Annotated in this window: 465 protein-coding genes, 10 tRNA genes and 12 pseudogenes (2 of these 487 cut by a window edge); 196 read left to right on the top strand and 291 right to left on the bottom strand. The window is 50.1% G+C overall.

The window, feature by feature from the left end:
- The 4 genes from murJ to rimJ all read right to left on the bottom strand — a co-directional run.
- Positions 1-1,408, bottom strand: the 5' portion of a protein-coding gene (gene murJ / locus QUE74_RS07115) for a murein biosynthesis integral membrane protein MurJ (RefSeq protein WP_001050688.1). Its footprint begins 128 nt before the window's first position; the window shows 1,408 of its 1,536 coding nt (coding positions 1-1,408); the start codon lies at positions 1,406-1,408; its stop codon lies off the left edge, out of view.
- 109 nt (positions 1,409-1,517) lie between these two features.
- Positions 1,518-2,441, bottom strand: a complete 924-nt coding sequence (locus QUE74_RS07110; protein WP_000736147.1) for a Gfo/Idh/MocA family protein — start codon at positions 2,439-2,441, stop codon at positions 1,518-1,520.
- A gap of 1 nt (position 2,442) precedes the next feature.
- The gene (locus tag QUE74_RS07105; RefSeq protein ID WP_000877125.1) at positions 2,443-3,090 is read right to left on the bottom strand and encodes a YceH family protein; all 648 of its coding nucleotides are present in this window, start codon (positions 3,088-3,090) and stop codon (positions 2,443-2,445) included.
- A gap of 10 nt (positions 3,091-3,100) precedes the next feature.
- Entirely contained in the window at positions 3,101-3,685 is a 585-nt protein-coding gene (rimJ, locus tag QUE74_RS07100) for a ribosomal protein S5-alanine N-acetyltransferase (protein ID WP_000468190.1), read from the bottom strand.
- A gap of 235 nt (positions 3,686-3,920) precedes the next feature.
- Between rimJ and mdtH the strand changes: the two genes are divergently transcribed.
- The 10 genes from mdtH to QUE74_RS07050 all read left to right on the top strand — a co-directional run bounded on the left by mdtH (position 3,921) and on the right by QUE74_RS07050 (position 11,348).
- A complete protein-coding gene (gene mdtH, locus QUE74_RS07095) occupies positions 3,921-5,129 on the top strand; it encodes a multidrug efflux MFS transporter MdtH (RefSeq protein WP_000092207.1) in 1,209 nt (402 codons plus the stop codon).
- Positions 5,130-5,192: 63 nt separating this feature from the next.
- Entirely contained in the window at positions 5,193-5,840 is a 648-nt protein-coding gene (grxB, locus tag QUE74_RS07090; protein WP_000780912.1) for a glutaredoxin 2, read from the top strand.
- Positions 5,841-5,973: 133 nt separating this feature from the next.
- Complete coding sequence (locus tag QUE74_RS07085; RefSeq protein WP_001353288.1) at positions 5,974-6,534, top strand: lipoprotein; 561 nt, start codon at positions 5,974-5,976, stop codon at positions 6,532-6,534.
- 105 nt (positions 6,535-6,639) lie between these two features.
- Entirely contained in the window at positions 6,640-7,686 is a 1,047-nt protein-coding gene (pyrC, locus tag QUE74_RS07080; RefSeq protein ID WP_000126548.1) for a dihydroorotase, read from the top strand.
- A 73-nt stretch (positions 7,687-7,759) separates the two neighbouring features.
- The gene (dinI, locus tag QUE74_RS07075) at positions 7,760-8,005 is read left to right on the top strand and encodes a DNA damage-inducible protein I (protein ID WP_001217754.1); all 246 of its coding nucleotides are present in this window, start codon (positions 7,760-7,762) and stop codon (positions 8,003-8,005) included.
- Positions 8,006-8,292: 287 nt separating this feature from the next.
- Positions 8,293-8,547 carry a biofilm formation regulator BssS gene (gene bssS, locus QUE74_RS07070; RefSeq protein WP_000414437.1) on the top strand — a complete coding sequence of 85 codons (255 nt, stop codon included), beginning with the start codon at positions 8,293-8,295 and terminating at the stop codon, positions 8,545-8,547.
- Between the two features lie 114 nt (positions 8,548-8,661).
- Positions 8,662-9,780: an N-methyl-L-tryptophan oxidase gene (gene solA, locus QUE74_RS07065; protein WP_000872830.1), complete on the top strand. Its 1,119-nt coding sequence runs from the start codon at positions 8,662-8,664 to the stop codon at positions 9,778-9,780.
- A gap of 47 nt (positions 9,781-9,827) precedes the next feature.
- Positions 9,828-9,941 carry a YceO family protein gene (locus QUE74_RS07060; RefSeq protein ID WP_001253418.1) on the top strand — a complete coding sequence of 38 codons (114 nt, stop codon included), beginning with the start codon at positions 9,828-9,830 and terminating at the stop codon, positions 9,939-9,941.
- Between the two features lie 261 nt (positions 9,942-10,202).
- Positions 10,203-10,769, top strand: a complete 567-nt coding sequence (locus QUE74_RS07055; RefSeq protein ID WP_000011127.1) for a cytochrome b — start codon at positions 10,203-10,205, stop codon at positions 10,767-10,769.
- A 3-nt stretch (positions 10,770-10,772) separates the two neighbouring features.
- On the top strand, positions 10,773-11,348 hold the full coding sequence (locus QUE74_RS07050; protein WP_000749261.1) for a YceI family protein: 576 nt from the start codon (positions 10,773-10,775) through the stop codon (positions 11,346-11,348).
- A gap of 41 nt (positions 11,349-11,389) precedes the next feature.
- On the opposite strand, the gene trhO is transcribed toward QUE74_RS07050, so the two are convergent.
- A complete protein-coding gene (gene trhO / locus QUE74_RS07045; RefSeq protein ID WP_001354912.1) occupies positions 11,390-12,442 on the bottom strand; it encodes an oxygen-dependent tRNA uridine(34) hydroxylase TrhO in 1,053 nt (350 codons plus the stop codon).
- A 224-nt stretch (positions 12,443-12,666) separates the two neighbouring features.
- Between trhO and lpxL the strand changes: the two genes are divergently transcribed.
- The 3 genes from lpxL to QUE74_RS07030 all read left to right on the top strand — a co-directional run bounded on the left by lpxL (position 12,667) and on the right by QUE74_RS07030 (position 15,442).
- Positions 12,667-13,587 carry a kdo(2)-lipid IV(A) lauroyltransferase gene (lpxL, locus tag QUE74_RS07040; RefSeq protein ID WP_001354911.1) on the top strand — a complete coding sequence of 307 codons (921 nt, stop codon included), beginning with the start codon at positions 12,667-12,669 and terminating at the stop codon, positions 13,585-13,587.
- Between the two features lie 171 nt (positions 13,588-13,758).
- The gene (gene mdtG, locus QUE74_RS07035; protein ID WP_000074172.1) at positions 13,759-14,985 is read left to right on the top strand and encodes a multidrug efflux MFS transporter MdtG; all 1,227 of its coding nucleotides are present in this window, start codon (positions 13,759-13,761) and stop codon (positions 14,983-14,985) included.
- An 82-nt stretch (positions 14,986-15,067) separates the two neighbouring features.
- Positions 15,068-15,442: a MysB family protein gene (locus QUE74_RS07030; protein ID WP_000180056.1), complete on the top strand. Its 375-nt coding sequence runs from the start codon at positions 15,068-15,070 to the stop codon at positions 15,440-15,442.
- Here QUE74_RS07030 and QUE74_RS07025 read toward each other — a convergent pair whose 3' ends face one another.
- The 3 genes from QUE74_RS07025 to mdoG form a co-directional block, all read right to left on the bottom strand.
- Positions 15,443-15,670 (bottom strand): YceK/YidQ family lipoprotein, encoded by a 228-nt coding sequence (locus QUE74_RS07025; RefSeq protein ID WP_001211028.1) that lies wholly within the window; start codon positions 15,668-15,670, stop codon positions 15,443-15,445.
- Positions 15,671-15,840: 170 nt separating this feature from the next.
- Complete coding sequence (mdoH, locus tag QUE74_RS07020; RefSeq protein WP_001354910.1) at positions 15,841-18,384, bottom strand: glucans biosynthesis glucosyltransferase MdoH; 2,544 nt, start codon at positions 18,382-18,384, stop codon at positions 15,841-15,843.
- Positions 18,377-19,912, bottom strand: a complete 1,536-nt coding sequence (gene mdoG, locus QUE74_RS07015) for a glucans biosynthesis protein MdoG (RefSeq protein WP_001300662.1) — start codon at positions 19,910-19,912, stop codon at positions 18,377-18,379. Before mdoG ends, mdoH begins: the two co-directional genes overlap by 8 nt.
- Positions 19,913-20,305: 393 nt before the next feature.
- Between mdoG and mdoC the strand changes: the two genes are divergently transcribed.
- Positions 20,306-21,463, top strand: coding sequence for a glucans biosynthesis protein MdoC (mdoC, locus tag QUE74_RS07010; RefSeq protein WP_001070350.1), 1,158 nt, complete (start codon positions 20,306-20,308; stop codon positions 21,461-21,463).
- Positions 21,464-21,470: 7 nt separating this feature from the next.
- On the opposite strand, the gene clsC is transcribed toward mdoC, so the two are convergent.
- From clsC to csgB, 6 genes are all read right to left on the bottom strand, one after another.
- On the bottom strand, positions 21,471-22,952 hold the full coding sequence (gene clsC / locus QUE74_RS07005; RefSeq protein WP_001354909.1) for a cardiolipin synthase ClsC: 1,482 nt from the start codon (positions 22,950-22,952) through the stop codon (positions 21,471-21,473).
- Entirely contained in the window at positions 22,894-23,427 is a 534-nt protein-coding gene (gene ymdB / locus QUE74_RS07000) for an O-acetyl-ADP-ribose deacetylase (RefSeq protein ID WP_000857405.1), read from the bottom strand. The genes clsC and ymdB overlap by 59 nt, the downstream gene beginning before the upstream one ends.
- Positions 23,428-23,521: 94 nt before the next feature.
- A complete protein-coding gene (locus tag QUE74_RS06995) occupies positions 23,522-23,833 on the bottom strand; it encodes a YmdA family protein (RefSeq protein WP_000489582.1) in 312 nt (103 codons plus the stop codon).
- A 120-nt stretch (positions 23,834-23,953) separates the two neighbouring features.
- Entirely contained in the window at positions 23,954-24,286 is a 333-nt protein-coding gene (csgC, locus tag QUE74_RS06990) for a curli assembly chaperone CsgC (RefSeq protein ID WP_000992818.1), read from the bottom strand.
- Positions 24,287-24,344: 58 nt separating this feature from the next.
- Positions 24,345-24,800 (bottom strand): curli major subunit CsgA, encoded by a 456-nt coding sequence (gene csgA, locus QUE74_RS06985; protein ID WP_000771423.1) that lies wholly within the window; start codon positions 24,798-24,800, stop codon positions 24,345-24,347.
- 40 nt (positions 24,801-24,840) lie between these two features.
- The gene (gene csgB, locus QUE74_RS06980; protein WP_001360656.1) at positions 24,841-25,296 is read right to left on the bottom strand and encodes a curli minor subunit CsgB; all 456 of its coding nucleotides are present in this window, start codon (positions 25,294-25,296) and stop codon (positions 24,841-24,843) included.
- A gap of 754 nt (positions 25,297-26,050) precedes the next feature.
- Between csgB and csgD the strand changes: the two genes are divergently transcribed.
- From csgD to csgG, 4 genes are read left to right on the top strand one after another with little or no spacing between them, the layout of a single operon-like run.
- Entirely contained in the window at positions 26,051-26,701 is a 651-nt protein-coding gene (gene csgD, locus QUE74_RS06975; RefSeq protein WP_000481500.1) for a biofilm master transcriptional regulator CsgD, read from the top strand.
- A 4-nt stretch (positions 26,702-26,705) separates the two neighbouring features.
- Positions 26,706-27,095 carry a curli production assembly/transport protein CsgE gene (gene csgE / locus QUE74_RS06970; protein ID WP_000833288.1) on the top strand — a complete coding sequence of 130 codons (390 nt, stop codon included), beginning with the start codon at positions 26,706-26,708 and terminating at the stop codon, positions 27,093-27,095.
- A 24-nt stretch (positions 27,096-27,119) separates the two neighbouring features.
- Positions 27,120-27,536 (top strand): curli production assembly/transport protein CsgF, encoded by a 417-nt coding sequence (gene csgF, locus QUE74_RS06965; RefSeq protein ID WP_001264088.1) that lies wholly within the window; start codon positions 27,120-27,122, stop codon positions 27,534-27,536.
- A 26-nt stretch (positions 27,537-27,562) separates the two neighbouring features.
- Positions 27,563-28,396 (top strand): curli production assembly/transport protein CsgG, encoded by an 834-nt coding sequence (gene csgG, locus QUE74_RS06960; protein WP_001189321.1) that lies wholly within the window; start codon positions 27,563-27,565, stop codon positions 28,394-28,396.
- Positions 28,397-28,459: 63 nt separating this feature from the next.
- Here csgG and QUE74_RS06955 read toward each other — a convergent pair whose 3' ends face one another.
- From QUE74_RS06955 to ghrA, 4 genes are all read right to left on the bottom strand, one after another.
- Positions 28,460-28,951: a DUF1097 domain-containing protein gene (locus tag QUE74_RS06955; RefSeq protein WP_001309402.1), complete on the bottom strand. Its 492-nt coding sequence runs from the start codon at positions 28,949-28,951 to the stop codon at positions 28,460-28,462.
- A 101-nt stretch (positions 28,952-29,052) separates the two neighbouring features.
- Entirely contained in the window at positions 29,053-29,607 is a 555-nt protein-coding gene (gene ycdY, locus QUE74_RS06950) for a molecular chaperone YcdY (protein ID WP_001001909.1), read from the bottom strand.
- A gap of 23 nt (positions 29,608-29,630) precedes the next feature.
- The gene (gene ycdX, locus QUE74_RS06945; protein WP_000283664.1) at positions 29,631-30,368 is read right to left on the bottom strand and encodes a zinc-binding phosphatase; all 738 of its coding nucleotides are present in this window, start codon (positions 30,366-30,368) and stop codon (positions 29,631-29,633) included.
- A 54-nt stretch (positions 30,369-30,422) separates the two neighbouring features.
- A complete protein-coding gene (ghrA, locus tag QUE74_RS06940; RefSeq protein WP_000351291.1) occupies positions 30,423-31,361 on the bottom strand; it encodes a glyoxylate/hydroxypyruvate reductase GhrA in 939 nt (312 codons plus the stop codon).
- Between the two features lie 232 nt (positions 31,362-31,593).
- On the opposite strand from ghrA, the gene QUE74_RS06935 reads away from it, so the two are divergent.
- Positions 31,594-31,681, top strand: a tRNA-Ser gene (locus QUE74_RS06935).
- An 828-nt stretch (positions 31,682-32,509) separates the two neighbouring features.
- Here the strand turns inward: QUE74_RS06935 and QUE74_RS06930 are convergent.
- The gene (locus QUE74_RS06930) at positions 32,510-33,877 is read right to left on the bottom strand and encodes a GGDEF domain-containing protein (protein WP_000409829.1); all 1,368 of its coding nucleotides are present in this window, start codon (positions 33,875-33,877) and stop codon (positions 32,510-32,512) included.
- A gap of 590 nt (positions 33,878-34,467) precedes the next feature.
- Between QUE74_RS06930 and pgaA the strand changes: the two genes are divergently transcribed.
- From pgaA to pgaD, 4 genes are read left to right on the top strand one after another with little or no spacing between them, the layout of a single operon-like run.
- Positions 34,468-36,891 carry a poly-beta-1,6 N-acetyl-D-glucosamine export porin PgaA gene (pgaA, locus tag QUE74_RS06925; RefSeq protein WP_000287429.1) on the top strand — a complete coding sequence of 808 codons (2,424 nt, stop codon included), beginning with the start codon at positions 34,468-34,470 and terminating at the stop codon, positions 36,889-36,891.
- Between the two features lie 8 nt (positions 36,892-36,899).
- Positions 36,900-38,918 (top strand): poly-beta-1,6-N-acetyl-D-glucosamine N-deacetylase PgaB, encoded by a 2,019-nt coding sequence (gene pgaB / locus QUE74_RS06920; protein ID WP_000945547.1) that lies wholly within the window; start codon positions 36,900-36,902, stop codon positions 38,916-38,918.
- The gene (pgaC, locus tag QUE74_RS06915; protein WP_000610465.1) at positions 38,911-40,236 is read left to right on the top strand and encodes a poly-beta-1,6-N-acetyl-D-glucosamine synthase; all 1,326 of its coding nucleotides are present in this window, start codon (positions 38,911-38,913) and stop codon (positions 40,234-40,236) included. Before pgaB ends, pgaC begins: the two co-directional genes overlap by 8 nt.
- Position 40,237: 1 nt before the next feature.
- Positions 40,238-40,651 (top strand): poly-beta-1,6-N-acetyl-D-glucosamine biosynthesis protein PgaD, encoded by a 414-nt coding sequence (gene pgaD, locus QUE74_RS06910; RefSeq protein ID WP_001061100.1) that lies wholly within the window; start codon positions 40,238-40,240, stop codon positions 40,649-40,651.
- Between the two features lie 49 nt (positions 40,652-40,700).
- On the opposite strand, the gene phoH is transcribed toward pgaD, so the two are convergent.
- From phoH to QUE74_RS06880, 6 genes are all read right to left on the bottom strand, one after another.
- Positions 40,701-41,489 carry a phosphate starvation-inducible protein PhoH gene (gene phoH, locus QUE74_RS06905; protein ID WP_000533534.1) on the bottom strand — a complete coding sequence of 263 codons (789 nt, stop codon included), beginning with the start codon at positions 41,487-41,489 and terminating at the stop codon, positions 40,701-40,703.
- 746 nt (positions 41,490-42,235) lie between these two features.
- Positions 42,236-43,507, bottom strand: coding sequence for an iron uptake transporter deferrochelatase/peroxidase subunit (efeB, locus tag QUE74_RS06900; RefSeq protein WP_001199156.1), 1,272 nt, complete (start codon positions 43,505-43,507; stop codon positions 42,236-42,238).
- 5 nt (positions 43,508-43,512) lie between these two features.
- Positions 43,513-44,640, bottom strand: a complete 1,128-nt coding sequence (efeO, locus tag QUE74_RS06895) for an iron uptake system protein EfeO (RefSeq protein ID WP_000154382.1) — start codon at positions 44,638-44,640, stop codon at positions 43,513-43,515.
- Between the two features lie 57 nt (positions 44,641-44,697).
- Positions 44,698-45,528: an iron uptake transporter permease EfeU gene (gene efeU, locus QUE74_RS06890; protein ID WP_000497942.1), complete on the bottom strand. Its 831-nt coding sequence runs from the start codon at positions 45,526-45,528 to the stop codon at positions 44,698-44,700.
- A 219-nt stretch (positions 45,529-45,747) separates the two neighbouring features.
- The gene (gene putP / locus QUE74_RS06885; RefSeq protein WP_001018507.1) at positions 45,748-47,256 is read right to left on the bottom strand and encodes a sodium/proline symporter PutP; all 1,509 of its coding nucleotides are present in this window, start codon (positions 47,254-47,256) and stop codon (positions 45,748-45,750) included.
- 158 nt (positions 47,257-47,414) lie between these two features.
- Positions 47,415-47,624 carry a hypothetical protein gene (locus QUE74_RS06880; RefSeq protein ID WP_000979515.1) on the bottom strand — a complete coding sequence of 70 codons (210 nt, stop codon included), beginning with the start codon at positions 47,622-47,624 and terminating at the stop codon, positions 47,415-47,417.
- A 54-nt stretch (positions 47,625-47,678) separates the two neighbouring features.
- Between QUE74_RS06880 and putA the strand changes: the two genes are divergently transcribed.
- Positions 47,679-51,641, top strand: a complete 3,963-nt coding sequence (putA, locus tag QUE74_RS06875; protein WP_001354905.1) for a trifunctional transcriptional regulator/proline dehydrogenase/L-glutamate gamma-semialdehyde dehydrogenase — start codon at positions 47,679-47,681, stop codon at positions 51,639-51,641.
- 39 nt (positions 51,642-51,680) lie between these two features.
- Here the strand turns inward: putA and rutR are convergent, their stop codons facing one another.
- Positions 51,681-52,319 (bottom strand): HTH-type transcriptional regulator RutR, encoded by a 639-nt coding sequence (gene rutR / locus QUE74_RS06870; protein WP_001354904.1) that lies wholly within the window; start codon positions 52,317-52,319, stop codon positions 51,681-51,683.
- A gap of 287 nt (positions 52,320-52,606) precedes the next feature.
- Here rutR and rutA point away from each other — a divergent pair, with 287 nt between their 5' ends.
- From rutA to rutG, 7 genes are read left to right on the top strand one after another with little or no spacing between them, the layout of a single operon-like run.
- Positions 52,607-53,698 carry a pyrimidine utilization protein A gene (rutA, locus tag QUE74_RS06865; RefSeq protein ID WP_001354903.1) on the top strand — a complete coding sequence of 364 codons (1,092 nt, stop codon included), beginning with the start codon at positions 52,607-52,609 and terminating at the stop codon, positions 53,696-53,698.
- Positions 53,698-54,390, top strand: coding sequence for a peroxyureidoacrylate/ureidoacrylate amidohydrolase RutB (gene rutB, locus QUE74_RS06860; protein WP_024210573.1), 693 nt, complete (start codon positions 53,698-53,700; stop codon positions 54,388-54,390). The genes rutA and rutB overlap by 1 nt, the downstream gene beginning before the upstream one ends.
- A gap of 11 nt (positions 54,391-54,401) precedes the next feature.
- The gene (gene rutC / locus QUE74_RS06855; protein ID WP_001126793.1) at positions 54,402-54,788 is read left to right on the top strand and encodes a 3-aminoacrylate deaminase; all 387 of its coding nucleotides are present in this window, start codon (positions 54,402-54,404) and stop codon (positions 54,786-54,788) included.
- A 7-nt stretch (positions 54,789-54,795) separates the two neighbouring features.
- The gene (rutD, locus tag QUE74_RS06850) at positions 54,796-55,596 is read left to right on the top strand and encodes a pyrimidine utilization protein D (RefSeq protein WP_001354901.1); all 801 of its coding nucleotides are present in this window, start codon (positions 54,796-54,798) and stop codon (positions 55,594-55,596) included.
- A 9-nt stretch (positions 55,597-55,605) separates the two neighbouring features.
- The gene (locus QUE74_RS06845) at positions 55,606-56,196 is read left to right on the top strand and encodes a malonic semialdehyde reductase (protein WP_001001172.1); all 591 of its coding nucleotides are present in this window, start codon (positions 55,606-55,608) and stop codon (positions 56,194-56,196) included.
- Between the two features lie 10 nt (positions 56,197-56,206).
- Complete coding sequence (gene rutF / locus QUE74_RS06840) at positions 56,207-56,701, top strand: NADH-dependent FMN reductase RutF (protein WP_001028095.1); 495 nt, start codon at positions 56,207-56,209, stop codon at positions 56,699-56,701.
- 20 nt (positions 56,702-56,721) lie between these two features.
- On the top strand, positions 56,722-58,050 hold the full coding sequence (gene rutG / locus QUE74_RS06835) for a pyrimidine utilization transport protein G (protein ID WP_001240613.1): 1,329 nt from the start codon (positions 56,722-56,724) through the stop codon (positions 58,048-58,050).
- A 257-nt stretch (positions 58,051-58,307) separates the two neighbouring features.
- Here rutG and QUE74_RS06825 read toward each other — a convergent pair whose 3' ends face one another.
- Positions 58,308-58,481 carry a con-10 family general stress protein gene (locus QUE74_RS06825; protein WP_001273658.1) on the bottom strand — a complete coding sequence of 58 codons (174 nt, stop codon included), beginning with the start codon at positions 58,479-58,481 and terminating at the stop codon, positions 58,308-58,310.
- A 768-nt stretch (positions 58,482-59,249) separates the two neighbouring features.
- Between QUE74_RS06825 and QUE74_RS29455 the strand changes: the two are divergent.
- Positions 59,250-59,323 (top strand): annotated as a pseudogene (locus tag QUE74_RS29455) (Hok/Gef family protein); the annotation flags it as partial.
- An 89-nt stretch (positions 59,324-59,412) separates the two neighbouring features.
- On the opposite strand, the gene QUE74_RS06820 reads toward QUE74_RS29455, so the two are convergent.
- The 12 genes from QUE74_RS06820 to QUE74_RS06765 form a co-directional block, all read right to left on the bottom strand.
- A complete protein-coding gene (locus QUE74_RS06820; RefSeq protein ID WP_000331685.1) occupies positions 59,413-67,794 on the bottom strand; it encodes an LPD5 domain-containing protein in 8,382 nt (2,793 codons plus the stop codon).
- 69 nt (positions 67,795-67,863) lie between these two features.
- On the bottom strand, positions 67,864-69,129 hold the full coding sequence (locus QUE74_RS06815) for a hypothetical protein (protein WP_000012452.1): 1,266 nt from the start codon (positions 69,127-69,129) through the stop codon (positions 67,864-67,866).
- Positions 69,130-69,139: 10 nt separating this feature from the next.
- Positions 69,140-69,391, bottom strand: a complete 252-nt coding sequence (locus tag QUE74_RS06810) for a bacteriocin (protein ID WP_000540391.1) — start codon at positions 69,389-69,391, stop codon at positions 69,140-69,142.
- A gap of 9 nt (positions 69,392-69,400) precedes the next feature.
- On the bottom strand, positions 69,401-69,847 hold the full coding sequence (locus QUE74_RS06805; protein WP_096853716.1) for a hypothetical protein: 447 nt from the start codon (positions 69,845-69,847) through the stop codon (positions 69,401-69,403).
- A gap of 2 nt (positions 69,848-69,849) precedes the next feature.
- Positions 69,850-70,506, bottom strand: coding sequence for a hypothetical protein (locus QUE74_RS06800; protein WP_105268495.1), 657 nt, complete (start codon positions 70,504-70,506; stop codon positions 69,850-69,852).
- 93 nt (positions 70,507-70,599) lie between these two features.
- On the bottom strand, positions 70,600-71,001 hold the full coding sequence (locus tag QUE74_RS06795) for a hypothetical protein (protein ID WP_000035557.1): 402 nt from the start codon (positions 70,999-71,001) through the stop codon (positions 70,600-70,602).
- Positions 71,002-71,057: 56 nt separating this feature from the next.
- Positions 71,058-71,198: a Hok/Gef family protein gene (locus tag QUE74_RS06790; protein WP_001135717.1), complete on the bottom strand. Its 141-nt coding sequence runs from the start codon at positions 71,196-71,198 to the stop codon at positions 71,058-71,060.
- A 232-nt stretch (positions 71,199-71,430) separates the two neighbouring features.
- Entirely contained in the window at positions 71,431-72,165 is a 735-nt protein-coding gene (locus QUE74_RS06785; RefSeq protein WP_000835363.1) for an Ail/Lom family outer membrane beta-barrel protein, read from the bottom strand.
- 90 nt (positions 72,166-72,255) lie between these two features.
- The gene (locus QUE74_RS06780; RefSeq protein ID WP_001301884.1) at positions 72,256-72,873 is read right to left on the bottom strand and encodes a hypothetical protein; all 618 of its coding nucleotides are present in this window, start codon (positions 72,871-72,873) and stop codon (positions 72,256-72,258) included.
- A gap of 5 nt (positions 72,874-72,878) precedes the next feature.
- On the bottom strand, positions 72,879-73,157 hold the full coding sequence (locus QUE74_RS06775) for a hypothetical protein (RefSeq protein WP_000455635.1): 279 nt from the start codon (positions 73,155-73,157) through the stop codon (positions 72,879-72,881).
- A gap of 14 nt (positions 73,158-73,171) precedes the next feature.
- On the bottom strand, positions 73,172-74,440 hold the full coding sequence (locus QUE74_RS06770) for a phage tail tip fiber protein (protein ID WP_105268496.1): 1,269 nt from the start codon (positions 74,438-74,440) through the stop codon (positions 73,172-73,174).
- The gene (locus tag QUE74_RS06765; protein ID WP_105268497.1) at positions 74,437-76,062 is read right to left on the bottom strand and encodes a hypothetical protein; all 1,626 of its coding nucleotides are present in this window, start codon (positions 76,060-76,062) and stop codon (positions 74,437-74,439) included. The genes QUE74_RS06770 and QUE74_RS06765 overlap by 4 nt, the downstream gene beginning before the upstream one ends.
- 106 nt (positions 76,063-76,168) lie before the next feature.
- On the opposite strand from QUE74_RS06765, the pseudogene QUE74_RS06760 reads away from it, so the two are divergent.
- A pseudogene (locus QUE74_RS06760) lies at positions 76,169-76,306 on the top strand (YkgJ family cysteine cluster protein); the annotation flags it as partial.
- A gap of 142 nt (positions 76,307-76,448) precedes the next feature.
- On the opposite strand, the gene QUE74_RS06755 reads toward QUE74_RS06760, so the two are convergent.
- From QUE74_RS06755 to QUE74_RS06705, 11 genes are all read right to left on the bottom strand, one after another.
- Entirely contained in the window at positions 76,449-77,057 is a 609-nt protein-coding gene (locus QUE74_RS06755) for a DUF4376 domain-containing protein (protein ID WP_194316111.1), read from the bottom strand.
- A gap of 17 nt (positions 77,058-77,074) precedes the next feature.
- Positions 77,075-79,096 carry a tail fiber protein gene (locus QUE74_RS06750; protein ID WP_247186310.1) on the bottom strand — a complete coding sequence of 674 codons (2,022 nt, stop codon included), beginning with the start codon at positions 79,094-79,096 and terminating at the stop codon, positions 77,075-77,077.
- A complete protein-coding gene (locus tag QUE74_RS06745) occupies positions 79,093-79,743 on the bottom strand; it encodes a phage adaptor protein (RefSeq protein ID WP_000207922.1) in 651 nt (216 codons plus the stop codon). The genes QUE74_RS06750 and QUE74_RS06745 overlap by 4 nt, the downstream gene beginning before the upstream one ends.
- Positions 79,743-80,306 (bottom strand): hypothetical protein, encoded by a 564-nt coding sequence (locus QUE74_RS06740; protein WP_000829202.1) that lies wholly within the window; start codon positions 80,304-80,306, stop codon positions 79,743-79,745. Before QUE74_RS06740 ends, QUE74_RS06745 begins: the two co-directional genes overlap by 1 nt.
- Positions 80,290-80,751 (bottom strand): hypothetical protein, encoded by a 462-nt coding sequence (locus QUE74_RS06735; protein ID WP_001371266.1) that lies wholly within the window; start codon positions 80,749-80,751, stop codon positions 80,290-80,292. Before QUE74_RS06735 ends, QUE74_RS06740 begins: the two co-directional genes overlap by 17 nt.
- Before the next feature lie 49 nt (positions 80,752-80,800).
- Complete coding sequence (locus tag QUE74_RS06730; protein ID WP_001140444.1) at positions 80,801-81,190, bottom strand: hypothetical protein; 390 nt, start codon at positions 81,188-81,190, stop codon at positions 80,801-80,803.
- A 55-nt stretch (positions 81,191-81,245) separates the two neighbouring features.
- On the bottom strand, positions 81,246-82,460 hold the full coding sequence (locus QUE74_RS06725; RefSeq protein WP_000214474.1) for a N4-gp56 family major capsid protein: 1,215 nt from the start codon (positions 82,458-82,460) through the stop codon (positions 81,246-81,248).
- Positions 82,461-82,483: 23 nt separating this feature from the next.
- Positions 82,484-83,491 carry a hypothetical protein gene (locus tag QUE74_RS06720; RefSeq protein ID WP_000345011.1) on the bottom strand — a complete coding sequence of 336 codons (1,008 nt, stop codon included), beginning with the start codon at positions 83,489-83,491 and terminating at the stop codon, positions 82,484-82,486.
- 157 nt (positions 83,492-83,648) lie between these two features.
- The gene (locus tag QUE74_RS06715; RefSeq protein WP_000787520.1) at positions 83,649-85,793 is read right to left on the bottom strand and encodes a portal protein; all 2,145 of its coding nucleotides are present in this window, start codon (positions 85,791-85,793) and stop codon (positions 83,649-83,651) included.
- On the bottom strand, positions 85,793-87,499 hold the full coding sequence (locus tag QUE74_RS06710) for a terminase large subunit (protein ID WP_077167952.1): 1,707 nt from the start codon (positions 87,497-87,499) through the stop codon (positions 85,793-85,795). The genes QUE74_RS06715 and QUE74_RS06710 overlap by 1 nt, the downstream gene beginning before the upstream one ends.
- Positions 87,480-88,295, bottom strand: coding sequence for a hypothetical protein (locus QUE74_RS06705; RefSeq protein ID WP_033807821.1), 816 nt, complete (start codon positions 88,293-88,295; stop codon positions 87,480-87,482). Before QUE74_RS06705 ends, QUE74_RS06710 begins: the two co-directional genes overlap by 20 nt.
- A 602-nt stretch (positions 88,296-88,897) precedes the next feature.
- Between QUE74_RS06705 and QUE74_RS06700 the strand changes: the two genes are divergently transcribed.
- On the top strand, positions 88,898-89,479 hold the full coding sequence (locus tag QUE74_RS06700) for a lipopolysaccharide core heptose(II)-phosphate phosphatase (RefSeq protein ID WP_001441777.1): 582 nt from the start codon (positions 88,898-88,900) through the stop codon (positions 89,477-89,479).
- A gap of 80 nt (positions 89,480-89,559) precedes the next feature.
- On the opposite strand, the gene QUE74_RS06695 is transcribed toward QUE74_RS06700, so the two are convergent.
- From QUE74_RS06695 to QUE74_RS06585, 23 genes and pseudogenes are all read right to left on the bottom strand, one after another.
- Positions 89,560-90,018, bottom strand: a complete 459-nt coding sequence (locus QUE74_RS06695) for a lysis protein (protein ID WP_165382204.1) — start codon at positions 90,016-90,018, stop codon at positions 89,560-89,562.
- A gap of 7 nt (positions 90,019-90,025) precedes the next feature.
- Positions 90,026-90,157 carry a hypothetical protein gene (locus QUE74_RS06690; RefSeq protein WP_001441792.1) on the bottom strand — a complete coding sequence of 44 codons (132 nt, stop codon included), beginning with the start codon at positions 90,155-90,157 and terminating at the stop codon, positions 90,026-90,028.
- Between the two features lie 12 nt (positions 90,158-90,169).
- Positions 90,170-90,352 carry a hypothetical protein gene (locus tag QUE74_RS06685; RefSeq protein ID WP_071343009.1) on the bottom strand — a complete coding sequence of 61 codons (183 nt, stop codon included), beginning with the start codon at positions 90,350-90,352 and terminating at the stop codon, positions 90,170-90,172.
- Positions 90,353-90,507: 155 nt separating this feature from the next.
- A complete protein-coding gene (locus tag QUE74_RS06680; RefSeq protein ID WP_001441793.1) occupies positions 90,508-91,041 on the bottom strand; it encodes a lysozyme in 534 nt (177 codons plus the stop codon).
- A gap of 4 nt (positions 91,042-91,045) precedes the next feature.
- On the bottom strand, positions 91,046-91,261 hold the full coding sequence (locus QUE74_RS06675) for a class II holin family protein (RefSeq protein WP_000284506.1): 216 nt from the start codon (positions 91,259-91,261) through the stop codon (positions 91,046-91,048).
- 75 nt (positions 91,262-91,336) lie between these two features.
- The gene (locus QUE74_RS06670; RefSeq protein WP_502877053.1) at positions 91,337-91,705 is read right to left on the bottom strand and encodes a DUF826 domain-containing protein; all 369 of its coding nucleotides are present in this window, start codon (positions 91,703-91,705) and stop codon (positions 91,337-91,339) included.
- On the bottom strand, positions 91,644-91,826 hold the full coding sequence (locus QUE74_RS06665; RefSeq protein ID WP_000143470.1) for a DUF1378 family protein: 183 nt from the start codon (positions 91,824-91,826) through the stop codon (positions 91,644-91,646). Before QUE74_RS06665 ends, QUE74_RS06670 begins: the two co-directional genes overlap by 62 nt.
- A gap of 151 nt (positions 91,827-91,977) precedes the next feature.
- Positions 91,978-93,903 carry an SASA family carbohydrate esterase gene (locus QUE74_RS06660; protein ID WP_286331913.1) on the bottom strand — a complete coding sequence of 642 codons (1,926 nt, stop codon included), beginning with the start codon at positions 93,901-93,903 and terminating at the stop codon, positions 91,978-91,980.
- A 485-nt stretch (positions 93,904-94,388) separates the two neighbouring features.
- The gene (locus QUE74_RS06655; RefSeq protein ID WP_000738068.1) at positions 94,389-94,658 is read right to left on the bottom strand and encodes a Shiga toxin Stx2a subunit B; all 270 of its coding nucleotides are present in this window, start codon (positions 94,656-94,658) and stop codon (positions 94,389-94,391) included.
- An 11-nt stretch (positions 94,659-94,669) separates the two neighbouring features.
- The gene (locus QUE74_RS06650; RefSeq protein ID WP_000649753.1) at positions 94,670-95,629 is read right to left on the bottom strand and encodes a Shiga toxin Stx2 subunit A; all 960 of its coding nucleotides are present in this window, start codon (positions 95,627-95,629) and stop codon (positions 94,670-94,672) included.
- Between the two features lie 90 nt (positions 95,630-95,719).
- Positions 95,720-95,796: transfer RNA gene (locus tag QUE74_RS06645), tRNA-Arg, on the bottom strand.
- Positions 95,797-95,809: 13 nt separating this feature from the next.
- Positions 95,810-95,886, bottom strand: a tRNA-Arg gene (locus QUE74_RS06640).
- A 9-nt stretch (positions 95,887-95,895) separates the two neighbouring features.
- Positions 95,896-95,971 (bottom strand) — tRNA-Ile (locus QUE74_RS06635).
- Positions 95,972-96,011: 40 nt separating this feature from the next.
- Positions 96,012-96,125: pseudogene (locus QUE74_RS06630) on the bottom strand (DNA methylase); the annotation flags it as partial.
- A 287-nt stretch (positions 96,126-96,412) separates the two neighbouring features.
- The gene (locus QUE74_RS06625) at positions 96,413-96,847 is read right to left on the bottom strand and encodes an antiterminator Q family protein (RefSeq protein ID WP_001204859.1); all 435 of its coding nucleotides are present in this window, start codon (positions 96,845-96,847) and stop codon (positions 96,413-96,415) included.
- A complete protein-coding gene (locus QUE74_RS06620) occupies positions 96,840-97,034 on the bottom strand; it encodes a phage NinH family protein (RefSeq protein ID WP_000144767.1) in 195 nt (64 codons plus the stop codon). Before QUE74_RS06620 ends, QUE74_RS06625 begins: the two co-directional genes overlap by 8 nt.
- Positions 97,031-97,594, bottom strand: coding sequence for a recombination protein NinG (locus tag QUE74_RS06615; RefSeq protein WP_000813671.1), 564 nt, complete (start codon positions 97,592-97,594; stop codon positions 97,031-97,033). The genes QUE74_RS06620 and QUE74_RS06615 overlap by 4 nt, the downstream gene beginning before the upstream one ends.
- 7 nt (positions 97,595-97,601) lie before the next feature.
- On the bottom strand, positions 97,602-98,051 hold the full coding sequence (locus QUE74_RS06610) for a DUF1367 family protein (protein ID WP_000402092.1): 450 nt from the start codon (positions 98,049-98,051) through the stop codon (positions 97,602-97,604).
- Entirely contained in the window at positions 98,051-99,022 is a 972-nt protein-coding gene (locus tag QUE74_RS06605) for a DUF7146 domain-containing protein (protein ID WP_001260358.1), read from the bottom strand. The genes QUE74_RS06610 and QUE74_RS06605 overlap by 1 nt, the downstream gene beginning before the upstream one ends.
- Positions 99,012-100,532, bottom strand: coding sequence for a DEAD/DEAH box helicase (locus QUE74_RS06600; protein WP_000913116.1), 1,521 nt, complete (start codon positions 100,530-100,532; stop codon positions 99,012-99,014). The genes QUE74_RS06605 and QUE74_RS06600 overlap by 11 nt, the downstream gene beginning before the upstream one ends.
- Positions 100,526-100,903 (bottom strand): hypothetical protein, encoded by a 378-nt coding sequence (locus QUE74_RS06595; protein WP_001271433.1) that lies wholly within the window; start codon positions 100,901-100,903, stop codon positions 100,526-100,528. The genes QUE74_RS06600 and QUE74_RS06595 overlap by 7 nt, the downstream gene beginning before the upstream one ends.
- 207 nt (positions 100,904-101,110) lie before the next feature.
- Positions 101,111-101,380, bottom strand: a complete 270-nt coding sequence (locus tag QUE74_RS06590) for a hypothetical protein (protein ID WP_001115081.1) — start codon at positions 101,378-101,380, stop codon at positions 101,111-101,113.
- Between the two features lie 54 nt (positions 101,381-101,434).
- The gene (locus QUE74_RS06585) at positions 101,435-101,638 is read right to left on the bottom strand and encodes a Cro/CI family transcriptional regulator (protein ID WP_001240876.1); all 204 of its coding nucleotides are present in this window, start codon (positions 101,636-101,638) and stop codon (positions 101,435-101,437) included.
- A 95-nt stretch (positions 101,639-101,733) separates the two neighbouring features.
- Between QUE74_RS06585 and QUE74_RS06580 the strand changes: the two genes are divergently transcribed.
- From QUE74_RS06580 to QUE74_RS06440, 29 genes and pseudogenes are all read left to right on the top strand, one after another.
- Positions 101,734-102,447 carry a LexA family protein gene (locus QUE74_RS06580; protein WP_001056250.1) on the top strand — a complete coding sequence of 238 codons (714 nt, stop codon included), beginning with the start codon at positions 101,734-101,736 and terminating at the stop codon, positions 102,445-102,447.
- Positions 102,448-102,541: 94 nt separating this feature from the next.
- On the top strand, positions 102,542-104,011 hold the full coding sequence (locus tag QUE74_RS06575; protein WP_000939558.1) for an Eco57I restriction-modification methylase domain-containing protein: 1,470 nt from the start codon (positions 102,542-102,544) through the stop codon (positions 104,009-104,011).
- Positions 104,008-104,961, top strand: coding sequence for a BsuBI/PstI family type II restriction endonuclease (locus tag QUE74_RS06570; protein WP_001064714.1), 954 nt, complete (start codon positions 104,008-104,010; stop codon positions 104,959-104,961). The genes QUE74_RS06575 and QUE74_RS06570 overlap by 4 nt, the downstream gene beginning before the upstream one ends.
- Before the next feature lie 628 nt (positions 104,962-105,589).
- A complete protein-coding gene (locus tag QUE74_RS06565) occupies positions 105,590-106,363 on the top strand; it encodes a Rha family phage regulatory protein (RefSeq protein ID WP_000529253.1) in 774 nt (257 codons plus the stop codon).
- A 255-nt stretch (positions 106,364-106,618) separates the two neighbouring features.
- The gene (locus tag QUE74_RS06560) at positions 106,619-107,293 is read left to right on the top strand and encodes an ORF6N domain-containing protein (protein WP_001369605.1); all 675 of its coding nucleotides are present in this window, start codon (positions 106,619-106,621) and stop codon (positions 107,291-107,293) included.
- A gap of 70 nt (positions 107,294-107,363) precedes the next feature.
- Positions 107,364-107,576, top strand: coding sequence for a cell division inhibitor protein (locus QUE74_RS06555; protein ID WP_000917252.1), 213 nt, complete (start codon positions 107,364-107,366; stop codon positions 107,574-107,576).
- Between the two features lie 11 nt (positions 107,577-107,587).
- On the top strand, positions 107,588-107,869 hold the full coding sequence (locus tag QUE74_RS06550) for a hypothetical protein (protein ID WP_000934197.1): 282 nt from the start codon (positions 107,588-107,590) through the stop codon (positions 107,867-107,869).
- A 20-nt stretch (positions 107,870-107,889) separates the two neighbouring features.
- Positions 107,890-108,171 carry a host nuclease inhibitor GamL gene (gene gamL / locus QUE74_RS06545; RefSeq protein ID WP_000995345.1) on the top strand — a complete coding sequence of 94 codons (282 nt, stop codon included), beginning with the start codon at positions 107,890-107,892 and terminating at the stop codon, positions 108,169-108,171.
- A gap of 16 nt (positions 108,172-108,187) precedes the next feature.
- A complete protein-coding gene (locus QUE74_RS06540) occupies positions 108,188-109,138 on the top strand; it encodes a RecT family recombinase (RefSeq protein WP_000459721.1) in 951 nt (316 codons plus the stop codon).
- Positions 109,135-109,824 (top strand): lambda exonuclease family protein, encoded by a 690-nt coding sequence (locus QUE74_RS06535; RefSeq protein WP_000187063.1) that lies wholly within the window; start codon positions 109,135-109,137, stop codon positions 109,822-109,824. Before QUE74_RS06540 ends, QUE74_RS06535 begins: the two co-directional genes overlap by 4 nt.
- Positions 109,824-110,411, top strand: a complete 588-nt coding sequence (locus tag QUE74_RS06530; protein WP_000344637.1) for a hypothetical protein — start codon at positions 109,824-109,826, stop codon at positions 110,409-110,411. The genes QUE74_RS06535 and QUE74_RS06530 overlap by 1 nt, the downstream gene beginning before the upstream one ends.
- 74 nt (positions 110,412-110,485) lie before the next feature.
- Positions 110,486-110,833 carry a YfdP family phage-associated protein gene (locus QUE74_RS06525; RefSeq protein WP_001071603.1) on the top strand — a complete coding sequence of 116 codons (348 nt, stop codon included), beginning with the start codon at positions 110,486-110,488 and terminating at the stop codon, positions 110,831-110,833.
- A 63-nt stretch (positions 110,834-110,896) separates the two neighbouring features.
- Positions 110,897-111,718 (top strand): YfdQ family protein, encoded by an 822-nt coding sequence (locus tag QUE74_RS06520; protein ID WP_000080417.1) that lies wholly within the window; start codon positions 110,897-110,899, stop codon positions 111,716-111,718.
- A gap of 76 nt (positions 111,719-111,794) precedes the next feature.
- The gene (locus QUE74_RS06515; protein WP_001159715.1) at positions 111,795-112,190 is read left to right on the top strand and encodes a hypothetical protein; all 396 of its coding nucleotides are present in this window, start codon (positions 111,795-111,797) and stop codon (positions 112,188-112,190) included.
- Between the two features lie 150 nt (positions 112,191-112,340).
- Positions 112,341-113,066 (top strand): ead/Ea22-like family protein, encoded by a 726-nt coding sequence (locus QUE74_RS06510; RefSeq protein ID WP_000206047.1) that lies wholly within the window; start codon positions 112,341-112,343, stop codon positions 113,064-113,066.
- Positions 113,063-113,470, top strand: a complete 408-nt coding sequence (locus QUE74_RS06505) for an ead/Ea22-like family protein (protein ID WP_000034212.1) — start codon at positions 113,063-113,065, stop codon at positions 113,468-113,470. Before QUE74_RS06510 ends, QUE74_RS06505 begins: the two co-directional genes overlap by 4 nt.
- A 1-nt stretch (position 113,471) precedes the next feature.
- Positions 113,472-113,663, top strand: coding sequence for a hypothetical protein (locus QUE74_RS06500; RefSeq protein ID WP_001014298.1), 192 nt, complete (start codon positions 113,472-113,474; stop codon positions 113,661-113,663).
- A 2-nt stretch (positions 113,664-113,665) separates the two neighbouring features.
- Positions 113,666-114,100 (top strand): annotated as a pseudogene (locus QUE74_RS06495) (DUF551 domain-containing protein); the annotation flags it as partial.
- 213 nt (positions 114,101-114,313) lie between these two features.
- A pseudogene (locus tag QUE74_RS06490) lies at positions 114,314-114,562 on the top strand (DUF551 domain-containing protein); the annotation flags it as partial.
- Positions 114,563-114,917: 355 nt separating this feature from the next.
- Positions 114,918-115,556 (top strand): antA/AntB antirepressor family protein, encoded by a 639-nt coding sequence (locus QUE74_RS06485; protein ID WP_000203834.1) that lies wholly within the window; start codon positions 114,918-114,920, stop codon positions 115,554-115,556.
- Positions 115,557-115,611: 55 nt separating this feature from the next.
- Positions 115,612-116,043: a hypothetical protein gene (locus QUE74_RS06480; RefSeq protein ID WP_000809302.1), complete on the top strand. Its 432-nt coding sequence runs from the start codon at positions 115,612-115,614 to the stop codon at positions 116,041-116,043.
- Positions 116,040-116,666, top strand: a complete 627-nt coding sequence (locus QUE74_RS06475; protein WP_000163446.1) for an MT-A70 family methyltransferase — start codon at positions 116,040-116,042, stop codon at positions 116,664-116,666. The genes QUE74_RS06480 and QUE74_RS06475 overlap by 4 nt, the downstream gene beginning before the upstream one ends.
- Positions 116,626-116,838: a DUF1382 family protein gene (locus QUE74_RS06470; protein ID WP_001291842.1), complete on the top strand. Its 213-nt coding sequence runs from the start codon at positions 116,626-116,628 to the stop codon at positions 116,836-116,838. The genes QUE74_RS06475 and QUE74_RS06470 overlap by 41 nt, the downstream gene beginning before the upstream one ends.
- A 35-nt stretch (positions 116,839-116,873) precedes the next feature.
- Positions 116,874-117,227: a DUF1627 domain-containing protein gene (locus QUE74_RS06465; protein WP_000994790.1), complete on the top strand. Its 354-nt coding sequence runs from the start codon at positions 116,874-116,876 to the stop codon at positions 117,225-117,227.
- A 364-nt stretch (positions 117,228-117,591) separates the two neighbouring features.
- Positions 117,592-117,843, top strand: coding sequence for a DUF4222 domain-containing protein (locus tag QUE74_RS06460; protein ID WP_000497815.1), 252 nt, complete (start codon positions 117,592-117,594; stop codon positions 117,841-117,843).
- Positions 117,844-117,888: 45 nt separating this feature from the next.
- Positions 117,889-118,173, top strand: coding sequence for an excisionase family protein (locus QUE74_RS06455; protein ID WP_001208773.1), 285 nt, complete (start codon positions 117,889-117,891; stop codon positions 118,171-118,173).
- A 52-nt stretch (positions 118,174-118,225) separates the two neighbouring features.
- Complete coding sequence (locus QUE74_RS06450) at positions 118,226-119,536, top strand: tyrosine-type recombinase/integrase (RefSeq protein ID WP_000013658.1); 1,311 nt, start codon at positions 118,226-118,228, stop codon at positions 119,534-119,536.
- Entirely contained in the window at positions 119,533-120,111 is a 579-nt protein-coding gene (wrbA, locus tag QUE74_RS06445) for an NAD(P)H:quinone oxidoreductase (RefSeq protein WP_000607018.1), read from the top strand. Before QUE74_RS06450 ends, wrbA begins: the two co-directional genes overlap by 4 nt.
- A gap of 20 nt (positions 120,112-120,131) precedes the next feature.
- Positions 120,132-120,359 carry a YccJ family protein gene (locus QUE74_RS06440; protein WP_001143120.1) on the top strand — a complete coding sequence of 76 codons (228 nt, stop codon included), beginning with the start codon at positions 120,132-120,134 and terminating at the stop codon, positions 120,357-120,359.
- A gap of 377 nt (positions 120,360-120,736) precedes the next feature.
- Here the strand turns inward: QUE74_RS06440 and QUE74_RS06435 are convergent, their stop codons facing one another.
- From QUE74_RS06435 to QUE74_RS06420, 4 genes are all read right to left on the bottom strand, one after another.
- Positions 120,737-121,255, bottom strand: coding sequence for a hypothetical protein (locus QUE74_RS06435; RefSeq protein ID WP_000833427.1), 519 nt, complete (start codon positions 121,253-121,255; stop codon positions 120,737-120,739).
- Positions 121,256-121,267: 12 nt separating this feature from the next.
- Positions 121,268-121,594 (bottom strand): hypothetical protein, encoded by a 327-nt coding sequence (locus tag QUE74_RS06430; RefSeq protein WP_000878101.1) that lies wholly within the window; start codon positions 121,592-121,594, stop codon positions 121,268-121,270.
- A gap of 209 nt (positions 121,595-121,803) precedes the next feature.
- Positions 121,804-123,045 (bottom strand): bifunctional glucose-1-phosphatase/inositol phosphatase, encoded by a 1,242-nt coding sequence (gene agp, locus QUE74_RS06425; RefSeq protein WP_001044270.1) that lies wholly within the window; start codon positions 123,043-123,045, stop codon positions 121,804-121,806.
- Between the two features lie 291 nt (positions 123,046-123,336).
- Positions 123,337-124,590 carry a hypothetical protein gene (locus QUE74_RS06420; protein WP_286331912.1) on the bottom strand — a complete coding sequence of 418 codons (1,254 nt, stop codon included), beginning with the start codon at positions 124,588-124,590 and terminating at the stop codon, positions 123,337-123,339.
- Between the two features lie 257 nt (positions 124,591-124,847).
- Here QUE74_RS06420 and cbpA point away from each other — a divergent pair, with 257 nt between their 5' ends.
- Complete coding sequence (gene cbpA / locus QUE74_RS06415) at positions 124,848-125,768, top strand: curved DNA-binding protein (protein WP_000420611.1); 921 nt, start codon at positions 124,848-124,850, stop codon at positions 125,766-125,768.
- The gene (cbpM, locus tag QUE74_RS06410) at positions 125,768-126,073 is read left to right on the top strand and encodes a chaperone modulator CbpM (protein WP_000024566.1); all 306 of its coding nucleotides are present in this window, start codon (positions 125,768-125,770) and stop codon (positions 126,071-126,073) included. Before cbpA ends, cbpM begins: the two co-directional genes overlap by 1 nt.
- Before the next feature lie 151 nt (positions 126,074-126,224).
- Here the strand turns inward: cbpM and torD are convergent, their stop codons facing one another.
- From torD to torC, 3 genes are read right to left on the bottom strand one after another with little or no spacing between them, the layout of a single operon-like run.
- A complete protein-coding gene (gene torD / locus QUE74_RS06405) occupies positions 126,225-126,824 on the bottom strand; it encodes a molecular chaperone TorD (protein WP_000209911.1) in 600 nt (199 codons plus the stop codon).
- Positions 126,821-129,367 carry a trimethylamine-N-oxide reductase TorA gene (gene torA / locus QUE74_RS06400; protein WP_001063159.1) on the bottom strand — a complete coding sequence of 849 codons (2,547 nt, stop codon included), beginning with the start codon at positions 129,365-129,367 and terminating at the stop codon, positions 126,821-126,823. Before torA ends, torD begins: the two co-directional genes overlap by 4 nt.
- Positions 129,367-130,539 carry a pentaheme c-type cytochrome TorC gene (torC, locus tag QUE74_RS06395; protein WP_001230242.1) on the bottom strand — a complete coding sequence of 391 codons (1,173 nt, stop codon included), beginning with the start codon at positions 130,537-130,539 and terminating at the stop codon, positions 129,367-129,369. The genes torA and torC overlap by 1 nt, the downstream gene beginning before the upstream one ends.
- A gap of 129 nt (positions 130,540-130,668) precedes the next feature.
- Here torC and torR point away from each other — a divergent pair, with 129 nt between their 5' ends.
- A complete protein-coding gene (torR, locus tag QUE74_RS06390) occupies positions 130,669-131,361 on the top strand; it encodes a two-component system response regulator TorR (protein WP_001120131.1) in 693 nt (230 codons plus the stop codon).
- On the opposite strand, the gene torT is transcribed toward torR, so the two are convergent.
- The 21 genes from torT to QUE74_RS06285 all read right to left on the bottom strand — a co-directional run bounded on the left by torT (position 131,334) and on the right by QUE74_RS06285 (position 152,011).
- Positions 131,334-132,362 carry a TMAO reductase system periplasmic protein TorT gene (gene torT / locus QUE74_RS06385; RefSeq protein ID WP_001265010.1) on the bottom strand — a complete coding sequence of 343 codons (1,029 nt, stop codon included), beginning with the start codon at positions 132,360-132,362 and terminating at the stop codon, positions 131,334-131,336. The genes torR and torT overlap by 28 nt on opposite strands.
- A gap of 331 nt (positions 132,363-132,693) precedes the next feature.
- Positions 132,694-133,818, bottom strand: coding sequence for an acyltransferase family protein (locus QUE74_RS06380; protein WP_105287369.1), 1,125 nt, complete (start codon positions 133,816-133,818; stop codon positions 132,694-132,696).
- On the bottom strand, positions 133,818-135,737 hold the full coding sequence (locus QUE74_RS06375) for a phage head-binding domain-containing protein (RefSeq protein ID WP_286331911.1): 1,920 nt from the start codon (positions 135,735-135,737) through the stop codon (positions 133,818-133,820). The genes QUE74_RS06380 and QUE74_RS06375 overlap by 1 nt, the downstream gene beginning before the upstream one ends.
- Before the next feature lie 164 nt (positions 135,738-135,901).
- The gene (locus QUE74_RS06370; RefSeq protein WP_001029827.1) at positions 135,902-137,899 is read right to left on the bottom strand and encodes a P22-gp16 family phage DNA ejection protein; all 1,998 of its coding nucleotides are present in this window, start codon (positions 137,897-137,899) and stop codon (positions 135,902-135,904) included.
- Entirely contained in the window at positions 137,899-139,194 is a 1,296-nt protein-coding gene (locus QUE74_RS06365; RefSeq protein ID WP_000246931.1) for a phage DNA ejection protein, read from the bottom strand. Before QUE74_RS06365 ends, QUE74_RS06370 begins: the two co-directional genes overlap by 1 nt.
- Before the next feature lie 9 nt (positions 139,195-139,203).
- Positions 139,204-139,896, bottom strand: a complete 693-nt coding sequence (locus tag QUE74_RS06360) for a P22-gp17 family phage DNA ejection protein (RefSeq protein WP_000964883.1) — start codon at positions 139,894-139,896, stop codon at positions 139,204-139,206.
- Between the two features lie 2 nt (positions 139,897-139,898).
- Positions 139,899-140,354: a DUF2824 family protein gene (locus QUE74_RS06355; protein ID WP_016262199.1), complete on the bottom strand. Its 456-nt coding sequence runs from the start codon at positions 140,352-140,354 to the stop codon at positions 139,899-139,901.
- Positions 140,354-141,055 carry a phage tail protein gene (locus tag QUE74_RS06350; RefSeq protein WP_286331910.1) on the bottom strand — a complete coding sequence of 234 codons (702 nt, stop codon included), beginning with the start codon at positions 141,053-141,055 and terminating at the stop codon, positions 140,354-140,356. Before QUE74_RS06350 ends, QUE74_RS06355 begins: the two co-directional genes overlap by 1 nt.
- On the bottom strand, positions 141,055-142,473 hold the full coding sequence (locus QUE74_RS06345; RefSeq protein WP_086251807.1) for a packaged DNA stabilization protein gp10: 1,419 nt from the start codon (positions 142,471-142,473) through the stop codon (positions 141,055-141,057). The genes QUE74_RS06350 and QUE74_RS06345 overlap by 1 nt, the downstream gene beginning before the upstream one ends.
- A 9-nt stretch (positions 142,474-142,482) precedes the next feature.
- Entirely contained in the window at positions 142,483-142,944 is a 462-nt protein-coding gene (locus tag QUE74_RS06340) for a packaged DNA stabilization gp4 family protein (protein WP_001140510.1), read from the bottom strand.
- The gene (locus QUE74_RS06335) at positions 142,925-143,113 is read right to left on the bottom strand and encodes a hypothetical protein (RefSeq protein ID WP_001389518.1); all 189 of its coding nucleotides are present in this window, start codon (positions 143,111-143,113) and stop codon (positions 142,925-142,927) included. Before QUE74_RS06335 ends, QUE74_RS06340 begins: the two co-directional genes overlap by 20 nt.
- Before the next feature lie 41 nt (positions 143,114-143,154).
- Positions 143,155-144,414: a P22 phage major capsid protein family protein gene (locus QUE74_RS06330; RefSeq protein WP_033558930.1), complete on the bottom strand. Its 1,260-nt coding sequence runs from the start codon at positions 144,412-144,414 to the stop codon at positions 143,155-143,157.
- Between the two features lie 18 nt (positions 144,415-144,432).
- Positions 144,433-145,326, bottom strand: a complete 894-nt coding sequence (locus QUE74_RS06325) for a scaffolding protein (RefSeq protein ID WP_086251806.1) — start codon at positions 145,324-145,326, stop codon at positions 144,433-144,435.
- A 90-nt stretch (positions 145,327-145,416) separates the two neighbouring features.
- Positions 145,417-147,615 carry a portal protein gene (locus QUE74_RS06320; protein ID WP_021514407.1) on the bottom strand — a complete coding sequence of 733 codons (2,199 nt, stop codon included), beginning with the start codon at positions 147,613-147,615 and terminating at the stop codon, positions 145,417-145,419.
- A 1-nt stretch (position 147,616) separates the two neighbouring features.
- Positions 147,617-149,032 carry a PBSX family phage terminase large subunit gene (locus QUE74_RS06315; protein ID WP_000200766.1) on the bottom strand — a complete coding sequence of 472 codons (1,416 nt, stop codon included), beginning with the start codon at positions 149,030-149,032 and terminating at the stop codon, positions 147,617-147,619.
- Positions 149,029-149,469 (bottom strand): hypothetical protein, encoded by a 441-nt coding sequence (locus QUE74_RS06310; protein WP_000113732.1) that lies wholly within the window; start codon positions 149,467-149,469, stop codon positions 149,029-149,031. Before QUE74_RS06310 ends, QUE74_RS06315 begins: the two co-directional genes overlap by 4 nt.
- 2 nt (positions 149,470-149,471) lie before the next feature.
- A complete protein-coding gene (locus QUE74_RS06305) occupies positions 149,472-149,714 on the bottom strand; it encodes a DUF2560 family protein (protein WP_000807785.1) in 243 nt (80 codons plus the stop codon).
- A gap of 103 nt (positions 149,715-149,817) precedes the next feature.
- Complete coding sequence (locus QUE74_RS06300) at positions 149,818-150,198, bottom strand: Gp49 family protein (RefSeq protein ID WP_042970721.1); 381 nt, start codon at positions 150,196-150,198, stop codon at positions 149,818-149,820.
- A gap of 595 nt (positions 150,199-150,793) precedes the next feature.
- Positions 150,794-151,231: a lysis protein gene (locus QUE74_RS06295; RefSeq protein ID WP_096964581.1), complete on the bottom strand. Its 438-nt coding sequence runs from the start codon at positions 151,229-151,231 to the stop codon at positions 150,794-150,796.
- A complete protein-coding gene (locus tag QUE74_RS06290; RefSeq protein ID WP_000229392.1) occupies positions 151,228-151,704 on the bottom strand; it encodes a glycoside hydrolase family 24 protein in 477 nt (158 codons plus the stop codon). Before QUE74_RS06290 ends, QUE74_RS06295 begins: the two co-directional genes overlap by 4 nt.
- Complete coding sequence (locus QUE74_RS06285) at positions 151,688-152,011, bottom strand: phage holin, lambda family (protein ID WP_000783734.1); 324 nt, start codon at positions 152,009-152,011, stop codon at positions 151,688-151,690. Before QUE74_RS06285 ends, QUE74_RS06290 begins: the two co-directional genes overlap by 17 nt.
- Positions 152,012-152,121: 110 nt before the next feature.
- On the opposite strand from QUE74_RS06285, the gene QUE74_RS06280 reads away from it, so the two are divergent.
- Positions 152,122-152,304, top strand: a complete 183-nt coding sequence (locus tag QUE74_RS06280; RefSeq protein ID WP_100733882.1) for a hypothetical protein — start codon at positions 152,122-152,124, stop codon at positions 152,302-152,304.
- Between the two features lie 140 nt (positions 152,305-152,444).
- On the opposite strand, the gene QUE74_RS06275 is transcribed toward QUE74_RS06280, so the two are convergent.
- From QUE74_RS06275 to QUE74_RS06200, 16 genes are all read right to left on the bottom strand, one after another.
- Entirely contained in the window at positions 152,445-153,068 is a 624-nt protein-coding gene (locus tag QUE74_RS06275) for an antitermination protein (RefSeq protein ID WP_001235461.1), read from the bottom strand.
- Positions 153,065-153,253, bottom strand: coding sequence for a protein ninH (locus QUE74_RS06270; protein WP_000994516.1), 189 nt, complete (start codon positions 153,251-153,253; stop codon positions 153,065-153,067). The genes QUE74_RS06275 and QUE74_RS06270 overlap by 4 nt, the downstream gene beginning before the upstream one ends.
- Positions 153,250-153,612 carry a RusA family crossover junction endodeoxyribonuclease gene (locus QUE74_RS06265; protein WP_025748958.1) on the bottom strand — a complete coding sequence of 121 codons (363 nt, stop codon included), beginning with the start codon at positions 153,610-153,612 and terminating at the stop codon, positions 153,250-153,252. The genes QUE74_RS06270 and QUE74_RS06265 overlap by 4 nt, the downstream gene beginning before the upstream one ends.
- Positions 153,609-153,899 (bottom strand): DUF1364 domain-containing protein, encoded by a 291-nt coding sequence (locus QUE74_RS06260; RefSeq protein ID WP_097468586.1) that lies wholly within the window; start codon positions 153,897-153,899, stop codon positions 153,609-153,611. Before QUE74_RS06260 ends, QUE74_RS06265 begins: the two co-directional genes overlap by 4 nt.
- Positions 153,899-154,168, bottom strand: coding sequence for a hypothetical protein (locus QUE74_RS06255; protein WP_001279421.1), 270 nt, complete (start codon positions 154,166-154,168; stop codon positions 153,899-153,901). Before QUE74_RS06255 ends, QUE74_RS06260 begins: the two co-directional genes overlap by 1 nt.
- Positions 154,161-154,337, bottom strand: coding sequence for a protein NinF (locus QUE74_RS06250; protein ID WP_016262210.1), 177 nt, complete (start codon positions 154,335-154,337; stop codon positions 154,161-154,163). Before QUE74_RS06250 ends, QUE74_RS06255 begins: the two co-directional genes overlap by 8 nt.
- Entirely contained in the window at positions 154,330-154,692 is a 363-nt protein-coding gene (locus QUE74_RS06245; protein WP_032177434.1) for a phage protein NinX family protein, read from the bottom strand. Before QUE74_RS06245 ends, QUE74_RS06250 begins: the two co-directional genes overlap by 8 nt.
- Positions 154,693-154,694: 2 nt before the next feature.
- Positions 154,695-154,871, bottom strand: coding sequence for a NinE family protein (locus tag QUE74_RS06240; RefSeq protein ID WP_001254220.1), 177 nt, complete (start codon positions 154,869-154,871; stop codon positions 154,695-154,697).
- On the bottom strand, positions 154,868-155,278 hold the full coding sequence (locus QUE74_RS06235; RefSeq protein ID WP_016063116.1) for a recombination protein NinB: 411 nt from the start codon (positions 155,276-155,278) through the stop codon (positions 154,868-154,870). Before QUE74_RS06235 ends, QUE74_RS06240 begins: the two co-directional genes overlap by 4 nt.
- A 2-nt stretch (positions 155,279-155,280) precedes the next feature.
- Positions 155,281-155,595 (bottom strand): phiTE_015 family protein, encoded by a 315-nt coding sequence (locus QUE74_RS06230; RefSeq protein WP_016063115.1) that lies wholly within the window; start codon positions 155,593-155,595, stop codon positions 155,281-155,283.
- A gap of 17 nt (positions 155,596-155,612) precedes the next feature.
- Positions 155,613-155,819: a hypothetical protein gene (locus QUE74_RS06225; protein WP_097504903.1), complete on the bottom strand. Its 207-nt coding sequence runs from the start codon at positions 155,817-155,819 to the stop codon at positions 155,613-155,615.
- Between the two features lie 72 nt (positions 155,820-155,891).
- Positions 155,892-157,268 carry a replicative DNA helicase gene (locus tag QUE74_RS06220; protein ID WP_089621847.1) on the bottom strand — a complete coding sequence of 459 codons (1,377 nt, stop codon included), beginning with the start codon at positions 157,266-157,268 and terminating at the stop codon, positions 155,892-155,894.
- Complete coding sequence (locus tag QUE74_RS06215) at positions 157,265-158,152, bottom strand: replication protein (protein WP_097504910.1); 888 nt, start codon at positions 158,150-158,152, stop codon at positions 157,265-157,267. Before QUE74_RS06215 ends, QUE74_RS06220 begins: the two co-directional genes overlap by 4 nt.
- A gap of 62 nt (positions 158,153-158,214) precedes the next feature.
- Entirely contained in the window at positions 158,215-158,487 is a 273-nt protein-coding gene (locus QUE74_RS06210; protein WP_001244621.1) for a hypothetical protein, read from the bottom strand.
- 22 nt (positions 158,488-158,509) lie between these two features.
- Positions 158,510-158,806 (bottom strand): CII family transcriptional regulator, encoded by a 297-nt coding sequence (locus QUE74_RS06205; RefSeq protein ID WP_000251074.1) that lies wholly within the window; start codon positions 158,804-158,806, stop codon positions 158,510-158,512.
- A 119-nt stretch (positions 158,807-158,925) separates the two neighbouring features.
- Positions 158,926-159,141, bottom strand: coding sequence for a helix-turn-helix transcriptional regulator (locus QUE74_RS06200; protein WP_000067727.1), 216 nt, complete (start codon positions 159,139-159,141; stop codon positions 158,926-158,928).
- Positions 159,142-159,216: 75 nt separating this feature from the next.
- Between QUE74_RS06200 and QUE74_RS06195 the strand changes: the two genes are divergently transcribed.
- From QUE74_RS06195 to QUE74_RS06125, 14 genes and pseudogenes are all read left to right on the top strand, one after another.
- Positions 159,217-159,912 (top strand): LexA family protein, encoded by a 696-nt coding sequence (locus tag QUE74_RS06195; RefSeq protein WP_001519589.1) that lies wholly within the window; start codon positions 159,217-159,219, stop codon positions 159,910-159,912.
- A 492-nt stretch (positions 159,913-160,404) separates the two neighbouring features.
- Positions 160,405-160,737 (top strand): antitermination protein N, encoded by a 333-nt coding sequence (locus QUE74_RS29555; RefSeq protein ID WP_413814966.1) that lies wholly within the window; start codon positions 160,405-160,407, stop codon positions 160,735-160,737.
- An 8-nt stretch (positions 160,738-160,745) separates the two neighbouring features.
- Positions 160,746-160,997: a hypothetical protein gene (locus QUE74_RS06185; RefSeq protein ID WP_000394299.1), complete on the top strand. Its 252-nt coding sequence runs from the start codon at positions 160,746-160,748 to the stop codon at positions 160,995-160,997.
- Positions 160,998-161,172: 175 nt separating this feature from the next.
- On the top strand, positions 161,173-161,484 hold the full coding sequence (locus QUE74_RS06180; RefSeq protein WP_000776961.1) for a superinfection exclusion protein: 312 nt from the start codon (positions 161,173-161,175) through the stop codon (positions 161,482-161,484).
- 75 nt (positions 161,485-161,559) lie between these two features.
- Positions 161,560-161,730, top strand: a complete 171-nt coding sequence (locus QUE74_RS06175) for a hypothetical protein (RefSeq protein ID WP_001183771.1) — start codon at positions 161,560-161,562, stop codon at positions 161,728-161,730.
- 84 nt (positions 161,731-161,814) lie between these two features.
- Positions 161,815-162,123: a hypothetical protein gene (locus QUE74_RS06170; protein ID WP_000604110.1), complete on the top strand. Its 309-nt coding sequence runs from the start codon at positions 161,815-161,817 to the stop codon at positions 162,121-162,123.
- A complete protein-coding gene (locus QUE74_RS06165) occupies positions 162,120-163,031 on the top strand; it encodes a recombinase RecT (RefSeq protein WP_000065836.1) in 912 nt (303 codons plus the stop codon). The genes QUE74_RS06170 and QUE74_RS06165 overlap by 4 nt, the downstream gene beginning before the upstream one ends.
- The gene (locus QUE74_RS06160) at positions 163,015-163,497 is read left to right on the top strand and encodes a siphovirus Gp157 family protein (RefSeq protein WP_000041317.1); all 483 of its coding nucleotides are present in this window, start codon (positions 163,015-163,017) and stop codon (positions 163,495-163,497) included. Before QUE74_RS06165 ends, QUE74_RS06160 begins: the two co-directional genes overlap by 17 nt.
- 11 nt (positions 163,498-163,508) lie before the next feature.
- Complete coding sequence (locus tag QUE74_RS06155) at positions 163,509-163,823, top strand: hypothetical protein (protein ID WP_000753555.1); 315 nt, start codon at positions 163,509-163,511, stop codon at positions 163,821-163,823.
- A 16-nt stretch (positions 163,824-163,839) separates the two neighbouring features.
- Entirely contained in the window at positions 163,840-164,007 is a 168-nt protein-coding gene (locus QUE74_RS06150; protein WP_001214451.1) for a DUF2737 family protein, read from the top strand.
- Positions 164,004-164,789, top strand: a complete 786-nt coding sequence (locus QUE74_RS06145) for an ead/Ea22-like family protein (RefSeq protein ID WP_286331909.1) — start codon at positions 164,004-164,006, stop codon at positions 164,787-164,789. Before QUE74_RS06150 ends, QUE74_RS06145 begins: the two co-directional genes overlap by 4 nt.
- 1 nt (position 164,790) lies before the next feature.
- Positions 164,791-164,969, top strand: a pseudogene (locus QUE74_RS06140) (hypothetical protein).
- A 333-nt stretch (positions 164,970-165,302) separates the two neighbouring features.
- A complete protein-coding gene (locus tag QUE74_RS29450) occupies positions 165,303-166,046 on the top strand; it encodes a DUF551 domain-containing protein (protein ID WP_353511488.1) in 744 nt (247 codons plus the stop codon).
- On the top strand, positions 166,039-166,335 hold the full coding sequence (locus QUE74_RS06125; protein WP_286331908.1) for an ASCH domain-containing protein: 297 nt from the start codon (positions 166,039-166,041) through the stop codon (positions 166,333-166,335). The genes QUE74_RS29450 and QUE74_RS06125 overlap by 8 nt, the downstream gene beginning before the upstream one ends.
- On the opposite strand, the gene QUE74_RS06120 is transcribed toward QUE74_RS06125, so the two are convergent.
- A protein-coding gene (locus QUE74_RS06120) for an IS3-like element IS2 family transposase (RefSeq protein WP_088895425.1) occupies positions 166,306-167,534 on the bottom strand; the annotation gives its coding sequence in 2 pieces (ribosomal slippage) (positions 166,306-167,219 and positions 167,219-167,534; 1,230 coding nt in all). The two genes, QUE74_RS06125 and QUE74_RS06120, sit on opposite strands and share 30 nt — an antisense overlap.
- A 197-nt stretch (positions 167,535-167,731) precedes the next feature.
- Between QUE74_RS06120 and QUE74_RS06115 the strand changes: the two genes are divergently transcribed.
- The 5 genes from QUE74_RS06115 to QUE74_RS06095 all read left to right on the top strand — a co-directional run bounded on the left by QUE74_RS06115 (position 167,732) and on the right by QUE74_RS06095 (position 173,434).
- Complete coding sequence (locus QUE74_RS06115; RefSeq protein WP_001281197.1) at positions 167,732-168,076, top strand: hypothetical protein; 345 nt, start codon at positions 167,732-167,734, stop codon at positions 168,074-168,076.
- A gap of 104 nt (positions 168,077-168,180) precedes the next feature.
- Positions 168,181-168,399, top strand: a complete 219-nt coding sequence (locus tag QUE74_RS06110; protein ID WP_001303849.1) for an excisionase — start codon at positions 168,181-168,183, stop codon at positions 168,397-168,399.
- Entirely contained in the window at positions 168,377-169,450 is a 1,074-nt protein-coding gene (locus QUE74_RS06105) for a tyrosine-type recombinase/integrase (RefSeq protein WP_286331907.1), read from the top strand. The genes QUE74_RS06110 and QUE74_RS06105 overlap by 23 nt, the downstream gene beginning before the upstream one ends.
- A 94-nt stretch (positions 169,451-169,544) precedes the next feature.
- Complete coding sequence (gene torS / locus QUE74_RS06100; RefSeq protein WP_001054721.1) at positions 169,545-172,289, top strand: TMAO reductase system sensor histidine kinase/response regulator TorS; 2,745 nt, start codon at positions 169,545-169,547, stop codon at positions 172,287-172,289.
- Positions 172,290-172,360: 71 nt separating this feature from the next.
- Positions 172,361-173,434 (top strand): 4Fe-4S binding protein, encoded by a 1,074-nt coding sequence (locus QUE74_RS06095; protein ID WP_000136996.1) that lies wholly within the window; start codon positions 172,361-172,363, stop codon positions 173,432-173,434.
- Between the two features lie 48 nt (positions 173,435-173,482).
- On the opposite strand, the gene QUE74_RS06090 is transcribed toward QUE74_RS06095, so the two are convergent.
- The 4 genes from QUE74_RS06090 to cspG are packed head-to-tail and all read right to left on the bottom strand — an operon-like array spanning position 173,483 to position 174,262.
- Positions 173,483-173,656, bottom strand: coding sequence for a GnsA/GnsB family addiction module toxin (locus tag QUE74_RS06090; protein WP_001019197.1), 174 nt, complete (start codon positions 173,654-173,656; stop codon positions 173,483-173,485).
- On the bottom strand, positions 173,646-173,876 hold the full coding sequence (gene ymcE / locus QUE74_RS06085; RefSeq protein ID WP_032193925.1) for a protein YmcE: 231 nt from the start codon (positions 173,874-173,876) through the stop codon (positions 173,646-173,648). Before ymcE ends, QUE74_RS06090 begins: the two co-directional genes overlap by 11 nt.
- The gene (gene ymcF / locus QUE74_RS06080) at positions 173,851-174,039 is read right to left on the bottom strand and encodes a cold shock small protein YmcF (RefSeq protein WP_071524879.1); all 189 of its coding nucleotides are present in this window, start codon (positions 174,037-174,039) and stop codon (positions 173,851-173,853) included. Before ymcF ends, ymcE begins: the two co-directional genes overlap by 26 nt.
- A gap of 10 nt (positions 174,040-174,049) precedes the next feature.
- Positions 174,050-174,262 (bottom strand): cold shock protein CspG, encoded by a 213-nt coding sequence (cspG, locus tag QUE74_RS06075; protein ID WP_000066490.1) that lies wholly within the window; start codon positions 174,260-174,262, stop codon positions 174,050-174,052.
- Between the two features lie 285 nt (positions 174,263-174,547).
- Here cspG and cspH point away from each other — a divergent pair, with 285 nt between their 5' ends.
- From cspH to etk, 8 genes are all read left to right on the top strand, one after another.
- On the top strand, positions 174,548-174,760 hold the full coding sequence (gene cspH / locus QUE74_RS06070) for a cold shock-like protein CspH (protein ID WP_000087763.1): 213 nt from the start codon (positions 174,548-174,550) through the stop codon (positions 174,758-174,760).
- A gap of 441 nt (positions 174,761-175,201) precedes the next feature.
- The gene (locus QUE74_RS06065; RefSeq protein WP_001299283.1) at positions 175,202-175,507 is read left to right on the top strand and encodes a threonine-rich inner membrane protein GfcA; all 306 of its coding nucleotides are present in this window, start codon (positions 175,202-175,204) and stop codon (positions 175,505-175,507) included.
- A gap of 106 nt (positions 175,508-175,613) precedes the next feature.
- Positions 175,614-176,258 carry a lipoprotein GfcB gene (gene gfcB, locus QUE74_RS06060; RefSeq protein WP_001316256.1) on the top strand — a complete coding sequence of 215 codons (645 nt, stop codon included), beginning with the start codon at positions 175,614-175,616 and terminating at the stop codon, positions 176,256-176,258.
- Positions 176,255-177,001: a capsule biosynthesis GfcC family protein gene (locus QUE74_RS06055; protein ID WP_001038058.1), complete on the top strand. Its 747-nt coding sequence runs from the start codon at positions 176,255-176,257 to the stop codon at positions 176,999-177,001. The genes gfcB and QUE74_RS06055 overlap by 4 nt, the downstream gene beginning before the upstream one ends.
- A complete protein-coding gene (locus QUE74_RS06050) occupies positions 177,001-179,097 on the top strand; it encodes a YjbH domain-containing protein (RefSeq protein ID WP_000742313.1) in 2,097 nt (698 codons plus the stop codon). The genes QUE74_RS06055 and QUE74_RS06050 overlap by 1 nt, the downstream gene beginning before the upstream one ends.
- A gap of 45 nt (positions 179,098-179,142) precedes the next feature.
- The gene (locus QUE74_RS06045) at positions 179,143-180,282 is read left to right on the top strand and encodes a polysaccharide export protein (protein ID WP_001360645.1); all 1,140 of its coding nucleotides are present in this window, start codon (positions 179,143-179,145) and stop codon (positions 180,280-180,282) included.
- On the top strand, positions 180,270-180,716 hold the full coding sequence (etp, locus tag QUE74_RS06040) for a protein-tyrosine-phosphatase Etp (protein ID WP_000057871.1): 447 nt from the start codon (positions 180,270-180,272) through the stop codon (positions 180,714-180,716). Before QUE74_RS06045 ends, etp begins: the two co-directional genes overlap by 13 nt.
- A gap of 19 nt (positions 180,717-180,735) precedes the next feature.
- A complete protein-coding gene (etk, locus tag QUE74_RS06035; RefSeq protein ID WP_000208659.1) occupies positions 180,736-182,916 on the top strand; it encodes a tyrosine-protein kinase in 2,181 nt (726 codons plus the stop codon).
- 120 nt (positions 182,917-183,036) lie between these two features.
- Here etk and appA read toward each other — a convergent pair whose 3' ends face one another.
- The 10 genes from appA to hyaA form a co-directional block, all read right to left on the bottom strand.
- On the bottom strand, positions 183,037-184,335 hold the full coding sequence (gene appA / locus QUE74_RS06030) for a bifunctional acid phosphatase/4-phytase (protein ID WP_001354891.1): 1,299 nt from the start codon (positions 184,333-184,335) through the stop codon (positions 183,037-183,039).
- A 79-nt stretch (positions 184,336-184,414) separates the two neighbouring features.
- Positions 184,415-184,507: a cytochrome bd-II oxidase subunit CbdX gene (gene cbdX / locus QUE74_RS06025; RefSeq protein ID WP_000270305.1), complete on the bottom strand. Its 93-nt coding sequence runs from the start codon at positions 184,505-184,507 to the stop codon at positions 184,415-184,417.
- A 12-nt stretch (positions 184,508-184,519) separates the two neighbouring features.
- Positions 184,520-185,656, bottom strand: coding sequence for a cytochrome d ubiquinol oxidase subunit II (appB, locus tag QUE74_RS06020; RefSeq protein WP_000460814.1), 1,137 nt, complete (start codon positions 185,654-185,656; stop codon positions 184,520-184,522).
- 11 nt (positions 185,657-185,667) lie between these two features.
- Positions 185,668-187,212 carry a cytochrome bd-II oxidase subunit 1 gene (gene appC, locus QUE74_RS06015; RefSeq protein ID WP_000263563.1) on the bottom strand — a complete coding sequence of 515 codons (1,545 nt, stop codon included), beginning with the start codon at positions 187,210-187,212 and terminating at the stop codon, positions 185,668-185,670.
- 133 nt (positions 187,213-187,345) lie between these two features.
- Positions 187,346-188,203: a hydrogenase expression/formation protein gene (locus QUE74_RS06010; RefSeq protein WP_000004891.1), complete on the bottom strand. Its 858-nt coding sequence runs from the start codon at positions 188,201-188,203 to the stop codon at positions 187,346-187,348.
- Positions 188,200-188,598: a hydrogenase-1 operon protein HyaE gene (gene hyaE, locus QUE74_RS06005; protein WP_000063963.1), complete on the bottom strand. Its 399-nt coding sequence runs from the start codon at positions 188,596-188,598 to the stop codon at positions 188,200-188,202. The genes QUE74_RS06010 and hyaE overlap by 4 nt, the downstream gene beginning before the upstream one ends.
- Positions 188,595-189,182, bottom strand: coding sequence for a hydrogenase 1 maturation protease (gene hyaD / locus QUE74_RS06000; RefSeq protein ID WP_000003634.1), 588 nt, complete (start codon positions 189,180-189,182; stop codon positions 188,595-188,597). The genes hyaE and hyaD overlap by 4 nt, the downstream gene beginning before the upstream one ends.
- Positions 189,179-189,886: a Ni/Fe-hydrogenase b-type cytochrome subunit gene (hyaC, locus tag QUE74_RS05995; RefSeq protein ID WP_001186428.1), complete on the bottom strand. Its 708-nt coding sequence runs from the start codon at positions 189,884-189,886 to the stop codon at positions 189,179-189,181. The genes hyaD and hyaC overlap by 4 nt, the downstream gene beginning before the upstream one ends.
- A gap of 18 nt (positions 189,887-189,904) precedes the next feature.
- Positions 189,905-191,698 carry a Ni/Fe-hydrogenase large subunit gene (hyaB, locus tag QUE74_RS05990; protein ID WP_000107369.1) on the bottom strand — a complete coding sequence of 598 codons (1,794 nt, stop codon included), beginning with the start codon at positions 191,696-191,698 and terminating at the stop codon, positions 189,905-189,907.
- Positions 191,695-192,813 carry a hydrogenase 1 small subunit gene (gene hyaA, locus QUE74_RS05985; protein WP_001353311.1) on the bottom strand — a complete coding sequence of 373 codons (1,119 nt, stop codon included), beginning with the start codon at positions 192,811-192,813 and terminating at the stop codon, positions 191,695-191,697. Before hyaA ends, hyaB begins: the two co-directional genes overlap by 4 nt.
- Positions 192,814-193,239: 426 nt before the next feature.
- Here hyaA and QUE74_RS05980 point away from each other — a divergent pair.
- Positions 193,240-193,327: transfer RNA gene (locus QUE74_RS05980), tRNA-Ser, on the top strand.
- A gap of 140 nt (positions 193,328-193,467) precedes the next feature.
- Here the strand turns inward: QUE74_RS05980 and QUE74_RS05975 are convergent.
- The 40 genes and pseudogenes from QUE74_RS05975 to QUE74_RS05780 form a co-directional block, all read right to left on the bottom strand.
- Positions 193,468-194,052 (bottom strand): DUF4376 domain-containing protein, encoded by a 585-nt coding sequence (locus QUE74_RS05975; RefSeq protein WP_000701865.1) that lies wholly within the window; start codon positions 194,050-194,052, stop codon positions 193,468-193,470.
- A gap of 14 nt (positions 194,053-194,066) precedes the next feature.
- Positions 194,067-196,157, bottom strand: a complete 2,091-nt coding sequence (locus QUE74_RS05970; RefSeq protein ID WP_286331884.1) for a prophage tail fiber N-terminal domain-containing protein — start codon at positions 196,155-196,157, stop codon at positions 194,067-194,069.
- Positions 196,158-196,222: 65 nt separating this feature from the next.
- The gene (locus QUE74_RS05965; protein WP_001230293.1) at positions 196,223-196,822 is read right to left on the bottom strand and encodes an Ail/Lom family outer membrane beta-barrel protein; all 600 of its coding nucleotides are present in this window, start codon (positions 196,820-196,822) and stop codon (positions 196,223-196,225) included.
- A gap of 66 nt (positions 196,823-196,888) precedes the next feature.
- A complete protein-coding gene (gpJ, locus tag QUE74_RS05960; RefSeq protein ID WP_286331906.1) occupies positions 196,889-200,590 on the bottom strand; it encodes a phage attachment tail tip protein J in 3,702 nt (1,233 codons plus the stop codon).
- 60 nt (positions 200,591-200,650) lie between these two features.
- Positions 200,651-201,223: a tail assembly protein gene (locus tag QUE74_RS05955; RefSeq protein ID WP_000847707.1), complete on the bottom strand. Its 573-nt coding sequence runs from the start codon at positions 201,221-201,223 to the stop codon at positions 200,651-200,653.
- Positions 201,220-201,963 carry a C40 family peptidase gene (locus QUE74_RS05950; RefSeq protein WP_064236925.1) on the bottom strand — a complete coding sequence of 248 codons (744 nt, stop codon included), beginning with the start codon at positions 201,961-201,963 and terminating at the stop codon, positions 201,220-201,222. The genes QUE74_RS05955 and QUE74_RS05950 overlap by 4 nt, the downstream gene beginning before the upstream one ends.
- Positions 201,964-201,973: 10 nt before the next feature.
- Positions 201,974-202,672 carry a phage minor tail protein L gene (locus QUE74_RS05945; RefSeq protein ID WP_001152536.1) on the bottom strand — a complete coding sequence of 233 codons (699 nt, stop codon included), beginning with the start codon at positions 202,670-202,672 and terminating at the stop codon, positions 201,974-201,976.
- Positions 202,672-203,001: a phage tail protein gene (locus QUE74_RS05940; RefSeq protein WP_000847333.1), complete on the bottom strand. Its 330-nt coding sequence runs from the start codon at positions 202,999-203,001 to the stop codon at positions 202,672-202,674. The genes QUE74_RS05945 and QUE74_RS05940 overlap by 1 nt, the downstream gene beginning before the upstream one ends.
- Positions 202,998-205,610, bottom strand: coding sequence for a phage tail tape measure protein (locus QUE74_RS05935; RefSeq protein ID WP_286331905.1), 2,613 nt, complete (start codon positions 205,608-205,610; stop codon positions 202,998-203,000). Before QUE74_RS05935 ends, QUE74_RS05940 begins: the two co-directional genes overlap by 4 nt.
- Positions 205,600-206,004, bottom strand: coding sequence for a phage tail assembly protein T (locus tag QUE74_RS05930; RefSeq protein ID WP_000533454.1), 405 nt, complete (start codon positions 206,002-206,004; stop codon positions 205,600-205,602). The genes QUE74_RS05935 and QUE74_RS05930 overlap by 11 nt, the downstream gene beginning before the upstream one ends.
- 26 nt (positions 206,005-206,030) lie before the next feature.
- Positions 206,031-206,462 (bottom strand): phage tail assembly chaperone G, encoded by a 432-nt coding sequence (gene gpG, locus QUE74_RS05925; RefSeq protein WP_000479071.1) that lies wholly within the window; start codon positions 206,460-206,462, stop codon positions 206,031-206,033.
- Between the two features lie 20 nt (positions 206,463-206,482).
- Positions 206,483-207,232 carry a phage tail protein gene (locus QUE74_RS05920; protein WP_286331904.1) on the bottom strand — a complete coding sequence of 250 codons (750 nt, stop codon included), beginning with the start codon at positions 207,230-207,232 and terminating at the stop codon, positions 206,483-206,485.
- Positions 207,233-207,239: 7 nt separating this feature from the next.
- Complete coding sequence (gene gpU / locus QUE74_RS05915) at positions 207,240-207,638, bottom strand: phage tail terminator protein (RefSeq protein ID WP_000682716.1); 399 nt, start codon at positions 207,636-207,638, stop codon at positions 207,240-207,242.
- A 12-nt stretch (positions 207,639-207,650) separates the two neighbouring features.
- Positions 207,651-208,274, bottom strand: coding sequence for a phage tail protein (locus QUE74_RS05910; RefSeq protein ID WP_000974973.1), 624 nt, complete (start codon positions 208,272-208,274; stop codon positions 207,651-207,653).
- Between the two features lie 2 nt (positions 208,275-208,276).
- A complete protein-coding gene (locus QUE74_RS05905) occupies positions 208,277-208,558 on the bottom strand; it encodes a DNA breaking-rejoining protein (protein WP_001113015.1) in 282 nt (93 codons plus the stop codon).
- Positions 208,551-208,877: a DUF2190 family protein gene (locus QUE74_RS05900; RefSeq protein WP_001097068.1), complete on the bottom strand. Its 327-nt coding sequence runs from the start codon at positions 208,875-208,877 to the stop codon at positions 208,551-208,553. Before QUE74_RS05900 ends, QUE74_RS05905 begins: the two co-directional genes overlap by 8 nt.
- An 86-nt stretch (positions 208,878-208,963) precedes the next feature.
- Positions 208,964-210,943, bottom strand: coding sequence for a ClpP-like prohead protease/major capsid protein fusion protein (locus tag QUE74_RS05895; RefSeq protein WP_001364412.1), 1,980 nt, complete (start codon positions 210,941-210,943; stop codon positions 208,964-208,966).
- Positions 210,933-212,435 carry a phage portal protein gene (locus QUE74_RS05890; protein ID WP_000974574.1) on the bottom strand — a complete coding sequence of 501 codons (1,503 nt, stop codon included), beginning with the start codon at positions 212,433-212,435 and terminating at the stop codon, positions 210,933-210,935. Before QUE74_RS05890 ends, QUE74_RS05895 begins: the two co-directional genes overlap by 11 nt.
- Positions 212,435-212,647, bottom strand: coding sequence for a DUF6148 family protein (locus QUE74_RS05885; RefSeq protein WP_000102415.1), 213 nt, complete (start codon positions 212,645-212,647; stop codon positions 212,435-212,437). The genes QUE74_RS05890 and QUE74_RS05885 overlap by 1 nt, the downstream gene beginning before the upstream one ends.
- Positions 212,644-214,767, bottom strand: coding sequence for a phage terminase large subunit family protein (locus QUE74_RS05880; protein ID WP_001070322.1), 2,124 nt, complete (start codon positions 214,765-214,767; stop codon positions 212,644-212,646). The genes QUE74_RS05885 and QUE74_RS05880 overlap by 4 nt, the downstream gene beginning before the upstream one ends.
- A complete protein-coding gene (locus tag QUE74_RS05875; protein WP_000348567.1) occupies positions 214,764-215,240 on the bottom strand; it encodes a DUF1441 family protein in 477 nt (158 codons plus the stop codon). Before QUE74_RS05875 ends, QUE74_RS05880 begins: the two co-directional genes overlap by 4 nt.
- A 456-nt stretch (positions 215,241-215,696) precedes the next feature.
- Entirely contained in the window at positions 215,697-216,164 is a 468-nt protein-coding gene (locus QUE74_RS29550; RefSeq protein ID WP_001360569.1) for a lysis protein, read from the bottom strand.
- Positions 216,161-216,658: a lysozyme RrrD gene (gene rrrD, locus QUE74_RS05865; RefSeq protein WP_001135246.1), complete on the bottom strand. Its 498-nt coding sequence runs from the start codon at positions 216,656-216,658 to the stop codon at positions 216,161-216,163. The genes QUE74_RS29550 and rrrD overlap by 4 nt, the downstream gene beginning before the upstream one ends.
- Positions 216,658-216,873, bottom strand: a complete 216-nt coding sequence (locus QUE74_RS05860) for a class II holin family protein (protein ID WP_000839574.1) — start codon at positions 216,871-216,873, stop codon at positions 216,658-216,660. Before QUE74_RS05860 ends, rrrD begins: the two co-directional genes overlap by 1 nt.
- A 111-nt stretch (positions 216,874-216,984) precedes the next feature.
- Positions 216,985-217,137 carry a DUF3927 family protein gene (locus QUE74_RS05855; protein WP_000833650.1) on the bottom strand — a complete coding sequence of 51 codons (153 nt, stop codon included), beginning with the start codon at positions 217,135-217,137 and terminating at the stop codon, positions 216,985-216,987.
- Positions 217,134-217,559, bottom strand: a complete 426-nt coding sequence (locus QUE74_RS05850) for a tellurite resistance TerB family protein (protein WP_000466938.1) — start codon at positions 217,557-217,559, stop codon at positions 217,134-217,136. Before QUE74_RS05850 ends, QUE74_RS05855 begins: the two co-directional genes overlap by 4 nt.
- Positions 217,560-217,769: 210 nt before the next feature.
- The gene (locus tag QUE74_RS05845; protein WP_000288258.1) at positions 217,770-218,312 is read right to left on the bottom strand and encodes a hypothetical protein; all 543 of its coding nucleotides are present in this window, start codon (positions 218,310-218,312) and stop codon (positions 217,770-217,772) included.
- 343 nt (positions 218,313-218,655) lie between these two features.
- Positions 218,656-218,730: transfer RNA gene (locus tag QUE74_RS05840), tRNA-Gly, on the bottom strand.
- A 3-nt stretch (positions 218,731-218,733) separates the two neighbouring features.
- Positions 218,734-218,809 (bottom strand) — tRNA-Thr (locus tag QUE74_RS05835).
- A 114-nt stretch (positions 218,810-218,923) separates the two neighbouring features.
- Positions 218,924-219,046: a hypothetical protein gene (locus QUE74_RS05830; protein WP_236922851.1), complete on the bottom strand. Its 123-nt coding sequence runs from the start codon at positions 219,044-219,046 to the stop codon at positions 218,924-218,926.
- A gap of 28 nt (positions 219,047-219,074) precedes the next feature.
- Positions 219,075-219,473: pseudogene (locus QUE74_RS05825) on the bottom strand (DNA-methyltransferase); the annotation flags it as partial.
- A gap of 150 nt (positions 219,474-219,623) precedes the next feature.
- Positions 219,624-219,821 (bottom strand): hypothetical protein, encoded by a 198-nt coding sequence (locus tag QUE74_RS05820; RefSeq protein WP_000917767.1) that lies wholly within the window; start codon positions 219,819-219,821, stop codon positions 219,624-219,626.
- Between the two features lie 287 nt (positions 219,822-220,108).
- Positions 220,109-220,927, bottom strand: a complete 819-nt coding sequence (locus QUE74_RS05815) for a CPBP family intramembrane glutamic endopeptidase (RefSeq protein ID WP_000265261.1) — start codon at positions 220,925-220,927, stop codon at positions 220,109-220,111.
- A 153-nt stretch (positions 220,928-221,080) separates the two neighbouring features.
- Complete coding sequence (locus QUE74_RS05810; protein ID WP_024166244.1) at positions 221,081-221,449, bottom strand: antiterminator Q family protein; 369 nt, start codon at positions 221,447-221,449, stop codon at positions 221,081-221,083.
- Positions 221,442-221,813, bottom strand: coding sequence for a RusA family crossover junction endodeoxyribonuclease (locus tag QUE74_RS05805; protein ID WP_001217420.1), 372 nt, complete (start codon positions 221,811-221,813; stop codon positions 221,442-221,444). The genes QUE74_RS05810 and QUE74_RS05805 overlap by 8 nt, the downstream gene beginning before the upstream one ends.
- Positions 221,814-221,825: 12 nt before the next feature.
- Positions 221,826-222,875: a DUF968 domain-containing protein gene (locus QUE74_RS05800; RefSeq protein ID WP_001360564.1), complete on the bottom strand. Its 1,050-nt coding sequence runs from the start codon at positions 222,873-222,875 to the stop codon at positions 221,826-221,828.
- Position 222,876: 1 nt separating this feature from the next.
- Positions 222,877-223,155, bottom strand: coding sequence for a hypothetical protein (locus QUE74_RS05795; protein ID WP_001360563.1), 279 nt, complete (start codon positions 223,153-223,155; stop codon positions 222,877-222,879).
- Positions 223,156-223,321: 166 nt separating this feature from the next.
- The gene (gene hokD / locus QUE74_RS05790) at positions 223,322-223,477 is read right to left on the bottom strand and encodes a type I toxin-antitoxin system toxin HokD (RefSeq protein WP_000813254.1); all 156 of its coding nucleotides are present in this window, start codon (positions 223,475-223,477) and stop codon (positions 223,322-223,324) included.
- A gap of 710 nt (positions 223,478-224,187) precedes the next feature.
- Positions 224,188-224,700: a hypothetical protein gene (locus QUE74_RS05785; protein WP_001274664.1), complete on the bottom strand. Its 513-nt coding sequence runs from the start codon at positions 224,698-224,700 to the stop codon at positions 224,188-224,190.
- Between the two features lie 15 nt (positions 224,701-224,715).
- Positions 224,716-225,201 carry a hypothetical protein gene (locus QUE74_RS05780; RefSeq protein ID WP_001142820.1) on the bottom strand — a complete coding sequence of 162 codons (486 nt, stop codon included), beginning with the start codon at positions 225,199-225,201 and terminating at the stop codon, positions 224,716-224,718.
- Positions 225,202-225,388: 187 nt separating this feature from the next.
- Here QUE74_RS05780 and QUE74_RS05775 point away from each other — a divergent pair.
- Positions 225,389-226,617 (top strand): IS3-like element IS2 family transposase gene (locus QUE74_RS05775; protein ID WP_088895425.1). Its coding sequence is split into 2 segments (ribosomal slippage): positions 225,389-225,704 and positions 225,704-226,617, totalling 1,230 coding nucleotides; the frame shifts between segments, so codons are not numbered across the junction.
- Between the two features lie 100 nt (positions 226,618-226,717).
- Here QUE74_RS05775 and QUE74_RS05770 read toward each other — a convergent pair.
- The 10 genes and pseudogenes from QUE74_RS05770 to QUE74_RS05725 all read right to left on the bottom strand — a co-directional run bounded on the left by QUE74_RS05770 (position 226,718) and on the right by QUE74_RS05725 (position 231,135).
- On the bottom strand, positions 226,718-227,407 hold the full coding sequence (locus tag QUE74_RS05770) for a DUF551 domain-containing protein (protein ID WP_286331903.1): 690 nt from the start codon (positions 227,405-227,407) through the stop codon (positions 226,718-226,720).
- Positions 227,408-227,442: 35 nt separating this feature from the next.
- Positions 227,443-227,654 (bottom strand): annotated as a pseudogene (locus QUE74_RS05765) (hypothetical protein).
- Positions 227,655-227,702: 48 nt separating this feature from the next.
- Complete coding sequence (locus QUE74_RS05760) at positions 227,703-228,059, bottom strand: hypothetical protein (protein WP_000403790.1); 357 nt, start codon at positions 228,057-228,059, stop codon at positions 227,703-227,705.
- Positions 228,060-228,198: 139 nt separating this feature from the next.
- A pseudogene (locus QUE74_RS05755) lies at positions 228,199-228,522 on the bottom strand (ead/Ea22-like family protein); the annotation flags it as partial.
- On the bottom strand, positions 228,509-228,742 hold the full coding sequence (locus QUE74_RS05750) for a hypothetical protein (protein ID WP_000699805.1): 234 nt from the start codon (positions 228,740-228,742) through the stop codon (positions 228,509-228,511). The gene QUE74_RS05750 and the pseudogene QUE74_RS05755, both read right to left, overlap by 14 nt.
- Entirely contained in the window at positions 228,739-229,020 is a 282-nt protein-coding gene (locus QUE74_RS05745; protein WP_024166243.1) for a DNA-binding protein, read from the bottom strand. Before QUE74_RS05745 ends, QUE74_RS05750 begins: the two co-directional genes overlap by 4 nt.
- Before the next feature lie 23 nt (positions 229,021-229,043).
- On the bottom strand, positions 229,044-229,445 hold the full coding sequence (locus QUE74_RS05740; protein ID WP_000500986.1) for a DUF977 family protein: 402 nt from the start codon (positions 229,443-229,445) through the stop codon (positions 229,044-229,046).
- Positions 229,446-229,487: 42 nt separating this feature from the next.
- Positions 229,488-230,435 carry a helix-turn-helix domain-containing protein gene (locus QUE74_RS05735; RefSeq protein WP_032287400.1) on the bottom strand — a complete coding sequence of 316 codons (948 nt, stop codon included), beginning with the start codon at positions 230,433-230,435 and terminating at the stop codon, positions 229,488-229,490.
- 23 nt (positions 230,436-230,458) lie between these two features.
- Positions 230,459-230,884, bottom strand: a complete 426-nt coding sequence (locus QUE74_RS05730; RefSeq protein WP_000693934.1) for a toxin YdaT family protein — start codon at positions 230,882-230,884, stop codon at positions 230,459-230,461.
- Positions 230,881-231,135, bottom strand: coding sequence for a helix-turn-helix transcriptional regulator (locus QUE74_RS05725; RefSeq protein WP_001072341.1), 255 nt, complete (start codon positions 231,133-231,135; stop codon positions 230,881-230,883). The genes QUE74_RS05730 and QUE74_RS05725 overlap by 4 nt, the downstream gene beginning before the upstream one ends.
- Positions 231,136-231,214: 79 nt before the next feature.
- Here QUE74_RS05725 and QUE74_RS05720 point away from each other — a divergent pair, with 79 nt between their 5' ends.
- From QUE74_RS05720 to QUE74_RS05705, 4 genes are all read left to right on the top strand, one after another.
- The gene (locus tag QUE74_RS05720) at positions 231,215-231,634 is read left to right on the top strand and encodes a helix-turn-helix domain-containing protein (RefSeq protein ID WP_000233320.1); all 420 of its coding nucleotides are present in this window, start codon (positions 231,215-231,217) and stop codon (positions 231,632-231,634) included.
- Between the two features lie 298 nt (positions 231,635-231,932).
- The gene (locus tag QUE74_RS05715; RefSeq protein WP_050866356.1) at positions 231,933-232,088 is read left to right on the top strand and encodes a DUF1391 family protein; all 156 of its coding nucleotides are present in this window, start codon (positions 231,933-231,935) and stop codon (positions 232,086-232,088) included.
- A 1-nt stretch (position 232,089) separates the two neighbouring features.
- Positions 232,090-232,218 carry a protein YdfB gene (gene ydfB / locus QUE74_RS05710; protein ID WP_000344891.1) on the top strand — a complete coding sequence of 43 codons (129 nt, stop codon included), beginning with the start codon at positions 232,090-232,092 and terminating at the stop codon, positions 232,216-232,218.
- A 29-nt stretch (positions 232,219-232,247) separates the two neighbouring features.
- Positions 232,248-232,463 (top strand): hypothetical protein, encoded by a 216-nt coding sequence (locus tag QUE74_RS05705; protein WP_001171961.1) that lies wholly within the window; start codon positions 232,248-232,250, stop codon positions 232,461-232,463.
- Positions 232,464-232,552: 89 nt separating this feature from the next.
- Here QUE74_RS05705 and QUE74_RS05700 read toward each other — a convergent pair whose 3' ends face one another.
- Complete coding sequence (locus tag QUE74_RS05700) at positions 232,553-232,777, bottom strand: hypothetical protein (protein WP_001231941.1); 225 nt, start codon at positions 232,775-232,777, stop codon at positions 232,553-232,555.
- A gap of 15 nt (positions 232,778-232,792) precedes the next feature.
- The gene (locus tag QUE74_RS05695) at positions 232,793-232,999 is read right to left on the bottom strand and encodes a hypothetical protein (RefSeq protein WP_000373328.1); all 207 of its coding nucleotides are present in this window, start codon (positions 232,997-232,999) and stop codon (positions 232,793-232,795) included.
- Between the two features lie 577 nt (positions 233,000-233,576).
- On the opposite strand from QUE74_RS05695, the gene dicB reads away from it, so the two are divergent.
- The 5 genes from dicB to QUE74_RS05670 all read left to right on the top strand — a co-directional run bounded on the left by dicB (position 233,577) and on the right by QUE74_RS05670 (position 237,836).
- A complete protein-coding gene (gene dicB / locus QUE74_RS05690) occupies positions 233,577-233,765 on the top strand; it encodes a cell division inhibition protein DicB (protein WP_000413703.1) in 189 nt (62 codons plus the stop codon).
- The gene (locus QUE74_RS05685; protein ID WP_001098307.1) at positions 233,762-233,953 is read left to right on the top strand and encodes a DUF1482 family protein; all 192 of its coding nucleotides are present in this window, start codon (positions 233,762-233,764) and stop codon (positions 233,951-233,953) included. The genes dicB and QUE74_RS05685 overlap by 4 nt, the downstream gene beginning before the upstream one ends.
- Positions 233,954-234,046: 93 nt before the next feature.
- Positions 234,047-236,530 carry a 3'-5' exonuclease gene (locus tag QUE74_RS05680; RefSeq protein WP_000048579.1) on the top strand — a complete coding sequence of 828 codons (2,484 nt, stop codon included), beginning with the start codon at positions 234,047-234,049 and terminating at the stop codon, positions 236,528-236,530.
- A 66-nt stretch (positions 236,531-236,596) separates the two neighbouring features.
- The gene (locus QUE74_RS05675) at positions 236,597-236,848 is read left to right on the top strand and encodes a DUF4224 domain-containing protein (protein ID WP_000273162.1); all 252 of its coding nucleotides are present in this window, start codon (positions 236,597-236,599) and stop codon (positions 236,846-236,848) included.
- Entirely contained in the window at positions 236,817-237,836 is a 1,020-nt protein-coding gene (locus QUE74_RS05670; protein ID WP_001364438.1) for a tyrosine-type recombinase/integrase, read from the top strand. The genes QUE74_RS05675 and QUE74_RS05670 overlap by 32 nt, the downstream gene beginning before the upstream one ends.
- A gap of 461 nt (positions 237,837-238,297) precedes the next feature.
- Here QUE74_RS05670 and QUE74_RS05665 read toward each other — a convergent pair.
- Both QUE74_RS05665 and QUE74_RS05660 read right to left on the bottom strand, forming a co-directional pair.
- A pseudogene (locus QUE74_RS05665) lies at positions 238,298-238,498 on the bottom strand (Ail/Lom family outer membrane beta-barrel protein); the annotation flags it as partial.
- A 97-nt stretch (positions 238,499-238,595) separates the two neighbouring features.
- Positions 238,596-238,994 carry a hypothetical protein gene (locus tag QUE74_RS05660; protein WP_157945130.1) on the bottom strand — a complete coding sequence of 133 codons (399 nt, stop codon included), beginning with the start codon at positions 238,992-238,994 and terminating at the stop codon, positions 238,596-238,598.
- Between QUE74_RS05660 and QUE74_RS05655 the strand changes: the two are divergent.
- Positions 238,995-239,116: pseudogene (locus tag QUE74_RS05655) on the top strand (hypothetical protein); the annotation flags it as partial.
- Between the two features lie 327 nt (positions 239,117-239,443).
- Here the strand turns inward: QUE74_RS05655 and QUE74_RS05650 are convergent.
- Both QUE74_RS05650 and QUE74_RS05645 read right to left on the bottom strand, forming a co-directional pair.
- A tRNA-Gly gene (locus QUE74_RS05650) sits at positions 239,444-239,515 on the bottom strand.
- A 1-nt stretch (position 239,516) separates the two neighbouring features.
- Positions 239,517-239,593 (bottom strand) — tRNA-Arg (locus QUE74_RS05645).
- Between the two features lie 404 nt (positions 239,594-239,997).
- Between QUE74_RS05645 and QUE74_RS05640 the strand changes: the two genes are divergently transcribed.
- The 4 genes and pseudogenes from QUE74_RS05640 to tusE all read left to right on the top strand — a co-directional run bounded on the left by QUE74_RS05640 (position 239,998) and on the right by tusE (position 241,973).
- Positions 239,998-240,291 (top strand): hypothetical protein, encoded by a 294-nt coding sequence (locus QUE74_RS05640; protein ID WP_024166241.1) that lies wholly within the window; start codon positions 239,998-240,000, stop codon positions 240,289-240,291.
- A gap of 64 nt (positions 240,292-240,355) precedes the next feature.
- A pseudogene (locus QUE74_RS05635) lies at positions 240,356-240,526 on the top strand (integrase); the annotation flags it as partial.
- Positions 240,527-240,893: 367 nt separating this feature from the next.
- Positions 240,894-241,553, top strand: a complete 660-nt coding sequence (gene yccA, locus QUE74_RS05630) for an FtsH protease modulator YccA (RefSeq protein WP_000375136.1) — start codon at positions 240,894-240,896, stop codon at positions 241,551-241,553.
- Between the two features lie 90 nt (positions 241,554-241,643).
- A complete protein-coding gene (gene tusE / locus QUE74_RS05625) occupies positions 241,644-241,973 on the top strand; it encodes a sulfurtransferase TusE (RefSeq protein WP_000904443.1) in 330 nt (109 codons plus the stop codon).
- On the opposite strand, the gene yccX is transcribed toward tusE, so the two are convergent.
- Positions 241,970-242,248 (bottom strand): acylphosphatase, encoded by a 279-nt coding sequence (yccX, locus tag QUE74_RS05620; protein ID WP_000048227.1) that lies wholly within the window; start codon positions 242,246-242,248, stop codon positions 241,970-241,972. The two genes, tusE and yccX, sit on opposite strands and share 4 nt — an antisense overlap.
- A 94-nt stretch (positions 242,249-242,342) precedes the next feature.
- Between yccX and rlmI the strand changes: the two genes are divergently transcribed.
- Both rlmI and hspQ read left to right on the top strand, forming a co-directional pair.
- Positions 242,343-243,533: a 23S rRNA (cytosine(1962)-C(5))-methyltransferase RlmI gene (gene rlmI, locus QUE74_RS05615; RefSeq protein WP_000116273.1), complete on the top strand. Its 1,191-nt coding sequence runs from the start codon at positions 242,343-242,345 to the stop codon at positions 243,531-243,533.
- Positions 243,534-243,590: 57 nt separating this feature from the next.
- Complete coding sequence (gene hspQ / locus QUE74_RS05610; RefSeq protein ID WP_001295356.1) at positions 243,591-243,908, top strand: heat shock protein HspQ; 318 nt, start codon at positions 243,591-243,593, stop codon at positions 243,906-243,908.
- Positions 243,909-243,952: 44 nt separating this feature from the next.
- On the opposite strand, the gene QUE74_RS05605 is transcribed toward hspQ, so the two are convergent.
- Entirely contained in the window at positions 243,953-244,366 is a 414-nt protein-coding gene (locus tag QUE74_RS05605; RefSeq protein ID WP_000665218.1) for a CoA-binding protein, read from the bottom strand.
- Positions 244,367-244,538: 172 nt separating this feature from the next.
- Here QUE74_RS05605 and QUE74_RS05600 point away from each other — a divergent pair, with 172 nt between their 5' ends.
- Both QUE74_RS05600 and mgsA read left to right on the top strand, forming a co-directional pair.
- Positions 244,539-245,201: a DUF2057 family protein gene (locus QUE74_RS05600; protein WP_000847791.1), complete on the top strand. Its 663-nt coding sequence runs from the start codon at positions 244,539-244,541 to the stop codon at positions 245,199-245,201.
- 95 nt (positions 245,202-245,296) lie between these two features.
- Complete coding sequence (mgsA, locus tag QUE74_RS05595; protein ID WP_000424181.1) at positions 245,297-245,755, top strand: methylglyoxal synthase; 459 nt, start codon at positions 245,297-245,299, stop codon at positions 245,753-245,755.
- A 31-nt stretch (positions 245,756-245,786) separates the two neighbouring features.
- Here mgsA and helD read toward each other — a convergent pair whose 3' ends face one another.
- Positions 245,787-247,841, bottom strand: coding sequence for a DNA helicase IV (gene helD / locus QUE74_RS05590; protein ID WP_001354890.1), 2,055 nt, complete (start codon positions 247,839-247,841; stop codon positions 245,787-245,789).
- A gap of 122 nt (positions 247,842-247,963) precedes the next feature.
- Between helD and QUE74_RS05585 the strand changes: the two genes are divergently transcribed.
- Positions 247,964-248,410: a YccF domain-containing protein gene (locus QUE74_RS05585; RefSeq protein ID WP_001261235.1), complete on the top strand. Its 447-nt coding sequence runs from the start codon at positions 247,964-247,966 to the stop codon at positions 248,408-248,410.
- Between the two features lie 9 nt (positions 248,411-248,419).
- Positions 248,420-250,582 carry a YccS family putative transporter gene (gene yccS, locus QUE74_RS05580; RefSeq protein WP_000875038.1) on the top strand — a complete coding sequence of 721 codons (2,163 nt, stop codon included), beginning with the start codon at positions 248,420-248,422 and terminating at the stop codon, positions 250,580-250,582.
- Here the strand turns inward: yccS and sxy are convergent.
- Positions 250,545-251,174, bottom strand: a complete 630-nt coding sequence (gene sxy, locus QUE74_RS05575) for a CRP-S regulon transcriptional coactivator Sxy (RefSeq protein WP_000839153.1) — start codon at positions 251,172-251,174, stop codon at positions 250,545-250,547. The two genes, yccS and sxy, sit on opposite strands and share 38 nt — an antisense overlap.
- 218 nt (positions 251,175-251,392) lie before the next feature.
- Between sxy and sulA the strand changes: the two genes are divergently transcribed.
- The gene (gene sulA / locus QUE74_RS05570; RefSeq protein ID WP_000288710.1) at positions 251,393-251,902 is read left to right on the top strand and encodes an SOS-induced cell division inhibitor SulA; all 510 of its coding nucleotides are present in this window, start codon (positions 251,393-251,395) and stop codon (positions 251,900-251,902) included.
- A 356-nt stretch (positions 251,903-252,258) separates the two neighbouring features.
- Positions 252,259-253,311, top strand: coding sequence for a porin OmpA (ompA, locus tag QUE74_RS05565; RefSeq protein ID WP_000750415.1), 1,053 nt, complete (start codon positions 252,259-252,261; stop codon positions 253,309-253,311).
- Between the two features lie 76 nt (positions 253,312-253,387).
- Here ompA and matP read toward each other — a convergent pair whose 3' ends face one another.
- The gene (gene matP, locus QUE74_RS05560; RefSeq protein WP_000877161.1) at positions 253,388-253,840 is read right to left on the bottom strand and encodes a macrodomain Ter protein MatP; all 453 of its coding nucleotides are present in this window, start codon (positions 253,838-253,840) and stop codon (positions 253,388-253,390) included.
- Positions 253,841-254,025: 185 nt separating this feature from the next.
- Between matP and QUE74_RS05555 the strand changes: the two genes are divergently transcribed.
- Together QUE74_RS05555 and fabA are read left to right on the top strand one after the other, a co-directional pair.
- Entirely contained in the window at positions 254,026-255,786 is a 1,761-nt protein-coding gene (locus QUE74_RS05555; protein WP_000156536.1) for an AAA family ATPase, read from the top strand.
- A gap of 68 nt (positions 255,787-255,854) precedes the next feature.
- A complete protein-coding gene (gene fabA / locus QUE74_RS05550) occupies positions 255,855-256,373 on the top strand; it encodes a bifunctional 3-hydroxydecanoyl-ACP dehydratase/trans-2-decenoyl-ACP isomerase (protein WP_000227927.1) in 519 nt (172 codons plus the stop codon).
- A gap of 69 nt (positions 256,374-256,442) precedes the next feature.
- Here the strand turns inward: fabA and rmf are convergent, their stop codons facing one another.
- The 6 genes from rmf to rlmKL all read right to left on the bottom strand — a co-directional run bounded on the left by rmf (position 256,443) and on the right by rlmKL (position 264,481).
- Positions 256,443-256,610: a ribosome modulation factor gene (rmf, locus tag QUE74_RS05545; protein WP_000828648.1), complete on the bottom strand. Its 168-nt coding sequence runs from the start codon at positions 256,608-256,610 to the stop codon at positions 256,443-256,445.
- Positions 256,611-256,865: 255 nt separating this feature from the next.
- Positions 256,866-257,429: a membrane integrity-associated transporter subunit PqiC gene (gene pqiC / locus QUE74_RS05540; protein ID WP_000759098.1), complete on the bottom strand. Its 564-nt coding sequence runs from the start codon at positions 257,427-257,429 to the stop codon at positions 256,866-256,868.
- Complete coding sequence (gene pqiB / locus QUE74_RS05535) at positions 257,426-259,066, bottom strand: intermembrane transport protein PqiB (RefSeq protein WP_000445539.1); 1,641 nt, start codon at positions 259,064-259,066, stop codon at positions 257,426-257,428. Before pqiB ends, pqiC begins: the two co-directional genes overlap by 4 nt.
- A 4-nt stretch (positions 259,067-259,070) precedes the next feature.
- Entirely contained in the window at positions 259,071-260,324 is a 1,254-nt protein-coding gene (pqiA, locus tag QUE74_RS05530) for a membrane integrity-associated transporter subunit PqiA (RefSeq protein ID WP_000333157.1), read from the bottom strand.
- Positions 260,325-260,453: 129 nt separating this feature from the next.
- On the bottom strand, positions 260,454-262,361 hold the full coding sequence (locus QUE74_RS05525; protein ID WP_000053104.1) for an ABC transporter ATP-binding protein: 1,908 nt from the start codon (positions 262,359-262,361) through the stop codon (positions 260,454-260,456).
- 11 nt (positions 262,362-262,372) lie between these two features.
- Positions 262,373-264,481, bottom strand: coding sequence for a bifunctional 23S rRNA (guanine(2069)-N(7))-methyltransferase RlmK/23S rRNA (guanine(2445)-N(2))-methyltransferase RlmL (gene rlmKL / locus QUE74_RS05520; RefSeq protein WP_001086504.1), 2,109 nt, complete (start codon positions 264,479-264,481; stop codon positions 262,373-262,375).
- Positions 264,482-264,578: 97 nt separating this feature from the next.
- On the opposite strand from rlmKL, the gene ycbX reads away from it, so the two are divergent.
- Positions 264,579-265,688 carry a 6-N-hydroxylaminopurine resistance protein YcbX gene (gene ycbX / locus QUE74_RS05515; protein ID WP_000224259.1) on the top strand — a complete coding sequence of 370 codons (1,110 nt, stop codon included), beginning with the start codon at positions 264,579-264,581 and terminating at the stop codon, positions 265,686-265,688.
- Here the strand turns inward: ycbX and zapC are convergent.
- The 9 genes from zapC to QUE74_RS05470 all read right to left on the bottom strand — a co-directional run bounded on the left by zapC (position 265,685) and on the right by QUE74_RS05470 (position 274,310).
- Entirely contained in the window at positions 265,685-266,227 is a 543-nt protein-coding gene (gene zapC, locus QUE74_RS05510) for a cell division protein ZapC (protein ID WP_001295353.1), read from the bottom strand. The two genes, ycbX and zapC, sit on opposite strands and share 4 nt — an antisense overlap.
- A gap of 173 nt (positions 266,228-266,400) precedes the next feature.
- Positions 266,401-267,411 (bottom strand): quinone-dependent dihydroorotate dehydrogenase, encoded by a 1,011-nt coding sequence (pyrD, locus tag QUE74_RS05505; RefSeq protein ID WP_001354889.1) that lies wholly within the window; start codon positions 267,409-267,411, stop codon positions 266,401-266,403.
- A gap of 110 nt (positions 267,412-267,521) precedes the next feature.
- Positions 267,522-268,259: a fimbrial chaperone gene (locus QUE74_RS05500; protein WP_001111444.1), complete on the bottom strand. Its 738-nt coding sequence runs from the start codon at positions 268,257-268,259 to the stop codon at positions 267,522-267,524.
- Positions 268,225-268,698, bottom strand: a complete 474-nt coding sequence (locus QUE74_RS05495) for a fimbrial protein (RefSeq protein WP_072156976.1) — start codon at positions 268,696-268,698, stop codon at positions 268,225-268,227. Before QUE74_RS05495 ends, QUE74_RS05500 begins: the two co-directional genes overlap by 35 nt.
- 48 nt (positions 268,699-268,746) lie before the next feature.
- Positions 268,747-269,289, bottom strand: coding sequence for a fimbrial protein (locus QUE74_RS05490; RefSeq protein WP_000730627.1), 543 nt, complete (start codon positions 269,287-269,289; stop codon positions 268,747-268,749).
- Positions 269,290-269,300: 11 nt separating this feature from the next.
- Complete coding sequence (locus QUE74_RS05485; protein ID WP_001165642.1) at positions 269,301-270,371, bottom strand: fimbrial protein; 1,071 nt, start codon at positions 270,369-270,371, stop codon at positions 269,301-269,303.
- A complete protein-coding gene (locus QUE74_RS05480; protein WP_000286342.1) occupies positions 270,362-272,962 on the bottom strand; it encodes a fimbrial biogenesis usher protein in 2,601 nt (866 codons plus the stop codon). The genes QUE74_RS05485 and QUE74_RS05480 overlap by 10 nt, the downstream gene beginning before the upstream one ends.
- 24 nt (positions 272,963-272,986) lie before the next feature.
- Complete coding sequence (locus tag QUE74_RS05475) at positions 272,987-273,688, bottom strand: fimbrial biogenesis chaperone (protein WP_000845153.1); 702 nt, start codon at positions 273,686-273,688, stop codon at positions 272,987-272,989.
- A gap of 82 nt (positions 273,689-273,770) precedes the next feature.
- Positions 273,771-274,310, bottom strand: coding sequence for a fimbrial protein (locus QUE74_RS05470; protein ID WP_000750288.1), 540 nt, complete (start codon positions 274,308-274,310; stop codon positions 273,771-273,773).
- Positions 274,311-274,665: 355 nt separating this feature from the next.
- On the opposite strand from QUE74_RS05470, the gene ssuE reads away from it, so the two are divergent.
- Genes ssuE through ssuB form a run of 5 tightly spaced genes read left to right on the top strand, consistent with a single transcriptional unit; the run spans position 274,666 to position 278,902 of the window.
- Positions 274,666-275,241, top strand: coding sequence for an NADPH-dependent FMN reductase (ssuE, locus tag QUE74_RS05465; RefSeq protein ID WP_001263950.1), 576 nt, complete (start codon positions 274,666-274,668; stop codon positions 275,239-275,241).
- A complete protein-coding gene (gene ssuA / locus QUE74_RS05460) occupies positions 275,234-276,193 on the top strand; it encodes an aliphatic sulfonate ABC transporter substrate-binding protein SsuA (RefSeq protein ID WP_001226256.1) in 960 nt (319 codons plus the stop codon). The genes ssuE and ssuA overlap by 8 nt, the downstream gene beginning before the upstream one ends.
- Positions 276,190-277,335, top strand: coding sequence for an FMNH2-dependent alkanesulfonate monooxygenase (gene ssuD, locus QUE74_RS05455; protein WP_000055955.1), 1,146 nt, complete (start codon positions 276,190-276,192; stop codon positions 277,333-277,335). The genes ssuA and ssuD overlap by 4 nt, the downstream gene beginning before the upstream one ends.
- An 11-nt stretch (positions 277,336-277,346) precedes the next feature.
- Complete coding sequence (gene ssuC / locus QUE74_RS05450; protein WP_000235184.1) at positions 277,347-278,138, top strand: aliphatic sulfonate ABC transporter permease SsuC; 792 nt, start codon at positions 277,347-277,349, stop codon at positions 278,136-278,138.
- Positions 278,135-278,902, top strand: coding sequence for an aliphatic sulfonates ABC transporter ATP-binding protein (gene ssuB / locus QUE74_RS05445; protein ID WP_001090518.1), 768 nt, complete (start codon positions 278,135-278,137; stop codon positions 278,900-278,902). The genes ssuC and ssuB overlap by 4 nt, the downstream gene beginning before the upstream one ends.
- Positions 278,903-279,107: 205 nt before the next feature.
- Here the strand turns inward: ssuB and pepN are convergent, their stop codons facing one another.
- Positions 279,108-281,720, bottom strand: a complete 2,613-nt coding sequence (gene pepN / locus QUE74_RS05440; protein WP_000193808.1) for an aminopeptidase N — start codon at positions 281,718-281,720, stop codon at positions 279,108-279,110.
- Between the two features lie 265 nt (positions 281,721-281,985).
- Between pepN and pncB the strand changes: the two genes are divergently transcribed.
- From pncB to aspC, 4 genes are all read left to right on the top strand, one after another.
- Complete coding sequence (gene pncB, locus QUE74_RS05435; protein WP_001354882.1) at positions 281,986-283,188, top strand: nicotinate phosphoribosyltransferase; 1,203 nt, start codon at positions 281,986-281,988, stop codon at positions 283,186-283,188.
- A gap of 168 nt (positions 283,189-283,356) precedes the next feature.
- On the top strand, positions 283,357-284,757 hold the full coding sequence (gene asnS / locus QUE74_RS05430; protein ID WP_000117881.1) for an asparagine--tRNA ligase: 1,401 nt from the start codon (positions 283,357-283,359) through the stop codon (positions 284,755-284,757).
- A gap of 601 nt (positions 284,758-285,358) precedes the next feature.
- Complete coding sequence (ompF, locus tag QUE74_RS05425) at positions 285,359-286,447, top strand: porin OmpF (protein WP_000977917.1); 1,089 nt, start codon at positions 285,359-285,361, stop codon at positions 286,445-286,447.
- Between the two features lie 184 nt (positions 286,448-286,631).
- Positions 286,632-287,822, top strand: coding sequence for an aspartate transaminase (gene aspC / locus QUE74_RS05420; protein WP_000462687.1), 1,191 nt, complete (start codon positions 286,632-286,634; stop codon positions 287,820-287,822).
- A gap of 49 nt (positions 287,823-287,871) precedes the next feature.
- On the opposite strand, the gene gloC is transcribed toward aspC, so the two are convergent.
- The 7 genes from gloC to cmoM form a co-directional block, all read right to left on the bottom strand.
- The gene (gene gloC, locus QUE74_RS05415) at positions 287,872-288,519 is read right to left on the bottom strand and encodes a hydroxyacylglutathione hydrolase GloC (protein WP_001109455.1); all 648 of its coding nucleotides are present in this window, start codon (positions 288,517-288,519) and stop codon (positions 287,872-287,874) included.
- Between the two features lie 26 nt (positions 288,520-288,545).
- Positions 288,546-289,094, bottom strand: a complete 549-nt coding sequence (mepK, locus tag QUE74_RS05410; RefSeq protein ID WP_001295932.1) for a peptidoglycan L,D-endopeptidase MepK — start codon at positions 289,092-289,094, stop codon at positions 288,546-288,548.
- Between the two features lie 180 nt (positions 289,095-289,274).
- A complete protein-coding gene (gene ldtD, locus QUE74_RS05405; RefSeq protein ID WP_000926037.1) occupies positions 289,275-291,122 on the bottom strand; it encodes a L,D-transpeptidase in 1,848 nt (615 codons plus the stop codon).
- Between the two features lie 260 nt (positions 291,123-291,382).
- Positions 291,383-295,843 carry a chromosome partition protein MukB gene (gene mukB, locus QUE74_RS05400; protein WP_000572680.1) on the bottom strand — a complete coding sequence of 1,487 codons (4,461 nt, stop codon included), beginning with the start codon at positions 295,841-295,843 and terminating at the stop codon, positions 291,383-291,385.
- Positions 295,843-296,547, bottom strand: coding sequence for a chromosome partition protein MukE (mukE, locus tag QUE74_RS05395; RefSeq protein WP_010360875.1), 705 nt, complete (start codon positions 296,545-296,547; stop codon positions 295,843-295,845). The genes mukB and mukE overlap by 1 nt, the downstream gene beginning before the upstream one ends.
- On the bottom strand, positions 296,528-297,850 hold the full coding sequence (gene mukF / locus QUE74_RS05390) for a chromosome partition protein MukF (RefSeq protein WP_001288850.1): 1,323 nt from the start codon (positions 297,848-297,850) through the stop codon (positions 296,528-296,530). The genes mukE and mukF overlap by 20 nt, the downstream gene beginning before the upstream one ends.
- Entirely contained in the window at positions 297,847-298,632 is a 786-nt protein-coding gene (cmoM, locus tag QUE74_RS05385) for a tRNA uridine 5-oxyacetic acid(34) methyltransferase CmoM (protein WP_001360537.1), read from the bottom strand. Before cmoM ends, mukF begins: the two co-directional genes overlap by 4 nt.
- Positions 298,633-298,767: 135 nt before the next feature.
- Between cmoM and elyC the strand changes: the two genes are divergently transcribed.
- On the top strand, positions 298,768-299,547 hold the full coding sequence (gene elyC / locus QUE74_RS05380; RefSeq protein WP_000899583.1) for an envelope biogenesis factor ElyC: 780 nt from the start codon (positions 298,768-298,770) through the stop codon (positions 299,545-299,547).
- Here elyC and QUE74_RS05375 read toward each other — a convergent pair.
- From QUE74_RS05375 to QUE74_RS05310, 14 genes are all read right to left on the bottom strand, one after another.
- Complete coding sequence (locus QUE74_RS05375) at positions 299,524-300,417, bottom strand: YcbJ family phosphotransferase (RefSeq protein ID WP_000436903.1); 894 nt, start codon at positions 300,415-300,417, stop codon at positions 299,524-299,526. The genes elyC and QUE74_RS05375 overlap by 24 nt on opposite strands.
- 153 nt (positions 300,418-300,570) lie before the next feature.
- Positions 300,571-301,317: a 3-deoxy-manno-octulosonate cytidylyltransferase gene (gene kdsB / locus QUE74_RS05370; RefSeq protein ID WP_000011610.1), complete on the bottom strand. Its 747-nt coding sequence runs from the start codon at positions 301,315-301,317 to the stop codon at positions 300,571-300,573.
- Positions 301,314-301,496, bottom strand: a complete 183-nt coding sequence (ycaR, locus tag QUE74_RS05365; protein WP_000350058.1) for a protein YcaR — start codon at positions 301,494-301,496, stop codon at positions 301,314-301,316. Before ycaR ends, kdsB begins: the two co-directional genes overlap by 4 nt.
- Positions 301,497-301,547: 51 nt before the next feature.
- Positions 301,548-302,780: a crosslink repair DNA glycosylase YcaQ gene (gene ycaQ / locus QUE74_RS05360; protein WP_000056521.1), complete on the bottom strand. Its 1,233-nt coding sequence runs from the start codon at positions 302,778-302,780 to the stop codon at positions 301,548-301,550.
- Positions 302,781-302,816: 36 nt separating this feature from the next.
- Complete coding sequence (gene lpxK, locus QUE74_RS05355; RefSeq protein ID WP_000570558.1) at positions 302,817-303,803, bottom strand: tetraacyldisaccharide 4'-kinase; 987 nt, start codon at positions 303,801-303,803, stop codon at positions 302,817-302,819.
- Positions 303,800-305,548, bottom strand: a complete 1,749-nt coding sequence (gene msbA, locus QUE74_RS05350; protein WP_000551270.1) for a lipid A ABC transporter ATP-binding protein/permease MsbA — start codon at positions 305,546-305,548, stop codon at positions 303,800-303,802. The genes lpxK and msbA overlap by 4 nt, the downstream gene beginning before the upstream one ends.
- 36 nt (positions 305,549-305,584) lie before the next feature.
- Entirely contained in the window at positions 305,585-307,849 is a 2,265-nt protein-coding gene (locus QUE74_RS05345) for a ComEC family protein (protein WP_001354880.1), read from the bottom strand.
- Between the two features lie 205 nt (positions 307,850-308,054).
- Positions 308,055-308,339, bottom strand: a complete 285-nt coding sequence (gene ihfB / locus QUE74_RS05340) for an integration host factor subunit beta (protein ID WP_000167336.1) — start codon at positions 308,337-308,339, stop codon at positions 308,055-308,057.
- Positions 308,340-308,498: 159 nt separating this feature from the next.
- Positions 308,499-310,172 (bottom strand): 30S ribosomal protein S1, encoded by a 1,674-nt coding sequence (rpsA, locus tag QUE74_RS05335; RefSeq protein WP_000140327.1) that lies wholly within the window; start codon positions 310,170-310,172, stop codon positions 308,499-308,501.
- Positions 310,173-310,282: 110 nt separating this feature from the next.
- Positions 310,283-310,966, bottom strand: coding sequence for a (d)CMP kinase (cmk, locus tag QUE74_RS05330; protein ID WP_000125021.1), 684 nt, complete (start codon positions 310,964-310,966; stop codon positions 310,283-310,285).
- 172 nt (positions 310,967-311,138) lie between these two features.
- On the bottom strand, positions 311,139-311,903 hold the full coding sequence (gene ycaL, locus QUE74_RS05325; protein WP_001353317.1) for a metallopeptidase YcaL: 765 nt from the start codon (positions 311,901-311,903) through the stop codon (positions 311,139-311,141).
- A 168-nt stretch (positions 311,904-312,071) separates the two neighbouring features.
- Entirely contained in the window at positions 312,072-313,355 is a 1,284-nt protein-coding gene (gene aroA / locus QUE74_RS05320; protein ID WP_000445247.1) for a 3-phosphoshikimate 1-carboxyvinyltransferase, read from the bottom strand.
- 70 nt (positions 313,356-313,425) lie between these two features.
- Positions 313,426-314,514 (bottom strand): 3-phosphoserine/phosphohydroxythreonine transaminase, encoded by a 1,089-nt coding sequence (gene serC / locus QUE74_RS05315; RefSeq protein WP_000057129.1) that lies wholly within the window; start codon positions 314,512-314,514, stop codon positions 313,426-313,428.
- Positions 314,515-314,712: 198 nt separating this feature from the next.
- Positions 314,713-315,405, bottom strand: coding sequence for a DUF421 domain-containing protein (locus tag QUE74_RS05310; protein WP_000642860.1), 693 nt, complete (start codon positions 315,403-315,405; stop codon positions 314,713-314,715).
- A 129-nt stretch (positions 315,406-315,534) separates the two neighbouring features.
- On the opposite strand from QUE74_RS05310, the gene ycaO reads away from it, so the two are divergent.
- The 4 genes from ycaO (at position 315,535) to pflA (ending at position 321,827) form a co-directional block, all read left to right on the top strand.
- Positions 315,535-317,295 carry a 30S ribosomal protein S12 methylthiotransferase accessory factor YcaO gene (ycaO, locus tag QUE74_RS05305; RefSeq protein ID WP_001354879.1) on the top strand — a complete coding sequence of 587 codons (1,761 nt, stop codon included), beginning with the start codon at positions 315,535-315,537 and terminating at the stop codon, positions 317,293-317,295.
- Positions 317,296-317,700: 405 nt separating this feature from the next.
- Positions 317,701-318,558, top strand: a complete 858-nt coding sequence (gene focA, locus QUE74_RS05300) for a formate transporter FocA (RefSeq protein ID WP_000642546.1) — start codon at positions 317,701-317,703, stop codon at positions 318,556-318,558.
- Positions 318,559-318,612: 54 nt separating this feature from the next.
- Positions 318,613-320,895 carry a formate C-acetyltransferase gene (gene pflB, locus QUE74_RS05295; protein WP_001292814.1) on the top strand — a complete coding sequence of 761 codons (2,283 nt, stop codon included), beginning with the start codon at positions 318,613-318,615 and terminating at the stop codon, positions 320,893-320,895.
- A 191-nt stretch (positions 320,896-321,086) separates the two neighbouring features.
- Complete coding sequence (gene pflA / locus QUE74_RS05290) at positions 321,087-321,827, top strand: pyruvate formate lyase 1-activating protein (protein WP_000111043.1); 741 nt, start codon at positions 321,087-321,089, stop codon at positions 321,825-321,827.
- Positions 321,828-321,908: 81 nt separating this feature from the next.
- Here pflA and QUE74_RS05285 read toward each other — a convergent pair whose 3' ends face one another.
- Complete coding sequence (locus tag QUE74_RS05285) at positions 321,909-322,499, bottom strand: NAD(P)H oxidoreductase (protein WP_001190361.1); 591 nt, start codon at positions 322,497-322,499, stop codon at positions 321,909-321,911.
- A 99-nt stretch (positions 322,500-322,598) separates the two neighbouring features.
- Between QUE74_RS05285 and QUE74_RS05280 the strand changes: the two genes are divergently transcribed.
- Positions 322,599-323,507 (top strand): LysR family transcriptional regulator, encoded by a 909-nt coding sequence (locus QUE74_RS05280; protein ID WP_001242668.1) that lies wholly within the window; start codon positions 322,599-322,601, stop codon positions 323,505-323,507.
- On the opposite strand, the gene QUE74_RS05275 is transcribed toward QUE74_RS05280, so the two are convergent.
- Together QUE74_RS05275 and QUE74_RS05270 are read right to left on the bottom strand one after the other, a co-directional pair.
- A complete protein-coding gene (locus QUE74_RS05275; RefSeq protein ID WP_000918528.1) occupies positions 323,508-324,938 on the bottom strand; it encodes an APC family permease in 1,431 nt (476 codons plus the stop codon). It lies immediately after the preceding gene.
- Positions 324,939-325,147: 209 nt separating this feature from the next.
- The gene (locus QUE74_RS05270) at positions 325,148-326,296 is read right to left on the bottom strand and encodes an MFS transporter (protein ID WP_000109295.1); all 1,149 of its coding nucleotides are present in this window, start codon (positions 326,294-326,296) and stop codon (positions 325,148-325,150) included.
- 314 nt (positions 326,297-326,610) lie between these two features.
- On the opposite strand from QUE74_RS05270, the gene ycaC reads away from it, so the two are divergent.
- Entirely contained in the window at positions 326,611-327,237 is a 627-nt protein-coding gene (gene ycaC / locus QUE74_RS05265) for an isochorismate family cysteine hydrolase YcaC (RefSeq protein WP_000165885.1), read from the top strand.
- A 35-nt stretch (positions 327,238-327,272) separates the two neighbouring features.
- Here the strand turns inward: ycaC and dmsC are convergent, their stop codons facing one another.
- From dmsC to lrp, 8 genes are all read right to left on the bottom strand, one after another.
- Positions 327,273-328,136, bottom strand: a complete 864-nt coding sequence (gene dmsC, locus QUE74_RS05260) for a dimethyl sulfoxide reductase anchor subunit DmsC (RefSeq protein WP_000534654.1) — start codon at positions 328,134-328,136, stop codon at positions 327,273-327,275.
- Between the two features lies 1 nt (position 328,137).
- Positions 328,138-328,755: a dimethylsulfoxide reductase iron-sulfur subunit DmsB gene (gene dmsB / locus QUE74_RS05255; RefSeq protein WP_000213098.1), complete on the bottom strand. Its 618-nt coding sequence runs from the start codon at positions 328,753-328,755 to the stop codon at positions 328,138-328,140.
- Positions 328,756-328,765: 10 nt separating this feature from the next.
- The gene (gene dmsA, locus QUE74_RS05250; protein ID WP_000850331.1) at positions 328,766-331,210 is read right to left on the bottom strand and encodes a dimethylsulfoxide reductase subunit A; all 2,445 of its coding nucleotides are present in this window, start codon (positions 331,208-331,210) and stop codon (positions 328,766-328,768) included.
- Positions 331,211-331,448: 238 nt separating this feature from the next.
- The gene (serS, locus tag QUE74_RS05245; protein WP_000886683.1) at positions 331,449-332,741 is read right to left on the bottom strand and encodes a serine--tRNA ligase; all 1,293 of its coding nucleotides are present in this window, start codon (positions 332,739-332,741) and stop codon (positions 331,449-331,451) included.
- A 90-nt stretch (positions 332,742-332,831) separates the two neighbouring features.
- Positions 332,832-334,175 (bottom strand): replication-associated recombination protein RarA, encoded by a 1,344-nt coding sequence (gene rarA, locus QUE74_RS05240; protein WP_000067757.1) that lies wholly within the window; start codon positions 334,173-334,175, stop codon positions 332,832-332,834.
- A 10-nt stretch (positions 334,176-334,185) separates the two neighbouring features.
- The gene (lolA, locus tag QUE74_RS05235) at positions 334,186-334,797 is read right to left on the bottom strand and encodes an outer membrane lipoprotein periplasmic chaperone LolA (protein ID WP_001295343.1); all 612 of its coding nucleotides are present in this window, start codon (positions 334,795-334,797) and stop codon (positions 334,186-334,188) included.
- A 158-nt stretch (positions 334,798-334,955) separates the two neighbouring features.
- Positions 334,956-339,062 carry a DNA translocase FtsK gene (gene ftsK / locus QUE74_RS05230; RefSeq protein WP_000077105.1) on the bottom strand — a complete coding sequence of 1,369 codons (4,107 nt, stop codon included), beginning with the start codon at positions 339,060-339,062 and terminating at the stop codon, positions 334,956-334,958.
- A gap of 134 nt (positions 339,063-339,196) precedes the next feature.
- Positions 339,197-339,691 (bottom strand): leucine-responsive transcriptional regulator Lrp, encoded by a 495-nt coding sequence (gene lrp / locus QUE74_RS05225; RefSeq protein ID WP_000228473.1) that lies wholly within the window; start codon positions 339,689-339,691, stop codon positions 339,197-339,199.
- 543 nt (positions 339,692-340,234) lie between these two features.
- Here lrp and trxB point away from each other — a divergent pair.
- From trxB to QUE74_RS05195, 6 genes are all read left to right on the top strand, one after another.
- On the top strand, positions 340,235-341,200 hold the full coding sequence (gene trxB, locus QUE74_RS05220) for a thioredoxin-disulfide reductase (protein ID WP_000537433.1): 966 nt from the start codon (positions 340,235-340,237) through the stop codon (positions 341,198-341,200).
- Positions 341,201-341,322: 122 nt separating this feature from the next.
- Positions 341,323-343,089: a heme ABC transporter permease/ATP-binding protein CydD gene (gene cydD / locus QUE74_RS05215; protein ID WP_001043630.1), complete on the top strand. Its 1,767-nt coding sequence runs from the start codon at positions 341,323-341,325 to the stop codon at positions 343,087-343,089.
- Positions 343,090-344,811 (top strand): heme ABC transporter ATP-binding protein/permease CydC, encoded by a 1,722-nt coding sequence (cydC, locus tag QUE74_RS05210; RefSeq protein WP_001202206.1) that lies wholly within the window; start codon positions 343,090-343,092, stop codon positions 344,809-344,811.
- Positions 344,812-344,852: 41 nt separating this feature from the next.
- Positions 344,853-345,557, top strand: coding sequence for a leucyl/phenylalanyl-tRNA--protein transferase (gene aat / locus QUE74_RS05205; RefSeq protein ID WP_001241658.1), 705 nt, complete (start codon positions 344,853-344,855; stop codon positions 345,555-345,557).
- Positions 345,558-345,841: 284 nt separating this feature from the next.
- Positions 345,842-346,060 carry a translation initiation factor IF-1 gene (infA, locus tag QUE74_RS05200; RefSeq protein WP_001040187.1) on the top strand — a complete coding sequence of 73 codons (219 nt, stop codon included), beginning with the start codon at positions 345,842-345,844 and terminating at the stop codon, positions 346,058-346,060.
- A 246-nt stretch (positions 346,061-346,306) separates the two neighbouring features.
- A tRNA-Ser gene (locus tag QUE74_RS05195) sits at positions 346,307-346,394 on the top strand.
- Positions 346,395-346,744: 350 nt separating this feature from the next.
- Here QUE74_RS05195 and clpA read toward each other — a convergent pair.
- The 3 genes from clpA to yljB all read right to left on the bottom strand — a co-directional run bounded on the left by clpA (position 346,745) and on the right by yljB (position 349,545).
- On the bottom strand, positions 346,745-349,021 hold the full coding sequence (clpA, locus tag QUE74_RS05190) for an ATP-dependent Clp protease ATP-binding subunit ClpA (RefSeq protein WP_000934050.1): 2,277 nt from the start codon (positions 349,019-349,021) through the stop codon (positions 346,745-346,747).
- Between the two features lie 30 nt (positions 349,022-349,051).
- On the bottom strand, positions 349,052-349,372 hold the full coding sequence (gene clpS / locus QUE74_RS05185) for an ATP-dependent Clp protease adapter ClpS (protein WP_000520781.1): 321 nt from the start codon (positions 349,370-349,372) through the stop codon (positions 349,052-349,054).
- Positions 349,373-349,470: 98 nt separating this feature from the next.
- Positions 349,471-349,545, bottom strand: coding sequence for a protein YljB (gene yljB, locus QUE74_RS05180; protein WP_001406719.1), 75 nt, complete (start codon positions 349,543-349,545; stop codon positions 349,471-349,473).
- 149 nt (positions 349,546-349,694) lie between these two features.
- Between yljB and cspD the strand changes: the two genes are divergently transcribed.
- The gene (cspD, locus tag QUE74_RS05175; RefSeq protein ID WP_000410785.1) at positions 349,695-349,919 is read left to right on the top strand and encodes a cold shock-like protein CspD; all 225 of its coding nucleotides are present in this window, start codon (positions 349,695-349,697) and stop codon (positions 349,917-349,919) included.
- A 72-nt stretch (positions 349,920-349,991) separates the two neighbouring features.
- On the opposite strand, the gene macB is transcribed toward cspD, so the two are convergent.
- Positions 349,992-351,938 (bottom strand): macrolide ABC transporter ATP-binding protein/permease MacB, encoded by a 1,947-nt coding sequence (gene macB, locus QUE74_RS05170; RefSeq protein WP_000188165.1) that lies wholly within the window; start codon positions 351,936-351,938, stop codon positions 349,992-349,994.
- Positions 351,935-353,050, bottom strand: coding sequence for a macrolide transporter subunit MacA (gene macA, locus QUE74_RS05165; RefSeq protein ID WP_000746466.1), 1,116 nt, complete (start codon positions 353,048-353,050; stop codon positions 351,935-351,937). The genes macB and macA overlap by 4 nt, the downstream gene beginning before the upstream one ends.
- Positions 353,051-353,200: 150 nt before the next feature.
- Here macA and QUE74_RS05160 point away from each other — a divergent pair, with 150 nt between their 5' ends.
- Complete coding sequence (locus tag QUE74_RS05160) at positions 353,201-354,157, top strand: VirK/YbjX family protein (protein WP_135276019.1); 957 nt, start codon at positions 353,201-353,203, stop codon at positions 354,155-354,157.
- Here the strand turns inward: QUE74_RS05160 and QUE74_RS05155 are convergent.
- Positions 354,154-355,812 carry an ATP-dependent endonuclease gene (locus tag QUE74_RS05155; protein WP_000599806.1) on the bottom strand — a complete coding sequence of 553 codons (1,659 nt, stop codon included), beginning with the start codon at positions 355,810-355,812 and terminating at the stop codon, positions 354,154-354,156. The genes QUE74_RS05160 and QUE74_RS05155 overlap by 4 nt on opposite strands.
- A gap of 425 nt (positions 355,813-356,237) precedes the next feature.
- On the opposite strand from QUE74_RS05155, the gene aqpZ reads away from it, so the two are divergent.
- The 8 genes from aqpZ to QUE74_RS05115 all read left to right on the top strand — a co-directional run bounded on the left by aqpZ (position 356,238) and on the right by QUE74_RS05115 (position 366,536).
- Positions 356,238-356,933, top strand: a complete 696-nt coding sequence (gene aqpZ, locus QUE74_RS05150; protein WP_001354877.1) for an aquaporin Z — start codon at positions 356,238-356,240, stop codon at positions 356,931-356,933.
- A gap of 484 nt (positions 356,934-357,417) precedes the next feature.
- On the top strand, positions 357,418-358,317 hold the full coding sequence (gene lysO, locus QUE74_RS05145; protein WP_000491128.1) for an L-lysine exporter LysO: 900 nt from the start codon (positions 357,418-357,420) through the stop codon (positions 358,315-358,317).
- Between the two features lie 143 nt (positions 358,318-358,460).
- Entirely contained in the window at positions 358,461-360,113 is a 1,653-nt protein-coding gene (gene hcp, locus QUE74_RS05140) for a hydroxylamine reductase (protein WP_000458799.1), read from the top strand.
- 11 nt (positions 360,114-360,124) lie between these two features.
- Complete coding sequence (gene hcr, locus QUE74_RS05135) at positions 360,125-361,093, top strand: NADH oxidoreductase (RefSeq protein ID WP_000178669.1); 969 nt, start codon at positions 360,125-360,127, stop codon at positions 361,091-361,093.
- 132 nt (positions 361,094-361,225) lie between these two features.
- Positions 361,226-362,944, top strand: coding sequence for a ubiquinone-dependent pyruvate dehydrogenase (gene poxB, locus QUE74_RS05130; RefSeq protein WP_000815334.1), 1,719 nt, complete (start codon positions 361,226-361,228; stop codon positions 362,942-362,944).
- A gap of 37 nt (positions 362,945-362,981) precedes the next feature.
- A complete protein-coding gene (gene ltaE / locus QUE74_RS05125) occupies positions 362,982-363,983 on the top strand; it encodes a low-specificity L-threonine aldolase (protein ID WP_000566412.1) in 1,002 nt (333 codons plus the stop codon).
- A gap of 10 nt (positions 363,984-363,993) precedes the next feature.
- Positions 363,994-365,424: an SDR family oxidoreductase gene (locus tag QUE74_RS05120; RefSeq protein WP_001136502.1), complete on the top strand. Its 1,431-nt coding sequence runs from the start codon at positions 363,994-363,996 to the stop codon at positions 365,422-365,424.
- Between the two features lie 98 nt (positions 365,425-365,522).
- A complete protein-coding gene (locus QUE74_RS05115) occupies positions 365,523-366,536 on the top strand; it encodes a 3-beta-hydroxysteroid dehydrogenase (protein ID WP_001360532.1) in 1,014 nt (337 codons plus the stop codon).
- On the opposite strand, the gene amiD is transcribed toward QUE74_RS05115, so the two are convergent.
- The 3 genes from amiD to QUE74_RS05100 form a co-directional block, all read right to left on the bottom strand.
- A complete protein-coding gene (gene amiD / locus QUE74_RS05110; RefSeq protein ID WP_001255174.1) occupies positions 366,533-367,363 on the bottom strand; it encodes an N-acetylmuramoyl-L-alanine amidase AmiD in 831 nt (276 codons plus the stop codon). The two genes, QUE74_RS05115 and amiD, sit on opposite strands and share 4 nt — an antisense overlap.
- A complete protein-coding gene (locus QUE74_RS05105; protein WP_001160731.1) occupies positions 367,360-367,683 on the bottom strand; it encodes a heavy metal-binding domain-containing protein in 324 nt (107 codons plus the stop codon). The genes amiD and QUE74_RS05105 overlap by 4 nt, the downstream gene beginning before the upstream one ends.
- Before the next feature lie 209 nt (positions 367,684-367,892).
- Entirely contained in the window at positions 367,893-369,662 is a 1,770-nt protein-coding gene (locus QUE74_RS05100) for a pentapeptide repeat-containing protein (RefSeq protein WP_001354874.1), read from the bottom strand.
- A 667-nt stretch (positions 369,663-370,329) separates the two neighbouring features.
- Here QUE74_RS05100 and QUE74_RS05095 point away from each other — a divergent pair.
- From QUE74_RS05095 to artJ, 6 genes are all read left to right on the top strand, one after another.
- Complete coding sequence (locus QUE74_RS05095; RefSeq protein WP_001270657.1) at positions 370,330-370,845, top strand: lipoprotein; 516 nt, start codon at positions 370,330-370,332, stop codon at positions 370,843-370,845.
- 217 nt (positions 370,846-371,062) lie between these two features.
- The gene (artP, locus tag QUE74_RS05090) at positions 371,063-371,791 is read left to right on the top strand and encodes an arginine ABC transporter ATP-binding protein ArtP (RefSeq protein ID WP_000027198.1); all 729 of its coding nucleotides are present in this window, start codon (positions 371,063-371,065) and stop codon (positions 371,789-371,791) included.
- A 17-nt stretch (positions 371,792-371,808) separates the two neighbouring features.
- Positions 371,809-372,540: an arginine ABC transporter substrate-binding protein ArtI gene (gene artI / locus QUE74_RS05085; RefSeq protein ID WP_000756580.1), complete on the top strand. Its 732-nt coding sequence runs from the start codon at positions 371,809-371,811 to the stop codon at positions 372,538-372,540.
- A gap of 6 nt (positions 372,541-372,546) precedes the next feature.
- Entirely contained in the window at positions 372,547-373,263 is a 717-nt protein-coding gene (artQ, locus tag QUE74_RS05080) for an arginine ABC transporter permease ArtQ (protein WP_001001703.1), read from the top strand.
- Positions 373,263-373,931, top strand: coding sequence for an arginine ABC transporter permease ArtM (artM, locus tag QUE74_RS05075; RefSeq protein WP_000464495.1), 669 nt, complete (start codon positions 373,263-373,265; stop codon positions 373,929-373,931). Before artQ ends, artM begins: the two co-directional genes overlap by 1 nt.
- A 290-nt stretch (positions 373,932-374,221) precedes the next feature.
- A complete protein-coding gene (gene artJ / locus QUE74_RS05070; RefSeq protein WP_001354873.1) occupies positions 374,222-374,953 on the top strand; it encodes an arginine ABC transporter substrate-binding protein ArtJ in 732 nt (243 codons plus the stop codon).
- 174 nt (positions 374,954-375,127) lie between these two features.
- Here artJ and rlmC read toward each other — a convergent pair whose 3' ends face one another.
- From rlmC to QUE74_RS05020, 10 genes are all read right to left on the bottom strand, one after another.
- Complete coding sequence (rlmC, locus tag QUE74_RS05065; protein WP_286331902.1) at positions 375,128-376,255, bottom strand: 23S rRNA (uracil(747)-C(5))-methyltransferase RlmC; 1,128 nt, start codon at positions 376,253-376,255, stop codon at positions 375,128-375,130.
- Between the two features lie 40 nt (positions 376,256-376,295).
- Positions 376,296-376,784: a YbjO family protein gene (locus tag QUE74_RS05060; RefSeq protein ID WP_000389258.1), complete on the bottom strand. Its 489-nt coding sequence runs from the start codon at positions 376,782-376,784 to the stop codon at positions 376,296-376,298.
- A gap of 59 nt (positions 376,785-376,843) precedes the next feature.
- Positions 376,844-377,689 carry a putrescine ABC transporter permease PotI gene (potI, locus tag QUE74_RS05055; RefSeq protein WP_286331901.1) on the bottom strand — a complete coding sequence of 282 codons (846 nt, stop codon included), beginning with the start codon at positions 377,687-377,689 and terminating at the stop codon, positions 376,844-376,846.
- Positions 377,686-378,639, bottom strand: coding sequence for a putrescine ABC transporter permease PotH (gene potH / locus QUE74_RS05050; RefSeq protein WP_000105436.1), 954 nt, complete (start codon positions 378,637-378,639; stop codon positions 377,686-377,688). Before potH ends, potI begins: the two co-directional genes overlap by 4 nt.
- 9 nt (positions 378,640-378,648) lie before the next feature.
- Positions 378,649-379,782: a putrescine ABC transporter ATP-binding subunit PotG gene (potG, locus tag QUE74_RS05045; protein WP_000996012.1), complete on the bottom strand. Its 1,134-nt coding sequence runs from the start codon at positions 379,780-379,782 to the stop codon at positions 378,649-378,651.
- 94 nt (positions 379,783-379,876) lie between these two features.
- Positions 379,877-380,989: a spermidine/putrescine ABC transporter substrate-binding protein PotF gene (gene potF / locus QUE74_RS05040; RefSeq protein WP_000126075.1), complete on the bottom strand. Its 1,113-nt coding sequence runs from the start codon at positions 380,987-380,989 to the stop codon at positions 379,877-379,879.
- 350 nt (positions 380,990-381,339) lie between these two features.
- Positions 381,340-381,816 (bottom strand): type III secretion system chaperone family protein, encoded by a 477-nt coding sequence (locus QUE74_RS05035; protein WP_286331900.1) that lies wholly within the window; start codon positions 381,814-381,816, stop codon positions 381,340-381,342.
- 87 nt (positions 381,817-381,903) lie between these two features.
- Positions 381,904-382,806 carry a 30S ribosomal protein S6--L-glutamate ligase gene (gene rimK / locus QUE74_RS05030; RefSeq protein ID WP_000684370.1) on the bottom strand — a complete coding sequence of 301 codons (903 nt, stop codon included), beginning with the start codon at positions 382,804-382,806 and terminating at the stop codon, positions 381,904-381,906.
- Positions 382,807-382,866: 60 nt separating this feature from the next.
- Positions 382,867-383,589, bottom strand: coding sequence for a nitroreductase NfsA (nfsA, locus tag QUE74_RS05025; protein ID WP_000189133.1), 723 nt, complete (start codon positions 383,587-383,589; stop codon positions 382,867-382,869).
- Positions 383,573-383,860 carry a DUF1418 family protein gene (locus QUE74_RS05020; RefSeq protein ID WP_001201580.1) on the bottom strand — a complete coding sequence of 96 codons (288 nt, stop codon included), beginning with the start codon at positions 383,858-383,860 and terminating at the stop codon, positions 383,573-383,575. Before QUE74_RS05020 ends, nfsA begins: the two co-directional genes overlap by 17 nt.
- Before the next feature lie 159 nt (positions 383,861-384,019).
- Between QUE74_RS05020 and grxA the strand changes: the two genes are divergently transcribed.
- Positions 384,020-384,277 carry a glutaredoxin 1 gene (gene grxA / locus QUE74_RS05015; RefSeq protein WP_001195227.1) on the top strand — a complete coding sequence of 86 codons (258 nt, stop codon included), beginning with the start codon at positions 384,020-384,022 and terminating at the stop codon, positions 384,275-384,277.
- A gap of 32 nt (positions 384,278-384,309) precedes the next feature.
- On the opposite strand, the gene QUE74_RS05010 is transcribed toward grxA, so the two are convergent.
- A complete protein-coding gene (locus QUE74_RS05010) occupies positions 384,310-384,684 on the bottom strand; it encodes an inner membrane protein YbjM (protein WP_000681109.1) in 375 nt (124 codons plus the stop codon).
- 269 nt (positions 384,685-384,953) lie between these two features.
- On the opposite strand from QUE74_RS05010, the gene QUE74_RS05005 reads away from it, so the two are divergent.
- A complete protein-coding gene (locus QUE74_RS05005) occupies positions 384,954-386,639 on the top strand; it encodes an aspartate:alanine antiporter (protein WP_001024882.1) in 1,686 nt (561 codons plus the stop codon).
- Positions 386,640-386,813: 174 nt separating this feature from the next.
- Here the strand turns inward: QUE74_RS05005 and rcdA are convergent, their stop codons facing one another.
- A complete protein-coding gene (rcdA, locus tag QUE74_RS05000) occupies positions 386,814-387,350 on the bottom strand; it encodes a DNA-binding transcriptional regulator RcdA (protein ID WP_001295289.1) in 537 nt (178 codons plus the stop codon).
- 83 nt (positions 387,351-387,433) lie between these two features.
- On the opposite strand from rcdA, the gene QUE74_RS04995 reads away from it, so the two are divergent.
- The 3 genes from QUE74_RS04995 (at position 387,434) to ybjH (ending at position 389,827) form a co-directional block, all read left to right on the top strand.
- Positions 387,434-388,642: an MFS transporter gene (locus QUE74_RS04995; protein ID WP_000217874.1), complete on the top strand. Its 1,209-nt coding sequence runs from the start codon at positions 387,434-387,436 to the stop codon at positions 388,640-388,642.
- Positions 388,642-389,457, top strand: a complete 816-nt coding sequence (gene ybjI / locus QUE74_RS04990; protein WP_001353328.1) for a 5-amino-6-(5-phospho-D-ribitylamino)uracil phosphatase — start codon at positions 388,642-388,644, stop codon at positions 389,455-389,457. Before QUE74_RS04995 ends, ybjI begins: the two co-directional genes overlap by 1 nt.
- Before the next feature lie 85 nt (positions 389,458-389,542).
- Positions 389,543-389,827 carry a protein YbjH gene (gene ybjH, locus QUE74_RS04985; RefSeq protein WP_000605918.1) on the top strand — a complete coding sequence of 95 codons (285 nt, stop codon included), beginning with the start codon at positions 389,543-389,545 and terminating at the stop codon, positions 389,825-389,827.
- Positions 389,828-389,867: 40 nt separating this feature from the next.
- Here the strand turns inward: ybjH and mdfA are convergent, their stop codons facing one another.
- Positions 389,868-391,100: a multidrug efflux MFS transporter MdfA gene (gene mdfA / locus QUE74_RS04980; protein WP_001353329.1), complete on the bottom strand. Its 1,233-nt coding sequence runs from the start codon at positions 391,098-391,100 to the stop codon at positions 389,868-389,870.
- A 285-nt stretch (positions 391,101-391,385) separates the two neighbouring features.
- Between mdfA and ybjG the strand changes: the two genes are divergently transcribed.
- Together ybjG and deoR are read left to right on the top strand one after the other, a co-directional pair.
- The gene (gene ybjG, locus QUE74_RS04975) at positions 391,386-391,982 is read left to right on the top strand and encodes an undecaprenyl-diphosphate phosphatase (RefSeq protein ID WP_001354870.1); all 597 of its coding nucleotides are present in this window, start codon (positions 391,386-391,388) and stop codon (positions 391,980-391,982) included.
- A gap of 57 nt (positions 391,983-392,039) precedes the next feature.
- Positions 392,040-392,798 carry a DNA-binding transcriptional repressor DeoR gene (gene deoR / locus QUE74_RS04970; RefSeq protein WP_000450117.1) on the top strand — a complete coding sequence of 253 codons (759 nt, stop codon included), beginning with the start codon at positions 392,040-392,042 and terminating at the stop codon, positions 392,796-392,798.
- 47 nt (positions 392,799-392,845) lie between these two features.
- On the opposite strand, the gene dacC is transcribed toward deoR, so the two are convergent.
- Entirely contained in the window at positions 392,846-394,048 is a 1,203-nt protein-coding gene (dacC, locus tag QUE74_RS04965; protein ID WP_000195961.1) for a serine-type D-Ala-D-Ala carboxypeptidase, read from the bottom strand.
- 246 nt (positions 394,049-394,294) lie between these two features.
- Between dacC and gstB the strand changes: the two genes are divergently transcribed.
- Entirely contained in the window at positions 394,295-394,921 is a 627-nt protein-coding gene (gene gstB / locus QUE74_RS04960) for a glutathione S-transferase GstB (RefSeq protein WP_000631897.1), read from the top strand.
- Here the strand turns inward: gstB and yliI are convergent.
- Together yliI and bssR are read right to left on the bottom strand one after the other, a co-directional pair.
- Positions 394,918-396,033, bottom strand: coding sequence for an aldose sugar dehydrogenase YliI (yliI, locus tag QUE74_RS04955; RefSeq protein ID WP_001189551.1), 1,116 nt, complete (start codon positions 396,031-396,033; stop codon positions 394,918-394,920). The genes gstB and yliI overlap by 4 nt on opposite strands.
- A 110-nt stretch (positions 396,034-396,143) precedes the next feature.
- Positions 396,144-396,527: a biofilm formation regulator BssR gene (gene bssR / locus QUE74_RS04950; RefSeq protein WP_000497137.1), complete on the bottom strand. Its 384-nt coding sequence runs from the start codon at positions 396,525-396,527 to the stop codon at positions 396,144-396,146.
- 212 nt (positions 396,528-396,739) lie between these two features.
- Between bssR and rimO the strand changes: the two genes are divergently transcribed.
- Positions 396,740-398,065: a 30S ribosomal protein S12 methylthiotransferase RimO gene (gene rimO, locus QUE74_RS04945; RefSeq protein WP_000049367.1), complete on the top strand. Its 1,326-nt coding sequence runs from the start codon at positions 396,740-396,742 to the stop codon at positions 398,063-398,065.
- A 46-nt stretch (positions 398,066-398,111) separates the two neighbouring features.
- Here the strand turns inward: rimO and QUE74_RS04940 are convergent, their stop codons facing one another.
- The 7 genes from QUE74_RS04940 to iaaA form a co-directional block, all read right to left on the bottom strand.
- Positions 398,112-399,440 (bottom strand): GGDEF domain-containing protein, encoded by a 1,329-nt coding sequence (locus QUE74_RS04940; protein ID WP_000086878.1) that lies wholly within the window; start codon positions 399,438-399,440, stop codon positions 398,112-398,114.
- Between the two features lie 7 nt (positions 399,441-399,447).
- Positions 399,448-401,796 (bottom strand): sensor domain-containing phosphodiesterase, encoded by a 2,349-nt coding sequence (locus QUE74_RS04935; protein ID WP_000950339.1) that lies wholly within the window; start codon positions 401,794-401,796, stop codon positions 399,448-399,450.
- Between the two features lie 175 nt (positions 401,797-401,971).
- Positions 401,972-402,883, bottom strand: coding sequence for a glutathione ABC transporter permease GsiD (gene gsiD / locus QUE74_RS04930; RefSeq protein WP_001218008.1), 912 nt, complete (start codon positions 402,881-402,883; stop codon positions 401,972-401,974).
- A 2-nt stretch (positions 402,884-402,885) separates the two neighbouring features.
- Positions 402,886-403,806 (bottom strand): glutathione ABC transporter permease GsiC, encoded by a 921-nt coding sequence (gene gsiC, locus QUE74_RS04925; RefSeq protein ID WP_000936027.1) that lies wholly within the window; start codon positions 403,804-403,806, stop codon positions 402,886-402,888.
- Positions 403,807-403,823: 17 nt separating this feature from the next.
- Positions 403,824-405,362, bottom strand: a complete 1,539-nt coding sequence (gene gsiB / locus QUE74_RS04920; RefSeq protein WP_000090170.1) for a glutathione ABC transporter substrate-binding protein GsiB — start codon at positions 405,360-405,362, stop codon at positions 403,824-403,826.
- A 19-nt stretch (positions 405,363-405,381) separates the two neighbouring features.
- The gene (gene gsiA, locus QUE74_RS04915; protein ID WP_001354869.1) at positions 405,382-407,253 is read right to left on the bottom strand and encodes a glutathione ABC transporter ATP-binding protein GsiA; all 1,872 of its coding nucleotides are present in this window, start codon (positions 407,251-407,253) and stop codon (positions 405,382-405,384) included.
- A complete protein-coding gene (gene iaaA, locus QUE74_RS04910; protein ID WP_000513794.1) occupies positions 407,240-408,205 on the bottom strand; it encodes a beta-aspartyl-peptidase in 966 nt (321 codons plus the stop codon). The genes gsiA and iaaA overlap by 14 nt, the downstream gene beginning before the upstream one ends.
- Before the next feature lie 203 nt (positions 408,206-408,408).
- Between iaaA and moeA the strand changes: the two genes are divergently transcribed.
- The gene (moeA, locus tag QUE74_RS04905; RefSeq protein ID WP_000397339.1) at positions 408,409-409,644 is read left to right on the top strand and encodes a molybdopterin molybdotransferase MoeA; all 1,236 of its coding nucleotides are present in this window, start codon (positions 408,409-408,411) and stop codon (positions 409,642-409,644) included.
- Positions 409,644-410,393, top strand: a complete 750-nt coding sequence (gene moeB / locus QUE74_RS04900) for a molybdopterin-synthase adenylyltransferase MoeB (RefSeq protein WP_000829228.1) — start codon at positions 409,644-409,646, stop codon at positions 410,391-410,393. The genes moeA and moeB overlap by 1 nt, the downstream gene beginning before the upstream one ends.
- A 177-nt stretch (positions 410,394-410,570) precedes the next feature.
- Here the strand turns inward: moeB and fsa are convergent, their stop codons facing one another.
- On the bottom strand, positions 410,571-411,233 hold the full coding sequence (gene fsa, locus QUE74_RS04895; RefSeq protein ID WP_001354867.1) for a fructose-6-phosphate aldolase: 663 nt from the start codon (positions 411,231-411,233) through the stop codon (positions 410,571-410,573).
- Positions 411,234-411,363: 130 nt separating this feature from the next.
- On the opposite strand from fsa, the gene QUE74_RS04890 reads away from it, so the two are divergent.
- The 4 genes from QUE74_RS04890 to QUE74_RS04875 all read left to right on the top strand — a co-directional run bounded on the left by QUE74_RS04890 (position 411,364) and on the right by QUE74_RS04875 (position 417,073).
- A complete protein-coding gene (locus QUE74_RS04890) occupies positions 411,364-412,263 on the top strand; it encodes a glycyl-radical enzyme activating protein (protein WP_001353332.1) in 900 nt (299 codons plus the stop codon).
- 5 nt (positions 412,264-412,268) lie between these two features.
- The gene (locus QUE74_RS04885; protein ID WP_000209385.1) at positions 412,269-414,701 is read left to right on the top strand and encodes a glycyl radical protein; all 2,433 of its coding nucleotides are present in this window, start codon (positions 412,269-412,271) and stop codon (positions 414,699-414,701) included.
- Between the two features lie 145 nt (positions 414,702-414,846).
- Positions 414,847-415,662: a sugar-phosphatase YbiV gene (ybiV, locus tag QUE74_RS04880; protein WP_000114262.1), complete on the top strand. Its 816-nt coding sequence runs from the start codon at positions 414,847-414,849 to the stop codon at positions 415,660-415,662.
- A gap of 151 nt (positions 415,663-415,813) precedes the next feature.
- Positions 415,814-417,073: a DUF1479 domain-containing protein gene (locus QUE74_RS04875; RefSeq protein ID WP_000144777.1), complete on the top strand. Its 1,260-nt coding sequence runs from the start codon at positions 415,814-415,816 to the stop codon at positions 417,071-417,073.
- A 249-nt stretch (positions 417,074-417,322) separates the two neighbouring features.
- Here the strand turns inward: QUE74_RS04875 and QUE74_RS04870 are convergent, their stop codons facing one another.
- Positions 417,323-418,915, bottom strand: a complete 1,593-nt coding sequence (locus QUE74_RS04870; RefSeq protein WP_000961449.1) for an ABC-F family ATPase — start codon at positions 418,913-418,915, stop codon at positions 417,323-417,325.
- Between the two features lie 218 nt (positions 418,916-419,133).
- Between QUE74_RS04870 and ldtB the strand changes: the two genes are divergently transcribed.
- On the top strand, positions 419,134-420,054 hold the full coding sequence (ldtB, locus tag QUE74_RS04865; RefSeq protein WP_001056376.1) for a L,D-transpeptidase: 921 nt from the start codon (positions 419,134-419,136) through the stop codon (positions 420,052-420,054).
- A gap of 58 nt (positions 420,055-420,112) precedes the next feature.
- On the opposite strand, the gene QUE74_RS04860 is transcribed toward ldtB, so the two are convergent.
- Positions 420,113-421,231, bottom strand: coding sequence for an anion transporter (locus QUE74_RS04860; RefSeq protein WP_000056408.1), 1,119 nt, complete (start codon positions 421,229-421,231; stop codon positions 420,113-420,115).
- On the bottom strand, positions 421,228-421,695 hold the full coding sequence (gene mntR / locus QUE74_RS04855) for a manganese-binding transcriptional regulator MntR (protein WP_000091016.1): 468 nt from the start codon (positions 421,693-421,695) through the stop codon (positions 421,228-421,230). Before mntR ends, QUE74_RS04860 begins: the two co-directional genes overlap by 4 nt.
- A gap of 185 nt (positions 421,696-421,880) precedes the next feature.
- Between mntR and mntS the strand changes: the two genes are divergently transcribed.
- Both mntS and opgE read left to right on the top strand, forming a co-directional pair.
- The gene (gene mntS / locus QUE74_RS04850) at positions 421,881-422,009 is read left to right on the top strand and encodes a manganase accumulation protein MntS (protein ID WP_001001761.1); all 129 of its coding nucleotides are present in this window, start codon (positions 421,881-421,883) and stop codon (positions 422,007-422,009) included.
- Positions 422,010-422,280: 271 nt separating this feature from the next.
- Positions 422,281-423,864 carry a phosphoethanolamine transferase gene (gene opgE, locus QUE74_RS04845; protein ID WP_001054694.1) on the top strand — a complete coding sequence of 528 codons (1,584 nt, stop codon included), beginning with the start codon at positions 422,281-422,283 and terminating at the stop codon, positions 423,862-423,864.
- 48 nt (positions 423,865-423,912) lie between these two features.
- Here the strand turns inward: opgE and ompX are convergent, their stop codons facing one another.
- Both ompX and QUE74_RS04835 read right to left on the bottom strand, forming a co-directional pair.
- Positions 423,913-424,428 carry an outer membrane protein OmpX gene (gene ompX, locus QUE74_RS04840; RefSeq protein ID WP_001295296.1) on the bottom strand — a complete coding sequence of 172 codons (516 nt, stop codon included), beginning with the start codon at positions 424,426-424,428 and terminating at the stop codon, positions 423,913-423,915.
- A gap of 52 nt (positions 424,429-424,480) precedes the next feature.
- Positions 424,481-424,546 carry a protein YliM gene (locus QUE74_RS04835; RefSeq protein ID WP_120795379.1) on the bottom strand — a complete coding sequence of 22 codons (66 nt, stop codon included), beginning with the start codon at positions 424,544-424,546 and terminating at the stop codon, positions 424,481-424,483.
- A 234-nt stretch (positions 424,547-424,780) separates the two neighbouring features.
- Between QUE74_RS04835 and rhtA the strand changes: the two genes are divergently transcribed.
- From rhtA to ybiO, 6 genes are all read left to right on the top strand, one after another.
- Positions 424,781-425,668 carry a threonine/homoserine exporter RhtA gene (gene rhtA, locus QUE74_RS04830; RefSeq protein WP_001295297.1) on the top strand — a complete coding sequence of 296 codons (888 nt, stop codon included), beginning with the start codon at positions 424,781-424,783 and terminating at the stop codon, positions 425,666-425,668.
- A 298-nt stretch (positions 425,669-425,966) separates the two neighbouring features.
- Positions 425,967-426,470: a DNA starvation/stationary phase protection protein Dps gene (gene dps, locus QUE74_RS04825; RefSeq protein WP_000100800.1), complete on the top strand. Its 504-nt coding sequence runs from the start codon at positions 425,967-425,969 to the stop codon at positions 426,468-426,470.
- A 403-nt stretch (positions 426,471-426,873) separates the two neighbouring features.
- Positions 426,874-427,620: a glutamine ABC transporter substrate-binding protein GlnH gene (gene glnH / locus QUE74_RS04820; RefSeq protein WP_000843866.1), complete on the top strand. Its 747-nt coding sequence runs from the start codon at positions 426,874-426,876 to the stop codon at positions 427,618-427,620.
- 138 nt (positions 427,621-427,758) lie between these two features.
- Positions 427,759-428,418 (top strand): glutamine ABC transporter permease GlnP, encoded by a 660-nt coding sequence (gene glnP, locus QUE74_RS04815; protein WP_001159065.1) that lies wholly within the window; start codon positions 427,759-427,761, stop codon positions 428,416-428,418.
- Complete coding sequence (gene glnQ, locus QUE74_RS04810; protein WP_000569080.1) at positions 428,415-429,137, top strand: glutamine ABC transporter ATP-binding protein GlnQ; 723 nt, start codon at positions 428,415-428,417, stop codon at positions 429,135-429,137. The genes glnP and glnQ overlap by 4 nt, the downstream gene beginning before the upstream one ends.
- Before the next feature lie 116 nt (positions 429,138-429,253).
- A complete protein-coding gene (gene ybiO, locus QUE74_RS04805) occupies positions 429,254-431,479 on the top strand; it encodes a mechanosensitive channel protein (RefSeq protein WP_001267262.1) in 2,226 nt (741 codons plus the stop codon).
- On the opposite strand, the gene rlmF is transcribed toward ybiO, so the two are convergent.
- Positions 431,476-432,402: a 23S rRNA (adenine(1618)-N(6))-methyltransferase RlmF gene (gene rlmF / locus QUE74_RS04800; RefSeq protein WP_001275947.1), complete on the bottom strand. Its 927-nt coding sequence runs from the start codon at positions 432,400-432,402 to the stop codon at positions 431,476-431,478. The genes ybiO and rlmF overlap by 4 nt on opposite strands.
- Positions 432,403-432,677: 275 nt before the next feature.
- Between rlmF and mcbA the strand changes: the two genes are divergently transcribed.
- From mcbA to ybiJ, 5 genes are all read left to right on the top strand, one after another.
- Positions 432,678-432,938: a DUF1471 family periplasmic protein McbA gene (gene mcbA / locus QUE74_RS04795; RefSeq protein WP_001354863.1), complete on the top strand. Its 261-nt coding sequence runs from the start codon at positions 432,678-432,680 to the stop codon at positions 432,936-432,938.
- Positions 432,939-433,202: 264 nt separating this feature from the next.
- Positions 433,203-435,485, top strand: a complete 2,283-nt coding sequence (locus QUE74_RS04790; protein WP_000430061.1) for a catecholate siderophore receptor Fiu — start codon at positions 433,203-433,205, stop codon at positions 435,483-435,485.
- A gap of 41 nt (positions 435,486-435,526) precedes the next feature.
- Positions 435,527-436,204: a PKHD-type hydroxylase YbiX gene (gene ybiX / locus QUE74_RS04785; RefSeq protein ID WP_000990147.1), complete on the top strand. Its 678-nt coding sequence runs from the start codon at positions 435,527-435,529 to the stop codon at positions 436,202-436,204.
- Positions 436,205-436,277: 73 nt separating this feature from the next.
- Positions 436,278-436,544: a C4-type zinc finger protein YbiI gene (gene ybiI / locus QUE74_RS04780; protein WP_000146361.1), complete on the top strand. Its 267-nt coding sequence runs from the start codon at positions 436,278-436,280 to the stop codon at positions 436,542-436,544.
- Between the two features lie 264 nt (positions 436,545-436,808).
- Positions 436,809-437,069 (top strand): DUF1471 family protein YbiJ, encoded by a 261-nt coding sequence (gene ybiJ, locus QUE74_RS04775; RefSeq protein ID WP_000849301.1) that lies wholly within the window; start codon positions 436,809-436,811, stop codon positions 437,067-437,069.
- Between the two features lie 139 nt (positions 437,070-437,208).
- Here the strand turns inward: ybiJ and hcxB are convergent, their stop codons facing one another.
- The 5 genes from hcxB to rhlE all read right to left on the bottom strand — a co-directional run bounded on the left by hcxB (position 437,209) and on the right by rhlE (position 445,844).
- Positions 437,209-438,294: a hydroxycarboxylate dehydrogenase HcXB gene (gene hcxB / locus QUE74_RS04770; RefSeq protein WP_000443507.1), complete on the bottom strand. Its 1,086-nt coding sequence runs from the start codon at positions 438,292-438,294 to the stop codon at positions 437,209-437,211.
- A 140-nt stretch (positions 438,295-438,434) separates the two neighbouring features.
- Positions 438,435-439,397 carry a DNA-binding protein YbiB gene (ybiB, locus tag QUE74_RS04765; RefSeq protein ID WP_000386516.1) on the bottom strand — a complete coding sequence of 321 codons (963 nt, stop codon included), beginning with the start codon at positions 439,395-439,397 and terminating at the stop codon, positions 438,435-438,437.
- Positions 439,398-439,424: 27 nt separating this feature from the next.
- On the bottom strand, positions 439,425-441,575 hold the full coding sequence (gene dinG, locus QUE74_RS04760; protein ID WP_001218643.1) for an ATP-dependent DNA helicase DinG: 2,151 nt from the start codon (positions 441,573-441,575) through the stop codon (positions 439,425-439,427).
- Positions 441,576-441,858: 283 nt separating this feature from the next.
- Positions 441,859-443,871, bottom strand: a complete 2,013-nt coding sequence (locus QUE74_RS04755; RefSeq protein WP_000340614.1) for a type III effector — start codon at positions 443,869-443,871, stop codon at positions 441,859-441,861.
- Between the two features lie 608 nt (positions 443,872-444,479).
- Positions 444,480-445,844: an ATP-dependent RNA helicase RhlE gene (gene rhlE / locus QUE74_RS04750; RefSeq protein WP_000007085.1), complete on the bottom strand. Its 1,365-nt coding sequence runs from the start codon at positions 445,842-445,844 to the stop codon at positions 444,480-444,482.
- Between the two features lie 228 nt (positions 445,845-446,072).
- Between rhlE and cecR the strand changes: the two genes are divergently transcribed.
- Genes cecR through QUE74_RS04725 form a run of 5 tightly spaced genes read left to right on the top strand, consistent with a single transcriptional unit; the run spans position 446,073 to position 451,714 of the window.
- Positions 446,073-446,744 carry a DNA-binding transcriptional regulator CecR gene (cecR, locus tag QUE74_RS04745; protein ID WP_001296991.1) on the top strand — a complete coding sequence of 224 codons (672 nt, stop codon included), beginning with the start codon at positions 446,073-446,075 and terminating at the stop codon, positions 446,742-446,744.
- A 2-nt stretch (positions 446,745-446,746) separates the two neighbouring features.
- The gene (gene hlyD, locus QUE74_RS04740) at positions 446,747-447,742 is read left to right on the top strand and encodes a secretion protein HlyD (protein WP_001296990.1); all 996 of its coding nucleotides are present in this window, start codon (positions 446,747-446,749) and stop codon (positions 447,740-447,742) included.
- On the top strand, positions 447,735-449,471 hold the full coding sequence (locus QUE74_RS04735; protein ID WP_000996108.1) for an ATP-binding cassette domain-containing protein: 1,737 nt from the start codon (positions 447,735-447,737) through the stop codon (positions 449,469-449,471). Before hlyD ends, QUE74_RS04735 begins: the two co-directional genes overlap by 8 nt.
- Positions 449,464-450,597: an ABC transporter permease gene (locus QUE74_RS04730; protein ID WP_000070131.1), complete on the top strand. Its 1,134-nt coding sequence runs from the start codon at positions 449,464-449,466 to the stop codon at positions 450,595-450,597. The genes QUE74_RS04735 and QUE74_RS04730 overlap by 8 nt, the downstream gene beginning before the upstream one ends.
- 10 nt (positions 450,598-450,607) lie before the next feature.
- The gene (locus tag QUE74_RS04725; RefSeq protein WP_000469031.1) at positions 450,608-451,714 is read left to right on the top strand and encodes an ABC transporter permease; all 1,107 of its coding nucleotides are present in this window, start codon (positions 450,608-450,610) and stop codon (positions 451,712-451,714) included.
- Here QUE74_RS04725 and QUE74_RS04720 read toward each other — a convergent pair.
- Positions 451,676-452,086, bottom strand: coding sequence for a YbhQ family protein (locus QUE74_RS04720; RefSeq protein ID WP_000871982.1), 411 nt, complete (start codon positions 452,084-452,086; stop codon positions 451,676-451,678). The genes QUE74_RS04725 and QUE74_RS04720 overlap by 39 nt on opposite strands.
- Positions 452,087-452,218: 132 nt before the next feature.
- Between QUE74_RS04720 and QUE74_RS04715 the strand changes: the two genes are divergently transcribed.
- Genes QUE74_RS04715 through QUE74_RS04705 form a run of 3 tightly spaced genes read left to right on the top strand, consistent with a single transcriptional unit; the run spans position 452,219 to position 455,174 of the window.
- Positions 452,219-452,980: an endonuclease/exonuclease/phosphatase family protein gene (locus tag QUE74_RS04715; protein ID WP_001145120.1), complete on the top strand. Its 762-nt coding sequence runs from the start codon at positions 452,219-452,221 to the stop codon at positions 452,978-452,980.
- On the top strand, positions 452,977-454,218 hold the full coding sequence (gene clsB / locus QUE74_RS04710; RefSeq protein WP_000650358.1) for a cardiolipin synthase ClsB: 1,242 nt from the start codon (positions 452,977-452,979) through the stop codon (positions 454,216-454,218). Before QUE74_RS04715 ends, clsB begins: the two co-directional genes overlap by 4 nt.
- A complete protein-coding gene (locus QUE74_RS04705; RefSeq protein ID WP_000045432.1) occupies positions 454,218-455,174 on the top strand; it encodes a lysylphosphatidylglycerol synthase domain-containing protein in 957 nt (318 codons plus the stop codon). Before clsB ends, QUE74_RS04705 begins: the two co-directional genes overlap by 1 nt.
- 189 nt (positions 455,175-455,363) lie before the next feature.
- Here QUE74_RS04705 and QUE74_RS04700 read toward each other — a convergent pair whose 3' ends face one another.
- The 5 genes from QUE74_RS04700 to moaE all read right to left on the bottom strand — a co-directional run.
- A complete protein-coding gene (locus QUE74_RS04700) occupies positions 455,364-455,849 on the bottom strand; it encodes an SUKH-4 family immunity protein (RefSeq protein WP_001354859.1) in 486 nt (161 codons plus the stop codon).
- Positions 455,850-456,004: 155 nt separating this feature from the next.
- On the bottom strand, positions 456,005-456,469 hold the full coding sequence (locus QUE74_RS04695) for a hypothetical protein (protein ID WP_000244907.1): 465 nt from the start codon (positions 456,467-456,469) through the stop codon (positions 456,005-456,007).
- Positions 456,470-456,567: 98 nt separating this feature from the next.
- The gene (locus QUE74_RS04690; protein WP_000060505.1) at positions 456,568-456,927 is read right to left on the bottom strand and encodes a DUF3969 family protein; all 360 of its coding nucleotides are present in this window, start codon (positions 456,925-456,927) and stop codon (positions 456,568-456,570) included.
- A 733-nt stretch (positions 456,928-457,660) separates the two neighbouring features.
- Positions 457,661-458,365 (bottom strand): Bax inhibitor-1/YccA family protein, encoded by a 705-nt coding sequence (locus QUE74_RS04685; RefSeq protein WP_000373624.1) that lies wholly within the window; start codon positions 458,363-458,365, stop codon positions 457,661-457,663.
- Between the two features lie 136 nt (positions 458,366-458,501).
- On the bottom strand, positions 458,502-458,834 hold the 3' portion of the coding sequence (gene moaE / locus QUE74_RS04680; RefSeq protein WP_000852287.1) for a molybdopterin synthase catalytic subunit MoaE. The gene runs 120 nt beyond the window's last position; the window shows 333 of its 453 coding nt (coding positions 121-453); the start codon falls outside the window, past its right edge; its stop codon occupies positions 458,502-458,504.

Below are 458,834 nucleotides of genomic sequence, written 5' to 3'. Positions count from 1 at the left end.
ACCACTCAGGCATGATATGTAACATACCTAAAAGCACGCCAGACATCACCAGTACCGCCACCACCAGACGCAACAGAAACGGCATCCAGCCGGGTTGCGGGGTAAAGATTTTCTGCTTACGCAACTGCCAGTAAAGCAGAGAAGCATTCAGACACGCCGCCAGACCAATAGAAAGGGACAGCCCGGCATGTTTCAACGGGCCGATAAACGCCAGGTTCATCAATTGCGTCAAAATAAGCGTAACGATGGCAATTTTCACTGGCGTTTTAATGTCCTGGCGGGAATAAAAGCCTGGAGCCAACACTTTCACGACAATCAGACCAATCAAACCCACCGAGTAGGCAATCAACGCCCGCTGGGTCATCAGCGCATCAAAGGCGGTAAATTTACCGTACTGGAACAGCGAAACGGTTAACGGGCCTGAAAGAATGCCCAACGCAACCGCACTCGGCAGTGCCAACAGGAAACAAAGACGCAGCCCCCAGTCCATCAAACGGTTGTATTCATCATGATTGCCGCTGGCAAAACTTTTCGACAGTGACGGCAGCAAAATGGTGCCAAGCGCCACGCCCAGTACACCGGACGGAAACTCCATTAGGCGGTCGGCGTAATACATCCACGACACCGAACCGGAAGCAAGAAACGAGGCAAAAATGGTGTTGATGATTAAAGAGATCTGGCTCACAGAGACGCCAAGGATCGCTGGTCCCATCTGTTTCACCACGCGCATTGCCCCGGCATCGTGGAAGTTAATGCGTGGCAAAACCAGCATGCCGATCTTCTTCAAATGCGGTAGCTGATACACCAGCTGTAGGATGCCGCCGACCGTAACAGCCCATGCCAGCGCCAGCACCGGAGGATTAAAGTACGGTGCGGCAAACAGCGCGAAGCCAATCATGCTGATGTTAAGCAGCGTTGGAGCAAATGCCGGAATCGAGAAGCGATTCCAGGTATTCAGAATCGCACCCACCAGCGACGCCAGGGAAATCAGCAAGATATAAGGAAAGGTAATCTGTAATAACTGGGTAGTCAGGGCAAATTTGTCGGCCGTGTCAGCAAAACCCGGCGCGGTCACCATGATCACCCACGGCGCGGCGAGCATCCCGGCGACCGTCACAACCGCCAGCGCGAGTGTCAGCAGGCCAGAAACATACGAGACAAAGACCCGCGTGGCGTCTTCACCCTGTTTGCTTTTATATTCCGCCAGAATCGGTACAAATGCCTGGGAAAATGCCCCTTCGGCAAAAATACGGCGCAACAAGTTAGGAAGTTTAAAAGCGACGAAAAAGGCGTCGGTTGCCATCCCTGCGCCAAAGATTCTGGCGACAATTGCGTCACGTGCGAAGCCAAGCACACGCGAAAACATGGTCATCGAGCTGACGGCGGCCAGCGATTTTAATAAATTCATCGGTGTTCTAATCCAGACCCACGGGCAAAACGCCTGCAAAGCAGGCGCTGAAAGAGGCGAATAGTCTACCTGGATTATGGTGAATTGCTACCGCCAGATGTTACAGGGTTTATTCACTCATCGCATCGCGCCAGATCTTGTCAACGATGCGTTGCGCCAGTATTGCCTGTTCTCCGGCAGTTTGTGGAACTGTCTGATTTTGCACGCAATCAATGAAGTGACGCGCACAGCCAACAAATCCACGTTGCTCAAGAGTACTCTGCCAACCTGGAATAGGTTTATGCACCACGCCCTGCCCGCGCTCCTCACGCCATTCGCGCATATCCGTAATGTCGATGAGCGCACCGTCAGTCACGGCCTGCACGGTTTCACGCTGACTTCCGGCACGGCGATGCATACAGGTGGTGATCTGCAAAGGACCGGCCGAAAAATGGTGCTCGGCAAACAGCATTTCGCCAGCGTCATTAGTCAGTAGCGTACCGCCATCCAGAGAGACTTTGCCGCCCGACAACCACAGCACGGTATCCACCACATGCAGATAATCATCCAGCAACGTGAAATAAAGGTCGTGTGGCCCGACGCTATTACTACGATGTTTATCCATTCTTAGCGAGGCGGCGGTGGAGAGTTGTGTTTTTAACTCAACGTAGAGTGGTGCGAAGCGACGGTTAAAACCGACCATCAACGTCAGTTTTTTCCGCGCCGCCAGTTCAACCAGCCGTTCAGCATCGCGCAGATTTTCTGCCAGCGGTTTATCGACACAGACATGTACCCCCGCATTGAGTAACGCACTGACCACGTCAAGGTGGCTGGCGGTGCTGGAATGCACAAAAACTGCATCGCAACTGGCGGCAAGGCTGGATAACGAATCGGCATAAGGAATGCGCCAGCTGTCACAAATTGGCAAGGCTTTCGCGCGCGTAGGCGACCACGCACCTTGTAACGTCCAGTCAGACGCTGCCGCCAGCACCGGTAACCACGCCTTTTGCGCGATGCCGCCTAACCCCACTACGCCGATACGTAATTTTTTCACTTTAATCTCCCAGATGGGCCAGCAACGAATCAAGACGCTGTTTCAGTTCTGCCACTTCGATTTCCAGAGCTTCGACGCGGGCCTGTAAATCACCGTCAACCGCGTTCGACGTATCCGTTACCGCCGGCTGATCTTCAACCTCACCACTGAAAAGATGCATGTAGCGGCTTTCGCGTTTACCCGGTACGCGGGCCAGACGCACCACAAAAGGACCATCTTCGCGATTCGCCAGTTGTTCCAGCGTCGACTCCACTTCCGCCATATCGCTGAATTCATACATTCGCGCGGCGCGGCTACGCAGTTCACCCGGCGTCTGGGCACCACGCAATAACAACGTGGTGATTAACGCCACTTCTGCGGCGCTCAGTTTCAGATCGCCAAATTCTGAATTACAAAAACGTTGCTCATATTTGGTGACCCGATTACCAAAACCGCTCACCGTGCGTAGATAATGACGTTTGACCAGATTATCCAGCTGTTCCTGCACTTCAGATTCACTCAGATTCATGACCGGTTCACGGTTCGTTTTCTGATTACAGGCCGTTACTACACCATTTACTGATAGCGGGTATTGCTCCGGCGTAGTCACCTGTTTTTCCAGCAAGCAGCCAATCACGCGGGCTTCCAGAGCAGTAAGTTGATATTTCATCAGATTCTCCTTAGCGGCCAGGCGTCCAGTCTGGGGTGGTTAATGCCGTCAGAACATGATCGCGCCATTGTCCATCAATCAACAGATAGTTTTTCGCATAGCCTTCTTTTTCAAAACCCAATCGCGCCAGTAAATCACCGCTGCGTTTATTGTGCGGCATATAGTTGGCCATAATGCGATGAATATGTTGGGTGCGCTGCATATAACGAATGGCTGCGGTCAGGGCTTCAAACATGAGTCCTTTGCCCTGCCATTTTTGCCCAATCGAATAACCGAGATAGCAGGCATGAAAAGAGCCGCGAACAACATTGGAAAAATTGGCAACGCCAATAATCTCTTTTTCGTCCGGGTCGAATAAGCCAAAGTAGAAAGCTGAACCTTGTTTATGAAATTCGTTAATCATCCCTAGCCTGGCCTGCCAGCCTGATGGATAACAGTGGCTTTCGTCGCGCACTGGCTCCCAGGGCTTGAGGAAATGGCGATTCTCTGCGTAATAATCCGCAAGACGCCAGGCATCACGATCATGCACCAGACGCACGACCAGTCGGTCAGTGGTTAAGCGCACTTTTGGCACGTTACTGCGATAGCCAAACATTCTATACCTACTCCTTCCCGTAACGTCTTTAATACGCTGTAAGTATTACTATACCTGCGCAACCAGACCCTGTGAAAAGTCCAGAATGCCGTTTTCTGCATTATTCACATATTTGATAAAAACTCTCTATCAAAGCGACGTTTTGATAAAAAAATATTGTCCCCGAAGTGATGGGAAAAGTCTTAGCGGCAATGCAGAATAGAAAGTGCTCATCTTTTATTTCCCGGGAGGGGAAATGTCCCGCGTGTCGCAGGCGAGGAACCTGGGTAAATATTTCCTGCTCATCGATAATATGCTGGTCGTGCTGGGGTTCTTTGTTGTCTTCCCGCTGATCTCTATCCGCTTCGTTGATCAAATGGGCTGGGCCGCCGTCATGGTCGGTATTGCCCTTGGTCTACGTCAGTTTATTCAGCAAGGTCTGGGGATTTTCGGCGGCGCAATTGCCGACCGCTTTGGTGCCAAACCGATGATTGTCACCGGTATGCTGATGCGTGCCGCCGGATTCGCCACAATGGGTATCGCCCACGAACCGTGGCTACTGTGGTTTTCATGCCTGCTTTCGGGACTCGGCGGCACGTTGTTTGATCCTCCGCGTTCGGCGCTGGTGGTGAAACTAATCCGTCCACAACAGCGTGGTCGTTTTTTCTCGCTGTTAATGATGCAGGACAGTGCCGGTGCGGTCATTGGCGCATTGTTGGGGAGCTGGCTGTTGCAATACGACTTTCGCCTGGTCTGCGCCACAGGGGCAGTTTTGTTTGTGCTGTGTGCAGCGTTCAATGCGTGGTTGTTACCGGCATGGAAACTCTCCACCGTACGCACGCCCGTTCGCGAAGGCATGACCCGCGTGATGCGCGACAAGCGTTTTGTCACCTATGTCCTGACGCTGGCGGGTTACTACATGCTGGCTGTACAAGTGATGCTGATGCTGCCAATTATGGTCAACGACGTCGCGGGCGCGCCGTCTGCCGTTAAATGGATGTATGCCATTGAGGCGTGTCTGTCGTTAACGTTGCTCTACCCTATCGCCCGCTGGAGTGAAAAACATTTTCGTCTGGAACACCGATTGATGGCTGGGCTATTAATAATGTCATTAAGCATGATGCCAGTGGGTATGGTCAGCGGCCTGCAACAACTTTTCACTCTGATTTGTCTGTTTTATATCGGGTCGATCATTGCTGAGCCTGCGCGTGAAACCTTAAGTGCTTCGCTGGCAGATGCAAGAGCACGCGGCAGCTATATGGGGTTTAGCCGTCTGGGTCTGGCGATTGGCGGCGCGATTGGTTATATCGGTGGTGGCTGGCTATTTGACTTGGGTAAATCAGCGCACCAACCAGAGCTTCCGTGGATGATGCTGGGCATTATTGGCATCTTCACTTTCCTTGCGCTGGGTTGGCAGTTTAGCCAGAAACGCACCGCGCGTCGTTTGCTGGAACGCGACGCCTGATTTGATACTCCCCCCTGACTCCTCCATACTGAAAGTGAACTGACAGCCAAATGGAGGAGTCACGTGAAGCTATACATTTACGATCACTGCCCTTACTGCCTCAAAGCCCGCATGATTTTCGGCCTGAAAAATATCCCCGTCGAATTACATGTTCTGCTCAATGACGACGCAGAAACACCCACCCGGATGGTCGGTCAAAAACAGGTTCCCATTCTGCAAAAAGATGACAGCCGCTATATGCCAGAAAGCATGGACATCGTTCACTATGTCGATAAACTCGACGGCAAACCGTTACTGACCGGCAAACGTTCACCTGCCATTGAAGAATGGCTGCGCAAGGTCAACGGCTACGCCAACAAACTGCTGTTACCGCGTTTTGCCAAATCGGCATTTGATGAGTTTTCTACTCCCGCCGCACGCAAATATTTTGTCGACAAGAAAGAAGCCAGCGCGGGTAATTTTGCCGACCTGCTGGCCCACTCTGACGGTCTGATTAAGAATATCAGCGATGATTTACGTGCGCTGGACAAACTTATCGTCAAACCGAACGCCGTGAATGGCGAACTTTCGGAAGACGATATTCAGCTATTTCCGCTCCTGCGTAATCTGACGCTGGTAGCCGGAATCAACTGGCCAAGCCGCGTTGCTGATTACCGCGATAATATGGCGAAACAGACACAAATCAATTTGTTATCATCAATGGCGATTTAATCCTGACCCGCCGCGGCAGCCTGTATTCGTGGGTTGCCGCCGTTTTCAGTTTTTTCTGCTGGCGAGTTTATCGCTGGTGACACATGCTGCGTTGTGTCAGGATATTGACGCAGATTTCATGTCGAGGACTACCATGAACAAGTTTTTATTTGCCGCTGTATTGTTCGTCAGTGGCCTGCTCGTTGGCTGTAATCAACTCACCCAATACACCATCACCGAACAAGAAATTAACCAGTCGCTTGCGAAACATAATAATTTCTCAAAAGATATCGGTTTACCCGGCGTGGCTGACGCTCATATTGTTCTGACAAACCTGACCAGCCAAATTGGTCGCGAAGAGCCGAATAAGGTTACCCTAACCGGAGACGCCAATCTGGACATGAACTCCCTGTTCGGTAGCCAGAAAGCGACCATGAAACTGAAGCTGAAAGCGCTGCCTGTGTTTGATAAAGAAAAAGGCGCGATCTTCCTGAAAGAGATGGAAGTAGTCGATGCGACGGTACAACCGGAAAAAATGCAAACGGTGATGCAAACGTTGCTTCCCTATTTGAACCAGGCATTACGCAATTACTTTAACCAGCAACCTGCTTATGTCCTGCGCGAAGATGGCAGTAAGGGCGAAGCAATGGCGAAGAAACTGGCGAAAGGTATTGAAGTGAAGCCTGGTGAAATTGTCATTCCGTTTACTGATTAATCACGAGGGCGCATTTGCGCCCTTTATTTTTCGTGCAAAGGAAAACGTTTCCGCTTATCCTTTGTGTCCGGCAAAAACATCCCTTCAGCCGGAGCATAGAGATTAATGACTGCACCATCCCAGGTATTAAAGATCCGCCGCCCAGACGACTGGCACCTTCACCTCCGCGATGGCGACATGTTAAAAACTGTCGTGCCTTATACCAGCGAAATTTATGGACGGGCTATCGTAATGCCCAATCTGGCTCCGCCCGTGACCACCGTTGAGGCTGCCGTGGCATATCGCCAGCGTATTCTCGACGCCGTACCTGCCGGGCACGATTTCACCCCGCTGATGACCTGTTATTTAACAGATTCGCTGGACCCTAATGAGCTGGAACGTGGATTTAACGAAGGCGTGTTCACCGCTGCAAAACTTTACCCCGCAAACGCAACCACTAACTCCAGCCACGGCGTGACGTCGGTTGATGCAATCATGCCGGTACTTGAGCGCATGGAAAAAATCGGTATGCCGCTACTGGTGCATGGTGAAGTGACACATGCAGATATCGACATTTTTGATCGTGAGGCGCGCTTTATAGAAAGCGTAATGGAACCGCTTCGCCAGCGCCTGACCGCGCTGAAAGTCGTTTTTGAGCACATCACCACCAAAGAAGCTGCCGACTATGTCCGTGACGGAAATGAACGTCTGGCGGCCACCATCACTCCTCAGCATCTGATGTTTAACCGTAACCATATGCTGGTTGGTGGCGTGCATCCACACCTGTACTGTCTGCCAATACTCAAACGCAATATTCACCAACAGGCATTACGTGAACTGGTCGCCAGCGGTTTTAATCGTGTATTCCTCGGCACGGATTCTGCGCCGCATGCACGTCATCGCAAAGAAAGCAGTTGCGGCTGTGCGGGCTGCTTCAACGCACCTACTGCGCTGGGCAGTTACGCTACCGTCTTTGAAGAGATGAATGCTCTACAGCACTTTGAAGCATTCTGTTCTGTAAACGGACCGCAGTTCTATGGTTTGCCGGTCAACGACACATTCATCGAACTGGTCCGCGAAGAACAGCAGGTTGCTGAAAGCATCGCATTGACTGATGACACACTGGTGCCATTCCTCGCCGGGGAAACGGTACGCTGGTCCGTTAAACAATAAAAATCGTAGCTTCCTGTTGTCATTAGGTTATTTTAACTGTATAAATAACCAGTATATTCAACAGGGGGCTATTATGCGAATTGAAGTCACCATAGCGAAAACTTCTCCATTGCCAGCGGGGGCTATTGACGCCCTGGCTGGCGAACTTTCCCGCCGTATTCAGTATGCGTTTCCTGATAATGAAGGCCACGTATCGGTACGTTATGCCGCAGCGAATAATTTATCGGTTATTGGCGCGACAAAAGAAGATAAACAGCGCATTAGCGAAATTCTCCAGGAAACGTGGGAAAGCGCCGATGACTGGTTTGTCAGCGAATAATATGCAGTGATTTTTTTTTGCCGGGTCGCCCCGGCTTTTTTATTTTACTTACGAATTTCGAGTACAAAATTTCTACACTTCCTCAAAATAATTGCACAATATGCTAAAAAAATATGAATGACATGCTGTTTTATTGTTCATATAAATCTTAAAAGCAAAAATTTATCTGTTCCCCCCTTTAAAAATTCGGTGAATACCCTTACTTATTGGTATACTGAAGTTGCTTCAGATAAAAACGCATTGAACCTCGAATAACGTTGTCTAGTAACACGAATTAGGGGGCCATGATGGAAAAAAATAATGAAGTCATTCAGACTCATCCGCTCGTAGGGTGGGACATCAGCACCGTTGATAGCTATGATGCGCTGATGTTGCGTTTGCATTACCAGACCCCAAATAAGTCCGAGCAGGAAGGGACTGAAGTTGGTCAGACGCTCTGGTTAACCACTGATGTTGCCAGACAATTTATTTCGATATTAGAAGCAGGAATCGCCAAAATTGAATCCGGTGATTTCCCGGTAAACGAGTATCGGCGTCATTAACATGACATGACCATCCACCCAAAAGGCACCTCACTGGTGCCTTTACCATTTCTGGGTTGTATATCTGCATTCAGTTAATTACTCTGCTTAAACCATGAGAGCAGAGAGAAAAAAATGAAATACGATCTCATCATTATTGGCAGCGGTTCCGTAGGCGCTGCCGCCGGGTATTATGCAACCCGTGCCGGTTTAAACGTGCTAATGACCGACGCCCATATGCCACCGCATCAACACGGCAGCCACCACGGCGATACGCGATTAATTCGCCATGCTTATGGTGAAGGCGAAAAGTATGTCCCGCTGGTCCTCCGCGCGCAAACGCTGTGGGATGAACTCTCCCGCCACAACGAAGAAGATCCCATTTTTGTACGCTCTGGCGTCATTAACCTTGGCCCGGCTGATTCCACATTTCTCGCCAACGTCGCCCACAGCGCCGAACAGTGGCAACTCAACGTTGAAAAGCTCGATGCGCAAGGGATTATGGCCCGCTGGCCGGAAATACGCGTCCCGGACAACTACATCGGCTTATTTGAGACTGATTCCGGCTTTTTACGCAGCGAACTGGCGATTAAAACCTGGATCCAACTGGCGAAGGAAGCGGGTTGTGCGCAGTTGTTCAACTGCCCGGTCACCGCAATTCGTCATGACGATGATGGCGTAACTATTGAAACCGCTGACGGTGAGTATCAGGCGAAAAAAGCGATCGTCTGCGCGGGAACATGGGTAAAAGATCTGCTCCCGGAACTGCCTGTCCAGCCCGTACGCAAAGTATTTGCCTGGTATCAGGCCGATGGTCGCTATAGCGTGAAGAATAAATTCCCGGCGTTTACCGGTGAACTGCTCAATGGCGATCAATATTATGGTTTTCCGGCAGAAAACGACGCGTTGAAGATTGGCAAACATAACGGAGGCCAGGTTATCCATTCAGCGGATGAACGTGTTCCGTTTGCGGAAGTGGCCAGTGATGGGTCAGAAGCCTTCCCGTTCTTGCGCAATGTATTGCCGGGTATCGGTTGCTGCCTGTACGGCGCTGCCTGCACCTATGATAATTCGCCTGACGAAGATTTTATTATCGATACTCTACCCGGCCACGATAATACACTGCTCATTACCGGCCTGAGCGGGCACGGTTTTAAATTTGCGTCAGTTTTAGGGGAAATAGCTGCCGATTTTGCGCAAGACAAAAAAAGCGATTTTGATTTGACGCCATTCAGGCTTTCCCGCTTCCAATAATCATCATTACGGCCTCCAGAATGAGGCCGTTTTTACAGGAGTATTTAATGCGTCGGCTGTTGCACTATCTCATCAATAATATTCGCGAGCATCTGATGCTTTATCTTTTTCTCTGGGGTCTGTTGGCAATTATGGACCTGATCTACGTGTTTTATTTTTAGTTTTTCCGCACTGACATAAACTGACAAATATTTAATCTCCCTTTCATTTAGCGTGAAAAATTGAATGAGATTCTTCCTGCCTCTACAGCACTCACCAGACCTTCCAGATGCTGAACCCACTAAACTTATGAAGATTCTTTCATTATTAATTCAAAATTATTGAAATAAAAATAAATATCATTCAATTTGTTATTTTTGTGTTGCAATTCATTCTCCGACACGCCATTTTCTTTCTCTCGCAAATTCGTTTTGGATGCACTTATGTCATTCACAAATACCCCTGAACGCTATGGTGTTATATCTGCGGCCTTACATTGGCTAAGCGCAATTATTGTCTATGGCATGTTTGCTTTAGGTCTGTGGATGGTCACGCTCAGCTATTACGATGGCTGGTACCACAAAGCACCCGAATTGCATAAAAGCATCGGCATTTTGTTAATGATGGGGCTGGTTATTCGCGTTCTTTGGCGCTTCATATCTCCACCGCCGGGTCCGCTGCAAAGTTATTCGCCCATGACTCGTGTTGGCGCAAAGGCAGGACATCTTGCATTGTACCTATTGCTGTTCGCCATCGGCATCAGCGGCTATCTGATCTCCACTGCCGATGGTAAACCGATCAGCGTTTTTGGCTGGTTTGACGTCCCCGCGACCCTCGCCGACGCTGGCGCACAGGCTGACTTTGCCGGTGCCCTGCATTTTTGGCTCGCGTGGAGCGTCGTAGTACTGTCCGTTATGCACGGATTTATGGCCCTGAAGCATCATTTCATCGATAAAGACGACACTCTGAAGCGCATGCTGGGAAAGTCGTCATCTGACTATGGAGTATAAAAAATGAAAAAAAGCCTGCTTGGTTTAACCTTCGCTTCCTTGATGTTCTCTGCGGGTTCAGCGGTTGCCGCCGATTACAAAATTGACAAAGAAGGTCAGCACGCCTTTGTTAACTTCCGCATCCAGCATCTTGGCTATAGCTGGTTATATGGCACCTTTAAAGATTTCGACGGTACTTTTACCTTTGATGAAAAAAATCCAGCTGCCGATAAAGTGAATGTGACAATTAACACCACCAGCGTCGATACTAATCACGCCGAACGCGATAAACATCTTCGCAGTGCAGATTTCCTCAATACCGCAAAATATCCACAGGCAACATTCACCTCCACTAGCGTAAAGAAAGACGGTGATGAGCTGGATATTACCGGCGATCTGACGCTGAACGGGGTCACCAAACCCGTCACGCTGGAAGCGAAATTAATTGGTCAGGGCGACGACCCGTGGGGCGGTAAACGTGCAGGCTTTGAGGCCGAAGGCAAAATTAAGCTCAAAGACTTCAATATCAAGACAGATTTAGGTCCAGCTTCTCAGGAAGTGGATCTGATTATTTCAGTGGAAGGCGTACAGCAGAAGTAAGCGTGAAATGTTGCCGGATGACACGCATCCGGCAATGATATTTATTCTGTTGGATCAGGAATGCCCAGTGTTGTATTCAGACGTCCACGAGACTTATTAAAGATCTTATTGCCATTTTCACGTCCTGCCCGACGGCGTCGCTGTTCTTCTGGCGGTAACGCGCTTTCTTCGCAGCAAATCTCACTACAACAACCTTTGTATTTTTCTGCACATACTGGACACTGAATAAACAGCAGGTGGCAGCCATCATTTTTACAGTTGGTATGGCTGTCGCACGGCGCACCGCACTGGTGGCAATGCGCGATAATCTCATCAGAGATACGTTCGCCCATCCGCTCGTCAAACACAAAATTTTTGCCAATAAAACGCACTGGTAAGCCCTGCTCGCGCGCCTTACGGGCGTATTCAATAATTCCGCCTTCGATATGCCAGACTTTATTGAATCCGTTATGTTTCATCCAGGCACTGGCCTTTTCACAACGAATGCCGCCGGTGCAGTACATAATGATTTTTTTATCTTTATGTTCCTGCATCATCTCGACTGCTTTTGGCAGCTGCTCACGGAAGGTATCTGCCGGAATTTCCAGCGCGTTTTCAAAGTGCCCCACTTCATACTCATAGTGGTTACGCATGTCGATAAACAGTGCATCGGGATCGTCAAGCATGGCGTTCACTTCTGCCGCTTGCAGATACTCACCAACATTACTGGCATCGAAGTGAGGATCGTCAATACCGTCGGCTACGATGCGATCGCGCACCTTCATGCGCAGTACCCAGAAGGATTTCCCGTCATCATCCAACGCGATATTCAGGCGTAAGCCATCTAAAGCCGGGTCGAAGCCGTATAGCTGTGCGCGAAATGTTTCAACATTGCTCGCAGGTACACTGATTTGCGCGTTAATCCCCTCATGCGCCAGATACACTCGCCCAAAAATATTCAGCGCAGTAAACAGCTGATATAAAGCGTCACGGGTCGCTTTCGGATCGGCGATGTGGAAATACTTATAAAACGAAATGGTGGTGCGCGGTTCGCGCTCAGCCAACATTTTGGCTTTCAGCGCGTCGTTGGAAATGCGGTTGTGTAACACTGGCATGGTGTACGGTTCCTGCGAGATGGGAAAGTAAAAATCCGCGGCATGATATAGCAATTATCGATAATTAACATCCACACATTTTACGCTACATTTGCGCATTAAAAATTATTTATTATTTACAAGCGCGGTAATTTCGCCCAGTCTTCAGCCACAAATTTTGGTTGCGGGCGAAAAAATGCGACAATACATACAATTGCCCGAATAGGTTGAAAAACAGGATTGATATGACGAATCTACCCAAGTTCTCCACCGCACTGCTTCATCCGCGTTATTGGTTAACCTGGCTGGGTATTGGCGTACTTTGGTTAGTCGTGCAATTGCCCTACCCGGTTATCTACCGCCTCGGTTGTGGATTAGGAAAACTGGCGTTACGTTTTATGAAACGACGCGCAAAAATTGTGCATCGCAACCTGGAACTGTGCTTCCCGGAAATGAGCGAACAAGAACGCCGTGAAATGGTGGTGAAGAATTTCGAATCTGTTGGTATGGGGCTGATGGAAACCGGCATGGCGTGGTTCTGGCCGGACCGCCGAATCGCCCGCTGGACGGAAGTGATCGGCATGGAACACATTCGTGACGTGCAGGCGCAAAAACGCGGCATCCTGTTAGTTGGCATCCATTTTCTGACCCTGGAGCTGGGTGCGCGGCAATTTGGTATGCAGGAACCCGGGATTGGCGTTTACCGCCCGAACGATAACCCACTGATTGACTGGCTACAAACCTGGGGCCGTTTGCGCTCAAATAAATCGATGCTCGACCGCAAAGATTTAAAAGGCATGATTAAAGCCCTGAAAAAAGGCGAAGTGGTTTGGTACGCACCGGATCATGATTACGGCCCGCGCTCAAGCGTTTTTGTCCCGTTATTTGCCGTTGAGCAGGCGGCGACCACGACCGGAACCTGGATGCTGGCACGGATGTCCGGCGCATGTCTGGTGCCCTTCGTTCCACGCCGTAAGCCAGATGGCAAAGGGTATCAGTTGATCATGCTGCCGCCCGAGTGTTCTCCGCCGCTGGATGATGCCGAAACCACCGCCGCGTGGATGAACAAAGTGGTCGAAAAATGCATCATGATGGCACCAGAGCAGTATATGTGGTTACACCGTCGCTTTAAAACACGTCCGGAAGGCGTTCCTTCACGCTATTAAATCTCCCATGCCGGATGCTTCAAAATGGCATCCGGCATTACCACAGCAAATCCCCCTGATTTAGCGATAAAAGCTCTCTGGATTGCGCCCCCTGGAAGTCGGGCGCATAATTAGTGTGCTTATCTTTTCTTCTTATGTTCACCGCGCCTGGCGCACCAACAGCGGATTGCTATGTCACCCTGTGAAAATGACACCCCTATAAACTGGAAACGAAACCTGATCGTCGCCTGGCTAGGCTGTTTTCTTACCGGTGCCGCCTTCAGCCTGGTAATGCCCTTCTTACCCCTCTACGTTGAGCAGCTTGGCGTTACCGGCCACTCCGCCTTGAATATGTGGTCCGGTATTGTCTTCAGCATTACATTTTTATTTTCTGCCATCGCCTCACCGTTTTGGGGTGGGCTTGCCGACCGTAAAGGCCGAAAACTCATGCTATTACGCTCTGCCCTCGGCATGGGCATCGTGATGGTGTTGATGGGGCTGGCACAAAATATCTGGCAGTTTTTGATCCTGCGGGCGCTGCTTGGTTTGCTTGGCGGATTTGTTCCCAACGCTAACGCACTGATCGCCACACAAGTACCGCGTAATAAAAGCGGCTGGGCGCTGGGTACGCTCTCCACAGGCGGCGTTAGCGGCGCGTTGCTCGGCCCAATGGCTGGTGGTTTGCTTGCCGATAGCTACGGCTTACGTCCGGTATTCTTTATTACCGCCAGTGTGCTGATACTTTGCTTTTTCGTCACCCTGTTTTGCATCCGAGAAAAATTCCAGCCAGTCAGCAAAAAAGAGATGCTGCATATGCGGGAAGTGGTGACATCACTTAAAAACCCGAAACTGGTACTCAGCCTGTTTGTCACCACGTTAATCATCCAGGTGGCGACGGGTTCAATTGCCCCTATTCTGACGCTGTATGTCCGCGAACTGGCGGGTAACGTCAGTAATGTCGCCTTTATCAGCGGCATGATCGCCTCGGTGCCAGGCGTGGCTGCTCTGCTGAGTGCACCACGACTCGGCAAACTTGGCGATCGAATCGGCCCCGAAAAGATCCTGATTACGGCGCTGATCTTTTCTGTACTGCTGTTGATCCCAATGTCTTATGTTCAGACGCCATTGCAACTTGGGATTTTACGTTTTTTGCTCGGTGCCGCGGATGGTGCACTACTCCCCGCCGTACAGACACTGTTGGTTTACAACTCGAGCAACCAAATCGCCGGGCGTATCTTCAGCTATAACCAATCGTTTCGTGATATTGGCAACGTTACCGGACCATTGATGGGAGCAGCGATTTCAGCGAACTACGGTTTCAGAGCGGTATTCCTCGTCACCGCTGGCGTAGTGTTATTCAACGCCGTCTATTCATGGAACAGTCTGCGCCGTCGTCGGATACCCCAGGTATCGAACTGATTTTTCGCCTTTCATACTTGCAAAAGCGGAGAATCAGCTATCCTTTTCCCTGAAACCTCATCAACTCAAAGGGAGAATCGTGATGACCATGTACGCAACGCTTGAAGAAGCCATTGACGCTGCACGCGAAGAATTTCTTGCAGACAACCCCGGCATCGACGCCGAAGACGCGAATGTGCAACAGTTCAATGCCCAAAAATACGTTTTGCAGGACGGCGACATCATGTGGCAAGTTGAGTTTTTTGCCGACGAAGGGGAAGAAGGTGAATGTTTACCCATGCTTAGCGGTGAAGCCGCGCAAAGTGTCTTTGACGGCGACTATGATGAGATAGAGATCCGCCAGGAGTGGCAGGAAGAGAATACATTACATGAATGGGACGAGGGGGAATTTCAGCTTGAGCCACCGCTGGATACGGAAGAAGGACGGGCAGCTGCTGATGAGTGGGATGAACGCTAATTACTCATACGGGCCATGATGAATGTCGATCGGCAGCAGTAAAGTATCAAAAACCAGGGAGAATGGCAGATCAAGGATCGTGACATAACGCCAGGCGGAGTCACGCACATCCCATTGCACACCAGGATAATATTGGTTGCCATGCCCCTGCCCCGGTATAGTGCGACTAATAATACTGCCGCAGCCACTCAACAAGGTCACCATAATACTGACCATGATGAAACGCATTTGATACCTCTCCCGTAAAAAAATACCGGCATAACGCCGGTATTTTTATTGGCTCGTTGTTTTTGCCGGATGCAGCGTGACCGCCTTGTCCGACCTACAAAATATTGCAAAATCAATACATCGTAGAACGTTGTAGGCCTGATAAGCGTAGCGCATCAGGCCACTACGTTTTATTGCGAAGCCGCATCCGATTTACGCAATGCCAGCGGATTCAGCTTTATCCCTTCATAATAACTCACCCATGAAGAATATCTCTCAGGGGAATTCCAGACGCGGAAATGCAGACGGGCCATCGTCACCGGATCGCTTAGCAGCACCAGGCGACGATCGCGATTCAGCTTCTCTGGCGTCTCGTTCAGCGCCTGTTCAACGTGGCGGTCACGGGCGATTTCCAGCACCTTACTGGCGCGGTGACGCGCCGTCGCCATGGCGGTTGCCAGAGCGTTAAATGACGGGTTAAACACCGCATGCATAAAGCCATCGTCGAGGGAGCGTTGACGATTCATCTCGAGGAAACGATCGGTATCAAGCAGTACCTGCGGCGGTGAATACTCTTCCGGGATCAGGAACAGTTTCCAGCGTTTGGTTCGCAGACCCACGGTAGTACGGCTGGAGATCACCGAAACAAACGGTGACAGGATCAACGAGAAAACAATCGGTGCCAGCCAGAACAGGAAACGCAGATCCAGCCACGCCATACCAACCGCCCACACTAACCCCAGCAGCAGCTGAGAGCCGTGGCGTTTGAATGCTTCGCCCCAGGAAGTGGAGTCATCATCACGCTGCGGTGAATTCCACACCACTTCCCAGCCAAGGAAAGCGCTGACGACGAATACCGTATGGAACAGCATACGTACCGGAGCCAGCAACACGGAAAAAAGCACTTCCAGCAGCAGCGATAATGTAACGCGCCAGAAGCCACCGTATTCTTTCGTTCCTTTGCACCAGATAAGCAAAATGCTCAATAACTTCGGCAGGAACAACAGCACCATAGTCGAAGCAAACAGCGCTATCGCCAGCTCAGGACGCCACTGCGGCCACACCGGGAACAACTGCCGTGGTTGCAGGAAGTATTGCGGTTCGGTCAACGCATGAACTACCTGCAATGCCGTAGAGAGCGCGAGGAACATAAACCACAGCGGCGCGGAGAGATAAGACATCACGCCCGTCAGGAATACCGCACGGTGAACCGGGTGCATACCCTTAACCAGGAACAGACGGAAGTTCATCAGGTTACCGTGGCACCAGCGGCGGTCACGTTTTAGCTCATCAAGCAAGTTAGGCGGCAATTCTTCATAAGAACCCGGGAGATCGTAAGCAATCCACACCCCCCAACCTGCGCGGCGCATCAACGCAGCTTCCACGAAGTCGTGCGAAAGGATTGAACCGGCAAAGGAACCTTCTCCCGGCAACGGCGCCAGCGCGCAGTGCTCGATAAACGGTTTCACGCGGATAATCGCGTTATGCCCCCAGTAGTGCGACTCACCGAGTTGCCAGAAGTGCAAACCGGCTGTAAACAGTGGCCCATACACGCGGGTCGCGAACTGCTGACAGCGCGCATACAGCGTATCCATACCGGACGCTTTCGGCGACGACTGAATGATCCCGGCGTTCGGGTTGGCTTCCATCAGGCGCACCAGGCCGCACAAACAATCACCGGTCATTACCGAGTCAGCATCCAGCACCACCATGTAGCTGTACTGGCTGCCCCAGCGACGGCAGAAGTCATCGATATTACCGCTTTTACGCTTCACGCGACGACGGCGGCGGCGATAGAAAATCTGACCTTCGCCACCGACTTCAGCGATCAGCTCCATCCAGGCTTTTTGCTCTGCGACGCAGATATCCGGGTTATAACTGTCACTCAGAATGTAGACATCAAAGTGTTTGGCATTCCCGGTGGCTTTTACTGATTCCCATGTTGCACGCAGGCCAGCAAAAACACGGTTCACGTCTTCGTTACAGATAGGCATGATCAACGCCGTGCGATGCTCCGGGTTTAATGGTTCATCGCCAACTGTCGACGCAGATATACTGTATTTATCGCGACCAATAAGCAACTGCAGGAAGCCCATCAACGCCGTCCAGAATCCGGCGGACACCCAACAGAACAAAACCGCGAACAGGATCAGGATACCGGTTTGCAGCATATAAGGCAGAAGCTGCATAAAGGAAACCCACAGATCCTGACCAACCATATCCATAGGATTAATCAGCGCCCACCCCTGATATGGAAGAATGGTCTTCATATACCAGGTCGCGACAACAGTTTGCGCGAGCGTCAGGATTAACAGAATGTAACGGCGGATGGTGCCGACGGTACGCCACTTTTGCTCGCTCTCCTGCTCTTCTTTGGTCAAACGAGCCAGATAGCGCGGCGTTACATCGCGTCCACGCAGGCGATCCCAGAAACGGCCTACCGGGTTGGTACGCCACGGGTCGGGAAACATCGAGGAGCGTTTTGCTTCTGGCATCGCCTTAAGCTGATCGCGCCCTTCATCGTCTTTAATTAACTGTCCATCAGCAAGTGAATCTGGCCAGGCTTGTTCCAGACGCGCCTTTACCGAGCCTTGCGGGGAGTCATCCTCCCGCGCCCAGGTGCGGTGTTCGGCATCCAGCGCCTGATGAACGGCGCGGATATCAGTCTTCGGCAATGCCGCTTTCTCGCTTGCGGCGATGGGCATTGCGTCAATGTACTCAGTTGTCTTATTCATTGGCAGGTAACTGGTAGCTCCAGGTTTCACTCAACGTCTGATCGGCATTCACCAGCGCAGCACGCATTTCAGTGGTTTTCTTGGCATCTTTCACTTTCACACGCATCACCAGACGCCAGCCTTTGGTAACCGGGTTATAGCGCACCGTGCTCTCAACTATCTCACCATTATCACCAATGCTGGTTTGCGCTGTGACCGGGGTATCCTCTGGCAGTTTTTTCATCTCTGCGCCGGTAAAATCGACCACAAAGGCGATAGTACCGTCAGGCTGGCGAATCAGGTTCGACTGCTTCACATCCCCCGTTGAACGACGCGTTTGTTGCACCCATGCGTTATCTGGTGCATGCAGTTTGTCTTCATCACGGCTAAAGGTGATGGTGTATTTAAAGTTCATCTCTTTACCCGGCTCCGGCAGCTGATCCGGCGTCCAGTAAGCGACGATGTTATCGTTGGTTTCATCGTTGGTTGGAATTTCCACCAGCTCAACGCTGCCTTTGCCCCACTCCCCTTTCGGAGTCACCCATGCGCTTGGACGGAGGTCGTAACGATCATCGAGATCTTCGAAGCGGGAGAAATCACGACCGCGCTGCAACAGACCGAAGCCTTGCGGATTTTCCATCGAGAAGCTGCTGACCGCTAAATGTTTCGGGTTATTCAACGGACGCCAGATCCACTCACCATTACCGGCATGGATAGAGAGACCGTTAGAGTCGTGCAACTCCGGGCGATAGTTATTTGCAGGCGAAGGTTGGTTCGGCCCAAACAGGAACATACTGGTTAACGGTGCAACCCCCAGTTTGCCGACTTTATCGCGCAGATAGATTTTCGACTGCACATCCACAACCGTGTCACGCCCTGGCATAACCACGAATTTGTAAGCACCTGTCGCACGCGGCGAGTCAAGCAATGCATAAATGGTTAAACGTTTATCAGTCGGTTTTGGACGCTCGATCCAGAACTCTTTGAAACGTGGAAATTCTTCACCCGATGGCAAGGCGGTATCAATTGCCAGGCCGCGGGCAGAAAGGCCATAAACCTGACCTGCGCCAATCACGCGGAAATAGCTGGCCCCGAGCATGCTGACGATTTCATCGTTTTTATCTTTGCTGTTGATCGGGTAAAGCACTTTAAAACCGGCAAAACCAAGGTCTTTTACCGTGTCTTTATCATGCTGAACATCGCCGAAAGTGAAATAATCCGGGCTGTATTTGATTCGTTTGACTGCGGTGGCAGTCACTTCATTTATTTTGACCGGGGTATCGAAGTACATACCCTGATGGTAGAACTCGAGTTTGAATGGGGTCTTCAGATTGTTCCAGTACGCTTTATCATGATTAAACTGGATCTGCTGATAGTCCGCGTATTTCATGTCGCGGAAAACGGAGGGCAAGTTGCTTTTAGGCGCCTCATAGCCTTTCCCGGCTAAGGATTGAGCTTGCTTTGCGACATCATCAATACTGAAAGCCCAGCTTGAAGATGTATACAGGGTTAACATTACTGCAGCACTCAACCAACGCATTTTCATCATTTGTAGTTTATGTTTCATAATTAGTAAGCACTTCCCCCTTTGTGTGCTTATATCGATCCGATCTATTTTAATGGATAACCAGCCATTCCGACAACAGAATCCCGGTATCGTTCAGCACGCTGGCTCATGGATTAAGCACCTGATTGCAACCGTTTTCACTTTCCGTGCTTCTCCTAAAGACAGAAGCATCGACTTCGTGTAGGGTTTGCCAGCAAATTTATTTATCAACCGTCTTACAGACGCTTCCATTCTGGTTAGTGGTAGCGATGATGCTATGCATAAAAACCTTGAAGCCTGCGCCTGGCGCGGTCAGGTCGGTGTCGCTATGGCAACAAGCCTAAAGGCATAACCCGACAGAGATAAGACGAAAAATCCGAGATTAGTTAACCATATATGAACCCAGTACCCGCGCAACGTGAATATTTCCTCGACTCCATCCGCGCCTGGCTGATGTTGTTAGGGATCCCTTTTCATATTTCTTTAATCTATTCGAGCCATACATGGCATGTGAATAGCGCCGAACCGTCATTGTGGCTGACCCTTTTTAATGACTTCATCCACTCGTTCCGCATGCAGGTATTTTTCGTTATATCCGGGTACTTTTCCTACATGCTTTTTTTACGCTATCCCTTGAAAAAATGGTGGAAAGTACGTGTCGAACGTGTAGGGATCCCGATGTTAACAGCCATCCCCCTACTGACATTGCCGCAATTTATTATGCTGCAATACGTCAAAGGGAAAGCGGAAAGTTGGCCTGGACTGTCATTGTATGACAAATATAATACGTTGGCCTGGGAATTAATATCGCATCTGTGGTTTTTATTGGTGCTAGTGGTCATGACGACGCTGTGCGTATGGATATTTAAACGCATCAGAAATAATTTAGAAAATTCTGATAAAACGAATAAAAAATTCTCGATGGTAAAATTATCGGTGATTTTTTTGTGCCTCGGCATCGGTTATGCGGTAATAAGAAGAACGATTTTTATTGTGTATCCACCCATTCTGAGTAACGGCATGTTCAATTTTATTGTCATGCAAACGCTATTTTATTTGCCGTTCTTTATCCTCGGCGCACTGGCTTTCATTTTCCCTCATCTTAAAGCCTTGTTTACCACGCCGTCTCGTGGCTGTACCCTCGCAGCAGCATTGGCATTTGTCGCTTACTTACTCAACCAGCGCTACGGCAGTGGCGATGCCTGGATGTACGAAACCGAGTCGGTGATCACGATGGTCCTCGGTCTATGGATGGTGAATGTGGTCTTCTCCTTTGGCCACCGTTTGCTTAATTTCCAGTCGGCGCGGGTGACTTACTTTGTTAACGCATCGCTGTTTATCTATCTGGTTCATCACCCGTTAACGCTGTTTTTCGGCGCGTACATTACACCGCACATCACCTCCAACTGGCTTGGTTTTCTCTGTGGCCTGATATTCGTAGTAGGGATTGCGATAATTCTGTATGAAATTCATTTACGCATCCCGTTACTGAAGTTTTTGTTCTCTGGTAAACCGGTTGTTAAGCGTGAGAACGATAAAGCACCAGCCCGTTAAGCCGCGTTTACAATAACCATTCCACAGGCAATATCGACGCCAGTCTGACCATAACCCGCTTCCAGAAACTGGTAGCGGGTTCTTTTTTGAGAACAATTTCTTTCTTTGCATGACGATCAACCCAGTTGATCCGCCCCCACCTGTCCAGACGGAGCTGCCAGGCCGCATCATACTGGCTCTGAATAAAGCGTTTATCAATTAACTCTGCCAACGTTTCGCTCTCTATCACGAACCCCATTTCAGTATTGAGCAATGTCGAACGTGGATCGAAATTGAAAGAGCCAATAAACACCGTTTTACCATCGATGCTAAAGGTTTTAGCATGCAGGCTGGCACCGGAATTACCGGTTATGCCGCGATCGTGTAACGTACTACTTTGTTCACGCGTCGGTTTGAGTTCATATAATTCCACGCCGTAGCGGAGCAATTTTTTGCGCCAGCGCGCGTATCCGGCATGGACGACAGCAACATCGTTAGCGGCAAGAGAATTGGTTAGGATCGCAATCTTTACCCCTTTTCTCACCATCCGTAAGAGTTGCGCCACACCTGCGCGTGTCGGTACAAAATAGGAAGAGATAATATCGATGCGTTCACTGGGTGAGCCCATGATATCGAACAGGCGTTGCGGTAACAGTGAATGCCGTTTTGCCTTGCCTTCCCCTTTCGCCGGATCATCACTTAATAAACGTGTTTTCGCCCAGATAAGCGGCAACGTTCCATCAACCAGATGATTTATAAACGGGCTGGATTCCATTTTGCGTAAATAACGATGCGTCATGGCATCGTCATGCCAGGAGGCGGGTAACTCGATGCGATCCGCCATTTCACCTTCCGGGACATCCAGCACCTGCTGTAAGGGTGAAACCGATTTACAATACCAGTAGCGGGCGAAATCATCGGCAACGTCCTCTACAACTGGTCCTATTGCCATGACATCTAAATCCGAAAAAAGTGGCTCTTCCCCTGCACCAAAATAGGCATCACCAATATTTCGCCCCCCTACCAGCGTCACCACGCCATCGACAGTGAAACTTTTATTGTGCATACGGCGATTGAGACGGGAAAAGTCGGTGATATAACCAAGCGGACGTAGCAAGCGAAACGAGAAAGGATTAAAAAGCCGGACTTCAATGCGGGGATGACTGTCAAGCAAGCGTAAAATGTCGTCAAGTCCGGGTGTATTGTTGTCGTCCAGCAACAAACGGACGCGAACGCCACGCTTTGCTGCGGCTAACAGGGCGGAAAACAGTAACCGACCCGACATATCGTCCTGCCAGATGTAATACTGAACATCCAGCGTATGCTCTGCCATTTCGGCCAGACGATACCGGGCGGCAAACGCATCCAGACTTTTCTCCAGAGGGAAAAGGCCACACTGACCGGGATGTTGCGAACACAGTGGCAGCACCGCGCTCGCCAGCCGGGGCAAATCATTCATCTCCTTGTTGGGTAAGGAGTCTTTCGTAGAGGTGGGCGTTTTCTTCATCATAACAGACAAAGTATACCTGTTCGGGTAAAGCGTGACGGGTAATAAATTCTGAAACGGTTTTTACTGCGATTTCAGCCGCTGCCGCACGAGGGTAACCATAAACCCCAGTACTAATTGCAGGAAAAGCCACTGACGTATAGCTGTTTGCCGCCACCAGTCGTAGGCTATTGAGATAGGCATCCTGCAAAAGCTGGTCTTCGTTTTGTTCACCACCACGCCAGACTGGCCCGACGGTGTGCACTACGGCTTTAGCGGGAAGATCGCCTGCAAGCGTAATAACGGCATGCCCCGTAGGGCAATCGCCCTGCTGTTGCCTGACTTTTAAACAGGCATCCAGAAGGGCCGGACCCGCTGCGCGATGAATGGCTCCATCGACGCCGCCGCCTCCCATTAATGACGGATTAGCCGCATTCACAATCACATCAACGGCCAGTTTGGTAATATCACCCTGCACAACATGAATACGCGTTTTCATAACGCCTCCTTACACCTTCTTGTTTCTTAAGTGTACAGCAGGCTTTTTGGTTAAATCGCATTTTTCTGCTCAGCAAGGTGAGTTGTTCAGAAACTTAGTTATATTCGATGTTCATTACAGCCAGCTTTTTCTGTTTATCAAGATACTGCACTTTTACTGAGGCTATTTGCGCGTTTTTGACATTGCCGCTCATTAACGCTTTGCTGGAATAGGTTCTGCCCGGAACAGAGCCATTCTGTGGGCAGTTCATTTCTACGGGTGATGACTGGGTGCTGACGTCACATGCCGGTTCCACAATTTGGCCATAAAAATGGATCACGCCCCCTTGCGCGGTGCTTCCTGCGATGGCAATAAAAGGAAAAAACAAACTGCCGAGCATAAGAGAGTTTAAAAAAGGTCTGAACATTTATTCTATTTCCTCAATGATTAGTCATCCTTGAGGGTTGTGTTATCCATACTTTCAGGTTGGCTGATCCGCAGCAGACCATTCTCTCCAGATTCATCTTATGCTCGATATTTCAACAAATTAAGACTTTTCTGAAGAGGGCGGCCATTGTTGTGATAAATGAAGTGACTGTCCATCAGAAACAGTAACAACTATTTTCACCCGATCGTCCGGGGAAATATTTAAACTCAACTTCGTCAAAGCAATGGGTTGATTAGCAGGCAATGAGAGGGTCTTTTCTTGCTTCGTCTGACTTTGCCCTGAACTGCCTTCGCGCAGGGACAATATTTGTACTCTGCACAGACAAGATTGAGTAAGAGTGACTTCAGGAATAATGGTGTACATATCCCCTTGCTGGGTCGTATTAAAGGTTATCTGACTGGAAAGTGCCGCAAGGAGTAATAACGCATTCATATTCATCTCCCGAAAAAAAACAGGGCTTACGCCCTGTTTCTGTAATACGAAATATAAATTAGTACTGATGAGCGGTCGCGTTGTTGCCAAAACCAACCTGAGTAACGTTTACGCTAGAGTTAGATGCAGTTTGATCAACTGCAGCACCGTTACCACCACCAAACTGTTTAACAGTCATTTCAGAGTTTTTACCGTTCCACTGATCAAGAGTGGCACTGTTACCGAAGCCACGTTGGGTCAGATCGATTGAGCTGTCATCAGAGCCCTGACCAACATCTGCACCGTTACCGCCACCGTGCTGGGTAATCGTCAAGTCAGAGTTACGAGCATCAGTTTGCAGAGCAAGTGCAGAGTTACCACCACCGTACTGGTAAATATTCAGCTCTGAATTTGGGCCGCTATTATTACCGCCACCGCCATGGTGACCACCACCGCCATACTGAGGAATAGAACCTGCCAGAGCGCTACCAGAGAATACGATTGCTGCAATTGCTGCTACTTTTAAAAGTTTCATGTAAAACCCCCATCGGATTGATTTAAAAGTCGAATGGAAATTAACGTTGTGTCACGCGAATAGCCATTTGCGACTGTCTCTGCACTACAATTGCCGTTTTTTGAGTACCATACTGTGTAATATTTGCTTTATTACCAGAACCTTTCTGGATAATCATCGCAGTATTACCATAAGCACCTTGCGAAATACTGGCATCGTTGGCATTGCCCGCCTGATCAATATATGCAAGGTTATAATCTCCTGTCTGGTCAATCTTTGCCCGGTTGCTACTACCTTCTTGCGCAACAACCGCCAAAAGTTTTGAGCCTCCCTGCCGTAACTGCGCACTATTATTAGTCCCAGCTTGACCAATTATGGCTGCCTGATTAAATGAAGACTTACTCAATTCATTTACCGCGAAGTTATATTCTGAATTAGCTAAATCATAACCTGCTGCGGCTGCAATCCCAGGCGCACCCAGTATTGTTAACATCATAAATAACAATTTGTTTTTCATGTTGTCACCCTGGACCTGGTCGTACATTTAAGAAATTAAATCATTTCAACTTGGTTGTTAACGCAACCTGTATTTTGTTAACGCTGCGTTACGATGGAAAGTATGTCTGCGGAAATATTTTTAATAACTCACCCGCGCGTTGTATTTTTCTTTTTTTGTTCATACCAAAGTATTAAAGCCCACGTAAATACGCTGTTATCTACGCAAAAAAATATTTTGTTTTCTTTTAAATTTCGGTTTTCCGCAATCAAAAATCACCAGACAGTCATTCTTCTTGCCCGTCGCTGATTGCTGCGATATGTCTTGCGCACAAGCCGTGACAAACCTCGTCTTTTTGCAGTAAAAAATTGTCCACGGAGGTGTGGAGAAAAAACAAGAACGTTTTACATGACGAAAGGACTACACCGAAATATTTTTTATATGCATTATTAGCAAGTTAGCACCATTTGTATGATTTTTTAAAATTGTGCAAGAAAAACCAAATGTACAACTTTTCTATCATTTCTAAACTTAATAAAACCTTAAGATTAACATTTTAATATAACGAGTTACATTTAGTTACATGTTTAACACTTGATTTAAGATTTGTAATGGCTAGATTGAAATCAGATGTAATCCATTAGTTTTATATTTTACCCATTTAGGGCTGATTTATTACTACACACAGCAGTGCAACATCTGTCAGTACTTCTGGTGCTTCTATTTTAGAGGCAGCTGTCAGGTGTGCGATCAATAAAAAAAGCGGGGTTTCATCATGTTTAATGAAGTCCATAGTATCCATGGTCATACATTATTGTTGATCACTAAACCTTCTTTGCAGGCGACAGCTCTCTTGCAGCACCTTAAACAATCGCTGGCAATTACAGGAAAATTACATAATATTCAACGTTCTCTGGACGATATATCTTCAGGCTCTATTATTCTTCTGGATATGATGGAAGCGGATAAAAAGCTTATCCATTATTGGCAGGATACTTTGAGCAGGAAAAACAACAATATCAAAATATTGTTGCTAAATACGCCTGAAGATTACCCGTACCGCGACATTGAAAACTGGCCTCATATCAACGGCGTTTTTTATGCCATGGAGGATCAAGAACGTGTTGTCAATGGGTTGCAAGGCGTCCTGCGCGGCGAATGCTACTTTACGCAAAAGCTTGCCAGTTACCTGATTACGCATTCAGGTAACTATCGTTATAACAGCACGGAATCAGCCCTCCTTACTCATCGGGAAAAAGAGATCCTGAATAAGCTGCGTATCGGCGCGTCTAATAACGAGATCGCTCGTTCGTTGTTCATCAGCGAAAATACGGTTAAAACGCATCTTTATAATCTTTTCAAGAAGATAGCCGTAAAAAACCGGACACAAGCGGTTTCCTGGGCAAACGATAACCTCAGGCGATAAAGCCATGAAACGTTATTTACGCTGGATTGTGGCGGCAGAATTCCTGTTCGCCGCAGGGAATCTTCACGCCGTTGAGGTAGAAGTCCCGGGCTTGTTAACTGACCATACTGTTTCATCTATTGGCCATGATTTTTACCGAGCCTTTAGTGATAAATGGGAAAGTGACTATACGGGTAACTTAACGATTAATGAAAGGCCCAGTGCACGATGGGGAAGTTGGATCACAATAACGGTCAATCAGGACGTTATTTTCCAGACTTTTTTATTCCCGTTGAAAAGAGACTTCGAAAAAACTGTCGTCTTTGCACTGATTCAAACTGAAGAAGCACTAAATCGTCGCCAGATAAATCAGGCGTTATTGAGTACGGGCGATTTGGCGCATGATGAATTCTAAATAAAAAATTGTTCGGAGGCTGCAATGCGTGTCAAACATGCAGTAGTTCTACTCATGCTTATTTCGCCTTTAAGTTGGGCTGGAACCATGACTTTCCAGTTCCGTAATCCAAACTTTGGTGGTAACCCAAATAACGGTGCTTTTTTATTAAATAGCGCCCAGGCACAGAACTCGTATAAAGATCCGAGCTATAACGATGACTTTGGTATTGAAACGCCATCAGCGTTAGATAACTTTACCCAGGCCATCCAGTCACAAATTTTAGGTGGGCTACTGTCGAATATTAATACCGGTAAACCGGGCCGCATGGTGACCAACGATTATATTGTCGATATCGCTAACCGCGATGGTCAATTGCAGTTGAATGTGACGGATCGCAAAACCGGACAAACCTCGACCATCCAGGTTTCGGGTTTACAAAATAACTCAACCGATTTTTAAGCCCCAGCTTCATAAGGAAAATAATCATGCAGCGCTTATTTCTTTTGGTTGCCGTCATGTTACTGAGCGGATGCTTAACCGCCCCGCCTAAAGAAGCCGCCAGACCGACATTAATGCCTCGTGCTCAGAGCTACAAAGATTTGACCCATCTGCCAGCGCCGACGGGTAAGATCTTTGTTTCGGTATACAACATTCAGGACGAAACCGGGCAATTTAAACCCTACCCGGCAAGTAACTTCTCCACTGCTGTTCCGCAAAGCGCCACGGCAATGCTGGTCACGGCATTAAAAGATTCTCGCTGGTTTATACCGCTGGAGCGCCAGGGCTTACAAAACCTGCTTAACGAGCGCAAGATTATTCGTGCAGCACAAGAAAACGGCACGGTTGCGATTAATAACCGAATCCCGCTGCAATCTTTAACGGCGGCAAATATCATGGTTGAAGGTTCGATTATCGGTTATGAAAGCAACGTTAAATCGGGCGGTGTTGGGGCAAGATATTTTGGGATCGGTGCAGACACGCAATACCAGCTCGATCAGATTGCCGTGAACCTGCGTGTCGTCAATGTGAGTACCGGTGAGATCCTCTCCTCGGTGAACACCAGTAAGACGATACTTTCCTATGAAGTTCAGGCGGGGGTCTTCCGCTTTATTGACTACCAGCGCTTGCTGGAAGGGGAAGTGGGTTACACCTCAAACGAACCCGTTATGCTGTGTCTGATGTCGGCTATCGAAACAGGGGTCATTTTCCTGATTAATGATGGTATCGACCGCGGTCTTTGGGATTTGCAGAACAAAGCAGAACGGCAGAATGACATTCTGGTGAAATACCGCCATATGTCGGTTCCACCGGAATCCTGATAGATAAAAATGCCGGAATTATCATCCGGCATTTTACTGTTCAAGCGAAAGCGTGAGTGCCCCTCACGCTTTATTTTTGATTTGCTGCTCACGGTGAGCGGTCTTCGTACTACGCGCCGCCAGCCACAAGCCGCTGTTTTTCATTGCGTAACCAAATACCAGTCCAAGCGCCAGCGAAGGTAACACCAGTTTCCAGTCACCCTGCCCGGCAAACGTCGCGCATGCGCCTATAAACGTCCCCGGAACAAATGAAAGCAGCAGCTGTTTCGCCTGAATACACATCAGAAACGCGACAATACCGGTTATGACATAACCGAGAATTTCCAGATGTGGTGCCAGTGCACTACCGTAAATAATGACCATCGCCCACACCACGCCACTAAGCAGGGTTGCAGCGGAGATCGCCAGCCCTTTCAGCCCACCTTGCGGGCAGGCAAAGTAGGCCGTACAGCCCAGGAAGCCCGCCCAGCTTAGTAAGCCCAGGGAAACAGCCACCCATCCCCAGATACCGGAGAGAATGCCTGTTGTGATTGCAATAGAGAGAAGTATGTTCATGCCGCGCATGATAGCAGAAAACGCGGCCATGAATGAGATCGAGCACACATTTTATGCAACAACAAATTATCTGTTGCAGTTATGAGTGATGGAGATCACATTTACTCTTCAGAATCTTCTTCCAGCTCGTCCCACATTGCACTAATAGCATCGCGGGTTAGCGGTGCCATGGTGCGCCAGAAAGGCGTAGTTGCATGGGCCTCCACTTTGCCAAGGAACGCACCACACCAGGGTAACAGATACTCACTGAACAGTGTTTCCAGTGCTTCGCTCTCATCTTCCGTTGACTGATCTTCCAGCCAGGAAGCCGCGAGCAGCAATGTACCGATGTGATCGGCTGGCGTATCCGCTAATGGCATCCCTCGTTCGGAAAGAAAAGCGCGCACTTCCGCTTCCGTCGCGCCCTCAACCCATGCGCTACGATATGGCGGCACAGCACATTCATCGCCGATAAACAACGCATTGTAATCGGCAGAGACTTGCGCCATATCACAGCTTTTCTGTAAACGTGTCAGTAACTCATCCTGCTCCAGTGGCCAGTTCGCAGCCAGTTTCCCCTCACGAATCAGGGTAAACAGCGGCACCAGTAAAGGATCTTGCGGTTGGCGGTAATAGAGCGAACCCAGCACACGACAGAGGATAGAAAACTCGTTCATTAATATATTTCCATTACTAGTAATTAAAGGTCTGCAAATTCCGCAATCGGTGCCATACCGCGAGATTCAAGGAAGTTCAGTAAGCGGCGCGGAGAAACATTCAAAATGCGCTCTGGCGGAAAATCTACCGCGTCGAGGATTTTAAGACACTCTTCAAATTCACCCATGGTAAACGCGGTGTGAGAATCCGAGCCTAATGCCACCCAACCTCCAGCGTCACGTACCGCTGCGGCTACCGCACGACAGTTGTCTTCACTGCCCTTACGTGAGTGTAAAAATGAGGAATTATTGATTTCCAGCGCCACCTGATGTTTCGCAGCTGCTTCAGCAACGGCTTTAACATCTATTTCATATTTCGGATTTCCGGGATGGCTTATTATATGCACATTGCCGCTGGCGATAGTGGCGATCATCGCTTGCGTATTGGTCGCTTTGTCATGCGGCGCAAACACCGGCTCATGAAAACCGGCAATAATCAGATCCAGCGAATCAAACATTTTGCCACTGCAGTCAATTTCACCGTCAACATTTTTAATGTTAGCTTCGATGCCGCGCAGGATCCCAACCCCATCAACCACTCGCGGCCAGATACGCATGTTAATGAAGTGCCAGTGATGCGGCGCATCTTCCATATCCGGGCCATGATCGGTGATCGCAAAAAGTTTAATGCCCTTTTGTTTGGCCTGGGCAATGTAATCACTCAATGTGCTATATGCATGCGTGCTGGCAACGGTATGCATATGAAGGTCGACGGGATACATAACTCTCTCCTGTATTCAATTCCCGCCAAGGATAGCAGGAAACCTGATGCTTTATTAGTAGCCGCGTGCGCGGTCGACTTGCCCGCAGACCCTCTCCCCTTTTTCGAGCTGGGCAATGGTGCGCGAAATGTAATCCACAGCTTCAGCGGGACGGGTAATCGCGGCGACATGTGGTGTTATCGCCACGCGTGGATGTTGCCAGAGCGGACTTTCCGGCGGTAAGGGTTCACGATTAAAAACATCCAGCATTGCGCCTTTAACTTTGCCGCTATCCAGCGCCGCGAGCAGGTCATCTTCCACGACATGAACACCACGCGCCAGGTTGAGGAGATACGCGCCATCCGGTAATTTTTCGATTAATTGTTGATTAATAATGCCGACGGTTTCAGGGGTATTCGGTAACAAATTAATCAATACCCGGCATTGGCTCAGAAATGCAGAAAGTTCTTCCCGTCCGGCAAAACTTTGCACGCCAGGCCACGATTTACGGGTTCGACTCCAGCAACGCAGCGGGAAGCGCCAGGTTTGCAGACTCTGTGCAACTTTACTGCCCAGTACGCCTGCACCCAAAATGCCGATGGTAAAATCTTCCCGATGATATTCAGGCAGCGGTTGCCAATGCGAACTATTTTGCTGGATGCGGTAATCGTCAAAACGTCGAAACCAATGCAGCACCTGACTGACAGCATATTCCTGCATTTGCTCGCCCATACCGGTATCTTCCAGGCGAAAAAGTGGAACAGAAGGCTTCAGCATTTCAGGGTGTGCCTGTAGCTTGCTCAAAATAGAATCAACACCGGCCCCGAGTGCGAACACCGCTTTAAGATCGCGCCCTGCCAGCATTTCAACTGGAGGATGCCAGACTAAAGCATAATCAGCAGAGTCATTATCTCCGCTTTTCCATGCTCTGACTCTTGCCTGAGGAATCGCTTTGCGCAGTGCCTCAATCCACCATTGGGTATCGAACGTTGGGTGATAAAAGATGATGTCCATACTGACTCCCGAAGAGTGTTGGCGAAATTTATTCGCACTTATCGTTATGATCTACAAAGGCCACCAGCATAACAAATCCGTGGTCGGTGGCAAAAAAAGCAGATTTCGCTTATTAAAACTGCATATTGATTGAAGTTTGAATAAACGCGCGATTTTTTAAAAAAGTTTGTTGACCTCAGGTCATGATTTCCCTAAATTAGCGCCCGTTCCAGCAAGACAGGAACGACAATTTGGTGAGGTGTCCGAGTGGCTGAAGGAGCACGCCTGGAAAGTGTGTATACGGCAACGTATCGGGGGTTCGAATCCCCCCCTCACCGCCATCTTTAAAGAAGAGCTCGTACGAAAGTACGGGCTTTTTTTTCGTATATTGCACACGCCGGGGGGATGAGAAGCCCCGACAGGGGTTCGACAACTGGCGACAGCCAGTTGGACAGACCGTGAACGCAGTGAGCGGGCTGCCCGCAGGGCGAGCGAAGCGAGTCAATCCCCCCCTCACCGCCATCTTTAAAGAAGAGCTCGTACGAAAGTACGGGCTTTTTTTTCGTATATTGCACACGCCGGGGGGATGAGAAGCCCCGACAGGGGTTCGACAACTGGCGACAGCCAGTTGGACAGACCGTGAACGCAGTGAGCGGGCTGCCCGCAGGGCGAGCGAAGCGAGTCAATCCCCCCCTCACCGCCATCTTTAAAGAAGAGCTCGTACGAAAGTACGGGCTTTTTTTTCGTATATTGCACACGCCGGGGGGATGAGAAGCCCCGACAGGGGTTCGACAACTGGCGACAGCCAGTTGGACAGACCGTGAACGCAGTGAGCGGGCTGCCCGCAGGGCGAGCGAAGCGAGTCAATCCCCCCCTCACCGCCATCTTTAAAGAAGAGCTCGTACGAAAGTACGGGCTTTTTTTTCGTATATTGCACACGCCGGGGGGATGAGAAGCCCCGACAGGGGTTCGACAACTGGCGACAGCCAGTTGGACAGACCGTGAACGCAGTGAGCGGGCTGCCCGCAGGGCGAGCGAAGCGAGTCAATCCCCCCCTCACCGCCATCTTTAAAGAAGAGCTCGTACGAAGGTACGGGTTTTTTTTTTCGTATATTGCACACACCGGGGGATGAAAAGCCCCGACCGGGGTTCGACAACTGGCGACAAACTCAATCATCATCCTTGCAGTTGATAAGAATTTCTGCCTCTTTTACAACTATCTTATTACGTCCGGTTTCTTTCGCTTCATATAGTGCATTATCAGCCATTCGATAGATCTCATTCGGATTTAACGCACTTCCCTGAGTCACCACAGCGCCAATGCTAATCGTCACTTTTTGCGGTATGGCGTATTCAGGATTATCGCCTGTCAAACGCTCTACATTTGCCCTTATCCTTTCGGCTAAAACTTTCGCGCTTTCAGTATCGGTCTCCGTCAGCAAGACGCCAAACTCTTCGCCGCCAACGCGTGCTAAAAGGTCATTTGGTCGTATGCTTTTCCCAATGATGCTCACCACTGTTTTTATCACCTGATCGCCAACCGGATGCCCCCACGTATCGTTAACTTTTTTAAAGTGATCGATATCCATAATCATGACACAATAAGACGTTTTTTGGGCTGATGCTGATTGAGCCTTCAGTTCATTGAAAAAATAATTTCTGTTAAATATATTAGTTAATGGATCGCGATGGGCAATGTTCTTTGTTACTCGTAGCGCACTGAAAATATGGCACATAAATATTACCATAACGGTTAATTTACTGACTACTTCAATAGTGCGGCTAATATACCAAGTGGACACACTATACCTGCTCATAAATAACAGAGAGATATTATACAGCACGGCACAGAAAGCAATCACTGATACTCCATTCCAGATATCACAGCGTAAACCATTAAAGTATAGATTAACCAAAAGCAAGATTAACCACATGAAAATCATTATGGTAACATATGAGGTTTTCCAGACTACCTGACCATTTTCATTTGTTAACTCGGCAATATGTAAACTGTAGTCATCATAATGACTACTTAGCATGTGAGCAACTGCCGCCCCCCCAAAAATAAAAAACAGGCTTATACACAATGTCATTTTTTTGGAAAAAAAACAGCGTTTCTTATTGTTTTCACTAACTTTATTCACCAGCGCTAGCAATATTAACATGCACAAACTCATCTGACGAAACAAATAATAAATTGCAATATCATTTTGTACAACGCTGCTTATCAAATGCCCCTCAATAAATTGCTGAATGATAATGACAGTTTTAACAAAGTAAATCAAACAACTCAGAAACGCTAAACTAAGTATACAGTTTGAAAATTGCACACGATCATAAATGAAATACAATTGCATGAAAATAAATGCAACGGTATCGATAAAAAATAAAGCAATCATAACCATTAGATAGGTTGATCGTGGAACAACCTCCTCAACGGTTGGCTGATTAAACCAACTATTTACCAAAACGAATGCAAGCCCAAACAATAAGCTCACCAATACAGTACTACTAATTCCCAAATAGTCTTTTTCCATAAAGCTACACCAATCTGTAGGTTGTAGATCCCTTTCTGTCACTAATAGATATAAGAACTGTACTGTTGTCAATATAAAAATCCACCACAAACAATACCAATGATGATAGTTGCAGACCGCAATTATTATTACCTTAGTGCTTTATACATTCTTCGCGACAAGACAGGCTTGCAAATACATATAAATGGTTATAAGGAAATCCTTATAAAACATTAATTCATAGATATATTAGGAATAACAATTGAATCCGTGAGTACAGTAACGCTGCATTTCATCAGGACTTTCGAAAAATCCGATATCATGCATCGGAATTTACTGATTTAATTATTTTAATCCTAATTTATTTTGAAAAAGGCATTGGGATTTATGCCGTATTCCTGAAGTTCCTCATCATTGGAATGGATTTTCGGGCGAGAAAAGGATTTTATATGGATACTCTACTCATCATTTCTTCTTCTCATCATCAACAATTCACGTCTCTCTTCCGCGTTTAATAACGGATTATGATGTGCAAAAAAAAATATCTTTCGTTTCAGTTACCTGTAATTAGATACAGAGAGAGATTTTGGCAATACATGGAGTAATACAGGATGTATTCAAGTAGCAGAAAAAGGTGCCCGAAAACCAAATGGGCTTTGAAAATTCTTACTGCCGCATTTTTAGCAGCGAGTCCCGCGGCGAAGAGTGCTGTTAATAATGCCTATGATGCATTGATTATCGAAGCTCGCAAGGGAAATACTCAGCCAGCTTTGTTATGGTTTGCACAAAAATCAGCACTCAGTAATAACCAAATTGCTGACTGGTTACAGATTGCCTTATGGGCCGGGCAAGATAAACAGGTTATTACCGTTTACAACCGCTACCGTCATCAGCAATTACCAGCGCGTGGTTATGCAGCTGTCGCCGTCGCTTATCGTAACCTGCAACAATGGCAAAACTCGCTTACACTGTGGCAAAAGGCACTCTCTCTGGAGTCGCAAAATAAGGATTATCAACGGGGACAAATTTTAACCCTGGCAGATGTGGGTCACTATGATTCTGCGCTGGTTAAACTTAAGCAGCTTAACTCTGGAGCACCGGACAAAGCTAATTTACTCGCAGAAGCCTATATCTATAAACTGGCGGGGCGGCATGAGGATGAATTACGGGCGATGACAGGGTCATTACCTGAAAATGCCTTAACGCAACAATATCCCACAGAATACGTGCAGGCATTACGGAATAATCAACTTGCTGCCGCGATTGACGATGCCAATTTAACGCCAGATATTCGCGCTGATATTCATGCCGAACTGGTCAGACTGTCGTTTATGCCTACGCGCAGTGAAAGTGAACGTTATGCCATTGCCGATCGCGCCCTCGCCCAATACGCTGCATTAGAAATTCTGTGGCATGATAACCCTGACCGCACTGCCCAGTACCAGCGTATTCAGGTTGATCATCTTGGCGCGTTATTAACTCGCGATCGTTATAAAGACGTTATTTCTCACTATCAGCGTTTAAAAAAGACGGGGCAAATTATTCCGCCCTGGGCGCAATATTGGGTTGCGTCGGCTTATCTCAAAGAACATCAGCCCAAAAAAGCACAGTCAATAATGACAGAGCTCTTTTATCACAAGGAGACCATTGCCCCGGATTTATCCGATGAAGAACTTGCGGATCTCTTTTACAGCCACCTGGAGAGTGAAAATTATCCCGGCGCGCTAACTGTCACCCAACATACCATTAATACTTCGCCGCCTTTCCTTCGGTTAATGGGCACGCCTACGAGCATCCCGAATGATACCTGGTTACAGGGGCATTCGTTTCTCTCAACCGTAGCAAAATATAGTAATGATCTTCCTCAGGCTGAAATGACAGCCAGAGAGCTTGCTTATAACGCACCAGGAAATCAGGGACTGCGCATTGATTACGCGAGTGTGTTACAAGCCCGCGGTTGGCCTCGTGCGGCAGAAAATGAATTAAAAAAAGCAGAAGTGATCGAGCCACGTAATATTAATCTGGAGGTTGAACAAGCCTGGACAGCATTAACGTTACAAGAATGGCAGCAGGCAGCGGTCTTAACGCACGATGTTGTCGAACGTGAACCGCAAGATCCCGGCGTTGTACGTTTAAAACGTGCGGTTGATGTACATAATCTTGCAGAGCTTCGTATCGCTGGTTCAACAGGAATTGATGCCGAAGGTCCGGATAGTGGCAAACATGATGTCGACTTAACCACCATCGTTTATTCACCACCGCTGAATGATAACTGGCGCGGTTTTGCTGGATTCGGTTATGCCGATGGACAATTTAGCGAAGGAAAAGGGATTATTCGCGACTGGCTTGCGGGTGTTGAGTGGCGGTCACGTAATATCTGGCTTGAGGCGGAGTACACCGAACGCTTTTTCAATCATGAGCATAAACCCGGCGCGCGCCTGTCTGGCTGGTATGATTTTAATGATAACTGGCGTATTGGTTCGCAACTGGAACGCCTCTCTCACCGCGTTCCATTACGGGCAATGAAAAATGGTGTTACAGGCAACAGTGCACAGGCTTATGTTCGCTGGTATCAAAATGAGCGGCGTAAGTACGGTGTCTCTTGGGCTTTCACTGATTTTTCTGACAGTAATCAGCGTCATGAAGTCTCACTTGAGGGTCAGGAACGCATCTGGTCTTCACCATATTTGATTGTCGATTTCCTCCCCAATCTGTATTACGAACAAAATACAGAACACGACACCCCATACTACAACCCTATAAAAATGTTCGATATTGTTCCGGCATTTGAGGCAAGTCATTTGTTATGGCGAAGCTATGAAAATAGCTGGGAGCAAATCTTCAGCGCAGGTGTTGGTGCCTCCTGGCAAAAACATTATGGCACGGATGTCGTCACCCAACTCGGCTACGGGCAACGCATTAGCTGGAATGACGTGATTGATGCTGGCGCAACGCTACGCTGGGAAAAACGACCTTATGACGGTGACAGAGAACACAACTTATACGTTGAATTCGATATGACATTCAGATTTTAAGGATAAATATGTTACGTAATGGAAATAAATATCTCCTGATGCTGGTGAGTATAATTATGCTCACTGCGTGCATTAGCCAGTCAAGAACATCATTTATACCGCCACAGGATCGCGAATCTTTACTCGCCGAGCAACCGTGGCCGCATAATGGTTTTGTGGCGATTTCATGGCATAACGTTGAAGACGAAGCTGCCGACCAGCGTTTTATGTCAGTGCGGACATCAGCACTGCGTGAACAATTTGCCTGGCTGCGCGAGAACGGTTATCAACCGGTCAGTATTGCTCAAATTCGTGAAGCACATCGAGGAGGAAAACCGCTACCGGAAAAAGCAGTAGTGCTGACTTTTGATGACGGCTACCAGAGTTTTTATACCCGCGTCTTCCCAATTCTTCAGGCCTTCCAGTGGCCTGCTGTATGGGCCCCCGTCGGCAGTTGGGTCGATACGCCAGCGGATGAACAAGTAAAATTTGGCGATGAGATGGTCGATCGAGAATATTTTGCCACGTGGCAACAATTGCGAGAAGTTGCGCGTTCCCGGCTCGTTGAGGTCGCTTCTCATACATGGAATTCTCACTACGGTATTCAGGCTAATGCCACCGGCAGCTTATTGCCTGTATATGTAAATCGTGCATATTTTACTGACCACGCACGGTATGAAACCGCAGCAGAATACCGGGAAAGAATTCGTCTGGATGCTGTAAAAATGACGGAATACCTGCGTACAAAGGCTAAGGTAAATCCACACATTTTTGTTTGGCCTTATGGCGAAGCGAATGGCATAGCGATAGAGGAATTAAAAAAACTCGGTTATGACATGTTCTTCACCCTTGAATCAGGTTTGGCAAATGCGTCACAATTGGATTCCATTCCGCGAGTATTAATCGCCAATAATCCCTCATTAAAAGAGTTTGCCCAGCAAATTATTACCGTACAGGAAAAATCATCACAACGGGTAATGCATATCGATCTTGATTACGTTTATGACGAAAACCGCCAGCAAATGGATCGCAATATTGATGTGCTAATTCAGCGGGTGAAAGATATGCAAATATCAACCGTGTATTTGCAGGCATTTGCTGATCCCGATGGTGATGGGCTGGTCAAAGAGGTCTGGTTTCCAAATCGTTTGCTACCAATGAAAGCAGATATTTTTAGTCGGGTTGCCTGGCAATTACGTACCCGCTCAGGTGTAAACATCTATGCGTGGATGCCGGTATTAAGCTGGGATTTAGATCCCACATTAACGCGAGTAAAATATTTACCAACAGGGGAGAAAAAAGCACAAATTCATCCTGAACAATATCGCCGTCTATCTCCTTTTGATGACAGGGTCAGAGCACAAGTTGGCATGTTATATGAAGATCTTGCCGGACATGCTGCTTTTGATGGCATATTGTTCCACGATGATGCTTTGCTTTCAGATTATGAAGATGCCAGTGCACCGGCTATCACGGCTTATCAGCAAGCAGGCTTTAGCGGGAGTCTGAGCGAAATTCGACAAAACCCGGAGCAATTTAAACAGTGGACCCGCTTTAAAAGTCGTGCGTTAACTGACTTCACTTTAGAACTTAGTGCGCGCGTAAAAGCCATTCGCGGTCCACATGTTAAAACTGCACGAAATATTTTTGCACTTCCGGTAATACAACCTGAAAGTGAAGCCTGGTTTGCACAGAATTATGCTGATTTCCTAAAAAGCTATGACTGGACCGCTATTATGGCTATGCCTTATATGGAAGGTGTCGCAGAAAAATCGGCTGACCAATGGTTAATACAATTGACCAATCAAATTAAAAACATCCCTCAGGCTAAAGACAAATCTATTTTAGAATTACAGGCACAAAACTGGCAGAAAAATGGTCAGCATCAGGCTATTTCTTCGCAACAACTCGCTCACTGGATGAGCCTATTACAACTGAATGGAATGAAAAACTATGGTTATTATCCCGACAATTTTCTGCATAACCAACCTGAAATAGACGTTATTCGTCCTGAGTTTTCAACAGCCTGGTATCCGAAAAATGATTAATCGCATCGTATCGTTTTTTATATTATGTATGGTGTTATGCATACCCCTATGCGTAGCGTACTTTCACTCTGGTGAACTGATGATGAGGTTCGTTTTCTTCTGGCCGTTTTTTATGTCCATTATGTGGATTGTTGGCGGCGTCTATTTCTGGGTCTATCGTGAACGCCACTGGCCGTGGGGAGAAAACGCACCAGCTCCCCAGTTGAAAGATAATCCGTCTATCTCCATTATCATTCCCTGTTTTAATGAGGAGAAAAACGTTGAGGAAACCATACACGCCGCTTTAGCACAGCGTTATGAGAACATTGAAGTTATTGCCGTAAATGACGGTTCAACAGACAAAACCCGTGCCATCCTGGATCGCATGGCTGCACAAATTCCCCACCTGCGGGTCATTCATCTGGCGCAAAACCAGGGGAAAGCCATTGCGCTTAAAACCGGAGCTGCCGCGGCGAAAAGTGAATATCTGGTGTGCATTGATGGCGATGCGTTATTAGACCGCGATGCGGCGGCATATATTGTGGAACCGATGTTGTACAACCCGCGTGTGGGTGCCGTAACCGGTAATCCTCGTATTCGAACACGTTCTACCTTGGTGGGTAAAATTCAGGTTGGCGAGTATTCCTCAATTATTGGTTTGATCAAGCGAACCCAGCGCATCTATGGAAACGTATTTACCGTTTCTGGTGTTATTGCCGCATTTCGTCGCAGCGCCCTGGCAGAAGTGGGTTACTGGAGTGACGATATGATCACCGAAGATATTGATATTAGCTGGAAGCTGCAGTTGAATCAGTGGACGATTTTTTACGAGCCACGGGCGCTGTGCTGGATATTAATGCCTGAAACGTTAAAAGGGCTGTGGAAACAGCGCCTGCGCTGGGCTCAGGGCGGTGCAGAAGTATTCCTCAAAAATATGACAAGGCTATGGCGCAAAGAAAACTTTCGAATGTGGCCACTGTTTTTTGAATACTGTCTGACGACAATATGGGCCTTTACCTGCCTGGTCGGTTTCATTATTTACGCAGTCCAACTTGCAGGTGTACCGTTAAATATTGAATTGACACATATCGCTGCGACACATACTGCCGGAATATTATTGTGTACGTTATGTTTACTGCAATTTATTGTCAGCCTGATGATCGAGAATCGCTATGAGCATAATCTGACTTCATCGCTTTTCTGGATTATTTGGTTCCCGGTTATTTTCTGGATGCTGAGCCTGGCAACGACGTTGGTATCATTTACACGAGTCATGTTGATGCCTAAAAAGCAACGCGCCCGTTGGGTAAGTCCCGATCGAGGGATTCTGAGAGGTTAATATGAACAATTTAATTATTACGACCCGACAATCGCCAGTACGTTTAATGGTTGATTATGTTGCCACAACCATCTTATGGACATTATTTGCTTTGTTCATATTCTTATTCACCATGGATCTGCTGACGGGTTATTACTGGCAAAGCGAGGCCAGAAGCCGACTTCAGTTCTATTTTTTGTTGGCAGTGGCGAATGCCGTCGTGTTAATTGTCTGGGCGCTGTACAATAAGCTGCGTTTTCAAAAACAGCAGCATCATGCAGCCTACCAATATACGCCGCAAGAATATGCAGAGAGCTTAGCAATACCTGATGAGCTCTATCAGCAACTACAAAAAAGCCACAGGATGAGCGTACACTTCACCAGCCAGGGGAAAATAAAAATGGTTGTTTCAGAAAAAGCGCTAGTCCGGGCATAAACACCCAAAACAAAGCCCGGTTTACCCGGGCTCTGCGCTTATAACACACTTAACTGTATGCATGTAGCGTACGTTGGCAAAGTGCCGAACGTACGCAATCCTCTTTACCGAATCGGATGATCCCGACCATTTCATCTTCTTCGAAACGTTCCAGCGCGTCACTTAATCCGGAGCGCACGCCGCGAGGCAAATCGCATTGCGTGATATCACCGTTGACGATAACCGTCACGTTCTCCCCGAGGCGGGTTAAAAACATTTTCATTTGCGCGGCAGTCACATTCTGCGCCTCGTCAAGAATGACGACTGCATTTTCAAAGGTACGTCCACGCATATAGGCGAACGGCGCAATTTCCACCTTCCCTATTTCCGGTCGCAGGCAGTACTGCATAAAGGAAGCCCCTAAGCGACGGACCAGCACGTCGTAGACCGGGCGAAAATAGGGAGCAAACTTTTCTGCGATATCACCAGGTAAGAAACCAAGATCTTCATCGGCTTGCAGAACTGGACGGGTGACGATAATCCTGTCGACATCCTTATGTATCAGGGCCTCTGCCGCTTTTGCGGCACTGATCCAGGTTTTTCCGCACCCGGCTTCGCCGGTGGCGAATATCAGCTGCTTACTCTCAATAGCCTTCAGATAGTGCAATTGCGCTTCATTTCGCGCGAGGATGGGCGAGGTATCGCGACTGTCGCGGGCCATACCAATGGCTTCTACGCCGCTCATCTGCACAAGCGAGGTGACCGATTCTTCTTCACGCTGCTTATGGCTGCGCGAATCCCGTCTCAGCACACGTTTTGCCTCGCGACGAGCTTTGATCACTGCTTTTTGTCTTCCCATGGAGAGCACCTTGAGTTGTTTGTATTCATCACACGCGCCGTTGGCAGCGCGATTATGCGCACGAACATCAGAGGGTTGGCTTCCTTGTAAGCCATAGTTTGCTTTTGGATAAAATGCCGAAAAACGGCTACGCGCACCGTTTACGGCGTCGGTAACACATGAAAAGAAAGGATGAGGTTGAAAATGCAAAGTGACGAGATGACTACCGGAGGAGAAATCTCCGCGAGTGGTGGAGCGTTGCTTAACAAAACATTGTCCAGTACAGGACGTTACCATCCGCGATCTCCATAGTGACTGACTATCACTGCCGGGAACTTCCGCTGCTACTTAATAATTACAACAGATCTCGCATTCATTGCAACAATATATTCACTTATATTTAACTATAAAACACCATTTCAGTGACATTAGTTTCTACTGGAAAGATGACAGAGTGATGACAGTGATGAAAAAAGCTGTGTGCTTTCAGCAGGATTCGCGTCAGGCATCAACGCACGAATGCCGGATGCGGCGTGACCGCCTTATTCAGCCTACCGAACCCGCACCGATTGTAGGCATGATAAGACGCGCAAGCGTCGCATCAGGCATCAACGCACGAACGCCGGATGCGGCGTGAACGCCTTATCCTGCCTACCGAACCCGCACCGATTGTAGGCATGATAAGACGCGCAAACGTCGCATCAGGCATCAGCGCACGAACGCACGAACGCCTGGTGCGGCGTAAATGCCTTATCCGCCTCTAAAAATTAAACTCGCAATAATGCGCTTCCAAGATAATCGCTCGCGTCCTTCACCCCCGGCAGCGCAAAAAAATAACCGCCGCCGATGGGTTTAACGTATTCCTCCAGCGCTTCACCATTGAGCCTTTTTTGTACTGTCAGGAAGCCCTTTTCCAGATCGTGTTGGTAGCAGACAAACAGCAACCCCATATCCAGTTGCCCGGAGTTGGTAACACCCAACGAATAACTGTAGCCACGACGCAGCATCAGACTAGACTCGCTCTCCGTCGTGCGGGGATTCGCCAGCCGGATATGGCTGTCCAGCGCGATCACCTTCCCTTCCGGATCACTGGCGTAATCGGGAACATCATGCTCATGCTGCATTCCCAGCGGCGCACCGGTTTGCTTATCGCGACCAAAAATTGTCTGCTGTTCTTTCAGCGGCGTTCTGTCCCAAAATTCCACTCGAAACTGAATCAAACGCACCGCCTGGTAGCTGCCGCCGATAGCCCACGCAGGCTCCAGCTGATCTGCCGTCACCCACACTACTTTTTGCATCACTTTCGCATTTTGGCTGTCAGGATTAGCAGTGCCGTCTTTGAAGCCCAACAAATTAATCGGCGTCTCTTTGCCTTTACTGCGCGCCGCGTGATCGGAAATAAACCCTTCCCGCTTCCAGCGCACGCTGAGCAAATCCGGCGTGTGTTTGATGATATCGCGCAGCGCATGGATCACCGTGTCCTGGGTGTTGGCGCAAATCTGTAGCAACACATCACCATGACATAACGCCGCATCAAGCGAGTCGTTAGGGAAACGTGTCATCTTCTGCAACTTTTTCGGCATCTGCTGCGCAAGGCCAAAACGCTCATCAAACAATGAGTAGCCCACCGATAACGTGATGGTGAGATTATCGGGCGCAATGTAGCCGCCAAGAATGCCGGAATCGCGTGGCGGCAGGCGTGGATTTGGCGTTTCTGGTGCTGCTCCGCCCTGAGTCAGAAAAGCAAAACGCTGAGTCAACAAGCGAAACAATCGCTCAAGATCAGCTTTATCGCTGGCAAGCACATCAAACGCCACCAGCATCATTGCCGCCTGCTGCGGCGTCAGAATACCCGCCTGATGTTCGCCATAAAACGGCTGCGCTTCACTGCGCGCATCCGGTGAAAGCGTCCCCGGCGCACTTTGCGTTTTTTGAGCATGCGCTACCGGACAACTTCCTGCCAGTGCCAGCGCGCCAATCCCTTTCAGTAAACGTCGGCGTGACGGTTCATTCACGCCGTTTTCATCTTCATACTGCATTACGCTTAATCCAGTCCCAGCACACCACGAAGTTGCGCCAGATCTTCCGCCAGCGCAGTAATCGGCCCTTTCAGCGCATTACGGTCGGCATCGGTCAGCTTGTCGTAGGTTTCAAAACCGTCTTTAGTACGATATTTCGCCAGAATGGTATCGACCTTTTTGAAGTTAGCATCGACTTTTGCCAGCAGTTCCGGGTTGGCTTTTTGTAGTTGTGGACGCAGCAGATCGACAATTTTCTGCGAGCCTTCAACGTTAGCCTGGAAGTCCCACAGATCGGTGTGGCTGTAGCGATCTTCTTCACCGCTGATTTTGCTGGCTGCTACTTCCTCAATCAGTCCGGCTGCGCCGCCGACCACTTTTGAAGGTGGGAAAGCCAGTTCACTGATGCGTTTTTGCAAATCGACCACATCGGTATAAAGCTGGTCAGCGTACTGATCCATCCCTTTGGTGGTGTTATCGCCAAACAATGCTTTTTCCAGACGGTGGAAACCGGTGAATTTCGGATCGGCGGCTTTTTGCTCGTAATCATCTTCACGGGCGTCAATGCTGCCATCCAGATCGGAGAAAAGTTCAGCAATCGGTTCAATGCGCTCATAGTGCTGGCGCGTCGGCGCATACAGTGCTTTCGCTTTTTCGATATCGCCTGCTTTAATAGCGTCGGTAAAGGCTTTGGTGTCGGTCACCAGTTGCGTGGTTTCCGCCATGACATACGCTTTATATGCAGTAATTGCACCACCAAGACTTAACAGCGCATCACTTTGCGCCGCATCCGCCGTTGCCTCACCTTTGACGATCAACTTCCCTTTCGGGTTAGTCAGCAGACCGCAGGTCATATCGTATTCGCCAGGCTGTAAATTCGCCGTCATTTTCTGGCTAAAACCAGGGGCGATATTTTCCCGCTCTTCCACCACCATCACGCCTTTGAGGATCTCCCACTCCAGCGCCTTCTGGCTGTGGTTCTGAATAATGAACTGTGTTTTCCCGGCGTTAACCGTAATGGTCATCGGTTCGCACTGTTTATCTGTCACAGTGACTTTGACCTGCGGAATATCAGCGGCGTTAGCCATAAAAGCAGAAGAGAACAGCGCAGCCACGCTCAACTGCAATGCGTTACGGCGGAAGTTAATGGTCATGACGAGACTATCCCTTTAAAGTATGTTGTAACTAAGCAAGAGTTTGCGTCATTTTCGTTACGCGGAGCGAGACGCTGTCGCCCCTGCGCGCGGCGGCAGAGCAAATGCCACCAGCGCCGGGATGAGATAAATAAACCAGACGGCGACTTCGCTGACGCTCGGCGCTTCCTGATAACCAAAGATACCTTCCATCAGCGTACCGAACAGCGAGTGAGTTGAGAGCACCGCGCTCATATCGAAGGCGATTTCCTGAAAGTGGTTCCACAGCCCGGCTTCATGAAACGCGCGAATAGCACCAGCAGCCAGCCCTGCGGCGACGAAGAGAATAAACAGGCTGGTCCATTTAAAAAACGCGCCAAGATTGAGGCGAATACCGCCCCAGTAGAGCAGGAAGCCGAGCACCACGGCTGTAGCAAGACCGAGCATTGCACCCAGCGGAGGCCAGATACCGACATCTTGTTGAAACGCCGCCAGCAGGAAAAAGACCGACTCCAGTCCTTCCCTTGCAACGGCAAAAAAGACCATCATCACCAGCGCCCAGCCATGATGATTCCCACGCTGCAATGCGCTATCGACTGCCTGTTCCAGTTGCACTTTGACGTTGCGCGACACTTTACGCATCCAGAAAACCATCCAGGTGAGGATCACCACGGCAATCACCGCCACGATACCTTCGAACAATTCCTGCTCTTTTTGCGGAAATTCGCCGGTAGTTTCATTAATGAATATACCCAGCCCCAGGCACAACGCAGCGGCTAGCAACACGCCAATCCACATGACACCAATCCATCGACCTCGCTGGGTACGCTTAAGATAGCTGGCAATCAGGCTGACAATCAGCGCGGCTTCAAGTCCTTCGCGCAACATAATGAGAAACGGAACAAACATGCCACCCACCCTTAAACGTTTTTCTGAGTCAATCTATGCAAAGAAAAGTAAATCGCAGTGATAGCGATTATCATTACGGTGAAGAAAAACACAAGCGGAATGTAGTGATAATGATGAGGAAATGTAAATTTTTTTTGAGAGAAAATGCAGAGGGCAATCACTGATTGCCCTCTGCCTGCTTCTGATTATGACGTGGGATTTTCGGTAAAACGCCTTCCCTTACCCTTCCTGCAACCGTGACGGCGGCGCTGAATGATAGTGCGCATCGGCGTCAGCAAAGCGTTTTTGCATTGCCGCTGACGGTGCTTTACCCAGTAAACTAAACACCACAATCCCAATGCTACCGAAGATAAAGCCCGGAATAATTTCGTACAGACCCAGCCAGCCGAACTGTTTCCAGACAATAACCGTCAGCGCGCCAATGATCATCCCCGCCAGTGCACCGTTACGCGTCATGCGTGACCACATCACTGAGAACAGCACCACCGGACCAAACGCCGCACCGAAGCCTGCCCACGCGTAGCTTACTAAGCCCAGCACACGGTTTTCAGGATTCGCCGCCAGCGCAATTGCCACCAGCGCCACCACCAACACCATCACACGCCCTACCCACACCAGTTCTTTCTGGCTGGCATGTTTACGCAGAAATGCTTTGTACAGATCTTCGGTAATCGCACTGGAGCACACCAGCAGCTGGCAACTTAACGTCGACATCACCGCCGCCAGAATCGCCGACAACAGAATCCCGGCAATCCACGGGTTAAACAATATTTGTGCCAGTTCGATAAACACGCGCTCAGAGTTCTGATTTACCGCACCGGCAACCGCTGGATTATTGTTAAAGTATGCAATGCCGAAGAAACCGACCGCCACCGCGCCTGCCAGACAGAGGATCATCCAGGTCATGCTGATACGACGCGCATGGACAATGCTATAGTGAGAATCCGCCGCCATAAAACGCGCCAGAATATGCGGCTGACCGAAGTAACCCAGCCCCCAGCCCATCAGCGAGATAATGGCGACAAAATTCAACCCTTTGAGCATATCCACGTTTTCAATGCTCTTTTGTTTGATCACTTCCAGCGAGTCGCCAAACCCACCGACGCTAATGATCACGATAACCGGCGTCAGGATCAGGGCAAAAATCATCAGGCTGGCCTGTACAGTGTCAGTCCAGCTCACCGCAAGGAAGCCGCCAATAAAGGTGTAAAGGATCGTCGCCGCAGCTCCCGCCCACAGAGCCGTTTCGTAGCTCATGCCGAAGGTGCTTTCAAACAGACGCGCGCCAGCCACAATGCCCGAAGCACAATAAATGGTGAAGAACAGCAAAATTACCAGCGCGGAGATAATGCGCAAAATACGGCTTTTATCTTCAAAACGCCCGGTAAAATAATCCGGCAATGTTAAGGCGTTATTATTGTATTCGGTATGCACACGCAAGCGCCCGGCCACCAGCTTCCAGTTAATCCACGCGCCTAATGTCAGGCCAATGGCGATCCAGCTTTCGGAAATCCCGGAAAGAAAGACTGCACCCGGTAATCCCATTAACAGCCAGCCGCTCATATCCGACGCACCTGCCGATAATGCCGTCACGAATGGCCCAAGGCTGCGACCGCCAAGAATATAGTCGTCGAAGTTTTTGGTTGATCGCCAGGCGATGAACCCAATCAATATCATGCCAAAAATATAGACACAGAATGTCACCAACATCGGTGTGCTAATAGCCATCTAAAGTCTCCAAAAAATTATTATCGGCAATGTCGAAACTTGCCGTTATATCTGCCACCGGAACGGGGTAACAGAGTTTATGTTTTCCCAGGGCGACCGTATCCTGCCGGAAGCGCTGGTTATTCACAATCGATTTAACACACCATTTACATTAAATTTTAGTGCTCAGCGATACTATTTTTCATCAGGTTGCACTCCCTCACATTTTTTGCGGTTGCACCTTTCAAAAATGTTAACTGCCGCAGAGAAAAAGTCTGAGTTATTTTTTTAATCCCTGTCATATCGATTTCTTTTATTAACATTTCATTCATTTTTAAGCTTGCTACGCAGGTCACATTTAACATGGTTGCACAAAGTTGCAACATCATGGATATTTCACGATAACGTTAAGTTGCACCTTTCAGAACAACAGGAGTAATGGCATGGGAACCACCACCATGGGGGTTAAGCTGGACGACGCGACGCGTGAACGCATTAAGTCTGCCGCGACACGTATCGATCGCACACCGCACTGGTTAATTAAGCAGGCGATTTTTTCTTATCTTGAACAACTGGAAAACAGCGATACTCTGCCAGAGCTACCTGCGCTGCTTTCTGGCGCGGCCAATGAGAGCGATGAAGTACCGAATCCGGCAGAGGAACCACACCAGCCATTCCTCGACTTTGCCGAGCAAATTTTGCCACAGTCGGTTTCCCGTGCGGCTATCACCGCCGCCTATCGCCGCCCGGAAACCGAAGCGGTTTCTATGCTGCTGGAACAAGCTCGCCTGCCGCAGCCGGTTGCTGAACAGGCTCATAAACTGGCGTATCAACTGGCCGATAAACTGCGTAATCAAAAAAATGCCAGTGGTCGCGCAGGCATGGTTCAGGGATTATTGCAGGAGTTTTCGCTGTCATCGCAGGAAGGCGTGGCGCTGATGTGTCTGGCGGAAGCGCTATTGCGTATTCCCGACAAAGCCACCCGTGATGCGTTAATACGCGACAAAATCAGCAACGGTAACTGGCAGTCACATATTGGTCGTAGCCCGTCGCTGTTTGTTAATGCCGCCACCTGGGGGCTTCTCTTTACCGGCAAACTGGTTTCTACCCATAACGAAGCCAGCCTCTCTCGTTCGCTGAATCGCATTATCGGTAAGAGTGGCGAACCGCTGATCCGCAAAGGTGTGGATATGGCGATGCGTCTGATGGGCGAGCAGTTCGTCACTGGTGAAACCATCGCGGAAGCGTTAGCCAATGCCCGCAAGCTGGAAGAGAAAGGTTTCCGTTACTCCTACGATATGCTGGGCGAAGCCGCACTGACCGCAGCGGACGCGCAGGCATATATGGTTTCCTATCAGCAGGCGATTCACGCTATTGGTAAAGCCTCCAATGGTCGTGGCATCTATGAAGGTCCAGGCATTTCAATCAAGCTATCGGCGCTGCATCCGCGCTACAGCCGCGCCCAGTACGATCGGGTAATGGAAGAGCTTTACCCACGTCTGAAATCATTAACCTTGCTGGCGCGTCAGTACGATATTGGTATTAACATTGATGCCGAAGAGGCCGATCGTCTGGAGATCTCCCTCGATCTGTTGGAAAAGCTTTGTTTCGAGCCTGAACTGGCAGGCTGGAACGGCATCGGTTTTGTTATTCAGGCTTATCAAAAACGCTGCCCGCTGGTGATCGATTACCTGATTGATCTCGCCACCCGCAGCCGCCGTCGTCTGATGATTCGCCTGGTGAAAGGCGCGTACTGGGATAGTGAAATCAAACGTGCGCAAATGGACGGCCTTGAAGGTTATCCGGTTTATACCCGCAAGGTGTATACCGATGTTTCTTATCTCGCTTGTGCGAAAAAGCTGCTGGCGGTGCCAAATCTCATTTACCCACAGTTTGCAACGCACAACGCCCACACGCTGGCGGCGATTTATCAACTGGCAGGTCAAAACTACTATCCGGGTCAGTACGAGTTCCAGTGCCTGCATGGTATGGGCGAGCCACTGTATGAGCAGGTCACCGGGAAAGTTGCCGACGGCAAACTTAACCGTCCGTGTCGTATTTATGCTCCGGTCGGTACCCATGAAACACTGCTGGCATATCTGGTGCGTCGCCTGCTGGAAAACGGTGCTAACACCTCGTTTGTTAACCGTATTGCTGATACCTCTTTGCCACTGGATGAACTGGTTGCCGATCCAGTCACTGCAGTAGAAAAACTGGCGCAACAGGAAGGGCAAACTGGATTACCCCATCCGAAAATTCCCCTGCCGCGCGATCTTTACGGTCACGGGCGCGACAACTCGGCAGGGCTGGATCTCGCCAATGAACACCGGCTGGCATCACTCTCCTCTGCCCTGCTCAACAGTGCACTGCAAAAATGGCAGGCCTTGCCAATGCTGGAACAACCGGTCGCGGCTGGTGAAATGTCACCCGTTATCAACCCGGCGGAACCGAAAGATATTGTGGGCTATGTGCGTGAAGCCACGCCGCGTGAAGTAGAACAGGCGCTGGAAAGTGCAGTTAATAACGCGCCAATCTGGTTTGCCACGCCTCCGGCCGAACGCGCGGCGATTTTGCATCGCGCTGCCGTACTGATGGAAAGTCAGATGCAGCAACTGATTGGTATTCTGGTACGTGAGGCCGGAAAAACCTTCAGTAACGCCATTGCCGAAGTGCGTGAAGCCGTCGATTTTCTCCACTACTACGCGGGACAGGTGCGGGATGATTTCGCTAACGAAACCCACCGTCCATTAGGGCCTGTGGTGTGTATCAGCCCGTGGAATTTCCCGCTGGCGATTTTCACCGGGCAAATCGCTGCCGCACTGGCGGCAGGTAACAGCGTACTGGCAAAACCGGCAGAACAAACGCCGCTGATTGCCGCACAAGGGATTGCCATTTTGCTGGAAGCGGGTGTACCGCCAGGCGTGGTGCAGTTGTTGCCCGGTCAGGGTGAAACCGTAGGCGCGCAACTGACGGGTGATGATCGCGTGCGCGGGGTTATGTTTACCGGTTCAACCGAAGTCGCTACGTTACTGCAACGCAATATCGCCAGCCGCCTGGACGCTCAGGGCCGCCCAATTCCACTCATTGCGGAAACCGGCGGCATGAACGCGATGATTGTCGATTCCTCCGCCCTGACCGAACAGGTCGTCGTGGATGTACTGGCCTCGGCCTTCGACAGTGCAGGTCAGCGTTGTTCGGCGCTGCGCGTGCTGTGTCTGCAAGATGAAATTGCCGACCACACGTTAAAAATGCTGCGCGGTGCAATGGCCGAATGCCGGATGGGTAATCCGGGTCGCCTGACCACCGATATCGGTCCGGTGATTGATGGCGAAGCGAAGACCAATATTGAGCGCCATATTCAGACCATGCGTAGCAAAGGCCGTCCGGTGTTCCAGGCGGTGCGGGAAAACAGTGAAGATGCCCGCGAATGGCAAAGTGGCACCTTTGTCGCCCCGACGCTGATCGAACTGGATGATTTTGCCGAATTGCAAAAAGAGGTCTTTGGTCCGGTGCTGCATGTGGTGCGTTACAACCGTAACCAGTTGCCGGAACTGATCGAACAGATTAACGCTTCCGGTTATGGTCTGACGCTTGGCGTCCATACGCGCATTGATGAAACCATTGCCCAGGTCACTGGCTCGGCCCATGTCGGTAATCTGTATGTTAACCGTAATATGGTGGGCGCAGTGGTTGGGGTGCAACCATTCGGCGGCGAAGGGTTGTCCGGCACCGGGCCGAAAGCAGGCGGCCCGCTCTATCTCTACCGTCTGCTGGCGAATCGCCCGGAAAGTGCGCTGGCGGTGACACTGGCGCGTCAGGATGCAGAGTATCCGGTCGATGCACAGTTGAAAGCCTCATTGACTCAGCCGCTAAATGCACTACGGGAATGGGCGGCAAACCGTCCAGAATTGCAGGCGTTATGTACGCAATATGGCGAGCTGGCGCAGGCAGGAACACAACGATTGCTGCCAGGGCCGACGGGTGAACGCAACACCTGGACGCTGCTGCCGCGTGAGCGCGTATTGTGTATCGCGGATGATGAACAGGATGCGCTGACTCAGCTCGCCGCCGTGCTGGCGGTGGGCAGCCAGGTACTGTGGCCGGATGACACGCTGCATCGTCAGTTAGTGAAGGCATTGCCATCGGCAGTCAGCGAACGTATTCAACTGGCGAAAGCGGAAAATATAACCGCTCAACCCTTTGATGCGGTGATCTTCCACGGTGATTCGGATCAGCTTCGCGCATTGTGTGAAGCCGTTGCCGCGCGGGATGGTGCAATTGTTTCAGTGCAGGGTTTTGCCCGTGGCGAAAGCAATATCCTGCTGGAACGGTTGTATATCGAGCGTTCGCTGAGCGTGAATACCGCTGCCGCTGGCGGTAACGCCAGTTTAATGACGATCGGTTAAATAGGTAGCCGGAGGATGTTACAACCTCCTCCGGCATCATTAACGTGGTCGAATCCCCTCAAGAATAATCCGCTGCACGTTTTCAACCGTTTGATTGAAAAACACTTCATCGCGCAACGTGGCACCTGTCACCGCCTCCACCTGAGGGGCGAAATCGGCGTAATGTTGAGTGGAAGCCCAGATCATAAAAATCAAATGCTGCGGATCAATCGGCGCGAGTTTGCCGCTTTTAACCCAACCGGCAATCAGCGCCGATTTCTCATCAATTAACGTTTTCAAATCGCCCGTTAGCTCATCCATTAATAACGGTGCGCCTGCCAGCATCTCCATACAGAACAGGCGCGAAGCCTGCGGATAATCGCGGGAGACTTCCAGCTTCAGACGGATGTACTCTTTAATCGCTGCCAGTGGGGCGAAATCTTCACGAAACGCCTTCAATGGTGCCAACCAGATATCCAGAATTTGTCGCAGCACGGCAATATACAGCGCCTCTTTAGACGGGAAGTAATACAGCAGGTTGGTTTTTGAAACGCCTGCCAACTCTGCGATCTGCTCCAGCCTTGTGCCGTGAAAACCGAATTGTGAAAAAGTGTCCAGTGCTGCGCTAAGAATCGCTTTTTTCTTCGCGCTTACTGCGCGCGAACGCTTACCCGTTGTTTTCACTGCGCCTTGCGTCATGCGCTCTCCCCTCTTGTTGATTGGCAACAGGATAGCAAAACCCCCGCCCGGCCTCGACCTTCTGCACTCTCATCGCGCACGAATGCATGTTTTATGTGCAACTGTTTTGACCGTTTAGTCCACTTTTTTCCAGGCATTTTAGACAACTTAGCATTAACACATTAATAACATTCACTTTTTAAAAACTGGCATCCGCTTTGCAAACAAGCCATTACGCGGCTGAAAAGGATATGCAGGATGCAGCGCCCCGTCTGACTTTCACTTTACGAGACGAAGAGAGGTTGATGATGAAAATTGGCGTATTCGTACCTATTGGCAACAACGGCTGGCTCATTTCGACCCACGCGCCGCAGTACATGCCGACCTTTGAACTGAATAAAGCCATTGTGCAAAAAGCGGAGTACTACCATTTCGATTTCGCCCTGTCGATGATCAAACTGCGTGGCTTTGGCGGCAAAACTGAGTTCTGGGATCACAACCTTGAGTCGTTCACCTTGATGGCGGGGCTGGCAGCCGTGACCTCGCGCATTCAGATATACGCGACAGCTGCCACCTTAACGTTACCTCCGGCAATCGTCGCCCGTATGGCCGCAACCATTGACTCCATCTCTGGCGGGCGTTTTGGCGTCAACCTGGTGACTGGCTGGCAAAAACCCGAGTATGAGCAGATGGGCATCTGGCCTGGCGATGACTATTTTTCCCGTCGTTATGACTATCTCACCGAATATGTCCAGGTGCTGCGCGACCTGTGGGGAACGGGGAAAAGCGATTTTAAAGGCGATTTTTTCACCATGAACGATTGCCGCGTCAGTCCACAACCGAGCGTACCCATGAAAGTGATCTGTGCCGGGCAAAGCGACGCTGGCATGGCGTTCTCCGCCCAGTATGCCGATTTCAACTTCTGTTTCGGCAAAGGCGTAAATACACCCACGGCTTTCGCCCCGACCGCTGCGCGGATGAAACAGGCCGCAGCGCAAACCGGGCGCGACGTTGGCTCTTATGTGTTGTTTATGGTGATTGCCGACGAAACCGACGATGCCGCTCGTGCAAAATGGGAACACTACAAAGCGGGCGCGGATGAAGAGGCGTTAAGCTGGCTAACCGAACAAAGTCAGAAAGATACCCGCTCCGGTACTGACACCAACGTCCGTCAGATGGCCGATCCCACTTCGGCGGTAAACATCAATATGGGGACGTTAGTCGGTTCTTACGCCAGTGTCGCGCGCATGTTAGATGAAGTCGCAAGCGTACCTGGTGCCGAAGGCGTGCTGTTGACCTTCGATGATTTTCTGTCGGGAATCGAAACCTTCGGCGAGCGCATTCAGCCGCTAATGCAGTGCCGCGCCCATCTCCCTGCGCTGACTCAGGAGGTGGCATGATGACGACCTTAACCGCTCGACCGGAAGCCATTACCTTCGATCCGCAGCAAAGTGCGCTGATTGTGGTGGATATGCAAAACGCTTATGCCACGCCAGGTGGCTACTTAGATCTCGCCGGTTTTGATGTCTCAACCACTCGCCCGGTCATTGCCAATATCCAAACTGCCGTGACCGCGGCGCGAGCAGCAGGGATGTTGATCATCTGGTTTCAAAATGGCTGGGATGAACAGTATGTCGAGGCTGGCGGCCCCGGCTCACCTAATTTTCATAAATCGAACGCCCTGAAGACCATGCGTAAGCAGCCGCAGTTGCAGGGAAAATTACTGGCGAAAGGCTCATGGGACTATCAACTGGTGGATGAGCTGGTGCCGCAGCCTGGCGATATTGTGCTGCCGAAGCCGCGCTATAGCGGTTTCTTCAATACGCCGCTGGACAGCATTTTGCGCAGCCGCGGAATTCGCCACCTGATTTTCACCGGTATCGCTACCAACGTCTGCGTCGAATCGACGCTGCGCGACGGCTTTTTTCTGGAGTATTTCGGCGTGGTGCTGGAAGACGCAACCCACCAGGCGGGGCCGGAGTTTGCGCAGAAAGCCGCGTTGTTCAATATCGAAACCTTTTTTGGCTGGGTGAGCGACGTCGAAACGTTCTGCGACGCGCTTTCTCCCACGTCCTTTGCCCGTATCGCTTAAGGAGTTTAATGATGCCGAAATCCGTAATTATTCCTGCTGGCAGCAGCGCACCGCTGGCCCCCTTCGTTCCCGGCACGATGGCTGATGGCGTGGTGTATGTCTCCGGCACGCTGGCTTTTGATCAACATAACAACGTGCTGTTTGCCGATGACCCAAAGGCGCAAACCCGCCACGTGCTGGAGACAATTCGCAAGGTTATCGAAACTGCGGGTGGCACGATGGCGGACGTGACCTTCAACAGCATCTTTATTACCGACTGGAAAAATTACGCCGCGATTAACGAAATCTACGCCGAGTTTTTCCCGGGTGACAAACCGGCGCGATTCTGCATTCAGTGCGGACTGGTAAAGCCTGACGCGCTGGTGGAAATCGCCACGATTGCGCATATCGCTAAGTGAGGTGGCGATGAAACTTTCACTCTCACCTCCCCCTTATGCTGATGCGCCCGTAGTGGTATTGATTTCGGGTCTTGGCGGCAGCGGCAATTACTGGTTGCCGCAACTGGCGGTGCTGGAGCAGGAGTATCAGGTAGTCTGTTACGACCAGCGCGGTACCGGAAATAATCCAGATACGCTGGCGGAAGACTACAGTTTGGCGCAGATGGCAGAGGAACTGCATCAGGCGCTGATGAGTGTGGGGATTGAGCGTTATGCGGTGATCGGCCATGCGCTCGGGGCGCTGGTGGGAATGCAGCTGGCGCTAGATTATCCCGCATCGGTCACTGCACTGGTCAGCGTTAACGGCTGGCTACGAATAAACGCCCATACCCGCCGCTGTTTTCAGGTTCGCGAACGATTACTGCATAGCGGCGGCGCGCAGGCATGGGTGGAAGCGCAGCCGTTGTTCCTCTACCCCGCCGACTGGATGGCGGCCCGCGCCCCTCGCCTTGAAGCGGAGGACGCGCTGGCACTGGCGCATTTTCAGGGCAAAAACAATTTACTGCGTCGACTTAACGCCCTCAAACGTGCTGACTTTAGTCGCCATACGGATCGCATCCGCTGCCCGGTGCAAATCATCTGCGCCAGTGATGATCTGCTCGTGCCATCAGCATGTTCCAGTGAACTTCATGCCGCCCTGCCCGATAGCCAGAAAATGGTGATGCGCTATGGCGGACACGCCTGCAACGTGACTGATCCCGAAACGTTTAATGCTCTGTTACTCAACGGGCTTGCCAGCCTGTTATATCACCGTGAAGCCGCCCTGTAAGGAATTGCTATGAACGAAGCCGTTAGCCCTGGTGCGCTTAGCACCCTGTTCACCGATGCCCGCACTCACAACGGCTGGCGAGAGACACCCGTCAGCGATGAGACATTACGGGAGATTTATGCCCTGATGAAATGGGGGCCGACATCAGCTAACTGTTCTCCGGCACGGATCGTGTTTATCCGCACTGCAGAAGGAAAAGAACGTCTGCGCCCGGCGCTTTCCAGCGGCAATCTGCAAAAAACCCTGACCGCGCCCGTCACCGCGATCGTCGCCTGGGACAGTGAATTTTATGAACGGTTACCACAGCTGTTTCCTCACGGCGATGCCCGCAGTTGGTTTACCTCCAGCCCACAACTTGCCGAAGAAACAGCGTTTCGCAACAGTTCCATGCAGGCGGCCTATCTGATCGTCGCCTGCCGGGCGCTGGGGCTGGATACCGGCCCGATGTCAGGCTTTGACCGTCAACACGTGGACGACGCCTTTTTTACGGGCAGCACGCTGAAGAGCAATCTGCTGATTAATATCGGCTATGGCGATAGCAGCAAGCTTTATGCGCGCCTGCCACGTCTGTCCTTTGAAGAAGCCTGCGGGCTGTTGTAAGGAGCAAACTATGAACATTGTCGATCAACAAACTTTTCGCGATGCGATGTCCTGCATGGGCGCGGCGGTCAATATCATCACCACGGACGGTCCCGCCGGGCGTGCTGGCTTCACCGCCAGCGCCGTCTGTAGCGTAACCGACACACCGCCCACATTACTGGTGTGCCTGAATCGTGGGGCGTCCGTCTGGCCGGTATTCAATGAAAATCGAACGCTGTGTGTAAATACACTTAGCGCCGGGCAGGAGCCGCTTTCAAACCTTTTTGGCGGCAAAACGCCCATGGAACACCGCTTTGCCGCCGCCCGCTGGCAGACTGGTGTGACCGGATGCCCGCAACTGGAAGAAGCACTGGTTTCATTTGACTGCCGCATCAGCCAGGTGGTGAGCGTCGGCACCCACGACATCCTGTTTTGCGCCATCGAAGCGATTCATCGTCACGCCACCCCCTACGGGCTGGTGTGGTTTGATCGCAGTTATCACGCGCTGATGCGCCCTGCTTGTTAACCTCCTTAAGGAGACAGCTGATGGCAATGTTCGGTTTTCCTCACTGGCAGTTAAAATCGACCTCTACAGAGAGCGGCGTGGTCGCGCCGGATGAACGATTGCCGTTTGCTCAGACGGCAATAATGGGCGTTCAACACGCGGTGGCAATGTTTGGCGCGACAGTGTTAATGCCGATTCTGATGGGGCTGGATCCCAATCTTTCCATTTTGATGTCGGGGATCGGCACGTTACTGTTTTTCTTTATTACCGGCGGGCGCGTCCCCAGTTATCTCGGTTCCAGCGCGGCTTTTGTCGGCGTGGTGATCGCCGCGACGGGCTTTAATGGTCAGGGAATTAATCCGAATATCAGCATCGCGCTGGGCGGGATTATCGCCTGTGGGCTGGTTTATACCGTCATTGGCCTGGTGGTGATGAAAATCGGTACGCGCTGGATTGAACGACTAATGCCGCCGGTTGTGACGGGTGCGGTGGTGATGGCGATTGGCCTGAACTTAGCGCCTATCGCGGTGAAAAGTGTATCGGCTTCGGCCTTTGATAGTTGGATGGCGGTAATGACGGTGCTGTGTATTGGGCTGGTGGCGGTGTTTACCCGTGGCATGATCCAGCGATTATTGATTCTCGTAGGATTAATTGTCGCCTGTCTGCTGTATGGCGTGATGACCAACGTTTTAGGGCTGGGAAAAGCCGTCGATTTTACTCTCGTCAGCCATGCTGCCTGGTTCGGTCTGCCACATTTTTCCACTCCTGCTTTTAATGGTCAGGCAATGATGCTGATTGCGCCCGTGGCGGTTATTCTGGTGGCGGAAAACTTAGGTCATCTGAAGGCGGTAGCCGGGATGACCGGACGCAATATGGATCCATATATGGGGCGGGCATTCGTAGGCGATGGGCTGGCAACAATGCTTTCGGGTTCTGTCGGCGGTAGCGGCGTAACCACCTATGCTGAAAATATCGGTGTGATGGCCGTGACCAAAGTCTACTCGACGCTGGTGTTTGTTGCTGCCGCCGTCATCGCCATGCTGTTGGGCTTTTCGCCGAAATTTGGCGCACTAATCCATACCATTCCGGCACCGGTGATTGGTGGTGCGTCAATTGTTGTGTTCGGGTTAATTGCCGTCGCAGGCGCGCGGATCTGGGTACAAAATCGTGTGGATTTAAGTCAGAACGGTAATTTGATTATGGTCGCAGTAACCTTAGTGCTGGGTGCTGGTGATTTTGCTCTCACGCTGGGCGGTTTTACGTTGGGAGGGATCGGTACAGCAACCTTTGGCGCGATTTTACTCAATGCGTTGTTGAGCAGAAGGTTGGTTGACGTTCCTCCGCCAGAAGTTGTTCATCAGGAACCATAAACAGAAAACCGCCGGGATTACCGGCGGTGCAGATTGTTGACAACGTGCGCATTGTTCATGCCGGATGCGGCGTGAACGCCTTATCCGGCCTACAAAACAGTGCAAATTCAATATATTGCAATCTTCTGGTAGGCCTGATAAGCATCGCGCATCAGGCAAGCTTACATTTGTCATCAGTATCAACCGCCGGGGTAACCGGCGGTGATGGCTTTTTGACGAGCGACAGACAAAAATGCATGCGTCATTGATTAGCCCGGCTAGTTGTCGCTTTTACCGTGACTGCTCTTGCCACCTTTTTTACCTGCTTCAGATGCGCGCTGCGGGTCATTTTTGAAATTACCCCCGCTGTGCTGTCCACCTTTTTTACCTGCTTCTGATGCTCTTTCGCGGTCTTCTGCAAAATTGCCGGAACCGCCTCGATGGTTTGCCATTACTGACCTCCGTCTGGGTATAGACATCATATTGCATAGAATTAACGCGGCGTATGGCGGCTGCCATATTTTCGCTACGTGGGACTAAGCTTAGTGAACTGACGCGGGCAGACCCGCGTTTGGTAATATCCTGCAACAGCTTCTTAGCGAGAATAGATATCATCTCCAATAATTATCTATAAGCCGCTCTTATGATTAAAAAAACGCGATGAGATAAAAATGTGTCATTTTGCGACAAAATTGCGTGCTTGTGAAAGTTGTTATAAATCAAATAAGTGGTTGTGAAATTTGCACTCTGAAAAGGACGTCTTATCTTTAAATAAGTGGTAGCGAATCGCTACGGAATAGAGATAACACGAGGAGTGGTTAGAAATGGCTAAAGTTCTGGTGCTTTATTATTCCATGTACGGACATATTGAAACCATGAAGCATTAAAAACACAGAATTACCGAAGATCGTCCAAGAGCATATACTTTTCAATATGTTAGACCTCATTTTGACCATAAAGAAATCGATTTTACACCGTTCTTTATACGTTCTTTTTTGCCCCAAATATGCCCCAAACAACCACACTTTGCCCCAATAGCGCCCCAAAGATTTAAGGGGATTTAAGTATATATTTCAGATAATTAACGCAAGTTTACGATGTGAATTTACGTTAATTTTCTGGGTAGGGTATTTACCGTCATTCGTTCATCAATATTTCTGCATATTGACAAATACGCCTGAGCTATCGCGGGAGAAATGCAATGAAAGCAGCAAAAGGCGATGTTAATCACCCTGCTCATCTCTGTATTACCGTCATTGTGACGGCACTGATAACGAAGAAAGACCTCTGCAAGGGAGGAATCCCTCGCCACCTCTGATGTGTCAGGTATCCTCACCCTCCCCAATCACATTAGCCCCGCACTTCCGTACGGGGCCATTTCTGTTAATCCACTCCCACTTTTTTGTTGTACTCGCGGTTAAACCGATCCACGGCAATTTTCATATCCCGCTCTACCGATTTCACCATCGCCGACTGTTGCGCCAGACTGAGAGTACTGTCGGCGTAAATGGCATCACGCTGTTTACGCAAATCCTTCAGTCTCTTCCGGGTATCCTGCATAAGCCCGTTCATCGACAATTTTCCGTTGTTCTCGTCAATGAACGCCGTTCTTTCTGCGCCGGTCAGACTCTTCAGCTCTGCGTGATACTGCGCAACCTCTGTCATCCGGTCGTACATCTTCTGCTGGTCAACATACGGCATCACCTCACCTGAAATTTTCCCCAGGAAAGGCACCTGCTGTTCCGGTATATCAATACCGTTCAGCGATTTCACCGCCGCATCCGTGGTTTTGGAAATGAAGCGCCCTGTACCACCAGAGATATAGTCCACCCAGTATTTCAGCGATTCCGGTGTGATATCCACCGCGCCTGAACGGTACTGGCTGCCACCTGAGAACGCATTCAGCCAGGATGCAAACGCCTTGTACGCTTCTGGCGTTGAACGTCTTCCCAGCTGGCTGTCAGGTTTTGGTGTACCAAACGGCATGTTCTCCTGGTAAATCTGCGCCCCCATGAAGTTTTCATTCATGGCAAGGTTCGCAAACGGACGCAGAATGGTCGGCGCTGCATTTTTCAGCAATGCCCCGGACAGTGTTTCCGACGTCTCACTGCCAATCGGGCTGAATGCACCAAGCACACCACCAACAACATTACCGGCAGCACGGGACGCCGTCAGGTCACCCGCCGCCACACCTTCAGCGGTATGCCCGAGCAGGAAGAAAACGTTGTACCCGTAAGGCAGAGGAATACTCCAGTACTCTCCGGCCTTGCCCCCGAACACCGATTTCATAATGACGAGGTTACGCTCTTTCACATGAGACGGCACCTTGTCATACCAGTTAACCCCGTCATCATCCTCCCCCGCAACACTGCGGTTAAGCGAGCCAAGCAGATAACCCGCTCCCACAGCTGCAAGCGCGATTTTCTGCGGTACATTGAGATTCTTCCAGCGAAGGCGCTCCAGTAACGGCCCGTCGCCATTAAGATGTCCGAGCGTTCTCACCAGGTTTGCGGTCCCCTGAATGCTGGCGTTGGCGAACATGTACAGCGAGTTCATCAGCGCTCCCTGCTCACCACGACGGTTAAAGTTCACCGTCATGTTTTTGGCAAGAGACGCCGCCTGCTGGCGTGACAAACCGGCATCACGGGCGTGCTTATAGGCAGAAAGACGCAGAGCGTTTTCAACCGCACCGTTGGCATCCTCGACAAGGTTAAGGAACGAATTCCATGCACCGATACTCTGGCCTTTCCATCCCCCCTTCGCCAGTGAGACAAGGCGATCCATTTCCTTCTGCTGGCCTTCAAGGTCACCCATGTTAAACCAGCCGGTTTTCCCTCCGTCCTCAACAAACTCTTTCCACACCTTCTGCCACTGTGCACCTTTTCCCGTGAGGGTTTTACCACGCAGACTGGCGTATACGGCTGACATGGCAGAACGGCTGTCTTTCACCACAGCCAGGGCGGATAAGTTATCCAGCCCTTTCAGTTTACCGTCGCTCCTTCCCTGCTCCGCCTTCAGGTTCATCACCGCCGTCTGCACGTCACGGATGAAGTTACTGACCAGGAATTCCGGGTTATACGACGTGTTCACCGTTGCCAGGAAGCGGTTAACTTTCCCCAGCGTACGAACAAAGGCATTGCTGGTTTCCGGTCCCATACTCTTCATCGCACGCATCAGGCGCGGATCATGGAGTTTGATGTAGTACGTTTTGCCGTTCTTTTTGGTGGTGAAGTACCGGTCTGCCATCATTGCCATCGGTACAGGGCGTTCGACAACTTCGCGAATGGTTTCACCAGTTTCCTGGTCCTTGCGCTCTGCAATCGTCCGCATGGTATCCGGTCTGTCATCGGTGAATACCTGCCAGTAATCCTTGTCGGGATTATCCTGCACCAGTTTCAGGAAGGCGTTACCCACTTCGTTTTTGCGATGGCGGATCAGCGATTCGCTCAGGTCCTGTATCGCCTGAGTGGACGGAGACTGTGCCCGGGATGCACGCCCCATGGCCTGCCTGCTTTCACGTCCGCCGATGGTGAAGCCCTTACCTGTACGGGGCAGTGACACCACACCGTCAACATCCTGACCTTTCAGGGGAACGTAGTAACGGTAGGCGTTCTGCCAGGCATCCACCACACCGTTCTCTTCAAGTCCGGCCTCACGGATAAGCTCACGGCGACGGGCCAGCATATCGTCAATAATCCCTGCCAGACGGTCATACTGTGCCTGTTTGCCACTGTTACGTACACGCTGCATGATTTCCGCCGCTTCCGCGTTGGTCATCCCCGAACCGCCGTCCGGCATTTTCGGGTTGATTTTCGCGATATGCGCGTTACGTTCCGGCGCGTGACGGGCGTAGAGGTACTCATCCAGATCGGCCTGCGCAATTTTGTAGTCCGCCAGTAATTTAGCCAGTGGCTGAACGTAGCGCTCCTTCATCACGTTCAGGTCGTTTTCCGCCTTCCCGTGGAAGAGTTCTTCCGCCATATAAGCGTTGTTACTGTCGTCCACTTTGCCGCCAGTTTTACGGATATTCTCCTGAACAGCTTTCAGCACCTGGAATTTATCCTGCATCTGGCGCACAAAACGCGATGCAATTGTCTCTTCCGGTGTCAGACTGCTGGTACGGGAGTAATACGGCCCCTTGCGAATATCTTCAGGATAGAGTATTTTATCCGCAGAGCCGCGATAAGAATGTTCCCCTTTGGGCAATTGGAGCCCTCTGTGCAGAAGGTTATCGCGGCTTAATTTTTCTCTCCGGTACAACGTTAACCCGGTCATTTCCATACTCTTCAGTTTTTTTCCATTTTCTGTACCGTAAACAGAAGCTACCTTGTTGATTTCCAGACGCGACCGGACAGCCTTCATGTGTACCGCTGACACCACCGGATCACCATTTTTATCCACGGCATCAAGCAGCATCACAACCGCATTTCTTTCTGTCGCTGAGCGGTAAATTGCATCCGGATCGTGCATCAGTTCCGGTAGTCTCTCGATAACATCCATCGGCACCACATGTTTCACACCATTGGTGGCCTTCCGCACAGTATCGCGGGAAATAACCAGCGGCAAATCCGGTGCACCAAGGTGACGCAATACCGGCGGCGTACGCCCGATGTTTACCGTTAAATCTGTGGTGCGCAGAGATTTCATCATTCTGGCAAGGTCATCACGATAACGCTCGCCCTCACCTTCCGGCACTTTGAACGGATCACGTTTACCACTACGGGAGTACTGAGACGATGCGCCCGCGCCATCCTCACGCGGCGTGTAACCTTCCCGCACACGCTGGCCTAACGTACGGATGGTCTCGCGAACAAGTCTGATATCGTTCAGTTCCGTCGGCTTCAGTAACCCCGTACGACGCAGTACCCCTTTGACCAGGGCAACAACACGCTCCCATGCCGCCACGAATTTATTCGGCTGTTTCTCCGCCATATGTGCCAGAAATTCACCCGCCTGTACTTCCGGTGATTCCTTACCATAGGAAGCATCAACCTTACGCCAGGCTTCACGGATGGTGACGTTATCACTGTCGCGGGTTTTCAGCACGGTTTTGATAATCGTCTGATATTCCGCTGGTGTGACAACATGCTCCATGGCATGGTGAATGATCTCGTGACGCAGCTTCTCGCGAACGGTCCGCCCGTCAGGGATGTTATCCGCCACCAGGACAATTTCTCGTTTATCCGGACGATAGAATGCGTGCACCCTGCCGTAACCATCGAACAATTCACCCGCCAGCGCTTCAGCCTCTTTCTGTGACTTCACCACACGGACCTTCAGGTCACTGTCCTTAATGCCGCTCATCACGCCACGGGCAACCGCTTCAACCTGCGGGACCGGGCTGCCTTTGGCTTCCGCACTACGGTTAACATCCGAAATGAGATTACCTTCAGGTGTGCGGGTAACGCCCTTACGGGAATAAAACGCAACGCCCTTGTCCGTCTCACGGGTTTTCAGGGTGCGGAACAGGTGATCGAATGCCTCACGAATACCGCCATCCAGTTCCGCATTCGTCGGATAAGCCCAGGTGTTATCTGTGTTGTGCTCAGGTGCCTTACGGATATTGACCAGATAATCATTCTCCACGCCAGCCATACGCGCCTTATCCTGAACATAACGCTCAAAGGCACGTGCCGCCATTTCAACATCCGTTGACCAGTACGGTTTTGAGCGCACCTCATCGAGAAGCACTGAACGACGCGGCATGTCACTGTTTTTAATGGCCTGAATCACACCTTTAAAAGCATCGTAAACCTCCTGACGTACCGGATATTCAGCATCAACATACCTGCCGTCTTTAAATATGCGCCTGACACGCTGTGCTTCCGTCATAAAGTCGCCACCTGACGTAATTTTCCCGTCATTGGAAACGTCATAACGACCAAAATAATTATCCAGAGAATGGAACCATTCGTGCGCCAGCGCACCCGGTCCGTTACCTTTTGTCAGGTTGATTGCCACCTCACCCGGCTCATAGTGTGCTGCCGCCTTACCCTTACCACGGGCACCAAATGCCAGGCCAAGACGACCGTTCAGGGAAAGCGCTTTTGTCGGTACATTCAATACTTCCGCAAGGTCATGCAGCGAGTCATAAGCCCGGTTCAAATCAGCCTGACGACGCGGACCTTCCACGTAGTTACCAAACTGCACACCACGGAAACCAAACGCATCACTGAACTGCTCCGGTGAAACATCCCCTTTACGGCGTTCTGGTCCGGTACGGTCGCGGTTGGTGGCGTTACGCTGCTCCTCACGCGAAATCTCCCGCATCTCCTTCACATGACGAACAAGCTCATCACGATGTGAATCAATGTACTTACGCGCATCACTGGCTGACTTAAAGCCACCTCTCACCCGCATTTTGTTTTTGCCATAAGCGATAAAAATATCGCCACTGCGGGTATTCCGGTAAACGTCAAAGCGGATTTTGTCATCCGGTGACGGTGCCGTTTTTTCATCTCCTTTCGCCTGTGACTTTTCCTCCAGCTCTGCAAACCAGACTTTCGCCTTTGTCAGTAATTCATCCCTGCTTTCCGAGAAAAAGAGGTTAGTCCCCTTATTGTCCTTATTGCGCAGTGAATAAAGTTTCTGTGGCGGATCGTAACGCTTCCCTCCTGCCGCCTGATACACACCCGATACCACCCGATAAGCAGAAGCCTTGTCCATCTGTGAGGGTGGCAGAGTGCGTAACAGTTGCCAGGTATCCGCGTAACGGGAGGGCATTCTGCCTTCCATCCATTCTGCGAGGCGTTTCGCGCTGACCGTTCCGTTAAGCATTTCCGATACACTGTGTCGTACTTTTTTTACGCTCTCCCCCCAGCCAGCCGTATTGTGTTTCGTCTTCGCCGGAATATCGCTACGATACAGCGCTATCATTGCCAGGGTGTCAGCATCAGCCCCTTCGCTCGCCAGTTTTGCGTAGTCCGGTTTCGGGAACAGTTTGCTCAGCGGCTGCGTGGCATAATCCCTGTCTTCCAGCGTTTTACCCAGTGTTTCAGCAAGCTGTGCATAACGGTGTTTGGCTGCCCCTTTAATTTCCTCGCCAAAGTCTTCAATTTTTTTGCCCCTGACTTCACCTCCGCGCACAGTAGCTTCCCTGTCAGTAGAGACAGTTGTTTCAGATTCAGGTGCGATTGTCTCAGGCTGCGGGATGTCACGATTTCCTCCGGCCTGTCGACGTACTTCTGCCTGCTGTGCGAGCTCAGGCAATGAGTTACGAACAGTTCGGGGAAGCTGATCAGGCTGAGGCATACGGACATTGTGTGTAATGTCCGGAGCCGGTAGCCCTTCACGTACCGGTGCTGTCGCGTTCTGCGCATCCGGTGACGGCAGACCACGACGAACCATTTCACCCTCGAGTGTTTCCCCCTGGCGACCAGCGGCGTTTTCCGGTGCCGGAGCTTGTCCTTTCTGGAAACTCTGGCCCTTAACCTCACCGGTTGTGGTAAAACGACCACCACGTCCGGCCTGATTTTCATCCGGCGTACGCGCCACTTCTCCCGGTAACGGATATCCCTGTCCGGGATGAATATCGCCGGGAGCGGGCAGGCGCGGACGCTCAGTTAACTCCTGTGCTGTCGGACCGGCATCACCTTCAGCCATCTGTGAACGTACAAGCTCCTCCGCCGTCGGCGCGTTGCCACGGGCAAGGCGGGCCTGTACCTCCGTATCATCCCCCGTGAAACCACGGAATCGCGGGTCACGCATGAACGCGGGCTGCTCCATCGGGTCAGCATCAGCAATACGCTCTCTGTCAGCCAGGGTGTTAATGGTTTCCGTTGCCACATCTTCAGAGAACGCAGGATTATCCATTTCAACGGCATACTGATTCTCGCCTTTCTTCACTACGGACGGTTTCAGGCCGGTGGCGGCGGCATTACGGAAAACATCACTCCCCATGGCGCTTTTCTCATCCGTGAAATAACGGTTGTCCGGGCGCACCTTCTCAATGCGTTCCGCTGGTCTGGACGCACCATTCCCGTTAATTTCAATGCGGACTTCATTCGGGTCCCGGAACCGCACCGTCGGGTAAATGCTCCCGTTACCATCCTCCGCATTTTCAGGCTGTGACTGTGCTTCCGGCGTCACTTCCTGTTGTGGGCGAATGACTTCTCGTATTGCCTGAAACTGTTGTTCTTCAGTCTCGGTGCGCCCCTCTTTCTGGCTGAGTCTGCGGTATTCCTCAAGCAGTTCAGAACGCGGCTTCGCCTTCAGCTCATTCATCACAGCCTGTCGCTTCGTCTGTTCGTCCAGTTCATTCAACAACTGGCTGGCAGCTTCCCGGCGATGAGCTGCGGATGCGTCACCCTCTGTTGCCATATCCGCATCAGCATACTGCTCCAGAAGCTGCTCGCGATTCATGCCCTGCATGGATTCACGCTGCTGCGCCACCGGATCAACAGATTCTGGTTGCGGGGCTGCGTCGTCCTGCTGCACGGTTTCAGCATCACGCATGGCGGTTTCTTCTGCGGCCTGACGTCTGCCACGATATCCGGCAACCGCACCGAATGGAGCCCCCATCGCAGCACCAAGGGCAGCACCTTCGATCGTTGCGTCAGCCACGCCCTCCCATGGCGATACATCCATTCCGGCGGTCTCACGCAATGCCGTGTTTTCCTGATAGCGTGAATAGCCGCCCTGCGCCGCATTAATCGCCCCCTGTGCAGTGGCATTTCTGACAATGCCGCTTTTAACGGTCTTCGCTGTGCCTCGTGTCACCAGATTAAACAGTTGTGCGTCACCCAGTTTTGCCGCCATGGCATTCACAGCCAGCAATTCAGGATCGGTTGCCAGCTGCGCGCGCACCTCATCGGCAACACGCTCTTTTGCCAGATCCATTTTCTGGCGATCAGTAAGCTGTGCGTGCTGCGGGTCGGCGTCAATGGACAAAAACGTCTGCTGAAATTTCGGTGACTGCGCCAGCTCAGAGTAATCAGCATTAAGAACAGCATCTGCTGCCGCCATTGCACTCTGCCCCTGTGCACTTACAGTGGAATGGGTGATCAGGCCCGCCTGGAATAAATCCGGCATTTTTTTATCGACAGCTTCTGCTGCCAGTGCCGTGGCTCTTTCCGGCTGCATCCCTGCCGCGATGTATTTTTTCTCCAGCCCGGCGGTCAGCATTTTTCGCAGTGTGACATCACCCACCTTTCTAGCCACACCGCCAGCAACCATATCAGGTACAAGCGCACCAATCAGGTTTACACCCTTCGCCACCCAGACCGCAGAATCATTATAGCCTTCGGTCATCGGCGTATTCAGCGCACGAACTGCACCCGGCGACATCTTACCGGTCAGCCATTCATCAGTGGCTTTGGCACCATCACTGACAGCCTTACCGGTTGCCTTCAGACCTTTACCGACAGTATCAGTAACCGCGTTTTTGCCATCAGGCAGGGTATCGATGACCTCATCAGCCCCCCTGCTGCCACCGGCAAAAATATCCTGCACAGTTGCGACACCCGGCAGCCCCATACGGCTAAACTCATTTAAAATACGCGCCCCTGTTTTTACCGGGCTCTGAATCATCGCATCACCGAGTCCACGGGCCATTTCCCCTGTTCCCCGGACGGACTGGGCGAAACCTTTACCCATTGTTGGCAATACATCGCCCAGGCTGAACGACGTACTGTTATCCTTCCAGCGATTCGGATCAGAGAAAAATGCTTCATAGCTGTCAGTTTCGCCGGGTTGCTGAATGTTCAGGCTGTTACGATTCTGGTTACCGAGTTGCGCCTCAGGACGCTGTTCCTCTGAATAGGCCATACAGACTCCATAAAAAAACCCGGCACAATGGCCGGGCATCAGGAAATGGTATTAATGGAATATCGTGAATTACTGGGCGTAATTCTGTTTCAGTCCACGGATAAACTGAGATGCAGATGAAGCACTTTCATCTCTGGCCTGTTCCCCCCTGGCCTTTTGAATACGGAGAAAATTCGCATACCCGTTCTCCAGCAATTTCTGATTCTGAGGTTCCAGCATTTCAGGCTGACGGGCCGCTACATTTCTGGCAAATGACAGCTTATCAGGATCATCTCCCGCCCAGTTGATAACCTGTTGCTGAAGTTTTTGTTGCTGAATTTTCTGTTGATGCGGTTGTGAACCAGTCGCAGCATAATATTCATCCACCGCAGCCTGAGCATTACCGCCATTCTTGATCGCGTCCGCCGCTACGTTGCTGGCCCCCTTCTGAAGCTCTTTCAGAGAAAGTCCCTGCTGCTTCGGCATAAAATAACCATAATTTTTCGATATCTCTGCAAATTTGCTGCGATCCCTGACCTGAGCGATAGCCTTATCAACGGGTATCGCCAGCACGGTTTGATCATCAGGGTGCGCACTGCCGTATTCTGTTACAGGTTTATGCGCGGTGGAGCCATCGCTGTATGTGAGATCAAGGCCAATAAGTACGTACCCTTCCTGCTGCGCTGGTACGATACTGCCAATCCTGGCCTCTTTTATCGTTTTTTCCCCGGTTGAATCAGGCATGCCAATACGCTGTTGTAGTTCCGGGGCAAACACGCCGGAAAGCACATCGAGATTTTCCGGGGTATTCAGCGAATCGATCGCCATGTCCGGCTTATCACCAAAGATTTTTTGCAGGTTGATCACGGCCTGACCCGCTTTCGCTGCATAGCCTTCGTTTGACATAAGAATTAATGGATGTCCCTTTGGCAGCTGCCCGAACAGACGCGTTGCAGCCTCCTGATCGCCAGCCTCAATTGCTTTTCCAAGCGCTTCCATTAGTGGCTGGCTATGGGCAATCATATCGTTATACTCAAGCCGTCGCTGGTTGTATTTCTGCAACTGGAGTCGCTGCTGCTCCATACCCAGTGACGCATTCCGGTAATTCTGGTTAGCGTTAAACTCCCTTTCCTTCAGTGCATAATTACGGTCGTCAACTTTGGCTCTGTAATCAAAGTTCCGCTGATCAACGTTTTTATTATGTTCAAACTGAGACTGCGCAAACTCAAAATCGCGCTCGTTATTTTTCTGTTGCCGGGCAAGCTGTGCTTCACGCAGACCAAGCTCCTTACGACGGGTCATTGCCTGGTCAACGGTGCTGAATCCGGCAAGTAACCCCTGTGCAAATCCGCTCATTCACCACTCCTTAAAACAAAGAACCAGCAATGCCGCCAATTACTGCTCCAGCAACAGCACCAACAGGACCACCAACGGATGCGCCAATAGCCGCCCCCGTACCAATGCCCGTACCGATATTCTGCTTGTTCTGCGCTTTCTGTTGCGCCGCCATCTGTTTGTTCGCAGCCTCAATTTCTTCACGTCGTCTGTCTGCGTCACTTATTCCCTGTAATGCCTCACGCCGCGACTGATTTGCAATATCCAGTAAACCGTATCCCATATTGCCCCCTTACGCTGCCACCAGTTGGCCGCCAACACTCAGTTTCTGTCTTGCCGGTGCAGAAGCCCCCGTCAGAATATTCATCTGGCGATCCTGTTCGGCTTCACGGATACCATTTTTCGCGCCAGCAATTGCCAGGGCATTACGTAACCCCAGCGTATTACTGTCGGGATTATCCGGGCGGTTTACCCCGTATCTCGCCATCTGGTTATCCTGCGCCATCTGCGCTGTACGGAGACCGGAAGTGGCAAGGCCTCCCACCCGTGCAAGCTGTGCATTCATCAGACTGTTGTTCTCCCCAAGGTCAGCCAGCCTTGCTACACGGGGTAAATATCTGGTGCGCCAGTCGTCGTATTGCTGGCGGGTCAGCGCTGCGGATGTCTGCCAGTCCCCCTGAGGGCGGGCTGCTCCGGTATAACCGTATCTTGCAAGTGTTTCGTATTTACCGTACTCCATAATCACAGTCTCCAGTTCTGAGCCTGATGCTGAATGGCATTAGCGCCAGTGCCAGGTGTTTTAGCACCGCCACTTCCTCCGCTACCGCCAGCCTTATGCATCGCATATGTACCTGCCGCACCCAGACCAGCGCCAACAAGAGAGGCTCGCCCCTGCTGTTTCGTAAACGCCGCCTGTGCATCCGATTTAGCTTTTGCCAGACTGCTGTCTGCCAGCGAGTTAAAACTCTGTAACGCATCCGCCTTCTGACCAGAACCGAGAGCTGCAACATCCTGTAGCCCGGCAACATACTTATCTGCCTGCGATACCTGCCCCCGTGTGGTTGTGTCAATCTGCCCGGTTACCTGATCACTCTGGTTCGCATTCATTACCGCGTTAAAGCGACCACTGGACGGGTCAACACCGGACTGAGCAAGATTACCCGCCAGCTCCTTCCGTGCTTCGCCAAACTGTTTCTGATACCCCAGATTTGTGGTGCCAGCAATATTGTCGTACTGCTGCTCACTGTTCAGGTCATCGACCTTTTCCATGAAGTTATCTTCAGCCGGGCGGAGGATTTTTTGATAATCCTGCCACCCTTTCCAGGCCACTTCTTCCTGTGCTATTTGCGCTGCTGTTGGTTTTACTTTGGTATCACCACCGCCTTTACTTCCACCCATAATGGCCCCCTGGATAACAAAAAACCCTGCCGGAGCAGGGTCAGAATGTGAATTACAATGTTGGTTTAAACACAATGATGAAAACTGTAGCAGTCAGACCGCTATCCTGAACACCATGAAGCCATCCTCATCATCCGGCATTCGCTCAAAGCCCAGACGTTTTCCCAGCCGGATAAATCCCCGCCTTGCCGTATGAAATTCAGCCCAGCGTCCGCCAGCCAGACGGGTTAATGTCTTCACCTCCGGCAGATAACGCTCAACGCTGTTACTCCCCGTACACACGCCCAGCAACACCAGAACATAAGGGATACCATCAGCACTGAGCACAGAACGCAGCACCAGAAAGCCATCAGGTGCCTCAAAACAAAACGCCTGCTTTTTAAGGCAGGCGTCTTTAACTTCATTCATAAATTCAGGGTTGCGGGAATTCCTCACCACACGCTGCATATACCGGAGAATTTTATCGTTCATTCTCTCACCTGAAACGGGTGCCATATCGACTGAACCTCAGCAACCAGTTGACGGGGACTTTCGTCCCCGTCGCGGTTTTCCTACTGCTTACACTGTAAGAACGCCGCAAATTGTGACCACATGATGTTAAGTCTGAACTCACAGTGAGAGTTGTGTATCATCCAGACAATCATCAAAATAGTTATGCATAAAATGCTGACTATGATCGTTTTTTGCGGCATAGCGCTTGACTCCTTTTACAGAGAGGCGCTAACCTTCTACTTGCTTAAGGTACGAAGTGTTAGGGCCTCGGGTTAACGTTAAGTTGACTCGGGGCCTTTCCACATCAGGCCTTCAGGTTCTCCCTCCAGCCATCAGCCGAAAGGCACCCACGCATAATTTACGGTTTTTGCCCTGTACGGGCAATAAAAAACCCGCCATCACAGCGGGTAGTAAACGGTTACCGGATACAGGTCAGAATTTCAGGCCAATGCCAGCAGTAACGCCACTCGTGCGCCAGTCGCCAGAGCCGGAACCTTCGTAAGCCACATCCAGTGTAACACTCTCATTCAGGTTAAACTGTGCACCTGCAGCCCACGCAAGGGAGGTTTTTTTCGTGCTGTTGCTTTCAGAAAATCCGCCACTACTGTTAATATTGTCCTTAATTTTCAGGTCAGCGCTAACTTTAGCAACGCCCATCCCTGCCATCGCATATAAACTCATGTACTGATTAACCCGCCATGAAGGCCCCGCTAACAGACTCCAGTAATTCGCCCTGATATCCGTTCTGGCAGAAGCTGCCGGATTCTTAATCTTCCTGGTATGATCGGCTGACTGCACATCAATAAATGTCTGTGAGTTAGTGAGAGAACGCGTCCATGTAAAAGAGGTGATAACGCCAAAATCATCCGTTATCTCGTAGCGATACCTGATATTAATGCCCTGTGGATTTTTATCCTTGCCTTCATATCCACTGACCCGACCATCTGTATATTCGCCCAATGAAGAAAAGTAGTTTCTGTTGACGAAATGACTGAAAGTCTCCCTGTTATGAGCAGTCGCATCCTTTACAAAATCCTTCAGTCCCGGAAACTGAAAGTGCGCATACCCCAGAGAAATTGTATGGTTTCCTTCTGCTGCATGTGCAGATAAATTTACACAGGCAATCCCGGAGATTGCACACACAACCAGTGTTGCTATACTCTTCATTTAAGATATCCTGTATTCAGATAACACGCTAAACTTTTTAATAATACATCTTTTTAGACATTTTAAATGAATATTAAAGACTCGCTTCAACTAATCATATACTGATGTATTAATAACCAGGACCTTATCTATATACGGCTTTCGAATATCCCATGTTGCACCGCCGGAATAATGCTCACAGGAATATATTTTATTTCCTGTAGCACCAGTGGATGTGGTATAAATCGGTCGATCATAAGGAGTTCTTTTCCAGTTATAATACCCGACCAGTGCAGGCATGATTGCGCATGGATATCCAAGGTCCTTTTCAAATTTGATATCAACAGGTATTAACTTCGCGTCAAGCAGCATCATTTCGCCATGATAAATCATCTCACCGTCCGGGTTATACATGGCGATACCATACTCAGAAGGTGGAGTAACCATATTCGCGAAAGCATAAACCGTCGTAACACCAGGGTTCGTTCCCCTGACAATTACATGAAGCCTTAGTGCATGATATCCATCAATCTGTTCATGCGTGTACATGACATCGGCCTTCTTCTCTGTTCTGATAAAGAAAAAACAACTTTTGCCTGACGGGATTGATGTTTTAAAAAAAGACTTTTCAGTCGCCGGTATGGTGCCTTTGTTGATCAGACACTGCGGCGTAAAACCTGGACTTATCCATACGCTGCCATCCGGCTTCATAATGCTCAAACCATACATGACACTTATCCCCAGAATGTATAAATATAAGATCCCATACCCTGCTCAAGATTCGACCACGTCACCGTATTGCCATTAATGGTTATCTTCGGTACTTTCCGATCCGCAAATACATTATTCCAGGGAAATAAACAACATACAGCCTGCAATGATTTCCCGTCGGGTTTATTCGTGTACGTCTTTGAGCCAGACTCCGCTGTAAATCTGTCCAGGAAAAATACCGGAGTCAGCACGCCCGTAACATTAACGTTATTTCTGTTATAAATGGCAAAACCGTATTCCAATACTCACCTCCTGATCAGCGTAATCTGCCTATGCGAACAGCCAGTCGTCCATTCTGATCATAAACCTCAATTTTATCATTGCGGATCACCAGTCCTACATTCTGATTAGAGTAACGAATTGTCAGTTGCCCTTGTGACGTAACACTGAAAAGGCCTCCAATATTCAGGTTACCCTGAGAATCAACCTGAAAGTTTCCGTTCTGAATAACGGCACTCCGGATAACTGGCGAAGTGATACTTACCCCGGCTTTTACCTCATCCGCCACAACCTTCCGCGACACCAGTGTTTCAATCACCGCGTCATAAATCATCGCTTTCGGGATCACAACCTTGCCACCTGATACCGCAAACGGATAGGCGGTGTTATCCGGGTTGTTCGGGTCAAAGACAAACAACTGCGACGCAGAAATTGCAACATGACTTACAGGCCTGCCTTCACTGTCTTTTCCGGCGACAATCCCGATCCCCGCAGTGATACCATCAACTCCCGCTTTTTTTGACCACATTGCCAGAAACGCCCCACCGCCTTCTTTATCCAGTTTAGTGATGCGCTTGTCGACCTCATTAAGCGATTCACTGGTTGACGAATCCAGTGTGCTAATGCGGGTTTCAATACCACCAATCGTTCTTGTCGTTTCTTCCCTGAGAGTCCCCACAACTTCGGTTGTCTTAATTGCAGCATCCTTTACAGCCTGCCCCTGCGCGTTTTTTATTTCTTTACGCAGCTCGGACACAACCGGCGACTTTGCAGCCTCATCGCGGATCTGGTCAATGATGGCCTTCACGCCGATCTGTGTTTGTGCCTGAGTGCCTTTTTCAGCATTCCATGGACCTTTCACTCCTGCCGCGTTAACAAAACGTATCCAGTAAAATCCCGACCAGCCAGGGTCAACCGGATCGCCGTAAACCTGCCCCGGCGTCGTGGCAACCAGCACTGCATCAGCAAGGTCATCCTCCGTACCCCGCCAGATTTCAGTCAGTGAATGTCCGCGATAATTAGGCATATCCCATTCAAGAAGAACCGAGCCAAATCCTCCTGTCGCCTTAAAATTCAGCGGTTTTGTGGGAAAATCAACAGTCATTAAAGTACTGTCAATCTCAATACCCGGATTCAGTGCATATGAGGCACCACCCGATGTTCGACGCCGGGCGAGTTTAAGACCAACCAGTTCCTCACGGGTCACAAATGCGTGGCGTCCGTCACCACGCTGCCCGGTGCCAATTTCCATGTTCTCCACAACTGTGGATAAATCCTTCCCCGCACGCCACGGTTTTCTGGTCATACCGGCATCTCCGACATCGATGTACTCAGGGTTATTCGTTCCACCTGCCCGAATCCGGATACCATCACCTGCCAGTTTTGCCCGGTTGCTGCCGGAAGTCTCACCACACTTCCCTTAAACGTACCCGGCGCAAAATTAATCACAGGAACATCATCAGCCATAATGGTGATCCCCACCCGCTCAGGCGCCGGAGATTTCACCCTGATACAGGAAAAAGAGGTTCTTTCAGGTAATGAAAAAATTTTTGAATGCCACCTTATCGTGGAGGGCAGAGAGCCCCCGGCAAGCACTGACATTTTGTCTCCTGTCACCACGCGCATCATATCTTTCGCGAGATCAACCCATGCGCAGTCAAACGGTGTACTGAGATAACGGATATCCATGTTCACCGGACTGAATACAAACACATCCTGCTTACCATCCGGTTTCGTGTAACAGGCAATGTACTCACCACGCCAGGAATAAGCCACAATGGACGCCGGGTTAAACTGACTCTGCCACTCTTCAGGTGAAATAATCTTTTCCGTTGCCAGTGCTGTATTACCGTTTACATCAACAGATACCAGACCGTTTGTCCCGGCATAGAGTACGAATCCCTCCATCGCCACCATACTTCTTCGGCTCAGGCATGCCTGCATGGAAGGAATTCTGGAGCCAGAAATTGTGGACGGTGATACCCCACTGAACAGATAAGGCTCCCCCTTTGTCGCCACCACCAGTGACGTTCCCAGCGGACAGATAGCCACAATATCTTCTGCCGTCGTGTGACGATTCACTTCCGGCCATGCATACGGCAGATACGCTTCCGAAAACATCACTTCATTACCGGCAAACCCGGCGGCAATACCATTAGCCATCAGGCAAAGGCCTGTCATATTCTCTGGCGGCGGCAGGTAATCCCATGTCGCCAGAGAAGGTCCAAGGTTTTTCCCCGGTATTTTGTCCGTGTAACTGAGCACGGATGCATCCAGTTCAGCCACAAGTAAAAAATCCGCCTCCCCTCCACCTGATGCAGAGCGATAAATCCGGCGGCGTTTAATACTGGCATTCTGCAATGGCACCGGAGACAGCGTCAGCTGTACCGCAGTCCCCGGAGTACGGAGTGTTACCTCCAGAGACGCCGGACCTGGCGGACCTTCTTCACCATAATCTGAGACAAAGGTTTCCGTATAAAACCGGGTTTCGTCATCATTCGGGTTATCGTCAGAAACATCACCGCCCTGCTGAACAGTACAGACAGGTGCTGTCGTCGGCGCGGGGATCCCCAGACGATACGATGATGCCGGATGATTCCCGTCCCCTTTTGTGGCAATGGTTGCATCCGTCACTTTAGGAAAACGCCCGTCAGTGTAGTAAATACGCCCGTGGGGGTCCTGAGCGATCGGACTGCGGATCACATCCACCACATCCGTCCATGCAAACCAGAAATCGTCACGGTAATGAAAAATTGTTTTTGGCTTAATTGTGAATGTTTTCTCAACCTCTGACATCTCGTGTTCAGGCGTGATCACGCCATAGCGAAAATGACAGTTTTCTGCCAGTACAGCAGAATTATCAGGAAGCATAGATTCAATAACGCCTGGCATCATCCCGCGCATAGTGGTTATATCGATATAAGGCATGGTTATCTGGTATCCGAAAATTTGAATGGCAGACGAGGTGGAATAATTAATCCCGGCACAATTTCACGACGTCAACCCGTACAGGAGTCGCTCTTACCGGCCCCCTCCCGGTGAAAACGCATATTGCTCTGTTTACAAAAACCGCCCGTCCACATGCAGGGAATTCGCAATGTCCGGCGAAAATGGCATCGTAAATGAAGCATGTAATCGCGCACGGGAAAAATATGGATTTCCAAAAATCTGAATATTCTCCGCCGTGAAAAAATGCGAACAACATCACTTCACTAATCAGCCTGATATGGCATACTTAGCACGCTAACTATGATAACAAACTAATACCCTAAAACTCATGGTTCCGGGACTGGTCGTGGTCCCGTTTTTTTTATTCAGCCAGCAGGCCATCCGACAACATAACTGCGGATCGCCTTCAGCTCTGTCAGCGCCTCAACCTCTGCTTTCATCTGCAACTGCCGTGTATTAATCTCCACTCCCTTCGCAAACATCGCCTGCTCTGTCGCATCTGCCAGCGCAATGATGTCAGCCGCCGTTACCGGCACCACATTATTATCCCCGTCCGTCCAGGCAAAACCTTCCGGAAGACGGTTATTCTCTGCCATCAGGCGTGTCGTGCTTATCCTGGACAACGTCTTCTTGCCGTAATCCCAGTTCCTTCCGTTGAATTCCATCACGTATTCCATATTCTCCTGCACATCACGCCAGATATTAATCTCTTCCCTTTTCGCCGCTTTTGCCGCTTCCAGTACTGCTTCCGTGGCAACAAAGGCACTCACACTTCCGTACGTTCCTGCTGTCAGCCCCGACCACAAGGCTTTTCCGTGTTCTGTATTATCCGTTTCCGTTGCGGTATACGGCAGCCATACCTGCTCTCCTTTTTCATTCACCGCATCTTCAAACTGCACCTCGCAGTTTATCCCGCCATTTTCGTTATACGCAGCATTACGAACGGCAATAACACCAGTTACCGTCTCTGCCATAACTTTTTCCTCCTCGTTTATTTTATACGAATAAACAGTGACTTCCCTGTCGACATCCCTACATATCCAAGGCAACGCCATGTCCCTGACAGAGTGACAGCCGAGTTGTCGAAACTTACATCAGCATCATAAGAAGATGACGGGCGCAACTGGCTGGCTGCAACACTGTCGCCATAGTCTGCTGTGCCTTCGTACATGGCATAAACCAGAGAACCTATATCCCCCGCACTGACCTGTTGAGCACCTGGTCCAGGATCGCCTTTATCACCTTTCGGACCCTGCGCACCTGCCGGGCCTGCGGCTCCCGTATCCCCTTTAGGTCCCTGTGGCCCCGCCGGACCTGCTGGACCTGCTGGACCTGCTACTCCCGGATCACCTTTATCGCCTTTCGGCCCCGGCGCACCTGCCGGACCTGCTGGTCCAGCCACACCCGGATCGCCTTTGTCACCTTTTGGCCCCTGTGCGCCTGCCGGGCCTGCAGCTCCCGTATCCCCTTTAGGTCCCTGTGGCCCGGTTGCGCCGGTGGCTCCTTTCTCACCCTTTGCCCCAGCAGCGCCAGTATCCCCCTTTGGTCCCAGGGGGCCGGGATCACCTTTCGGTCCCTGAACGCCCCTCGGCCCAGCCGGACCTGCTGGCCCCGTGTCCCCTTTATCTCCTTTCGGACCGGGAACACCACCTCCTGCTGCAGCCTCTTCTGCCTTTGTTTTCGCTTCATTTGCCACATCCATTGCCGCTTTCACCGCTTTCGGGGTGGCTGCCTTCGCTTCATCATCACTGTCCGTTGCGCTGCTTAACTGCACAATTCCCTTCTGTGCCGTCGTCGCATCAGCCACATTTGCAGCGCTGCCTGCCGGACCTGGCTCTCCACGAGGTCCCTGAGGTCCGGTCTCTCCTCGTTCGCCTCTCGGACCTGCAGGACCAGGTTCACCTCGGGGGCCAGTCTCCCCACGCTCACCTCGTGCTCCCATCGGTCCCTGTGGTCCGGCTTCTCCTCGTTCACCTTTAGGACCTTGCGGGCCTGCAGGACCTCCCGGATCACCTTTCTCGCCTTTTGGCCCCATATCCCCCTGGTCCCCTTTAGGCCCCCGCTCTCCGGTATCCCCCTTCAGGCCTGGTATTCCCTGCGGTCCTCGCTCCCCCTGTTCGCCCTTCTCACCACGCGGACCAGCGGGCCCTACAGCCCCCTGAGCACCAACGTCACCACGCTCACCTTTCGGCCCTGCGGGCCCTTGAGGGCCCACTGGACCTGTTTCGCCTTTAGGACCGACATCCCCCTTCGGACCAGTTTCTCCCTGAGGCCCCCGGGGCCCCCGTGCATTCTCAGCCATACGTCTGGCCTCTTCAGCACTGACAGTGGCAGCCTCTGCCCGCTTAAGGATCTCTCCGGCGCTCTCCTGCGCCAGCCTGGCCTTTTCAGCATGCTGTCTGGCTTTTTCTGCATCAGCTCCGGCGGCTTTTTCAGACTCTCCGGCACGGGTCGAGCTTTCCTCTGCATTCCCCGCTGCTGTGACTGCACGGGTCGCAGCCTCAGTGGCATCAGTCGCTTTTTGTCCGGCTTCAGCCGCCCTGCTGGTTGCCGTCTTTGCACTGTCAGATGCACTCTTCGCACTGGCTTCCGCACTTTCTTTTGACTTTATCGCCTGAGTGTTTTTTGTCGTAGTGTCTTCATTAAGGCGACGAATGGTGGCAAGGTCATCCGCAACATTGTTCTGTATCTGCCGGAAATCTGTCAGTAGTTCTCCGGGTATGCTCACCTCAACAAGACTGCGGCGTAACAGCATATTGAGCGTCACCGTACTTTCGGTCCCCTCAATACGCACACGTCCGTAGACAGCAGTTTTCCCTTTCACCGTCACCGAAACCGAATACTCCCCCGGTTCCATCGTCATTCCGTAGTATCCACCTTCACGGGTCACTGCCGACGCACTGGTGCCGCTGAGCGCATCCGGTGAAACTGTCAGCGCCGTCAGGGTAATATTTGCTCCTGATATCGCCTCACCATCAGGAGATTTCAGCGTCCCCGAAACAACAACACTCACACTCCACCTCCGTTAAACACTTTTTTACGGGCAGACAATGCACTGTCTGCCCCCTGTTTGATCCCTAGTTGCTCAACAAAACTCTGATAATGCTGCGCAGCCAGCCCCGATTCTGCGCCACCGGCAGCATCCTTACTGAAAGCGCGAAACAACATCCAGTCCACCAGTGGGTTAACATAAGCCTCTTCCAGTGGAACTGGCGTATCATCGTCCTGCGTCAGAACATACACTGCCTCCGGTATCCGGCTTACCACTGCATCAATACTTATCTCTTTGTCAGGAGCAGGAAACAGCCAGAATACGCGCGGGGACAGGTCGTTGCTGATAAAACATTCAGGAATACCCTTCATTGTGGGCCACTCAGGATACTGCGCATCCAGCACCTCCCGGGATAATGGTCTGACTGCACTACCGTCACTGAGGCATATCACGTCAAGAAGTTGTATTACACCATCGGGCAAAACCTGACGGGCGCCAGGAACACAACTGATTGTTTCCAGGCTTGCGCCAGCATCCGGTCTCGCCAGAATCACTGCCCTCACAGCATCATTGTAATAATCGCACAATTCCTGCAGGGGCCAGCGAACCATCATCGGGTCAACCAGTTGTGTATTCACACGTCCGATGATTTCTGTAATCGTCGTCATCAGTAAAACCTCTGCCTGCGTACAGGGTTGCGGTATGAAGAGTACGGGCTTGTCGCCAGTGTATGACGATATGCCCGACGGATCCCCTCAGAAAACTGCACAGAAAAATACTGTGCGCGTGACGGATCTGACCATGAAACACCAGTCTGCATGAACAACCGCTCAAGTGCCCCCGCTGCCACTTCTTCAGGCCATGTGAGGAGTTCATCCGGTATCTGGCTGCGTCCGGCTTTCGGAGCGACGGCATAAAGCACGCTCACCTCACCGGGAGAACAGGCAAATCGCAGGGAGCGTCCGGAGCTGATATCCACATCCCGACCGACAAAAAGCTCATGATTATCGTCAGAGATACGGATGATATGAACGCACTCCTCATCATCTTTATCATACGGAAGCACAATTTCTTTTCCTGCTACTGGTACAACAGTAACCTCCCGACGGCACACCAACGACTGGCGGCTGAATGCCACGGCAGCCATTGACAGAGCATCCGTCATCATAATGTTCAGTGGACCGCTGATATGACGACGGACATACGGTAAAAAATCACTCAGTTCCGCCATGCTGTTCAGTCTCCGCAACACGACGGCAAAATGCCTCACGCACCCGGATACGGAATGCCTCAGCCGTTTCTTTCGGGTCTTTGTGAATATCCAGCTCTTCTGCCTCACACAGCGTCGCCAGTCGTGCTGAGGTGAGCTTACTTAAATCCACCTCCTGCCCGTTAACAGAAACAACAAAACTGTTCTCCGCTTCTGCCCGCGCAGCAAGCACTCTTTCCTGCGCCTGCTGTGCCTGCCTCAACTGCTCATTCTGTTGTTGCTTTTTCAGAACATCATCAAGCTCTTCATGACGAACCCAGACATCAGGAAACCCCAGCAGTTGCCAGGCCATCGCACTGTCAACATGCACCGGCTCAAGACGTGGGAACAATGTGCGGCTTCCGGTAATGGTGTCCTTTTTCACGGGTTTTGGGCCGATATAGACAACGGCAATTTTCTCACTCATATAATTCCCCGGATAAAAAGCCCGCATGACGCGGGCCGGAAGGTTTTAATCAGTATCCCACCACTGTATAACGCAGCAGAACATTCAGGGTGCCGGTTGCAGCGGCAGTCTTAATGGTGACAGTAACCAGCTCCCCGTCACGCTGTGTGGTGTACGGCTCCACTGGCACATATCTGGCAAATTTTGCAGAAACAGCTTCGCTGTTATCGATGAGAACATGCTCACCGGACTTAATGCTGACGGTTGCAGTACCCAGACCGCCCGTTGAAACCAGCTGGAGTGAGTTGATACGGATGCCCACTGGCAGTGAGAGAAGATGAATAACACTGTCCGCTTCCGCAGCATTCACCGTAAATACGCCTTCTGCCACCGACTCATTACCGTGCGTACCCGTATAGACCCGTTCACTCAGTGACGGGGCAAGGATAGTCTTTGCCATAATTAATGACTCCTGAAAAAGCCGGGCGAAAACCCGGCATGGGGAAAGGAAAAAATCAGAGCTTCACTGCTGTATCAACGGCAATCACACCGTGATCCTGCATCTTGCCGCTCTTCTCGGGGAAACGGATTTTTTTCAGACCGTTGATCCAGCTGATTGCTATCTCAGTACGGTTATCCATATCCGTTTTCTTCTCAACCATGTTGAAGTGACCGCCCGCCTTCTGACCGTAAGCATTTGCCAGCGCCTGAGCCCCCAGTAACATGGCGCGGTCAATATTGGTTGCAGCAGCGACCTCTTTCGTGGTTGCCGTCAGGTTATTCTCTGATACAAGAACCTTTGACCCCTGATAGAAACGTATCGGCATACCCGCATACTTACGAACCAGTATATTGCGCCACATCGCACATTCACCTTTGAACAGCGGATGATTAAAACCTTTTGCACGGTTCACGGCACGAACCATCATCTGGTTCCAGTCCTTACCGGACGTCGAGGTGTACCAGTCATTCCACTGACGCGGCGTGACGTACAGGACGTAATATGGATCTTCTCCGTGAAGTTCATCACCGGACAGACGAACCGGCTGTAACGGATGCGCCATTTCGTCAATGAACAGGGAGAGATTGTCCACCAGGCCAATAGAAAAAATATCTGCCGCTTCAATCTGCTCAAAGCTTGTCGCATCACCGCCAAAAAAGTGACGGTCATGTGTCGGAGGCAGTACATCGTTGATCATGATTTTTTTGAATTCAGGGTGCTCCGCTGTCGGCAGAATAGTGTCGTCAGCAACAAAATCACCACGAGCTCCAGCAAGATGCACTATCGCACACTGGTCCTGCAGGTCATTAAAGTACGTCCCCAGAAGCGTTCTGGCTGAGGATGCCAGGTTAAACTTCGTGCGCTGCTGACTCATACGTCCGCCTGCATCCACCAGGTGACGTCCCTGATTGATTTTCAGGGAGAAGTCAGCATGGCTGAGATCCTCACCACGACCTTCAACACGCTCATCTCCCATCGTCGGACGTTTTGAGAGTTTGTGCATGATGCTGAAGGTCACTTCATCACCGGCCTGTTTGTTAAGGTCTGTGATACGGACAACCGGCGCACCTGCGCTGGTCTGCTTCGTGCTTTTCTTGTCCGGCGAAACCGCTTTTGGCGCTTCCTGCTGTTCAGTAAGGATATTAACCATCGAGCGGTTGCGGTTGGCAGCAGTAAAAAGCGCCACCTGATACAGCTTATTCGCCTGGGCTGATGTTACAGTCGTCATTACTTCAGTACTCCTTCAGTAAGTTACCCTAGCTTCTCCAGAAGTGCGTCTATTTCAGCATTCGTCATACCACGCATAATCGCCTCTGCCTCTGAATGAGAAGCACCAAGTAACCGTTCAAAATTATCACCGATTCCGACGGAGGCCGTGGTGCCTAAATCTGACGGGGAAGCAGGTACTGCCTGCTCCTGTTCAGCGGTCTTCACTTTCTCTTCCGCCGTTTTCCGGATATCCGTTTTGTCTGCCTTGTTGTCAGCAGACGACTCACTGACTTCACCGAAAGCAACCTGGGTACGACGGGCCACTTCAGCGAAACGTTCAGTGAGCGTTTTGTCTTTCCATGCGGGGTCATTCTGGAGCTTCCCGTCGATGGATACGGCAACCGAGAAGCGATCCGGATCGGACTCCTGCCACGTTTTCAGCACCGGCACGGCATTCATCGCATCAAGAACCGGTGATAAATCCTCACCACCATTACCTTCTGCCTGCTGTGTTGATTGCTGAACACGGGACTGGAGATAGTTATTTTTACGGATGAGCGAAGCCACCGCGTCACCAATTTCCGGATACATCTCCCTGATACGGGCAATCTGCTCATCAGAAATTTTTTCGTTTTCCGGTAACGGTGTGGGCTTCATACCGGCCTGGTGGATCTGAGACGTCAGCAGTTCCACCCTGCGTTTTTCTTCAGCTATCTGCCCACGAAGAAGTGCGGCTTCCTGTTCGGCCCGTTGCTTACCGGAACGTTCAGCCTCAAGGACTTCATAGGGAATAACGTGTTTACCGTCGCGGGTGAGCACCCCCTTCGCTTCCGGCTCCTTCACGTCCTGCGTCTGCTCCACACTGGCATCCGGCGTCGGTGCCACATTGTTATCGCCCGTCTGAGTCTGTGCTTCCTCATCCGCATGTTTTTCCGTGGTATCTTCCGTCACGACGTCCTGTGCGTGACTGTCAATATCCACATCCCCAAGTCCTTCCAGCATTTTTTCCAGTTGTTCCGGGGTTTCTTCACCCGTAAATTCAAAATCCATAAATAACTCCGCATGGTCTGTTTATCGGACAGATCCGAATGGTTGAGTAAATAAGGCTTATCGCTGCCCCCGCGAATAAGCGCACCGCTCCCGGAACGCTTACCTCCGGAAACAAAAAACCCCGTACGATGACGGGGTTCAGTTGAAGCCAGAGTTTTCAGAGCGACATTTCATTCATCCGCTGTTGTAACGTATACAGCATCTGTTGCTGAAGAACGTCCTGCTCCTGTTCCATATTCTGTACGCCGGTAATGATTTCTGCCGTATGTGCCTGGTTAAGCGCATCCACATAACGCTGCCCCTGTGTCAGGGCGACTTCCCGCTGTGCACTGGCATTATCCCGTTGTGCAGCTGCATGTGCCCTGGCGGCGTCAGCTTCCAGTTTTGCCACTCTGCCAGCCATCTCGCGCATCTGGAGTTCTGCCTGTTGTTGCTGAAGTGCCTGTTGTTGTGCCGCTACTTCCTGTTCTTCCGGCGTCATTTCATCTGGTGATTTTGGCGTCCCCAGCGCAGCACGAATACGCTCAACAAACTCCTGTTTCTGCGGCACATCCAGAAGATTAACCCACAGGTCGAGCACAACAGCCTGCACCTGAGGCGGCAGCCCCTGAATAACCTCTGACATTCTCTGTGCAAGCTGTGCCTTAAACGCCGGTGTCTGCTGAACAGGCGCCAGCGCAATATGTGTATTTAATCTTGAAATATCATTGGTCAGTTCACCATTATCACCTTCAGCATTGAGGACAATGGTCTGGCGACGCTGGCGATCATCGCGATTAATCACCACTGCATGATTACGGCGTTTTTTCAGGTCATCGAGAAGATAAGCCAGCAACAGTCTTCCCACCTGCTGGCAGGCAAACTGGTAGTTATCGTTGATTTCCGCAAGGGTTGTGGCCCCCTGCTCCACCAGGTTACTGATAGCCACGCCTGACGTCGCACCTGACTCCTGCCCGAGAAATGCGGAATACACTCCCATGGTATCCTGGATAAGTTTTTCCGATTCCTGCATGACCTGAAACTGCTGGCTGGCAACCTGAAAATCCTGCTCAACCCGAAAAACATCTGCGACACTTTTCTGATTTTTTCGGACCGGATTCAGTTTAATAATGCCATCCGGACGTTCGATCTGCTCCATCAGGTCGTTGTCTGACAACTGGGTGGCATCCTCGTCCATAATCACGCGTTTGGCCTGAAGCAACCAGGTCAGCTTGATACGACGAAAATTCACCTCATCCTGTGCCGGAATGGCGCGGGAAATTAGCCCGTATGGCTCCCCGGTTTTATCCTTTCGGTATCCCCAGAAAGGAACCAGCGGAAACATCCCCTGCGGAGCACTACAGGGGCGATCCACAATAAAGTGTGGCCCGACAAACCAGGCTTCACGAATACGGCTTACCCGCCCGACTTTCACCTGAACCCGCCCGGATGCCACAGCTACCGCCTGCATCAGATTATTTTTATCAAAGGCCACCACCCGTCCATTACTGAGTTCAATCACCGGAAGACGCTCGAATGTACGGTAATAAACCACCTGAAGCAGCACACGACGGCGTTCACGCTGAAGCCATTCGTTCTGCTGTCGATCCCATGACTGATACTCTTCCCATGCACTCATCAACGGACTGGGCTGGCCTTCAGTAACCGTGGTATCGACAAAACCACGCCAGTCATCAATGGCATAATCGATAACCTGAGCCATTCCCGGGAATGTAGCTTTTGCCTCATCGGTATCCATCCAGCGGCGACGCATCAGCCAGCGGCAGTCACTTAAATCAGCCTCCCGGCTCAGCCAGTCCCAGAAAACCTCATTCCGGCTGACAGTAGACACCTTAAATTCAGGCCCGAACGGATCGCTGTTTCGTCTGACCTCCACCCAACTGAGGCCCGCCTTGATTTGTTCCGCATAGGCATCAGAGCGGGCCTTATTCATGTTGCCAAGGCGGCATGCATCGGCAAATTCAGCATTAATAGCTTCAGCCAGTTTTTCAGTTTCATCATCTGGCTCGTCTGACATCACCACCAGATCAGTCCGTGTTTTGGCCTCCATTCCCAGAACGCCATCGACGGTAGGCGCGATGAGGTTATGGATAGTCATCGGCTGACCGCGATCTTTCAGTACCTGAAGAACTTCCGGTGGCAACTGATCGCCATCGTAATACGCACAGGCCTTGTTTGCGGCATCACGCCATTTAGGCTGGCTGTCAATATCAGAACAAAGCGCCTGTAACTGGCGCTGAGAAAAACGCGGCGTGGCTCCATTGTCGTTTTTCGTCGCCATGGTGTTAGTTTCATTTTTCATCAGTGAGCCATCCAGTGTGTAGTTCTGCGTTTATCCGTTTTCTGTTTTACCCTCACAGGCATTCTGGCGCGCATCTCCTGGGCAATCATGTAGCTCATGAGTTGATCATCAAAACAGCCTTCCTGTGCATTCATGGAGCCTTTCGCATCATAAACGTAGGTGTTCATTTCCGATAATGTGCCTGACCAGCGGATCCCTGATATTCCATTATTCAGCAGAGTTTTCATTCCCTCAGTCAGGACCGGTTTACTGTGGCGGGTTGTCAGCCAGCCAAGACGGGGCGTATCGTCGTCATATGCCTGGTCAAGGTGCTGTTCGTTGTAGATATAACGCGTCGGATAGAGCTCCCTGAGTTTCAGGATGACTGCATGTCCGTGGTTGTTACGCTCCGGCGCCACAAACGCGTTGTTATACATACGACAGACCTGCGCAATGAGATGAGCAAAAAGTTCAGCATCAAGATGCCCGAACCAGTGAGCCACCTGCTCGCCATTACTGCATTTGACAACATCCAGCGATGAGCGGTCTCCGTGCTCCAGCCCTTCGGCAGTATCTGCCCCACAAACATACTCTTCATCCGGATCCGGCAGTTCCCATACCAGCAGATAATTCATCAGCGTCCGCTGCAACTCGTTTTTATTTCCTTCACGCAGAGACTGAGCTTTAGTCTTCGCTCCTGTAACAGGTTCAATGTCATAAACAATCATCGGTGGCGAACAGAATGATTCTGCCTGCAACGTACTTTCGGCACTGAACACACGTCGTCCGGACGTCAGAAACGCCTCCTGTGGCGTTGAGGGAAACTCCTGCTTCATTTCCTCACGCTGTTCAGTTTCCTTACTGATGTACCACTGCTTCTGCTCATCGGTAAGCGTGATGTTCATTGCCTTCTCAACCGCAGAAAAATACGTCATTTTTTCCCGTGACATCTTCAGCCCGCTTTCAGGCACTCTGGCGCTGTATTTAGGATCCTGCCACCATGCGTAAAAATGGAATTTATAATCCTGTGCCGTCAGCAATAAGCCTGATGCAGTGATCTCCTGTGCACGGTTACTCATATCGTAAAAATCACCACCCACGCCTTCAGCCGTGGATTCATCAAAAATAATGCATTCATCAGAGACGGCATTAAGCGTACCAGTTCGCAGCTCTTTCGCCTTAGCCGGATATTTCGCGCAAATTTTGCCGTGCTCTGAGATATGCAGGCGCTGCACCGTACCTGAGCGAAATGAGGTTGCCACCTGAATACTCGAGCCGTGACCAAACAGGATATAGCCACCGCTGGCACCGCTACGACGTTCAACGATGGTGAATGAGGCTCTCAGCCAGTCAGGGAGATGATCAAACGGTACAGCAATTTTTGTGCGGAAAATTTCACTGGCAGCCTGTTTATCCTGAGCGACGATCCCGCATTTGAGATGCGGAATGAATAATGCCTGGTCGAGAAGATAAATATCAATGGCTGTGGAAAATCCCAGCTGGCGCGCTTTCAGGATAATATTTTTATTGTGCATGCTCCGGAACAACTGGCGCTGCGCCGGTCGCATTCTGAAGGTGACCAGTTCACCTTTTTCGTTCTGTATTTTGTAGAGATGATTGAGCCGCCACCAGGGATTGCTCAGTTTAGTCATGATGAAAAGACGTTGTTCGGCTTCAGTCATTTCTGACGGCTCATCACATCGCGGTTCATTCTTCCGGAATGTCATCCAGTCTCCCCGAATTACTCATTTCATGCAGCGATGACACGATGTCACTGACAGGCGTAACAACGCCCCGACGCTGGCTGGTCAGAATATCGGTTTCAGCTCTGAGTTTATCTCTGGCGGCGTTGATTCTTTCCCGGTCAGCACGAAGTTTTGGTGCTGTCTCAGCCAGGACGTCCAGTGTCAGCAAAGAACGTTCAATTGATTCTATACGGGCAATATTCCGGTCAAGAGCCTGTTCGGCTTTAAGTATTTTGTCGTACAGAGCTACCCGTGTTTCCACGTCAGCCGCCTCTTTCAGGTCGGCGAACATCTTTTTCAATGTTCCTGTTACTGAAAGTGCGCGGGCACGGGTAAACACCAGTTCATCGGCAAGTTCCATTCCGACTGCATCATCTATGAGGTTATCTGCCTCGAGATACTTCGCGTATCCACGGTGTCTGACGGCGTGGGTGTTACGCTGAGAAAAAGCATTTGAAGGTGGCAAAAGTCTGGAACCACGAGTCCGTTTCGTTTCTGCCAAATTTGCGCATTTTTCATCACAACCATCATCGCCTGAAGGCTCGTCATGACTGGAGTTGCCGTCAGATTTCTGCGCACTTTTTTGATCATCAATTTGCGCATTTTTCTGCGCACTTTTCTCTGTATTTCTGGGGGAGTGTTTGCGCAGTTTAATGTACCGCCGAGCCGTGTCATAACTGATATTGTTCTGACGGCACCAGTCCTGAAGCTTTATGCCGGTTTTGACATGTTCGCGTCGAAATGCCTGCTCCAGCTTTTTCCAGTCCAGCTTTGCCATGTCACCTTCTGACGTTCTCTGTTAAAAACTGATGCACAATGACTGCTGTAAATTTTCAGATTTCACACAGCAGAGCCATGTCTGATTAATGTTTAACCTTATTTAGGTTATATCCGCTTCATTCCACTACAGCACCAGATAGGCTGCCTCGCGGATAAATGCTAAAGTCTCCTGATATAGAAACCCGTCGCCACATCGAGCGCTGATCAACATTTGTATATTCACTGCGACAGAAAAAATTTATTTTATTGAATAGTTAGAAATACAGAATTGCATGCTTTATAAGCATTGACGTACACTTCATTTTTAGCAATATATTCTGTTCTCATAGATGATCAGCCCTGCATGCACTGCCGGACACCGTCGGCAATTTTACAGACCTAAGAGGCAATACCAAAAAGCTAACGCGCTTTATCAAGACTTGAGCAACCAACCAATAAAAAAAGCACCAGTACCGCTACCAGTGCCCATTTCGTCGTTGTTCACAGCATTCTGTGTACCCACTGTATTTCGCATCATATCACCACGTCAGACAATCCTTAAGGATTACATAAGATTTACGCATAATAATGCCCATTTTCAACACAGACAAGGGAATTTATATGTTAAATCAAACGCTAACAAAATCTCTTCTTATATTTTTACTTGTCATAATCGTTTCTGTATCCATCATATACATTGTAAGAACTCCAGTCAGACTTGATGTGAATGATGTCACTGAGATTAACCAGAAACATCCCATTATTTTTCTCATCCGGCATGGGGAAAGATGCGATCGCTCCCAAAGAATATGTCTTTCAGCACATGAGGGAATCACAGTAAACGGAGCTAACAAAGCTCAACAATATGGAGATAAATTCAGAAGAATGTTTCCATACTACAGTCTCTATTCTACAGACACACTCCGAACAATGCAGACAGCCACTTTTTTTTCGGGAGGTAAGACAGCAACTATTCCGGACATATCGACATGTGATGATAACGCAGTAAATAACATCCTTAAAATATCAAAATCAGATCACGTTACTGTGATTTTCACACATAATCACTGTCTGTCCAGAATTGCAAAAAAAATGAATGGATGGAAATTTAAACCTGATTATATGGGCACACTGGTTCTGCATCGGGAAAATCACAATCTGATTCTCGACGGACATTTAAAACCAAACGAGCTTACCCAGTGATCCATTTGTTGATAATGCCCTGGCATTGATTCAGGTTATATCTCTCCTCATAAAAAAGGCCAGCGATTGAGCTGGCTCTGTTAATCGAGGCATTGCATCCTGATGTACTCCTGCAGGTAGTTAACCTGCGCGGTTATCTTGTCGATTCCACTTCGGAGACGGTAATAATTGAGTTCAGCATCTGCTGTAAGTCCTGAGCTTTCTCCATCGCCCATGCCGCTGGCTCCGGTCGTTGACTTTGCACAGGTGGCGGCGACTTGCAGGCGCTTACGCCCAGCAGAAACATCAGCACGGAGACTTTCAATAGTCGCGTTAGCATCAGCAAGCTCCCTGGTGTATCTGGCATCGAGTGCAGCAACATCACGCTGGCGCTGCTGTATGTCAGTAATGGTGGCGTTCGCCTGGCTGAGTTTTGTCTTCGCATCATCTCGCTGCTCTTTGTAGGTGATGGCGTTATCACGGTAATGGTCTGTTGCCAGCCACAGCGATCCACAACCAAGCAGCAGGACAATAATCACCACACACAGAACACGGTTCATATCCCCCTCACCCCACCAGCCCTGACAAAGTTAAGACGCGCCAGGCAGTGGAAAAGCAAATAGCAACCAGCATTAGTGAAAATGAAATGCCGACGATTACACAGAGGATCTTCGCCAGCGTTATGAGCTTGTCTGACATGCTTAATCCTCTTCACGATTTCAACGCAATGACCAGTTTTGCCAGCCCATACAGCATCGGAGACACAGCAATACCGACCGCCACCCACTTAATAGCAAAAGCCAGCGCTCTGCTGACGTCATCAGTTACAGGCGCTTTCAGTTCAAGGCCGTTTTTCATAGTCAACCTCAACAGAATTCGTTTATACTTCGCCATGTTCTCCCTTGCCTTACTCAAGGTCAGAAACACAAAACCCCGTTTGCGGCCAACAAACGGGGTTTTACTTTTATTCACTTAGTTTTTGCCAGTTCGCAGGATTTCGTGTTATCCGCCCGCGTTGGCCAACGTCATTTTTCAGCAAAATATTCTGCTTATCTGTCAATTCCCCAGCACGCCAGCGCACTTTCCTGATCTCGCCGGGATACCTGACCGTAGCAATTATTTGAGCGGATACGGCAGTCTCTGCCACCGTCCTTAATCCACCAGCGAATCGCTTCGCAGGCACCTTTTCGATCTCCTGCATTAATTCGTTTATAAAACGTCGACGGGAAACACTTACCGGGGCCAATGTTATACGGACAGAATGACGCGATCCCCGCTTTCTGGGGTTCCGTCAGTGGCACTTTGATGTTTTTCTCCACCCATGCCAGCGCCTTATCACGTTCAATGGCGTTAACCTGGTCGCATTTCTCCTTCGACAACTTCATGCCCGGGACGACAGGTTTACTATCCACCAGAATGGCACCGCGACAGATGGTCCAGATACCCGCGCCATCACGGTATGCTGTTGTGTGGTTGCCTTCCTTTTCATCCAGAAACTGGTCAAGGATTTCAGGCGCAGAAGCACCTGCGGCAATCAGCGCCAGAACGGCAGCCGATAAACCATAGCGGAGTTTCCTGCTCATCAGCTTACTCTCCCCGCGCCGCCTTACGCCGGTCTTCTTTAATTTTGAAATACAGGTTCGTCAGGTACGTCAACAGACCAAACAGCAGACTCCCCAGTACGCCTATTGCCGCCCACTGAGACGGGGAAACCCTGTCCAGCAGCTGCAGGAACCAGTAGCCCGTCCCCACCGCTGACGTGGTGTATGACACACCTGTTGTGATTTTTTCCATCTGGTACATACCCCGTCTCCCGCAATCCGGAAGCTCACAACAACAAGAGGGGCATCAGCTCACACCGACAGCCCCTGCGCATGGTTACATCATCATTTCGCCGTCAGGCTGAGGCTCACTGCCACCATCAGGCTGAGACACGACACCATCTGAAACAGCACTGTCACCCGCACCGTCTTCAGGCCCGGGAGCAGCCGGTACCCCCAGCAGTTCATCCAGAATGGCATCCACTTCAGCATCAAGACGCGCCTCAAGATTCTGACGAAGTTGCTGTTTCAGTGCGCTCCTGACTTCTTCAGAGCGCAGGACATCCTTCACTGCTTCAGCAGTGACCAGCGATTTTATTTCTGACATGGTATTTTCTCGTTGAAAGGTGTTGTTAAGAAAGTTGCTACGGAATGAGAGACTCTTCGGGTTTTGTTCCGGCTGACTGACTGGCGCTGATTTTCTCAGCGGCCCTTTTGTCAATCTGTCTGCGCCAGAAATCTCTCACGACTCTGTACCCACCAGAAAGAAGATACAGCACACAAACTGCTGTACAGAAATACAACATAATCAGCTGTAAAAATGTCATTATTCATCTCCATTATTGACATGGTTAATGCCTGCCAGTAAAAAAACTCCTGCATTTTTTGCTCAGCATATTTTTGCTAAGGATGTAGCGACCTCTGCCGCCGGTTCTGGCTCCTTGTTTTCCCTGCCCCGGCGGCATTTTTTTATCCTGCTTACGCGTTATTCACTTCCACTGTTATACTTTCAATCAGCACCGTATACGTCGCCGCTTTTGTGATATCCGTTACACGTAATTTGTCTGCCGCAAAAGAACCTACCGGAGACTGCGACAGCATGAACGGTGCACCATCCTGACCATCAATAACCGGCGTCACCTGAAGGCTGTTATTCCCGGCAAAGCGGAAAGCCAGCATATGCCATTCGTTATCAAATGCGCCAAAGGTTCCCAGTTTCAGGTTGTTTGTCGCTACTTTCGCATTGTGGTACATCACATTCAGGTCTTTTGCATCTGTCTGGATGTAGAACGCTGCCAGCAGGTTATTCCCCCCGTCTCCGGTCAGGGCAACGCCCTGTGGCAGTGAAGATACCGGCCAGTAAAACGCCATAACATACTGGTTCGCAGCCAGCGCTCCCGAAACCTTAAAGCGGCAGCGAATCTGCCCCCCTTTCTGTAACAGAGCCGCACCGTTGCCCGCGGCGTACTCCAGCACCCAGCTGCTTTTACCGGCTTCCTTGGTCAGCTTCACTGCCTTACCTCCGGTTCCCTCCGCATCGCTGACCACTTCTGCCCTGCCGCCACTGGCTGACCATCCCTGTACTTTCAGGCTTCCCTCTGACTCGCTGGCAAGGTAAGAGAGCAGTGTTGTGACGCCTGTGGCTTCTGCACCGGAAGGCGATGACGGGCGCACCTCTGATACTGTCGATGATGCCCCCGCGTTTAGCGCCACTCTTCCCGCATGGCGCAAAATCGCCGTTGCCAGACGGTCGGAAATAATCCCGCGGCGAGCCCATGAACTGAAATGGCTCGCCCTGTCCTGTGACGTCCAGGTGGCTGAGCTGTCACGCCATTTCGAACCGTAATATCCGATACCCGGAATGTCCGGGTCTTCTTCCGGTTTGTTCGTCGGCACATTCACCCCGTTCTCATCCGTCATGAACGGTACGAAATGGATATTCTTTTCCGTTTTGTTTTTGTAGCTGCCGTACACCGTCTGGTACGTGGATTCGTTCTTCTGCTTCCAGAAATACGTCGTGTCCCCGCATATCCAGGGAACACCGCCAGCAGAGCCACCGACGCACTGACCTGCCATATCCGCCAGGTCTGCACGGAATTTATCAACCAGCGCACCAAACTGTGCTGCGTGATTTACCGGCGTACCGCCAAAATCAAATTCCCCCTGCATCCACACCACGGCAAACAGCACATTTTTCGGATTCTTCTTCAGTGCTGCTTTTGTTCGACCGATAAGGTCCTTATACAGCGGCTTGTCCACACCCCAGCGGGTTGAATTCTCCGAGGCACCACTCGCGTCACTGTATGTGCCATCGGCTCCGGTGGTGAACGCTGAACCACCACGACAGCACGGAACCAGCAGAATGCCCGCATTCGCCGGTATAAACGGCAGCAATTTTTTGGCGATATGCAGCCCTTGCCCCACGGTTCCGTACTGCCCCTTTGACAGGTCCGCTTTCGGATGGTTAAGGCGGCTCATGTCCTGCACATCATGCAGACAATGGTCCGCCGGAATGATGTCGTTATACTTACAGGCGGCACCTCCCGGTGTCACCGTACTGCGACGCGCTAACTGTTTAATTCGTGGATCAGGACTGTCGAATGTATCCGGTAATGGCAGTCCCTCACCGTATGACATACCATTGGACTGACCAGCAAGCGCGATCACATAGTAATATTCTGGCGCAACAGAAGGCGCTGAGGTCGTCGGACGGTTGCCTGGCTCCTCTGGTGATGAGATGCTCCCCTCACTCACAACTGGCTGGATGAACTCCGCACCATAACCAGCTGTCGAAATCAGCGCACTACCATAAGGCTGCCACCCTTCCTTCAGTTTTTGAGTTATTCGTTCCGCAAGGTCTGACGGCGACGCCGCCCTGACCACGTCATAGTGTTTAAATGCCATGAATCCTCCCGGTCGGGATAATGTGTGAGTCAGATGAGGAGCGGGCTGAAGTCCGGAAGTTACAGGACAATGGCAGAAGGAAGACTACAGCCCGAAATACGAAAAAGGCCGCGCAGTTGCGCAGCCTTATGAATCCTGGTTAAAATGCTTTCGATTATTAAAACGAGTATCTCATGCAATTGCCCGAACCCACTCGGGCTTTTTTACATGTAAAAAGGCCCCTGCTATGAGAGGCCTTGGTATATGCCTAATCTCTGTATACTGCATGGTGCCGGGTGCCTCCCGGTGAGTTCGGCCTGGTACCACCGAACCCGTGTCGATAATGAATCACAAGCAAGGATTTTTCACCAGTTGCCCCTCCACACAGGGGGATTCACCATGCGAAATTTTTTTAACAAATGCTCAGTCTGACAGGCAACTGTCAACTGACTGAATTGTGACACAGATTACACTTGTTACCCACATACCACGAATCAGGTTATGCCTCAGTCATTATTAAACTGCACTTCAGCAAATCCGGAGCCTGATTCACAGGTACTGGATTTGATTGTGACAGTCATTCCTGTCAACTGAGCACTTTGCAGTAACGGTTGCAGATTCCAGCGACTGGTCCAGTATTCTTTCCCGTCAACCTTCACTGTAAATGTGTCATCCTCATTATACTTGGAAAACTCAATTTTACCTTTAGCACAATCCGCCGCCATTGCATTAACAGAAGCTAATGCAAATAAAACCGCCATAAACATCTTCTTCATGCTTAACTCCTTTATTTACCCGTTGTATATAAAAACTGTGACTTTCTGTTCAGAAACGCTGCAGCTGTATTACTTTCCCATAATGTATTGTTTATTTTTATAACGGGCCTGTCGCCAGTTATCTGACATTCTGGTTGACTCTCTTCATTCACGGCGCGAACAGAACGCGCCCCCTGATGATGGCAATTCAGTATAACGGCCACAGTCCCCAGTATCGCTGATATATTATTAAAGGATATTCTCCCCACTCTGACACCATCCTCTCCCCGATACTCCGGAAGCACATTGCTGATTCGCCCCCAGTTCAGAGTGAGGTCCACGTCTCCCGGCGTCATCGTATACACAGGAGCAGTTTCAGACAGTGCCTGACGAAATTCTCTCTGTATCTGCCTGAAGCGTAAGGCTTCTGCTGTGACAGTGACAAAACGCAGAACTGCTCTGGATGCATCTCTGGTCATTGTATTACCACTGAACTCCATTAACGCCAGATATGATGAAACCAGTGAGTGACGACTGATTTGCATTCCGGAACGTTCCAGCGCTGCGACACGTTGCAGAGTGGTATAACTGCTGTCCGTTGTCATGGAAACCGTTGTCACACCGGGCACTGATATATGTGTAAAATCTGAAAAACGGTAGAAAGTATTTGTTGCCGTATTAACGAACCCGGCCACATATAAATTATTTTGCTCAATAATCAGACGAAGATGGTCAAAACGCGCCTGATAGACATCAAGCCCTCGTATATCCACAGCAAAATAACTGCCCGGTGGGGTGTGGTTAATAACAGACACCGATGTGGTCCCCTGAGATATATGTTCAAGAGGGGTCGATATCTCTGTCCGTATACTATTTAACGAAGAGACATAACTTTGTTGGGTCGAAAAGTCTATCGTAAACTCCCGGGAATAGGATACCGAAGAAAAACCCAGTAACAGGCACAGTACCCATTTAAATAATATACACTTCATATACAGGTGTTCCTTTTGGCTGAAGTAATCAGCACCAGACCCGGCGCAGATATAAAAAAGGCCCGCAAAAGCGAGCCTGGTAAATAAATATGGCGCGTTGTACTGGATTCGAACCAGTGACCGATTGCTCAGAAGGCAATTGCTCTGTCCGGCTGAGCTAACAACGCATAATGCAGATAATGGACCGCCATCGAGGACTCGAACCCCGCGCAGCCAGCTTCGAAGGCTGGCGCTCTGTCCCGATGAGCTAATGGCGGTATGTGATATGGTGGCCCTTGCTGGATTTGAACCAGCGACCTGGCGATTATGAGTCGCTCGCTCTCACCACTGAGCTAAAGGGCCGGGCGCAGGATAATAACGGTACGTAACTAATCCTGCAATATCATCCGTTCTGACTGACTAAATCCTGAACTTCCCTGACCGTCTGCTCAAAACGTTCAGTCTCCAGCTCAACGCCAATTGCACGACGCCCCAGCGACATTGCTGCTTTGACGCTACGGACATAAAAAAGCCAGCCACTGGGGGAGGCTGGCAAACTCGTAGAGCAAAATGCTGTTACGCAAACTTCGTTACAGGGTCATCCTGCAATACAAAAAATACACAATATTTAGAAAACTAATAGTGCCATGTGCGATTTTTAAGATTTTGTTATTAATTGTGGTCGCACCTTCCTTTCTGTGTACTTTCCGTATAGCTCACAGGATTCTGGGTACAAAAAAACCCGCGCATCGGCGGGTTAAGCAGCGTGGCAATGTAACCACTCTTATCATGATATGCAGATTTTTACGATCGTAAACTATTTTTTCGCTGATAAAATACAGAGGTTCTCCCTCCCGGCAATTCACGCTCAACATACCGATCCATCTCAAGCCTCACTCCCAGCATCATCAGCATGCCTTCAACAATCCCCTCCGCTTTGTGAAGGCGTTTACCTATACAGGTGTCAGAGCACCCATGTTTCCGTGCCAGCGCCATGAACGTCTCCCCCAACACGTAATAATCAACCAGCAAGTCATGCAGATCGCTGTTGTTCCTGTTAAGGCGAGCCATACACCCGCATATAATCATCGCGTCATCGTCACAACACTGTGGACGTGATTTTACTTTTTCGGGGATCAGCCTCTTAAATCCGGCAGCAATGGGCGACCATGTAACATCCTCATGGTTATTTGCCGCCCATGCCCCCCAGCGCTCAAGAACCTGCCGGATATCACGCATCAGTATCTTTACCCCATCCGCGGTGAACCATAAGAACACCGTTGACGATAGCGTGTCTTTTCCCTTCTTTATCGCCAATGTATTTTCTGACTGTGGCACGATTGCAGTTCAGTATTCGGGCCACTTCGGTCTGATTTCCATATGCCTCAACAAGCATGTCAGGAATGGTTTTTACGGTGAACGTCATGCGGCCTCACTTCTGCTGTTTCGCAGGTCTTTAAGTTTCTGTTGATACTCTGCCTTGATCGCCTTGCACTCTTCGACAGTCCAGCGGTGGCGACTATGGTTTGATTCGATTTCGTCTACTGCTTCCTGCCCGATGCGGTTAATCAGTTCGACACGATACGGAACGAGATTTCCGCTTTTGTACTGGTTACACACCACGCATTGCTTATGGATATTGCGTTCATCAAATCTGAGCTGAGGTGCCGCAGCTGTTGTACGGTAATGGCCTGCATCCCACTGGGCTGAATCGAACGTCCCGCATGAAACACACGGCAAATGACGGTCCCGCTCCCTGATATAAGCATTCACAGCCTGTTGTGCCTGCTTAATCCAGTAACTGCGGGGCTGTAAGTCCCTCCTGCGCGCTTTCAGCTTGTCTGCCTGCTCTTTTGCTGAAGCTATCGCCTTTTCTTTTCTGACCAGTTCCAGTGCGCACTGACCACAGCAAACTTTCTGATATGAGCGGAACGGCACAAACGAGGAGCCGCACACTTTGCATTTTTTTGGTTTACGTTGCTTCATCATCACCTCAGAAAAACGACAGCAGGCGGTTATTCAGTTCAGGATTGTTTGAGCGCCCGAACACATGTTTTAACGCGGCATTAATCATTGCGTTGTAGCAACGTTCAAACTCATCCTGATCCATATTCGCGTAACTCAGGCTTTTTGCCCGATATCTCACCTCGCCTCTTATGGTTGTGACCACATCATAGAACCCGGCAAGAATTGTCAGATTTTTACGAAACTCATCAAACTGCGTCGCTTCATCAGAGAATTCGTATCCAGCATGTTCAGCGCACCAGTACTGAAAGCAGAAATTAAGAAAAGCGAACATCTTCCGGTGAAAAGATGGGTTACGGGTAAGTTTTGCTTCCAGTGTATACAGCTCACCGTTTTTAAATTTTGCCAGTCGGGGTAAATCGCGCTCATACGCCGGTACAAATACGCCATTAGCCGCCTTGATCATCTCTATTTCCATCAGGCAGCCTCCGCTTTGAATTTGCGCGTCAACACATGTTCACGGGCTTCACACCCCTGAATGAGCATGTCGTTAAAATCCGGCAAGTCAGGCCAGCGAATGCTGACTTTCTCAACGTCATTGCAACTCATGAGATTCTTATGCCCACATTTAAAGGCAGCCGCCAGACCTGCGCCGTGCGCATCATTGTCAGCAAAGATAATCAGGTGATTAACGCCAGGTGGCGCAATGAACTTCTCCATAAAACCGGAGTTCATTGTTGACCACACATTGCAGCGGAAGATTTGACGGCATGAAAGCGCAGTTTCGATACCCTCGGCTATCCCCAGAGTGGACGACACCGGATACAGGCGTATTGCCACCGATTTGGCATGCTGCAAACCAGGCAACTCCTGTAGCGCGGTCATTTTTTTAGCCGCCTCTACATTCGCCTTGCGATCACCATCCAGCAACGTACGATGCAGATAGCAAAGAGAACCTTTGTCATCTGTTGCAATGGCGTAAATTGCCTGATATTCGCGCCCGCTGGCGATCTGACGGTCACAAAAACGCACGGATTCGGTCGGTAACTGGAGTATTCCCCTCCCCTGCAGGTACGCCTCACCTGTTGTACCCCGCAGACACGGGAGTCCGGCAAACTTATCTATGACCAGCTCCCGCTTTCTGCTTATCTCTGTTACAGGCTGGCTGACTTTCTCCCTCTTCCAGGTATTTCCGATCAGCCGATCGATTTCATCACACAACGTCACCCAGGGCTTACCCGTGGCAAGTTGCAACAGATTCATCCCGTCCCCGTGACCACAGACGCAAATCCATGAACCGGAACCATCCTTATCATCACAGCGAAATTTACCTCTGGCACCACATATCGGGCAGGGTCCGTTGTAATGTTTCACACCAGTAACAGGAGGCATGCCGTAATATTCAAAAATCCGGCTCCAGTGCCCCACGGCTGCATCTCTAGTTCGCATGCTGGCCTCCTGTCATGGCTTTCTTGCGCCCTTTGGCATAGGCAATGGTCTTTGACTTGATGAAGTTGTACACTTCAACTGAGGTTTGCAGCGGCGCATTACTGAAGCCTTTAGGCCAAACCCCGAACTTCTCCTTGTAGGTATGAGCACACCATCCGTCACTCAGTGGCTTACCTGTCGCGTTGCGGTAATTCTGATACCCCTTGATCTCGCTCCACCAACGCTGTTTTTCCTCACGGGTGTATTCGCGTTTCCCTTTGTTGACGCGTGAAAGCTTACGATCGCGATCTGTCGCCACGTCATCACCACCAAGAGGACGAAATCCACATTTGGGACACATATGCACGCCAGCAGGCTTCATGAAGTGGCATTTGGGGCATTCCCTGGGAAGTTTCTCAGCCTTAACCTCACTCCCGCCAGCAGACGCTTTCATTCCGTCATTTTTTCCCGGAAGTTCGTCATACTCGATATCCTCGGGGAAGCCCAGCCGATGAACCGTGCCGGAATGGTCGAAAATCAATGCGCGTTTTTTACCAGACGCAGTACGTAACGCTCTCCCGATGCACTGCAACCAGCGGATTTCTGATTTGGTCGGACGGGCGTAGATCAGGCAGCGAACATCGCTGTCAAATCCCGCAACCAGTACGCCAACGTTGACAATTATTTTGGTCGCACCCTCTTCAAAACGGCGAATGATGTCCTGTCGTTCATCATGGGGGGTATCTGCCGTCATCACCTCTGCGCCAATGCCAGACTGTAAAAACTCACGGGTAACAAAGTTCGCATGAGCCACATTCACGCAGAAGCAGATCGTCGGTAAATCCTCGCCATTCTCAAGCCAGTTGCTGACGATATCGCCAACCAGATCCGAACTCCCCATGATGGATGCGAGCTGTTCCTCGTTGTAATCCCGTCCAAATACGGTGTTACTGGTTTTTACGCCAGCCAGATCAGGCATTGAGGGGGCAAAAAACTCATAATCGCTCAGATCACCACGCTGAATAAGTTCACGAATCGTTGTAGGCTTGATCAGGCATTCGTAGTACTTCCCCATCCAGGCTGCGAACGGGGTGCCGGAAAGCCCAAGAACCCTGATATCTTTGTCCCGGATAACCTCAAGTAACGCACGACGCTTCATGTGTGCTTCATCGATGATCAGCAGATCGATGTTGTCAGGAAACTCACGACGGATCAGCGTGTCGGCACTGGCAATCTGAATCAGTCGTGACGGGTCATAGTTAGGGTGATCACGCCATACAAAACTGATTTCTTCCCACGGCAAACCGTATTCGGTGAAACGTTCCGCTGTCTGGTTCAGCAGGATGGTGTACGGACAGACAAACATCACCCGCATACCACGTTCAACCATTCCGGCAGTGACGAATGCTGCAAGACCAGTTTTGCCAGAGCCAGTGGGTGCATACATCAGGTACGTGCGATGCTGTTTCCACTGGTGCCGCAGCTGGTTTAAACCGCGCTCCTGAGCAAAGTTTGGGGTGATTTTCAGCATGACGCCCCCTTGCCATTCGCCGGGATGATATCGATCCCAGCATCGCTATAACTGGTCAGTTTCTTTGGCATTCGAAGCAACACAAAGCCTTCAGTGCCACGACGTGCCAATTCACGCAATTTCATGACTGAGCGGGGTCGCGGAGAGCTACGATCGATCTCGATAGCCACACTCCCACCAGTTTTTGCTGTTGCGAGAATATCAACACGGAAATTTCTGCCATCGATTCTTACTGTGACATTGCTTGCCACATGCATCCCCTGTGACTCAAGGATCGTTACAACATCAGCCAGAAAGCTGTAACGCTCCTCTGTTCTCAGTGGTACAGTGCTCAGTGTACGGATCAGTGCCGATTTGGTTGCTGCCGACATAGTTTATCACTCAATAGTTAGCTCGATAATCATTTCACCAGAAACTATCGCGCGCTTATACAGTGATCTACCTAACCTATGTACCTGCCTTCTGGCCTAGGCCAAGGGATACAGGCCTTACCAACGACTCCACCCCCTTACCCCCTCCTCGCTTCCTTTCAGGAAATTAGTTGCACTTGAAATTATCTCTAGCGCAACTAACCGCCATCATGGTGTCGGGGGAAACTTCCGTACCGCTACTGGCGAAAGCATCCAGCCACGGCTGGCTCTCGCGTACTTCTGGACATACACCCGTAACCGGGTGTTGGCGCTCCGTCTTGCCCTGTTGCCCTTCCTGAACGATACAGGCTCCTTGTCCCACTCTTCCTGGTACACTCTCGCGTACTCTGCTGCAATTTTTACCCGGGTGGTCGGGTCTAGCTGTAACAATTGCTCCTGTATCCAGTCCCGATCAGCATCACAGTACTGCTCGGGCATAACCGTTTTGATTTGCCTGTTCACTCACACCTCCGATGGGCTGTGTGTCCAGGATTAATCATCGCCTCTTACGAACGCAGGGAACGGACGAACCTCTTCCGCCTCAACTGTGCCGTCATCAAAGGTTTTGACGTATATTTCTCGTCCGACGAGAAGCGCTTTACTGATTGCACTCTGCGCCACGCCAAAGTCCTTAGCGGCTTTCTTTTGGCCGAACCTGTATACGTAATCAGCCAGGGTCTCTTTTTTCATCGCCATAACTGACTCCTTCAAAATGCCCATATCATTACGCACAGTTATTAAAATGTCAACACCGCAGATATTTCATTACATATAACCAAAGGTGATATGGTATGAACATGAAAAAGAAACCGTTAACCCCTGAGCAACTGGAAGACGCCAAGCGTCTGAAAAGTATTTTTAACGCTAAAAAGAAAGAGTTAGGCCTGTCGCAGGAATCATTAGCCTATGAATTAGGTGTTACCCAAAGCGCTGTTAATCAGCTAATGGCTGGCATCAACGCCATAAATGCCAGCCACGCAGCACAGCTTGCTAAGATACTGAATGTAAAGGTCGGAGATTTCAGTCCCAGCCTGGCAAAATCTATTGCAGAAATGGCGCTCGCAATTGAAGAGCCATTAACTCGTGTCCCCGCTTACGAATATCCGTTACTCTCCTGCGTACAAGCTGGCGCATTCTCAATGGATGATATTTCGTACACCGCAAAAGATGCGATTAAATGGATCTCCACCACCACAAAAGCCAGTGACAGGTCGTTCTGGCTGGAGGTCAAGGGGCATTCAATGACCGCACCGCAGGGTGGTAAACCCAGCTTCCCTGAAGGTATGCTGATACTCGTTGACCCTGAACGGGAAATCGAGGATGGCGATTTTTGCGTGGCCCGAATGAACGGCGATGAATTTACCTTCAAACGATTCATTCGTGAGAGCGGTAAAGCGTACCTGGAGCCGCTCAACCCACGATTCGACATGATTGAGTGTAACGAAAACTGCCAGTTTGTCGGAAAGGTCATCAAATCGCAGTGGAATGATGAGACTTTTGATTGAGCTCACAGAGTGATTTGACATCCTTCACGCCTGAAGAATGTGGAGGATGTCAAAAGCACGTTGGCATCATCATGCCACGTAAAGAGGATTAGTTATGCTTCAAAAGCTAGACGTCGCAGACAGCGTGCGTCGCGAGCTGTCTCCCCGTACCGCGCGTAAACACAAAGCAGAGTTCGGCCAGTTCATGACGCCTTCTGGCGTGGCCCGTTTTATGGCCTCCTTGTTTCCACCGAGCACAATGAAAACTTGCCGTCTACTGGACGCAGGCGCTGGTTTAGGCGCACTGTCTTGCGCCTTCCTCGACCGTTGGCTGGTTGGCGAGTTTGGCTTTGAGTCTGTCGAGGCAACAGCCTACGAAATCGACAAAAAGCTGTGTGGTCACCTTGCGAAGCACTTAACCGGGTACAGGAGAGTGACGCCCCGCATCATCGAAGGGGATTATATTGAGCTGGCAACCGCCGAAGGTCTACAGGATCGAGGTTATACCCATGCAATACTTAATCCGCCTTACAAGAAGATCAATAGCCAGTCAGCCCACCGGCAGGCTCTTCGCACTGTCGGTATCGAGACGGTAAATCTGTATTCCGCCTTTGTTGCACTGGCTGTAGGTGAGGTTGCACCTGGCGGGCAGATAGTGGCCATAATCCCACGTAGTTTCTGCAACGGACCGTATTACCGTCCGTTCCGTAATTTCATACTTGAGCGGGCAGCAATCCGCCATATTCATTTGTTCGAATCACGTAGCAAAGCTTTCAGGGATGACGATGTGTTGCAGGAAAATATTATCATCCGCCTGGAGCGTGGAGGCCGTCAGGAGGCTGTTACAGTCACAACTTCGACCGATGATAGCTTTTTTGACCTAGTCACCTACGAACACCCATTTGACCAGATTGTGTACCCGGACGATTCGGAGCGGTTTATTCATGTGCCGACCACGCTCGAGAAAAGCACCATTGAGTTATCATCTGCCGTACAATGTTCGCTGGCTGATATTGGCGTGAAGGTATCGACCGGACCGATAGTTGATTTCCGACTGAAAGCTCATTTGCGCAGCATGCCAGAAGAAGGAACTGTTCCCCTGATCTACCCGAGCCATTTGAGTATGAGTAGCACTGTCTGGCCTGTGGAAGGTTTGAAGAAACCCAACGCAATCATGCGCAACGACGAGACAGAAAAGTGGCTTTACCCGAACGGTTTTTATTGTGTGGTGCGTCGTTTCTCGTCGAAGGAGGAAAAGCGCCGAGTGGTAGCAAGCGTCGTTGATCCTGCTACCTTCAGTGAGTATTCAGTGTTGGGATTTGAAAATCACATGAACGTGTTTCATGAGAACAAACATGGGTTACCCGAGGCGCTGGCCCGTGGCTTGGCCGTGTTCCTGAACACTACCGCAGTGGATAAGTATTTCCGTCGCTTCAACGGGCATACACAGGTCAATGCAACCGACCTCAAGATGATTAAGTACCCAAGCCGTGACACTCTGATAGAGCTTGGCAAGTGGGCTATGCAACAAGAAACTCTCACGCAAGAACATATTGACGCTAAGCTAGGAGCTCTGACTGCATGAACAACCAAAATGATTATATTGAGGCCGCTCAGCAAATTATAGCATCCTTAGGCCTGCCCAGAGCGCAGCAGAATGAGCGTTCTGCTTTGTGTTTGCTGGCACTCCTGAACCTCACACCGGGAAAAGCATGGGCCGACGCGGAAAATCCGCTTGTGGGCATTACACCAATCATGAATTGGGTTCGGGAGCACTACGGCAAGGTCTACGCACCCAATACTCGTGAGACATTCCGCCGCCAGTCTATGCATCAGTTCTGCGCTGCTGGAGTAGCCCTCTACAATCCGGACAAGCCCGATCGCCCAGTGAACAGCCCGAAGGCTGTTTATCAGATCGAACCTGCTGCTCTGTCCATGCTACGCACTTTCGGCAGCCCGGCATGGCACGATAGCCTTGCAACCTATTTAGCCGAGCGTGAAACGCTGGTTACCCGCTATGCTAAGGAGCGCGAACAGAATCGTATCCCTGTTGAAATTGCTGCGGGCCAGCAAATAACCCTCAGTCCCGGCGAGCACAGCGAACTTATCCGTGCCATAATAGAGGACTTCGCCCCACGTTTTGCTCCGGGTAGCGTGCTGGTCTATGCTGGCGACACTGGCGAAAAGTGGGGCTACTTCGACGCTCCACTGCTGGCCGGGCTAGGTGTTGATGTGGATTCACACGGTAAAATGCCAGATGTGGTGCTACATTTTACTGCGAAAAACTGGCTGCTACTGGTTGAGTCTGTCACCAGTCATGGACCGGTTGATGGGAAGCGGCATGCTGAGCTTGCCAGGCTGTTTGCCGGATCAACAGCCGGACTTGTCTATGTGACCGCTTTTCCAAATCGCTCCATCATGGGGCGATATCTTGGTGAAATCGCATGGGAAACAGAGGTATGGGTGGCTGATGCACCTTCTCATCTTATTCACTTCAACGGAGTGCGATTTCTTGGCCCCTACTCTACTGAATGAGAACAGGACCAGATAAATAGCCCGGCCCATGCGCCGGGTTTTTCTTTGCATATCCCCTCCTGTTATCTGCCCCCTTAAAAAATAAATCACTTTAAAAATCAGTTAAGTAATAATTTCTCGCCCTTAAAAAGCACCAACGGTATTTACATGAAAATCACCGCAAGTTATATTTATTTCAAGCCAGAAACATCGCGCCCTTACACAGGGCTACATAAATCAGTCGTACGGCGCGACTTAACCCGCCGCAAAATGCTCTTTAACAATCTGGAGCTTTACAGCGTCAATGACCTGTTTAGACCCCTACACGTAAACGTGCTGTATCATCGGGTGCGATCCGGTCGATGAGAGAGTATCCCCGCGCGAGAGCGAGAACGGCGTGAGAACGGGCAACACTGGCAGGAAGTTGGCGCTGACCAATACAGGGAATGTTTTGGGGTGCAGGCGGCACCGCCAAAGCGTTTCTGAGAAAGAACGGTATTGACTGCGTGTGATGTCGGGGCTATATTTGGCGAACACCTCATAAAACGGGTGTCGGGATTGCTACCCCGCTGACAATCGAGGCGATACAGACGCGCCAGCGTCTTTTTTTGTATCGACATACACGCACATCTTATCAATGGTGGGCTGTATGGGGCCGACTTCGGTCGGGCTGGTTCCCTTGATTGCCAGTTGTAGCAACCCTGTACAGTCCACCGCCAGCGAGCTTGCTACCTCCAGCGGTGGTTATCAATCACCAATCAAGGAGGCTGCCATTATGGCTACTATCCCAGTCCTTTCTCAACCTGAAATCACCATTTCCAATGGTCGCGCTGTTACTACGTCCTTTGCCGTTGCCGAATATTTTTGCAAGCGACACGATAACGTATTGCGCGCCATTGCAAATATTGAATGCTCAGAGAAATTTAACGCCCTCAATTTTGAGGACGTTACCTACACCGACGCCAAAGGCGAACAACGCCCAATGTACCAAATCACCAAAAACGGCTTCGTTTTTCTGGTGATGGGCTTCACCGGCAAAAAAGCAGCTGCATTCAAGGAAGCCTACATTGCTGAATTCGATCGCATGGAAAAACAACTATGGGAACAGAAACAACTGGCCCTGTCTTCTCCTGCGATGAATATCAATTTCCCTTTGTCGTGGTTTTCAGAGCATCACCCCTACGCCACGATGAACTATGTTGATCGCAAGGTTATCAGCCTTGATGCTTCCGTGCTCTTCGATATGCCAAGCCCAACTATGCGCATCCTCAATGAGCTACACAGCAAAGGCTATAACGTTGACGCCGCTGTCGCCGAATTTAACGCCTTCAAGCATCTGACGGAAGAAATGCGCCGCACGCTACAGGATATTTCAAGACTGTCAGATCGAAATTCCCGAAAAGGCTTCTCGTTAAGTCTTTAAAGAACAGATCGTTTGACAATGCTGCATTAACGGGGATATATTCTGCCTCATGGTGCTCAAAACACCTTAGCAAGTAGCGGTTACCGCGCCCGACAGACATGCGGTTTTTTTGTGTCCAGTCTTCTTGGTTTATGACCGGGCGTGCGGCTAATACAATACCAGCAATGGGAATATGCCCGCCGACTACTTGCGGTTTTGAGCGCCCGGTCACCCTCTCAAAAGGGGTAAATCAAAATATCAAGTAGGACGCAAAGCATGAAAACCATCTCCGTGGAGTCCCTCTCCATAATTTCATTTAGTAATATACCTGTGGTGACTACAGAGCTTCTTGCCAGCTTATATGGCACAGAACCAGATTACATCCGAAAAAATTTCAATCGGAATTCTGGACGATTTGTTATCGGTAAGCACTACTTTTTACTTGAGAATGAGGAGTTGCGGGAATTTAAGCACAGCATGTCTTTAAGACCTTCTGTGAAAATCGCCCGTAACGTTCGCTCCCTCATCCTCTGGACAGAACGCGGCGCAGCCCGTCACGCAAAAATGCTCGAAACCGATCGGGCGTGGGAAGTGTTCGAAAAACTGGAAGACTGCTATTTCAGTCAAAAAATCCCAGAACAACTTCAGCTTCCAGAATCAACGCTATCTATCAACTACCCTCTCTCGTGGTTCTCAGATAACCATCCCTACGCCACGATGAACTATGTTGATCGCAAGGTTATCAGCCTTGATGCTTCCGTGCTCTTCGATATGCCAAGCCCAACTATGCGCATCCTCAATGAGCTACACAGCAAAGGCTATAACGTTGACGCCGCTGTCGCCGAATTTAACGCCTTCAAGCATCTGACGGAAGAAATGCGCCGTAAATTGCTGGATATTTCCCGTACATCAGAAAAGTCTTCCCGCTTTGGTTTCAACGTAAATCTTTAATTAACCCCATCCCCGACCACATATCGGGGATTAAATTAAATATCTGGATTAATTAACCGGAGGATTTGTCATGCTCAAACCTCACTACGGAACCGCATTAGTTTCTCGCGAGGACGTTAAACCCGGCACAGCAATTCTTTACAACGGGCGTTATTACATGGCGTCAGCGAACGTTAATAATGCACTTTACGCACATTCACTGATTGAAAAAATTCGCATTATCTCAGATGCAATAGAAGTTTACCTGAACAATAAAGGCCAACCGTTAATCTCACCAGCCTGAAGGGAAATATCATGCTCAATCAAAAAATAAATATCAATGTAAAAAGCGTCGTAACTCCAGCAGGAACGATAATGGGAGAAGTTTTTATGGATGATAAAATCATCGCCTATTTTGTCGTCCTGTCTGATGAGGCTATTTCTGTTATTGATACGGAAGGCAATGTTATGTTTATCGCGGAACATCCAGAAGATATCGCATTACAGGCCGCTGCATATTTCTTCGCTAAGGAGCAGGAGGAAGAATGTAACTGCCCTGTATGTCAGCTTTCCCGACAAATTAATTTAATGCATTAACCGGAATCAGGAGTTCCGCCATGAACGCATACCTCACCTGCGACCGCATAGAGGAGCGTCGCTGGATTAATCAGCAAATTCAGGATGAAAAGGATAAATGGATTGATGATCGGGCGCAGGAGCTTATCAGCATGTTCCCCGATAAACCATTGCTTATGAGCAGCCTTTTTTTACCCAAAGAAGCCCAACTAGCACTCACTGGCGAAAAAGCTGAAGAGGCGTACAACGATTATATCTCAGCGATCGCCTATGCTCGGGCGGAAGAAGAATGGGAGAGAAAATTCTCCCCCTGTCCTTTCTGATTTTCAGGACCAAAAAATGTTCGATATCGTTGAATTTGTTAAGCAGCAGGAGCGCTTTTTCTGCGAGGCATTAACTGAACCGACGCTGACATGGGCGAAGGAAAGTCAGTTTGCAATTCAGCAATTCCAGAAAAATGCCTTTCTGGCTGACACAGCAAGGGCAAATCTGCCCAGCGCACAGAACGCTATCATCAATGTTGCCGCCATCGGCATAACCCTGAACCCGGCCAGCAAGCTGGCGTATCTGGTCCCACGAAAAAAGGCTGTATGCCTGGATATCAGTTATATGGGGCTTCTGCATCTGGCACAGGTCACAGGAGCCATTCAGTGGGGGCAATGCAAACTTGTTTACGAGAAGGACATTTACGAGTCCAACGGTATTGACTGCGCCCCCACGCACAAATACAACCCCTTCGTAGACAGGGGCGCACGCATTGGCGGTTATTGTGTCGTAAAAACATCCGAAGGCGACTATCTGACCGAAGAGATGAGCAACAGGGAAATCGAGGTCATCAGGGCGTGCAGCAAAGCCGGAAATAACGGAGGAAGTAGCCCGTGGGATAGTTTCCCCGATGAAATGGCCAGAAAAGCCATTGTTAAGCGCGCCAGCAAATACTGGCCCCGTCGCGATCGCCTGGATACAGCTATCGACTACCTGAACACTCAGGGCGGTGAAGGTATCATCCTGAATGCTGATCACATCCCTGAGCGTGACGTCACTCCCGCATCAGATGAGATTATCAATGAGATCACTCAGGCAATCACCGAAATTAACAAGACATGGGATGACCTGCTTCCCTTATGTTCCAAAACATTCCGTCGCACGATTGCATCACATGAATATCTCAGTCAGGAAGAAGCTGTCAAAACGCTTGATTTTGTCAAAAAGAAAGCTGCCAGAAACAAGGCCACGGCGGAAGCGAAAATTCACGCCACCACGGAAAATAACAGCGAGGCCGTGTCATGACACCAGAAATTATTCTCCAGCGAACTGGCGTGGATATTACCAGCCTCGACCAGGGCGATGATGGATGGCACAAGCTGAGACTCGGTGTTATCACTGCTTCAGAAGTTCACAATGTGATAGCAAAGCCACGTTCCGGCAGCAAATGGCCTGATACAAAAATGTCATACTTCCACACCCTGCTGGCTGAAGTTTGTACTGGCGTGGCACCGGAAGTTAACGCTAAGTCGCTCGCATGGGGAAAGCAATACGAAGATGATGCCCGTGCCCTCTTCGAATTTATCGCGGATGTTACCGTCTCGGAAACGCCAATAATTTTTCGTGACGAAAGCATGCGCACCGCCTGCTCTCCCGACGGTTTATGCAGCGACGGTAACGGTCTTGAGCTTAAATGCCCTTTTACTTCCCGCGACTTCATGAAATTCCGGCTTGGCGGCTTTGACGCTATCAAGCCTGCTTACATGGCCCAGGTGCAATTCAGCATGTGGGTTACAGACAAGGACGCCTGGTACTTCGCCAACTACGACCCACGCATGAAGCGTGAAGGCCTGCATTATGTCGTGGTCGAGCGGGATGAAAAGTACATGGCGAGTTTTGATGAGATGGTGCCGGAGTTCATCGACAAAATGGACGAAGCACTGGCGGAAATTGGTTTTGTATTTGGAGAACAATGGGGGGTTAATAACTAATGGATGAAGTGATTTTTACTTATAACGAAGAATCAGCACTGACCGCCGGACAAGGTAGTTTTATTACCGAAACGGGTGCGCATATCATTAACATCACCGAAGCAGAACTCAAGCAATCAGAAAAAGGTGCCCGATTCATTGAGTTTTCTGGAGAATCCGACGACGGACGGAAAATCCAATATCTCAGTGTTTGTGTTCAGAAGAATGACGGTACTGAAAATAAATTTGGGGCGAGCATTATTCACGCCATGATGGGATGCACAGGAATTGGGCAGTTAACGCAACATATGGTTTCCGTCAGTAAATATGTTGCACCTGAGTTTCACGGAAAGAAAATCGGACTCGTCCTCCAGAAAGTATTAACCACAAACAGAAAGACTGGCGCAGACGGTTACCAGATGGAAATCCGCATTCCATTCATTGCAGAAACAGGGCAGACACTGAAAGAAAAAGCTGAAGGAAAGAAACCAGAAACGGTAGCAAATATGGTTTCCACTCTCAAAGACAAAGACAATCGCAGCAAAAACGTAAACCCGAATCACACGGACGACCCAGGTTACTGGCAGTACGGCAGCGATAGTTTTTAATTCACAAACAAAACCAGGCTTTAAATGCAGTGAACAACTGAAGCCTTAACACACCTCTACACGGAGATATTAATATGAACCAGCATCAAACTGATGTTAATGTTTTCATTAACGACCTCGACGGCGGGGTATTTGTTAACAAACTTGGCGCGGTATTAAGTGAAGTTGCCTTTGGCGTAAACAGCACAAACAAAAAAGGAAAGGTATGTGTTGAATTCGAATTATCTTCACTTGATGAAAATCGCGTATCAGTTTCCCATAAACTAAAATTCACACGCCCGACAATGCGTGGTAGTAAATCAGAAGAAGACACAACTAACACCCCGATGTTTGTAAATAAAGGTGGTGAGCTTACTTTGTTCCAGAAAGACCAGGGACAGCTTTTTGATAAACAGGGCCAACATGACGCTGTTTTACGCTGAATATTCCCCGCCTTAAAACGCTCGCGCATTATCCCTAAATACATAAATTAAAGGTAAATATACATGTCTCAGTTAGATAGCAATGCCATTAAAGAAATTGTAAAACTCACCACTACTGCTTTTTCTGGTGAAAATTTGCCGCTTACGGAATGCCCTGTTGCGTTATTGCCGGACAATGTAAATATCGAAAGTCTGGAACGATTCATGACAGAACGTTTTCGTTTCCGTGGAGTCATGACCACAACCAGTATTGATGACTTTGTTGAATACAGCAAAGGGTATGCCGATGAGCACTCCCGCTGCTTCATTAACGCGGAAACGATGAAAGCAGTCACTGTGTTCAATATCGGCACTCTGGAGCAACCTGGACACGCTGACAACAAGGCACTGCTGGAACTGAAAGCCACATCACCATATCGCGCATTGCGTGACGTTGACGGCAAAAAACAACTCCAGAAATCTCTCGCTGAATGGCTGGAAGACTGGGCCGACTTCCTCACAGCCTATGACAGCGACGGTAATGTGCTGGATATCAAACAGGCTATCTCTGCTGTCCGTCGTCTTACCATCGATGCAAAACGCAGTGCTGAATATGAAGAGCAAAACTTCAGCGGTAGCCGCTCAGTCATGGAGTCCGTGGAGGCTAAAAGCAAAGAAATCATGCCTGCCACTTTCCGCTTTGAATGCATCCCATACGAGGGCCTGGGCAACAGGGAATTCACGCTGCGATTAAGCATTCTGACAAGCGAACAGCCTGTTCTGGTGCTACGTATCGTGCGTGTTGAAGCTGCGGAAGAAGAAATTGCCAAAGAGTTCCGTGACCTGCTGAAAGAGCGTTTCGAAGAAGAAGATATCTTAACCTTCATCGGCACGTTCTCAGTGTGATGAAATCTGTGACAGGGACGTCACGACATATCGCTCATATTTCACGAGAAAATACACAGTTCTTGGAGGGTATACTATGCAATTTAAAGATTTACCAGCGGATATTCAGAAAATAGCTGCGGATACGCTTAAAGCCCATTTATCGGTGCTTAATTTAATAAAGGAACCAAAGACGAATCTGGAAAATATTTCCCGTAACGTGCGAGATGTTTTTGTCGGGCTGTATGCTTATGACAATGAAAAGCACGAGGAACATATTCAAAATGGTTGCATTAATAAATGTCAACAACATATCAAACTTCCTGTTGCTGATAAAACAGAGCAGAAAACAGAACTATTAGTATTCTGGAATACCGTTGAGGCTATTGCCAGGAGCAAGATGTTTGAGTTTAACAACATCAATCATTCAGGGATCGACACTCACCAATCATCACATCGTGAGGGGGTGTCCATGCTTCTTGCTCTGTTGTGAGAGCAAGGCGAATGTCCTCAGCCGACATCAAACGATACTGAGCAATAGTCTATTCTCGTACGCTGCAACGTGAGGTCGTGCGCCGGACACGGGTAAACATCCGGCAATTCCAGCTTACAACCAATTCCCCTCCCATAACGAGACGAAAATATGACAACCGAAATTGACTATCAGGTATTGCGTGACGTGTCGGAACGCGCAATTACAGCGATGACACATCTGTCAATATTACCAGGTGATGATGATTTATTAAGCGAAAAGAAGCTCAAGGAGCTTGGTATTGATATTGATGCGATTCACGCCTTTAAAATTATGGCCGGGCCAGAAACCGTGCTGTCACTACTGGATGAACGAGATGCATTAAACGAACGCATAGCCGAACTGGAGGCTAATTTAGCGAAGCTGGCCGAAGACCAACAGAAAGCGATTGAGTCAATTAAGCAGGCTGATTCGGCTGTTAAGTTGGCACACGAGAAGTTTTCGGCTCTGGCGGCGGAGAATGCGGGGCTGAATAAATTTATCGCACAGAGTTGCTACGTGTTTGATGGCGAGCAGGATGAGCTATCTGATGCGTATATCTGCGCAACAGATGGAGGGATGCCGCAAATTCCAGCCACCGATGCTTTTCTGGCTGAAATTCGTGCGGAGGCTCGCAACGAGGGGATTAACTATACCGCAAGCCGTCTTGCTGCTGCTTTCAACCACGGATTTATCAATAAGTCTTTACGTGAAGTTTTCGACGTTACGCGCATGATTCTGTCAGCAAAAGAAGAGTTAGCTAATGAATCGCATCCGATTGATGGCCTGTCCGGTGAATATGCAGAGAAATCCCTTGAAGAATGGGCGGAACGGCTTCGCAAAGGAGGCAACCAGTGAGCAAGATTGACTATCAGGCACTGCGTGAAGCGGCAGAGAAAGCCGGTGAAGATAAGTGGCAGGCTAAAAAAATAAATGGTGATTTTTTCGTTATTCGTCACGGTAGTTATACAAGACAGCATGGCTACACATCGTATCAACCCATTGCGGAGATTGATTGTAAGCCAGTCCGGGATTTTGTTGCCAAGGCTAATCCGGCTACCGTGCTGGAATTACTGGATGAACTGGAAGCAGCAAAAAAGCGCATTGCAGAACTGGAAGCGCGGGAAATACTGCTCCCGGAACGTAGCAGCATGCTTCATCGAACAGATTTTCACGATGATTACCAAACGGTAATGGCATACAAAGTTTCTGAAGTCATCGATGCAATCCGCGCTACTGGCATTCGCATCAAAGGAGAGTGAGATGAACGGACAAATCTCAATTGTTCGACCAGGAGCATGTGACGATAGCGAGATACACATGATTATTCGTCTGGCGAGGGGGAAAACAATAACTGTTCTCACTACTCCAGAAAATCTCGCATTAGCATTAACAGGAAAGTCAGACCTGCCAGTAGAGCTAAAGCTGCGAAATGTTGAGATTAAGGTGAAATAGCTATGACCACTTTTACCAAAGATCGACTGCTGACAATCCAGCATTGGCGCGAAACATACGGACCGGGTAGCAACGTTGTGCTTCCAGCAGAAGAAGCGGAAGAGCTGGCACGGATTGCGCTGGCATCGCTGGAAGCAGAGCCGGTGGCAAAGATTATAGCTCATTACCCATTAGGGGTTGACGTAGGCAAACAAAAATTCGTACAGGCCATTAGAGAGCTTCCTGACTTTGGCGGATATCTATTTGCCGCCCCTCCAGCGCCGATAGTGCCGGAAGAAATGTATTGGCAGGATGCGCCAGTTGAAGGCAGCAGCAAAGCGGCTGCATACGCTACAGGCTGGAACGATTGCCGCGAAGCCATGCTTCAGTCCGGAAACTTTCGGGAAAATAAAGATTCGTCAACCAATAATTTTCGGAAAATCCCGGAAGCGTCAACCAGCTCTCCGGTAACTCCGGCTCTTCTGCCTGGTGGTTTCACCATTGAGGAGGCGAAGGAATTACATGAAGACCTGGTACGCAGCCACATAAGCAAGGCCTTAAGTGGCGAAAAGATGAAAAAGAAAGATCGCGATGCTGATTTGCGCTGGATTCATGGCGTTATAGTTCAGGCAGCGTGGTTTGTAAAAGCATCACTGGAGCAGAATGCACTATCGGGCAACTATCCGGTAACTCCGGATAGTTGGATAAGCTGTAGTGAGCGAATGCCGAAAAAGAATCAGAACGTACTTATTTCGGTGAATTTCGATAGTGATCTGGTTGAGCCGCTAATATGCTCCGCACGCTATACCGGAAGCACCTTTCGGCGAGGAGAAGCAACGATTAAGCCGGGCAATGGTGTTGAGCAGGTAACACACTGGATGCCGCTACCAGAACCGCCGCAGGAGGTTAACCGTGGCTAACCTGCAACTTGCCGTCAAAGGTGAATACTTCGCAGATAGTTTCCCCCAAATCTGGGGAAAAGCCCGAATGGCGCGGCTTACAGCAAGATAAGGCCTACATGATTTGACAAATCCGCCAGAGCTATCGCATACTGACCGCACTAGAACTTCAAAGCGGTCATCCGCACCCGATAGCTTTGCGGCTTTTTTATGCCTGCAATTTGGCATAGTCACATCCGTACAAAGGTCGGGTGGAGAGGCGTAATACAATACCCGCAAGGGGAATATGCCCGGAGCATCTTTGAAGGCTCTAGTTGACACCCGATCACCAGCCACTAACTGGTGATTGCTAACTAAAACTTCAAAGGAGGTCATCATGACCAGTCAACTCATCCCCGTATTCAACGGCACTATCGACAACGAAACAATTCTTCTAGTTAACGCTCGTGATCTACACTCTTTTCTTGGTGTGGGCAGAATGTTCGCGCACTGGGTTAAAGAACGCATTGCTGAATATGGATTCGTTGAAAGCCAGGACTATATTTTGATTTGCCAAAATGGGCAAACCAAAGGGCGAGGAGGTGATCGCCGTAGCAAGGACTACCACCTAACTCTCGACACAGCCAAAGAACTGGCGATGGTTGAGCGTAACGAAAAAGGCCGCCAGATCCGCCGATACTTCATCGAGTGCGAAAAGAAACTTCGCCAGAGCCTTTTACCTGCACCAATGAACATCAACTACCCTCTATCGTGGTTTTCAGAGCACCACCCCTACTCCATGATGAGCTATGTTGATCGAAAAACTCTTAACCTGGACGTTTCTGTGCTCTTCGACATGCCAAGCCCAACTATGCGCATCCTCAATGAGCTACACAGCAAAGGCTATAACGTTGACGCCGCTGTCGCTGAATTTAACGCCTTCAAGCATCTGACGGAAGAAATGCGCCGCACGCTACAGGATATTTCAAGATTGTCAGATCGAAATTCCCGAAAAGGCTTCTCGTTAAGCCTGTAACTTCCCCTACCATCCCCGACATCCCGTCGGGGTTTTCATATCTGGAGACAAAAATTTGAAACAGATCGCTTTCTACAGGCGTTCTGGAAGGCCCGGTGCCTTCCGTGGGTTAAAAGAACGCGTCACCTGGATGATTCAGTCTCGTGGTCGTCCTGTTACTGGCAGTGAAATAGCAGAGAAATTTGGTGTTTCACTTTGCGAGTTCAACAAGGTAGCTCGCGGCCTGACAAAGGGCAGTAAGGTTGTGAAAATAAAGGCTTCAGAACCATTCACCACAGACACCGGAATCGTTGATCGCTTTTTCTCCCTCGAATCAAATCCTCGTCGTGACACACCTCGCTCACGCAATGCCGTTCCTCCATTCAGTCGCAGAAGCCGTGAACACGCAGCAAAAAACTGTCGCGAGGAATACGTGCAAAAGGCCGAACGCCGTCGCCGACTGATTAAAGCAGGACTTTACATTGATGAGTTTGAAAACGCGCTATGACGAAAAAATACACCCTCATTTACGCAGATCCCCCCTGGACATTCCGCGACAAAGCAACCGATGGTCAACGCGGTGCAAGTTTTAAATATCCGGTCATGAGTCTTCTGGATATCTGCCGCCTCCCGGTATGGGAACTGGCAGCCGATAATTGCCTGTTGTCTATGTGGTGGGTGCCTACACAACCACTTGAAGCATTGAAGGTTGTAGAAGCGTGGGGCTTTCGTCTGGTGACGATGAAAGGATTAACCTGGAACAAATGCGGGAAAAGACAGACCGACAAGCTGGTCATGGGTATGGGTAGCACCACTCGCGCTAACAGCGAAGACTGCCTTTTTGCAGTGAAAGGAAATCTGCCCGAACGCATTAACGCCGGAATAATCCAGTCATTCACTGCACCGCGCCTTGATCACTCCCGCAAGCCGGATATGGCTCGAGAAAAGCTTGTGCAACTTCTTGGCGATGTTCCCCGGATAGAACTGTTCGCCCGCCACACCTCGCATGGATTTGATGTATGGGGTAACCAATGCGGCACACCATCCATTGAGATGGTTCCGGGTATTGTTAAATTTCTGGAGAAAACCAATGAGCGAAAAAACGACGTTGACAAAGGCATCACCAGTTGAATTAAGGCAGTGTCTGGAAATCGCAAATCAACTTGCCAGAAGTGGAATACGATTTGTTCCAATCCCGATTACAGCAGATGCAGAACTTCATCTGTTTGGTGAAATTCTTTCCCGAAAGCTGGATGAACTGGAAAAGCTGGTAGAAGAAGCTGACACCTCACTAACCGTATAACAGCCCCACCGACATTAAAATATCAGGAGAAAAAAATGAACGCAGTGCTCACAGAATTGAACAAATTAGGAAAAGCATCAGCCGAAAGTATTTCTAAAGGTCTCAATATTGATTTGAATGACGTTATTGACACTCTATGGAAGTTAAAAAACCAGGGGGTAGTAACTGTAAAAAATGGCATCTGGCAGGCAGTTGCAAGGGAAGTGGACAAAAAACCAAATATCGCCCCAGTGCAGCCAGTGCAGCACAACATTATAGGTGACCTGCTACGTAAATCACGGAAAGAAGCGCGCCGCGCCGGGCGGAAACAGAAACGATGGGAGGGTGCATGTAAGGCGTTGCAAGAACTGAATAAATACCGTGACTTGATCAACGAATTGTCAGAGTGAGCGAATCACAGAGAGAATATTTTGAGAAACAACCCGCGTACATTAATATTGTTTTTCCTTTCTCTAATGACGGGCGGTATCCTGTTATTCGCAGGAACAACATTATTTATTTTTGTTGCCCGGCTAACTGCGAGGATAATGACATGAAAATCACATTTGAAAGTTACGGTTTAACAGCAAGTGTGGTTATATCCAGCTCTATATTCGAAAGGCGCAAACATCAGCATATCGTTGATGCAGTGAAACTCAAAGCCCCGGAAGTTACCGTCACAACACATGGACTTTTCAGGATACGAACGACGTTGACTACAACACACCTCTCGGCATGCCGTGTTTATGATATGGCACTCAAGGAATACAACCAGTGTTCGTCCTGATCCAGCGCGGGCAGTCTTTCGTTGATGCCAACAACTATCCGGTAGAAATATGCAAGGTAACTCTGACTCAGGTGATCTACCGAAGGCTCGACGGCAGAACCAGAGCCACTTCAATTAGTGCATTTAATGAAGAATTTGAGCGAATCGAGCACAACGAACTGCATATGATTAAAGCGGAAATTGAGAAGGAAAAGCATATTGCCAGCCTTCGAAAAATGCGCCGTACATCAATCAACTGACAACCGCCTTCGGGCGGTTTTTTCTTACACATGCAGAGGCAACTTATGCGCGAGTTAGTAAACCAACATAACCATGGCATTCAGCCAGTCATCACACCTGTTGTACAGATAAATGCGAATGAATGGGTAACACTGGAGCTTTTAATGGCTGTAACAGGCCTGAGAAAAGGAACAATATTACGCGCCAGGGACAGTGCGTGGATGAACGGCAGAGAATATAAACAAATCGCCCCCGACGGAACGCCAAAGAAAAACAGCGAATGTCTCTATCACCTTCCTACCATCAACACTTGGATCAAAAACCAACCCTTACCATCTCAGGATGTTTAATTCTTGTCCATAAGAGTATAACCTGAGCGTGCTCTTGGACGCAGGAGGAACAATGGCGAATTCAGCCTATCCAGCCGGCGTTGAAAATCACGGAGGAAAACTCCGAATAACGTTTAAGTACAGGGGTAAACGAGTGCGCGAAAATCTTCGCGTGCCCGATACTCCGAAAAACAGAAAGATCGCTGGTGAGTTAAGGGCTTCTGTCTGCTTTGCAATCAGAACGGGAACGTTTGATTATGCCGAGCGATTCCCTGACTCACCTAACCTGAAGCTATTTGGCCTGGTAAAAAAAGATATCACCGTCGGTGAACTGGCACAGAAATGGCTTACTCTGAAAGCAATGGAAATCAGTAGTAACGCCTTAAATCGTTATCAATCAGTGATGAAAAATATGCTACCGAGGCTTGGTCCTGGCAGGCTGGCGTCATCGATTACAAAAGAAGATCTGCTGTTTATCAGGAAAGATTTACTGACCGGGGAAAAGGGAAGCAGGAAAACCAGCACGTCCCGAAAAGGAAGAACCGTACCCACAGTGAACTATTACATGACAACAACAGCCGGAATGTTCAGCTTTGCCGCCGAAAACGGGTATCTGGAGAAAAACCCGTTTAATTCAATAACACCGCTGAGGAAATCAAAACCAGTGCCGGATCCACTGACCAGAGATGAGTTTAGCCGTCTCATTGATGCCTGCCATCATCAACAGACCAAAAACCTCTGGACAGTGGCTGTTTTTACAGGGATGCGACACGGTGAAATTGCCGCACTTGCATGGGAGGATATCGACCTGAAAGCTGGCACGATAACAGTGCGACGAAATTTTACAAAAATAGGTGATTTTACGCTACCAAAGACCGACGCAGGCACTAACCGGGTTATACATCTTCTGGCACCAGCAATTGAAGCACTTAAAAACCAGGCGATGCTTACTCGTCTTAGCAGGCAGCATCAGATCACTGTTCAATTACGCGAGTACGGAAGAACAATTTTGCACGAGTGCACTTTTGTTTTCTGTCCGCAAATCGTTCGCAAGAATCACAAGGCTGGTATTAACTACGCGGTAAGCTCCATCGGAGCGACATGGGATTCAGCAATAAAAAGAGCGGGTATCCGATCCCGTAAAGCGTATCAGTCACGCCATACCTATGCGTGCTGGGCTTTATCTGCCGGAGCAAACCCGACATTTATTGCATCACAGATGGGGCACTCCAGCGCCAGCATGGTCTACAATGTTTATGGTGCATGGATGCCTGAGTGCAGCGTGACTCAAGTTGCCATGTTGAATAATGTCCTTAATGCCCGTGCCCCAGACGTGCCCCAAAGTGACCAGGAGGATGAAATAAAATTATATTTTTCAAAATGATAAACCATATCCTTAGACATGTTGAAACGATGGCACGCGCAGTTGCTGAAGGTGCAAGCAAAGTGGATGGCGCAGAAGTTGTCGTTAAGCGTGTACCGGAAACCATGCCGCCGCAATTATTTGAAAAAGCAGGCGGTAAAACGCAAACTGCACCGGTTGCAACCCCGCAAGAACTGGCCGATTACGACGCCATTATTTTTGGTACACCTACCCGCTTTGGTAACATGTCCGGTCAAATGCGTACCTTCCTCGACCAGACGGGCGGCCTGTGGGCTTCCGGCGCACTATACGGAAAACTGGCGAGCGTCTTTAGTTCCACCGGTACTGGCGGCGGTCAGGAACAAACCATCACATCCACCTGGACGACCCTTGCGCATCACGGCATGGTGATTGTCCCCATTGGCTACGCAGCGCAGGAATTATTTGACGTTTCACAGGTTCGCGGCGGTACGCCGTACGGCGCAACCACCATCGCAGGCGGTGACGGTTCACGCCAGCCCAGCCAGGAAGAACTGTCTATTGCTCGTTATCAAGGGGAATATGTCGCAGGTCTGGCAGTTAAACTTAACGGCTAATCTTCAACAGGAGGATACGCATGCCAACTCAAGAAGCGAAAGCTCATCACGTCGGTGAATGGGCATCTCTGCGCAATACGTCGCCGGAAATAGCCGAGGCCATTTTCGAAGTCGCCGGGTACGACGAAAAAATGGCGGAAAAGATTTGGGAAGAAGGTAGCGATGAAGTGTTAGTCAAAGCCTTTGCTAAGACCGATAAAGATTCGCTTTTTTGGGGCGAACAGACCATCGAACGTAAAAACGTTTAATCCTGAACCTCCCCCGTGGTGAACGGGGGAGTTTTCGATTATTCATTGACCAACGTCTCATGCCCTGTTATTACTGTGAGATATTCAATCACGTTATCAAATAAAAAAATCGATATCATTGCGGTAAGCTTGTTATTGATTATAAATATGGGTAATAAGCGATATCCAGCATGAATTTGATTGTACAGAGTATTTCCTATATAGCCATTGGTTAAATCTTGAAGATAAGATACCTCCGGCTGAAAAATCCATCCCGGCAATGAAGGATGTGATATTTTCGTAATTCTCTTGCAGAATAAACAACCCTGGATACGCTCTGAATACAAGGAAATTTTCCAATAAATTATTTATTCATCAATACTCCCCGGCGAGGATCATCAAAATATCTCATTATCTTTTAAAACTGCCCAGCCCGTTATAACGGACGTTATCTGGCGCACGCTGAAGTGGGCATGATACTCACTTTCATTAAAATGCTCGACATGATTTGCTAATCGCTTAGCTAGATAATTGACGTTCAGTCTGTGCCAAATTTTTAGCGAAAAATAGCAAATTTCAAGCCGGGAATTTATCAAAGCATCCTCATTTACTTCACCATGAACAATAAAGTCACGCATAAACTGCAGGTGTTTAATTAATAAAATCCATTCACTTTCAGTAAGATAGTTTTTCCCACGCAGATTATAATACAGAGATTTGATTAATGGGATCTTCTGCTTATGGCGCTTTGACCGCGCTGAGCACAATATTTGTTCTATCAGGCCAAGCGTCCCTTTCTGACGCAACCAGCACCGGAGTTCAGACTGCGCGCTAATGCCGCGAGCCACCGACAAATGTATTTGGGTAAGCAATGCGTATAAACCTAATAAAAACGCGTCGTGATAATACCGCTTCATTACCCACCTTTGTTATCGTAATTTTTTAAACAAATAATCATATAAAATTTCGGCAATGAATTCTGCATGTTCACGTCGCACAATGACATTCATAACGTAATATTGCGCAGCAATTTCATTGATAAAATGTTCAGGCAGTATGAATACGCGTGCATAAGCCGAGTATATTTCCAGTATTTCATTTGAGATGTTTTCAAGATCAACGCAATAATTTGTCACATCATAAAAAAGATTAGCGTATTTTTTATTAATTATGCTAAGGCATATAAATGGGGCATTTAATTTTTCACACAATTGCCAGTGCGTTCTTTCATTTTCTCCCTTCCATGTATACTTCATTTTGTCAGCCATCCTTTGATTTACGCGTCTGAAGTTTACCACTGTGTCTGGGGTAAACCATGCGTTCTATGGTAAAAATTATACGAGATGTGGCGCTGCGTAATATTCTGCTCCCTCAATATATTTCTGGTGAATATGTTCCAGGTTAATTGGGAAGATCTGCATGTGATCTTCCCAATTTTATGACTACAAAATGTCAATAGCCGGGTTTATTTCACCGCTTCATTCAACACGCTATCAAACTTATCCATTGGGCAGAAACCATCAGCGTCTATCGGGCAGCCGGTTAATTCCAGCGTCACGCGCTGAGCCGGAGCCTGCAACGTTAACGCATCAGCATTACGCAACTGTTCCGCACTCTGGTACACATATTCAATTTTCATCAAATCGCGATTAGCTTTGCTGTCATGCCAACGCTGGAAAACGATTTTGCCGCCAATCGGCGTGCGTTCGTTCTGGTCATGCAACTGATACGGTTTGAAATCCAGTGCCGTTAACAGAGAGGCAATGTTTGAGTCGTGCCCCACCAGCACCGTGATTTTCGGTGCACTAGTTCGATCGGTGACCAGTGCTTTGTCGATATAACTGACCAGCGGTTTCGCAACATTGCGCGCCACTTCCGGTGAGGTAAACAGGCTATCCTGGTAGCCGTTTTTCAGCTTCGACAATACTTTCCACTGTTGGTCAGTTTTGATCTCTCCCCACGCCACCTGATCCATCGGGAAACCTTCGTAGTATTGCAAAGTAAACGCATCTACCAGCGAGTTGCCGACTTTCAGCGGCCCGGAAACGCCCGGTTCTTGTTGATACTTCGCGCTAAAGGTGTTTTTGCCATCTACAAGCGAACACTGTTGCTTCTCTTTACAGGCAGGAGAATCTTTATAGTTAACGATTTTTTCCAGTAGCTTGTAGCTGTCGGTAAGCTGGAGTTTGCCGAGCTCTTTCTCCATTGCCGCCACCGCCTGTTCACTGAATGCGGCGGAATCATCGGTGATCACCGGGTTAAAGGTTGGGTCCATGGTGCCCATTTTTTCCTGGTGATGAACAGGAATATCACACCCGGGGAATGCGCCGGTAATAAAGAACTGCGCGGTCGCGACGGTGCGTTGCAGACTATTGGCATAGGCATAAACGGTGTCCGGCGGCGGGCATTCACCCGATTTCACCATCCCCTGCTCTGCCAGCCATTCACGCATGTAATGGCCCATATACACTTCGAGTACTCCCCCTTTAGTGGTGAGCTGCCCACCGGGAACGTCCCATTCTGGCCATTTATTCGGCGTCGACTGCTCCAGCACACTGCCATTGTTCGCCAGCGGCGCACGTAAGTTATGGCGGCTCATCATGAGCACTTGCTGCAACTGATAGCCTTCCGGTACGGTTTGTGCCTGAGCATTTGAAGCGAGTAAAACTATCCCTGCCACAGCTGCGGCGATTAGCGTTTTGTTCATTCCTGGCACCTCTTTTGTTATCAATCACCAAAGAGTGTGACAGAAATATGACATTTTTCCGGGAACAGGTTCGCAAAATGGCTTGTTGAGTGCCTGTTTTTCTATATTTGTCATTAAAAAAAGGCAAGATTTGACGCAACCTATACATGATTGGCCCCTGCCTCGTGTACGCCGTTGATGATTTCACCATGGGCTAGACAGAATATCACCGACGTTATCGATACAGGGGCAATATTTACTAAAAAGAGAATGTGAGACTAATAAAAACTATTTTAGCACATGTCTTTATCATTAAATGGCATAACGATTTAAATAGTCCAGTTGCGCTTTCATTTCCTTATGGTTTAACTGGTATGACTGAGCAAAAAGTTCAGTAGGGAGGTAAACGTCATAATGATTGCCAGTATTCATTAAATAACCATACTCAAGATCTTCATCCGTTGAAAAGGATTCACTTCCCAAGGAGATTGATCCCACATTACAGGCAACAATAAACAATGAACAAATGCTATCTGAAAGCACAGCAAGGAAATTCTTCACCGCTTTAACCTTTTCCGGAGAGTCGGTATTTAAAACAAGCGAACCCTTGTTATCATTAAATATAAACTCGGGTAAATGCAATATGCATCTTTCGTCATTCAAGCAACTACCAATGAATTCTTTTTTAAACTTAATAAAATTCGACGCTAAAGAATTACCCATATCCTGAATTTGGTTGTCAGAATGCAGATCAACGCCAAATAATGTCTTAATATCTTCCCTGAGATTAAAGAATGCTGCATCAACAAAAGACTCAATCACTTGTTTATCAACAATTTTAATAAATTCGTCGTATACTTCTTTTTGCGTCTTTTGACTGCCAAGCGCCCATGAATAATCAACGTGTTTTATAACCAGTATGGCTCTTAACAGACAATATCCATCGCCATCTACAGGCGCGTATTTTAATTTATGTGCTTGATTAATTTCACTCTGAATAAAAGATATACCAGACAAATCAATACCAGTAACTGAATCATATATTCCCGGCGTATTTATCCGTTTTGGCTGGACACTCGTAATTTCATCATCATCAAAGCAATACTCAGAAAAAACATCATTACACTCATTTAAGATATCAACATATGCTATAAATTTATACCAACAGCTACTTTTAAAGCCTGCAATAGCCTGTGAAAACATACCCGGCAAGGATATATTAACAAGCTCTCTTTCTTGAAAATATTGTATAGTATAGGTAATGCCTCCTGAATCCCCTGAATAAGTGTTTGTATCATGAGTACGTAATGTTTTCATAAATGAAGATAAATCATTATCATTTTGCATTTCCTCTAATTCTGTTTCTAGTGATTCACACACCAGGCATGAAATATTTTCTTCTTTCCGCATGATTTCATTGTACAACCGCATAAAACACTCTAGTTTTTGTTCAAAAAGCGTGATTGAACATTTTTGATTTTCTTCGTGCCTGGTTTTTATATCGGCCCAGGCTGTTTTCAAATAATTATTAGCACTGCAACTTACTCCATGTATATTACTACCCATATATAGCGCCTATAAAATTTAATAAATAATGACGTCCTAGTTAAGCTTAAAATGCCTGATTTAACTATCAAAAATCGCTCACCCTTTTACCTGTTTAAACTATGCTCAGCAATCCATCTTGACGCCACCTCCTCTCCACGATGATTTCAATAACATATTCTGTGTTGGCATATGAAATTTTGAGGATTACCCTACACTTATAGGAGTTACCTTACAGGGGTTCCTTCAATTTGTGTTGATTTACGCGAGATAACGCTATGGAACTAAAGGATTATTACGCCATCATGGGCGTGAAACCGACGGACGATCTCAAGACAATCAAGACCGCCTATCGTCGACTGGCCCGCAAATACCATCCAGACGTCAGCAAAGAACCGGATGCCGAAGCCCGCTTCAAAGAGGTCGCTGAAGCCTGGGAAGTGTTAAGTGATGAACAACGTCGCGCTGAGTATGATCAGATGTGGCAACATCGCAACGATCCGCAATTTAACCGTCAATTCCATCATGACGACGGTCAGAGTTTTAACGCCGAAGATTTTGACGATATCTTCTCGTCAATTTTCGGTCAGCATGCCCGCCAGAGCCGTCAACGCCCCGCCACACGCGGCCACGATATTGAAATCGAAGTGGCGGTATTCCTCGAAGAAACGCTTACTGAGCATAAGCGTACCATCAGCTATAACCTGCCGGTTTATAACGCCTTTGGCATGATCGAACAGGAAATCCCGAAAACGCTGAATGTGAAGATCCCGGCGGGCGTCGGCAATGGTCAACGCATCCGCCTGAAAGGCCAGGGAACGCCGGGCGAAAATGGCGGCCCAAATGGCGATTTGTGGCTGGTGATTCATATTGCGCCGCATCCATTGTTTGATATTGTCGGCCAGGATCTGGAAATAGTGGTGCCGGTTAGCCCGTGGGAAGCGGCGCTGGGTGCTAAAGTCACCGTTCCAACACTGAAAGAAAGCATTTTGCTAACTATCCCGCCGGGCAGTCAGGCCGGGCAACGATTACGCGTTAAAGGCAAAGGCCTGGTGAGCAAAAAACAGACCGGCGATCTGTATGCGGTACTGAAAATCGTGATGCCGCCGAAACCGGATGAAAATACGGCCGCGCTGTGGCAGCAACTGGCAGACGCCCAGTCGTCTTTTGATCCACGTAAAGATTGGGGGAAAGCATGATGGCTAATGTTACGGTGACTTTTACTATTACCGAATTTTGCCTACATACCGGCATCTCTGAAGAGGAATTGAATGAAATTGTCGGTTTGGGGGTGGTTGAACCGCGGGAGCGCCTGGAAACAACCTGGGTATTTGACGACCATGCCGCCATTGTGGTGCAACGTGCGGTACGCCTGCGTCATGAACTGGCTCTGGACTGGCCGGGGATCGCGGTGGCGCTGACGTTAATGGATGATATTGCGCACCTGAAGCAGGAAAACCGCTTGCTGCGCCAGCGGCTTTCCCGGTTTGTGGCTCATCCGTGAGTTTGTTGCCTGATGCGACGCTTAACGCGTCTTATCAGGCCTACAAAGCGCACTGTCCCCGTAGGCCGGATAAGGTTCATGCCGCATCCGGCGGATCTGCCTTAATGTCTAATGCGACGCTCAACGCGTCTTATCTGGCCTACAAACGGCATTATCTGTTTTGGTTGTCGCACTCCACTAACGCCAGCAATAACTGGCTTAGTGCCGCGTAAAAACCAAAGCTGTCATACTGATGGCAACGTGCCGCAAACTCTGGTAACCATTGTTGCAGCGCCGTCAGTACTTTTTGCCGCAAACTGTCGATTCTTCGCGCAGGAACGGTCCCCTCTCCCAGCGAAAAATGCAGATGACTCAACAACTCGAGATAGATCGCCAGATGATCTGCCGGTTCGTTGAAATTGCCGCTGGTTTCCATCCCTGCCTCAACTAACAAGCGTTTAATCTCTTGCTCGTCCTGTTTGTAGGCCGATGCATACGGCAGCGCCGCTTGTTTGTCGGTCATCAGAAACAGGCCGCAAAAGTCAGCGGCCAGTTCCAGACGGGCGTCGTCACGTACTGTCAGAGTGGCAATACGGTTTTCCAGCTCACTCACCGCCGCTGTGAGCGGCGGTTCGCTTTTTAGCAACGAAAACCATTCAGCCATCTGCGCACTGGCGATCTGCGTCAGTTGTTCATCGTCCAGCTCACGGGAGAACAACTGCGCCAGCCAGGCGTAGACACAGGCAATCTGTTGTGCTGTCAGCGTGGTCATGATTTCACCTGCGACGCGGGAACATATTCACACTGCGCCACCATCTCAACGGGGCCATTAAACGCCGTCACCTGCTCCACTGTTCCGTTGTACTTCTCAATTTCCACCAGCGTGGTATGCGCACTGGTCGCCTGCGCCAGCTGCGAAGTACCGATGTCGATGGTCAACACGTTGGGGTTACCGTATTTACACAGTGCACCAGGCTCGCCGCCTTTATCTGGGTCGTACCATGCCCCTTCGTGAATTCGTGCCACGCCGGGTGCATAGCAGTCAGAAACCACTGCTCCAGCCAACACCTGACCACGAGCGTTAAAGACGCGCACCACATCACCGTTACGAATACCGCGCGCACTGGCATCCTGCGGGCTAATAAATACTGGCTCTTTACCCGCAACCGTATATTGCTGACGCAAAGTTTCCGACTCACATAACTGCGAGTGAAGTCGGAAATCCGGATGCACAGATTGCAGATGCAACGGATACTTCTGCGAGCCGGGCCCACCGTGGGAGCGTTCGATTTTCTCAAACCACATCGGATGCCCCTGACAATCGTCGTAGTTCATATCAGCGATGGTTTTTGAGTAGATCTCAATCAGGCCACTCGGCGTGCCTAGTGGTTCGAGATCCGGATCTTCCCGGAATGCCTGGTGGCGAACAAACATCTGCGGATGGTCAAACTCGACGTACTCTTTCTTATTCCAGAAGTCATCAAACGCTGGTAGATGAACACCGCGTCCTTTGCCCTGTTGTACACCTTCTTGCCAGATGCGTTTCAGCCAGCCCATTTCGTCCAGCCCTTCGGTAAAGGCTTCTTCGCGATTAAAGCGGCGGCACAGCTCGCGGAAAATATCAAAGTCGTTGCGCGCCTCGAACTGCGGCGGCACCACCTGTTTCATGGCGATAATGCCACGGTTGGAGTGGTTGCCATACTGGTCGAGATCGTTACGCTCAAACTGCGTGGTCGCAGGCAGCACGATATCGGCAAAGCGGCAGGTTGAGGTCCACTGGTTATCTATGGCGATAACCGTTTCCAGCTTGCGCCAGCCTTCAATAATGCGGTTGATCTGCTGATGGCGATGGAACGGGTTCGTTCCGGCAAAAATACACATTTTCAGCGGCGGCAGTTTTACCGATTTACCGTTCCAGTTGATCACTTTCCCCGGTTCGAGGATCGCATCGACAAAACGGGCAATCGGAATGGTGCTGCTGTAGCCTTTGTAATCACTGTTGTCGTGAACAGGCGGAATCGACGAAGAGCCGGAGAAACCACTCAGAATAACGCCTTTACGTCCCGGCGTGCCTGCGCCGTTATAGTGCCAGCCAAAACCAAAGCCACCACCTGGCAGGCCAATTTGCCCCAGCATCGCCGCCAGAACCACAATCATCCACGCCCACTGTTCACCGTGCTGCATACGCTGTACGCACCAACCAGCAATAATCTGCGTTCTGTTCGCCGCCATCTGCCGCGCCAGTCCACGAATGGTTTCGGCATCAATGCCAGTCAGTTTTTCAGCCCATGCGGCATCTTTCGGCTGACCGTCTTTCTCGCCCAGCAGATAGGGCAGGAACTGCTCAAAACCCACACAGTAGTTAGCGAGGAAGTTTTTGTCGTACAGGTTTTCGCTGTACAACGTATGCGCCAGCGCCAGTTGCAGCGGCACGTCAGTTTGCGGGTTAACCGCAATGTGCTTCACATGCTCGCGTCCCAGATACTCATGAGTGGATGTAACAACCGGATCGATGCTGATGACCTGAATTTCACCGGCGGCGACTTTCGCTTTCAACTGCGCGTAATATTCATAAACATCGTGATCCGGGCACCACCAGTTCGCTTGCTGGTTTTTCAGCAAATCGGAGCCCCACAGCACAATGGTTTTGCTGTTCTGCAATACCAGCGGCCAGGAGGTTTGCTGTTCATACACTTCCATTGAGCCAACTACACGCGGCAGGATCACCTGCGCAGCACCGGTGGAGTAATCCCCACCCGTACCCACGCTATTACCATGTAAGGCAATCGCTTTCGCCAACATCCCCGACGCGTTATGGAACATCCCCGTCGACTGCCAACCACTGGCGGTCAACAAGGCACTCGGCCCGTGAGTTTTCTGTACGCGTTCCAGTTCTTCATAGAACATGTCGAGGGCTTCATCCCAGCTCACGCGCACAAAACGGTTATCACCTCGCTGGGAGGTGTCGCTCAGATGGCGCTTACGTAGCCAGTCCACGCGTACCATCGGATAACGAATACGCACCGCGTTGTGTACGTGGTCCGGCAATCCGGCGATCATTTTCGACGGATATTTATCCAGTTCGAACGGTTTTGCCGCCACAAAGCGACCATCCTTCACCGTCGCGCGGATAGCCCCCCAGTGCGACCCGGTAAGAATGCCCTCTTTCGAGGTGACAGCCTCAGTCGCCGCTTGCGCCGCAGTCGCACGGCGCGGCGTTAACAGTGACGGCCCCAGCATCCCGGCGACAGTTAAGCCGCCGAGTTGTGCCAGAAAACGTCGACGTGATGCCTGAAAGAGATCGTTATTGTTCATTATTTTTCTTCCTTCTTATCGCCGTGAGCCTTACCTGCGGTATCAGACGCATTCATTTGCAGATATTTCAGCAAGGTGCGTTCTTCACGTTTATCGAGGCTGGTAAAGCCAATCATGCCGTTGAGCGTGCCAATCCAACCATTAGCGTCAAAGTGGGCGATTTCCGGTGCGCCGTGGCATTGATTACAGGTGCCGTTGTACAGCGAATCCGCATAAGCCCAGATCGGTTTGATATCGTTCACCATGTCGCCTTTCTTCATCCACGCGGTGGCCTGCAATTTGCTCCACTCGGTATTGGTGTCGGCAACGGTGGTTTTCTCCAGCGTTTTCACCTGCTGCTGAACATCGCCACGAATCGAGGCAACAAAGATGCGTTTGCCAGGGAACTGGGTGAGTACACGCTGACGTCCTGCGCTTTCCGTCCAGCCAGTGATTTCAATTTGCAGCCAGTCGCCGTCACGTTTAAGGACTTTCACTTCCGAAGCAGGCAGCAGAGAACCAGACGCTTCTTTATCGCCTTTCGCCGCATAAATTGGCTTAATATCAATGGAGTACAGCGTATCACCACTATCATTTGCACTGGCGCGCAGCTCATCGAATTGCTTACGGAAGCCGCTACTCATATCCGGCAACTGGTGGGCAATACCTTTATGACAGTCGATGCAGGATTGATTATCTTTCGCTGCCACCTTCATCTGACGTGCCGCTTCAGGATGTTGCTTCGCATGATCCATCGCGTCGTAGTTATGGCAGGAGCGGCAGGTTGCCGAGTTGTTTTCTTTCATTCGCGCCCATTCACGCTCGGCAAGTTCCGCGCGTTTGGCTTCGAATTTCTCAGGTGTATCAATGGAGTGGGCAATAAAGGTCTGGTAGATGTCGTTGCTCGCTTCCAGTTTACGCTTCACCATGCCTGGAATATCTGGCGGGATATGGCAGTCATGGCATTCAGCTCGCACACCGGAGGCGTTCTGGAAATGCACCGACTGTTTATATTCTTCATACACCGGTTGCATACTGTGGCAACTGACACAAAATTCGGTTGTGCTGGTGACTTTGATACCCACGTGAGGTAACACAATCAGCGCAATGCCAATCACAATCCCAATAGCGACCAGCGCCAGTACCGACCAACGAGCACTGGGTCGACGTAACGCGTTCCAGAGTTTCCGCATAATAGCCCCTGTAAAATTATGGTTTAGTGAAGCGATCTTAATGAGCAAATATGAACAGCGGCACTGGTCAGGATGAACGGCTTACGGCAGAATATGAACAGATATGAACAGAATGAGTAAAACTCTCTGATGCCACATCACATTGTTATTGTTGAAGATGAGCCGGTTACCCAGGCGCGATTACAAACCTACTTCACTCAGGAGGGGTATACGGTTTCCGTTACGGCGAGCGGTGCCGGGCTGCGTGAAATTATGCAAAACCAGCCAGTGGATTTAATTCTGCTGGATATCAATTTGCCCGATGAAAATGGCCTGATGTTAACCCGCGCCCTGCGGGAACGTTCGACGGTGGGTATTATTCTGGTTACCGGACGCAGCGATCGGATTGACCGTATTGTTGGGCTGGAAATGGGCGCAGACGATTACGTCACCAAGCCGCTGGAACTGCGCGAACTGGTGGTACGGGTGAAAAATCTGCTCTGGCGAATCGACCTCGCGCGACAGGCTCAACCGCTCACTCAGGACAACTGCTATCGCTTTGCCGGTTATTGCCTGAATGTGTCGCGCCATACGCTGGAGCTTGATGGCGAACCGATTAAACTAACCCGCGCAGAGTATGAAATGTTGGTGGCATTTGTGACCAATCCGGGCGAAATTCTCAGCCGTGAACGTCTGCTGCGTATGCTTTCTGCGCGCCGGGTGGAAAACCCCGACCTGCGCACCGTCGATGTGTTAATTCGTCGTTTACGTCATAAACTCAGCGCGGATTTACTGGTGACACAACATGGCGAAGGTTATTTCTTAGCCGCTGATGTGTGCTGATAAAAATAGACCGGACGAAATCCCCCTGGTGACAGCGAGCGGCGGATATGTTCGCGGTCGGCATTTTTCGGCGTCAGGACTAAAATCGGTGGGCTGACATTATCAGACACCGATTGTCCCTGTAATTGCCTGATCGCTTGCTCAACCGCCAGTTCCCCCTGCCAGACCATTTGATCGCTGGCAGCCATAATCACTCTTCCCCGCTTCAACCCGCGATACACCTGATGTGAAAGATAAAACGACACCACGGTAAGCGGCGTTTTCAGGTTACGCCCTTCACCCATTGCCGCCTCTGCCGCAATCGCCGTTCCGGCCACAACGTCGATTTCTGGATGGCGCTCCAACATCTCCTGCAACAGGTTACGCTGGATTTCAATATCGTTGTCGCCGAGCGCAATATCGACAATACGCACCGGGCTTCCGGCAATGGCGGCGCGGAAACCCTCTACCATCTCCTTACTGCCCCCGGCGTTATCGGGGCCGGGCATCAACAGCACGTTCAGTGGTTTTCCGTGACTCCATTGCACCAGATATCGCCCTGGTTGATAGCCCATCTGAAACCACGGCACACCAACGCGGCTTTTCACCTGGGGAGCATCAATAGCATTTACCAGTTCGATCACCGGCAGACTTGCTACCTGCTTTTGCAGGTCGGGAAATGACGTCGTGCTACTACCGAGCAAAATGGCCTCTGCCCCCCACTGTTTGCACTGGTCGATTTGTGCTTGCTGGGTAGCCAACTGGCTGTAGCCGCCTGCCTCCAGCACTTTTAAATCCACACCGTAGCGGCGAGCAGCCTCCTGCATACCATAGTTCAACGATAACCAGTATGAATCTTTCAGGCTGGGATAAAGCGCGCACAGTTTCCATGAACGTTTGGCTTTAAGCGGTGTAGAGGGTTGCACCGAGAAATGCTGCGCATCATGCCAGCGCAACAAGTTATCAGCCGAAAATCCAGGCAACATGAAAAGGGAAAGAAGTAACAATAGCAGTACGCGCATGATAGCCTCATCAATAATAAGGCTTTATGCTAGATGCATTCCGCTTTGCGACTCAACCTTTTTCACCTAAAGGATGACAAAATCACATAAATAATTTAAAAATCATAGCATTAGATTACTTAATGATTAAATAATAGACTGCAAAACGCGACAAAACACAACATATCCAGTCACTATGAATCAACTACTTAGATGGTATTAGTGACCTGTAACAGAGTATTAGCGCAAGGTGATTTTTTGTCTTCTTGCGCTAATTTTTTGTCAACGCACTGGGTTAGTTGAATTTTCAACCATGCTCAGTTTGGTGATCTCTTTAGGTCGATTGTTATGGTTATGCTCTGCTTGATTCAGTGATTTTGGAATCCTGCATTTTAGTAATCATACCCATAATTTTATGCCTAAGCTTTTCCATTGGGTTTTCGATTAGATAAAAACTTACCGCCCCAACTAAGATTGATGCTACCATCGTTGCTATATACATATAGAAACTGATTCCTACGTACCACACACCCATTGCTAGAATCAGGAAGTGCCATAGGTATATAGAGAAGCTCCATTTACCAATGTAAGACATTAACGGTGTTGACAGAGCCCAAGCAAATACACCTTCTCCATAGCTCATTAGCAGAACAATGAGTCCAAATATTGGCGCATAGAAAATAAATTTGTTGAGAACCCATCCATCAGTAAACCCACCAGTTAACTTCCACATAACTTTAGGCAGTGCAATAAGCATTGATACAATAAAGAACAGGAAGGCTATATCAGACAACTCTTGACCAATTTTAAGGAAATTATCGTGATAGAGAAATGCTGCAATCATTCCGCAAGCAAACAGTGGGAAATACCACATCACCATTCCGCCATACGCACTATCCATCGCAGGGTACAATCCCTGTAGCAATACAGCCAGTGCGAAAATAAGGAATGCCGCTGCTTTTCCATTGTACACTTTTTGAATTGCGACACCAGCATACGCAAAGAATGGAAGTATGAAGTAGAATTTATACTCAATTGGTATTGTCCAGAAATGAAGCATGGCCTCTTTCATCGTTATGATTGAGATTGCCGTATTCAAATCAAAATACCCAAAATATGAATACACGAGAACAGCTATTGCGAACACCGGAAGGATTCTCATTGTTCTTCCAAGGAAATAACTTAAAAGAGACCGCCAGGAAAATCCGGTAGAAATAAATCTACTGGTTAGCAAAAATGCGCTGAGAACAAAGAATATCCAAACGCCAAACTGTGAACTTCCACCAAGCATAACCTCATACTCATGAAAATATATTCCTGTAGCGTGGGCTATTATTACAAGGAATACCGCTATTGCCCTTAGTCCATCAAGAGACTTGATTTTACCTTTCATTTCTTTCCCAGATATGGAGTGAACATCTGCGAAAATGTAGCACATTTCAAGGTAAACAAGAAGCGCATCCATGCGCATTTTCATCACCCTGCCTTGGTGTATGTCCAGTTAAATGTTGTTGTTCCCTGGCTTGTGATGGTTACAATCCTTCCTGTCACTGTAAATGATATCAACCCTCCTGACTTAAGCGGAGTTAAAGTAAGTGTTGTTCCGTCCCACATGGCAAGCTGAAGCGAAGAGAAATTTGTTCCACTGCTTTCTGCCCAAACGCTTATCAGGTACATCCCTTGGCTATTTGGCAGTTCAAACAACGTAGTTGCTACGTTAGCTGCAACAGCCTGAGTTCCTTTCGCTGTGTACACTGCTGGCAACTGATTACCTGCAGAGCTTCGTGATTCAACATATGAGCCTGAAGTTTGCGTCCCAGTTAATGAGCAGTCAGTAAATACTCCATTCCCTGTGCTGTAAGTTGATATTACAGGAGTCCCACCAGTCGGAGCCTTAAACCGGCATCCCTCAGCAATTATTTTTGCTGTTGAGTCTGTCAGCAATGTGTTTGGGTATCCAGAGCCAGTGTAGGTTATTGATTCGCTATCAAGGAAGCTATCGGTACTTGATTTTATGTTAACAATGCTTGTGCCTGTTGCAAAGATAAATGCTGCTGTCCCACTCCCCGTTGTTTGCATTGAGTTTCCATGCCCGGCCAATCCTGATATATGGGCAATAGTATCATTAAGTTTTATATACGACGCAGTAATTCCATTTGTATTTTTTATTATATTAGACTCACCATCATACCCTGTAATAGTAAGACACTTACATCCAGAAAAATATAACCCTGAGGAATCAAATGTATATTGCGACCCGTCAACTGTGATCTGGTCTCCTGCACAGTTTATTAGCTGAGGAGACAGGCAATTTACAACATACCATGCCTGTGCTGCATCCAGCACATAACATGTATCCCACTGTATTGTCGTTCCGTTCGCCTTATAGAAACCATGCGCAACTCTCCTCGCCCATACCTGGGTATACTTTGTTAGGTAATTTCCAGAGTCATCATATATGGCCCACCATGCACCATCAACCTCAACATTTTTAATGTGCATAACGCCTGGTGAAGTAGTTCCTCCATCAATTAGAATGCCAATTTTACCATCATTGCCAGTAGGTGATATAGGGCGTCCTCCATCGTAAAAAATATAGACATTTTCAATATTTATTGTATTAAACGCTGCGTGGTAATGGAAACAAGCTATATTTCCCATTACTGCTATGAAAGTTTCCGGCCTATTTATGTTGCTGTTTGTTTCGCCATTTATTGTGCAGTTTGAATTCATCTCTATCGTTGCATTTACGAAGTAAGTTCCAGATGTCAATAATACATTCCGCCCTGTATTAATTGCGGCCTGTATGCCTGCATAGTCAAGAGACTGAGTTAGTGATGTTACGAATGGATAAACAGCCTGCGCCGCTGATAGTGTGGAGAATTTCTCGCTGAGTGGATGCAGAGTTCCGTCAGCTGTTGCACCGAAATCCTTGGCTGAAATGAAGTTGGTATTTTTATCATGTTGAGTTAAAGCTATTGAGCCGATATATGGCTGCTTAACTGCAACTAGTGCGTCACCCATTCCATCTTCTGAGCTTGCTAGCTGCTGCTTGAATTGATCTGGATCGTACTTGAGTACATTTGGGTGGTAGAACTGTCGTGCATTAAATGCGTCATACACAGCCATCGAGTGACCTTGCACAGTGACGAACTTGGCAATTTGTCCGTTATATACCGGATATCCAGCAGCGTTAATGATGATTGGCTGCGATACAGGAACGTGAGAGCCGTCTTCGTTCTCCACATAAACCTGAATCTGGTTTTCAGGATTTACCGGGTCAGTGTCAATTTTACCGATATAAATTTTACCATTGGCTACGGCTTTAAAAGAACGCGCCATAGTGAAGAGTTGCGAAGGCATACTCACTACAACATTGGCTGTAATGTCTGTCATTTAATTTGCTCCGGACGTAGCAATGCCGAACAAGATGCAACTTGCCCAGCATTGCACTAATGTCAGTTATGATTTGTTAATTATGAGATGAGTCTATGCAAAGAGATCTGTTGAATATTGCGCTCTATATATTTGGTTTTTGCACGTTCCTGGTGTTTGCAAAGCTATTCTGACAACGCATCAGACTTAGCCCCCTGCGTCATAGCGTTAATTACCTTTTGTGCCTGCTGCATGGCTTTCTCAAACGCTGTTGATCCGCGTGGGGTATTTGCCATTCGTAGCATTGCATTTCTGAATGGCTCGCTCTCATAGGCGCGAGTAAGAAGTCCGTAGCTTACTGCTGCGCCAGTTGTCGCCGGGTTCATTGCCGTCCCATACCCAATTATGAACGGGATAGTTTGCTGCCCTGTGGGTGTTGTTACTGCCGCTTTTGCAGCCTGCTGCGTGGATTGCAGGTAGTTTTTTAATCCTTTCAGATAAGCAGCGTCCTGCCCCTTAAATGTGATGCCAGTCTGGTTTTGCAGGATGTTAAGCTGCCGAAGGAACTGGTCAGGGGATCCGCCAGATTTCTCCATCGCCTTTCCAATGATGCCATTGCGCATTTGCGCCCTGCCAACACGACCAACTGAGTTATACAGCGTCTTAATTTCCGATTTGTTCTTGCTGAATAGCATGTTGTTGACAACTTCCGGTGTCAGGTCGCCTTTCATGAGAACATTCTTCAGCCTGGTATTCTTTAGTTTCGCCGCTTCGTCAGCGTAGACGGCATTGGCCTGCTGATATTTACGGAGAGTATCATTGCCAAGATTCTGACCAATGGCACCATTGATATCGTCTGTCATCGCCTTGTAAACGCGCTGAATGGCAGCATCGGAACGGTTTGGTAACACTGGTCGTTCCCCCTTCACGTCCATTCTGAACTGGCTGCGCAGATCGCTTAATTGCTTCAAATCCAGATTTACCGGACCATCAGGACCAGCATTGCGAATAAGCTCATCACGATAGGATTGAAGTTTTGAAATCGTCTCGTTATCAGCGACCTTACCAAGCTTCTGCAGGTTAGATATCTCAGTATCAATCTGCTGAATTGCTCGCACAGGCTGAATGTTTACTCCAGCCATAGCATTCTGAACCTGCTCCAGTCGATTACCGGCAGCACGACGAATTCCTGATGTTTTCGCTTTAAGGCTGTCAATAACAACCGCTGGATCATACTCACCGAATTTATCAGCAAATCTCTGCACCAACTGGCTTCTCGCTTCCTGTTGCGTTGCTCTCATTCCGCTTGTGCCAGCCAGAGGGATATTTTCTGCTGTAGTCTGCGCCATTTTTCCGACGCGGGAAGTAGGTTGTAACAGGTCTGTGGTGTGCAGAGGCACTCCTTCACGCTCTGCAAACCTGATAGCCTGTTGCGCTTCTGGCGCTATCGCACCACGAACTCCACGATAAGCAGCACCTAATCCACGTCCGGCAGCGTTAATAGCTCCGCCAGCCAGAACGCCAACGCCTAAGTCGGTGGCTAGTGCTTCCGCATCATCTTTCACACTGTTTGCAGCAAGTGATCCAACTGCGTTTTCAGCGAGAAGGCGAGTTGCACCCTGAGCAATTCGACCAGCAAGTGTTGGTGCCTGTGTTGCCGCTCTCTCAACGCCGGCAGGTGTGAGGTAAGGCAATGCTTCAGCAAATACCCTGCCCTCTGTCGTTTGTGGAGTCAGCGCACCTTGCTGAAGGCCAAAGTCCTGCTCTAATCCATGCGTTGTTACTCGTGGCGCGGGTTGATATGTTCCATCGCCAATGCCGAGTTTACCGCCAGCCCATGCAGCCGCGCTTGTTACAGCATCGGCAACTGATGCAGGTATGTTTGCCACGTTCACGCCAGCCTGCACCAGTCCGCGACCAGTCTCTTTCACTGCTTCACCAAGATCAGACATAAATCCACTTTGCTGTGGTTGTTGCTGTGCTACTGGTTGCTGTGTCTCCACTGGCTGCACAGATGGCAATGGATAGGCTGCATAGAAAGCTTGCTTAGCCTGCTCTGCATTTTCTCCGGCTTGCGGGGCCACGACTTCATTGAAGTATTGCTCCTGAGCCTGCGCTTTTTGTTCTGGTGCTAACGCCTGATACTGTGGAGAGGCGATAACATCTTTCCATGCTTTAGCCATTAATCACCCCATAGTGAAGAAAAGTTACTGCCAGTAGTAGATTGTTGCCTTGGAATATTCTGCACCGGCTCCTGATAATCAAACTGTTTTTTAACAGTGCTCAACTTGCTTTCAAGCTGATTTCTAATCTTTCCGATAGAGTCACGAAAAGCCTTTTCACTCATTTTGGGGCTTAGGGCACCAACCGCATCGGATAATTTTTTACCCTCAGCATCTGAAAGAGCGCCCATACCCTTCAGGGACTGCACCATAGGAAGGAATGTTTGAGCTTTAAAGGTGTCGAGCCTTGCTTCAAAGTTAGCCGCATCAGAGCCAGGAACTGTCGGAAACGCTGAGCGAATTCCTACTGCTTTTGAAAGGCCGGGGCTTTGCTCTATCTCGTTGAGAGAATCAAGCGCGGTGCTGAACGTATCAACTGCACCCTGAGCAGCGGCCTGCCTGTCAGCGCGGGCTATGTCAGCCTTTTGCCGAACATCTGCCTGTTTCTGTTTTAGCTCTTCAAGCTTTAACTGATTGCTTTCTCTGGCTATTTGTCTGTCCAGAGCCTTTTCTTGTAATTCTGCTCTTTGTATTTCGCGGGAAAGAGCAGCATTCTGTGCGCTGATGTTCTGTCCACGTATCTGGATGTCCTGACCTCGAGCTGTTAGTGCTTCTCCGGCCTGATTGCTGCGGATTGTCTCTGCCAGTCTGCCTCGGTCAATTTCACGACCAGCCATCTTGTCCTGAACATTGAAGTAATCAATCGGACCAAGCGCAGCCATCCCAAGGTGATCAACAAACTCACCAAATCCTGAAGGGTTCTGCTGATACATCTGAGCAACGCTGTTAGGGTCAACACCGACGCGAGTCAGTTCCTTGGCGTTGTTTTGCAGCCATGATTGCATTGCTTCTGGAGACGATGACGCAAGGCGTGCGCCAGCCGCTAAGGTGCCGATAGAATTACGCTGATCTTCATCAATGAATCCCATGCCTTTACGAACGGATTCAATCTGGTCTGGATATTGAGTAGCCAACTGACGCAAAGCACCGCGATCACCAGACGCATAAGCATTAGCGTACGCCTGCTGAAATTCTTTCTGCCGCTGAGCCTGCTTTTCCTGCTGAAACACCCCTGCAATACCTGAAAGACCTTGCAAAGCAGTCAGCCCAACATTGTTAGCGCCTGAACGCTCAATATCATTGTTCTGCCTGATAAGCTGAAGCGTATTGCCGATGTCATTTACGCTCGGAGCGTTTGAGTTGACGCCGCCGATACCAGCTAACAATCCGCCATTTGATCCTTGCCAAGTAGCCATGATTACCCCTTAAAACAACGAGCTAAGCAATCCAATACCAGCACCAATGCCAGCGCCCCAAGGTGTTGATGTTCCCAAAAGGCTGGCAAGACCTGCACCGGCAATCGCACCAGACGTGCCACCGCTAATTGCAGTCTGAAGACTTGATGGTTTATTGGCATTAGCAGCGGCAAGAGCTGCGCTTTGCTGTGCAATGCTGCTCATGTTGTTGGCGTACGTCTGCCCGGCGTTTGCCTGACCTTGCAGCGCACCAAGCCCAACGTTTGCCAGATTGTTGTAATTGCTCATCTGATTTGATAACCAAGACTGACCGAGTGTCGGCGCGATCGTAGCCAGTTGATTGCTTGTGGCTGTCGAACCAAGTCCACCCGTCGCCTCCGCAGCAGCAAGACTCTGGTAACGCGCCTGACCTGCAAGGTCTTTATACTGCTGAGAGTTGTAATACTGATTAAGTGCCTGCCCCTGACCTTCTAAACTGGAAAGATTCTGCAACTGGTTAACATACTGCTCCGCAAGAGGCGTGAACGGAGCAAGATTTTTCATGATCGTCTGCCACTGCTGATTTTGCAGGTCTGCGGCATACTTCTGAGCTTCTGCTGCATACTTTGCGCTTTTATCAGAGCTGCCACCTTTCCCGCCTTTTTCAGGGCAATAAGGTTCCTCGCCGCGCAGTTTTCTGCCCAGCTTAAATGCATATAACATGGCTATCTCCCGTGATTCAGGAAGTCGATTAGTTCTTCGCGTGTTGCGCTGTAAAAAGTCACGTCATCCACGCCTTTGAAGTATTTCTTGATGGTTCCTACACGCTTAAGGCCAATCATTGCGCAGTACATCTGCCCGTGGCGGAATTTGCGTGCAGCGAACGATGTGACGCACTGAACGGTGGTGTTAGTCAGAATGTATCGCCAGAACGCCAGACCGATTTCCTTGCTGAATCCACGAACCTCTGGCAGGTACATGGCGTGGCAATCGAATGTCAGCGGCTGAATCTCCTGATAGTAAACAATGCCGCCGAACTGCCCGTGCACGCTCACCTCAAAGTAACGGCATTCAGGTTTGTAGTCGTATCCATCGCCGTTGTTGCTCCCGGCGATAATGTCAGGGTGATTTCCGACTGCTTCTATCAGGTCGATGTTTCGCGTTGGTTTGAATGTAATCATCAGTCAATCAGCCCATGTAATCTAAGTGCCGTTTCAAGCGCCAGAATACGCTGCCGCGCCTGCTGCAAACCTGTAGCGAGAGCTGCGACTTCGGATTGTGTGTACGTAGTGCCGACAGTGTATGACTGGTTAGCGTTGAATGAGCCAAGAAGTGGCGTACCTGTGGCTGCAGTCCATCCGGTATTTCTTGCTCCAACAACCTGAATTCCATCAACTGAATATGATGTTTTTACATCCAGCGGTGACGCAAGAGACTGCGATTTGGTTACAGTTTTCGATACGTAATCACTCTTAATGTCAAATACATCGCTTTCTACGCCATCCAGTCTTTTGTCAACAGTGACCAGATGCGCCTGAATATCGATAACCTCATCCAGCAAGTAATCAACATCGCTGCGCAGTACGACTATCTTCCCTTCGGCGGTTGTTAACCTGACCTCAAGGAGATTTATCGCTTTTGTGTTTGCGGTGATTCTTGCATCGTGGTCAGCCAGTTCGACATCCTGTTCATCGTTTTTTACTTGGGCATCATAAGCGCCCTGACCAGCCTGATTTGCCTTCCCGGCAATTGCGCCGACATCAGCCCCCTGATTAATGACATACAGCAGGTAAGACTGGCTGAATATATTGCGTGGCAAAATTGAAGCATCAAGGCGCGTAGCCTGAACCGCGACAGGATTATTCAGTGATGAATCCGCCATTACTCAATCCTTATCTGAGCGCCAGACAGAGTTACAGGTGACTTCGTGATAACGCGCAATTTGAAGCCGACATTTTTCCTGATGCGCCCTACTCGCTTCCACAAAACGCGTTTGTCGTAAACGAACGGTTCATTCTGCTCAATCATCTGCTCACGTCCGTAATTGATGCCGTCAGTGGTTGCAGAGAGAAAAAGGCGGTCAGCATACTGCGCAACTCCAGTTGAAGATTCAACTTCAAGGTCGAAAACTCTGGCGTTATCTGCTTTGAACAACGGAGTAAACAGCAGGTGCTCCTGTTGCTTGTCGTACTGGCTGCTGATATCGAACTGCAATTTCCCGGTCACGGACTCTAGCTTATCGCCGCACGTTATCTGATTGCCTTCGTAAATGAAGTCGATAGCGCGGTACACATCGTCATACAGGCCTGTTTTCAGCACACACCATTGCGGACCATTGGCACTTGAAGATGCGTCGTAAACAAGAACATGGCGCGGCAGGTGAATAATCAGCAACTCATGAGCATCAAACCGCAACGATTCCATCACGCCATCAGCCAGTTCATCAGCAGTGTAGGAGCGTAGTATTTTCTCAATGCTCGCGCTGGCGATTGGTGACACCTGACCGGAGCCGATGATGTACACAGACGGCGCACCTGTTGCCGGATTGCTGATGAACGCATAGGAATCAGCAAACGGCGTTTTGCAGTAAGTTCCGGCGATGCCTTTTTGCACCATCAGCGATGGCTGCGCGACATACAAAGCAGCACCAACGGTGGTTGCACCAGTCAGGGAGAAATATTCAATCGTTGATGAACCAAAGCATACGATGAAGTCTCGCCATGTTCCGATGCCGATGATGCCGTCAGGCTGCGATTCTGCGCGATATTGTGCGCTGTAGCGGTCAGGGTGCGATTCGTCTTCAGGGTCAGTGATAAACCATGAATCAGTACCGTCTTTTGACCACGCATAACGCCCGCGTAAGCGCGTAATGTCGCGGACGGACCCTAACTCATACTGCGTGAATCCGCTGTCCGCAGGCCAGTTTGAGACGGTTTTAACCGTGCCATCATAGCGATACTCGACCAGTTGCCCGTTAACGCCTACCGCCTGTGATGTTCGACCATGCGCCATTGATACGCGACCACTTCCGGCAACATCACCGACCTCACTTTCTCCTTTGTACAGCTTCCCACCACACACGCGATAAACAGCACTCTGCGCCATGTTGTACTCGACGCCTCGCGATACGCCGTTCACATCAGAACGTTTGGCAATGCCCGGGAATGAGCGAAGATATCCGCTGCTGTTCAGGATTTCTTTGGGTGTAGCCAACATATTCACTGGCAGATAGTCGATATAGTCGGCGTTTCGAAAGTCTTTGCCGACACCTTTCATAAGTGGAAGTTGCTGAATCGGCATTTATTCACCTCACGTACTCGGATCATCTTTCTCGATGTAAAACCGATTCCACGTAAACGCGCTTTTGTTACCACTACCGCGAGGCATGTCATTTCGTCGCTCAAGTGGTGGTATTTTGGTTAAAGCGATACAGATTGTCTGATATGCACTGTCAGCAGCGGTCAGGAGAGCATCCGACGGCTGAATGACGTTATCCATGCACACCTGCACAGCGAGCTTCAAAGCGACGCCATCATTTGCCCATGCAGGGATACCTGAATCATCGTCAGGTAACGGCATGATGCCGTTTTCTGTATCAGCAAACTGATATCCAAGCTCGATACCTTTCGCCTGCCATGCTGCCATCATGTCTTCGAGGTCATTAATGGCATCTTCAATTGCCTGAGGGTCGGCATCTGTCAACGTGGCATTGGAATACAGCCCGGCTTTTCGTAAAGCCTTAAGAACGAGATCACCCTTCGTTTTCGCCATCTTCTTCCGCCTTAGCCACTTTTTGCTTCGTTGCGGTTTCTTCAGGAGTTTTTACCCAGCCTTTTTTCAGGTGAGATTTAACTTCTTCGTCATCAACAATGATGTAATCGACAGCAAACTGACCACAGGTGATCATGTTGCCAGGCTTATAGAGCATTGTTCGTGCCATTGTCTTCTCCCAATAAAAATGGGGCCGAAGCCCCACCAAAATTACTGCCCGGCAATAACGATGCCCGTATATTCAGGAACAAGTACAGAGCAACCGTACAGAGTGGTGAAACGAGCAGTGGTTACGCCTTTGATGTGGTCGAAGGCGTAAGACATGATCAGCGTAGCGCCCTGCTCGGTGGTTGCTGTCATTACCTGTGGACCCTGACCAGTCGGGAACGCCAGTTTGCCGTACATCAGTTCAACAGAACCATCAGCCCAGAACAGGTTAGCCGGTGCGGCATTTTTGTTGAGAATGGTGATTGCTGCAGTTTCTGCCGGCTTGGCATCGACGTTTGCATATGGACGGCTCGCAACATCGGCATTTCCAACAGGGAGAATCTTTGGAGAGATTGTTACGGTGGTTCCTGCTGTGTCTACTGCCAGAACGCGGAATACCTGCGGCTGCCCGGTGGTATCTTTGGTGATCTGGTGTACGGAATTCACACCTGCGATGGTAAACGCATCGCCAACCTGCAAGCCTTTAGCAGATACCGTAATGGTCCCCTGTCGGTTATCAACAGGCATGCCATTTGAATCTTTCGCTTCAACCTTGTGTTCAGGTTGATTTGATACTGTCAAGGTTTCAGTGCTTCCTGCCGGTAATCGACCGGAAATATCGGTCTTGTAGCTATCAAAGGAAGCAACCGGAGGGATCTGCGCTTTTTCGTATGCTGTCAGGGTTGCGCCCTGAGCGTAGGCACGGTGACCAAGCTCGCCAGCAAGGTCTTTGTAGTTGAAGGGGTTCCAGAAAGAGCGACGGTTGATACCCTGAGGTACACCAATCGCCGTCATGGTGGCATCAATATCTGCCGCACCATTCCACAAGGCAAGGCCCCGTGAGCCATTTTCTGAGGCAGGAATTGCGACCACGTTAGTAGCACGCTGCGTGACCATGGAAATCAGGTCAGAGTCAATCTGTGCAGCAAGGCGCATACCTGCGGCTCGACCAGCTTCAGTTTTATGTTCCGGGTCACGCATTTCACGCGCATCCAGAGTGTACAGAATGTTTTTCGGCTCCTTGAACACAGAAGGAACAAGGCGCTGAACCAGTGCTGTTGGCGTTTTGCTGCTGAGATCGAGGCCTTCCTCAATGTTCATGTGGTAATGCTGCGGACGATACAGAACATCACCTGCTCTCTGCATTGCGGTATCACCGGGACGGAATTTTTTAGCGTTACGGGAAACTACGCAGGCGGCCTCAAAGCCTTCAACGTAGTTTTCGAACATGATTTCAAGGTCTTTTGCTAATTGGTTAGCCATGCTTAATGCTCCGATAGGTTATTTTTTTGCCTTTTTAGCGGCGAAATACGGCGTCCAGTCACCAGTTTCCAGCGCCTTGGCTTTCAGTTTGTCGAGGTTATTGATTACTGCGCCGTTGCTCCCCTTGACTGTCGGGGTTGTGGCTGCCGTGGTTTTTGCTTTTGGCATGATTCTGGCCTTCGATTCGATACGTTCCAGCAGACGACCAATTGCTACGGGGTTGGTAGCTTCTGCCAGTTGCTTGCGCAGTTCAGCGTTGCGACCGAGTGCCAGAACAACGATTTCCGGCTTCTCTGACTCAAACAGGATCGCGTTTTGTGTCTCGATGGGGATTTCCTCGAGTACGGCCTGCTCAGCTTCCTGATAGCCAGGAACTTTGAGAGCCTTAACACGTTGCTGATATTTGGATAATCGCTCTTGATAGGCAGCCTGAATCTCCTGCTCCTTTTGCTTGCGAGCCATCTCCTGTTGCTGGTACTTGCCGTTATCCTCTGCCCACTTAGCCATGCGTTGCTGGTAGATTTCTTCATCGAAACCGATGTCCTCATCGTCCAGTTTTGGCATTCGCGGTGGTTGAGTGATTACCGGCTGCTGCTCGACGGGTTTCTGAGACTGACGCATCAGCTCTTTCAGCTCGCGGTCTTTCTCTTTAATCGTCTTGCGCAGGTGTTTTACCAGTCCATGCTCTGCGCCATCTTCGCTGGTTGGCGAATCCAGCTTTTCGTCACCAAAGTAGAATTCCTGTTCTGATTCGTCGTCATCAGTTTCAGTAGCTTCCTCTGCATCATTGCCGGAGGACTCACTGCCATCTTCTGTTTCGACTTCTTCAGCCCGTTCGACATCATCAGGAATCTGCTCTGACGCGTCGGTTTCGATTTCAACTTCTGGTGTGTTTTCTGCCATCTGGTCCATTTGTTACCCCTGTTTACTCGATGTTCAGCCCATCGGAAGGCAATAGGGTGCCAGGCCTCATAAAGACAGCCATTGCACGTTATGGGTTAATTACTGCTGTGGTTGTTGCTGAGTTGATTTTTGCAGGATGCTGCTGATGTCCATGCGCTGCGCATGTCCCTGTGCCTGACTTTTCAGGACAAGCTCTGCATCAGCACGGGCATTGTCTCCTTGCTGTTGCTGGAACTGTCCGAGCAGTTTCAGAGCCTCGCGGATATCAGATTTCTGCTGGCTATCGGCAGATGCGAGGATTTTCACAACGTTTGCCGCTGCAACCTGAGCATCAGTCTGTGCCTGGAATGCTTTAACCTGAATGGCTGCCTGTTCGTTCTGCGCTTTCTGCAATTCAGCCTGACCAGCAAGAAGCTGACCTTGCGCTGCAACCATAGCCGGATCTGGCTGACTGGCCTGTTGTTGTTTCGCCTGTTCAACCATCTGCTGTTCTTCAGGCGTTCTCGGCTTGATAACGCCAGACAGAAGCAACTGATTGCGGTTGTATTCTTTCAGGTCGTCCATCCCTTCGCCGTCCATATTGTCGAGAATCATCGACGATACAAGGTCATGCTTCGGCGTTCCTGGCGGGATAAGTGCCAGCATGGAAAGTAACGACTTAACCGTTGCATCACGGCGAGTAGCGAACGACTGACCGACATCGACAGTCACTTCATAGTTACCCTGCGAAAGGTCGTTAAGCGCGATAACCTGCCCTGTCTGACGGTCAACCACTTCACCAGTCATCAGCGCCACGTCATCGCTGCCATCCTCATTAACGATGCGCATTGGCGTATCGCTGCCATAGACTTCACGAGCCATAGAAAGCCACACGACGCCAGCACGGCGCATGGATTTAGCCATGTTGTCCATGTAGATATAGGACTGCGTGTCCATCCGGTTAAAGATGCTATCAACGGTATCGGTAGCGACGTTGCTCGGCATGTTCTCAAGCTGCGACGCACCTGTAATTTGCTGAATAGCCGTTCCGGTGTACTGCAATAGCCCGGCAAGAGCAGGAGGCATTTGTGTCGGAGGTGTCCAGCCAGCAACCTGAGCCTCTGAAATGACCGTTCCGTTTTTGTCCTTCTTGCTGGTCATGGGAAGAACTGCAGGTCTTTTCTTATTCCTCTCTGCCCAGTAATTCATTAATGGACCGGGAATGAAATCAACATCCACGATAGGAATGCCATCACCGCCAGCCTGAGTAGCGTTATCTGCAATCATGGAAACCATCAGGTTCTCAAGACGCTGTGCATCCATCGCTTTTGCAGCGTGGCCTTCGATTCGCTCCTGATTATCAACAAATGAGCGACGCCCATATACCGGGATGAGAGGAATATGTTCGCCAGGAATACGCTTCGGTTCTTCCAGCCATTCAGCGCCAGACAGAAGGCCGCAATAAACGCGGCGTTTCTTCACTGTCCGCTCGCCAATCAGTTCGAATGCGCCATCGGTCAGTTCGTCAACAATATCTTTGATTTGCTCTTCATCATAGATTGCCGTTTCTCCGCTAACAGGGTTGCGCCACGCCGTGAGCTTCACCTTCTCTATGCGAACTTCGTAGTAGCGTCCAACATAGATGGCATCGGGCGTTGACCAGTCATATTGAGTGCCAGTGTCATCACGAGAAAGGCTTGCCGCGATGGAATCAGGGTATTCAGCCTCGAACGCTTTAGGCGTCATGGAGAACATTTCCATAGCCCACATAGCATCAGAGCGGTCATATTGCTTGCTGTCCTGATCGAAGAAGACGCATGTCGCTGGGTCGTAAACAGGAAGAAGACTGATGCGTCGCTGCTCGTTACTCGGATCCATTTCATCTTCGTAATCGGCACACATGCGGAAACAACCGAATCCGCCCGTTACAGCATCATCAAATGCGTTATCACACGCTTCGCCACCGGATGTTTCCTGATAGTCAGCGCGGAATTTGCCGTTCATCTTTTCGGCTAACGCTTCCGATGCCTTATCGTCCTTCGGCCTGAATTTAACGCTGATGCGATTCTGTCGATACTCGCCAATGATGCGATCACATTCACGGGCAATCTTATTCAGTTCAAAACGCGGATAATGCTCGAACCTGCCTTCATCAAATGAGTAACCAGCGTTTGTGCTGCCTTCCCACTGTGCGCCGGATACCCGGACGAAACGTTGAGCCTCAATAATCTGCTCACGCATATCCTGCGTTGCTGACCAGGCATTATCAAAGTTGCACAGCACCTTGCGATGCCAGTCAGTCATCTTTTTTTCTGCCATATCAACCTACACCACAAGGAATTGAGTAACTGGAATAGTCGGGTTGCGCAGCCGACTCCGGGCAATGCATACACATCATCAGCGCATCAGCCAGGTTAGGAGATGGGATACCGAGCTTCTGCTTCATTTCGACCTTAGTCATAAGTTCCAGCTTCCCGTTGTTATTGAATTTGCGCTGAATCTGCGTAAGTTCTGCAAACAGCTTCTCCAGCATCTTCTCGCCTATCGCTTCTTTGTCGAAACTCAGCATGTCGTCGGGGTCTGCATACTCACCGTGAACAACCGCCCGATATGTCAGATACAGTCTGTCAGCCAGCGCGTAATAGAATTGCGCTCGCTTATTGCGGAATACATCGCCAATAGTGCGAACGTTGTCACCCTGTACGACTTCATCAGCCCATGCTCCGGCCTGATACGGCGCATCTTCATCGAATGGCGATTCGCTACCCTTGAACATCGTGGCGGTGATTTTCTTGCCGGAGAACGCTTCCGTTGTCTGTCTGCGTAGCCCCGCACCGACGCCATCACCATCCCACAGGTAATGGTCAGCGCCGTCTTCAATCGCCAGCGAAGTAGCCCAGTCAGCACCCTCGTTGATGTCCATCAGCAGGCCTTCGGCAATGCGCTTAACTACCGAACCGTGACGCGATGCATAACCTTTAGCATCTGGCCCTGTATCTGATGGGTCATGCGCAGAAACAACCGCGCCTTTCGCTTTCCATCCGAGTTTCTTGTGCGCATCGGTTGCAGCTTCAAGCCATTCTCGTTTGATGATTGCCATATCACTTGCGCTCACTGGCTCACCAAGCCAGATGTGACGATACAGTGTCGGATTTCTGCGTTTGCACTCTTCCATCTCCAGACGGAGAACTTCAGGAAAGTGCGGATTGTCGGTGTAGTTCACCGTCAGCAGACAAATATCATCGGGAGGATTTACGACGAATCGCTGATAGGTATCGTCGAGGATGTTCTTCGGGTTAAAGCTCACCCATATTTCAGAGAACGGCTTACGGATGGTTGGGATCAGGATATCCCATGATTCCTTCGTTACCGCTTCCGCTTCTTCCACCCAGCAGATATCAATGCCTTCGAGCGATTTAATCTTCGTCGGGTTGTTTTTGATGCCGTAGAACATGAATTCAGCATTCGTTCCGAGATGACGAATCATGGAACGCTGAATTTCAAACTCGGCCGAATACCCTTCCCGCTCTATGGTGTCTTCAAGCAACCGGATTACCGAATCGCTGATACTGTTTTGCAGTTCACGAGCGCAGAGAATACGCACAGGCTGCCGACGCGCCGCTTCAACAAGCAGCCTCGCAATTGCCCATGACTTACCGCTACCTCGACCGCCTTTGGCAACTTTGTAGCGATGCGCCTCAATGAACGGTTCAAAGATAGGATTAATCGAGGTCATTTTCCGAATAGAGTACTCATCGGTGATGTTTCAATCTGGATTGCGCCGCCGTCTTTGCCTGTTAGCTCGTGATCAACCTTGTCGCGCCATTTATCCTTCTGTCGGTTCTTAAGCCAGAAAATGGCAGCGGTTGTATCAGGCGGGTAATACTTCTCAAGCGGAGTTTCGACAATTCTGTTTTCAATAACACGAATATCGATATCTGGAGCCACGAAGCCCATAGCGCGTTGATAAAGACGATCACTAACTTCTGCATCAGCGACGGCCTTACCCTTTTTTATGGACTCCGAAAACTTAGGATAATCAAGCTTCCACTTGTTAATAGTTGACTCACTGACTTCAAAGAAATCAGCAAGTTCTGCGTCTGTATAGCCCAGCAAGCACAGTTTGCGTGCCTGTTCGGCGTACGCCTCTTGATACTTTGTTGGGCGCGCCATGTTTATGCTCCGGTAGTGAACAGGTCTAACGCTTCCTTCGATTTACGCACCGCTTCGAATGTGCGGATCGTGATATCCGAATTAGCGCCACCTGACTGGAAGTGAATTTTGAATAGCTCAAGCTTCAGCTCGTCAGTGCCAATGAACTGAAATGCCTCCTCTGCGGCTGCGTTCTGGTTCATGACCAGTTTGTAAATCTCTAACTGGAATTTCTGTTCTTCAGTCATGGGAATAATCTCTGCCATTGTTGGCTCCGTTTATCCGTTAAAAGGGATATCAGTTAAGATATCCCGTGTAGGGTATAAGCCATTATCAAAGCCACTCTGTAGGGAATGGCTTTTGTAATAACTACTGTTCGCTTAGCTTCTGCTTCAGCAAGTAACCTTCGAGCATCCAGATTTTGTTTACAGCATTTTGCCGGGCAATCTTCCTACCAATTTCTGCATCAAAGTTTTCCGGGCTTGCACAGGCACTCTCTCCGGTGACGGTGAAGCCATTCTTCAGCACCAGTACGCAGAAAGTGAGCAACTTCAATGGTGATAAATCACGATCGCCTTCTTCTGGTTTTTCCCTGCCACAATATTCGTTGCTGGAAATGGCACCATTTCGTCCATCATAAGCAGTAAAGTAATGCTCGCTTTTAATCACGTCTTCGATGTGCTGCGGGGTGATTCGCGGTGCCGTTTGGCCTTTCTCAACGATTTCTTTTTCGATTTGCTGGTCGTTCATAATTATGACCCTGTGGAGTGGTTGCTTGATTAGGATGTCTTTCCATCAGTCCGCCACCACAAAGAATCTTTTTTGCCATCAGGCAGGAGGTTCATCTTTCAGTGGCTGCCAGTGTTATTTCCCCACTTTCTGGCTTGGGTTGTTTCGCTGTACTGCCGTTAACTGGTGGCGCACAGATTTAGTTAAATCCGTTCTCGCCTGAACTATCTTTTACATACCCGGATTGTGGGGATGTAAATCACGGTTTCATTATCAAGCCCACCCGTAGATGGGCTTTGTAATGACTACAGTAACGGACTGCACAATGCGCCTGTATTTCGAGGATGACGTCCAAATACGTTAATCTTCTCGCGAACGCTCTCACTACACATTCGCTCTACAATTCGCCAAACAGCCTTTTCAGGTAAAAATTTCGGCGCTAGTGCTGAAATAGCACGCCACAGACCCCGACTAAGCGAGCACGCTGTGCTACCGAAACTAAAGATGGCGAACGAAATAGACGTGATAAACGCCCAGCAACCAGAGAGAAAAGTTGAGATGCGGTGATAAAGCTTAGTCATGTATTGCTCCTGTTTTTTTGGTTTTCATCGCCCGATCATTTCAGGCATTGCGTCCTGATGTATTCCTGCAGGTAGTTAACCTGCGCGGTTATCTTGTCGATTCCACTTCGGAGACGGTAATAATTGAGTTCAGCATCTGCTGTAAGTCTTGGGCTTTCTCCATCGCCCATGCTGCTGGCTCCGGTCGTTGACTTTGCACAGGTGGCGGCGACTTGCAGGCGCTTACGCCCAGCAGAAACATCAGCACGGAGGCTTTCGATAGTCGCGTTAGCATCAGCAAGCTCCTTTGTGTATCTGGCGTCAAGTTCTGCTACATCACGTTGACGCTTCTGCATGTCAGCGATGATGGATGTGGCTTTGTCGCGCTGGGCTTTGTAGGCGATGGCGTTATCCCGGTAATGATTAACAGCCCATGACAGACAGACGATGATGCAGATAACCAGAGCGGAGATAATCGCGGTGACTCTGCTCATACCTCAATCTCTCTGACCGTTCCGCCAGCCTCTTTGAATTTTGCAATCAGGCTGTCAGCCTTATGCTCGAACTGACCATAACCAGCCCCCGGCAGTGAAGCCCAGATATTGCTGCAACGGTCGATAGCCTGACGAATATCGCCGCGATCAATCATCGGTAAAGCGCCACGCTCTTTAATCTGTTGCAATGCCACAGCGTCCTGGCTTTTTGGAGAGAAGTCTTTCAGGCCAAGCTGCTTACGGTAGGCATCCCACCAACGGGAAAGAAGCTGGTAACGTCCGGCGGCTGTTGATTTGAGTTTGGGGTTTAGCGTGACAAGTTTGCGAGGGTGATCGGAGTAATCAGTGAATAGCTCTCCGCCTACAATGACGTCATAACCATGATTTCTGGTTTTCTGCCGTCCGTTATCAGTTCCCTCTGACCACGCCAGCATATCGAGGAACGCCTTACGTTGATTATTGATTTCCACCATCTTCTACTCCGGCTTTTTTAGCAGCGAAGCGTTTGATAAGCGAACCAATCGAGTCAGTACCGATGTAGCCGATGAACACGCTCGTTATATAAGCGAGATTGCTACTTAGTCCGGCGAAGTCGAGAAGGTCACGAATGAACCAGGCGATAATGGCGCACATCGTTGCGTCGATTACTGTTTTTGTAAACGCACCGCCATTATATCTGCCGCGAAGGTACGCCATTGCAAACGCAAGGATTGCCCCGATGCCTTGTTCCTTTGCCGCGAGAATAGCGGCTAACAGGTCATGTTTTTCTGGCATCTTCATGTCTTACCCCCAATAAGGGGATTTGCTCTATTTAATTAGGAATAAGGTCGATTACTGATAGAACAAATCCAGGCTACTGTGTTTAGTAATCAGATTTGTTCGTGACCGATATGCACGGGCAAAACGGCAGGAAGTTGTTAGCGCAACCTCATGCCACCCGCTTTCACGAAGCCAGCCATTGCGCTGGTTTTCTTTTATGCAAAGCACACCGCACCGTAGCCACAGCGGATAAGGTGATTATTTTGGTCTGTCTGGTATTTGGTTTGATGCGCTTTCAGAAAGGTCGTGCTTAAAACGCAAAAAGCCCCGAGCTATTAACTCAGGGCTTTATTTAACGAGTGCATTTATCCATCGTTGAGTCAAATTTACCCAACTTTATTCAAAAAGTCAATATTATGCCGTTAATTTGTTGCCATCCGTGGCAATCATGCTGCTAACGTGTGACCGCATTCAAAATGTTGTCTGCGATTGACTCTTCTTTGTGGCATTGCACCACCAGAGCGTCATACAGCGGCTTAACAGTGCGTGACCAGGTGGGTTGGGTAAGATTTGGGATTAGCATCGTCACAGCGCGATATGCGGCGCTTGCTGGCATCCTTGAATAGCCGACACCTTTGCATCTTCCGCATTCTTTCTCAACAACTCTCCCCCACTGCTCTGTTTTTGCTATATCAACCGCACGGCCTGTACCGTGACAATCTCTGCATCTTGCGCCCGGCGTCGCGGCACTACGGCAATAATCCGCATAAGCGAATGTTGCGAGCACTTGCAGTACCTTTGCCTTAGTATTTCCTTCAAGCTTTGCCACACCACGGTATTTCCCCGATACCTTGTGTGCAAATTGCATCAGATAGTTGATAGCCTTTTGTTTGTCGTTCTGGCTGAGTTCATGCTTACCGCAGAATGCAGCCATTCCGAATCCGGCTTGTGATTGCGCCATCCCCATAGCAGCCATCACATCAGTACCGGAAAGAGAGTCAGAAGCCGTGGCCCGTGGTGAGTCGCTCATCATCGGGCTTTTTGGCGAATGAAATTTAGCTACGCTTTCGAGTCTCATCGTCTTCCCCTCTTGCCCTGTTTGACCATCAGGACGCCGTTAACTATTACATGACGCTCGCCTTTGCTGTCTCGGTTGTACTTGAGCACTGTTCCTCTTGCGCAGGAAAGCATCCTTGCCACTTCAGTCTGATTGCCTCGTGTCTGGATAAGAAGCTCTGGTATCGTTTGAATTGTGGCGTTCATGCGTTCTCCAGTTCGGTGATTTTTATTCCAAGCCTTCCGCCTGGTACTTTCACGCCACGAATTACGCGAATGTCATCGAATTGCTCGTCGTCTTCCGCAAATCCGGCGTGGATAAGGGAGTCGAGTAAACCTTTCAGGATGTTGTCGAGGTCGCGGCGGCGGGAGTCTGGAACGTCTGCGATGACTTTGATGCGGAGTCGTGATTTGGTGAAAATGTCTAACTTAAGTTGGCGGATGATTTGCTGAACGTCTTTTCGGTATTTCTGGCCTTTATCGCTGATGTAGTATTGGCTTCCCCGTCTTCGCCAGTAGGTGTTCACCGACGGCGGGTATGGAAGCACAAACTGATATTCGCTCATGACTTAATCTTCCCCTCCTTCAGCAGTATCGCCTGCGTCCTGATCACGCCTTCGAGGTGGTAAAGTCTGGCGTCTTTGTTGTCGAGATTATGGGTGCGTCGGTCGATCTCCGCGTGGCAGTCACTACAAGCCCATGCACCGATCAGGTCGTCAGGCTTCATTCCCGTTCCGCAAATTCCAGCCATCCGGTAATGTGCCAGAACTGTAGTTTCAGGATTACCATTGCATATTCCGTAAATACGTACCTGGCATTCTCTGCCGCGTGCTTCTTTGCGTAGGTTAGCCATTATGGTTCACTCCAGTAATTCTCAATTGCAGCAGCCATTCTCTGCATCCACTCAGCCAGCTTTAACGCAGCTTCTCTTTCAGAACCACATTTAGGGAAATCCTTCATTTCCATGCTGGCCTTATATGTTCTGAATGCCAGGTCTCCGGTAATAACCAACTCCTGATCAAGCACCGAGCGTTTATTCCGGTGTTGAACGTAATAGACAGATTCAGTCCGCATTTCTTCTCTGTCTTTTTTGAAGGAAATAAGCTCAGAGAAATCACTCATCGTCTTCTTCCTCGTACATTGAGCTATTCGGATCGCTCATCAGTTCTGCGCAGCAATCGGAGCACACGTGAACTTCAAGCACATGCAGCTTCTGACCGCAGTTAGCGCACGTTAAAGCTCGCTCGACGCTTTCTTTCTGGTATTGAATGGATTGGGATGGGCTAAGCATTATTGGCGTCCTGCATCATGAGAAAGACAATCATGGCGGCGCGGAGAACATTTTCATGCTCATGCTCCCAAATAGGGTTGGCAGAAGCACCGTGCAAACCGCTTTCGTTCCAGTCCCAGAGAATGTTAACTCCGTTATCAGCAATAATCGGCCATGCGTCTGCTGGGTTTGCGCATGGGTTAAAGGATCCGCGCTCAACTTCTACTTCAACTGCGTCTCCGTTTACAATGTCTCCCTCAAATGAGATAAACACCATCGCGCCATTCTCACCTTCTTTGTAATCCGGTGATCCGTTATGAATGGCTTCGAATACTGCCACGTTAATTTCAAAATCACTTAACTGTGAATAATCCATTGTCATTTCCTCGCACGATGTCTTAGCCACCGGATATCCCACAGGTGAGCCGTGTAATTGAAGGTTTTTACGTCAGATTCTTTTGGGATTGGCTTGCGTTTATTTCTGGAGCGTTTCGTTGGAAGGTATTTGCAGTTTTCGCAGATGATGTCGGTGAAACTTCGTCGCTGTCGTCTCATTCGTACCTCCTGTCGGTAAATCTGACACCCTGACCAATAGCCCATGCTGTTGTGTACTCGATCAGACTTGCCATACGCTTCACGCTCATCTGTGCGCTGCTCTCCCTAATGTTGACGTATTCGCCTTCAAGGCCGGGCAAAACATCAGCTTCCTGCTTTGTTGCCACTGAATGACCGCTGATCAACAAAACCTTCCATTGTTCCGGTTTTAACCATTTGCCGCACCATTGAACCTGACGAGCGATATCCGCCAGCATCGCGTGAAATTTTGCGTTCTGGTCAAGGTTGCGCTTGTAGTCAGTAATGCGGATGGTGACTGGCTTGTCTTTATCGAGAGGAGTTTCGAGGATGGCGTTGATTGCGGCTTGCTGTTGTTGCTTACTTCGGAGGAAGATTGTTTGCTTCATCGTTACTCCTTCACTTTGACTCCAGCAGAGCGGATGTTTTCCTCATAAGCATCCATTGCATCACCGAAGCCATTGGAATAATCAACGGTAAACCCTTTGGCTAATGCTTCTCTGCTGTCGATAAACTTTGGCGCGGTTATTTCAATATCTGCTCGCGATGCCTGCCATAAAGTCCACCACTCATTTAAGGAGTGACGAATATCCATGCTTGAAAATGCGAAGTACCTATCACCATTTCTTGCCTCGGTTATCATCTCGAATGGTAATCTCAATTTTTTGGCAACGTATTCCTCAAACTGCTTTCTTGATTCGTCCATCGATACTTACCCTCAGTTCAACTCACAAAACGCCACGCCATTTTTGCTACAGCGACAGGCATAACACCGATAATCATCCACAGGAAAATGCTACCGAAAAGCACACCCACCAGGTCTTTACCTTCGCCTACCAACCGGACAAAACAGCCAGCAACCACAATGAACGTCGCCACCATCCACAGAGCACCGAGAAGCCTCAATGCAGAGAAAATCAACTCAACCACGATTTACTCTCCCCAAAATAAAAAGGCCTGCGATTACCAGCAGGCCTGTTATTAGCTCAGTGATGTAGATGGTCATACGTCAGCCCCTTGTGCATATCGTCTGCCACGCGCAGCAGGTGCATTTGATGCTGTGCAAATCTGTCTGGCTTCATCCTGGTCACATGCAACAAAGTGTCCGTTGCAGAACCGCTGGTAAACCGTACCAAGCGAGCCAAAACGGTTTTTCGTCACGATGATTTCAGCAAATGGCGCGGCGCTACTGTTCTCGTCATATACCGCTTCCCGATAGAGCATGATGATTGAGTCTGCGTCCTGCTCAATGCTTCCTGAATCACGCAAATCTGCGTTTGTCGGGCGTTTGTTTGGTCGCTTCTCAACATCGCGCGAAAGCTGACTTAGGGAGATAACAGGCGTTTTCAGGTCTTTCGCCATCGCCTTCAGGCTTCCGGAGATGTGAGCAATTGCGAGGTCGTTGCGATCTGCTTTCGGCTTCTCAATCAGGCCAAGATAATCCGCCATGATGAGTGAGAGGTTTGGATTTTCCTGTTTGTGCCGTTCTGCGATTGAGCGTATTTCTTCGACCGATAACCGCGAGGCATCGACTACCCATACATCCAAATCTGCAAGCTGACTCATGCCGTTAGCAACACGTGCCCAGCCCTCGTCATCCATCGATGCAGGATTTCGCAGTACGCTAACCGACATCCTCCCGGCGTTGGCAATGCTTCGCTCTGCAATCTGCAATGCGCTCATTTCCATTGAGAAAATCAATACCCCGCGCCGGACGTCAGAACCAGGAATAACGCGGCTTGCAACGCCTTCGGCAATCTTCAGCGCCAGTTCGGTTTTCCCCATACCCGGACGAGCAGCGATAATCACCAGGTCTTCCGAGTTCATCCCTCCGGTGATGACATCAAGTTCTTCGATTCCGGTCTTCAGGGTATCTGACTCTTCTCCGTTCCTCAGACGCCTGTCAAGCGTGTCAGTGTAGTCAGTGATGATTTCCCCTAACCGTACAGGTTTAACCTCGTCACGGGGCTTTCTGATGGCTGAAAGACGCTTTACAAGTTCATCCATCGCCTGACTCGATGCGTCGATGGTTCCGCTCTGAATTGGTTCACGCATTTCATCCATGATTTCCAGCACCAGACGGCGGTGATAGTTATCCGCGACCATTCCGGCATATCCCTTCAGGTTTGCGGCACTCGGGCAGTTTTTGCTGGTCATCAGGATTGACGTGAAATGCTCCTCTCCGCACGCCTCGGCAACCATCAGCGCGTCGATTAGGTTTCTGTTTCGCGCCTGCTTGCGGATAACCTCGAAGGCTTTCCGGTAGAGCGGAATTGAAAACGCTTCCGGCTCCAGCGTTGCAAGAACGTCACTGGCGGTTGGAGTTAATCCACCAATCAGCAGGCCACCGATAACGCTCGCTTCGATATCCTGTCTCATGAAATCCCCCTGTCTGCAAACTTCCCTTCCCGTACTCCCGTTAACGAATCTTCCCTCAGCAGGTAATCAAAATCTGCCGTCCAGCCAGTGTCGTTGTCTCCGAAGTAAAACGGCTTGGCCTGATGCACAAACGCCCTGACATACGCTCTGAAACCGTCCACGTTTGGCGTTTTCAGTTGTGGGATGATTTTCTTCAGGCGGCGTTTGCGTTTCTCGTTGACCGCAACAGCGTGTGGCAGTCTGTCACCGACTTCGGTGTTGTAGGCGTTCAGGAAGGATTCGTAGTCGATTCGTTCTGCCTTGCGACGTTCAGGTTTAACCTGCCCATCGCCTCCCCCATTGGGGGGTAGGGGGGTATTATTTATATTCTTGTTAATACCTTCTTGTTCATGATGTGCGGTTGTTTGTGCGGCTTCATGTGCGCTTTCATGTGCGGCATGTGCGCTGAAAGCCGCGCCATTACTGTCTTCGTCATGTGCGGCATCATGTGCGGTTGTTTGTGCGGCTTCATGTGCGGGTAAATTGTCCATTTTTTGAGCATATTCATGGTAATTTGTGATGGTTATCACACGACCTTTTTGCTTCTCTCCATCAATGGAGATCATCCCCTCTTTCACAAAAACCTGAAGCATCCGCTCAACCTGATCACGGCTTGCTGGCTTGCCATGTCTGTCGCATAACTGAAGACCTAAATCAGCTGCTGTCACAACCAGTTGACCGGGTTGCAGATGCCATTCATGACCTTTGAAATTCGCTTTGTATGGCTTTCTGGCGGCATTCAGGAGAAGGTTTTCCCACAGGGTGCGAAGATAAACATCTTTCGCCCATGACTGTTTCAGAATGCTCCGGTACAACGGAATGTAACCAGTTTTCTGGTTCTCCATCCTGTTGCTCCTGCGCTCGTGTGCGGCGCTGAAATCGTAGATTTTTGCTGTATTGCTCATAACTACCTGCCTTGACGAAAGACCTTAAGAACATCGTTAAACTGACTTACGGATATGTCTTCTTTGAGAAGCTTTTCCAGAAATGCGTTTGGAATGAACGTATATCCCTCCTCTTTTGGTAGAGACGGGAGCAACGCCCTCGCCTCAGCCTTCAGAAGCTCAGTTCTGGCAACTTTCACAAAAGAGATTTGAGTTCTTTCATCAATGGAACGAAGGAAGCGCAAACGCTTAGCTTCTTTGTGTGTATCAGGTGGATTAAAGCCTTTGTTTCGCATATAATTACCTCGTTGGATGTTGTTAAAATTCCATTTGTATTTGATCAGAACGCTCGGTCTTGCACACCGGGCGTTTTTTATTGGTGAGAATCGAAGCAACTTGTCGTGCCAATCGAGCCATGTCGTCGTCGACGACACCCCATTCAAGAACAGCAAGCAGCATTGAGAACTTTGGAATCCAGTCCCTCTTCCACCTGCTGATCTGCGACTTATCAACTCCCACAGCTTCCGCTGTCTTCTCAGTTCCAAGCATTGCGATTTTGTTAAGCAACGCACTCTCGATTCGTAGAGCCTCGTTGCGTTTGTTTGCACGAACCATATGTAAGTATTTCCTTAGATAACAATTGATTGAATGTATGCAAATAAATGCATACACCATAGGTGTGGTTTAATTTGATGCCCTTTTTCAGGGCTGGAATGTGTAAGAGCGGGAATGTCTTAAGCGGCTTTGTGTTCCGGAGGGAACACGTCATCAAGACTGACTTTTGCGCCTAACTTGTTTAGGCATGCAACAAGAGCGCGGCATGTTTTAAGGTCTGGGAAGCGACGACCAGATTCCCAATGTCCGATAGCTCCCTGTGTGCATCCAACTGCCTTAGCAAGTGTTGTTTGAGAGATATTCAGTGACTCTCGATATTTTCGTAGGTTGCTCATATGCCCTCCATAGTAACCATGAAACAATAATACGATATGTACTTTTAGAATGCAAACAAAAAATACATCTTGTGCATGGATGGTTTTAGTACAGAGCGTAATAATAAGGGTATGAAAATGAAATGGTATGAACTGGCTAGATCCAGAATGAAAGAGCTCGGCATAACTCAAGAGAAGTTAGCTGAAGAGCTTGGTATGACGCAGGGTGGAATTGGTCACTGGTTGCGCGGATCTCGTCATCCATCTCTTGACGAGATTGGTGTGGTGTTTAAATACCTTGGTATTGATAATGTCTCATTCAACCACGACGGTACATTTTCACCTGTTGGCGAATACTCATCTGCCCCCGTTAAAAAACAATATGAGTACCCTGTTTTTTCTCATGTTCAGGCCGGGATGTTCTCGCCTGAGCTTAGAACCTTTACCAAAGGTGATGCGGAGAGATGGGTCAGCACAACCAAAAAAGCCAGTGATTGTGCGTTTTGGCTTGAAGTTGAAGGTAATTCCATGACCGCGCCAACAGGATCCAAGCCAAGCTTTCCTGACGGGATGTTAATTCTCGTTGACCCTGAGCAGGCTGTTGAGCCAGGTGATTTCTGCATAGCCAGACTTGGTGGTGACGAGTTTACCTTCAAGAAACTGATCAGGGATAGCGGTCAGGTGTTCCTACAGCCACTAAACCCGCAATATCCAATGATTCCATGCAATGATAGCTGTTCCGTAGTAGGGAAAGTTATCGCCAGCCAGTGGCCTGAAGAGACATTTAGTTAACAGCCTCACCACTCTAAAACACACAACAATAACCCGACCTTAGCGTCGGGTTTTCTTTTTCCAAAATATAAACCCATTAAATACAAAGCGTTATAAAAAACTAATTATATTTAGAACATTTTGTATTGACTCGATAAAGTACAAATCGTACTATTTAGCCATCAGCAGGACGCACTGACCACCATGAAGGTGAGGCTCTTAAAAATTTAGCCCTGAAGAAGGGCAGCATTCAAAGCAGAAGGCTTTGGGGTGTGGTGAAGCCAGCTAGTCACTGGCAAGTGCTTACCTACTGTTGAGCGGTGAAGCGCTCCCAACGCTAGCAATAGCGTGGACGAGATGGGGAGCCGCGGGCGATAAGGCCGCCATAACGCGCACGTTGTCGCATGGAAAAATCACTGGGGTGCCGGTTATACCCCTCCGAATGAGACTCAACAAGCTGGAGCTAGACTACCAGCCACCACACCACCAAAGCTAACTGACAGGAGAATCCAGATGGATGCACAAACACGCCGCCGCGAACGTCGCGCAGAGAAACAGGCTCAATGGAAAGCAGCAAATCCCCTGTTGGTTGGGGTAAGCGCAAAACCAGTTAACCGCCCTATTCTCTCGCTGAATCGCAAACCGAAATCACGAGTAGAAAGCGCACTGAATCCGATAGACCTTACAGTGCTGGCTGAATACCACAAACAGATTGAAAGCAACCTGCAACGTATTAAGCGCAAGAATCAGCGCACATGGTACAGCAAGCCACGCAGTGAAATGGGTGTGACTTGTGTTGGTCGCCAGAAGCAACGCGGAAAATCAATTCCAGCTTATTACGATTGAGGTGAGATATGGAATTTCATGAAAGTGCGATTTGTGATTTTCGCGCTAACGCAAATTCAGTAAAACCACAGCCAATTGCAGTTCTTTTTAAAACAATGGGTGCGTGGGCTGTTTTATGCTTCGCCGCTGATGACACTGACGCAAGAATGGCAATAGGCCAAGAGATGGAGATGGACCCGACAAACGATGAATTCATAATTTATGGCGCTCCATCTAATTACTTACTTGATACCTGCAACATTTACAACAAGGCTGCCTGATGGTGGCCTTTATTTTTGGCATAAATAACAGAATAAACACAGCACTGTGTATTCATTCCAACGAGTGAATACACGGAGCAATGTCGCTCGTAACTAAACAGGAGCCGACTTGTTCTGATTGTTGGAAATCTTCTTTGCCCTCCAATGTGAGGGCGATTTTTTTGACGGAGGAAATATGAAATTACGTGTCTGGCATATCCCGCAAGTACCTATGAAGCCGTTCATTGTAGAAGTGGCAAGTGTTGAAGAGGGTGTTCGCTTGATGGATGCACTGGCTGATTATGACGCCTTTCAGTATGACAACAACATCAAGCCTGATTACTGCAATGCTAACGGCCTTGAGATGTGGGATGAGAGCCTTACCGATGAAGATTTATCAGAGATGGGGCTTACTGATCGCTGGGTGGATTGGTACAGCGAATGCCAATGTTACGACGACCCACGTAAATATCTCGAAAGCCTGAAAGAAGAAACATCAGCCGCCTAAGCGCGGCTTTACCGCATACCAATAACGCTTCACTCGAGGCGTTTTCGTTATGCAATCAAACAGAAGGAGCATCCTATGCAACAGTTCGCTATTGCAGGGGCGGCATCGGTTCGCCCTTTCAACCCGATTTTATCGGTACAGCATTCACGAAAAAATATTTTAACCGGAGCAGACTTTAAACAACCAAGAATGAAAAGTTTGCTCGAAAAGCTTTGGGATATTTTGAAACAACAAGGCCGTCCATGAGTTTTACGGATAACTGGTCAGACGAAGAATTCATTCGTCAGATGAACAAAATGCTCAATCAGCACAAAGAACAGGAGAAAGATGATGATTCTGACTCTGAATGATAAGCGTGAAATATCGCAAATAATCGCAAGTTTTACTGATGAAGATTACGAACGAATCAACAGTGAAGTTGATCGCCTCTGCAAACGTTGCGACCCAATAAGCGAAATGCTTCGCTCATATAAACCAGATGAACACACTAAGGACGCTATCGACTGGCTGGAAGATGATGACTGTAACTATCAGGAAAAAGCCGCTGAATGGTTCTGGGATGCAATAACCGAAAGAGTTAAGGCTGAATATGCCTTCGCAATATTCAAGCGCAGACACATTTTTGGAGAAGCAGCATGAGCAATATCGTTGAATTCGTTAAACAGCAGGAGCAGTTATTCTGCGGAGCATTGACTGAACAGACGGTGACATGGGCTAAGGAAAGCCAGTTTGCAATTCAGTATTTCCAGAAAAACGATTACCTGGCTAAAACGGCACTGGCAAATCCAACAAGCGCACAGAACGCCATCATCAATGTTGCGGCGATCGGCATCACCTTAAACCCGGCTAGCAAACTGGCTTATCTGGTTCCGCGCGACGGCATGGTATGCCTTGATATCAGTTACATGGGATTGCTCCATATTGCAATGGAGTCTGGTGTTATCTCATGGGGTCAGGCAAAACTTGTTCATGCTAACGATACCTATGAGTCAAACGGGCTTGATAAAGCACCAACCCATAAATACAAAGCCTTCGGTGACCGTGGTGATATCGTTGGCGTTTACTGCACAGTTAAGACGCCAGCAGGTGATTATCTAACGGAAGAGATGAGTCTGGCTGAAATTGAGGCTGTAAGGAAAACAAGCAAGGCAGCATTCAGCGATAAAGGACCATGGGTAAATCACTGGAATGAGATGGCGCGAAAGACGGTCGTAAAGCGTGCAAGCAAGTATTGGCCTAAGGCATCACGTCTTGATAGTGCTATTCACGTACTAAACGAAGAAGAAGGTGTATGGACTGAACCAGTTATGCCGCACAAATCAGAGGAAGATATCCGCGAAGATGAACGGAAACGCCAGCAGGAAATAACGGATAAAGCACAACTTCTTTGTGATGAAATGGCTCAGGCTGAAAACATGGATGATTTGAAGAGATATTTTGCAGAAGCATATCGCCTGACATCTGGAATGAAATTGCAGCAGAACGTACAAGCCATTTACATAGAATGCAAAGCGAAACTGGAGGTTGCCAGTGAGCAAACTGTATGAAATTGCCAATGAATATGCAAAATTGATGGATTCAGATTTAGAACCAGAGATGATTGCTGACACAATAGAAGGAATGGAAGGAGAATTTACCGATAAAATAGAGCAACTTCTCGCCATTATTAAAAATGAATCTGGTTATGCTGAACGCCTCAAGGACGAGGCAAAGTCACTGAATGAACGAGCCGCAGTAATTCAAAATAAGATTGACAGCATTATGGCGTATATAGCGTCATCGCTTGAAATGGTTGGCAAGAAAAAGATTCGAGCAGGTATTCACCAGGTAACAATCCGCAAACCGTCAGAAACTGTAGAAATCATCGACTCAAGCGCCCTTCCTCCTGAATACGTTGAGTTTGAAACGACAATTAAAGCCGACAAGTTGGCAATCAAACACCAACTAAAAGCAGGAATAAATATCCCCGGCGCTCAACTCAAAGTTGGGAAACCTTCACTTCTTATCAAATAACGGTATCGCCTATGAAAAAGACTCCATGGGAGAAATGGGAAGTCGATTTCTTGCGCGAAGTAGCGGCGACAATGCCAGTTGAAGTTATCGCTGAAAAACTGGAAAGGACTGAAAAAGCAGTTATGGCGAAAGCAACAAGGATTGGCGCTGACATTGTTAGCCGACTTCGTGGAAGACGATGGACAAGAGCCGAAGTATCACTTTTCGGTAAGTTCTCCGCAGAAGAAATAGCAATTGCAACCTGCCGCTCAATTTATTCAGTAAGAGCTATGCGATACAAGCTAAAAAAACTCGATGAAGAAAGAGCAGGCATACGAATAAATTAACAAAGAGGAATTTACCATGAGAGGACTTGCATACAATCCCGGCATTCTTCCGGCAGAAATGATTATTCGCCAACGCGTAAAACCAATGCCATCGAGAGAGGAATTGCTTAAGAGAAATTCTTTTCCATCAGTGAATCAAAACAAATATCTGAATGCGATGTTGCGCAAAGGAGGCAACCAGTGAGCAAGATTGACTATCAGGCACTGCGTGAGTTAGCAAAACAGGCAACACAGGGTGAATGGGTCGCATTTATTTCGACGGATACTGGTACTTATGCGGTGCACACGCCCGGTGATGAACGATGTGAAGACGTTATCAAATGGACCGGCTTTGATGGACAGAAAAACGCAGAGAACAACGCTCGTTATATCGCAGCTTTCAACCCTGAAGTAGTGCAGGCGCTGCTGGATGAACGGGAAAGAAACCAGCAATACATAAAACGCCGCGATCAGGAGAACGAGGATATTGCGCTAACGGTAGGGAAGCTGCGTGTTGAGCTTGAGGAAGTAAAACAACACGCTGAAGAATTATCAGAAACCAACGCTGTTCGTAACCAATGGCGGCCAGATATTTGCCCAATAACCGGACGTGCATTTTTTATGTGGATTGAGCATCCGACATTAGGAAATGTGCCGACGTACGGTGGCCCATTAGACAGTTACACCATTCCAACAAAGGACGGTGACGGTGAGTTTTCATGTGAGCGTTACGATCATGATTTTGGCGGTTGGGTAGAAAGCGAATGTCTTGGGTTATATCTGATTGATGATAGAGAACAATGCAGGGTCTACGAACTGGAGGAACGCGTTAAGGAACTGGATGCTCGGGAAATAACGCTCCCGGAACGTAGCAGCATGCTTCATCGAACAGATTTTCACGATGATTACCAAACGGTAATGGCATACAAAGTTTCTGAAGTCATCGATGCAATCCGCGCTACTGGCATTCGCATCAAAGGAGAGTGATATGGCGTTAACACACCGCGAACTCTGTCAGATTGCGTACAAGTTCCTTAAGCGCAACGGGTTCAAGGTTTGTTTTCATGACCGCTTTATAGCTGTAACCAGTACCGGAGAACAGCCAGATGCTATGGGATTCAGAAATTCAGCATCATGCCTGATAGAGGCGAAATGTTCTCGTGCTGACTTGTTGGCAGATAGAAAAAAGCGTTTTCGTAAAAATCCGTCTCTTGGAATGGGCGACTGGCGATTCTTTATTAGTGAGCCGGGAATTATTTCAATTGAGGATTTACCACCTGGCTGGGGATTACTTCACGTTGTTAACGGAAGAGTACGGAAAGTACATGGGTGGCCCAAGGGTAATTGCTGTTGGGGTAATCCTGACGATAAGCCATTTACTGGAAATAAGCAGGTTGAATGCGATTACATGTTATCTGCATTAAGGCGAATGGAGTTGAGAGGGCACCTTAATGAAATATATGACGGTGTAATTGTTAATAAGAAAGAAGGAAACGCGGCATGACCACTATTACCAAAGAGCGACTGCTGACAATCAAGCAGTGGCGCGAAACATACGGACCTGGTAGCAACGTTGTACTGCCAGCAGAAGAAGCGGAAGAACTGGCACGAATTGCTCTGGCAGCGCTGGAAGTCGAGCCGATAGGTTTCCGTTGCAGGCGCAATGATAACCTTGGTGATTGGAGTTACGTATATCATCGAGAGCCAGATGATTTTGAGCGCAAACATTTAGTGATAGAGGGCATTTACGCCGCCCCTCCAGTGCCAGTAGTACCTGAAGAAAAACCAATGCCTAACGCTCTAAGCATGCTTGAAAGAGAGATCACACAACTGATTGGTGATGCGCAGGAAGCCACTGTTACTGGCTATGAGTTAATCGCTGAAGCTTGGCGTTTGATGGATGGACAAGACCCTAAAACCAGCGATTGGCATAGCAAGGCTTCGAAGTATTTAAATTCCAATATTGTAGAAAAAGTTGATGATGACCGTATTGAGGCTGTTAAGGCTGTTTTGCGTAGACTGGCTGGCAACTCTCCGGTAACTCCGGATAGTTGGATAATCTGTAGTGAGCGAATGCCGGAAAAGTTAATTCCGGTAATGGTCATGTATGAAGACGGTGAGATGTGGTCTGCAATGTGGAATGGTAATCGCTGGGATGATGGCACCGAATATCCGGATCCGCACTCAGTTACGCACTGGCGTGAAATGCCAGCAGCACCGAAGCAGGAGGTTAACCGTGGCTAACCTGCAACTTGCCGTTAAAGGTGAATACTTCGATGCCATGATTCGCGGGGAGAAAACGGAAGAGTATCGCCTGTGTAATGACTACTGGAATAAGCGAATTATGTTCCGGGAATATTACCGCCTGATTATCACAAAGGGATATCCGAAGCGCGACGATTCCAGTCGCAGAATTGATGTTCCGTACGACGGATATGAAGTGAAGACAATCACACATCCGCACTTCGGTGATAAACCGGTAAAGGTGTTCGTGGATTTGCCCCTATATTTCCAGACATCTGTTATCACTTAACCCATTACAAGCCCGCTGCCGCAGATATTCCCGTGGCGAGCGATAACCCAGCGCACTATGCGGATGCCATTCGTTATAATGCTCGAACGCCTCTGCAAGGTTCTTTGCTGCCGTTAACCCGTCTGGTTTGGGCATGATACTGATGTAGTCACGCTTTATCGTTTTCACGAAGCTCTCTGCTATTCCGTTACTCTCCGGACTCCGCACCGCCGTGTTCTTCGGTTCAAGTCCCAACATCCGGGCGAACTGGCGTGTTTCATTAGCCCGGTAGCATGAACCATTATCCGTCAGCCACTCCACTGGAGACGACGGAAGATCGTTGCCGAAGCGGCGTTCCACCGCTCCCAGCATGACGTCCTGTACTGTTTCACTGTTGAAGCCGCCAGTAGTCACCGCCCAGTGCAGTGCCTCACGATCACAGCAGTCCAGCGCGAACGTGACACGCAGTCTCTCTCCGTTATCACAGCAGAACTCGAACCCGTCAGAGCACCATCGCTGATTGCTTTCTTTCACGGCCACTCTGCCTGTATGTGCCCGTTTCGATGGCGGTACAGCAGGTTTTCGCTCAAGCAACAGCGCATTCTGGCGCATGATCCGGTAAACACGTTTGGCATTGATCGCAGGCATACCATCAAGTTCTGCCTGTCTGCGAAGCAGCGCCCATACCCGACGATAACCATACGTGGGCAGCTCTCCGATAACATGGTGTATACGGAGAAGCACATCCGTATCATCAGTGTGACGACTGCGGCGGCCATCCATCCAGTCATCGGTTCGTCTGAGAATGACGTGCAACTGCGCACGCGACACCCGGAGACAACGGCTGACTAAGCTTACTCCCCATCCCCGGGCAATAAGGGCGCGTGCGCTATCCACTTTTTTGCCCGTCCATATTCAACGGCTTCTTTGAGGAGTTCATTTTCCATCGTTTTCTTGCCGAGCAGGCGCTGGAGTTCTTTAATCTGCTTCATGGCGGCAGCAAGTTCAGAGGCAGGAACAACCTGTTCTCCGGCGGCGACAGCAGTAAGACTTCCTTCCTGGTATTGCTTACGCCAGAGAAATAACTGGCTGGCTGCTACACCATGTTGCCGGGCAACGAGGGAGACCGTCATCCCCGGTTCAAAGCTCTGCTGAACAATTGCGATCTTTTCCTGTGTGGTACGCCGTCTGCGTTTCTCCGGCCCTAAGACATCAATCATCTGTTCTCCAATGACTAGTCTAAAAACTAGTATTAAGACTATCACTTATTTAAGTGATACTGGTTGTCTGGAGATTCAGGGGGCCAGTCTAGTTCGCGATAAAGGTAAATATCGACAATGAATAACAATCCTCGCACTTGCGGGGATTTCTTTTATCTGAACTCGCTACGGCGGGTTTTGTTTTATGGAGACAAGAAATGTCAGATTTGGCTATGAAGGTTTTGAAATGGCAATCGACTGGCGATGTTGGCATCAGTAGCGCAACTCTTGCCTCAATCGCATGTGGACTGAAAAAGAATATCTATGGTCATCACTTCGGCGCTCCCCATGACGCAGCCGATTTCAGACGATGCGTTGCACTTGTTGAGCAGATTCCAGAAATCAGAGATTCATTCAACAAGGTTGCAAAGCGCGTTCCGGCATTCAAAGGAATCCTCAACGAATGGGATTCCCTCGTTGCTCTGTTGAAGTCTGAAATGAAGATACACGGAAACAAAGCACCAGAGACTTACAGAAGAATCAGCGAGCTACGCAAGGACTAACCATGAAATAACACCGCCGGCCTGTTCATTGCTCAATGATATCCAGACCTACCATCGCCGCATCAATGCGGCTTTTTCTTGCGTGTAATTGCGGAGACTTTGCGATGTACTTAACACTTCAGGAGTGGAACGCACGCCAGCGACGTCCAAGAAGTCTTGAAACAGTTCGTCGATGGGTGCGCGAATGCAGGATATTCCCTCCTCCGGTTAAGGATGGAAGAGAGTATCTGTTCCACGAATCAGCGGTAAAGGTTGACTTAAATCGACCAGTAACAGGTAGCCTTTTGAAGAGGATCAGAAATGGGAAGAAGGCGAAGTCATGAGCGCCGGGATTTACCCCCTAACCTTTATATAAGAAACAATAGATATTACTGCTACAGGGACCCAAGGACGGGTAAAGAGTTCGGATTAGGCAGAGACAGAAGGATAGCAGTTTCAGAGGCTATTCAGGCCAATATTGAGTTGCTATCCGAGAACAGGCGTGAGTCACTGATAGACAGAATTAAAGGCGCTGACGTAATCACTCTTCATGTGTGGCTTGACCGATATGAAACAATCCTCAGCGAGAGGGGTGTCAGGCCGAAAACTCTACTCGACTACGCCAGCAAAATCAGGGCAATCCGAAGAAAATTGCCGGACAAACCGCTCGCTGACATATCAACGAAAGAGGTGGCAACAATGCTAAACACCTACGTAGCAGAAGGTAAAGCGGCCTCCGCAAAATTAATCAGATCAACCCTTGTTGACGTTTTTCGTGAAGCAATAGCCGAGGGGCATGTGGCAACGAATCCGGTAACAGCAACCCGTACAGCAAAGTCAGAAGTAAGGCGCTCAAGGCTGACAGCTAATGAGTATGTCGAGATTTACCATGCAGCCGAACCTCTCCCTATCTGGCTAAGGCTGGCGATGGATTTGGCCGTCGTTACAGGGCAGAGAGTCGGCGATTTGTGCAGAATGAAATGGTCAGACATAAACGACAACCATCTTCACATTGAACAGAGTAAAACAGGGGCTAAACTCGCCATTCCGCTAACGCTAACGATTGACGCGCTCAATATCTCATTGGCTGATACACTACAGAAATGCAGGGAGGCCAGCAGCAGTGAAACAATAATCGCATCAAAGCATCACGATCCGCTTTCCCCGAAAACAGTATCGAAGTATTTTACAAAGGCGAGAAATGCATCAGGACTCTCATTTGATGGAGACCCGCCAACATTCCATGAACTGCGTAGCCTGTCGGCGAGGCTATACCGGAACCAGATTGGCGATAAGTTTGCTCAACGTCTTCTCGGGCATAAATCAGATTCAATGGCGGCGCGGTATAGGGACAGCCGTGGACGGGAATGGGACAAAATTGAAATCGACAAATGATTTTATTTTGACTAATAATGACCTGCTTACATTAATTCATTGATAGTCAAAGAGATTTTAAATATACAACTTATTCACCTTAAGTACACTGACCGTGAATTTAACCCTGACCCGAAGACTCTGGATGGGCTTTGCCCTGATGGCGCTGTTAACCCTGACCAGTACCCTGGTGGGATGGTACAACCTGCGATTTATCAGCCAGGTGGAAAAAGACAATACTCAGGCATTGATTCCTACCATGAATATGGCGCGCCAGTTGAGCGAAGCCAGCGCCTGGGAACTTTTCGCCGCACAGAACCTGACCAGTGCCGATAACGAAAAGATGTGGCAGGCGCAGGGGCGAATGCTCACCGCACAAAGCCTGAAGATTAACGCGTTGCTGCAAGCGTTACGGGAACAAGGTTTTGATACCACCGCTATTGAACAACAGGAGCAGGAGATCTCCCGTTCGTTACGTCAACAAGGGGAACTGGTGGGGCAGCGTTTGCAACTGCGCCAGCAACAACAGCAACTCAGCCAGCAGATAGTCGCTGCTGCCGATGAGATCGCACGCCTGGCACAAGGTCAGGCGAATAATGCGGCAACCTCCGCCGGAGCGACCCAGGCTGGGATTTACGATTTGATCGAACAACATCAGCGTCAGGCCGCAGAAAACGCACTTGATCGGCTGATTGATATCGATCTTGAGTACGTTAACCAGATGAATGAACTGCGCCTTAGCGCCCTGCGGGTGCAGCAAATGGTGATGAATCTGGGGCTGGAACAGATCCAGAAAAATGCGCCAACGCTGGAAAAGCAGCTCAATAATGCGGTGAAAATTCTGCAACGTCGGCAAATACGCATTGAAGATCCGGGAGTTCGTGCTCAGGTCGCAACAACGTTAACTTCCGTTAGCCAATATAGCGATTTGCTGGCGCTGTATCAGCAGGACAGTGAAATCAGCAATCACCTGCAAACTCTCGCCCAAAATAACATCGCCCAGTTCGCGCAGTTTAGTAGCGAAGTCAGTCAACTGGTCGACACCATTGAGCTGCGTAATCAGCATGGCCTGGCGCATCTGGAAAAAGCCAGTGCACGCGGGCAATACAGCCTGTTATTGCTGGGGATAGTTTCACTTTGTGCATTGATTCTGATCCTCTGGCGCGTAGTTTATCGCTCAGTCACGCGTCCACTTGCCGAACAAACGCAGGCGCTGCAACGACTGCTGGACGGTGATATCGACTCCCCTTTTCCGGAAACCGCTGGCGTGCGGGAGCTGGACACCATCGGGCGGCTGATGGATGCGTTTCGCAGCAGTGTTCATGCGCTTAATCGCCACCGCGAACAGCTGGCGGCGCAGGTAAAAGCGCGCACAGCCGAATTGCAGGAATTGGTGGTCGAACATCGACAGGCACGGGCGGAAGCAGAAAAAGCCAGCCAGGCAAAATCGGCGTTTCTGGCGGCAATGAGCCATGAGATCCGCACACCGCTGTACGGTATTCTCGGCACCGCGCAACTGCTGGCGGATAATCCCGCACTTAATGCCCAGCGTGATGATTTGCGGGCAATTACTGACTCTGGTGAATCGTTGCTGACCATCCTTAACGACATTCTCGATTATTCGGCTATCGAAGCGGGTGGCAAGAATGTTTCGGTCAGCGATGAGCCCTTTGAACCGCGCCCGCTGCTGGAAAGTACCCTGCAATTAATGAGCGGACGGGTGAAAGATCGCCCAATTCGCCTGGCAACGGCAATTGCCGACGATGTACCAACTGCGTTAATGGGCGATCCGCGACGAATTCGTCAGGTCATTACCAACCTGTTGAGCAACGCCCTGCGTTTCACTGACGAAGGGCACATTATCCTGCGTAGTCGCACTGATGGCGAGCAATGGCTACTCGAAGTAGAAGACAGCGGCTGCGGTATTGATCCCGCGAAACTGGCAGAAATCTTCCAGCCATTTGTTCAGGTAAGCGGCAAACGCGGCGGCACCGGGCTGGGGCTGACTATCAGTAGCCGTCTGGCCCAGGCGATGGGTGGCGAACTGAGCGCCACCAGTACGCCGGAGGTTGGAAGCTGTTTTTGTTTACGCTTGCCGTTACGTATTGCCACGGCACCCGTGCCCAAAACAGTCAATCAGGCGGTACGTCTGGACGATTTGCGTTTGCTGTTAATTGAAGATAACCCGCTAACCCAGCGAATTACCGTCGAAATGCTGAACACCAGTGGTGCGCAGGTCGTTGCGGTAGGAAATGCCGCGCAGGCAATAGATGCATTGCAAAATAGCGAACCGTTTGCTGCCGCACTGGTGGATTTTGATCTGCCGGATATAGACGGCATTACCCTTGCCCGGCAACTGGCACAGCAATATCCGTCACTGGTTTTGATTGGCTTTAGCGCCCATGTCATCGACGAAACACTGCGCCAGCGTACCAGTTCATTATTTCGCGGGATTATACCTAAACCGGTGCCGCGTGAAGTGCTCGGTCAGTTACTGGCGCACTATCTCCAACTGCAAGTCAATAACGATCAACCGTTGGATATATCGCAACTCAATGAAGATGCTCAGTTAATGGGAACAAAGAAGATCCACGAATGGCTGGCATTATTTAAACAACATGCCCTGCCGCTTCTCGATGAAATCGACATTGCCCGCGCCAGTCAGGATAGCGAGAAAATAAAGCGTGCCGCGCATCAGCTAAAAAGCAGTTGCTCAAGTCTGGGAATGCGTAGCGCCAGCCAGTTATGCGCACAACTGGAGCAGCAGCCATTATCTGCCCCCCTTCCACACGAAGAAATTACACGCAGTGTTGCCGCTCTGGAAGCATGGTTGAATAAGAAAGACCTGAACGCGATTTGAATCAATATCAGCCAGTTAAGAACAACTAGAATAGTGGCATTTGGTATGCAACTTAACGGACTGGCAAAATCATGACAGAGAAAAGAAGAACCCGCTGGCAGCGGCGGCCAGGGACGACGGGCGGCAAATTACCGTGGAATGACTGGCGCAATGCCACGACCTGGCGTAAAGCGACGCAATTATTACTGTTGGCAATTAATATTTATATTGCCATCACGTTCTGGTATTGGGTGCGCTATTACGAAACGGCAGGTAGTACGACATTTGTCGCCAGGCCAGGAGGCATCGAAGGCTGGCTACCGATTGCCGGTCTGATGAATCTGAAATATAGCCTTGCAACAGGCCAGTTACCGTCCGTCCACGCCGCCGCGATGCTGTTATTGGTCGCTTTTATCGTCATCAGTCTATTACTAAAAAAGGCCTTTTGTTCATGGTTATGCCCGGTTGGTACGCTTTCTGAATTCATCGGCGATCTCGGTAACAAACTGTTTGGTCGGCAATTTGTCCTTCCCCGCTGTCTGGATATTCCTCTGCGCGGCGTGAAGTATTTGCTGTTGAGTTTTTTTCTCTATATCGCGTTATTGATGCCCGCTCAGGCTATTCACTATTTTATGTTGTCGCCCTACAGCGTGGTGATGGACGTTAAAATGCTCGATTTCTTTCGTCATATGGGGACATCGACATTAATCAGCGTGACCGTTTTGCTGATTGTCAGTCTGTTTATTCGCCATGCCTGGTGTCGTTATCTTTGCCCATATGGCGCGCTGATGGGCGTGGTTTCGCTATTGTCGCCGTTTAAGATTCGTCGCAATGCCGAAAGTTGTATCGACTGTGGCAAATGCGCAAAAAATTGCCCATCGCGGATCCCGGTCGATAAATTAATTCAGGTACGAACCGTGGAATGTACCGGTTGTATGACTTGCGTAGAGTCATGTCCGGTAGCCTCAACATTGACCTTTTCACTGCAAAAACCTGCGGCAAATAAAAAAGCCTTTGCGTTGTCTGGCTGGTTAATGACGCTACTGGTTCTGGGGATTATGTTTGCGGTGATTGGTTACGCAATGTATGCGGGAGTATGGCAAAGCCCGGTGCCGGAGGAATTGTACCGACGCTTAATTCCGCAAGCGCCAATGATTGGTCACTAAATTAGCAACAAGCGGAACATCACCTCGCACGGGGTGATGTTCACAAAATCACATTATTTTGATTTTGACATCATAGCTTTCAAGCCCGGTCATTTTTTCTCGTGCGGTGAAGCGAATTTCAGAGACTTCTTTCCCTGTATTCTTGTTCAGCTCGGCGATTTTTTGCGCGATAAAGTCAGCGATTTCCGTTTCGGCTTGTTTTTTTAACTCTTCAATATTCACTGTTAACCTCTTCTGGTCTTAAAAGACAGCAACACGCCAGTAAGGTGTTGGTTCCCGGTACCCTGGTCAGGTAAGAAATGTTATAAGCCATCTCCCCTAAAGATTCAATAATCAACAGGTTATCGCTTACTATACATACAGCGTTAAAGAAAAATAAGGCAGATATAAAAAAGGCTCCACGAGGGAGCCTAATCTTATTTTGTGAAATCCAGCGGCGCATGGTCAGTGCGTATTTGCAGCGCGACGTTATCAAAGGTGATCATCGTCGATTTACAAAAAATACACTTTGCCCCTAAAGGATTTCGCTCCGTCACATCGAATGCCGATGTGCGGTACTGTGAACCATGACAACATGGACAGCGGAAATGGAGATGTTGAGTAATAACGGCAACCTTAGAGCGTAACAACGTTCGCTGCCGCGGGACCACGTTGCCCCTGCTCAATAGAAAATTCAACTTTCTGATTTTCGTTCAGCGTGCGGAATTCATTGCTCTGGATGGCGGTGAAATGGACGAAAACGTCTTTGCTGCCATCATCAGGAGTGATAAAGCCAAAACCTTTATCTGCGTTAAACCATTTTACTAAACCAGTCATTTTATTAGACATATTTTACTTCCTTCATTTTGGGCCTTTCGGCAAACAGGGCTTTAATACAGAAACTACTTAGTGTTCAGGAGAGAGACTCAAAAGAAGGGGATAATGCCTGATAATGAGAACTGCTTTAGTAAACTACTTTGTATGCTGTCTGTCTTTCAAACCGACGCAGCTATTAACGCATGATAATTGAGATTAAGCAATTTTTATTTTAGCCGTCCGGCGGTCTTAAATATCGCTGGCTTTATTTTATTAACCCCGTATAGTGCAGCGCAGTATTTTCAGTAAGGAATTTGTTTGTCCCGTAAAATGACAGGAATTGTCAAAACCTTTGATCGCAAAAGCGGCAAAGGATTCATTATCCCCTCCGACGGTCGTAAAGAAGTCCAGGTCCATATTTCCGCATTCACTCCCCGCGACGCAGAAGTGCTTATACCAGGATTACGCGTGGAATTTTGCCGCGTAAATGGCCTACGCGGACCAACAGCGGCAAATGTTTATCTCTCTTAAGATGACGCAGCTTGTTTAAAGCTGGCTGTTTTTATTAAAAAAGCTCAATAGTCAACATCGCACATTATAACAAAAGTTACTTTCACCCCAGAAAACAAATCCATTTAGCCGAATATCTCTGCACCTAATAGTTATAAATGCTACTTAACAGTCAATCATAGTACCGCTTGAAACTATATCACCAACAATAGTTAATAGCTTTCTTAACAATTTTCTTATCTTTAATTTGTATTTTTCTAAGATTTATCTTATGCTCACAAGTCGTATTTCCAGAGGGAAATCGTTAACAATCTTATATTTCTCTCTGCGCGCCTTTCCCACTCGCGGTATATAGTACCGACGGTATGCGGAAAGGGAGATTTCACAAGGATGTTATACTCAAAGTAGACAATCCTGATCTCAAGCGTACGTATTGTCCATGCGATGAATAAAGGAAAAGTTATGAAACACAAGCTTTCTGCAATCCTTATGGCCTTCATGTTGACGACGCCAGCTGCGTTTGCTGCACCAGAAGCAGCAAACGGGACCGAGGCAACGACGGGTACTACTGGCACCACAACGACCACTACTGGTGCCACTACGACTGCTGCTACCACCGGTGGCGTAGCTGCTGGCGCTGTCGGCACGGCGACGGTTGTCGGTGTGGCAACGGCTGTTGGTGTGGCGACTTTGGCAGTAGTTGCAGCAAATGACAGTGGCGATGGCGGTTCTCATAACACCTCAACCACCACGTCCACTACGCGCTAATACTGCTTTAACGCGTCAAAATTAAAGTTAAATGATACCCGGTTGCGATATTCGTACCGGGCTTTAGAGATTTGCATTTTTTTAATTAACCTTTCAAGGATTAAAGGTGCGCCCTCTTATTTTATCGATTTTCGCACTATTTCTTGCGGGATGTACACACAGCCAGCAAAGTATGGTCGATACATTTCGCGCCAGCCTTTTCGATAATCAGGATATCACCGTAGCGGATCAGCAGATCCAGGCGTTGCCTTATTCCACGATGTATTTACGCCTTAATGAAGGGCAACGAATCTTTGTGGTACTGGGATATATAGAACAAGAACAAAGCAAATGGTTATCCCAGGATAACGCCATGCTGGTTACCCACAATGGACGTCTTTTAAAAACCGTCAAACTTAATAATAATCTGCTGGAAGTGACAAATTCCGGGCAGGACCCTCTGCGTAACGCGCTGGCAATAAAAGACGGCAGCCGCTGGACGCGCGATATTCTCTGGAGTGAAGACAATCATTTTCGCTCTGCGACCCTGAGTTCCACTTTTTCCTTTGCTGGATTAGAGACGCTGAATATTGCGGGTCGCGATGTGCTGTGTAATGTCTGGCAGGAAGAGGTGACTTCCACGCTGCCAGAAAAACAGTGGCAAAACACATTCTGGGTCGATTCGGCTACTGGCCAGGTTCGTCAAAGTCGGCAAATGTTAGGCGCAGGGGTTATTCCCGTAGAAATGACGTTTCTTAAACCCGCACCATGAATAAATTACAGTCGTATTTCATTGCCAGCGTACTTTACGTAATGACACCCCATGCCTTTGCGCAAGGAACGGTGACTATTTATCTGCCTGGCGAACAACAGCCCCTTTCCGTTGGCCCCGTGGAGAATGTTGTCCAGTTGGTGACACAACCGCAACTGCGCGATCGCCTCTGGTGGCCTGGAGTCTTGCTGACCGACTCCGCGGCGAAAGCTAAAGCGCTTAAAGACTACCAACATGTCATGGCACAGCTTGCTTCCTGGGAAGCAGAAGCTGACGACGATGTGGCGGCAACGATTAAATCCGTGCGCCAGCAGTTACTCAATCTCAATATCACTGGTCGCTTACCGGTCAAACTGGACCCTGATTTTGTACGAGTGGATGAGAACAGCAATCCCCCGCTGGTCGGGGACTATACGCTCTATACCGTACAGCGCCCAGTGACTATTACTCTGCTGGGTGCGGTTACTGGGGCTGGGCAATTGCCCTGGCAGGCAGGCCGTAGCGTTACCGATTATCTGCAAGATACCCCCCGTCTTGCAGGCGCGGACAAGAATAACGTTATGGTGATTACGCCTGAGGGTGAGACTGTCGTCGCCCCTGTTGCCCTGTGGAATAAAAGACATGTGGAACCACCGCCTGGCAGCCAGCTTTGGTTGGGCTTTTCTGCGCATGTACTGCCCGAAAAATATGCTGATTTAAATGACCAGATTGTGTCTGTTTTAACGCAACGTGTTCCTGACTGATGAAGAAGAACTCTTATCTTTTAAGCTGCCTGGCCATTGCCGTCTCCAGTGCCTGTCATGCTGAAGTATTAACCTACCCGGATCCGCTGGGGTCGTCGCAATCAGACTTTGGCGGCACAGGATTGTTGCAGATGCCAAATGCGCGCATCGCACCGGAAGGTGAATTCAGCGTCAACTACCGGGATAACGATCAATACCGTTTCTACTCCACGTCCGTGGCGCTGTTCCCATGGCTGGAAGGCACCATTCGTTATACGGATGTGCGCACGCGCAAATATAGCCAGTGGGAAGATTTCAGCGGCGATCAGTCATACAAAGACAAATCTTTCGATTTTAAACTTCGCCTGTGGGAAGAAGGTTACTGGCTACCGCAAGTGGCGTTTGGTAAACGTGATATTGCTGGTACGGGTCTGTTTGACGGTGAATATTTGGTGGCCAGCAAGCAAGCGGGGCCATTTGATTTCACCCTCGGGATGGCGTGGGGCTACGCCGGTAATGCGGGCAATATTACCAACCCGTTTTGCCGGGTGAGCGATAAATATTGTCATCGCGCAGAGTCTCACGATGCGGGAGATATCAGCTTTAGCGATATCTTTCGTGGCCCGGCTTCCATCTTTGGCGGCATTGAGTATCAAACGCCGTGGAATCCCCTGCGTCTGAAACTCGAATACGATGGCAACAATTACCAGAATGATTTTGCGGGCAAATTGCCGCAGGCAAGCCATTTCAATTTCGGTGCTGTGTATCGTGCTGCCAGCTGGGCAGATCTTAACCTTAGCTACGAGCGCGGTAACACATTGATGTTTGGCTTCACGTTACGGACCAATTTCAACGATCTGCGCCCTGCCCTGCGCGATACGCCAAAACCGGCATATCAACCTGCGCCGAAATCTGAAGGATTGCAGTACACCACAGTAGCGAACCAACTTACCGCGCTGAAGTACAACGCAGGTTTTGAAGCACCGGAAATTCAGCTGCGCGATAAGACGCTGTATATGTCTGGTCAACAATACAAATACCGTGATTCTCGCGAAGCGGTCGATCGTGCCAACCGGATTCTGGTGAATAACCTGCCGCAAGGCGTTGAGAAGATTAGCGTGACGCAAAAGCGCGAGCATATGGCGATGGTGACGACCGAAACCGACGTAGCCAGCCTGCGCAAACAGCTCGCCGGTACCGCGCCTGGTAAAGCAGAGCCACTGCAACAACAACGTGTTGAAGTAGAAGATCTTTCTGCCTTTGGTCGGGGCTACCGTATTCGTGAAGATCGCTTTAGCTATTCTTTCAACCCAACACTTTCGCAGTCGCTGGGCGGTCCGGAAGATTTTTATATGTTCCAGTTGGGGCTGATGTCCAGTGCCCGCTACTGGTTTACCGACCACCTGCTGCTTGATGGCGGTATTTTCACCAATATTTACAACAACTACGACAAGTTTAAGTCTTCGCTGTTACCCGCGGACTCTACCTTGCCCCGCGTGCGCACGCATATCCGTGATTACGTTCGCAATGACGTTTATCTCAACAACTTACAGGCGAACTATTTTGCCGACTTAGGCAACGGTTTCTATGGCCAGGTGTACGGCGGTTATCTGGAAACGATGTATGCCGGTGTTGGTTCCGAGCTGCTTTATCGCCCGCTCGATGCCAGCTGGGCGCTGGGGGTGGACGTTAACTACGTGAAGCAGCGTGACTGGGACAACATGATGCGCTTCACCGATTATTCCACGCCAACAGGTTTCGTGACGGCTTACTGGAACCCGCCGACGCTCAATGGCGTACTGATGAAACTCAGCGTTGGGCAATATCTGGCAAAAGATAAAGGGGCAACCATCGACGTCGCCAAACGCTTTGACAGCGGTGTGGCAGTAGGAGTATGGGCGGCAATCAGTAACGTATCTAAAGATGACTACGGCGAAGGCGGCTTTAGTAAAGGGTTTTATATCTCGATTCCGTTTGACTTGATGACCATTGGACCTAACCGCAACCGCGCGGTGGTTTCGTGGACACCATTGACGCGTGATGGTGGACAAATGCTGTCACGCAAATACCAGCTCTATCCAATGACGGCAGAGCGAGAAGTACCGGTTGGACAATAACCTGACGTAATTCATAACATTACAATGACTGATAAATATAAACCAATGAAAAAGAACATTTTTAAGTTTTCGGTACTGACATTGGCTGTTCTGTCTTTGACAGCATGTACCCTTGTTCCTGGTCAGAATTTATCGACCAGTAACAAGGATGTCATTGAACTACCTGACAATCAGTATGACCTGAACAAAATGGTCAATATCTATCCCGTCACGCCAGGATTGATTGATCAGCTGCGCGCCAAACCGATTATGTCGCAGGCTAACCCGGAGCTGGAGCAACAAATCGCGAACTATGAATATCGCATCGGCATTGGCGATGTGTTGATGGTGACGGTCTGGGATCACCCGGAACTAACCACACCCGCAGGGCAATATCGTAGCGCCAGTGATACTGGCAACTGGGTTAACGCTGATGGTGCAATTTTCTACCCTTATATTGGTCGCCTGAAAGTGGCCGGGAAAACGCTTACCCAAGTACGCAACGAGATTACAGCGCGTCTGGACTCAGTCATTGAAAGCCCGCAAGTCGATGTCAGCGTCGCGGCGTTCCGATCGCAAAAAGCGTACGTCACCGGCGAAGTCAGCAAATCGGGTCAGCAGCCGATTACCAATATTCCTCTGACCATCATGGATGCGATTAACGCCGCGGGCGGTCTGACCGCAGATGCAGACTGGCGCAACGTGGTGCTCACCCAGAATGGCGTAAAGACCAAAGTGAACCTCTATGCGCTGATGCAGCGTGGCGACTTGCGCCAGAACAAACTGCTGCACCCGGGCGATATTTTATTTATTCCGCGCAACGATGATCTGAAAGTCTTCGTGATGGGTGAAGTGGGTAAACAGAGCACGCTGAAAATGGACCGCAGCGGTATGACCCTGGCGGAAGCACTGGGTAACGCTGAGGGTATGAATCAAGATGTCGCTGATGCGACGGGGATTTTTGTTATTCGTGCAACGCAAAACAAGCAGAATGGCAAAATCGCCAATATTTATCAGCTGAATGCGAAGGACGCATCGGCAATGATACTCGGAACGGAATTCCAGCTTGAACCTTACGACATTGTTTATGTCACTACCGCGCCGCTGGCTCGTTGGAACCGTGTGATTTCTCTGCTGGTACCGACGATTTCCGGGGTGCATGACCTGACAGAGACTTCACGGTGGATTCAAACATGGCCCAACTAAAATTTAACTCAATCCTGGTGGTTTGTACCGGCAACATTTGCCGTTCGCCCATTGGCGAACGCTTGCTGCGTAAACGTCTGCCAGGCGTAAAAGTCAAATCGGCAGGTGTTCATGGTCTGGTAAAGCACCCTGCAGATGCAACAGCGGCAGATGTTGCCGCTAATCATGGCGTATCTCTTGAAGGACATGCCGGACGTAAGCTTACTGCTGAGATGGCACGAAATTACGATCTGATTCTGGCAATGGAGTCGGAACATATTGCTCAGGTTACGGCAATCGCTCCCGAGGTCCGCGGGAAGACAATGCTGTTTGGGCAATGGCTGGAACAGAAAGAGATCCCTGATCCCTATCGTAAAAGCCAGGACGCATTTGAACATGTTTACGGCATGTTGGAGCGCGCCAGTCAGGAATGGGCGAAGCGCCTTAGCCGGTAATTTGAGTTTATAAAATACGATGACAACTAAAAATATGAATACGCCACCAGGCAGCACTCAGGAGAATGAGATCGATCTGCTTCGTCTGGTCGGCGAGTTATGGGATCACCGTAAGTTTATTATCAGCGTGACTGCGTTATTCACGCTGATCGCTGTCGCTTACTCGCTGTTAAGCACGCCAATTTATCAGGCAGATACTCTGGTCCAGGTTGAGCAGAAACAGGGCAACGCCATTCTCAGCGGCCTGAGCGATATGATCCCTAACTCATCGCCCGAGTCAGCACCGGAGATCCAACTGCTGCAATCGCGCATGATTCTCGGTAAAACCATTGCTGAACTGAATCTGCGCGACATAGTTGAGCAAAAGTATTTTCCGATTGTGGGTCGCGGCTGGGCGAGATTAACCAAAGAGAAACCAGGTGAGCTGGCGATCAGTTGGATGCACATTCCACAACTGAATGGCCAGGATCAACAACTGACACTCACAGTTGGGGAAAACGGCCACTATACGCTGGAAGGTGAAGGGTTCACCGTCAATGGTATGGTCGGCCAGCGTCTGGAAAAAGACGGCGTTGCTCTGACTATCGCGGACATTAAGGCCAAACCAGGAACGCAGTTTGTCCTGAGCCAGCGTACCGAACTGGAAGCGATTAACGCGTTGCAGGAAACCTTTACCGTTAGCGAACGCAGTAAAGAAAGCGGGATGCTGGAACTTACCATGACCGGTGATGATCCCCAGTTGATTACTCGTATTCTGAACAGCATCGCTAACAACTATTTGCAACAGAATATCGCTCGCCAGGCGGCGCAGGATTCACAAAGCCTTGAATTCTTACAGCGCCAGTTGCCAGAAGTGCGCAGCGAGCTGGACCAGGCGGAAGAAAAACTCAACGTTTATCGCCAGCAGCGCGATTCGGTTGACCTTAACCTGGAAGCCAAAGCCGTTCTTGAGCAGATTGTTAACGTTGATAATCAACTCAATGAGCTGACCTTCCGCGAGGCCGAGATCTCCCAGCTGTATAAGAAAGATCACCCAACTTATCGTGCGCTGCTGGAAAAACGCCAGACGCTGGAGCAAGAACGCAAACGCCTGAATAAGCGGGTATCGGCAATGCCTTCCACTCAACAGGAAGTATTGCGTTTAAGCCGTGACGTAGAAGCGGGCCGTGCGGTATATCTGCAATTACTTAACCGCCAGCAGGAGTTGAGTATTTCGAAATCCAGTGCGATTGGTAACGTGCGGATTATCGACCCGGCAGTCACTCAGCCGCAGCCAGTAAAACCGAAAAAAGCGTTGAATGTGGTGCTTGGTTTTATTCTTGGCCTGTTTATTTCGGTGGGTGCCGTGCTGGCGCGTGCGATGTTGCGTCGTGGTGTAGAAGCACCGGAACAACTGGAAGAGCACGGCATCAGCGTTTATGCCACTATCCCGATGTCCGAGTGGCTGGATAAGCGTACCCGTCTGCGTAAGAAAAATTTATTTTCTAATCAGCAGCGCCATCGTACTAAAAATATCCCCTTCCTGGCGGTGGATAACCCGGCGGATTCTGCTGTGGAAGCCGTACGTGCGCTACGAACCAGTCTGCACTTCGCTATGATGGAGACAGAGAATAACATTCTGATGATCACCGGTGCGACGCCAGACAGTGGTAAAACGTTCGTCAGTTCAACTCTGGCGGCGGTGATCGCCCAGTCCGATCAAAAAGTGTTATTTATTGATGCTGACTTACGTCGTGGTTATTCGCATAACCTGTTTACCGTGAGTAATGAACATGGCTTGTCGGAATATCTGGCAGGGAAAGATGAGCTCAACAAAGTGATCCAGCATTTTGGCAAAGGAGGCTTTGATGTGATTACTCGCGGTCAGGTGCCACCTAACCCGTCTGAACTGCTGATGCGCGATCGGATGCGTCAATTACTGGAATGGGCGAACGACCATTACGATCTGGTGATTGTCGATACGCCGCCGATGCTGGCGGTGAGCGATGCTGCGGTCGTGGGGCGCTCTGTCGGCACCAGCCTGCTGGTTGCGCGTTTTGGCTTGAACACCGCCAAAGAGGTGAGCTTGTCAATGCAGCGTCTGGAACAGGCTGGCGTTAATATTAAAGGCGCAATCCTCAATGGTGTGATTAAACGCGCCAGCACCGCTTACAGTTATGGCTATAACTATTACGGTTATAGTTACTCCGAGAAAGAGTAAAACTGAAGGTAAGGTGGCCGGATGCGGCGTGAACGCCTTTTCCGGCCTACGCATCAGACAGTTCTTCGTTTGTCATCAGCTTCAGAGCATTCAGGTAACTGAATGCTCTTTTTTTATGCATTACAAACTGCACGCCGGTATGCGTGCTTCATTCACGATTTGCGTAAAACCGGCCAACGAACACATACCCTGCGCGTTTCGCTCTTCACATCCTGCCAGAGTCAGCTTCACCTCTCCGGGCGGCGACTTTAATGATAGCGGCGTTTTATCACGCATCTGCTGTAAAGTCTGGAATACCACCGAAACCTGAATCCACTGGCTGTTATCGCTTAGCCGACGCCAGCGTTCAAACACCAGTTCACCACCTGGCGGCGTGTTATCCGGCTGACCTGGAAGCGTCCAGTTGAGCTCCAGTGCGCCGCCGAGATTTGCCAGATTAGTATCGTGTCCGGCGATAAACAGCACTGAAGTGGGTAATGTCACACCATACACCTGTTTTTGCGGTGGATGGGGCATCAACGCTGTCATGATCAAATCCAACAACGGGGTGGCACGACTGCGGGCAACCTCTGGCGTGCGTTGTAGCAAATAAAACTGCGCGTTATGCAGGCTTAGCAAGGTGTTCCACTGGTGTGAATCGGTGATCCTTCCCCACCCCGGCTCCGGCATTCCCTGTGCTTGTTGCAGGAGAAATATCTCCGTCAGCATTGACGCCAGGCTTACCGCACCGGTTAATGAGACATTGTCGGCGCTCACCTTGAGTTCCGATGGTAATACCTGCGTTAATGAACAGCTTTCGTCCTGTTTCTCACGGTTAAGGCACAAGTTTGATTGTGGGAAATTAAGCACCTGTTCCAGTTCGCGAAACGCCGTTTGCCGATGCCCGGTAAAGTCAGCAATTGACCCTCCTGCCCTGCTGAGGATCGCGTCAGTCACGTTCGCGTTATCCAGTTGGCAAATGCCAGTTTTTAGAGGATTAAATAACGGATCGGGACTGGACGTATCTGCCTGGGTATGTACGGTTATTGCACAGTCAGGTGCCAGCCCGGCAGCGAAGGCTTCGCCTGTTTTACGGGTACGCTCGTCGACATCAGCAATAATCGCGACCTGACCAGGCTGCGGGCAGCCCTTTTTCGCCAGCAATCCGTCAGCCACCAGACGCTGGCGTTGGTAATGTCCGAGATAAGCGATTAGCTCACCACCGCGCGGTGTCAGCCACCCCAGTTTTACCGGCCATGTTGGCCATGCGTCTGGGGTGACATCCTGCATCAGTTGCGTGGCCTTGGTTGGGGCACGCACACCATGACGACTGACAATCACCACACTTTCCAGCTTCAGCTCCGGCTCACTCTGAGCGAATGCAGATTGCGGGGTGAACGGAATCAGAAGAGATAAGAATGGGATCAAGATCGCTTTCATCGATATGTTTCCGCTTTTCATATCCGACATTATTGATTGCCTGATGCGACGCTAATGCGCCTCATCAGGCTTACGTTCGTTAACTTTTCAGACGCGGGTCCAGCCATACCAACACAAGGGTGGAGAGCGAACACATCAACAAAATGCCGACGAACCAAAGTAAATACCACATTGTTCCTGCTCCTTAGTACAGCTCGTTTTCGTTACGGCGGAGAGTTTCTGTCGTCATGCGCCCCCACATTTTGTAGTAGCTCCAGAGAGTGTAGAGCAACACAATGGGCAAAAATATCAGCACGATTACCAACATAATGCTCAGCGTCAACTGGCTGGAAGTGCTGTCCCACAACGTCAGGCTGGAGATCGGACTTACGCTCGAAGGCATGACAAAAGGGAACAGCGTGATGCCTGCCGTGAAAATTACGCCAAATTGCATCAATGACGCCATCAAAAATCCCCATCCCGGGCGACCACGATAAATCGCCATCACCGTCAGCAATGGACAGAAGAACCCCAGCAGCGGGAAGATCCACAAAACAGGCGATTCGACGAAATTATTCATCCAGGCACCAGGTAGCACTGCCACCAGTTTCATTAACGGGTTGGAAGGACCGTTCACATCCTGGGCGAGCAGTACAAAGCCATCAATACCGACCCACAGCCAGTAACCCGCCAGTAAAAAGCACAGCATCACCAGTAGAGCAGCACGTTTGGTCGCCAACTGAGAACGCAGATGAATAACACCAACGGTTTTCAACTGTAACCAAACGCCACCTTGCAAAATCACCATCCCAAGGCTGAGCAAGCCGCACAATAAAGGGAATGGCGTCAACAGTTGCCAAAAGCTGCCGAGATACTCCACGCGTAATTGTGGTGTGAAGGCAAACGGCACGCCGAGTAACAAGTTGCCGAATACGATACCAAAGACGACCGGCGGCACCAGACTGCCGATGACCAGGCCGGCATCCCACATTTTACGCCAGCGTGCATTGGCGATTTTTCCTCGATAATCAAAGGCCAGCGGGCGGAAGAACAGCGAGCACAGCACCAGGATCATCGCCACATAAAAACCGGAAAACGCTGCTGCATACACTCTGGGCCAGGCGGCAAATAATGCCCCACCTGCGAGGATTAACCAGACCTGATTGCCTTCCCAGTGCGCGCCAACGCTGTTTATCACTATCCGGCGTTCATCATCATTACGCGCCACCAGCGGCAGCAGACAGCCGATCCCCATGTCAAATCCATCGGAGATCATAAAGACCACCAGGATCACGCCAATCAGCAGCCACCAGATGAAGCGCAATGTTTCATAATCAAACATGATTTTCTCCTTTACCCCTGTTGCTGCGTCGGTTGTTCACTCTGCATCGCGCTCGGCCCCAGACGGGCATATTTCTGCATCAGGTAGACTTCGGCGATTAAGAACAGGGTGTAAAGCCCTACGATCATGATCAGTGAGAAAGCCAGTTGTCCTGTGGTTAAAGCGGAGTGCGCGGAGTATGTCGGTAAGATGTCCTGTATCGCCCACGGCTGACGACCAAACTCGGTCATAAACCACCCGGCTTCAATCGCAATCCACGGCAGCGGCAAACTCCAGAGCGCCATTTTCAGTACCCAGCGATGCTGGTCGATTTTGCCACGCAGCGTCTGGACAAGCGCAATCAGCATCACCAGTAGCAGCAGAGAACCACAGCCCACCATGATGCGGAAACTCCAGAATACCGGCGCAACCTGAGGTATCGCGCCACGCATCGCCGCCTGGTACTGTGCAGCTGTGACATGGTTCATATCCGGCGCATAGCGGGAGAGCAACATGCCGTAACCAAGGTCGCCTTCCAGCTCCCGGAATGCCTGCAACACATGCGGCTCACGATTGCCTTGCGATATTTCCTGCATTAACAGCCAGGCCATACGTCCGCGTTGCAAGCGTGGGTAGGTTTCAGCCATCAAATTCTTCAGACCCGGCACGGGTTTATCTAATGAGTGAGTGGCGAGGATCCCTAGCAGCGCAGGAATTTTGATGGCAAAGGCGTTACGCTCTTGATCCTGTTCCGGCCAGGCAACTACATGGAACGGTGCAGGTGCAGGTTCCGTTTGCCACTCCCCTTCCATTGCCGCCAGTTTTACCGGTTGTACTTGCGCGACTTCATACGCAGAACTGTCTCCGAGTTGCAGCGTACCGATAATCGCCAGAGTACCGAAGACGGAACCGATGGCAAACGAGCGTAATGCAACATCGCGCTCCCGTCCGCGCAGTAAATACCAGGCGCTGATCGCCATAATAAACATGGCCCCGGTCACGTAGCCCGCCATTACGGTGTGCACAAATTTCACCTGGCTGACCGGGTTAAAGACCAGCTCGCTGAAGCTGGTCATTTCCATACGAAGGGTGTCGATATCAAAATGCGCACCGGTCGGGTATTGCATCCAACCGTTGGCATTCAATATCCACAACGCAGAGAGATTTGAACCGAACGCCACCAGCCACGTCACCAGCAGGTGCTGGTATTTATTCAGCCGTTGCCAGCCGAAGAAGAATAGCCCGACAAAGGTGGATTCGAGGAAGAAGGCCATTAACGCTTCCATTGCCAGCGGTGCACCAAAAATATCGCCCACATAGTTGGAATAGAATGACCAGTTAGTACCAAACTGAAACTCCATCGTCAGGCCGGTAGCCACGCCAAGAGCAAAGTTGATACCGAAGAGCTTACCCCAGAAGCGCGTCATATCGCGGTAGATTGTTTTGCCGGTGACCACGTAAATGGTTTCCATGATAGCCAGCAAAAAAATCAGCCCCAGGGTAAGGGGTACAAATAAAAAGTGATACAGCGCGGTCAGAGCAAACTGCCAGCGCGATAAATCAATGACATCCCACATGCGCACTCCTGTAGGCGAAGAGAGAAAAATAACCCGTTAATGGTAGATCTCCCTCTTTATCCTGAAACTCTACGACCAGAGGTATTCGCCGATTGCGATATTCATAAGCCTGAAAGCGATACTTACCGTCTTTTTACGTCGATGCACCTTCCGCCAGCCACTGACATACCTCACTAAGCCGCTGCGCAGAGTCGACCAAATCTTCTGGCGCTGCCAGCACCACTTCAGGTATTGGGCAGATTTCGTAACTCTCAAGTAACGGGCCTTTTAAGGTGTCCGTACAGCGTAAATGCCAGACATGCCGCAGGCCGGTCGCGTTGATATAGCTCTCGCCGTAGCCAATGGTGCGAATCTGAATATTTCCCGGCCCACAGAGACGTGAGAGAAAAAGCCGATCAGCCTCGCTGATAGGTAATTGCGTCAGATTAATGCTGTGCGGCTGCGCGTCAGGATTACGTACATGTGCTAGTAATTCATGCGCCAACGGTAGGCCATTCATCAGGCCATCAATGGGCGGCGGTAACAGCGAATCTGTCGGCAAGACGTTTTGCGTTGCCGCCTGCCACAATGCCAGCGGCGCGCAGCCAGCCTCCAGTTTGTCCTCCAGCAACTGTTCGCCGCAACGTCTGCGCACCCGCCATAATCCGCAGAAGATCGCCTCCTGTATTTCACTTTCACTGTCGTCAGCCTGCTGAATGCGCACTGACACTTCCCCTTCCCCGAGAAGCGTATTGATAAAGTGACGATCGTCGGCGTTGAGATTTAACAGATCGACTGCCAGCACCTCGCCCAGCGGCGGCTGGCGCTCGCTTAGCTGATGTTGTAACTCGTTTAATAGCGCAATCACCTGCGGGCTGTGAGCACATTGCTCCAGGGCCGCCATACTCGGTTCATCATTCACCTGACAGGTGATCGGCAGTGGATTCATGCTGAAACTGTCATCGTTCGGTTGGGTTCCTGGCCCCAGCAGATGGAAAAAAGTTTCGCTCATGAGGCACGCTCCTGTTGCGGTTCGACAAGCCCGCGCATCAGGTTTATCAGTTCCGCCCACGGGTGAATACCATTCAGCACGCCGCGATAGCTACCACCGGTAAACACCAGTGTGGCGGGAAAACGAAATACGCCAAAACGATCACCGATGGCTTCGCTTTGCTCAAGGTCGGCAATCGCTACCTGCCATGTATAATCAGGAAACTCGCGCAGTAATTCGCCAATCATTACCGGATTATCGCTGACCTCTGGCGTGCGTTTCGGGTCACTGCTTAATAACACCACACCGTCTGGCGCTTGCGTAAGCCAGTCGTCAAGACGGGATTCACTGATCGGCGTCCAGCCGCGCGCCAGCATACGTTGCCACAACGCATCAAATGGCGTGTCGTTGCTCATTCCTGCTCCTCCAGCGTCATCCGGTACTGGCGCAAGCGAACGCCTTCGTAGTTTTCCATCGACAGACAGTCATAATTGAGACAGCGCGATTCATTAGCCGGTTGCGGCTCAATTCCCCACGCAGCCAGTTGCGCCAGCGCCCCCTGTTCCGCGGCGGGCAGTTGCTCCCGAGCCAGTTCGCTCAGGCTACCGCCGTAGTCGTCGAGCATCGCGGGTTGCAGGCCGACGAGGGCAATATGTGCTGGCAGATTTCCGCGGATATCTGCCAGCGCCAGTACTTCGGAGAAACTGTTCTGGTGCAGGCTCATTTTCTTCGCGCTGAGATAGGCCGGAATGCGTTCTCCGGCATACGTTCGTAGCGTTCCGGGTTCCAGCCCGTAATCAATGGCGTCGAGAATCAGCAAGTGGCTGGCGCTTTCGACATACCCCAGCAAGTTCAGTCCCTGAGTGCCGCCATCAACAATCTCGACTTCATCGGGCCAGTGGTAATGGGCATACAACCGTTCCGCCACCCGCACGCCGAAGCCTTCATCGGCCCACAGCAGATTGCCCAGCCCCATTACCACCACGCGTTGCTCGCTCATGAACGCTCCTTGTTACTTATTTTGCCAAATTTGTGGCTACGGTAGCCGTTGACCATGGTGGAGATCACTGTGTCGTCGGACATGATGTCTTCACGCAGCGCCATGTAGACATGACCGATAACAAACGCGCCAATCAGCCACATCCCCAGCCGATGCAAGCTGTGAATGTCCATTGAGTTGCCGCCCGTCCAGTAGAAAAATTCCACCACATAACGGAACGGCGCAAAAATAGCGTACTGACTATGTTCGCTGTACAGCGCAAAGCCGGTGACGATCATAAATACCGACATCAGGAAATAGCCGAACATTGCCGCCTGAGCGATGGGGTTATGGCCTATATCGGCACTCGGACGTTTTGCCAGAAACAGATACCAGCGGATTTCATACCACACGCCCTGCCACCAGCTTTTACGCCATACCGGCACGATAAACAGCTCGCGGGAGTAGCGATTGCCGACAAAAGCCCAGTAGATCCGCATCAGCAAGACCACGGTAAAAACCATCCCGGCGCTGAAGTGAATTAACCTGATGTAGCCCATATAAAACAGATACGTCGCCTCACCGCTGACCGAAGGCAGCGGCTTGCCAATAAAGTAACCGGTGACCATCAACACCGCCATGCATAACACCGTCAGCCAGTGCCATATTCGCACGGGTGCTTCAAAGACATAGTGACTGACAACGTTGTCGCTTTTCTGTTGCATGATGATTCTCCTTCGCTGTTAACGCACCTGCACGGAGATCAGCTCGCTACCGTCGTCACCTAACACATGAGTTGAACAGGCGAGGCACGGGTCAAAGCTGTGCAGAGTACGAAGGATCTCCAGCGGTTGCTCGGGGATCGCCATTTTGGTGTTCATCAGAGCCGCTTCATAAGCGCCAATCTGCCCTTTGGGATCGCGCGGGCTGGCGTTCCAGGTGGTCGGCACCACACACTGGTAGAGATCAATCTTGCCGTCACGAATGGCGGCCCAGTGGCCTAGCGCTCCGCGCGGCGCTTCGGTAAAACCGACACCATGGCACTCTGTCGGCCAGGTTGCAGGTTCCCATTTTTCAGTGGAGGCGGTGGCGAGATTGCCGTTTTTAAGGTTGGTCATCAACTTGTCGAAGAAGTATTGCAACTTGCTTGCGGCCCACTGCGCTTCGTGCGCGCGGCACAAAATGCGGCCCAAAGTCGACTGGATGCCGGAAAGCGGCAGGTTCAGCGCCGACATCATGCGATCAACTGACTCAACGGTCGCAGCATCGCCTTTGTGATAAGCAATTAACGTGCGTGCCAGCGGCCCCACTTCCATCGCGTTACCGCGCCAGCGTGGCGCTTTGATCCACGAGTAGCGTTCCTGTTCATTCAGTTGCTGAATGTTGGTGTCGCTGCCTTTGACATCGCCGGGGTTGTACCACGGGTCGGTAATGCCATCGAATGGATGACGACCGACCTGATCATTGGGATAACGATACCAGGCGTGATCGACAAATTCCTGCACCTGTTGCGGATCGACTAAATCCACTGGCAGCACATTTTTGAAGTCGCCGTTGATCACCGCGCCGCCAGGCATTAGCAGACTTTTCTCGCCAAAGTCGTTGGCAATATCCGGGAACGCCCCGTAACTGAGGACACATTTATCAGAAAGACCAGTGCCGATTTCGCTCCACGGTTTGTTGAACTGACCGATGGCTAAAGCGTCGGGGATCATCACGTTATTAATGAAATCCGCCGTGCGGGTAATGATCGACTGCACCAGATTCAGGCGCTCCATATTGACCGCCCCGACCGCGCCACTTTCGTCAATGTTGATAGCGCACGGCATCCCGCCAACAATCCAGTTTGGATGTGGGTTTTTACCACCAAAGACCGCGTGGATTTTGACAATTTCACGCTGGAAATCGAGAGCTTCAAGATAGTGAGCAAAGCCCATCAGGTTGGCTTCTGGCGGCAGTTTGTACTGCGGGTGCCCCCAGTAACCGTTACGGAAGATCCCCAACTGGCCGCCTTCAACGAATTTCTTCAGGCGGTTTTGTACGTCGAAGAAATAGCCAGGTGATGATTTCGGCCATGAGGAGAGACTTTGCGCCAGTTCGGAGGTTTTCCGCGGATCGGCTTTCAGCGCATCTAACACATCGATCCAGTCCATCCCGGCAAGCTGATAAAAGTGCACCAGATGGTCATGGCACCAGAGCGTCGCCAGCATAATGTTGCGGATGATATTAGCGTTGTCCGGCACTTTAATTCCGATAGCATCTTCGATGGCATAGACCGAAGCCAGAGCGTGTACGCCGGTACAGACGCCGCAAATACGTTCCACGAATGCCCACGCATCGCGCGGGTCGCGCCCTTGCAGAATGATCTCCAGCCCGCGAAACATGGTGCCGCAGGAGACGGCATTGGTGATCACATTCTGATCGTTAATATTCACTTCACAGCGCATGTGGCCTTCAATGCGCGTAATCGGGTCGACCACCAGGCGGCGTCCGGCATTGTTGATGGTGTATCCCTGAGTTTCGTACTGAGTGCTCATGCCTGTTTATCCTCATTGCCTGGCTGTTGTTCGGTTTCTGTAGGTTGCTGGTTATGACGTCTGCGCTGATCAACGGCGCTGGCGACCGCATGTACACCAACAGCCGCAGCCACCACGCCAAGCGCGGTTAAGCCGACGGTATCAGCGGTGGAATGGGTACCCATTTGTGGAATATCGACTACGCGACTGTAGAACGAACCGCGATCCCAGAAACCATTTTCCGCACAGCCCAGGCAGCCGTGACCAGACTGGATTGGGAAAGAAACGCCATCATTCCAGCGTGTGGAGGAACAGGCGTTATAGGTGGTAGGCCCTTTGCAGCCCATTTTGTACAGGCAGTAACCTTTGCGGGCAGCGTCATCATCCCAACTCTGGACGAACTCTCCGGCGTCAAAGTGAGCGCGGCGATAACATTTATCGTGAATACGCTGACCATAGAACATCAATGGACGGCCCATTCTGTCGACATCCGGCAGACGATCAAACGTCACCATGTAAGTAATGATGGCGCTCATCACATCCGGGATCGGCGGGCAGCCAGGTACTTTGATAATGGGTTTGTCGGTGATGACTTTGTCGATAGGCGTTGCCTGCGTCGGATTGGGCCGCGCGGCCTGCACGCAGCCCCAAGACGCGCAGGTTCCCCAGGCGATAATCGCACTGGCTCCGGCGGCGGCACGTTTGAGTTTCTCAATAAACGGTCGACCGCTGCTGATACAGAACATCCCCTGCTCGCCCAGCGGCGGATTACCTTCTACTGCGAGGATATATTTGCCATTGTATTGCGTGATGATGTCTTCAAAGACTTCTTCCGCCTGGGTTCCGGCAGCAGCCATCAGGGTATCGTCGTAATCGAGGGAAATCAGGGAAAGGATGACGTCCTTCGCCAGTGGGTGAGCGGAGCGGATAAAAGATTCGGTACAGCAGGTACATTCCAGACCGTGGATCCATACCACCGGAATGCGCGGTTTGTTCTCCAGCGCCCAGGCAATCTTTGGTGCCATTCCCGCGCCTAATCCCAGCGACGTGGCAGCCAGACTGCAATATTTGAGAAAGCTGCGTCGGGTAACACCCTGACGCCGCATGGCCTGGTAAAATGTTTCCTCGTTATTCATATCGCACGTCTCTTCTCCTTGCGACACCGGCAGGACACCGGGCGCTTATGGTCGGCAAGCGACGTCCCTGTAGCAAGGCAAACCATCGCTTCACGTGAGATGCTGAAAACGAAAGCTCATCCTTCTGCACTGGCGCACGTCGCCAGAAAGTATTGTTAATAAAGCGTAGTGAAACTTTTGCACAAAACAATACAAACTGTGTGGATTTGTCTTTTAGCGATAAAAATGGACCTATTTTTCTTTTTGCCGGGCGGTGGGGATGTTTAGCCGGTTGCTAAACGAGTAAAAGAGAAGGAATTCATGGTGATGAAATGATCAATCTGCTGTTATTTCACGCTATCAATGCACTTTTGGCTGTTTTTCAGTCAAACAAACAAATTAGGGGTTTACACGCCGCATCGGGATGTTTATAGTGCGCGTCATTCCGGAAGTGTGGCCGAGCGGTTGAAGGCACCGGTCTTGAAAACCGGCGACCCGAAAGGGTTCCAGAGTTCGAATCTCTGCGCTTCCGCCAAATAATCAAGGGGTTACCAAATGGTAGCCCCCTTTGCTTTTTGGGTTCTTGGTATAAACTTGGTATACCAATTGGTATATTTTCAGTTTTTAATATCTGCGATATTTTCCCGCCAGCACCTCTTTGATGTCTTTGGTATCTCAAATTTTTTCTGAGTTAACGAGCAACTTCCTGATTGAGTGTAAATCCTCGAGGCTACTCAGCTCCTCTTTCATCTCCCGCTGACGTTCGTGGATTTTAAAGCCCTCCGCCACCATGGCCACCATCATGGCATCGTTCAGCGCAATAAGTTTCTCCCTGGTCAGTACGACGTTATTATTATCCGCATCAGTCCAGAAAAATCCCTCCGGAAGCAGTCCGGCCTGCGCTGCTGCAACCACGGGGGCAAGGCGTGACTGCGAGGTTTTTCCACCATCAAAACGACGGCCATCAAACGTGAAAATAAACTCAACGTTTTCCTGACTGTCGCGCCATGCCTCAATTTCCCGCCTTTTGGCATCCTTTGCCGCTGCAATAAGTTCCGGCGTGACGGTGAACGGGGCGATTTCGCCCCATTTCCCGCTTTGCAGCTCCTGCCAGACATGCTGGCCTGTCGGGGCCATATCATCCTGTATGGCGGTATACAGGACGAACTCCGTTTCACCTTCAAATAACACCTCGCAGTCAACCGCACCATTTTCAAGATAATGCGCGTTTCTGATGCCTTTCACCGCTCTGATTTTCATGTCTTATTTCCTTATTACTCAATGCGTACAAAAAGACCGATATAGCCACGCGTTGTATCGTGACTAATGCGGGTCCCCGAAAGCGCCGTGTAACGACCGGGGAAGTTGTATTCACCAGCACCGCCAATCACAACCTGCGGTGAGGATGCGTATGTCCCTGTATCGCTAACCCGTGCACTCATAGCCAGAGGGCCAAGACGGGAACCCGGCACAATATCACCGAGCCCCAGAGACGCATCTGCACCAAAACTCTCCCCCTGATATGCCGCCATAATCGGCACACCAACGGCCGGGTATTTATAATATGAGCCTGAGCCCGCCATCCTGGACAGCAGGTACGCCAGTGAATCTCCGTCGTATACAACTACCCGCGATGACATGTTCCAGCTGTTATCGCTGTCGTTGTACCGGTACTGCATATAGTGAATACAGTGTTCACCCTGATAATACTGGTTGTAGCACATCAGGGTTTTAAATTTGCGGACTGTGTCGGATTCACTGTTGGCGTACGGTGACCACATCACATCAATAATGCCGTTAAATTGCGTGGTACCGGTAAGCAGTTGCGAGGAGTCTGTAATACTGACCGCATACCGCCCCGGCGTGACTTTCTTCAACCACTCAACGAAATCAGACAGCCCCTCAAACGCCAGAGCGTCAGTGCTGGTGAATGCCTGTCCAAACCCATACATCCCGGACAGGGCCAGCCTGCCCGGTGTGCGGTCACGGATATCACTCTGGGGTTCCATCGTCGCAGCCGCGTTCAGCTCAAGCTCCGTGCGCATGGCTTCAGCCGTGTCATGCGCCAGTAATGCGCGGCCCTTCTCTGACAGCAGAGACAGTGAGGCATTCCCGTCTGTATTGAAGTACAGAAGATTATCTGCCCGTTGCGTCAGTGCGCTGATTGCCGTTAAGACGTCATTAAGCGGTTGTTTGCCTGCCAGCGCGTTTGTGATTGTCGTCGCAAAGTTCGGGTCATTGCCCAGCGCCGCTGCCAGCTCGTTCAGGGTGTCCAGAACTTCCGGCGATGAGCCAACCAGCGCAGCAAGCAGTTTGCGCACAAACGCCGCGTTCGCTGCTTCCAGACCGGCGGCATCATCCGGTGGGGTTGGGGTGGTTGGGGTGCCGGTGAAGGCCGGACTGTCCAGTGGCGCTTTTGTTTTCGCCTCGTCCATGACGTCTTTGACAGCCTTTGGCGTGGCAGCCAGTTCCTCGCTGTCGTTGTCCGTATCACTACAGAGTTGCACCAGACCTTTTTCTGTCGTGGAGGCATTTGTTGCATTCAGGTCATCAACTATCTGCTGCGTCTCATCCCTGTACTGTTTCGCTTCCTGCGCATTGTCTGCACCTGCATCCTGGCTGGCTTTAGCCTGTCGGGCGTATTCGGCGGCACTGTTTTTGTGCCCCAGCGCCGCATTTGCCGACAGTTCTGAACTGGTCGCTGCTGATGATGCGGCATTATGATAAAGGCGGGCGCGTTCGGCGGCATCGACTGATTCGTCCCGCGCTGTGCCTGATGACTGTGCGCTGTTTTCTGCCTCACCCGCAAAACGTTCCGCATCATCACGGGCCGTTGCGGTTGTCGTCACATCCTGTGCCGTCTGCTGTGCGTTTCCGGCTGCAGCTTCGGCGCTCTGCTGTGTCTGATTTTTTAGCTCTTCTGCCTCATCCTTACTAACCGCCGCAGATGTTGCTGCATTGATTGCATCATCAGCAGCTGTTTCTGCTCTCTCCCTGTCACTGACCACCTGCTCAGACAAGCGAACAACGGTATTTACCATTTCCTCAAAACGCTTCATTACCTCAGGGCGTAAATCACCCTCCTTTGGTGCATCCAGAAAAGCATTCAGCGTATCCGGCTCATCTGTCGGTGCAACATAAATTTCCCCCGCCTTTACAGGAGGATGCCCTGAGCGGGACAAAAATACATCATAAAATCCCGGCTCAGCATTAATAGTATACCCGCCATCACTTCCCGTAAGACAGGTTGCCACAATATTAACCACAACTGTCGGACTGGTTCTTCTGGCTCGCAATTCAATCGCACAGTTTACGACAGGCTCACCCGCTCCGTCCTTCAGGACACCTGAAATCTTTACTGCCATATTCACCCCACAAAAAAGCCCGCCTGAACCCGGCGGGCTGTCATAACACTGTGTTACCTGGCTAATCAGAACTTATAACCGACACCCACGATGAAACCGTCAGTGCGCCAGTCGCCACTGCCGGAGCCTTCATAAGCAATATCAATAGCCACGGATTCGGTCGGGTTAAACTGCACGCCAGCTCCCCACGCCAGAGACGTGTTGCTGTGGCGACCGTCATCACTTCCGGTCAGCACATCGTGCGTTTTCCCCTTATTGTCAGTTACGCGGAGATAATCCCCGGAGAAAGTCGACACACGGCTGTAAGCCACACCCGCCATCGCATACGCGCTGAACCATTCATTCACGCGCACAGACGGCCCCGCCATTACGCTGAACCAGCGGTTACGAACGGAATCTTCATGCCAGCGGGTATCGCTGTAACGGGTCAGCTGGCGATTCTTGTCTCCTGCATAGCTGAATGACGTCACCATACCCAGTGTGTCCGTAAACTCATAACGGTATTTCACGTTAATCCCGTTCAGATCATCGCTGCCGGGAACGTTCGTCGAGACATGAAGATACCCCGCGCTCAGCGTGGACTGATGTTCAGACGCCCATGCAGGCGCACCGGATAAGGCCAGACAAATGGCTGCGGACAAAATGGCGGCATAAAGTTTACGCATAATTACCTCTCGCTTTTCTGCAATAAAAAAGGCGTCATTTCTGACGCCCGTTATGGGTTATAAAATTCAGCTGATACTGATACCTGCTGTGGATTTCTTCATCACCACAACCAGCAGATCGCTGATACTGGTTGTTGGTGTCCAGTTATTCGCTCCTGATGAAGATACGGTGAATGTCAGTGTCAGCGTCCCCTGTCCGGCAGGCATATCTATAACTGAGGAAAATACGCCCTGAGCATCCGTCGTGGACTGATTAAAAATCTCCTGACCATTGCGGGTCACTCTTAACCGGCAGGTTGAATACCAGTATGACTGTTGGTTATTACTGTTGAAATTCTCATGCTTACCACCGCGGAATAACACTGGAGGTATCATGACCTGCCGGTCAAACTTCTGATCATCACTGATTCTTACCGTGATAGTGCCGCTGGCATAAGTGCTCGTGCGGGGGAAAGACTTGCTGACCGTTTTGACAATATCGCCTTCAATCTGGTTGGCTGACAGTTTCCCCTTAATCTGACAGTTCTCATTTATCGTGACGTTGTTGAGCGTCCCGGAGTTCGCATTCACGTTACCGCTGATATCGGCATTTTTAGCGGTCAGCTTTCCGTCCGGTGTCAGGGAAAATGCAGGAGGATTACCGCCGCTGGTAATGGTGGGAGCCGTCAGATATTTCAGGAACACTTCATTCATGAATATCTGATCACCCTGACCAACAAACATCGGTTTTGTGTTGCCATTTGCAGGATTAATCATCGCAATCCTGTCTGCCGCCAGCAGCACCTGACTCTGCATGCCGTCGGGGGTGTTCTCAATACCGGCACCGATACCCGCAATATAAAGGCGACCATCCTGCATCTGCTGCAGTTTCACGGCCCACATACTGTTCAGGTTATTACTGGTGTCCGTCTGAACCTTTTGTATCTGCTGGATGGTGGCCTCCTGATCTCCCAGCTTCTGGTCCGTTGTCGTCATGATTTCACTGCTTTTTTGATCCACATACTGGCGAACCTGCGCTATCTGGCGTGCATTCTCCTCATTACTCTGACTGACCGTCTGCGTGAGTTCGCTGCTGACGTTATCCACTCTCTGGCTCACCTGTGATATACCCAGTGACAGCTCATCATTTTTTTTCGCAACCAGCTGCGTGAGGCTGTTTTCTGTCTCCCCGATTTTTTGGGTCACTTCAGCAATATCACTCTCTATCTGCTGATTGATCTCATCCTCCAGTTGCTCAACTTCACTGCGCAATGCCGAGGCATTAATACGATCGTTCAGCTCCTGCCCCAGCAGGGTGCTGTTTATTTTCCCTTCAAAAAAATGGAGATATTTCTCAGCATCGTTACCCGGCTGGCCAACAGCCTCCACAAATGCCGATTTGCCGACGGTATTCACACTGCGAACGTAAAAATAATAATTATTGCCCGGCTCAATATCCGGTCCGGAGGCTATCCAGTACAGCGCCGTACCAAGATAGCGGGCTGTGGTTTCAACCTGCCTGATATCGATAATCCGCTTTTCCGATAACCAGAACTCAAACTGTACCGTCGGGTCATATACAGCCAGTTTCGGGACCGCCGTTATCTGAAAATACCCCGGTATCAGTTCAATAGTGACAGGCGCTACCGGTGCCGCAATCCGGAACGATACCGACGCCGGATCACCCTGCTGCCCCCGGGCATTTACCGCCCGGACCGTCAGCATATAACGCCCCAGCGCCAGTTGTCTGAAGCGGTATGTGGTTTCCGTCGTCCGGGCTGTGCTGACCAGCCGCTCACTGCCGTCGTCCGCTGCCACGGTCAGGCGAAGCATGAAGCTCACGCCCTTCACCACCTTCGGCGTGTCCCAGCGGGCCAGTACCTGATACTCCCCGCTGTCTGCGGTGACTTCGGCGGTAAGGTGCTGCACCGCTGGCGGCGTGACACCATTCACCGTGCCGCTCTGGTCGCCGTCAAAGTGCGCCCCGTTATCCACGATGGCTTCTTTTTCCGGTACATGCTGCACGGCAGTGATGGCATACGTGCCGTCGTCGTTCTCACGGATACTCACGCAGCGGAACAGGCGCTGGCGCAGCGTCGGCAGCTTCAGCCCCCACACGCTGTATTCTGCAACGCCGTCAGGAACACGGCTCACTTTCACCTTCATGCCGTCGGTGACGGACTGAACCTCCACGCTGACCGGATTGCCATTTCCGTCAACCAGGCTTATCAGCGTGGTGCCGGAGGATGGCAGCGTGATTTCACGGTCGAGCGTCAGCGTCCGGGTCTGGCTGTTCACCGCCAGCACGCGACCACCGATGCTGATACCCGCATAGTCATCATCGCAGATTTCAATGATATCGCCCGGCACATGGCGAAGCCCTTCGGCACCCACGCTGAAGTCCACGGTCTGCGTTTCCAGCAGTTCCGTTTTAATCAGCCACAGCCCGGCGCGGTGCGCCTGCCCCCGGCTGGTACAGCCAAAGGCATCCATCTTCGTGACGTTACGACCGTAACGGGCAATGGCCTGCGTGTCCTCCACAAGCTCTGTTGCCGTCTCCCAGCCGTTGTCCGGGTCAATCCAGTTCACCTCAACGGCATTATGGCGGTCCTTCAGGGCGCTGAAGCTGTAGCGGAACGGCGCGCCGTCATCCGGCATCACCACATTACTGCGGTTATAGGTCCACACCTTATCCGACGGCCGGTCCTGCACGAACGTCAGCGTCTGCCCGTTCCATACCGGCATACAGCGCATCGCCGAGCAGAAATCACTGAGCACATCCCACGCCTTACGCTGTGTTGTCAGGTAAGCATTACAGGTGATGCGCGGCTCCGTGCCGCCAAAGCCGTCCGGCACTGACTGGTCGCAGTACTGGCCGATGACATACAGCGCCCATTTATCCACATCCGCCGCACCAAGACGTTTCCCCATGCCGTAGCGCGGATGGGTCAGCATATCCCACAGACACCAGGCCATGTTGTTGCTGTATGCCGGTTTAAACGTTCCGTCCCAGATACCGCTGTATTGCCGCGTCTGCGGGTTATAGTTCGACGGCACCTGCAGAATGCGCCCGCGAAGATGATAATTACGACTCACCTGCTGGCTGCCGAACTGCTCCGAGTCCACCTGTACACCGACCAGTGCCGTGTTCGGGTAGCCCTGTTTCACATCGATGATTTCGGTGTATGACGACCAGAGCGTTTTGTTCTGCAGCTGGTCTGTAGTGCTGTCCGGCGTCATCCTGCGCATCCGGATACTGAACGGGCGCGGCGGCAGGTTACCCACCACCACCGAGGCCAGATACTGTGAGGTGGTTTTTCCCTTAATGGTGATGTCTTTTTCCGTCACCCAGCCACCGTTACGTTGTATCTGAACCAGCAGGCGGACTTCCGACGGATTCCGGTCCCCCTTTGAGGTGGTTTCCACCAGTGCCTGCACACCGAAGGTAAAGCGCAGACGGTCGATGTTTGCAGACGTGATGGTCCGGGTAATCGGCGTGTCGTACTTCACTTCCGTACCCAGCACCGTCTCGGAGCCGGAGGATTCAAATCCCTCCGGCGGTGTCTGCTCCTGCTCACCTGCACGGAACACCACCGTGACACCGGAGATATTGGTATTCCCCTCACTGTCCAGCACCGGCGTACTGTTCAGCAGCACGCTTTTTAATCCATCCACCGGACCTTCAACCGGCCCTTCGCTGATGGCATCGATCACACTCAGCAACTGCGTGGACTTCAGGTTATCCTTCGCTTCGCGCGGGGTATGCCCCTTACTGCTGCCTTTACCCATTCCTCACGCTCCATAAACGACAAAACCGCCCGCAGGCGGTTTCACATAAAACATTTTGCATCAGCGACCAATCACCACAACCTGACCACCGTCCCCCTCGTCTGCCGTGCTGATCTCCTGAGAAGCCACCCGCGACCCCACGCGCATTTCACCGTACAGAACAGGCAGAACATTGCCCTGGGCAACCATGTTATCCAGTGAGGAGAAATAGGTGTTCTGCTTACCGTTATCCGTTGTCTGTGTACGGGGAGTTCTGGCTTTCGGTGCCAGCATCTGCGCCACACCACCAAGTACCATACTGGCACCGAGAGAAAACAGGATACCGGTCATACCACCGGCCCCAATGGCTGCCCCCCATGCTGCAAGGGTGGCTCCGGCAGTAAAGAATGATCCGGCAATGGCGGCAGCCCCCAGGACAATCTGGAATACGCCACCTGACTTGGCCCCGGCGACTCTGGGAACAATATGAATCACAGCGCCATCAGGCAGAGTCTCATGTAACTGCGCCGTTAACCCGGACGTGCTGACGTCCCGCCCGGCAATCCGTACCTGATACCAGCCGTCGCTCAGTTTCTGACGAAACGCCGGGATCTGCATGACCAGCGCCCGGATGGCTTCGGCCCCCGTTTTCACACGAAGGTCGATGCGGCGGCCAAATCGTTGTAAATCCCCGTAAAGGCAGATGCGTGCCATGCCCGGTGACGCCAGAGGGAGTGTGTGCGTCGCTGCCATTTGTCGGTATACCTCTCTCGTTTGCTCAGTTGTTCAGGAATATGGTGCAGCAGCTCGCCGTCGCCGCAGTAAATGGCGGCATGATTCGGCACCGATGAACCAAAACAGCACAGCAGCACATCGCCCGGCTGCGCCGCTGTCAGTGCGACACGGTAAAAACCAGTTGCCTCCAGATTATCCAGATAGAGATTCTGGCCGTTACGCCACCAGTCATCCCCGCGATGAAAATCCGGCATCTCAATCCCCGCCAGATGGTAAGCATCCCGGAACAGCGTGTAACAGTCCGTCACCCCGTACTCAAAGCGTCGCCCGGTAAGATGTGGCACACAGCGGAACTTGTGAATCGCCCCCCGGCAGACCAGCCACCACGGCAAATCACTCTGCACCTGCAGCCGCCTGTCGGCCTCACTCAGCCAGGGCAGTCCACCGGGGTGGCTGTGGACCAGCGCCACAATCTCACCCTGCATTTCTGCCCGCAGCCAGTCCTCCGGCGACATCCGGAAATACGCCTCCGGCTCACCGGAGATATTCACGCAGGGAAGATACCTGTCTCCCTCCGGCGTTCTCACCACGAAGCCGCACGATTCCGCAGGCGAACACCGCCGGGCGTGCGCCAGAATCGCTGATTCAGTCTGTGTCATAAAATGGGATTTACTGCGAAAGTTTGTTAATGGAAAGGAAGCCGCCAAAGTTGCCGACGTTATTGCGGTACTTACAACCGCTCAGGCATTTGCTGCATTTATCCTTCGTGATATCGGACGTTGGCTGGTCATATTCATCCGCGACCGCCGGACCGTGATAACCGCACTCATCGCCGCGATAGGTCCAGGTGCAGGTGTTGGCCAGCATGATACGTCCCGGAAAAACAGCGCCGTCCGTTTCCGTCGGCGTGGACAGTACAAAAGAGGCACTCACCGCGCTCAGTTCGCTGCACTGCTCAATGCGCCAGCGGCTGATCACCTCCTGCTCCGGATCGGCGTCACTGTTTCCGTTGACGAAGTTCACCGCATCCAGAAAACGGGCGTAAACCTTACGCCGGACCACCGTTCCGCCGACCAGACTCTGCAGATCTTCCGCCATCCCGGTGACCATACCGTACAGGTTAGAAACCGTCAGCGTGGGGCGCGTACTGGTGCCTTTGCCATTCAGTTCGAAACCACTCCCCTGAATGGGATACGCCTGATACTGTCGCCCCTGCCAGGTGACCGGCTCACCTTTTTCGTTCTGCTCATTACAGAAAAAATAACGTTCTCCACCAACCTCTGTCAGATCGATTTCCCAGAGCACCACGCTGGCCGACTGCTCCGCACGGGTGCATTCATTCAGTGTTTCCTGTCGGATATCCTGCATCAGTTCACCACCTGTTCAAACTCTGCGCTGAACTCAACACGCAACATACTGACCCGCGACGACCATTTTGCGCAGGTCACCTTTATCTGCCGGTAGCCATAAGGCGGCGTCCACAGAAAGGATTTCCAGCCCCCGTGCTCAGCCAGAAACGACTCAAGCGCCGTGGCCTCCCAACGGGGAACAGAAAGCGTCACGCTGTACGTTTTCAGGTCGGCATTCAGCCCGGCAGGCGCTCGCTGGGAATAGCCATCACCAAAGCGCACCTTTCTTACGGAAGGGGCCGAAGCCACATCCATACCGGGTTTCACTTTCCAGCGGAAGGTTTTCATCGTCCACCTCCGGAGAACAGACCACCATCGCGCATCTGCCCGGTCACAACATCCATTGCCGCCTTACGGGCTACGTCATAAACAGCCTTCAGTGCCTGTGGCCCTATCTGACCGTTCGTGCCGTCGTTGTTAATCACCACATGGTTATTCTGCTCAAACGTCCCGGACGCCTGCGACCGGCTGTCCGCCATGCTGCCCGGTGTACCGACATAACCGCCGGTGGCATAGCCGCGCATCAGCCGGTAAAGATTTCCCACGCCAATCCGGCTGGTTGCCTCCTTCGTGAAGACAAACTCACCACGGTGAACAATCCCCGCTGGCTCATATTTGCCGCCGGTTCCCGTAAATCCTCCGGTCGCAAAATGGAATTTCGCCGCAGCTGCCTGAATGGCTGTACCACCTGACGCTGATGAGCCGCCACCGGCAGCACCGCCAATGGCGCTGCCGATACTCCCGACAATTCCCACCATTGCCTGCTTAAGCAGAATTTCTGTCATCATGGACAGCACGGAACGGGTGAAGCTGCGCCAGTTCTGCTCACTGCCGGTCAGCATCGCCGCCATATTCTGCGCAATACCATCAAAGGTCTGCGTGGCAGCACTTTTAACCTGCGACATACTGTCCGTGGCAGTCTCTTTCCACTCGCTCCAGCCGGACCTGAGGCCTGCCATCCAGCTCCCGCGAAGCTGGTCTTCAGCTGCCCAGGTCTTTTTCTGCTCTGACATGACGTTATTCAGCGCCAGCGGATTATCGCCATACTGTTCCTTCAGGCGCTGTTCCGTGGCTTCCCGTTCTGCCTGCCGGTCAGTCAGCCCCCGGCTTTTCGCATCAATGGCGGCCCGTTTTGCCCGTTGCTGCTGTGCGAATTTATCCGCCTGCTGCGCCAGCGCGTTCAGGCGCTCCTGATACGTAACCTTGTCGCCAAGTGCAGCCAGCTGGCGTTTATACTCCAGCGTCTCATCTTTATGCGCCAGCAGGGATTTCTCCTGTGCAGACAGCTGGCGACGTTGCGCCGCCTCCTCCAGTACCGCGAACTGACTCTCCGCCTTCCACAAATCCCGGCGCTGCTGGCTGATTTTCTCATTCGCTCCGGCATGCTTCTCCAGCGTCCGGAGTTCTGCCTGAAGCGTCAGCAGGGCAGCATGAGCACTGTCTTCCTGACGATCGCCCGCAGACACCTTCACGCCGGACTGTTTCGGCTTTTTCAGCGTCGCTTCATAATCCTTTTTCGCCGCCGCCATCAGCGTGTTGTAATCTGCCTGCAGGATTTTCCCGTCTTTCAGTGCCTTATTCAGTTCTTCCTGACGGGCGGTATATTTCTCCAGTGGCGTCAGCAGGCGCTCATACGCCTTCTGCGCCTCTCCGGTATACTTCAGCTGTGACGCCTCACGCTCAGCCCGGTCCCTTGCCACCAGTTCACCGGCTTTTTCCATATCCGACTGCAGCGTGGCTGCCGCCAGCCCCAGACGGGCATTTTCACGGTCATCCCATGCACCCTGAAGGTTGGCACGGAAAGAGGAGGTCTTTCCCCGGCTCTGACTCCGGCTCTGGTACCACTGCCATTTTTTATCCGCCTCATCAAATGCCTTCTGCGCACTGGCGAGCATATCCGCTGAGGATTCAGGACGACCGATATCCAGGATGGCATCCCACATCAATTTGAATGCCTTCCCGGTTTTATCCGCCCAGGTTTCCAGCGTCCCCATGTTTTCTTTCAGGCGACGGGTCTGCTCATCAAAGCCTTTTGTGGCGATATCGTTCGCCGCCTGTAAGGCCCCTGCCTCATCACCCGAACGCTGCAGCTGCGCAACATACGCAATCTGCTCTGCCGTCACGTTACGGAACTGGCGCGCCATAGCCATCAGTCCCGACGTCGGGTCGGTGGTCAGCTTTCCAAAAGCCTCTGCAACCTTGTCCACTTCCACACCGGATACAGAAGCAAAACGCGCCACACTCTGGTTGATGGCATCAAACTGTTCACCACCACGCACACCGGCATTCACCAGGGCTGCCAGTGACTCACTCGCCTGGTTAAACGTCAGCCCTGCTGCCTGTCCGGCTCTGGAGAGCGTCAGCATGCGATCGGCAGCCAGTCCGGACTGATTACCGGAAAGAACCAGGGTTTTATTAAACGCTGAAAGCGTGGAATCCCCCTGGTACCAGGCATACGCCAGCGCACCTGTCGCCACCGCCAGCGAGGTGACCCCGACCATCGGCAGGGTGATCGCACCGGCAAGCCCCCTGAACATGGGGAGCATCCCGCCGAAGGCGTCCTTCACCTGACCGCCCTGTTGCAGCAGAATAAGCCAGGGATTCTGACCACCGGCAAGCTGCGTGGCGATATCCGTAAACTGTGCTGGCAGGGTACGCATGGCCGCTTTATACTGCCCGACGGAAATCCCGGCTTTTTGTGCAGCCAGCGCCTGACGGCTCAGGCCCTGTTCAACGGCAGTGGCCTGTTTCTTAAAAGACTGGCTGACACGCCCGGCCATCAAATCCGCAAGGTCACTGGTTTCACCCAGTTCTTTCTTTACCCGTGCAGCCTCTTCAGAAAAACGGGTTGAATCCAGTGTAAGAACAGCTGTCAGATCGGCAAAATTACCCGCCATAGCGTACACCTCCTGGAATTCCCTCAGACACCATCATCAGCATGGCTTCATCCTCTGTACTGCTCCGCATGTCATCACTGACCGTAACGATTTCCTTCCCGTCAGCCCCAAAGCGGACACCACCAGAAAGTCCTGCCGCTTTCCGCATCAGCATATCGTCCTCATCCGGCATCTCCGTCTGCTCATCATCACGTCGGGGTGCAAGCAGACTGAAATCCGCCGGATGCATATCCGGATCGCAAAAAAACAGGCTGAGTACGGCGTACATCAGCCCGGAAAAATGCATATCCAGCTGGGTATCCTGAAAATAATGCGTGCGGTAAAAACGGTGCCAGTCGGCATATTCGGTGGATGTCATCCCGGCAAGCATGGTGCGCCAGTCAGGCCTCCCCATCTCACGCGCCAGTCTGAGGGCAAAATTCAGCTCGCCGTCGAAGACTTTCCCGCAGAAAAATCATCATCAGTAAGCGCATTATTTTTCGCCACTTCGGTGATATCCGTATCCACATGAACAGGCTCACTCATCCCGGACAGACGCAACACCACGTCTTCCGCCCGGGCAATGGCATCAGCAGGCCAGGTGGTCAGGACTTCCTGCTCAATCTGCATCACAGCCTCATTCATTGACGGTGACTCCGTTTTCTGTGGATGGTTATGCCACAGGGACATCGCCACCAGAAACGCCCCGGTTCTGACAAGGTCTTCCACGCTCACCTGCAGGTTGCCGCTGGCTTCAGCCTCTTCTGCCCGCCGTTTCAGGAGGGCAAGATGCTCAATACGCTGCAGCGCAGACAGTTCGGAAAGGGTGACGGACACGCCGTTATATTCAAATTGTTCTGTTTTCAGAAACATGCTTTTATCACTCCCTCAGCTTAACCCGCAACACCATCCGTGACGGTAATTTCTGCCACTGCCGCAAACTGACCATTTCCGGTCACCACAGGGATCTGCGCTTTACCGGCCGCAACACCTTTCACCGTGATCGTGTTCCCTTTCACGGTAATGGTGGCGAAATTCTGATTCGCTGACGTGGCGCGGAAGGTTTTATCCGTCGCCCCTTCCGGCTGAACGGCCACAGTCAGGGTGATATTCTGACCTTTTGCCACATTGCCCGTTGATGGCGTCACGGTAATACCGGTGACCGGCGTGATGTCCCCCTGATCTTCCGCCAGCGACGGACGGCCGATATTGGTGATCTTCACGGTACGGGTGATCACCTCTTTGGCGGTCACCGCTTTACCAATGGCGCTCACCCAGCCACGGAACACATCCACCGTGCCGTTCGGGAAACGGATTTTGTAGGCCCGGGTCTCACTGCTGTCAAACCAGGCGATCAAATCGCGCTGCCCTTTCTCGCCCGGCTTCCAGGCCAGCGTAAAACTGGTGTCACCGGCAGATTTCTGCCCCTGCCCGGTGGATACCCAGTCAGCATCCTCATCATCCAGATAGTTATCATCGTAGGATTCTGCCGTCATCTCGCCGGGGGTCAGATCCTTTATTTTTGCCAGGCGCGTCCACTCATCGTCTGACAACGGGTTGGCATAAGCATCACCAGTGCCGGTGTACACCCATAGTGTGGTGCCGGAACCTTTCACCGGCTCAAGAGGATTTGGTATTGCCATATCGTCCTCACATCTCGTAGGTAATTTTCCACAGGAGATCTGCCGATCCCCACATCATAAACTCATCATCCCGGCGGTAGTCATACCCCTGAAGATTCATCTTCAGCAGTAACGCACTGAGGCCGGGAACCGCCTCCAGCGCAGGAAGGATTTTCTCTTCCATCCACATATCCAGTGCCGAGTCCGGTTCTTTTGCCCTGAGAAAAACTTCAATATGCAGTGTCGCCTCCCAGGTCCCCTCATCAACGAACTCGTCAGCAGCAGACGCATCAGTCAGGTAAACAGCAACAGCAGGTAGTTCCTGTTCATCAATAAAAACCGGGCGGCCGTCAAACCAGCTCACCCGCTCAGAAATATTTTCTTTCAGGGCAGACAGAACTGCCGCCCGTATTTCACGGTGTTTCATACACCCTCCCTGTCATTTTCTTTTCAGCACCAGGCGTAACTGATGCGTCATGGCTTTCATCATCTGCACCGGTAATTTTTCCCGGTACATCCGGTCCCGTTCACGTTCAAAGGTTTCTGCCAGCGGTCCGGCAGTCGGAATCTTCACCACTTCGATCGGCAGACGGTGGCGTTTCGTCCTCCCTTTGCTGTCCGCACCGGTGGACGATGATGCCCACGGCATACGCTGCATCACATGCCACCGGCCATTTTCCAGCCGGGTAATAAAAGCATTCGGGATCCGTCGTTTCCCGACAATCAGCACACTGCTACCGCCTTTCGTGACCGAACGCTCACCTTTCTTTCGCCGCTTTCTGCGGGAAAGCCGCACGCTGGCCGTCCCCAGTTTTATGGCGGGCAGATTACCGGTGTTGATGATGACCTTCGCATAAACCCTGTCTGCGCTGGCCCGTTGCAGGCGGATACGCTCACGGATGAGACGGTGTGGGACCGCCAGCTCCCGGGCAACCGAAGAGGCCGTTTTCGCGATGATGGACTCCGCCACACGGTTAAGCGTCGTGGCGGCAGCCCGGGGAACGGCACGGCGGTTAATCGCATCCAGATTTTTCATGGCCTGCGCCAGACCTTTTATCGCCATACTTATTCCTGTTCGACAAAAATCCGGGGATTACCGTTGTACGTGTCATAACGGGTCACCACCAGTGAGCGACCGTCAAACACAACCACATCATCGCGGGCCGGCCGGTACTGCGCTGAAAACACCACCAGTGACAACTGACTGCCGGAAAGCGCCCCCATATCCGCAGACTCATACTCCGGTATCACGTCATACACTACGCCGTTAATCTCCGCCGTTTTCCCCATCATGCGTACGGTCGCCAGGTCCATCCGGCTGCACATTCGCGCAAACAGATCAGGCATTGATTTTAACCGCCACCGTGGTGGTGCCTGACGGCGCATGCTCCCATGCCATTCCCGCCGCCACTGCACCGTCTGCGGCAGGCTGCACAGTCCCGTCCTTCAGATAAACCGCCACACCGGCCTGAATATCGTCGGCAGACTGTTTGGGCAGCAGGAACACGCCTTCGGCGAACCCGTCACCAGTCTTCCCGGCAGGAATATCGGTAATGGTCACTGCCACCATGCTGCCAACCACCACAGCGGCACCGCTCAGAATGGTCTGATCCCCGGCATTCACCAGCTCAATGGTGGTGCCGTCCTGTACAAAATTTTTAGCCATAATGCTGTCTCTCCGGACAGCCCCCGGGGGGCTGTTTTCAGGCATAAAAAAAGCCCTTTCGGGCAGTGATTGTGATAACGCGGTTATCAGGCCACCGACGAACGCACCAGCCCGCGCCAGTCAAGTGGTGCCACACCGGCATCAATACGGATTTTTGTGGCGATACCGTCAGTGGTGAAACCTTCCTGCTGGTCAATGTAGGGGGTGTCCACACCATCGAGCCAGGCCACTTCAATGGTGTCGGTGCCCTGTGCCGCAGCCAGGTACCAGGTTTTCGGATCTGCCGCATCAAGACGCGCTTCCGCAATTACTTCGGCAAAGTTCTGGATCGGGTTAATGACACCGGCGTTTGCATCCGCCCCTTTCACACTGGCCGATTTGATGGTCTGGTTCGCCACCGTCTCCAGTGACACCGGCACCAGCATAAAGGCCGGACGGATATTCAGGGCGCGATCGCCTTCTTTCTGCAGGCGCATCATCTGACGGGCCGCATCCAGCCCGGAAACGGAGATCCCGCCGGTGGCAATATTTTTGTGATCGGCATGGAACAGCGCCTTACCGTCTGACAGTTTCGGGTTATCCGTCAGCACCTTGTAAACCAGGTCACCAATCGTTGCCTTCGCCGCACGCCCCATCTTCATCGGCACGTCAACCAGCATATTCAGGTCATCATTGATAATGGCCTGGCGGGTGATGGAGAAAATCTCCCCGTAAGTGGCCAGAGCAATGGTCTCCTTGCGATCTGAGGTGGTGATGTATTTATACTCCGCCCCTTCACGAACCTGACGCAGAGAACCAAAACCGCCCATCCCCACGCGATACGCTGTTTTGAAGTCTGACAGGCGTCCCTTACGGGTCCACTTCTGGAAGGTTTCTTCTGATTCCTCCCAGCCCTGGATCAGCCCCTTGTTCGACACATCCAGCAGAATATTGCCAAAATCAGAGGTGCTGTGCGTCAGCGCCAGCCCGACCATCTGCATGGGGTTATAACTGGCCACCCCAATACCACGCTCGGTCAGTGACATGCGAGCCCATTCACGCAGGGTCATCCCGTTATAGACATTATCCTTCTCGACATTTTCATATCCGGCACGGGCCAGCATCGCCTGGCGGATCCCGTCTCCCACAAAATTGCCGTTTCCGGCATAAATATGGGCCGGTGTGTTTTTGTTGGTCGGCGAGGACTCCTTGCCCATTTCATTCAGAAGGCGCTCGCGGGCCATTTCCAGCGAACAGTCAGGATCGGCCACACACTGCGCCTGAAGCGCCTGATAGCGCCCGCCAAACATGGCAAACAGATCGTTAATGCCTGACATGCGGGCTTTCTGCTCAGCCATAACGCGGGCGCGAATGGTCGCCTCATCAGACACTGCCGGTACCGGTGATGGTTCTGTTACCGCCGGTGCAGGGATTGTCACTGTGGTATCACGCGGGGCACTGTTGTGTGGCTGCGTGATCATATTTCGGATGGATTCCGGCATCTTTTTAAATTCCTCTGTACGTGTTGACTGAATACATGCCATTGCCTTAACGGCTGGCGTCACCTGGTCAGCAAATCCGTGTGCCAGACACTCGGCACCGGACATCCAGGTCTCATCCGCCAGCATGGCGGCAATTTCATCGGTAGTTTTTCCGGTTTTCTGCGCATATACCGGCACCATAACCGACTCAAGTTTGTCCAGACGTTCGGCATAAGTGCGCATTTTCTCCGCATCACCACCGCTGATCCCCCAGGGTTTATGGATCATCATGAAGGCATTTTCCGGCATAATGACCGTGTCACCGGCCATCGCAATCAGGGATGCCATCGAGGCGGCAACGCCATCCACATACACGGTAATGGCCGCACCGTGATTTTTCAGGGCATTAAAAATGGCGATGCCTTCAAAGACATCGCCACCCGGTGAGTTGATGTGGAGATTAATGTGGGTGATATCACCCAGGGCATTCATATCGCTGACAAACTGCTTCGCGGTGACGCCCCAGAAACCAATCTCGTCATAAATATAAATATCCGCCTCACCCTGACCACCCGCCTGCATCCTGAACCAGGATTTATTCTTCATGCTGGCTGTCGGTGGCCTGCTGACGCTGTTGTTCAGTTCCGGCACTGTTGCCTCCTTTGTCGTTGGCGGGGTCAGTATCAAAGACCAGCCCCAGCCTGCGGTTTTCCTCAGTTTCCGCCTTACGGCGACGTTTGACCTCATCCGGGTTGCGCCCGCCTGCGCGGATCCAGTCGGATTCCGTCGCGGCACCACCCCGGATCTGTATCCGCCAGGCTTCAGCCTCCTTAACCGGGTCAATCCACGGCATCACCGGACCGGAATACGTCGCGTTATATAGCGTCTTCATCTCCACATCCGCCGGAATTTTCAGCAGACCTGCCGCAACCACCATATTCAGCCATGTCCGGTACACCGGGCGGGTTACCGCACCAATAAAACAGTCCTGCAGGATCAGGTAACCATCCGTGGACTCGACCAGCTCCTGCCGCTGGGCGCTGTAGGTGCCGTTATAGTTACGCGCCGCACTGGAAAAGCTCAGACGACTGCCAGCTGCCACTGCACGCAACTGGCCGTTGCGGAAAGTTTCAAGGTTGGGATTGGGACGATCGGATTTGACCATGCCGATATCCTCGCCCTTGCGCAAATCGTCATAAATAATTCCCGGGGTGATATGGACTTCCCGCTCGGTTTCTTTGCTCCCCGGATCTTCATAGTCCTGTCCGTCACCTTTACGGATATACAGTCCCAGCGCCGCAGCAATACGCGCCGCTGTCAGTTCCGCATCCTCATACTCCTTAAGGGCACTGATCCGCATCAGCACCCCCGATAACATGGATGAGCCTCGCGTCTGATGCAGACGACGAGTGAACTTCAGGTGGATCATTTTTCCGGCGGCGATTTCTTTCGTATCACTCTGCCGACCACTGACCGGATAATTTTTATAAACCAGATATTTTTTCGGTCTGCCCCACTCATCAAGAAAAACCCCCTGATTCAGCCCGGCGGATTCATCACTGCGCATAGGAACAAAATCCGGCTCCATCGCTTCAAGCCAGAATGGCACTCCCGCCGTCCGTTCCAGACCGTTTCCCGCACCACTGACCATCTGCGCAAACACTTCACCATCCCGCAGCCAGGTCCGCAGCAGTAAACGCTCAAGCACGGGACGGGTATACTGCCCTGTCACATCGGGACTCACGGACCATTCAGCCCACAACCGGCGGATATCCGCAGCCAGCTCTGCCGCCATTTCCCCGTTTTTTCGTAATGGCTGAGGATCCACAGTAATTCCTCTGGCACCAATCACCCGCTCTTCAAGCTTGTCAAACACACCAATCACCAGGTCATGATTGATATCCAGAAAACGGGCCTGCTCCCGCAGGGAAACCGCGCCATATTTACTGAGTTGATCAGCAGATCGATTTTCACGCCGGGCTTTATGTGTCCGGGTCGGTTTCACCGCCTCATAGGCCATGATTAACGCCCTTGAACGCAGTCTGGTCGCTTTCCAGCCTGGAGAGAACACGCCTATCACATCATCAATAATTGCCATTAAAACCTCGCCAGTTTAAATCCCGGTTTTCCCCGCCTGCGGCTCACCATCGCGGCAAGCCTGCGTTCCCACTCCTGACGTCCGGCGCGGATCTGAGAAAGGCTTTCCAGCGTCAGTTGCTGTCCGTTGAAGGTGACAGACTTCCCCTCCAGTACGGCCATTTCCGCTTCACGGTACCGCTGTATCATTTCTCTGGCTTCTTCTGTGCTCACAACCAGCCTCCTGATGTTATCCATGGATTATCTTCCGCACGCTCCGTCCGCAGTTTTTTCTTCCGACGACGGCGTTTTTCTGCCCCGGCCGTCAGTTCCGGGGATGCCGTTTCACCAGAACGCTCCTGCGGAAAAACGAGCCACGTTTCCCGCTGTGCCCAGTCCGGTGCGGAGGGCCAGCGGATCTTTTCGTAACCATGCAGAACGGCAAGCGCATCCGCATACACCAGCAGGTCAAACGCCTCGTTAGCGCCCCTGCCCGGTTTTCGCCATTTTCCGTCACTGCCGCGCTCTTCATAGGTCAGCTCATCGTAAAACCACCGCCCCAGCCAGTCGGGAAAGTGGATATAGTTCGGCCCTGGTGTGTCACGCCACAGGGCATTATTTACACGGTCCTTAAACGCATCCGTCTGAACCAGCCACAGCGCGACATCGCCACTGGCTCTGGCACGGCGGGCACTTCTGCCGGTATTATCCGGGAAGGTACGGTTAATCAGCCTGTCACGGCGAAGACCATCCCCCTTGAACAGAAACACCCTGTTGCCCAGTCCGTCACTCCGGCAACGACGCCAGAAACGATAGGCATTATCTGTCACCCCGGCTTCCCCTCCCGTATCCACCGCCATGGCCATCAGACGCATGCGCACATCCGGATCAGAAGCCAGCGGCCATGTTTTATGGAGCACATCCGTCAGCAACAAATCCCAGTCCTCCGGATATGCCGCCGGATCAACCGGCAGACTTTCACCATTGGGACTGCAGCGCAGTGAATGCCGGATGTTGTAGCGATCAACAATCCAGCGTTCCCCCTGTTCTCCGTATCCGGTGATCTGCACAACAAAACGGCGATTTTTACCGCCCTGTACGTCAACCGTTGCCTCAATAAAACGCACACCATCCGGCACAGATCGCCGGGGAAACGGCTCGGCACGCTGTTCAAGCAGTTCACTTTTACGCTGTTCCGTGGCTGAACGGGGCAGATAGGGTCGTCCGATATCGGTGTTTACCACCGCTTTCAGGGTCTCTTCACTGCCGGTTCGCTCATACTCTTCTTCTGCCGCCAGCAGCTTAAAAATCAGTTGTTCCCAGGTCTGAAACGCCGCTGCCGGCCCCTCCATCCAGAAACTTGCTATTCTGGAATTTCGAGGGGTTCCGGTAATACTGCCATCCGCCGCTGCCCGTTCGCCTTCCCGCAGCCAGATCCCCTGGTTATTCAGTTCACGCTTCTGTTCCGGAGCAATCAGGCCGCGGCAGTGCGGACACATCAGGCGGGCCGCCTGCCCGGCAGCCACAAAATCAGGGTTATTCCGGTAACCGGTCATGTTATCCATCACCGGCTGAAAATATTCCCCGCAGTGCGGACACGGCCAGTACCACCGGCGGCGGTCTCCCCGGTTATACAGTGACAGGATCCCCGTTGTTGGCGGTGCCTCATGTGCGCCACCACAACGCCATTTGGTATCGGTGATATCCCGCCCGGGCGAACTTTCGACCAGGGTCATCCCCGAGGACATAAAGGTGGTGGTACGCTTTGATGCCAGCGTGAAGGCATCCCCTTCACCGTCGACGTTCTCAGGAAAACGGTCATAATCCGTCAGCGCCACACGACGGTAATCCGAGGAGGAAAATACGGTGATCGACGGCCAGCCAATTTTCAGGAATGAGCCGTCAAGAAACATTTTGTCGTGGACGTTGTTGTCATTACGGGAAGGACTGAGGCGCTTACTGACCTCCGGACTGTGGCGAAACGTCCTGGAAAGACGCGTTCTGGAATGCTCACGCGCCTTCGTCTCAGTCATCTGCACCACCAGCATATCCGCCGGATCACAGATGATGCCGTACACAATCCAGCCATCAATCAGCCCTTCGGTTTTCCCGGTTCGCGCCGGTCCGACAAACACCACCGCGTCATATTCACGGGCTGATAATGTATTAATGGGGTCAATCATATAGGGCGTCAGCGATGACTCCCACGGACCTGAAGTGTTGGCTCCCCGTGGTACCCGCATATAACGCCTGATGGCTTCCGCTACTGGTAACCGGCCAGGCGGGCGAAACAGCGAGGCCACTTCGCGCCAGATATCGGATGCGCGGCTATGGCACTCGTTAACCGGATTCACATATCAGCCTCATCACAGCAGGCAATCACTGCCTTTTCCAGCGTGTCACGGATCTCATCAACAACGATCTGCACTTCGTTCAGTTGTGATGCAGTCCACCCCCTGTCCCTCTCCAGCCTGTCAGGCCAGGTTTCCAGTATCTGCACAATGGCTTTCACCACGACGGAAAACGACCGCCTGACATCACTGACAGGGACAAGCTGAACAGTTTCATGCTGAAATTTAAGACGCTCGCGCTCGGACTGATACCATGCCTTGCGATCGTGTGGATTCATCTCCTCATCTTCGGTAGATGGTGTTTTTGCCAGCAGCGCAGTAATCAGGTCCGTCAGGAGATAAAGTTTTTTCTTCTCATTACTGCCCGGAGCAAGAGGAACATCCGCCATTCTTGCGGTAACGGTCTGCCGGTGCAGGCCTGAAAGGGCTGCCAGTTGATTAATATTTAACTTCATATTTTTCAGCTCGCCGTCCATCTACGCCTCCTCCACATACCCCTCTGAACAGAAGTGATTCTGTTTTTTTTGTAAAGAAATGCCGCCACACAAAGATGTCGAACAAAAATTGGCCACAACCATCATCTTTTTTGTATCAATTACATTAAAAACAACAGTTTACATACATGATGATGATGACGATAAAATCACAAAAATGCGCTTTTTTCCGCGCCGACCCGCCCCGTGTACAGGCCCACCCCGCCAGGAGGACCCGAAAAATGATAATTGTTATCATTTTGTAATGTGTTCCGGTTTCTTCCACCATCGCACCGGCCAGGCGACTATGAGGGGACAACGCCGCGCTCCGTTAACGCAGTAAACCCCGGTGTGTATCGTTTTTGATTATCCCCGCACACTCGCGCAGAGGAGTCTCCCCATAGGGCTGCGGTCTCTGTTAATGCGGAAATACGGCGACGATACAACGCATTGAAAAAACTATTTCAGGCACTGAGTACGGATATATTCCTGAAGCGTTCTCAATGCTGCCTGGTCGCTGATGATTCCGTCTCTGATACCGAGAACGTTTCGTCCAGCAACTGGAGAGAGTTCGACGCTGGCATCATTGCCCACGCGGGCGGTGGCGGTGGCTTCACGCACGGAGCCTGGACAGGTGGCGTTGATCCGCAGGCGCTTACGACCAGCGGTAACATCAGCACGCAGAGTTTCATTTTCAGCTTGCGCATTGGCTAATTCTCTCGAGTACTTTGCATCGAGCGCAGCAACATCACGCTGACGCTGCTGCATGTCAGCGATGGTGGCAGTCGCCTGCTTCAGCTCACTGACTTTTTTATCACGCTGTTCTTTGTAGGCGATGGCGTTATCACGGTAATGATTGACCGCCCACGACAGACAGACGACGATGCAGATAATCAGAGCGGAGATAATCGCGGTTACTCTGCTCATTGCTGCCCCCACAAACAGACTTCACGCTCAATATCACGACGGGTCATCAGCCCTTTCCATTGCTTACCGCCAGCGTATGTCCAGCGCCGTAGCTGATCACATGCGCCTTTGATATCACCCTGGTTTATTTTGCGAAGAAGAGTCGATGTTCTGAAATTTCCAGCACCCACGTTATAGACGAATGAGTAAAGAGCGCCGCGCGTTGTTTCTGGTATATCGACTTTGATGTACGGGGTAATTTGTCTGGCGACCGTGGAAAGGTCTTTATTCAGGAGGGCTTTGCATTCTGCTTCGGTATACGTTTTACCGAGCATGATGTCTTTTCCGGTGTGTCCGTGGCATACAGTCCATACACCAACAATATCTTTGTATGGTATGTAACTGACACCTTCCAGACCATCGTTACCACCTGGACCAGTGATTAACACAGATGCTATAGCAATAGCCCCGCCACCAATAGCAGCAGCAACGGCTTTTCGTAATGATGGAGGCATTATTCACCTCTCGCAGCCTTTCTTCTGTCTTCTCTTATTTTGAAGTACAGATTTGTCAGATAAGTCAGGAAGCCCAGAACCAGACTCCCTAATACACCAATCGCAGCCCACTGTGACGGACTGACCTGATCAAGCCACTGTAAAAACCAGTAGCCAGCACTGCCTGCGGAGGTGCCATAGGCAATGCCCGTTGAAATTTTGTCCATGGATTTCATAACCCCCACCTCGCAGATGCGGGCGTTGTATAATGGAAACAAAAAAGGCCACCAGCGGCCCGTAAAAACAACACCCAATCAAAGGCACCCGCAGATGCCTTTTGCGTGGTGTTATTCAGATTTGCGCAGTAAAGGCCGGAGCACGACCAACACCATCACCACCAGCACACCATCTGCCAGTACCGACATCAGCCGTCCGGTAAAATCCACCACCACTACCAGAAACAGCAGGATGGCAGCCAGTACAAGGCGCGCACTTTTCACAGGTACTGCTCCAGCGGTAACTGAAGCGCCTGAGCAATTTTCTTGAGCTGTACTTCTTCCTCCGGCCCAATGCCATCCTGGTCTGCAATATCCAGACACAGGCACAGCACATTCACTGCGTCATCAGTACCGGCGACATCAGCCAGCTGGCGAAGGGCTTCAGCATTGGCAGAGCGCGGCGACGCTTCATAACGGGCGCGGATATTTGCACTCATTTGTGCAATCTCACCGGAGAACGGCGCAAAGGCAGGAAGTGCTGCAATGGTTTTCTCCAGTACCGCGATTTCTTTCGAGTCACAGGTGTCGTCAGCGTATGCAATGGAATACGCACCCCAGACGGTCGCCTCCACTGCGTCGCGGTTCTCCATCTTCTTCACTTCGGTAATGGCCTTGCGTGTTTTCTTTTTGAAAATACCAAACATCGTGACTTTTCCTTTTAGTGGGTGAGCCTGCGCCCGGGGGTGACCAGCCCACAGAGAAAGTCACACTGACCATCCCGTAAGCTCACCCCTGAAAGGCTCTGTGGTTTTTGATATGCGCCGGGCGTGGCGCGGATACAAAAAAGGCCACGCAAATGCGCAGCCTGGTGATTCTGAGATTTTCGAACGATTCCTTTTTACGACTCCTGCCTTCTATCTTCGGCAGAGATGCTTTGCCAAATTCACATCATTCATCGACATTAAAATACTGTCTTTGATGAACTCGCATACCTCGTTAATTTTTGCATCGGTATCTACGTGCGAAAATGTTCTGTCCCCATAACCATTAACTGAAATCGTCAGGTTATCGCCATCAAGCAGCACAATCTTTACACCAACTTCCATACTTGCAGACTGGCGGGGATTGTCATCAACAACTGTGTATAATTTAAACGCAACTCCGTCCCTAAGGTCTACCTGCAAATCCTCCGGTCGGACACTGAAGCCATTGAAGCAAATATAGACGTAAGGATGTAACTCACCCTCAATGTCTCGCCATTGCAGTTCCGGCAACGCCAGTGAAGACTCATAGGCATTGACCAGCCTTGTGGCTGTATCCCGCAACCGCTGAATGTATTCCTGCTTAGCTTTCAGTATTTCGGCCCGTTTTGCCCTGATATCAGCATAAGTGACCACTGTATCAATCCTCTTATGAACAAATAAACAAGCCATCATAATAACCGCCAGGGTATACATGAAAAAGGCCGCCGTAGCGAGCCATGAAAAAACAGAATAAAAAAAAACCGCCAAGTGTGGCGGTAAAGATGTATTCCCAGGTTTCAGGTTTTACTTAGTAGCAAATTGTTCTATAACTTACTCTAAGTGATGTTTACAACATCGGAATGGTGCATCACCGGTACCTGCCATAGGGCTCACTACGTAACCCAACCAATAATGCACCATTCCGGTATTGTAAAAAATCAGCACTGAGGCTAACCTGGCCTCAAAACATAGCCCGAAAACTGAGAGTTCCTAAAAAAACAATCTGTCCTCACGTAATAAAAATACGCCAGTGCTGCAATACGCCTCTATCAAATGTTGGAGCGGGTAGCGGGAATCGAACCCGCATCATCAGCTTGGAAGGCTGAGGTAATAGCCATTATACGATACCCGCATATGGTGCCGACTACCGGAATCGAACTGGTGACCTACTGATTACAAGTCAGTTGCTCTGCCTGCTGAGCTAAGTCGACATTGCTTCCTCGGATGTGAGATGAAATACATCTGAAATGTAATGCACCTTTCTCTCGAAGTAGCCCAATAATACGGGAAGTTAACATCAATTCATTAGCTTATTGTGCAGTGATTTAATTATCTGCCAACGTAACTATTTCACCCGCAGTATGCTCAAAACGTTCAGACTCAAGTTCAACGCTTAACGCCATGCCCCCAAGTGCCAGCGCTGCTTTTATTATGGAGCCTGACCCCATGAAAAAGTCGGCAACCAAATCTCCCGGACGCAAACAGAATGCGCTCTGTTGCCGGGAAATACGCCCGCAGGCTTTCCTTGTTGCACCCGTTCCAGCGCCCGGACGGCTTCGCCCAGATAATGTGGTTCAGCACATTAAAGCGCTCACGCATCATGATTTCGATATCAGATGCCAGGCGATGACCACAGAACAGGTAAAGACTTCCGGCGGGTTTTAATACCCACCAGAACTGCGCCAGACACTGATCCAGCCATTTCAGGTAATCATCGTCGCCCTTCCACTGGTTATCCCAGCCCTCGGGCTTCACTTTAAAGTATGGCGGGTCTGTGACTATCAGATCGACAGAGTTTTCCGGTAAGGTCTGGATAAATTCCAGGAAATCAGCGTTGATTAACTCGCAGCTGGATATTTTTACAGTATTAGCCATAGATCAATAAGCACTTCTCTGATAGGCTCATACCGCTTTTGCGCAAAGCAGATGGGCCTGAGGTTTGCTTGTGACCCCAACGCATGAGCAGATGGCTGGCAGGTGCCGCTAACACCCACCAGCCGCCCATTACCACAAATTAAAAAGCCTTCACTGCGGAAGGCGTCTGTAACAACCGAACTGATAATCTGCCAGACCCGCCATAACAAGCTGAGTCAGTATTAACTGGCAGCGCTCGCGTGAAAGGTAAGTATTCTGCGCAATCTCCCCGACGGTCGCCGGTTCGGTGACGCTTAATTCATTAAACACCACTCTGGCGGTTTCGGTCATATCCTGCTGTTTTAGCATGTCTTTTTCCCTTTTCTGGTTAACGTGACATACCAATAACTCTTGTCTAAAAAGCCAGCAAGCAGAAAGACCAGTATTAATAACTACCAGCACATTTAACGCACTGCGCTACTTTGCGGGCACAAAAAACCCGCTCAGAGGCGGGTTCAGGCTATGCGGTGAAATAACCACTCTTAAAAGCATACATGATTTTTTACGTACGTAAATGCTTTGCCGTGCATATTTTTCATGCAAATGTCACATACTGCTATTTTTCAGTGTTATAAATTTAAAGCCATAGAAAAAAATCAATTATGTTTTAAGAATGGATAGGTAAAGAATAACAAGTGACACAGATTCAGACCAAAATGGAAAAGGGTTGCCACCCACAAGCACCCACTCCACATCCATGACAATCCATACACAACACCAGATAACGTGGCAAATAATACAAGTAAAGCACCACCTGAATAGTGATAAAAACCAAACAACAAAGACGCCACAATTAACGCAACCAATGGAGACGTCACTTCTGATAGCCGTGATTGAATATACCCTCTAAATAATGACTCCTCTGCCAGAGACACAAAAAACAAATTAGCCAATATAAACTCTGGCAACCACTCTGGAAAATGAATCTCTGGCTTTAACCCACCAAAAAAAACAGCCAAAAACAGTATAAGAGGAACAGAGAGCAACAGAGCCCCCCATTTCCACAAAGACACTTCTGATTTCACTTCTTTTTTAAACAAAGAAGCTGTACACAGGACTAACAAAAATGGCACCAGCGCTTTATCAAAATTAAAATACATTGTATAGGGAGTGCTTTGAGGTCCGACAGTGACAGACTTTAGCACTACAGGATTGTGAAACCCTGGCCATAAATGGAAAGATAATGCTATGGCTGATAAAACTATGCCAGCTTCATATATGGATTTAGCCCAGGCGTTATATTTCCAGTTGAACTTCAAAATAATAAAAAAAACGATTGTAGCAACAAAAAACAACACCGGCCAATCAATAATATCATTAAGCACAGCCAGGACAACAGACACCGTCAACAATGAAAAAGCCACTACCTTATGCCAACTGAGAGTTGACAGTGACAGTGCTAACACAATCCACATAAACACTCCTTTTATTTAATGATGATGATTGATTATCAATATTTTCAATTCACCTGGCAACATTTTGTTTACCTTCCATAAAATTCATGACCATCAAAAAATAAACATATTAATTATAAACACGGAAAACATAACCCTCGTCACTATATATCCCTACCGCATATCCATATCTAACCGGACATTCAGAGCCATAAGCATTCCTTCAATAATACCTTCAGCTTTATAAAGTCTTTTACCAATAAGCCCATCAGAACATCTATGCTTACGTGCAAGAGCCATAAATGTCATTCCACCTACGTAATAATCCACCAACAAATCGTGCAAATACTGATTATTCTTGTTTAATCGTGCCATACAGCCACAAATTATCATGGCGTCATCATCAGAACACTGAGGACGTGATTTCACTTTAGTCGGGATTAATCCTTTAAAACCAGCAGCTATCGAGGACCATGTTACATCTTCATGATTACTTGCTGCCCATGCTCCCCACCGCTCCATAACCAGCTGAATATCACGCAACATCATTACATCCTCTTATTACGAATATATTCACACCCAGTCGCCCACCGCAAACAGGCAGACCATGCACAATATTGATTTCATCAAACTGGTCGTCGTCTATAAGCAGCCCCGCATGTGTCAGCGCATCCAGCAGTGCTTTCAGGATATTGTCCAGGTCACGACGGCGCTTATCCGGTGGCTCTGCAATAATCTTTATCGCCAGCCTTCCGGAGAGGTTTAATTTCAACCGCTGCTGGCGAACAATGAACGCCACATCACGGCGATAACGCTCACCGGCTTTTGATACAAAATATGTGCTGCCATGACGTCGCCAGTAGGTGTTCACCGTCGGCGGGTAAGGCAAAACAAACTCTATACGCATCAGTAACCTCTTTTACCCAAGCACGCCGGTTGCAAAGGCGTGATCAAGAAAACGAAAAATTAAATCAATCTGGGAACCATGGTTTTCTTCGAACGCCAGCAGATCCGCATGAAGTTCGTTGTGATGCTCCCGGCACAGCGGTAGTGTAAAAATATCGTGGGCCTTTGTTCCCATTCCGCCCTGACCATGACCAATCAGGTGATGGGGATCGTCGGCTGGTTGACCACAACACGCACACGGCTGAGTCTTCACCCAGCGCGTATATTTCTCATTTACCCAACGGCGACGTTTAGGTCGCTTCATGAAAGATTCAGGAGACTCCGGATCAACGGCGATGCTGACCACCGTCTTTTCCTGTGGTGGGTTCTGTTGCTGGTGGGCGTAAGGTGGTAGCGCAATATTTTTTGTGCGCTGCTTCAGTATGCTGGTGGCTGTCGGTTCTCCCGGTATGATGTCGCTCTCGCGGTATATTGAGCGGATTTTTTCACCCGGACGCTTCAGGATTCGACGCGCCATATTTTCGGTCATGGCATCCACTACATCATTTACAGCAGCCCAGCAGTACAATTCAGCCAGCGATAATTCCCGCTCTTGTGTGCCATTCATTGCGTGGCGTATGACGTCAATCATCCATGCCGACAGGTTTTGATGAGCAAGTTGCCCGAGTGATTCGGAGGTCTGGTCACGCAACTGGTTGTCGCAGTGCCAGCACAACACCATCGCGCCGGTACCGTAACGATGTATGACGGTTTCACTGTGATGATAGTCACCATGAGGCCACTGGCAGGATTTGACATGACGCAACAGCCAGTCAGACAGTGCACCAGCGCCGCCAGCAGCACGAATCACCCGCTCATCGCTGAAAAATGGCAGTAATGATTTATCTTCCGCCAGCGCCTGGCGAACGGCAGGAACAGCTCCGGACGGCAGACCGCGCATGCTTTTCGGTTCCGGCTCCACCAGTACCCGGGGATTATGAAATACCTGCATAGATTCACGGCCCGGCTTAAGGACCACCAGCCCGAGTTCCGGCACCGGAACAGGTCGAAGTAATACCCGCACGTTACCTCCAGATCCGTTGCTGGAATGTGCGGGATGGACGCGGCGGGCGTTCGGAATAAGGGAGCCTGACGTAGATTATCCAGTGACGATAATCGAGACTGAGGGCTTTCTTAAACTCATACCCACGTCTGCGGTAGTTATGAATCAGCCATTCGGCCTGTTCTTCAGTACAGGGATCGTGCTGATACCAGTCATATTTGAATGCGTGAGAACGCAGCCCGTGCCTGCTGGCAAAGACGGCAGAATCATCAGAATTGTGTAATTTGGTATCGTGCGCCATCGGTTGTCTCTGCTGGCGCAGCAGGTGCCAGTTGTTCAGGCTGGCGTGCGAATTGTAAACCAGAATGCACAGAAAAAACAAAACCCACCGAAGCGGGTTAAGTGCGGGTGCGTTGAGGAAGCCTGACACATCAGAGGTGGCGAGGGAATTCTCCCCGCCAGGTCTCTTACTCCTCAGGTTCGTAAGCTGTGAAGACAGCGACCTCCGTCTGGCCGGTTCGGATTCGTACCTCGCAGAGGTCTTTCCTCGTTACCAGTGCCGTCACTATGACGGTTAAACAGATGACGATCAGGGCGATTAGCATCGCCTTTTGCTGCTTCATAGCCTGCTTCTCCTTGACCTTTCGGTCCGTAAGAGGCAATCTGTATGTGACGAGCATATAGGGGCCTCACTTCGATTTATAGTCGGGTGGGGCTTTTATCTATCTGCCGTTGGTGTTCATGCCTGAGGCAGATAGCCTCAAGCACCCGCAGCAATTTTATCTTTCAATATAACTTATGAAAACCGTTCAAAAGGCTTTTCGCTCGTTACACATGACATCATTAAATGATGCCATGTATTCTTTATTTAACATGCACACAAAAGCCATTTCATTTGTTAGTTATTTCCGCATTGACTTTATCAAAAATATCATTATTGAGTTTTTGCAACTCTATAAAATTAACAACAAAATATATAGAGGAATAAATTATAAGCAAGCAAAAGAATATGGATGCGCTAAAACATGTTTTGATACCATCACCAAAGGTTAAAGAAAACTCAAAAGCAGTAAGATATTGATTTGCTATGTAAGAAAAAGTCGACAAACCAAAATATAATAGAAATGAATTCCTCACCCTCATTACATTACGTCTAATACGCAGAATGTATCCACGGTTCCTTACACCGGATGTGCTAAAATTCACAATTAGCCCTAATCCAATTGAGAACATTATTCCAGAAATTGTAAAAACTGTCGACGCAAAAAAACCGTCCGGACGAACATCCCAGACTGAACTAGCCAACAATGTGAGCAGCAATATTGATAATACGCTAACCGCTATTTTTTTCATTGCTTAACTCTAGCAAAAACTTGCTCATCTCTTGTAGCAAATGATGCTCAACTAATTTACCTGACTGTGTCGTTTCAATACTTACAGACTTTGTTAACAGCAAATCCTTGCCTTTCACTTCTGTTTTGTTATCTTTTCGCTTAAATGATACATTATCAAGATCGCTAACGGGTTTCAAATAAGCCCCTAAAGCTCTACTATATTCATCATCTGTCATTCTGCGTGGCTTTTTAAATTTTATTAACAATTCAGCAGAAATCATTTGACTCAGCATCATATCATTAAGTTGTTCAGAGTCTGACATCGAACTCCTGATAATATCCAGAACTTTTTGTGTTAACTTGATAGATTTATGACCTTCGCTAACCGTAATTTCTCCCTTTTTACTTCTAACACCAGACTCATCACACATAGCAGTCGGTACTAACGGTTCTGGATCTTTAACGATTATGGCTTTTAAATCACTAAGTTTCGTTTTCCCTTTTGCTGACACTAGTGGGGTGAATTCTTAAAGCTCATTATTTGTAAACCAACTCAGATACGTTTGTAAACGCACAATCGTTTTATTTAATGGGAGATTTGTAACTAAAAAATCATCACTCATGCAAAAATAGTAATGGCCTTTACATATTGCTGACACATCTAAATGAGATGTTTCTATATCATCCAGAGAAAAGACCTCTTTCTCAAAAAGAGAATCTGTTATGTGTTGGATTTCTTTGTCAGATGTAATCCTTAACATAGTGCAAAATACTGAATCAGTAACAGGAGATTCTTTAAAATACGAAAGAACATCTCTTTCCTGCTTAGGATCTTCTGGATTTAACAACATGCATCTATCTTTTGCCTGTTTTACTTGACTAAGCCTTGCTATCAAATCGGCCTTAGCTTCGCTAGAACTTTTCGAAAGTGCAGTGTTTTTTATTTCAAAAGCACGAAGTGTAACGGTCTTCGGTTTACTAATTGATACTGGTTGTTCAGCATTAGTAGGCATTAACATTCCTTAATTATTGCATCAACTAACAATCACCATTATGCCTCTTCGACAACTGAGGCTACCAACTTACTCTAAATTACACCTAATGGTAACTAGACTGGCCCCCTGAATCTCCAGACAACCAGTATCACTTAAATAAGTGATAGTCTTAATACTAGTTTTTAGACTAGTCATTGGAGAACAGATGATTGATGTCTTAGGGCCGGAGAAACGCAGACGGCGTACCACACAGGAAAAGATCGCAATTGTTCAGCAGAGCTTTGAACCGGGGATGACGGTCTCCCTCGTTGCCCGGCAACATGGTGTAGCAGCCAGCCAGTTATTTCTCTGGCGTAAGCAATACCAGGAAGGAAGTCTTACTGCTGTCGCCGCCGGAGAACAGGTTGTTCCTGCCTCTGAACTTGCTGCCGCCATGAAGCAGATTAAAGAACTCCAGCGCCTGCTCGGCAAGAAAACGATGGAAAATGAACTCCTCAAAGAAGCCGTTGAATATGGACGGGCAAAAAAGTGGATAGCGCACGCGCCCTTATTGCCCGGGGATGGGGAGTAAGCTTAGTCAGCCGTTGTCTCCGGGTGTCGCGTGCGCAGTTGCACGTCATTCTCAGACGAACCGATGACTGGATGGATGGCCGCCGCAGTCGTCACACTGATGATACGGATGTGCTTCTCCGTATACACCATGTTATCGGAGAGCTGCCCACGTATGGTTATCGTCGGGTATGGGCGCTGCTTCGCAGACAGGCAGAACTTGATGGTATGCCTGCGATCAATGCCAAACGTGTTTACCGGATCATGCGCCAGAATGCGCTGTTGCTTGAGCGAAAACCTGCTGTACCGCCATCGAAACGGGCACATACAGGCAGAGTGGCCGTGAAAGAAAGCAATCAGCGATGGTGCTCTGACGGGTTCGAGTTCTGCTGTGATAACGGAGAGAGACTGCGTGTCACGTTCGCGCTGGACTGCTGTGATCGTGAGGCACTGCACTGGGCGGTGACTACTGGCGGCTTCAACAGTGAAACAGTACAGGACGTCATGCTGGGAGCGGTGGAACGCCGCTTCGGCAACGATCTTCCGTCGTCTCCAGTGGAGTGGCTGACGGATAATGGTTCATGCTACCGGGCTAATGAAACACGCCAGTTCGCCCGGATGTTGGGACTTGAACCGAAGAACACGGCGGTGCGGAGTCCGGAGAGTAACGGAATAGCAGAGAGCTTCGTGAAAACGATAAAGCGTGACTACATCAGTATCATGCCCAAACCAGACGGGTTAACGGCAGCAAAGAACCTTGCAGAGGCGTTCGAGCATTATAACGAATGGCATCCGCATAGTGCGCTGGGTTATCGCTCGCCACGGGAATATCTGCGGCAGCGGGCTTGTAATGGGTTAAGTGATAACAGATGTCTGGAAATATAGGGGCAAATCCAGTAACCTCGTAGTCAAGCCTCAGAGTAAGTCTACTCAACTATTGATTTTGGCTGCACCGTGGCGATAGCATTTTCGAATTCATTTTCCATCACTTCACCACCTTCGGCGATTCTGGTAGCGGCATCCAGTGGGTTGAGCTCTCTACTTCGACGCCGTCTTTGTCCACAAAAGCCATCTTATTCCCGCCACGAGTGGGGCAAAAAACCTTATCCCATGAACCGGGGAATACATTCCCGAGATCATCGCGCAGAATCACATCGCAATATTCAGCAGGAACTGCATCACTACAGCTTATCCAGCCAGCCGGAGTTCCCTGAGAGCTGGTTGACGTTTCCGGGATTTCCCGAAAATTGTTGGTTGACGAATTCTTATTATCCCGAAAGTTTCCGGACTGAAGCATGGCTTCGCGGCAGGCTTTCCAGCCTGTAGCGTATGCAGCTGCTTTGCTGCTACTTTCAACTGGTGCATCCTGCCAATACATTTCTTTCGGCACTGACGGCACTGCCCCCCCCCCAGACAGCAAAGCATCAGCCATACACATTGCTTCCAGTCCCGTAGCCTCCGCAATACCGTCACGAATAAGCTCAAGCCCCTCTTTTGTTAACAGTTTCATTCCTTTATACATGACGGGCACCAGCGGTTCTGCTACCAGCGATGCCAGTGCAATTTTGAATAACTCGCCCTCTACCCGTGCCATCCCTGAATTGGGGTGGCATTTCGCAATCGCTATTTTTAATTTGGCTTCTTCGATTAATTGCTCTTTGGTTAATTCAGTCACTTTTCATTACCGCCCTTTCGGGCGGCCTCCTGACATTAATCGTTGTGATAACTCATCGCTTCATTTGCAGCATCAACTGGATCAACATCCACCAGCAATAATTTGGGGCGACACCTTCAGGTGTCCACGGCTCTAATTCATTTTTTGCCGCATTCTCGTCGCCAGTAATTTTAAAAATCTGCTCTGAGAACTTTTTCACCCACTCGTTATATTTTTCAGCGTTAATAACTTTCTGTGCGTTTGACATTGATATACCTCCGGTTAAGGATTAAATTTTTAACAGTGCTAAATTTAATTATTCTGTTCTGGATTTTGTCGCCCTGCGTATCCGCGCTTTCACGTTACGCTCAATCTGAATTAGCTTTTCTATATTTCTCCGCCTTTCCCGTTCCTCCTGGCGCAAGATCCTTACATCATCTGCCAGTCTGGTTTCTCTTTTCGCCACAGAGAGCATCCAGTCAAATGGCTCCACAACTGCACCGCAGATTTTACAGCGGACCTGACGCTCTTTTTCGTCAACCCGGACAGAGTCGTGATGACAATATGGTCTTTCCGATGGCTCATAAAGAAAATTAACCTGATTACGTGGGTCATCCTCTTTTACCGGAAATAAAACAATATTACTTAACTCATCTTCTGGTTTTATTTCCACGTTAGTCTCCTTTAATACGAATCCCTGCAACACGTAGTGAGTGCTCTAAGTCAGTCCGATGAATCCAGTTGCCATTTTCTTTAGGTATCATCACATGTCGCTCATCAGCATTTATCGGGTGTCCATATCGAAGGTCGAAGCCAGCAGGTAACTGGATTTCCCTCGCCTCCAGTTCTGCAATGCGCTTGTCTTTAGCTTCCAGCTTATCCAGTATCGCCAGCGCAACCTTTGGATTAAAGGCAGCAATAAATTCAGCGTTTGCGTAAGCCTGAGCATCTGTTTCAACCAGGCAGTTAACATGACATTCTGCAATCACGCCACCGGGTTCTCCTTTCCATTTTTGACAAACAAAAACTCCTGTTAAATTGCCATGCTGGTTAACAGACGTATGCCCTACGATGTAGCTTCCTTTAGTTGCTTTCTCTGCCGCCTCTCGCAGTGCCTGACAGTTAATTTCGCTCACTGTTTACCTCCTGTAACGCTACCCGGTACGCCTTCTTTATCCACGCTGTACTGCCATATAACTTCGTCTTCATAAAAAACACACCTGCACGGCTCGCCGATATCCCCGGACAGGCTAACAGCACTGCATCCACCACACGGTTATGCTTCCGGAACTCCATTACAGTACTGCTGATAACCACCTGTCCCACCGGGCCGTAATCCTGATACAGGATTTTCACGCAGACACCCTCCTGTCGAAATAAACGTAGTTATTCACTGTGCGCAGCGGCATTCCAAATTTTCTGGCGATTTCTCTCCTGGACACGCCAAGCTGATGCAGCTGTCGCGCCAGCTCAATATCACTCTGCGGATATTTTGCTGACTGGTGATAATCACCCCGTAACATCATACTAATACCCAGTTCCCGCGCTTTCGTTCTGACCGCAGCCTCACTACGACCAATAAGCATCCCGATACATTCCACCGTCATTGTTCCCGCACACTGCCGTAGAATCAGTATCTCGGCACGCACCCACTTTTTCACGATACGAGCTCCTGAAATCCACCCCGGTAAAAAGCCAGTACCCGCTGCATTGATTCGCTGTTACGACATTCCCGGCAAATTACGTTCTGGTGCCGGTCGTAGGGTTGTACTCCGGCCTTACCCTGTTTTTGTGCTGGTTTGCGGATAACCCTTGATTTTTTTGCCGAACTTGCCAGCCATTCACGGTAAACTCTCTCTGAAAGGAATACCCCTTTTCCGCTGACAACATACACTTCGCCCTGGCTCACCAGCATCTTCAGGTACCGGCGAATGGAATCATGTGAAGCATATGTTGCCGATGCCAGTTGTGGCATTTTCATACGCCCGTTTTTACGTACAAGGTCAACGATGTGACGCTGTAATCTTTCCCGCTGTTCTTCGGTATAAATAGCCCCCATAAACTCTCCTGAGAAAATAACTTCATGACCTCAAATCAACACTTACCCCCTGAACCCCGGCGGAATTTCGGTATCCGGTTCAGAAATGTGATTCACGCAACGCTGTACAGGCGAACGCCCCAGACGAATAACCAGCTCATCCCATTTTTCCCGGAGTTTTGCCGGACTCATGATGTTTTTTACCCAGAATGGATCCCGCTGTACCCGACCAAACATTTCGCAAATTTGTCTGTGAGTTCTGCCATCCAGCATCCGCATTGTGCGCACATCATTGGCCCATGCAGTCCAGTTTGGTTCTTTCGGTCGCATGATTTCGCCATCATCGCTGGCAGCCTGCTCGTAAAGACTCACGATTCGCCCCCAGATCCACTGCGCACACGCTAAATCTTCCTGGCTGCCCCACTGGCGTTTTTTCGCACTGAACACAACCGCGTCAGGGTGTCGGGTTAAAAAATCCTGTTCAGCCATCTGCGGGTCCGGTTGCGAAGCGTCCGGACAAGAAGATCTTTTATCTGGCGGATCAGGTTTTAATACTGACGGATCGGGGCCAACCATCGTCCCCCTAACCGAATGTTTTTTATCAACGGTTGATCCATCAAAATTTGAGGGGTCAACCGTTGAGGGGTCAATATTTGACGGGTCATTTTTTACCGGGTTAATTTTTCTTTTCGGTTTATATGCCTCACGCGCCGCCGCTGCTGCTGCTTCGAGTTTTTCCACATTAAGACGGTAGATATTGCTTTCATTACGCCCACCGACCTTACGTTCCTCCTTCGTCAGCCAGCCGTTCTTTTCCAGTTCCGCTATCGCCGCTTTAACCGTTGATTCACTCTTTGCCCCAATCTGACGACGAATGGTCTCCACTGCAGGCCATGACACACCTTCGTCATTGCTGTAATCTGCAAGGCGAGCCATTACTGCCACCCTGGATAAGATCATGCCGGTGAAGGCACACCCTTCCCAGACAAGACCATGAAGCTTGCTGCTCATAAAAAACTCCGAACACCGTGCTTTTAGTGCATCACCACGGCATTTCCCGCCGGACCACCACGATTCATCTGATTGAAACCAGCGATCGCCACTGCGACAAAATCATCAGCGTCTCTCACCAGTCGTTCCCGCGTCTCCACCAGCTCCCGAAACCAGGTTGAACTGTGGCTGCGCATTCGGGCCACCAGCAGAGGTGGCATTGCTTTTTCGATCGCTGGTAACAACGCCTGAATTTTTTTAACCGCATCAGGGGTGTCTTTCTCCACCCAGCGGAAAATCTTCTGAGTATTGCGAGCCAGGGCTTCTGGGTGTGAATCGTCGTACAGTTCCGGAAACGTCATACCCAGTTCAAAATAAGCCCGGGTTATTTCAGCTGCCGGAACTTTTTCGCCGTCCGGATGCGACCAGGCATTCATCGCCATGCGGATGTGCTCATGCTTGATTTTCATGAATCAACTCCCAACAGCTTTTTCGTAGTAGTTTTATTTCTGCCAATAGTTAAAATTGCATCGGCAGAAAATAATCCGTTTGATGCATGAGCGATTTTTTCAGCATAATTTGTTTCGCCGGTATATTCAGTGCGAGGCAATTTTCCGTTATCCATCCATTTGTAGATTGCTCTTTGGCTGACACCACAAACGTCGGCCACAACAGAAACGCGAACAGTTTTGATTACATCTTCAAGTGTTTTCTGGTTCATATCACCCTCACAATGTGAACTTTGAGTACATGCTATAACAGAACTGACAGTACATTCAAGAGCGAATATCATTGAACTTATGGTTCATGAAGATAAAGCGCGTAAAGAGTTCGCCAGTAGGCTTGCGCTAGCCTGTGAAAACGCTGGTTATGAACAACATGGAAGGCAGGCAGAAATTGCCCGTCGAATGAAATTAACACCAAAAGCGGTTAGCAAATGGTTTAATGGCGAAACAATTCCTCGCCGAGAGAAATTAAGGGAATTAGCAACACTCATTGGAACAACACCAACCTATCTTTTGGGAGAGGATACAGAAGAAAGTGGACAGGTACGTTTCTATCAGGAGTTAAATCCAAGACAAAAAATCATCATTGATCTTCTGGACGAGCTCCCTGACAGTGAGACAGATGAACTTTTAAAAACTCTTGAGGAGAAAAAACAAAAGTACAATGCAATTTACGAAGAGTTAGCACGAAAGAAAAAACAAAAAGCCTCTTAAACCAGCATAAATCCGGTAGCGTCCCCCTCCGGGTTTGTGCTTCACTTTTTCCCATCTCATTTTTTTACACATAAAATGTACTCAAAGTACTTTACAACACTGAACATAAAGTACATTATATACATGCCAACCCACCCCGCCCCACAGAACGCAGGGCAATACCTAGAGTTACCCGGCAGTGGTCAGGGGTTAAGTAGCCAGCCCGAGGCGTAAGAACATGACGGCAGGGTTCAACTTTAATAACTATGCAGCAGGTTTTTGTTCCGCTACCCCGGCGTTAAGGGGAAATGAGGTCAGCATGGATACTATCGATCTTGGCAACAACGAATCTCTGGTGTACGGCGTGTTTCCCAACCAGGACGGCACGTTCACCGCGATGACGTATACCAGAAGCAAAACGTTTAAAACCGAAGCTGGCGCGCGTCGCTGGCTGGAAAGAAATTCAGGTGAGTGATATGGATTTCGACGCAATCATGGAAAAGGCTTACGAAGAATACTTCGAAGGCCTTGCCGAAGGCGAAGAAGCTCTCAGCTTCAGTGAGTTTAAACAGGCGCTTTCCAGTTCGGCAAAATCTAACGACTGATAAGCGAAGCGGCACCGCGAGGAATCAGTATGCAGAAACGAGAACCCGTCATCATCGCACCAGACTATACCGAGGATGAAATTTACGAATGGATGTGCGGAAAGATACGCGCCATTAATGACCTGAAGCAGGCCGCTGACTACAAAGAGCGCCTCTCTAAAGAACTGGTGTCAGCGGAGCAGGATATTACCACTCTGGCAAAAAGCGCGGCATTAAACGTTTCGCGAGTGATTGAAAACTACTGACCAATGAGCTCAAGTAGTTCTCCGCAGATGAAGTGCGTGCGCCGGACACGGATAAACCTCCGGCATGCTCTTTAACAATCTGGATATTCCTAACCACAAAGAAATCGCATCAATTTGGATTTTGTGGGCAACTTCTCTTGTTGTTCGATGGAGACGCCTATTTTGATCTGTGTTTTTAAGATCGCAATATCTTTAAGTGATGACCAAATATGATTATCTGTTTTTTCCAGAGTTTTTAACTGAATTTTCAATTCCGAATCAGAATATTTTTCTGCATCATCAAAAAGCTGCAAATATTCTGCGGATTTTCTCATGGTATTACCTGACTTTTATCCGAATCCATAAATCGTTTGGACGGTTGCGATCACAACAATAAAAACGCCAGAAATTTCCGGAATGAATCCGCCAATGACAGATGAACCGAGGATAATACTCACTACTGAGAGAAGTTTATCGAGACGACCAGTCGCTACAGAAAACAGTTGCTCAAGAAAATAGCCATAAAAAATTCTGTCAAGAATATCATCCCGGTCCATACACCATCACCTGCTTGTGCTCTTTGCTCTGTCATATGATTTCCTTGGATCGTTGGGGATACCCAGATTATACAGATTTCCTGTCGTTGGGGAATGACGGAAACCACCTCGCCTGACGTGGTTAAAAGCAGGCACACAACACGAAAGCGCACGGCGAAGTTCGTCTCACTGCACGGTGTCGTTAAATTTAATTCGACCGTGCGCTTCCGGTTGTGGCGACCCGCGAAATGGCGCGGCGGTAAGTATGGCGGGGGTGGGAGGGACGCCTTTCCCCGTTGAGGACACCGGGTTGTCAGGTTGACCATACGCTTAAGTGACAACCCCGCTACAACGCCCTCTGTTATCAATATTCTGGTGACATTTGGCGGTATCAGTTTTACTCCGTGACTGCTCTGCCGCCCTTTTTTAAAAGTGAATTTTGTGATGCGGTGAATGCGGCTCAGCGCACGCGGAACAGTTAAAACCAAAAACAGTGTTATGGGTGGATTCTCTGTATCCGGCGTTAATTGTTAACTGGTTAACGTCACCTGGAGGCACCAGGCACCGCATCACAAAATTCATTGTTGAGGACGCGATAATGGAAAAGTTATCATGTAATGCCATCACGTCTGAACTTCGTTTCGAAATTGGCGTTATCACTGGAGACAAAACATTTATTGAAGACGCCATTAAGCAGAGAAAACTCGAGCAGGACCTGTTAAATGAAGTATGCATTCCTTCAATGCTGGCTCGTCTGGACCTGCTGCAAAAAGGATATAAACAATGAATACAACATTTGCACTCGTTCTGACAGTTTATCTTGTTTCCGGCGAATCTCTTGAGCTGGTGACTGGCTTATACGGTTCAATGAAAGAATGCATGGCTGCAGCAGCAGAACAAAAAATTCCCGGTAACTGTTATCCGGTAGATAAAACTACTCACACTAATAATAACGAAATACCGGCAGGACTTTAAAACAGCACCGTAATTAATATCCGGTTTCATTTTTATATGCCAGCAATGGCAGGGATTTGTTCACCCTTAAATCTGTAATGAGGTTAAAACAAAATGAGTAAAGTCTTTATTTGCGCCGCCATTCCGGACGAACAGGCAATAAAAGAAGAGGGCGCAGTTGCTGTAGCCACTGCCATTGAAGCCGGTGATGAACGCCGCGCCCGTGCCAAATTTACCTGGCAATTCCTGGAGCAATATCCTGCTGCTCAGGACTGCGCTTATAAATTTCTTGTCTGCGAAGATAAACCCGGCATGCCCCGCCCTGCTATCGACTCCTGGGATACCGAATATATGCAGGAAAACCACTGGGATGAGGAATCCGCTTCCTTTATTCCGGTCGAACCAGAATCCGATCCTATTAACGTCAATTTTGACAAGCTGTCCCTTGAAGTACAGAACGCGGTCCTGGTTAAGTTCGGTACATGTGAAAACATCACCGTTGATATGGCGATTGACGCGCAGGAATTACTGCAAGAAGACGTGGCTACCTTTGACGGGCATATCGTTGAAGCACTGATGAAAACGCCTGAAATTAACGCTATGTATCCGGAACGCAAACTGTTCGCTATCGGATGGGTTAAACACAAATGTAAGCCGGGTACCAAATGGCCCGAAATTCAGGTTGAATTACGTAACTGGAAAAAACGGCAGGACGCAGAGCGCAAAGAGACTGGAAAATACACGTCTGTTGTTGATCTTGCCCGCGCCAAAGCCAACCGACAGCACACTGAAAACCCAGCAGAAAAAATCCCTCCTGTAACTGCCGCCATTCATCGCGAATACAAGCAGACATGGAAAACCCTGGACAGGGAGCTGGCCTACTATCTCTGGCCTGGTGATGCGGATGCCGGAAACATTGACGGCAGCATCCTTCGCTGGGCTAAAAATGAAGTTATCGCCAGAGATCGCGAAGACTGGAAGCGCATCTCCGCATCAATGCGCAAACAACCTGATGCGCTTCGCTACAGCCGCCAGACTATTTTTGGCCTTGTCCGTGAACGCCCGATCGACATTCACAAAGATCCCGTGGCACTGAACAAATACATCACTGAATACCTGACTACAAAGGGCGTGTTTGAAGATGACGAAGGAACAAATCAGGGCACAGCTAATACTCTCTCGTCGCCAGTACCAGAAACTGACGCAGTGGAAACGGCAATTCACGACAACGAAAAAACCGAATGCAAAGTGGAAGTCGAATCATCTGTAGAGCGTGAGGGGCCGTTCTACTTCCTCTTCACCGACAAGGATGGCGAAAAATACGGTCGTGCAAACAAACTTTCTGGTCTGAATAAGGCGCTGGCTGCAGGGGCTACTGAAATCACGAAAGAAGAATATTTTGCCCGCAAAAACGGTACATACTCAGGTTCACAACAAAATACTGGTGCATCTGACACGATCGCACAACCGGAGCCGGTAAAAGTTACCGCTGACGAAGTAAACAAAATTATGCAGGCAGCCAATATCAGCCAGCCTGACGCCGATAAGTTGCTTGCTGTATCACGTAGTGAATTTGTTGCAGGGATTAGCGACCCGAATGATCCGAAATGGGTGAAGGGGATTGAAACCCGCGATTCTGTGAATCAGAACCAGCAAGAAACGGAACAGAACGACCAGAACGCGGAACAAAACAGCCCAAATGCGTTACAAAACGAGCCAGAAACGAAACAACCTGAGCCAGTAGCGCAACAGGAAGCGGAAAAAGTCTGCACCGCCTGCGGTCAGACCGGCGGCGGCAACTGCCCTGATTGTGGTGCGGTGATGGGCGACGCAACATACCAGGAAACATTCGATGAAGAGAATCAGGTTGAAGTTCAGGAAAATGATCCGGAGGAAATGGAAGGCGCTGAACATCCACACAAGGAGAATGCTGGCAGCGCTCAGGACCACGCCAGCGATAATGAAACTGGCGAGACGGCAGATCCCTTAATTGCGGTGAACGGTCATCACGTTATCACATCCACCAGCAGAGTGTGGTACCACCTGATGATCGACCTTGAAACAATGGGAACCAACACCAATGCGCCCATCGTGGTTATTGGTGCGGTTTTCTTCGACCCACAAACAGGGGAAATCGGGCCAGTATTTTATATCGTTATCAGTCTGACTGACGCAATGAATACAGGGGCTGTTCCTGACGGTGGAACCATCGAATGGTGGCTGAAGCAGTCCAGTGAAGCCAGAGCTGCCATTTTAACAGACCAGGTAAAACTGAAGGATGCCCTTTCGCGGTTTCGGGAGTTCATCAACGAATACTCAGATGAAAAATTCGTTCAGGTATGGGGTAATGGTGCAACTTTCGATAACGCAATTTTGCGCACCTCATACGAACGTCTGGACATCCCCTGCCCGTGGCGCTACCACAACGATCGCGATGTACGCACAATCGTTGAGCTGGGAAAAACAATCGACTTTGATGCCAGAACCGTTATTCCATTCGAAGGCGTGCACCACAATGCACTGGATGACGCCCGTCACCAGGCAAAATACGTTACAGCTACAATACAAAAACTGATCCCGAGTCAGGCTGATTTTTAATGTTCAACCCTGATCGCCGCCTCCGAATTATATTGGCGGCGGTCATGCTGTAAGGCATGTGACCACATGTATGAATTAACTCTATCGCCAGCAGAGATTCAAGAGATCACGAAATACAAGCGATACACAAGACAGCAACACCAGTTAAGACTGCACGGCATCCCATTTTTAATCGGGCCTAAAAACGAGCCGATAGTTCTACGCTGTGATATTCCACGTGGACTAACAGCAATGTCAAAAGTATCTGAACTGGTTTCTGCTGAACCCGATTTTGAGGCACTGAATAATGGGAAGACCAAGAAAAGACAAAAAAGATAATGTACTGCCACCGCGCGTTAGATCGAATGGTTACAGTTACGTATGGAAGCCCAAAGGAAGCACAAGGACGATAAAGCTAGGAAGAGTGCGGGAAACCAGCGTGGCTAAAGTCTGGCAAAATTATGAACTGGAAAAGGCAAAACTCCACGACATAATGACCGTAGCTAAATTATGGCACATGTTTATGGACTCCCCTGCATTTACAGAACTGGCCCCCCGAACCCAAAAAGATTATCGGCAACATCAAAGGGCATTACTGGCGGTATTCGGGAAAATGCTTGCTGATAATGTAAAAATTGAGCAGGTAAGAATTTTCATGGATAAGCGGGGGCTTGAGAGCAAGACCCAGGCAAACCATGAACTGGCAAGTCTGAGTCGCGTATACGGATGGGGATATGAGCGTGGGTATGTGAAAAATAATCCATGCAAAGGAGTCAGAAAATTCACGCTTAAAGCCCGTACTGTTTACATCACCGATGAACAGTATGCTGCGATATATGCGGAAGCAATTCCACAGTTACGTATTGCAATGGAGATATCCTATCTCTGTGCGGCAAGGCTCGGTGATGTGCTCGAGCTGAAATGGCAGGATATTATGGACAAAGGGATTTACATTGAGCAAAACAAGACCGGCACCAAACAAATCAAGGAATGGTCTCCACGATTACGTACGGCGATCCAGTTAGCCCGAAATGTATCTTCCGGCACATGCGAGTATGTGATCAACACAACCAAAGGCGGGAAGGTCATAGCTAAAACGCTGAACAACTGGTGGAATCAGGCTAAACGTGCAGCCGAGCAAAAAGCCGGTGTTCCGTTTGGGTGCAACTTCCATGACATAAAAGCCAAAGGAATTTCAGATTACGAAGGCAGCAGTCGCGACAAACAAATTTTCAGTGGACACAAAACAGAAAATCAGGTGTTGATTTACGATCGTAAAACCAAAATCACGCCAACACTGGATTTGCCGCTTGTGGTCAGTAAGTAGACAATCCAGAAAATTTTCTGGCAAAAGACCTGGTATATTAACTCTGAATAACTCCCTAACATCTTGATTTTTCTTGGTGTTAAGTCTGATTAACTTTTCGGCTATTTTGCGTATTATACTGATTTTTCTTTATTTTTCTTCGGTCTTGAAAACCGGCGACCCGAAAGGGTTCCAGAGTTCGAATCTCTGCGCTTCCGCCAAATAAGATAAGGGGTTACCAAATGGTAACCCCTTAGTTTTTTAGAGCCTGGTATATTTTCAGCTCTCAATGCCAACAACAATTTTTACAACCACACCAGATCTCTACTCTCCAAAAAAGTCTCAATACCCCCTCCCTGACAAAATGCGAACAACATCACTTCACTAATCAGCCTGACATCGCATGCTTAGCAAGCTAATTACGAATCCCCGGAGAAGGTGGAAACACGGCTGTAAGCCACACCCGCCATCATGCTGAATTAGCAGTTACGCACGGAGTCTTCATGCCAGCGGGTATAACTGTAACGGGTAAGCAGGCGATTCCTGTCTCCTGCATAGCTGAATGACGTCACCAGCCCCAGCGTGTCCGTAAATTCATAGCGGTATTTCACATTGAACCCGGTTAAATCATCACTGCCGGACATATCAGAACGGGCATGAAGATACCCGGCACTCAGTTTTGCCGGTAGTTGTGGCATCTTCATCGTGTTTACGCCTTCGACATCCAGATAACCGTCACTGCATTACCTGAAACCGACACCGTCACGGGTGTCCCCGCATTCAGCCTGAATACTTTGATCCAGATTGCGATGCAGACTGGTCTGTAACTGTCGTCACCATACCCCGGATTTCTGCCGCTCCAGACACTGTCTGTATCCTCGAAAGGATCGCAGAGAAAACTGGTGTTTGCTCGTTACCGTTAAAGTACAGGTGTTCAGCACTACCCAGCATCACCAGATTCATGGTAAATACCTGGGCAGGTATATACACACTGTTACCGTTAAGCACATACGTATTCGCAATATCTCCGGTTACACGGAGAATCAAAAGAGGGGAACCGCAGCCCGCAAAACGAAAAAGGCCACGCAGTTGCGCAGCCTCATAAATTGTGGTTGAAATCCGTTCGCCTATAAAAAAGCCCCTCCGGAGAGGGGCAGGTATACTCATCACTTTCATCATCTGCATGGCGCCGGGTGTCACCCGGTGAGTTCAGTATCAGCACCTGAATCCGCGATTATCCATATTCCTGCTTGCTGATTGCCCCTCCGCACAGGGGGATTCATCATGCGAAATTATTTTTAACAAAACGACGGGTTATTCTCCAGTACCCAACATAATTAAATGTGATGTTTTTAACACTTTTAAAGATTTTAACTTAGTAGTTATTATTTTTAATACTCACCCCCGTCTTTATAGCGAATTTATATTTTCGTTTGCGCCACTCTGTTTTAATACCCAAAAAAAATATCAATTATCGATAAAAATATAGTAAACAAATAAACACACTCCGAAAGAACCAATAACTATCATCGCTAATGCCAGCATAAATAGTTGTTGTACGCTTATTTTCACCGATGAAAGGTAACGCATAAAAGTGCTCAACATACAGTACTAATAATCCTCTATAAAGTGGTCAGCGGGAATCGAACCTGCATCATCAGCCTGGAAGGCTGAGGTAATAACCATTATACGATCACCGCATGGTGCACCATACTGGATTCGAACCAGTGACCGATTGCTTAGAAGGCAATTGCCCTATACAGCTGAGCTAACGGCGCATGATGGTCCATGTTGCGCTTGAACCGGCGACCTTGCGGTTATGAGCTGCTCGCTCTGACCATTAGAGCTAAATTATCAATAATTTTCTTTTCAATAGCATGCATATTCCAGCTACGTAATCCACGCTAACGTTTATTAAAAACAAATTCAACAAAAACAAAGTTAGTGATATTTTTTTATCTAATACCAACATTAATCAATATTATGTGATTTAGATAATCCGCCCTATTAAACAACTTCATTCATTAGCACAATGAGTGTTCAACTATCTATTGAAATAAAAGAACATAAGAGGTATAGATATCTCCACAGCAGACATTACATCTAAAAGATCACCAAACCAGACATTATGATAAAAAAGATTTTTATAACGTCTTTAAGTATCCTCTGTATGGGGGTAATTGTGGATTATCCTCATATCGACAGCAGAATATCGACAAACGAAATAATCAATTGTCTTTCCAAGACTATGCAGAAAAGTGGTTATATAATGGATCTAAATGGAACTAAACTACCAATTAATGCAAAAGAATTCGCAACATACAAAATGTCAAAATACACCGGTTCATTCTGGATAGAATATTCAACAGAAGGAAGGCCAACAAGAGATGTTGGTATAATAAATGCAACAAATGATAGTTATAATATCTTGAACGATACATTGCAATTTTGTAGCAATATCATGGCAAAATATTAACATCAACAGTTAGTATGTGTACATCTCTGTGAGAAACCGTCGTAATATCAGTCAGCAACACCCCCCTTTTGGATGCAATTTCCACGACATAAAGGTGAAAGGTATCCCGGATTACGAAGGAAGTCGTCGCGACAAACAAATTTTCAGTGGACATAAAACAGTAAATCAGGTGTTGATTTACGATCGTAAAAAAATCACACCAACACTGGATTTGCCGCTCGTGGTTAGTAAGTAGACAATCCAGAAAGTTTTCTGGCAAAAAGACTTGGTATACTAACTATCAAAAATCACCTAACATATTGATTTCTTTTGGCACTTAATTTGATTAACTTTTCAACATTGAAAACCGGCGACCCGAAAAGGTTCCAGAGTTTGAATCTCTGCGCTTCCGCCAGATAAGATAAGGGGTGAGCTAAATGCTAACCCCTTTTTCTTTTGCCTGTCGAAATTCTCAGGGCGTTATATCATTGCTTAATGACCTGAAAATCTGCTGTTAAACCTGTTCCAGATCAAATGCGTAAAGATGGGTAAAACTTCTGGGTGCCCTTACGCATTATCATTATGCTGCTTAATTAATTACATCTGTCATAGAGAGTGACTCAATGGATCGTATTGTTAGTTCTTCACATGACCGTACATCGCTGCTTAGCACCCATAAGGTGCTGCGTAATACCTATTTTCTGCTGAGCCTGACGCTGGCCTTTTCGGCGATTACCGCAACTGCCAGTACGGTGCTGATGCTGCCATCTCCGGGTCTGATTCTGACGCTGGTGGGTATGTATGGTTTGATGTTCCTGACCTATAAAACGGCGAATAAGCCGACCGGAATTATCTCCGCATTCGCCTTTACCGGTTTTCTGGGTTATATCCTCGGACCAATTCTGAATACCTATCTGTCTGCCGGAATGGGTGACGTAATCGCTATGGCACTGGGCGGAACGGCGTTAGTGTTCTTCTGCTGCTCTGCGTATGTGCTGACCACCCGCAAAGATATGTCGTTCCTTGGCGGTATGCTGATGGCGGGTATTGTGGTGGTGCTGATTGGTATGGTTGCTAATATCTTCCTGCAACTGCCTGCTCTGCATCTGGCGATCAGCGCGGTATTCATTCTGATCTCCTCTGGCGCTATTTTGTTTGAAACCAGCAACATCATCCACGGCGGTGAAACGAACTATATTCGTGCCACGGTTAGCCTGTATGTTTCGCTGTACAACATCTTCGTTAGCCTGTTGAGCATTCTGGGCTTCGCCAGCCGCGATTAATCTCGCCCGCTATCTCTTTCTGAGCCTCGCTTTATGCGGGGCTTTGTTTTTTGTTACACTGCCGCCAGTCTGATTAAGGTAGTAATAATTATGCTGATCTTCGAAGGTAAAGAGATAGAAACGGATACCGAAGGCTATCTCAAAGAAAGCAGCCAGTGGAGTGAGCCGCTGGCAGTGGTGATTGCAGAGAACGAAGGGATTACGCTGTCACCAGAACACTGGGAAGTGGTGCGTTTTGTGCGTGATTTCTATCTGGAATTCAATACTTCTCCGGCGATTCGTATGCTGGTAAAAGCGATGGCGAATAAATTTGGCGAAGAAAAAGGTAACAGCCGCTATCTATACCGACTGTTTCCGAAAGGTCCGGCTAAGCAAGCCACCAAAATTGCTGGCCTGCCAAAACCGGTAAAATGTATCTAACGAATACGAAAATCGGTTAATTCCCCCGAGGGATGATGCGGCTCGCTGAGCACCCGTTCCACACGTGCAGAACGCGGGCCGCCACTCTTTAACCACTGCATTAATTTTTCCAACTGCCCTTCTTCACCGCAGGCAACCACTTCCACGCTGCCATCGTCAAGATTTTTGGCGTAGCCGCTTAACCCGAGTTTTTTCGCTTCGTACTGCGTGGTATAGCGAAATCCTACGCCCTGAACTCGCCCGTAAACCCAGGCAATTATGCAGACTTTCGACATTGCTGCTCTCCTTATCCTTAATGGACGCGTTGCAAATCCATGGAAAACTCCGGACAATGACGCCCATTTCTTTGCATCGACAGAAAAGTAAATTATGAGTGTACGTTTAGTGTTAGCCAAAGGGCGCGAAAAATCATTACTTCGTCGCCATCCGTGGGTCTTTTCCGGGGCCGTTGCCCGCATGGAAGGTAAAGCCAACCTCGGTGAAACCATCGATATTGTTGATCATCAGGGAAAATGGTTAGCACGCGGCGCTTATTCGCCAGCTTCGCAAATCCGGGCGCGCGTCTGGACGTTTGACCCCTCTGAATCCATTGACATTGCTTTTTTTACCCGCCGTTTGCAACAAGCACAAAAATGGCGTGACTGGCTGGCGCAAAAAGATGGCCTCGACAGCTATCGTTTAATCGCCGGAGAATCTGATGGCCTGCCGGGTATTACTATCGATCGTTTCGGTAATTTTCTGGTACTGCAGCTGCTAAGCGCTGGCGCGGAATACCAGCGTGCGGCATTAATTAGCGCCCTGCAAACGCTCTACCCGGAATGTGCGATTTACGATCGCAGCGATGTCGCTGTACGTAAAAAAGAAGGGATGGAGCTGACCCAAGGCCCCATCACCGGCGAGTTGCCGCCTGCCCTGCTGCCGATTGAAGAACACGGCATGAAGCTGCTGGTGGACATTCAGCACGGGCACAAAACGGGTTACTACCTGGACCAGCGTGATAGCCGCCTGGCTACCCGCCGCTACGTTGAAAATAAACGCGTACTGAACTGTTTTTCCTATACCGGTGGTTTCGCCGTATCGGCATTGATGGGCGGTTGCAGCCAGGTTGTCAGCGTTGATACCTCCCAGGAAGCGCTGGATATTGCACGGCAGAATGTTGAGCTGAACAAACTGGATCTGAGCAAGGCTGAGTTTGTCCGTGATGATGTCTTTAAATTGCTGCGTACTTATCGCGATCGCGGTGAAAAATTTGACGTTATCGTGATGGACCCGCCGAAGTTTGTTGAGAATAAAAGCCAGTTGATGGGCGCGTGTCGTGGCTATAAAGACATCAACATGCTGGCGATTCAGTTGCTGAATGAAGGCGGAGTTCTCCTGACTTTCTCCTGTTCCGGTCTGATGACCAGCGATTTATTTCAGAAAATCATCGCGGATGCCGCAATTGATGCCGGTCGTGATGTACAATTTATAGAGCAGTTCCGTCAGGCAGCCGATCATCCGGTGATCGCTACCTACCCGGAAGGGCTATATCTGAAAGGGTTTGCCTGTCGCGTCATGTAACTTGAAATGTGGAATTTTACCCTTATATCAAAGGTAAAGATTTCCCGGGAGGTGACTATGATTGCCAGCAAATTCGGTATCGGCCAGCAGGTCCGCCATTCCCTGTTAGGTTATCTCGGAGTGGTCGTGGATATCGACCCGGTTTATTCGCTCTCTGAACCGTCGCCTGATGAGCTGGCGGTGAATGACGAGCTTCGCGCCGCTCCGTGGTATCACGTGGTGATGGAGGACGATAACGGCCTACCGGTTCATACCTACCTGGCTGAAGCCCAGCTAAGTAGCGAATTGCAGGATGAACATCCTGAACAGCCATCCATGGATGAGCTGGCGCAGACCATCCGCAAACAACTTCAGGCCCCGCGTCTGCGTAACTAATCCCTGAACAAATCCCCGGAAGGTTTTGGCCTTCCGGGGATTTTTTATTTGGCCAGGCCCAGGCGAGGGATCTCAATAGCCGGGCAGCGATCCATCACCACATTTAACCCGGCATCCCGTGCCAGTACTGCCGCTTGCTCATTAATCACCCCCAGTTGCATCCAGAGGGTTTTCGCGCCAATGGCGATCGCTTCCTGCGCCACGCCCCACGCCGCTTCTGAATTACGGAAAACATCGACCATATCGACTTTTTCCGGAACTTCTGCCAGCGTGCCATACCCCTGCTGGCCCAGCAGCGTTTTGCCGGCAACTTTTGGTGAAACCGGAATGACGTGATACCCCTGGTCGAGTAGATATTTCATCACGCGATAGCTGGGACGATCGGGTTTGTCGCTTGCCCCCACCAGCGCGATGGTGTGAGTGGACGTTAAAATGCCTGCAATATCGGTTTCTTTCATTATTTCCTCCAGACTGTTTAACAAAGTGTACGACAAAGCCGACATGCCAACCATGCAGCTAATACGAATGAATGAGAGCAAAAGCGGGAATTATGTCTATATGTTAGTAAGTATGATTAAAGAAAAATTTTGACACATTATTATTCGGGCGGTCTTTTGACAGGAGCTACCTATGAAAACCGGCATCGTGACCACCTTGATTGCATTATGTTTGCCGGTATCCGTTTTTGCCACCACGCTGCGGCTTTCAACCGATGTCGATCTTCTGGTACTCGACGGCAAGAAGGTTTCCAGCTCTCTGCTGCGCGGTGCGGACAGCATTGAACTGGATAATGGACCACATCAGTTAGTGTTTCGCGTTGAGAAGACGATTCATCTTTCCAATAGTGAAGAACGGCTGTATATCTCCCCACCACTAGTGGTCAGTTTTAATACCCAGCTCATCAACCAGGTCAATTTTCGCCTGCCTCGCCTGGAGAATGAGCGGGAAGCTAACCATTTTGATGCCGCGCCGCGCCTTGAATTGTTGGATGGCGATGCGACGCCGATTCCGGTAAAGCTGGATATTCTCGCCATTACCTCAACGGCAAAAACGATTGATTATGAGGTCGAGGTTGAACGTTATAACAAATCCGCGAAACGCGCTTCACTACCGCAATTTGCCACGATGATGGCAGATGACAGTACGCTGCTTTCGGGTGTTTCCGAGCTGGATGCTATTCCACCGCAGTCTCAGGTGCTCACAGAACAACGGCTGAAGTATTGGTTTAAACTGGCTGACCCACAAACGCGAAATACTTTTCTGCAATGGGCGGAAAAACAACCATCTTCCTGAGATTTTTGTGCCTGTGCGCAGGCTTTTTCGGTCTTTCTCTTGCAGCGATAAGTGCTTACAGTAATCTGTAGGAAAGTTAACTACGGATGTACATTATGGAACTGACGACACGTACTTTACCTGCGCGGAAACATATTGCGCTGGTGGCACACGATCACTGCAAACAAATGCTGATGAGCTGGGTGGAACGGCATCAACCGTTACTGGAACAACACGTACTGTATGCAACAGGCACTACCGGTAACTTAATTTCCCGCGCGACCGGCATGAACGTCAACGCGATGTTGAGTGGCCCAATGGGGGGGGACCAGCAGGTTGGCGCATTGATCTCAGAAGGTAAAATTGATGTATTGATTTTCTTCTGGGACCCACTAAATGCCGTGCCGCACGATCCTGACGTGAAAGCCTTGCTGCGTCTGGCGACGGTATGGAACATTCCGGTTGCCACCAACGTGGCAACGGCAGACTTCATTATCCAGTCACCGCATTTCAACGACGCGGTCGATATTCTGATCCCCGATTATCAGCGTTATCTCGCGGACCGTCTGAAGTAATATTACACAGGTGGCAAACGCCACCTGTTTCCTACGGTTTTCTCGCCACCGGCACATCCAGATTTTTCAGTATTTCGACAAAGGGAGAGGGATTCTCTTTGTTAAACAATGCCCATACCCGATGGCGTGCCCGGGTCAGCGCCACGTACATTAACCGCCGTTCTTCAGCGTCCGGAAAATCCTCAACCGGGGGTAGTAGCGCCTCTTCCATAATCGACTCCCGCGCCGCAGCCGGAAAACCATCACTCCCCTCCTGCAAGCCAACGATGATGACGTAATCCGCCTGTTGCCCTTTGCTGGCATGAATGGTCATAAAATCGATTTGCAACTTCGGCCAGCGTGTTGCCGCTTTTTCCAGGCTGGCAGGCCTCATGTGATGGTAACGCGCCAGGATCAGAATGCGCTCTTCCGGTTTGGCATAACCAGAGAGCTTATCCAGCAAAGCATCAAGTTGACTCTCATCCAATAACGTGACGGCTTTTTTGTCTCCATTGGTTAAGCTGTTTAGCGGCTTTTTCAGCTGGCCAGGGTTCTGCTGAATAAAACGGTTTGCCACCTCACCGATACGACTGTTAAAACGGTAAGTCGTGTCTAAATCACAGCGATCGCCTTCACCAAAGTTTTCATGGAAAGCGGTGGTGAGCGACATTTGCGCACCGCTGAAACGGTAAATCGCCTGCCAGTCATCGCCAACGGCGAACAACGTCGTTTGACTGTTTTGCTTGCGTAATGCCGCTAACAACGCTGCACGCTGCGGCGAGATATCCTGAAATTCATCAACCAGAATATGCTTCCACGGGCTGATAAAGCGACCTTTCTCCAGAATCACAATCGCCTGGTGAATAAGGCCGGAAAAATCGACAGCGTTTTCTGCCTTCAGCGCACCTTTCCAGGCTTTTAATAACGGGGCCATCAACTTGATACGTTTACTGAATAGATCGCGAATCTCTTCGGGCGCACTGGCAATCATTTCTGCCTGTGCACCGCCGTGCATTCGCATCAGACTTACCCAGCGATCGAGGCGAGAAGCAAGACGACGCTGTAATTTCTCATCATCCCAGAAGTTACCTTCTGGCACTGACCACTGCATTTCTTCCGTCAGCCATTGCCGCCAGCCCTTCGCCTGCGCTTTCTTTTCGCTGCATTGCTTACGCCACTCAGCAATAAAGAGTTCATGACGGGCAGCGGTATCATTTTCTAGTTTGCTGACTGTCGGCACTTTTTTGCTGCCCTGCTGAATAATATGCAGCGCCAGCGCATGAAACGTGCGCGCGGTAATGTCTTCGGTATGTAGCCGTTCGCGAATACGCTCATCCATCTCTTCAGCAGCTTTGCGACCAAAAGCCAGCAATAAAATTTGTTCAGGAGCGGCGTCACCTCGCGCCAGCAACCAGCCTGCACGGGCCACCAGCACCGACGTTTTTCCGCTTCCTGCACCGGCCAGCACTAACAGAGAATGCTCGCCGTTAACGACTGCCCGGGCCTGCGCCGGATTCAGCGGTGAAGACTCAACCTGACGGAAAAAATCCGCATACTCGGTAAGCATAGCTTCGGTATACGCCTGATTATGCTGCAACCGAGCGCCTTCAATATCTTTTAACCAGGCCTGACATTTACGCCACGCCTCACGGCAGTTATCGAATTCTTCCAGTCGGTTGACCGGCAACGGCAACGCCAACAAAGCCTGGCGGATTTGTTGCTGCACGCCAGAAGTTTGCTCACGCGTCAGCCATTTATTTTCTCCGGTGCGCGTGGCAATCAAATCCAGTTGCTGCTGTAAAACACCTGCCGCAATTTCGCTCATCTCCGCACTCCACCGCCGCCAGTGAGCATCAAGATGATGGTAAAAACGCTGCGTCTCGCCCCATTCGGTGCCGTGCAGACGCACCACTTTTTCGTCCGGCAGTACAAATTCCAGCTCGCCCCATACCAGACCGCGCTTACAGTGAATTGCCAGTAATTGATTGAAAGGAATAAGGTATTCGTGGCGATCGCCGGAGACTTTAATCCCGGCATTGAGGATCACCGCCCGATCGTAAGGGTGCTGTGCCAGACGTTTTCCAAGCGTTGTCGCTTTCAGTTCCATGACTCTGTAGATCCACACGAAATGATTTCTTATCAGTGTAACCGTCAGAGAAAACGTGCTCCAGCCCAAAAAAACGTTACAATTGCCGCCCATTACTGAAAACCACAGTAAAGCGAGGTTTTATGCGTACCGTTTTGAACATTCTGAACTTTGTGCTTGGCGGATTTGCCACCACTCTGGGCTGGCTGTTGGCGACTCTGGTCAGTATTGTGCTAATTTTTACCTTACCGCTGACACGATCCTGCTGGGAGATCACTAAACTGTCTCTGGTGCCTTATGGCAATGAAGCTATTCATGTCGATGAACTGAACCCGGCTGGCAAAAATGTGCTGCTGAATACTGGCGGTACGGTATTGAATATTTTCTGGCTGATTTTCTTTGGCTGGTGGTTATGCCTGATGCACATTGCAACGGGCATCGCACAATGTATTTCCATCATTGGCATTCCTGTCGGCATTGCGAACTTTAAAATTGCCGCTATTGCACTATGGCCGGTCGGTCGTCGCGTGGTATCGGTAGAAACAGCGCAAGCTGCGCGTGAAGCCAATGCACGTCGTCGTTTTGAATAATCCACTAATATGGCCTTTATGCTAAGTCCTTTGCTCAAACGCTATACCTGGAACAGCGCCTGGCTGTATTACGCGCGTATTTTTATTGCGCTTTGTGGAACCACAGCGTTTCCGTGGTGGCTGGGTGATGTAAAACTGACGATTCCGCTGACGCTGGGGATGGTGGCAGCGGCGCTGACAGATCTCGATGACCGGCTGGCGGGACGTTTGCGTAACCTCATCATTACGCTGTTCTGCTTTTTTATCGCCTCGGCCTCAGTAGAATTGCTGTTTCCCTGGCCCTGGCTATTTGCAATTGGTTTAACGCTCTCTACCAGCGGCTTCATTTTGCTCGGCGGTCTGGGTCAACGCTATGCAACAATTGCCTTCGGTGCGTTACTGATCGCCATTTACACTATGTTGGGGACGTCACTGTATGAGCACTGGTATCAGCAGCCGATGTATCTGCTGGCCGGTGCCGTCTGGTACAACGTCCTGACACTTATTGGTCATCTACTGTTCCCGGTCCGCCCGCTGCAGGACAACCTGGCGCGTTGCTATGAACAACTGGCGCGTTACCTTGAGCTCAAGTCACGCATGTTTGATCCTGATATTGAAGATGAAAGCCAGGCACCGCTGTACGATTTGGCTCTCGCCAACGGTCAGCTGATGGCGACATTGAATCAGACGAAACTCTCGCTGCTGACCCGCTTACGTGGCGATCGTGGTCAACGGGGAACGCGTCGCACGCTGCATTATTACTTTGTCGCGCAGGATATTCACGAGCGTGCCAGCTCTTCTCATATTCAGTATCAAACATTGCGTGAACATTTTCGCCACAGCGACGTGCTGTTCCGTTTTCAGCGACTGATGTCGATGCAGGGCCAGGCGTGCCAGCAACTGTCACGCTGTATTTTGCTGCGTCAGCCTTATCAACATGATCCGCATTTTGAGCGCGCTTTTACGCATATTGATGCTGCGCTAGAGCGGATGCGCGATAACGGCGCGCCTGCCGATTTACTCAAAACACTGGGATTTTTGCTGAACAATTTACGCGCTATTGATGCCCAACTGGCAACAATTGAATCAGAACAGGCCCAGGCACTGCCCCATAATAATGACGAAAATGAGCTCGCTGATGACAGCCCGCACGGATTGAGTGATATCTGGCTGCGTCTTAGCCGTCACTTCACACCGGAATCCGCCCTCTTCCGTCATGCGGTAAGAATGTCGCTGGTGTTGTGCTTCGGCTACGCCATCATTCAGATAACCGGAATGCATCACGGGTATTGGATCTTGCTGACAAGTTTGTTTGTCTGCCAGCCAAACTATAACGCCACGCGCCACCGCCTGAAGTTAAGGATTATTGGTACGCTGGTAGGTATCGCCATTGGCATTCCTGTGCTGTGGTTTGTGCCGTCACTGGAAGGGCAGCTGGTGCTGCTGGTTATTACCGGCGTGCTCTTTTTTGCCTTCCGTAACGTGCAATATGCCCATGCAACGATGTTCATCACACTTTTGGTGCTACTTTGTTTTAACTTGCTGGGTGAAGGTTTCGAAGTGGCGTTACCTCGCGTAATCGATACGCTGATTGGTTGTGCCATTGCGTGGGCGGCGGTGAGCTACATCTGGCCTGACTGGAAGTTTCGCAATCTGCCGCGCATGCTCGAACGTGCCACCGAGGCCAACTGTCGCTATCTCGATGCCATACTGGAGCAATACCATCAGGGGCGTGATAACCGTCTGGCGTATCGTATTGCCCGCCGCGATGCACACAACCGTGATGCTGAACTGGCGTCGGTGGTATCAAATATGTCCAGCGAGCCGAACGTTACCCCGCAAATTCGCGAGGCCGCGTTTCGGTTGCTGTGCCTTAACCATACGTTTACCAGCTATATCTCAGCCCTCGGTGCTCACCGGGAGCAGTTAACTAATCCTGAAATTCTGGCGTTTCTTGATGACGCAGTTTGCTATGTTGATGACGCGCTACATCATCAACCTGCTGATGAAGAACGCGTCAATCAGGCATTAGCTGACCTGAAACAGCGGATGCAGCAACTTGAACCACGGGCAGACAGCAAAGAACCTCTGGTCGTACAACAAGTCGGGTTATTGATTGCATTACTGCCAGAGATTGGTCGTCTGCAACGCCAGATTACTCAAGTTCCGCAGGAAACTCCTGTTTCGGCGTAAGAGAGTCAGCCCATTCTGCAAGCTCCTGGCGGCGTGCCACCGGGAGCGCAGCTTCATGAATGCCGATAATGGCCCCTTCAAGCATAAACAGAATCTTTTCTGTCACCAGACTGTTTTGCTGCCGCAGTCGCAACCAACACATTTTTGCCCCAAGTATACGTAACGCCCGTACATCCTTAATCCCCACCTCCCCGAGTATCGCTTCCAGATGAAAAGACATATTGGGCAAATCTTTCAGTCTTTCCCGGGTATTGCGCGTGCTTTTCTCTTTCAGCGCTGCATCGAGAGAATATTTCGACAGACGCACCAGCTTCAGTTGATTTCGCCATAGACTTTCATCAACCCGATAGTAATTGAGGGTAACGGATCGGCCACACTTTTTATATGTCAGCCAGACAGGCGGATGTTTTACACAGTACTGTGCACTTTGCTCACAAGCCCGAAGATACAACTCACCATCAGAAACCATCGCAAACACCGTGTCGTCAACGGTCAGGCTGTAACTACCAAACAATGATCGGTATTCAATTGTGCCCAACGTTGCCAGGTATTCTTGTGATTTATAGATCCGCTTATAGGAGAGGCTTTTCATAAAATTCCTTTTAAAATCATAACATAAAAGAATGATTCACATTAACGGATCCGTTAACTACGAAAATAGGCAACTTATTCTTAAGGGGCAAGATTAATTTATGTTTTCCCGTCACTAACGACAAAATTTGCGAGGCTCTTTCCGAAAATAGGGTTGATCTTTGTCGTCACTGGATGTACTGTACATCCATACAGTAACTCACAGGGGCTGGATTGATTATGTACACTTCAGGCTATGCACATCGTTCTTCGTCGTTCTCATCCGCAGCAAGTAAAATTGCGCGTGTCTCTACGGAAAACACTACAGCCGGGCTTATCAGTGAAGTTGTCTATCGCGAAGATCAGCCCATGATGACGCAACTTCTACTGTTGCCATTGTTACAGCAACTCGGTCAGCAATCGCGCTGGCAACTCTGGTTAACACCGCAACAAAAACTGAGTCGGGAATGGGTACAGGCATCTGGGCTACCCTTAACGAAAGTGATGCAGATTAGCCAGCTCTCCCCTTGCCACACTGTGGAGTCAATGGTTCGCGCTTTACGCACGGGCAATTACAGTGTGGTGATCGGTTGGTTGGCAGATGATTTGACTGAAGAAGAGCATGCTGAACTTGTTGATGCGGCAAATGAAGGTAACGCTATGGGGTTTATTATGCGTCCGGTAAGCGCATCCTCTCACGCAACGAGACAACTTTCCGGGCTAAAAATTCACTCTAATTTGTATCATTAAGTAAATTTAGGAGTAATCCTGGAACTTTTTTTGTCGCCCAGCCAATGCTTTCAGTCGTGACTAATATTCCTTGCGAAGTCTTGTCTGAAGCGGTTTCCGCGATTTTCCTCTGTAAATTGCCGCTGACAAAAAAGATTAAACATACCTTATACAAGACTTTTTTTTCATATGCCTGACGGAGTTCACACTTGTAAGTTTTCAACTACGTTGTAGACTTTACATCGCCAGGGGTGCTCGGCATAAGCCGAAGATATCGGTAGAGTTAATATTGAGCAGATCCCCCGGTGAAGGATTTAACCGTGTTATCTCGTTGGAGATATTCATGGCGTATTTTGGATGATAACGAGGCGCAAAAAATGAAAAAGACAGCTATCGCGATTGCAGTGGCACTGGCTGGTTTCGCTACCGTAGCGCAGGCCGCTCCGAAAGATAACACCTGGTACACTGGTGCTAAACTGGGCTGGTCCCAGTACCATGACACTGGTTTCATCAACAACAATGGTCCGACCCACGAAAACCAACTGGGTGCAGGTGCTTTTGGTGGTTACCAGGTTAACCCGTATGTTGGCTTTGAAATGGGTTACGACTGGTTAGGTCGTATGCCGTACAAAGGCGACAACATCAATGGCGCATATAAAGCTCAGGGCGTTCAACTGACCGCCAAACTGGGTTACCCAATCACTGACGATCTGGACATCTACACTCGTCTGGGTGGTATGGTATGGCGTGCAGACACCAAGGCTAACGTACCTGGTGGCGCATCCTTTAAAGACCACGATACCGGTGTTTCTCCGGTCTTCGCTGGCGGTGTTGAGTACGCGATCACTCCTGAAATCGCTACCCGTCTGGAATACCAGTGGACCAACAACATCGGTGACGCACACACCATCGGTACTCGTCCGGACAACGGCCTGCTGAGCCTGGGTGTTTCCTACCGTTTCGGTCAGGGCGAAGCAGCTCCAGTAGTTGCTCCGGCACCAGCTCCGGCACCGGAAGTACAGACCAAGCACTTCACTCTGAAGTCTGACGTTCTGTTCAACTTCAACAAAGCAACCCTGAAACCGGAAGGTCAGGCTGCTCTGGATCAGCTGTACAGCCAGCTGAGCAACCTGGATCCGAAAGATGGTTCCGTAGTTGTTCTGGGTTACACTGACCGCATCGGTTCTGACGCTTACAACCAGGGTCTGTCCGAGCGTCGTGCTCAGTCCGTTGTTGATTACCTGATCTCCAAAGGTATCCCGGCAGACAAAATCTCTGCACGTGGTATGGGTGAATCCAACCCGGTTACTGGCAACACCTGTGACAACGTGAAACAGCGTGCTGCGCTGATCGACTGCCTGGCTCCGGATCGTCGCGTAGAGATCGAAGTTAAAGGCATCAAAGACGTTGTAACTCAGCCGCAGGCTTAAGTTATCGTCTGATAGAAAAACCCCGCAGCTGCGGGGTTTTTTTTCGCCTTGCGTAAATTGAACTGACTTTCGACAGTTATTCCTTACCCAGCAATGCCTGCAGATCCTGCTTTAGAGAAGACATTTTATTCGCGTATTTCTCTTTGTTTTCCGCATCTTCAATCAGCTGAACAATCGTTTCAGAAAGCGTTTTACCGCGACGCTGCGCAAGACCAGCCAGACGTTGCCAGACAATAAATTCCAGATCGATCGATTTTTTGCGCGTATGCTGGTGTTCCGCATTAAAATGGCGCTTCCGTCTGGCCCGAATGGTTTGCTTCATGCGATTGACCAGTTCCGGATTCATATGCTTGTCAATCCAGCCATTTACCAGCACGGGTTCATTTTCCAGCGAGAGCAACACATCGACGGCTTCCTGGGCGGCACTGGCTTCTATGTAACGGGTGATTAACTCCCCTTCGCGGTGCTTCTTCACCAGATACTTCCATTTCCAACCGCTTTCAAGATTTTCAAGTTGTTGATATTTCATAGCGATCTCAATGTTACCGTGTAACTCTTTACAGAATATCAGCTTTTTAGGCCAGTGAAGAAAAGAATCTCCATCCTGTGAGCTTTAACGCCCATGCCAGGAGTATTGTCGGTGCTTTCTACGTGTGCTGCAGTGCCGGTTACGGTATAATCGCGGCTTTGACAACAGACTAAAAAACATCAACTTTGACCATTACGAAACTTGCATGGCGTGACCTGGTTCCTGATACCGATAGCTATCAGGAAATATATGCTCAGCCACATTTGATTGACGAAAACGATCCTATATTCAGTGATACTCAACCGCGACTGCAATTTGCGCTGGAGCAGTTGCTGCATACGCGAGCATCCTCCTCTTTTATGCTGGCGAAGGCCCCGGAAGAGTCTGAGTATCTGAATCTTATTGCCGATGCCGCGCGTGCGCTACAAAGCGATGCAGGCCAACTGGTGGGCGGTCACTATGAGGTTTCCGGCCACACCATCCGCTTACGTAACGCAGTGAGTGCAGATGATAATTTTGCGACTTTAACGCAAGTTGTCACTGCCGACTGGGTAGAAGCGGAACAACTCTTTGGCTGCCTGCGCCAGTTTAATGGTGACATTACCCTGCAGCCAGGTCTGGTGCATCAGGCAAATGGCGGTATTCTCATCATCTCTTTGCGTACACTGCTGGCGCAACCTCTGCTGTGGATGCGGCTGAAAAATATCGTTAACCGCGAGCGTTTTGACTGGGTTGCGTTTGACGAGTCGCGCCCTCTCCCCGTCTCTGTGCCTTCGATGCCATTGAAGCTGAAAGTCATTCTGGTAGGCGAACGCGAATCATTAGCTGATTTCCAGGAGATGGAGCCAGAGCTTGCTGAGCAGGCTATTTATAGCGAATTTGAAGATACTCTGCAGATTGTCGATGCGGAGTCAGTAAACCAGTGGTGTCGTTGGGTGACATTTACCGCCAGACATAACCACTTACCTGCACCGGGAGCGGATGCCTGGCCGGTACTTATTCGCGAAGCCGCACGCTACACCGGTGAACAAGAAACACTGCCGCTTAGCCCGCAGTGGATCCTCCGCCAGTGTAAAGAGGTCGCCTCACTGTGTGATGGCGACACCTTCTCCGGCGAGCAGCTAAACTTAATGTTACAGCAGCGTGAATGGCGCGAAGGTTTCCTCGCTGAACGCATGCAGGATGAGATCCTTCAGGAGCAAATCCTGATTGAAACCGAAGGCGAACGCATCGGGCAAATTAACGCCCTTTCGGTCATTGAATTTCCGGGTCATCCGCGCGCTTTTGGCGAACCTTCTCGCATTAGCTGCGTTGTACATATTGGCGATGGTGAATTCACTGACATCGAACGCAAAGCGGAGCTTGGCGGCAATATCCATGCGAAAGGGATGATGATCATGCAGGCGTTCCTGATGTCGGAACTTCAGCTTGAGCAACAGATCCCCTTCTCAGCATCGCTGACATTTGAGCAGTCATATAGCGAAGTGGATGGCGATAGTGCCTCAATGGCTGAACTCTGCGCCCTGATAAGCGCCCTCGCCGATGTGCCGGTGAATCAGAGTATTGCTATCACAGGTTCAGTCGATCAATTCGGTCGCGCCCAGCCAGTCGGTGGTTTAAATGAGAAAATCGAAGGCTTCTTTGCTATTTGCCAGCAACGTGAGTTAACGGGGAAACAAGGTGTCATTATCCCCACTGCTAACGTTCGCCATTTAAGTCTTCACAGTGAACTGGTGAAAGCAGTAGAGGAAGGCAAATTCACCATCTGGGCAGTAGACGATGTGACTGAAGCACTGCCGTTATTATTAAATCTGGTGTGGGATGGCGAAGGCCAAACGACGCTGATGCAAACCATCCAGGAACGTATCGCGCAAGCATCGCAACAGGAAGGACGTCACCGTTTTCCATGGCCATTACGTTGGCTGAACTGGTTTATTCCGAACTGATCGGACTTGTTCAGCGTACACGTGTTAGCTATCCTGCGTGCTTCAATAGAATAAGGCTTACAGAGAACATGGTAGATAAACGCGAATCCTATACAAAAGAAGACCTTCTTGCCTCTGGTCGCGGTGAACTGTTTGGCGCTAAAGGCCCGCAATTGCCAGCACCGAACATGCTGATGATGGACCGTGTCGTCAAAATGACCGAAACGGGGGGGAACTTCGACAAAGGGTATGTTGAAGCAGAACTGGATATCAATCCGGATCTGTGGTTCTTCGGATGCCACTTCATTGGCGATCCGGTTATGCCGGGATGCCTGGGTCTGGACGCAATGTGGCAGCTGGTAGGGTTCTACCTCGGCTGGCTGGGCGGCGAAGGTAAAGGCCGCGCACTGGGTGTTGGCGAAGTGAAATTCACTGGTCAGGTTCTGCCGACAGCAAAAAAAGTGACCTACCGTATTCACTTTAAACGCATTGTTAATCGTCGTCTGATTATGGGTCTGGCAGATGGCGAAGTGCTGGTTGATGGTCGTCTGATTTACACCGCCAGCGACCTGAAAGTCGGTCTGTTCCAGGATACGTCTGCCTTCTGATTGAAATCAGACAGAGTATAAAAAGGCGAAACCTCCGCATTGCGGAGGTTTCTTTTTAAAGAGACAGAATCAGGCCATTACTACCCTGTCCGCCATGGCTTCTCGCCAGCCTCCCAGCCATTGTGACCTTTGATTCAGCGTCTGATAGGGACACATTTCTTTTGAGCGTCCGGCGATGCCGGCCTGATAACCACGTTGATGTGCCCGTTCCAGGCGATCTCGTTTTTGTCTCTTCATGCCTCGTTTCCCTCATACTGGTTTCTGGTGGAAAAGAAAACAGTGATTACTAAATGTGCAATCACAGTTAAGCAATACCGCGAATCATAACTGCCGTCAATGCGCAAAATTCACGCCACTGTCATATTTGTGAGCTACACGGGCATGTCGGTTGTACAAAAAATGTGAAGAGGAACAACTTTTTCCGCATGTTAGAAACAAAAAAACCGCCTCAGGCTACATACCGGAGACGGTCATATTTACAAATCTTTATAATTAAGGTAGACGCTTTATCTCTTGCGCAATAGAAGCGGCTTCCTGACTCCAGATACTGGCCAGCACCTTAACCATCTCATCGTAACCATCCTGAGTTTGCACTCCTTCCAGACGGAACGGACGTTTGATCAGTTGTCCCTGGTGGTTCAACAGCCACTCACCACTGACAATGACCTTGCCATCATAGCGCCCGTTAAACTCCGTTACGGTAACATTGAGCGTATCCTGGGCGCTTCCCAGAGGCTGGGAGGCAACCACCCAGCCAGGCAGTTGCGTGCTCAGGTTGGCAACCAGAGTGTTGCGCAACTGTTGATCCAACGGGCTGGCCCACAAGTTGTTGTTGGCAATCACATACTTCACATCACTGGTTTGATAAACCACACCATTCCCCGCCAAATAGTCAGGAACAGCGACCTGCTCTACCCATAACAGGTGATTACCCTGGCTGGCGGTACTTTGTGTACCGCTCTGCACCACAGGTAGCTGGTAATAGTTTTTATTGATCTCGCCGGAGCTGCATCCGGCCAGCCACAGTGCCGCAATCGTTACTAGCCACTTTTTCATTGTTTCGCCCTCTTCGGCTCTGGATCTTTTTTGTCCTTCGCTTCAAATACCAGCGCGTTACTCTTCTCGTTGAGCGTTTTCAGCACCGGCTGCAGTTCACGCAACACCTGATCAAGGCGCTGCATATCCGCCACCATCTTGTTGTAGGCTGCGGAGCCAGGCTGGAAGCCCTGCATACTGCGATTCAACTCACGTAATGTAGACTGCATATCGGTCGGCAACTGCTGCATCGACTGGCTGGCGAGGATCTTGTTCATGCTATCCAGCGTCGTTTGCAGGTTTTTCATGGTGCGCTGACTTTCAGAAAGCGTACTGGTCGCCTGCTCAATCATCGGATTCAATGGCAGTTTGTTGATCTTATCCAACGCTTCCATCAGACGCTGCTGGATTTGCGCCAGGCCACCGCTAACGGTCGGGATAATCTGATAACCATTAAACTCACGAATACCGGTAATAGCAGGGCTATTTGGATAGAAATCGAGATCAACATACAGTGCGCCAGTGACCAGATTTCCGGTCTTCAGCGATCCGCGTAAACCACGTTTCAACAATTCGCCAAGGTGCTCAACAACATCCGCATTTTCACCAAGCTGCATTTTCAGCCGCTCTGGTTCGATACGAATCAGTACCGGAATACGGTAATCATCGTTAAATGTCTGACGCATATTCGGCGCAAAGAATGGCACTTTGCTTACGGTACCCAGGCGAATACCCCGGAATTCTACCGGAGCTCCCGGTTGCAGACCGCGTACCGAATCTTTAAAGAACATCAGATAATCAATGTGATCGGTGTACAACGAATCCTGAATGCTCTTCTGATCATCATACAAAACGAAAGCTGTTTTCGGTGCCACTGGCTGCCCTAAATCCAGACCTTCCGGCACATCAAAGCTGACACCGCCACTAAGCAGCGTTGTCAATGAGCCCATCTCCACACGCATTCCCGCTGACGTCAAATCAACCGCAATGCCACTATCTTTCCAGAAGCGAACATTGCTGGTCACCAGTCGGTCATAAGGTGCATTGATGAACAGTTGATAGCTGATATTGCGTTTTTGCGTATCGAAGGTGCTGGTTTCAACCGAACCTACCCGATAGCCACGGAACAGCACGGGATCTCCTGGCGAGAGCTGCCCGGCTTTTTTGCTATCGAGAATCACACGGATACCTTTCGCATCAGGCGGGGCCAACGGTGGCGAGTCCAGCAAATCGTATTTATCCATTTTGCTGCCTTTCGCGCCTGGCTGCAGTTCGATATAAACCCCAGACAGCAGCGTTCCCAGGCCGCTAATCCCTTCTCGACCAATCTGCGGTTTCACCACCCAAAAGACGGTATCTTTATGCAGCAATTTTTCCATACCGGAATTCAGCCGCGCTTTGATTTCAACGTGCGTCAAATCATCAGCCAGTGTGGCGCTTTCAACCACGCCGACGTCAACGCTACGGCTTTTAATGGTGGTTTTACCACCTTCTATTCCTTCCGCATTCGCGGTGATCAGGGTCACTTCCGGCCCCTGATGGCTGTAATGATAAAAAAGAACCCAGGCCCCAATGAGCGCCGTGACGATAGGAAATATCCACACGGGAGACCAGTTCTTCACTTTCTGGATTTTGGCTTCCCCATTATTAGATTCCATACTGTCAGGACTCCTCATGCTCTGATTCAGGTTGACGATCCCACGACAAACGCGGGTCAAACGTCATCGCAGAAAACATTGTCATTATGACGACTAAAGCAAACATTAATGCACCCATTGCTGGATAAATACTCATTAAACCTCCCATACGCACCAGCGCCGAGAGCACCGCGATGACGAAAACGTCAATCATTGACCAGCGGCCTACAAACTCTACAACTTCGTAAATCAAATGCATTCTTTCACTGTCGCGCTTGCCATGCCCTTTGGCATCCCAGCACAGCCAGCCAATCGCAATCATCTTTAACGTTGGCACCATAATACTGGCCAGGAAGATAACCGCAGCGACGGGATAAGAGCCTTCACTCCATAATAAGATGACACCAGCAAGAATCGTCGACGGCATTTTCGAGCCTAATAAATCCGTCACCATGATGGGCAAAATATTCGCCGGGAGATACAGCATGATGGACGTAACAAGCAGTGCGAGTGTCCATTGCAGGCTGTTTCTACGTCGAACGTATCCTTTCGTGCCACAGCGTGGGCACACTGGATCACCAGCTGGAAGAATTGCCGTGCAACAGGAGCACGAACGCAGCCCCTGACGTATCCCCGTGACGCCCGGTTTTAGCGGCTGACGCAATTCTGGCATTGGGGCGATATCGTCCCATAACCAGCGACGATCAACGCACTGAAAGGCGCGCAGTTGCAGGACACAAAATAAACACCATGGGAGAAAGCTGCTGCCTACACCAATGCTGCCGTAGGCCATCAGTTTAACGAAACTCACCAGCACACCGGCGAGGAAAATCTCCGCCATTCCCCATGTTTTGAGTTGAAAAAGCACCCGTGCCAGTTGCTCTTTTAAACGGACCGGTAATTGTGCGCGATTAACCAGTAACAGAATAGTTATCAGGCAAAAAGCGGGAACCAGTTGCACAAACAACAGGAAAAAGGTGCCGAGGCTGGCGTAGTCCTCAGAAAAAAGCACGCTGGGAATTTCCAGTAATGTAATTTCACTGGTGACTCCTGCAACGTTCATTTTCACAAAAGGAAACAAGTTGGACAGCAACAGCATGAACAGTGCAGCCAACGCATAGGCGGTGGGACGCTGCCGAGGGGCATCCCACGCCACGGTTAACGTTGTGCCACACCGGGGACATGCCGCTTTCTGACCATGCTCAAGGCGCGGTAACGCCACCAGCATGTCACACTGCGAGCACAGGATGTGCTTCGCGGCATGATGATGTTCGCACATTGGTACTCCTTAATGATGCGCTATTATACAGATTGCTAACAAAGCGCTGGTTTTCGTGCCAGATAAACGTTACACATCTGGCAATTTTACCGTTGTCAGCAGCCTCTGTTTAAATCGACTATTTTGCGATCAGCCACCATTTTTTAACGCTTCAAGATACTCCCAGCGTTCAAAGGCTTGCTCCAGCTCCTGCTCCGCAGCAGCCATATCAGCGAGCACTTTTTGCGTCTGCTCATGCGGCTGACTAAAGAAGGCAGCATCCGCCACCTGCGTCTGTAGGGCTTCCAGCTTCGCCTCCAGCTCTTCGAGCAATTGCGGCAGTTGCTCCAATTCGCGCTGCAATTTATAGCTTAGTTTGCTACTGCTGCGTTTTACAGTTTCTGCTTTTGGCGCGGCGGCTTCTTCGGTTTTTTTCACCGCAGGCTGTTTAAGCGCCACATACTGTTCTTGCTGACCACGGGCATCATGATAACCGCCGACATAACGACCAATTTTACCGCCGCCTTCGAAGATCCAGCATTCTGTAACCGTGTTATCGACAAACTGACGATCGTGGCTCACCAGCAATACCGTGCCCTGGTAGCTGTCGATCAGTTCTTCCAGCAATTCCAGCGTTTCGACATCAAGGTCGTTGGTCGGTTCGTCAAGAATCAATAAGTTGCTTGGTTTGAGGAACAAACGCGCCAACAACAAGCGGTTACGCTCACCGCCAGATAGCGCACGTACCGGCGTCATCGCCCGTTTCGGATGGAACAGGAAGTCCTGCAAATAACCCAGTACATGGCGTGGTTTGCCATTTACCATCACCTCTTGTTTGCCTTCGGCCAGGTTATCCATCACCGTTTTATCGGGATCCAGTTCCGCGCGGTGCTGATCGAAATAAGCCACTTCCAGTTTGGTACCGACGTGAATACGTCCGCTATCTGGTTGAAGTTGATCTAGCATCAGTTTCAGCAGCGTGGTTTTGCCGCAGCCGTTCGGACCAATCAAGGCAATTTTGTCGCCACGTTGAACCTGGGCAGAAAAATCTTTCACCAGTTGCTTACCGTCAACCTGGTAGCAAACGTCTTCCATTTCGAAAACGATCTTACCGGAGCGGCTGGCCTCTTCCACCTGCATCTTCGCCGTCCCCATGACCTCACGGCGCTGGCTACGTTCACGGCGCATTGCTTTCAGGGCGCGTACGCGGCCTTCATTACGGGTACGGCGCGCTTTGATCCCCTGGCGGATCCACACCTCTTCCTGCGCCAGTTTGCGATCGAACTCGGCATTTTGTAGTTCTTCCACGCGCAGGGCTTCTTCTTTTTCCAGCAGGTACTGGTCGTAATTGCCAGGATAGGTCACCAGCTTGCCGCGATCGAGATCGACAATGCGCGTCGCCATATTGCGGATAAACGAACGGTCGTGGGAGATGAAAATAATCGTCCCATTGAAGGTTTTGAGGAACCCTTCCAGCCAGTCGATGGTTTCGATATCCAGGTGGTTGGTGGGTTCATCAAGCAACAGCACGCGCGGATTACTCACCAGCGCACGTCCCAACGCCGCTTTACGCAGCCAGCCGCCGGAAAGCGATGACAGCGCAACGTTAGGATCTAACCCCAGCTGTGCCAGCACTTCGTTAATGCGGTTTTCCAGCTGCCACAGGTTGTGGTGATCCAACTGTTCCTGAACCTTCGCCAGTTCGTTGAGATTTTTCTCGCTCGGGTCGTTCATCACCAGGCGCGAAATATCGTGATAGCGTTTCAGGTATTCCGCTTGTTCTTCAATGCCTTCGGCAACGAAATCATAAACGCTACCCTCAACGTTACGCGGCGGATCCTGTTGCAGACGAGCGACAATCAAATCTTGCTCGTAAATAATGCGACCGTCATCCAGCCCTTGTTCACGGTTGAGGATTTTCATTAACGTCGATTTGCCTGCGCCGTTACGGCCTACCAGACAAACACGTTCGTTATCTTCGATATGCAGTTCTGCGTTATCGAGAAGCGGCGCGTCGCTGAACGACAGCCATGCGCCATGCATACTGATTAATGACATTACTATTCCTTTCAGGCTGCGGTAATCAGCCAGCAGTTGTGGATCTGGCGGTTACGGGCGAAATCCTGGGAGAGCGTTTTTTGCGTAATTTCTTGTGCTTTCAGCCCCAGTTTTGCCAGTCCGTCAAGATCCATTCGGAAGCCACGTTTGTTGTTCGAGAACATGATCGTCCCACCAGCACGCAGCAGACGTTTCAAATCTTTCATCAGCGCCAGATGATCGCGCTGAACATCAAACGCATCTTCCATTCGTTTTGAGTTAGAGAAGGTTGGCGGATCGATAAAGATCAGATCGAACTGTTCATTTGCCTCACGCAGCCACGCCAGGCAATCGGCCTGAATCAGGCGATGCGCACGCCCGGTTAGGCCATTCAGACGCAGGTTGCGTTCTGCCCACTCCAGATAAGTACGCGACATATCCACGGTGGTAGTGCTGCGTGCACCGCCTAATCCCGCGTGCACGGTGGCGCTCCCGGTATAAGAGAACAGGTTGAGGAAATCTTTGCCTTTGCTCATCTGACCGAGCATACGACGGGCGATACGGTGATCGAGGAACAGACCGGTATCGAGGTAATCCGTCAGGTTCACCCACAAGTGAGCGTTATATTCGGTGACTTCGAGAAACTCGCCCTTCTCGCCCAGTTTCTGGTACTGATTTTTGCCCTTCTGGCGTTCACGGGTTTTCAGCACCAGTTTGTTTGGCGCAATCCCCAGTACAGAAATGGTTGCAGCGATAATATCGAACAGACGCTGACGCGCTTTGTGCGCATCAATCGTTTTTGGCGGTGCATACTCCTGCACCACCACCCAGTCGGCATAACGGTCAACGGCAACGTTATACTCCGGCAGATCGGCATCATACAGGCGATAACATTCAATCCCTTCCTGACGTGCCCACTTCTCGAATTTTTTGAGGTTCTTACGCAGGCGGTTGGCGTAGTCTTCCGCTACCATTGCCGGTTTGCTGTCTGGTGTGCTTTCGGCAACGTGATAATTTTTCTGTACGCAGTCCAGCGGGCCGTTTTTCGCCTTGTACTGTTTGTCTGCACGCAGCTGCAGGCAGCTTAGCAGATCCGGCGAGGCACTAAACAAAGAGAGATTCCAGCCACCGAACTGGTTTTTCATGATTCGGCCCAGCAGGCTATGCAGTGCAATCAGCGCCGGTTCGCTGTCCAGACGTTCACCGTATGGCGGGTTGCTCAACACTGTACCGTACGGCCCTTTCGGCAGCGGATTGGTCAGTTGCGCAACATCTTTCACCTCAAAGGTAATCAGTTCACCAATCCCCGCAAGACGTGCGTTAGTGCGCGCACGTTGAATCACCCGGGCGTCGCTGTCCGAACCGTAAAAATGAGAGCTATACTCTGCCAGTCCTTTACGGGCGCGAGCTTGCGCTTCCGCTTTCACTTCCTGCCAGATAGCTTCATCATGCTGCGCCCAGCCGCTAAAGCCCCAACGCCCACGGTGCAAGCCTGGTGCGCGATCGGTCGCCAGCATCGCCGCTTCAATCAGCAACGTACCAGAACCACACATTGGATCGAGCAGCGGTGTTCCCGGCTGCCAGCCGGATCGCATCACAATCGCGGCTGCCAGTGTTTCTTTGATCGGCGCAATACCAGCACGATCGCGATAGCCACGCAGATGTAAACCATCACCACTGAGATCAAGGGCGATACTGGCAGTTTCTTTATGCAGCCAGACGTTAACGCGGATATCCGGCGCATCGCGATCAACATTTGGACGCGGCAAATTTTTCCGCGTGAAAGCATCGACGATCGCGTCTTTCACTTTCATCGCGCCGTACTGGCTGTTGCGAATGGTGTCATTTAAACCACTGAAATGGACAGCGAAGGTCGCGCCAGGATTAAACATCTCTGTCCAGTTGATCGCCTGAACGCCGAGATAGAGGTCTAAATCACTGTAAACCTTACACTCGCCCAGCGGCAACATAATACGCGAGGCCAGGCGGCTCCACATCAGGCTCTGGTAAACAAGCCGTGTGTCGCCCTTAAAATGGACCCCACCCTGAACCACCTGGCATTCAACGGCCCCCAGGTTTTCCAGTTCAGTTTTTAACAGCTCTTCCAGCCCACGGGCCGTACTGGCAAACAGAGAATTCATATCGTCACTTTTACTCTAAGAAAATTGTTGCGCATTATAGCTAATAAGCGCGTCATGTCATAAAGTTGAGGGCTTATTTTCATTTGAGGACCGCACCGTGGCGACATTAACCCGGCTTTTTATTCATCCTGTTAAATCGATGCGCGGCATTGGTCTTACACATGCTCTGGCAGATGTCAGTGGTCTGGCCTTCGATCGCATCTTTATGATCACGGAACTTGACGGTACGTTTATTACCGCTCGCCAGTTTCCCCAGATGGTACGGTTTACTCCTTCACCTGTGCATGATGGCTTGCATCTCACCGCACCAGATGGCAGTAGCGCATATGTTCGTTTTGCTGATTTCGCCACACAAGACGCACCAACCGAAGTTTGGGGCACACATTTTACCGCGCGAATTGCGCCAGACTCGATCAACAAATGGTTAAGTGGATTTTTCTCCCGCGAAGTGCAATTGCGCTGGGTGGGGCCACAAATGACCCGGCGCGTGAAACGCCACAACACTGTACCTCTGTCATTTGCTGATGGCTATCCTTACCTTCTTGCTAACGAAGCCTCGTTACGTGATCTCCAACAACGTTGTCCGGCCAGTGTAAAAATGGAGCAATTCCGCCCCAATCTGGTGGTTTCCGGCGCGTCAGCCTGGGAAGAAGATAGCTGGAAAGTGATTCGTATTGGTGATGTGGTGTTTGATGTGGTTAAACCTTGTAGCCGCTGTATTTTCACCACCGTCAGTCCAGAAAAAGGGCAAAAACATCCGGCAGGCGAACCATTAAAAACATTGCAATCTTTCCGTACTGCCCAGGATAACGGCGATGTCGATTTTGGTCAGAATTTAATTGCCCGTAATAGCGGCGTGATTCGCGTTGGCGATGAGGTGGAAATTCTGGCAACGGCTCCGGCTAAAATTTACGGCGCAGCTGCCGCTGATGATACCGTCAACATCACGCAACAACCGGACGCAAATGTAGATATTGACTGGCAGGGACTGGCATTTCGTGGAAATAACCAACAGGTGCTGCTGGAGCAATTAGAAAATCAGGGAATTCGTATCCCTTATTCTTGCCGCGCGGGCATTTGTGGAAGCTGCCGTGTTCAGCTTTTAGAAGGCGAAGTCACACCGCTCAAAAAATCAGCAATCAGCAATGATGGCACCATTCTTTGCTGTAGTTGTGTGCCGAAGACTGCGCTTAAACTAGCGCGTTAAACTGCCTGTTCGAGGCTGAAACTGTCAACATTAACCTGCGGTTTCAGCCTGTCATTCATGATTTTGATGGCGTCCCCCAACTGCATCGCGCGACCCGCAATAACAACGCAGGGTTGCGCCAACAGGCACAGTGCAGCATTTTCGCCAGATTCAACGACCAGCAAATTGACTTGCTCGTGAGTGTCGCTCAACCAAACGCAGGCCGCATCGCCCGGCATGGGCACCCACATTTCACCATGGGAAACAAAATGCCAGCTTTTCGGCATTTGCGGTTTGAGATAACGAATTGCTACCAGCGCATTAAGCACCAGTTCGGCTTTTTGTTCTTTAGATAAATTAAAATCGCGGCATTTTTCTTCAAATGAGAAATAGAGCGCGGCGTCGTCAACGCAAAAGCCTGCGGGAGAAAAGGCATCTGGAGTCAACATTTTGCGCGCAAAACGTGAGCGAAATAGCATACCATTGGCTAAATCGAGCATCATTCGATCGTGCTCTTCATCGTAATACCAACGCCAGTTATCGTCTGGTTTAATTCGCATTTGCCTCTCCCCTACCCTATAAAACCGCAGCAACACAATCCATTGTCGCTTCGCTTAATAACCTCAACAATAAAAGTACAAAATGTCTAAATAAGCAACAGCGATGAATATAAAACAACCAGGGCTTAAAATAAAGCCCTGATTATCTTATAAAGAGAAATTCAAAGAAATAATTAGATATGGTTAACGATTTCTTTAATCAGCGGCGGTCCTTTAAAAATAAAACCAGAATAAATTTGCACCAGTGAGGCCCCCGCAGCAATCTTTTCACGCGCAGCGATAACCGAGTCAATGCCGCCAACACCGATGATCGGTAAGCGACCGTTTAATTCCTGAGACAAACGGCGAATAATTTCGGTGCTTTTTAACTGTAGCGGACGACCACTTAAGCCCCCAGTTTGATCGCAATTTTTCATACCCTGTACCAAAGAACGATCGAGCGTGGTATTGGTTGCAATAACGCCATCAATATTATGGCGAACTAAACTATCGGCAACCTGGATCAATTCTTCTTCAGAAAGATCCGGCGCGATCTTCACTGCGATCGGCACATATTTATGGTGCATCGCTTGCAAATCATTTTGCTTATTTTTAATCGCGGTTAAGAGATCATCCAGCGCTTCGCCATATTGCAGTGTGCGTAGTCCTGGGGTATTCGGCGATGAAATATTGATGGCGATATATCCCGCATAAGCATAGATTTTTTCCATACAAATCAGATAGTCATCTTTACCCTGCTCCACCGGCGTATCTTTATTTTTGCCGATGTTAATACCCAGGACGCCATCATAATGGGCTTTTTTTACGTTCTCTACGAGGTTATCAACGCCAAGATTATTAAAGCCCATACGGTTGATCAAACCTTCGGCATCTACCAGACGAAAGAGACGCGGCTTGTCATTACCTGGCTGTGGACGTGGCGTGACGGTACCGATCTCGATAGATCCAAACCCCATCGCGCCTAACGCGTCAATGCACTCCCCGTCTTTATCAAGACCGGCTGCCAGACCAAGCGGATTTTTAAACGTCAGGCCCATGCAGTTAACAGGTTTCGCAGGCACTTTCTGCCGCACCAGTGCTTCAAACGGCGTTCCTGTAATACGGCGTAATTGCTGAAAAGTAAACTCATGAGCGCGCTCTGGATCGAGCTGGAAAAGGGCTTTACGAACGAAGGGGTAGTACATGAACTCTCCTGGATTCCCGGTGTGCAAACCGGGGGCGTATTATGTGCGAGTTCGGACCAAAAGGGAATTGACCTGCGGCAAAAAAAACGCAAACGTTTTCAGAACCTGTTTCAGGGCAGATCTTGCTCCTTCTTTGCACTCAAACCGCCGTAATCATTTATCGCCCGCCAGGCGACATGACACGGTGCTATTGCCTGACACCAGCTTGTCTGACGCTGGCTTTTAGGCGGTACAACTCCCGCATTACTTAACGCTTTACCATTTACGCTCACCTGAATCAGGTTAATATAGTACGGCGTTGGGTTAGTGAGTTGCAAACCCTGCGAATTCCGTGACCAGCGTAATTGTTGATAAGCTTCCAGCGGGTCGCCCGGCAAACCTTCGGGTCGCCAGAACAGTTTAAATACCGAGCGCATCGCTACTTTTACGTTCTGATTTTCTACTTTGCCGGATGGCACGCTGGCAATGTTTAGTTCAAATAGCGTTTCGCGATCCACAGGCAACATGTCACTTTCCGTTCTCAGTAAGCGCAATGTGCCTGTAGTACTTGGCTTCAGAAAAACAAGCGGCGGAGCGGCCAGTAATGGTACTGGCACTGTCGACGCTTCACCCCCGGCCCAACGAGTTGAGCGATTGATTTTACTGTTAATAAGCCAGGATTCCTGACTGGTATTAGTCAGTGAGATAGATATCGATTCTCTGTGTGCCGGGAAGATAAATCGCGTTCCTCCAACCACCACGCCAGCCTGCAGTTCACCCGCCACCAGCAGCGATAAAACGGCAAAAATAGAGAGCGTCAATCTGTTCCACGGATTAGTCATAATGAAGTACAAATGTCGCGCTGGCATTTACTTTACCCGACTGCACATCGCTATTGACAGGTCGCAATTGCGCATAAAAAGTTAATGGCACCTTACCACTGTGTAAGATGTAGTCTTTACTCGCCTGGTTAAGCGGAATCAATATCTTCGCATCATCCAGAATCGCAATCGCTAACCCACTGGCGGTATCCGTACCACTTTCAATGGACAACATTTCGCTCTTCATTCCGTCGGGTGTTCCTGAAAAAGTGACGTCAACGGTGCTGACATCTGTTCCGCAATCCTGCAAATTAATGATGAAAGATTTCTCCGGGCCATAATTCCCATGAGAAAAACGTGTCAGTGAGACATCGCCTAACTGCACATTGCTTTGCTTGCTATCCTGTGCAAGCACGCATGTATTACGGCGAAACGATCCGCTGATGTTAACCGTGCCATCATGGGCAAACACCTCACAGCTCCCCATCCATCCCACCAGGCACAGAATCCAGATTATTCGTTTCAACGTCACTCCTTACTGATAAACCAGATCAAAATAGAGAACCGCCGTCGCATTACCGCCCGTTGCTCCCGCCTTAGTGGACTTATAACGAAGTTGATATTTGAGTGTGTTATCCCCCGCTTTTAAAGGTGTAAGAGGTTGGACCTGATTGAGCGGGATTTCTTGTTGACTTTGCGCATCAAGAATTTGCACAGCAATCCCCGTTGCCATACCACCACTTCCGTCTGTGTCAGTTAGTTTGAGTAGTGTCGGCGCAAGGGGGTCAGCCTCGCCGCTAAAAAGGACGTCCGCGCCAGCAATACCAGCGGCACAACCGGTGATATCGATACTCAAATCAGCAGCAGTGCTTACGGTATTCGCGGTCTGAAAATCACTGATATTAAAATCACCAATATGAATATTTTGTAATGCGCTTTTGGTGGCGACATCACAGCCCTGATCGACCACATTACCATAAATATGCATACTGACTTGTTCAGGCCCAGCCATCCCTACATGGGTGTTAAGAAGGCTAAAGAACAAGATAACGCACTGAGATATAGTTTTTTTCTTCATACGTTCACGCGTTAATCAAAATTTATTCTCACCGTTGCCGTGGCTTCAAATCTCCCGGTTTCTGGTGGTACGCCAGTCGTACTGACCGGATAGACATTAATTCGCGCGATACTGTCTGCATCATCAGGAATAGAGAGCGGTAGTGTTCCACCAGCAGGGGAAATTATGTTGTTCTGAGTATCAGTTACCACAATACCCACACCAGGACGTGAGGTCTTAATCGCCTGGGAATAACTTGGATCTGAGGTTGCCGTCAGACTCAGATTGACGTTAACTAACCCAGCGTTTCCAGTGTTACACCTAACTGGGATTGTGAGTTCTGCCGTTCTGGCCCCAAGGGGTTTATGCCCCACAACACGGAAATTAGCAGCAAAGACATCACCTAAATCAACTTCAATTGTCTCTCCGGCATTAACGGAACATGAGCCAAGCGAATTGATCGTGCCAGACAGGTAATACACCAAAACCGGTGTGCCTGTTGTCGTACAGGAATCACCTGCGGGTATATTGTAACACTCATATAATCGCGCCAGCGCCATAGGAGGAATGGTGACCGAGCCAATGAAAGGCTGCAATATTTTCAGGGAAAAGCTACCGCTATTACCGCTAGCCCCCTGACCGCCTAAACGTTGGCCGCCGGGGTCGCAAATATGCCATCGGGTATCGGCCCCAGTACCCACGTTTTCGAAAGGAACCGCTGTAGGAGAACTGCCTTTAACCTGCAATAAAACTTTGGCGGCAAGATAGTCATTAATTTTGTACCAGTTGTCACCTAAATAGACTAACGGTGAATCCGCGGCGAATGCCCATCGACCATTTCTGACATTGTCTTTATCGCAATCACAGGAAACATAATAATCATTCGATTCGTTCCACTGATAAAATTTGTCTTTAACTACCCCAGCAGTATTTTCTTCTTCCTCCAGGGTTTTAACGCCCAAATTGACGCCAATATACGGATTCCCCTGAGTAGTATGACACTGCCCGCTATAAGCAGCAGCTTGAACGCACCATAGCATTAAGACGGCGGCAAAAAATAGTCGTAGTAATGACATGCATTTTTCTCCAAAGATTATCTGCATATGGCATTCATTCGCGTAATCGCAGCGTTAATTTGTTGTTCGGTAAGCTCGTAACTGATATGACAAATTTGATCGGGAGCTTCGCCCCAGCGTACAGTTATAGCTCCCTGAGCAGGCAAACCGGACATATAGAGCGAGCCATCATCATCAATTATGCCGCTATTAGTCTGTATGCCGTCCAGCGTCGCTATCGCGCCAAAAGGCAGCGGTATACCCTGCTTTAATGTTTTCATTAATACCCTTGCCCCCGCATGGGCATTGAACTCCGCCAGAACCAACGCCCCTTTGGTGGGAACCACGTTTACTACTGCATTTTCAAGATCCACGTTACGTTTTAACGAAGCCGCATCAAGTACGATTCGATTTTCCCGATAAGAAGTGGCATAAGGAACAACGGTATATCCGCGCCAGTCAGTTTTCAGCCCGGTGCTATTCGCCACACGAGTATTCTCCGCGCCTGGTGCTGCAATCAGAACGTTCGTCTCCCCCAGTGATTGCCCCAGGGTAATGCCCTGTGAATGGGCAACTAAACTGCCTGAAAGAGCGTAGTTCAGTTGTTGTTGACTGCCATTATCGCTGTAGTTGTAGCCCACTCGGGCATCCGCAAACGCCCCTTTGTAGTCCATGCTGGCGCTACCATTTGCCGTTTTCCCCTCGCTGTTATATCCCTGCTGGACGCTGTAGCTCAGGTTACCGTCATCGAGTAGTGTCTCCGTTAAACCCAGGTTTTGTGTAGTGTGCCCTTCGTTATCGATACTGGTGTTAGAGGTCATCCAGGCGTAATTTTTTTTCCTGGTATAGCTATCATTACTTCTGGGGAGCAACAGATTGAGCGGCAGGGAAAAATTAAGTGCAAACACCTGATCAGCATCAGGTTGGCCACGGGACTTACTGTAGTTCCAGGAAACGCCCAGTGAGAGATCTTTAATTTGCGTGTTGAAGCCAAACTGTAATAGCCGATCCTGTTGATCGGTATGCCAGTATGTTTGCTGGCTACCACTTAAATAAAACGAACCGTACTCGCCTAATTGCTGGGAAATATTAACCTGCAGTTTGCCACGTTTGGTGTAAAACAAATTGTAATAACGCGACCACAGCGGCATATCTTCATCATCACCATCATTAAATTCGTAGCCATCCATATGTTTATACATAGTGTCGGAAAGGGTGTAGAAACCCGAAGTCGAATAGCGGTAGCCCATCAATTGAAAGTTGGTGCCCAAATGGTTGAGCGTTTTGGCATACAGAAAACGATATGACTGCCCTTTATGTTCACTTTGGTCTGCCAGCGTACTCTTCGCCTGGGTCGCATCGAACGAAATTGCTCCGAAATCGCCGAGGTTAAATCCCAGACCAAACATGGCGGCACGGTAATATTCAGCATATTGTCCACCACCATACCAGGTCGTTCCCCACGGTCCGCCCCACTGCAGCGTGGCCTGAGCAAATTTACTTTCTTGCTGGTCATTACTATTGGTTCTATATTTCGCCAGTGTCACCGCATATTTGATTCGCCCCTGACGCTGGAGCAATGGCACGCTGGAAAAGGGCACGCTGTAACTATTGACGCTGCCATCAGATTCTTTGATTTCAACCAACAAATCACCGCTCGACGACGTGGAATAGAGATCACTAATTTCAAAAGCGCCAGGCGATACATAAGTTTGGTAAATGGTGTAACCATTTTGCTTAATCGTTATCTGGGCATTGCTTTTGGCGATACCACGTACCAAAGGCGCAAATCCTTTCAGGCTGTCTGGCAGCATGTTGTCATCTGACGCCAGCTGTACGCCACGAAAGCTGACGCTATCAAAAAAATCGCCTGCGGTATAATCATCACCGACGGTCAGTTCGCCTTTTAGTGGAATAACCGCCCGCTGCAAATAGCTGCTGAGATTCTTCCATTCTGCGGTTTGCCCGCTACTACGACTCCACGTGGAATAATTGCGCAATCGCCACGGACCTAAATTCACGCCACTGTTTAGATTAAGAAAATAGCTATCTGTGGAATCACTGTCTGTACTGCTATGAATACTGTTAGCCCCGCTAAATGAATATCCCAGTAATAGTGCGTTGATCCCTTCATCCCAGCGTTCAGGGGGAACATAGCCACGGGCATTACTTTTGATGGCGATTTGCGGTACTGAAATTTCCAGACGGAGTTTATTCACATTAAAAGTTACGCTGGCATCCGGAATAATCTCCGCCAATGGTGCACACGCTTGTTTGTCAAGTTGTTTAAAAGCTGGAAACGCATCAGTATTCATACCCATTGCATCCAGGTTTTCAGTAGTCAAACAGGCGGCAATCCCCTTCTCTGGCGTTATCTCAACAAAATTGACGTTGCGCGTATCTACAATTGTCTGATTCAGAACAATATCGACACGATAAACCCCTGGCGTTATTTTTTGTCCTTTTTCGAAACGGGACAAATCGGCCACCATTGAGGGATCATCTTTGAAAAAAGCAGGATCGAACCAGGTTTCAGCTTGTGCAGTAAACACTGCCGACACAAACACCACCAGCCCGCCAATAAACGATGGCACTCCACCAGAGCTTAACAGGCTGTGTTGTCGGTGAGTTCTATACATCTCGCTCTCTTAACTGAAGACGGCTTACGATTTACAGTTGAGTTGCGGCGTTTCCGCCCCGTAGTCATTGATGGTTCGGTACGTTACGCGACTGTTTTGAGCACCCTTTGGCAGAGGGAATTGGTATTTATCAAATGGGGAGATCATTTGATTTTTAACTACTTTTCCACCTATTTTCAGGTCTGTCAGGGTAATGAAATAAGGTGTTGGGTTACTGACCGTAACTATGTCAGCTGACGAAGTGCAACGCAGTTTCGCCGGAGCCTCGGCTAAGGGATACGCTAAACCTTTTGGTCGCCAGAAAAGTTTGATGACGCTTTGTGTGGCAATCTTCAGGGTATTGCCTTCTTCCCGCTTCGTTGTTGAAGGGACTGCCCGTACGCTGGTGAAGAAAAGAGTTTCTCTGTCTTTCGCCAATGGCGCACCAATGTACATAATGCGTAACAGATTCTCATTTGCCGGATTCAAGACAAATAGCGGTGGTGTTATAATAAAATCCGCTGATTTTTTATTAACTGGTGTCATCACCCAAGACTGAATAAGATAAGAAACATCCGGACTGGTGTTACGTACACCAAGTGAAATTTGCTCTTCACCTTCTGAATAAACAAGACGTGTTGCTGCAAGTCCAATCCCGCCTTTACCTGCCGCCCATGCGGATGAACAGCTAAGTAATATTGCTGTTAAACTTACGGTCACAATTCCCTTTGTTATGCAAGTTTTCATATATAGTCACTCTTAAAAAATATGAATGTCCCCTCCAGAACACTGGAGGGGGACTAATTAATAAAACAATTAATGTTTTATATTAATAATAGTTAATATGGAAGTTTGTTACCGCATTAACATTACCTGAAGTGGCTTTACCCGTAGCGATATAATCAACTTTAAAGGTCAACGTCTGATCTCCATTCTGCAACAAAATGTTCCCGGTTTCTGTGTCTGGCTTGATGGTCGTTGTGCCATCATTCATGTACATTTGCAGGGCCACGTTTGTAGCAGCATCAGAAGAGGCCTGATTAGCAAACGCTGTAATCTGCGTAGTATCCGCAGTGCCATTAAAGGTGAACGTTGCATTTTTTGTTACGGTAATATCACAATCTGTTAATTCGATTGGCACATCAGTTTGTACCCCAGATACCTGGCCATTGCTTTGCAACTTCGTAGCACTAACATCTGGCAAAGTCACCACGGAATCTTTCATCGCAGCTACCAGCGTACACGCTGGGGCAATGACTTTACCATTAAATGTTACTGAGCCATCCGTGATAGCATTATCATCAGCAGCCATAACACTGGACGTTGCACATACCACAGTTATAAACGCCGTCAATACACTTTTTTTCATCGTTATCATCCTGATCTTTTCGTAAATATGATAATGCCTTTAAATGACATTAGACTTAATAATAACAATAACTGTCCGCCATTTAAATCAAGCATACTTAATCCAATAAGTGACAAATCGTTAATTTATAGATTTCATGAATATATTCTTATTGCCTGAACGAGTAATTCATTGATTCAACATCGAATGAACATCCAATAAATAAATACACGTGATATATATCCCTCAATCCTTAGTTTATTTTTAGAAAAAGATACACAAATTTTATATTTGGCATTTTCTTGTCTTTCCGACAAACTGACAGAATTGTTATCAAAGTAAAGAATAAAAGAACAGTTGGTTATAAGGAGGGAGTATGCGTGTCATCACCCTGGCGGGGAGTCCTCGTTTTCCTTCTCGCTCCAGTTCTTTGCTGGAATATGCGCGGGAAAAACTGAATAACCTGGATGTCGAGGTTTATCACTGGAATCTGCAAAACTTCGCCCCGGAGGATCTGCTCTATGCCCGTTTCGATAGTCCGGCCCTGAAAACTTTTACCGAACAGCTGCAACAGGCCGATGGGTTAATTGTCGCCACACCTGTGTATAAGGCCGCCTATTCCGGAGCGCTGAAAACCCTGCTCGATCTGCTGCCAGAACGTGCGTTGCAAGACAAAGTGGTACTGCCGCTGGCAACGGGCGGTACAGTGGCTCACCTTCTGGCGGTCGATTACGCGCTTAAACCGGTATTAAGCGCGCTGAAAGCCCAGGAGATCCTGCACGGCGTGTATGCCGATGACTCACAGGTGATTGATTACCAACATAAACCACAGTTCACGCCGAATCTACAAACCCGACTTGATGCCGCGCTCGACACCTTCTGGCAGGCGCTGCACCGCCGCGATGTCCAGGTTCCTGACCTTCTGTCTCTGCGAGGTAACGCCCATGCGTAAGATCATTAAACTGGCGCTGGCGGGATTGCTTAGCGTCTCTACACTCGCGATTGCCGCAGAGTCGTCTCCAGATGCGTTACGTATTGGCTATCAGAAAGGCAGTATTGGTATGGTGCTGGCAAAAAGCCACCAATTATTGGAAAAACGCTATCCGAAAACCCAAATCTCGTGGGTGGAGTTCCCCGCTGGGCCGCAAATGTTGGAAGCGTTAAACGTTGGCAGTATTGATCTCGGCAGTACGGGGGATATTCCGCCAATCTTTGCTCAGGCTGCCGGAGCTGATTTGCTGTACGTGGGCGTCGAACCGCCGAAGCCAAAAGCCGAAGTGATTCTGGTGGCAGAAAACAGTCCGATCAAAACCGTAGCCGATCTTAAAGGTCACAAAGTTGCCTTTCAGAAAGGTTCCAGCTCGCACAATCTTTTACTACGCGCACTACGCCAGGCCGGGCTTAATTTCACGGATATCCAGCCCACTTACCTGACGCCTGCCGATGCCCGCGCCGCGTTCCAGCAAGGTAACGTCGACGCATGGGCTATCTGGGATCCCTACTACTCCGCTGCGTTATTACAGGGCGGCGTGCGGGTGCTGAAAGACGGCACCGATCTCAATCAAACTGGCTCGTTTTATCTGGCTGCCCATCCGTATGCAGAAAAAAACGGCGCATTTATTCAGGGTGTACTGGCAACCTTTAGTGAGGCCGATGCGTTAACCCGCAGCCAGCGCGAGCAAAGCATCGCTTTACTGGCAAAAACGATGGGCTTACCAACGCCGGTGATTGCCTCTTATTTAGATCATCGCCCCCCTACCACCATCAAACCGGTTAACGCCGAGGTTGCCGCCTTACAGCAGCAAACGGCAGATCTGTTTTATGAAAACCGTCTGGTGCCGGAAAAAGTCGATATTCGCCAACGTATCTGGCAGCCCACTCAACTGGAAGGAAAACAATTATGAGTCTGAATATGTTCTGGTTTTTACCGACCCACGGTGACGGGCATTATCTGGGAACGGAAGAAGGTTCACGCCCGGTTGATCACGGTTATCTGCAACAAATTGCACAAGCAGCGGATCGTCTGGGCTATACCGGTGTGCTGATCCCAACGGGGCGCTCCTGCGAAGATGCGTGGCTGGTTGCCGCGTCGATGATCCCGGTGACGCAACGGCTGAAGTTTCTTGTCGCCCTGCGTCCCAGCGTAAACTCTCCTACCGTTGCCGCCCGCCAGGCCGCCACGCTGGATCGTCTCTCTAACGGACGCGCGTTGTTTAATCTGGTCACAGGCAGCGATCCGCAAGAGCTGGCAGGCGACGGCGTATTCCTCGATCATTGCGAGCGTTACGAAGCCTCGTCTGAATTTACACAGGTCTGGCGGCGCTTATTGCAGGGCGAAACCGTCGATTTTAACGGTAAACATATTCATGTACGCGGAGCAAAACTGCTCTTCCCGCCGATTCAACAGCCCTATCCTCCGCTTTACTTTGGCGGCTCGTCAGACGTCGCCCAGGATCTGGCCGCTGAACAGGTTGATCTCTACCTCACCTGGGGCGAACCACCGGCGCTGGTAAAAGAGAAGATCGCGCAAGTGCGGGCGAAAGCTGCCGCACATGGACGCAAAATTCGTTTCGGTATTCGCCTGCACGTGATTGTCCGCGAAACTAACGACGAAGCGTGGCAGGCCGCTAAGCGCTTAATCTCCCATCTTGATGATGAGACCATCGCTAAAGCACAAGCCGCGTTTGCCCGCACCGATTCCGTGGGGCAACAGCGAATGGCGGCGCTACATAACGGCAAGCGCGACAATCTGGAGATCAGCCCCAATTTATGGGCAGGCGTTGGCTTAGTGCGCGGCGGTGCCGGGACGGCGTTGGTGGGCGATGGTCCGACGGTCGCCGCGCGAATCAACGAATACGCTGCGCTTGGCATCGACAGCTTTCTGCTTTCTGGTTATCCGCATCTGGAAGAAGCGTATCGGGTCGGCGAGTTGTTGTTCCCACATCTGGATATTGCCATTCCGGAAATTCCCCAGCCACAACCGCTGAATCCGCAAGGCGAAGCGGTGGCGAATGATTTTATCCCCCGTAAAGTCGCGCAAAGCTAAGGAACAAAATGATGGCAACGCCAGTGAAAAAGTGGTTATTGCGCGTTGCCCCCTGGTTTTTACCGGTGGGCATCGTGGCGGTGTGGCAACTGGCCTCCTCAGTTGGCTGGCTGTCGACGCGTATTTTGCCCTCTCCGGAAGGAGTGATGACGGCGTTCTGGACGCTCTCCGCCAGTGGCGAATTGTGGCAACATCTGGCGATCAGCTCCTGGCGGGCGTTGATTGGATTTTCAATTGGCGGATCGCTGGGGTTGATTCTGGGACTGATAAGCGGACTGTCGCGCTGGGGAGAAAGGCTGCTGGATACCTCAATTCAGATGTTGCGCAACGTGCCGCATCTGGCGCTGATCCCGCTGGTGATTTTGTGGTTTGGCATTGATGAATCCGCAAAAATCTTTCTGGTGGCGCTCGGCACGCTATTCCCCATTTATATCAACACCTGGCACGGCATCCGTAATATCGATCGCGGTCTGGTGGAAATGGCGCGTAGCTATGGATTATCCGGCATACCGCTGTTTATCCATGTGATCCTGCCTGGTGCCCTGCCCTCAATTATGGTCGGCGTACGTTTTGCGTTGGGCCTGATGTGGCTGACGCTGATTGTTGCCGAAACTATTTCTGCCAATTCCGGCATTGGTTATCTGGCGATGAATGCGCGGGAGTTTTTGCAAACGGATGTGGTGGTAGTCGCCATTATTCTCTACGCCCTGCTCGGCAAACTTGCTGACGTCAGCGCGCAGCTGTTAGAGCGCCTCTGGCTGCGCTGGAACCCGGCTTATCATTTGAAGGAGGCCACGGTATGAATACTGCTCGTCTGAACCAGGGCACACCCTTGTTACTCAATGCAGTAAGCAAACATTACGCGGAAAATATCGTCCTGAATCAACTGGATTTACATATTCCGGCAGGTCAGTTTGTGGCGGTGGTTGGCCGCAGCGGTGGTGGCAAAAGTACCCTGCTGCGCCTGCTGGCAGGTCTGGAAACGCCAACCGCAGGCGATGTGTTAGCGGGTACCACACCGCTGGCTGAGATTCAGGAAGACACGCGAATGATGTTTCAGGATGCGCGTCTGCTACCGTGGAAATCGGTGATTGATAACGTTGGGTTAGGCCTTAAAGGCCAGTGGCGCGATGCGGCGCGTCGGGTGCTGGCTGCAGTAGGGCTGGAGAATCGCGCGGAGGAATGGCCTGCCGCACTTTCTGGCGGGCAGAAACAGCGTGTGGCGCTGGCAAGAGCGTTGATTCATCGACCGGGTTTATTATTGCTTGATGAACCGCTCGGGGCGCTGGACGCCCTGACTCGGCTCGAGATGCAGGATTTGATTGTGTCACTTTGGCAGGAGCACGGCTTTACCGTACTGTTGGTGACGCATGATGTGAGCGAAGCGGTAGCAATGGCGGACCGGGTGTTGTTAATTGAAGAGGGAAAAATTGGTCTGGATTTGACGGTGGATATCCCCCGTCCGCGCCGATTAGGGTCGGTGCGATTAGCGGAGCTGGAAGCGGAAGTGTTGCAGCGGGTAATGCAGCGTGGGCATTCTGAACAACCGATTCGACGTCATGGTTAATATGCCGGATGTGGCGCACAAAACCAGCGGTTTCAACGGATTGTAGGCCTGATAAGACGCGTCAAGCGTCGCATCAGGCATTTGGGCACGGCTGCCGGATGCGGCGTGAACGCCTTATCCAGCCTACAAAACCAGCATTTTCAACGGACTTGTAGGCCTGATAAGACGCGTCAAGCGTCGCATCCGGCATTTGGGCTCAAAAGTATCAAGCCAGTGCTTTAGTTATCTTCTCGTACAGATCTCCAGAGAGATTTTCCAGCCCTTTCAACTGCTCCAGCGCCGCGCGCATTTTCTCCTGACGTTTGGCATCGTAACGCTTCAGGCGAATCAGCGGTTCAATCAGACGTGAAGCCACCTGCGGGTTACGGCTGTTGAGGTCGGTAAGCATTTCCACCAGGAACTGGTAACCGCTGCCATCTTCGGCATGGAACGCTGCCGGGTTGCTGCCCGCAAATGCCCCAATCAACGAACGAATGCGGTTCGGGTTGCTCATGGTAAATGAGCGATGCTGCAACAGACCACGCACCGTCTCCAGCACATTTGCCGCCGGACTCGTGGCTTGCAGGATAAACCATTTATCCATCACCAGACCGTCCTGATGCCACTTGTCGTCGTACTCCTGCATCAGCGCGTCACGGCATGGCAGCTGTGCGGCAACCGCCGCAGAAAGCGCCGCCAGCGCATCGGTCATATTGTTTGCTTCATGGTACTGCTTGCTTACCAGCACGTCAGCCAGATGCGTTTCACCAAAAGCGAGGAAGCGCAGGCAGGCATTACGCAGAGTGCGTTTTGCAATATCTTCATGCTCAACGCGGTACTCGCTCTGATAATTTGCGTTATAAATAGCCAGCAGCTCATCCGCCAGTTCAGTCGCCAGAGTACGGGTAAGTGCTTCGCGTACTTCGGCAATAGCAATCGGGTCGATGATATCGAACAGTTCCGCCATTTCATTGACGGATGGCAGCGTCAGAATTTCTGCCGCCAGTGCCGGGTCAATCTTCTCATCCAGCAGCACCGCGCGGAAAGCATCGGCAACGTGTGCGGGTAAAGACAATGGTTGACCTTGCTGATGACGGGCGACGTTCAGTTTGATGTAGGTTGCCAGCAGGCTTTGTGCCGCATCCCAGCGGGAGAAATCATTACGCGCATGACGCATCAGGAAGGTCAGTTGCTGATCGCTCCACTTATATTCCAGTTTCACTGGCGCAGAGAATTCACACAGCAGTGCGGGCACCGGCTGGAAGTAGACATTATCAAAGACAAAGGTCTGTTCCGCCTGGGTGACGTTCAGTACCGAATTCACCGGGTGACCGCCTTTCTGCAACGGGATCACTTTGCCTTCGTTGTCATACAGTTCAATGGCAAACGGAATATGCAGCGGCTGTTTTTCTGCCTGATCCGGCGTAGCAGGCGTGCGCTGGCTGATGGTCAGGGTGTACTGCTCGGTTTCCGGATTATAGTCGTCTTTGACGGTCACAACCGGCGTACCGGACTGGCTGTACCAACGGCGGAAATGGGAGAGATCGACATTTGACGCATCTTCCATCGCCTGAACAAAGTCGTCGCAGGTTGCCGCACTGCCATCATGGCGCTCGAAATAGAGCTGCATCCCTTTCTGGAAGTTTTCTTCGCCCAGCAGAGTGTGGATCATGCGAATCACTTCCGCGCCCTTCTCATAAACGGTCAGGGTGTAGAAGTTGTTCATTTCAATAACCATATCCGGGCGGATCGGGTGCGCCATCGGGCTGGCGTCTTCCGCAAACTGCAATCCGCGCATGGTGCGCACGTTGTTGATACGGTTTACTGCGCGGGAACCAAGATCAGAGCTGAATTCCTGATCGCGGAAGACGGTTAAGCCTTCTTTCAGGCTGAGCTGGAACCAGTCGCGGCAGGTCACACGGTTACCGGTCCAGTTATGGAAATATTCATGACCAATAACGCGCTCAATATCGAGATAATCTTTATCGGTCGCGGTATCGATGCGCGCCAGTACATACTTAGAGTTAAAGATGTTAAGACCTTTATTCTCCATTGCGCCCATATTGAAGAAATCCACCGCGACTATCATATAGATGTCGAGGTCATACTCCAGACCGAAGCGTTCTTCATCCCACTTCATGGAATTTTTCAGCGAGGTCATCGCCCACGGTGCACGGTCGAGATTACCACGATCAACATACAGCTCTAGCGCCACTTCGCGACCAGAACGCGTGGTGAAGGTGTCGCGCAGTACATCAAAGTCACCTGCCACCAGCGCAAACAGGTAGCACGGTTTCGGGAACGGGTCCTGCCATTGTACCCAGTGGCGTCCGTTTTCCAGTTCGCCTTGCGCAACGCGGTTACCGTTGGAAAGCAGGAACGGGTATTTGGTTTTATCGGCAATAATTTTGGTGGTAAAACGCGCCAGCACGTCCGGGCGGTCGAGATAATACGTAATATGGCGGAAACCTTCGGCTTCACACTGGGTGCAAAGCGCATCGCCTGACTGATAAAGCCCTTCCAGCGCAGTATTCGCCGCTGGGCTAATTTCATTAACGATCTTGAGCGTAAAACGCTCCGGCAAATTACTGATGACCAGTGCGCCCTCTTCTTCTTTCCAGGCGGTCCACGGCTCATCATTAATATGAACAGAAACCAGTTTAAGATCTTCGCCATCAAGACGAAGCGGAGCATCTGATGCACCATGACGGACAGCCTGGCTGACCGCGGTAACGACCGTCTTTTGCGCGTCCAGGTCAAAGGTCAAGTCAATATCAGTAATCTGGTAATCCGGCGCACGATAATCGTGACGGTATTTGGCTTGTGGCTGTTGAGTCATAAATAACCTTTAGCATCTTTTATAGAGTCTGGTGTTCAGTCTATTCCTGTTGCGTAAATCGCGCTATGCAGAATCTTCATCTTTTCAGGTACAAACGCCTTTATTGCTACATTTTTATAACATACGCAGCGCAATACCATCGACCAGAAAGGTGACATATGGTGTGATCGGGGTTCAATAAATTACGAAACAAGGTATACTCCAGCAGTTCCTGAAGATGTTTATTGTACTAAACGCTCCTGTACGAGGACGCTACTGCGCACCTATGACACAATTCGCTTCTCCTGTTCTGCACTCGTTGCTGGATACAGATGCTTATAAGTTGCATATGCAGCAAGCCGTGTTTCATCACTATTACGATGTGCATGTCGCGGCGGAGTTTCGTTGCCGAGGTGACGATCTGCTGGGTATTTATGCCGATGCTATTCGTGAACAGGTTCAGGCGATGCAGCATCTGCGCCTGCAGGATGATGAATATCAATGGCTCTCAGCCCTGCCTTTCTTTAAAGCCGACTATCTTAACTGGCTACGCGAGTTCCGCTTTAACCCGGAACAAGTCACCGTGTCCAACGATAATGGCAAGCTGGATATTCGTTTAAGCGGCCCGTGGCGTGAAGTCATCCTCTGGGAAGTTCCTTTGCTGGCGGTTATCAGTGAAATGGTACATCGCTATCGCTCACCGCAGGCCGACGTTGCGCAAGCCCTCGACACGCTGGAAAGCAAATTAGTCGACTTCTCGGCATTAACCGCCGATCTTGATATGTCGCGCTTCCATCTGATGGATTTTGGCACCCGCCGCCGTTTTTCTCGCGAAGTACAAGAAACCATCGTTAAGCGTCTACAACAAGAATCCTGGTTCGTAGGCACCAGTAATTACGATCTGGCGCGTCGGCTTTCCCTCACGCCAATGGGAACACAAGCACACGAATGGTTCCAGGCACATCAGCAAATCAGCCCGGACCTTGCCAACAGCCAGCGAGCTGCACTTGCTGCCTGGCTGGAAGAATATCCTGACCAACTTGGCATTGCGTTAACCGACTGTATTACCATGGATGCGTTCCTGCGAGATTTCGGCGTAGAATTTGCCAGCCGCTATCAGGGCCTGCGTCATGACTCTGGCGACCCGGTTGAATGGGGCGAAAAAGCCATTGCACATTATGAGAAGCTGGGAATTGATCCGCAGAGTAAAACGCTGGTTTTCTCTGACAATCTGGATTTACGCAAAGCGGTTGAGCTATACCGGCACTTCTCCTCCCGTGTGCAATTAAGTTTTGGTATTGGGACTCGCCTGACCTGCGATATCCCCCAGGTAAAACCCCTGAATATTGTCATTAAGCTGGTGGAGTGTAACGGTAAACCGGTGGCGAAACTTTCTGACAGCCCTGGCAAAACTATCTGCCACGATAAAGCGTTTGTTCGGGCGCTGCGCAAAGCGTTCGACCTTCCGCATATTAAAAAAGCCAGTTAATATCATCAGGGAGCTAATCGGCTCCCTTTTTTTACCTTTAATTCCGAAATCTTTCGCTGCATTTGCGAATTCTGCTTGTCTGATTGCAGATGCCAGGTAACATAGGTATCCCCCCATTTACGGGTGGACAAGTGTTTATTTTTTCCGACTATTAACAGAGAGAATATTATGAGCGTTGTGCCTGTAGCCGACGTACTCCAGGGCCGCGTAGCCGTTGACAGCGAAGTCACCGTGCGCGGATGGGTACGTACCCGCCGAGATTCAAAAGCTGGCATCTCCTTCCTCGCCGTTTATGACGGTTCCTGCTTTGATCCTGTACAGGCTGTCATCAATAATTCTCTGCCCAATTACAATGAAGACGTTCTGCGTCTGACCACCGGTTGCTCGGTCATTGTGACGGGTAAAGTCGTGGCATCGCCAGGCCAGGGGCAACAATTTGAAATTCAGGCCAGCAAGGTTGAAGTTGCTGGTTGGGTTGAAGATCCAGACACTTACCCGATGGCGGCAAAACGCCACAGCATTGAGTATCTGCGTGAAGTCGCTCACCTGCGTCCGCGCACAAACCTGATTGGTGCCGTCGCGCGCGTTCGCCATACGCTGGCGCAGGCGCTGCATCGCTTCTTTAACGAGCAGGGATTCTTCTGGGTTTCAACGCCACTGATTACTGCGTCTGATACCGAAGGGGCTGGCGAAATGTTCCGCGTTTCTACGCTGGATCTGGAAAACCTGCCGCGTAACGATCAGGGCAAAGTGGATTTCGACAAAGACTTCTTTGGTAAAGAGTCTTTCCTGACCGTATCTGGCCAGTTGAACGGTGAAACCTACGCTTGCGCATTGTCCAAAATTTATACCTTCGGCCCGACTTTCCGTGCTGAAAACTCCAACACCAGCCGTCACCTGGCGGAATTCTGGATGCTGGAGCCGGAAGTGGCGTTTGCTAACCTGAACGATATCGCGGGTCTGGCTGAAGCCATGCTGAAATATGTCTTCAAAGCGGTTCTCGAAGAACGCGCTGACGACATGAAATTCTTCGCTGAACGCGTAGATAAAGATGCCGTTTCACGTCTGGAACGCTTTATTGAGGCCGATTTCGCGCAGGTGGATTACACCGACGCAGTGACCATTCTCGAAAACTGCGGCAGGAAGTTTGAAAACCCGGTTTACTGGGGCGTCGATCTCTCTTCTGAGCATGAGCGTTATCTGGCAGAAGAACACTTTAAAGCACCGGTAGTGGTTAAAAACTATCCGAAAGATATTAAAGCGTTCTATATGCGCCTTAACGAAGACGGTAAAACCGTTGCGGCTATGGATGTTCTGGCTCCGGGCATCGGTGAAATCATTGGTGGTTCTCAGCGTGAAGAGCGTCTGGACGTGCTGGACGAGCGTATGCTGGAAATGGGCCTGAATAAAGAAGATTACTGGTGGTATCGCGATCTGCGTCGCTACGGTACTGTTCCGCATTCCGGTTTCGGTCTTGGTTTTGAACGCCTGATTGCTTACGTAACTGGCGTGCAAAACGTGCGTGATGTGATTCCGTTCCCACGTACTCCGCGTAACGCCAGCTTCTAATTTAGCGTCTTCAAGAGCCAGCACCCGCTGGCTCTTTTTTTATCCTTTCTGTCAAGTTATCTGTTTGTTAAGTCAAGCAATCTATTTGCAACCCCGCCATAACGATCATCCTGTTACGGAATATTACACTGCAACATTTGCGCACAAAAACTAATCCGCATTCTTATTGCGGATTAGTTTTTTCTTAGCTGATAGCACAATTTTCATACTATTTTTTGGCGTTCTGGATGTCTGAACGAGGATTTAGTGTCAGGTCGATAAAGTTTCTATCAGAAACAAAATTTCCTTTTAGTTAATTTAAATATAAGGAAATCATATAAATAGATAAAAATTGCTGTAAATATCATCTCGCTTCTAAGGAAATATGACGGTGTTCACAAAGTTCCTTAAATTTTACTTTTAGTTACATATTTTTTCTTTTTGAAACCAAATCTTTATCTTTGTAGCACTTTCACGGTAGCGAAACGTTAGTTTGAATGGAAAGATGCCTGCAGACACATAAAGACACCAAACTCTCATCAATAGTTCCGTAAATTTTTATTGACAGAACTTATTGACGGCAGTGGCAGGTGTCATAAAAAAACCATGAGGGTAATAAATAATGATGAAGCGCAATATTCTGGCAGTGATCGTCCCTGCTCTGTTAGTAGCAGGTACTGCAAACGCTGCAGAAATTTATAACAAAGATGGCAACAAAGTAGATCTGTACGGTAAAGCTGTCGGTCTGCATTATTTCTCCAAGGGTAACGGTGAAAACAGTTACGGTGGCAATGGCGACATGACCTATGCCCGTCTTGGTTTTAAAGGGGAAACTCAAATCAATTCCGATCTGACCGGTTATGGTCAGTGGGAATATAACTTCCAGGGTAACAACTCTGAAGGCGCTGACGCTCAAACTGGTAACAAAACGCGTCTGGCATTCGCGGGTCTTAAATACGCTGACGTTGGTTCTTTCGATTACGGCCGTAACTACGGTGTGGTTTATGATGCACTGGGTTACACCGATATGCTGCCAGAATTTGGTGGTGATACTGCATACAGCGATGACTTCTTCGTTGGTCGTGTTGGCGGCGTTGCTACCTATCGTAACTCCAACTTCTTTGGTCTGGTTGATGGCCTGAACTTCGCTGTTCAGTACCTGGGTAAAAACGAGCGTGACACTGCACGCCGCTCTAACGGCGACGGTGTTGGCGGTTCTATCAGCTACGAATACGAAGGCTTTGGTATCGTTGGTGCTTATGGCGCCGCTGACCGTACCAACCTGCAAGAAGCTCAACCTCTTGGCAACGGTAAAAAAGCTGAACAGTGGGCTACTGGTCTGAAGTATGACGCGAACAACATCTACCTGGCAGCGAACTACGGTGAAACCCGTAACGCTACGCCGATCACTAATAAATTTACAAACATCAGCGGCTTCGCCAACAAAACGCAAGATGTTCTGTTAGTTGCGCAATACCAGTTCGATTTCGGTCTGCGTCCGTCCATCGCTTACACCAAATCTAAAGCGAAAGACGTAGAAGGTATCGGTGATGTTGATCTGGTGAACTACTTTGAAGTGGGCGCAACCTACTACTTCAACAAAAACATGTCCACCTATGTTGACTACATCATCAACCAGATCGATTCTGACAACAAACTGGGCGTAGGTTCAGACGACACCGTTGCTGTGGGTATCGTTTACCAGTTCTAATAGCACACCTCTTTGTTAAATGCCGAAAAAACAGGACTTTGGTCCTGTTTTTTTTATGCCTTCCAGAGCAATCTCACGTCTTGCAAAAACAGCCTGCGTTTTCATCAGTAATAGTTGGAATTTTGTAAATCTCCCGTTACCCTGATAGCGGACTTCCCTTCTGTAACCATAATGGAACCTCGTCATGTTTGAGAACATTACCGCCGCTCCTGCCGACCCGATTCTGGGCCTGGCCGATCTGTTTCGTGCCGATGAACGTCCCGGCAAAATTAACCTCGGGATTGGTGTCTATAAAGATGAGACGGGCAAAACCCCGGTACTGACCAGCGTGAAAAAGGCTGAACAGTATCTGCTCGAAAATGAAACCACCAAAAATTACCTCGGCATTGACGGCATCCCTGAATTTGGTCGCTGCACTCAGGAACTGCTGTTTGGTAAAGGTAGCGCCCTGATCAATGACAAACGTGCTCGCACGGCACAGACTCCGGGTGGCACTGGCGCACTACGCGTGGCTGCCGATTTCCTGGCAAAAAATACCAGCGTTAAGCGTGTGTGGGTGAGCAACCCAAGCTGGCCGAACCATAAGAGCGTCTTTAACTCTGCAGGTCTGGAAGTTCGTGAATACGCTTATTATGATGCGGAAAATCACACCCTTGACTTCGATGCACTGATTAACAGCCTGAACGAAGCTCAGGCTGGCGACGTAGTGCTGTTCCATGGCTGCTGCCATAACCCAACCGGTATCGACCCTACGCTGGAACAATGGCAGACACTGGCACAACTTTCCGTTGAGAAAGGCTGGTTACCGCTGTTTGACTTCGCTTACCAGGGGTTTGCCCGTGGTCTGGAAGAAGATGCTGAAGGACTGCGCGCTTTCGCGGCTATGCATAAAGAGCTGATTGTTGCCAGTTCCTACTCTAAAAACTTTGGCCTGTACAACGAGCGTGTTGGCGCTTGTACTCTGGTTGCTGCTGACAGTGAGACCGTTGATCGCGCATTCAGCCAAATGAAAGCGGCGATTCGCGCTAACTACTCTAACCCTCCAGCACACGGCGCTTCTGTTGTTGCCACCATCCTGAGCAACGATGCGTTACGTGCGATTTGGGAACAAGAGCTGACTGATATGCGCCAGCGTATTCAGCGTATGCGTCAGTTGTTCGTCAATACGCTGCAGGAAAAAGGCGCAAACCGCGACTTCAGCTTTATCATCAAACAGAACGGCATGTTCTCCTTCAGTGGCCTGACAAAAGAACAAGTGCTGCGTCTGCGCGAAGAGTTTGGCGTGTATGCTGTTGCTTCTGGTCGCGTAAACGTGGCCGGGATGACACCAGATAATATGGCTCCGCTGTGCGAAGCGATTGTGGCAGTGCTGTAAGCGTTAAAAACAATGAAGCCCGCTGAAAAGCGGGCTTTTTTATGCGCCTTTACCAGACGGGCATTTCGTCTTGCAGGAAGGGATTATGCAGGCGCTCATAACCAAGTGTGGATAATGGTCCGTGACCCGGAATAAATGTCACATCATCCCCCAGTGGCAGCAATTTATCTTTGATTGAAGAAATCAGTTGATTATGATCGCCACGCGGGAAGTCACTGCGCCCTACTCCACCTTTGAAAATAACGTCGCCAGAAATCAGCAGCCTTGCCCGCTCATCAAAAAACACGACATGACCCGGCGTATGCCCAGGGCAATGTAACACCTGTAAAGTCACATTCCCTATGCTGATGGTATCGCCTTCGTTCAGCCAACGATCTGGCGTCAGCGGCTGGCACTCTTCCAGACCAAACATACGACTTTGCGCAGGCAAGCCTTGCAGCCAGAACTCATCTTCTTTTTCCGGGCCAAAAACCGGCACGCCGTAATGTTGCGCCAGTTCCGCCGCTGCGCCAACGTGGTCCAGATGACCATGAGTCAGCAGGATCTGCATCAGTGTCAGGCCGCTGGCATCAACTTCCTGTTTGATTTTTTCCGCATCGCCGCCAGGATCGACCAGTGCGGCCAGACGGGTTTGTTCACACCAGATCAATGAACAGTTCTGGGAGAATGCGGTGACCGGAATAATACGATAGTTCATACTGCCCCTGTTTCGTTAAGCGATTACTACCAGTGCCGTGCTGGCCCGGTATCAATATGCACAAAGTTACTACGTGGGTAATATCCTACACCACCTGCGCGCATAGATAACGCGGCTTTGCGAATATTGCTTAACGCGATACCTTCAATGTGGAAATCCATCGCCTGGCCTTTAGTGTGATAGCTTTTCTTCGCTACTCCACGGCTGCGGGCGCGTAGTTCATTGTTGGTATCAATGGAACGATAACCGGAAATGAGTTGCACCGGTTTGCGGGTGCCTAACAACCCTTGCAGGCGATACAACTGGTCGAATAATCCTGGGTCGATGGACTTTATTTTGTTCGCGCGGTAATCGCGGAAAAAATGGTTAAGTTTTGCCAATTCTTCCTGAATATAGCCTCTGCCATCGAAAAACTCCGCTTTGATTGACTCTCCGGTATGAAGATTATTGAGTGTCAAAATGCGCGGGCGTGGGGTCGAGAGTGTTGCAAACGCCGGGGTCGGCAGGATGGCGGCACCGAGTGCAACGCCACCAAGCGCCAGCAGTTTGCGGCGATTAGCGTCGAATTTGTCCATGATAATCAAGTCTACAGGTCAATGTTATCGTTTATATGCACTTCTGGCGCACAAGAGGCACCTTAACCGCCCGTAAAGCAGACGTCAAGATGACTCAACCCCAGCAGTGACGGGGGCTGCAGAGAAGCGCCCCCGATCATGCTAATTATTACGACAACTGATTTCCCCGAACTGCTTCATTTACCTGATTAATTGTTCCGCTTTCGATACGATTTGCGAGCTGGATCGCGCAGGCAGATCATAATTGTAAATATCTGTACGATACTGGGTACGACCATCTGCACCAACAAAGGCCGTCAGATAGAAGAGATTCACCGGAATCGACTGCCGAATATTGACGTAACGCGTATCGCCCTGCTTCAGCGCATCAGAAATACGTTTGTCATTCCAGCCTGCATCCTGCAACAGCATATTCGCCAGATCGGAAGCTTTATTCACTCGTACACAGCCTGAGCTCAATGCGCGTGTATCACGCTTGAACAGATTGTGGTTCGGCGTGTCATGCAAATAAATGGCCTCTGAACTCGGCATATTGAATTTATAGCGCCCCAGCGAGTTCCGTGGGCCTGGAGCCTGCTGGAAGCGGAACGGTAAATTCGAGGCCGTGATTGTAGACCAGTCAACCTGCCACGGATCAATCGCCTCCCTGCTGTTCCAACCGCGCATCACCGTATAGCCATGGCTTTCGAGATATCCCGGATCGTTGCGCACTTTCGGCAGAATATCTTTGCGTGCCAGAGTTGGTGGTACATTCCACGGCGGGTTTACCACCACGTTGTTAAGGGCACTGCTCATCATTGGCGTTTTGCGATCGGGGCGACCGACAATGACTCGCGAATCCAGCACCTGATTGCCGTTCTGATAGTAGACCAGCGAATAGGCCGGAATGTTAACCATGATCCCGGTAGAAAGCTCTGTTGGCAGCAAGCGCAATCGCTGGATGTTGAGTGCCAACACGCCAGCACGCTGGGCGGGCGTTACGTTTAACCAGTCACGCGTTGCCGGGCCAATAGCACCATCTGCCCCCAATCCTTGCCATGCCTGAAAACGTTTAACGGCTTCCACCAGTTCATTATCGTAGGCGGCACGAACGACAGGCGCAGGTTTACTACGAGACGTAGTTTGCTTGTCCATCGGCTTAGTTTCTGCTGTTTCAACAGTAACAGCGGATGGGCTGACTACCGCGTCAGTTGGCGTGTCATCGCCAGGTAGCGTAATTTTCGGCCCCCCGTCCAGCATGCCTGTACGCTGCAATATTTCGCGCAACGCCGGTACGTCGTTACTCCACTGCCCTGGGCGCAACGTTGCTTTGCCGGTCAGTTGGGGCCACGGTTTGGTGTCACTGAGTAAGGCCAGTAAAGATTCATGCATCGCCGCATATTGCGGATGCTGCGGTGCCAGTCCTGCAACAAACGTCGGCAATTGACCTTTATCCAGCGCCAGCTGCCATTGGTTAATCACCGAGAGCGGCGGCGTGGAAAGCGCATAAGGTTTACTGCTGTATAACCAGCGAGTGCCTTTGACTGGAATATTTGCGATGAAATGGAGATAGCCCATCATCGCATCAGAGAGCACCACATCGCGTGCCATCCCGTTAATACCAGGATCGGTCAGCAACTCTACCCATTTATTAAACTGCGGCTGGAAACCGGCAATCGCCACTTCTGCCAGCTGTTGCTGGAAGGCTTTAACAGCATCACGGTTTTCCCACATGGGTTGCATATCGCGTGCGGCATACAACAGTTGAAGCTGGTTAAGATAAACCGGCTTATAGCCTGCAGGTAATTGAGATTCGATTTGCGTGCGGGCTTTTTCTGCCGCACCTTCAGGCAATGGCTGGATCCCCGCCATTATTGCCGTGGCCTGCGCCTGCGGCAGTGCCTCGCCCTGTTCGCTGACAGCCACCGGGCTGTCGCCAGGGATTACTTCAGGCTCATCGGCCTGAGCATTGAACAGTGGAGCGAATGTTACGGCCACGCACAAACTGATTGCCGACAGCCGACGACCACACATCATATTAAGCAACATCCCTTGCCCCCTGTTTTTATCATACTCTGAATAGCCAGGCTGTTATTTTACGACTTGCCTGTACAACGCCAATACTCACGAAAGTATGACGAGCAAGCCTGTTACTCATCAGGCTTATCTTCAGTATATAAACGCCGATACGTTTTTACATAACCTAATGTAAAGAAGTTTAAAGAAAAGCGCGCCAGAATGTGGCACTTTTTTAGTGCAGAAACGGAGTTTTCAGAAACAGGAAAGGCGGCATCGCTGCCGCCTCAATCTTAACTCGCCTGGGAAGGCGCTTCGTCAGTTCCTGGAAGCGTTTCAGGGAGTTGCGGTGCAAAACCACGCAGACCGACTACGTGAACGTGTTCGGTATTCTGGAAGACTTTACGCACCAGTTTATAGGTGGTGCCTTTTTCCGGGCTGATATTTTCCGGCGCTGCGATGATGAGCTGCATTTGCAAACGCTCACACAATTCAAACAGCGTGGCGATGGAACGGGCATCCAGTCGCGCTGCTTCATCAAGGAACAGCAGACGGCAAGGAGAGATATCTTTACCGCGCAAGCGGCGAGATTCATCTTCCCAACTCTGTACCACCATCACCAGAATCGACATACCGGTACCAATAGCCTCACCGGTCGACAATGCACCAGACTCCGCGCGCAACCAGCCATCGGAACCACGGTTAACCTCAACTTCCATTTCAAGATAGTTACGGTAATCCAGCAGTTCTTCACCGATGGTCTGCGGCGTGCGCTGCCCCATATCAATCTGCGGATTAAGGCGCTGATACAGTTTCGCCAGCGCTTCCGAGAAGGTCAGACGGTTGCTGTTAAACAGATCCTGATGTTGTTCGTGCTGTTCAGAGAGCACATCCAGCAGCATGGCGTGCGTTTCACGCACGTTCACGTTGAGGCGCACGCTGTTCACCTGACCGAACGATACGTTCTGCAAGCCCTGGTTGAGCATACGGATACGGTTCTGCTCGCGCTGAATAGTTTTACGGATGATGTTCGCCACGCTGCGGGAACTGATCGCCAGTTTCTGTTCGCGGGACGTTAACTCTTCAGTCAGACGGCTAAGTTCGATCTCCATCTGCTCGATAGCTTCAACCGGATCATCGGTACGAATAATATCCTGACGAATACGCTCGCGCAGATGCTGATAAACCGCCACGAAGAACTGAATTTTACGTTCCGGACGTTTTGGATCTTCCGACATACGCAGCACGTCGCGCAGATGTTCGTTATCCGCTACCGCGAGACGCAACGCACCCAACGCCTTATCCGACATGGAACGCAAATCATCAGCGGAGAGATAAGCCAGCTCACGACGGTGTAAGCGGCGCTCAACACCGTTATCTTTCACCATGCGCATCACTGCACACCAGCCCGCTTTCGCGGTCACTACCTGCTCGCGCATCTCAAAGTAATCACGCTCCAGCTTGCGCAGTTTGCGGGTCAGGTTGTCCATCTCCGCTTCGCAGAAGGTAAGCGCTTTTTCCAGTTGGTTGCGACGTGAACGGTTATTGCTCAGCTGCGCATGTAACTCATCACGGCGAATACGCGCCCGCTCTTCTGCCCCGCTATCAGCACGCACGCCGATATCCTGCAATTCACGTTGCAGATCGTTGAGTAGCTCTTTTTTGGTGTCATACGAACTTTTCAGCGAAGCCAGTACCTGATTGTACTGACTTAACTGCGCGGCGTGTCCGCGCAACGCTTCACGAGCGCGGGTACGCTCCGCTTCCGCCTGTTCCAGACGTTCACGCAGTTTTTCGTTGAGATCGCTGTTACCGCTAAGCATTTCTGCCGAGTCAGAGTAGCTAAAGTGCGCACGACGCTGCACCACTTCCGTCAGGGCAAACGCCTGCTGACGGGCATCGCGCTGCATCTGCTGAGAGTACGCGTAATCTTCTTTTAACTGTTCGAACTGTTCCGGGTCACTCTGCAATACCGAAACGATCGGTTCCAGTTTCGCCAGTTGATTACCGAACTGCTGAACAAAACGCGCGGCTTCCTGGGCTTCATCCAGACGTTCGCGGATTTCATCGACGCGATCCGCCAGGCTGTCATCAGCCAACAGGTTGAGACGCGGCAGAATGCGGTTCAGCGCCGTAACGCCTTCTTTCGCCTGCTCAAACTGAATACGCTGCTGCTGGTTATCATTTTCATGATTACTCAACGCCCGCTCCAGTTCGACGCGACGGCTGTTCAGTTGACGGATTTCGGCTTCCGGATCAGACTCAAACGCCACCGCCAGATGGCTGCCGATAAAGCGGCTGAACGCCTGATGCAGACGCTGGGTTTTCTGTACATCAAAGGAGAGCGTGGCGAAGCGTTCGGAAAGCACTTCACGCTCGGCATGGAGGCTTTCGATGCGGCTTTCGCGCGCCGCGCGTCCAAACAGCGGCACTTCCGGGAAACGTGAATAACGCCACTGACGATCGGCGATTTTCACCACTACCGCTTTTTCCAGCTCATCAACGCTGAACACGCTGTCATCGAATGACTGCGGATCCCCTTCGATCAGATAGAGATCTTCCGGGCAATCGGTCAAGCCTTCCAGGTGTTCGGTTACCTGTGACAGATCTGGCACCACGATGGCGTGGCGTGACGGGCCATACAGCGCCGAGAAGTACGGCGCATCTTCCAGGCTAACATCGTCATAAATTTCTGACAGCAACACGCCGCCAAAACGCTCCGCCAGCGCATTCAGACGCTGGTCTTCAGAACCACCTGGCTGGCTTAAACGTTCGATCTCTTCATCGACGGCGTTTTTGCGCGCGCCTACTTCATCGCGTTCAACAATCGCCTCGCGCTCACGCTCCAGCAACTGTTGCAGAAATTCGGTGACATCCTGGCTTGAGGAGAATTCTTCGCCGCACTGTTCGCTCAACTGGTTGAGACTGTTTTGCGCTGCCAGCCAAACCGGCGCACGCTGCATCAAACTCTGAATGCGAGACTGCAGCTGTTCCTGCTCCTGGCGCAGTGCCATACGCTCTTCGCGGGCGTTAGACACGCTATTGGAAAGAGAGGCAATGCGCGCTTCCAGCTCCTGATGCAGAGCTTCCAGTTCATCAATATCAAAATTCTTGCCCTGACGTTTGCAGAAATCTGCCAGCAGACGCTCAGCTTCTTGCTGTTCGCGCAGACGCTGTTCCAGTTCGCTTAAGCGCATTCGCAACGGCTGAACCTGCTCTGCCAGGTGACGCTGATCGACCCCTTCGCGCAGCAGTTCGCGAGCGACATCCCACGCCTCGTTACGCGCCAGCGGGCCGTTGATTGCCACCACCAGCTGATAAGCCTGCTCAAACTGGCTGTGCGCGGTTTGCGCCATGCTCATTTTCTGCTCAAGAGAGAGCATTTTTTCAGTCGCTTCCAGCTCTTTCGCCTGGAAGGTTTCCAGCCATTCGGCGGCGCTGTCGGCGGTTAAGTCCGGCAGATGGCACAGTTCTTTGGCACGATTAAGCGCAGCAATCGCCTGGTTATACTGGATCGCGCGCGTTTGCTGGACGTCCAGCGCCTGCTGGTAGTCAGCAAGCTGGCTTTTCAGCTCGTCCACTTCCAGTTCGGCAGCTTCCGCACGAGCCTCATTCTCTTCCTGGCGTTCGATGGCTTCTGCCACCACTTCGTTTTGCTCTTCCAGACGGATCTGCAGCTCATCGAGATCCGCTTCGTAGCGTTCGATCTTCTCCTGCTGACGCAGTGCGGTTTGCACCAGGTTCAGGTGATCGCTGGCCGCCTGATAATCCGCTTCCAGATCGCCTTCGGCACCGTTGTGCTCTGCCAGTTCACGCGCCATATCGACGTGTTTGTACTGCTCAGCCGCCAGTTGCTGACGCGAAGTGTGAAGCTCACGACGAAACTCCAGCGCTTTATCCAGGTGAACACGGCGCTCGTTGGCGTGGCGCATGTAGTCCGCCGCCACGTAGTTAGTCGCTTCGCTGATCAGATGCTTGAACAAGTCACGGTCAGACTGGGTAACACGAATCGCTTCCAGCGTCATACGGTTTTCACGCAGCGCCGCTTCCATGTCCTGAAACGCTTTGCGCACGCCGCTATTTTCTGGCAACAGGTAGTCGCGCAGAGAACGGGTGATGGCGCTGGAAATCCCGCCGTACAGCGAAGCTTCAATCAGACGATAGAATTTACTACGATCAGACGCTGAGCGCAGACGACGTGCGATGATGCCCAGATCGAACATCAGCGAGTGGTAATCGGTAATGGAGTTGAACTGCTTAAACTGCACGCCTTCCATCGCTTCGAGCTTGTCTTTCAGCTCGTTAAGCGGGAGCACGCGCGCCTGACGTTCATTCAGAGTTTCGGTCACCAGTTGTGTCGGCTGCACCGACATCGGCAAGCCCTGAATGGCAAATGGTTTGATATCAACTTTACGATCGCGCCCGGCAACCTGTTGCAGACGCACGCCGACCACCACGCGCTGATGGCGCGAGTTAATGGTGTCGAGCATCGAATAGCAGACACCCGCTTTCAGCTTACCGTGCAGACCTTTATCGCGCGAACCGCTGGTGGCCCCGGCTTCCGTGGTGTTACGGAAATGCAGCAGGGTCAGGTCGGGGATCAGCGCCGTAACGAACGCCGCCATGGTAGTAGATTTACCCGCACCGTTACCACCGGAGAGCGTCGTAACCAGCTCATCGAGGTCAAAAGTTCGGGCAAAAAAGCCGTTCCAGTTAATCAGCGTCAGTGAGCGAAATTTACCGCGTTCAATCATTATTCTTCCTCTCCGCTATCTGGCTGATTCTCTTCGGTTTCATCGTTGAGTTGCAGATGATTTTCAATCGGCATTGCTTCGCCATCACGAATCAGGCGACGCTGTGCTTCACGGGGATCGTCGCCAGCACGCACATCGGCTCCGAAGCGGAACACCGATTCGGTAATGCGGAACTTGCTGCTGTCGTGGCCCATAAACCACACCATGCCTAAACGACGCAGACGGTTGAGCGAAGAACGTACTTTCTCCTGCAACTTCTGCCGGTCAACGTCTGAACCGGTTGAACGGTTGTTCACCAGTTTCAGCAGTTTCGCTTCATCGGCCAGGGTGAGCAGTTCATCGTACAGTTCCTGCTGGGTGAAAATCCCCTCATTCGCCAGCCGTTCCGGGCTGAGATAAAGATAACAGAGGATTTTCCCGACCATCATATCCAGTTCCGACAAGACGGAACGAGGGATAATAGTGGTGGAACGTGGGCGTAAATAGAAGAACCCCTCCGGTGCGCGAATAAGCTCAACGTTATAACGCGCGTAAAATTCTTCCAGATATTCCTGAAAATCCATCAGGAATGCATGATTATCCAGTTCGTCAAGGCCAATATGGCGGCCTGAACGTAAGGCGCTATCCAGCGCCGGAAATAACGGATTCGCCAGCGCCTGCGCCAGCTTAACCGGCATCACTTGTTCAATATTTGTCGATGACATGCGCCTGTACCTTGGCTCCGTAATCATTAATCGGCTGCCATTTCGCTGGCAGTCCGGTGAAATCTGCTTGCGCTACGCCAAGACGTACCGCCTGATCAATAACAATGCGCGCAACGTCAAAGTGACGTGCACGCGGATACTGTGACAGATATTCGCGTACCACCAGACCAAGATCCAACGGCACTTGTCTGGTTTTGTACACGGCAAGTTGTTCTTCGATGATCGCCGCCAGCTGTTCGCGGATCTCGTTAAACTCTTCGTACTCCAGATCCTCAGGAAGTTCCCCAGTCACCTCTTCATCGCGCAGTGCCATCTCTTCGTCACGCATATCCAGCAGACGATCGGCATTGGCATAAGTTAGCGCCCACGGTTCATCAAAATAGGTTTGTACCGACTGACGTAACCGCTGAGCAAAGACGCGGTTTTTATCCATATCGATAGCGGTACGAATAAATTTGTGTACGTGGCGGTCGTAGCCAATCCATAAGTCGATGGATTGCTGGCCCCAGCTGATAATACGGTCAAGTTTGCTTTGCAGATCGAACACCAGACGATCGACGAAATGCAGATCATCATGAGTCATCGTCGCATCCTGAATGCGTAACAGATTAGCCTGCAATTTATCACCTGCCGCTTCCAGCGTATCCTGCAATTCACGCAGCGTTCCGGAAGTTTCCGAAAGCAACAATTCGCAGCTGGAAATCGCCGCCCGCCAGTCTTTGTTCAGCAACTGGGCGATATCATCTTTCACCTGCTGCTGCTGTTCGTCCATCAGACGTTGCGTCAGGTCGATGCTGTCGAAAATTTCTGCTACCGAATATTTCAGTGGCGCATAGACATTACGGTGCCAGTGAAACTCATCACCGCCCTCTTCGGCGGCATCTGCCGCGCGTTTCAGTTCGCCCGCCACAATCGACAACTGCATAGAAAGGCGCAGCGTCGAAAACTCGCGCTGACGGATGTAGTAATCGGTAATACCGATGCCAAGCGGCGTCAGACGGTAAATTGCGTTCCCTTCAGCCTGCTCGCTGGTAAAGCGGTTCAGCAGACGTTGACGCACCATGTCGTTGATCGCGTTGTTGGCGCGCACGCCGATGGTTTCGCTGGTTTGCTCAAACGCATCACTCACATGGCGGAATGCATCCACCAGCTCGCCTTCACTCATCTCACCATCCAGACGCTCGCCGTTCAGCGTGGCAACTGCCAGCAGAAAAGAGAGTCGGTCTACCGGCAGCGAGATGGAGAAGTCATTTTTTCTGGCCCAGGCAACCAGTTCGGGGACTGTCTGGGAAAATTCACTCATACTTTATCCTTGCTCTGCGGTTTGCGCGCGGTGACATGAATATAACGCCCCAGGGTAATATACGGTTCCTGACGGCAATAACGCGTTTCTAATTCAAGTAATGCTTCATAGCAGTCGCGCTGCTGGTGCTTCTCGCGCAGGTAATCATGAAACACGCGAACGCCGGTCTTACCCATAATTTGCCAACCAGCTTCTTCCAGCCACAGATAAACCTGCGCCGGGTCGCGTGGATAATCTGGCGAAAGCGTCCGTTTTTTCTTTTTCGGCATTCCCGCCTGCACGTAATCAAAATTCCCGGCGACCATGTTATGCATCAGCAAGCCGTGCGCATTGTAGAACATTAACGACAACACACCGCCTGGACGTAACACTGACCACAGGGTCTGCAATACGCTGCGGGGATCGGCCACCCACTCGAGCACCGCATGGAACAATATCAGATCAACGGGCGTTTCCAAATGCGAAGCAACATCCTGAGCGGCGCAATGTATAAATTGCATGTTGTCGCTCACACCTTTTGCTTCTGCCGCCTGTTTTGCGCGGTCGATCATCTGCGCTGAAAGATCGCATAAAATGACCTGATGCCCACGCTCGGCCATTTTGATTGCGGTCTGCCCTTCTCCACCGCCAGCATCCAGCACACGCAGTTTTTGCGAGCCCATTTCCGCCAGCACGCGATCGAGATCCTGCCACAGAATAGCCTGTCGAAGCTGCCCTTTGGTGGTGCCGTAAATGTTACGGGAAAACTTTTCCGCAATATCATCAAAATTGCGATCCTGCATTGCTTTCTCCACCGGTTGGCTAAGACGTTTTCTGATAAAGACGCTATTTTGTCACAGCCACGGCGAGAATGAACCCGTCTGGTGTAATATCGCTGGCGATCCCTTGCTATATGGTCAAAAAAGGAACCAGAAAGGATGCTTTTTACACTGAAAAAAGTGATTGGCAATATGTTGCTGCCACTTCCGCTGATGTTGCTGATTATTGGCGCTGGCCTGGCGCTGCTGTGGTTTAGCCGTTTTCAAAAAACCGGGAAGATTTTTATTAGCATTGGGTGGCTGGCGCTCTTGTTATTGAGTTTGCAACCGATAGCCGACCGCCTGCTGCGTCCCATCGAAAGCACCTATCCGACATGGAATAATTCGCAAAAAGTGGACTATATCGTGGTGCTCGGAGGTGGTTATACCTGGAACCCGCAGTGGGCACCGAGCTCTAATTTAATCAATAACAGTCTGCCACGCCTGAATGAAGGTATCCGCTTATGGCGCGAAAATCCGGGATCAAAACTGATCTTCACGGGAGGCGTAGCAAAAACCAATACGGTGAGTACAGCCGAAGTAGGTGCCCGAGTTGCGCAATCGCTGGGCGTGCCGCGCGAGCAAATTATCACTCTGGATTTGCCAAAAGATACCGAAGAAGAAGCTGCGGCAGTGAAACAGGCAATTGGTGACGCACCTTTCCTGCTGGTGACCTCCGCATCACATCTGCCGCGGGCGATGATCTTTTTTCAGCAGGAAGGGTTAAATCCGCTACCAGCCCCGGCGAATCAGTTGGCCATCGACTCGCCGCTTAATCCGTGGGAACGAGCTATCCCTTCTCCAGTCTGGTTAATGCATAGCGATCGTGTTGGCTATGAAACGCTTGGCCGCATCTGGCAGTGGCTGAAAGGTTCGTCAGGCGAGCCACGGCAAGAGTGATTTTGATGCCAGATCGAAGTTGCGCCGACTAAATCGTCCGGTATTAACCAGTTGCGCAACTTCATCCCATAACACATACAACCAACGCCGCCAGATGAACGACTCCGCCACTGGCGCGCGTTGCAGATAACTCCAGAGCAAATCTTCCGCCAGAGAATTATCCATTAGTCGGAACAGTTCGTATTCTCGCGGTGCCCAAAGCATTAGTCCCGGTCCGACCATCGCCAGTAACTGATCGCTGCGCGAATCTTTCAGCATGCTGCCTAAACAGAAGTTACCGTGAATCAGCACACAATTGTCGTTAAAGCCTTCAAATAATGCCGGGAGACATTCACGGGTGCGAAACAGGATCCGCTTATCTTGCATCGTTAGACCGGTGTTATTGAACTGATTGAGCGTAGTCCATAGCACTTCAACATGTTGCCGGTACCATGAGGGCCAGAAATTTTCCTGAGTATTGTCGACCGCGCCGACGCAACCACGACTGTCCTGACGGTGCCAGGCCAGTAAGGCTTCAACGATTTGGTCTTTGAGTTGTTCCCAGCGTTCTGGTGTTCGGGCTGGTGCCTCCACCGAAACACCACGCATTCGCTCCAGTAGCAGGACATCGGGGCCGGGGTGTTCTTCATGCGTCATCACACCATAAATAGTCGGCATACGGACAGTCCCACTTCTTGCCAGCATGGTGGTTTTCCATGCCAGTTGTCGGGCTCTTCCGGGCGCACTAAAGCTTCTTGCCATTAACGGCATTGGGTTTCCCTGGCTGTCATACAAAGCCCACAACGCCGTATCCGCTTTTTCATTGACGCACTCAATACGACTGAGTTTTTCGCCCAGTAAATGGCTTAATTCGGCACGCAGCTGTTCCATTCAGATTACCCTCATAAAAGCTACTGCTTTCATAATGAGCGCCAATATAAAAGATGTCACCTGAATGAGATCAATTGTTGAAAAGAAAAATTGAGGAAAATCGTAACGGTACGACACTCCTCCCAAAATTGGCTGGAGTGTCGTGAAGTGAAATTAGCGCATTTCAGCGCGAACGCGCTCGAGATCTTCAGGGGTATCCACTCCTGTACCAGGAACTTCCTGAGCAACAGCAACGTGGATTTTTTCGCCGTACCACAGAACACGAAGCTGCTCTAACATTTCGATATGTTCTAACGGACTTGGCTGCCAGGTAACATAACGACGGATAAAGCCTGCTCGGTAGCCATAAATACCAAGATGACGCAGGAAGTTATCGCCTACGGTTTCAAGGTCTTTTGCAAAACGATCACGATCCCACGGAATGGTGGCGCGAGAGAAGTACAGTGCGTACCCTTCGGCGTCGAGAACCACTTTCACCGCATTCGGGTTAAACGCTTCTTCCGCATTGTGGATTGGCACCGCCAGAGTCGCCATACCCACCTGACGCTGAGCGAGGTTATCAGCAACCTGACGAATGATTGTCGCAGGGATCATCGGTTCATCACCCTGCACATTAACGATTACCGTGTCGTCGCTGAATGCGCATTTTTCGACAACTTCCGCCAAACGTTCTGTACCTGACTGATGATCGGCGCGCGTCATACATACTTCGCCGCCAGCGGCTTCAACAGCGCGGGCAACATCCTCATGATCGGTTGCCACGATGATGCGCTCGGCACCTGATTCGCGCGCGCGTTCAAGAACATGAACAATCATGGGTTTGCCGTTAATATCAACCAATGGTTTACCGGGCAGACGCGTGGACGCGTAGCGCGCGGGAATAATGACCACAAAACTCATGATTTACTCTCATCAGCAGTCAGCACGCGGGCTTCCGTTTCCAGCAACACTGGAATGCCATCGCGCAGCGGGAAAGCCAGGTTGTCCAGTTTGCAAATAAGCTCTTGTTTTTCCTGGTTATACCAAAGTTTTCCGTTGCAAACCGGGCAGGCAATGATTTCAAGCAGACGATGATCCATAGTTCCTCCAGATGGATCGGGTTATGAATGCATAAATCTTATCATAATCATTTATGCGACGGGGTCTATTTCCCAGCCGGCGCGGCAATCAGTAAAGAGGCCTTGCGGGCAGCGTCCTAATGTCACCCGCGTTGCCTGCTGCCAGTTAGCGAAATCAGTAATCGCCTGACGTAACCCTTTTTGCAGCGTTGTCGTTGGTTTAATGCCTTCCTGTAACCACAGAGAGATAACTTCAAGGATGCCTGTCTGGCGATGCATTTTGGCATCCATTCGCCCAACTAATTGCCCACGATGTAATAACGGCAGAACAAAATAGCCATACTGGCGTTTCGGCGCTGGGGTATAGCACTCCAGCCGGTAGCTAAAATCAAAAAGCTGCTCCGCGCGTTTGCGATCCCAGACAACAGGATCAAAAGGCGAAAGTACCGCGCTGTGCGTTGCAGTGAGCTTTCCGGCGAGCGCGCGTTCGAGTAGCGGCAGCAAATCAGCATGCAGCCAAAGATTGCCCAATTTTTCAACATGCACAGCAATGATTTGCTGCTGTTCAGCCCTCGCTTCGCGCCAAGCCACCAGTGCCGGACGTTTCAGCCGATAGTAATCTGCCAGCCACTGTTCGCGGAATATGCCCAGGCTACGCGCACTGTTATCCAGCATGATGATTTCTGCTTCTGTTTGCGAAACGAGATCGCGCTCATCATCCCAGTCAGGCATGACACGGTGGGTTAAATCATAAACGCGCTGGAAGTTGCGCCGTTCAATCACCATCACCTTTCCGGCAGTAAATAAACCTTCCAGATGCCGTTTATGCGGCTTCCATTCCCACCAACCGCTTGCACCTTTACGAGAATGCTCGAAATCGGCTGAACGTACCGGCCCCTTATCATGAATATGTTGAATTAACTGTGCAATTTCTGCCGCATGTTCCTGCATCCAGGCGTCTTTGTATTTCCAGCCCATTTTTTCAGGTGCCAGCATGCGGTGGCGAATAAGACGAAAATCGCTACGTGGCATAAAGCAGGCTTCATGCGCCCAGTATTCCATTAATTCGCCACGCGCCAGAGACTCATCCAACCACTGCGCAGGATAATTTCCCAGACGACTGAAAAGCACCAGATATGGACTACGGGCAACAATATTGATGGTATCGATTTGCAGCAAGGACATGCGGGAGATCGTTGCCGGAATATCCTCCAACGACGCTCGACGGCGGGGTTTGTTTAACAGGCCTTGCGCGGCAAGGTGAAGATTACGCGCATCAGCAAGGGAGAGGTGCGGCAGCGACATTCATGACTCCGTCAATCGAACGCTGCCGCGGCGTAACTAGTTGCCAGAAGCCAGCGAGGTTAGTTGCGCAAGCAGTTTCGCTGGTTCATCGCCTGAAAGCTGTGCGTCAACAGGCAAATACCACCAATTATCATCTGCAAAGGCCCGGCATTTCACCGCATCTTTTTCAGTCATAACTAGCGTTTGCCCGTCGCTTACCAACGCGCTGACATCCGTATAATTCAAAGACTGATGATCGGCCAGTGGTACACATTTTTCCGGTTGTACGCCGCACATCTTCAGCGTGGCAAAAAAGCGCGGCGGATGCCCAATCCCCGCCATCGCCACCACATGTTCAAGTTGAGCAACGTCACAACGCGTACCGGTACGTAAATTCACCGCCTGCCCCGGCAGCAGATGCATGGGGATTTCACCGCTGCGGGGGACACCGCCGTTGACGATTACCGCATCAACCGACTTTAAGCGCCCCGCTCGCTCACGCATTGGCCCCGCCGGCAACCACCAGCCATTGCCAAAGCGACGCACGCCATCAATAACGACGATTTCAACATCACGCGCCAGACGATAATGCTGTAAACCGTCGTCGGTTACGATGATCTGCACATCAGGGTGTTGCGCCAGAATGGCTTTTACCGCATCAGAACGCACGGGAGAAACCGCAACAGGCGCGCCAGTGCGTTGATAAATCAACACAGGTTCATCACCCGCCTGTGCTGTGGTGGTATCTACCGACAATAACAGCGGATACGATTCAGCCTTACCGCCATATCCCCGGGACACGACTCCCACGCGAATACCGCGCTGTTGCAACTGTTCCACCAGCCAGACAACGACCGGAGTTTTTCCGTTGCCGCCAGCGGTGAGATTACCAACCACGACAACCGGTACGGGGGCACGCCAGGCGCGCTTCAGTTTTAGTTTATAGCAAAGACGGATCGCGCCACTCACCAGACCATACAACCAGGAGAGTGGCAGCAATAGCCGCCACAAAGGGGATTCACCAGACCAGATTTTTTCGATCATTGGCCAAACTGCATTTTGTGAAGTTGCGCGTAAACGCCACGGTGCTCAAGCAAATCGTTATGCGTACCGCGTTCCACAATGACACCATCCTCGACGACCACGATTTCGTCTGCCTTTTCAATGGTAGACAAGCGGTGGGCAATCACCAGAGAGGTACGGTTTTTCTGCAACTCATCCAGTGCCGCCTGAATCGCACGTTCAGATTCGGTATCCAGCGCCGAGGTAGCTTCGTCCAGAATCAGAATCGGGCTATCACGCAACAAGGCTCGAGCGATGGCAATACGCTGACGCTGACCGCCAGAGAGCAGCACGCCGTTTTCACCAATCACTGTATCGAGACCGTTATCCATCTTATTGATGAAGTCCATGGCGTAGGCCATACGCGCCGCTTCTTCAATTTGCTCACGGCTGTACTGTTCTGTCCGTGCGTAAGCAATGTTGTTGGCAACCGTATCGTTAAACAGATGGACATTCTGCGACACCAGAGCAACCTGGTTACGTAAAGACGCCAGGGTATACTCGCGCAGATCGTGACCATCCATCAGGATTTCGCCTTCATCAATATCGTAAAAACGTGTGATTAGGCTGGCGATGGTTGATTTACCTGAACCAGAGCGTCCAACCAGAGCAACCGTCTTCCCTGCCGGAATTTTCAGGTTGATGTTACGCAATGCGGGTACATCACGTCCCGGATAAGTAAAGGTGACATTGCGGAATTCTACGTCGCCAGTCGCACGCTCGATCACGCGCTTACCTTCGTCTTTCTCCTGCTCACTGTCCAGAATGGTAAACAGCGTCTGACAAGCCGCCATACCGCGCTGGAACTGGGCGTTAACGTTGGTCAGCGATTTCAGCGGACGCATCAGTGCAATCATTGAAGAGAAAACAACGGTAATCGTACCGGCAGTCAGGCTATCCATGACGCTAGGGAAGCTCGCCGCATACAGAACAAACGCCAGCGCTAAAGAGGCGATCAACTGAATGATCGGATCAGAGATGGAAGAGGCTGAAACCATTTTCATCCCCTGAAGACGCATTCGGTTACTGACTTTATCGAAGCGTTTCGTTTCCACCTCCTGACCACCAAAAATCAATACTTCTTTGTGGCCCTTCAGCATTTGTTCTGCGCTGGTGGTCACCTGCCCCATGGTGTTCTGCATGTTTTTACTGATGTTGCGAAAACGCTTCGATACAACGCGAATCGCAATCGAAACAATCGGTGCCAGCACAATCAAAATGATCGACAGTTGCCAACTGTAATAGAACATCATGATGAACAGGCCGATGATCGACGCACCTTCACGCACAACAGTAATCAGTGCGCCGGAAGAAGAAGAAGCAACCTGTTCGGAATCGTAGGTGATACGTGACAACAGCGTACCCGTTGACTGTTTGTCAAAGAATGAAACTGGCATTCCCATCATGTGACCAAACAGGCGGCGACGCATGGTCATTACCACCTTTCCTGATACCCAGGAGATACAGTAGCTGGAGACATAGCTGGTGATACCACGTAAAATCATCAGCCCGATCACCACCAGCGGCATCCACACCAGCACGGAGCGATCTGTTTTACCAAAGCCATCATCAAGAAGTGGCTTAAGGAGCGATAACATGAAGGTATCGCTGGCTGCGTTGAGGATTAACGCTACGCCCGCCACGATCAGACCCGCTTTAAAAGGCGCAATGGTTGGCCACAGTCGGCGGAACGTCTGCCACGTAGAGAGATCTTTGTCGTTATGCATTCAAAAAACCAGCATTTGTTGAAATAGCCGCATATTCTACCCGTTATCCACTGGCACGCCAAACCACTGATGATACCAACGAGGTAAAATTTGCTCCCTGAGGCTGCTAATCCGCCAGCCTTGCGCTGAAAAATCGACCGTTACTTGCCCCTGATGAGGAGTATCAAGCCACGTATAACCCTGTTGTTGATAGCGATGCTTAACTTTGTTAGAGGGCAGTCGCCATGCGTTATAGCGCGATGCCGATGCGAGTGCCACTTTTCCATTCACTCGCTGAATTAATGGCAACGATGATGAGGTATTACTGCCATGGTGAGGTACCTGAAGTAATGTTGCCTGCATTTGCTGCCAGTAACGGCTTAGCATCTTTTGTTCAGCGGGGGCTTCAATATCACCGGTTAGAAGAATGCTATTCGTCCCGTCATCAATCTTAACCACACAGGAATGGTTATTTCCTTTATCGTTGCTACCTTGTAAAGGCCAGTGCGCGCTGAAACGCAATCCTTGCCATTGCCACGCTTCGCCACGCACACAGGGCTGATGATGTTCCCAGCTTAAAGGGCTTCTGACCCATAACGTCGGCCAGGCTCGTAATATCGAGTCCAGCCCTCCCCGATGATCCAGATGTTCATGACTCAAAATGACGCCTTCTGGTTCAAGATTATGCCAGCGTAGCCAGGGGATAATCAGTTGTTGCCCACTATCCCCCTCCGGCCAGGCCAGTCCGGTGTCATAGAGAATCGCTTTACCGTTTCGCGCAATGACCATTGCCAGCCCTTGCCCGACATCAAGCATGTACACCTGCCACGCGTCAGGCCGAGGTTTTTGCCACAGCGGCCAGCACATCAGCAAGCCTCCAGCCACACACATTGCCGGCAACGCTCGCCAGGCGTTTAATCGCCATACCACCAGTAAGAACCATGGGGAAAATGTTAGCCATTGCCAACGTTCAGCAATGTTGATCCACCCTTCCGGCAAACTCTTTAACCCCCAGAAAAGTAAAGCCAAAGACCGGTCGGCAAGAAACCATACTCCTTGTTCTACGATTAACGGCCCGCTTAAATGCATAACCATCGCTGCGAGGATCAACGGAACCGTGATAAATGTCACCAGGGGAATTGCAAATAGGTTTGCAATAAACGAGGTCAGACTAATGCCATGAAATATGACGATTTGCACGGGCATAAGCAGGAGGGTGATTCCCAGTTGCAGATGGATGAGGGAAACAACCGCGCGCAATACCGGCGGCAGCTGCCACTCCGGACAGGGAAACCACTGATACCAAAAAATCAGTGCCGCGACCGCAGCGGCAGAGAGCCATAAACTTTGCGAGAGAATGGCAACAGGATCCATCAGCAAAATTGCCGCCAGACAACATATCCATACATCCCAGCCACTCCATTGTCGTCCACTTAACTTAAGCATTCCCCAAATGGCAAGCGCCACCACGGTACGCAATGCAGGAGGTTGCATTCCCGTTAGCCAGGCGTAAAAAGCAGCACAGCAGATTCCACCAATTAATGGCATTTGCCAGTGGATCCAGCACCCAGGCAGAAAAACTTGCCCACCGCGAATGAGTCCTGCAGCCAGCAACGCCGCAAAAGCGATGTGCAATCCTGATATCGCCATTAAATGCGCCGTTCCAGTATCACGCATGATATTTTTGATTTCTTTGGGGACGGATAACCGTTCCCCCATACCTAATCCAAGAATAACCGCGTTCCACATATAGGGTTGCAGCGTTGTTTGTAGTGACGCCAGATACTGTGCACGCAGGCTACAATTCGGTTCAATGACACTTGCCTGCAGAAAACGCCCGGTGAGCGGTTGATGCTGGGCAATGGCATAACGCTGGCTATCAAAGCCGCCATCATTAAGTTGGCCATGAACTGCACGAACTTTGAGTTTCATTGACCATACTTGTCCGGCACAAACCGCTTGCGGAAGATATTCGCCATACAGTACGAGGCCTGGCGCAGGGAATATACGTCGACCTTGTAGATGAGTAATTTGACCGTAATGAGTGGTCATGCCGTCAGTAGCAATGATCTCAACAATTGCATCCTGCGTCGAGCCAGTTAAGGTTTCTCCTGCCCACAAAATTTGCTTTGCCGCTGATATGCCCCAAAGAAAAAACAGCAACGTCAGCGCGATATAACGGACGGCTTTAACACGAATAAATGCCAGTACGCAGGCGAAGATAGTCAGAAGCACAAGGGTTACTGTCCCTGGCAATTGGGGCAAAATCAGCAACGGAAAAATTCCGCAAATTATGCATACTCCGACTGTCGTTATTTTCATGCACCCTCCCTGTTTATAGAAAGTGTGCAACTTTGTTGAATGGTTGTCTGGTGGAAGTTTTGCGTTCCCCGAGGCACGTTCAGAAGAATTTAACGACAGGGTGAAAACTGCTCAAAACTCTGCGAGGCAGCTTCCAGTTCCAGATTAGAGAAATGAAAAAAGCACCCGACAGGTGCTTTTCTCGCGTTCAAGTTTGAGTAAAAACTTAACCGTAAATATTGGCGCGATCGCGCAGTTCTTTACCTGGTTTAAAGTGAGGAACGTATTTTCCTTCCAGTTCTACTTTATCGCCAGTCTTCGGATTACGTCCGGTACGTGGTGCGCGGTAGTGCAAAGAGAAACTGCCGAAACCGCGGATTTCAATACGCTCGCCCTGCGCAAGAGTCGAGGCCATATGCTCCAGCATCTCTTTTACTGCATCTTCAACCGTCTTGGCGGGAATGTGCGATTGCTGGGTGGCAAGTCTTTCTATCAATTCTGACTTGGTCATGATTCCTCCGGTTCCTTAAAGGCAAATTTAGCGGCTGCTGTTGCTGCATTGATTAAGGGCGGCCGTAGCCGCCCTTAGTGCTTGATTACAGGACGAAACCTGCAATCTGTCAAGTAAACTCAACAAACTTCGGAATAAAAATCCCGAAGAGTCAGAGAATTACTCGCCTTTAGCTGCTTTGAAAGCTTCAGCCATTGCGTTGTTGGAGAAGTTTGCATCTTCCTGTTTGTTAACAGTTGCGATTGCATCTTTCTCGTCAGCTTCGTCTTTCGCACGAACAGACAGGCTGATTGCGCGGTTTTTACGATCAACGCCGGTGAATTTAGCTTCAACTTCGTCGCCAACGCTCAGAACCAGGGTAGCGTCTTCAACGCGGTCACGGGATGCTTCAGAAGCACGCAGGTAACCTTCTACGCCGTCAGCCAGTTCTACGGTTGCGCCTTTAGCGTCAACTGCAGTTACTTTACCGGTTACGATAGCGCCTTTCTTGTTCAGAGCAACCCAGTTGTTGAACGGATCTTCTGCGAGCTGTTTAACGCCCAGGGAGATACGTTCACGTTCTGCGTCAACCTGCAGAACAACTGCAGCGATTTCGTCGCCTTTTTTGTATTCACGAACTGCTTCTTCGCCTGCAACGTTCCAGGAGATGTCAGACAGGTGAACCAGGCCGTCGATGCCGCCGTCCAGGCCGATGAAGATACCGAAGTCAGTGATAGACTTGATTTTACCTTCAACACGGTCACCCTTGTTGTGGGTTTCCGCGAACTGCTGCCACGGGTTAGCTTTGCACTGTTTCAGACCCAGGGAGATACGACGACGTTCTTCGTCGATATCCAGAACCATAACTTCCACTACATCGCCAACGTTAACAACTTTGGACGGGTGGATGTTTTTGTTGGTCCAATCCATTTCGGAAACGTGTACCAGGCCTTCAACGCCTTCTTCGATTTCAACGAAGCAGCCGTAGTCGGTCAGGTTGGTCACGCGACCAGTCAGTTTGGTACCTTCCGGATAACGTTTAGCGATAGCTACCCACGGATCTTCGCCCAGCTGTTTCAGGCCCAGGGATACACGGGTACGTTCGCGGTCGAACTTCAGCACTTTAACAGTGATTTCGTCGCCCACGTTGACGATTTCGCTCGGATGCTTAACACGTTTCCAGGCCATATCAGTGATGTGCAGCAGGCCGTCAACGCCGCCCAGATCAACGAATGCACCGTAGTCAGTGAGGTTCTTAACGATACCTTTAACTTCCATGCCTTCCTGCAGGTTTTCCAGCAGCTGATCGCGCTCTGCGCTGTTTTCGGATTCGATAACGGCACGACGAGAAACAACAACGTTGTTGCGCTTCTGATCCAGCTTGATTACTTTGAATTCAAGCTCTTTGCCTTCCAGGTGCAGAGTGTCACGCACCGGACGAACGTCTACCAGAGAACCTGGCAGGAACGCACGAATACCGTTCAGCTCAACAGTGAAGCCGCCCTTAACTTTGCCGTTGATAACACCGGTAACAGTTTCAGCATCTTCGTAAGCTTTTTCCAGCGTGATCCAGGCTTCGTGACGTTTAGCTTTCTCACGGGACAGCAGAGTTTCACCGAAGCCGTCTTCTACTGCGTCCAGAGCAACGTCAACTTCGTCACCTACCTGGATTTCCAGCTCGCCCTGGGCGTTTTTGAACTGCTCAGCCGGGATGGCGGACTCAGATTTCAGACCAGCGTCAACCAGTACTACGTCTTTGTCGATAGCAACAACAACGCCACGAACGATAGAACCCGGGCGGGTTTCGATTTCTTTTAAGGACTCTTCAAAGAGTTGAGCAAAAGATTCAGTCATGTTTAATCTTCAGGTTTATATTTAACGTCCACCTGGCTCCATGCCGGATGGGGTTGTTTAACATACCCGCTGTCATTCCATTGCAACGGGGGTACTGCAAATTCGGTCGCTTATGCGAGAGCCAATTTCTGGCGCGCGTATTGTAGCGCTTTTTCAATCACTTGCTCAATGCTTAAGGTGGTGGAATCCAACACTAAAGCATCGGCTGCCGGAACCAGTGGCGCTACCGCTCGGTTACGATCGCGGTCGTCGCGTTCTTTGATCTCGGCCAAAAGGCGCTCAAAGTTAACACTAAAGCCCTTCTCCTGCAACTGTAGCATGCGGCGATGCGCACGTTCTTCCGAGGAGGCGTCAAGGAAAATTTTCACTGGCGCATCAGGGAATACCACCGTTCCCATATCGCGGCCATCGGCAATCAAGCCTGGTAATTCGCGAAACGCGCGTTGGCGACGCAATAATGCTTCACGAACGCGTGGGAATGCCGCGACTTGTGAAGCAGCATTCGCCACTTCCTGAGTACGAATTTCGCCGCTGACATCTTCCCCTTCGAGGATCACTTCCAGATTGCCATTGGTCGACACAAAACGTACATCCAGATGGGATGCCAGCGGCACGAGCGCATCTTCCGTTGCAACATCAACATGGTGATGTAATGCCGCCAGTGCCAGTACGCGATAAATTGCACCCGAGTCCAGCAGATGCCATTGCAACGCTTCCGCCATAGCCTTACACAAGGTGCCTTTCCCTGCACCGCTTGGGCCATCAATGGTAATAACCGGGGCAATTGCCGTCATCTTTATCTCCTTAAAACAGGCGTACCGTTAACATAACCGCGCGCATTATACGCGCCGACGCCACAAATCGTTAACGTTGTGTGCAAAAACCAGTTTTGTCTGTATTCAGATGGGGATTTATTGCGCAATTATAGCGGGCTGGCAGAAGACCAGCCCGAAAGATGACAATGATTTACTTACCAGAGGCGATACGATCACGGATGTGTTGCGCACGCTCTGTTGATGGTGGATGAGAGTCAAACATGGACTGGGTACGGCCGCCATCCAGGCTGGCCAATTTTTCAAAGCTGCCAACCAGCCCCTGGGTGCTGATGCCACGTTTCTTCAACAGATCAAAGGAGAAATCATCTGCTTCGGACTCTTTATCGCGGGAGTATTTAGCATTGATCGCGCCTTCTGCGATATCACCTAATTGTGAGCGAGAAAGCTGGGAAGCCACACCGCTGGTAGCGGAAATCGCATCACGTGCGGCAACGATCGCATAAGAAGCTTTCATTTCAGCCAGCGAGTGACCCAACGCGACGTGGCCCAGTTCATGACCCAGAACGCCTTCAATTTCGTTGTCGTTCATCATGTCCATCAGGCCACTGTAGACACGAACACAGCCGTTCGCCATCGCCCATGCGTTGACGTCGCTGGTCATATAAACCTTATAGTTGACCGGCGTGCCATTAATATTGTTACCCAATGCTTTGGCGATTTTTGCCAGACGTTTACCGTACTTGCTGGATTTACTTGCGACTTGATTGCCGCTGTCCATTTCGGCACAGCCCTGATTGGCAATCGCTTTTGCATCAGCATCGCTTAACGTTGCTGCTTTATAGGCATTTAAACCTGAGCTGATAGCCATATTGGTATCAATACCGTGGGTATTCTGACACCCTGTCAGTAAAGCTGCAGAGGCCGCAATCGCCAGCAGTAATTTAGTATTCTTCATGTGAATCATCCGTTGATTAATCATATATAAATATTATGTATCAATAACTTACATCGACAAACGACGCTACCATTAATCAAAATGACTCACAAGGTCCGAAAAAAAACGCCGGCAATGTGCCGACGTATTGATAAAGAAAGATTTGGCTATTTATTGCACGTTGTTCATTCAGGCTGCCTGGCTAATCCGCGCCAGCTGCTCGAAATAATCCGGAAATGTTTTGGCCGTGCATTTGGGATCAAGAATCGTCACTGGTGTATCTGACAACGCCACCAGCGAGAAACACATCGCCATCCGGTGATCATTGTATGTTGCGATCTCGGCAAAGTTCAGTTTTTCCGGTGGAGTGATACGAATGTAATCGTGCCCCTCTTCTACTTCCGCGCCGACTTTACGTAGCTCTGTTGCCATCGCAAACAGGCGATCGGTCTCTTTAACACGCCAGTTATAGATATTGCGCAGCGTGGTAGTGCCTTTTGCAAATAATGCCGCCGTGGCAATGGTCATCGCCGCATCGGGAATATGGTTCATATCCATATCAATAGCGTTCAGTTCACCACGCGTGCAGGAAATATAATCATCGCCCCAGCAAATGGTCGCGCCCATTTTTTCCAGCACATCAGCAAAGCGAATATCACCCTGCATACTGTTGCGTCCAATGCCGGTCACTTTTACAGTGCCGCCTTTGATTGCTGCTGCTGCCAGGAAGTAAGAAGCCGAAGATGCATCGCCTTCGACCAAATAAGTACCCGGAGACTGATAAGACTGCCCGCCTTTTACGACAAATTGTTGATAGTGCTGATTTTCAATTTCAACACCAAACGTCTTCATCAGATTGAGTGTGATGTCGATATAAGGTTTAGAGACCAGATCGCCTTTAATACGAATCACCGTATCTTCCGGTGCAAGAGGCGCAGTCATTAACAGTGCGGTGAGGAACTGGCTGGAAACGGAGCCATCAACGTCAACGTTGCCGCCAGTAAAGCCGCCCTGTAAACGCAATGGTGGATAATTTTCTTGTTCCAGGTAAGTGATCTTCGCCCCGCCCAGGCGCAGCGCATCCACCAGATGACCAATGGGGCGTTCTTTCATACGCGGTTCACCGGTCAGCACAATATCATTGCTACCCAGACAAAGAGCTGCCGCCAGCGGACGCATTGCCGTTCCGGCGTTACCGAGGAACAACTCCAGGGCACTTTTTGCGTGTAATGGACCGCCGTTACCGATGATTTCGCAACGCGTACGATCGGCTGAAAGCGTATAGCTTACCCCTAACGCTGTTAATGCATTCAGCATATGGCGCACGTCATCGCTATCCAGCAGATTGGTTAATACTGTTTTGCCGTGTGCTAATGCCGCCAGCAATAAAGCGCGGTTAGAAACGCTCTTGGAACCGGGCAGATTAATGGTGCCATCGACACGAGCGATGGGTTGTAACGTCAGGGATTCCATGAACTCAACTCTCTACAACAGAAATAAAAACCCCACAGGCTGGCTGTGGGGATTAAGCAAAATTTCGGCATTAGCCGTGACGGCGTTCGAACTCAATCATGAAGTCTGTCAGCGCTTTAACGCCTTCCAGAGGCATTGCGTTATAAATTGACGCACGCATACCGCCGACCACACGATGCCCTTTCAGGGCATGCAGCCCCGCAGCAAAAGACTCTTCAAGGAACAATTTGTCAAGCGCACTGTCCGCCAACTGGAACGGCACGTTCATCCGCGAACGGTTAGCTTTCGCCACGTCATTGCGGTAGAAATCGCTGTTATCAATCACCCCATACAGCAGTTCTGCTTTTTGCTGATTGATTTTATCCATTGCAGCCACGCCGCCGTTCGCTTTCAGCCATTTGAATACCAGACCGGACAGGTACCAGGCAAATGTCGGCGGCGTGTTAAACATTGAGTCGTTATCGTTAAGGATGGAATAATCCAGAATCGACGGACAAGCGATATTCGCTTTACCCAGTAAGTCTTCACGAACGATGACGATTGTCAGGCCCGCCGGGCCGATATTTTTCTGTGCGCCAGCATAAATCACACCGTAACGACTGACGTCAATTGGACGGGAAAGAATCGTTGAAGAGAAGTCGGCTGCAACCACCACTTCTTTACCAAAGTCTGGCGTTTCGTCGATGGCGATACCATCGATGGTCTCATTTGGGCAGTAATGCATATAAGCGGCATTATCAGAGAGCTGCCATTCACGCATTGGCTTAACCGCACGAAGACCATCAACAGTCACTTTGGCGTCAAAGACATTTGGCTTGCAGTATTTTTTCGCTTCTTTAATGGCACTTGCCGCCCAGTAACCGGCATCAACATAATCTGCAGTGGTTTTATCACCAAGAATATTCAGCGGAACAGCAGCAAACTGACCGCGACCACCGCCGTGGCAGAACAATACTTTATAGTTGGAGGGGATATTAAGAAGATCGCGAAAATCCTTCTCGGCTTCCTCTGCAACCTGAATGAACTCTTTACCACGGTGGCTCACTTCCATCACCGACGTACCAAGACCGTTCCAGTCGCGCAGTTCCTGTTGAGCCTGTTTAAGCACCTCTGCCGGTAGCATTGCCGGACCAGAACTAAAATTGAAGATTTGAGCCATTTCCCCTCACCACGTTGCGTTGCCATTAACCCACGGACAATCGATTGCGACCGCGGGTAATACATTATTCCTGTGGCTATCGGTTTTATCATTCAGTGGCGCGCATCGCAATGGGTAAAACAGTCGAGGGCAAAAATGCGGCACGCGTCACACAATAGAATCTCTCGGATTATTGTCCAAAAACCGATTTTTTTGCTGTCAGGTCACCCGTTTAGCCCGACTTGCCTTCGTCCATTCTGGATTTGCACAGCGCGGACATAATTGTTTTTCCCCTGCGTTCATATGAATGATCTCACTGCAACGGATGCAAGCATAGTCCGCCGACTCAGGCACCACTTTGTAACGCTGAGTACAGTCACTGGGTAAAATAAGTAATCCCGGTTTGACCTTGTCATCTTCAAAGAAATAGACACTGATTTGCCCGTTGGTTTCGAGAATCGCCAGACGTACCTGCCCCAACTGCTCCACTCCACGCAGTCGCAGCTCCATAAAGAACTCAAATTCCGTCATGTTGGAGTTATTAAGTTTCGACCAGGCCAGCTCACCATCCTCAATAATGACAACCGGCTTGCCTTCCAGAAGATCCTCCAGTTTTTCACTGTGCGCCATCAACCACATTACCAGACGGTATAACAACGCCAGAGTAATAAAGACGATAAGCACCGGAACCATCGGCACATCATCATAAAACGCCACATCCCCCGCCGCTGACCCCAGCGTCAGAATGATTAACACTTCAAAAAGCGACATCTGCCGCACACCGCGTCTTCCGGTCATTTTGAGGAACAAAAAAACCAGTACAAAGGTATAAAGACTACGTAGTGCAACTTCGCCAAGGAAATCAAAAGGCACTTTATCAAGTGCCATACGGTGGAGATCGAACGCCTTCATTTTTATGCTCTTATCGTGGTTTATCCACTAAAAGCATAGTCAACAGTTCATCGGCATGGCGGCGGTGATAGCGCCTTTGAGATAAAACCCGTATTATTGCGCGCTTTCCGTACGACTAAAGTGATTTTCATGACGCAAACATTTATCCCCGGCAAAGATGCCGCTCTGGAAGATTCCATCGCTCGCTTCCAGCAAAAACTTTCAGACCTCGGTTTTCAGATTGAAGAGGCCTCCTGGCTGAATCCCGTGCCTAACGTCTGGTCTGTACATATTCGCGACAAAGAGTGCGCACTGTGTTTTACCAACGGTAAAGGCGCAACCAAAAAAGCGGCGCTGGCTTCTGCACTCGGTGAATATTTCGAGCGTCTGTCTACCAACTACTTTTTTGCTGACTTCTGGCTGGGCGAAACCATCGCCAACGGTCCATTCGTGCATTATCCCAACGAAAAATGGTTCCCACTGACCGAAAACGACGATGTACCAGAAGGGCTGCTCGATGACCGTCTGCGCGCATTTTACGATCCGGAGAATGAACTGACCGGCAGCATGCTGATTGACCTACAATCTGGTAACGAAGATCGTGGTATTTGCGGTCTGCCGTTTACGCGCCAGTCCGACAATCAGATCGTTTATATTCCGATGAATATCATTGGTAACCTGTACGTTTCTAACGGTATGTCCGCTGGCAATACCCGAAACGAAGCACGCGTCCAGGGGTTGTCCGAAGTTTTCGAACGCTACGTGAAAAACCGGATTATTGCTGAAAGCATCAGCCTGCCAGAGATCCCGGCAGACGTGCTGGCGCGTTATCCAGCGGTGGTTGAAGCGATCGAAACACTGGAAGCGGAAGGTTTCCCGATCTTCGCTTATGATGCCTCGCTTGGCGGTCAATATCCGGTGATCTGCGTGGTACTGTTCAATCCAGCTAACGGTACCTGCTTTGCATCCTTCGGTGCACATCCTGATTTTGGCGTTGCACTGGAACGTACCGTGACCGAGTTGCTGCAAGGCCGCGGTCTGAAAGATTTGGATGTGTTTACTCCGCCAACCTTCGATGATGAAGAAGTCGCTGAACATACTAACCTCGAAACGCACTTTATCGATTCCAGCGGTTTAATCTCCTGGGACCTATTCAAGCAGGATGCTGATTATCCGTTTGTGGACTGGAGCTTCTCAGGCACCACGGAAGAAGAGTTTGCTACGCTGATGGCTATCTTCAACAAAGAAGATAAAGAAGTTTATATTGCCGATTACGAGCATCTGGGCGTTTATGCTTGCCGCATTATCGTGCCTGGCATGTCCGATATTTATCCGGCAGAAGATCTGTGGCTGGCGAATAACAGCATGGGCAGCCATTTACGTGAAACGATTCTTTCACTCCCAGGCAGCGAGTGGGAAAAAGAAGATTACCTGAACCTCATCGAGCAACTGGATGAAGAAGGTTTTGATGACTTTACTCGCGTGCGTGAGCTGTTGGGTCTGGCGACCGGGTCGGATAACGGTTGGTACACCCTGCGTATCGGAGAATTAAAAGCCATGCTGGCGCTGGCTGGTGGCGATCTGGAACAGGCTCTGGTCTGGACCGAATGGACGATGGAGTTTAACTCATCAGTATTTAATCCGGAACGCGCCAACTATTATCGCTGTCTGCAAACGTTGTTATTACTGGCACAGGAAGAAGACCGCCAACCACTGCAATATCTGAATGCCTTCGTTCGTATGTATGGCGCAGATGCCGTAGAAGCCGCCAGTGCGGCAATGAGCGGTGAATCGGCGTTTTATGGCTTGCAACCCGTAGATAGCGATCTGCACGCGTTTGCTGCACATCAGTCGTTGTTGAAGGCCTACGAAAAGCTGCAGCGCGCCAAAGCAGCATTCTGGGCAAAATAAAATCAAATAGCCTACGCAATGTAGGCTTAATGATTCGTCTGAGTTATATTACGGGGCGTTTTTTTAATGCCCCGCTTTACATATATTTGCATTAATAAAATAATTGTAATTATAAAGTTAAATATCGGTAATTTGTATTTAATAAATACGATCGATATTGTTACTTTATTCGCCTGGTGCTCCCTTTTAATTAACTGTTTTAGCGGAGGATGCGGAAAAAATTCAACTCATTTGTTAATTTTTAAAATTTATTTTTATTTGGATAATCAAATATTTACTCCGTATTTGCATAAAAACCATGCGAGTTACGGGCCTATAAGCCAGGCGAGATATGATCTATATCAATTTCTCATCTATAATGCTTTGTTAGTATCTCGTCGCCGACTTAATAAAGAGAGAGTTAGTGTGAAAGCTGACAACCCTTTTGATCTTTTACTTCCTGCAGCAATGGCCAAAGTGGCCGAAGAGGCAGGTGTCTATAAAGCAACGAAACATCCGCTTAAGACTTTCTATCTGGCGATTACCGCCGGTGTTTTCATCTCAATCGCATTCGTCTTCTATATCACAGCAACCACTGGCACAGGAACAATGCCCTTCGGCATGGCAAAACTGGTTGGCGGCATTTGCTTCTCTCTGGGGCTGATTCTTTGTGTTGTCTGCGGAGCCGATCTCTTTACTTCCACAGTGTTGATTGTTGTTGCTAAGGCGAGTGGGCGCATCACCTGGGGTCAGTTGGCGAAAAACTGGCTAAATGTCTATTTTGGCAACCTGGTCGGCGCACTGCTGTTTGTACTTTTAATGTGGCTTTCCGGCGAGTATATGACCGCGAATGGTCAATGGGGACTAAACGTCCTACAAACCGCCGACCACAAAGTGCACCATACTTTTATTGAGGCCGTCTGTCTTGGTATCCTGGCAAACCTGATGGTATGTCTGGCAGTATGGATGAGTTATTCTGGCCGCAGCCTGATGGATAAAGCGTTCATTATGGTGCTGCCGGTCGCGATGTTTGTTGCCAGCGGTTTTGAGCACAGTATCGCAAACATGTTTATGATCCCGATGGGTATTGTAATCCGCGACTTCGCATCTCCGGAATTCTGGACCGCTGTCGGTTCTGCACCGGAAAATTTTTCTCACCTGACCGTGATGAACTTCATCACTGATAACCTGATTCCGGTTACGATCGGTAATATTATCGGCGGTGGTTTGTTGGTTGGGTTGACATACTGGGTCATTTACCTGCGTGAAAACGATCACCATTAATGGTTGTCGAAGTACGCAGTAAATAAAAAATCCACTTAAGAAGGTAGGTGTTACATGTCCGAGCTTAATGAAAAGTTAGCCACAGCCTGGGAAGGTTTTACCAAAGGTGACTGGCAGAATGAAGTAAACGTCCGTGACTTCATTCAGAAAAACTACACTCCGTACGAGGGTGACGAGTCCTTCCTGGCTGGCGCTACTGAAGCGACCACCACCCTGTGGGACAAAGTAATGGAAGGCGTTAAACTGGAAAACCGCACTCACGCGCCAGTTGACTTTGACACCGCTGTTGCTTCCACCATCACCTCTCACGACGCTGGCTACATCAACAAAGCGTTGGAAAAAGTTGTTGGTCTGCAGACTGAAGCTCCGCTGAAACGTGCTCTTATCCCGTTCGGTGGTATCAAAATGATCGAAGGTTCCTGCAAAGCGTACAACCGCGAACTGGACCCGATGATCAAAAAAATCTTCACTGAATACCGTAAAACTCACAACCAGGGCGTGTTCGACGTTTACACTCCGGACATCCTGCGTTGCCGTAAATCCGGTGTTCTGACCGGTCTGCCAGATGCTTATGGCCGTGGTCGTATCATCGGTGACTACCGTCGCGTTGCGCTGTACGGTATCGACTACCTGATGAAAGACAAATACGCTCAGTTCACCTCTCTGCAGGCTGATCTGGAAAACGGCGTAAACCTGGAACAGACTATCCGTCTGCGCGAAGAAATCGCTGAACAGCACCGCGCTCTGGGTCAGATGAAAGAAATGGCTGCGAAATACGGCTACGACATCTCTGGTCCGGCTACCAACGCTCAGGAAGCTATCCAGTGGACTTACTTCGGCTACCTGGCTGCTGTTAAGTCTCAGAACGGTGCTGCAATGTCCTTCGGTCGTACCTCCACCTTCCTGGATGTGTACATCGAACGTGACCTGAAAGCTGGCAAGATCACCGAACAAGAAGCGCAGGAAATGGTTGACCACCTGGTCATGAAACTGCGTATGGTTCGCTTCCTGCGTACTCCGGAATACGATGAACTGTTCTCTGGCGACCCGATCTGGGCAACCGAATCTATCGGTGGTATGGGCCTCGACGGTCGTACCCTGGTTACCAAAAACAGCTTCCGTTTCCTGAACACCCTGTACACCATGGGTCCGTCTCCGGAACCGAACATGACCATTCTGTGGTCTGAAAAACTGCCGCTGAACTTCAAGAAATTCGCTGCTAAAGTGTCCATCGACACCTCTTCTCTGCAGTATGAGAACGATGACCTGATGCGTCCGGACTTCAACAACGATGACTACGCTATCGCTTGCTGCGTAAGCCCGATGATCGTTGGTAAACAAATGCAGTTCTTCGGTGCGCGTGCAAACCTGGCGAAAACCATGCTGTACGCAATCAACGGCGGCGTTGACGAAAAACTGAAAATGCAGGTTGGTCCGAAATCTGAACCGATCAAAGGCGACGTCCTGAACTACGATGAAGTGATGGAGCGCATGGATCACTTCATGGACTGGCTGGCTAAACAGTACATCACTGCACTGAACATCATCCACTACATGCACGACAAGTACAGCTACGAAGCCTCTCTAATGGCGCTGCACGACCGTGACGTTATCCGCACCATGGCATGTGGTATTGCTGGTCTGTCCGTTGCTGCTGACTCCCTGTCTGCAATCAAATATGCGAAAGTTAAACCGATTCGTGACGAAGACGGTCTGGCTATCGACTTCGAAATCGAAGGCGAATACCCGCAGTTTGGTAACAACGACCCGCGTGTAGATGACCTGGCGGTTGACCTGGTAGAACGTTTCATGAAGAAAATTCAGAAACTGCACACCTACCGTGACGCAATCCCGACTCAGTCTGTTCTGACCATCACTTCTAACGTTGTGTATGGTAAGAAAACTGGTAACACCCCAGACGGTCGTCGTGCTGGCGCGCCGTTCGGACCGGGTGCTAACCCGATGCACGGTCGTGACCAGAAAGGTGCTGTAGCATCTCTGACTTCCGTTGCTAAACTGCCGTTTGCTTACGCTAAAGATGGTATCTCCTACACCTTCTCTATCGTTCCGAACGCACTGGGTAAAGACGACGAAGTTCGTAAGACCAACCTGGCTGGTCTGATGGATGGTTACTTCCACCACGAAGCATCCATCGAAGGTGGTCAGCACCTGAACGTTAACGTGATGAACCGTGAAATGCTGCTCGACGCGATGGAAAACCCGGAAAAATATCCGCAGCTGACCATCCGTGTATCTGGCTACGCAGTACGTTTCAACTCGCTGACTAAAGAACAGCAGCAGGACGTTATTACTCGTACCTTCACTCAATCTATGTAATTAGTTTTGACTGAAATCGTACAGTAAAAAGCGTACAATAAAGGCTCCACGAAAGTGGGGCCTTTTTTAGCACGAGAGCCTTTTTTGTCAGCTATCTATACTTTAAGGTGACTGCCAAAACAGACTCGACGTAGCCTTCGAGCTGCGCACCAACACGGCCTCAGATGGGCCACATCTGGAGAAACACCGCAATGTCAGTTATTGGTCGCATTCACTCCTTTGAATCCTGTGGAACCGTAGACGGCCCGGGTATTCGCTTTATCACCTTTTTCCAGGGCTGCCTGATGCGCTGCCTGTATTGTCATAACCGCGACACCTGGGACACGCATGGCGGTAAAGAAGTTACCGTTGAAGATTTGATGAAGGAAGTGGTGACCTATCGCCACTTTATGAACGCTTCCGGCGGCGGCGTTACCGCATCCGGCGGTGAAGCAATCCTGCAAGCTGAGTTTGTTCGTGACTGGTTCCGCGCCTGCAAAAAAGAAGGCATTCATACCTGTCTGGATACCAACGGTTTTGTTCGTCGTTACGATCCGGTGATTGATGAACTGCTGGAAGTAACCGACCTGGTAATGCTCGATCTCAAACAGATGAACGACGAGATCCACCAAAATCTGGTTGGAGTTTCCAACCACCGCACGCTGGAGTTTGCTAAATATCTGGCGAATAAAAATGTGAAGGTGTGGATCCGCTACGTTGTTGTCCCAGGCTGGTCTGACGATGACGATTCAGCGCATCGCCTCGGTGAATTTACCCGTGATATGGGCAACGTTGAGAAAATCGAGCTTCTCCCCTACCACGAGCTGGGCAAACACAAATGGGTGGCGATGGGTGAAGAATACAAACTTGATGGTGTTAAACCACCGAAGAAAGAGACCATGGAACGCGTGAAAGGCATTCTTGAGCAGTACGGTCATAAGGTAATGTTCTAATTTCCCCGTAAAGCGGCAACTTTATTGAGTTGCCGCTTTGTTATTCCGCGCTTCATTCTGCTACAGCGTTTTTAACACATCTTATAGTGCATCTACCATATCCCGTACCTGAGATAATAACGACTGATAATAGCTCGCGTGAAGTTCTTCCCCATCGAATACCACTGTATTACACAAGAAAGTGACATCGGCATCTTCAATACCAAGATAACTGCACATATTTATCAAATAATCGCTTATATTTTTTTCCCAGCCTATCTGGACAAATGATTCTTTGTCTCCTCCAACCAGCGCCACCCAACGAACTTTATTGAATGGTAATTTGTGCCCATCTCCATAAGCCAGCCCATTATTCCATACTCTGTCAATATATCCTTTTAGCATTGCTGGGAAGCTGTACCACCAGAGAGGAAAAACCACCACTAACGTGTCATGTTCAAGCAGCTCTGAATAAAGCTGATGAACCTCTGGAGAATAACGTTTATCCATATTCTTCCAGTCTGGTTCATCTTCCGGCGTCATCACCGGGTTGAAATTACGCCGATATAAATCGAGTTCCGTCACCTGTATTTTCCGCTCCATTGCCCGCTGATGGATCGCATCAGCAATATGTGCGGTCAATGAATCATGACGAGGATGGGCCCATACCAAATAAATACGTTCAGACTGCATAATTTTACCTCCACGTTAAGTTCTGGAGCGCACTTTACGCAGGCGGCATCATCCTGTAAACGTGATGATTCAGGATGAGTTAATGAAGGATTTTCACTAATGCGGATGAATATGTCTGACTTTGCCACTTTCTTTGCCGTGGCCCGTAATCAAAGCTTTCGTGCAGCAGGCGATGAGTTAGGCTTATCTTCGTCCGCCATTAGCCATAGTATTAAAACACTGGAACAACGTCTTAAAATTCGCTTATTCAATCGGACAACCCGAAGCGTATCGTTAACGGAAGCGGGTTCTAATCTCTATGAACGATTGCGCCCAGCTTTCGACGAAATTCAGATCATGTTAGATGAGATGAATGATTTTCGTCTGACACCGACAGGTACGCTCAAAATCAATGCCGCCCGGGTAGCTGCACGTATATTTTTAATACCTTTACTGGTTGGTTTCACACGTGAATATCCTGATATTAAAGTCGAGCTCACAACTGACGACTCTCTTGTTGATATCGTCCAGCAGGGCTTTGACGCTGGCGTTCGACTTAGTGGCATCGTCGAAAAAGATATGATCAGCGTGGCGATCGGCCCGCCAGTGAAATTATGTGTAGCAGCAACGCCAGAGTACTTTGCAAGATATGGCAAACCCCGCCATCCTCATGATCTGCTTAATCATCAATGTGTTGTTTTTCGTTATCCCAGCGGCAAACCTTTCCACTGGCAATTTGCAAAGGAGCTGGAAATTGCTGTCGCAGGAAATATCATTCTGGATGATGTTGATGCTGAACTGGATGCCGTTTTGATGGGTGCTGGTATCGGGTATCTGCTCTATGAACAGATCAAGGAGTACCTTGATACCGGTCGTTTAGAATGTGTACTGGAAGACTGGATCACAGAGCGTCCAGGCTTCCAGATCTATTACCCAAACCGCCAGTATATGTCCTGCGGCTTGCGCGCATTTCTCGATTATGTAAAAACGGGTCAGATCTGCCAGAGTCAGCGTCACCGACCACAATAATTATTTGCTATTCGCTTTACGCGCCAGCAGCGGGAATATCAGCCCTAATCCCACCAGCACAAACGGCGTTGCAACATTCAGCGCCAACTGGAATGTCCACTCTGCGGTGAAGGCTTCCATTTTCGGGAAAATACCCGTCAGGCAGGCAAAAGCGGTAAAGGCAAAACACCAAATTCCGACGGTCATTGCCAGCGGCTTATTACGAATAAAGACATATTCCGGCTTATATTTCTGCGCCAGGCGAACAACTGCAATAAATGCAACAAATACCCATAAATAACGCAGCGGCATCACTACCGAGTTAAGGTTCAACAGCCATTTATAGAGATTGTTCATATCACCGATGCCGAGAGTCGGCAGCATAATCAGGATCGCCACCAGCACCAGGGTCAGAAAATAGCCATTAACGGGCGTACCAGATGCGTTGGTACGACATAAACTGGCAGGAATATATTTGCTGTCAGCATCGCCTAATAATACTTTAAGCGGCGCATCAATCGAGAATACCAGCGCAGCTACTTGACCCAGAGTATTCGCAATGGCGTAAATCACCATTAAAGTATTACCCATGCTGTAATACTCGCCCAGCTTCTGGAAGGCGTAATACTGGCCGTTGGTCATTAAGTCATCGGGAATATTGCGGGAGTCAAACATCATCCCCATTGCAAGCGATCCAAGGATCGCGCACACCGCAACCATCACCGCCAGGCATAACATCCCTTTTGGAAATTCTTTTCCTGGGTTGCGCGTTTGATTAACGTAGGGAGAAATCTTCTCTGCTCCACCAACCGCAAAGACCAGCATTGAAATAGTGGTAATGTAGGTAAAGTCGATATGAGGAATAAACGTTTCCCAGGTAATGTTTGTGGTCGCAATATGCACTTCAGTAATCGCAGGCGCGGTTACCGCCATCGCCACATACAGGAGCGACATAACAAACATCGCAATCCCTGCCACAGAACCGACGATTTTCAGCGATTTCATACCGCGTGAAGCAACCCACATAAAGAAGACAAACAGCACCAGCGTTAACCCCTGTAACGCTACGACGGAATATTCTTTGATTAGCGAACCGTCGCCTTTCATCGCCCAACCGAGCGCAATCAGTATTGCCTGGGGTTTTTGTGCCAGATAGGGAATATGCACTACCCAGTAGGTCCACGCGGCGAGGTAAGCCAGTCCGGGTCCCATCGTGTGTTTAATCCAGGTACTGACCCCGCCCTTCCCATCTTTGAAGGTCGAGCCTAACTGACCAACAATTAGCGCATAAGGTGTGAAATAGAGCGCAAAGATAAACACCCATGAAAAAACAACCACCAGCCCCTGGTTGGCGTAGTTATTAACAACGTTGCCAAAACCCCAGACAGTGATAAAAGACATCAGCGCAATGTTGTACCATCGCAGCTGTTTTTCCTGAACATTCCCAGCCATAGACAAATCCTTCGCCAAAATTAAAGGGGCATCTGTAAAACGAGGGATTATGCGCGGCAAATAAGAAGTGCGGAAATAGCGAAATGCAAAATTATAACCTGCTGCACATTTTATTTTGAAACGAATAAAATTTTGAAAAAAGCAAGTCAGAGAGAAGAAACAAAAAAGCAGAGTGTGAAACAGTAAGTTCACACTCTGCGTTAATTCATTTACACGTGAGCAACGGGTTTCGGCGTATGACCGGCGTTGCGAAGCAGCATCAGCAAATAGATAAATGATACGCTGGCGATCATGATAAACAATAAATTATCGGAGAAATTCTGCATTAGCATGGCAGTAAATGACGGACCAAGCAGGCTTCCCACAGTATAGCTCAACAGTAAGGCCTGGTTCATCGCCACCAGTTGATGATGTTCAACTTTCTCGCAAGCCCATGCCATCGCCACCGGATATAGCGTAAAGCCAGCGGCACCGAGGATGAATAAAGCCGGGGCCATCGCCGCCTGGCTAAGCATCGCGATACTGCCGAGAATGACGACAAAGACCTGAACACGCAACACCAGCAGTCGACCAAACTTATCCGCCAGACGTCCAATCGGCCATTGTCCAAGGATACCCGCACTGACCAGGACCGCCATCCAGAAACCAATGCTGGCATTGCTCACCCCTTTGTGATTGAGGTACAGCGGCATCAGGCCATATAGAGATCCCAGAACGATTCCTGAGATAATGCAGCCATTCACGCCAAGCCGCGCCTGACGGAGTTTTAGCATTGACGTAATTGACGTCGAATCATGGTTTTCAGCCTGCTGATTCAGCACACGCGTAAACAACAGCGGTAAGATCCCTGCCAACGTCAAACCTGTAACCCACGGCAATACGGACATCAGCTCGGTTGAAACTTTGCTGACCAGTAACTGGCCTAAAAACGTTCCCACGTAATAAACCATCATATACGCAGCAAGCAAACGACCACGGTTACGTGACGTCCCACTGCACATCAGCGCGCTCTCAACGACCACCCAAATCATGGCACAGCCGACACCCGCTACAAAACGCCACGCCAACCAGCTCCAGAAACCAATCATCAGGCCAAGACCTGCACAGCCAGCGGCAAAAATGAAGGAGGCCAGATAATAGCTGCGGTTAAAGCCAATGCGCTTAATGACATACCCTGTCAGCAATGTACCGACCAGGTTGCCGGTAAAATAGGATGAGCTGACAACGCCTACCTGCCATGTGGACATATGTTCCTGGGCGAGCCAAAGCGGCACGAGCGTATTTAACACTGCGATCGCCAAAGTCAACAAAAGCAGGCCAGACAGCAAAAGCATGACAGGCCGGGTATACGTGGACATGAATTAAAACCGTGAGGAAGTTCAAATTTCATGCGCATCATGCCACCGCCAAAAACATTGTCAATGGGTGAAAATACGCGCATATCGCAGCTGAGGTATTATCGATTTATATTACTCATTCATAACGCTAATGCTGGAGAGACGATTAATCTCATCTGATTGTTTTTATTGATCTAACACAAATTTCATACGCTTCGTTCAGTCGAAAAATTTCATGGTCACAGCAAACTCATATTTCCCGTCTATGCTTTCAGAGCAATGCATCGCGTCTGACCGATTTCAGACGTACCGCTGACTCTCGAAAGGAGAAGAGGATGACCAAACCGTATGTTCGTCTCGATAAAAATGATGCTGCCGTTTTGCTTGTTGATCACCAGGCTGGTTTACTTTCCCTTGTACGGGATATCGAACCCGATAAGTTTAAAAATAACGTGCTGGCGCTGGGTGATCTGGCTAAGTATTTCAACTTATCTACTATTCTTACCACCAGTTTTGAAACCGGTCCTAACGGCCCATTAGTTCCAGAACTGAAAGCACAGTTCCCCGATGCACCTTACATTGCTCGCCCGGGAAATATTAACGCCTGGGATAACGAAGATTTTGTGAAAGCGGTAAAAGCGACAGGTAAAAAACAATTGATTATCGCTGGTGTGGTAACCGAAGTTTGCGTTGCGTTCCCGGCACTTTCGGCAATTGAAGAAGGGTTTGATGTCTTTGTCGTGACTGACGCGTCAGGGACCTTTAATGAAATTACCCGGCATTCGGCGTGGGATCGAATGTCGCAAGCGGGTGCGCAATTGATGACATGGTTCGGCGTGGCGTGCGAGCTGCATCGCGACTGGCGTAATGATATTGAAGGACTGGCGACGTTGTTCTCTAACCATATTCCTGATTATCGTAATTTGATGACCAGTTATGACACGTTAACGAAGCAGAAATAAAAGAGAACCGGGGCCGAAACCCCGGTTGTTACTCATTAACTTGCGACGGCCATCCCCACGGTCATATGCAAACCATAGAATACGCCACGACCGATTAATTCCCCTGCCAGAAGCAGAATGAATGATACAGAAAGTAGCGGAACTGCAGGCTGATAACCTTTTAGCTGTGGGGCAATCCACAAGCACAGGGCAACAGCCAAAAGTACGATACGCCAGGACATCAGCGCACCATAGTCCGGCACCAGCGCTGCAGCCTGCTGCACAGAGCTATGAATAGTCGCCAGCTCTGCGCCCTGCATCACTGACACCACGCCACTCACTACCAGGGCCAGTACAGAAATAGCTGGCAGCAGACGCATCGCCCAGCCATCGACGCCAGCCAGACTCAGTAACAGGTAACCCAGTAACGGGCCGCCCATGAACATCGTCAGGAAGAAGCCCATCGGTGTCCAGATGCTGTACCAGGTGGGTACGGTATCGATGCTGTTATAAACGCGCACCATCATCCAGACAAAGACTACGCCAAGAACCATCGTCACCACCAGCCACAGCGTACGCAGTGCTGGCGACAGCTTTTTCAGTATTGCCAGCACCCAACCGATGCCACCAACGGCAAAAAAGATCGAACCGCTGGCGATTTCGTTACTGAGTGCTGAAGCCCCTACCCGGTTGAGCGAGTTAAAAGCGCGCATCGGCGAACCAAGATGGAGCATAGAGGCGATAAAGCCAATACCCATCAGCACCCATAAGCCAAACATACAGGCAATAACACGCTGCTGGGCTTCTGCTCGCAGGTCGCCTTTGAGCAGCGCCAAAGCCAGAACGATAAAACCACCTGCTACACATTGCCCGAAGACCGTGAAGATCATCAGCGGCCATTCATGCCATCCACTTCCCATCTCACACCTCCTTCGGGTTTGCCAGATAGCCAGTGGTATCCCCGGTCGGGCGGCTGTTGGCATTGGGTTTGATCACAATATTCGGTTTGGTAAAGTGAGCTCGCGGCAACGGCGCAACAGCCGCCAAATCGCCATGTTTTTTACGCAGCTCGTCGATAGGGCCGAAATCCAGCGCCCGCAGCGGGCAGGATTCTACGCAGATCGGTTTTTTCCCCTCCGCAACACGGTCATAACAACCATCGCATTTGGTCATATGGCCTTTCGTTTCGTTATATTGCGGTGCGCCGTACGGGCAAGCCATATGGCAGTAACGGCAGCCAATGCATACATCTTCATCGACCACAACAAAACCATCTTCACGTTTATGCATCGCACCGCTCGGGCAGACTTTAGTACAAGCCGGATCTTCGCAGTGGTTACATGAAATCGACAGATAGTAGGCAAACACGTTCTGATGCCAGACACCGTTATCTTCCTGCCAGTCACCGCCAGCATATTCATAAATGCGGCGGAAGCTGACTTCCGGCGTCAGATCTTTATAGTCTTTACAGGCCAGCTCGCAGGTTTTGCAACCGGTGCAACGGCTGGAATCAATAAAAAATCCATACTGGGTTGTCATCGGTTACTCCTTACACCTTTTCAACCTGAACCAGGTTTGTATGTGACGGATTCCCCTTAGCGAGAGGAGACGGACGTTGAGTGGTCAGTACGTTAATACAACCGCCCTTATCGACACGTTTTGCATCCGGGTCATACCAGGCACCTTCACCCAGTGCGACCACACCCGGCATCATTCGTGGCGTCACTTTTGCCTCAATGTGAACCTCACCACGGTCGTTAAAGATCCTGACCTTATCGCCGTTGTTGATACCGCGTTTTTGTGCATCAAGCGGGTTGATCCACATTTCCTGACGGCAAGCTGCTTTCAGCACATCAACGTTGCCGTAAGTTGAGTGAACGCGAGATTTGTAGTGGAAGCCAGTAAGCTGCAGCGGATATTGTTTGTTCAGCGGATCCTGATAACTTTCAAAGCCCGGCGTGTAGATCGGCAGTGGATCGATCACGTCGCCTTCTGGCAATTCCCAGGTCGCGGCAATGTCAGCAAGCGCCTGCGAATAAATCTCAATTTTACCCGATGGCGTGGTCAGTGGATTTGCCTGCGGATCTTCACGGAAGGCTTTATAAGCAACGTGATGCCCTTGTGGGTCGCGCTTTTTAAAGATCCCCTGCTTGCGGAACTCTTCAAACGTTGGCAGTTCAGGAATCGCTTCCCGCGACTGGGCATACAGATGCCGCATCCACTCTTCCTGGGTACGGCCTTCAGTGAACTGCTGCTCGACGCCAAGACGTTTTGCCAGTTCACTGGTCATCTCATAGATGGTCTTACATTCAAAGCGCGGTTTAATCACCTGGTCGTTGAAAATCACATAAGACATATTCCCGCAGGATGCATCCAGCGCAAAGTCCATCTGTTCGGAAGCAGTGCAGTCAGGCAGCAGGATGTCAGCATATTTCGCCGATGAGGTCATGTGGCAGTCGATAACCACAATCAGCTCGCACTTCTTATCATCCTGGAGGATTTCATGAGTACGGTTGATTTCAGAATGCTGGTTAATCAGGCAGTTACCGGCATAGTTCCAGATCATTTTGATCGGCACATCAAGCTTATCTTTCCCGCGCACCCCATCACGCAGCGCTGTCATTTCCGGGCCACGTTCAATGGCATCGGTCCACATAAACATCGAAATGCTGGTCTGGATCGGGTTTTCGAGGGTCGGCATACGGACAAAAGGTAAGCTGTATGAACCTTCACGCGCGCCGCTGTTGCCCCCGTTAATACCAACGTTACCGGTCAGAATCGCCAGCATTGAGATAGCACGGGTTGCGATTTCACCGTTAGCGTGACGCTGCGGCCCCCATCCCTGACTGATAAACGCGGGTTTAGTACTGCCGATCTCACGTGCCAGTTTGACGATTTTGTCTGCCGGAACACCGGTAATTTGCGAGGCCCATTCCGGTGTTTTGGCCACGCCATCTGGCCCTTCCCCCAGAATATAAGCTTTATAGTGACCATTTTTCGGTGCACTGGCTGGCAGGGTTTTCTCGTCGTAGCCAACGCAATATTTATCGAGGAATTCCTGATCAACCAGATTTTCGCTGATCATGACGTACGCCAGACCATTAACCAGTGCGGCATCTGTTCCCGGACGAATGGGGATCCACTCATCTTCACGCCCTGCACCGGTGTCGGTATAGCGCGGATCGATAATGATCATACGAGCGTTGGATTTCTGACGAGCCTGCTCAAGGTAATAAGTCACCCCACCACCGCTCATTCGCGTTTCGCCAGGGTTATTACCAAACAGTACCACCAGCTTACTGTTTTCAATATCTGACGGGCTATTACCATCCGCCCAGCCGCCGTAGGTATAGTTCAAACCTTCCGCAATTTGCGCGGAAGAGTAGTCACCGTAATGGTTCAGATAACCGCCGCAGCAGTTCATCAGGCGAGCGACCAGGGTATTTCCCGGCGGCCAGGAGCGGGTCATGGTGCCGCCCAGCGTACCGGTACCATAGTTCAGATAGATAGACTCGTTGCCGTACTCTTTGATCAGACGCTGCATGTTCGTGGCGATAATGTCGTAGGCTTCTTCCCAGCTAATGCGCTCGAATTTGCCTTCGCCGCGCGCCCCAACTCGTTTCATCGGATATTTCAGGCGGTCAGGGTTATAAACGCGGCGACGCATGGAACGCCCACGCAGGCAGGCGCGTACCTGGTGCAGCCCGTCGTAATTATCATCGCCGGTATTGTCTGTTTCGACATATTTGATTTCACCGTCCACTACGTGCATACGTAGCGGGCAGCGGCTACCACAGTTAACTGTACAGGCGCTCCAGATAACCTTTTCGTCTGACTTTGCCGGAAGGGCACTATCAACAGCGTGCGCAATCCGACTAAAAGGTAAGGTTAATGCGCTGCTGGCCATTGCCAGGCCGCCGATCGCTGTCGTTTTTACCAAACCACGGCGACTCACCTCAGCAGCCAATACCGCATCAGGGATTTTCGTTTTCATAATGGCTCACTCAAGCTTGCTCACGATTGATTCCAGTAACAAACCGTATTGTGTAATTATTTCTATAGCAGGTCGCTATATAGGTTTGTATACATCGAATGATTTGAAAATCAAAGAGATAGGCAGATTTTCACTCGAAAGTAGTATTACGTGTAAGTGAGGAGTAATTATTGTTCGGTATCAAAGGGAGACAAAAAAAGCGCCCGAAGGCGCTTTTTAGATTCAGAAAAATTGGGTATTAGCCAATATATTCCAGTCCGTTCATATACGGACGCAGAACTTCCGGTACTTCGATACGACCATCAGCCTGCTGATAGTTTTCCATTACAGCAACCAGCGTACGACCAACAGCCAGACCAGAACCGTTCAGGGTATGAACCAGACGGGTTTTCTTGTCCGACTTGCTACGGCAACGTGCCTGCATACGACGCGCCTGGAAATCCCAAACGTTGGAGCAGGAAGAGATCTCGCGGTAGGTGTTCTGTGCCGGGATCCATACTTCCAGGTCGTAAGTTTTACAAGCGCCAAAGCCCATGTCGCCGGTACAAAGGATGATTTTACGGTACGGCAGGCCCAGCAGTTGCAGGACTTTTTCCGCATGACCGGTCATCTCTTCCAGCGCCGCCATTGAGTCTTCCGGGCGAACGATCTGCACCATTTCAACTTTGTCGAACTGGTGCATACGGATCAGACCACGGGTGTCACGACCATATGAACCTGCTTCAGAACGGAAACATGGGGTGTGGGCGGTCATCTTAATTGGCAGATCATCTTCATCGATGATTTCACCGCGTACCAGGTTGGTCAGCGGAACTTCTGCCGTTGGGATCAATGCATAGTTACTGGTGTCTGCTTCTTCTTCCAGCGGACGAGTATGGAACAGATCGCCAGCAAATTTCGGCAGTTGCCCCGTACCGTACAGCGTGTCCTGGTTAACCAGGTACGGAACATAGTTCTCACTGTAGCCATGCTGTTCGGTATGCAGATCCAGCATAAACTGCGACAGTGCGCGGTGCATGCGAGCAATCTGCCCTTTCATTACCACAAAGCGGGAACCAGTCAACTTAACTGCGGCTGCAAAGTCGAGGCCAGAGTGCATTTCACCCAGCGTCACATGGTCACGAACTTCAAAGTCAAACTCACGCGGGGTGCCCCAGCGGCTGACTTCAACGTTGTCATTTTCATCTTTACCTACCGGCACTTCATCTGCAGGCAAGTTAGGGATGGTTAGCGCGATATCGCGAATTTCAGCCTGTAAAGCATCCAGCTCGGCTTTTGCTGCATCCAGCTCTTCGCCCAGTTTGTTCACTTCCAGACGTAAAGGCTCGATATCTTCCCCGCGCGCTTTCGCCTGGCCAATGGATTTCGATCGGGAGTTACGCTCCGCTTGCAGGTTTTCCGTTTTGACCTGCAATACTTTACGACGCTCTTCAAGAGCGCCCAGCTTATCTACATCCAGCTTAAAGCCCCGGCGTGCCAGTTTTTCAGCGACTGCGTCTGGCTCATTACGCAGCAGATTGGGATCGAGCATGCTTATCCTGTGCTTATCGAATTAAATGGGAGATGTGGCCACAGCCTGCGACCACAGGGATACAGTAACAACATTACCGCAACGATAACATTAACGGTAGCGTTTTATGGGGCTATTTTGATCCTGTTCAGCCAGCCAGGCGAGCTTTTCGCCAATCTTGCCTTCAAGGCCCCTGTTTGTCGGGAAATAATAGCGTGTTTGTGCTATTTCCGGCGGGAAGTAAACCTCACCGGCAGCATAAGCGTTTGCTTCATCATGAGCATAACGATATTCCTGACTGTAGCCCATTTCCTTCATTAATTTTGTCGGCGCATTACGCAAATGAACCGGCACGTCATAATCCGGACGTTCGCGAGCATCGGCCAGCGCGGCTTTAAATGCGGTATAGACAGCGTTACTTTTTGGCGCGCAGGCCAGGTAAACAATCGCCTGAGCAATGGCACGTTCACCTTCAGCCGGACCAACTCGAGTAAAGCAATCCCAGGCCGCAATAGCCACCTGCATCGCCCGTGGGTCAGCATTACCCACATCTTCAGACGCAATCGCCAGGCAGCGACGCGCGACATATAACGGATCTCCACCGGCGGTAATAATTCGCGCATACCAGTACAGCGCCGCATCGGGTGCGCTCCCACGCACCGATTTATGCAGTGCAGAGATCAGATCGTAAAAGCGATCGCCTTTGTTATCAAAGCGGGCGCTACGCTCACCGGCGATTTCGGTCAGTAATTCAGGCTTCAGGACCCGCTTACCGCTATCATCGACTTCGGCCATATCCGCCATCATTTCCAGCGTATTTAACGCCCGGCGCGCGTCGCCATTCACCAGTTCAGCAATGGCGCGTCGTGTTTCATCTGGCAGAACAATATCCTGACCACCATAGCCACGGGTTTTGTCTTCCATCGCCTGAGTCAGTACTTGCTCAATATCCTCTGTACTGAGGGATTTCAGCAGATAGACACGGGCACGGGAAAGCAGCGCCGAATTAAGCTCAAACGACGGGTTTTCAGTCGTCGCACCAATAAAAGTGATGGTGCCGTCTTCAATATGTGGCAGAAATGCATCCTGCTGGCTTTTGTTGAAACGGTGAACTTCGTCAACAAAAAGAATAGTGCGGCGACCAGCATTGCGGTTTTGCCGAGCGCGCTCGATCGCCTCGCGAATCTCTTTCACGCCAGAGGTGACGGCAGAAATACGTTCCACATCAGCGTTCGCATAACGGGCTATAACTTCAGCGAGGGTTGTTTTGCCGGTACCCGGTGGCCCCCAGAGGATCATAGAATGCAAATGCCCAGCTTCGATAGCGCGCGGCAATGGCTTCCCGGCAGCCAGCAAATGTTGCTGGCCGATATACTGTGCTAAATTTTCTGGCCGCATACGCGCGGCCAGAGGTTGAAAAGTATTATCCGAAAAATCGAGCGACAGATTGCTCACTCAGGTGCCTCTACTTACGTTGATCATCTACCGTGACGCCTTGCGGCGGGGTGAAGGTAAATTTCGCTGCATCCACAGCCCCATTTTGCTGGGATTTCAGCTGATAACTGCTGCGCTGATCGTCCTGCTCCACCGCGCTAAACTGATGGATTGTGCCATCACGCCCTACGTTAATGGTGAACTGCTTCAAATTGCCATTGCTGGCTTTCGGCGTCAGGACAAAGTCATCGCCATTCTGTTTGATATTGTACTGCTGCCAGTCGCTGGACTGGTTGCGGGCAATCAGCATAAACGGCGTATTACCGGTGGCATCTTTCAGCCAGGTTGCCGTAGCTTGCTCAACGAACGGGTTATAGAACCACAGTGTTTTACCGTCAGAAACCAGAATGCTTTCATCAGGTTGAGTCATATGCCAGTTGAATAAGTTTGGACGTTTCACCCACAGATCGCCCTGACCTTCCTGCACCGCAGCGCCGCTACCGTCAGTCACTTTTTGTGTGAAGCTGGCGTGGAAGCTGCTGACTTTATCCAGACGGCTTTTCAGATCGCTTGCGGCATCAGCCCAAACACTGGACGCCACTAAACTTGAGAGTAATGCACAGGTGATGGCAATTTTTTTCATCATTGTTCCTCAAATTACGTCACTCCCGATCGGGAGTTCCCTCTACTCTCTATTCCAGGCTAATAATCAGCTTGAGGAAAGAAGAAAATACTGAATTTTCAGTTGATAGAGTGCCGGATGCAACGCTACCTCGCCTTATCCGGCCTACGATGCATTAATTAGTCAAACGGCGGTGGGGCCAGCACTTCACGATTACCGTTGTGCCCCTGTTCGCTGACAATCCCTTGCGCTTCCATCTGTTCGATAATACGCGCTGCACGGTTATAACCAATGCGGAACTGACGCTGTACGCCTGAAATTGACGCTTTGCGTTTTTCAGTGACAAACTGCACTGCCTGATCGAACAACGGATCCAATTCTTCAGCGCCATCGAAACCACCCGCACCACCTTCGCTTTCGCTGTCGGAGGTGATGCCGTCAACATACTGTGGGCGACCACGCGCTTTCCAGTCCTGCACCACGGCATGAACTTCCTGATCGCGAACAAAAGCACCGTGGACACGTACTGGCAGCGTGGAGTTCGGCCCAGAGTAGAGCATATCCCCCATACCCAGCAGGGATTCCGCGCCAGCCTGATCAAGAATGGTACGTGAGTCAATCTTACTGGATACGGTAAAGGCGATACGGGTCGGAATATTCGCTTTAATCAGACCAGTAATAACATCAACCGATGGACGCTGAGTTGCCAGTACGAGGTGGATACCTGCAGCACGGGCTTTTTGCGCCAGACGTGCTATCAGCTCTTCCACTTTTTTACCTACCGTCATCATCAGGTCGGCAAATTCGTCCACCAACACCACAATGTACGGTTCTTTTTTCAGCACCGGATGCTGGGCATCCATACTGTCACCCGGCTTCCAGTACGGGTCTGGAATCGGACGCATCATGCGATCGGCTTCAGCAATTTTTTCGTTATAACCCGCCAGATTACGCACACCCAGCGCAGACATCAGTTTGTAACGACGCTCCATCTCGTTAACACACCAGCGCAGCGCGTTGGCGGCATCTTTCATATCGGTAACAACTTCCGTTAACAGGTGCGGAATGCCTTCATAAACCGAAAGCTCCAGCATTTTCGGGTCGATCATGATGAAACGCACATCTTCTGGCTGTGCTTTATAAAGCATGCTCAGGATCATCGCGTTCACACCGACAGATTTACCGGAACCGGTAGTCCCCGCAACCAACAAGTGCGGCATCTTCGCCAGATCGGCAACCACCGGCTCACCGGCGATATCTTTACCCAGCACCACAGTTAATGGTGACGGATTATCGCGGAACTTCGCATTATCAAGCACTTCGCGCAGATAAACGGTTTGTCGTTTTTTATTCGGTAACTCCAGACCTACATAAGGTTTGCCAGGAATAACTTCAACGACACGCACCGCCACCGTCGAAAGTGAACGGGCAAGGTCACGAGACAAGTTAGAAATGCGCGCCGCTTTTACGCCCGGTGCCAGATTCAATTCAAAGCGAGTGATAACCGGTCCCGGAGAGTAATTGACGACATCGGCTTTAATACGGAAATCAGCCAGACGCGCTTCCACCAGGCGCGCCATTTGTTCAAGCGCAAAGGTATCTACCGGTTCCACTTCGCTCGGTGGCGGTGTCAGCAAATCCAGAGAAGGCAGCGGCGTCGTCGGTTTATGCAACGGACGGCTGTCGCCATTGCGCATCAACAGTGGATGAAGCAGGGTATCCTGCGGCTGCGGCGCAACCGGTTGTTGTGGCTGCTGATACTGCGGCTGCGGCGCAACTGGCTGTTGCGGCTGCTGATATTGCTGCTGTGGTGCAACCGGCTGTTGTGGCTGCTGATACTGCGGCTGTGGTGCAACCGGCTGTTGCGGCTGCTGATATTGCGGCTGCTGTGCAACCGGTTGTTGCGGCTGCTGGTATTGCTGCTGCGGCGCTATCGGTTGTTGCGGCTGCTGATACTGCGGCTGCGGCACTACCGGTTGTTGCGGCTGCTGTACAGGTTCAACAATTGGCGTAAACAGCGGTTCGTGTGGCCCATCATCCAGCAAAGCTTTCATTGGCGAAAATTCGAAATCATCCAGCGAGAACGGATTCGCCCCAGCTGGTTGTTCGCCCGAATAACGTTGCTGTTGAGTTTGAGCAAACTGACGAGCCAGTTCTGCCTCTGCTACAGCATCTGTATCTTCTGCGTTGACTGGCACATCATGTTGATACTGTTCGCCATAGCGTTGCTGCTGCGTCTGGGCGAACTGACGCGCCAGTTCATCCTGCTGCATCGCATCGATTTCATCATCGTTATACTGATCGCCGGAATCGTACTGATTGCGCTGGGCTTCACGGGCTTTTTCTTCTGCTGCACGCTGTGAGGGCAGCTTAATGCCATATGACGCCAGTTCACGACGAGTTGGCACGCGGATACGTTTCGGTCGTGGCAACTGCGGGCCAATCCCCTCTTTAACCTGCGGACGCGGTCCACCGCTATTTGCCAGACTGAAGACTGGTGCGGCAACGGTTGCGGCAGCCCCCGTCGCCAATGTCGCTTTTTTCACGCCAGATGCCAGAGGGGAAACAGCGGCAGCGGCTTCCACTGGAGGTACTGCTGCAACAGAAGGTGCTTTCAGCGAAGATTTGATCGGTTCTGGTTCTTTAACCGGTTCAGGAATCGGTTGATACCAGGCCGCAAGTTGTTCACGTTCACGGGCACGCTTCTCTTCCACTTCTTCAAAATAGTAAAGCGGCGGACGCGCGGGTTTTGTCTCTTCTACAATGGGTTCAGGCTCCACAACAGGCTGCTGTTCAACGGGTTGCGGCTGTTGGTACAACGGCTCCTGAGCGGCTGGCTGCTGATAAGTTTGCTCAGTCTGGTATGTAGACTGTGGAGCAAAAGTGGATTGCTGCTCTTCGGCTTGCCAGGCGTTACCTGCCATCGATTGTTCTGGCGCAGGGGCGTAATACGGCTGTTGCGCAGACTGTTCCGCCGCAGTTGTGTAATACGGCTGCTGAACAGGTTGTTCCGGCGCAGGAGCGTAGTAAGGTTGTTGCACAGGCTGTTCAGCTGCAGGCGCATAATACGGCTGCTGTGGCTGTACAGGTTGTTGCAGCGGCTCATTATATTGCTCTGCAGGCTGCGCATATTGTGACTGCTGTGGGTAACCTTCCGGTGCAGGTGCAATAACCGGTTCTCCCGTTTGCGGCCCCGGTACAGGCTGCCAGGCTACTGTAGGTTGCGTAGGTGGAACATCAACAGAGGCAACTGGCGGCGTCTGAGTCACAGGTTCAACCGGTGCAGCCCAGCTTTGTGTCGCCGTGGTAGCAGCAGCTGCTACAGCAACAGGTTCGGTAATTGGCGCACCGTTTAATAATGGATCGTATTCGTCATATTCTGGCTGCGTTGCACGATTGCCCGAAAAGAGGACGTCGTCAGGGTCGGCAGCCACACCGCGTGCAGTGTAGGTAATCTCTTCTTCATCATCCATCCGCTTACCGGAGAACAACGCAGCATCTGTTTGCCGCCCCATCGGATTAATAAATTTTTCCGCCAACCGTTTACGACGCGCTAACGCGCCGCGAAGAATACGGGCACGGCGCGATTCATGCTGTTTGCCGTGATTTTCATCTTCATATTCTTCGTCGTCTTCATACTCATCTTCATCGACCCAGGTATCATCGCGACGGGTACGATTACTGGCGAAGGTGAGAATGTTTAAAATCCAGCCGCCAAGTTTTTCAGCAATGGTCACCCATGACCAACCGGTAAACAGTGTCAGGCCCGCCGCCCAAACGCAGAGCAGCGCAATAGTTCCCCCGCTACTGTGTAGCAGTGGTTGTAGCGTAGTGCTTAGTAAGCTGCCGATGACGCCACCGGAGGCAAAATACCAGATATCGTCAGCGTTGATTGCCGCCAGACCACAAGAGGTAAGGATGAGCGCCAAAACGCCAATGATGCGTAGCGAAACGGCAAAATAATCAATGTATTCGTCACTGGACTGATGACGCCAGGCAAACCAACAGCCGCCGACGATAATGACGGGAATGGTGTAAGCCATCACGCCAAAAATAAAGAACAGCGTATCTGCCAGCCACGCACCGGGCATCCCACCTAAATTATGGATAGGTTCATGCCAGGCCGTTTGCGACCAGCTGGGGTCCGAAGGGTTAAAGCTTAGTAAGGCAGCCATCAACCAGACGGCAAACAGGACAATAAGGATCAGCAACGCCTCCAGAAGGCGGCGGCCGCTACTTAACTTTGTCAATGTGACTTCTTTGTCTTCAGTGTATTCCTGGCTCAAGAAAGGCTCTCCAGGTTACAGGCTTTTCCTGCCCGATGCTAAAACGGACAACAGTACCAGGTTACCCCAGTACTGTTGCTGTATGGATTAACAGGAGTGTAATCAAAATACGCCGATTTTGCACCTGTTCCGTGTTAGCGCGTCTTAATAACCAGACGATTACTCTGCTTGACTTCTTCCATAACAACGTATGTCCGCGTGTCATTGACGCCAGGCAGACGCAGCAGGGTTTCCCCCAGCAACTTACGGTAAGCTGACATATCCGGCACGCGTGTTTTCAACAGGTAGTCGAAATCGCCGGATACTAAATGACACTCCTGAATTTCTTCAAGTTTTTGTACAGCAGTATTGAATTGTTCAAACACATCCGGTGCGCCACGATTCAGAGTAATCTCAACGAATACCAGAAGTGATGCATCCAGATAATGGGGGTTCAGCAGCGCTGTATAGCCCTGAATAAACCCTTGTCTTTCCAGCCGACGCACACGCTCAAGGCACGGCGTTGGGGAAAGTCCCACACGTTTAGAAAGCTCGACGTTAGAAATACGCCCATCCTTTTGCAACTCATTAAGAATGTTACGATCGATACGGTCGAGATCTTTGCCAGGGCGCTTCTTGCTATCTACCATTATTATTGTCTCTCTGTATTCCTTCCCTACTCCTGTCTGACCCTGAAACATCACTGTTCAGAGTCGCTACCCGTCACGATAGACCGAAATCATTAAGATTCACGGCGCGCAATGCCTGGTCTACGGTGAGAAGACCGTTGCCTGGTGGCAGCTATCGACATCACGAATGGCGTCTGTCCACGCCATACGTAGATTTCACTAGCACGGTAAACATGGTATTTACATGCATGGTTATGCGCATATAAGAATACTGTTTTTTTTCTTCCTCGAATGTTTTCGCAAAACACCAGGGGATTGTCAAAGCAAAACATCGATTTTTAGTACAACATGCCAGATATTCATTAACAGGGGCGTTTATTCATCATTTAATCGGCTTATAAAGCGGGAAATTTAAGTAGCAGAGGTGATAATGACTGGAGAATTTGACCTGCTTATCGATGCTGCCGATTGCACAAATTGTTAACAAAATCGTCATACTCTTTTTTTACGTCTGTAAATTCCCTACAATCCTGCCCATTGTCTGCCAACAACTATGGGGATCTCATGGGCACGACCAAACACAGTAAACTGCTTATCCTGGGTTCAGGCCCGGCGGGATACACCGCTGCTGTCTACGCGGCGCGCGCCAACCTGCAACCTGTGCTGATTACCGGCATGGAAAAAGGCGGCCAACTGACCACCACCACGGAAGTGGAAAACTGGCCTGGCGATCCAAACGATCTGACCGGTCCGTTATTAATGGAGCGCATGCACGAACATGCCACCAAATTTGAAACTGAAATCATCTTTGATCACATCAACAAAGTTGATTTGCAGAATCGTCCGTTCCGTCTGACTGGCGATAGCGGCGAATACACTTGCGACGCGCTGATTATTGCCACTGGAGCTTCTGCTCGCTATCTCGGCCTGCCCTCTGAAGAAGCCTTTAAAGGGCGTGGGGTTTCTGCTTGTGCAACCTGCGACGGTTTCTTCTATCGTAACCAAAAAGTTGCGGTCATCGGCGGCGGCAATACGGCGGTTGAAGAGGCGCTGTATCTGTCTAACATCGCTTCGGAAGTGCATCTTATCCACCGTCGTGACAGTTTCCGCGCGGAAAAAATCCTCATTAAACGTCTGATGGATAAAGTGGAAAACGGCAACATCATTCTGCACACCAACCGTACGCTGGAAGAAGTGACCGGCGATCAGATGGGCGTCACTGGCGTTCGTCTGCGCGATACACAAAACAGCGATAACATCGAGTCACTCGACGTTGCCGGTCTGTTTGTGGCTATCGGCCACAGCCCGAACACGGCTATTTTCGAAGGGCAGTTGGAACTGGAAAACGGCTATATCAAAGTGCAGTCGGGTATTCATGGTAATGCCACCCAGACCAGCATCCCTGGCGTATTTGCCGCAGGCGACGTGATGGATCATATTTATCGCCAGGCTATTACCTCGGCCGGTACAGGCTGCATGGCGGCACTTGATGCGGAACGCTACCTCGATGGTTTAGCTGACGCAAAATAATTTTACAAATCAGTAACAAAAGTAAAGAAGGCGACACCATGCGACTATGGGTCGCCTTTATTTTTTCCCCGTTGTAACATTGCTCTGCAAATAATTCTGATAACTCACCTGCTAAGCGTGCAATGAATAAATCCCGTCAAAAAGAGTTAACCCGCTGGTTAAAACAGCAAAGCGTCATCTCCCAACGTTGGCTGAATATTTCTCGTCTACTGGGCTTTGTGAGCGGCATATTGATCATTGCCCAGGCCTGGTTCATGGCGCGTATTCTGCAACATATGATTATGGAGAGTATTCCCCGTGAAGCCCTGCTGCTTCCCTTTACGTTACTGGTTCTGACCTTTGTACTGCGCGCATGGGTGGTCTGGTTACGCGAACGAGTGGGTTATCACGCCGGGCAGCATATCCGCTTTGCCATCCGCCGTCAGGTTCTCGACCGTCTGCAACAAGCAGGGCCAGCGTGGATTCAGGGTAAACCGGCGGGGAGCTGGGCGACGCTGGTACTCGAGCAAATTGACGATATGCATGATTACTATGCACGCTACCTGCCGCAAATGGCGCTGGCAGTGTCGGTGCCGTTGCTGATTGTGGTGGCTATCTTCCCCTCTAACTGGGCTGCGGCGCTCATTCTGCTGGGCACTGCTCCGTTAATTCCGTTATTTATGGCGCTGGTTGGAATGGGGGCTGCCGATGCTAACCGACGCAACTTTCTCGCTCTTGCTCGCTTAAGTGGGCATTTTCTCGATCGCCTGCGCGGCATGGAAACATTGCGTATTTTTGGTCGTGGTGAAGCTGAAATTGAAAGTATTCGTTCTGCTTCGGAAGATTTCCGCCAACGGACAATGGAAGTGCTACGGCTGGCGTTTTTATCCTCCGGCATTCTCGAATTTTTTACCTCGCTGTCAATTGCTCTGGTCGCGGTCTACTTTGGTTTTTCCTATCTCGGTGAGCTGGATTTTGGGCACTACGATACTGGCGTGACGCTGGCTGCGGGGTTTCTGGCCCTGATCCTTGCGCCGGAGTTTTTCCAGCCATTGCGCGATCTGGGTACGTTTTATCATGCTAAAGCCCAGGCTGTTGGCGCGGCAGACAGTCTGAAAACGTTTATGGAAACCCCGCTCGCCCATCCGCAGCGCGGTGAGGCTGAATTAACGTCGGCCGATCCGGTGACCATTGAGGCCGAGGATCTGTTTATCACGTCGCCGGAAGGTAAAACGCTGGCCGGACCGTTGAACTTTACTTTGCCAGCAGGCCAACGAGCGGTGTTGGTTGGTCGTAGCGGTTCAGGTAAAAGCTCACTACTGAATGCGCTTTCCGGTTTTCTTTCATATCAGGGATCGCTACGAATCAACGGAATAGAATTACGTGATTTATCACCGGAATCATGGCGTAAGCATCTCTCCTGGGTTGGTCAAAATCCACAATTACCAGCAGCAACACTACGAGATAACGTACTGCTGGCACGACCTGATGCCAGCGAACAAGAGTTACAAACAGCACTGGATAACGCGTGGGTCAGTGAGTTTCTACCGCTCCTGCCACAAGGCGTTGATACGCCTGTTGGCGACCAGGCTGCCCGCCTTTCCGTAGGCCAGGCACAACGTGTGGCGGTGGCGCGTGCATTACTGAATCCCTGTTCGCTATTACTGTTGGATGAACCCGCAGCAAGCCTTGATGCTCACAGTGAACAGCGCGTAATGGAGGCGCTGAATGCCGCCTCTCTGCGCCAGACAACGTTAATGGTCACCCACCAGTTAGAAGATCTTGCTGACTGGGATGTCATTTGGGTAATGCAGGATGGTCAGATTATCGAGCAAGGACGTTACGCGGAATTAAGCGTGGCTGGTGGTCCTTTCGCCACATTGCTGGCCCATCGTCAGGAGGAGATTTAAATGCGCGCTTTGCTACCCTATCTGGCACTGTATAAACGTCATAAATGGATGTTAAGTCTTGGTATTGTGCTGGCAATTGTCACGCTGCTCGCCAGTATCGGTCTGTTGACACTTTCCGGCTGGTTCCTCTCGGCCTCAGCGGTAGCGGGGGTTGCCGGACTGTACAGCTTCAACTATATGCTACCCGCTGCGGGCGTGCGTGGTGCAGCAATCACCCGTACTGCCGGGCGCTATTTTGAACGTCTGGTAAGTCACGACGCGACTTTCCGCGTGTTGCAGCATCTGCGCATTTACACCTTCAGCAAATTGCTACCCCTCTCCCCTGCCGGACTGGCGCGCTATCGTCAGGGCGAATTGCTCAACCGCGTCGTGGCGGATGTTGATACGCTCGATCATCTTTACCTGCGCGTTATCTCGCCGCTGGTAGGCGCTTTTGTAGTGATTATGGTGGTGACTATCGGGTTAAGTTTTCTTGATTTCACCCTCGCCTTTACGCTGGGTGGCATTATGTTACTGACGCTTTTCCTGATGCCACCGCTGTTTTATCGTGCGGGAAAAAGCACCGGGCAAAATCTGACTCATCTTCGCGGGCAGTATCGCCAACAACTGACAGCCTGGCTGCAAGGGCAAGCTGAGCTGACCATTTTTGGTGCCAGCGATCGTTATCGCACGCAATTAGAGAATACTGAAATTCAGTGGCTGGAAGCGCAACGCCGTCAATCTGAACTGACAGCTTTGTCGCAAGCAATAATGCTGTTAATTGGCGCGTTAGCGGTGATCCTGATGCTGTGGATGGCGTCTGGCGGCGTTGGTGGCAATACTCAACCAGGCGCGTTAATTGCCCTGTTTGTCTTCTGTGCGTTAGCCGCGTTTGAAGCACTGGCACCAGTAACGGGTGCATTTCAGCATCTGGGGCAAGTCATTGCCTCTGCCGTACGGATCACCGATTTAACGGATCAAAAACCTGAAGTCACCTTCCCTGATACCCAAACCCGTGTTGCCGATTGCGTTTCGCTGACGTTACGGGATGTTCAGTTCACTTATCCGGAGCAGTCCCAACAGGCACTTAAAGGGATTTCTCTTCAGGTAAACGCCGGAGAACATATGGCGATTCTCGGGCGAACCGGATGCGGTAAATCAACATTGTTACAACTGCTGACCCGCGCATGGGACCCGCAACAGGGCGAGATTTTAATTAACGATAGCCCCATAGCCAGCCTGAACGAAGCAACTCTACGACAGACCATCAGCGTTGTGCCACAGCGAGTGCATCTGTTTAGCGCCACACTGCGTGATAATCTGTTACTCGCCTCGCCTGGCAGTAGTGATGAAGTTTTGGCGGAGATCTTGCGTCGAGTTGGTCTGGAGAAGCTGCTCGAGGATGCAGGTCTCAACAGTTGGTTAGGTGAAGGCGGACGCCAGCTCTCCGGTGGTGAACTGCGCCGTCTGGCTATCGCCCGTGCGCTGTTACATGATGCGCCACTGGTATTGCTGGATGAACCTACCGAAGGCTTAGATGCCACAACTGAAAGTCAGATCCTTGAATTACTTGCAGAAATGATGCGTGAGAAAACGGTGTTAATGGTCACCCATCGACTTCGCGGGCTCTCTCGTTTCCAGCAAATAATAGTGATGGACAACGGGCAAATTATTGAGCAAGGTACTCACGCAGAACTGCTTGCCCGACAGGGGCGTTATTACCAGTTTAAGCAGGGTTTGTAAGCTATTATTGAACGATCCGACTTGCGTGGAGTTTTGCGGTCATGCGCCTGGTTCAGCTTTCTCGCCATTCAATAGCCTTCCCTTCCCCGGAAGGCGCATTACGTGAGCCTAACGGCCTGCTGGCACTGGGGGGCGATCTTAGCCCTGCGCGCCTGTTAATGGCTTATCAGCGTGGTATTTTTCCGTGGTTTTCTCCAGGCGACCCCATCCTCTGGTGGTCGCCCGATCCTCGCGCGGTACTATGGCCTGAATCATTGCATATCAGCCGTAGTATGAAACGATTTCATAAACACTCGCCCTATCGTGTCACGATGAATTACGCCTTTGGTCAGGTCATTGAAGGCTGTGCCAGCGATCGCGAAGAAGGAACCTGGATCACGCGTGGCGTGGTCGAAGCCTACCATCGCCTTCACGAACTCGGTCATGCCCACTCCATCGAAGTCTGGTGTGAAGATGAGCTTGTTGGCGGTATGTACGGCGTGGCCCAGGGAACGCTATTTTGTGGCGAGTCCATGTTCAGCCGGATGGAAAACGCGTCCAAAACGGCGCTACTGGTCTTCTGTGAGGAATTTATCCGTCACGGTGGCAAACTTATCGACTGCCAGGTCCTTAACGATCACACAGCTTCGCTTGGTGCCTGCGAAATTCCCCGCCGGGATTATCTAAATTATCTCAATCAAATGCGCCTCGGACGATTGCCGAATAATTTCTGGGTACCACGGTGCTTGTTTTCACCACAAGAATGAATGTTTTCGGCACATTTCTCCCCAGAGTGTTATAATTGCGGTCGCAGAGTTGGTTACGCTCATTACCCCGCTGCCGATAAGGAATTTTTCGCGTCAGGTAACGCCCATCGTTTATCTCACCGCTCCCTTATACGTTGCGCTTTTGGTGCGGCTTAGCCGTGTGTTTTCGGAGTAATGTGCCGAACCTGTTTGTTGCGATTTAGCGCGCAAATCTTTACTTATTTACAGAACTTCGGCATTATCTTGCCGGTTCAAATTACGGTAGTGATACCCCAGAGGATTAGATGGCCAAAGAAGACAATATTGAAATGCAAGGTACCGTTCTTGAAACGTTGCCTAACACCATGTTCCGCGTAGAGTTAGAAAACGGTCACGTGGTTACTGCACACATCTCCGGTAAAATGCGTAAAAACTACATCCGCATCCTGACGGGCGACAAAGTGACTGTTGAGCTGACCCCGTACGACCTGAGCAAAGGCCGCATTGTCTTCCGTAGTCGCTGATTGTTTTACCGCCTGATGGGCGAAGAGAAAGAACGCGTAAAAGGTCGGTTTAACCGGCCTTTTTATTTTGTACGAAGAACGTTGGAAGTATAAGTACATAACTTGTCTCGATGTAGATATACTGCACAACTTGTTTACAGTATGAGCAAACGAGAATTGTCAGTAAAATTCTTCTTGACCGTTTTACTCCAACTCCCTATAGTAGCGCCCCGTTGCCCCCCATGAGGTCAGGCAGCAAAACAATTTGGTGAGGTGTCCGAGTGGCTGAAGGAGCACGCCTGGAAAGTGTGTATACGGCAACGTATCGGGGGTTCGAATCCCCCCCTCACCGCCATATTTGAAGAAGAGCTCGTACGAAAGTACGGGCTTTTTTTCGCATTTTATCTGCCTGTACGGCAGTGAACAAAATTACAAAGCATCAAAACCAGGGAATAGTTTTCTAAGCTGCCTGTACGGCAGTGAACTCAAATACTACACGTCTAGCCCGTTGTTAATAAAGCAAAACCATCTCATTTTCCTGCTGCCCCCCCCCCCCCTTTTTTATCCTTACCTTTCAGCTGCACTACTTATCAACAACTTACCATCATCATCAAAAAAAGGGTCTGAACCTCCTCCACCCCATAAATAAAAAGTCCGTAACCTCTTTCGAGATTACGGACTTCACCAACCTACCTAACAATTAGATTAATGCGCTGCTTCCGCCTTGTGCTTTTGTGCACTCTGGAATCCGTAAGTCAGCTCATTTTTCTCTTTATCCAGCGCAACCGTCACCTGACCGCCGTCCACCAGCGAACCAAACAACAGTTCGTTGGCGAGCGGTTTTTTCAGGTTGTCCTGGATGACACGCGCCATCGGACGTGCGCCCATCGCCCGGTCGTAACCTTTCTCGGCCAGCCAGTTACGCGCTTCCTGGCTCACTTCCAGAGAAACACCTTTCTGATCCAACTGAACCTGCAACTCGACGATGAACTTATCCACCACCTGATGGATCACGTCGGTGGAGAGATGATCGAACCAGATAATGTTGTCGAGACGGTTACGGAATTCCGGTGTAAAGATCTTCTTGATCTCTTCCATCGCATCGGTGCTGTTATCCTGATGGATAAGACCAATCGATTTACGCTCAGTTTCCCGTACCCCGGCATTAGTGGTCATCACCAGCACCACGTTACGGAAGTCCGCTTTGCGTCCGTTGTTATCGGTCAGCGTACCGTTGTCCATCACCTGCAACAGAATATTGAACACGTCCGGGTGCGCTTTCTCGATTTCGTCCAGCAGCAGCACCGCATGAGGATGCTTGATGACCGCATCAGTCAGCAAACCGCCCTGATCAAAACCAACGTATCCCGGAGGCGCACCAATCAGACGGCTGACGGTATGGCGTTCCATATACTCGGACATATCAAAGCGTAACAGTTCAATGCCCAGAGCTTTGGAAAGCTGCACCGTCACCTCGGTTTTCCCGACCCCGGTAGGACCAGCAAACAGGAACGAACCGACTGGTTTATGTTCGTGACCTAAACCTGCACGCGCCATCTTAATGGCTTCAGTCAGCGCCTCAATGGCTTTATCCTGACCGAAGACCAGCATTTTCAGGCGATCGCTGAGGTTTTTCAGGGTATCGCGGTCACTCTGAGAAACACTCTTCTCTGGAATGCGCGCAATACGGGCCACCACGGACTCAATATCCGCCACATTAACGGTTTTCTTGCGTTTGCTTACCGGCATCAGGCGTGCGCGAGCGCCCGCTTCGTCGATAACGTCAATAGCTTTATCCGGCAGATGACGATCGTTAATGTATTTCACCGCCAGCTCCACCGCAGCACGCACCGCTTTCGCGGTATAACGCACGTCGTGGTGCGCTTCATACTTCGGTTTCAGGCCATTGATGATTTGAACAGTTTCTTCGATCGACGGTTCAGTAATATCAATTTTCTGGAAGCGACGCGCCAGAGCACGGTCTTTCTCGAAAATGTTGCTGAACTCCTGATAGGTTGTCGAACCAATTACGCGAATTTTACCGCTGGAGAGCAACGGTTTGATCAGGTTAGCCGCATCAACCTGACCACCAGAGGCTGCACCCGCACCGATAATGGTGTGGATCTCATCAATAAACAGGATGCTGTTAGTGTCCTGCTCCAGCTGCTTGAGCAACGCTTTAAAACGTTTTTCAAAGTCGCCGCGATATTTTGTGCCCGCTAACAGAGAACCGATATCGAGAGAGTAAATCGTACAGTCAGCCATCACTTCCGGCACATCGCCCTGAACAATTCGCCAGGCAAGACCTTCCGCAATCGCGGTTTTGCCGACACCGGATTCCCCCACCAGCAGCGGGTTGTTTTTACGGCGACGGCAGAGAACCTGAATAGCACGCTCCAGCTCCTTCTCACGACCAATCAGTGGGTCGATTCCGCCCACACGCGCAAGCTGATTCAGGTTCGTCGTGAAATTCTCCATACGTTCCTCCCCACCAGCTTGTTCTTCGCTGTTTGGCTGGCTGCCAGGATCAGAAGACTGTGTCGGCTCGTCTTTACGCGTGCCATGAGAGATAAAGTTCACCACATCGAGACGGCTGACTTCATGTTTGCGCAACAGATATGCCGCCTGCGACTCCTGTTCGCTAAAGATAGCGACCAGAACGTTTGCACCGGTAACCTCATTGCGACCGGAGGACTGGACATGGAAGACCGCACGTTGCAGTACACGCTGAAAACTCAGCGTTGGCTGTGTGTCGCGCTCCTCTTCACTGGCAGGCAGAACGGGTGTGGTTTGTTCAATAAAGGCTTCCAGTTCCTGACGGAGCGCAACCAAATCCACAGAACACGCTTCCAGCGCCTCCCGGGCAGATGGGTTACTGAGCAGCGCCAGTAACAAGTGCTCGACGGTCATAAACTCATGACGGTGCTCGCGCGCTCTGGCGAAAGCCATATTTAAACTGAGTTCCAGTTCTTGATTGAGCATAGGCACCTCCCCCAATTTTTATGCCTGCATTCAGGCTTTTTCTAGCGTACACAGCAATGGATGCTCATTCTCCCTCGCGTACTTGTTCACCATCGCCACTTTGGTTTCTGCAACCTCGGCGGTAAAGACTCCGCAAATGGCCTTCCCCTGGTAGTGAACAGCGAGCATCAATTGCGTTGCACGTTCTACATCATAAGAAAAGAATTTTTGTAACACGTCAATAACAAACTCCATCGGAGTGTAATCATCATTGACTAATATCACTTTATACATAGATGGCGGTTTTAGCGCGTCGCGAACTTTTTCTTCCGCCAGTTGATCAAAGTCCAGCCAGTCGTTCGTTTTACCCATTGTCAGTTATCATCTTCGGTTACGGTTATCGGCAGAACGCCCTGCCGCTGACAAGAGCTTATTTGCCTGACCAATCTACTCCACATGATAGATAACTATCATCTATCGTTGGCATCAGCGACATCTGTCACATTCCTGTCAATAGCGTTAACTGCTTCAAATTTTTGATTCATACCTGCCCCCTGGCCCCTGTCAAATGCTTGACGGCTCGCCCTAATTCTCTAAATTGTATTTCTAGAGTTGGCGAGGTTTTGAACAGCCCCCTCTCTGACCCCGGTTTATTCCATCTTACTTGTATAAGATTTGCGAAGGATGTCGAAGCATGGAAAAGGGTACTGTTAAGTGGTTCAACAATGCCAAAGGGTTTGGTTTCATCTGCCCTGAAGGCGGCGGCGAAGATATTTTCGCTCATTATTCCACCATTCAGATGGATGGTTACAGAACGCTAAAAGCTGGACAATCCGTTCAGTTTGATGTCCACCAGGGGCCAAAAGGCAATCACGCCAGTGTTATTGTGCCCGTCGAAGTAGAAGCGGCAGTCGCATAGCTCTTCTGTCTCATTGTGTACATCCTACAGGCAAAATGCCAGCCCGATCGGCTGGCATTTTTATCTCAAAAATTACTCTCGTGCCAGAGCATCTACTGGATCCAGTCGTGCCGCATTTCGTGCGGGTAACCAGCCAAATAAAATCCCGGTGACCGTCGAGCAGAGAAACGCCAGCAGCAGCGCCAACGGTGAAAAACCAATCTCCCAGCCGGGTAAGAAAAGCTGCAAGGTGAAAGCAATTAACAGTGACAGTGTTATTCCCAACGCGCCACCGACCAGGCAAACCAGTACGGCTTCGATCAGAAACTGTTGCAAAACATCGCTTGCTCGCGCACCTACAGCCATGCGAATGCCAATTTCCCGCGTCCGCTCGGTCACTGATACCAGCATAATATTCATTACACCAATACCGCCCACCACCAGCGAAATCACCGCCACCAGCGTCAGAAACAGTTGTAAAGTACGTGTGGTCTTTTCAACGGTTTTCAAGACGCCGTCCATGTTCCAGGTAAAGAAATCCTTCTTACCGTGGCGCAGTGAAAGTAAACGCGTGAGTTGCTGTTCCGCCTCGGCGCTGTCAAAGCCCTCTTTCACCCTGACAGTAATAGAGTTCAGCCACGACTGGCCCATAACTCTCCCGGACATCGTGCTGTAAGGTAACCACACGCGCAGCACTTTACTACTGCCAAACATCGACTGTTTTTCCTCTGCCACGCCGATGACTCTCGCTGGCATATTACCAACCAAGATAACCTCGCCAACCACATTTGCTTTATGGGGGAAAAGCTGACGGCGAGTATTACTGTCGAGAACCACGACTTGCGCACGGCCATTCAGCTGTTCCTGATTAAAGGTGTTCCCTTCACTGAAGGTCATGCCATAGACATTAAAATAATCGCCGCTCACGCCATTGGCACTGGCAGCCACATCGACATTGTTATAACGCAGGCGCAGGTTTTGCGAGACGGCAGGTGTGGCTGAGGCGACCCACGGTTGTTTTTGGATGGCGATTAAGTCGTCGTACTTCAGCGCCTGCTGATATTGCGGATCGTCATCGCCAAAATCTTTCCCGGGATAGACATCAATAGTATTCGTACCAATAGAACGAATATCCGCCAGCACCATTTGTTTGGCGGCGTCGCCGACCACGACAATGGAAACCACCGACGCAATACCGATAATAATCCCCAGCATGGTCAGTAAAGTACGCATTTTATTCGCTGCCAGCGCCCGCCACGCCATCGTCAGCGCCTCGTTAAAACCGCTGACAAACTGCCGCCAGCCAGACGCCGTGTTGATAACAGGCTCCGTCCCGCCAGCAACATTCACTTTTTCAATGGCGGGAGGATTGCGCACAATTTCGCCGTCGCGAATTTCGATCACCCGCTCGGCCTGAGCAGCGACCTGCGGATCGTGGGTAACGATAATCACCGTATGCCCGCGATCGCGCAGCTGATGCAGGATCGCCATCACCTCTTCGCCAGAATGACTGTCCAGTGCGCCGGTTGGTTCATCGGCAAGAATTACCTGACCGCCGTTCATCAATGCCCGCGCGATGCTGACGCGCTGTTGCTGACCACCCGAAAGCTGTGCCGGGTAATACTCTGTACGGTCTTCCAGTCCCAGTCGTTGCAGTAACTCCTGGGCGCGAAGCAACCGCTGTTTCCGCTCAAGACCGGCATAGACGGCGGGTACTTCAACGTTCTGCTCGGCGGTTAAATGTGAAAGCAAATGGTAACGCTGGAAAATAAAGCCGAAGTGTTCGCGACGCAGTTGCGCCAGCGCATCGGCGTCCAGCATGGCAACATCCTGACCGGCGACGCGATAGGTGCCGCTGGTGGCCTTATCCAGGCAGCCGAGAATATTCATCAGGGTCGATTTACCGGAACCCGAAGCGCCGACAATCGCCACCATCTCACCAGCATAAATATCGAGGGTGATGCCCTTCAGCACCTCAACTTGCTCATCACCGGCAGGATAGCTGCGACGAATATCCTTTAATTCGAGCAAGGGCGTCATTGTGCAGCTCCTGGTTTGGCCTCACCAATCACCACTTCATCGCCCGCTTCCAGCCCTTTGACAATCTCAACATCGGTATCGTTGCGTGCGCCAATCGTCACTTCACGCTCGCGTGTTTCACCATTACGCAACAATTTGACTTTATAACGATTATCGCCAACCGGATCGCCTAACGCCGACAGAGGGATCGTCAGCACATTTTTCACATCGGTGAGCTGAATATGCACTTGCGCGGTCATATCCAGCCGCAGCAAACCATTGGGGTTTGGAACTTCAAAACGGGCGTAATAGAAAATAGCGTCATTAACCTTTTCCGGCGTCGGTAGCACATCCTTGATTTGCCCCTCGTAGCGCGTCAGCGGATCGCCAAGCACTGTAAACCAGGTTTTTTGCCCCGGCTTCAGGTGAATTACATCCGCTTCAGAAACCTGCGCTTTTACCAGCATGGTACTCATATCTGCCAGCGTCAAAATGTTCGGTGCTTGTTGTGCGGCAATCACCGTCTGACCTTGCAGAGTGGTGATTTGCGTGACTTCCCCAGCCATCGGGGCAACGATGCGGGTGTAATCGAGATTGGTTTTAGCCGTATCGAGAGAGGCCTGATTGCGCTTTATTTGCGCGTCAATGGTGCCAATTTGTGCCTGTTTCACAGCCATCTCCGTCGCGGCGGTGTCGAGATCCTGTTGTGAAACAGCCTGCGTTTGGGCCAGACGTTGCTGACGTGAATACGTCACCCGTGCCAGTTTCAGTTCCGCTTCCGCCTGCTGACGCTGCGCGCGCAACTCCATCAACGTTGCTTCCACCTCCTTGATCTGGTTTTCAGCCTGTTCAGGATCAATAACACCTAAAAGTTGGTCTTTTTTTACTTTATCGCCAATCGCCACCGACAGCGTTTTCAACTGACCGCTGACCTGTGCACCCACGTCAACCTTACGCAGCGCGTCCAGCTTTCCGGTCGCCAGCACGCTTTGCTGTAAATCGCCTGGACGCACAATCAGCGTCTGATAAGTCGGCACGGGTGCGTTAAGAATTCTCCATAACGTAATCAGCCCGGCAATGACTATCACCAGCGCAATAACGTAACGCTTCTTCACGGTTTTCCGCTTTTTCATAAATATTCTGAATACTCCATATGCCAATCCGGGTCATTAACTTCAACGAAATATCAACAAAACCCTAAAATTTACGTTAGTAATCACACTATTGATGTTTGGTTAAGATACGCCATGGTGAAATCGACGTTATGTATAACCATTGATTTCATGAATATGTCGCAGCTAACTGAACGGACCTTTACGCCATCTGACTCTCTCAGCAGCCTGTCACTTTTTCTTAGTCTGGCACGTGGACAGTGTCGGCCGGGTAAATTTTGGCATCGCCGTAGTTTTCGCCAGAAATTTTTGCTGCGCTCGTTGATTATGCCGCGTTTAAGCGTTGAGTGGATGAACGAACTTTCCCACTGGCCTAATCTCCATGTGTTGTTAACGCGCCAGCCGCGACTGCCTGTGCGTCTGCATCGCCCTTACCTTGCGGCGAATCTTAGCCGCAAGCAATTGCTGGAGGCGTTACGTTACCATTATGCATTGCTCCGTGCCTGCATGTCGGCAGAAGAATTCAGCTTATATTTGAATACTCCCGGGCTGCAACTGGCGAAGCTGGAAGGCAAAAACGGCGAGCAGTTCACGCTTGAGCTGACCATGATGATCTCAATGGATAAAGAAGGTGACAGCACAATCCTGTTCCGCAACTGCGAAGGTATTCCTCTGGCAGAGATCACCTTTACTCTGTGTGAATACCAGGGGAAAAGAACAATGTTTATTGGCGGGCTGCAAGGTGCGAAATGGGAAATTCCACATCAGGAAATCCAGAATGCGACGAAAGCCTGCCACGGGCTATTTCCCAAACGTCTCGTGATGGAAGCGGCCTGTCTGTTTGCCCAACGTTTGCAGGTAGAGCAGATCATTGCCGTCAGCAATGAAACGCATATTTACCGCAGCCTGCGTTATCGCGATAAAGAAGGCAAGATCCATGCAGATTACAACGCTTTCTGGGAGTCGGTTGGCGGCGTATGTGATGCTGAACGCCATTACCGCCTTCCGGCACAGATAGCACGAAAAGAGATTGCCGAAATCGCCAGTAAAAAACGGGCTGAATACCGTCGGCGCTATGAGATGCTCGACGCTATTCAGCCACAAATGGCCACGATGTTTCGCGGTTAATCCGCGCGACCGCGCGCCAGCCACAGCACGCGTGAGAACATTTTTTTCAGCAGCGTCGGTACGGAGTCCACACCACGACGGCCGGCCTCCATTGCCACTTCAATGGCAAGATCGGGTTTGGAAGAGCGATGGATCGCTTTCGAGATAATTTTACGCAGATTCATCGGCACATTTTCCGGGATCTGCGCCACGCGGTGGAACACATCGGAAAATCCCTGGCGATACATAAAATGTTCCATATCCAGCGCCGGTAACGCCGTTAAATGTTCTCGTTCGGCTTCCCGATCGTTATTCAACAGGCTGCGTACCGTAGCGGCATACTTCTTCCCGGCTTCATCGCCATCGACCAGCACATGCCATTCAATCCCCATTCGACGGGCGAATTTAACCAGTGGCTTTAGCCCGGACTGGGCAAACTCAATGACCTTGATCCCTTCGGCATCAAAATGATGTCCACACTGACGCGCCAGTTCATTGATAACCCAGGTTTCCGTTTCGCCTTCCACCAGCAGCCAGCAGCGAGCAAACAGCGATGACGGACGATTAAAACGAATGTGGAAAGAGATGCGTCGGCTATCTTCGGTACTCAAGCCACTCGGCCCCAGACGCCAGGCGGCAACGCGAGAGGACTCACGTACCAGTCGGCAAACATGCTCTACCGGCGTTAACGAAAGCAACTCACCCGAGTTGGTGGTGGCAATGCGCTGCAATGGCAGAAGATTCAACAGATGCCAGGCAACTGAAAGCATAATAGGGTGTAAACGCGTTTCTGGATCTTCAATCAGCAATAATGGACGTGCGTCTTTATCGAGCCGCAATGTGCCTTTTGCCTGCAATAAAGTAGCAAACAGGCCGAGCAAAATAACCCGATACGAGCGCCCTCCAGGCCGGTCAATCATCCGGTTGATGATATCCAGATAGCGCCAGCTTCGTTGCTCATTGCTGGCTCGCCGCCGCATTAAACGATATCGCGCCTGTCCGGCCCCCTGCTCAGAGAAATAATGCTCAAGCAGTTGCACCATTGCGGAAAGTCCCTGACGAATCTGCCCATCAGAGAGATTTTGCGGATGTGAGGATAACTCACGGGCGAGGAAATCGAGCTGGCGCGCGGTGACTTCCACATTAGGGACATTTGGCACCGTGCCGTTACGAATACGGCGCATAAAGCGGGCATCACGCAAGCGCAGCACCGGCATTAAACGCACCAGATGGCGTGCCTGATCGTTAATATCCTCGACATCAATCGGATGTCCGTCTTTATCGAGAAAACTGCGGAGTGTCATCACGCTGCCGTCTTCCGCACTCTCCCCTTCCAGACGATAAAAAATACGGTGATAGCCATCGGTGCATGGCGTCCAGCACGCTTCCAGCGGCCGATAGCGGCGAACCCGATGTCGGCCTGGCAGAGATTCGCGGAAGGTCAAAATAATATGCAGATGATGTTCTCGCCCGTTGATATCTCCCGGCGGGAACCAGAAATCGTCGCGCTCAAAATGGTAGAGATCTGATTCTGGCGATAGCAGCAGAGTTAAGGCGTCCAGCAAGCTGGATTTACCCCACGCGTTCTCCCCAATCAGGACGTTGTTTTGTTCCAGCATCAACGACAAACGGTTGATACCGCGAAAACCCACAATTTCAACGCGCTCAAGAATCATATCCCCTCCAGAAATATGTGACTTATCCTTTACGCTGGCAGTATAACGGGAAAGGCCTTGCTAATACGTGATGACATCACATTTAAGCATGGCAAATGTCTGAAAAATGAGCGAATAATCGCGTTATACTCCCTCTTGCTGATAAGTCTGCAAAAACAACAAAATCAAATAATTAGCATGATAAATTATTTTTTATTACGCCTAAAGGATTAAATCTTTTGCTTGCACTACACTGTCAATCAGACAAATGACTATATGGGGCAACCCGCTGTTGCCCTAAATCAAATTTACTGGATTTATTTATCTGGTGAATGACTCGCCTTCGTTTTTAAAATAGCCGCGCATTATTTCCGTCGTCACTTTTTTACGACGACCCTATAAAACGACCATATTTTTCACAGGGTCAATTTTTAATTGAGGTGGATATGTTCAGAAAATTAGCAGCTGAATGTTTTGGTACTTTCTGGCTTGTTTTTGGTGGCTGTGGTAGTGCCGTACTGGCCGCAGGCTTCCCGGAATTAGGCATTGGTTTTACCGGCGTAGCGCTGGCATTCGGTTTAACCGTTCTGACGATGGCCTTCGCTGTTGGTCATATTTCTGGTGGTCATTTTAACCCGGCGGTCACTATTGGCTTATGGGCTGGCGGACGTTTTCCGGCAAAAGAAGTCGTTGGCTACGTAATTGCCCAGGTTGTCGGCGGTATTGTTGCAGCGGCGCTGCTGTATTTAATTGCCAGTGGTAAAACGGGATTTGACGCGGCAGCCAGCGGTTTTGCTTCTAACGGTTATGGCGAGCATTCACCAGGCGGTTATTCCATGCTTTCCGCGCTGGTGGTTGAACTGGTATTGAGTGCAGGTTTCTTGCTGGTGATCCACGGCGCAACCGACAAATTCGCTCCGGCGGGTTTTGCACCAATTGCCATTGGTCTGGCATTAACGCTGATTCACTTAATCAGTATTCCGGTGACTAACACTTCCGTTAACCCGGCGCGCAGTACTGCGGTTGCCATCTTCCAGGGCGGCTGGGCGTTAGAACAACTGTGGTTCTTCTGGGTAGTGCCAATTATCGGCGGTATTATCGGTGGTCTGATTTACCGGACTCTGCTGGAAAAGCGTAATTAATTAACGCAGAAGGCCTGGCGCAATGTCAGGCCTTTTTTAAATATATAGATTCATCTTCCTGTTGCGCTCCTTGATGTGTTAAGCCACATATAGTCACTGGCGCAGGGAGCGCGCAGGGGGCGGCCAATCGCCGCCGCCCCCTGCACCCCCGGGCTCTGGCGAACAAAATCGCCGCTGCGCGGTGCCCTCGACTTATCCCTTGCGGCTACCGGGTCGGGCGCGAGGTAACATCCCGGTAAAACGCGCCCTCAGCCCACATCCATGTGGGCTGCCCCGGCCTTCAGGGAACGCCTCGGCGATTTTGACGCCACCAACACCGGTGCGGTTTGTAATTAAAGCGCAAGAACATCTTTAAATGAAAATGAATACCCTACCGATCCTTATGCATAACATTTCCTTTTAATTGCAACTTTACTCGTCCTTCCGCTTTCAGTAGTGTGTCATCGCGCATTTCGACTTATTTCTTTGCAAGGACTGGTTTTTCATGTTTTCTGGGCTGTTAATCATTCTGGTTCCCCTGATTGTGGGTTACCTCATTCCGCTTCGCCAAAAAGCTGCATTAAAGGTTATTAATCAGCTATTAAGCTGGATGGTTTACCTTATTCTCTTTTTTATGGGTATCAGTCTGGCGTTTCTCGATAACCTCGCCAGTAACCTGTTGGCGATTCTGCATTATTCCGCCGTCAGTATTACCGTTATTTTACTGTGTAATATTGCCGCCCTGATGTGGCTGGAGCGAGGCCTACCGTGGCGCAACCACCATCAGCAAGAAAAACTCCCGTCACGTATTGCGATGGCGCTGGAGTCCCTCAAGCTCTGCGGTGTGGTGGTGATTGGCTTTGCTATTGGCCTTAGCGGATTAGGTTTCTTACAACACGCTACGGAAGCCAGCGAATACACGTTAATTCTGCTACTTTTCCTCGTCGGTATTCAGTTGCGTAATAATGGCATGACCTTAAAGCAGATTGTCCTTAATCGCCGGGGAATGATTGTCGCTGTGGTGGTGGTGGCCAGTTCTTTAATTGGTGGTTTAATTAACGCCTTTATTCTTGATCTTCCCATCAATACCGCGCTGGCAATGGCTTCCGGTTTCGGCTGGTATTCTCTTTCCGGTATTTTATTGACCGAATCTTTTGGTCCGGTAATCGGGAGCGCGGCGTTTTTTAATGATTTGGCCCGTGAGCTGATTGCTATTATGTTGATCCCTGGGCTGATTCGCCGTAGCCGCTCTACTGCACTGGGCTTATGCGGTGCGACGTCGATGGATTTCACACTGCCCGTTCTTCAACGTACTGGCGGACTGGATATGGTCCCGGCGGCGATTGTTCACGGTTTTATTCTTAGCCTGTTAGTGCCGATCCTCATCGCCTTTTTCTCTGCGTAATACCTCTCTGGCGGTAGATCCCTGCCGCCAAAATTGCGCTAAATCAATCTCCCTTAAAGTTGCATGAAAAATCCCTTTTATCCCCGCGTTAAGCGTCTTAACCTTAAACATGTATATTAAATATAACTTTAAAAGGTGTGATCATGTTTTGTGTGCAATGTGAACAAACTATCCGTACTCCGGCAGGAAACGGCTGCTCATACGCGCAGGGGATGTGTGGTAAAACGGCGGAAACCTCTGACCTTCAGGATTTACTCATTGCGGCGCTGCAAGGGCTTTCGGCCTGGGCGGTAAAAGCACGTGAATACGGCATCATCAACCACGATGTAGACAGCTTCGCGCCGCGCGCATTTTTCTCAACCCTGACTAACGTTAACTTCGATTCTCCGCGTATTGTCGGCTACGCTCGTGAAGCAATTGCCCTGCGCGAGGCGCTGAAAGCACAGTGCCTGGCTGTAGATGCCAACGCCCACGTCGATAACCCGATGGCTGACCTGCAACTGGTGAGTGACGATCTCGGCGAGCTGCAACGTCAGGCGGCGGAATTTACTCCCAATAAAGATAAAGCGGCGATTGGCGAAAACATTCTCGGCCTGCGTCTGCTCTGCCTGTATGGCCTGAAAGGTGCTGCCGCCTATATGGAACACGCGCACGTTCTCGGTCAATATGACAACGATATTTACGCCCAGTACCATAAAATCATGGCATGGCTGGGTACCTGGCCTGCCGATATGAACGCACTTCTCGAGTGCTCCATGGAAATCGGCCAGATGAACTTCAAAGTGATGAGCATTCTGGACGCAGGCGAAACCGGTAAATACGGTCACCCGACGCCAACTCAGGTCAACGTCAAAGCGACGGCGGGTAAATGCATTCTGATTTCCGGTCACGATCTCAAAGATCTCTACAACTTGCTGGAACAGACCGAAGGCACGGGCGTTAATGTCTACACTCACGGCGAAATGCTGCCTGCCCACGGCTACCCGGAGCTGCGTAAATTCAAGCATCTGGTCGGTAACTACGGCAGCGGCTGGCAGAATCAGCAAGTAGAGTTCGCTCGCTTCCCTGGACCTATCGTGATGACCTCGAACTGCATCATCGACCCAACCGTAGGGGCTTATGACGATCGTATCTGGACCCGCAGCATCGTTGGCTGGCCGGGTGTGCGTCATCTGGATGGTGATGATTTCTCAGCAGTTATTGCCCAGGCACAACAAATGGCGGGCTTCCCGTACAGCGAAATTCCGCACCTGATCACCGTGGGCTTTGGTCGTCAGACGCTGCTTGGCGCGGCGGATACGCTGATTGATCTGGTGAGCCGTGAAAAACTGCGTCATATCTTCCTGCTCGGTGGCTGTGACGGCGCACGCGGCGAGCGCCACTACTTCACCGATTTCGCCACCAGCGTGCCAGATGACTGCCTGATCCTGACCCTCGCCTGCGGTAAATATCGCTTTAACAAACTTGAGTTTGGCGATATCGAAGGTCTGCCGCGTCTGGTAGATGCTGGTCAATGTAACGATGCTTACTCAGCGATTATTCTGGCTGTCACTTTGGCAGAAAAACTGGGCTGCGGTGTCAACGATCTGCCGTTGTCGCTGGTACTCTCCTGGTTCGAACAAAAAGCGATTGTTATTCTGCTGACGCTGCTTTCTTTGGGCGTGAAAAATATCGTTACCGGCCCGACTGCACCTGGCTTCCTGACGCCAGACCTGCTGGCGGTACTGAACGAGAAATTCGGCCTGCGTTCTATCACCACTGTTGAAGAAGACATGAAGCAACTGTTGAGCGCGTAAGGAGTTTGTCGATGACGATGCCAACCAATCAATGCCCGTGGCGGATGCAGGTTCATCACATTACGCAAGAAACGCCGGATGTGTGGACGATTTCCCTGATTTGCCACGATTACTACCCGTATCGCGCCGGGCAATATGCGCTGGTCAGCGTGCGTAACTCAGCGGAAACGCTGCGTGCTTACACCATTTCCTCCACGCCAGGCGTGAGTGAATACATCACTCTGACCGTGCGACGGATTGATGACGGTGTCGGTTCCCAGTGGCTGACCCGCGATGTAAAACGCGGTGACTACCTCTGGCTTTCGGACGCGATGGGGGAATTTACCTGCGACGATAAAGCAGAAGATAAATTCCTGTTGCTGGCAGCCGGCTGCGGCGTCACACCGATTATGTCGATGCGTCGCTGGCTGGCGAAAAATCGCCCGCAGGCGGATGTGCAGGTGATCTACAACGTGCGTACGCCGCAGGATGTTATTTTCGCCGATGAATGGCGTGACTATCCGGTGTCACTGGTGGCGGAAAATAACGTTACCGAGGGTTTCGTTGCCGGGCGTCTGACACGTGAACTGCTGACAAGCGTTCCTGATTTAGCCTCTCGTACTGTGATGACCTGTGGCCCGGCTCCGTATATGGATTGGGTAGAACAGGAAGTGAAAGCGCTCGGCGTGACGCGTTTCTTTAAAGAGAAGTTCTTTACGCCAGTGGCGGAAGCAGCAACCAGCGGTCTGAAATTCACCAAACTGCAACCGGCGCAAGAATTTTACGCACCTGTTGGCACCACACTGCTGGAGGCTTTGGAAAGCAACAAAGTTCCGGTTGTCGCCGCCTGCCGTGCAGGCGTTTGCGGCTGCTGTAAGACGAAAGTAGTTTCCGGTGAATATACGGTGAGTAGCACAATGACGCTGACCGACGCCGAAATCGCAGAAGGTTATGTACTGGCCTGCTCCTGCCATCCGCAGGGGGATTTGGTTCTCGCATAATCGTATTATGCCCGATGATATACCTGTCATCGGGCAGTTTAACCGTTAGTGCCTCATTTTTCTCCCACCCCATCCCCCTCCGTCAGATGAACTAAACTTGTTACCGTTATCACATTCAGGAGATGGAGAACCATGAAACAAACGGTTGCAGCTTATATCGCCAAAACACTCGAATCAGCAGGGGTAAAACGCATTTGGGGAGTGACTGGCGACTCTCTGAACGGTCTTAGCGACAGTCTTAATCGCATGGGCACCATCGAGTGGATGCCCACCCGTCATGAAGAAGTGGCGGCCTTTGCCGCTGGCGCTGAAGCCCAACTTAGCGGAGAACTGGCAGTCTGCGCCGGATCATGCGGACCTGGCAACCTGCACTTAATCAACGGTTTGTTCGATTGTCACCGTAATCACGTTCCGGTACTGGCAATTGCCGCTCATATCCCTTCCAGCGAAATTGGCAGCGGCTATTTCCAGGAAACCCACCCGCAAGAGTTATTCCGCGAATGTAGCCATTATTGCGAGCTGGTTTCCAGCCCGGAGCAGATCCCACAAGTGCTGGCGATTGCTATGCGTAAAGCGGTGCTAAACCGTGGCGTTTCCGTTGTCGTGTTACCGGGCGACGTGGCGTTAAAACCGGCTCCGGAAGGGGCAACCACGCACTGGTATCATGCGCCACAACCAGTCGTCACCCCAGAAGAGGAAGAGTTACGCAAACTGGCGCAACTGCTGCGTTACTCAAGCAATATCGCCCTGATGTGCGGTAGCGGCTGCGCGGGGGCGCATAAAGAGCTCGTCGAGTTTGCCGGAAAAATTAAAGCGCCAATTGTTCATGCCCTGCGCGGTAAAGAACATGTCGAATACGATAATCCGTATGATGTCGGAATGACGGGATTAATCGGCTTCTCGTCAGGTTTTCATACCATGATGAACGCCGACACGTTAGTGCTGCTCGGCACCCAATTCCCCTACCGTGCGTTCTACCCGACCGATGCCAAAATTATTCAGATTGATATCCACCCAGCCAGCATCGGCGCACACAGTAAGGTGGATATGGCACTGGTCGGTGATATCAAATCGACTCTGCGTGCATTGCTGCCTTTAGTGGAAGAAAAAACCGATCGCAAATTTCTGGATAAAGCGCTGGAAGATTACCGCGATGCCCGCAAAGGGCTGGACGATTTAGCTAAACCGAGTGAGAAAGCGATTCACCCACAATACCTGGCGCAGCAAATTAGCCATTTTGCTGCCGATGACGCCATCTTTACCTGTGACGTTGGCACACCTACGGTATGGGCGGCACGTTATCTGAAAATGAACGGAAAACGCCGCCTGTTAGGTTCTTTTAACCACGGTTCGATGGCTAATGCCATGCCTCAGGCGCTGGGCGCGCAGGCAACCGAGCCGGAACGACAGGTGGTCGCCATGTGCGGTGATGGCGGTTTCAGTATGTTGATGGGCGATTTTCTCTCAGTGGTACAAATGAAGTTGCCGGTAAAAATTATCGTCTTTAACAATAGTGTGCTGGGCTTTGTGGCGATGGAGATGAAGGCTGGTGGCTACCTGACTGACGGCACCGAACTGCATGACACCAACTTTGCCCGCATTGCTGAAGCGTGCGGCATTACGGGTATTCGCGTGGAAAAAGCGTCTGAAGTCGATGAAGCCCTGCAACGCGCATTCTCCATCGACGGCCCGGTGCTGGTGGATGTGGTGGTTGCGAAAGAAGAATTAGCCATTCCGCCGCAGATCAAACTCGAACAAGCCAAAGGTTTTAGCCTGTATATGCTGCGCGCAATCATCAGCGGACGCGGCGATGAAGTGATCGAACTGGCGAAAACGAACTGGCTAAGGTAAAAAGGGTGGCATTTCCTGTCATAAATAAGGACATGCCATGATTGATTTACGCAGTGATACCGTTACCCGACCGAGCCGCGCCATGCTCGAAGCAATGATGGCCGCCCCGGTTGGGGACGACGTTTACGGAGACGACCCTACCGTTAATGCTCTGCAGGACTATGCGGCAGAGCTTTCCGGGAAAGAAGCCGCCATTTTTCTGCCTACCGGCACTCAGGCCAACCTGGTCGCTCTGCTCAGTCACTGCGAACGCGGCGAAGAGTATATTGTCGGGCAGACTGCACATAATTATCTGTACGAAGCCGGCGGCGCTGCGGTACTGGGCAGCATTCAACCGCAACCTATCGATGCTGACGCCGACGGTACGCTACCGCTGGATAAAGTGGCGATGAAAATCAAACCCGACGATATCCACTTTGCCCGCACCAAATTACTCAGTCTGGAAAACACCCACAACGGCAAAGTATTGCCGCGTGAATACTTAAAAGAAGCATGGGATTTTACCCGCGAGCACAATCTGGCGCTGCATGTTGACGGTGCGCGCATCTTTAATGCCGTGGTGGCTTACGGCTGCGAACTGAAAGAGATCACGCAATATTGTGATTCGTTCACCATTTGTCTGTCGAAAGGTCTTGGTACGCCAGTCGGTTCATTACTTGTCGGTAATCGTGATTACATTAAACGCGCCATCCGCTGGCGGAAAATGACTGGCGGCGGGATGCGTCAATCCGGGATTCTGGCCGCAGCCGGAATGTATGCGCTGAAAAATAACGTTGCACGCTTGCAGGAAGACCACGATAACGCCGCCTGGATGGCGGAGCAACTGCGTGAAGCAGGCGCGGATGTCATGCGCCAGGACACCAATATGCTGTTTGTCCGCGTCGGACAAGAAAATGCTGCCGCGTTAGGCGAATACATGAAAGCGAGAAACATACTGATTAACGCCTCGCCGATTGTCCGCCTGGTAACCCATCTCGATGTCTCGCGTGAACAACTGGCAGAAGTCGCAGCCCACTGGCGCGCTTTCCTGGCGCGTTAAGGAGAGAGACGTGCCGCAACGCATTTTAGTTCTCGGTGCCAGTGGCTACATTGGTCAGCATCTGGTGCACGCGCTTAGCCAACAAGGGCATCAGATCCTGGCGGCGGCACGTCACGTCGACAGGCTTGAAAAGCTGCAACTGGCAAACGTCAGTTGCCATAAAGTCGATCTCAGCTGGCCGGATAACCTTCCGGCCCTGTTGCAGAATATCGATACCGTCTATTTTCTGGTGCACAGCATGGGCGAAGGCGGCGATTTTATCGCTCAGGAACGCCAGGTAGCTCTTAACGTCCGCGATGCGCTGCGCGAAGCACCGGTTAAACAATTAATCTTTCTCAGTTCATTGCAGGCCCCGCCTCACGAGCAGTCGGACCATCTGCGCGCCCGTCAGGCTACGGCGGATATTCTTCGTGAAGCGGGTGTCCCAGTGACCGAATTGCGCGCCGGAATTATCGTTGGTGCAGGTTCAGCGGCGTTCGAAGTCATGCGCGATATGGTTTACAACCTGCCAGTGTTAACGCCGCCACGCTGGGTTCGTTCACGCACCACGCCCATCGCGCTGGAAAACTTGCTGCACTATCTGGTGGCGCTGTTAGATCATCCGGCCAGCGAACACCGCATCTTCGAAGCCGCCGGACCAGAGGTGCTCAGTTATCAGCAACAGTTTGAACATTTTATGGCGGTGAGCGGTAAGCACCGCTGGTTAATCCCCATCCCCTTTCCCACCCGTTGGATCTCGGTGTGGTTTCTTAATGTGATTACCTCCGTACCGTCAACCACCGCCAAAGCGTTGATTCAGGGACTGAAACACGATCTGCTGGCTGATGACACCGCGCTACGTGCACTCATTCCACAACGGCTGATCGCTTTCGATGACGCGGTACGTCGCACCCTGAAAGAAGAAGAAAAACTGGTCAACTCCAGCGACTGGGGATACGACACTCAGGCCTTTGCCCGCTGGCGACCGGAGTATGGCTATTTCGCCAAACAGGCAGGGTTTACCGTTAAAACTTCTGCCAGCCTTGCGGCTTTATGGCAGGTGGTGAATCAAATCGGCGGTAAAGAGCGTTATTTCTTTGGCAATATTTTGTGGCAAACCCGGGCGTTGATGGACCGCGCAATCGGTCATAAGCTGGCGAAAGGCCGCCCGGAGCGTGAATATTTGCAGACCGGAGATGCGGTGGATAGCTGGAAAGTGATTGTCGTTGAACCGGAAAAACAACTTACGCTGTTATTTGGCATGAAAGCGCCGGGGCTGGGACGACTGTGTTTTACCCTGGAAGATAAAGGTGACTATCGTACTATCGATGTTCGCGCATTCTGGCATCCGCACGGTATGCCGGGGCTGTTTTACTGGTTATTGATGATCCCCGCGCATCTGTTTATTTTTCGCGGAATGGCAAAACGAATCGCCAGACTGGCAGAACAAAGCACAGATTAATCGACAAAACCTGCGTTATTCTTTCATGTTTCCCATTGCATCATGGGGGAAATCACGGAAGAATGCGCACGTCATTTTCTCAACAACAGTGGATTGATATGAAGGTACTGGTTACCGGCGCCACCAGCGGCTTAGGTCGAAACGCGGTAGAGTTTTTATGCCAGAAAGGCATCAGCGTGCGTGCGACCGGTCGCAACGAGGCAATGGGTAAATTGCTGGAAAAAATGGGCGCAGAGTTTGTTCCAGCGGATCTGACCAAGCTGGTCTCATCACAAGCTAAAGTGATGCTCGCAGGCATTGATACGTTGTGGCACTGCTCCAGCTTTACCTCTCCGTGGGGGACACAACAGGCTTTCGATCTGGCTAACGTTCGCGCCACTCGCCGTCTGGGTGAATGGGCTGTCGCCTGGGGAGTACGTAACTTTATTCATATCTCTTCCCCCTCCCTGTACTTCGATTATCACCACCATCGCGATATTAAAGAAGATTTTCGCCCACACCGCTTCGCTAACGAGTTTGCCCGTAGCAAAGCAGCCAGCGAAGAAGTGATCAATATGCTTTCGCAGGCGAATCCACAAACGCGCTTTACTATTCTGCGCCCACAAAGTCTGTTCGGACCACACGATAAAGTCTTTATCCCCCGTCTGGCGCATATGATGCACCACTACGGCAGCATTCTGTTACCGCACGGCGGCAGTGCGCTGGTCGATATGACCTACTATGAAAATGCCGTGCACGCCATGTGGCTGGCAAGCCAGGAAGCCTGCGATAAGCTACCTTCCGGGCGTGTGTACAACATCACCAACGGCGAGCATCGCACACTGCGCAGCATCGTGCAGAAGCTGATCGACGAGTTGAATATTGACTGTCGTATTCGTTCCGTCCCCTACCCGATGCTGGATATGATCGCCCGCAGCATGGAGCGTTTAGGCCGCAAGTCAGCAAAAGAGCCGCCCCTGACCCACTACGGCGTCTCCAAGTTGAATTTTGACTTTACGCTGGATATTACGCGTGCGCAGGAAGAGTTAGGTTATCAACCAGTCCTCACCCTGGATGAAGGTATCGAGAAAACTGCCGCCTGGCTACGCGACCACGGAAAACTGCCGCGCTAATCCTGCCCGTATTTCTCCAGCAACGCTTCGGCAATCGCCTGAGTTTCTGCATCCGCTTCGCCGTTGTATAACGTCGGGCGGAAATGCATCTGGAACGCCATAATCACGCGCCGCTGCTCGCGCGGTGTCATATCAGGTTTTACGTCATAACCATAGCGCGCCAACAGTTCCAGCAATGATGCGGTATCTACCGGTGTGTGCGGCGCGCGCCCGGCAAGGTAAAAGTTCACCCGTTGCGCATCCGGCCAGGCACCAATCCCCTGCTGCGCCAGTTGTTGCCAGGGGAATAACGGCCCCGGATCGTCTTTGCGCTGCGGCGCAATATCCGCATGCGCCACTACGTTTTCCGGCTTGATGTGATAACGGGCAATAATATCTTTCGCCAGGGGGATGAGCGCCTGTATCTGTGCCGGTTCAAACGGAGCAAAATATTTCACCCCCGACGATTTTTGCCAGCCTCGGTTTTCCAGCTCAATGCCAATAGAGGTGTCGTTAAGGCGTGTTGCCCCGCGCCAGGCGCTAATCCCCGCATGCCAGGCCAGTTCCTGTTCCGGCACCAGTTGCCAGATGCGCGGTTTACCGTTGTATCGCGGTGGCACAGCAGGGACCAGATAATGCGAGCTGACCTGTTTATCGGTCAGTGTCGCCAGCGAGCTATCAAAATCATCTGCGGTGTAGTGGATCACCAGCACTTTAATGCGCGGATACGCCGCCTGCGCCTGGCGTCGGGTATCAAGCTGATATCCCTCTTTCTCGACAATGCCTTTTTCGCCGGCACACCCTGCCAGTAACAGAGCGGCGGCGACCAGCCAGAAGACTCTTCTCATCGACGCGTTTTCACCGCCGTACCGCTGACGCTAACCATCAGCATACTGCCGTTTTGCCCGACCGTTTCGTAGTCGATATCAATACCGACTACGGCATCGGCCCCCAACGCCCGCGCCTGATCGCCAAGTTCCTCAAAGGCAATCTCCCGCGCTTTACGCAATTCTTTTTCATAAGCCCCGGAGCGTCCGCCAACGATATCGCGGATACCGGCAAAGAAATCACGGAAAATATTGGCACCTAAAATCGCTTCGCCTGTCACCACACCGCAATATTCGACGATGGTCTGGCCTTCCAGAGTTGGGGTTGTAGAAAATTGCATGATCGATCTCCTTGTTTGCTAATCCTTCGATCTCAAAGCATTATCGGGCTGATATGCCATGTTGGGAAGAAGGTTTTGATCAGTTTAGGAAATCATCTCATTGTGTCAAAAACAAGCGCATATGCCTTTACGATTACCCGTCTCCTAACCCGATATTGGTTTCATTATGGGATAGCGCTGACCTGCTATATTATGTTGTACCTGCAACATTAATGAATGGGAAGAGTCACCTTATATTGTAAATTATTCCAAAATTTTTCCGCATCTTGAGGCTGAGGAATATACCTCTGAATTCTTGTTTGATCGGTCTCCGCAAAACATGAAAGTAATGTAACCTCAAGACTTCTATCATTAATATAAGCAAAGATCATTTTTGCAAATTCGTAAATAAATGCCCGATCCTGAGCGCTTAATAGCTTAATACAATATTTATTCTTTAGAGAGTAAAGGATTTCAATGAAAGCATCCGCTGTAACCTTTACGTTATTCCCAACGGTCATATTAAATATATCCCTTACACAGATAGAGTAAAGTGATAGTAAACAACCATACAAATAATCATTTATTAATTCTTTTGTCCATTTTACTGGTAACCATGGTTTTATCTTGACATCATGCATACTACACTCATGAAAAAGACATTTATAGAGATTAACTCTTATCATATCAACACTGTAAAAATGGCAATGGACAAATTTTGAAGAATGAGCATTTACATTATTAATTTTAGTCGCTCTAAACGTAAAGTTACTGAATACGTTTTTCGTTAAATTACTATTTGTTATCTTAACATCACCTAAACTGCCGTTCTCAAAACAACATCCCTTCAATATACTTTCATTTACAAGAGAATGTGATAAATACAGATGATTTAAGTTTTTCTTCATTAAACCCACAGCATCAAAATGACTATATTTAATAAAACAACCATCATTGAGTAGCGTTTTTAGATTGACTAAATTACTATCATGTTCACGTGCCATAGTTGTGATAGGGGTTGGAAGAGACATGAAAACCTCTTCATTGACCATCAAGTGAATCATGCATTGCTTGCCTTTTGTCATATCCACACTTACACTACAAATATCGTTGTAATGCGATGAATGCATTGCCGGACACAGATTAAATACAATATTTTGAAAGGCGTAAAATCGTGTTAATACTTCCGAATAAGTAATTGGATTAAACTTAAGATCGTCATTAGCAAAACCAAGCGTTATTGTATGTTCTACATTTAGGTCAGGTTCAGATGAGTCTTCAAGAGCAATATCATCACTGAAAATTTCACCTGATGTATTATCACTGTTACAAAAGGTGCTCATCAATGCAATGGTATTTATAACGGACTCTTTGTCGATATCCTCACTCATTGTATATCGCCTGCTATAATCATAGAAATGAATAAATGCGTCTTTTATAATTGTTATATATTGTTCCTTATTAAATACAATTCGATTGTATACTTTTTCAAAGATCGCATTCGCGATCTTACAACCAAGGGTATACCTATATAACAATGGATAAGAATCAATAGTAAAATTCTTCTCCAATTCACATTGCAGTTTATTTTCGTAATGCAGAGGAAAAAGAAACTCTTGTCTTTCCATTTTTCCGCTGACTTTACTTCGCACCCCAATGGTGATTATTTCATTGCCAGTTTTTATTTCAACCTCATTGTGTTGTGATGTACCAAGGTATGTTTTAGTACCAGTTTCGAAAGCACTACTAAAAAAAGAATTAAAATAATTATTTGCTGAATATATAATGTTACCGAGCGACATATCATTTTTAATAGTTTCACTATCAGCATTTATTGCTAATACTAGATTCAAGTAGATGGTGTCCCATGTAGATAACTCATCCTTATGACTGGATTTTAATATGGTAAAAAATTCCCTCAGCGAGGCCATGAGATTATCACTTTGATTCGGTTGTGTGCTTAGAAATGATGACGATTGTTCAGAGACATTATTTATCATATAAAAATCACCCAAAAAAACGATAACACACTGTACTCCCTGTGCTTTATAAACATAAAGTCACAACACATTCTATATTCATATTAATTAATGGCGCATTGAAAAAAAATTATATTATTCTTAACTCAAATCCATTAGCTAAATAAGCTTATATTCTTCACTCACAACCGTAACAAAAATAATATTATCGAAAGTTAAAGCTGGGACTATCAAATTTCGCTCATTTCAAACATACATTGTGATTTTTGCAATCATCTTAATCTTAGGGCCTATCATCATATGTTAAAATTTTGTCAATAATAGAAAAGAATCTTGGTCACCTATCATGCGTTATAAATGTGCAGCTGGCTTCCTGCAGATGCTCTTAACTTCTACAGCAGGATTTATACCAGCGTTTCAGAACTATCATATTTACCTTAAATGATCATTTCAGTCTTATAACACGCTCAGCCTCACAAATGGTTTACACTGTCTATTGTTTGGGTAATTTAAGTAAGTCAGCTACGATCAACCTTGAATGGGGAGCCAGCAATGGACTTAAGCCTAATCGGGTCTTCAGATTGTTTCAGAATTGTATAAAAAACAATGTATTAAATAATCTGATTGTTTTTGGTCATAGTGTGACGCAGAAAGCAAGCCAATAAAGCAAGCCAATAAGGAAATGATTATGCGCTACCGTTCACTATCTCTACTTATTCCATGTGCACTGCTGCTGAGTGCCTGTACCACCGTCACGCCAGCTTATAAAGATAACGGCCCCCGCACCGGTTCCTGTGTCCAGGGTGGACCTGACAGCGTGGCTCAACAATTCTATGACTACCGCATTCAACATCGCAGCAATGACATTACCGCTCTGCGCCCCTATTTGAGTGACAAACTGGCAACCCTACTTAGCGATGCCAGCCGCGATAATAGTCATCGTGAATTGTTAAGCAGCGATCCGTTCTCCAGTCGAACCACCTTGCCAGACAGCGCCCACGTTGCCAGTGCATCTACTATCCCTAATCGTGATGCCCGTAACATTCCTTTGCGCGTGGATCTCAAACAGGGTGACCAGGGCTGGCAGGATGAAGTGTTAATGATTCAGGAAGGCCAGTGTTGGGTCATCGACGATGTTCGTTACTTAGGCGGTAGCGTTCATGCCACAGCAGGTACACTCCGTCAGTCAATCGAGAATCGCTAACGCCTTGATCAACCAATAACCCCCGTAAATTGTCCGGCATTTCGCGAGGAATGCCGACATTTATGCTCGCCGCCCACCGCCCCCGTTATTTTGTGCTATGTTTAGTGAATAATGCGCTTTGCTTTTAACTTTTAAAGCATAAATATTGCATAATTATTCTGTCAAAGGTACTATCTTCGACCTCAATAGCTATCAGACTGCCAGTATACGAGTGTCAATGAGTATTCAATTAAACGGCATTAATTGCTTTTACGGCGCGCATCAGGCGCTGTTCGATATCACGCTGGATTGCCCACAGGGCGAAACGCTGGTGTTACTTGGCCCCAGTGGCGCGGGTAAAAGCTCGCTGCTGCGTGTACTCAATCTGCTTGAGATGCCGCGCTCCGGTACGCTCAACATTGCAGGCAACCATTTCGATTTCACTAAAACGCCCTCAGACAAAGCGATTCGCGATCTGCGTCGTAACGTCGGTATGGTGTTTCAACAATACAACCTGTGGCCGCACCTCACCGTGCAGCAAAACCTGATTGAAGCGCCCTGCCGTGTACTGGGATTGAGTAAAGATCAGGCGCTGGCCCGTGCAGAAAAATTGCTGGAACGTCTGCGCCTGAAACCTTTCAGTGATCGCTATCCGCTGCATCTTTCTGGTGGTCAGCAGCAGCGTGTTGCTATTGCGCGTGCGTTGATGATGGAACCGCAGGTACTGCTGTTCGATGAACCGACCGCCGCGCTGGACCCGGAAATTACGGCACAAATCGTCAGCATCATTCGTGAGCTGGCAGAAACCAATATTACCCAGGTGATCGTCACCCACGAAGTGGAAGTGGCGCGTAAAACCGCCAGCCGTGTGGTGTATATGGAAAATGGTCATATCGTAGAACAAGGCGACGCGCGCTGCTTTACCGAGCCGCAAACCGAAGCATTTAAAAACTATCTCTCTCACTAAGATTCGGGATAACAACAATGAAAAAAGTTCTGATTGCCGCGTTAATTGCAGGTTTTAGTCTTTCCGCCACAGCTGCCGAAACTATTCGTTTTGCCACCGAAGCCTCCTATCCTCCGTTTGAATCAATGGATGCAAACAACCAGATCGTTGGTTTTGACGTCGACCTGGCGCAGGCATTGTGTAAAGAGATTGATGCGACCTGCACTTTCTCTAACCAGGCGTTTGACAGCCTGATCCCAAGCCTGAAATTCCGTCGCGTAGACGCGGTGATGGCTGGCATGGATATCACCCCGGAGCGTGAAAAGCAGGTGCTGTTTACCACGCCGTACTATGACAACTCTGCCCTGTTTGTGGGTCAACAAGGTAAATACACCAGCGTTGATCAGCTGAAAGGCAAAAAAGTCGGCGTTCAGAACGGGACGACGCACCAGAAATTCATTATGGATAAACATCCGGAAATCACCACGGTTCCTTATGATAGCTACCAGAACGCGAAACTCGATCTGCAAAACGGTCGTATCGACGGCGTTTTTGGTGACACCGCAGTGGTAACCGAATGGCTGAAAGATAACCCGAAACTGGCGGCTGTCGGCGACAAAGTGACCGATAAAGATTACTTCGGTACTGGCCTCGGCATCGCGGTACGTCAGGGCAACACTGAACTGCAGCAGAAATTCAACACTGCGCTGGAAAAAGTGAAGAAAGATGGCACTTACGAAACCATCTACAACAAATGGTTCCAGAAGTAATACCTGATGAATGAATTTTTTCCTTTAGCAAGCGCCGCCGGGATGACCGTCGGCCTTGCCGTTTGTGCATTGATTGTCGGACTGGCGCTGGCGATGTTCTTTGCGGTGTGGGAGTCAGCAAAATGGCGTCCTGTCGCGTGGGTAGGTTCAGCACTGGTGACGATTCTGCGCGGTCTGCCAGAAATTCTGGTGGTGCTGTTTATCTATTTTGGCTCCTCGCAGTTACTGCTGACGCTTTCGGATGGCTTCACCATCAATCTTGGGATCGTACAGATCCCGGTGCAGATGGACATTGAGAACTTCGACGTTAGCCCGTTCCTGTGTGGGGTTATCGCCCTGTCGCTACTGTATGCCGCCTATGCCTCGCAAACCCTGCGTGGCGCACTGAAAGCGGTGCCGGTGGGCCAGTGGGAATCCGGTCAGGCGCTGGGGCTGTCGAAATCGGCTATCTTTTTCCGCCTGGTGATGCCGCAGATGTGGCGTCATGCGCTGCCTGGTCTCGGTAACCAGTGGCTGGTACTGCTGAAAGATACCGCGCTGGTCAGTTTGATAAGTGTGAATGATTTAATGCTGCAAACTAAAAGCATTGCCACTCGTACTCAGGAGCCGTTTACCTGGTACATTGTGGCAGCAGCGATCTATCTGGTGATTACCTTGCTCAGTCAGTACATTCTCAAACGCATTGACCTGCGCGCGACACGTTTTGAGCGGAGGCCCAGCTAATGTTTGAGTATTTACCCGAACTGATGAAAGGGCTGCACACCAGCCTGACGCTAACCGTTGCCTCGCTGATTGTGGCACTGATTCTGGCGTTGATTTTTACCATCATCCTGACGCTGAAAACGCCGGTGCTGGTGTGGCTGGTGCGGGGCTATATCACGCTGTTTACCGGTACGCCGCTGTTGGTGCAGATCTTCCTGATTTACTACGGTCCAGGCCAGTTCCCGACGTTGCAGGAGTATCCGGTACTGTGGCATCTGTTGTCAGAACCGTGGTTGTGCGCGCTGATTGCGTTGTCGCTGAACAGTGCGGCGTATACCACGCAGCTATTTTACGGTGCAATTCGTGCAATCCCGGAAGGTCAGTGGCAGTCCTGTAGCGCCCTGGGGATGAGCAAAAAAGATACGCTGGCGATCCTGCTGCCGTATGCCTTTAAACGCTCACTCTCTTCTTATTCCAACGAAGTTGTGCTGGTGTTTAAAAGTACCTCTCTGGCTTACACCATTACGCTGATGGAAGTGATGGGTTACAGCCAGTTGTTGTACGGGCGCACTTACGATGTCATGGTGTTCGGTGCGGCGGGGATTATTTACCTGGTTGTGAACGGCCTGCTGACACTGATGATGCGTCTGATCGAGCGTAAAGCGCTGGCGTTCGAGCGACGGAATTGACATGGCTGCATGCTGATGCCGGATGATTTGTAGGTCTGATAAGACGCGCCAGCGTCGCATCAGACACCAGCACGGTGCCTATGCCGGATGCGGCGTGTACGCCTTATCCGGCCTACATAGTGCATAGATTAAGATAATAAAGACGGGCAACCTACTAAGTTGTCCGTCTTTTTTTATTTATTACGAATTATTTAATCATATTTATTGCATATAAATTCACTTGATGGCATTGTTATCTCATGCCGCAGACACGGCCAAAAATCATAAGATTGACAGACGGGAGTTCCATCATGAAAAAGTTAGTTCTTGCCGCTTTACTTTCATCCTGTGCATTCGGCGCTTCTGCCGCAGAGAAAATCAATTTCGGCGTATCAGCGACCTATCCTCCCTTCGAATCTATAGGTGCTAATAATGAGATTGTCGGCTTTGATATCGACCTGGCAAAAGCGTTATGCAAACAGATGCAGGCAGAATGTACTTTTACCAATCACGCTTTCGACAGCCTCATCCCGTCACTGAAATTCAGAAAATATGACGCCGTTATCTCCGGTATGGATATCACGCCGGAGCGTAGCAAGCAGGTATCATTTACCACGCCCTACTACGAAAACTCAGCTGTTGTGATTGCCAAAAAAGATACCTACAAAACGTTTGCCGACCTGAAAGGCAAACGCATTGGGATGGAAAACGGTACAACGCACCAGAAATATATTCAGGATCAACACCCGGAAGTAAAAACTGTATCCTATGACAGTTATCAAAATGCCTTTATCGACCTGAAAAATGGTCGTATTGATGGGGTATTTGGTGACACAGCGGTGGTTAATGAATGGCTGAAAACCAATCCACAGCTGGGCGTTGCAACAGAGAAAGTAACCGACCCGCAGTACTTCGGCACCGGTCTGGGCATCGCTGTACGTCCGGATAATAAAGCCCTGCTGGAAAAACTGAATAACGCACTGGCAGCGATTAAAGCAGATGGTACGTATCAGAAAATCAATGACCAGTGGTTCCCGCAGTAATCGGGACTGATGACAAAAGTAAGATTGCCTGATGCGCTACGCTTATCAGGCCTACATTTACCCTGCAATGCATTGATTTAGCAAGATTTTGCAGGCCGGACAAGGCGCTCACGCCGCATCCGACATGAACAACGCGCACCTTATCAGCAATCTGAAGCCGCAGCCGCGGCTTTTTTATTGCTTCACCAACAGTGTCAGCACTTCATAGTGCGCGGTGTGCGGGAACATATCAAAAAGCTGTACCCGTTCAATACGATAACCTGACAGTTCGCGGATATCTTTGGCCATCGTTTGGGCGTTACAGCTGGAGTAGATGATAAAACGCGGAGCCATCGTTGAAAGATAATCACACAGCGGTTTACCAATGCCGCGGCGCGGCGGGTTAACCAGCACCAGCTCCGGCACCTCCCCCTGAGCGGTGGCAAACTGAGTGGAGTCCAGCGCCTGAAATTGTAAACGCGTTAAGCCCAGTTCAGCGGCTGACTGCTTTGCACAGGCAATGGCCTCTGGCGCAATTTCGATCCCGGTTAACTGCATGTCAGGCGTCGCGCAGTGTAAACCAAAGCCCCCCACACCGCAGAACAGATCCCACATATGTTTAACCGGCAGCTGTCGTACCCAGTCGCGCACGGTGGCGTACAACTGGCTGGCGACCGCCGGATTAGTCTGGAAGAAACTTTGCGGACGGATCCACAGCGGTACGTCATTAAAACGCTCTGCCAGCGCCTGTTGTTCGGTCAGGTAGATCTCCGTCTCCCCTTCCATAATCGCCATATGTACCGGCTGAATGTTGACGGTAATAACTTTCAGCTGCGGCAGTTGTGCCTGTAACCACGGTAGCGCCTTACGCAGTTGTGCCAGCTTGGTTTCGGAACGCAGTACAAAGCGCAGCATCATGCCACCATCGCTCTGGCTTTCAGTCAGCAGAATGTATTTCAGTTCGCCACGCTTACGCGCCACATTGTAGGGGGTTAGCCCCGCACGGGCGATAAACGGTTTTAGCGCCGCAAAAACGGGCGCAAATGAGGCAGGATAAAGCGGGCAATCGCAAAGGTCTTCTGGTGTGCCGTCGCGATGCAGCATACCGAGCAGTGGTTTTTCAACGCTACCACTCACCACCATTTTGGCTTTATTACGAAACCCTTGCTCCGGGCCTGACACCGGCGCGCACCATTCCTCAACCGAAAAGTCGGCGAGCAGATTTTTAAGATCGGCGGTTTTAGCGGAGAGTTGCTCTGGAATCAGCTGCGTTATCCACTGACAGGAACGACAGCGACCCGCGTCGTAAAGTGCGCACTGCATACATTGACCTTCACATCATCAGGGGCGACGATTATACACATTATTGCAACTGGAAGAACCGCCGACTGGTCGAGGGAACGAACAGTAGCAACAGGATGAGCATATCCGGCAACTTCTGCAGCATCAGACTATGGAAGATTTCACGTTTTGATTCACCGGGAATGCTGAACAGCTCCGGATAACCATACCCCAGCGAAGCCGCCCACAAATAACTGGCGGCCGTGATTTGTGTCAACAGATACAGCCAGCGCGCCCAGCGACGCCCTTTCACCAGTGAAAACGCACACCAGATCTCAATGAAAACCAGCACCAGGCTGCTTAAAAAGACCAGTGTTAAACTCCAGGTTTGTACACTGCGATGAATGAACTCGCCAATACCGCGCACGCCCAGCGTATTGAAAATCATCAGCACGTCGAGGCCACGGATCATAATAATGGCGAGCGCCGCCACCTGCACCAGCGCAGGCACATTCAGGCGAGCATGAGATGAAGATGTTTTCTTAAAAAATCCCAACGTTTCGTCTTCCATGAAAACAATGCCGCGACATGCGCGGCATTATGTAGCCAGGTTGGCAAATTTTAGTGTCTTCAGCCACGTCTTGCACGCTGGATGTCGCGTATCCGCTGTTTTTCTGCACGCGCCATCAGATACCAGGCGATAAATCCGACAATTCCGACCGCGCCGAGGATCAATGTTGCCAGGGCGTTGATTTCCGGATTCACCCCCATCCGCACGCTGGAGAAGACCAGCATCGGTAACGTGGTGGCTCCTGGCCCGGAAACAAAGCTGGCAATCACCAGATCGTCGAGCGACAGAGTAAAAGCCAGTAACCAGCCAGAAATGATCGCGGGAATGATCATCGGTAGCGTAATGACGAAAAACACTTTCAGCGGCGTCGCACCGAGATCCATCGCTGCTTCTTCAATGGAACGGTCCAGCTCCCGCAGACGCGACGAAATAACGACTGCCACATAAGCCGTACAGAAAGTGACATGCGCCAGCCAGATGGTGAGCATGCCTCGCTCCGCAGGCCAGCCGATGGCATGTGCAAGTGCGACAAATAACAACAACAGCGACAAGCCCGTGATGACATCTGGCATCACCAGCGGCGCGGTGATCATAAAGGCAAAACCATTTGATCCGCGAAACCTGCCAAAGCGCACCAGCACGACCGCCGCAATCGTCCCGAGGATCGCCGCCGCCGTTGCCGCACAGGCAGCTATTGTCAGGCTTAAACCAACCGCGCTCATCATCGCGTCATCACGCAGTAATTCGCCATACCAGCGCGTTGACCAGCCCGCCCACACCGTCACCAGCTTCGAGCTGTTAAACGAATAGATAACCAGCATCAGCATTGGCGCGTAGAGAAAGGTGAAGCCCAACAGCAAAATCACAATTCGCCAGGGCGAACGAACCACCGGTAAATTATTCATCCGTGTTCTCCCACGCTTTTTTGCTGATGCTTGTGGAACCACATTATCGGCACAATTAGCAGCAACAACATGATGATCGCCACTGCCGAGGCCACCGGCCAGTCACGGTTGTTAAAGAACTCCTGCCACAGCACGCGTCCGATCATGATGCTATCCGGACCGCCGAGCAGCTCCGGGATTACAAACTCGCCCACAGCCGGGATAAACACCAGCATCGATCCGGCAATAATCCCGCCTTTGGTCAGCGGCACGATCACAGTAAAGAACGTTTTCAGCGGTCGTGCACCGAGATCCAGTGCCGCTTCCACCAGCGAATAATCAATACGAATCAACGCGGTATAAATCGGCAGCACCATAAACGGCACGTAGGCGTAAACAATGCCAATATAAACGGCCAGGTTGGTATGCAGAATGGTCAGCGGCTGGTCGATAACCCCCAGCCACAGCAGAAAATTATTCAGCACGCCGTTATTTTTTAATATTCCCATCCAGGCATAAACGCGGATCAGAAACGAGGTCCACGACGGCAGGATCACCAGCAGCAATAAGATATTGCGGGTCGAAGGCTTACTGTGCGCCACCGCCCACGCCAGCGGATAGCCGATCAGTAAACAACAAATTGTCGAAATCGCCGCTACCTGTAACGACTGGAGATATGCATCGAAATAGAGCGGATCGTCAGTCAGTTGCAGGAAATTACCAAGATTGAGGGTGATGGAAAGTTGCCCGTCAGCCCACTCCATCAGTTCGGTATAAGGTGGAATAGCGCGCGCCATCTCCGCCAGACTTATTTTAAAGACGATCAGAAATGGCAGCAGAAACAGCAAGATCAACCAGATATACGGCAACGCAATGACCAGTTTGCGCCCATGCTTCATTTGCAGCTGCGACAACCACAGCTTAAATCCGCCCGGCGGTTTCGACTGGGCAGCAGGTTCAAGTGTACTCATCTTTGCTCCTTAAACCGTCAACACCACACAGCTGTCCACTTCCCAGCACAAACGCACTTCGTCGCCCCAGGTCGGTAACCCTTTGCGATAACGATGGGCGTTTTGTAGCTGGGCGCTAATCATCTGCCCGCTTTTTAGACGAACGTGATACACCGAAAGATCGCCGAGATAGGCAATGTGCATCACCTCCCCTACCGCGAAGTTACAACCATTGGCGGGCGGCTCCTCGCAGAGCATGATTTTTTCCGGACGCAGCGCCACATGCACCGGCACGTTATCGACCACCGAAGCATCTACATCAACTTTCAGTGGATGCACCAGCCCCGGCGAATAAAGCACCAGACCATCTTCCTGACGCTCTTTGAGTACACCTTCAAAGACGTTTACCGAACCGATAAATTCAGCGCTATAGCGGGTGGTCGGATGCTCGTAGATCTCTTCCGGCTCGCCAATCTGGACAAATTTCCCACGATTCATAATGGCGATACGCCCCGCCATGGTCATCGCCTCTTCCTGATCGTGGGTGACCATCACACAAGTCACACCAACGCGCTCCAGAATATCCACCACTTCAAGCTGCATCCGGTCACGCAATTTTTTATCCAGCGCGCCCATCGGCTCGTCGAGCAGTAATAGTTTTGGGCGCTTGGCAAGGCTTCGGGCCAGTGCCACACGCTGTCGCTGACCGCCGGAAAGCTGATGCGGTTTGCGTTTGGCGAACTCCTGCATATGCACCAGCCCAAGCATCTCATTGACCCGGCTGGCAATTTCTGCTTTCGGCAGCTTGTCCTGTTTCAGGCCAAAGGCGATGTTCTGCTCCACGGTCATATGCGGAAACAGCGCGTAAGACTGAAACATCATATTGATAGGGCGCAGGTAAGGCGGCACCTGTGATAAATCGACGCCATCGAGCATAATCTGCCCGGCAGAAGGTTGTTCGAAACCTGCCAGCATACGCAGCAGCGTGGACTTGCCACAGCCGGATGCGCCCAGCAGCGCGAAGATTTCGCCTTTATAGATGGTCAGGCTGACATCATCGACCGCATGCTGACCATCGTAAGATTTAGTCAGATTACGGATTTCTAATAGCGGCGTCAGCGCCTTACGGGTTTTCGCCTGGGGGCGAGGGATAGCGTCATTCACGGCTGCTCTCCGGCATTGAATGTGTGCAAGCGCACCCTGATGGTGCGAATTGCCGGCGGGTGTGGTGCGCCCGTCCGGCATCTACGGCTGCGGATTATTTTCCGCTCTTCACTTTGGTCCACGCGCGGGTGCGCACACGGTCGATTTTCGGATCCTGCACTTTCAGAGTGAACAGCTTCGCACGGACATCCGCAGGCGGGTAAATACCGGGGTTATCACGCACTTCCGCGCTTACCAGCGGCGTAGCTTCTTTGTTCGCGTTGGCATAGAACACATGGTCAGAGATATGCGCTACGACATCCGGACGCAGCAGGTAATTCAGGAACTGATAAGCTTCGTCTTTATTTTTGGCATCCGCAGGCATGGCAAATACATCAAAGAATGCCATCGCCCCTTCTTTCGGAATCGAGAACGAGACATTAACGCCATTCTTCGCTTCCTTCGCGCGGTTTGACGCCTGCCAGACATCGCCCGCCCAGCCAATAGCGACGCAGATATCGCCGTTTGCCAGGTCGTTAATGTATTGAGATGAATGGAAATAACGAATGTTCGGGCGCAGCTTTAACAGCAGATCGGTTGCCGGTCCGGTGTAATCATCTGCTTTAGTGCTGTTGGGATCTTTACCGAGATAATTCAGCACGGTAGCAAACACTTCTTCCGGTGCATCAAGGAAAGAGACGCCGCAGCTTTTCAGTTTTTCCAGATTTTCAGGTTTGAGGATCAAGTCCCAGCTATCGACGGGCGCGTTTTCGCCCAGCACCGCTTTAACTTTATCGACGTTATAACCAATCCCGGTCGTCGCCCACATATAGGGCATAGCAAATTTATTGTCGGGATCGTGTTTGGCGACCAACTTCAGCAGTTCCGGGTCGAGATTCTTCCACTCCGGCAATTTGCTTTTATCCAGCGGCTGGAAAACTCCCGCAGTCAACTGGCGCTCCAGAAAGCTGGCAGATGGAACCACCAGGTCAAAGCCGGTGCTCCCTGCCATTAATTTGCCTTCCAGTACTTCGTTAGAGTCGAAAACATCGTAGACGACTTTAATACCGGTTTCTTTTTCAAAATTGGCCACCGTGTCCGGGGCGATATAATCAGACCAGTTATAAATGTGGAGTGTTTTTTGTTCAGCCGCGAGCGTGCCGACAGAGACGGCCATCAGAGCACCCGCAACCAGACCCGATAGCCATTTTTTATTTAAGGCGGTCATATCTCTTTCCTTCTGAAAGTTCGTTAACAAACGAACAAAAGTTGTCACACTGAAAGATATGCAATATTCGTGCATATTTTTTATCGGCTCGGTGTAAGAAAAGAGAACTCTCTCCCGGCCAGCACTGCTCGCTATATAAAAGCATCGCAAGAATAACTTTAGCCAGGGTTTGAGACTATAGCTCGGATTAAAAAACGGTATTTAACAAATTTTTATGCGTATTTGCTCTATGTGATAAAGCCAAATCGGCACAAGAGAAGTGAAATAATCTTTAAGAAAAGGTTAAAAACAGCAGATAATTTTGCAGCACGCAGTCACTGCGGCAGCGACTGCGTGCTCGAAAGGAGTTATCAGTGGAGGAAATAGTTTTCGGTAACGTTGTTTTGCCCTTCATCGTCAGTCGGTAACAGCAGTTGATGGGCATTAGCTTCAAGAATGACCATCGAAATCTGCTCTTCGCTCTGACGCACGAACCATGCAAACTGCTCATAGGTTACGCCCTGCATAACGGATAAAGACTGGCAAACCACCAGCTTTGGCAGATTATCATCCTGCATATCAAGAAATGCTTTCACGGTCAGCGAACTGGCATTGATGGCTGATAAATCCGCCGCCAGCGGTAACACGGCTGAAGGTCGAACTTCCGCCATGGCAGAAAACAGGATCGTGTTATCGATCAGATCGATTTTGGCATCAAAGACACCGTCGAAATTCTTCATATGGGGCAGATGCAGAGCCTGACAGTTATCACATTCAAAAAAACTCATCCCCAGGTCATCGAGCCATTGACGCAGCGTATCCAGACCAGGAACGACCAGCGATGTCATAATTTTGTACAACCTCTTTCGATAAAAAGACCGGCACAGCTTACGCAAAAAGCGCAGGCAAAACCATGATCAGTAATGTGATTGCGACTAACCACCCGTTTTCAGGCAATATTCGGTCGTAGCGTGGCGTTCGATCCAGCGGATCATTTTACCCGCGATGTCAATACCGGTGGTTTTTTCTATTCCTTCCAGCCCCGGCGACGCATTCACCTCCATCACCAATGGCCCGCGATTAGCACGCAGAATATCCACACCAGCAACGTCCAGCGCCATCGTTCGCGCGGCTTTTATCGCGATTTCACGCTCCTGTGGTGTGATACTGGCAACGCTTGCCGCGCCACCTCGATGCAAATTGGAACGAAAATCGCCCTCTTTCGCCCGCCGTTCAATCGCAGCGACCACTTCATCGCCAACAACCAGGCAGCGGATATCGCACCCTTGCGCCTCTTTGATATATTCCTGCACCAGAATATGCGCGTTCAGACCGCGAAAGGCGTCAATCACGCTTTCCGCCGCCTGACGCGTCTCCGCCAGCACGACACCAATTCCCTGCGTACCTTCAACCAGCTTAACCACCAGCGGCGCACCACCGACCATGTCGATTAAATCGCTGGTATCATCCGGCGAATGCGCAATGCCCGTGACAGGCAGGTCGATGCCCTGACGCGCCAGCAGTTGCATCGAACGCAATTTGTCACGCGCCCGGGCAATGGCGACCGACTCATTGAGCGGATAGCTCCCCAGCATCTCGAACTGGCGCAGTGCCGCCGTCCCATAAAAGGTAATGGCGGTGCCAATACGCGGGATCACAGCGTCAAAATGGGGTAACTTGCGGCCTTTGTAGTGAATAGAAGACGCCGCAGGATTTATGTTCATGTAGCAAGAAAGCGGATCAAGAATTTCAACCAGGTGACCACGCTGTACAGCGGCTTCACGCAGCCGCTTACACGAATAGAGCGTTCCATCCCGGGACAATATGGCAATTTTCACCCTGCACCTCTCTGTCAGACCTGGTCAAAAGCCCGCGTATCATACATCGATGTGGCGGTTTTAGCGCGTCGCCCAACCCTGTTTGTGCAAATAATCCAGAATAAATGGGCGGCTTTCTTTAATGATTGTTCGGCGGATATGATCGCTCCAGGTATCCCTGCGATTATTGCTGCCACGGGTGAGGTAATATTCCGCCAGTTGTTCGTCATACTGCGCCAGTGCGTCTTTATCCAGCGGTTGATAGCTGTTTTCGTGCACCAAAATGGAAGCCGGTAAACGCGGCTTAAGATCTGGATTATCCGCAGGCCAGCCAAGGCACAGCCCAAACAGCGGCAGAACATGCTGCGGTAATTTCAGCAGTTCCGTCACCGCTTCAATATTATTGCGCAGGCCGCCGATATATACCCCGCCCAATCCCAGCGATTCCGCTGCGGTTAACGCATTCTGCGCCATCATTGCCGTATCAACGACACCGAGCAACAGTTGTTCCGCCAGGCCAAGTTGTGCATCCGGACAGATCTGTAAATGGCGGTTAAAGTCGGCACAGAACACCCAAAACTCCGCCGCTTTCGCTACGTGTTTTTGCCCGCCGGTCAGCGTCACCAGTTCATCACGTAACGCTTTGTCGGTAATGCGAATAATGCTACTGCACTGCAAAAAACTGGAACTGGACGTCGCACGGGCGCTGTTAATAATCGCCTCACGCTGCGCTTCGGAAATGGGTTCATCAGTGAAATGGCGAATGGAGCGATGGCCACAAATAAGTTCAATGGTTGGCGTCATTATCTTTTTCTCTTTCTGAACGTGAATATTGCGGTGGACGGTTCATCAGCTGTGGGGCAAGACGTTTTGCCACCTGAAGAATAACCACCACCGCAGCGGGAAGCATGAGCAAAACACCGAGAAAAATCATCAGAATCTGCACCTCTGGCCGAGAAAATGGCTCAGGCAGCGACAGGGAGCCGCTTACCGACAGCAGCGCCACCGCCAGCAACATCATTCCGATAAATTCCAGTATCAACACGCTTTTAGGCAATTTACCGATCGCGCGCATACGCTTCCCTCTGCAAAGTGAGCCTTCAGTCTAAAACTTTTCACTGTACTGTGTTTAACAGTTATAGCTTTTAGCAATTAATGCAACAGGTTAAACCTACTTTCAGCGAATACATTTTAGCGTGATCATTACAGGCATAAGTCTATGAGGAGAGAAACAATGCAAACCGTTATTTTTGGTCGTCCGGGTTGCCCTTACTGTGTGCGCGCAAAAGATCTGGCTGAGAAGTTGAGCAATGAACGCGATGATTTTCAGTATCAGTATATAGATATTCGTGCGGAAGGGATCACTAAAGAAGATCTACAACAAAAGGCAGGTAAACCCGTAGAAACCGTGCCGCAGATTTTTGTCGATCAGCAACATATCGGCGGCTATACCGATTTTGCTGCATGGGTGAAAGAGAATCTGGACGCCTGAGCGTCTGACAAGCCCTCGTGTTGAGGGCTTAATTAATTTTTTCTGTGCTGTGATTTAAACAAACTGCTGATAAATAAGAAACACAATGCCCCCAACGCACACCAGAACACCGCACTTAATAACCATGCCAGCTCTTGCCAGAATGAGCGCGTTGGTGAAAAAAACAGCCGCATTATGAGCATCGAACAGGGTGCCGCCAGCATTGCGCCAAACAGAGGTTTCAGGACTTCTCTACGCTGTGAAAAGAAGCTGGCAACCGCTCCAGGAAGAATGAAAAACAGCAAACCAATTTCAGGATGCCCGGCAGCCCGAAAAGCGCCTTTCATGTGCGTCGCCAGAAAAAGGCACACCACAATGAAGAGGACAAAACAGCAGATTGCCCCCGCCCAACGTTGTTTATGTTTCACTCGTTCCTCCTGACACTGCGTCTATCGAACACATTTTTCGCCAGTGTGGCGTTCAGTAAGATAAAGCCGCTTCGCATTCCATGCTAATATAGGCCAACGCAATTCATATAGCCGTTGATACCTAATGTGATTACACTAGTAAAATATATTGTTACTTTACTATCGTTTAGGTGCGCTGAATGAATCTGCGCCCTGAATTCTGGTAAAAAACATTATCGTAAATTACCATTTCTTTCAACAGCTTACTAGTAAACAAGAAGTTAGTCTCCGTGAATATAAACGTCGCCGAATTGTTAAATGGGAATTACATTCTGTTATTATTTGTGGTCCTCGCGCTTGGGCTATGTCTCGGAAAGTTACGACTTGGTTCGATCCAACTGGGTAATTCCATTGGCGTTTTAGTCGTATCGCTGTTATTAGGCCAACAACATTTCAGCATTAACACCGATGCGCTTAATCTTGGCTTTATGCTGTTTATTTTCTGCGTCGGGGTCGAAGCCGGACCGAACTTTTTTTCCATTTTTTTTCGCGATGGGAAAAATTACCTAATGTTAGCACTGGTGATGGTTGGCAGTGCGCTGGTGATCGCCTTAGGGTTAGGTAAGCTGTTTGGCTGGGATATTGGCCTGACGGCCGGTATGTTAGCAGGCTCTATGACGTCAACACCGGTTTTGGTCGGTGCTGGCGATACACTGCGTCATTCCGGCATGGAAAGCAGGCAGCTCTCACTGGCACTGGATAATCTGAGCCTCGGGTATGCCTTAACCTATTTAATCGGTCTGGTGAGTTTGATTGTTGGTGCGCGTTACTTGCCGAAATTGCAGCATCAGGACTTACAGACCAGCGCCCAGCAAATCGCCCGCGAACGTGGCCTGGACACAGATGCCAACCGTAAGGTTTATTTGCCGGTGATCCGCGCCTACCGCGTCGGCCCGGAGCTGGTGGCCTGGACCGATGGCAAAAATCTGCGTGAACTGGGTATTTATCGGCAAACCGGCTGTTACATTGAACGTGTTCGGCGTAACGGGATTCTGGCAAATCCAGACGGTGATGCCGTACTACAAATGGGCGATGAAATAGCGTTGGTAGGCTATCCCGACGCCCACGCCCGACTCGATCCCAGTTTCCGTAATGGCAAAGAAGTTTTCGATCGTGACCTTCTCGACATGCGTATCGTCACTGAAGAAGTGGTCGTTAAAAACCATAACGCTGTAGGCAAACGTCTCGCACAACTGAAGTTGACCGATCACGGTTGCTTCCTTAACCGCGTCATTCGTAGCCAGATTGAGATGCCGATTGATGACAACGTCGTGCTTAACAAAGGTGACGTTTTACAAGTCAGCGGCGATGCCCGTCGCGTAAAAACCATCGCCGATCGCATCGGCTTTATCTCGATTCACAGCCAGGTCACTGACTTGCTGGCATTCTGCGCCTTCTTTGTTATTGGGCTGATGATCGGGATGATCACCTTCCAGTTCAGCACATTCAGTTTCGGCATGGGGAACGCTGCCGGGTTGTTATTCGCCGGAATTATGCTGGGCTTTATGCGCGCTAACCACCCGACCTTCGGTTACATTCCGCAGGGTGCATTAAGCATGGTGAAGGAGTTCGGCTTGATGGTGTTTATGGCAGGCGTTGGTCTGAGCGCTGGTAGCGGTATTAATAACGGCCTGGGCGCGATTGGCGGTCAGATGTTGATTGCCGGATTGATTGTCAGTCTGGTGCCAGTGGTTATCTGCTTCTTGTTCGGTGCTTATGTATTGCGAATGAACCGCGCACTGTTGTTCGGCGCAATGATGGGCGCACGCACCTGCGCGCCGGCAATGGAGATCATCAGTGATACAGCTCGCAGTAATATCCCGGCGCTGGGCTATGCGGGCACTTACGCAATCGCCAACGTCCTGCTGACGCTGGCAGGGACACTCATCGTCATGGTATGGCCAGGATTAGGATAAAACTGAAGTTGCCCTGAAAATGAAATTTTTTTGCACAACCGCAGAACTTTTCCGCAGGGCATCAGTCTTAATTAGTGCCACTGCTTTTCTTTGATGTCCCCATTTTGTGGAGCCCATCAACCCCGCCATTTTGGTTCAAGGTTGGTGGGTTTTTTGTTATCTAAAATTTATCTACTACCCTGCAACCCTCTCAACCATCCTCAAAATCTCCTCGCGCGATAGCGGCTTACGGTCGGTGACAAAATGCAGCGTCATCCCCTCAATAAACGCATCAAGCGCGCGGGCGGTTCCGGGTTCAAACCATTGTTCGAGCGTTTGCTGACTGCGCTGCATCCAGTTTTGCATTACCGTTTTTAATAGCGGTTTTCGGCTAGCCAGCGCGTAGAGCTGGTACATCAGCTCCATGTTATCCGGCGTTGCAACCTGTGAGCTGTAGATCATATCGGTGATAGCCTGGCATGCGCCCGGAGCATCACTAACATCGCTAAAAAATGCCTGATATTGCCGGGACATGATCTCAGTAAAACTGCTGAACGCCTCCAGCAACAACTCATCAATTCCTGAAAAATAGTAGGTCATCGACCCCAACGGTACCCCGGCAAGGGTAGCAATTTTGCGGTGCGTAACGGCATGTATTCCGTAAAGTTTCACCGCCTCCAGCGTGGCCTGGATAATTTTTTCTCGCCGTTGCGGATCGTTAGCGCGACGCATGTCATTTCCTCTCTCTGCAATTGTGTACAAATGTACACAACCTTGCTAATGTTGTCTTCCCTCTTCTTATTTTGACGTGATCTATGACCGTAAATTCTTCACGTAATGCATTGAAACGCCGAACCTGGGCGCTGTTTATGTTCTTCTTTTTGCCGGGCCTGTTAATGGCGTCCTGGGCAACTCGTACACCTGCTATCCGCGATATTCTTTCTGTTTCGATCGCTGAAATGGGCGGAGTCCTCTTTGGTCTGTCGATCGGTTCAATGAGCGGTATTCTCTGCTCGGCGTGGTTAGTGAAACGCTTTGGGACGCGTAATGTCATCCTGGTCACGATGTCCTGCGCATTGCTCGGGATGATGATATTAAGCCTGGCGCTCTGGCTGACATCGCCCGTGCTCTTTGCCGTTGGTCTCGGCGTCTTTGGGGCTAGTTTTGGTTCTGCAGAGGTGGCGATAAACGTTGAGGGTGCCGCCGTTGAGCGAGAAATGAATAAAACGGTTTTACCGATGATGCACGGTTTTTATAGCCTGGGCACGCTGGCAGGCGCTGGTGTCGGGATGGCACTGACGGCCTTTGGCGTTCCGGCAACGGTGCATATTTTATTGGCGGCACTGGTAGGCATCGCGCCTATTTATATTGCTATTCAGGCAATACCTGACGGTACTGGCAAAAATGCTGCCGATGGCACGCAGCATGGCGAAAAAGGTGTACCTTTTTATCGCGATATCCAGTTGCTGCTGATTGGTGTCGTGGTTCTGGCGATGGCCTTTGCCGAAGGTTCTGCCAACGACTGGTTACCCTTATTAATGGTTGACGGTCACGGTTTTAGCCCCACTTCCGGCTCGCTGATTTATGCCGGTTTTACCCTGGGGATGACCGTTGGACGCTTCACCGGCGGTTGGTTCATCGACCGTTACAGTCGCGTTGCCGTGGTACGGACCAGTGCACTAATGGGAGCGTTGGGTATTGGGCTGATTATTTTTGTCGATAGCGCCTGGGTCGCTGGGGTCTCTGTTGTACTTTGGGGACTGGGTGCCTCGCTGGGCTTCCCACTGACCATTTCTGCCGCCAGCGATACCGGCCCCGATGCACCGACCCGCGTCAGCGTGGTAGCAACGACCGGTTATCTGGCTTTCCTCGTCGGGCCGCCGCTGCTGGGCTATCTCGGCGAACATTATGGATTACGTAGTGCAATGCTGGTTGTACTGGCGCTGGTTATTCTTGCGGCTATTGTCGCGAAAGCCGTCGCCAAACCCAATACCAAAACGCAGACGGCGATGGAGAATAGTTGATGAGCATTAAATTAATTGCGGTAGACATGGATGGTACTTTCTTAAGCGATCAAAAAACCTATAACCGTGAGCGGTTTATGGCTCAGTATCAGCAGATGAAAGCACAAGGCATTCGCTTTGTGGTCGCCAGCGGGAATCAATATTATCAGTTGATCTCTTTCTTCCCTGAAATTGCTAATGAAATTGCCTTTGTGGCAGAAAACGGCGGTTGGGTTGTAAGCGAAGGCAAAGATGTTTTTAATGGCGAGCTGTCGAAGGATGCGTTTGCTACTGTGGTGGAACATTTACTGACGCGCCCAGAAGTGGAAATTATTGCCTGCGGAAAAAATAGCGCCTATACCCTCAAAAAATATGACGATGCCATGAAAACGGTGGCGGAAATGTATTATCACCGTCTGGAATACGTCGATAACTTTGATAATTTAGAAGATATCTTCTTTAAGTTTGGCCTGAATCTTTCCGATGAACTGATACCACAAGTGCAAAAAGCATTACATGAGACCATCGGCGATATTATGGTGCCGGTCCACACCGGCAACGGCAGCATCGATCTGATTATCCCCGGCGTACATAAAGCGAATGGCCTGCGCCAACTTCAGAAATTATGGGGAATAGACGACAGCGAAGTGGTGGTCTTCGGCGATGGTGGTAACGATATTGAGATGCTGCGTCAGGCAGGCTTTAGTTTTGCGATGGAAAATGCCGGCAGCGCGGTCGTCGCAGCGGCAAAATACCGGGCAGGCTCCAATAATCATGAAGGTGTACTGGATGTGATCGATAAAGTTCTTAAACACGAAGCGCCTTTTGATCAATAAAAACGGTAGCACGCCCGGCAACACAAAGCCTGAATGAAGGCTGCATAATTCGCAGAAATTAACCCGCTGCATTATTTCAGGCGAAATGATTATGAGAAATTGTCTACTGTTGGGCGCGCTTTTAATGGGCTTTACTGGTGTGGCGATGGCGCAAAGTGTCACCGTCGATGTGCCGAGTGGATACAAAGTGGTTGTGGTCCCTGATTCAGTCAGCGTTCCACAAGCAGTCAGCGTCGCGACTGTGCCGCAAACCGTCTATGTGGCTCCTGCGCCAGCTCCGGCTTACCGCCCGCATCCGTATGTTCGCCATCTTGCCAGCGTAGGTGAAGGGATGGTTATCGAACACCAGATTGATGACCATCACCATTAATTTGAAAATGCCTGATTGCTTTGCGCAATCAGGAATTTTTTTACCCTTCGTGCGAATTTCCCATCTGTTTATCTTTTAAAAAGATAACCATCAGCAGCAGCCACAAAATCCCGTTGGCAAGGTTGAAGAGATTAAACAGGCCGTTGCCCCCATTCAGCCAGGCATGTTTGCTGATTTCAATACCGACGGTAAAAATAAGCATTTGCAACATTCCCATCGCCGCAGAAACCGTACCTTTACTCATATCGCTGGCAAACAGGGTCAATCGCACCAATCCCGCATTCGCCAGGCCAATACCGAAAGCATAAATACTTAACCCGGCGGTCATCCACAAATACGCGTGCGATGAGATAACCGTTGCCGCAGCAGCGACCAATAGGCCAATCATAATCGGCCAGCCGCCCATAATAATCAATGAACGTACGGTGCGGCGCGAGGTCAGACGCGCTAGCAGCAAGTTACCCGCAATTAATGCCCCGAAAATAGGCACTTGCAGCAAGCCATATTCATAGCTACTCAACTGCTCGCCGGTAATGATGATAATCGGCGACTGGGCGATCCACGCCAGCAACGGCAGGCTAACAAATCCCAGCGCCAGTGCCCCTGCCACAAAGCGACCGTTCTTCAGCACCAGCTTATAGTCACGACCGAGTTCTTTCAGCGACAGTTTCTCGCCTATACGCGTGGCGGTTTCAGGCATGGCTCGTTGCAGACCGAAAAAGGAGATCGCTGCCAATGAGGCAAACAAGACGAACATCCCTTCCCAGGGCAGCACATGGATCCACGCCGCGCCCACCAGCGGACCAAGTAGCGGAGCAATCAGCGCCACGTTCGCCATCAGCGCGGTGATCTTGATACAAACCGCCTCTTCGAAGGACTCCTGAATTGCGGCGTAACCCACAGCGCCAATGAAACAGAGGCTTATGCCCTGCAAGAAGCGCAACAGCGTGAATTGTTCAATGTTTTGCGCCAGTAATATCGCCAGACAAGTGATGATAAACCACACTACTCCCGCCAGCATCACCGGACGGCGACCAATACGATCCGACAGTGGTCCCAGCAGCCACTGTAAAAACATCCCGCCCGCCAGATACGCGGTCATCGAAGTAGGAACCCAATCAATGCCCGCCTGATATTGTTCCACCACGGCCAACATACCGGGTTGAATCATATCGTTGCCGATATAGGTTGAAAATTCGTAAAGCACCAGACAGAGAGGGAAAAGTAACGCCTGACGTCCAAGCCTGGCACCGGAAGCTAATCTATTTTGCATGCAATTTCTTCGCCAATAATAATCGCGCAAAGTTTAATAAAAGCGCAGCTAACGAGAAAGCGAATTTTGTAGCTGAAACTTCGGTTAAGCACATTCTTACATTATTGCGAGTATAGCTACGCTTTCTTTAAGTTTTATTTAACCTATGCTCGTTACAATCACCCACCGTAAACAGGGCCGCTTGAGGGAAATAAGACGATGCCGCTTTACCCAGTTTAACCTGCACTTTATTCTCAACGACTTGCCTGTATTGGCTCCCTTTTAATCACTTTGCGTCGGGAAGTTATGCTGGAAAATTTGAATCTCTCTCTATTCTCTCTTATTAACGCGACGCCAGACTCGGCTCCGTGGATGATCTCGTTGGCGATTTTTATTGCTAAAGATTTGATTACCGTGGTGCCGCTGCTGGCCGCAGTACTTTGGTTGTGGGGGCTTACAGCACAACGGCAACTGGTGATAAAAATCGCTATCGCGCTGGCGGTCAGCCTGTTAGTGTCCTGGACGATGGGGCATCTTTTCCCACACGACCGACCCTTTGTCGAGAATATCGGCTATAACTTCCTGCATCATGCGGCGGATGACTCATTCCCGAGCGATCATGGTACGGTAATTTTCACCTTTGCACTGGCATTTTTATGCTGGCATCGCCTGTGGTCCGGTTCCCTTTTAATGGTACTGGCTGTTGTCATTGCCTGGTCGCGCGTTTATCTTGGCGTGCACTGGCCGCTGGATATGCTCGGTGGATTGCTGGCAGGTATGATTGGCTGCCTTAGCGCTCAGATTATCTGGCAAGCGATAGGGCATAAACTCTATCAACGTCTGCAATCATGGTATCGCTTCTGTTTTGCATTACCGATCCGCAAAGGCTGGGTGCGTGACTGATCTCTGCTAAAAAGTGTAGTATTGAGCGGCTCGCTTCAATAACTATTCAGAGGGATTATGGAAACACGTCGCGAAGAGCGTATCGGGCAACTGCTGCAAGAATTAAAACGCAGCGATAAGTTACATCTTAAAGACGCCGCCGCCCTGCTTGGGGTTTCGGAGATGACGATTCGTCGCGATCTGAACAACCACAGCGCCCCCGTCGTTTTGCTTGGCGGCTATATTGTTCTGGAACCGCGCAGCGCCAGCCATTACCTGTTAAGCGATCAAAAATCCCGTCTGGTAGAGGAAAAACGCCGGGCGGCAAAACTGGCTGCGACGCTGGTAGAACCCGATCAGACCCTCTTTTTTGACTGTGGCACCACCACACCGTGGATTATTGAAGCGATTGATAATGAAATCCCTTTTACCGCCATTTGTTATTCGCTAAATACCTTTCTGGCACTGAAAGAGAAACCTCATTGCCGCGCGTTTCTTTGCGGTGGTGAATTTCACGCCAGCAACGCCATTTTCAAACCCATCGATTTTCAGCAAACGCTGAATAATTTTTGCCCGGATATCGCTTTTTATTCCGCGGCGGGGGTGCATGTCAGTAAGGGCGCTACCTGTTTTAATCTTGAAGAGTTGCCGGTAAAACACTGGGCCATGTCGATGGCGCAAAAGCATGTGCTGGTTGTCGACCACAGTAAATTTGGCAAGGTGCGTCCGGCACGCATGGGTGACCTGAAACGCTTTGATATTGTGGTGAGCGATTGTTGCCCGGAAGATGAGTATGTGAAGTACGCGCAGACGCAGCGTATTAAGTTGATGTATTAATGATGCATAACCGGATGACGTTTCCACGCCATCCGGTTATCACAAAATTATGAGAACCAGCTGCCGAACCACTGATGGAATTTCATCATCACGAAATCCCACATCCGACCAAAGAATCCACCCTCTTCCACATTTTCCATCACGATCAGCGGACGCTGTTCAATGGATTTACCGTTAAGCTGGAAATCAATGGTGCCGACAACCTGACCTTTTTTCAGCGGTGCGGTAAGCTGCGGTTCCGTTAATGTATAACTCGCTTTCAGGTTTTTCAGCTGCCCACGCGGTATGGTCACGGATCCCGCTTCGCCTGCCCCGAGATTCACTTCGCTCTTATCACCAAACCAGACGCGCTGAGTCACAAAGGTGGCATCAGGTTTAATTGGCGTCACGGTTTCAAAGAAGCGGAAACCCCAGGTCAATAATTTCTCAGACTCATTAAAACGGATACGGTCAGTTTTCGCCCCCAGCACTACGGAGATTAAACGCATATCGCCCTGGGTAGCCGAAGCAACCAGATTATATCCCGCGCCTGCCGTGGTTCCTGTCTTCATGCCATCAACATTCAGATTGCTGCTCCATAGCAGACGGTTACGGTTAGGCTGACGAATTTTGTTGAAGGTGAACTCTTTCTCTTTATGAATGGCGTACTCTTCTGGCACATCGTGGATCAATGCTTTACCCAGCAATGCCATATCGCGCGCGGTACTGAACTGCCCCGGCGCATCCAGACCGTGCACCGTCTGGAAGGTCGTGTTGGTCAGCCCCAGTTTTTTGGCATAACCATTCATCAAACCAATAAATGACTCCTGGCTCCCGGCAACGTAATCAGCCAGCGCAATACAGGCGTCATTACCGGACTGGATAATCACGCCTTTGTTCAAGTCTGCCACCGAAACCTGATCGCCTGGTTTGAGGAACATTACCGACGAACCACGCAGTGCCGGGTTTCCCGTCGCCCAGGCATCTTTACCGACCGTCACCATATCGGTGAGTTTAATCTTATCGGCCTTAAGCGCCTGCCCAACCACATAGCTGGTCATGATTTTAGTCAGGCTCGCGGGGTCCAGTTTCTCATCCGCATTGCCTTCTGCCAGCACTTTACCGCTGGCGTAATCCATTAAAATCCATGCACGCGCATCCACGCTCGGCGCTTCAACGGTTTGTTCCGCCGCGAATGCCGTTGGGGCAAAAAGGAATAAAAATGCAGAACCCGCTGCAAGACCACGAAGGAGAGAGGAGTATTGCGTCATAAATGCCACCCGAGTATCCATTCAAAAAAAATACGTTATATCGCCGTATGATAAGTTCGGTGATTAATAACGCACACACAAACTTAAAGAAACCGTAAGTTGGTAAAGTTTTTAAAGTTTATGCAATATCCTGCCGCTTCGCTGCTTCTGCCGTCATTTTTTTGCCAGCTGTTGCTTAAAAGTTAACTTTACTTCACCATCAAAGTCCTGTTCAGCCTGTGGCTGCCTGTCGGAAAAGGGGTAAGTATGATTACGCTGTGGGGTCGGAATAATTCAACCAACGTAAAAAAAGTATTGCTGACGCTCGAAGAACTGGAACTACCTTATGAGCAAATTCTCGCGGGCCGTGAGTTTGGGGTAAACCACGATGCTGATTTTCTGGCGATGAACCCTAACGGGCTGGTGCCGTTGTTGCGTGACGACGAAAGTGATCTCATCCTTTGGGAATCAAATGCCATTGTCCGCTATCTGGCGGCACAGTATGGGCAAAACCGCCTGTGGATCGACTCACCGGCACGCCGTGCAGAAGCGGAAAAATGGATGGACTGGGCAAACCAGACGCTCAGTAATGCCCATCGCGGGATCCTGATGGGATTGGTCAGAACCCCCCCCGAAGAGCGCGATCAGGCCGCCATTGATGCCAGTTGCAAAGAGTGCGACGCCCTGTTTGCCCTGCTCGATGCGGAACTGGCAAAAGTAAAATGGTTCTCTGGCGACGAGTTTGGTGTGGGCGATATCGCCATCGCACCGTTCATCTACAATTTGTTTAATGTTGGCCTGACCTGGACACCGCGTCCAAATCTGCAACGCTGGTATCAGCAACTCACTGAACGCCCCGCAGTGCGCAAAGTGGTGATGATCCCCGTGAGCTAATTGCGTGAACTAACTTTGAGTAATTCCCCACTGGACTCGTCGGTGAGAACGTATAAATAACCGTCGGGTCCAGTGCGAACATCACGAATTCGTTGCCCTCTGTCCGTTAAAATACGGCCATCTTCTGTCACTTCGTCGCCGTTGACGCTCATCACAATGACATCTTTATCTTTCAGAGCGCCAATAAATAATTTTTGCTGCCACTGGGGGAATTTGTCGCTGTTATAGAAGGTCATACCGCTCACGGCAGGCGAATCTTTCCAGTAAAAAACAGGTTGCTCAGTCCCGGTGACGATCTCCCCTTTCGCTTCCGGTATCTTAAATCCCGAATAGTTGATTCCCCAGGTTGCCAGCGGCCAGCCGTAGTTTTTGCCTTTTTGCGGCATATTAATTTCATCACCACCGCGGGGGCCATGTTCATTTAGCCACAGTGCATTACTCCACGGATTCATCGCCATTCCTTGCGGGTTACGAATACCATAAGACCAGATCTCGGCGCGCGCACCGGATCTCCTGGCAAAAGGATTATCATCCGGGATCTCGCCCTGGTCAGTAAGACGCACCAGTTTGCCCTGTAATTTATCCAGATCCTGCGCCGTCGGGCGCTGATTGTTTTCGCCCAGAGCAATAAAAAGATAACCTTTACCGTCGAATACCAGCCGCCCGCCAAAATGGTTGCCGGTAGACAGTTTTGGCATCTGGCGAAAGACGGTGCGGAAGTCGGTCACTTTTGAGAGATCATCACTTAAGCGGCCATAACCCACAGCAGTTCCGGCTTTGCCATCATCGCCAACTTCGGAATAACTTAACCAGATGCGGCGCGACTGGGCAAAATCAGGCGCTAAAACCACGTCCAGCAGACCGCCCTGCCCGTGCGCCCAAACGTCCGGCACTCCGGAAAGCGGCGCAGATAATCCTTTTCCTGCTTGCCAGTGACGCAACTCGCCGCCGCGCAGAGTGATTAACATACCGTGATTATCGGGTAAAAAGGCCAGCGCCCAAGGGTGATCGAGTTTGTCTTGCAGTACTTCGACATTTACCGTTGCAGGAGCTGCCCAGAGAGCAGAAGAAAGACAGATAAGGGGCACAAGGAAAAAGGATTGTCTCTGCATAACGCCTCCAGATTGACTCTGGCTTAAAGCGTAGTCAGTGGAGGAGATAACAAATTCATTTTTACAAAAACTTAAACATGAAGGGGGAGACGCTTTCTCCCCCTTAGTTTTCAGGCCTTCTCAAGCATGGCGTGCTTCTGCAGGCTCTGGATACTCAGCGTTAAGCTCATCAGACAATTTTCAAGCTTATCGGCGTTGACGGTAATAACAGTCGGGCAATCATGGTGCCCACTCATCAAACATACTGCGGCTGTCGCTAATGCTTCTTCAGCATGATGAAGAGCACTCCACTCTTCCTGATCCAGATGAAGATTCAACCGCAGCGATTTATCGTGCAGTTCGCGATTCAGTTTAAAAAAGTTATCTCGTAGATGATTGCTTTCGCTGACGGACATGTATCCTTTTGCCTTCCTCAGTTGCACGTATGCAGCGAGGTCAACGCGTGCGTCGATCAACCGGTTCAGCAGATCGATTCGCTGTCTGTCAACGAACATACTTCGATCCTCCTCTTTCCAGCCTTGTTGCAATTAAATAGTATGGCTATTTATTGAGCAAAATGCTGTCCAGGATCAATTCTTCACCCCGAATTAACAAAATTTACATTTCCTTCGCCTCCGCCAGCGAATGAGATTGCGATACAAATTTTATCCAGAACTCTGTAGAATCCCTGCCCTGACCTTTCCTGTAACTGAATATTTTTTAAGCTATGAGCAAAGTAACTCCCCAGCCGAAAATCGGCTTTGTTTCCCTTGGCTGTCCGAAAAACCTTGTCGATTCAGAGCGTATTCTCACCGAACTACGCACCGAAGGTTATGACGTGGTACCGAGCTATGACGATGCGGACATGGTGATCGTCAATACCTGCGGCTTTATTGACAGCGCGGTACAAGAATCACTGGAAGCCATTGGCGAAGCGTTGAATGAAAACGGCAAGGTCATTGTGACCGGTTGTCTGGGGGCGAAAGAAGATCAGATCCGCGAAGTCCACCCGAAAGTGCTGGAAATCACCGGGCCTCATAGCTATGAGCAGGTTCTTGAGCACGTTCATCACTACGTACCAAAACCGAAACACAACCCGTTCCTGAGCCTGGTGCCAGAACAAGGTGTGAAACTGACGCCGCGTCATTATGCCTATCTGAAAATTTCTGAAGGCTGTAACCACCGCTGCACCTTCTGCATTATTCCGTCTATGCGCGGCGATCTGGTGAGCCGTCCGATTGGCGAAGTGTTAAGTGAAGCGAAACGACTGGTTGATGCGGGCGTTAAAGAGATTCTGGTGATCTCGCAGGATACTTCCGCCTATGGCGTCGATGTTAAACATCGTACTGGCTTCCACAACGGCGAGCCGGTAAAAACCAGCATGGTCAGCCTGTGTGAACAGTTATCGAAACTGGGGATCTGGACACGTCTGCACTACGTTTACCCTTATCCACACGTGGACGACGTCATCCCACTGATGGCGGAAGGCAAAATCCTGCCGTATCTGGATATCCCGTTGCAACACGCCAGCCCGCGCATTCTCAAACTGATGAAGCGTCCGGGTTCTGTAGATCGCCAACTGGCGCGCATCAAACAGTGGCGCGAAATCTGCCCGGAACTGACCCTGCGCTCAACCTTTATTGTCGGCTTCCCTGGCGAGACGGAAGAAGATTTCCAGATGCTACTCGATTTCCTGAAAGAAGCACGTCTGGATCGCGTTGGCTGCTTTAAGTACAGCCCGGTTGAAGGTGCAGACGCCAATGCCCTGCCTGACCAGGTTCCGGAAGAAGTGAAAGAAGAACGCTGGAACCGTTTCATGCAGCTGCAGCAGCAGATTTCCGCCGAGCGCCTGCAAGAGAAAGTGGGCCGTGAAATTCTGGTGATTATCGACGAAGTGGACGAAGAAGGCGCGATTGGTCGCAGCATGGCAGATGCACCGGAAATCGACGGTGCGGTTTATCTCAATGGTGAAACCAACGTTAAGCCGGGTGATATCCTGCGTGTGAAAGTCGAGCACGCCGATGAGTACGATTTGTGGGGTAGCCGGGTTTAATTAATTCAGGCCGGGCAAAATCATTTGTCCGGCCTGCGAATAAAGATTACTGCCAGCTAATCTGCGCCCTGCCGTTTTTCTTACTCTTATACAGCCGCTCATCCGCCAGCATTTTCAAGCGTTCGACGGTAGTACATTCATTTGAATGCGCTACACCGATACTGGTGCTTAAATTAATGCTTCCCACCTGGAAATGAACGATTTCTTTTAGAATCGATAGCAACTCCTCCAGCGTTCCGCCAGTATAAATCACCGCAAATTCGTCACCGCCGAAGCGGTAGACTTTACCTTTATCTACCGGGATTTGTGATTTAAGGATTTTCACCACTTTCATCAACACTTCATCGCCCAGCAAATGACCGAAGGTGTCGTTAATGTTTTTGAATTTATCGACATCAAAAAGACACAGATAGCCCCCTTTTTCCGGCAGGGCTTTTAAATCTTCATCAAAGGATTTTCTGCCCATTGCTTTGGTCAGGTCGTCCAGAAACGCCGAGTTATACATACTGTAGAGTTTTTTGACATCGGCAGCCGAGAAGAAAAGCCCACCGTCCAGGACGCGTTCAAAATGGTTATTAATAATGGCTTCTTTCTCCACAATGCCACGATTAATCACTCTGCGCACCAGATAAAGGCAGCTAGCACCCGATATCACTGCCACCAATGCAGCAAAGAAAATAATCAACATACATACCTGAAAATAAACGTCTTTTTTATACGAAAATACGTACAATCCGGTCGGCAAATAGGCGAAGTGCTCCATTGCTTCCGAAACGGTGAAGATGGCGTTTTTAGCATTATATTCATCACCGGTCACCGGTTTACCGTTCTTAAACAGAGAGAACATCAGGTTCTCGCTATCCATCGCCAGCGATTTTGACAGTAAAGAAAAACGCTCCAGACCAAGCAAAAATATCAGACTGCGATTGTGAGTTACCGGATAGAGGTAATAGACGAAGGTTTTACCGTCAAAAGAGATAAACCCTGTATTTTTGACATGTCGATACTTAACAACCTGCATAATATCTGCACAATAATTTTTCTCGAACTCCTTTACCTGAATACATTCGTCACTGGAAATCAGATAAGGACCGACATCGTACAAATAAGAGGGTGAAACCGAGTCGGCGTAAGCTGTGCGCAAGCCAACCAACAGCTGTTCCTCCGTGGGATTTAGCGTGTTGATGAGATCAATTGCCACGCTACGCCGATATTCAGCAATATTTGCCACCGCAAAAGCAGTATCAATAACGGACTGTTTCAGGCCATACACCCGTTCCTTTACCATTTGAGTGTAGATCCCGCAGGCAACTGCTGAAATCATGATAAAAATCAGCAGACTGACTGTAAGTACGAACTTATTGATTCTGGACATACGTAAACTACTCTTTTACTAATTTTCCACTTTTATCCCAGGCGGAGAATGGCATGGGTTTCTGGTACAGATACCCCTGAGCCTGAACACATCCTAATTTGATTAATTCGCGCGCAACGTCTTCGCTCTCTACGCCTTCCGCAATCACCGGGATCCGGTTATAGCGTGCCAGATCGAAAATAATGCGCACAATTTTCCCCGCAGTACCGAAAATATCGCCGGTAAATTGCGAGTCCACTTTTATACTGTCTGGATTAATTTCATAAAAACGTTTCAGGTTTGACAAACCGGTGCCAAAGTCATCAATCGATATCCGTACCCCTTGTTTACGCAGTTGTTCAATATTGAGATAAAAATGTTCATTAATTCGCTCGATCACAGTTTCAGTGATCTCAACACAGAGGCTGTTAGCCTTCAGGCTATTTTCTTTCATGATGGTGGTAAAACGCTCATGAAAGTGTGGTTCGTTTAACTGCCAGGGCGAAACATTAATATGCAGTAAGAAACCGTCCTTCAGCGACGCACGCTGACTAAAATGTCTGAATTCACCCATTGCCGTTTTAATAATCTGATAACCCAGCTCATTGATAAACCCGATATCTTCAGCAATGGTAATGAACTTCAGCGGTGAAATGATCCCCCGCTCCGCAGACACCCAACGGCACAACGCCTCCGCCCCCAGAATGGCGCGGGTGTTAATATCAACGATCGGTTGATAGACCAGGAATAGTTCGCCAATTTCCATTGCATGGCGAATATTACGCGCAATCCAAATATTCTCTTCTATTTCGTTGAGTTTCGCGTCATCACAGAAAATAAACTCTGAGAACATATGGTCACGGATACTGGAAATCGCCAGTTTCAGTTTTTCTGCGTAACTCCAGGCGTTTTCTCCCTTCAACGGTTCACAAATGGCAGACTTATGGATGCGCAGATTGCGGTAGCCAAAGCTGCTGTCAAAATCGTTTATCATCGCTATTTTACGGGTAAATGTCTGTACATTTTCCCGGCACAGAAGTAAATAGAGATCGGCATTAAATGTCACGATATCGCAGCATTGCGCATATTTCTCGGCAATTCGCTGACACAATTTCCTGACGATTTTATTGCGTTCATCAACACCAAACACCGCTTCCACGGCTTCCAGACCACACAGTTTGATGATCCCCACAGCCAGATACTGATTATTGTTGGACTCAATAATCGCCATATTTTTAATAAAACCGCTTTCCTGATCGTAAGAGATCAGTGAGAGCAATTTATTTGACCGTTCAATTTCGGCATCTTTCATTTCCGCGATCGAATTTTTGATGCTGATAATCTCTTTCGCATCGCCTTCGCGAATTTTCAGAGCCTCGATTTGATCCGTTGAGTCGGGCAAAAATGCCAGCGTATTAACCAGCTCGGTCATTTCAGAAAATTGCCGACGGAACACACGAGTGGTCATTAAATAAACCACCAGCAATACGATAATAATGAAAGCAAACGGCAGATAAAAAAGTTTATCTGATGCGTTCAATAAATTACCGCCAGGATAATAAAAATAGATTTCGAATAATGCGTTGTTTGGCACCACTGATGTTTTTTCGATATATTCAGTATCGACAGAATCAATAATATTATAATTGCCTTCGCTATTATAAATAATCAGTTTTTCACGAGCGAGTTGATTCTTGGCAATGATCTCATGGCCTTGTTTCAAAAATAGAACTTCATCATTAGCGCTGATTTGATCAAGATACTCGTTCAGATATCGCCAGTTTAAATCGACATGAATTTTATCCACCACTAACAAATCGTGATCTTTGCCGTTGATGCGTAGCGTAAAAGAGATACATTTTTTACCCGGACGATCAAAGCAATTGTATGCCGGATTCCAGCTGTTGTTAGAGTCATCTGAAGCCACAGACCACGGTCGTTTCGATGGGTTAAAATCGGCAAAAATAACCCGCCCTGACTCGTCGACAAGCGGTCCATTTACTTGTTCCTGATGATAAACAGCGATTTTATCATTTGCCCTCCGCGAAAAGAGATAATATTTATTATTATCAAGTACCAGTCCCACCGAGTCTAAAAATGGCATCATTTCCATTTTAAGGATCACAGCGCGTTGAATCTCCTCTGTATTTTTTAATAAATACAGTGAGTCCTTTAATGTCAGGGCCGAACGTTCAATATCTTTAAAGAAATAGCCAACGTTTTTCTGAATAAGTTCAAAGCGGCTATCGGCACGTTTTACCGCGCGTTCCGATACCAGTTGATAGTTAATGATGAAAAAAAGACCAATAAATGACAGCGCTGCCAATAAAAATAAAATTATCAACCTTATTTTTATCTTTTCGTATAAACTCAGCATGTTAATACATTTAACAAAATAACTATCTGAACGCCGTGCCGCTGCAAAAATAGTCCCGCTGCGGCTTTTTAACCAAATTACCCGATTCTACAAAATCAGCAGAAAGTTACAACACTTGCTTTGGGTAATAATTTCCTGTGAGGTGATTACCCTTTCAAGCAATATTCAAACGTAACTATCCTTTAATTTTCGGATCCAGCGCATCGCGTAAACCATCCCCCAGCAAATTGAACGCCAGTACGGTCAAAAAAATAGCCAGGGCCGGAAAAACAGCGACATGCGGCGCGATAACCATATCCGCTCGAGCCTCATTGAGCATCGCTCCCCACTCTGGTGTCGGCGGCTGCGCGCCGAGGCCGAGAAACGACAGGCTGGCCGCAGAGATAATCGAGGTACCAATGCGCATAGTGAAAAACACCACGATAGAAGAGACGGTCCCAGGCAGAATATGACGCAATAAAATGGTCATATCGCTGGCACCAATACTGCGTGCTGACTCAATAAAGGTTTGCTGTTTCAACACCAGCGTATTGCCGCGCACCAGTCGGGCAAACGCGGGGATGGAAAAAATGGCAACGGCGATAATCACGTTAGCGATGCCGCTTCCCAACACCGCAACAACAGCGATCGCCAGTAAAATACCCGGGAAGGCAAACAGCACATCGCAAATGCGCATGATCAGCCGATCCCACCAGCCTTCATAATATCCCGCCAGCAAGCCCAGCAACGTCCCGATCGCCGCACCGATAAACACGGCAAACACGCCCGCCGCCAGCGAGATTTGCGCACCAACCAGGACACGACTGAAAATGTCGCGTCCCAGTGAATCGACGCCAAACCAGTGCTGCAAAGAAGGTCCGTTATTCAGATTGTCATAATCAAAATAATTTTCGGCGTCATAGGGAGCGATCCAGCGTGCAAAAATGGCCACCACAATCAATAAAATAACGAACAATGCGGCGGTCATCGCCATATGCTGACGGCGAAATCGTCGCCAGAATTCATGCCACGGTGTACGTACCTGGTCAGGTTTAACCAATGGCATGGCGTTTAACACCGCCTGACGTCGCCAGTTAAATATTCGCATCCTTACTTGTACCTGATAGCCGGGTTAATGGCGGCATAAAGCACATCCACCACTAAGTTGATAAGAATAAATTCCAGCGAGAAAAGCAGAATTTCCGCCTGAATCACCGGGTAATCGCGCATTTCTACGGAGTCGACGAGTAAGCGTCCAAGTCCGGGCCAGTTGAAGACTTTCTCCACCACAATGGAACCACCGAGTAAAAAGCCAAACTGTAAGCCCATCATGGTCACTACCGGGATCATCGCATTGCGTAACCCGTGTTTGAGGATGACCCAGGTTTCGCTCACCCCTTTCGCCCTCGCGGTACGCATATAATCTTCGCTTAAAACGTCGACAAACGATGCGCGGGTAAAGCGCGCCATCACGGCTGCCACTGCCGCGCCGAGCGTCAGGGAGGGTAAAATGTAGTGCTGCCAACTGTCTGCACCTACGGTGGGTAACCAGCCAAGTTCAACTGAGAAAACCTGAATCAACAGTATTCCTAACGCAAATGCCGGGAATGAAATCCCTGATACCGCGATAGTCATACTTAATCGATCCGGCCAACGGTTACGCCAGACAGCGGCGATAATACCAGCCCCCATGCCGAACAGCACCGCCCAGGTCATACTGGTAATAGTCAACCATAGAGTAGGCATGAAGCGGCTGGCAATCTCATTGGCAACGGGACGACGCGACACCATCGACAGGCCAAAATCGCCCTGTACGGCATTGGTGATATAGTGCCAGAACTGGTGATACAGTGGCTTATCCAACCCCAGTTGTTGACGCACCAGCTCGATGACCTGCGCATCGGCTTCTGGTCCGGCAATCAATCGCGCTGGATCGCCGGGCAGCATATGAACAAACAAAAACACCAGCACTGAGACAATAAACAGCGTTGGAATCAGTCCCAGTAAGCGTTTGATAACGTAATTAAGCATTCCACTCCCTGCGTTGCTTATTGCAAATCGGCGTCTTCAAAGCTGAAACCGGTGTCTGGCATGATCCAAAAACCAGTCAGGTTTTTACTGTGTGCCGACACCAGTTTTTCGACCACCAGCGGGATCCACGGCGACTCTTGCCAGATAATATCCTGCGCCGCCTTATACAAGCGCGCCTTTTGCGCCGGATCGTTGGTTTTCAGCGCCTGGGCAAGCTCGTCATCCACCTGCTTATTGCTGTAAAACGCAGTATTAAACAGCGTCGGCGGCCAGTTCTGCGAGGCGAACAGTGGCGATAGCGCCCAGTCAGCTTCACCAGTCGAGGCCGACCAGCCAGTGTAAAACATTCTCACGCCGCTCTCTTTCTGCCCTTTACCTTCAACTTCTGCCGCCCGCTGCCCGGCATCCATCGCCGTTACCTGGGCTTTAATCCCCACCTGCGCTAGCTGTTGCTGGGTAAATTGCAGCACTTTCTGTGCGGTACTGTGATTATGTGATGACCACAGCGTGGTACTGAAGCCGTTGGGATACCCCGCCTCTTTCAATAGTTCACGCGCTTTCGCCGGATCGTAAGGCCACGGTTGATAACTTTGCGCGTAGGCAATACTCGGTGGCACCACACCAGTGGCAGGAACTGCATATCCCGCAAAGGCCACTTTCACCAGTGCCTGACGGTTGATGGCGTAATTCAGCGCCTCACGTACTTTTGGGTTATCGAATGGTTTCTGCGTCACGTTCATGCTGATATAACGCTGCATAATCGACGGGCTGGCCATCAGCTCGATATTTTTGTTTTTCTCCAGTAGCGCCGCTTGTTCATAAGGGATGGGAAAAGCAAATTGCGCTTCACCGGTTTGCAGCATTGCCGCACGGGTGTTGTTATCCGCCACCGGACGCCAGGTTATGCTGTCCAGTTTGGGCAATCCTGGCTGCCAGTACCCCGCGAATTTTTTCACCTTCACAAAATCGGTCTGATTCCAGGTATCCAGTTCATACGGCCCGGTGCCAACCGGATGAAAACCAATCTCCTTGCCATATTTTTCCAGCGCTGCCGGTGAAATCATCGCGGTCGCCGGATGGGCAAGAATGTTAATAAACGCGGAGAACGGCTGTTTGAGGGTAATCTTTACCGTTGTCAGATCGAGCGCTTCCGTTTTCGCAATATTCTTATACAGGTTATAGCGTTTAAGATGATTCGCCGGATCGCTGGCCCGGTCGAGATTCGCTTTTACCGCCGCTGCGTTAAAGTCGGTGCCATCCTGGAATTTAATTCCTTCCCGCAATTTCACGGTGTAAGTGAGGCCGTCATCGGAAACGGTATAACTCTCCGCCAGCACGTTTTTCAGTTTCATCTCTTTATCGAGACCGAACAGCCCCTGGTAAAACGATTTCGCTACGGCCTGAGATAACGTGTCATTCGCATCATATGGATCGAGCGTGGTGAAGTTCGATCCTACCGCCACCACCACATCTTTGGCAGCGAATGCACAAGATGCCATCAACGCTGTCGCAATGCCCAGCGCCACTAACCCACTACGGTGTACAGCTCTTGCCATTTTATTCTCCGCCTGAATGTTATCTACGCATGAATGCGTATTCTGATTGTGGTTGTGCGACGTAATGCCCCGGCCCGACGCATTGCAACGAGACGGCTGCAACCTCTTCGCCACGCAGATGAATATTGCTGGGAAGATCGTCCGACAGCAGTACACGCTGCGGTCGTTGTCGGGACGGTTCAGCGACCGGAACTGCCGCCAGTAATTTACGCGTATAAGGATGCTGCGGATTTTCAAAGACCGCGCGCCGTGGACCAATTTCAACAATTTGCCCGAGATACATCACCGCCACACGATGACTAATCCGCTCTACAACGGCCATATCGTGGGAGATAAACAGATACGCAATGCCGAAATCACGCTGGAGATCGAGCAACAAGTTGATAATCTGCCCGCGAATAGAAACATCCAGCGCTGATACGGCTTCATCGGCAATAATCACTTTTGGATTCAATGCCAACGCGCGAGCAATGCAGATGCGCTGTCGCTGGCCACCGGAAAACTCATGCGGGTAACGCCACGCATGTTCAGGTAACAGACCCACGCGCTCCAGCAACCACGCAACGCGTGCAGCAGCTTCTTTACCTTGCAATAAACCGTGTACGCGCAACGGTTCGATAATCGAATCACCGATGGTCTGACGTGGGTCCAGCGAGGCGTAAGGATCCTGAAAAATAAACTGAATATCGCGGCGCAATGCCTGAAGTTTGCCGGGTGAAAGGGTATCGATTCGCTGACCGTTAAAGATAATTTCGCCGCCCTGCGATTCGACCAGGCGCAGCAACGCCCGCCCGGTAGTAGATTTACCGCTGCCAGACTCGCCCACCAGCGATAGCGTTTCGCCAGGCCAGAGATCAAAACTGACTTTCTCAACGGCATGCACTTCCCGCGTTACGCGATTCAACAAACCACTGCGCAAAGGGAAACGGGTAACCAGATTACGCACCCGTAAAACAGGTTCGCCATCCACCACCGTCTTCTGCTCGATGGGTGGTTCCTGTTTCACTGGATGTTCAAGCGATATGAGCGGGAAACGTCGGGGATAATCTCCCCCTTTCATCGCACCAAGCTGCGGGACAGCAGCTAACAGCGCACGGGTGTAAGGATGTTGTGGTGCATGAAAAATCTGTTTGACGCTACCCGTTTCCACCGCCTCGCCCTGATACATCACCAGTACCCGATCGGCAATCTCTGCCACCACACCCATATCGTGAGTGATAAAGATAACGCCCATCGACATCTCTTTTTGCAATACTTTGATTAATTGCAGGATCTGCGCCTGAATAGTGACATCCAGCGCGGTGGTTGGCTCATCGGCAATCAGCACCGCCGGGCGGCATGACAGTGCCATCGCAATCATCACTCGCTGGCGCATCCCGCCAGAGAGTTGATGCGGATAACGTGAAAGAATGGTTTGTGCCTCCGGAATGCGTACCTGATCCAGCATCCGCTTCGCCTCGACCATTGCTTCTTCACGACTGGCGTTTTGATGCAGACGAATTGATTCGGCAATCTGTTCACCCACAGTAAATACCGGGTTCAGCGATGTCATCGGCTCCTGAAATATCATTGCCATATCCGCACCGCGCACATGGCGCATTTGTGCAGCGCTCTGCTCGCTAAGTTCAATCACTTCGCGAGTGCGCCGCCGCAACAGCATTTGATCGCACTGCACTAAACCGCCCGCCTGTTCCAACAGGCGCATCAGTGCCAGCGCAGTCACTGACTTACCAGAGCCGGATTCGCCAACAATTGCCAGCGTCTCACCGCGTTGCAGGCTAAAAGAGAGATTGCGGACCGCAGCTATTTTCTGCTGGTCCTGCCTAAAGGCAATATTCAGATTTTCAACCGCCAGCACATCACCGGCATCAAGTTCATCACTGTGTGGCAACGGTGTCCCCTTTTTCACGGTAGATACCGGTGGTTGGCGTATCGCCTGCGTAGCCCCAGGCGCGATACATTCCTTCGGTGTTAAACGGTAGCGCGACATTCCCTTCATGGTCGATAGCGATTAAGCCACCGCTACCGCCAAGCGCAGGGAGTTTTTCCATTACTACCCGCTCGCAGGCTTCCGCGAGACTTAATCCGCCGTAATCCATTAACGCGGCGATGTCATATGCCGCCAGCGCGCGGATGAAGACTTCGCCCGTGCCGGTACATGAAACCGCCACACTGGCGTTATTGGCGTAGCATCCGGCGCCCACTAAGGGACTATCGCCAACTCGTCCGGGTAATTTATTGGTCATTCCGCCCGTGGACGTGGCTGCCGCCAGATTGCCGTCTAAATCCAACGCCACGGCACCCACGGTGCCCATTTTCTGTTTTTCATCCAGTGGCGCACCGCTATGGTCGAGGACCATTGCCCCTTCCTCGCGCGCTGCCAGGAGTTGTTCATAGCGCAAAGGCGTGGAGAAAATCTCCGGCGAGACGCGCTCCATGCCATGAGCAAATGCAAAATTTTCTGCCCCTTCGCCAATCATCATCACATACGGGCTTTGCTCCATCACCAGCCGGGCAGCAAGAACCGGATTACGCAGATGACTCACGCCCGCCACCGCACCGGCTTTCAGGGTGTTACCATCCATCACACAGGCGTCGAGTTCATGCGTTTCATCTCGCGTAAAGACTGCGCCAATTCCGGCGTTAAACAGTGGACACTCTTCCAGTAGACGCACCGTTTCCGTCACCACATCCAGCGCACTTTCGCCCGCTTCCAGCATTTTCTGCCCGGTTTCAACAATGGCAGACAACGCCTCAATGTAGCGTAATTCCTGTTGCAGACTCATCTGCGCGCGGCTAATTGCACCTGCGCCGCCATGAATTGCAATGACTGCTTTGCCCATAGTATTCGTCCATTAAGGGTGGCTCGCCACTTTTGCTATAAATATCAGAATTTTTATGAATTACTCATTCAATTTTTGAATATAGAAAGATGGATATGGCATGTAAAGGCAGGAGCCAGCGCTACGCCCGAGGTGGCATACAGTCTGTGGCGTTTTTCTGACATAATAGGCAAATTCGATTTTGCCTCCGCAGGAGTGTTTTCATGGAATTTACCACCGGATTGATGTCGCTCGACACCGCGCTTAATGAGATGCTTTCTCGCGTTACCCCACTGACCGCCCAGGAAACGCTGCCACTGGTACAGTGTTTTGGTCGTATTCTGGCGAGCGATGTCGTTTCGCCACTGGATGTCCCGGGGTTTGATAACTCCGCTATGGACGGCTACGCGGTGCGTTTAGCCGATATTGCCTCCGGGCAACCGCTGCCCATTGCCGGTAAATCCTTTGCCGGTCAGCCGTATCATGGTGAATGGCCTGCGGGCACCTGCATTCGTATTATGACCGGCGCACCGGTACCGGAAGGCTGTGAAGCTGTGGTCATGCAGGAACAGACAGAACAGACTGACGCTGGCGTGCGTTTTACCGCTGAAGTGCGTAGCGGACAAAATATTCGCCGTCGCGGTGAAGATATTTCTGCGGGTGCGGTTGTTTTTCCAGTAGGTACTCGCCTGACTACCGCAGAGCTGCCAGTAATTGCTTCACTGGGGATTGCCGAAGTTCCGGTGATTCGTAAAGTGCGTGTAGCGCTGTTTTCTACCGGTGATGAACTCCAGTTGCCAGGCCAGCCGCTGGGCGACGGCCAAATCTACGATACCAACCGTCTCGCCGTACACCTGATGTTAGAACAGCTGGGATGCGAGGTAATCAACTTAGGGATTATCCGCGACGATCCCCATGCCCTGCGCGCCGCTTTTATTGAAGCCGATAGCCAGGCAGATGTGGTGATCAGTTCCGGCGGTGTTTCAGTGGGTGAAGCGGATTACACCAAAACCATTCTTGAAGAGCTTGGGGAGATCGCCTTCTGGAAGCTGGCGATTAAACCAGGTAAACCGTTCGCGTTCGGTAAACTCAGCAATAGCTGGTTCTGCGGCCTGCCGGGCAACCCGGTTTCAGCAACGCTGACCTTCTATCAACTGGTACAGCCTTTGCTGGCAAAACTAAGCGGCAATACCGCCAGCGGCCTGCCCGCGCGCCAGCGTGTGCGCACGGCATCGCCTCTGAAGAAATCGCCAGGACGCCTTGATTTCCAGCGCGGCGTGCTGCAACGCAACGCCGATGGCGAACTGGAAGTGACGACCACCGGACATCAGGGTTCACATATATTTAGCTCCTTTAGCCTCGGCAACTGCTTTATCGTACTGGAGCGCGAGCGCGGCAATGTAGAAGCGGGCGAATGGGTGGAAGTAGAACCATTTAACGCGTTGTTCGGAGGCCTGTAATGGCAGAACTCAGCGATCAGGAGATGCTGCGCTACAACCGGCAAATCATTCTGCGTGGTTTTGATTTTGACGGTCAGGAAGCATTAAAAGATTCTCGCGTGCTGGTCGTCGGGCTGGGTGGGCTCGGCTGCGCGGCCTCGCAATATCTGGCAAGCGCCGGTGTCGGCAACCTGACGCTGCTCGACTTCGACGCGGTTTCGCTTTCAAATCTGCAACGCCAGACACTGCATAGTGATGCCACGGTCGGGCAACCGAAGGTGGAATCCGCCCGAGATGCACTGGCGCGGATCAATCCACATATCGCGATTACGCCGGTAAATGCGTTGCTTGATGACGCGGAGCTTGCTGCGTTGATTGCTGAACACAATCTGGTGCTCGACTGCACGGATAACGTTGCGGTACGTAATCAATTGAACGCTGGCTGTTTTGCCGCAAAGGTGCCGCTGGTTTCCGGGGCGGCAATTCGTATGGAAGGGCAAATCACGGTCTTCACTTATCAGGACGGCGAACCGTGCTACCGCTGCCTTAGCCGTTTGTTTGGCGAGAACGCGCTAACCTGCGTAGAAGCAGGCGTGATGGCACCGTTGATCGGGGTGATTGGTTCGTTGCAGGCAATGGAAGCGATCAAACTGCTGGCAGGTTATGGCAAACCTGCCAACGGAAAAATCGTGATGTACGATGCGATGACTTGCCAGTTTCGCGAAATGAAACTGATGCGTAATCCGGGGTGCGAGGTGTGCGGGCAGTAATTGCCAGCCCCAGGCCTGATAAGTCGCGACAAGCGTCGCATCAGGCATTTGCTCCAGACGCCAGATGCGGCGTGAACGCCTTATCTGGCCTACGGTTCGGGCGCAGATTTCCAGGCGCGGCAAGCCTTGGTGCACTCCACCACTCATCAGCAATTGATGAGGATGCAGAACGTCCTGTTAAATCGACGTTCTGCCAAAAGCTCCCTGCCAGTCCTGCTCAAACTTCGCCACGGCGGCATCAACTGCCGGATAGCTAATCATCTGCTGCGCCACATCCAGTGGCAGCGTGATTGATTCACATCCTGCCAGTAAGCAATCCAGCGCCTGACGCGGGGTTTTGAAACTCGCGGCTAACACTTTCGCCTGCGGCGCATGCATTTTCAATAACTGGTGCAAATCGGTCACAGTTTGAATACCGCTACCGCCCTGAGCATCAATTCGGTTGACGTAAGGCGCAACGTACTCCGCACCTGCCAGCGCCGACAGCAGCCCTTGTGCCGCGCCATATACCGCGGTTCCCAGCGTCGGAATACCTTCTGCTTTTAACATTTTAATAGCAGCCAGCCCCTCGGCAGTCACCGGAACTTTCACCACGATATCTGCAATAATAGAACGCAGTTGACGTGCATCATTCACCATCCCTTCGGCAGTGGTAGCCATTACCTGGGCAAACAGACGCCCCTGACCGCCCATCGCTTCGTGAAGCTCCGGAAGTACAACGTCCAGCGGTTTTTTACCCGCGGCGATAATGCTTGGGTTAGTAGTCACACCCGCCAGCGGAAAAATACGTGACAGTGTCTTCACCGCAACAACGTCTGAAGTATCCAGATACAGTTCCATAACCATCCTCAAAATGTACTTTTTGTCTGAATGTAGACTATCACGGGAAAACTCTCTGAACAGTTGACGCACATCAATCTAACTTTCATTCGAAAGTATTTTAATGTTTGAACGAAACAGAGAGGCAACTATGATTTTCAATATTCAGCGCTACTCGACCCATGACGGCCCCGGTATCCGCACGGTCGTTTTTCTTAAAGGCTGTTCACTGGGCTGCCGCTGGTGTCAGAATCCGGAAAGCCGCGCCCGCACGCAGGATCTGCTGTATGACGCACGTCTGTGCCTGGAAGGCTGCGAGCTGTGCGCTAAGGCCGCGCCGGAAGCGATTGAGCGCGCGCTGAATGGTTTGCTTATTCATCGGGAAAAGTTAACCCCGGAGCATCTGACGGCGTTAACCGACTGCTGCCCGACACAGGCGTTAACCGTGTGTGGTGAAGTGAAAAGCGTTGAGGAGATCATGGCGACCGTTCTGCGCGACAAACCGTTTTACGATCGCAGCGGCGGCGGCTTAACGCTTTCCGGTGGTGAGCCGTTTATGCAGCCGGAAATGGCGATGGGGCTACTGCAAACCAGCCACGAAGCCGGTATTCATACTGCGGTAGAAACCTGTCTGCATGTGCCGTGGAAATACATCGCCCCTTCTCTGCCGTATATCGATCTGTTTCTTGCCGATTTAAAACACGTTGCCGACGTGCCGTTTAAACAGTGGACCGACGGTAACGCCGCCAGAGTGCTGGATAACCTGAAAAAACTCGCAGCGGCGGGGAAAAAAATCATCATCCGCGTGCCGTTGATTCAGGGCTTTAATGCCGATGAAACCTCTGTGAAAGCCATTACTGATTTTGCCGCCGACGAGCTGCACGTCGGCGAAATTCATTTCCTGCCCTACCACACGCTGGGCATCAACAAATATCACTTACTTAATCTGCCCTATGACGCCCCGGAAAAACCGCTTGATGCGCCAGAACTGCTCGACTTTGCCCTGCAGTATGCCTGCCAGAAAGGGTTAACCGCGACCTTACGAGGATAACAACCATGACCACACTGAAACTGGACACGCTCAGCGACCGCATTAAAGCGCACAAAAATGCGCTGGTGAATATTGTGAAACCGCCGGTCTGTACCGAGCGCGCGCAGCACTATACCGAGATGTATCAACAACATCTCGATAAGCCGATCCCGGTACGTCGCGCTCTGGCGCTGGCCCATCACCTGGCGAATCGCACTATTTGGATCAAGCACGATGAGTTGATCATCGGCAACCAGGCAAGCGAAGTTCGCGCCGCGCCGATCTTCCCGGAATATACCGTCTCCTGGATCGAAAAAGAGATTGATGATCTGGCGGATCGTCCGGGTGCAGGTTTTGCGGTGAGCGAAGAGAACAAACGCGTTCTGCATGAAGTGTGCCCGTGGTGGCGCGGTCAGACCGTACAGGATCGCTGCTATGGCATGTTTACCGATGAGCAAAAAGGCCTGCTGGCGACCGGTATCATTAAAGCGGAAGGTAATATGACCTCCGGCGATGCGCACCTGGCGGTGAATTTCCCGCTACTGCTGGAAAAAGGGCTTGATGGTCTGCGTGAGAAAGTGGCGGAACGTCGCTCGCGCATCAATCTGACGGTACTGGCAGATCTGCACGGCGAGCAGTTCCTGAAAGCGATTGATATCGTGCTGGTGGCGGTCAGTGAACATATTGAACGTTTCGCTGCCCTGGCGCGTGAAATGGCCGCTACCGAACCCCGCGAAAGCCGTCGCGATGAACTGCTGGCGATGGCCGAAAACTGCGACCTTATCGCCCACCAGCCGCCGCAGACTTTCTGGCAGGCGCTGCAACTGTGCTACTTCATCCAGTTGATTTTGCAGATCGAATCCAACGGACACTCGGTATCGTTTGGTCGTATGGACCAGTATCTCTACCCGTACTATCGCCGCGACGTTGAACTGAACCAGACGCTGGATCGCGAACACGCCATCGAGATGCTACATAGCTGCTGGCTGAAACTGCTGGAAGTGAACAAGATCCGCTCCGGCTCGCACTCAAAAGCCTCTGCGGGAAGTCCGCTGTATCAGAACGTCACCATTGGCGGGCAAAATCTGGTTGATGGTCAGCCGATGGACGCGGTGAATCCACTCTCTTACGCAATCCTCGAATCCTGCGGTCGCCTGCGTTCCACTCAGCCTAACCTCAGCGTGCGCTACCACGCGGGAATGAGTAACGATTTCCTCGATGCCTGCGTACAGGTGATCCGCTGCGGCTTCGGGATGCCGGCGTTCAACAACGACGAAATCGTCATCCCGGAATTTATTAAACTCGGTATTGAACCGCAGGACGCTTACGACTACGCAGCGATTGGTTGTATCGAAACCGCTGTCGGCGGTAAATGGGGCTATCGCTGCACCGGCATGAGCTTTATCAACTTCGCCCGCGTGATGCTGGCGGCGCTGGAAGGCGGTCGTGATGCCACCAGCGGCAAAGTGTTCCTGCCACAAGAAAAAGCGTTGTCAGCGGGTAACTTCAACAACTTCGATGAAGTAATGGACGCGTGGGATACGCAAATCCGTTACTACACTCGCAAATCAATCGAAATCGAATATGTCGTCGACACCATGCTGGAAGAGAACGTGCACGATATTCTCTGCTCGGCGCTGGTGGATGACTGTATTGAGCGAGCGAAAAGCATTAAACAAGGCGGCGCGAAGTATGACTGGGTTTCTGGCCTGCAGGTCGGCATTGCTAACCTCGGCAACAGCCTGGCGGCAGTGAAGAAACTGGTGTTTGAACAGGGCGCGATTGGTCAGCAACAACTGGCTGCCGCACTGGCGGATGACTTCGATGGCCTGACTCATGAGCAACTGCGTCAGCGGCTGATTAACGGTGCGCCGAAGTACGGCAACGACGATGATACCGTCGATACGCTGCTGGCTCGCGCTTATCAGACCTATATCGACGAACTGAAACAGTACCATAACCCACGCTACGGTCGTGGTCCGGTTGGCGGCAACTATTACGCGGGTACGTCGTCTATCTCCGCTAACGTACCGTTTGGCGCGCAGACTATGGCAACACCGGACGGGCGTAAAGCCCACACCCCGCTGGCAGAAGGCGCAAGCCCGGCTTCCGGTACTGATCATCTTGGCCCTACTGCGGTCATTGGCTCGGTGGGTAAACTGCCTACGGCAGCGATTCTCGGCGGCGTGTTGCTCAACCAGAAACTGAATCCAGCAACACTGGAGAACGAATCTGACAAGCAGAAACTGATGATCCTGCTGCGCACCTTCTTCGAGGTGCATAAAGGCTGGCATATTCAGTACAACATCGTTTCCCGCGAAACGCTGCTGGAAGCGAAAAAACATCCGGATCAGTACCGCGATCTGGTAGTGCGTGTCGCGGGCTATTCCGCCTTCTTCACCGCGCTCTCTCCAGACGCACAGGACGATATCATCGCCCGTACTGAACATATGCTGTAATCTCCTTCGCCCGGCGGCGTCGTCGCCGGGCCAAATCATTCACATCATCAATTCCGCTCTCACTTTCATTCGAAATATAATTTGTGCTCTGCGTCACATTGTTATTACACTGTTACGGTTTCATTTTCGAGCCAGGAGCACACCTATGAGCGTAAAAGTTATCGTCACAGACATGGACGGTACTTTTCTTAACGACGCCAAAACGTACAACCAACCACGTTTTATGGCGCAGTATCAGGAACTTAAAAAGCGCGGCATTGAGTTCGTTGTCGCCAGCGGTAATCAGTATTACCAGCTTATTTCGTTCTTTCCTGAGCTAAAGGATGAGATCTCTTTTGTCGCAGAAAACGGCGCATTGGTTTACGAACATGGCAAGCAGTTGTTCCACGGCGAATTAACCCGACATGAATCGCGGATTGTTATTGGCGAATTGCTAAAAGATAAGCAACTCAATTTTGTCGCCTGCGGTCTGCAAAGTGCATATGTCAGCGAAAATGCCCCCGAAGCATTTGTCGCACTGATGGCAAAACACTACCATCGCCTGAAACCTGTAAAAGATTATCAGGAGATTGACGATGTGCTGTTTAAATTTTCGCTCAACCTGCCAGATGAGCAGATCCCCTTGGTCGTCGACAAACTGCACGTTGCGCTCGACGGCATTATGAAGCCGGTTACCAGTGGTTTTGGCTTTATCGACCTGATTATTCCTGGCCTGCATAAAGCGAATGGTATTTCGCGGTTACTGAAACGCTGGGATCTGTCACCGCAAAATGTGGTAGCGATTGGCGACAGCGGTAACGATGCGGAGATGCTGAAAATGGCGCGTTATTCCTTTGCGATGGGCAATGCTGCGGAAAACATTAAACAAATCTCCCGTTACGCTACCGATGATAATAATCATCAAGGCGCGCTGAATGTGATTCAGGCGGTGCTGGATAACACCGCTCCTTTCAATAAGTAACCTTTTCCCGGCCGGAGCAATCGTTCCGGCATCTCTCTTTTTTGCTCACTTTGTGCACTTACTCAAGATTTTCATCTTGCGTTAACTTATTTTTAACTTAAAGTATCAATCATAACTATTTTTACTTTCGAACGAAAGCTGTGAGGTTGATATGACTTTTACCTATGAGACACTGCCAACAGATGCGAAAACGGCTATCCGTAAGATGAAAGCGGAGCTGCGACAACAGATCGGCGATGTACAACAGGTCTTCGATAAACTCTCTGCAAAAATCGAAGCACGTGTAGCAGAAATAGACGCCCTCAAAGGGCAAGGATTACCGGTTTGGCCGGAAGTCCCATATAGCGACGTTGCAGCAGGTACAGTGAGTGAAGCCACGCGCAATGAAATTAAACGTCGCGGCTGTGCAGTAATTAAAGGCCATTTCCCCCGCGAACAGGCACTGGCATGGGATCGCGCAATGCTTGACTATCTTGATGCCAATCATTTTGATGATGTTTATAAAGGTCCCGGCGACAGCTTCTTTGGATCGCTGGAGGCATCTCGTCCTGAAATCTACCCTATTTACTGGTCGCAGGCACAAATGCAGGCGCGACAAAGTGACAATATGGCGGCGGTGCAATCTTTCCTTAACCGCCTGTGGAAGTCTGAAAGCAACGGCAGGCAGTGGTTTGATCCCGATATTAGCGTGATCTATCCGGACAGGATCCGCCGCCGCCCACCAGGCACGACGTCTAAAGGTCTGGGTGCACACACTGATTCTGGGGCGCTGGAACGTTGGTTATTACCCGCTTATCAGCGTGTTTTTGCCCATGTTTTCAACGGTAATGTCGACGATTACGATCCGTGGGATGCTGCATACCGTACTGATGTTGAAGAGTACACGGTGGATAACACCACAAAATGTTCGGTGTTCCGCACTTTTCAAGGCTGGACGGCGCTTTCCGATATGTTACCAGGACAGGGATTATTGCATGTGGTGCCAATCCCGGAAGCGATGGCGTATGTTTTATTGCGCCCACTGCTGGATGACGTACCGGACGATGAGTTGTGTGGGGTCGCTCCTGGCAAAGTTCTGCCCATTTCAGAGAAATGGCATCCACTACTGATTAAAGCACTCACTTCCATTCCAGCTATTACAGCGGGGGATTCCGTCTGGTGGCACTGCGACGTGATCCACTCCGTCGCACCGGTAAATAATCAACAAGGCTGGGGGAACGTGATGTATATCCCTGCCGCGCCGATGTGTGAGAAAAACCGGGCTTATGCGCATAACGTCAGGAAAGCACTGGAAAAAGGGGCATCACCGGGCGATTTCCCTCGAGAAGATTATGAAACAAACTGGGATGGCCGATTTACGCTGGATGATCTGAACATTCACGGTAAGCGCGCGCTGGGCATGGATGTTTGAGAGGTGATGGATTAGTAGAAGTGAATTGATGTGAGGTTAAGAAAGCAGGTTCGGTGTTGCTCAGATTGCTGACAAAGTGCGCTTTGTTCATGCCGGATGCGGCGTGACCGTCTTATCCGACCTACAAAATCATGCAAATTCAATATATTGCGATACACTGTCAGGCCTGATAAGCGTAGCGCATCAGGCAATTTTGCATTTGTCATCAGTTTCAGTAGCCCTGGCCATATCAGGGCTACTGATAATAACTTACTCGATCCCTTTACTACGCAGGTAATCTTCGTAATTACCGCTAAAGTCGATCACGCGTTCCGGGGTGATTTCCAGAATTCGGGTCGCCAGGGAGCTTACAAACTCACGGTCGTGAGAAACAAAGATCAGCGTGCCCTGATACAGTTCCAGCGCCATGTTCAGCGACTCAATGGATTCCATATCCAGGTGGTTGGTCGGTTCGTCCATGATCAGAATATTCGGCTTCTGCATCATTAACTTACCAAACAGCATCCGCCCTTTTTCTCCACCGGAAAGCACTTTCGCTGGCTTTTTGATGTCGTCCTGGCTGAACAGCAAACGACCGAGAATGCTGCGTACCGCCTGCTCGTCATCGCCTTCCTGCTTCCACTGACTCATCCATTCGAATACGGTCAGATCATTTTCGAACTCATATTCGTGGTCCTGGGCGTAGTAACCAATGCGCGCGTTTTCAGACCATTTTACGGTGCCGCTGTCCGGTTGCAGATCGCCCACCAGCGTTTTCAGCAGCGTTGATTTACCGACGCCGTTGGTACCCAGTACCGCCAGTTTTTCACCCACTTCCAGCAGCAGGTTGAGATTTTTAAACAGGGGACCGTTATCAAACCCTTTGGTCAGATCTTCCACTTCCAGCGCGTTACGGAACAGTTTCTTATCCTGTTCAAAACGGATGAACGGGTTCTGACGGCTGGAGGCTTTCACCTCTTCAAGTTTGATTTTATCAATCTGGCGTGCGCGCGAAGTTGCCTGGCGAGATTTCGAGGCGTTGGCACTAAAGCGGCTAACGAAAGATTGCAACTCAGCAATCTGCGCTTTCTTCTTGGCGTTATCAGCCAGCAGACGTTCACGCGCCTGAGTCGCCGCCGTCATGTACTCATCGTAGTTGCCCGGATAAACGCGCAGTTCACCGTAATCCAGATCCGCCATGTGGGTACAAACCATGTTAAGGAAGTGACGGTCGTGCGAGATGATGATCATGGTGCTGTCACGCTCGTTCAGCACCTGTTCCAGCCAACGAATGGTGTCGATGTCGAGGTTGTTGGTCGGTTCGTCGAGCAGGAGAATGTCCGGATCAGCAAACAGCGCCTGCGCCAGCAGCACACGCAGCTTCCAGCCAGGAGCAACTTCACTCATCGGGCCGTAGTGCTGTTCCACTGGAATTCCCACGCCAAGCAACAGTTCACCAGCGCGAGCTTCCGCAGAGTAACCGTCCATTTCGCCGTATTTCACTTCCAGATCGGCCACTTTATAGCCGTCTTCTTCACTCATTTCCGGCAAAGCATAGATGCGGTCGCGCTCCTGCTTCACTTCCCACAACTCTTTATGCCCCATGATCACCGTATCCAGCACGGTGAACTCTTCAAAGGCAAACTGATCCTGACGCAATTTACCAATGCGCTCGTTGGGATCGAGGGAAACGTTACCCAGCGTCGGCTCTAAGTCGCCGCCAAGGATCTTCATAAAGGTGGATTTACCACTACCGTTCGCGCCAATCAGGCCGTAACGGTTGCCGCCGCCAAACTTGACGGAAATGTTTTCAAACAACGGCTTACTGCCGAACTGCATGGTGACGTTACTGGAAACTAACACAGGCGTATCCTGAAAAGAGATATGACAAACCGCGTATTATGCCATAAGTCTGAAAGAAGATCCCGTCCCCCGCTTAAGGTCTACACTCTTCCCAAAGGCAAAAAATGTGATTTCGTACACATCTGATTTCACTGTGAGCTGGAATGAACTTATAATGCGCTTCCAATACTCTAATATTCTCAACCCAATGGCCTGCCAGGCACAAAATCTCGCTTAACATGAATATGAAATTGAAAACATTATTCGCAGCGGCCTTCGCTGTTGTCGGCTTTTGCAGTACCGCCTCTGCGGTAACTTATCCTCTGCCAACCGACGGGAGTCGCCTGGTTGGTCAGAATCAGGTGATCACCATTCCTGAAGGTAACACTCAGCCGCTGGAGTATTTTGCCGCCGAGTACCAGATGGGTCTTTCCAACATGATGGAAGCTAACCCGGGTGTGGATACCTTCCTGCCGAAAGGCGGTACTGTACTGAACATTCCGCAGCAGCTGATCCTGCCGGATACCGTTCATGAAGGCATTGTCATTAACAGCGCAGAGATGCGTCTCTATTACTATCCGAAAGGCAGCAACACCGTTATCGTGCTGCCCATCGGCATTGGTCAGTTAGGCAAAGACACGCCTATCAACTGGACCACCAAAGTTGAGCGTAAAAAAGCAGGCCCTACCTGGACGCCGACCGCCAAAATGCACGCAGAGTACCGCGCTGCGGGCGAACCGCTTCCGGCTGTCGTTCCGGCAGGTCCGGATAACCCGATGGGGCTGTATGCACTCTACATCGGTCGCCTGTACGCTATCCATGGCACCAACGCCAACTTCGGTATCGGCCTGCGTGTAAGTCATGGTTGTGTGCGTCTGCGTAACGAAGACATCAAATTCCTGTTCGAGAAAGTGCCGGTCGGTACTCGCGTACAGTTTATTGATGAGCCGGTAAAAGCGACCACCGAGCCTGACGGCAGCCGTTATATTGAAGTCCATAACCCGCTGTCTACCACCGAAGCCCAGTTTGAAGGTCAGGAAATTGTGCCAATTACCCTGACCAAGAGCGTGCAGACAGTAACTGGTCAGCCTGATGTGGATCAGGTCGTGCTGGATGAAGCGATCAAAAATCGTTCCGGGATGCCGGTTCGTCTGAATTAATCTTCAAAACTTAAATTAAAAGGCGGACTCATAATCCGCCTTTTTTATTTGCCAGCACCTAGCTGGCCGGGAACATAACTAACAAAACGTATCCCACCAGCGCCGCCCACAACAGCATCGGTATTGAATAGAGATGGAAACGCCACCAGATACGGCGATCGTTTGCCATCCGTAACGCAATCAAATTTGCCAGCGATCCGGGTAATAAACCAAAGCCACCCACGTTTACCGCCCATGCCAGTAATAAAGACGGTGGCACATAATTGAGCAGCAAAATCGTGCTCGGCACGTTACTGATCACCTGCGATAAACCAATTGCCGTTAACCATAATCCGGGTTCGGATAAATGGCTCACATTGCTCAACACGCCCTGCAAAGCTGGCAGTTGGGTCAGCAAATGGACGTCGATAAACATCGCCATAAATACCAGCAGCAGAGTCCAGTCCACGCTGATCACCACGCGACGAGCCAGCAGCGCAAAGCCCGCCGCTACAATCACCAGTCCCCACAGCTCTTGTTTTAACTCCAGCGCCGTCAGAAAGACGATATACAGCCCCAGACAACTCCACACCAGCCGCGGTTTCCACTCAGGTGTTTGCGCCCCCGTATGATATTGCAGCGCCTTTCCAGGGAAACAACACCAGCACAGTAGCAGGAGTGTCAGCATCATTGCGCCAGCCAGCGGTGCCATTTGGGCAATAAACCCGGCAAACGAAAGACCAGAACGACCCCAGATAAGAATATTTTGCGGGTTGCCAATCGGCGTCAGTAGCGAACCCGCATTGACTGCCAGCGCCTCAAAAATAATCAGTCGATTAACCGGGATCTCACACAGTCTTTTTAGTGTGATTGTCAGCGGAACAACAATAAACAGCGCGACATCGTTGGTCAGAAATGTTGAAAGCAACGCCGCCGCCAGCACCATAAACATTGCCAGCCGACGCTCAGTAGCAAAGCGGCGCACCATTTTGCGCCCCAGCACATCAAAATAACCGCTTAACTCCACACCTTTGGTCAGCAGCATCAGGCCACTGAGGGTGATGATAGTGTGCCAGTCGATAGCAGCAAGCCAGGATTTCGGTGCAAAGGGAACGAAAAAACTTAATCCGATGCCAACAAGAATTAATAACTGAAAAAAGCGATCGCCTTGTAGCGTGCGTAAAAAAGGCAGGCTCATTTGGCACCGTGTTTCTGGGTAAACAAACGAAAGGCATCCAGCGTCTCTTCACTGACATGGTGCTCCATGCCTTCCGCGTCGCGACGAGCGATTTCCGGGCTGACGCCCAACACCAACAAGAAATTTTCGACTATCTGATGTCGCTCGCGGCTTTCCTGCGCCAGTTTCTCTCCTTCTGCCGTTAAAAACACGCCACGCCAGGGGATCATTTCAATCAGCCCCATGGTTGCCAGTCGTTTGAGCATTTTAGCCACCGTCGGTTGCGAAACGCCCAGACGAGCAGCCATGTCCACCTGACGAGCTTCCCCCACTTCCCTGATCAAGTCAGAAATCAGCTCAACGTAATCATCAATAAGCTCGCGCCGGTGTGCCTCTCTGACCTGGCGGAACCCTTCAACGTGCTCTTCCACATTCACTAACTGCGTCACTTTTTTTGCTGTTGGCGTACCTGCGCGACGACTCATTGTGCTTCCTCATTATGGTGACGCATACATAGCGTTCTCATTTCGTGCGCACATTGTAAACCAGAGTTGCGAAGGTACAAAAAATTAACGTTTTAGCAATAGCTATATAATATAGCCTGTGCTATATCTGTATGTAATGCAATCATCCCTCAAGGATCGACGGGATTAGCAAGTCAGGAGGTCTTATGAATGAGTTCAAGAGGTGTATGCGCGTGTTTAGTCATTCTCCCTTTAAAGTACGGTTAATGCTGCTCTCTATGTTGTGCGATATGGTCAACAACAAACCGCAGCAAGATAAACCTTCCGATAAATAGCGGCGTCGCGGTACGCCGCTTCACTCCTGCTTTTATGCAGGCACAACGCGTTTTGCTCTGAAAAACCCCACTTTTTGTCGGATTTGCAATCCCCTTCGCAAAAGATTTGTTCGTCAGTAGTTGACCTGAACGGCAGCTCGCTCTATCTTCTTGCAGCCCTGCGTATATTGCGGCTCGCGGATGCGGACCCTTTTCCCCTCTTCACGCACTCTTGCAGGTATTGACCCTTGACGCCAGGGTAAGCACATGGCGTTTGTTACGATAGTGGCATATGAATTTAACCCTCAAAGAATCGCTTGTTACCCGTAGCCGGGTATTTAGCCCGTGGACTGCGTTCTACTTTTTACAGTCGCTATTAATTAACCTCGGCTTAGGTTACCCCTTCAGTTTGCTATACACCGCCGCATTTACGGCTATTTTGCTTTTGCTATGGCGAACATTGCCTCGCGTACAAAAAGTTCTGGTCGGTGTCAGTTCGCTGGTGGCGGCTTGTTATTTCCCTTTTGCTCAGGCCTACGGCGCGCCTAACTTCAATACCTTGCTGGCATTGCATTCCACCAATATGGAAGAGTCGACCGAAATCCTGACGATTTTTCCGTGGTACAGCTACCTGGTCGGCTTATTTATTTTTGCGCTCGGCGTAATAGCAATCAGGCGGAAAAAAGAGAGCGAAAAAGCGCGCTGGAATACCTTCGACAGTCTGTGTCTGGTATTCAGTGTGGCGACATTTTTTGTTGCTCCCGTGCAAAATCTGGCCTGGGGCGGCGTATTTAAACTGAAAGATACTGGCTATCCGGTATTTCGTTTTGCTAAGGATGTCATCGTCAATAATAACGAGGTGATTGAAGAGCAAGAACGGATGGCAAAACTTTCCGGAATGAAAGATACCTGGACGGTCACTGCCGTTAAGCCGAAGTATCAGACCTATGTGGTGGTGATCGGTGAAAGTGCGCGTCGCGATGCCCTCGGTGCCTTTGGCGGTCACTGGGATAATACCCCGTTTGCCAGCAGCGTTAACGGTTTGCTTTTTGCTGACTACATTGCTGCCAGTGGCTCCACGCAGAAATCGCTTGGCTTAACACTCAATCGCGTAGTCGATGGCAAACCACAGTTTCAGGATAACTTTGTCACCCTGGCAAATCGCGCGGGCTTTCAGACGTGGTGGTTTTCCAATCAGGGCCAAATCGGCGAATACGATACCGCCATCGCCAGCATCGCCAAACGGGCAGATGAAGTGTATTTCCTGAAAGACGGTAATTTTGAAGCAGATAAAAACACTAAAGACGAAGCGTTACTGGATATGACCGCGCAGGTGCTGGCGCAAGAACACTCGCAACCGCAACTGATTGTTTTACATCTGATGGGCTCACATCCACAGGCCTGCGACCGGACACAAGGCAAATACGCAACCTTTGTGCAATCGAAAGAAACATCATGCTATCTCTATACCATGACACAAACGGACGATTTGTTGCGTAAGCTGTACGACCAGTTACGCAATAGCGGCAGCAGCTTCTCGCTGGTTTACTTTGCGGACCACGGTCTGGCCTTTAAAGAACGCGGCAAAGACGTGCAATACCTTGCCCATGATGATAAGTATCAGCAAAATTTCCAGGTGCCTTTTATGGTCATTTCGAGCGACGATAAAGCGCATCGGGTGATTAAAGCCCGCCGTTCAGCCAATGACTTTTTAGGCTTTTTCTCGCAGTGGACGGGAATTAAAGCGAAGGAAATTAACATCAAATACCCGTTTATATCTGAGAAGAAAGCCGGGCCGATATACATCACCAACTTCCAGTTACAGAAGGTGGATTACAACCATCTCGGAACCGATATTTTCGACCCGAAACCTTAAAACAAAAAATCCGCCCCGAGAGGCGGATTTTTTATATCACCGAAGTGATTAGAAGCGGTAACCAACACCGGCAATCCAGGTGCCTACGTCAACGCTACGAATACGGCTCTGCTCGTAAGAGAAGTCCAGAGCAACGTTTTCCATCGGGTTGAACTGCAGACCAGCACCGTAGGAGAAACCGTAGTCGCTGGTGTCGTGTTTGTAGGTCGGGTATTCAGTGGTCTGGAATTTACCATAACCCACACCCACTACACCGTAGATGCTTGCCCAGTCGTTAATGCGGTAAGCCGGACCAGCAGTGATGCCGTAGTACTGGTTTTTGTTGTAGTCACCAGAGCTTGCAGTACGGCTTTTCTCGGTGTAAGTGAAAGAACCGATCACACCCAGCGGGCTGTTGTCTTCTTCATAGCGGTATTTCAGGTTGAAACCGCCCATTTTGTTCATTTGGCCCTGAGCGTCGCTCTGTGCGTAACCGCCAGTTACGGTAGAAGTCGCAGCTACGGAAGTACCTGCGGTGAAAGCCAGAACTGCGGCCAGTGCTGAAAGACATGCAATTTTTTTCATAACCACCTCAAATGTGATTCAAATAAGTCCTAAGTTTTAAATATATCAAAAATTAATGGGAAACTCTTCGCGATTTATGATGTCTAACGGGCCATTTCATGTAACAGAACGTTTCCATAAACCGCTATCCATCTAAATTTAAATCACTTTTTCAGAGAACTGCGTAAGTATTACGCATGTATTCCCTGTCATTCATCCAGATTATTCCTAATCACCAGACTAATGATTCCATCAATCCTGGCGCATTTTAGTCAAAACGGGGGAAAATTTTTTCAACAAATGCTCAACCAGCATTGAGTATATCCAGTACACTCCACGCTTTACTTAGGTTTAGATATTTGTGGGAGAAAGGATGCCTGGTTCATTACGTAAAATGCCGGTCTGGTTACCAATAGTCATATTGCTCGTTGCCATGGCGTCTATCCAGGGTGGAGCCTCGTTAGCTAAGTCACTTTTTCCTCTGGTGGGCGCACCGGGTGTCACTGCGCTGCGTCTGGCATTAGGAACGCTGATCCTCATCGCGTTCTTTAAGCCATGGCGACTGCGCTTTGCCAAAGAGCAGCGGTTACCGCTGTTGTTTTACGGCGTTTCGCTGGGTGGGATGAATTATCTTTTTTATCTTTCTATTCAGACAGTACCGCTGGGTATTGCGGTGGCGCTGGAGTTCACCGGACCACTGGCGGTGGCGCTGTTCTCTTCTCGTCGCCCGGTAGATTTCGTCTGGGTTGTGCTGGCGGTTCTTGGTCTGTGGTTCCTGCTACCGCTGGGGCAAGACGTTTCCCATGTCGATTTAACCGGCTGTGCGCTGGCACTGGGGGCCGGGGCTTGTTGGGCTATTTACATTTTAAGTGGGCAACGCGCAGGAGCGGAACATGGCCCTGCGACGGTGGCAATTGGTTCGTTGATTGCAGCGTTAATTTTCGTGCCAATTGGAGCGCTTCAGGCTGGTGAAGCACTCTGGCACTGGTCGGTTATTCCATTGGGTCTGGCGGTCGCTATTCTCTCGACCGCTCTGCCTTATTCGCTGGAAATGATTGCCCTCACCCGTTTGCCAACACGGACATTTGGTACGCTGATGAGCATGGAACCGGCGCTGGCTGCCGTTTCCGGGATGATTTTCCTCGGAGAAACACTGACACCCATACAGCTGCTGGCGCTCGGCGCTATCATCGCCGCTTCAATGGGTTCTACGCTGACAGTACGCAAAGAGAGCAAAATAAAAGAATTAGACATTAATTAAATTTACATTTCTGCATGGTTATGCATAACCATGCAGAATTTCTCGCTACTTTTCCTCCACACCGTCTTTATATATCGAATTATGCAAAAGCATATTTATTCCGAAAATTCCTGGCGAGCCAATAAATAAGAATTGTTCTTATCAATATATCTAACTCATTGAATTTTTATTAGTTTTGTTTTTCACGCTTGTTACCACTATTAGTGTGATAGGAACAGCCAGAATAGCGGAACACATAGCCGGTGCTATACTTAGTCTCGTTAATTACTGGGACATAACATCAAGAGGATATGAAATTATGAGTACCGCTAAATTAGTTAAATCAAAAGCGACCAATCTGCTTTATACCCGCAACGATGTCTCTGACAGCGAGAAAAAAGCAACAGTAGAGTTGCTGAATCGCCAGGTTATCCAGTTTATTGATCTTTCTTTGATTACCAAACAAGCGCACTGGAACATGCGCGGCGCTAACTTCATTGCCGTACATGAAATGCTGGATGGCTTCCGCACCGCACTGATCGATCATCTGGATACCATGGCAGAACGTGCAGTGCAGCTGGGCGGTGTAGCTCTGGGGACCACTCAAGTTATCAACAGCAAAACCCCGCTGAAAAGTTACCCGCTGGACATCCACAACGTTCAGGATCACCTGAAAGAACTGGCTGACCGTTATGCGATTGTCGCTAATGATGTACGTAAAGCGATTGGCGAAGCGAAAGATGACGACACCGCAGATATCCTGACCGCCGCGTCTCGCGACCTGGATAAATTCCTGTGGTTTATCGAGTCTAACATCGAATAAATCCATCGCTGATGGTGCAGAAATTTAGTAAACGATAACAGCGGCTTCCTGACAGGAGGCCGTTTTGTTTTGCAGCCCACCTCAACGCACTTATTTAGTGCATCCATCTGCTATCTCCAGCTGATTAAGTAAATTTTTTGTATCCACATCATCACACAATCGTTACATAAAGATTGTTTTTTCATCAGGTTTTACGCTAAATAATCACTGTGTTGAGTGCACAATTTTAGCGCACCAGTTTGGTGCCCCAGAATGGTGCATCTTCAGGGTATTGCCCTATAAATCGTGCATCACGTTTTTACCGCATCTCGATAAATCAATGAGTTGCAAAACTGGCACGATTTTTTCATATATGTGAATGTCACGCAGGGGATCGTCCCGTGGATAGAAAAAAGGAAATGCTATGAAGTCTGTATTAAAAGTTTCACTGGCTGCACTGACCCTGGCTTTTGCGGTTTCTTCTCATGCCGCGGATAAAAAATTAGTTGTCGCGACGGATACCGCCTTCGTTCCGTTTGAATTTAAACAGGGCGATAAATACGTGGGCTTTGACGTTGATCTGTGGGCTGCCATCGCTAAAGAGTTGAAGCTGGATTACGAACTGAAGCCGATGGATTTCAGTGGGATCATTCCGGCACTGCAAACCAAAAACGTCGATCTGGCGCTGGCGGGCATCACCATTACCGACGAGCGTAAAAAAGCGATCGATTTCTCTGACGGCTACTACAAAAGCGGCCTGTTAGTGATGGTGAAAGCTAACAATAACGATGTGAAAAGCGTGAAAGATCTCGACGGGAAAGTGGTTGCTGTGAAGAGCGGCACTGGCTCCGTTGATTACGCGAAAGCAAACATCAAAACTAAAGATCTGCGTCAGTTCCCGAACATTGATAACGCCTATATGGAACTGGGCACCAACCGCGCAGATGCCGTTCTGCACGATACGCCAAACATTCTGTACTTCATCAAAACCGCCGGTAACGGTCAGTTCAAAGCGGTAGGTGACTCTCTGGAAGCACAGCAATACGGTATTGCGTTCCCGAAAGGTAGCGACGAGCTGCGTGACAAAGTCAACGGCGCATTGAAAACCCTGCGCGAGAACGGAACTTACAACGAAATCTACAAAAAATGGTTCGGTACTGAACCGAAATAATAATGCTACGCCTGTAAAGCGCACTGGCAGTTCCCTCTCCCCTCTGGGGAGAGGATTAGGGTGAGGGGCGCAAACCCGCTCCGGGGCCGTTAATTACCCTGAATTTGATTATTTACACCACGGTAACAGGAACAACATATGCAGTTTGACTGGAGTGCCATCTGGCCTGCCATTCCGCTTCTGATTGAAGGTGCCAAAATGACCCTGTGGATTTCGGTCCTCGGTCTGGCTGGCGGCCTGGTGATCGGATTGCTGGCAGGTTTTGCACGCACCTTCGGTGGTTGGATAGCCAACCACGTCGCGCTGGTCTTTATTGAAGTGATCCGCGGCACACCTATCGTCGTCCAGGTGATGTTTATCTATTTCGCCCTGCCGATGGCGTTTAACGACTTACGCATCGACCCATTTACTGCGGCGGTGGTCACCATCATGATCAACTCCGGCGCGTACATTGCGGAAATCACGCGTGGTGCGGTGCTGTCTATCCACAAAGGTTTCCGTGAAGCAGGACTGGCGCTCGGTCTTTCACGTTGGGAAACCATTCGCTACGTCATTTTACCGCTGGCACTGCGTCGTATGCTGCCGCCGCTGGGTAACCAGTGGATCATCAGCATTAAAGACACCTCGCTGTTTATTGTTATCGGCGTGGCGGAACTGACCCGTCAGGGGCAAGAAATTATTGCCGGTAACTTCCGCGCCCTTGAGATCTGGAGCGCCGTGGCGGTGTTCTATCTGATTATTACCCTGGTGCTGAGCTTTATTCTGCGTCGTCTGGAAAGAAGGATGAAAATCCTGTGATTGAATTTAAAAACGTCTCCAAGCATTTTGGTCCAACCCAGGTGCTGCACAATATCGATTTGAACATTGCCCAGGGCGAAGTCGTGGTGATTATCGGGCCGTCCGGTTCCGGTAAATCTACCCTGCTGCGTTGCATCAACAAACTGGAAGAAATCACCTCCGGCGATCTGATTGTCGATGGCCTGAAGGTTAACGATCCGAAAGTTGACGAGCGCCTGATTCGCCAGGAAGCAGGTATGGTGTTCCAGCAGTTTTACCTCTTCCCGCATCTGACGGCGCTGGAAAACGTCATGTTTGGTCCGCTACGCGTGCGTGGCGCGAACAAAGAAGAGGCGGAAAAACTGGCGCGTGAGCTGCTGGCGAAAGTCGGTCTGGCAGAACGTGCACATCACTACCCTTCCGAACTTTCTGGTGGTCAACAGCAGCGTGTGGCGATCGCCCGCGCGCTGGCGGTAAAACCGAAAATGATGCTGTTCGATGAACCGACTTCCGCTCTTGACCCGGAACTGCGCCATGAAGTGCTGAAGGTTATGCAGGACCTGGCTGAAGAAGGGATGACGATGGTGATCGTGACCCACGAAATCGGTTTTGCCGAGAAAGTAGCTTCGCGCCTTATCTTTATCGACAAAGGCCGGATTGCGGAAGATGGCGATCCGCAGGTGTTGATCAAGAACCCACCGAGCCAGCGCTTGCAGGAATTTTTGCAGCACGTCTCTTAACTTCTCAGCCTCCCTTTCACCCGAAAGGGAGGAACACCAGATTCCTCTCATTTAAAATCGCCCCTCCTCCAGCATCTATACTTATCTTTTTGCTCTGTTTTCTCACTGGAGGAGTCATGCGGTGGATCCTGTTCATCCTCTTCTGCCTGCTGGGCGCACCTGCCCATGCGGTATCCATACCCGGCGTTACAACCACAACGACAACGGACTCAACGACTGAACCGGCCCCGGAACCGGATATCGAACAAAAAAAAGCGGCCTATGGCGCACTGGCGGATGTGCTGGATAATGACACCTCGCGTAAAGAGTTGATCGACCAGTTGCGCACCGTCGCCGCTACGCCTCCTGCGGAACCCGTACCGAAGATCGTGCCGCCGACGCTGGTTGAAGAGCAAACCGTGCTGCAAAAAGTCACCGAAGTCAGCCGCCATTATGGTGAAGCCCTTTCCGCCCGCTTCGGACAGCTTTATCGCAATATCACCGGCTCCCCGCATAAGCCGTTTAATCCACAAACCTTCAGCAATGCGTTGACCCATTTTTCAATGTTAGTGGTATTAGTGTTTGGTTTTTACTGGCTGATTCGCCTGTGCGCACTTCCGCTGTATCGCAAAATGGGCCAGTGGGCGCGACAAAAAAATCGTGAGCGCAGTAACTGGTTGCAGCTTCCGGCGATGATTATCGGGGCGTTTATTATCGACCTGCTGTTACTGGCACTGACATTATTTGTCGGCCAGGTCTTAAGCGACAACCTGAATGCGGGCAGTCGCACCATCGCTTTCCAACAAAGTTTGTTTCTCAACGCCTTTGCCCTGATTGAATTTTTCAAAGCCGTATTACGCCTGATTTTTTGCCCCAACGTGGCGGAGCTGCGCCCGTTCACGATTCATGACGAGACCGCCCGTTACTGGAGCCGTCGCCTGAGCTGGTTAAGCAGCCTGATTGGCTATGGCCTGATTGTGGCCGTGCCGATTATCTCTAATCAGGTGAATGTACAGATAGGTGCGCTGGCGAACGTCATCATTATGCTGTGCATGACGGTCTGGGCGTTGTACCTGATCTTTCGTAATAAAAAAGAGATTACCCAGCATTTGCTCAACTTCGCGGAGCATTCGCTGGCCTTTTTCAGCCTGTTTATCCGCGCCTTTGCGCTGGTGTGGCACTGGCTGGCAAGCGCCTATTTTATCGTGCTGTTTTTCTTTTCGTTGTTCGATCCGGGCAACAGCCTGAAATTTATGATGGGTGCAACGGTACGCAGCCTGGCGATTATTGGTATCGCCGCGTTTGTTTCCGGTATGTTTTCCCGCTGGCTGGCGAAAACCATCACTCTCTCGCCACATACTCAGCGTAATTATCCGGAACTGCAAAAACGGCTGAACGGCTGGCTGTCGGCGGCACTGAAAACGGCGCGTATTCTGACAGTCTGCGTGGCGGTAATGCTGCTGTTGAGCGCATGGGGATTGTTCGATTTCTGGAACTGGCTGCAAAACGGTGCGGGGCAGAAAACCGTAGATATCCTGATCCGTATCGCACTCATTCTTTTCTTCTCGGCGGTTGGCTGGACGGTGCTCGCCAGTTTGATCGAAAACCGGCTGGCTTCGGATATTCATGGCCGCCCGCTACCCAGCGCCCGTACGCGTACCCTGCTGACGCTGTTCCGTAACGCGCTGGCGGTGATTATCAGTACCATCACCATCATGATTGTGTTGTCGGAAATCGGCGTTAATATCGCGCCATTGCTGGCAGGTGCCGGTGCATTGGGGCTGGCTATCTCTTTTGGTTCGCAAACGCTGGTGAAAGATATCATCACCGGCGTGTTTATACAGTTTGAAAACGGCATGAACACTGGAGATTTGGTGACTATCGGGCCGCTGACCGGCACTGTGGAACGGATGTCGATTCGCTCCGTGGGAGTGCGTCAGGATACCGGGGCGTATCACATCATTCCGTGGTCTTCGATTACCACCTTTGCTAACTTTGTCCGCGGCATTGGTTCGGTAGTGGCAAATTACGATGTTGATCGCCATGAAGATGCTGATAAAGCCAATCAGGCACTGAAAGAGGCGGTAGCGGAATTAATGGAAAACGAAGAAATTCGCGGGTTGATTATCGGTGAACCGAACTTTGCCGGGATTGTCGGCTTAAGCAATACCGCGTTTACACTGCGTGTTTCATTCACCACGCTGCCTCTCAAACAGTGGACGGTCCGCTTTGCCCTCGACAGCCAGGTGAAAAAGCATTTCGACCTGGCTGGTGTTCGCGCGCCGGTACAGACTTATCAGGTGCTGCCCGCTCCGGGCGCGGCCCCGGCTGAACCGCTGCCACCGGGAGAACCAACGCTTTAACGCTGGCGATTGACAAAACGACGGCGTTGCTCGTCGTTCATAAAGGTCCAGGCAATAAAGCGACTCTGCTTTTGCCCCTGGGCCATCTCTTTTTTAACCACTTTCACCGCGCCCACGTCCGTCAGAGCACGATACAACGGCGGCAAGTTTTCGCCACGAGATACCAGCGAGGTAAACCACATAACCTGCTTCGCGAAGCCTTTGCTCTCTTCAATCATCTTTTTGATAAAAGCGACTTCACCGCCTTCACACCACAACTCCTGTTGCTGACCACCAAAGTTCAGTGCATCGTCTTTGTTCAGCCCCAGGTTACGGCGTTTACGTTCACTACCTGCCCGTGCCGCAGCGGCGGAATCGTGGAATGGCGGGTTACACAAGGTCGCGTCGTATTGCTCGTTTTTGTGGATAATACCGTTAAAAATCGCCCCGCTCTCTTTCTGCCGACGCAGACGAATGGCGCGGTTAAGCCCCGGATTAGCACTGATGATCGCCTGCGCGCTGCTTAACGCCTGGCTGCTGGTTTCACTACCGGTAAAACGCCAGCCATATTCGTGTACGCCAATCAGCGGATAAATACAGTTCGCACCAACGCCGATATCCAGAATGCTGGCATTAGCTGGAATTGATCCTGTTGCTTCTGCCAGTAAATCGGCAAGGTGATGAATATAATCCGCCCGGCCCGGTACTGGCGGGCAGAGAAAACCGTCCGGGATATCCCAGTTCGCTACGGCGTAAAAATGGGCCAGCAACGCCTTATTGAGCGCCTTCACCGCCAGCGGATTGGCAAAGTCTACGCTTTGCTCCCCGGCGGGTGTAAGCGTGAGGAATTGCCTGAGTTCAGGATTCACCTGACAAAGCGTGGCGAGATCGTAGCGGCTGTGATGACGGTTGCGCGGATGCAACCCCGGTTTCTGGGCGGACATAGCATTCTCCTTTAAGCAGCGGCGTAAGATACCCGCATAACGCGACAGGGTAAATATCTGGCGTCGTGTATCATGCGCAAAATATGCCACTTATCTTGTTACCCCATCAATTCATCATAAAAATCAGCATCATGCATGTCATTGATTTGTCTTATTTGGTAAAAATATATCGTTCAAAAAATAAGCGCATCTCTGTCAATTTTTTGCGTCATTTTCATCGCCCAGGCGACCTACACTTATCAGGCACTACCCGTTGTATTTATGAGGATGTCATTATGAAAAAGTGCCTCACACTACTGATTGCCACCGTCCTGAGTGGAATCTCTCTCACGGCTTATGCCGCGCAACCGATGAGTAACCTGGACAGCGGTCAGCTACGGCCCGCCGGTACCGTTTCGGCAACTGGCGCATCAAACCTAAGCGATCTGGAGGGTAAACTGGCAGAAAAAGCGCGCGAGCAAGGCGCGAAAGGTTATGTCATTAATTCCGCAGGCGGAAATGACCAGATGTTCGGTACTGCAACCATCTACAAATAACCCCACCAACGTAACTGCATTCGCCTCTGGATGCAGTTTTCGCCTGTTTTGTAATCAAAAAACATCAAATATGAACGCAATGTAAATAAATGTATTTCTTTTTCGCGCAATGGGTGATAGAAAATCGCGCCAAGTGATAATGCTTATCAAAATTATTATCACTTGCACGAACACTATCACGGGATTAACAGTGGCATCGCATCCGAAGAGAGGCTTTCTCGTGACAGTGAAAATTTCAACATATAAGAAAAAGTCACCTGCAAAATGGAAAACAATCGCAATTTCCCTGCCAGACAATTTCATTCGCTCACGTTCTTTGCCGGTCTTTGTATTGGTATTACGCCTGTGGCACAGGCACTCGCCGCCGAAGGGCAAACTAACGCGGATGACACGCTGGTTGTCGAAGCATCAACGCCTTCGCTTTATGCACCACAACAATCTGCCGATCCGAAATTCTCGCGTCCGGTAGCGGATACGACCCGCACGATGACGGTGATTTCTGAACAAGTGATTAAAGATCAGGGTGCAACCAACCTTACCGACGCGCTCAAAAACGTCCCCGGCGTGGGTGCGTTTTTTGCGGGTGAGAACGGTAACTCCACCACTGGCGACGCCATTTATATGCGTGGTGCCGATACCTCTAACAGTATTTATATTGATGGCATTCGCGATATCGGCAGCGTCTCGCGCGACACCTTCAATACCGAGCAGGTCGAAGTGATTAAAGGGCCGTCCGGCACCGACTACGGGCGCAGCGCACCGACGGGCTCGATCAATATGATCAGCAAGCAGCCGCGCAATGATTCGGGCATTGACGCCTCCGCCAGTATTGGCAGCGCCTGGTTCCGCCGCGGCACGCTGGACGTCAATCAGGTCATTGGTGATACCACCGCGGTGCGCCTGAATGTAATGGGTGAAAAAACGCACGATGCCGGACGCGACAAAGTTAAAAATGAGCGTTACGGCGTCGCCCCTTCTGTCGCTTTTGGCCTTGGCACAGCGAATCGTTTGTATCTTAATTATCTGCATGTCACCCAGCACAACACGCCAGACGGCGGCATTCCGACCATCGGTTTGCCGGGCTATTCTGCCCCATCGGCGGGAACGGCGGCCCTGAATCATTCCGGAAAAGTTGATACGCATAATTTTTATGGCACGGATTCCGATTACGATGATTCGACCACCGACACCGCTACCATGCGTTTTGAGCACGACATTAGCGAGAACACCACTATTCGCAACACTACGCGTTGGTCGCGCGTGAAGCAGGATTACCTGATGACGGCGATTATGGGCGGGGCATCAAATATTACCCAGCCCACCAGCAATGTGGATAGCTGGACCTGGTCCCGTATTGCGAATACTAAAGATGTGAGTAATAAAATTCTCACCAACCAGACCAACCTGACCTCGACGTTCTATACCGGCTCTATCGGTCATGATGTCAGTACCGGCGTGGAATTTACCCGTGAAACACAAACCAACTACGGCGTTAATCCGCTGACGTTACCCGCGGTGAATATTTATCATCCTGGCAGCAGCATTCATCCTGGCGGCCTGACGCGCAACGGCGCAAACGCCAATGGTCAGACGGACACCTTCGCAATTTATGCTTTCGATACGCTGCAAATCACCCGTGATTTTGAGTTGAACGGCGGGATCCGTCTGGATAATTATCATACTGAATATGACAGTGCCACCGCCTGCGGCGGCAGTGGCCGAGGTGCCGTTACCTGCCCAGCTGGCGTGGCGAAAGGTTCTCCGGTCACCACTGTTGACACCGCCAAGTCTGGCAATCTGGTGAACTGGAAAGCCGGGGCGCTGTATCACCTGACGGAAAACGGCAATGTCTATATTAACTATGCCGTTTCCCAGCAGCCGCCGGGTGGCAACAACTTCGCCCTTGCGCAGTCTGGCAGCGGTAACAGTGCCAACCGCACCGATTTTAAACCGCAAAAAGCCAACACCAGCGAGATTGGCACCAAATGGCAGGTTCTGGATAAACGCCTGTTGCTTACCGCCGCGCTGTTCCGTACTGATATCGAAAATGAAGTTGAGCAAAATGACGACGGAACTTACTCGCAATACGGTAAGAAACGCGTCGAAGGCTATGAGATATCCGTGGCCGGGAATATCACTCCCGCGTGGCAGGTGATTGGCGGCTATACCCAGCAAAAAGCAACCATCAAAAACGGCAAAGATGTTGCCCAGGATGGTTCCTCATCGCTGCCCTATACGCCTGAGCACGCCTTCACGTTATGGAGCCAGTATCAGGCAACCGATGATATTTCCGTTGGTGCGGGCGCACGCTATATCGGCAGTATGCATAAAGGTTCTGACGGCGCGGTGGGAACGCCAGCGTTTACCGAAGGTTATTGGGTCGCCGACGCTAAACTGGGGTATCGGGTTAATCGCAATCTCGACTTCCAGCTAAACGTCTACAACCTATTTGATACCGATTACGTCGCCTCAATCAACAAGAGCGGCTACCGTTATCACCCGGGCGAGCCAAGAACCTTCCTGCTCACGGCCAATATGCATTTCTGATTCAGATGTGGGGCGCAGGCCCCACTTTTTGGAGAACTTGTATGATGTACCACATTCCCGGCGTGCTATCGCCAAAGGACGTCGCCCGGTTTCGCGAACAACTGGAACAAGCCGAATGGGTGGATGGACGCGTCACCACCGGCGCACAAGGCGCGCAAGTTAAGAACAATCAACAGGTAGACACCCGCAGCACGTTATACGCCGCCCTGCAAAATGAGGTGCTGAACGCGGTTAACCAACATGCTTTGTTCTTTGCCGCGGCCTTGCCGCGTACCCTTTCCACGCCGCTGTTTAATCGCTATCAGAACAATGAAACCTATGGTTTCCATGTGGATGGCGCAGTACGCAGCCATCCACAAAACGGCTGGATGCGTACTGACCTTTCTGCCACACTGTTTTTAAGCGATCCACAAAGCTACGACGGCGGCGAACTGGTCGTTAATGACACCTTCGGACAACATCGGGTAAAACTCCCGGCAGGCGATCTGGTGTTGTATCCCTCCAGCAGCCTGCACTGCGTGACCCCCGTAACCCGTGGCGTACGGGTGGCATCATTTATGTGGATCCAGTCGATGATCCGCGATGATAAAAAGCGCGCCATGCTGTTCGAACTGGACACCAATATTCAGTCGCTGAAAAGCCGCCATGGCGAAAGTGAAGAGATCCTGTCGCTGCTCAATCTTTATCATAATCTGCTGCGGGAATGGTCGGAGATCTGACGCTTGAACTGCCCGAGTTCGTCCCTATATTAGCTACACTTAACTGTACAAGCATTGATATGGGGAGGACGATATGGCATCCGGTTGGGCTAACGATGACGCCGTCAACGAACAGATCAACAGTACAATTGAAGATGCGATTGCTCGTGCCCGGGGTGAAATTCCGCGTGGCGAGAGCCTGTATGAATGTGAAGAGTGCGGCGCCCCCATCCCGCAGGCCCGTCGGGAAGCCATTCCTGGCGTGCGCTTATGCATTCATTGTCAGCAGGAGAAAGATTTACAAAAACCAGATTATACAGGATATAATCGCAGAGGTTCGAAAGACAGCCAGTTACGTTAACTACAACTGGCGGGATGTATAGCGAGTATAATTTGTATTTTGCGTGGCATTCCGTGCCTTTAACGCTGTCGTGACTGCCACGCTGCATAAAACAAGTCCATAAGTTCAACAAATAAATGGATTATCAGTATGTTAGATATCAATCAATTTATTTGAACAAGGCGGTCAATTCTCTTCGATTTTATCTCTCGAAAAAAAACGTGATACTCATCACATCGACGAAACAACGTCACTTATACAAAAATCACCTGCGAGAGATTAATTATGAAAACTATCAATACTGTTGTTGCTGCTATGGCTCTTTCAACTCTGTCATTTGGCGTGTTCGCGGCGGAACCGGTAACGGCATCCCAGGCACAGAACATGAATAAAATCGGCGTGGTTTCTGCTGATGGCGCATCCACCCTCGATGCCCTGGAAGCGAAACTGGCTGAGAAAGCTGCGGCAGCTGGGGCGAGTGGATACAGCATCACTTCCGCCACCAACAACAATAAATTAAGCGGTACTGCGGTAATTTATAAGTAATTCGTAGGCCGGATAAGGCGTTTACGCTACGTCCAGCACAAGTATTTCCCTGTCTGTTTGCCGACAGACGCATATGCTCTAACCCTCATTGATCCTATGTTACCCTTGTTTGCCCGTCCGTCACTGGACGGGCTTTTTTTTAGCTGGCTAACTGCTGACAGAAAGCCTGCAACACCTCTTCCGGCATACCAATCTGCCGTGCCGCATCACAAATGGCCTGCCAGCTTCCCGCATCCAATGGAATCCCCTGCTCCTGCCGTTCGCGACGCGTGTTAACTTCCCACTCGCCCGGTAGCAAAATCGGCTTATCGTCATCATGCGGCGAGGCTTTCACCCACTCGGCAAAGGCTTCGGTCTGCGCACTACAATCCGGCGCGCCGAACAGTTCCGGGTTGATGATGATAGTGGTCATGCAGTTAATAATGGCATCGGGACTGGTTTGTAACGTTTCCTGATGCGTCGTTTTACCGCCGGAAAGCGCCCCGCCAAGAATTTCACACATCGCCGCGAGGGCGTAGCCTTTATGTTCGGCAAAGGTCAACAACGAACCCAACGGCGACTCCTGCATTACCGCCGGATTTGTCGTCGGTACGCCGTTAACGTCAATCAGACAGCCTGGCGGCACGGGGACGCCTTTATGCCAGGCGACGCGAGTTTTACCAAATGCGATGGCGCTGGTGGCGTAATCGAGCAACAGCGGGAAATTATCTTTACGTGGGAAAACCACACAGAACGGGTTGGTGCCAAAGCGGCTGTCGCGACCGTGGAACGGCGCGACCATTGGAATACCGACCACGCTAACAAAGTGGATAGAGACAAACCCCGCCGCTGCACACTGCTCCGCCCAGTAACCAATACGACCGATGTGATGCGAGTTATGTAGCGCCACGGCGGCTATGCCATGCTGATGCGCTTTCTCAATCCCCAGCGCCATCGCTTCGTGTGCCGCGACCTGACCAAATGCGCGATCGCCATCGAGCGTGACCGCCGCCCCCGCCTCTTTAACGATTTTGGCATGGTGGTTAATTTGCAGATGCCCCTGACTCCAGGAGCGCACATAGCTTGGGATCATGCCAATACCATGTGAATCATGCCCTGCCAGGTTTGCCGCGATTAAATGATCGGCGACTAATTTCGCTTCCTGTTCCTCGCTACCCATCTGACGAAATACAGCCTGAATAAAACTGTGCAGCGTCTGAGCATCAAAGCGATGACCACTTTCCATGATTAACTCCTGTTTATGTTATGTGTTTGTTGTTTTTTTATGCTGCACGCCGGGCGCGGGAAGGTCAATAAAGATGCAGGAATTTCATATTGCGGTGGGGTAAAAGCCGGATGACGTGGCTCATCCGGCTGAGATAAAAATTAAAATGCCTGATTAACGCGCGCCAGGCCATCGCTGATAGTTGCCGCCTCACCTGTTGCCACCAGGCAGCAAGCCATCTGGATTTTCAGCGATTCGGGAATCGGTTCGCTGCCAGCCAGGCAACGCTCAATCCACTGCGCCGTGGTTTCCGGATCTTTTGCTTGTGGCAGTAACTCGCTACCAGCAGTGTCCTGTTTTTCATACAGCACCCGCATCCCTTCACGGTCAATGAGATTGATCTGCGGGCAGCGCTGCGGATTAGCATACACTTCACCTTCAGTACCATGCATTAGTAGCGCCCGCCCGCCGATATCGCTAAAGAACTTCGCGACGCGTCCAATGTATTCCGGATGCGAAACACTAGAAAGACGCAGCGCCTCACCTTCGGCAAATGGCGTCGCCAGTTTCGCCAGGGTATGTGCACTGTTACGCACGCCCATCCGCCAGCGCATCGCCAGTTGTTTTTCCAGCGGCGGGCAAAACGCGCCGACTGGCATAAACACCGGTTGATGTTCGTCGAGCTTCGCCTGCGCCTGCCCGCCGTGCAACGTTGGCGTAATACCCATCAGTTCGAAAATGGTTTCTGTCAGCACGCGGGTTGGATCTTCGCTAACCCCGTGAACCACCACAGGAAAACCGAGCTTGTGCAGGAGAATCGCCAACAACGGCGTCAGGTTAGCCTGTTTACGCGCGCCGTTGTAACTGGGGATGACAATCGGCATCGGCTTGTCTGCAGGCGGCGTCAGCTTGATGGTGTGATTTTGCATGGCTTCGTAAAAGCCGAGCATCTCTGCTTCCCCTTCCCCTTTGATACGCAGCGCAATCAATACGCCGCCCAACTCAAGGTCAGGGACTTCACCATTGAGCATATGGGCATACAGACCGCGCGCAGTATCCCGGTCTAAATCGCGCGCGTGGTTTTTCCCGCGCCCGATCTCTTTAATGATTTTGCGATAGTCCATTTACGACTCCTTACCTGACTCACATCATTAACGCCGCCGACGGCGTGGGGATTTCGTTTTTTCTTTCTTTTTAACTATACCTTCAGGGACTTCCGGTTGCTCTATCGGAAATACCGGTAATGCATCCAGTAGTCGCTTGCCGTAGTTTTTGGTGAGCAAGCGTTTATCGTAAATCACCACTTCGCCCCAGCAACCGTGGCTTCGAATCAGTCGCCCAACCTGCTGAATCAGGTTAAACGAGGCGCTCGGCAGGCTTTGCACCTCAAACGGATAGCGGTTGAGGCTTTTCAGCCATTCCCCTTCGGTGATCACCACCGGACTGTCGATGGGTGGAAAGGCGATTTTGTGGATATGCACCTGGCTGAGCAGATCGCCTTTCAAATCAAGCCCTTCGGCAAATGACTGTAAACCCACCAGCACGCTGCGCTCACCGTTGGCAACGCGTTTGCGGTGCAGTTCAACTAAACGGTAACGCGGCTGATCGCCCTGCACCAGCAGCATCAGACGTAAATCCGTCACATAGTCGAGAAACCGCTGCATCGCCCGTCCGCTGGCAAACAGTACCAACATACCGAGATGTTTTTTGCTCTCCACCTGCTTACGGAAATAGGCCGCCATCTCGGCAATGTGCTGCTCTTCGTTGTCGATGGAAGGCTCAAAGCGCATCCGGGGAATAACAATTTTGCCCTGTTCGCAGTGGTTAAAGGGCGAATCCAGCGCCACAAAGCGGTCACCCGCTTTCTCTTTCAGTCCGCTCATCTCCTGCAAACGCGAAAAACTGTTCAGCGAACGCAAGGTTGCGGAAGTGATAATAATGTGCGGAATACTGCGCCACAGCAGCCTTTCCAGCTGATCGCTGACACGAATACCCACACAGTGAAACCAGAGATGTAGCTGCCCTTCGCGTTCCTCCCGCGTCGCCCATTTGGTCACCGGCGCACCGGAAGATTGCGCCAGAGAAGCCAGCCGCCAGAGTTTGCTTTGCGCCTCGAACATCCCCAACGCGCGGTTCATCTGCAAAATCAACCGATGCAGACGCACAATGTCGTGACTGCCGGTTTTCTCGCTTAAATCGTTAAGAAATAACTCCGCCAGACCACGAAGCATCTCGGTGAGCTTTGCCAGCCGCTGACAGATTTCCAGCACTTCCTCAGGCAGTTCCCCCATTGCAAAACGGTGCTCCGCCTCCTGACCGGCTGGCATGTAGAGATTGAGAATGTTGTTTAACGAGGCGATAAGCTCATACAGCTCTTCACAATGCGCATTCAAACGTTCAGGGATCGCCAGCGGTGGGATGGTCTTCGGGCGAAACTGCTCCATGCAGGTAGCGACCAGTTTCGTGAACAAGTCCAGCTGTAGCCGATACCACGGCGCGGTGATTTCGGCGCTCATCTCCAGCGCATCCCGCGCCACATCCGGCAGGTGATGACCTTCGTCCAGCACCAGCAGTAAATTTTTCGGGTCAGGCAATACGGCTTCGCTTTCCATCGCCGCCATCACCAGCGCATGGTTTGCCACGACAACTTCGGCTTCCTGAATTTCCCGACGAGCGACAAAAAACGGGCATTCGCGATAGTAATAACAGTTGCGGTTGAGGCAGCTGGCTTTGTCGGTACTCAAACGACGCCAGAGATCGTCATCAATGGCGATATCCATATGATCGCGCAGACCATCCCATTTATAAGTGTCGAGATCGCCCTTCAACTTCGCACAACGTTTTTGCTCTTCCTGATTGTTCGGCGTCAGTTCGTCGTCAAGAAACGCCAGCAGATCCTGTTGCGTGGGTTCAGTGCTGGCGAGCGCCGTCAGATTACGCGGGCAAACGTAGCGCCCACGCCCGAAAGCGGCGGTAAATTTAAGATCGGGAATGATCTTTTTCAGCAGCGGTAAATCTTTGCTGTAGATCTGATCCTGCAAGGCCACGTTAGCGGTACTCACCACCAGCGTTTTTTGCTCTTCGCGAGCAATGGCTATGCCGGGGATTAAATAGGAGAGCGTTTTCCCAACGCCGGTGGGTGCTTCAATCGCCAGATGCCGCCCTTCTTCTCCGGCCAGCGTTTTGGCGACGTCCGCAATCATCTGCCGCTGCGGCGCACGGGGAATAAAGTCGGGGATCTGTTCCTGAAGCGCCTTATACCAGGCGGCAATTTGCGCTTTAAGCGCGGCGGTTAATGCCATGAGAAAACCTGAAATACTGTATAAACAGCCAATATTGTGGCATTTTTCGGTTTTCAGGGGTAATGGTTTTTCTGTTTCTGGAAAGCTGCTCGCAATAACGCCCTCTCGCAATATATTTGATTGAAAGTTCGACGGCACAGTGAGCGCCAGTCTTCAGGGCAGAAAACAGCAAGTGATACCGCATTTCGTGGTTACACTTGCCGCCGTCATCGCTTCGCAGGAACCGGTATTGCCCGCCCTGGCCTGAGCCAGGGCCATCAATGCCATTATTCTGCTGCGATCTTTACAGCCATGCGTCTGGCGTCCACTCGGATAAAACTTTAGAAAAACGATATTGTGCGTAGCGGACCATATCACGATATAACGAACTTATACGCAGCTGGTTGGCCTCTTCATTAGACAGATTATTGAAATCAAGCAATACCGCTTTGTATGTATTAAAAGTTTGACTGCTTATCATATTTTCATCTAAAGAGTGAGCTTTAGCCAATAAAGCAAATGCATAACGTTTTAAAATTTTTGACGCATCAGGAATACCGTTAAAGACATTACTGTGAGAAATATTTGCAAATACGGCGGACAGACAGAAAAATATTTTAGATTTATCACTTTCACTGGCCTCTTTGAGATCCAGCATCGTTAATAGATTAGTGTAATGTTTTTCTTTCAAAGTATGCTGTTGCCATTGGTCTGAATCGGTCATCAAAGAGGAAAATAATGATTTAAATTCTGTCGATTGATTATCCGATTCTGGCACAAAGTCTGTTTTTCGCATTATTGCTGACATAAATACATCACGAATATAACCTTTCAATCCAAGAGCATTGAGAATCAATTGGTGTTTCTTATTTTTCTGCGCATATTCCCATCCTTTTGCAAATAAAGGAAATGCACACGTACAAATCGTTTCTGGATCATCTCTGACAACTTCATGGGTATCCTGCAAAGATGGATAAATAGAGTAATTATTCCAGATGGTCTTTTTCTTAACTTCTGGCTCAAGCATTGAGATTAACGCCTGGTGCGATAAGCGCATTACTCGCCCGGAGTTATCGGATGATAACAGGATATAACATTTATTATTTTTATCTAACAATCCTTGCTGCTCATTGAAATTCAATTTTATTTCTGCAGTAACGAATTGTTTTATTTCAGGTAATACCTGATAATTGTGATAAAGGTCAAATGCTAAGTTTTTCTCTTCAACACTTCTGTTTTCAAAAAGCAAATCAACAAATTGAATAAATCTATAATTTTCAGAAACCATCAACTCTGGTCTCTTTAAAAAGAGAGCATAGAAAAAGTTTATTATTTCCGCATCGTTACTCAGATTTTTATTTCTGAAGTAGCACAGATACGTATCCAATGCGCGCATAACAAGTTCATGATCGCTATTAAGTGGGGATTTTAATAATTTTGCTATTATGGACGATGGGAATGCCACTATGTCCCGCAGCGCGAAGAGTTCCATGCCATCAGTTAATTGCGTTAACAAATCTTTTACTGTTTGTATGTTATCAGTATTTTCATTGAAAGATTCGTCTGCCAGAGACTCTAGTTTTTCTATCATCCCCCCGATTACAAATATATCTTTTTCTCTCTCCACGTCATGATTAGACATATCATCGACGATATCTTTAACTTTACTATCACTTTCAAATAGTTTTTCTCTCACACCATTATTGGCGTTTACTACAGAAGTCGCATCATAATAGGATGGCGGAATAATAACAGAGAATTCGTTAGTGAATATAGAATGATATGCAAGATTATCATCATTCAATTTCTCACCAACGTTAAGCGAATTAATATCCCTCAGAATATGCGTCTCAATCTGACTGTCAAAAAGACTTTTAGAAAAACCACTACCTTCAGTCAGTTCAATTTTCATCCTGAGTATTTTATTTTTGAGGTCAGAAAATGTATTTACATAAGGAATAAAAACATCTGATGAATTAGAGTTATTTTTCTTTCCATTAATATTATCTATTCGGACAGTGATCCCTTTCTCATCACGAGGAATTGCATCATTCATATTTATAGAGATAATTTTTTCATGTCTGGATTGGCCGGTTTTAATCGTCATACTGATATCATTTGCGCTGATTTCCGAAATCTCACTGACGAATTTTTTAAAAGCATTATAGCGCTGGTGGCCTGCATTAAATTTGCCAAATGAGATATAATATGCGAAATGTTCAAGGAAACCATGTAATTCCAGTAAATTAACCGGGTCAGAACCCTGCACCATATTTAATAACATCGTCGCATAACCATTACATTTTGAACAATCCATACATCGCTCCTTTGCGCTTGAATGATCTGCGGATCATAAGCCTGGCAAAATGGGGAATCTTACAGAAATCGCTCATTTTTAACTTTTCGTACTGCAAACTCAGGATCAACCGGGTTATGAAAGTCTGCTGCTGTACGGATCTAAACAGGCTGGCAATCAATCTTTCTATCAATAAGCAGAAATGAGCGATTTTTGATAGTTTATTGGAAATGCTAAAGATATACGGTAATGAAACGACTGCACACTTTATTTTGCTTAGGGAGATAGTCGGATACACTATAGACAATGAAAATAATAAAATCAGGGACAGAATCAAGCTAATACTAAATCACATATCTCATAATAATTTTCCAGATGATGAATAAACACTTTATGCAATAGCATGTTTATTCCAGACTTTCCCAGAATTTGTTTATGAATATCAACCAATGTTATTAACAATAAGTGAAATTGCAAAAAGAAATAATTTCATTGCCATTTTAAATACACTAGATAGATCATAAAGCAAATTTATTAAAAACAATAAAATCAGACATGACATTCATGTCTGACCGTGTTACCTGAATACAGGGCAAAAGCCTGTGATACTCTTTTGCCCTTACATGGTATTACTGCGCAGCGGCAGGTTTACGCGGACGGCGACGGCGTTGTTGCTCGCCTGCCGGTTTGGCATCGCCGAGACGACGAGATGGTTTTTCTGCAGGTTTTGCGCTTGCAGATTTTGAGCCACCTTCTCCACGGCGTGGTTGCTGTTGACCGCGACCACCACCTTGCCCACGACCGCCGCCGCCACGTTGCTGGCGACCGTTCTGGATCGGTTCGGCTTTGATTGACGGGTCCGGCTCATAACCCGGAATCGCAATGCGTGGAATCTCTTTTTTCAGCAGTTTTTCGATATCACGCAGAAGTTTGTGTTCATCAACACACACCAGCGATAACGCTTCACCGGTAGCCGCTGCACGACCGGTACGCCCGATACGGTGAACATAATCTTCCGGTACGTTTGGCAGCTCGTAGTTGACGACGTGCGGCAACTCTTCGATATCCAGACCGCGTGCAGCGATGTCAGTTGCCACCAGAACACGAATATCGCCCGATTTAAAATCGGCCAGTGCACGAGTACGCGCACCTTGCGATTTATTACCGTGGATCGCCGCACTGCGGATACCATCTTTATTGAGCTGTTCAGCCAGATGGTTAGCACCGTGTTTGGTACGGGTAAACACCAGCACCTGCTGCCAGTTCCCTTTACCAATCATGTGCGACAGTAATTCGCGTTTACGTTTCTTATCGACAAAGTGAACGTGCTGGGTCACCTGTTCAGACGCGGTATTGCGGCGTGCCACTTCAATTTCCAGTGGGTTATGCAGCAGTTTTTCCGCCAGGTTTTTAATATCGTCAGAGAACGTGGCGGAGAACAACAGGTTCTGGCGCTTCGCTGGCAGCTTAGTCAACACACGACGGATATCGTGGATAAAGCCCATGTCGAGCATACGGTCAGCTTCATCAAGGACAAGAATTTCTATCTGGTCCAGCTTCACTGCATTCTGATGTTCCAGGTCCAGCAGACGTCCCGGCGTTGCCACCAGCACATCAACGCCGCCACGCAGCTTCATCATCTGCGGGTTAATGCTCACACCGCCAAATACGACCAGCGAACGAATGTTCAGGTATTTGCTGTAATCACGGACGTTTTCGCCAATCTGTGCAGCCAGTTCACGGGTTGGGGTAAGAATGAGCGCACGGACCGGACGACGCCCTTTGGCGTGCGGCTGGCGAGTAATCAAATGTTGCAACAGCGGCAGCGTAAAGCCCGCTGTTTTGCCAGTGCCGGTCTGGGCGCTAGCCATAAGGTCGCGGCCTTCCAGCACCGCAGGGATCGCCTGCTGCTGAATAGGGGTGGGTTCACGGTAACCCTGCTCGGCAACGGCGCGCAGGATATCAGGGCTTAAACCCAAAGAATCGAAAGACATAACTACTCCGAACCGCCCCGACCGTTACCGGTGTAGTTTTCAGGGAGATACTGAAAAGGAAAATGACAAAAACCACAATGTCATGAGGGAGCGGAGTGTAGCAGTTTTTGTGACGCAGCGCATAAATTATCCCTGTGACTGGCGTTGCTAAAATTCCTGGTCATACTGGACAACTCCCATATGGAGTCATAATCTTAATCAATCATTTGATTAAGAATGGACTGTGCGATGAATAATCCTGCCATGACAATCAAGGGTGAACAGGCGAAAAAACAGCTGATTGCTGCCGCACTGGCGCAGTTTGGTGAATATGGAATGAACGCCACCACCCGCGAGATAGCCGCCCAGGCCGGGCAGAATATCGCTGCCATCACCTACTACTTCGGTTCGAAAGAAGATTTGTATCTCGCCTGCGCCCAGTGGATTGCCGATTTTATTGGCGAGCAGTTCCGTCCGCACGCTGAAGAAGCCGAACGCTTGTTCGCACAACCACAGCCGGATCGCGCAGCTATTCGTGAACTGATCCTTCGTGCCTGCAGGAACATGATTAAGCTGCTCACCCAGGATGACACCGTCAACCTCAGCAAGTTTATCTCCCGTGAGCAACTCTCTCCTACGGCAGCCTACCACCTGGTGCATGAACAGGTGATTAGCCCGCTACACAGCCACCTTACACGCCTGATTGCCGCCTGGACCGGCTGCGACGCCAACGACACCCGCATGATCCTCCATACCCATGCGTTGATTGGCGAGATTCTGGCGTTTCGTCTTGGCAAAGAAACTATTTTGTTACGTACCGGCTGGACCGCGTTCGATGAAGAAAAGACCGAACTGATCAACCAGACGGTGACCTGTCATATCGACCTGATTTTGCAAGGATTATCGCAAAGGAGTTTGTAGTGATGAAAAAACCTGTCGTGATCGGACTGGCGGTAGTGGTACTTGCCGCCGTGGTTGCCGGAGGCTACTGGTGGTATCAAAGCCGCCAGGATAACGGCCTGACGTTATATGGCAACGTGGATATTCGCACCGTGAATCTTAGCTTCCGTGTCGGTGGTCGCGTTGAGTCGCTGGCCGTGGACGAAGGTGATGCGATTAAAGCGGGCCAGGTGCTGGGTGAACTGGATCATAAGCCGTATGAAATTGCCCTGATGCAGGCAAAAGCGGGTGTTTCGGTGGCACAGGCGCAGTATGACCTGATGCTTGCCGGGTATCGCGATGAAGAAATCGCTCAGGCCGCCGCCGCCGTAAAACAGGCGCAGGCCGCATATGACTATGCGCAGAACTTCTACAACCGCCAGCAAGGGTTGTGGAAAAGTCGCACTATTTCGGCAAACGACCTGGAAAATGCCCGCTCCTCGCGCGACCAGGCGCAGGCAACGCTGAAATCAGCACAGGATAAATTGCGTCAGTATCGCTCCGGTAATCGTGAACAGGACATCGCCCAGGCGAAAGCCAGCCTCGAACAGGCACAGGCGCAACTGGCGCAGGCGGAGCTGAATTTACAGGACTCAACGTTGATAGCCCCGTCTGATGGCACGCTGTTAACCCGCGCGGTAGAGCCTGGCACGGTGCTCAATGAAGGTGGCACAGTCTTTACCGTCTCACTGACACGTCCGGTGTGGGTGCGCGCTTATGTTGATGAACGTAATCTCGACCAGGCCCAGCCGGGGCGCAAAGTGCTGCTTTATACCGACGGTCGCCCGGACAAACCGTATCACGGGCAGATTGGTTTCGTTTCGCCTACCGCTGAATTTACCCCGAAAACTGTCGAAACGCCGGATCTGCGTACCGACCTCGTCTATCGCCTGCGTATTGTGGTGACCGACGCCGATGATGCCTTACGCCAGGGAATGCCGGTGACGGTGCAATTCGGTAACGAGGCAGGACATGAATGATGCCGTTATTACGCTGAACGGCCTGGAAAAACGCTTTCCGGGCATGGACAAGCCCGCTGTCGCGCCACTCGACTGTACCATTCACGCTGGTTATGTGACGGGGCTGGTGGGGCCGGACGGTGCGGGCAAAACCACGCTGATGCGGATGCTGGCGGGATTACTGAAACCCGATAGCGGCAGCGCCACGGTGATTGGCTTTGATCCGATCAAAAACGACGGCGCGCTGCACGCCGTTCTCGGCTATATGCCGCAGAAATTCGGCCTGTATGAAGATCTCACGGTGATGGAGAACCTCAATCTGTACGCGGATTTGCGCAGCGTCACCGGTGAAGCGCGGAAGCAGACTTTTGCTCGCCTGCTGGAGTTTACATCTCTTGGCCCGTTTACCGGACGCCTGGCGGGCAAGCTCTCTGGCGGGATGAAGCAAAAACTCGGCCTGGCCTGTACCCTGGTGGGCGAACCGAAAGTGTTGCTGCTCGATGAACCCGGCGTCGGCGTTGACCCTATCTCACGCCGCGAACTGTGGCAGATGGTGCATGAGCTGGCAGGCGAAGGAATGTTAATTCTCTGGAGCACCTCGTATCTCGACGAAGCCGAACAGTGCCGTGACGTGTTGCTGATGAACGAAGGCGAGTTGCTGTATCAGGGAGAACCGACGGCCCTGACACAAACCATGGCCGGACGTAGCTTTCTGATGACCAGCCCACACGAGGGCAACCGCAAACTACTACAACGCGCCTTGAAACTGCCGCAGGTCAGCGACGGCATGATTCAGGGGAAATCGGTGCGTCTGATCCTCAAAAAAGAGGCCACACCAGACGATATTCGCCATGCCGACGGAATGCCGGAAATTAATATCAACGAAACTACGCCGCGTTTTGAAGATGCGTTTATTGATTTGCTGGGCGGTGCCGGAACCTCAGAATCACCGCTGGGCGCAATATTGCATACGGTGGAAGGTACGCCTGACGAGACGGTGATCGAAGCGAAAGAACTGACCAAGAAATTTGGTGATTTTGCCGCCACCGATCACGTCAACTTTGCCGTCAAACGCGGTGAAATCTTTGGTTTGCTCGGGCCAAACGGCGCAGGGAAATCGACCACCTTTAAGATGATGTGCGGCTTGTTGGTACCGACCTCTGGCCAGGCGCTGGTGCTGGGGATGGATCTGAAAGAGAGTTCTGGCAAAGCGCGCCAGCATCTCGGCTATATGGCGCAAAAGTTTTCGCTCTATGGCAACCTGACGGTCGAACAGAATTTACGCTTTTTTTCTGGTGTGTATGGCTTACGCGGGCGGGCGCAGAACGAAAAAATCGCCCGTATGAGCGAGGCGTTCGGCCTGAAAAGTATCGCTTCCCACGCGACCGATGAACTGCCCTTAGGTTTTAAACAGCGTCTGGCGCTGGCCTGTTCGCTGATGCATGAACCGGACATTCTGTTTCTCGATGAACCGACTTCCGGCGTTGATCCCCTCACCCGCCGTGAATTTTGGTTGCATATCAACAGCATGGTAGAGAAAGGCGTCACGGTAATGGTCACCACCCACTTTATGGATGAAGCAGAATATTGTGACCGCATCGGCCTGGTGTATCGTGGGAAATTAATCGCCAGCGGCACGCCAGATGATTTGAAAGCGCAGTCGGCCAACGACGAGCAACCCGATCCCACAATGGAGCAGGCCTTTATTCAGTTGATCCACGACTGGGATAAGGAGCATAGCCATGAGTAATCCGATCCTGTCCTGGCGTCGCGTGCGGGCGCTGTGCGTCAAAGAGACGCGGCAGATCGTTCGCGATCCGAGTAGCTGGCTGATTGCAGTGGTGATCCCACTGTTGCTGCTGTTTATATTTGGCTACGGCATTAACCTCGACTCCAGCAAGCTGCGGGTCGGGATTTTGCTGGAACAGCGTAGCGAAGCGGCGCTGGATTTCACCCATACCATGACCGGTTCGCCCTACATCGACGCCACCATCAGCGATAACCGTCAGGAATTGATCGCCAAAATGCAGGCGGGAAAAATTCGTGGCCTGGTGGTGATTCCGGTGGATTTCGCCGAACAGATGGAGCGCGCCAACGCTACCGCGCCGATTCAGGTGATCACCGACGGCAGTGAGCCAAATACCGCTAACTTTGTACAAGGTTATGTCGAAGGGATCTGGCAGATCTGGCAAATGCAGCGGGCAGAGGACAACGGGCAGACTTTTGAACCGCTTATCGACGTCCAGACTCGCTACTGGTTTAACCCGGCGGCGATTAGCCAGCACTTTATTATCCCCGGCGCGGTAACCATCATCATGACGGTTATCGGCGCGATTCTCACCTCGCTGGTGGTGGCGCGAGAATGGGAACGCGGCACCATGGAGGCGTTACTCTCTACGGAGATAACCCGCACGGAACTGTTGCTGTGTAAGCTGATCCCTTATTACTTCCTTGGGATGCTGGCGATGTTGCTGTGTATGCTGGTGTCAGTGTTTATTCTCGGCGTGCCGTATCGCGGGTCGCTGCTGATTCTGTTTTTTATCTCCAGCCTGTTTTTGCTCAGTACTCTGGGAATGGGACTGCTGATTTCCACAATTACCCGCAACCAGTTCAACGCCGCACAAGTTGCCCTGAACGCCGCTTTTCTGCCGTCGATTATGCTTTCCGGCTTTATTTTTCAGATCGACAGTATGCCAGCAGTGATCCGCGCGGTAACGTACATTATTCCCGCACGTTATTTCGTCAGCACCCTGCAAAGCCTGTTCCTCGCCGGGAATATTCCAGTGGTGCTGGTGGTGAACGTGCTGTTTTTGATCGCTTCGGCGGTGATGTTTATCGGCCTGACGTGGCTGAAAACCAAACGTCGGCTGGATTAGGGAGAAGAGCATGTTTCATCGCTTATGGACGTTAATCCGCAAAGAGTTGCAGTCGTTGCTGCGTGAACCGCAAACCCGCGCGATTCTGATTTTACCCGTGCTGATTCAGGTGATTCTTTTCCCGTTCGCCGCCACGCTGGAAGTGACCAACGCCACAATCGCCATCTACGATGAAGATAACGGCGAGCATTCGGTGGAGCTGACCCAGCGTTTTGCCCGTGCCAGCGCCTTTACCCATGTGCTGCTGCTGAAAAGCCCGCAGGAGATCCGCCCAACCATCGATACGCAAAAGGCGTTACTCCTGGTGCGTTTCCCGGCTGATTTCTCACGCAAATTGGATACCTTCCAGACCGCGCCATTGCAGTTGATCCTCGACGGACGCAACTCCAACAGTGCGCAAATTGCCGCCAACTACCTGCAACAGATCGTCAAAAATTATCAGCAGGAGCTGCTGGAAGGAAAACCGAAACCTAACAACAGCGAGCTGGTGGTACGCAACTGGTATAACCCGAATCTCGACTACAAATGGTTTGTGGTGCCGTCGCTGATCGCCATGATCACCACTATCGGCGTAATGATCGTCACTTCACTTTCCGTCGCCCGCGAACGTGAACAGGGTACGCTCGATCAGTTACTGGTTTCTCCCCTCACCACCTGGCAGATATTCATCGGCAAAGCCGTACCGGCATTAATTGTCGCCACCTTCCAGGCCACCATTGTGCTGGCGATTGGTATCTGGGCGTATCAAATCCCCTTCGCCGGATCGCTGGCGCTATTCTACTTTACGATGGTGATTTACGGTTTATCGCTGGTGGGATTCGGTCTGTTGATTTCGTCACTCTGTTCAACGCAACAGCAGGCGTTTATCGGCGTGTTTGTCTTTATGATGCCCGCCATTCTCCTTTCCGGTTACGTTTCGCCAGTGGAAAACATGCCAGTATGGCTGCAAAACCTGACGTGGATTAACCCTATTCGCCACTTTACGGACATTACCAAGCAGATTTATTTGAAGGATGCGAGTCTGGATATTGTGTGGAATAGTTTGTGGCCGCTACTGGTGATAACGGCCACGACAGGGTCAGCGGCGTACGCGATGTTTAGACGTAAGGTGATGTAACTTCTTATCTTTCGCCAGTAAAGACACTACTGCCGGGCCAGCAAGGATCGCCAGCCCTGCAATCGCCAGCAAAAAGTTGTTTTCCAGTACGCGGGATAACAGCCACAGCACAATCAGCGCTGCGCCAAAATACCAGGTTGTGGTCAGTTCTTCCAGCACATCTGCCACCTCACGCCAGCGTTGCTCGGGGTGGCGCTGAAACACCAGCATCATCACTACCGTGACACAATACAGTGCGCATAATCCTACGCCGACGTGAACCAGAGTTTTACTCATCCAGCCCACCACCAGCAGCGCCACTACCAGTAAATGCAACATAATCTGCCAGCAACTTAGACCCGTTGCGACACGAACACGTTGTTGCCACTTCATGGCTTCTCTCCTGAAGAATTTATCTCTACTTACTCAGAGTACCGAACTTTACGGAAAATTCCGTAAGACCGCACCTTTTTGTGACGCCGACTACACTATTTCAATGAGATAAGAGGCAAAGACAGGAAAATTATGCCCGTTCAAACACAACAATTTTCGTTCAAGGTGCTCACCATCAATATTCACAAAGGCTTTACCGCGTTTAACCGACGCTTCATTTTGCCGGAACTTCGCGACGCCGTGCGTACCGTCAGCGCCGATATTGTTTGCCTGCAGGAAGTGATGGGCGCGCACGAAGTTCATCCGCTGCATGTGGAAAACTGGCCCGATACCTCGCACTACGAGTTTCTCGCCGACACCATGTGGAGCGATTTCGCCTACGGTCGCAATGCCGTATACCCGGAAGGGCATCACGGCAACGCGGTTCTTTCACGTTATCCCATTGAACATTATGAGAATCGCGATGTTTCGGTCGATGGTGCGGAAAAGCGCGGCGTGCTCTACTGCCGCATTGTGCCACCGATGACCGGGAAAGCGATTCATGTGATGTGCGTACATCTGGGCCTGCGTGAGGCGCACCGTCAGGCGCAGCTTGCGATGCTCGCCGAATGGGTCAATGAGCTGCCGGACGGCGAACCGGTATTAGTGGCGGGTGATTTCAACGACTGGCGGCAAAAAGCTAATCATCCGTTAAAAATGCAGGCCGGGCTGGATGAGATATTTACCCGCGCCCACGGACGCCCGGCGCGCACGTTTCCGGTGCAATTTCCTCTACTACGTCTGGACAGGATCTATGTCAAAAATGCCAGCGCCAGCGCGCCAACCGCGTTGCCGCTGCGGACATGGCGACACCTTTCTGATCATGCCCCTTTAAGTGCGGAGATTCATTTATGAAATGTAGCTGGCGCGAAGGCAATAAGATCCAGTTGCTGGAAAACGGCGAGCAATATTATCCCGCGGTGTTTAAGGCGATTGGCGAGGCACAAGAACGCATCATTCTTGAAACGTTTATCTGGTTTGAGGATGACGTCGGCAAACAGCTGCATGCGGTACTACTGGCAGCAGCGCAACGCGGGGTAAAAGCGGAAGTCTTGCTGGATGGCTACGGTTCGCCGGATCTCAGCGATGAGTTTGTCAATGAACTGACGGCAGCTGGCGTGGTATTTCGCTACTACGATCCCCGCCCTCGCCTTTTTGGTATGCGCACCAATGTGTTTCGCCGGATGCATCGCAAAATTGTGGTGATCGACGCGCGTATCGCCTTTATTGGCGGGCTGAATTACTCCGCCGAGCATATGTCCAGCTACGGTCCAGAGGCTAAACAGGATTACGCGGTGCGCCTTGAAGGGCCGATTGTCGAAGATATTCTCCAGTTTGAGCTGGAAAACCTGCCAGGACAGAGCGCGGCCCGACGCTGGTGGCGACGTCATCACAAAGCGGAAGAGAACCGCCAGCCGGGAGAAGCGCAGGTATTGCTGGTCTGGCGCGATAACGAAGAACATCGCGATGATATCGAACGTCACTATCTGAAAATGCTCACTCAGGCGCGGCGGGAAGTGATTATCGCCAACGCCTACTTCTTCCCCGGCTATCGATTTTTACACGCCTTGCGTAAAGCGGCACGGCGCGGGGTGCGGATCAAACTGATCATTCAGGGCGAACCGGATATGCCCATTGTCAGAGTCGGTGCGCGCTTGCTGTATAACTATCTGGTTAAAGGCGGCGTTCAGGTATTTGAGTACCGCCGCCGCCCGCTCCACGGTAAAGTGGCATTGATGGACGATCACTGGGCGACGGTAGGGTCCAGTAATCTCGATCCGCTCAGTTTGTCGCTAAATCTCGAAGCAAACGTCATCATTCACGATCGTAATTTTAACCAGACGCTACGCGATAATCTGAACGGCATCATCGCCGCCGACTGTCAACAAGTGGATGAATCCATGCTGCCGAAACGTACCTGGTGGAACCTGACCAAAAGCGTGCTGGCATTCCACTTTCTACGCCACTTCCCGGCGCTGGTGGGCTGGCTTCCGGCGCACACGCCACGTCTGGCGCAGGTTGATCCCCCCGCACAACCGACAATGGAAACGCAGGATCGGGTAGAAACTGAAAACACGGGGGTAAAACCCTGATGAGTAAATCACACCCACGCTGGCGCTTAGCAAAGAAGATCCTCACCTGGCTATTTTTTATCGCAGTGATTGTGTTGCTGGTGATCTACGCCAAAAAGGTAGACTGGGAAGAGGTCTGGAAGGTCATCCGCGATTACAATCGCGTTGCGTTGCTCAGTGCGATTGGGCTGGTGGTCGTCAGCTATCTGATATATGGCTGCTACGACCTGCTCGCCCGTTTCTACTGCGGTCACAAACTGGCGAAGCGCCAGGTGATGCTGGTGTCGTTTATCTGCTACGCCTTCAACCTGACGCTCAGTACCTGGGTCGGCGGCATAGGTATGCGCTATCGTTTGTACTCCCGGCTAGGGTTACCGGGCAGCACTATTACGCGGATTTTCTCGCTCAGTATTACCACCAACTGGCTGGGCTATATTTTGCTGGCCGGGATTATCTTTACCGCAGGCGTGGTGGAGCTGCCGGACCACTGGTATGTCGATCAAACCACGCTGCGCATTCTCGGCATTGGCTTACTGATGATTATCGCGGTTTATTTGTGGTTTTGCGCTTTCGCGAAGCACCGCCATATGACCATCAAAGGGCAAAAGCTGGTGCTGCCTTCATGGAAATTCGCCCTCGCCCAGATGCTGATTTCCAGCGTTAACTGGATGGTCATGGGGGCGATTATCTGGCTGTTACTTGGTCAAAGCGTAAACTATTTCTTTGTACTGGGCGTATTACTGGTAAGCAGTATTGCCGGGGTAATTGTGCATATTCCGGCGGGAATTGGTGTACTGGAAGCGGTGTTTATCGCGCTACTGGCTGGGGAGCATACCTCCAAAGGCACAATTATCGCCGCCCTGCTCGCTTACCGTGTGCTGTATTACTTTATCCCGCTGCTGCTGGCGCTGATCTGTTACCTGTTGCTGGAAAGCCAGGCGAAGAAGCTACGAGCGAAAAATGAAGCGGCGATGTGAAGAGCCTCTCATTTAATCATTTTTGTTCAACTTGCTCTTGTGAATCAGATTGTTGACAAAGTGCGCGTTGTTTATGCCGGATGCGGCGTAAACGCCTTATCCGACCTACAAAAGCCTGCAAATTCAATATATTGCATGGACCATGTAGGCCTGATAAGCATAGCGCATCAGGCAATTTTACCTTTGTCATCAGTCTCGAATGGATTCACTTTTGCCTTGATGAGGAACTTTTTCCATTTCACTATAAAATTTGATTTGGGCATCATTTAAAGGAAAAAAGCCATCGCGAAGCTCGTAGCATCTTAAGCCCCAGAAGGCATCATCTTTCATAGCCTCGCTATCACATTGGGTAAATATAGCATCCATTGCATCGGATAAAATTTCATCATCTGTTAACAATTGTATTTTCATCAATTCTGATTGTTTAAAAACCGCCTGCATAAAAATATTATTGAATATAACAAAATCATTTATCCCAGAATTGCAATACATCATCGTAAAATTTGCGCATTCGTCTATATCATACAAGTAATAAACTTTCTTATTTTTTACGCTAACAATAAAATAACCATCTAAATCATGACCAAATACAATGTACTCATCGGAGTCGAATACATATAATTCATCACAATAAAACGTCACCTCTTGATTTTCATAGGGAATAAGAAGCGGCAATTTTATTTTTATTTACTTAATTAAATTGGATGAAGATGAGTTTATTTTTTTAAAAACCTTATCAGGCTGTAAATTAATTAGTTTTGTTAACACAAGTCATCCTTTTATCGTAATTGGCAACTCACAACATTTCATTAAACTACTTCACCATAATATCATTTTATTTTCAACCCAGGAGAAAATAAATAATTTAGATACATTTCATTCGAATTGGACAAACCCGGATAAATATCGCAACCAGGCTTACTCAATAAAAAATCCTTATCCAAAATCTTAAAGTCATGACGAATCAATACATTAATTAAGTCTGCAATCTCTGCACCTATATTCATCGAGCTTGTTATAACGTCATCCTTGAATATTATAAAAGCATATTGCCCAACAAGAGATATATAGATAAAGGCAATGCCTTTTTGCAAAACAACTTCTAATGAAAGACAGACATCATAATTTAACTCAGTGTTATCTCTAATATCAAATCGTGAACTAAACGCAGAAATTATCTCTTTATATTTGGATGAATTGTATCCTTCCATCACAAATGCAAAATTGGGGTTCGCCATATCAAGATAAGATGTCTTAATTGCCTGATTACACTCATTTTTAATGTCCATAACCATCTACAACATTCATCCTTATAATAAGACTTTCAAGTCTATAAAAACCATATATCCTTGCACAAGCTTATTAGCTATTCATATTTGCATATCTCATAAACCTATTTATCCGTAAATTTAAAAGAGACTTTATTTTCCCTTTCATCACTTAAGGGATAATCATCTCTTTTTGTATAGATAAAATCGTTTGTTTGGAGAATTAGTTCTTGTATGACAGTCTCGTGCCTTTCAGGGAGGAGCGATTCGATATCCTCAAGCTCACAACCATGATAAATTATATCTATTAATTCTTTATCACAACCTTTCCTCCGTAGAGTACGGGCAAAAAAAGGACAGAAAACAAGCAATTCAGATTCATCTATGGTTACTGCTCCCCTTTCCAGCGAGTGTAAAGCCCCTAAAAGCAGAATAGCCATAAATTTATCTACATATTTATTTTCTATTGTGCAAACTAATGACATAAAAACCTCCCTTGCTTAATATTATAAATATTTTTAAATATATGTGGCATTTCATTTCCTTTTTGCATCAATTTTCTTTAGAAATAACACCGCCATATACGATAGCATGAATGATAAAATCATTAAAATAACTCTCAATGGATGCGAACCGCCCCACGAAAACAATAAATATAATGTTGCAATACAAGATAGTGTGTGCGTGTACTTATTTGCTATAAATGGCGTCAGGAATACCACGGGAAGGAGAACAAAAAGCATATAAAAGCGGATAAATCCCAAACCAACTCCGTGACTTGACGGCCTGAAATATGACGTATATATCTCGCGACCGAGGTCATGTGCCATCACCATAATCATAACACCTGTAATCGCAATAATTATCTTTATTACATTCATCATTTGATTTCTACAATATGCGTCCATTACCTGCACCGTGAATGCCTGGGCCAGACAAGCACAAGAGCGTTCATGGCAGGAAACCGAAACAAGCGAATAAAATCGCAATAGTGTTTTATCCCGCCAGCTACCAGCCACCCAATGAGGGGCCGATTTTTTCCGGGCAAGTAAGTGACAGCGTATTGACGGTTCAAATGAGTTATCTATCCCTGAATTGACGCATACGGATAGTGTGACATTTGCAGCGACTGAGTTCTCATGTAAATGAGCGGAATAGTCTTTATAAAATCCGAAAAAAATCCCGACACATGGCCGGGATATTGATGGTGAAAAAGAATTAACGGCGGTTGCCGAAGATCCGCAACAACATCAGGAACAAGTTGATGAAGTCCAGATACAAGGTTAACGCGCCAAGAATGGAATATTTGCGCAGGTTCGACGTATCGCGTGTATCAATCTGCTCACCCATATTTTTTAGTTTCTGAGTGTCATACGCCGTCAATCCAACAAAGACAATCACGCCGATGTAGGTAACTGCCCACATCAACGCTTCGCTTTTCAGCCAGAAGTTCACCAGCGATGCCAGCACAATGCCGATTAACGCCATAAACAGCATATTGCCAAAGCCACTTAGATCGCGCTTCGTGGTGTAACCGTACAGGCTCATTGCGCCGAACATCCCGGCAGTAACGACGAAAGTACTGGCGATAGAAGCAGCAGTATAGACAATGAAAATACTGGAAAGCGTAAGACCCGTCAGCGCCGAATAAAGCATAAAGAGCATCGTCGTTACACCTGCGCTCAGCTTTTGAATCATCGCTGATAACACAATAACCAATGCTAATTGCGCGATGATCAGACCGATTAAAAAGACACGGTTAGTGAACAACAGCTCCATCACGGCCGCGGAATTAGCCGCATACCAGGCAACAAATGCGGTCAGCAACAAGCCAACGGTCATCCAGCCATAGACCTGCGCCATATAAGTTTGCAAGCCAGCCCGGGGTTGTACGATTGAATCAGAACGTGGGAATCTGTCCATGACGATCTCCTGAAGATATAAGGAATATCTTAAGGATACTGCAAAATGATGAGGCTGTGCATCGACGCAGCGTAAACGCATATACTGAGCGGTGAAATTGCCGGACGCAGCGGTGCCTTATCCGGCTAACAAAAAACTACCAGCGTTTTGCCGCCTGCTGATCGCTCTCCCGAGCTTCGACCCAGCGGTCGCCTTCCGGCGTGGCTTCGCGCTTCCAGAACGGTGCGCGGGTTTTGAGATAATCCATAATAAACTGCCCGGCTTCAAACGCACTGCTGCGATGCGCACTGGTGACACCGACAAAAACGATTTCATCGCCCGGCCATAATTCCCCAATGCGGTGAATCACCGTGACGCGCCCCAGCGGCCAGCGGTTACGCGCTTCATCGACAATTTCTGCCAGTGCTTTTTCAGTCATCCCCGGATAGTGTTCGAGGGTTAATGCTTTGACGCTGTCGCCAAGGTTATG

It is taken from the genome of Escherichia sp. 10290 (genome assembly GCF_030295155.1).
In the GTDB taxonomy this organism is placed as follows: domain Bacteria; phylum Pseudomonadota; class Gammaproteobacteria; order Enterobacterales; family Enterobacteriaceae; genus Escherichia; species Escherichia coli_F.
This window is presented reverse-complemented; position numbering and strand designations above follow the sequence as displayed.

What these genes read in the sequence shown, in the direction of transcription:
- QUE74_RS06305 (WP_000807785.1), bottom strand. Translation starts at nt 149,714, where the DNA reads ATGGCAGAGATTATTCCCATGACTGAAGAACAGAAATTCCAGTTAGAG.
- QUE74_RS05715 (WP_050866356.1), top strand. Translation starts at nt 231,933, where the DNA reads ATGGATACTATCGATCTTGGCAACAACGAATCTCTGGTGTACGGCGTG.
- QUE74_RS05910 (WP_000974973.1), bottom strand. Translation starts at nt 208,274, where the DNA reads ATGGCGATAAAAGGTCTGGCGCAGGCCATGAAAAATCTGGATGCGATT.
- QUE74_RS05970 (WP_286331884.1), bottom strand. Translation starts at nt 196,157, where the DNA reads ATGGCAGTAAAGATTTCAGGTGTCCTGAAGGACGGAGCGGGTGAGCCT.
- cbpA (WP_000420611.1), top strand. Translation starts at nt 124,848, where the DNA reads ATGGAACTAAAGGATTATTACGCCATCATGGGCGTGAAACCGACGGAC.
- QUE74_RS05485 (WP_001165642.1), bottom strand. Translation starts at nt 270,371, where the DNA reads ATGCAGATAATCTTTGGAGAAAAATGCATGTCATTACTACGACTATTT.
- artP (WP_000027198.1), top strand. Translation starts at nt 371,063, where the DNA reads ATGAGTATTCAATTAAACGGCATTAATTGCTTTTACGGCGCGCATCAG.
- pgaD (WP_001061100.1), top strand. Translation starts at nt 40,238, where the DNA reads ATGAACAATTTAATTATTACGACCCGACAATCGCCAGTACGTTTAATG.
- rlmF (WP_001275947.1), bottom strand. Translation starts at nt 432,402, where the DNA reads ATGTCCGCCCAGAAACCGGGGTTGCATCCGCGCAACCGTCATCACAGC.
- rutG (WP_001240613.1), top strand. Translation starts at nt 56,722, where the DNA reads ATGGCAATGTTCGGTTTTCCTCACTGGCAGTTAAAATCGACCTCTACA.
- QUE74_RS05280 (WP_001242668.1), top strand. Translation starts at nt 322,599, where the DNA reads ATGCGGATGAATATGTCTGACTTTGCCACTTTCTTTGCCGTGGCCCGT.
- QUE74_RS06655 (WP_000738068.1), bottom strand. Translation starts at nt 94,658, where the DNA reads ATGAAGAAGATGTTTATGGCGGTTTTATTTGCATTAGCTTCTGTTAAT.
- QUE74_RS06620 (WP_000144767.1), bottom strand. Translation starts at nt 97,034, where the DNA reads ATGACGTTCACCGTAAAAACCATTCCTGACATGCTTGTTGAGGCATAT.
- matP (WP_000877161.1), bottom strand. Translation starts at nt 253,840, where the DNA reads ATGAAATATCAACAACTTGAAAATCTTGAAAGCGGTTGGAAATGGAAG.
- ybjI (WP_001353328.1), top strand. Translation starts at nt 388,642, where the DNA reads ATGAGCATTAAATTAATTGCGGTAGACATGGATGGTACTTTCTTAAGC.
- QUE74_RS06420 (WP_286331912.1), bottom strand. Translation starts at nt 124,590, where the DNA reads ATGGGTAGTAATATACATGGAGTAAGTTGCAGTGCTAATAATTATTTG.
- yccX (WP_000048227.1), bottom strand. Translation starts at nt 242,248, where the DNA reads ATGTCGAAAGTCTGCATAATTGCCTGGGTTTACGGGCGAGTTCAGGGC.
- gpJ (WP_286331906.1), bottom strand. Translation starts at nt 200,590, where the DNA reads ATGGGTAAAGGCAGCAGTAAGGGGCATACCCCGCGCGAAGCGAAGGAT.
- etp (WP_000057871.1), top strand. Translation starts at nt 180,270, where the DNA reads ATGGCCCAACTAAAATTTAACTCAATCCTGGTGGTTTGTACCGGCAAC.
- QUE74_RS06215 (WP_097504910.1), bottom strand. Translation starts at nt 158,152, where the DNA reads ATGGAGAACCAGAAAACTGGTTACATTCCGTTGTACCGGAGCATTCTG.
- QUE74_RS05470 (WP_000750288.1), bottom strand. Translation starts at nt 274,310, where the DNA reads ATGAAAAAAAGTGTATTGACGGCGTTTATAACTGTGGTATGTGCAACG.
- gsiD (WP_001218008.1), bottom strand. Translation starts at nt 402,883, where the DNA reads ATGCGAATATTTAACTGGCGACGTCAGGCGGTGTTAAACGCCATGCCA.
- msbA (WP_000551270.1), bottom strand. Translation starts at nt 305,548, where the DNA reads ATGCATAACGACAAAGATCTCTCTACGTGGCAGACGTTCCGCCGACTG.
- rutC (WP_001126793.1), top strand. Translation starts at nt 54,402, where the DNA reads ATGCCGAAATCCGTAATTATTCCTGCTGGCAGCAGCGCACCGCTGGCC.
- QUE74_RS06845 (WP_001001172.1), top strand. Translation starts at nt 55,606, where the DNA reads ATGAACGAAGCCGTTAGCCCTGGTGCGCTTAGCACCCTGTTCACCGAT.
- QUE74_RS06275 (WP_001235461.1), bottom strand. Translation starts at nt 153,068, where the DNA reads ATGAGACTCGAAAGCGTAGCTAAATTTCATTCGCCAAAAAGCCCGATG.
- iaaA (WP_000513794.1), bottom strand. Translation starts at nt 408,205, where the DNA reads ATGGGCAAAGCAGTCATTGCAATTCATGGCGGCGCAGGTGCAATTAGC.
- hcxB (WP_000443507.1), bottom strand. Translation starts at nt 438,294, where the DNA reads ATGGAAAGTGGTCATCGCTTTGATGCTCAGACGCTGCACAGTTTTATT.
- QUE74_RS05965 (WP_001230293.1), bottom strand. Translation starts at nt 196,822, where the DNA reads ATGCGTAAACTTTATGCCGCCATTTTGTCCGCAGCCATTTGTCTGGCC.
- QUE74_RS29550 (WP_001360569.1), bottom strand. Translation starts at nt 216,164, where the DNA reads ATGAGCAGAGTAACCGCGATTATCTCCGCTCTGATTATCTGCATCGTC.
- QUE74_RS06770 (WP_105268496.1), bottom strand. Translation starts at nt 74,440, where the DNA reads ATGACCAGAAAACCGTGGCGTGCGGGGAAGGATTTATCCACAGTTGTG.
- ybiX (WP_000990147.1), top strand. Translation starts at nt 435,527, where the DNA reads ATGATGTACCACATTCCCGGCGTGCTATCGCCAAAGGACGTCGCCCGG.
- QUE74_RS05830 (WP_236922851.1), bottom strand. Translation starts at nt 219,046, where the DNA reads ATGGGGTCAGGCTCCATAATAAAAGCAGCGCTGGCACTTGGGGGCATG.
- csgD (WP_000481500.1), top strand. Translation starts at nt 26,051, where the DNA reads ATGTTTAATGAAGTCCATAGTATCCATGGTCATACATTATTGTTGATC.
- pyrD (WP_001354889.1), bottom strand. Translation starts at nt 267,411, where the DNA reads ATGTACTACCCCTTCGTTCGTAAAGCCCTTTTCCAGCTCGATCCAGAG.
- QUE74_RS06785 (WP_000835363.1), bottom strand. Translation starts at nt 72,165, where the DNA reads ATGAAGAGTATAGCAACACTGGTTGTGTGTGCAATCTCCGGGATTGCC.
- pgaC (WP_000610465.1), top strand. Translation starts at nt 38,911, where the DNA reads ATGATTAATCGCATCGTATCGTTTTTTATATTATGTATGGTGTTATGC.
- QUE74_RS06625 (WP_001204859.1), bottom strand. Translation starts at nt 96,847, where the DNA reads ATGCGTGATATCCGGCAGGTTCTTGAGCGCTGGGGGGCATGGGCGGCA.
- rpsA (WP_000140327.1), bottom strand. Translation starts at nt 310,172, where the DNA reads ATGACTGAATCTTTTGCTCAACTCTTTGAAGAGTCCTTAAAAGAAATC.
- ssuA (WP_001226256.1), top strand. Translation starts at nt 275,234, where the DNA reads ATGCGTAAGATCATTAAACTGGCGCTGGCGGGATTGCTTAGCGTCTCT.
- wrbA (WP_000607018.1), top strand. Translation starts at nt 119,533, where the DNA reads ATGATAAACCATATCCTTAGACATGTTGAAACGATGGCACGCGCAGTT.
- QUE74_RS06220 (WP_089621847.1), bottom strand. Translation starts at nt 157,268, where the DNA reads ATGAGACAGGATATCGAAGCGAGCGTTATCGGTGGCCTGCTGATTGGT.
- infA (WP_001040187.1), top strand. Translation starts at nt 345,842, where the DNA reads ATGGCCAAAGAAGACAATATTGAAATGCAAGGTACCGTTCTTGAAACG.
- QUE74_RS05660 (WP_157945130.1), bottom strand. Translation starts at nt 238,994, where the DNA reads ATGATGAAAGTGATGAGTATACCTGCCCCTCTCCGGAGGGGCTTTTTT.
- QUE74_RS05730 (WP_000693934.1), bottom strand. Translation starts at nt 230,884, where the DNA reads ATGAAAATCAAGCATGAGCACATCCGCATGGCGATGAATGCCTGGTCG.
- asnS (WP_000117881.1), top strand. Translation starts at nt 283,357, where the DNA reads ATGAGCGTTGTGCCTGTAGCCGACGTACTCCAGGGCCGCGTAGCCGTT.
- bssR (WP_000497137.1), bottom strand. Translation starts at nt 396,527, where the DNA reads ATGTTCGTTGACAGACAGCGAATCGATCTGCTGAACCGGTTGATCGAC.
- QUE74_RS06680 (WP_001441793.1), bottom strand. Translation starts at nt 91,041, where the DNA reads ATGAGCAGGAAACTCCGCTATGGTTTATCGGCTGCCGTTCTGGCGCTG.
- QUE74_RS05105 (WP_001160731.1), bottom strand. Translation starts at nt 367,683, where the DNA reads ATGCAATTTTCTACAACCCCAACTCTGGAAGGCCAGACCATCGTCGAA.
- QUE74_RS06345 (WP_086251807.1), bottom strand. Translation starts at nt 142,473, where the DNA reads ATGCCGATTCAGCAACTTCCACTTATGAAAGGTGTCGGCAAAGACTTT.
- QUE74_RS06010 (WP_000004891.1), bottom strand. Translation starts at nt 188,203, where the DNA reads ATGAGCGAAACTTTTTTCCATCTGCTGGGGCCAGGAACCCAACCGAAC.
- QUE74_RS05780 (WP_001142820.1), bottom strand. Translation starts at nt 225,201, where the DNA reads ATGCCTACTAATGCTGAACAACCAGTATCAATTAGTAAACCGAAGACC.
- torD (WP_000209911.1), bottom strand. Translation starts at nt 126,824, where the DNA reads ATGACCACGCTGACAGCACAACAGATTGCCTGTGTCTACGCCTGGCTG.
- QUE74_RS05670 (WP_001364438.1), top strand. Translation starts at nt 236,817, where the DNA reads ATGGGAAGACCAAGAAAAGACAAAAAAGATAATGTACTGCCACCGCGC.
- QUE74_RS06315 (WP_000200766.1), bottom strand. Translation starts at nt 149,032, where the DNA reads ATGACCTCGATTAATCCTATCTTTGAACCGTTCATTGAGGCGCATCGC.
- QUE74_RS06045 (WP_001360645.1), top strand. Translation starts at nt 179,143, where the DNA reads ATGAAAAAGAACATTTTTAAGTTTTCGGTACTGACATTGGCTGTTCTG.
- csgG (WP_001189321.1), top strand. Translation starts at nt 27,563, where the DNA reads ATGCAGCGCTTATTTCTTTTGGTTGCCGTCATGTTACTGAGCGGATGC.
- dps (WP_000100800.1), top strand. Translation starts at nt 425,967, where the DNA reads ATGAGTACCGCTAAATTAGTTAAATCAAAAGCGACCAATCTGCTTTAT.
- QUE74_RS06780 (WP_001301884.1), bottom strand. Translation starts at nt 72,873, where the DNA reads ATGTATGGTTTGAGCATTATGAAGCCGGATGGCAGCGTATGGATAAGT.
- rhtA (WP_001295297.1), top strand. Translation starts at nt 424,781, where the DNA reads ATGCCTGGTTCATTACGTAAAATGCCGGTCTGGTTACCAATAGTCATA.
- ybjH (WP_000605918.1), top strand. Translation starts at nt 389,543, where the DNA reads ATGATTATGAGAAATTGTCTACTGTTGGGCGCGCTTTTAATGGGCTTT.
- QUE74_RS04685 (WP_000373624.1), bottom strand. Translation starts at nt 458,365, where the DNA reads ATGGACAGATTCCCACGTTCTGATTCAATCGTACAACCCCGGGCTGGC.
- csgA (WP_000771423.1), bottom strand. Translation starts at nt 24,800, where the DNA reads ATGAAACTTTTAAAAGTAGCAGCAATTGCAGCAATCGTATTCTCTGGT.
- QUE74_RS05975 (WP_000701865.1), bottom strand. Translation starts at nt 194,052, where the DNA reads ATGAAAATCAGAGCGGTGAAAGGCATCAGAAACGCGCATTATCTTGAA.
- QUE74_RS06555 (WP_000917252.1), top strand. Translation starts at nt 107,364, where the DNA reads ATGCTCAAACCTCACTACGGAACCGCATTAGTTTCTCGCGAGGACGTT.
- trxB (WP_000537433.1), top strand. Translation starts at nt 340,235, where the DNA reads ATGGGCACGACCAAACACAGTAAACTGCTTATCCTGGGTTCAGGCCCG.
- hspQ (WP_001295356.1), top strand. Translation starts at nt 243,591, where the DNA reads ATGATTGCCAGCAAATTCGGTATCGGCCAGCAGGTCCGCCATTCCCTG.
- QUE74_RS06730 (WP_001140444.1), bottom strand. Translation starts at nt 81,190, where the DNA reads ATGGCAAAGACTATCCTTGCCCCGTCACTGAGTGAACGGGTCTATACG.
- QUE74_RS05930 (WP_000533454.1), bottom strand. Translation starts at nt 206,004, where the DNA reads ATGGGGAGGCCTGACTGGCGCACCATGCTTGCCGGGATGACATCCACC.
- QUE74_RS07060 (WP_001253418.1), top strand. Translation starts at nt 9,828, where the DNA reads ATGCGTCGGCTGTTGCACTATCTCATCAATAATATTCGCGAGCATCTG.
- ybiI (WP_000146361.1), top strand. Translation starts at nt 436,278, where the DNA reads ATGGCATCCGGTTGGGCTAACGATGACGCCGTCAACGAACAGATCAAC.
- QUE74_RS06270 (WP_000994516.1), bottom strand. Translation starts at nt 153,253, where the DNA reads ATGAACGCCACAATTCAAACGATACCAGAGCTTCTTATCCAGACACGA.
- QUE74_RS06110 (WP_001303849.1), top strand. Translation starts at nt 168,181, where the DNA reads ATGTACTTAACACTTCAGGAGTGGAACGCACGCCAGCGACGTCCAAGA.
- dinG (WP_001218643.1), bottom strand. Translation starts at nt 441,575, where the DNA reads ATGGCATTAACCGCCGCGCTTAAAGCGCAAATTGCCGCCTGGTATAAG.
- QUE74_RS06455 (WP_001208773.1), top strand. Translation starts at nt 117,889, where the DNA reads ATGCGCGAGTTAGTAAACCAACATAACCATGGCATTCAGCCAGTCATC.
- moeB (WP_000829228.1), top strand. Translation starts at nt 409,644, where the DNA reads ATGGCAGAACTCAGCGATCAGGAGATGCTGCGCTACAACCGGCAAATC.
- QUE74_RS06805 (WP_096853716.1), bottom strand. Translation starts at nt 69,847, where the DNA reads ATGGAGTACGGTAAATACGAAACACTTGCAAGATACGGTTATACCGGA.
- QUE74_RS04695 (WP_000244907.1), bottom strand. Translation starts at nt 456,469, where the DNA reads ATGGTTATGGACATTAAAAATGAGTGTAATCAGGCAATTAAGACATCT.
- glnP (WP_001159065.1), top strand. Translation starts at nt 427,759, where the DNA reads ATGCAGTTTGACTGGAGTGCCATCTGGCCTGCCATTCCGCTTCTGATT.
- sulA (WP_000288710.1), top strand. Translation starts at nt 251,393, where the DNA reads ATGTACACTTCAGGCTATGCACATCGTTCTTCGTCGTTCTCATCCGCA.
- QUE74_RS06515 (WP_001159715.1), top strand. Translation starts at nt 111,795, where the DNA reads ATGCAATTTAAAGATTTACCAGCGGATATTCAGAAAATAGCTGCGGAT.
- yliI (WP_001189551.1), bottom strand. Translation starts at nt 396,033, where the DNA reads ATGCAGAGACAATCCTTTTTCCTTGTGCCCCTTATCTGTCTTTCTTCT.
- QUE74_RS05940 (WP_000847333.1), bottom strand. Translation starts at nt 203,001, where the DNA reads ATGAAAACCTTCCGCTGGAAAGTGAAACCCGGTATGGATGTGGCTTCG.
- cecR (WP_001296991.1), top strand. Translation starts at nt 446,073, where the DNA reads ATGAATAATCCTGCCATGACAATCAAGGGTGAACAGGCGAAAAAACAG.
- rlmKL (WP_001086504.1), bottom strand. Translation starts at nt 264,481, where the DNA reads ATGAATTCTCTGTTTGCCAGTACGGCCCGTGGGCTGGAAGAGCTGTTA.
- QUE74_RS06235 (WP_016063116.1), bottom strand. Translation starts at nt 155,278, where the DNA reads ATGAAGCAAACAATCTTCCTCCGAAGTAAGCAACAACAGCAAGCCGCA.
- QUE74_RS06335 (WP_001389518.1), bottom strand. Translation starts at nt 143,113, where the DNA reads ATGGCACGAACAATGCTCTATAAGCCTGGCAACATGATCACCTGTGGT.
- QUE74_RS06195 (WP_001519589.1), top strand. Translation starts at nt 159,217, where the DNA reads ATGGATGGTTTTAGTACAGAGCGTAATAATAAGGGTATGAAAATGAAA.
- QUE74_RS07025 (WP_001211028.1), bottom strand. Translation starts at nt 15,670, where the DNA reads ATGCGTTTCATCATGGTCAGTATTATGGTGACCTTGTTGAGTGGCTGC.
- QUE74_RS06525 (WP_001071603.1), top strand. Translation starts at nt 110,486, where the DNA reads ATGAACCAGCATCAAACTGATGTTAATGTTTTCATTAACGACCTCGAC.
- QUE74_RS06685 (WP_071343009.1), bottom strand. Translation starts at nt 90,352, where the DNA reads ATGGCGAAGTATAAACGAATTCTGTTGAGGTTGACTATGAAAAACGGC.
- QUE74_RS04790 (WP_000430061.1), top strand. Translation starts at nt 433,203, where the DNA reads ATGGAAAACAATCGCAATTTCCCTGCCAGACAATTTCATTCGCTCACG.
- QUE74_RS05735 (WP_032287400.1), bottom strand. Translation starts at nt 230,435, where the DNA reads ATGAGCAGCAAGCTTCATGGTCTTGTCTGGGAAGGGTGTGCCTTCACC.
- phoH (WP_000533534.1), bottom strand. Translation starts at nt 41,489, where the DNA reads ATGGGAAGACAAAAAGCAGTGATCAAAGCTCGTCGCGAGGCAAAACGT.
- QUE74_RS06725 (WP_000214474.1), bottom strand. Translation starts at nt 82,460, where the DNA reads ATGACGACTGTAACATCAGCCCAGGCGAATAAGCTGTATCAGGTGGCG.
- ihfB (WP_000167336.1), bottom strand. Translation starts at nt 308,339, where the DNA reads ATGACCAAGTCAGAATTGATAGAAAGACTTGCCACCCAGCAATCGCAC.
- QUE74_RS05525 (WP_000053104.1), bottom strand. Translation starts at nt 262,361, where the DNA reads ATGTCATTAATCAGTATGCATGGCGCATGGCTGTCGTTCAGCGACGCG.
- pgaB (WP_000945547.1), top strand. Translation starts at nt 36,900, where the DNA reads ATGTTACGTAATGGAAATAAATATCTCCTGATGCTGGTGAGTATAATT.
- efeU (WP_000497942.1), bottom strand. Translation starts at nt 45,528, where the DNA reads ATGTTTGTTCCGTTTCTCATTATGTTGCGCGAAGGACTTGAAGCCGCG.
- QUE74_RS06740 (WP_000829202.1), bottom strand. Translation starts at nt 80,306, where the DNA reads ATGGCGGAACTGAGTGATTTTTTACCGTATGTCCGTCGTCATATCAGC.
- QUE74_RS06550 (WP_000934197.1), top strand. Translation starts at nt 107,588, where the DNA reads ATGCTCAATCAAAAAATAAATATCAATGTAAAAAGCGTCGTAACTCCA.
- rcdA (WP_001295289.1), bottom strand. Translation starts at nt 387,350, where the DNA reads ATGCGTCGCGCTAACGATCCGCAACGGCGAGAAAAAATTATCCAGGCC.
- ghrA (WP_000351291.1), bottom strand. Translation starts at nt 31,361, where the DNA reads ATGGACATCATCTTTTATCACCCAACGTTCGATACCCAATGGTGGATT.
- QUE74_RS06295 (WP_096964581.1), bottom strand. Translation starts at nt 151,231, where the DNA reads ATGAGCAGAGTCACCGCGATTATCTCCGCTCTGGTTATCTGCATCATC.
- QUE74_RS05275 (WP_000918528.1), bottom strand. Translation starts at nt 324,938, where the DNA reads ATGGCTGGGAATGTTCAGGAAAAACAGCTGCGATGGTACAACATTGCG.
- QUE74_RS05805 (WP_001217420.1), bottom strand. Translation starts at nt 221,813, where the DNA reads ATGCGTATAGAGTTTGTTTTGCCTTACCCGCCGACGGTGAACACCTAC.
- clsB (WP_000650358.1), top strand. Translation starts at nt 452,977, where the DNA reads ATGAAATGTAGCTGGCGCGAAGGCAATAAGATCCAGTTGCTGGAAAAC.
- QUE74_RS06800 (WP_105268495.1), bottom strand. Translation starts at nt 70,506, where the DNA reads ATGGGTGGAAGTAAAGGCGGTGGTGATACCAAAGTAAAACCAACAGCA.
- mdfA (WP_001353329.1), bottom strand. Translation starts at nt 391,100, where the DNA reads ATGCAAAATAGATTAGCTTCCGGTGCCAGGCTTGGACGTCAGGCGTTA.
- hlyD (WP_001296990.1), top strand. Translation starts at nt 446,747, where the DNA reads ATGAAAAAACCTGTCGTGATCGGACTGGCGGTAGTGGTACTTGCCGCC.
- QUE74_RS05160 (WP_135276019.1), top strand. Translation starts at nt 353,201, where the DNA reads ATGAATATGTCGCAGCTAACTGAACGGACCTTTACGCCATCTGACTCT.
- QUE74_RS06720 (WP_000345011.1), bottom strand. Translation starts at nt 83,491, where the DNA reads ATGGATTTTGAATTTACGGGTGAAGAAACCCCGGAACAACTGGAAAAA.
- artI (WP_000756580.1), top strand. Translation starts at nt 371,809, where the DNA reads ATGAAAAAAGTTCTGATTGCCGCGTTAATTGCAGGTTTTAGTCTTTCC.
- QUE74_RS05845 (WP_000288258.1), bottom strand. Translation starts at nt 218,312, where the DNA reads ATGTATACCCTGGCGGTTATTATGATGGCTTGTTTATTTGTTCATAAG.
- QUE74_RS06615 (WP_000813671.1), bottom strand. Translation starts at nt 97,594, where the DNA reads ATGAAGCAACGTAAACCAAAAAAATGCAAAGTGTGCGGCTCCTCGTTT.
- QUE74_RS06340 (WP_001140510.1), bottom strand. Translation starts at nt 142,944, where the DNA reads ATGGCGAAAACGAAGGGTGATCTCGTTCTTAAGGCTTTACGAAAAGCC.
- QUE74_RS06155 (WP_000753555.1), top strand. Translation starts at nt 163,509, where the DNA reads ATGAAAAAGACTCCATGGGAGAAATGGGAAGTCGATTTCTTGCGCGAA.
- QUE74_RS06150 (WP_001214451.1), top strand. Translation starts at nt 163,840, where the DNA reads ATGAGAGGACTTGCATACAATCCCGGCATTCTTCCGGCAGAAATGATT.
- QUE74_RS06825 (WP_001273658.1), bottom strand. Translation starts at nt 58,481, where the DNA reads ATGGCAAACCATCGAGGCGGTTCCGGCAATTTTGCAGAAGACCGCGAA.
- aroA (WP_000445247.1), bottom strand. Translation starts at nt 313,355, where the DNA reads ATGGAATCCCTGACGTTACAACCCATCGCTCGTGTCGATGGCACCATT.
- QUE74_RS04705 (WP_000045432.1), top strand. Translation starts at nt 454,218, where the DNA reads ATGAGTAAATCACACCCACGCTGGCGCTTAGCAAAGAAGATCCTCACC.
- QUE74_RS05100 (WP_001354874.1), bottom strand. Translation starts at nt 369,662, where the DNA reads ATGATAAATAATGTCTCTGAACAATCGTCATCATTTCTAAGCACACAA.
- QUE74_RS06430 (WP_000878101.1), bottom strand. Translation starts at nt 121,594, where the DNA reads ATGAAGTATACATGGAAGGGAGAAAATGAAAGAACGCACTGGCAATTG.
- QUE74_RS05490 (WP_000730627.1), bottom strand. Translation starts at nt 269,289, where the DNA reads ATGAAGAAAAAAACTATATCTCAGTGCGTTATCTTGTTCTTTAGCCTT.
- ldtD (WP_000926037.1), bottom strand. Translation starts at nt 291,122, where the DNA reads ATGTTGCTTAATATGATGTGTGGTCGTCGGCTGTCGGCAATCAGTTTG.
- QUE74_RS05695 (WP_000373328.1), bottom strand. Translation starts at nt 232,999, where the DNA reads ATGGACCGGGATGATATTCTTGACAGAATTTTTTATGGCTATTTTCTT.
- QUE74_RS05585 (WP_001261235.1), top strand. Translation starts at nt 247,964, where the DNA reads ATGCGTACCGTTTTGAACATTCTGAACTTTGTGCTTGGCGGATTTGCC.
- dmsC (WP_000534654.1), bottom strand. Translation starts at nt 328,136, where the DNA reads ATGGGAAGTGGATGGCATGAATGGCCGCTGATGATCTTCACGGTCTTC.
- QUE74_RS06300 (WP_042970721.1), bottom strand. Translation starts at nt 150,198, where the DNA reads ATGAACGACCAGCAAATCGAAAAAGAAATCGTTGAGAAAGGCCAAACG.
- QUE74_RS04735 (WP_000996108.1), top strand. Translation starts at nt 447,735, where the DNA reads ATGAATGATGCCGTTATTACGCTGAACGGCCTGGAAAAACGCTTTCCG.
- QUE74_RS06355 (WP_016262199.1), bottom strand. Translation starts at nt 140,354, where the DNA reads ATGATTACATTCAAACCAACGCGAAACATCGACCTGATAGAAGCAGTC.
- QUE74_RS05900 (WP_001097068.1), bottom strand. Translation starts at nt 208,877, where the DNA reads ATGGCTAAAAATTTTGTACAGGACGGCACCACCATTGAGCTGGTGAAT.
- QUE74_RS05725 (WP_001072341.1), bottom strand. Translation starts at nt 231,135, where the DNA reads ATGAACCAGAAAACACTTGAAGATGTAATCAAAACTGTTCGCGTTTCT.
- QUE74_RS06595 (WP_001271433.1), bottom strand. Translation starts at nt 100,903, where the DNA reads ATGTCGGCAGCAACCAAATCGGCACTGATCCGTACACTGAGCACTGTA.
- etk (WP_000208659.1), top strand. Translation starts at nt 180,736, where the DNA reads ATGACAACTAAAAATATGAATACGCCACCAGGCAGCACTCAGGAGAAT.
- lysO (WP_000491128.1), top strand. Translation starts at nt 357,418, where the DNA reads ATGTTTTCTGGGCTGTTAATCATTCTGGTTCCCCTGATTGTGGGTTAC.
- QUE74_RS06475 (WP_000163446.1), top strand. Translation starts at nt 116,040, where the DNA reads ATGACGAAAAAATACACCCTCATTTACGCAGATCCCCCCTGGACATTC.
- QUE74_RS05850 (WP_000466938.1), bottom strand. Translation starts at nt 217,559, where the DNA reads ATGTTTGGTATTTTCAAAAAGAAAACACGCAAGGCCATTACCGAAGTG.
- csgE (WP_000833288.1), top strand. Translation starts at nt 26,706, where the DNA reads ATGAAACGTTATTTACGCTGGATTGTGGCGGCAGAATTCCTGTTCGCC.
- ssuD (WP_000055955.1), top strand. Translation starts at nt 276,190, where the DNA reads ATGAGTCTGAATATGTTCTGGTTTTTACCGACCCACGGTGACGGGCAT.
- QUE74_RS06365 (WP_000246931.1), bottom strand. Translation starts at nt 139,194, where the DNA reads ATGGCTACTTGGCAAGGATCAAATGGCGGATTGTTAGCTGGTATCGGC.
- torA (WP_001063159.1), bottom strand. Translation starts at nt 129,367, where the DNA reads ATGAACAATAACGATCTCTTTCAGGCATCACGTCGACGTTTTCTGGCA.
- QUE74_RS06245 (WP_032177434.1), bottom strand. Translation starts at nt 154,692, where the DNA reads ATGGATTATTCACAGTTAAGTGATTTTGAAATTAACGTGGCAGTATTC.
- QUE74_RS06580 (WP_001056250.1), top strand. Translation starts at nt 101,734, where the DNA reads ATGAACATGAAAAAGAAACCGTTAACCCCTGAGCAACTGGAAGACGCC.
- mntR (WP_000091016.1), bottom strand. Translation starts at nt 421,695, where the DNA reads ATGAGTCGTCGCGCAGGTACGCCAACAGCAAAAAAAGTGACGCAGTTA.
- QUE74_RS06700 (WP_001441777.1), top strand. Translation starts at nt 88,898, where the DNA reads ATGTTAAATCAAACGCTAACAAAATCTCTTCTTATATTTTTACTTGTC.
- QUE74_RS05685 (WP_001098307.1), top strand. Translation starts at nt 233,762, where the DNA reads ATGAATACAACATTTGCACTCGTTCTGACAGTTTATCTTGTTTCCGGC.
- kdsB (WP_000011610.1), bottom strand. Translation starts at nt 301,317, where the DNA reads ATGAGTTTTGTGGTCATTATTCCCGCGCGCTACGCGTCCACGCGTCTG.
- QUE74_RS29450 (WP_353511488.1), top strand. Translation starts at nt 165,303, where the DNA reads ATGACCACTATTACCAAAGAGCGACTGCTGACAATCAAGCAGTGGCGC.
- deoR (WP_000450117.1), top strand. Translation starts at nt 392,040, where the DNA reads ATGGAAACACGTCGCGAAGAGCGTATCGGGCAACTGCTGCAAGAATTA.
- efeO (WP_000154382.1), bottom strand. Translation starts at nt 44,640, where the DNA reads ATGACCATTAACTTCCGCCGTAACGCATTGCAGTTGAGCGTGGCTGCG.
- QUE74_RS05680 (WP_000048579.1), top strand. Translation starts at nt 234,047, where the DNA reads ATGAGTAAAGTCTTTATTTGCGCCGCCATTCCGGACGAACAGGCAATA.
- artM (WP_000464495.1), top strand. Translation starts at nt 373,263, where the DNA reads ATGTTTGAGTATTTACCCGAACTGATGAAAGGGCTGCACACCAGCCTG.
- QUE74_RS04720 (WP_000871982.1), bottom strand. Translation starts at nt 452,086, where the DNA reads ATGAAGTGGCAACAACGTGTTCGTGTCGCAACGGGTCTAAGTTGCTGG.
- csgC (WP_000992818.1), bottom strand. Translation starts at nt 24,286, where the DNA reads ATGAATGCGTTATTACTCCTTGCGGCACTTTCCAGTCAGATAACCTTT.
- gamL (WP_000995345.1), top strand. Translation starts at nt 107,890, where the DNA reads ATGAACGCATACCTCACCTGCGACCGCATAGAGGAGCGTCGCTGGATT.
- QUE74_RS06255 (WP_001279421.1), bottom strand. Translation starts at nt 154,168, where the DNA reads ATGAGTGATTTCTCTGAGCTTATTTCCTTCAAAAAAGACAGAGAAGAA.
- QUE74_RS07050 (WP_000749261.1), top strand. Translation starts at nt 10,773, where the DNA reads ATGAAAAAAAGCCTGCTTGGTTTAACCTTCGCTTCCTTGATGTTCTCT.
- rrrD (WP_001135246.1), bottom strand. Translation starts at nt 216,658, where the DNA reads ATGCCTCCATCATTACGAAAAGCCGTTGCTGCTGCTATTGGTGGCGGG.
- gpU (WP_000682716.1), bottom strand. Translation starts at nt 207,638, where the DNA reads ATGAAACACCGTGAAATACGGGCGGCAGTTCTGTCTGCCCTGAAAGAA.
- nfsA (WP_000189133.1), bottom strand. Translation starts at nt 383,589, where the DNA reads ATGACGCCAACCATTGAACTTATTTGTGGCCATCGCTCCATTCGCCAT.
- QUE74_RS06435 (WP_000833427.1), bottom strand. Translation starts at nt 121,255, where the DNA reads ATGAAGCGGTATTATCACGACGCGTTTTTATTAGGTTTATACGCATTG.
- rutA (WP_001354903.1), top strand. Translation starts at nt 52,607, where the DNA reads ATGAAAATTGGCGTATTCGTACCTATTGGCAACAACGGCTGGCTCATT.
- cspG (WP_000066490.1), bottom strand. Translation starts at nt 174,262, where the DNA reads ATGTCTAATAAAATGACTGGTTTAGTAAAATGGTTTAACGCAGATAAA.
- hcp (WP_000458799.1), top strand. Translation starts at nt 358,461, where the DNA reads ATGTTTTGTGTGCAATGTGAACAAACTATCCGTACTCCGGCAGGAAAC.
- dacC (WP_000195961.1), bottom strand. Translation starts at nt 394,048, where the DNA reads ATGACGCAATACTCCTCTCTCCTTCGTGGTCTTGCAGCGGGTTCTGCA.
- QUE74_RS06200 (WP_000067727.1), bottom strand. Translation starts at nt 159,141, where the DNA reads ATGAGCAACCTACGAAAATATCGAGAGTCACTGAATATCTCTCAAACA.
- ycaR (WP_000350058.1), bottom strand. Translation starts at nt 301,496, where the DNA reads ATGGATCATCGTCTGCTTGAAATCATTGCCTGCCCGGTTTGCAACGGA.
- hyaD (WP_000003634.1), bottom strand. Translation starts at nt 189,182, where the DNA reads ATGAGCGAGCAACGCGTGGTGGTAATGGGGCTGGGCAATCTGCTGTGG.
- QUE74_RS06250 (WP_016262210.1), bottom strand. Translation starts at nt 154,337, where the DNA reads ATGCTTAGCCCATCCCAATCCATTCAATACCAGAAAGAAAGCGTCGAG.
- dinI (WP_001217754.1), top strand. Translation starts at nt 7,760, where the DNA reads ATGCGAATTGAAGTCACCATAGCGAAAACTTCTCCATTGCCAGCGGGG.
- QUE74_RS05020 (WP_001201580.1), bottom strand. Translation starts at nt 383,860, where the DNA reads ATGCGCGCGATCGGTAAATTGCCTAAAAGCGTGTTGATACTGGAATTT.
- appB (WP_000460814.1), bottom strand. Translation starts at nt 185,656, where the DNA reads ATGTTTGATTATGAAACATTGCGCTTCATCTGGTGGCTGCTGATTGGC.
- torR (WP_001120131.1), top strand. Translation starts at nt 130,669, where the DNA reads ATGCCACATCACATTGTTATTGTTGAAGATGAGCCGGTTACCCAGGCG.
- lpxL (WP_001354911.1), top strand. Translation starts at nt 12,667, where the DNA reads ATGACGAATCTACCCAAGTTCTCCACCGCACTGCTTCATCCGCGTTAT.
- QUE74_RS05720 (WP_000233320.1), top strand. Translation starts at nt 231,215, where the DNA reads ATGGTTCATGAAGATAAAGCGCGTAAAGAGTTCGCCAGTAGGCTTGCG.
- ybiV (WP_000114262.1), top strand. Translation starts at nt 414,847, where the DNA reads ATGAGCGTAAAAGTTATCGTCACAGACATGGACGGTACTTTTCTTAAC.
- QUE74_RS05500 (WP_001111444.1), bottom strand. Translation starts at nt 268,259, where the DNA reads ATGCCAGCGCGACATTTGTACTTCATTATGACTAATCCGTGGAACAGA.
- trhO (WP_001354912.1), bottom strand. Translation starts at nt 12,442, where the DNA reads ATGCCAGTGTTACACAACCGCATTTCCAACGACGCGCTGAAAGCCAAA.
- dicB (WP_000413703.1), top strand. Translation starts at nt 233,577, where the DNA reads ATGGAAAAGTTATCATGTAATGCCATCACGTCTGAACTTCGTTTCGAA.
- rutD (WP_001354901.1), top strand. Translation starts at nt 54,796, where the DNA reads ATGAAACTTTCACTCTCACCTCCCCCTTATGCTGATGCGCCCGTAGTG.
- mntS (WP_001001761.1), top strand. Translation starts at nt 421,881, where the DNA reads ATGAATGAGTTCAAGAGGTGTATGCGCGTGTTTAGTCATTCTCCCTTT.
- glnH (WP_000843866.1), top strand. Translation starts at nt 426,874, where the DNA reads ATGAAGTCTGTATTAAAAGTTTCACTGGCTGCACTGACCCTGGCTTTT.
- moeA (WP_000397339.1), top strand. Translation starts at nt 408,409, where the DNA reads ATGGAATTTACCACCGGATTGATGTCGCTCGACACCGCGCTTAATGAG.
- artJ (WP_001354873.1), top strand. Translation starts at nt 374,222, where the DNA reads ATGAAAAAGTTAGTTCTTGCCGCTTTACTTTCATCCTGTGCATTCGGC.
- QUE74_RS06575 (WP_000939558.1), top strand. Translation starts at nt 102,542, where the DNA reads ATGCTTCAAAAGCTAGACGTCGCAGACAGCGTGCGTCGCGAGCTGTCT.
- QUE74_RS06605 (WP_001260358.1), bottom strand. Translation starts at nt 99,022, where the DNA reads ATGCGAACTAGAGATGCAGCCGTGGGGCACTGGAGCCGGATTTTTGAA.
- grxA (WP_001195227.1), top strand. Translation starts at nt 384,020, where the DNA reads ATGCAAACCGTTATTTTTGGTCGTCCGGGTTGCCCTTACTGTGTGCGC.
- dmsA (WP_000850331.1), bottom strand. Translation starts at nt 331,210, where the DNA reads ATGAAAACGAAAATCCCTGATGCGGTATTGGCTGCTGAGGTGAGTCGC.
- clpA (WP_000934050.1), bottom strand. Translation starts at nt 349,021, where the DNA reads ATGCTCAATCAAGAACTGGAACTCAGTTTAAATATGGCTTTCGCCAGA.
- fsa (WP_001354867.1), bottom strand. Translation starts at nt 411,233, where the DNA reads ATGGAACTGTATCTGGATACTTCAGACGTTGTTGCGGTGAAGACACTG.
- QUE74_RS06175 (WP_001183771.1), top strand. Translation starts at nt 161,560, where the DNA reads ATGCAACAGTTCGCTATTGCAGGGGCGGCATCGGTTCGCCCTTTCAAC.
- cbpM (WP_000024566.1), top strand. Translation starts at nt 125,768, where the DNA reads ATGGCTAATGTTACGGTGACTTTTACTATTACCGAATTTTGCCTACAT.
- cydC (WP_001202206.1), top strand. Translation starts at nt 343,090, where the DNA reads ATGCGCGCTTTGCTACCCTATCTGGCACTGTATAAACGTCATAAATGG.
- ycaC (WP_000165885.1), top strand. Translation starts at nt 326,611, where the DNA reads ATGACCAAACCGTATGTTCGTCTCGATAAAAATGATGCTGCCGTTTTG.
- aspC (WP_000462687.1), top strand. Translation starts at nt 286,632, where the DNA reads ATGTTTGAGAACATTACCGCCGCTCCTGCCGACCCGATTCTGGGCCTG.
- appC (WP_000263563.1), bottom strand. Translation starts at nt 187,212, where the DNA reads ATGTGGGATGTCATTGATTTATCGCGCTGGCAGTTTGCTCTGACCGCG.
- QUE74_RS05060 (WP_000389258.1), bottom strand. Translation starts at nt 376,784, where the DNA reads ATGGAAGACGAAACGTTGGGATTTTTTAAGAAAACATCTTCATCTCAT.
- QUE74_RS05950 (WP_064236925.1), bottom strand. Translation starts at nt 201,963, where the DNA reads ATGACACAGACTGAATCAGCGATTCTGGCGCACGCCCGGCGGTGTTCG.
- QUE74_RS06170 (WP_000604110.1), top strand. Translation starts at nt 161,815, where the DNA reads ATGATTCTGACTCTGAATGATAAGCGTGAAATATCGCAAATAATCGCA.
- QUE74_RS06260 (WP_097468586.1), bottom strand. Translation starts at nt 153,899, where the DNA reads ATGGCTAACCTACGCAAAGAAGCACGCGGCAGAGAATGCCAGGTACGT.
- QUE74_RS05600 (WP_000847791.1), top strand. Translation starts at nt 244,539, where the DNA reads ATGAAAACCGGCATCGTGACCACCTTGATTGCATTATGTTTGCCGGTA.
- QUE74_RS06320 (WP_021514407.1), bottom strand. Translation starts at nt 147,615, where the DNA reads ATGGCAGAAAAAAAGATGACTGACTGGCATCGCAAGGTGCTGTGCAAC.
- tusE (WP_000904443.1), top strand. Translation starts at nt 241,644, where the DNA reads ATGCTGATCTTCGAAGGTAAAGAGATAGAAACGGATACCGAAGGCTAT.
- rutR (WP_001354904.1), bottom strand. Translation starts at nt 52,319, where the DNA reads ATGACGCAAGGCGCAGTGAAAACAACGGGTAAGCGTTCGCGCGCAGTA.
- QUE74_RS06470 (WP_001291842.1), top strand. Translation starts at nt 116,626, where the DNA reads ATGAGCGAAAAAACGACGTTGACAAAGGCATCACCAGTTGAATTAAGG.
- solA (WP_000872830.1), top strand. Translation starts at nt 8,662, where the DNA reads ATGAAATACGATCTCATCATTATTGGCAGCGGTTCCGTAGGCGCTGCC.
- putP (WP_001018507.1), bottom strand. Translation starts at nt 47,256, where the DNA reads ATGGCTATTAGCACACCGATGTTGGTGACATTCTGTGTCTATATTTTT.
- QUE74_RS04995 (WP_000217874.1), top strand. Translation starts at nt 387,434, where the DNA reads ATGACCGTAAATTCTTCACGTAATGCATTGAAACGCCGAACCTGGGCG.
- helD (WP_001354890.1), bottom strand. Translation starts at nt 247,841, where the DNA reads ATGGAACTGAAAGCGACAACGCTTGGAAAACGTCTGGCACAGCACCCT.
- QUE74_RS06520 (WP_000080417.1), top strand. Translation starts at nt 110,897, where the DNA reads ATGTCTCAGTTAGATAGCAATGCCATTAAAGAAATTGTAAAACTCACC.
- csgB (WP_001360656.1), bottom strand. Translation starts at nt 25,296, where the DNA reads ATGAAAAACAAATTGTTATTTATGATGTTAACAATACTGGGTGCGCCT.
- macA (WP_000746466.1), bottom strand. Translation starts at nt 353,050, where the DNA reads ATGAAAAAGCGGAAAACCGTGAAGAAGCGTTACGTTATTGCGCTGGTG.
- QUE74_RS05345 (WP_001354880.1), bottom strand. Translation starts at nt 307,849, where the DNA reads ATGAAAATAACGACAGTCGGAGTATGCATAATTTGCGGAATTTTTCCG.
- aqpZ (WP_001354877.1), top strand. Translation starts at nt 356,238, where the DNA reads ATGTTCAGAAAATTAGCAGCTGAATGTTTTGGTACTTTCTGGCTTGTT.
- QUE74_RS06745 (WP_000207922.1), bottom strand. Translation starts at nt 79,743, where the DNA reads ATGACGACGATTACAGAAATCATCGGACGTGTGAATACACAACTGGTT.
- ycaO (WP_001354879.1), top strand. Translation starts at nt 315,535, where the DNA reads ATGACGCAAACATTTATCCCCGGCAAAGATGCCGCTCTGGAAGATTCC.
- QUE74_RS06705 (WP_033807821.1), bottom strand. Translation starts at nt 88,295, where the DNA reads ATGGCAAAGCTGGACTGGAAAAAGCTGGAGCAGGCATTTCGACGCGAA.
- yccA (WP_000375136.1), top strand. Translation starts at nt 240,894, where the DNA reads ATGGATCGTATTGTTAGTTCTTCACATGACCGTACATCGCTGCTTAGC.
- QUE74_RS06330 (WP_033558930.1), bottom strand. Translation starts at nt 144,414, where the DNA reads ATGGCTAACCAATTAGCAAAAGACCTTGAAATCATGTTCGAAAACTAC.
- pflB (WP_001292814.1), top strand. Translation starts at nt 318,613, where the DNA reads ATGTCCGAGCTTAATGAAAAGTTAGCCACAGCCTGGGAAGGTTTTACC.
- QUE74_RS06210 (WP_001244621.1), bottom strand. Translation starts at nt 158,487, where the DNA reads ATGCGAAACAAAGGCTTTAATCCACCTGATACACACAAAGAAGCTAAG.
- QUE74_RS06995 (WP_000489582.1), bottom strand. Translation starts at nt 23,833, where the DNA reads ATGTTCAGACCTTTTTTAAACTCTCTTATGCTCGGCAGTTTGTTTTTT.
- QUE74_RS29555 (WP_413814966.1), top strand. Translation starts at nt 160,405, where the DNA reads ATGGATGCACAAACACGCCGCCGCGAACGTCGCGCAGAGAAACAGGCT.
- pepN (WP_000193808.1), bottom strand. Translation starts at nt 281,720, where the DNA reads ATGACTCAACAGCCACAAGCCAAATACCGTCACGATTATCGTGCGCCG.
- ybiJ (WP_000849301.1), top strand. Translation starts at nt 436,809, where the DNA reads ATGAAAACTATCAATACTGTTGTTGCTGCTATGGCTCTTTCAACTCTG.
- QUE74_RS05375 (WP_000436903.1), bottom strand. Translation starts at nt 300,417, where the DNA reads ATGGAACAGCTGCGTGCCGAATTAAGCCATTTACTGGGCGAAAAACTC.
- QUE74_RS06375 (WP_286331911.1), bottom strand. Translation starts at nt 135,737, where the DNA reads ATGACAGACATTACAGCCAATGTTGTAGTGAGTATGCCTTCGCAACTC.
- ycaQ (WP_000056521.1), bottom strand. Translation starts at nt 302,780, where the DNA reads ATGTCGCTGCCGCACCTCTCCCTTGCTGATGCGCGTAATCTTCACCTT.
- fabA (WP_000227927.1), top strand. Translation starts at nt 255,855, where the DNA reads ATGGTAGATAAACGCGAATCCTATACAAAAGAAGACCTTCTTGCCTCT.
- QUE74_RS05795 (WP_001360563.1), bottom strand. Translation starts at nt 223,155, where the DNA reads ATGGCGCACGATACCAAATTACACAATTCTGATGATTCTGCCGTCTTT.
- QUE74_RS06350 (WP_286331910.1), bottom strand. Translation starts at nt 141,055, where the DNA reads ATGGCGGATTCATCACTGAATAATCCTGTCGCGGTTCAGGCTACGCGC.
- ybiO (WP_001267262.1), top strand. Translation starts at nt 429,254, where the DNA reads ATGCGGTGGATCCTGTTCATCCTCTTCTGCCTGCTGGGCGCACCTGCC.
- QUE74_RS04715 (WP_001145120.1), top strand. Translation starts at nt 452,219, where the DNA reads ATGCCCGTTCAAACACAACAATTTTCGTTCAAGGTGCTCACCATCAAT.
- ssuE (WP_001263950.1), top strand. Translation starts at nt 274,666, where the DNA reads ATGCGTGTCATCACCCTGGCGGGGAGTCCTCGTTTTCCTTCTCGCTCC.
- QUE74_RS05115 (WP_001360532.1), top strand. Translation starts at nt 365,523, where the DNA reads ATGAAGGTACTGGTTACCGGCGCCACCAGCGGCTTAGGTCGAAACGCG.
- pqiB (WP_000445539.1), bottom strand. Translation starts at nt 259,066, where the DNA reads ATGGAATCTAATAATGGGGAAGCCAAAATCCAGAAAGTGAAGAACTGG.
- QUE74_RS05935 (WP_286331905.1), bottom strand. Translation starts at nt 205,610, where the DNA reads ATGGCGGGTAATTTTGCCGATCTGACAGCTGTTCTTACACTGGATTCA.
- QUE74_RS06240 (WP_001254220.1), bottom strand. Translation starts at nt 154,871, where the DNA reads ATGAGACGACAGCGACGAAGTTTCACCGACATCATCTGCGAAAACTGC.
- cydD (WP_001043630.1), top strand. Translation starts at nt 341,323, where the DNA reads ATGAATAAATCCCGTCAAAAAGAGTTAACCCGCTGGTTAAAACAGCAA.
- ltaE (WP_000566412.1), top strand. Translation starts at nt 362,982, where the DNA reads ATGATTGATTTACGCAGTGATACCGTTACCCGACCGAGCCGCGCCATG.
- gsiB (WP_000090170.1), bottom strand. Translation starts at nt 405,362, where the DNA reads ATGGCAAGAGCTGTACACCGTAGTGGGTTAGTGGCGCTGGGCATTGCG.
- QUE74_RS06585 (WP_001240876.1), bottom strand. Translation starts at nt 101,638, where the DNA reads ATGGCGATGAAAAAAGAGACCCTGGCTGATTACGTATACAGGTTCGGC.
- ompA (WP_000750415.1), top strand. Translation starts at nt 252,259, where the DNA reads ATGAAAAAGACAGCTATCGCGATTGCAGTGGCACTGGCTGGTTTCGCT.
- QUE74_RS06790 (WP_001135717.1), bottom strand. Translation starts at nt 71,198, where the DNA reads ATGCCGCAAAAAACGATCATAGTCAGCATTTTATGCATAACTATTTTG.
- QUE74_RS05095 (WP_001270657.1), top strand. Translation starts at nt 370,330, where the DNA reads ATGCGCTACCGTTCACTATCTCTACTTATTCCATGTGCACTGCTGCTG.
- QUE74_RS05270 (WP_000109295.1), bottom strand. Translation starts at nt 326,296, where the DNA reads ATGTCCACGTATACCCGGCCTGTCATGCTTTTGCTGTCTGGCCTGCTT.
- QUE74_RS05740 (WP_000500986.1), bottom strand. Translation starts at nt 229,445, where the DNA reads ATGGGGGCTATTTATACCGAAGAACAGCGGGAAAGATTACAGCGTCAC.
- mdtH (WP_000092207.1), top strand. Translation starts at nt 3,921, where the DNA reads ATGTCCCGCGTGTCGCAGGCGAGGAACCTGGGTAAATATTTCCTGCTC.
- appA (WP_001354891.1), bottom strand. Translation starts at nt 184,335, where the DNA reads ATGAAAGCGATCTTGATCCCATTCTTATCTCTTCTGATTCCGTTCACC.
- QUE74_RS06500 (WP_001014298.1), top strand. Translation starts at nt 113,472, where the DNA reads ATGAACGGACAAATCTCAATTGTTCGACCAGGAGCATGTGACGATAGC.
- QUE74_RS06880 (WP_000979515.1), bottom strand. Translation starts at nt 47,624, where the DNA reads ATGATGTTGCAACTTTGTGCAACCATGTTAAATGTGACCTGCGTAGCA.
- cspD (WP_000410785.1), top strand. Translation starts at nt 349,695, where the DNA reads ATGGAAAAGGGTACTGTTAAGTGGTTCAACAATGCCAAAGGGTTTGGT.
- QUE74_RS06690 (WP_001441792.1), bottom strand. Translation starts at nt 90,157, where the DNA reads ATGTCAGACAAGCTCATAACGCTGGCGAAGATCCTCTGTGTAATCGTC.
- QUE74_RS06715 (WP_000787520.1), bottom strand. Translation starts at nt 85,793, where the DNA reads ATGAAAAATGAAACTAACACCATGGCGACGAAAAACGACAATGGAGCC.
- QUE74_RS06325 (WP_086251806.1), bottom strand. Translation starts at nt 145,326, where the DNA reads ATGGACCAGATGGCAGAAAACACACCAGAAGTTGAAATCGAAACCGAC.
- ymcE (WP_032193925.1), bottom strand. Translation starts at nt 173,876, where the DNA reads ATGCGCCGCTGGATTTCACAAAATAAGATTAGGCTCCCTCGTGGAGCC.
- mdoC (WP_001070350.1), top strand. Translation starts at nt 20,306, where the DNA reads ATGAACCCAGTACCCGCGCAACGTGAATATTTCCTCGACTCCATCCGC.
- QUE74_RS05285 (WP_001190361.1), bottom strand. Translation starts at nt 322,499, where the DNA reads ATGCAGTCTGAACGTATTTATTTGGTATGGGCCCATCCTCGTCATGAT.
- QUE74_RS06055 (WP_001038058.1), top strand. Translation starts at nt 176,255, where the DNA reads ATGAATAAATTACAGTCGTATTTCATTGCCAGCGTACTTTACGTAATG.
- ybiB (WP_000386516.1), bottom strand. Translation starts at nt 439,397, where the DNA reads ATGGACTATCGCAAAATCATTAAAGAGATCGGGCGCGGGAAAAACCAC.
- QUE74_RS05920 (WP_286331904.1), bottom strand. Translation starts at nt 207,232, where the DNA reads ATGGCAATACCAAATCCTCTTGAGCCGGTGAAAGGTTCCGGCACCACA.
- QUE74_RS06660 (WP_286331913.1), bottom strand. Translation starts at nt 93,903, where the DNA reads ATGGCATTTAAACACTATGACGTGGTCAGGGCGGCGTCGCCGTCAGAC.
- QUE74_RS06930 (WP_000409829.1), bottom strand. Translation starts at nt 33,877, where the DNA reads ATGGAAAAAGACTATTTGGGAATTAGTAGTACTGTATTGGTGAGCTTA.
- amiD (WP_001255174.1), bottom strand. Translation starts at nt 367,363, where the DNA reads ATGAGAAGAGTCTTCTGGCTGGTCGCCGCCGCTCTGTTACTGGCAGGG.
- QUE74_RS06795 (WP_000035557.1), bottom strand. Translation starts at nt 71,001, where the DNA reads ATGGCACCCGTTTCAGGTGAGAGAATGAACGATAAAATTCTCCGGTAT.
- QUE74_RS06665 (WP_000143470.1), bottom strand. Translation starts at nt 91,826, where the DNA reads ATGACATTTTTACAGCTGATTATGTTGTATTTCTGTACAGCAGTTTGT.
- QUE74_RS06205 (WP_000251074.1), bottom strand. Translation starts at nt 158,806, where the DNA reads ATGGTTCGTGCAAACAAACGCAACGAGGCTCTACGAATCGAGAGTGCG.
- QUE74_RS06360 (WP_000964883.1), bottom strand. Translation starts at nt 139,896, where the DNA reads ATGTTATATGCATTTAAGCTGGGCAGAAAACTGCGCGGCGAGGAACCT.
- QUE74_RS04885 (WP_000209385.1), top strand. Translation starts at nt 412,269, where the DNA reads ATGACCACACTGAAACTGGACACGCTCAGCGACCGCATTAAAGCGCAC.
- lolA (WP_001295343.1), bottom strand. Translation starts at nt 334,797, where the DNA reads ATGAAAAAAATTGCCATCACCTGTGCATTACTCTCAAGTTTAGTGGCG.
- QUE74_RS06565 (WP_000529253.1), top strand. Translation starts at nt 105,590, where the DNA reads ATGGGGCCGACTTCGGTCGGGCTGGTTCCCTTGATTGCCAGTTGTAGC.
- QUE74_RS05905 (WP_001113015.1), bottom strand. Translation starts at nt 208,558, where the DNA reads ATGCCTGATCTGTTTGCGCGAATGTGCAGCCGGATGGACCTGGCGACC.
- rlmC (WP_286331902.1), bottom strand. Translation starts at nt 376,255, where the DNA reads ATGCAGTGCGCACTTTACGACGCGGGTCGCTGTCGTTCCTGTCAGTGG.
- rutB (WP_024210573.1), top strand. Translation starts at nt 53,698, where the DNA reads ATGACGACCTTAACCGCTCGACCGGAAGCCATTACCTTCGATCCGCAG.
- QUE74_RS05860 (WP_000839574.1), bottom strand. Translation starts at nt 216,873, where the DNA reads ATGAAATCCATGGACAAAATTTCAACGGGCATTGCCTATGGCACCTCC.
- QUE74_RS05815 (WP_000265261.1), bottom strand. Translation starts at nt 220,927, where the DNA reads ATGTGGATTGTGTTAGCACTGTCACTGTCAACTCTCAGTTGGCATAAG.
- QUE74_RS06695 (WP_165382204.1), bottom strand. Translation starts at nt 90,018, where the DNA reads ATGAACCGTGTTCTGTGTGTGGTGATTATTGTCCTGCTGCTTGGTTGT.
- QUE74_RS06280 (WP_100733882.1), top strand. Translation starts at nt 152,122, where the DNA reads ATGCACGGGCAAAACGGCAGGAAGTTGTTAGCGCAACCTCATGCCACC.
- pflA (WP_000111043.1), top strand. Translation starts at nt 321,087, where the DNA reads ATGTCAGTTATTGGTCGCATTCACTCCTTTGAATCCTGTGGAACCGTA.
- pyrC (WP_000126548.1), top strand. Translation starts at nt 6,640, where the DNA reads ATGACTGCACCATCCCAGGTATTAAAGATCCGCCGCCCAGACGACTGG.
- clsC (WP_001354909.1), bottom strand. Translation starts at nt 22,952, where the DNA reads ATGATGAAGAAAACGCCCACCTCTACGAAAGACTCCTTACCCAACAAG.
- QUE74_RS06165 (WP_000065836.1), top strand. Translation starts at nt 162,120, where the DNA reads ATGAGCAATATCGTTGAATTCGTTAAACAGCAGGAGCAGTTATTCTGC.
- rhlE (WP_000007085.1), bottom strand. Translation starts at nt 445,844, where the DNA reads ATGTCTTTCGATTCTTTGGGTTTAAGCCCTGATATCCTGCGCGCCGTT.
- sxy (WP_000839153.1), bottom strand. Translation starts at nt 251,174, where the DNA reads ATGAAAAGCCTCTCCTATAAGCGGATCTATAAATCACAAGAATACCTG.
- QUE74_RS04730 (WP_000070131.1), top strand. Translation starts at nt 449,464, where the DNA reads ATGAGTAATCCGATCCTGTCCTGGCGTCGCGTGCGGGCGCTGTGCGTC.
- QUE74_RS04725 (WP_000469031.1), top strand. Translation starts at nt 450,608, where the DNA reads ATGTTTCATCGCTTATGGACGTTAATCCGCAAAGAGTTGCAGTCGTTG.
- pgaA (WP_000287429.1), top strand. Translation starts at nt 34,468, where the DNA reads ATGTATTCAAGTAGCAGAAAAAGGTGCCCGAAAACCAAATGGGCTTTG.
- QUE74_RS05035 (WP_286331900.1), bottom strand. Translation starts at nt 381,816, where the DNA reads ATGACATCGCTGGTCGTTCCTGGTCTGGATACGCTGCGTCAATGGCTC.
- QUE74_RS05705 (WP_001171961.1), top strand. Translation starts at nt 232,248, where the DNA reads ATGCAGAAACGAGAACCCGTCATCATCGCACCAGACTATACCGAGGAT.
- ssuC (WP_000235184.1), top strand. Translation starts at nt 277,347, where the DNA reads ATGGCAACGCCAGTGAAAAAGTGGTTATTGCGCGTTGCCCCCTGGTTT.
- gsiC (WP_000936027.1), bottom strand. Translation starts at nt 403,806, where the DNA reads ATGCTTAATTACGTTATCAAACGCTTACTGGGACTGATTCCAACGCTG.
- QUE74_RS06675 (WP_000284506.1), bottom strand. Translation starts at nt 91,261, where the DNA reads ATGTACCAGATGGAAAAAATCACAACAGGTGTGTCATACACCACGTCA.
- QUE74_RS06815 (WP_000012452.1), bottom strand. Translation starts at nt 69,129, where the DNA reads ATGAGCGGATTTGCACAGGGGTTACTTGCCGGATTCAGCACCGTTGAC.
- QUE74_RS05310 (WP_000642860.1), bottom strand. Translation starts at nt 315,405, where the DNA reads ATGAAGGCGTTCGATCTCCACCGTATGGCACTTGATAAAGTGCCTTTT.
- macB (WP_000188165.1), bottom strand. Translation starts at nt 351,938, where the DNA reads ATGACGCCCTTGCTCGAATTAAAGGATATTCGTCGCAGCTATCCTGCC.
- QUE74_RS05875 (WP_000348567.1), bottom strand. Translation starts at nt 215,240, where the DNA reads ATGGACGGCGAGCTGAAAAATATGAAGTTAAATATTAATCAACTGGCA.
- mukB (WP_000572680.1), bottom strand. Translation starts at nt 295,843, where the DNA reads ATGATTGAACGCGGTAAATTTCGCTCACTGACGCTGATTAACTGGAAC.
- zapC (WP_001295353.1), bottom strand. Translation starts at nt 266,227, where the DNA reads ATGCGAATTAAACCAGACGATAACTGGCGTTGGTATTACGATGAAGAG.
- cmoM (WP_001360537.1), bottom strand. Translation starts at nt 298,632, where the DNA reads ATGCAGGATCGCAATTTTGATGATATTGCGGAAAAGTTTTCCCGTAAC.
- QUE74_RS06230 (WP_016063115.1), bottom strand. Translation starts at nt 155,595, where the DNA reads ATGGACGAATCAAGAAAGCAGTTTGAGGAATACGTTGCCAAAAAATTG.
- lpxK (WP_000570558.1), bottom strand. Translation starts at nt 303,803, where the DNA reads ATGATCGAAAAAATCTGGTCTGGTGAATCCCCTTTGTGGCGGCTATTG.
- cbdX (WP_000270305.1), bottom strand. Translation starts at nt 184,507, where the DNA reads ATGTGGTATTTACTTTGGTTCGTCGGCATTTTGTTGATGTGTTCGCTC.
- QUE74_RS06540 (WP_000459721.1), top strand. Translation starts at nt 108,188, where the DNA reads ATGTTCGATATCGTTGAATTTGTTAAGCAGCAGGAGCGCTTTTTCTGC.
- gpG (WP_000479071.1), bottom strand. Translation starts at nt 206,462, where the DNA reads ATGTTTCTGAAAACAGAACAATTTGAATATAACGGCGTGTCCGTCACC.
- yccS (WP_000875038.1), top strand. Translation starts at nt 248,420, where the DNA reads ATGGCCTTTATGCTAAGTCCTTTGCTCAAACGCTATACCTGGAACAGC.
- QUE74_RS04875 (WP_000144777.1), top strand. Translation starts at nt 415,814, where the DNA reads ATGACTTTTACCTATGAGACACTGCCAACAGATGCGAAAACGGCTATC.
- ymdB (WP_000857405.1), bottom strand. Translation starts at nt 23,427, where the DNA reads ATGAAAACGCGTATTCATGTTGTGCAGGGTGATATTACCAAACTGGCC.
- opgE (WP_001054694.1), top strand. Translation starts at nt 422,281, where the DNA reads ATGAATTTAACCCTCAAAGAATCGCTTGTTACCCGTAGCCGGGTATTT.
- agp (WP_001044270.1), bottom strand. Translation starts at nt 123,045, where the DNA reads ATGAACAAAACGCTAATCGCCGCAGCTGTGGCAGGGATAGTTTTACTC.
- ycaL (WP_001353317.1), bottom strand. Translation starts at nt 311,903, where the DNA reads ATGAAGAATACTAAATTACTGCTGGCGATTGCGGCCTCTGCAGCTTTA.
- pqiC (WP_000759098.1), bottom strand. Translation starts at nt 257,429, where the DNA reads ATGAAAAAGTGGCTAGTAACGATTGCGGCACTGTGGCTGGCCGGATGC.
- QUE74_RS05155 (WP_000599806.1), bottom strand. Translation starts at nt 355,812, where the DNA reads ATGATTCTTGAGCGCGTTGAAATTGTGGGTTTTCGCGGTATCAACCGT.
- QUE74_RS06570 (WP_001064714.1), top strand. Translation starts at nt 104,008, where the DNA reads ATGAACAACCAAAATGATTATATTGAGGCCGCTCAGCAAATTATAGCA.
- QUE74_RS06380 (WP_105287369.1), bottom strand. Translation starts at nt 133,818, where the DNA reads ATGAAAATGCGCATGGATGCGCTTCTTGTTTACCTTGAAATGTGCTAC.
- rlmI (WP_000116273.1), top strand. Translation starts at nt 242,343, where the DNA reads ATGAGTGTACGTTTAGTGTTAGCCAAAGGGCGCGAAAAATCATTACTT.
- QUE74_RS05820 (WP_000917767.1), bottom strand. Translation starts at nt 219,821, where the DNA reads ATGCTAAAACAGCAGGATATGACCGAAACCGCCAGAGTGGTGTTTAAT.
- mgsA (WP_000424181.1), top strand. Translation starts at nt 245,297, where the DNA reads ATGGAACTGACGACACGTACTTTACCTGCGCGGAAACATATTGCGCTG.
- QUE74_RS07055 (WP_000011127.1), top strand. Translation starts at nt 10,203, where the DNA reads ATGTCATTCACAAATACCCCTGAACGCTATGGTGTTATATCTGCGGCC.
- QUE74_RS06755 (WP_194316111.1), bottom strand. Translation starts at nt 77,057, where the DNA reads ATGGCAGAGACGGTAACTGGTGTTATTGCCGTTCGTAATGCTGCGTAT.
- torT (WP_001265010.1), bottom strand. Translation starts at nt 132,362, where the DNA reads ATGCGCGTACTGCTATTGTTACTTCTTTCCCTTTTCATGTTGCCTGGA.
- ybjG (WP_001354870.1), top strand. Translation starts at nt 391,386, where the DNA reads ATGCTGGAAAATTTGAATCTCTCTCTATTCTCTCTTATTAACGCGACG.
- QUE74_RS05700 (WP_001231941.1), bottom strand. Translation starts at nt 232,777, where the DNA reads ATGAGAAAATCCGCAGAATATTTGCAGCTTTTTGATGATGCAGAAAAA.
- mdoH (WP_001354910.1), bottom strand. Translation starts at nt 18,384, where the DNA reads ATGAATAAGACAACTGAGTACATTGACGCAATGCCCATCGCCGCAAGC.
- hyaC (WP_001186428.1), bottom strand. Translation starts at nt 189,886, where the DNA reads ATGCAACAGAAAAGCGACAACGTTGTCAGTCACTATGTCTTTGAAGCA.
- QUE74_RS06180 (WP_000776961.1), top strand. Translation starts at nt 161,173, where the DNA reads ATGAAATTACGTGTCTGGCATATCCCGCAAGTACCTATGAAGCCGTTC.
- ycdX (WP_000283664.1), bottom strand. Translation starts at nt 30,368, where the DNA reads ATGTATCCCGTCGACCTTCATATGCATACCGTTGCCAGCACGCATGCA.
- hokD (WP_000813254.1), bottom strand. Translation starts at nt 223,477, where the DNA reads ATGAAGCAGCAAAAGGCGATGCTAATCGCCCTGATCGTCATCTGTTTA.
- QUE74_RS05675 (WP_000273162.1), top strand. Translation starts at nt 236,597, where the DNA reads ATGTATGAATTAACTCTATCGCCAGCAGAGATTCAAGAGATCACGAAA.
- artQ (WP_001001703.1), top strand. Translation starts at nt 372,547, where the DNA reads ATGAATGAATTTTTTCCTTTAGCAAGCGCCGCCGGGATGACCGTCGGC.
- QUE74_RS05890 (WP_000974574.1), bottom strand. Translation starts at nt 212,435, where the DNA reads ATGGCAATTATTGATGATGTGATAGGCGTGTTCTCTCCAGGCTGGAAA.
- potI (WP_286331901.1), bottom strand. Translation starts at nt 377,689, where the DNA reads ATGAATAATTTACCGGTGGTTCGTTCGCCCTGGCGAATTGTGATTTTG.
- mukE (WP_010360875.1), bottom strand. Translation starts at nt 296,547, where the DNA reads ATGTCATCGACAAATATTGAACAAGTGATGCCGGTTAAGCTGGCGCAG.
- QUE74_RS06955 (WP_001309402.1), bottom strand. Translation starts at nt 28,951, where the DNA reads ATGAACATACTTCTCTCTATTGCAATCACAACAGGCATTCTCTCCGGT.
- QUE74_RS05605 (WP_000665218.1), bottom strand. Translation starts at nt 244,366, where the DNA reads ATGAAAGAAACCGATATTGCAGGCATTTTAACGTCCACTCACACCATC.
- pncB (WP_001354882.1), top strand. Translation starts at nt 281,986, where the DNA reads ATGACACAATTCGCTTCTCCTGTTCTGCACTCGTTGCTGGATACAGAT.
- hcr (WP_000178669.1), top strand. Translation starts at nt 360,125, where the DNA reads ATGACGATGCCAACCAATCAATGCCCGTGGCGGATGCAGGTTCATCAC.
- putA (WP_001354905.1), top strand. Translation starts at nt 47,679, where the DNA reads ATGGGAACCACCACCATGGGGGTTAAGCTGGACGACGCGACGCGTGAA.
- mdtG (WP_000074172.1), top strand. Translation starts at nt 13,759, where the DNA reads ATGTCACCCTGTGAAAATGACACCCCTATAAACTGGAAACGAAACCTG.
- QUE74_RS06600 (WP_000913116.1), bottom strand. Translation starts at nt 100,532, where the DNA reads ATGCTGAAAATCACCCCAAACTTTGCTCAGGAGCGCGGTTTAAACCAG.
- QUE74_RS06440 (WP_001143120.1), top strand. Translation starts at nt 120,132, where the DNA reads ATGCCAACTCAAGAAGCGAAAGCTCATCACGTCGGTGAATGGGCATCT.
- serS (WP_000886683.1), bottom strand. Translation starts at nt 332,741, where the DNA reads ATGCTCGATCCCAATCTGCTGCGTAATGAGCCAGACGCAGTCGCTGAA.
- aat (WP_001241658.1), top strand. Translation starts at nt 344,853, where the DNA reads ATGCGCCTGGTTCAGCTTTCTCGCCATTCAATAGCCTTCCCTTCCCCG.
- potH (WP_000105436.1), bottom strand. Translation starts at nt 378,639, where the DNA reads ATGAGTACACTTGAACCTGCTGCCCAGTCGAAACCGCCGGGCGGATTT.
- QUE74_RS06535 (WP_000187063.1), top strand. Translation starts at nt 109,135, where the DNA reads ATGACACCAGAAATTATTCTCCAGCGAACTGGCGTGGATATTACCAGC.
- pqiA (WP_000333157.1), bottom strand. Translation starts at nt 260,324, where the DNA reads ATGTGCGAACATCATCATGCCGCGAAGCACATCCTGTGCTCGCAGTGT.
- mdoG (WP_001300662.1), bottom strand. Translation starts at nt 19,912, where the DNA reads ATGATGAAAATGCGTTGGTTGAGTGCTGCAGTAATGTTAACCCTGTAT.
- mepK (WP_001295932.1), bottom strand. Translation starts at nt 289,094, where the DNA reads ATGGACAAATTCGACGCTAATCGCCGCAAACTGCTGGCGCTTGGTGGC.
- QUE74_RS06310 (WP_000113732.1), bottom strand. Translation starts at nt 149,469, where the DNA reads ATGGCGCGCCCAACAAAGTATCAAGAGGCGTACGCCGAACAGGCACGC.
- QUE74_RS06610 (WP_000402092.1), bottom strand. Translation starts at nt 98,051, where the DNA reads ATGGAAATAGAGATGATCAAGGCGGCTAATGGCGTATTTGTACCGGCG.
- bssS (WP_000414437.1), top strand. Translation starts at nt 8,293, where the DNA reads ATGGAAAAAAATAATGAAGTCATTCAGACTCATCCGCTCGTAGGGTGG.
- hyaA (WP_001353311.1), bottom strand. Translation starts at nt 192,813, where the DNA reads ATGAATAACGAGGAAACATTTTACCAGGCCATGCGGCGTCAGGGTGTT.
- QUE74_RS06370 (WP_001029827.1), bottom strand. Translation starts at nt 137,899, where the DNA reads ATGGCTAAAGCATGGAAAGATGTTATCGCCTCTCCACAGTATCAGGCG.
- mukF (WP_001288850.1), bottom strand. Translation starts at nt 297,850, where the DNA reads ATGAGTGAATTTTCCCAGACAGTCCCCGAACTGGTTGCCTGGGCCAGA.
- QUE74_RS06735 (WP_001371266.1), bottom strand. Translation starts at nt 80,751, where the DNA reads ATGAGTGAGAAAATTGCCGTTGTCTATATCGGCCCAAAACCCGTGAAA.
- QUE74_RS07085 (WP_001353288.1), top strand. Translation starts at nt 5,974, where the DNA reads ATGAACAAGTTTTTATTTGCCGCTGTATTGTTCGTCAGTGGCCTGCTC.
- gstB (WP_000631897.1), top strand. Translation starts at nt 394,295, where the DNA reads ATGATTACGCTGTGGGGTCGGAATAATTCAACCAACGTAAAAAAAGTA.
- hyaE (WP_000063963.1), bottom strand. Translation starts at nt 188,598, where the DNA reads ATGAGCAACGACACGCCATTTGATGCGTTGTGGCAACGTATGCTGGCG.
- QUE74_RS04860 (WP_000056408.1), bottom strand. Translation starts at nt 421,231, where the DNA reads ATGAGCCTGCCTTTTTTACGCACGCTACAAGGCGATCGCTTTTTTCAG.
- gloC (WP_001109455.1), bottom strand. Translation starts at nt 288,519, where the DNA reads ATGAACTATCGTATTATTCCGGTCACCGCATTCTCCCAGAACTGTTCA.
- QUE74_RS04755 (WP_000340614.1), bottom strand. Translation starts at nt 443,871, where the DNA reads ATGGATTGTTCAAAATGTAATGGTTATGCGACGATGTTATTAAATATG.
- cmk (WP_000125021.1), bottom strand. Translation starts at nt 310,966, where the DNA reads ATGACGGCAATTGCCCCGGTTATTACCATTGATGGCCCAAGCGGTGCA.
- QUE74_RS06185 (WP_000394299.1), top strand. Translation starts at nt 160,746, where the DNA reads ATGGAATTTCATGAAAGTGCGATTTGTGATTTTCGCGCTAACGCAAAT.
- QUE74_RS06820 (WP_000331685.1), bottom strand. Translation starts at nt 67,794, where the DNA reads ATGGCCTATTCAGAGGAACAGCGTCCTGAGGCGCAACTCGGTAACCAG.
- QUE74_RS04890 (WP_001353332.1), top strand. Translation starts at nt 411,364, where the DNA reads ATGATTTTCAATATTCAGCGCTACTCGACCCATGACGGCCCCGGTATC.
- QUE74_RS06560 (WP_001369605.1), top strand. Translation starts at nt 106,619, where the DNA reads ATGAAAACCATCTCCGTGGAGTCCCTCTCCATAATTTCATTTAGTAAT.
- clpS (WP_000520781.1), bottom strand. Translation starts at nt 349,372, where the DNA reads ATGGGTAAAACGAACGACTGGCTGGACTTTGATCAACTGGCGGAAGAA.
- elyC (WP_000899583.1), top strand. Translation starts at nt 298,768, where the DNA reads ATGCTTTTTACACTGAAAAAAGTGATTGGCAATATGTTGCTGCCACTT.
- QUE74_RS06065 (WP_001299283.1), top strand. Translation starts at nt 175,202, where the DNA reads ATGAAACACAAGCTTTCTGCAATCCTTATGGCCTTCATGTTGACGACG.
- ssuB (WP_001090518.1), top strand. Translation starts at nt 278,135, where the DNA reads ATGAATACTGCTCGTCTGAACCAGGGCACACCCTTGTTACTCAATGCA.
- QUE74_RS06485 (WP_000203834.1), top strand. Translation starts at nt 114,918, where the DNA reads ATGACCAGTCAACTCATCCCCGTATTCAACGGCACTATCGACAACGAA.
- QUE74_RS06810 (WP_000540391.1), bottom strand. Translation starts at nt 69,391, where the DNA reads ATGGGATACGGTTTACTGGATATTGCAAATCAGTCGCGGCGTGAGGCA.
- QUE74_RS06265 (WP_025748958.1), bottom strand. Translation starts at nt 153,612, where the DNA reads ATGAGCGAATATCAGTTTGTGCTTCCATACCCGCCGTCGGTGAACACC.
- QUE74_RS04935 (WP_000950339.1), bottom strand. Translation starts at nt 401,796, where the DNA reads ATGCTGAGTTTATACGAAAAGATAAAAATAAGGTTGATAATTTTATTT.
- QUE74_RS06105 (WP_286331907.1), top strand. Translation starts at nt 168,377, where the DNA reads ATGGGAAGAAGGCGAAGTCATGAGCGCCGGGATTTACCCCCTAACCTT.
- poxB (WP_000815334.1), top strand. Translation starts at nt 361,226, where the DNA reads ATGAAACAAACGGTTGCAGCTTATATCGCCAAAACACTCGAATCAGCA.
- QUE74_RS06510 (WP_000206047.1), top strand. Translation starts at nt 112,341, where the DNA reads ATGACAACCGAAATTGACTATCAGGTATTGCGTGACGTGTCGGAACGC.
- potF (WP_000126075.1), bottom strand. Translation starts at nt 380,989, where the DNA reads ATGACCGCCTTAAATAAAAAATGGCTATCGGGTCTGGTTGCGGGTGCT.
- QUE74_RS05895 (WP_001364412.1), bottom strand. Translation starts at nt 210,943, where the DNA reads ATGAAGAATAAATCCTGGTTCAGGATGCAGGCGGGTGGTCAGGGTGAG.
- efeB (WP_001199156.1), bottom strand. Translation starts at nt 43,507, where the DNA reads ATGCAGTATGAAGATGAAAACGGCGTGAATGAACCGTCACGCCGACGT.
- rutF (WP_001028095.1), top strand. Translation starts at nt 56,207, where the DNA reads ATGAACATTGTCGATCAACAAACTTTTCGCGATGCGATGTCCTGCATG.
- ycdY (WP_001001909.1), bottom strand. Translation starts at nt 29,607, where the DNA reads ATGAACGAGTTTTCTATCCTCTGTCGTGTGCTGGGTTCGCTCTATTAC.
- QUE74_RS04940 (WP_000086878.1), bottom strand. Translation starts at nt 399,440, where the DNA reads ATGTCCAGAATCAATAAGTTCGTACTTACAGTCAGTCTGCTGATTTTT.
- QUE74_RS06095 (WP_000136996.1), top strand. Translation starts at nt 172,361, where the DNA reads ATGACAGAGAAAAGAAGAACCCGCTGGCAGCGGCGGCCAGGGACGACG.
- QUE74_RS07030 (WP_000180056.1), top strand. Translation starts at nt 15,068, where the DNA reads ATGACCATGTACGCAACGCTTGAAGAAGCCATTGACGCTGCACGCGAA.
- rmf (WP_000828648.1), bottom strand. Translation starts at nt 256,610, where the DNA reads ATGAAGAGACAAAAACGAGATCGCCTGGAACGGGCACATCAACGTGGT.
- lrp (WP_000228473.1), bottom strand. Translation starts at nt 339,691, where the DNA reads ATGGTAGATAGCAAGAAGCGCCCTGGCAAAGATCTCGACCGTATCGAT.
- torC (WP_001230242.1), bottom strand. Translation starts at nt 130,539, where the DNA reads ATGCGGAAACTCTGGAACGCGTTACGTCGACCCAGTGCTCGTTGGTCG.
- QUE74_RS04690 (WP_000060505.1), bottom strand. Translation starts at nt 456,927, where the DNA reads ATGTCATTAGTTTGCACAATAGAAAATAAATATGTAGATAAATTTATG.
- hyaB (WP_000107369.1), bottom strand. Translation starts at nt 191,698, where the DNA reads ATGAGCACTCAGTACGAAACTCAGGGATACACCATCAACAATGCCGGA.
- csgF (WP_001264088.1), top strand. Translation starts at nt 27,120, where the DNA reads ATGCGTGTCAAACATGCAGTAGTTCTACTCATGCTTATTTCGCCTTTA.
- serC (WP_000057129.1), bottom strand. Translation starts at nt 314,514, where the DNA reads ATGGCTCAAATCTTCAATTTTAGTTCTGGTCCGGCAATGCTACCGGCA.
- ompF (WP_000977917.1), top strand. Translation starts at nt 285,359, where the DNA reads ATGATGAAGCGCAATATTCTGGCAGTGATCGTCCCTGCTCTGTTAGTA.
- QUE74_RS06450 (WP_000013658.1), top strand. Translation starts at nt 118,226, where the DNA reads ATGGCGAATTCAGCCTATCCAGCCGGCGTTGAAAATCACGGAGGAAAA.
- QUE74_RS06290 (WP_000229392.1), bottom strand. Translation starts at nt 151,704, where the DNA reads ATGGTGGAAATCAATAATCAACGTAAGGCGTTCCTCGATATGCTGGCG.
- ompX (WP_001295296.1), bottom strand. Translation starts at nt 424,428, where the DNA reads ATGAAAAAAATTGCATGTCTTTCAGCACTGGCCGCAGTTCTGGCTTTC.
- ydfB (WP_000344891.1), top strand. Translation starts at nt 232,090, where the DNA reads ATGGATTTCGACGCAATCATGGAAAAGGCTTACGAAGAATACTTCGAA.
- dmsB (WP_000213098.1), bottom strand. Translation starts at nt 328,755, where the DNA reads ATGACAACCCAGTATGGATTTTTTATTGATTCCAGCCGTTGCACCGGT.
- QUE74_RS06590 (WP_001115081.1), bottom strand. Translation starts at nt 101,380, where the DNA reads ATGCCCGAGCAGTACTGTGATGCTGATCGGGACTGGATACAGGAGCAA.
- QUE74_RS06765 (WP_105268497.1), bottom strand. Translation starts at nt 76,062, where the DNA reads ATGCCTTATATCGATATAACCACTATGCGCGGGATGATGCCAGGCGTT.
- QUE74_RS07105 (WP_000877125.1), bottom strand. Translation starts at nt 3,090, where the DNA reads ATGAAATATCAACTTACTGCTCTGGAAGCCCGCGTGATTGGCTGCTTG.
- rimO (WP_000049367.1), top strand. Translation starts at nt 396,740, where the DNA reads ATGAGCAAAGTAACTCCCCAGCCGAAAATCGGCTTTGTTTCCCTTGGC.
- QUE74_RS05480 (WP_000286342.1), bottom strand. Translation starts at nt 272,962, where the DNA reads ATGTATAGAACTCACCGACAACACAGCCTGTTAAGCTCTGGTGGAGTG.
- QUE74_RS05475 (WP_000845153.1), bottom strand. Translation starts at nt 273,688, where the DNA reads ATGAAAACTTGCATAACAAAGGGAATTGTGACCGTAAGTTTAACAGCA.
- QUE74_RS05495 (WP_072156976.1), bottom strand. Translation starts at nt 268,698, where the DNA reads ATGGGGAGCTGTGAGGTGTTTGCCCATGATGGCACGGTTAACATCAGC.
- QUE74_RS06050 (WP_000742313.1), top strand. Translation starts at nt 177,001, where the DNA reads ATGAAGAAGAACTCTTATCTTTTAAGCTGCCTGGCCATTGCCGTCTCC.
- QUE74_RS06285 (WP_000783734.1), bottom strand. Translation starts at nt 152,011, where the DNA reads ATGAAGATGCCAGAAAAACATGACCTGTTAGCCGCTATTCTCGCGGCA.
- QUE74_RS06650 (WP_000649753.1), bottom strand. Translation starts at nt 95,629, where the DNA reads ATGAAGTGTATATTATTTAAATGGGTACTGTGCCTGTTACTGGGTTTT.
- mcbA (WP_001354863.1), top strand. Translation starts at nt 432,678, where the DNA reads ATGAAAAAGTGCCTCACACTACTGATTGCCACCGTCCTGAGTGGAATC.
- QUE74_RS05945 (WP_001152536.1), bottom strand. Translation starts at nt 202,672, where the DNA reads ATGCAGGATATCCGACAGGAAACACTGAATGAATGCACCCGTGCGGAG.
- QUE74_RS06465 (WP_000994790.1), top strand. Translation starts at nt 116,874, where the DNA reads ATGAACGCAGTGCTCACAGAATTGAACAAATTAGGAAAAGCATCAGCC.
- ldtB (WP_001056376.1), top strand. Translation starts at nt 419,134, where the DNA reads ATGAATATGAAATTGAAAACATTATTCGCAGCGGCCTTCGCTGTTGTC.
- QUE74_RS06530 (WP_000344637.1), top strand. Translation starts at nt 109,824, where the DNA reads ATGGATGAAGTGATTTTTACTTATAACGAAGAATCAGCACTGACCGCC.
- QUE74_RS06710 (WP_077167952.1), bottom strand. Translation starts at nt 87,499, where the DNA reads ATGACATTCCGGAAGAATGAACCGCGATGTGATGAGCCGTCAGAAATG.
- QUE74_RS06115 (WP_001281197.1), top strand. Translation starts at nt 167,732, where the DNA reads ATGTCAGATTTGGCTATGAAGGTTTTGAAATGGCAATCGACTGGCGAT.
- rimJ (WP_000468190.1), bottom strand. Translation starts at nt 3,685, where the DNA reads ATGTTTGGCTATCGCAGTAACGTGCCAAAAGTGCGCTTAACCACTGAC.